Raw genomic sequence first — 461,373 nt, 5'->3', positions numbered from 1 at the left:
AATGCTTTCTTCATCAATATTTCAGGACGTAACGACTGGTCTTCCACGCTTCCTAAAGCCAACAGATCTTACTTCTACCCTTCGGCTTCCATCAGTGCTGTGATTTCAAACCTGGTAAAATTGCCGGAATCTATCAACATGTTGAAACTTTCCGCTTCATGGGCAAAAGTAGCCTATGACTTCCAGCCTTATTCCATCAGAAATTATTATCTGAATAATCAGGGAATCACTTTCAACGGAAATCCTACGTATTATTATCCAACGACTCTGAATATAGAAAACTCTTTGAAACCGGAACAGACAAAGTCCTATGAATTAGGTTTAAGTGCAGGTTTCCTGAATAACAGAATTACCTTAGACGCCACTTATTTCAGAACATTAGACTATAATAATATTCTTCAGTTCCCGGCGGCAGAGTCATCAGGTTTCACCTCCCAATATGTAAACGGAAACGAATACACCACAAAAGGATTTGAAGTTTCCCTGGGTATGGTTCCTGTAAAAACTGCCGATTTTACCTGGAAAACCCTGATCAACTGGAGTACTTACGAACAAAAACTGACTTCCATTTATGACAATATGCCGAACTATAATAATATTAAGTTAGGGGAAAGAATGGATAGTTATTATGATTATACCTGGCAAAAGTCTCCGGACGGAAAAGTTATCCTTGATGCCAATTCAGGAATGCCTACAAGAGCCAATACACCAAGCAACCTGGGACACTTTAATCCGGACTGGACTTTCGGCTTCAACAACACATTCAAATACAAGAAATTTACTTTAAATATAGGAATTGACGGAAGCATAGGAGGTGTGATGAGGTCACAGGTCGTAGAAAAAATGTGGTGGGGCGGAAAGCATCCAAATTCTGTAGCCTACAGAGATCTTGAGTATGCTAATCCGGGAACCTATTATTTTGTACCGGATGGAGTTAATTACAATCCGGCTACCGGCCTTTATACTCCACACACAAAAGCGATAAGTTTCCAGGACTGGGCACAGAATTATCCATACCAGGCAAGAGTAACGCAGGACGAAAGTGAGGAGTTTGCCAACGTTTTCGACAGAACCTTTATCAAGCTTAGATCTGTAGTTCTGGAATATGATTTCTCTTCATTACTGAATCCAAAAGGAATGGTAAAAGGTTTCACCGCTAATATTTCAGCGTATAACCTGGCGATGTGGAAAAAATCAAAGAACCTTTACTCCGATCCTGATTTCCAGATCAGAAGCGGAAGAAAAGAAGATATCACCAATGATATTCAGGATCCGTCCAGCCGATGGTTCGGAATCGGATTTAATCTTAAGTTTTAACTAAAAAGTACGTCAAGACAATGAAAAATAATAGTAATATAGTAAAAGGGGTAATGAAGAGCATCTTTGCTGCAGGACTTCTGACATTGGCATCATGTGAATCCAACCTTGATAAAATCAATGAAAACCCTAATGACCAGGCCAGCATTGATCCTAAATATCTACTGACCTTCGTTGAAAAATATACATTCCAGGTAAATGGTGATAATATGTATGCCTCAAGAATGATGATTGGTACTGATGGCGAAAATTCTTACCAGTATATGAAATGGAATGATGCTTCTTTTGAAGTCTATACCAAAGGACTTCTGAATACAGGAAAAATGATGCAGGAAGCAGAGAAAAGAGGAAATAAAAATTATCTTGCCATTGGTAAATTTTTGAGAGCCTATCACTTCTTCAATATCAGTTTAAAAGTGGGAAGTGCTCCCTATTCTGAAGCGGCAAAGGGCGAATCAGGCATTACACAACCTAAGTATGACACGCAGGAAGCAATTATGTCCGGAATTTTATCAGAATTAAAAGAAGCCAATGATCTTATTAATACCAACGACAAAATTGAAGGTGACATTGTATATAACGGTGATGCTTTAAAGTGGAAAAAACTGATCAACTCATTCCGTCTAAAAGTTTTAATCACACTTTCGAAAAAAACGACAGTAGGAAATTATAATATTGCTACAGAATTTACTTCTATTGCAGGGAGCCAGTCTTTGATGACTTCTATTGCAGATAATGGTGAGCTTAAATTTGCCGATGCAGCAGACAGCCGATATACTATGTTTAACAACAGCGGATATGGTTCCAGTTTATATATGGCAGATTACTTTATCAATATGTTCAAAGACAGGCATGATCCCCGTTTATTTACTTTTGCAGCACAGACTACAGGAGCAAAAGAAGCCGGGAAAGCCATCACAGATTATACAGGATATAACGGCGGAAATCCTACTTCCCCATATTCTGACAATGCAGCACTGATCACGGCAAAAAATATCTCTAAAGTAAATGACCGTTTTTATAAAGATCCCACCAACGAACCTGCGTCTGTATTAAGCTATTCAGAACTTGAGTTTATCCTGGCCGAAGCTACGGCAAGAGGCTGGATTTCCGGATCTGCAAAAACCCATTATGATAATGCAATCAAGGCAAGTTTCAGTTTTTATCAAACGTATGTAAAAAATCCGGGACAATATTTCTCAGGATTTGATATCAACCAATATCTGGCGACTCCTTTGGTAGTTTACAATAATGCTGATCCTCTGCAGACACAGCTTGAAAAAATCATGACTCAAAAATACATGACCATGTTCCATCAGGCACAATGGACTTCTTATTATGACTATCTGAGAACGGGTTATCCAAACTATCCTTTAAAAGCAGGAGTGGCGGCTCCTTTCAGGTTCAGATATCCACAATCTGAATACAGCTATAACAGTACTAATCTAAAAACTGCTTTGGCAGCCCAGTACGGAGGAAATGACAATATCAATTCCAAACCTTGGTGGTTACAATAAAAAACTGATTATTTTTATAGAAAACAAAGAAACTGCAGGAAAATCCTATTAACTTGCGGTTTCTTTCTTATTACGATTGAACATGAACAGAAGAGAATTTTTAGAAAAATCAAGTCTTTTATTAGCAGGATTAGGAACTTCAAGTGTTCTCCATCCTTCCATTTTAAAAGCTTTAGCTATTGATCCGGCTGCACAGTCTACATTTTACGATGCAGAACATGTCGTAATCCTGATGCAGGAAAACCGTTCATTTGATCATGCTTTTGGGGCACTCAAAGGAGTTAGAGGATTTTTGGATAAAAGAGCATTTGTAAAGCAGGATGGACATTCCGTATTTTTTCAAAAGAATGATGATGGAAAATATGCATCTCCTGCCCGACTGGATTTAAGAAATACAAAATCTACATGGATGAGCTCACTGCCTCACTCATGGGCCGATCAGCAGAAAGCACTGAACAAAGGAAAATACGATCAGTGGCTTCAGGCTAAAGCATCAGGAAATAAAGATTATAAAAATATTCCGCTTACATTAGGGTATTATAACCGTGAAGACCTTCCTTTTTACTATCAGCTGGCGGATGCATTTACCATATTCGATCAGTATTTCTGCTCTTCACTTACCGGAACAACTCCCAACAGATTATTTCTTTGGTCCGGAACGTTGAGAGAACAACAAAACGGAAAGGTAAAAGCCAATGTTGTGAATGAAAACATTGATTATGATAAAGCAAGACAGGCAAAATGGAAGAGTTTCCCTGAAATTTTGGAAGAGCAGAATGTTTCGTGGAGAATTTATCAGAATGAAATCAGTCTTCCAAAAGGAATGTCCGGCGAGCAGGAAGCCTGGTTAAGTAATTTTACAGATAACCCGATTGAGTGGTTTTCAAAATTCAATGTTAAGTTTTCAAAAGGATATTATCAGAATATCCCCAATATCATAGCCTATCTGAAACAGGAAATTGAAAAAAATCCTAATCAGAAAGAAAGACTGGAAGCCATGATGGCTGAGGTTCAGGAAGATCAGGTAAAATATCATCCGGATAATTATTCCAAACTTTCAAAAGAGGAAAAAAACCTTCACGAAAAAGCATTTACCACCAACTCTAATGATCCTGATTACTGGAAACTGGAAATCGGAAAGGATGAAAATGGAGAAAGACTGGTTGTTCCTGAGGGTGATGTTCTGTTCCGGTTCCGTAAAGATGTGGAAGAGAAAAAACTTCCATTGGTTTCATGGCTGGTAGCTCCTGAACATTTTTCAGACCATCCGGGATCACCTTGGTACGGAGCATGGTATATTTCTGAAGTTCTGAATATTCTGACCAAAGATCCTGAAACCTGGAAAAAAACCATATTCATCATCAATTATGATGAAAATGACGGATATTTTGATCATGTTCTGCCTTTCGCTCCACCCATGAACCCAAGTCAGCCTGTGGATATGAACGGAAAAGAAGGCGTGGAATATGTGGATCAATCTCAGGAATACATGAGCAATCCTTCTTTAAAAAATTATGAAAAAATTGAAGGAACCGTTGGATTGGGTTACAGGGTTCCAATGATCATCGCTTCCCCATGGACGAAAGGAGGGTTTGTAAATTCCGAAGTATCGGATCACACTTCTGTACTGCAGTTTCTGGAGAAATTTATCATGAAAAAATTCAAAAAGGATGTGCATGTTGACAATATCAGTGACTGGAGAAGAGCGGTATGTGGTGATCTCACCTCTGCCTTCAATTCTACCAGCGTAAAAGCGCCACAGATGGATTATCTGAATCAGAAAGAGTATGCTAAAACCATCAATGCCGCCAAAAATAAACCGGTTCCTCATCTGAAATGGTATGCTGAAAATGAACTTAAAAACACTTTGCTTGAAATTCAGGAAAGAGGATTGAAACCATCTCATCCACTGCCGTATCATTTCCATGTCAATTTAGAAGGCGAACAGATAAAAATGTCCAATTTAAAAGAGAACGGTGTTCCGCTTTTGGTGTATGACAGGACTCAATTCGACAGTAAGGATTATCATTTTTCATATGCCCTATATTCCATGCAAAAGTTATCCCATGCTGTACATTCCGGAGCTTATGATTATGAAATCTTCGGTCCCAATGGCTTTTTCAGGAAATTTCAGGGAAGTATTTCACCGGAAATGGAGATAATTTTAGAGAATATGACCGCTAAAAACCAAGTGGAACTGACGATAAGAAATACCAAAAAGAAAAATTTCTCCATTCATCTGGAAGATTTGTACACAAAAAATAAAAAAACAATTTCTGTACAAAAATCAGAAGAAAAAATAATTATTGATCTTGATAAATTTAAAGGGTGGTATGATTTGAAAATAACATCAAACGAGCATCTGTGGCACTTTGCCGGACGTATAGAGACCGGAAAAGTCTCTGTTTCTGATCCGCATTGGGCATAAAAATTTCTTTTAATATTGATAAAAAACCTGTACAAATTTGTACAGGTTTTTTTTGACTTATTGTGTTAAAATATATTTTAAGTATAATGCATTACATACGATAAATAATTGTTAATATAAAAATTATAATATATTTTTCTCAAATTATTCTGAATTTTGTTATATTCACTTAACTAATTACTTGCATCATGAAAAAACTAAATTTAACTATTGCAGCGTCTTTATTTGCATTAGCTCTATCCGGGAATCTGAGCGCGCAAGACCTCGCTACAGATAACCATACGGTTACCATTTCTATTCCCGAAGTTGCATTGGTAGATATTGAACCATCTGCCACAAAAAACATTACTCTTGGATTTACAGCTCCTACGGAAGCAGGAAATCCCATTCTTCCCTCTGCGGCCAACACTACTTTGTGGCTTAATTATTCTTCTATTAAATCTGTGGCAGATCCTACCCGTAACGTAAGCGTAAAAATGAACGCTATCATTCCTGGAGTTGATCTTCACGTAACTGCTGCTGCTGCCACCGGAGCTGGAGCAGGTACATTAGGAACTTCTGCAGGTCTGCTTACATTAACTAGTACTGACCAGACTATTATTTCTGGTATTGGAAGTGCTTATACAGGAAATGGAGCTAATAACGGTCACAATCTTACCTATGCACTTGCTGCAGGAAGTGGTCCTGGAGGGGTAGCCGCTTACGCAGATTTACAGGCTACAGCTACTGTTGCTGCTACCGTTACTTATACAATATCAGATAATTAGAATTTAATTAAAATTCTATTCTGCGTTTCAAAAACAAGAAGAAACTGTTATTCAGTTTCTTCCTGGCTTTGTATTATTAATGATTTAACTCCAAACTTTATATCATGATAAAGCGTATCCTTCTTTTGATCACCCTGATTTTGCAGTTCAGCTTTTTACATGCCGGTATTGTGATTCTCAACGGGCTTACGCATTCTTATAAAATAGAAAACGGAAAGATTTATAAAGGAAAAGTTGCCATTGAAAACACAGGCAGTACTCCTCAAAGTGTAAAAATATTTTTACAGGATTATACCTACCATGCGGACGGAACGACCAATTATACAGCATTACATACCAATACACGCAGTAACGGCGAGTGGCTAAAGCTCAATACCAATCTTGTTACGCTTAAAGGTAAAGAAAAGACTGAAATATTCTATGAAATAACAGTTCCCAATCAGGCCATGGATCCCGGAAGCTATTGGAGCGTAATTATTATAGAACCCGTAGAAGAGATAAAGCCCAGCGACAGCAAACCAGGAGTGAGTATCACTTCTATTATACGATATGCCATTCAGGTTATTACAGATTTTGAAACAGAAAAGGCTAAACCGGATCTTAAGTTTGAAAGTGTAAAGGTGGAAAAAATAGAGGGAAAACAAACCGCAAAGGTAGCAATAGCCAATAACGGTAATCTTTACTGTAAGCCCACAGCCACCATTGAAGTTTACAACCACAAAACAGGCGAAAAGGTGGGTACTTATTCAAGTTTAACAATGGGGCTGCTCCCAGGCACCTCCAAAACATTTTACATTGATATCAGCAAATTACCCCCTGCTCAATACAAAGCAGCGATCATAGCGACCGATGAAGAGGAGAATGCTTTTGCACTCAATGTGGAACTAGAAGTAAAAAATGATTAGAACTTGGACTTTATTTATTATCATAACATTATTCCCGGTATTTATTTTTTCTCAAGAGCAATCCAACCGATTGATCAGTAAAAAAGATAGTTTAATGCCGGGAATGTCTACTTCTATTCCCTTCACTTTAGAAAATAATTCAGCTGAAACCAAAACATATGATATTTCAGTTAGTACATCAAGTCCGTCTATCAATCCTATTTTAGTAAAAGGAGAATTTCAGATTCCTCCTCATGAAACCTCGGTATACCTGGTACCCTTACGTGTGGGAACAGAAACCGGACAGGGTACTTATTCTGTCATATTGAATATTACCGATCGTAATAATGGAATATCGTTTACGAAAAACTCAAAAATCATCGTTTCCGGAAACAGAAATCTTTTGGTTACCCCATTGAATACTCCTGAATTCATAAGAGCTGGGGAAACCATCCGGGCTTCTTTCCTTATCAAAAATAATGGTAATATAACCGAAAACATTGTATTGGAAAGCAAAAATGCAATCGTTGATCATGAGTCATCATTAGTGCTTTCCTCCAATGAATCAAAGATTGTCACTATTCATAAAGTAACAAGTCCTGAACTCGCTCAGAATGAATTTCAGAATCTAAACCTTTTTGTATATTCGAAGGGTAACCCTAAAGAAAATCAGGATGTCTATGTAAGTACTCAGGTGATATCAGCGAAACCCTCTGAAAAAGATATTTATCACAGACTTCCTGTTGCCCTCTCCTTATCTTTCATCGGAATGCAGAATATGGGAGTGTATAACGATGGTTTTCAGGGGGAAATCTACGGTAAAGGAACACTTGATAAAGACAACAAAAATCAGATTGAGTTCAGAGCCGTTACCCACAATCCTGTAGAGCTCAACACATTCACCCAATATGAAGAATATTTTGTGAACTATAAACGGGATCAATTGTATATTCATCTTGGTGATAAATCGTATTCTTCATCTTATCTTACGGAGTTTGCAAGGTATGGTCGTGGAGCGGAGATCCGTTATGATTTTAATAAAGTGAGCTTTGGGGGCTTCTATAATCATCCAAGGTTTTTCAGAGATATCAAAGATGAATTTAATTTCTATTCCGCCTTTAAAATCAGAAAAGAGTCTGAAATTACTGTAGGATATCTTTACAAAACTCCGCGGCAGGGAGAAATCCGTTTTACAGATGTCAGGCTAGACTCTGATGCTCATCTTCCTTATGCTAAAGGAAAATTCAAGGTTTCAAAAAATATAAACATTTCCGGAGAGCTGGCCTACAGCACTACACAAAAAACAGATGGAACAGCTTATTTATTACAGGCAGATGCTGTTTTTAAAAATTTGAACGCAGGCTTAATGTACATGAGAGCCAGTCCTGATTTTGCCGGATATTTTACCAATACCAATACCATCAACGGTAATATTTACTATAATGTCACCAAAAAGATCAGTGTATTTGCCAATTATATGCAGGATGCCAAAAATTTCCAAAGAGATACCCTTTTACTGGCAGCACCTTACAGAAAATATTTGCAATATGGAGTACAGTACAAATATCTGCCTACCGGTTTCGTCATTCTTACGAATGGGTATCAAACCTATAAAGACCGTTTAGAACCTAAACAGTTTGATTATTATGAACGTTACTTCAAGGTGAGTGTTAATCAGCAGGTAGGAATGTTTCAGGTAAATCTGGATGGGCAATTCGGTAAAACAGATAATTATCTGACAGGATTTAATGGTAATTCAAGTTTTTATTCTGCGAATCTTTCATTTCAAAAATTCAGAACAACCTTTAACATCTTCGGAAGTTATGCCATAAGCTCAAGGTATCAGCTTCAAAATCAGAAAAATTTTTATTATGGAGCAAGAATCTTCAGTCAGTTTTCTGATAAGACCAGCTTAAGCATCTTTTATCAGAACAATTATATGCCTGAAGAATATTTTAAAGACAGAAATCTGTTTGAACTTCTTTTTCATCAGCAGTTATTTCCCGGAAATGAACTTGACCTTTCGGGAAGATATTCATTGCAAAGAGGAGAAATTGGGAATAAAGATTTCATTTTCTCCATGCGTTATACATGGCGTCCTCATATTCCGGTACAGAAAACTGCGGAATATATTTCGCTGTCAGGAAATATCAGCAATTTAGGGATCAAAAAGACGGAAGGCATTAGATTAATGCTGGGAAGTTATCTGTCCGTTACAGATAAAGAGGGAAATTATATATTTAAAAATGTTATTCCGGGGAATTACTTCCTTGAAATAGACCGTTCAACTACGGAAATTAATGATATTCCAACCCAAACTTTTCCTGCAGCCCTTTCCCTGGTGAATAAGGATAATACTTTCAATTTCGGATTAACCACAGCTGCCAATGTTCAGGGACATATTCAGTTTCTGGATACGGGAGAGAAAGATCAGATAGATTTAGCGCAGATACAAACACTAAAAGGAAAGAAGAAAAGAGAAAGCATTATTGTGGAAGCCACCAATAATGATCAGACTTTTCGGAAGATATGTTATATCGGGGAAGATTTTGATTTTACTTATCTCCGCCCGGGAGACTGGACCGTTAAAGTGTACCGCAATGGATTGGATAAGCGCTATAAAATTTCGACAGATAAATTTCTTTTTACTTTAAAACCTTTAGAAACAAAGAAATTAAGCATCAATGTTGTCAAACAGCAGATAGAAATCAAATACCAACAGGAATCCTTGAAAGTAGGATATAATGAAATAAAAAAGAAGAGATGATTCTGATCCGTTCCATAGTATTAATAGCATCGGTTATGATATCCGGTTCAATCTATTCCCAAACCTCGGCGAGTACTACTGTCAGCTTAACATTGCCCGTGGTAACGTTAATGGATATTGAGCCAACAGGAAGTATTACGTTAAATTTCACACCTCCTACTGAAGCTGGAAATGCCCTGGGAGCTCCCACTCCCAATACATCAAAATGGGTCAATTATACTTCCGCCATTACTTCCGGAGGGCTTACCCGAAGAATTACAGCTTCAGTAAATAAAGTTATTGCAGGTGTGAATATAAGGATTCAGGCAGCGGCAGCTTCCGGAGCTGGAGGTGGAACACTGGGAACATCTTCAGGACAGGTTATTCTCACCACAACTCCCACAACTATAATTAGCGGTATCGGAGGAGCATATACAGGAAATGGAGCGAATAACGGCCATGCCCTTACTATTTCATTGGCCACAAATACGTATGCCAATTTACAGGCACAGGCCAATACAGCAATTGTCATCACTTATACCATCACAGAATAAAATTAGAAAATGAAAGTCAAAAGTCCCTTTCTCAAAGAACAGTTCTTAAAAAGATATCTATACATTATTCCTTTAATAATGGGAAGTTTTCTTGAAGGGCAAACCATAAATATTGCCGGAACCAGCTGGACAGCCAGCGTACCTACCATTACAGAAGCTGGAAATAACTATACCGGAACTTATGACAATCCCAGTCTGTTAACATTATCAGGTTTTTTACCAGGGTCTTTTCTAAATTTACTGGGCAGCTCCGGAGCTAAAATCAGTATGCAGCATGTTCCAACTTCCTGGAACAGTTCTCTGAAACTTTATGCAAAAAGGAGTGGAGGAACGGCAACAATCAATGGTCTTTGTGTACTGTGTACAGCAACTATTAACGGTGGCCTTAGTTATATTGAAATACCACAAGCCACGGCCGTAACACTTTCAACAATTACCTTTAGTGGTGTTTTAGGTGTTAGCAACAGTGTAAATTATTCTGCTATTAGTGTACAATTGGAAATAGGTGGAGTTTCTGTGACGATTCCTGCTGCAGCTTATAGTACACAAGTCGTTTTTACCATAGGAGCAAATTAAAAAATACGCCAAAGCCATCCTGATCCTTACATCATAATTACTTCAACAATTTCTGTAAAGAAACATTCAATCCATATGTATCTATAAAAACAATCCTTTTCAAAGTAAGAAAAGGATTGTTTTTTTATGGTATTTAAAATTAATTAATGTTTGGCCCACCAAAGAGGAGTCAGTACAGCATCAGCACCTCCAAGTAATTGTACAGCCTTATCGTATCCAGCCTGATCCGTGTTTCTGAAAGTACTTGGATATCTTAATCTCTGAGGGAAATTCTGAATGGAATTCGTCATATAATTCCCTGAAGTCAGATTAGGAAGATTTACCAAAGGGGTTTCTACTGCAGGGTTTTCAAAAAATGGTAACCCGAGTCTTCTCTGGTCGCTCCAGGATTCTAACGGTAGCCAAGGCATATTGGCAATATATTTCTGGGTAATAATCTTTGTGAGTTTATCATTCTTTACAGATCCATTCTTATAAATGGTATTCACCGGATATTTGATGTCTACAGAAACCAAGTTCCCGGTTACAGGATCTTTATATTTCATAGTATGGCTCACTCCCGGTTCTGTAATATGACCGTAAGAAACAGAAGTTCCATCACGGTTATACTCTGTTGAAGTAATATATTGACCATAGAATTGCGAAACTTCATTATAAACAAAACTTTCCTGAATCCCCTTATTATATGCAGCTTCATCGCTCATTGGAACCGACCAGCCTTTCAATGCAGCTTCCGCCAAAAGGAAATACGTCTCCCAGCTTGCAAAAAATATTCTTGAATTCTTACTTTCGCGATACTGCTTACCCAAAGCCGGCATACATCCAACTACATTTCTCAATCCGTTTCTCTGTCCTTTTACTCCCCAATTTCCAATGGTGTAGGCATTCCAGGTATTGACTGTGTTTACTGTTATTGTCGAATTATCTGCAAACGTAAGATCTCCATGATTGGTAGTTGCCTGATTGGTATAAGTAGGATATAATGAATAAACCGGACTTGTAAGATCTCCTGGAATATAGAACGTTTTATACGCTCTAGGATCGATTTTATTGGGTAGACCATCCAACCAATATCCTGCACTTGGATCGTTGGTCATTGTTGTAAACTGTTGATCATATTTTATTCCAATATAGTCAGATGCTTTAACCGCCGTATGCTGAGCTGCAGGTAATTGGTCTGTGGAACTTACTCCTCCTAAACCAACATATAAATTGTTAAGTGTTCCTGACAAGATTTGGGAGTTCCATTCTCTTGACATTACCCCTGTTAAGGCGTCCCATCCTGGTTTTTCAGCCACTTTAAAATTATCTGCACTTGTAGCGATAAACTTATTTGAATTAGCTGCTGCTTCAAATTCTGTTTTTGCTTTTGAAGGATCTACTTCAGCAATTCTCATGGCAATTCTCATCCTCATAGAGTTGGCATACTTTACCCATTGAGCCCAATTAAACCCATAAACCATATCATAGGCATTAGCATTTGACGGCACTCCTTGGTTGGTGTCCATTTTTGCGGCTGCATCTTTTAGTTCTTCTAAAATAAAATAATACACTTCTTTTTCAGAATTAAAAGTAGGATTCGTTCCCTGAAAAGCCTGAATAGGTTGTGGTCCGAAATTATCCGAAAATTCGCTCATTAAATAAGCTCTCCAAATTCTGGAAACCTGAATGATATTGTCATAATAAGGTTTTCCTTGCCCGATTGATTTTTTTTCATTCGCTAATTGAATAGCCGCATTTGCATTATTGAGCCAATCTGAAGCGTATTTCCAATATTCGGAAGTCCAGGAATCATCGTAGGTTCCCCCCGCAATTCCTGTTGTTAAATGCTGTCTGGAGGCTGTTTTCCAATATAAAACAAAAACACGTTCTGCAATATTAGGATCTTGCTGGGCACCGAGAATTGAGTTGTTTAATAAATATTCAGGTTCTGCTTTATTAGAGTCTACAGCAAACGGATTATTATTGATGTCTTCAAAATCATTACATGAAGCACATACTAAACCGATGGTAAAAAATGATAAGATATATTTTTTCATTGAGTCAGTTTTTAATTAAAAGCCTAAAGTGATTGTAAATAAATAAGATCTTGAAGTAGGAAAAGCAAGGTTTTCAAATCCTGTAGCATTAGAATTAATGGCAAATACAGATTCCGGATCAATCCCTTTTGCTTTACTGTAGATCATCCATACATTATTGGCTGTAAAAGCAACTTTAGCACTTTGCAGGGCCAATTTTTGGAAAATACTTTTAGGGAAATTATACGTCAGCTGAATATTTCTTAAACGAATATTGGTAGCATCATAAATATTTTGTTCCGTAATTCCTAAATTTCCAGCCGTTACAGCTCCCCAATAATCCTGTTGAGTGATCTCTTTGGTATTTGCTGTATAACCGCCGCTTCCCTGCACTACTGCATCCAAAATCATATTATCACGTTTTCCTCCAGGTGCAGTGTCCGCAGCAAGTCCATTCGCTTGCAATGCCGCTTGTGTTGCAGAGAAAAACTTTCCTCCGATTCTCCCGTCAATTAAAAATGAAAGCCCGATATTTTTATATACAAAGCTGTTGGTAAAACCAAACAAAGTCCTCGGAGTCTGATCTCCAAGATAATATTGATCAGGAGTAGCCTGTGGCAATCCATTTTGATCCACAATCAATTTTCCGTAATGAGCGCTGCCGGTATCTTCTACTCTCAGAAATTTCGTTCCATAAATTGCCCCATAAGGTTTTCCCACTTCAGCGAAGAAGGCAACATTATCAAAACCTGCTAAAGGATATTTTGAGATATTCCCGTCAATTTTATCGATGTTACTTTTTAAAGTTGACAAATTAGCATTTACATTCCACGCAAAATTTTCCTTCTTAAAAATATCTGTATTCAATACGAATTCAAATCCTTTATTGTGCAGTCCACCTGAATTAATCATCATTCTTTCATATCCTGAAAGTGGATTTATCGGAATAGCTATAAGCTGATCAGTTGCATTATTATTGAAATAACTTACATCCAGAGACACTCTGTCAAAAAACTTCATATCTGCACCGACTTCAAAAGTTTTAAGTTTTTCCGCATGTAAATTTGAATTAAAAAGTATTTTATTTCTTGCAAGTACAATATGTCCGTTTGGATCAGTGGAAGCAATATAGGTGTTGTATAAGCTTTGAGGAGGTAAAGAGTTCCCTACAACGGCATAGGCTGCACGAAGCTTAGCAAATGTTAAAACATTCGAACTCGTACCATTTAATTTCTTCAGCATATCTGTTAAAACTAATGAGGTACTCACAGAGGAATAAAAATAAGATCTGTTATTAATATTCAACGTAGATGACCAGTCATTTCTTGCGGTAGCATTCAGAAACCAATATCCGTCATAATTAATCTCAGCAGCAGCAAATACTGAATTAATTTTTTTCCACATATCAACTTCAGTTGTTGTAACAGAAGCAAGATCACTTGTATTAGAAGTGCTGAAAACGTTAGCAAGAATAAGATTTTGTGTAGTAAAATATAAAGCTTTATCCCTGCTTTCCATCATCTGTCCATACACAGAAAGCGATCCGCCCCATTTGCCAATAATATTGTCTTTTTTAGCATTAAGGCTTATGATATAATTATTCTCATAAAACTTTTCCTGACCGGTCGAGTAAGAATTATTACGGGAAGATCCTGTCCAAACCCTTGCATCCGTATTTAAAGAATAGAAATCTGTTCCTAACCTTACGTCTGCACTCAGCCAATTATTAAATTGATATTTGAGATAACCATTCAATAAAAACCTATCTTTTTTATCAGCATTCAATGCATTATAGGCTGTCCAATAAGGATTAATTCCATTTGAAGTGATCCAGCGCGAAGTAACTTCATTTTGCATCTGCCCATCACGATAGTCTCTTACATCAATATTTTGAGGCATTAAAAGTATTTTCGGATAGTAATTTCCATCACCTTGTCCACCAGAAGGTCTATTTGTTCCTTTAATACTCATATATTGGGCTTTCACCTCACTCGTCCATCTTTTATTAGCTCCAAAATTAGAATTCATTTTAGCCATAAAATTGAACCTTTCGTATTTTGAATTAGGAATCTGGCTATTGCTATTTAAATAATTAGCAGAAGTGTACAAGCTTGACCCTTCGCCTAAGTTCTCCTGAAAGCTCAGTGTATGCTGTGAATTTGTTCCTGTCTTAAAAAAGTTTTTTAAGTTATCATAAACCGTCATATTGGATCTCTCAAAAGATGGTCCCCAAGAAGTAGTATTGTCAACTCCAGCAGGATTGGATAAACCATTACTACCTTGTGCAAAACTATGTTGCAAATCAGGTTTCATAAAAATATTTTCGAAACCTAAGCTTGTAGAATAGGTAATTCCTAATCCACCTTTTCTTTTACCAGTTTTTGTTGTAATCAAAATAACACCATTTCCACCTCTGGAACCGTAAAGGGCAGAAGCTGCACCACCTTTTAAAACAGAAAGACTTTCAATATCATCCGGGTTAATATCACTTAAACCATTTCCCATATCAAGATCCGGATTCCAGAAATCATTATTAAAGTCTTTTCCATTCTGTCTAACCTTTGATCCCAGGCTATTACTTAGCGGAACTCCATCCACCACAATAAGAGGCTGATTATCCCCAGTAAAAGAATTAAAACCTCGCAGATTAATTTTAGAAGAAGAACCGGGGCCAAAACTTCCTTTAATTACTTGTAATCCGGCAACCTTTCCTACCAATGCATTGGTCATGTTATTTTCTTTGGCATCAACAAGGGTTTGGCCTTTTACATCCTGGAAAGAATATCCAAGCGCTTTTTTTTCTTTTTTTACACCATAAGCTGTCACAACTACTTCGTCAATCTTTGACGTTTTAGTTGAATCACTTTGTGCATACAATCCATAGAAACAGAATAAGGATTGGAGCAGCCCAACCTTAAAAATGGTTTTTTTCATAAAAATTAGATTTGGTATATACTTAATAATATCTCTGGATATTTTAACAAATAAACGTAATTATTATTAAATTAATATACAATCATTAATTATTTATGTTAAATACATTAATAAAAGCAATCTAATCTTTCTAAAGCTTATGATACTTAAACGGTTAAGTAAAATTCAAAATTTGGTTAGCCATAATTAGTATCTGGTAACTGAAAAAAAGGGATAAAATAGAATATGTATTGTATAGACTCCTACGGAGTGACAATAGTGTTGGGTAGAGATGAGTAATAGGTAATAAGTAATGATAGCATACGTTGGATATTACTCATTGCTGATTGCTGATTATTTATGTTGGGTTGGGATTTGTACGGTAAGCAGGTAGCTATGGGGATAGTATACAACAAAAAAAATCCTTTATCATCAGATAAAGGATTTTTAAAAATAAAATAAAAACTGGCGGCGGCCTACTCTCCCGCGTTAGCAGTACCATCGGCGCTGGTGGGCTTAACTTCTGTGTTCGGAATGGGAACAGGTGAGCCCCACCGCTAAAACCACCCTAAAGGTTGTATATAAGAGGTTAGAGATTAGTACTTAGAGATTAGTAAAAACTAACTTCTAATATCTAGATTCTAACTTGTATTTTATCGATAAAAACTTTCACAAAGAGGTAACCTTGCTGCACTTCCGTGCGCCATATCAGGCTATAAATCTACGGGTAATTAGTACTACTTGGCTATGACATTACTGTCTTTACACCTATAGCCTATCAACGTCGTCATCTCCAACGACCCTTAAAAGATGTCTCATCTTGAGGCGAGTTTCGCACTTATATGCTTTCAGTGCTTATCTCTTCCAAACGTAGCTACTCAGCAGTGCACCTGGCGGTACAACTGATACACCAGAGGTTTGTTCAATTCGGTCCTCTCGTACTAGAATCAAGCCCTCTCAAACATCTAACGCCCGCAATAGATAGAGACCGAACTGTCTCACGACGTTCTGAACCCAGCTCGCGTGCCACTTTAATGGGCGAACAGCCCAACCCTTGGGACCTTCTCCAGCCCCAGGATGTGACGAGCCGACATCGAGGTGCCGAACCTCCCCGTCGATGTGAGCTCTTGGGGGAGACTAGCCTGTTATCCCCGGAGTACCTTTTATCCTATGAGCGATGGCCCTTCCATACGGAACCACCGGATCACTATGTCCTGCTTTCGCACCTGATCGACTTGTAGGTCTCACAGTCAAGCACCCTTATGCCATTACACTCTACGCACGGTTACCAAGCGTGCTGAGGGTACCTTTGAAAGCCTCCGTTACTCTTTTGGAGGCGACCACCCCAGTCAAACTACCCACCACGCAATGTCCTTCTAAAAGAAGTTAGGCTCCAAGTAAGTAAAGGGTGGTATTTCAACGTTGGCTCCACAAACACTAGCGTGCCTGCTTCAAAGCCTCCCACCTATCCTACACATTACTTACTCAAAGTCAATACGAAGTTATAGTAAAGGTTCACAGGGTCTTTTCGTCCCATTGCGGGTAATCGGCATCTTCACCGATACTACAATTTCACAGAGCTCATGGTTGAGACAGTGCCCAGATCGTTACACCATTCGTGCAGGTCGGAACTTACCCGACAAGGAATTTCGCTACCTTAGGACCGTTATAGTTACGGCCGCCGTTTACTGGGGCTTCAGTCAATGCCTTCGGTTTAACCCTAAGCACCTTCCTTAACCTTCCAGCACCGGGCAGGTGTCAGACCCTATACTGCATCTTTCGATTTTGCAGAGTCCTGTGTTTTTGATAAACAGTCGCCTGGGCCTCTTTACTGCGGCCACCATTGCTGATGGCGTCTCTTCTCCCGAAGTTACGAGACTATTTTGCCTAGTTCCTTAACCATGATTCACTCTAGCACCTTAGGATTCTCTCCTCGACTACCTGTGTCGGTTTTGGTACGGGTTGCTTCACTTCGGCTTTTCTTGGAAGCACTTTCCCTACAGCAGCTTCGCCCGAAGGCTAGGCCTTGACTATTCCGTCAGTCTCCAGTAAGTACGGCACTCCGTCCCCTTTTTAGTGTGAGCAAGTATGGGAATATTAACCCATTGTCCATCCACTACCCCTTTCGGGTTCGCGTTAGGTCCCGACTAACCCTCAGCTGATTAGCATGGCTGAGGAAACCTTAGTCTTTCGGTGAGCGGGTTTCTCGCCCGCTTTATCGTTACTTATGCCTACATTTTCTTTTCTATCCGCTCCACAATACCTCACAGTACTGCTTCGGCGCAAATAGAATGCTCTCCTACCAGATGTATCTAAAATACAAATCCATAGCTTCGGTAATATGTTTATGCCCGATTATTATCCATGCCGGACCGCTCGACTAGTGAGCTGTTACGCACTCTTTAAATGAATGGCTGCTTCCAAGCCAACATCCTAGCTGTCAATGCAGTCCAACCGCGTTGCTTCAACTTAACATATATTTTGGGACCTTAGCTGTTGGTCTGGGTTCTTTCCCTCTCGGACATGGACCTTAGCACCCATGCCCTCACTGCCGTAGAACATTTATTAGCATTCGGAGTTTGTCAGGAATTGGTAGGCGATGAAACCCCCGCATCCAATCAGTAGCTCTACCTCTAATAAACTTATATACGACGCTGCACCTAAATGCATTTCGGAGAGTACGAGCTATCTCCCAGTTTGATTGGCCTTTCACCCCTACCCACAGGTCATCCGAAGACTTTTCAACGTCAACCGGTTCGGTCCTCCACTCTGTGTTACCAGAGCTTCAACCTGCCCATGGGTAGATCACAAGGTTTCGCGTCTAATCCTACTAACTATACGCCCTATTCAGACTCGCTTTCGCTCCGGCTCCGGTACTTAATACCTTAACCTCGCTAGTAAAATTAACTCGTAGGCTCATTATGCAAAAGGCACGCCGTCACACCATATAGGTGCTCCGACCGCTTGTAGGCGTACGGTTTCAGGTTCTATTTCACCCTTCTATTCGAAGTGCTTTTCACCTTTCCTTCACAGTACTTGTTCACTATCGGTCTTTCAGGAGTATTTAGCCTTGGAGGATGGTCCCCCCATATTCAGACAGGATTTCACGTGTCCCGCCCTACTCATTTATCATCCAAATATGCCTTTCGAGTACAGGATTATCACCTTCTATGATTGTTCTTTCCAGAACATTCCTCTAAACATATAAAGACTTTTGGGCTAATCCGCTTTCGCTCGCCACTACTTACGGAATCTCTTCGATTTCTTTTCCTCCGGGTACTTAGATGTTTCAGTTCTCCGGGTTTGCTCCTCCTAAGAGGTGACTGGTCTTCAACCAGCCGGGTTGCCCCATTCGGACATCTGCGGATCAATTCGTGTGTGCCAATCCCCGCAGCTTTTCGCAGCTTACCACGTCCTTCGTCGCCTCTGAAAGCCTAGGCATCCGCCATACGCCCTTAACGATTTCTTTCCTAATATTTAAATTAGTTCAGTATTTTTTGATAAACTCTCGTCTATCGATATTTTTATAAACTCGGCACTCGAAAGTGCTCGGTTATCTCTTTGTGATGTCTTTACCGTTAATGTCAATGATCTTAATGTCTTCTTGTCCGCTTAATGAACAGATATTGTTTTTGGCTCTATCCGTAACTTTTAAATTAAGCTTTCAAAACTGTGGAGAATAAGGGAGTCGAACCCTTGACCTCCTGCGTGCAAGGCAGGCGCTCTAGCCAGCTGAGCTAATTCCCCTCTAGTAGAAATTGTAAATTCTAGATTATAAATTTTAAATGAAACATGCGTTATAATCTAAAATCTATAATTTATAATCTATAATCCCTTCAATTAGTAGTCTCGGGCAGGCTCGAACTGCCGACCTCTACATTATCAGTGTAGCGCTCTAACCAGCTGAGCTACGAGACTTCATTATTAATTTTAAATTTTAAATTGAAAATTTTAAATGATTATTTAAATCTAAAATCTATAATTTATAATCTAAAATCTCTCTATCCCTTTACTAATTTCTAGTGGGTTTTGTATTTTTATATAGCAACCAAACAAAAAACTAAAGCTTGAACTTTAAGTAAGTACTGTATCTTACGATACTAATTTTGTTTATCGTCTAAAGACGCTCTAAAATGAGATGTTCCAGCCGCACCTTCCGGTACGGCTACCTTGTTACGACTTAGCCCTAGTTACCTGTTTTACCCTAGGCAGCTCCTGTTACGGTCACCGACTTCAGGTACCCCAGACTTCCATGGCTTGACGGGCGGTGTGTACAAGGCCCGGGAACGTATTCACCGCGCCATGGCTGATGCGCGATTACTAGCGATTCCAGCTTCATAGAGTCGAGTTGCAGACTCCAATCCGAACTGAGACCAGCTTTCGAGATTTGCATCACATCGCTGTGTAGCTGCCCTCTGTACTGGCCATTGTATTACGTGTGTGGCCCAAGGCGTAAGGGCCGTGATGATTTGACGTCATCCCCACCTTCCTCTCTACTTGCGTAGGCAGTCTCACTAGAGTCCCCAACTTAATGATGGCAACTAGTGACAGGGGTTGCGCTCGTTGCAGGACTTAACCTAACACCTCACGGCACGAGCTGACGACAACCATGCAGCACCTTGAAAAATGTCCGAAGAAAAGTCTATTTCTAAACCTGTCATTTCCCATTTAAGCCTTGGTAAGGTTCCTCGCGTATCATCGAATTAAACCACATAATCCACCGCTTGTGCGGGCCCCCGTCAATTCCTTTGAGTTTCATTCTTGCGAACGTACTCCCCAGGTGGCTAACTTATCACTTTCGCTTAGTCTCTGAGCCCAAAAGCCCAAAAACGAGTTAGCATCGTTTACGGCGTGGACTACCAGGGTATCTAATCCTGTTCGCTCCCCACGCTTTCGTCCATCAGCGTCAGTTGTTGCTTAGTAACCTGCCTTCGCAATTGGTGTTCTAAGTAATATCTATGCATTTCACCGCTACACTACTTATTCCAGCTACTTCAATAACACTCAAGACCTGCAGTATCAATGGCAGTTTCACAGTTAAGCTGTGAGATTTCACCACTGACTTACAGATCCGCCTACGGACCCTTTAAACCCAATAAATCCGGATAACGCTTGCACCCTCCGTATTACCGCGGCTGCTGGCACGGAGTTAGCCGGTGCTTATTCGTATAGTACCTTCAGCTTCCCACACGTGGAAAGGTTTATCCCTATACAAAAGAAGTTTACAACCCATAGGGCCGTCGTCCTTCACGCGGGATGGCTGGATCAGGCTCTCACCCATTGTCCAATATTCCTCACTGCTGCCTCCCGTAGGAGTCTGGTCCGTGTCTCAGTACCAGTGTGGGGGATCACCCTCTCAGGCCCCCTAAAGATCGCAGACTTGGTGAGCCGTTACCTCACCAACTATCTAATCTTGCGCGTGCCCATCTCTATCCACCGGAGTTTTCAATTTCAAATGATGCCATTCAAAATATTATGGGGTATTAATCTTCCTTTCGAAAGGCTATCCCCCAGATAAAGGCAGGTTGCACACGTGTTCCGCACCCGTACGCCGCTCTCAAGATCCCGAAAGATCTCTACCGCTCGGCTTGCATGTGTTAGGCCTCCCGCTAGCGTTCATCCTGAGCCAGGATCAAACTCTCCATTGTATGTTTGTCTGACTCACTCAAAGTTTTTTAACGCTTTAGTTTTTCCTTACTTGGTTGTTATATTGTATGTCAATGATCTTTATATCTTTCGCTTTGTAACGAAGCAATCTCTCTGTCAGTGTCGCTCCGTATTTGCGAGTGCAAAAGTAAAACTTTATTTCTTAATGACCAAATGTTTTTGAAGAAAATTTTAAAGTTTTTTAAGTAACCTTAATCTCTCCCAAACCCTCAATCATCCTACTCCTGCGCTCCCTGTAATTGGGACTGCAAAGATACAAACTCTTTTTAAACCCGCAACTCTTTTTAATAAAAAAATTAAAGTTTTTTGTTTGTCTCTTTTTGAAGTATCATATTGTTTCTGCTTAGCTAAAAGCTCTTCTGCGCTACTGAGCTACTCTCGTTTTTCAGTGGGGCAAAGATAACAACTTATTGCAACGCAAAACAACTTTATTTAACATAAATGTTATATCCACGTAATATTTGAACATAAGCCACTGATACAAAGTGAGAAAAATTTTAAACAAAATCCACTCAATTTAAATTCATATAAAGTAAAACCAGCGATATTGTTATTATAAGTGATATTTAAGGTTTACCTTCTTTATAGATCACGCTCAAAAATTCTGCATAAGACTTCTCCAGACCAATGATATCTCCGGATTTAAGGTTTAAACCTCCTACTCCTGAGTTATCCGGCTTCACTTTTAAAGAGGAAACCTGAAAATAAATATCATCATCATTGACTTTTGGCTGAACTTTTACTGTAGATCCTAAAAGCTTCTTGGTGGAGATGGTATAGATTTCTCCCGGCATAAATTTTAATTTTAAAAATGATCTGGGAGAAATGGTGTAATCTTTACGATTGATACTTATTTTCTGATCTTTTTCAGAGGAAGCAAATATATACATCTCTCCATGCTTAGTTATCAGTTTTTCTTTAGGTGTATAATATAACGCAATTTTATAATTGGCAGCATTGAATGCCTGAGGGGTACCATCTACATTTTCGAAGGGTTTTAATTCAAATGTATTGGCACCAATCTCTTTTGCTTTTTTATATACTAAGGAAAATACTAGTGCATCATCTTTTGAAAAGCCCTGTACTTCTACTTCTCCTAAATAAACAGCATCTCCGGCGGATTCTTTTCTGTAGAAGAATTTATCTGAGTTGTCATTTGTTTTTTCGACTTTCGTCATATAGACATTTTGTGCACTCCACAGCTGGATACATAATAAGGAAAAGAGTATTGCAATATTTTTCATATATATATTATGGGTTTGAAAGTATATCAACACATTCTTCAAGGCTATTTTCCCAATGTTTAGGTTCTATTTTGTAGACTTCTTCTATTTTATCCAAAGACATGGTACTTCTCACAGGTCTTTTGGCAGGTGTTGGATACTGCTCGGTTGTCAACGGATTTAATTTTACTGATGATTTTGAAAATTCAGCAATTTTTTTGGCAAATTCAAACCAGGTTGTCTCCGGATAGTTTGAGAAGTGGAAAATTCCATAGGTCTTTTGTGGAGCTTCGATGATCTCCATAATTGCTTCTGCCAAATCGTTTGCATTGGTTGGCTGTCCAAACTGATCAGCAACGATTCCCAACTCTTCTTTCTGAGAGAAAAGGTTCAACATTGTTTTCACAAAGTTTTTATTAAACTCAGAGTACAGCCATGAAGTTCTCAGGATGATTGTTTTTGGATTGATTTCCAGAGCGCGCTCCTCTCCTTCTCTTTTTGATGCTCCATATACTCCTATCGGATTAGTAAAATCATCTTCAGAGTACGCAAGATTTGTAGTACCATCAAAAACATAGTCTGTAGAAACGTGGATAAGAACAGATTTATAATCTGTACATGCCTGAGCAAGGTGAGCTACTCCATCAGCATTTACCGCAAAAGCTTTTTCCTTTTCCTTTTCTGCCAGGTCAACGGCTGTGTATGCAGAAGCGTTGATGCAATAATCAGGTTTGTTATCATAAAAGAAATCATTCACCTGCTCTTCATTGGTAACATCTAAAGTGGATGAATCTGTAAATAAGAATTCATATTGGTGTTCAAAGTCAGGAGCTATTTTTTTTATGCAGTTTCCTAATTGTCCGTTACTACCTATTACTGCTATTTTTTTCATTTGTTTATTATTAATTTTTAAGTTGGAACCTTCAATAAGAAATGGGGTTAAGAGTTTTTGGCATTCTGAGATCTTAAGAACTTCACTCTAGACTGGAAGTCTTTTTGGATAAGATCTACATAAAACTTATCAAAAATCTCTTTGATATCCTGAGGATGAACTTCAGATTTTCTTGTTTTAACATTAAAATAGATAACGGTCACCCAAAGTACAGCATGAATTGTCTTTTCATCCAGACTTTTCATCAGAATTTCAACTTTTGCTGTTCTATCCTGTACATCGATGGTTTTGCTGCTGATGACTACCTGTGTGTTATACCTTACTTCTTTTAAATAGGCTATTTCATTTTGAATGGCAATCCAGGTACAGCCGGTTTTCTTGGTATATTCTTCATAGGTAAACCCATAAAATGTTTCTACATGATCTTCTCTTGCATTGAACATATAATCAAGATATTTTACATTATTCAGATGTCCGATCGGATCACAGTCACTAAACCTAACTTTGACCGTAGTTGATACTTCTTTTTCCATTCCGCAAAAATAAAAAAACCACCTCTAAAAGAGGTGGTTAGTTTTATAAATCTTTGTTAATTTGCTGAAATTATTGAATTCCTAATTCTTTCTTCACAGCTGCAGTTGCGTCTGGTCCTGCTTTATAAAGGAATGCTGTTGAGTTTGCATCCATAATATAGTCATATCCATTAGCTTTAGCTACTTTTTCTACTGCATCATTTAGCTTTTTCTCAATAGGACCGAAAGCTACATCTTGCTTAGCTTGTAGATCTTTTTGAGCTTTGTCCTGCATTTGCTGGATTTCTTCAGCTAATTTTTTCATTTCTGCTTCTCTTGCTGTGTTTTCGTCAGCTGTTTTCTTAGGAGCTTCAGTTTGATATTGCTGATATTTAGTTTGAGCTGCGTCAGCTTTTTTCTTAATCTCAGCTTGTTTAGTATCTAAGAATGTTTTAAGATCAGCATCTGCTTTCTTTTTCTCCGGCATAGCGTTAAGAACTCCCATTACATCTAAAGTAGCAATTTTTTGAGCTTTTGCCATACCTACAGATACAACCATCATTACTGCTGCAAATAATACACTTAATTTTTTCATAACTGGTAAATAAATAATTTAATTTGTTTTTAGATTTTAAAATATAGCAAAAGTTAATTTTCTTATTATTTTTTTCCTTTGCTATTTGTTTTTTCCTTCTTATCTGTTCCTTTTAACAGGATAGACAATACTTTTTCTGTGTAATCATATTTTGACTGAAGGAAAATAACACTAATGTTATTGCTTTTATCAAGAACTATGCCCAAGCCATTTTTTTCGGACATTGTTTTGATAGCTCCCCAGATCTGATCCTGAAAAGGCTGAACCAGATTTGTTCTCAGTTTTGTGATCTCACCGTTAGCTCCAAAACGTAAGCTTGTTGTCGTTTTAATATTTTTATCAAGGTCTGTAACTTCCTTTTCTCTAAGTTTAAGTTGGTCACCTATCAATAAAACTTTTTCACTTTCAAAAGCAGCCTTTTTTCTTTCATATTCAGTCTGAAGATTTTGAAGTTCGGATTCCCAGGTATCGATCTGAGAGTTTAATCTTGCTTCAGCTTCTTTATACTGAGGTAATTTATTCAAAATTTCATCCGTATCCACTACTCCGATTTTCTGGGCATTGTTTAACCCAAAAAGCAAAAGGAATGCGAATGTGAAAATTATTTTAAAGTGCTTCATATTTGTAATTATAATGTTTGGTTCATCAAGAAGTGGTTTCTCCATCCAGACTTATCACCTGAAATTGTCTTATCAAGACCAAGTGCAAAGTCGAATCCGATCAATCCAAATGCTCCCATATACACTCTTACCCCGACTCCGACTGATCTTTTCAGCTGGAATGGGCTGTAAGAACTCCATGAATTCCATACATTACCACCTTCTGCGAATGTCAAAGCGTAGATTTTTGCAGTCTGGCTCATAGAGATTGGGTATCTTAATTCTAAAGTAAATCTGTTATAGATTGTACCCCCACCTTTCTGTGTAATATCATCTGCCTGTCCTCCTTCTGTACTTGCATTTTCATAACCTCTTAAAGGGATTAATTCTCTACCGTCATATCTCCCTCCGAAAAGACCTGTACCTCCCATGTAGAATCTTTCAAATGGCGGAGCACCTAATTGGCTGTTATATCCATCCATGAACCCCATTTCTGCGGAAGATCTCAAGACAAGTTTTCCAATGATTTCATTGTAAACATCTGCTTTAAACTTAATTTTATAGAATTCCATCCACTTATATTTGTCAATAGCTGACATAGTGGAGTAATCTTTCTTCTTAAACAATGAGTATGGAGGAGTCAGTTTTGCTGAAAGCTCAATATTGGATCCCATTGTTGGGAAAATCGGGTCAATACCTGCAGAGTTTCTGCTCAATCCCAGGTTAACACTGAAGTTATTGGCAGTACCATTTGTTTCTGTAGTATCTCCAAACTGGAATGGATAGTTATTGAAGTCATACTTCTGGAACTGTAATCCTGTGTAAAGCGAGAAATAATCATCCGGCCAGTTCAATAGTCTGTTTAATCCTACTGAAGCGGAGAAGATGTTCAATTTCTGAGCAGCTCCGTACTGATCTGTATATCTTACTCTGGAGTTGTTCAAACTTACAGAAAGAGCTGTTGGTCTTGTACCAAATAACCAAGGTTCTGTAAATGATACTCCATAGTTCTGGAAGTACTGTCCTGCCTGAACCTGAATAGAGAACGTTTGTCCGTCTCCCTGAGGCACAGGTTTGAAGTCTTTAAACTTAAGGAAGTTCTTTAATGAGAAGTTATTAAATGTCAATCCTAAAGTACCGATAAAGCTGTTACCACCGTAACCTGCCTGTAACTGCACCTGAGAAGATCCTTTTTCTACAAGTTTCCAGTTGATATCTACGGTATTATCCACCTGATTTGGCTGAATATCCTGACCGATCTGCTGAGGGTCAAAGAATGACATTCCTGCTAAATCGAAATAGGTTCTTTTAATTTCCGTTTTCTTGAATAGCTCTCCCGGCTTCGTTCTTAAAGCCCTAAGAATCACGTGGTCATGGGTTGTAGTGTTCCCCTGCCATGTTACTTTATTCCAGGTAGCCTGTTCTCCTTCGTTAATTCTAACTTCAAGGTTTACGGCATCTCCTGATACTGATTTTTCAACAGGAGTTACATTGGAGAAAAGATAACCATTGTTCATGTAAACAGATTTGATATCTGAATCATCTTCTTTTCCTCCGTCTTCACCAACTTTTTTGTTGAATCCTACAGCATCGTAAATATCACCTTTTTTATATCCTAATAATCTTTGTAAATATTCTGTAGCGTATACCGTATTTCCCGTGAACGTAACGTCCCCGATATAATATTTTTTACCCTCGTTAAGTTTTACGTTGATTTCGTAGTTATTTCTCTTATTTCTCCATACAGAATCTGAAACGATTTTAGCATCTCTATATCCAAGGGAGTTGTAATAACTGATAAGGCTTTGTTTATCTTCCTGATATTTATCTTCAATGAATTTTGAGGATTTTAAAATACCACCGATCCCGAAACGTTTTTGTTTCGTTTCTTTGAAAGCATTATTTCTAAGCTTTCTGTCGGTTACATTTTCATTTCCTTCAAATTCAATATGGTCGATTTTAATTCTTTTACCCTTATCTACATTGATTGTCCAGTCTACTAAAGCAGGATCTCCTGCATTTACTTTATCCTGAATCGTGATTTTAGCATCAGCAAAACCTTTCTTAATGTAGTCTTTAGGGACATTGGTTTTAAGGCTTGAAACCAAGTTCTGAGTGATCTTAGTTCCTGGTTTAAGGTTGTTATCCTTTGCCAGTTTCTCACTTTTAGATTTACCGATTCCTTTTCCAGCAAATTTCACTTCTCCAAGTTCTTTCAGATCCTGCAGGTAAAATTTCAGAACAATCGTCTGTCCTTCAATGCTTTGAACATAAACTTCCACTTCAGAAAAAGATTGGGTATCCCAAAGTTTTTTTACAGCGTTGCTGATTTTCTGTCCCGGAATGTCTACACTCTCTCCTTTTGTAAGGCCCGTAAATCTTAAGATCTGAGCTGGTGTATATTTTTTTACCCCATCTACAACGATGTCTTTAAGTGTATAAGTTCCTGCCTCATTTTCTGCATGTACAGCATTATTTACTTTTGTGCTGTCTTGTGGAGTTACTTGTCCATAAAAATGTGCAGAAGCAGCAAACATAATGATGGGTAATAGTCTAAACTTCATTTTATCGAGTCTTTCTTTTCTTAAAATTTTATTGGCCATTTACCTGCTCACCGGTTAAACCATATCTTCTTTCTTTGTTTTGATAATCAACAATACATTGGAAGAAAATGTCTTTGGTGAAATCCGGCCACAGAACATTTAAAAACTGCAATTCTGCATAAGCAATCTGCCAAAGCAGGAAGTTGCTTATCCTTATTTCGCCGCTGGTTCTGATCAGTAAATCTACAGGAGGAAAATCTTTTGTATAAAGATAGTTTTCAAATAGACTTTCGTTAATATTTTCTATCTCTACTTTTCCTTCTTTTACATCAGAACTTATATTTTTTACGGCTTCCAGTATTTCATTTTGTGAGCCATAGCTTATAGCCAATACAAGGTTTCCTTTTGTGTTTTCTTTTGTAAGTTCTACCACACGTTCCAACTGCTCTTTCACTAATGTAGGCAGTTTTTCAAGATTCCCTATAACATGCATTCTTAATCCTTTGCTGAAGATCTCTTCTGCTTCCAGAAGCAGGGTCTCTACCAACAGATTCATAAGGGTATTCACTTCTTCACTTGGACGATTCCAATTTTCTGAAGAGAATGTATACAGTGTTAAATAAGGGATATCAATCTCATTACATGCATTAATGGCATTTCTTACTGCATTAATGGCATTTTTGTGACCGAAGGTTCTTTCTTCGCCACGAGATTTTGCCCATCTTCCATTACCATCCATAATGATGGCTACGTGTTTTGGTAAATTCTCAGAATTTATTTTTTCTTTTATCAACGACATATTATTCACAATAACATGGAGGTCTTCCGAACGAATATGTCAGTCCTAAACTGAAAGTATTTATCCAGTCGTTGGATCTGTCATCTCCAATATTTCTCTTTTTAATAAACTCTGCTTCTCTTTCTTTAGAAACTGCATAGTAATTTCCTGACTGTAATAATGAACCACCTGTAGCAGGGTCCAAAATATCAGCATTAAAAGAAGTTTTTACATCTTTGGAAAGGATCTTACTATAATCCAACTGATCCGTCAATGTATATCTGAATGTAGCTTCTGCAAATATAGCCCATGAATGGTTGAATTTATACTTCAAACCAACCCCAAAAGGAATATGCATTGTTACTTTTTTCCCTAATGAATAGTCTGTTGTAGTTGTGAAATCCAATTCATTGATTGGAGCCTGTGCTACACCATCCGCATCTCTTCTGAAATCATTCACAAGGGTTGCTTTAGGAGCGTCAAACATCAAAGCACCGACACCTCCGAAGATGTAAGGGCTCAGCATGCTGATCTGCTCATTATTTACTGGGAAAAAGTTATATTCAAACATTAAACTCGCCTCATACACATTATTTTTTCCGTATGAGTTTCTATTTCTTCTATAATCTTCTTTCGCCGCTTTATCACTAAACTGAATCTGGTTATATCCTAAATCCAATCTAACAGTCTGATGCGGGTTAAAATTAAATCTGTATAATAAACCACCATAAAATGGGATGCCCCAATCTGACGCTCTGCTTAAATCCAACGGCTTCTGTAAAATATAATTTGTCCTTCCTACATCTCCCACTAGGTTACTCATACCTAGACGAACTCCCAATTCGTTTCTTTGTGCTTTAACACTTACCACTCCAAGGAAGGCAAGGAAGCTAAACAATAATTTTTTATTCATAAAAGAATATGGATTTATGGTTATTTTAAAATTTAATTTTTGCAAATATAAAACATTTTTATATTAATGATAATCTTAATGTTTAGTTAAAAATAAACAAAAAAACATAATTTGTTATAAAGTAAACGGCAAAGTGGCAAAAATATTCTTTTTTTCATAGAATGAAAATACTCTAAATATGAAAAAACCCCCATTAAATGAGGGTTTAATGCTTTATTTTTTGTTGAATAATACCTGTACTTTATTTCTGATCCTTATCAGTAACGGCTCTTTATAATTTTTATCTTCATCAAAATAACCATAACCATATCCGTAGCCATAACCGTAGCCATATCCGTAACCTTGTTTTGTATTATAGTCATTATAAACAAGCCCTAAATTATTAACTTCATCATTATGATACTTTTCAGTAATCATTTTCAGCATATACTTTTCTGTGTATTCATGACGTACTACATAGAGATTAGCATCAGAATGCTTCATGAGCTCGTATGAATCAGCCACAAGACCTACAGGAGGTGAATCTATAATAATGAAATCGTATTTTTCTTTAAGTTCTTCTATAAACCTGATATTTCTCTGGCTCATTAAAAGTTCAGAAGGGTTTGGCGGGATAGGACCTGAAGTAGCAACATCAAGATTAGGAATCTTGGTTTTGTTAATAATCTGGTCAATACTTACTTCTCCTGTAAGGTAGTTTGAAATACCGTATTTGTTATCAATTTTAAAGTCTCCAAAGATTTTTGGCTTTCTAAGGTCCATGCCTAATAAGATTGTTTTTTTGTCACTTAATCCTATTACAGATGCCAGATTGATAGAAATATAAGTTTTTCCTTCTCCTCCAATGGATGATGTAATCAAAATAACTTTACCTTTTTCACTTTCATTTTCCATCAAGAATCTCATATTGGCTCTTATTCCCCTGAAAGCCTCTGATACAGATGATTTCGGCTGCTCCAGAACGGTAAGCATATTTTCATTGCTGTTATTTCCTATTACCCCAAGCAGTGGAATTTTCGTAGCGCCTAAGAGTTCTTTGATATTTCTGATTTTACTATCCAATACTTCACCTACAAAGATAAACAGTAATGGAAGCAGCATTAATCCAGAGATAATGGCAGTCTTTGCTAACTTTACATTAGGTCCTATAGCTCTTTGCCCCAGATTTTTAGCAGGGTCAATCACTGTAATATCAGATTGATTGGTTGCCATTCTCATCTTAGTATCACTCTGTCTTCCCAAAAGACTATTGTAAGTGGCCTCAATCATATTATATCCTCTCTCTGCGTCCAGATACTTTCTTTCTTTTTCAGGATAAGAAGCTAAATCTGAGTTGGCTCCTGAAATATCACGATCAATTTTATTGATTTCATCATAATATCTGTTATAATATCCTCTTAAGCTGTTGGATGATCCCATTCTTGCCTCATCAATAAGCCTGTTGATTTCTCTCATCGGCTCTGATGACGGTTTATAAATAGAAGCCATTTCTGCTTTTTTGGTATACAGAGCTTTAAGTTCAGAAACCGTTGCTGAAAACAATCCATCTTCAAAACCTGCTGCATTGGTCCCAATCATTTTATCAAAATTTTGAGACTGCAGGGTGTTTTTGATATTGTTTAGAGAGTTGATTTTACTTATGATATCTGCTTTTTTAGCTTCTAAATCTTTTATTTTCTCCAGAGATTTTTCATCACGGTCTTTAATGTTATAAAGCTTTTCCGAAGTTTTTAAATAATTCAGTACGTTTGCACTTGAATCAAGTTTTTTACGGATATTATCCAGATTGTCTTTTAAAAAGATATCTGTATTCTTATTAATAATATTTTTGTCTGCTAATCTCTTTTTTTGTAGTTCTGCAACAGATTTATTTAGGAAATTAACCGTCCCGTTAAGATTATATCCTTTTTTGGTAATAATCATAATGGATCTGATTTCTTTATCAAAATCAACGCCTGTAGTGGAAACAATTTCATTAACACTCTCATTGACCGAGTTCAGGTTTACAATGATATTATCCAACTGGATTTTAGCAGGAACAGGATTTTTAAGAAGTCTGAATCTCAGGTTAGGAGAATTGTACCACTCATTGATTTTAATGATTTTATCAGCGGGTCTGCTGTATGGATTGATACTCTGAAAGCCTTCTACCTCATAGCTATACAGGTTTGTAGATTCTCCTTCTTCCGGTAAAACCACTTGATATGCTCCATCTCCTTTGGGTATCAGGGTAATAGGATAATTAATCTGCTGAAGATGTTTTTTATCAATCTGAAGAAAGACCGGTGAATCATCTTTATCAAGGTAAGTGGATTTTATCAGTCCCTTAGTAGAATAATTAACAAAAAGATCCAGTTCTTTCACCAAAAATTCGTTGTGTGATCTGGATAAAAGCATTTTCTTCAAATAAAGTCCATCCTGATTTCCAGTATCTCCCCAGATGAAGTTGATAGACTGATTAGACTGTGTTGGTAAAAACTCAGATCCCTTACTGGAAGTACTTAATGATAAATCTGATGCATAAATATTTTGTGCATAGTATTTACTGTATCCCCATGCAAGAGCATATCCGATAAGAAACATAAATACAAACCAGTACCAGTTTTTAAGGATTCTTCTTAAAAAGTGCTCTAAATCAAATAACGCAAACGATCCATACTTTTCTTTCTGAGAATTATTCTTCTCTGTAGCGGTTACTCTTTCTGGAATCATGACTAAAGATTTTTAAGAAGTAAATAAATAGACAATGCCGTTGTAATTACCGAAACTCCTGTCGTTAAAGTCTGAATAGGATCTTTTCCGAATCCATTCAAGCTTTTTGCTCTTGTGTTCAGGTAAATTTCATCTCCGTTCTGCACATAATAGAAAGGAGAATTCATAAGATCTTCGCGGGTAAGATCTATTTTAGCAATTTTGATTCCTTCGGGAAGTTTTCTGTGGATCACGATCTCTTTCTTGTCGATCGTTCTGTTCAGTCCGCCATTAATGGCTAAAGCCTCAGTAATGGTAAGGGTATTTTTATGGGCAACTTTCTCTCCTGAAAGACCCGTAGTTTCTACGTCACCAAGAATATAATAAGTAATGCCGTCCGTATTCAGTCGTACCTCAGATTTACCTTCCTGGAAATTTTCATTTACTTTATCCTGAATTTCTTTTCTGATATCTTCTAATGTTCTTCCTTCCGCTTTTACATATCCGATTCCAAAGACATTGACATCCCCATTGGAGTCAACTTTCAGTCCATTAAAATAAAAATTCATATTTCCTCCTCTGCTGGCACCAGAATTAGAACCAATTGTTCCTCCTCCAGAACCACCACCTGACATGGCGGGACTTATTGCAGTTCCAGCTCCAGTTCCAATTCCCCCGGAGGAATTGTAAGATGAATAAAACTGTGCGGCATCTCCTTTTGGAGTGGTCACAATATTAAGGTTAAGGATATCATTTTTGGTAATCCTGTACACAGGGATGTTGTAGGGAACAAGACCTTCTTCATTAATTACGAGACTCTCACTGGGCTGCAGATATCTGACATCCTTTGTTGTAATACATGAGGTAACTAAAAGAGGGAATATTAAAAATAAATATTTAAAGTTTTTCATCATATATATAATATTGTTTACAAAAGTAATATTTAATTGTTAATTTTTGTTATTTCTTAATCGATATAGCAAATCTGGTAAATAAGCACCAAAAAAACCCAGTGAAACAATTACCAGTAATAAAAGATTGATATCAATGTGTCTTAAATAATAAGCTACTCCTACAATCATTAAATAGAAAAGAATAATATAAAAAGTAGATCTTCTATGGGTAAGATTCAATTTTAGCAGTTTATGATGGATATGGTTTTTATCAGCATCAAAGGGTGATTTTTTGTTATAAAGCCTTACCACAATCACATTTAATGTATCTACAATGGGAAGAATCAGAATAGCTACAGCGACTACAGGAGCAGACTGAAGGTGATATCTTGGAACATCTATCAGTTTTTTATCTATAAAAATATCTATAAAACAAATGGAGGTAAAAGCTAATAAAAAGCCCAGCAGCATAGAACCTGTATCGCCCATAAATATTTTACGGTTCCGGTAATTTGATAAATTGTAATATAAAAATGCCAGCACTGTTCCAATAATAATAATGGATAGCACAACCAGCGGATAATTATATTCTCCTAAACGGTAATAGCTGATTCCGAATAAAGCGCTGCAGATAACAGAATATCCTCCTGCCAATCCATCTATTCCATCAATCAGGTTGAATGCATTAATCAGAATAATAAATGTTACAATACTGAAGATCACGCTTACAAAATACTCCAGTTCATATACACCAAATATTCCAAATAAGCTTCTGATTCTAATATCTGAGCCAATAACCACCAATGAAGACACCACAATTTGTGCAACCAGTTTTTTATAGGCTCTCATGACCACAATATCATCCATTACTCCTACATAAAGCAGGATAATCAGTGAGGCAAATAAGAATTTATAGAGATCAAATAATTCATAGGCAAAAATTGAGGCACAGATTCCTATTGAATAAAAGATGGCAATTCCTCCCAGGTTGGGAATTTCTCTAAGGTGAGAGCTTCTTATTCCAGGCTCATCCATCAGATTCTTTCTTCTAGAAATCTTGACAATGGTAGGAATAGAAAAAAAAGTAATTAAAAAGGAGAACACGAAACCCAGTCCTATTTTTATATAGAAAATAGGTATTCCCGATCCGCTTAAGAACAATTCAAAATTTTTCATTTTCTTCTTATTCAGCACTTGTATCTCCTAAATAAAAAACCATAACAGAACGTATAAGAACTTCATTATCATTTTCTATTGACCGAAACAATAGTACTTACATTTGTGTTTACTAAATCAATTTTCTTATCAATCTTTTCTGTCCGGCAAAAAACAACAGATAAAAAATCTTTTTCTTCAAAGGCAAAGATAAAAGATAATTCTTACCAAAACGACTATACTTCAATATATCTTGAATTTTTATTTGTCTTTCCTTCATAAAAAGGACTAACTGATCAGACATACTATAGAATAATTCTTCTTTTTTGACATATGCCAGATAGGCCAAAAACGAGTAAATTCCTTCAAAAATCTGAAAATTTTTCAATTCTTTATTTTTATGGGAATAAGGGGATTCTCTGAATACTTTCTCTACATCAGACACTGCTTTTAGGATATCAAGTCCTTTTTCTGTGTGGGTTTTTGTAATAGAATCGGTACGTTCGAGGTACTGATAATGGAAGTTCTGAGTCTGCGCAATGGTTTCACATTCCAGCAAAAGCTGTGGAATAAGCTGAATATCTTCAAAATGAACCCCTTTTTTAAATCTTCTCTGATTAAAAAGTTCTTTTTTGAATAATTTATTGCAGGCAAAGTAGCTGATATCCGAAAATACTGAAAAGTTATCTTCAAGGGCTATTTTCTCAGGCATATTGGGAAGCTGGGTCAGTTTTTGAATAACCTTTCCGTTTTCATCCACTTTCTGGATATTACAGATGACCATTTTAGCCTGATGCTTTTCGGCTAAAAGAAACATTTCCTCGAACATGGTTTCGGTGACATAGTCATCACTGTCTACAAAACCGATGTAATCACCGGCTGCTCTGTCAATCCCAAAATTACGGGCATCGCTTAAACCTCCGTTTTCTTTGGTAAAAGCTTTTATTTTTTCAGGATATTGGTGTGCGAATTCTTTAATTATTTTTTCAGAGTTATCCTTACTTCCATCGTTCACTACAATAATCTCAATATCAGAGAGACTCTGCTTCACCAGAGAATCAAGGCATTGTGTCAGATAATTTTCAACATTATAAACGGGAACAATAATGGATACTCTTGAGGGAACATTTGTCATACATTAAATTTTCGTCAGTCTTGCATTCAGCCAGCCTTTTTTAGCTTCGTCAAAATCTTTTCTGGAACATGGAATGCAGTTTTCTATATTTTCATCTTCACCAAAATACCATAAATTACTGAAAGTATCGCGTCTGAATGCATATTGTCTGTCATCTATCAAAACATAGAACAGCTCATAATGTCTTTCTTTCGGATGGGTATGCTGGATATTAATTCCTTCGATCAAATACCACAACATCTGTGCTAAAAGCTGATGATTCAGTTGGTTTTCCGAGTAAATATTATAATTAAAAATTCCTACAGATGTAAGGTTTTCACTCAAACCGATTTCTTTCATATAGGCACAGATTTCTCTTCTGTTCAAACCATTTACCTGTGGATTCATTGAAAAAGGTTCACTAAAACTTTCAATAGCATCACAATTTACGGTAACAAGATCTGCTTTTCTGAAGAAAGGTTCTGTTTTTTCTGTGGAATTCATCATTTCAGCCAGTCGGATAATATCAAACTCTACTTCTTTGATGAGTCTTACAGAATCCATTTCATTTAAATGTTTCTGATACCCCAGATGATGATAATTTTTAATGGCAAAATTTTTCGCTCCAAAAATCTTACTTAAAAAAGTATGTTCATTGATTGTTTCTCCCTGCTGAAGAGAAATAATATTACTGATCTGGGTATAATTAATGCTTTTCTTGTGAAAATTCAATGCTGAAAATAATGAAAAAGCAAAGTCATTGGAACCTCCAATAATCACTGGAATAGCTCTTTTATAATGACATGCGGACAGCACTTCCTGCAAGATATAGTGAGTATCCTGCACGGATTTCCCGGAAACCAAATCCCCAAGATCTACAACAGGAATTTCGAAGTCCATCTGGGAAAGCTTATAAAATTCTTTTCTTACTGCTGTAAAATCCTGTACTTCTGCATCGCCGCCGGCACCTCTGTAGTCTGATACAAATAAAAGAACAATACTGTCTTCTTTAATATCCTTAGTAATCCGACTTCCTATCTGCCAGCTTTCTGTTTTGAAATTTCTTGGTGAAATGATAAAGTCTTCGAAATCCATATTTTAATTTGAAATGTAATAATTGATTAATTGCTTGATATAACAAACATACAAAAAAAGCCTTCCTTGAAGAAGACTTTTAGTAAGATAAGAATTATTTCTTAATTAATTTTTTATAAATTTTGACACCACTCTTTCTTTTACCATTTGAATATCAATAAAATAAATACCTGATAACAGATTGCTTACATTAATTCTATCCTGTAATTGATTAGGTTCCACATGCAATACAATTCGTCCATTTGTATCATAGATGTCATAGCTCATTATTTTTTCACCGGAAGTAATATGTAGAAAATCCTTAACCGGATTTGGGTAGAGCTTCACGCTATTCAATGGTACTTCTGAAGTTTTCAGACTGCTTGTATTAAAAAAATATTTACGGGCTGTCCCTACATATTTGGTTTGCGATCCATACCAGATAGAGTAGATTCCAAATAGTACAATGGAGTTCCCATACAATTCGAATCCTTTATTGTATACATTCTTGTTCAGCATTTGCGGCGTAATAATTTTACCGTTTAGCCCGAAGGAATTATCCAGATCGCCATTTTCATCTATCTTCAAAGCATAGGTATTGTACCAGCCTGTTCCTGAAACCATAAATGTATTGTCTGCAAGGCGCGCCACCTTCATCGGAGTTGAATCAGACTGAACAGGAGTAACACTTATTCCTGTATTTTTAAATGTAGTATCTAAAGTTCCATCTGCATTCAAACGATACGTAACAAGCCCAAAACAATTATTCCCATTACAAATACTCCCGGAAGTAAATCCTAAGATTTTCCCATTATCAAGAAACATAAGGTGAGCACTCCCATCTATATTCTGACCATAGGAATACTGGAAAGTTCCTGCATTTCCAAAAGAAGGATCAAGGTTTCCGTCAGGCTGAAGTTTTGTAATAACGATTCTCTGATCGCTCACCGCAACGATTTTCTGACCTGCTATAAATATTTCATTGTTATTTTTTACAATAACTCTCCTGTATTTATAAGCAAGACCTAAAGCAAGCGTTCCTCCGTTTCCAAAAGAAGTATCCGGAGTTCCGTTTGGTAAAAAACGTACAAGGCTAAAATCTGAGCCGGCATTGGAAGTGGTATATTTCAGAAGATAAATTTTGCCATTCTGATCAATATCTATATCAGCATAGGATGCGGACTGATTAAAAGGAGTAAAACCATTTACAAAATTTCCATTTTCATCTATTTTCTGAACAGCGCCATATCCACCATCCATGATAATATAATTACCGTCTCCGGCAGGTTTTATTTTACCATAGTTCCCCTGAGAGAAAAGTTTATACCCAGACCCATTGGAAAAAGAAGTATCTAATACTCCATTGGCGGTAAAACGGGCAATAAAGTTACTGCCTACCGCTAAAACTTTTCCATCCGGAAGTTGGGTTGTGGATTGTATCTGCAGTCCTCCGGACATTTGACTGCCATTATAAAATGCAAAATCCGTAGATCCACTGCTTAAACCATACGATGTATCCAGCAGGTTTTCCTGGGCAAAGGCATTCAAAGTGATGAAAAGCCCTAAAATAGATAGAATTTTATACATAAGACTCAATTTTAAAATGATGTTTCAGGTTGTTATATTAGTTTTCAAGTCGCTAAAGTTAAAAATTTAATGAGAAATAATAAGAAGAGAAATATCTTCTTTAGAATAGGATTTAATAAAAAAAGCCGTTAACATGGTCTGTCAACGGCTTTATCAATCTTCTCTGATTATTATTTCTTTTTGGCAGCAGGTTTCTTTGCTGCTGTTGTTTTCTTTGTAGTAGTCGCTTTTTTAGCTGCAGGTTTTTTCTTTTCTGCAAAAGCTTTAGGATCCTGATCTGTAATCCATTTTTTAACCTCATCTAAAGAAAGTTCTTTTAATTCCTCAGCATCATATTTTGTGTCGTCAGCTTTCTTAGGAATTTTGAACATGGCCTTTCCGAATTTGATGAAAGGTCCCCATCTTCCGTTTTCAATGGAAATTTTTTCTTTTTCCCACTGCTGGATGTATCGGTTGGCTTCTTTTTCCAGTTTAGCATCAATCAGTTCATTGATATCGCTTTGAGAAAGATTTTCAAAATCATATCTCTTTGGAACGTTCACGAAAATATCTTTATACTTGATAAATGGTCCGAATCTTCCTGTTCCTTTTGTTACAGGTTCTCCTTTATACGTTGCAATAGGAGCATCCGCAATTTTCTTTTCATTGATGATTTCCTCGGCACGTTTCTGATCTACAGAAAGCGGATCTTCACCTTTCGGAATACTGATATACGTTTCTCCCCATTTCACATAAGGTCCAAATCTTCCTACTCCTACAGAAACCGGCTGTCCGTCAACTTCACTTAAATCAAAAGGCAACTTGAACAGTTCCAATGCTTCTTCAAAAGTGATGGTTGCGATATTCTGGCCTGTCATTAATGAAGCAAAGATTGGTTTCTCCTCATCATCCGTTTCTCCAATCTGGATCATTGCTCCAAATCTTCCGATTCTTGCATGAACATTTTTACCGGTCTTTGGATCTACTCCTAATAATCTGTCTCCTGTGGCACGGTCTGCATTTTCTTCTACATCTTCAATTCTCGGGTGGAATTTCGAGTAGAAATTCGTCATCATTTCCTTCCATTTCTGGTCGCCACTCGCAATTTCGTCAAAACTTTCTTCTACTCTTGCTGTGAAACCGTAGTCAAGGATTTCTCTGAAATTATCTGTTAAGAAATCATTTACAACTTCACCAATATCTGTAGGAATGAATTTATTTTTATCACCTCCGAATTTTTCTTCAAGAACTACTTTTTTGATCTTATCTTTTGTCAAAGACATTTTGATCACTTCACGGGTATGCGGTTCGATTTCTCTTTTATCTACATACTCTCTGTTCTGAATGGTCTGAATTGTAGGAGCATAAGTAGAAGGTCTCCCAATCCCTAATTCTTCAAGTTTTCTCACCAATCCGGCTTCAGTATATCTTGCACTTGGTCTTGTGAATTTTTCAGTAGCAGTAATTGTTTTATAGTTCAATATTTCTCCTACAGTTACTTTCGGCAACAACTTATCGTTGTTTTCTTCATCATCCTCTTCTGTCTTTACAATGCCGTAAGCCTTCAGGAAACCATCGAATATAATCACCTCACCCTGTGCTTCAAAATGATGTGGCAATGACGCATTTCCTATTTCAATTACTGTCTTTTCAATTTTGGCATTAGCCATCTGAGAAGCCAGTGTTCTTTTATAAATTAATTGATACAGTCTGTTTAATTGTGCATCAGCTACAGTTTTTACTCCAAAATCCGTAGGACGGATCGCTTCGTGCGCTTCCTGTGCTGAAGCAGATTTTGTGGTATAGTTTCTTGGAGAAGAATATTCTGCTCCGTATTCTGATACGATTTGTTTTTTAGCACCTTCAATGGCTTCCTGGGAAAGGTTTACGGAGTCTGTTCTCATATAGGTAATAAACCCTTCTTCGTACAGCCTCTGTGCCAGACGCATGGTATTGGTTACATTATATCCAAGTCTTGAGGAAGCTTCCTGCTGTAATGTAGAAGTTGTAAACGGAGCGGAAGCCGAACGTGTACCTGGCTTGGTTTCTACATTCAGAACTTTAAATTCTGTAGTTTTTGCCTGTTCCAGGAATTTTTCTGCCTCTTCTTCCTTTTCAAAGTCTTTTTTCAGCTTGGCAGCAATTTCCTGCTCTGTTTTATTTAGGAAAATCCCGTCAAGTTTAAAGCTTGCTTTTGGTTTAAACTCACGGATTTCTTTTTCTCTTTCAACGATTAATCTTACTGCTACAGACTGTACTCTACCTGCAGACAGTCCCGGTTTTACTTTTTTCCATAAAACGGGTGACATTTCAAAACCTACGATTCTGTCCAGCACTCTTCTTGCCTGCTGGGCATTCACTAAGTTCTGATCAATATCTCTTGGATTGTCGATTGCTTTTAGAATGGCGTTTTTGGTAATCTCGTGGAAAACAATTCTTTTCCTGTTTTCAGGCTTCAGCTTCAATTCATCCGCAAGATGCCATGCAATAGCTTCTCCTTCGCGGTCCTCATCGGAAGCAAGCCATACCATATCAGCTTTCTTTACGGCCGCCTTTAATTCGGTTACCAATTTCTTTTTGTCTGCTGAAACTTCGTAATCAGGACTGAATGTAGTAAGGTCTATCCCCATTCCTTTTTTAGGAAGATCCCGGATATGTCCGAAACTGGATTTTACTTCAAAATCCTTTCCTAGATATTTTTGAATAGTTTTTGCTTTTGCCGGGGACTCTACGATTACTAAATTTTTCGACATTCTAACTAAAAATTTTTGCAAAAGTAAAGCTTTTTTATTATATACTTTTTGTTAAACGGGTTTAATTTAACAATCGAAGTGGTTTACACTCTCTTTCAGCATCCATTTTTTGAAGAAACAAATCCTTTGTAGTATAGGTTTTAGACTGTTATGTAATTATCAACACTGAATGATATAGAATTTTTCACCAGCCATAATAGATGCAAGAAATATGCTCTATATGAAAAAGCAGAACAAGAAACCTCATTCTGCTATTCAACCCTCTTGTTATGGTTTATTGTTTTATAATTTTTACAGTTGCTTCTGAATTATTTATTCTTATTACATACACTCCTGCACTTAAAGAAGAGAGATCTGCCTGGTTATTGACAAACTGTCCTGATTTCACAAGCTGACCGAGGGCATTAAAAACCTGAAAACTGTACTCTTTATCCACCGTAGCCCTGATGTAAAGGATACTAGAAAAAGGGCTTGGGTATAAAGAGATCTTGTTATTCTTAATTTTTAGTTCAGAATTTACTTTGCTCAGTCTAGGTTCTTTAGATATCGTATTCATTTTTGAGAGCGGACCTTCTTCATTACCATTGGCATCATATTCTATTTTCACACATCGGCATCCCGTTCCGAAGTACGGATCATTATTATCATGAAAGACCATTATCCTGTTGGTTGTAGAAGCTGCATCAAACAAAACATTAATAGACCTTCCAATGTAATTTGAATTTAAAGCATCCGTCCATACAGCCGGATACTGAAAGTTGAGAACATTGAACGTTCCCTGTGAAGTCTGATTGGCAATAACACTTCTGAAACCTCTTGATCCGGAATCAGGGTAGTTTCCTATGGGATAAGCCGGATTGTTAAACAAATACCCTACCGTAGCATTGGCCGAATTTCTCACTCTTGCTCCCAAATAATCAGTCGCAATACTATATGATGTGGCCACATTCTTATCTTTTTTATACCAGGGAGTTTGTCCGAAATCAGCACCTGAAACCAAAGCTACACTGGTCAGATCAGGAATCCTCCATCCTTCAGGACAAGGATCAAAAGGTGATTTACTACCTCCTCTTCCCCACCGGTCAGGCGCTAAATTGGGTTCCTGTGCCAGCCAGTCTGTACCGTTCGTATAATTGGGTGTTGTACTGTTATAAGGAGCCCATGTACTTGGGATCATATATACCAGAGGATTTTTCACAGAATAGGATAATATTTTTGAAATTTTATCAGCTGGCTTATCCGTTAACTGTACATTTGATAACGTCGCATACGTGTTATACGGTACAATATAATTTCCTGAAAGATTGTTATATTCAGACTGATTAAGCGTAGTGTACGAAACAGTTCCTTTAGGAGCAGGAGTTCCCAGAAACACATTATAAAAGCTTCTATTATCAGCATACTGGAATGGAGGAATGGGATCTTTTCTACCCCATTGATAATGCAGTCCGGTAGAGGCACGTATTTTTAACAGCTCATCAGCAGTTGGCGCCTGAGGATTGACAATGTTGGGAAAAGCATCTGTTGCTCCGAGATTACGATCCATAAAGACCGTCTGTAATGCAACATCAGCTTTGTTGACATAGTTCACATAATTTGTAACTGCTTCCGGGACTTCTGTAACATAAGAATAAGATCCTACAGGAGAATCTGTAACCCAGATATGCCAGCTCCAATATACAGGTGAAGATACGTCGCCATTATGCAATGTTACCACAGCATTTCCACTTTCATTAGGAGCAATTTCTACAGATATTTTAGAATTAATAATATCCTGCAGTGATGAAGGTGAAGGATTCACCATTAGAATTCTGCTGATAAGAGAGGTATTGGTAGTCCATAGCACATTGGTTTTTAAATTAGTAAAATTGGAAGGATTTAATATCTCAAGATTACCCAATAACTGGCTTTGTACAGAAAACGCTTTACTGACCGGAATTTCAATAATAGTGGCTGTTTCGCTTTTAACAACCTGATACGTATTCGGGCTATTGAAACCTTCTTTGAATTCTGTGGCTACTGGCAGGTATTCTGTTGGGAAATCATAATCATTAATGGTGTATAGGGGATCTTTTATACATCTGCAGCCGTTAGCATCTGAGGTATACATTCCGGACATTGGAAAGTAATAATAACGTCCTTTAATATTAGGATAATTCGCATCCGGAATATCAGGCTGTGTTTTATCCGGAATCATGGAAAGCCCTCTTACCGTAACAGCCGGAGAAGCATCAAACAATCGAGTCAAAGTAGCCGTCCACAATGCAATATGATGCTGATCACTGTATTGTCCTAAATGGGCTCCTCTGATAAGCTGTCCGTTTCCGGGAAAAACCCCCATATTATATCCTCCTACCGCAGATAGATCAAAGCCAAGATTGGGATAAATCCTAAACCCTGTCATAAAGGCTGGAATTCCTGCATCAGTAGGTTTTATGATATGATATTTATTGGCTTCAAAAACATTTCTTGCCATATTGGTTTTCACCCCGAAAGGCGAAAAATCTATTCTTATATCATCTACATAGGATCCAGAGGCCAGATTCGCTACCAGCATTGAGGGTATACGCCATCCATTAGGACATGGATCATAAGGAGATTTATCTCTATAAGGTTTAGCTTTTTCATCTGTATTGTAAATGCTTTCGATTTTTCCTTGTGCATTGTCTGACCAAAGATTGAGTTCTGAAAGCCTGTTACTCGGCAAGGCAGTAGATTTACCAAACCAATTGACAGGAAGATTAAGATTATTATTATAGTAAGCCTGACCTGAATTATCATCTTTATTAACATAGATAAGACTCAAAGGATTTTTTACAGAAAGCCTTATATTATTGGTAACCTCCGCAGAAGAAAGCAGAACAAACTTCCTGAGATCATCAATACTTACAGCATTGGTCATATTTTTAGCCCCTCTATGTCTCACTCTGCCAATAGATCCTGAAGCTTCGTAGAAATCGTTTCCTCTTGTAACCAATGGCGGAATAGGATCTTTTCGTCCCCATTGATAAAGAAGTCCGATACTTCGGTTCCAGTCTGATGCCGTGATAGAACTTGTGATAGCACCCAGATTTCTATCCATCCATTTCCAATCGGAGTCTGGAATAACCTCAGTAGTTCCGTCTGATTTCATTCTTTTGACGTTGTTGAAACTTCTATAGGTAACTCCATTCGTAGGATCATCCGTTACCCAGATATGCCAGCTCCAATAAATTTCGCCGTTTACTTTAAGAGCAATCACAGCATTTCCCTTTTTCGCTTTGTTGACAGGAACCTTTATCTTAGCATCCTGCCCTGTTCCCATTATTTCAAGGGCATAGTTTACTCCGGACTTTATAAGCCCATGAACGTCTTCCCATAAAACATCTGCAGTTACTGTACCCGCCGGAATACCGGTTCCGTTAAGATATCCGCCTCCTTCCCACATTGCATAGGCTTTCTTTACGGGAACCAACAATCCTTCGCTATTCTGATTGGGATCAAAAATATAACTGTTAGGAGCTTTTTTCCAGTCCGGAAGAAATAATGTTGTCAATTCATGGACTGGTCTTTTCAATGAGTCAATGCTCTTGGCATGCCATACCGTTCTTATATATGCTGCTGAGGGAAGGCTTCCTCTGATATTAGCTTTAGAACAGACTCCAAATAATATCAGGCAGATAACTGCCGCTAATTTTTCAGTTAATCTTTTCATACCTTATGGTTTAGTGTTATTAGCGGAATGCAATTTTTACGCCCATTTCAATGAAAAGAGATTTATTATATAAATAAAAACATCATATTTTAATTATGTTATTAATAATATAAAACAAAACCTGATAAACAGTACAAATACCCAAAACCTTTTACATAAAAAAAGACAGCCTTAAGCTGCCTTTATATTTTAATGTTCAAAATACTATGGAAGAATATGGTTTCTATAAAGATCTATCGAAAATCTTCCAGCCTTAATATTATTAAAGATGGAGAAGACGACAAAATTGAAGACAACCAGTGAAATAATAAATGCATAAATCATATTTTTAACCCTTCCGGAAACAACATACATTGTATTCGGAATAATAATGTACGAGAACCCAATAAATGCTCCTGCAAGTCTGGATGAGAAGATAGGGTTATTTCTAAAAATAAAGTAAAGACAGATCCCAATTACAGCATAGTTTCTATGATATTCGTAATAAGGATACAGCTCTTTCATCTTATTATCAAAAACAAAAAGGAAGAAAGTAAGGATAGCCATCATGACCTCCGGGATTCCGATCCCACCATTAAGCCGTTGTACCGTCTCATCCATATATCCATTAAATCCTTCTACAAGTGTACTGTTAGAAGCCATACCATCTAAGAAACCTCCAAAACTCCTATAGATTTCAAACGGCGATAAAAAGACAGACCCTACAATCATAATCAGCATCACCGTTCTGTTTAACGGAACACGGGCCAGCCAATACATCGGCAGGAATAAATAACAAACACTGTGTATACCAGATCCTATGAATATAAAAAACAGGTAATGCCAGAGCTTCCGTTCTTTAATATACCGTATCGCAAAATAAACAATAAAAGTTCCCAGGTTTTGTCTGATCTGCCCACTCTCCCCGATAAAGAAGTTAGGAATAAACATAAACAGCGTAAAAGTAAAGGGATAAAAAGTATTGTCTTCTGTATATTCCACTTTAAAGATCATCGCAAAAATGGCAATAACCAGCGTCAGCATATAAAAGGGAGCATCAAAAAAATTGAGAAGTATCTTATTAATCAAAGTATACAGCCATTCCACATCCAGGGTTTCCGTACCTTCCATATGGAGCATCTTCATAAAGATACTGTAATAGCTTTTGGTATCAGAGTAAATATAAATTCCCTTGTAACTTCCGTAATCCGGACCTACGCTGTCTCTAAGACCAACAATAATAATAAAATAAACAGCAAGGAACCAGAACCACTTTTTATCAACCTTCTTTCCATACACCTCCTGAACACTGAAAAACAGCATATAGACAATTGCAATTAAATAATATGGATGTAGTAAACTCATGCTAAATCTCTGGTGTTTTTTTAAACTGATGATATGCTGTGATTATTCCGGTCAGAATTAAAGGCAGGAAAAGCCTCACTTCCCAGAAAAGTCCCACTAAAGTAATCATAAGAAGATAAGGAATGGAAAAGAAAAAATACTTTCCAAAAACACTCCTGTTTTCGTCTTCTGTACACAGCTTGTATATAAAATAAATCACAATTAATGCAAAGACCAATCCTGCAAGATTGAAAGGACTGGAAAAGTTTCTGTTAATATAAAACCCTTCCACAAAAGTAGTTTCGTCCTGAACAAGTAATGCTCTCAATCCCAGATAAGGAATCAGAAAAGCAACAACCAATGGTATAATTTTCCAGATTACCTGATAATTTCCTTTTTTCAACTCATCAATATTGAAAAATACCGCGGCAAAAAAAGCAATGTTCAAACAGGCTGTTTCTCTTACCAGAGTAGAAACTCCGATGAGACCAATGAGAATATAAAAGAAAACATTTTTTCTGGTATCTAAATATTTCAGGGTTAAAAAAACACCCGCCAGATAGCAGAATAGTGCAATAGTATCACAATTTGTAGGTGCATATTGTGTGATCACAATGAAAAACACAGATAAGAGATGAATAATCCTTCTCGCATTAAGATTCAGCAGAAGTCCTATTGACTTCAATTGAAAAACAGCATTCAAAATCAAAGAACATAAAACAAAGAACACACTGTTCATCAGGAAAAGCCCATGATAAAAAGGGGTTCCGTTTTTTGATAGAAAATCTTTGAAGAAAGAAAGGGGTCCGTTAATCAGACTGTACATCAGATCTGTCATCTGTACACTCAGATAATTAGGAATCACTCTGTAAGCATATACGGAGGAAAATAAAAAGTCAGGAGTAGTCTCTGATGTTTTCAGTCTTGTATAGGAAGATTCAAACCCATAATAAGACATGGCAAACAACAGCAGCGGAAGTACTATTACAAATAGAAATCCGTTTATTTTTTCATCATTTCTTTTCAACATATCTAAAAACAGATTCTTATTTTTTTAATAATAATGGTGGTTGAAAATACATTTTTTCAAAAGGGAACTTTTGCAAAAGTAGAATATTTTTTCATTCTTCCTAGAATATTTTATTGATTTTCAGTCAAAACTTATCGCTAACTATTTTGAACTAATGCTTAAAAAATTAAATTTGCAGACTTGATTTAAATGCAATGCATCGCTTTTTTATATTTTTATATTATCTGATTTCCAGAAATAAAATCCTATCTGTACTGACAGCTTTGGGAATTGCCGTTTTATGCCTATTCTTTGCGTCAAAGATCAATTTTGAGGAAGACATCAATCAGATTATTCCTAAAAATGAAAAATCAGATCTTACGGCAAAGGTTCTTAAACAGCTCAATTTTTCGGATAAAATTATTGTTATTATAGAGAATAAATCCGGAGAAGACAGCTTCCAGCTTTCCGAAACCGCAGATACTTTCCTCAAAAAAATTGATCCTCTACAAAAGTATATCGGCTCTGTTCAGGGTAAAGTGAATGATAATGAGATTTCTGAAACCTTTGATTTTGTCAGCCAGAACCTCCCTTTATTCCTTAATGAGAATGATTATAAAGAAATTGACCGGAAACTTCAGAAAGACAGCATTGCGAAACAGGTAGAAAACAATTACATCTCACTGGTTTCTCCCACAAGTCTTGTCACCAAAGAGTTTATTAAAAAAGATCCTTTGGGACTTACTTTTTTAGGAATCAAAAAATTAAATGCTTTAAATATCAGCAAAGACTTCAAACTCGAAGACAGCTATATTGTAACCAAAGATGGTAAAAACCTCTTACTTTTCATTGACCCCAGGAACAAAAGCAATGATACAAAAGCAAATGAAGCTTTTATAGATCAGCTTAATTCTATAAAAGACCATATCAACAAACAGTTCAAAGGAAAAACAGAGATCAGCTATTTCGGCTCTCCGGTGATTGCTGTGGCCAATGCAAAACAAATCAAAAAAGACATACAGAACACGGTAGTCATTTCCATGACGGTGCTTTTGATCCTTCTGATCTATTACTTCAGAAATATCTTTACACCTATCATTGTGTTTTTGCCCACGGTGTTTTCGGTACTGCTTGCCCTTTTAATCCTTTATTTTATCAAAGATAAGATTTCTGCAATTTCATTAAGTGTAGGCGCTATTCTGATAGGGATTACGATAGATTATGCCCTGCATATTCTGACGCATTACAAACACAACAACAATATTGAAGAGCTTTACAAAGAAATCACCCAACCTATTGTATTAAGCAGCGCAACGACAGCCGTTTCATTCCTGTGCCTGGTTTTTGTACGCTCTGAAGCACTAAAAGATTTAGGCCTTTTTGCAGCCATTACAGTTATTCTTTCTTCAGTCTCAGCATTAATTATTGTTCCTCAGCTTTATAAACCAAAAGAAAAAGAACATCTCAACACCAATTTTATCGATAGAATCGGCTCTTATCCTTATGAGAAAAACAAACCTTTAATCATAGGATGTTCCATTATCATTCTTGCCTGCCTGTTCGGATTCAGACATGTGGGCTTTAATGAAGATATTGGTGATCTGAATTATATTCCAAAAGAATTAAAAATCAGTGAAGCAAAACTGCAGAAACTTTCCGATATCACTTCAAAATCAATCTACACTATTTCTTATGGAAATTCTGAAGAAGAGGCATTATCCAGAAATTCTGAACTCAGCAGCTTCCTTGAAAAAGAAAAGAAAGAGGGTAAAATTTTAAGTTATAATTCTATCGGAAGTATCGTGCTTTCAGAAAAAGACCAGCAAAAAAAGATTGACCACTGGAACCAATTCTGGAATGACCAGAAAAAGAATCAGGCCATTACTGGGCTGGTCGGTAACGGAAATAAATTCGGGTTCAACAGTTCTGCTTTTGACAGTTTTAATGAAGCTTTGCATAAAAACTATACCGCATTAAGTCTAAAAGACTATCAAAAGGTGAAAGCACTTCAGATTTCAGAATTCATGAGCAGCGAAAATGGTTTTTACACCGTTTCCAATGTTGTGAAAGTGAACGAAAATAAACGGGATACTTTCATCAAAGATATTGAGAAGAAACATGATGCCATTGCCATTGACCGCCAGCAGATGAACGAGAATTTCCTTGGACTCCTGAAAAGGGATTTCAATACCTTGATTAATTATTCTCTTCTTGCGATCATTTTAACAATCATTGTTTTCTTCAGAAATTTTGAATTAACAATCCTGACCATGTTCCCAATTGTCCTGACGGGTATTGTGACAGCCGGAATTCTTTATTTCCTGGGACTTGAATTAAATATCTTCAGTACCGTTGTATGTACTCTTGTATTTGGAGTTGGGGATGACTTTAGTATTTTTCTGACACAGGCTATGCAAAAAGAACATACCACAGGAAAAAATGAATTGCCCACTTACAGAACATCCATTATTCTTGCCGTTTTCACGACTATTCTGTCTATCGGATCTCTGATCTTTGCCAAGCATCCGGCTCTGCATTCTTTAGCACTCGTGGCGCTGATAGGAATGTTTTCTGTGATTATTATTACCTCTACATTATATCCTTTCTGGTTCAGATTATTCATTACCAACCGGGCCAAAAAAGGACTTTCACCAATCACCTTCAGACTCTCGGTTATTTCAATCTTCTCATTTTTATACTATGGAATCGGAGGTCTTATATTTTCAGCGTTTGGAAGCTTCTTCGTTAAAAATTCCAAAGGAAAAACCCTGGATATTATCAAACTTATTTTAGCCAGATTTTTAACTTCTGTCCTTTATTCCAATCCATTTGTAAAGAAGAAGGTCATTAAAAATACATTGGAAGACTTCAGTAAACCTGCTGTCATTATTGCCAATCATACGTCTTTCCTTGATACCCTGGCAATAGCAATGGCTACCCATAAAATCATTTACCTTGTGAATGACTGGGTATATCAGTCTCCTGTTTTTGGGAAATTGGTACGGGCATTGGGCTTTTATCCTGTTTCACAGGGAATCGAGAACGGAATGGAAAAACTGAAGGAAAAAATTGAACAAGGATATTCCCTGGTTGTTTTCCCTGAAGCAGAGCGTTCTTACACCAATGATGTGAAAAGATTCCATAAAGGCGCATTTTATCTTGCCGAGCAGTTCGGTCTGGATATTCTTCCACTCTATATCCACGGAAACTCTGAGGTATTACCGAAAGGAGATTTTATAATCTATGACGGAAGTATTACCGTAAAAGTGGGGAACAGAATCAGCAAAGATGACATTAGTTTTGGTAAAAACTATTCTGAAAGAACCAAGAAGATCAATGCCTATTTCAGAGAAGAATTTGCAAAACTGAGAGAAGAGATTGAGGATGAAAATTATTTTAAAAAGAAATTATTCCTGAGCTACCTGTATAAGGACAGTGAAGTGGTAAAAGAAGTAAAAGAAGATTTCAATAACAATAAATCAGTATATTTCGAAATGAATAAGCATATTTCCCATGAAGCCAACATTCTTCATATGGCGGATGATTTCGGACAGAAAGATGCTTTATTAACGCTTTACCAGGCAAGCCGAAGAGTTTTTTCTCTGATAAAAAATGATGAAAAAAGAGCAACAGCTGCCCATAGCTATCTGGTAAAAAGAAGAAAGATACAGTATATAAAAGATCTTTCGGAAGTGAACAAAAAGATTGATGTACTTATTGTCTCACATGATCATTTTACATTCAATGATATTCAGGATCTCCCTGAAACAATCATTTTTGTAAATACAAAAAACACTTCATTTGAAAGTGATAATTATGCATTAAAATTTAGTTCTGAATCATTAAAAGTATTTAAAACTAAATAATAAATATGAAAAACATATTTTTGTAAACGCTAAAGAAAACTAATGAAGAAAAATATACTTGTCATATATTATTCACAAACCGGACAACTCGAAGATATCGTGAGAAACATAGCCCAGCCTTTTGAAGCAAAAAAGGATGCTTATGACATTATGTATTACAACATTCAGCTAAAAGAAGACTTTCCTTTTCCCTGGCCAGGCGATGTATTTTTCAACACCTTTCCTGAATCTTATTTACAGATTCCTAAAGAAATCCTTCCTCCTTCAGAAGAAATTCTGAACAAAAAGTACGACCTTATTCTTTTTGGGTATCAGGTATGGTATCTCACACCATCTATTCCTATTATTTCATTTTTAAAGAGTGGTTACGCAGAACGTATTCTTAAAGATACTCCTGTAGTCACTATCTCCGGAACCAGAAATATGTGGATGCTCTCCCAGGAGAAATTAAAGGTATACTTAAGAGATTTACAGGCTAAACTTGTGGGGAATATTGCACTGGTAGACAGACATGACAACTACACGAGTGTATTGACCATCCTTCGATGGCTCACAACAGGTCAGAAAGAAAAATCAGGAATGCTTCCAGCGGCAGGAGTTTCCGATGAAGAAATTGCAGGTTCCGTAAAGTATGGCGAGATTATTGAAAGACATTTTAATAATAATGACCTTAATAGTTTACAGCCGGATCTTGTTAAGAATGGAGCCATTGAAATTCGTGCGTTTCTGGTACGTGTAGAGAAGGTAGGAAACAAAATTTTTACAGTATGGTCTAATCTGATCATCAAGAAAAAAGAGAAACGTCCATTGCTGATAAAATTCTTTAAGGTATATTTGATGGCAGCGATATGGATTATCTCACCTGTCGTTTTGGTTTTACACCTGCTTACAACCCCTATATTTTGGTTTAAAAGACAAAAACAAAAAAGATATTTACAAGGAATTAATTTAAAATAGAATGTACGACGTATTTATAACAAAAGCATCAAAATACTTACCCAATGAGCCGGTAGCGAATGATGAAATGGAGACTTATCTTGGGCTTATCAATGATGCGCCATCCAAAGCAAAATCACTTATCCTAAGAAATAATAAAATTACGACACGATACTACGCTTTAGACACAGAAGGAAATCCTACCCACTCTAATGCGCAGCTTACTGCAAAAGCAATCGAAGGCCTTTTTGATGAAAACTTCAAAAAGGAAGATATGAAATTATTATCCGTAGGAACTACTTCACCAGACCAGATCCAGCCTTCTCACGCTTCTATGGTACATGGTGAACTGAACATCGGAAAATCTATTGAAATTAATACTTCAACAGGTCTTTGCAACTCAGGAATGAATGCTCTGAACTACGGATTCCTTTCTGTAAAAGCCGGAGTACAGGACAATGCTGTATGTGCAGGTTCCGAAAGAATGTCTGCGTGGATGACCGCTGATAAATTCAACCACGAAGCTGAAAACTTAAAGTTACTGGAAGAAAGACCTATCGTTGCTTTCAAAAGAGAGTTTCTGAGATGGATGCTTTCTGACGGAGCAGGAGCTTTCCTTTTGGAAAACAAACCCAGAGAAAACGGTATTTCTTTAAAGGTAGAATTTATTGACTTTTATTCTTATGCTCACGAAATTGAAGCATGTATGTATGCCGGATGTGACAAACTGGAAGACGGAAGCCTGAAATCATGGGCAGACTACCCTTCTGATGAATGGTTGAAGCAATCTATTTTTGCCATCAAACAGGATACTAAAATCCTTGATAAATATATCCTTGTAAAAGGAGCCGAAAGTTTAAGATCTTCTTTTGACAAACATAATTTAGATCCGGAAAAAATTGACCACGTATTGGCTCACATTTCTTCAGGATATTTTAAAGACGGACTGAAAGAAGAGTTTGCGAAAAAAGGAATGGATTTCCCTGCAGAAAAATGGTTCTATAACCTTTCTGAAGTAGGAAACATCGGAGCAGGATCTATATTTATTGCCCTTGAAGAATTAATGAACTCAGGAACATTGAAAAAAGGAGAAAAAGTACTTCTTTGCGTTCCCGAAAGTGGAAGATTTGCTTATTCGTGTGCGTTATTAACCGTTTGCTAATGGAAAATAAACTGCCTACATCCGATAAAGATTTTGTAGAAAGTCTTATTCCGCAAAGGTTTCCTTTTGTGATGGTGCATGAGCTGTCAGAGTATTCTGAAAGCCATCTTTTGTCAGGTTTTGAAATACAAGAAGATAACCTCTTCATCCAGGACGGATTATTTCAGGCTTCCGGACTGATTGAGCACCAGGCACAAAGTGTTGCACTGCATACAGGATACAAGTATTACCTGCTGGGGAAAGACGCGCCTACAGGATATATCGGCGCGATCAAATCTTTTGAAGCTGAAGTATTGCCTAAAATAGGAGATCAACTGAAGTCTGAGGTAACCATCCTCAATGAAGTTATGGGAGTAACCCTGGTGGATATCGTTACCAAACTGAACGGTGAAGTGATTGCAAAATCTCAAATGAAAACCGCTGTAAAATAAACTGGAAATGGAAATAAAGGAAGAGAATATCATCAATATACACAACTTTTTACCGCATCGCGAACCGATGCTGATGGCAGATTTCATCCTGGAGCTGACCAAAGAAAAAGTAGTGACTTCCTTTGAAATAAAAGAAGACAATGTTTTTGTTCACAACAATGAATTTGCAGAAGCCGGCTTAATTGAAAATCTGGCACAAACCTGTTCTTCTATCCTGGGACAAAGCTTCTTTGAAAATCCTGAAGCAGATACAAAAGTAATCGGGTTTATTACCAATATCAAGAAGATTGAAATTTTTGCCCTGCCAAAAGTGAATGACAAAATCATTTCCAAAGCTTCACTCATTTCACAGTTTGAGAACATCTGCCATATCTTCTGTGAAACATTTAATAATGATGAACTATTGATCAGAGCAGAAATCAACCTGTTTATTCAGGAGGTAAAATCATAAAATCAATTCGACATAGATATAAAAAAGCTGTACGTTTTTGTACAGCTTTTTATTTTAAATTGCATAATTAATTCTTTGCTTATGAACATTTGTGCAATTCATTAGTGCCATTTGTGTTTAAGATATAAGTTTTGGCTAAAGACAGTTGATTTTTTCCATTTTTTGCAAGTGGGCTAAAGCCCACTCCTATTGAATTGACTACAGCAGTCTTGCCATAAAAAACATTCATTTTTCATCTGTTTTAACTACAATAGAGCCTCACAAAAAACAACTGATAATCAATACAATACAAACAACAAAACATCATCATAAGATGAATTATTTCACGTGAAACATTTTATAAATCCATGAAACACTTCTTATTAGGCAAAATCATATCCAAACAAAATAAAATGAAATCTTGCCCATTCAACCCTATAAAAAAGTCACGCTGTTTAGAATCTAAACAGCGTGACTTTTTATGAAAGTTTTGTGAATTTTTATTAGATAACTACTTCATAGTCATTCCCTCCGCAGATCTGCTCAGCAGGACCAGCAATATCAGTATTGATATCTACGTTGCGGATTTGACCATTCGTTCCGTTAGCACATGAAATATAAACAGTTATACCTCCTTGTACTTTTTTTAATTGGCTTTTTGTAAGTAACTTTAAGTTTCTCATGGTTTAAATTTGTTTTAAATTATTAGTTTTTGTTGTTTAAGACAAACAAATATAGATAAAACAATCAAACCACCCATATATTTTCAATAATTAACAAAATTTTATACATATTCGTAATTAAACATAATGGGTTTCTGTTTTTTAGAATCTGCAAAATATTTTCATAAAGCCTCTGTTTCAAAGCAATAACTCCCTCAGAGGTAATATGATTTACATATAATGTATTTTCACTATTTTAGCCACCGATTATAAGAATCAAAAAACAGGTGAAAATTTTTCATCTGCAATCTAAAAAAATTATAGTATTTAGATGAAAAAACAAGACCTGCCTCAAGACGAAAGTAACCTGAAATCCGCTAACATGACGGAAGTGTTGTATGTGACGGATGAGAACGACAATTACACGACAGCAAACAGTACAGGCTGGGATGCCAAGAAAGCTGCTCTGGATGAATCGATGGAACTCATTTATGAAAGAATTGAGGAAGCAAAGCAAAATGTTGCCCATAATAAGGTAAGTCCCATCGTTTATTTTATGGAACTGAACAAAATGGATCTTGGAGTCCTTGCATCTTATGTAGGAATGTGGCAATGGAGGGTAAAAAGACATTTTAAACCCAGGATATTTAAAACACTAAGCGAAACTGCACTGAAAAAATATGCCGATGCTTTCGGAATTTCGGTGGATGAATTAAAAAACTTCAACGGTAAATAATTGAAATAAGGCTATAGATAATGCCTGCTTCATTTTCCAATGAAAAGATACAATCAGCAAATGAAATTAAACTTTGAACACCATCAGACTGCGCATTGCGAAAACGGTGTTGCTTCTAATCTACTGCTTAATAAAGGACTTAAACTAAGCGAACCCATGATCTTCGGGATCGGTTCCGGACTGTTTTTTGTCTACCTTCCTTTTTTAAAGGTGAATTTTGCTCCGGGCTTCAGCTATCGTCCGATGCCGGGTGCTATTTTCAGTAAAGCAGCCAAAAGATTAGGAATTAAAATCAAAAGAGAAAAATTCTCAAATCCTAAAGATGCTCAAAAAGCTCTTGAAAGAAATCTGGAACAAAATATCCCTACCGGACTTCAGGTAGGAGTTTTCAACCTTACTTATTTCCCTGAAGAATATAAATTCCACTTCAATGCCCACAACCTTGTGGTGTATGGAAAAGAAGATGGAAAATTCCTGATCAGTGATCCGGTAATGGACTATACAACATCCCTTTCCGAAGCAGAACTGGAAAAGGTAAGATATGCCAAAGGAGCACTTCCTCCGAAAGGACATATGTACTACCCTGTTTATGTTCCGGAAAATGTAAACCTTGAGGAAGCTATCAAAAAAGGGATCAAAGATACCTGTAAAAATATGCTGGCTCCTGTACCGCTTATCGGCGTAAAAGCCATGAGATGGGTCGCCAAAAGCATCCCGAAATGGGCAGAAAAGAAAGGAACAAAAGTCACCAATCACTATTTGGGACAATTGATCAGAATGCAGGAAGAAATTGGAACCGGAGGCGGAGGCTTCAGATTTATCTATGGCGCATTTCTTCAGGAAGCAGCTATCATTCTCAAAAATGATGAACTGAAGGAATTATCAAAAGAAATCACTTCTATTGGTGATCTTTGGAGAGATTTTGCCGTGGATATTGCCAGAGTATATAAAAACAGAAACTCAAAAAGCAATATCTATAACGAACTTTCAAAAACGATGCTGCACATTGCAGATCTGGAAGAAGCTTTCTATAAAAAACTGAGAAAAGCGATCTGATATGGCAGAAAATATGATTGAGATCAAAAACTTATATAAGAAATACAAAAATTCTGATGAGTTTTCTGTAAATGATATTTCCCTGAATATCAATAAAGATGAAATTTATGGAATTCTCGGACCTAATGGTGCTGGAAAAACAACATTGATTTCCATGCTTTCAGGGTTGATAAAACCTACCTCAGGAACTTTTACCATCAATGGTTTATCTCCACAGAAAGAAGGTTTTAAAATCAGACAGATCATCGGAATTGTACCTCAGGAATATGCTTTATATCCCACACTTACCGCAAAAGAAAATCTAATGTTTTTTGGAAGTCTGTACGGATTGAAGCACAGCCAGCTAAAAAAAGTAATTGATGAATCTTTGGAAATCATGGGTCTTTCAAAATTTGCCAACAAACAGGTAGGTCAGTTTTCTGGAGGAATGAAGCGCCGCTGTAACCTCATCGCAGGAACACTCCACAATCCTAAAGTTTTATTTCTGGATGAACCCACCGTTGGCGTAGATGTTCAATCTAAAAAAGCCATTATTGATTATCTCCTGGATTTAAATAAACAAGGTACCTGTATTATTTATACTTCCCATCACCTGTCAGAAGCTGAAGAATTCTGTACTAAAATTGCCATTATCGACCACGGAAAAATCCATGCAGTAGGAACACCTGAAGAATTGGTGAACAGAGTAGCAAGTGCCGAAAACCTTGAAGATGTTTTCATTTCATTAACCGGAAAAGAACTAAGAGATGTTGTTGTATAAACTGTGGAGAAGCTTTATTAAGGAAATTCTTCTGCTGAAAAGAGATATCGGAGGGATTGTCATCATCTTTGTGATGCCATTGCTTTTGATTGTCACCATTACCCTTATTCAGGATTCTACCTTTAAAAACCTTGAAGGATCAAAGATTCCTATCATTTTTATTGATCAGGATAAATCTGAAGTCTCAAAAAATATAAAAGCAGAGCTTGAAAACAGCAAAACATTCCAGTTGCTGACCAATTTCAATGAAAAATCTGCTCAGGATGCTGTTTTTTCCGGAGATTACCAGATGGCGATTGTCATTCCTGAAAACTTAACGAAAGATTTAAATTCTAATATTGATTCAAAAGTTCAGACCATTGTAAGTTCATTCGGACTGGAAGGAGACTCTGCAAAAGTAAAAACAGCAGCTCCAAAGGCGAAAGAAATTCATTTATACTTTGACCCTGCTACCAATGCCGGATTCAAGAACTCTGTGATGAATTCTGTGAATAAAATGGTTTTTGAAATTGAAAATAAAAAGATCTACAAAGCATTTCAGGATCAGCTGGGAACTACAGAAAATCTTGACGAAAATAAAAACCTGATCAGCTTTAAAGAGATCACTCCCAAGAAAGGAGAAATGGATGTTATGCCAAATTCTGTTCAGCACAACGTTCCTGCGTGGACTCTTTTTGCAATATTCTTTATTGTAGTTCCTTTATCTATCAACCTGGTGAAGGAAAAAAGTCAGGGAACAAGTGTAAGAGCGAGAATAAGCCCTACCCCCTATTTTGTTCATATTTTAGGAAAAACATTTACTTATCTTATTATCTGCATCATACAGTTTTTACTGATGGTGGCCGTAGGAATTTATCTTTTCCCTTATATGGATCTTCCGGCATTTGATGTATCCGGAAAAATGTTCCAGCTTGTTATTGTAACATTGTTTGCAGGATTAGCTGCTATCGGGTTCGGTGTTTTATTGGGAACAATTGCCGATACTCAGGAACAGTCGGCTCCGTTTGGGGCAACATCTGTAGTGGTTCTGGCAGCTATCGGAGGAATTTGGGTTCCTGTATTTTTAATGCCGGAATTCATGCAGACTGTCGCAAAATTCTCTCCTATGAACTGGGGACTGAATGCCTATTACGATATTATTTTAAGAAACAGTGGAATTGGAGGAATTGCTAAAGAACTGGTTTTTCTTTTCTTATTCTATATTGCTACCGTAGCTATTTCTATTTTTTACGAAAAAAAACAAAATGCAGTCTAAAGAAAATATATTAACCTGTACTGAAGTAGTCAGAGTACGATTCAATGAGACAGATCCATTGGGAATTGTCTGGCATGGACATTATATCGTGTATTTTGAAGACGGAAGAGAAGCTTTCGGTCGTCTGCACGGCCTTACCTATCTTGATATTCAAAATGCAGGATTTGTAACCCCCATCGTAAAAAGTACCTGTGAACATTTTCTTCCTTTAAAATATGGTGAAACATTCAGGATTGTAACTACTTTTATCAATTCTGTTTCTGCTAAACTAATCTACCGATATGAGCTCTTCAATCAGGAGGACCAATTGGTATGCAGTGGGGAAACCATCCAGGTATTTCTGGACAGTAACGGTAGCTTATGTCTGTACAATCCGGAGTTTTTTCAAAACTGGAAAGATAAAATGGGATTATCATGAGAAAGGAAATTTATATCACAGACTACAGTTGTGTAACTCCTTTAGGTTTCAATGTGGACACCAACTGGAAGGCACTTTTGGAAGGCCGATCAGGAGTTGATTTACATAAAATCATAGACAATCAGGATGCTTTGTATGCTTCCATGATTGATTCTGAAAAACTGAATGAAGAATTCAACAGATTCTTTACCCAGAAAGACATTCCTAATTTCACAAGACTGGAGAAAATGCTTCTTTTAAGTATAAAACCTCTTGTTGAACAACATACAATATCAGAAGATACGGCTTTTATCCTTTCAACAACAAAAGGAAATATCAGTCTGCTAAAAAATCAGTCTGAATTACCGGAAGGTGTTTATCTGTCGAAATTAGCAGGAAAAATTGCAGACTTTTTCGGATTCAAAACAAAACCCATCGTAGTTTCCAATGCCTGCGTTTCAGGAGTCATGGCAATTGCGGTGGCTAAGAATATGATCCAGGCAGGAAAATATAAAGACGCCTTTGTCATTGCCGGTGATGAGCTTTCTGAATTTGTTATTTCAGGATTCAATTCATTTCAGGCCATAGGATCGGGACCTTGCAAACCTTATGACAAAAACAGAGATGGAATCAATATTGGTGAAGCTGCAGCTACAGTTTATATAACGAGCAATCCCTCACAAAACGAAAAATTCAGGTTTAACGTTCTGGGAGATTCTGCCATAAATGATGCCAATCATATTTCCGGACCTTCAAGAACAGGTGACGGTTTATATGCCAGTATCAGAAATGCCATGGCTGAAGCCAATGTTTCCTCAGAACAGATTGATTTTATTTCTGCCCACGGAACAGCAACTTTATATAACGACGAAATGGAAGCCATTGCTTTCAACAGAATGGAACTTCAAAATATTCCTCTCAACAGTATGAAAGGATATTACGGACATTGTCTGGGTGCATCAGGTCTTCTTGAAAGCATTATTTCTATGGAAAGTGCTCTTCATAGTACTTTACTTCCATCAAAGAACTTTGAAGAAACAGGAGTAACCCAACCTTTGAATATCATCAGAGAAAACCAATCTGCAGAAATTAAATATATTCTGAAGACGGCTTCAGGTTTTGGCGGCTGTAATGCAGCTGTTGTGCTGGAAAAATGTTAAATTGAATTTGATGAAGAAAATAAATACCTGTACCATAGAATATTCAAAAATAACCGTTGACGGAAATCTTGTTTTTGAAAGTCAAAGCGAAACTTTTCAGGAATTTGCCAAGGAAGCTTATAAAAGTTTAGATCTCAGTTATCCTAAGTTTCATAAAATGGATCATCTGAGTAAACTGGCTTTTCTTTCCGCAGAAACGATTTTGAAAGACGAAGATCACAGCAGAACAGCAATCGTTTTTGCCAACAGATCATCCAGCCTTGATACGGATTTCAAATATCAGGAAAGCATCAATAATCAGGATAACTTCTATCCGAGTCCGGCAGTTTTTGTGTACACATTACCCAATATTTGTGTAGGCGAAATCAGCATTAAACATAAAATGCAGACAGAAAATGCTTTTTTTGTTTTGGATGAATTTGATGAAAATTTTTTAAACAATTATGCTGAACAGATTCTGCAGTCTGGTAAGGCCGACAAGGTATTATGCGGCTGGGTAGAATTGTATCAGGAAAATTATAAAGCTTTTGTATATTTGCTCACATTATAATTTAACAATGTACCAATCTGATAATGTACCAATGCTAAAGGTAATAACAACTATTGGTAAACTGGTACATTGATATATTGTTACATTAAAATAATATTTATGGAAAACTTAAAAACAGAATTGAAACACAAAATTATTGAAGTCCTTAACCTTGAAGATGTATCTGTAGAAGAAATCAAAGATACTGATCCATTATTCGGAGGAGGATTAGGATTAGATTCTATTGATGCTTTGGAACTTATTGTTCTTCTTGATAAAGACTATGGAATCAAATTAGCCGATCCTAAAAAAGGAAAAGAGATTTTCCAATCTATCGATACGATGGCTAAATTCATCGAGGATAACAGAACAAAATAAATTACTACAACAATCTAACAGTGTAACAATGTAGCAATTATTGGTAAATTGTTAGATTGATACATTGTTACAGTATTGAATACCATGAGTCAAAAAATTGCCATAACGGGAATGGGCATCATTTCCTCCATCGGAAACAATGTGGAGGAAAATTTTATTTCATTAGAAACCGGAAAACACGGAATTTCAGATATCGAAATGTTTGAAACACGCCATGCCGGAATTATTAAAACAGGTGAGATAAAATTATCCAATAAAGAACTTGTACAGAAACTTCAGCTTGATGAAGACAATAATGTAACCAGAACTTCTTTATTGGGAATGATTGCTGCAAAAGAAGCTGTAGAAAGTGCAGGTATTTCAGATATCAATGGTTACAAAACCGGGCTGATCTCTTCTACCAGTGTAGGAGGAATGGATATTACTGAAAAATATTTCTACTCTTACGAAGACTTCCCTGAAAAGCAAAAATATATTGACGCTCACGATGCCGGAAATTCTTCATTGGCAATTGCTGATTATTTAGGATTAAAAGGCATGGTTTCTACCATCAGTACAGCCTGCTCATCGGCAGCCAATGCGATTATGATGGGCGCTAAACTGATCAAAAACGGAGTTTTGGACCGTGTCATTGTCGGGGGAACAGATTCCCTTTCAAAGTTTACCTTAAATGGATTCAATACCCTGATGATTCTTACGGATTCCTATAATACTCCTTTTGACAACAACAGAAAAGGATTGAACCTTGGAGAAGCAGCCGCTTTCTTAGTTCTTGAATCTGAAGAGATTGTCAAAAAAGAAAACAAAAAAGTCCTGGCTTATCTTTCAGGATATGGAAATGCTAATGATGCGCACCATCAGACTGCCTCTTCAGAAAACGGACAAGGAGCATTTTTAGCCATGCAGCAAGCCCTGAAAATCTCCGGATTAGATAAAGAAAATATAGATTACATCAATGTTCACGGAACAGCAACTCCTAATAATGATTTATCAGAAGGAATTGCCATGATCAGAATCTTCGGTGAAAACCAGGTGCCTGAATTCAGTTCTACAAAAGCATTCACAGGACATACTTTGGCCGCAGCAGCAGGAATTGAAGCTGTATTTTCAATCTTAGCAATGCAAAACAGCCTTATTTTCCCCAACCTGAATTTCAAAACAAAAATGGAAGAGTTTGATCTCACTCCTGTTACTGAATTGAAGGAGAAAAGCATCAATCATGTGCTTTCCAATTCATTTGGATTTGGAGGAAACTGTTCAACTTTAATTTTCTCAAAATCATGAGTGCAGTATACATCAACAGTGCATCCTGTATCTCAGTTCAGGACACTTTAAACGAAAATATTCTACAGAACCTTACTCCCAGGAATTCTTCAAACATCATAAAAGCGATAGAACCCAATTATAAAGAGTTCATTCCGCCTGCGATGATCAGAAGAATGTCCAAAACAGTAAAAATGAGTTCCGTAGCATCAAATTATGCATTGAAGGAAGCCGGTATTGAACAACCGGATGCCATCATCGTAGGAACCGGAATGGGCTGCTCACAGGATTCTGAAAAGTTCCTGAAAAATGTGATTGATAATCATGAAGAGTTTCTTACGCCTACTTTTTTTATTCAGTCTACTCACAATACGGTAGCAGGACAGATTGCTCTGGGATTGCAATGTCATGCTTATAACTTTACCTATGTAAATACTTCTTCCTCACTGGAGTTTTCATTATTGGATGCTCAACTTCAGATCAATGACGGAGAAGCGGAAAATGTTCTGGTAGGTTCTACAGATGAACAGACCGACAGGACAATGGAATTGTACTGTTTGAATAATACCATCAAAAAAGAAACAGATCTTCCCGTTGACTACTTAAATTCCACTACCAGCGGAGTAATCTGGGGTGAAGGTGCCAGCTTCTTTGTTGTAGGAAAAAATAAGACTGAAAACTCTTACGCCAGGCTTAAGAATATCCAAATCAGCAATAAGGTGGAGTTGAATGAAGTAAAAGATTTCATCCAAAATTTCTTAGCTCAAAACAATCTTTCCCACAATGATATTGATGCGGTTATTTTAGGGTTCAGTGGAGATGCAAAGTCAGATATGTATTATACTAAAGCAATGGATCTTTTTCCGGATTCAGCACAGCTGTATTATAAACATCTGAGTGGTGAATTCAATACAGCCAGTGGTTTTTCAACGTTCATAGCCTGTCATATCCTTAAGGAACAGCAGATCCCGGAAATTATGATGATCAACACTGAGAAAAAAGAAAGTGTGAAGAATATACTTATTTACAATCATCTGGGAGGTGATGATCACAGTTTGGTATTACTGGAAAAGGCATAATTGTTGAAATTGAAAATTATGCGGTCTATTTGTCATTCAGAGCACAGACCAAAGGTCTGCGAACAAGGTTCTGAAGTGGAGCGTGGAATCTAGATTAGTTTAGACTCCTACGAAGTGACAAAGTACAACAGAGGTTTCCAATTAATCAACAATAAAAAACAGTCAGCAATGAAACACTATCCATTCATCCTCTTCTATCTTTTCTGTAACGTTTTTATTTACGCGTTTCACGGAAGCTTTTGGGTGTATCTGTTTTGTTTTTTTGCTTTTTCTGCAATTGTAGTTTGGGGTTCTTTTGATATTGAACTGGGATATTTTGTCAACAGCCTTACCCATAAACGCACAAGAATTAAAGAAGTAGCCCTTACTTTTGATGATGGGCCTACCGAGTTTACCCCGAAATTTTTAGACTTACTTAAGGAACATCAGGTAAAAGCCACCTTTTTCTGTATCGGGAAACAGATCGAAAAATATCCGGAAACGTTTCAGAGAATTATTGCTGAAGGCCATACTATCGGAAATCATACCTTAACACATTCCAATTCTACAGGATTTTTATCGACTTCAAAAATGATTGAGGAAATTGAAAAATGTGATGCAATCATCAAGAATGTTGGAAATATCAGCACCCATCTCTACAGACCACCTTTCGGAGTGACGAATCCCAATATTGCGAAAGCGATTAAAAGAACACATAAAAAAAGTATCGGATGGAATGTCCGCTCCTTAGATACCATCATTGATGATGAAAAGAAAATCTATACCAGAGTTACCAAAGACTTGAAAAAAGGGAGCATTATCCTGCTTCATGATACTTCGGAAAACACTTATCGTGTTCTGATAGATTTATTAGTATTTTTGAAGGACAAAAAATATTCAACCTTTACAGTTGATACAGTTATAAATTCAAATAGAAATGATTAAAAATATTGCTTTCGGAGCATTCTTACTGGTTTCAGGTTTCTTTTTTGCACAAAACACGGCAATGTCAGGAGCTGAAGCCAAAGCATTTGTATCGAAGGTTTCTTCAGAGACCAAAGAGATCAAAACATTACAAAGTGATTTTACCCAGACCAAAAAAATGGATTTTCTGGATAAAAGCATTGTTACCTATGGAAAAATGTCATTACAGACTCCCAATATGCTGAGCTGGAAGTATACTAAACCTTATCAGTACAGTATTGTTTTTAAAAGCAATAAGATCTACATCAATGATCAGGGGAAAAAATCTTCTGTAGATGCCAAGAGTAAAACATTTGAAAAAATCAATAAACTGATTGTAGGAAGTTCAAACGGAACCATGTTCAATGATCCTGAATTTACGGTAACGTACTTCAAGAACGGAAATTATAATGTGGCCAAGTTTATTCCCAAAACATCCCAACTGTTGAAATACATCAAACAGATTGAGCTGTATTTCCCTAAGAACCAGTCGACGGTTTCTCAGGTAAATATGACTGAAGCTTCCGGAGATACTACGAATATTGTTTTCAAAAATACCAAGGTCAATGCTTCAATTCCTGCGTCAGAGTTTACTCTATAGCCTAATTCTCATTCTGGCAGTTTCCTGTAAAACCTACAAGTTAACAGAAGCAAAACCTGTTTCCTCTTCTGAAAAGATGGTTGAGAATTTATACTTTTCTTCAGGCGAAGATTATGTATACAAATGCCAGATGGATATTTATAAAAACCATGTAAGCGGGATTCTGATCATCAAAAAACTGAATGAAACGACCCATCGTGTTGCTTTAACATCAGATTTCGGAAACAAACTGATTGATTTTGAGGTTTCTGAGAATAATTTCAAGTTGAATTATGTACTTTCTGACCTGGATAAAAAAATTGTCATTAATTTCCTGAAAAACGACTTTCAGCAGCTTCTTAAAAAACAATATCCGGTAAGCGAAAGTTTTGAGAATGAAAATGCGAAAATCTATCTTTCAAAAATTGAGAATAAAAGCTATTACTTATTCTTCAGTAAAAACAATTTATTGAAACAGATCATTTACACGAAAAATAACAAGGAAAAAATCGATTTTACTTTTGATGCAAAAAAGCATATCTTCGCGGATAGCTTAAATCTACAGCACAAAGACTTTAAGATCAATATAAAACTAGTTCAAATAACCGAAACAGAATAAGTTCCAACAGGAAAAATTGTACAATATTTGAGCTCTTTTTCAGACCGGACTGTATTGTACATTTAATCTTAAAAAATAAGATCATGCAAACCATTCTTACAGACTTTTACACATTAACATCATACGATAAAACAGAAGACGGAAAGTTTACTGCTCATATCAACCTTAATAAAGACCACGAGATTTTTAAAGGACATTTTCCTGGGAATCCGGTAACACCCGGTGTTTGTATGATGCAGATCATTAAAGAGCTGACAGAAGAATTTACAGGTTCAAAATTATTCCTTAAAACAGCTTCGAATGTAAAATTTATGGCAATTATCAATCCATTTGAAACACCTGATTTGGTTCTTCAACTTGATATTGCTGAAAATGGAGAAGACGTTAAAGTAAAAAACGCAACTTCTTTTGGCGAGACTATTGCATTGAAATTGTCTGTAAGCTATAAAAAAATACCATCATGAAACTAATCTTATCATTCTTAGTGGCATTTGTTCTTTTCTTTCAGTCGGATCTTGAAACATTGAGAAACAGCTATGCTAAAGCCAATGAATCTAATGGCAATACCCAAAACTTCATTGAAACTGCGGATAAACAATCCGGTTCAGATGCAGTCACTGTAGGCTATAAGGCAGCAGCGAAGATTATGGAGGCAAAAATTGCTAAAAGTAACAGAAAATCACTGGTAAAAACAGGAGCAACAAGTCTTGAAAGCGTTATCAAAAGTAATCCTAATAATGCAGAATTACGTCTGATCAGATTAAGCGTTCAGGAAAATATTCCGAAAATTGTAGGCTACCGTGGAAGCCTAAAGGATGATAAAGCTTTCCTGCTGAATAATTACAGCAAACAGAATACAGCATTAAAAGGCTATATAAAAAGGTTTGCAATGCAATCTAAAACCATTACAGAGGCGGAAAGAGCCACTTTAAAATAAAAAAATGTCCCTTGCTGAAGTTCAAAATGCAATTTCTGAAAAGAAGATATGCATTTTAATACCTACCTACAATAATGAAAAGACTCTGAACAGGGTTATTGACGGTGTTCTCAACTACACCGGAAGTATTATTGTGGTCAATGACGGTTCTACAGATTCTACCCCTCATATCCTTGCCCAATATCCTCAGATTACGGTAATCTCTTTACCGCAAAATAAAGGAAAAGGAAATGCCCTTAAAACAGGTTTTAGAGCGGCAAAAAAATCAGGGTATGATTATGCCATCACCATTGATTCGGACGGACAGCATTATCCGGATGATATTCCAGTATTCGTAGAGGCGCTTCTTCAGGAAAAGGAAGAAGTTCTTCTGATTGGAAACAGAAATATGTCTCAGGATGGTATTCCCAAGAAAAGCAGTTTCGGAAACCGTTTTTCCAACTTCTGGTTCTGGTTTGAAACCGGTATAAAGCTGGAAGATACCCAATCCGGATACAGACTTTATCCTTTGCATAGAATTCCAAAGAAATATTTTACACCCAAGTTTGAATTTGAAATCGAAATCATTGTAAGAACTGCCTGGAGACATGTTCCGGTAAAAAATGTACCGATCAGGGTTTTATATGATCCGGCAGAACGGGTTTCCCATTTCAGGCCTTTCAAGGATTTTACGAGAATCAGTATTCTGAATACGATTTTGGTGACGATTACCCTGCTTTATATTATTCCGAGAAATTTCGTGAATAATTTCAAAAAAAAAAGCTTTAAAAGATTCATACAGGAAGATGTCTTAGAAAGTGACGGGAGCAACCGTACAAAAGCATTTTCTATAGCGCTGGGAGTTTTTATAGGACTTTCTCCTTTTTGGGGATTTCAGACGCTTCTGGTCATCAGTCTATCTGTACTCTTTAAACTCAATAAAGTACTTGCATTTGTAGCTTCCAATGTAAGTCTTCCCCCTTTTATTCCTTTTATCATTGCCGCTTCTCTGTTTTTAGGAGCACCATTTGTAAGTGGTGACAGTGATATTTTAAGCCAGGATTTAAACTTTGAACTGATCAAAAACAATCTTCTGCAATACGTTATCGGCAGTTTCATCTTAAGTACTACCCTTTCTGCCCTTACAGGGATAGCCTCTTTTCTGTTCCTGAATAAAGTAAGCCCGGAAAACAACTAAAAAAGCCCGGAACAATGTTCCAGGCTCATCACAATTAGTTATTATTATTTCCTATTTTGAAACGATAATCTTTTGAGAATAGTCAATAGAGTCATTGCTAACTTTCACAATATAAGCACCATTGATCAGTTTTTCTGCACTGATGGTATTTTGCTTATTAAGGTTGATGCTTTCTTTAGAAATCAGTTTTCCTGTAAAATCAAAGATAGAAACGGTTGTAATTCCTGACAGATTAACATCTGACGGTGTTTTTATCGTGAATTCATTTCTTACAGGATTTGGATAGATGGATATTCCTTTAGAATTATTAATTTCTTTTACCGCCAATGCAGCACATTCTGCAGGAACAGTAAAGTCTTCCACCTGATCGCTCATTTCCGGTAAAGGCTGATTAGCACCCATTGCTAAACCATTAAGAGCTCCTGCAGATGCATTAACCCCTAACCCTCTTTTAGCGAATACATTCCAAATCATACATTTATCTACCCCATTTGTTTTTGCCATTTCTGCAGCAAGGATCGCATTTCTTCCCTGAATGAAAGTTGGGTTACATTGCTGTAATTTAAGAGCATCTACTACCAACTGAAGTACTCGTGCACTTCCACTGTTCGCATCTGCAAGAACGTTGCTGTTGTATCCGTATTTTTCTACATATTTCCAGTTAAGATCCCAAAGCATAGAAGCCCAGATAAATCCGATACTGTGAACATCCGGCACTGTAACCGCTATTCCTGAAATAGTGGTACTTATTTTCATCCCGTTGGTACGGCCATAAGTATAATCATTGATGGCAAAGTCAGGTGAATATTTTGCAGGTCTTATTCCTCCACCGGTAGTAGTCTGTCCTGAAACAAAAGTTCCTACACCTCTGGCCATAGAAGAAGTATCTCCTGGTCTGGTTGTCATCATCAAAGCGAAGAAGTCTGACCATCCTTCACCCATCTGCTCATTAGACGAAATAAAAGACAAACAAGAACTTCCTGTTCCGGTAAGACGATTGGAAATACCATGACCATACTCGTGGCTGATTACTCCGTTATCTAAACTTGCATCTTTGTAAACGGCATCTGTTTTCAATGTAGCATTACCAACAGTTCCGTTAGTTAAGTCATTCACCAGGAACTGACCTTCTGACATACCCACCATAATGGTAGGAATTGTAATGGAAGCATCCGTTCCTCCCATTCCTACAGGAGTATTACTTGACGGGTGGTATTGTATAACTCCTACTGCCCCTGCATTCTGTAAATTCTTAGTTTTAACAGCAAAACCACATCCTGCAGCATTTACTACTGCTATTTTTCCTACAAGGCTTCCGGCAGTCACTGCAGTACACGCGTCTGCAGGTGTAGAAAGAGCAAGATCTCCTGTTACAGGTGGATTCCCCATAATTTGAGGTCCAAAATTCGCGGTAGTAGCAATAGGTGCTCTGGCCGTATAAGTGGATGGTGAATTATAATAAAGATATCTTACATTTCCACTCGGTGAAAAAAGGAACATTTGCATTCTTCCGCTTGTTCCATCAGTACCAGGGCTAAAGTTGGCATTATTAAGACCACTACCATCTCTGGATTCCGCAAGAACAGGATCATTACCTACTCCTCCGTTTCCAAAATTGTTTACCTGATAATTCCTTGCAGATTCTGTAAATCCGAATTTATAAAATACATCGTGCGTTTTATTTGCATTGTAGAATAAATTCGTTACTGCTGCCGAAGTATATGTTGTGTGACTGGCTGCTATGTCTAAAGGAAAATCAAATACTCTGTTTACGCCTCCATCTGGAGAAAATTGTGGCGTATTGAGATTACTCTCATCCGTATAGGCAAATGTGTTGTTCCCCCTTGTTATGGTATAATGATTAGTTCCGTCAGAATGCCATCCTTCAGGTGATGCTGTCAGATCCCATGGGTTGGTAAGCAATGTCCTTGCTCCAAACGTAGGCGCTTCTGTAGGGAATGCAAACACGTTGTAAGAAGCGTTATCAGGCACTAATACAAAATTTGCAGGGTTCTGCAGATTTGCAGCTGCTATATTTTCAGGTAAATAGGTTTGAATATTATGTTCTGATGAACTGTGGTGATCATAGGCTTCATCGTGAAAATTACATGATAAAGTTGTATTTTCCTGGTATAAAATGCTGCTGTCATCAGTACTGACAATGGTATTCCATACATTACCGGTTCCTTTTTCTTCAATATAGAACTGGTAGCTCAGAATCAGCTCTCCATTTTTGGCAAAATAAACTGTATTGACACGGATAGGTTCTTCTTTTCCGTCAACGTTTTTAACAGTAGGCATACCGTTCAGCTTTTTAACGGTTTCTGCTACTAATGATTCTTTTTTCCCTTTTTCTTTTCCTTTAATCGCAGAAGGAGAATTCTTGATGAAAGTATCTGCAAAGCTTAAAACCTTTCCCTCTCTGATCAAAACATTGGCAGAGCTTCCAAAAACAGGAATACCATTAACCGTTTGCTGTATCCCTACAACATCTCCATTTAAGCTTTTTGAAGGATCTACATTAATGATTTTAAATGCTTTAAGCTCCGGATTAACTCTCTGGAACGATCCCTGAGCAGAATTAACATAGTCCTTGATGGTTTGTTCATATTGCTGGGCAGATACTACACCCGCACCAAAAATTGAACAAAACAACAATAGCTTAACACTTAGTCGAATTTTTTTCATTTAGATTACTTTTAACAAATATTAATACGTTAGATTTAACAGTTAGTAGAAAAACAATCTAAATTGTTACAAAATCACATATTATTTATTTAAAAAAATAATTCAAGTCAGAAAATTGTATTATTTACTATTAATCACTCAAAAAAGGCTATAGATCTTTAAACCCATTCATCTATCTTTTCTTATGCTTCATAATGTTTTGAAGGGAATAAGTTTTTTCATGTTAGTTATCTGTAAACCACATCAGAGAATGATAATGGAGTCATCATAATGGTAGCAAATATGGCAATAATGACCAGAGCCAGCTGGGTAATATGGTATATTTTTTCTCTTTCGTCATCATTGATTTCAAACGTAAATTTTATCTTATCCGGTCTTCTGATAATCAACCAGATAAAGAGAAGAATAACCAAATTCATGAGGATTGGCATGATAAGAAATATTTTGCTTCCATCGATGTCTTTCATATTTCCGTAGCCGTGAATAGGGATGGTGTCCGGGATTGAACTGTATACCGTAAACAAATACACGGAATGGCAGACGATGATAATAAAAGGAATGCAGAACAGCAGTTTTATATATTTGGGGATCATTTCAGTTTCTTTAAAGTTTTCTTAAGGTACTTTTCAACATTTTTTCTGTCAGGAACTGTGGTAATTTCTTTCGTTAAAGCTTTTTCAAATTCAGTTTTTGCCTTTGAATATTCTTTTTTGTTAAAATAATATTTCCCTGACTGATAATACACCTGCCAAAAATCGGGGTTCATAGACTGATAATAAGGAATAAGATCATCTGTCAACAATATATCTTTATTTTCTGCGGCCTCATTGATTTCTTTAGCCAGCATTTTAGATTGTTCATAGTGCGCAAACTCTTCAGAATCGGCAAACGGATCCCTTGCAATATTCAATTTTGTTTTTGCCTGCAGACTTTGGGATAATGGTTTGTAAGAAAAAATTTCATTCAGATCATAACATACAAATTCTCCTAACTGGTAAGGATTTGAAGAAACCCAGACCAACTTTTTCTGAGGCGAAAATATAACCGCATGGTGAGCTAAAAGTTGGTTGAGTGCTTTTTCATTACCATAGCCTATGTTTTCATCTTTTAAGCCGGATCTGTTTCTTAAAATGGAAGCCATCTTTTCCGGGGTCATCTTTTTTTCTTCCTGTAAAAGCTCCTGAAGTCTTTCATAACGGTATTCGGAATGGCTTTCTTCAATATGTTTCTGATTTCTTTTGTCCTCTTTATAGGCTTCAGACTGGAAATGATTGGTACAAAGAACCCTGCTGGTATTCTGTACTCTGTATACACCGAGGTTTTTAGGCGAAACTTCAATGATTACCGCATTTTTGTCTGCTGCACTTCCCACAAGAATAGATTCAGAAACGAAAACTTTTCTTTTTTTAGCAATAGCAATCGCTTCATCAATATTTTTAGCATACTGCAGAATTTCTCTTGTAACAAGGGAAATAGGAGTCTTTGCCGTCAAAGGAATTTTTGATTTCCCGGCATTAATCGTGACTGTAATTCCTTCTTTATTCATTCCGGAAACCACACCAATCATTCCCGGCCAGCTTACAGACATGTAAGGAATTCCTTCCTCTGGCTGAACAAATTCTACCAGTTTATTTTTTGCAAAGTCGTCCCCCACATAAAAGTCGAAATTTCTTCCGATCAGCAGGTCTCCATCTTCGGTATTTTCGTTCCATACGGCAAGAGATGTACAGCCTACCATTGCAAGATCCTGCATGGCATGCCCGATATCATGAGCACCGTGCAGGTAAAGGTTCCTTAAATATTTAGGGGCAATAAAATCATACTGATCAGATGAATATTGTGCTAAACCATATAATTCTGCCTGATAATCTTCTCTTACATTGAGATACATTTTTCTGTTGTACCATTTTAAAAAACCTCTTAACAGCCTTTGTCTGAATTTTGAGGGCACAAACCCTTCAACTTTTGCAAAGAAGATACTTTCCTGCTTCTGCATTAAGCTTTGAGTTAATGCTCCGTTATTATATCCCAGCTGTATAGGATTTCCTTTAATATAAAGTTCCCAGAGCTGCTGTTTATTTTTGGTAAGATAATTTTGATTATAGCTGAAAGTACTGTCGTTGATTCTGGTAACCTTCGGAACTTCCAGCGCATATTGTTTTACATCTGGAATATGCCGGATAGATTTTGATATTCCACAGGCCGTGAGGAAAAAACAAAAAGTAAGGTAAAGAAAAGCTCTTTTATGGGATCTATAAATGGTTTTAGTTTTTTTCACTTTAGTTTTTATTAATTATTTGCGTCAACCTCATGTCAATCGTTTCTTTTCCAAGAATTTCTGCACAGGTATTAAAAGCTCCGATGGTAACTCCTAAAATCCCATGCATATTAACGGATTGTCCGGTAAGAAACAGGTTGTCGATTTTGGTACGGGGAGAAACCATTGTTTTAAGAGGATTCTCCGAGCTTTTCATGTATCCGTACATATTTCCTTCAAAATTCCCGATATAGTCCCGGTAAGACAAGGGAGAAGATGTATATATTGTTTTAATGGCATGCCTTAGGCCGGGAATTTTCTTTTCCAGAGCATCAAGCATTTTCTCTGTCTTTTCGAGTTTAAACCTTTCATAAGCTGCTCCTCTTTCATGCTCATCTGCTACCGTGTTGAAGGTATTTTCCCATTCTTTAACCTCATCAAAATCCATATAAGAAATAGCGGTAAGGCTTTCTGCAAATTCAGGATGATGTTTTGAAGGGGTGGATGAAAGCATATACGTTTCCGGCCATGCTTCTTTCCTGTAGCGGAATGCATTCCAGACCTGCTCTTCGGATGAATAGTGATATCTGTTGTAATTAAAGTTGGGAAGGTTGTGAGGTTTTAAAACCAGATAAATACTAAAGCATGATGAAACCGGTTTCCAGCTTAAAACTCTGTTCAGAAAAGACTTCTTCAATCTCTCTTCTCCAATCAGTTTAATGGTGGAACGGATTTCTATATTGGAAATAAATTGTTTCGCAGTGTATTCTTTTCCTGTTTTTGTTTTTACAGAGGTCAGTCTGTTATTCTCATTAAAAACAAATTCAGAAACTTCTGAATACTTATGTACTTCTGCTCCGTATTCTCTAAGCTTTCTGATCAAAAGTTTAGAGATCTGGCTTCCTCCTTTTACACATTTGTAAGCACTTTGAATATAAGAATTTACCGTTAAAGCATGCACATAAAAAGGTACGGTTTCAGAATCTCCGGCATATAAAAAGTTGGAACCCAGCAAAACCGACTGAAGTTTTTTGTTCTGGGTAACGGATTCAATGAATCTTTTGGTATTGAGATGCAGGATTTCCTCATTATAACTGTCTTTTCCTACCACATGATATCTGGGAAACTGGCTGCATACATACTGGATTTCTTCACAGTAGGTTTCAAGATTTTCTTTTTCTTCAGGAAAATATCTGGAAAGCTGTTCTACAAAATTCTGATATCCTTGAGCATGGGGATATTCTATTTCATCTTCTCCAAAGCTGATCCTGTCGTAGCCATCTTCATCCATCAGCTGAAGCTCAAGATCATCCATGATTTCAAGATAGGAAAAGAACTGGTTCAGATTCTGTCCTTTGCCCAATCCTCCAAGATAATGAACTCCCGTATCAAAAATAAGTTTGTCCCTTGCAAAGGTCTGAAGGTTTCCTCCATATTGGTTATTCTTTTCCAGAACACATACTTTCAGGCCTTCTTTCGCCAAAATAAGAGCTGAAACAAGACCTCCCAATCCGCTTCCGATTACAAGTATGTCGTATGCTTTCTTCAAAAGAAAATGTGCTTTTAATAATTAAGAAACAGGGAATTTAAGATATTTAAAGATTGCTTTGGTAAAGTAAGCAAAAAAATTTATATCAGGTAATATGATCTGATCATCTTAAACCTCGGTAAATCTTAATGGTTTTTTAGTTTTTATTCGTTTTTATTTGATAAAAATAGAAAAATTAATCAATATCATCCCAAAAATCAAAATAATTAAACCATTGAAGCGGATATTTTTTCACCATGGTTTCAAGATTTTGAACATAAGAATTTAAAAGGCCTTGTGAATCCCGGTTTTTGATATTCTGGGCTACTCTTGCATACAGATGGTAATGAAGATTGTTTTCTTTCATTACATAAACATATACTACGGGAACACCCAGCCTTGAGGCAATCAAAAAAGGGCCGGCCGGAAATTTTGCACTTTTCCCGAGCAGTTCTGCTTCCAGATATTTGGAGCCTTCAAAATAGCGGTCTCCGGTAAAACAGATCAGCTCATTATCTGACAAAGCTTTGTTAATTTCAAAGATATGCGACATATCTTCTTTTACGTAGATAAACTTGATATTACTTTTTTTTACGGCAACGCTTTCCAGATATTCCTTAATTACGGTAACTTCCTGATCTGTAGTCACCAGATTGATCTGGCAATCGAAGTCGATATCTGCAAAAAAGTGCTCTGCAATTTCAAAATTACCGATATGAGCGCTAATCAGTACGCCTCCTTTTTTAGCGGCTAAAAGATTTCTGAGGTTTTCAATACCGTCAAATTCATAGGTGTATTTTTCTCTAAGTCCGGCAGAAATAGCGGTTTTATCGATCAGAACTTTTCCGAAGGTAAAGTAGCTTTTAAATATGGAGGCTTTGGATTTCCAGTATCCATAGTTCAGTCTTTTCTGAAAATAATACAGAATATATTGGTTGCTTTTCTTCTGAAACAGCGAGTAATACGCTGCTACAAAATACAATACCCCATATGAACTTTTGATTCCGATATTTCTAATACACCAGACGAATATTCTGTATCCGAGTACTGTTCCTTTAGATTTACCTTTCCACTTGTTCATATCTACAGTTTAATATAACAGAGAACCAATGTAATAGTACCATTTTAGAAGTGTCCGCTAGCGAATCACTGTGGTAGTATTACATTGGCTCATTTTATAGAATAAAGATTTACTCAATAACTAAGCGTTTTTTTCAGCAATCTTGTTTTCAATCGTTGTATAGAAATCATCAAATGTTACCATTTTTTTGAAATCTGCTTCTCCTAATTTCACGCCGAAATTAGATTCGATCACGACTACCATGTCGATATAATCCAGGCTGTCTAAGCCCAGTGTATTTTTAAGGTTGGCATCATTACTGATTTCGTCTCCGTCTACCTCGAATTCGTTGACAAGAAAATCATTAACGATAGCAACAATTTTTTCCCTTTCCATGTTTTTAATCAAATTTTTTAACTATTAGTGCAGAATTGGTTCCCCCAAACCCAAAAGAATTCGACAAAAATACATCAATTTTTTGATTTTTTGTTTTTGCCACTAAATTTATCTTTTGTGCTTCATTATCAGGGTTTTCCAGGTTGATATTGGGAGCTACAAAATCGTTCTGCATCATCAGAATTGAGTAGATAACTTCACTTGCGCCTGCCATCCAGCACTCATGTCCGGTCATAGATTTGGTAGAACTTACCGGAACTTCACTACCGAAGATCTCATAGATGGCTTTTGCCTCATTGGCATCACCAATAGGGGTAGAAGTTGCATGAGCATTGATATAATCGATATCTGAAGCTTTTAATCCTGATTGTTTTAATGCCCTGTCCATTGCCAAAGCTGGTCCATCCACGTTGGGTGTTGAAATATGACCTCCGTTCGAAGAGAAACCATAGCCGATAATTTCTGCAATAATCGGAGCACCTCTTCTTTGAGCAGATTCAAGACTTTCCACAATAAGGCTGGCAGCACCGCCACTAGGAATTAATCCGTCTCTTTCCGCATCGAAAGGTCTGGAAGCTTTTGTGGGTTCATCTTCTCTGGCGGAGAATACTCCCAATCCGTCAAAGCTTGCCATAGAATATTTATTGGTTTCCTGAGCTCCTCCACAGATAATCATGTCCTGAAAACCATTCTTGATCATCATATAAGCCAGTCCCAAAGAATGGGAACCGCTTGCACATGCTGCACTGATGGTAAGATTGATTCCTTTCAGTTTAAAGATGGTGGAAAGGTTCATTGTTACTGTAGAGTTCATTGATTTGAAGATCGCTCCTGAACCCATCAATGTTGTATCTTTTTTTTCTCTGGCAATATCAATAGATTCTACAACAGCCTGAGAAACGCTGTCATTTCCGTATAAGATTCCTACTTCATGAGAATCCAGAAATTCTTCATCCAGATTTGCCTGCTTCAATGCATCCATGGTCGCCAGATAAGCATATTCGCTTTCTTCTCCCATACTGACACGCTGGCGTCTGTTTAAAAGGTTTTTCAGATCAGGTTTTGGAACAACTCCCGTAAGACCAGACCTGAAACCAAATTCTTTTCTATCCGGATCTAAAACAATACCGGATTTTCCTTGATATAGGGATTCCCTGACCTCTTCTAAAGATGTCCCGATGCAGGAATAAATTCCCATTCCGGTAATTACAACCCTATTTTCCATGTTATGAATAAATTCCTCCGTTAATATTAATCACTTCTCCTGTAATGTAAGAAGATTTTTTAGATGCTAAGAATGCGACAAGATCTGCCACTTCTTCTGCTTCACCGAATCTGTTGGCTGGAATCATTGCTTTCAGTTCATCTTCATTAAATTCCTGAGTCATATCGGTTCTGATAAAACCAGGAGCTACTGCATTTACGGTAACATTTCTTTTGGCAACTTCCTGAGCAAGAGCTTTTGTAGCGCCTACCAATGCCCCTTTTGCTGCAGAATAATTCGTTTGACCAGCAGTTCCTTTTACTCCGGATACAGAAACCATATTGATGATTCTTCCGTATTTGTTACGAAGCAGTTTTTGGATAAAGAAATTGGTCACATTGAAAAATCCGTCAAGACTTGTATTGATCACATTATTCCAGTCTTCTTTCTGCATCCACATAAAAAGACCATCTCTTGTGATTCCGGCATTATTGACGATCACTTCTACCACGGCGTCAGGATTTTTCTCCTGCCATTCCGTTAAAACAGCCTGTGTTTCTTCAGTATTTCCTACATCAAATTTAAGAATTTCTCCTGTAGACCCAAGTTCTTGTACTTTAGCCAGAGTTTCTTTTGCTGCCGTTTCGTTTGAAGCGTAGTTGATTAAGATATGATAGTTTTTCTCTTCAGCCAGTTTTATACAGATTGCTCTCCCGATTCCTCTGGAGCCTCCTGTTACAATTGCACATTTCATGCGTTAGTGTTTATATCGTTTTTAGTTTTTTTAAGTTGATGCATCTTTCTTTAAAAGACAATTCACCACCGTTAATAGTTACATTCCTTTCAGATACTTCTTTACTTCCTCCAGATACGGATACATAACCATATCATCTGAGAAAGCAGGAATTATTTTTCTGATTTCATCATATAGCTCTTTTGTAGAGGATGAAACTTTATCCTGGAATCCAAGATATTCAACAGCCTGAATAATCGTAATGGCTTCAATGGCCAATACTTCGAAAGCATTTTCAATCACTTTTCTGCAGATCACCGCAGCATTGGTTCCCATACTAACGATATCCTGATTATCATTATTATTTGGAATACTGTGAACATACATTGAATTCGACAACATCTGGCTTTCTGCCGTAGTAGAAGTTGCCGTAAACTGTACGCCCTGCATCCCGAAATTGAAACCTAATTTACCTAAATTTACAAAAGGAGGCAAAATTTCATTGATTTTGGCATTCAGAAGGTAGTTCAGCTGTCTTTCGGCAAGCATCGTCAGTTTGGTAACTACAATTTTAAGTTTGTCCATTTCCAGAGAGATATAATCTCCGTGGAAGTTTCCTCCATGATAAACATGCTGGTCTTCAACATTGATAATGGGATTATCATTGGCTGAATTGATCTCATTTTCAAGAACTTTCTCTGTATATTCCAACGTATCCAATACCGGACCTAAAATCTGAGGCACACATCTTAAGGAATAATATTCCTGAACTTTTTCCTTGAATACTTTTTCCTGTTCTTCGAAGTGAGTGTAAAGATGATCTTCTCTTTTTCTGATCAGCTTACTATCCGCCAGGTGAGCACGCATTCTTTCTGCCACTTTCTGCTGGCCGTAGTGTTTTTTCGTCCCGTTCAGCGCTTCGGATAAATGATCGTCATAAGCCTGTACAATTTCGTTAATCGCACAAGAAAGTCTAAGGGAAATATCTGTAAGCTGATTCGCTTTATAAGCATTTACAATACCTATTCCTGACATTACAGAAGTTCCATTCATCAAAGCAAGACCTTCACGAATTTCTACCTGTATTGGTTGTAATCCTTCAATTTTGAAAATCTCTTTTGTGGATTTTCTTTCCCCTTTATAAAATACTTCTCCTTCTCCAATCAGTACCAAGGCTAAGTGAGCCAGCTGAACAAGGTCTCCGCTTGCTCCTACTCCTCCATGTTCAAATATCAATGGGGTAATATCTCTGTTGATCAGCTCCTGAAGAAGATAAATAACAGATTGGTGTACTCCTGAATTTCCTAATGATAAGGTATTCAACCTTGCCAGCATACAGGCTTTTACTTCTTCGGCAGGTAAAGGATTTCCAATTCCTGAAGAATGGCTTCTGATAAGGTTATATTGAAGCTGGTGTGTATCTTCATCGCTGATTTTAAACTGAGCCATAGGCCCAAAACCGGTGTTCACACCATATATTACTTTATTTTTTGAAAATTCTTTTAAAAACTGAAAACTTTTATCCACTCTCGATAAAAGTGATTCATCCAGTTCTATTTTTTCATTCTCAATGATAATTTTTTGAAAGTCTTTCAGTTCTAAAAAGTTATTTATTTTCATCAATTAAAAGTAATAGTTGATAATTTTGTAAAATATTAATTATTTGTCACTAATTTTGCGGCAAAGATAAAAGTTATTATTAAAATAAAAAATCAAAGATGAGCAAAGAATTTGTTGACGTTCTTGTAATCGGAGCTGGACCTTCCGGATGCGTGTCTTCTTCGTACTTAAAGAAGAATAACGTCAACGTAAAAGTAGTCGAAAAGACAAAATTCCCCAGATTGGTAGTGGGTGAAAGCTTAATTCCAAGGGTAATGGACCACTTTGATGAGGCCGGACTTTTCCCTGCATTAGACAAAATGGGCTTTGAAAAAAAGTTGGGAGCCCGTTTTCTTCGTGGTGAAGAAGTCTGCATTTTTGATTTTAGCAACAAATTCGGGGAAGGCTGGGACTGGACCTGGCAGGTTCCGAGAGCTGATTTTGATAATACTCTTGCTCAGGAAGTTATTAACAAAGGAATTGATCTTGAATTTGAAACCGAAGTTATTGACATAAAATTTGACGGAACAGATTCTGTAACTACGGTAAAAAATAAGGAGGGAGAAACGAAAGAAATCCATGCTAAGTTTGTCATTGATTCCAGCGGCTACGGAAGAGTACTGCCTCGTCTGCTAGACCTTGAAAAACCTTCAAAATTATCTCCTCACTCTGCCATTTTCTCTCATGTAGATGATATTAACAGAGAACCGGGAGAGGAAGGTACTTTAATTTCTTTTGACATTATTGAAACCGAAGTATGGCTTTGGGTCATTCCTTTTTCTAACGGAAATACCAGTGTAGGAATTGTAGGACCTACTGAATATATTGATCAATTATCTGAAAACGGAGATCCTGCTGAAGCTTTGAAAAAGGCAATTTCTCTTTCTGATTATTATGTAAAACGTTTTGGAGAGGTAGATTTCCTTTTTGAACCCAAACATCTTAAAGATTATTCCTGCTCGGTTAAAAGTTTATTCGGAGACGGATTTGCGTTAACGGGAAATGCTTCAGAATTCCTTGATCCTGTTTTCTCTTCAGGAATGGCTTTTGCCACAGAATCCGGAATGCTGGCAGCAAAACTGGCTCTAAGACAATTAAACGGAGAAAAAATTGACTGGCAGACGGAATATTCGGATTATATTTTATACGGAGTGGAGGTTTTCACCACCTATGTAAAAGAATGGTATACCGGAAATCTTCAGGAACTCTTCTTCCATCAACCGGAAAATGCGGATGTCAAGAAAAAGATTTGTGCTGTTTTAGCAGGGTATGTGTGGAATAAAGACAATCCTTTTGTGAGAAAGCACGATACAGTTATTAAAAATCTTGCGAACCTGATCAAATTAGAAAAACAGGAGCAGCAAAGTCAACAATAAAGAAACGGTCTGAAATTTCAGACCGTTTTTTGTTTTATTTTAAAGACTTTTTAATTTCTCTTCCTAAATACCTTCCGGCAGAATCATAGGCTGAGGCTATTCTTCCGTACTCCATTACAAATTCTTTATTTTGCACAAATTTATCAAACTTATTAAGTTCTACTTCAGCTAAAACAACAGAAGGATTATCTGTTTCCACCAGTTTTATTTTACCTGATATTTCAGCAGTCATTGCAGTAATTCCGGCATGCCAGCCCGGAAATATCCAATTTGTTTCCAAGCGCAGGGTATATTTTGCAACAGCATCTTTTTTAAATGAAATATTTTTATAGGTCTTATTCAAACCCTTTGCAAAATAGTCCACATAATATTCCTTTTTGTATTTTCCCCATTCTTCAATCCATTGTTTCCATGCCTCTTCTCCTCTTTTAGGATTGTCCAGAACTTGTTTTTTCCTGTTTTCAAGATATTGAGTTTCTGTAATATTTTCTTTCATAAATAGTACATTCTCAAACTTAACCTCAACGTTTACTTCAGTCTGATCTTTCAAAACACCCAAACTTCCGGCAACTAATTTCATTTTTTCCTGTCCGAAAGCAGTGGTCATTATAGCTACAAAGACCAGCAATAATAGTTTTTTCATAGTGTATTAGCTTTTTACTTTAAGAGCCCAAAGATATTATAAAAGACAATCTCTATCGACTCTTTATTTTTTAATTTTATCTTAAATCAATAAAAGTAATGGGTTTTCTGCTGTTTGGATTAAAAACTGTTTTAGAGAGGATATCAAATTCTATTATTTCAATTTTCGGACTTACTCTTAATTTTGCACGGAAATGGTCTCTTACTTCATTCACAAACCCTTCGTGTTCCGCTTCAGTACTTAATTTGATGATAATTTCGTCAAGCCCGATTTCGTTGGCCTGAATAACGATCTGGTAGCATAAGATATTGTTGAAATCATTCAAAATATCATTCATGGCTGGGGGATACAGTGTTGTTCCCTTATATTTGATCATCTGTTGTTTCCTTCCTACTACAGGTCCTAACCTCATCGTATTTCTTCCACATTGACAGGGTTCATCATGTGCTTTTACAAGATCTCCGGTTTTAAACCTTAGCAAAGGGATTGCTTCCACTCCCAAAGTAGTAATGGTGAGTTCTCCGCTTTCTCCTTCTTTCACAGGATTTCCGTCGTCATCCAGAATTTCTGTAATGATAAGCTCAGGATGGTGATGGCCTCCGATCTGATATTCACATTCTGTAAAGGCAGTACTCATTTCGGTAGAAGCATAGGTGGAAAAGAGTTTGATATTCCACTTTTCTTTGATTTTCTGTGAAAGAATATTATCTGTAAAATCCTGATTTTTGATACTTTCTCCGATACATACCGCACCATAAACCCTGGAATTTTTATAATCCAATCCGTGTTTTTCGGCATAGTCAATCATTTTCAACAGAAAAGAAGGAACGGTAATCAAATATTTGGGTTTGTATCTGAAAATAGAATCCCATTGCAGTTCAGGAATTCCGGGTCCCATTCTCACCACACTCGCACCCATTTTTCTTAAGCCCAGAAAATAAGCAAGTCCCGCCATAAATCGCTTGTCTATAGTGGTAATCATCTGAACAACATCTCCTTTCTGAATCCCGGCACAGGCAAAAGATATTGCTTCATTGTACGCCAGTCTTTCAAGATCACTGTCAGACAATCCGAAAGTCACCGGATCTCCCAATGTTCCGGAAGTAGTACTGTAATCCACAATTTTATCCGGTGTTATGCAGAAAAAATCATGGTTATACTGCTGAAGATCATTCTTTGTAGTGGTAGGAATCTTCTGAAGATCTTCCAAAGTACGAATGTCTGCAATATGGATATTATTTTCTTTGAACAGTTTCTGGTAAAAAGGAGAATGCGCTTCAAGATAAGCCAAAAGCTCATGAAGTTTTTCTTCCTGAAATAGTTTGATTTCCTGAATATCTGCTTTCTCAATTGACGGATGAAATTCCAATGATTTTAATTTTTAAAAGGCAAATTTATTTAATTAAAATTAAAAGATTTAAGTATTAAAAGATTATTTATCTCTGAAAGGTAAAGGTTTGTATGTTTGTATTTCCGGCGGTATTCGATGTGGTTACCTTTAAAGTATGAGAACCTGATCCTTTGGGGCACTTTTCGTCAAATGTGTAAACAAAATTATCTTTTACACGGGCAAAACGAAGCCATTTACCATCCAGTTCTGCACGGAATGAAACAATATCTCCTGTTTTCGTTGTTCCTTTGAGCAATAAAGAACCGCTATTCACCAATCCTCCTTCTGCCCAGCCGGATGAAACGGATGGAGAACTATTGTCTATCAATAATTTCGCTGTACCCAATCTGTTGAATTTCCCTTCTGCCCAATCACCATTCCATTTTACTTTGACGACATCTTTGTCACTTCCATAATCAAGGACAATAACGGCTTTATCTTTTTCTGAATTGGTTAATTTCCTATTAGGCTTTATTTTTAAAGTATATTCATCGTGAACCGGAATATAGGAACTGTGTAAAACAATATTGTTCGAAGCTGCATTGGGATCTGCCTCCGCCTTTTCATAGGCATTGAAATTGACCGCATCATAGACCGCATTTTTGCTGAAACTAATCTCTGTATTTTCAGTGGCAATAGTTTTTCCTTCGTTAGGTGTTACCGTTTTCCCTGTGGAAGGCACTTTGTCTGAGGTTTTGTTTAACTGAACTTTTGTTGTTAACCGGCTTGTATTTCCTTTTGTATCTTTCAGTACCATTTCAATATTGTGAACTTCCTCATCCTGAAGATTGATAACTCCTGTCAAATTCGGAATGCTGTAATTCTGAAGTTTCATTCCGGGTAAATCAGCAAGATGCTGAATTCCCATTTTATCTCTGATGAATTTAGTATAATCTATACAGCCATTGATATAACGGGTATCATCATAGTGGATTTTATCAATTTTAAAACTGTAAATCAGCTTACCATCCATTAGCAATTCAGCCTGATAAATTCCAAGATTAAATCCTTTGTTGGCTTTATCTACGGCTTTCACTCCAAAACTTATTAAGGGTGAGTTTACACGGATTACATCCGCACTATAGCCACTTCCAGTTTTTTTCACTGCAATTGCGTTAGCTCCGGGTTCATAAGTACTGAAACGTCGGTCATACCAATACAATCCACTGATAATTGGGGCTATATTATCAGGGATAGCAAATCCAAAAAGTAACGGATTAAGACACTCTTCTGTTTTGGTATCTCTTATTTCAAAATGCAGATGCGGACCTGCGGATCCTCCGGTATTACCACTCAAGGCAATTTGCTGCCCTTTCTCCACAGGAAACTGCCCAGGTTGAAACGTTATGTCCTGCTCCCACTTTTCATCTTTATATTGCTTTTCTTTTACATATTCATCGAGCGTGTTGAAGTATTTGTTCAGGTGGGCATACACCGTAGTATATCCATTGGGATGGGTAATGTATATGGCGTTTCCAAACCCATACCGCTCCACTTTGATTCTGCTCACATAACCTTCTGCTGCGGCAAGAACCGGTAAATTCTCCTGGCTGTTGGTTCTCAGATCCAGTCCCATATGAAAGTGATTCGTACGGATTGCTCCGAAGTTAGCTGCCAGCTGCATGGAAATATTGAGTGGATTCCGGAAATAATTCTGTGGATAATTATTTTGAGCCTGTACAATGCCTGTGTTGATAAAACAAACAAAAAGCATCAAGTGATAAAAGATTTTCATACAGCATTTGGATTTATAGGTCTACTTAAATGTACAAAATTCCGGCCAATAAGCGCTTGTTACTCCAGCCAATTTTGCGAATCAATTTTGTTTTTTACCCCTATTTCCCCTGCTGAGTGAAACGCCTTTGCGAACAATTTTAACCCATTCATAAGATCTTTGTGAACTTTGTGCAATCATTAGGTTTTGGCTAAAGCCGTTGGATTTGTTTTTATTATTTAAGCGGGCTAAAGCCCGCTCCTATTGAGTAAATTGCATTAAATTTTATATAAAAAACACCCAGAAAAATTCACTTATTCACTATTCACCATTCACTTTTCTCCAATTTCTTTATTATATTTCTGAAATTGAACTTTTTAATAGAAGATATCAAAATAAAACATATATTATAAACCGACAAATTTTAGTAAATTTGCAGACTTAATTAATCAACGATATTGAGATATTTACAATGAGCCAATTTAAAGAATACAAAAACCTCAACCTTATTGACGTAGCAGAGAATGTAGCGGAATTTTGGAAACAAAATAAAACTTTCAATAAGAGTGTTGAGATTCGTCAGGGAAATCCTGAGTTTGTTTTTTATGAAGGTCCGCCTTCAGCAAACGGTATGCCTGGAATTCACCACGTAATGGCAAGAGCATTGAAAGATATTTTCTGCCGTTACCAGACTCAAAACGGAAAGCAGGTTTTCCGTAAGGCAGGATGGGATACGCATGGTCTTCCTGTGGAACTGGGTGTAGAAAAAGAGTTAGGAATCACTAAAGAAGATATTGGCAAAAAAATCTCTATTGAAGACTATAACAAAGCTTGCCGTGAAGCAGTAATGCGTTATACAGACGTTTGGAACAACCTTACCGAAAAAATCGGATATTGGGTAGATCTTGATGATCCGTACATCACGTACAAGTCAAAATATATGGAAACCGTTTGGTGGTTATTGAAACAATTGTATAGCAAAGACTTGTTGTACAAAGGGTACACCATCCAGCCTTACTCTCCAAAAGCAGGAACAGGACTTTCTTCTCACGAGCTGAATCAGCCCGGAACCTATCGTGATGTTTCAGATACAACGGTTGTGGCTCAGTTTAAAGTAAAGAAAGACTCTTCAGCATTGTTCAATGATGTTGACGGAGATGTTCATATCCTTGCATGGACGACGACTCCATGGACGCTGCCATCCAATACCGCTCTTACTGTAGGTAGAGATATTGAATATGTTGTAGTTAAAACTTTCAACCAATATACATTTGAACCTGTAACTGTTGTTTTATCAAGAGTTCTTTTACCTAAAGTTTTCGGTAAAAAATATACAGAAGGTACAGATGAGGATTTTGCTAACTATACTCCGGAAACTAAGGTAATTCCTTTCAGAGTTTTAAAAGAATTCACAGGGGAAAAACTTGTTGACACAAGATATGAGCAATTAGTTCCTTGGTTTACACCAAACGATAATCCTGAGAATGCGTTCAGAGTAATTTTAGGAGATTTCGTAACAACAGAAGACGGTACAGGTGTAGTTCATACAGCGCCTACTTTCGGTGCGGATGATGCTAGAGTTGCTAAAATGGCTCAGCCTGAGATTCCGCCAATGTTGGTAAAAGATGAAAATGACAACCTTGTACCATTGGTAGATTTACAGGGTAGATTCATCAACGGAGAAAATGTTCCTGAGGTATTCTCCGGAACCTATATCAAAAATGAATATTACGATGAAGGAACTGCTCCTGAGAAATCATGGGATGTAGAACTTGCGATCCTGTTGAAAACAGAGAACAAGGCCTTCAAAGTAGAAAAATATGTCCACTCATATCCACACTGCTGGAGAACAGATAAACCGGTATTGTATTATCCTTTGGATTCCTGGTTTGTGAAAATGACAGCTGTAAAAGACAGACTGGTTAATTTAAACAAAGAAATCAACTGGAAGCCGAAAGCTACCGGAGAAGGACGTTTTGCCAACTGGCTGGAGAATGTAAACGACTGGAACCTTTCCCGTTCTAGATATTGGGGAATTCCGTTGCCAATCTGGAGAACAGACGATCTGAAAGAAGAAAAGATCATCGGTTCTGTAGAAGAGCTATACAACGAAATCGAGAAATCCATTGCTGCAGGACTGATGACTGAAAACCCATTCAAAGGTTTCATCATCGGAAATATGTCTGAGTCTAACTATGAGCTTGTAGATCTTCACAAAAACGTAGTAGACAAAGTAGTATTGGTTTCTGATTCAGGAAAAGCAATGAGACGTGAAAGTGACCTGATTGATGTTTGGTTCGATTCAGGTTCTATGCCTTATGCACAGTTGCATTATCCTTTTGAAAACAAAGAATTAATAGATAACAATAAAGCATTCCCTGCTGATTTCATTGCAGAAGGTGTTGACCAGACCCGTGGATGGTTCTATACGCTTCACGCCATCGGAACTGCGGTGTTTGATTCTGTTGCTTATAAAAATGTAATGAGTAATGGTCTTGTTCTGGATAAGAACGGACAGAAGATGTCAAAACGTTTAGGAAATGCTGTAGATCCGTTCGAAACACTTTCTGTATACGGACCGGATGCTACCCGTTGGTATATGATCTCCAATGCAAACCCATGGGAAAACCTGAAGTTTGACATTGAAGGAATTGACGAAGTAAGAAGAAAGTTCTTCGGAACACTTTACAATACTTATTCATTCTTTACACTGTATGCAAACGTTGATGGATTCAACTATTCGGAAAAAGAAGTGGAAAACCGTCCTGAAATTGACAGATGGATCCTTTCTGAGCTGAACCTTTTAATCAAAGAAGTAAAAGCATTCTATGAAGACTATGAGCCAACAAGAGTGGCAAGAGCGATCAGTAACTTTGTGAATGACAACCTGAGTAACTGGTATGTAAGATTGTGCAGAAGACGTTTCTGGAAAGGAGATTATTCTGATGACAAGATCTCTGCTTACCAGACTTTATATACCTGTCTTGAAGTAGTTGCTAAACTATCTGCTCCTATTGCTCCGTTCTTTATGGATCAGTTATACCAGGATTTAAATAAAGTAACCGGAAAAGAAAACTGTGAATCTGTACACCTTACAGACTTCCCGGTAGCTGATGAAAGCTTAATCGATCAGGATCTGGTGGAGAAAACACACTTAGCTCAGAACATTACAAGTATGGTATTCTCTCTGAGAAAGAAAGAAAATGTAAAAGTTCGTCAGCCGTTACAAAAAGTATTGGTTCCTGTACTGGATTCTAAAACAGAAGAACAGATTCTTGCTGTGGCAGATCTTATCAAACAGGAAGTAAACGTGAAAGAATTACAGTTAATCAATGCTGAAGAAGCCTCTCACTTAATTGTAAAACAGATAAAGCCCAACTTCAAAGCGCTTGGTCCTAAATTAGGAAAAGATATGAAGGTGGTAGGTGCCGAAATTGCCAATCTTACTACAGAACAGATTGCCAGTCTTGAAAAAGAAGGAAAAATAGATGTTCAGGGATATGAAATTACTCTTAACGATGTGGAAATTTCTACAAAAGATATCCCGGGATGGACTGTTACTTCCGATGGTAAAACAACTGTGGCATTAGATTTGACGTTAACCGATGAATTAAAATCTGAAGGGATCGCAAGAGAGTTTATTAACAGAATTCAAAACCTGCGAAAAGATAAAGACTTTGAACTGACAGACAGAATTTCAATCACACTAGAAGAAAGTACTCCTTTCCTAAGTGATATTAAGAAAAATGAGGAATATATTTCTTCTGAAGTCTTGTCAAATAAAATAGAAATTGTATCTTCACTTTCAAATTTTAACGAAATCGAAATAGATGAGGTTAATTTTAAGATAAATGTTGAAAAAAATTAACATGTAGTTATTATATTTCAAATTCCATTTCATAATTTTATTAAAAAAGAGAAAGAATATGTCAGACGAAAGAGTTAGATACAGCGATGCTGATTTACAGGAATTTAAAGCGATTATTAAAGAAAAAATAGAAAAAGCAGAAAAAGATCTTCAGCTTATCAGAGAAAGTTTCATCAATGACCAGAATAACGGAACTGATGATACCTCTCCTACCTTCAAAGCTTTTGAAGAAGGAGCAGAAACGCTGAGCAAAGAGCAAAACTCTATTTTAGCAGGAAGACAGGAAAAATTCGTGCGTGACCTTAAAAATGCTTTGATCAGAATCGAAAATAAAACGTATGGTGTGTGTAGAGTAACAGGAAAACTGATTCCTAAGGAAAGACTTTTAGCCGTTCCTCATGCTACACTGAGTATCGAAGCGAAAAACATGCAAAAATAACCGTAAGGTTTGTAAAAAAATAATATTGGGTTTATATCGTATTCACGGATACTTTATAAACCTAATTTTTAATGTATACCCATGAGCGAATTATTAATTTTGGGATTTGTTATCGCCTTAGTATTACTGTTTTTCAATAGAGAATGGATCAAAAACAGATTCTTTCCTGAACAGCAGAAAAACTATACGATTGATGATCAATTCAATTCTAATAAACGTGAAAGGGAGAAAGAGATCGACAGACTTTTGAGTAAGATGGGCAAAAACGGAGTCAATGATCTGTCTGAAAAAGATAGAAAAAGACTTGATGAATTGTCCAAAATGTAAAAATTAAATAATAAGAAATGGAATCTATTATAGTACATCCAAAAAATGCAATGGAACTTAGTGCACTGAAAGGTGTTCTTAAAGAAATGAACATTAGATTTGAAAAAGCTCATGTTAAAAGTTCATATAACGGACAGAAAGTAGTCAAGAAAGCAAGCGACAATAAAAATGTAAAGCCGGCTGCAAAGCCTTCAAAACCTAAAGGGCAATAATGAAAAAGATCTTAGCGATAACATTTTTGGTGTTATTAATTGACCAGGCTTCGAAAATTTATATTAAAACCCATTTTAATCTGGATGACAGCATTACTGTTCTGCCAGGTTTTAAGCTAACCTTTGTGGAAAACCCGGGAATGGCTTATGGATTTCACTTCGGAGGTATCATCGGAAAGTATTTTCTGGTGATCCTAAGAATCTTCCTGATCGGGGGAATGGTCTATATGTTTAAAAAATGGTTAAAGGAAGGAGCTTCCAATTATCTCTTGATTCCAATGGCTATCATCTTTGCAGGTGCCATCGGAAATCTTATTGATGGAATGTTCTATGGAATGATCTTCGACAGCGGAACCGTATACGACCCTAGCATAGACCGATGGATCGGCTATGGCGGTATTTCTAAATTTGCTCCTTTCGGACACGGATATTCTACTTTTATGAAAGGATGTGTGGTAGATATGCTTCACTTCCCATTGGTAGACTGGAATGTTCCTGAAAGCTGGCCCTTAATAGGAGGAAAACACCTTGAGTTTTTCAAATATATTTTCAATGTTGCAGATTCTGCCATTACTGTAGGAGCAGCATTCTTACTCATATTCAGAAAGAAAGCTTTCCCGAACGGTCTGGAGTTTTAAACGATATATTTCGGATGAAAAAAATAATCAAAAATATTTTTAAAATTTTCCTGCTTCTTTTCGTTGCAGGAATTATTTTTATTGCCTGGGCGAATTACAGCATCAAAAAAGACAGCGAACCATTTGTTTCTTATAACATCACTGATGTACCGGAAGCAAAAGCCGCACTCTTATTAGGAACAGGAAAGCTTTTGAGCAACGGAACTCCAAATGCTTATTTCTATAACAGAATTAAGGCTGCAAGCGATTTATATAAAAGCGGAAAAATACAGTACATTATCGTTAGTGGAGACAACAGCACCAAAGATTATAATGAACCTGAAGATATGCAGCTGGCATTAATGCAGAGTGGAGTTCCAAAGGATAAAATCATTCTGGATCACGCCGGATTCAGAACACTGGATTCTGTGGTAAGAGCAAAAGATATTTTCAGCCAGACGAAACTGGTTATTATCTCTCAGAAATTCCACAATGAAAGAGCCGTTTTCCTCGCCAGAAAAAATGGAATGGAAGCCTTTGGATATAATGCTGCTGATGTGAATAAATATGCAGGCTTAAAAACCAATTTGAGAGAGTATTTTGCGAAAGCTAAGGCCTATTGGGATCTTCTTTTTGGAGTGGAACCGAAGTTTGGAGGAGAGAAGATTGTGATTCCTTAATATTTCCCACAGATTTCACGGATTTTCACGGATGATGCGTAAAGACATATAGATTATTGAAGGTTGATAGGTTTTGGCTAAAGCCAATGGATGGATGTTGAATTTTAAGCTGGCTGGGCTAAAGCCCACCCCTATTGAATTTTAATAACAACATCTTTTATCTTTTATCTTTTATCTTTTATCTTTTATCTTTTATCTTTTATCTTTTATCTTTTATCTTTCTTTATTCCGTCAAACCTCGTAAATTTGCTATTCATTAATTTTTAAATATAAATTTTAAACAAATGTCAAGAATTCTTACCGGCATTCAAGCCACCGGAACACCCCATCTTGGAAATTTATTAGGGGCCATTATTCCTGCTATTGAACTATCCAAGCAGGAAGGAAATGAATCATTTTTATTTATTGCGAATCTTCATACGCTTACACAGATTAAAGATGCGCAGACTTTAAGACAAAACACCTACGAGATTGCTGCGGCTTGGCTTGCTTGTGGATTAGATACTGAAAAAACATATTTCTACAGACAAAGTGATATCGCTGAAACCTGTGAACTTTCTTGGCATTTATCATGTTTTTTTCCTTATCAAAGATTAACATTAGCTCATTCATTTAAGGATAAGGCAGATAGATTGCAGGATGTAAATGCAGGTTTGTTTACTTACCCAATTTTGATGGCTGCAGATATTTTACTGTATGATGCAGAGATTGTTCCTGTAGGAAAAGATCAGCTTCAGCATTTGGAAATTGCAAGAGATGTAGCGTCCAGATTTAACAACCAAATGGGTGAAGTTCTTGTTTTACCACAGGCGGAACTTCAGCAGGACACTAAATATGTTCCGGGAACTGATGGGCGTAAAATGTCTAAATCCATGGGAAATATTATCAATATTTTCTTACCTGAAAAAGAGCTGAAAAAACAGGTGATGAGTATTGAGTCGGATTCTAAATCACTGGAGGAGCCTAAAGATCCTGCAACGGATAAAACCTTCCAGATCTATGAATTGATTGCAACGCCTGAGCAAACTGAGGAATTAAGAACAAAGTATCTTGCCGGAAACTTCGGATACGGACATGCTAAAAAAGAGTTGCTGGATCTTATCCTGGTACGCTTTGCCAAAGAAAGAGAAACGTTTGCTTATTATATGAGCAATCTTGATGAATTGGAAGCAAAATTACAGCAAGGTGCGGAGAAAACCAGACCTATTGCTCTGGAAACTCTTAAAAGAGTAAGAACAAGCTTAGGATTTTAATTCTGAGTTACCAACATAAGAAAGCCTTTCAAACGAAAGGCTTTTTCTATTTATTGAAGCTATTATTATTCTTTGTAAGGATAAAGTAATGCATCTGATCCCCGAATTCATAAGTAATATCCCAACCCGGATATTGTTTGATAATGGTTTTGATGATGGACAGCCCCAGTCCGGTAGAGGTATGATCTGATCCCTGCTTATAGAACCGGTTAAAAATTCTGGATTTATCCAAAGGGATGGATGCTCCGCTGTTTTGGAATGTTATCCTGTTATTTTCAATGATAATATTTAAAGTTCCTTCTTCATTATTATATTTAATGGCATTCTTAAGAAGGTTTGACAACAGAATATCCGCAAGATCCTGATTAAAGTCTGCAATAAATTTTCCTTTCTCAATAATATTGACTTCTACTTTTTTAAATGCAATAAAGTCTTCATAATTCTGAACGAGCTGGGTAACCATTCCGTTAAAATCAACATCTGAAGTTCTATTAAACTGGCTGTTTTCAATTTTGGAAAGCATTAATAAAGATTTATTCAACCCTACCATTCTTCTCAGATCATTTTTAACTTCGGTAAGAAAGGTCATACTCTTTTTATCAAGATCATCATTCTGAATCAAAAGGTCAATTTTATTAATCACAATAGCCAAAGGTGTCTGAAGTTCATGGGAAGCGTTTTCAATAAACTGTTTCTGCTGATAAAAAACAAGTTCATTACGCTCAATCATTTCATTGATTTCCACATTTAATTCTTCAAACTCTGTGATCTTGTAATTCTGTTTTTCCTGGGAAAAAGGAATTCCGAACTGATATTTCTTAAGCTTCTCCAGAATCTGGTAAAAAGGTCTCATAGCTTTATTAAGCAGATAACCATTAACAGCCACAATGCTGATAACCAAAAGGATGTAAAGCACAATCAATGCTGTTGTAAGATCATATATCAACTCATCTTCTTCTACCGTTGAAGTTCTTATGACAAGCCGTCTATGATCTTTGAACTGATCGATAAAGTCTGCTTCCAACACTCTGTAAGGCTGGTCTTTATCATCATATTCCATGTAGTACATCTTGTTGTACAGCCTGCTTTTGTTTTGATACTCTTCGGCTTTAATCGGATTGATTTTAAACTCATTAAAACCAAACTCCTTATTCTTCAACAACTCAGGGTTAAGATACACCGCTTTAATAATCTGAATCTTTCTATCCCTCAACCCGTCATCCACATTATCATGCACTTCATCCAGAATATAGGCATAAAATAACCCTGCCCATACTGCGATAATCAACAGCAGGATCATGATCAGATATTTTATGGTGTAATATTTTAATGAGGTTTTCATCAGATAAATTTATATCCTATTCCATACACAGCCTGGAAATCAGCTTCTGCATGGAGGGTTTTTAATTTTTTACGAAGATTTTTAATCTGGGAATAAATAAAATCCAGACTGTCTGCCTGATCGATATAATCTCCCCAGATTGCTTCAGCCAACGTTGTTTTCTGTAAGGTTTTTTCCGGATGGATGACAAAATAATACAAAAGGTCATATTCTTTACGGTTAAGGACAAGCTCCTCATCACCCACTTTCACCGTTCTGTGCTCCGGATTAATAGTTATATTTTTATAGCGGATAATATTCTCACCATCCTGATTTTTTCTTCTGATCACAGATTTGATTCTCGCCATCAGCTCTGCAAGGTGGAAAGGCTTGGCCAGATAATCATCAGCCCCTATTTCTAGTCCGGTCACTTTATCATCTACAGAATCTTTGGCTGAAAGAATGATTACCGGATCTTTCTTGTGCATTTTTTTGATCTCTTTAAGAAGATCTATACCGTTTCCGTCAGGCAGCATAATATCCAGCAAAATACAGTCGTATTCATACGAAATAATTTTCTCCAGTCCACTGCTGTAATTTTCCGCATATTCTACAATGAAATGTTCTGCTTCCAGAAACTTCTGTATTGTATCTTTCAGTGCGGGCTCATCTTCTACAATTAAAATCTTCATATTTCCGGATCTATATGCTTTGCTGTATGATTAACTTCTATCAAATATAAGAAATTAAAAGCGGGAAGAATGAAAGCAGGAAGCGGGAAGTTTTTTACACTGCCATCACTTCCCTCTTCCTTCCTCCAGCTTCCTTACTTAACAAATCGCCCGTCTGCATCAAACACAAGACACAAGCCATTCATCAGATGAATTTTATAAGCGTTATATTTTCTTTCAATAGATTCAATGATGCTGCAAGGATAATTTCTTGTCATAAATGAAACTATATTTTTTCTAATCTGGGCAGAAGAAATCGTTCTTCCGTTGCTGTTTATTAAATTCCAGTTGACCATACTCTTAAAATTTAGGGTTTAGTTGTACTTATGAATTAGTCATCAATTCTTTTAAAATTCCCGTTTCTGTCGAATTCAAGCTCCAATCCGTTGGAAAGTTCTGCCTTGTAAGACCATCTTTTCTTTTCCATCTTAATGATGTAAGTATTAGGGAAATTCTTACTGCTGTAATTTCTGATTGATGCAGGGATGAAACCATACGGAACCTTCTGGTGTTTGCCATCTACTTCTTTCCAGTTTCCACTGCTGTCGAACTCTATTTTCATTCCATTGGTCAGATATACTTTGTATTCGTCTACTCCATAGATCTCTCTGTCTTCTAATGCTGAGTTTACAGGAATTCCTTTAAAATGGGAAGCTAGAAAGTTTTTAGCCGTTTTCGGTAACTGATTCGCAGTGATTGCTCTATCCTGAGCAGAAACCCAACCTCCAATTAATAAAAATATGATCATTAATACTCCGGTCATTTTCTTTACATTTTTCATACTATTAAATTTTTCTGTTGTTATTATGCTGCAAAGTTCATCATCAAATTGGGAAAGAATTGGGAAAACAGATTTCAATAAAAAAATAACTCCCTTAAAGTTTAATGCATTCACAGATCATCTCTCCAGAATTCACTGAAAACAGAAAAGCCATTAAGATCAACTTAATGGCTTTTTTATAGATGGTAAAATCTTACACTTTATAAATATTCTTTAATCTGCTGAAGATGGGTAATGGCTTTTAATCCTTCTTTCTGCTTATCTTCTTTATAGACATCGAAAAAGATGGCATCCATTCCAAAATCAGTTGCTCCAAGGGCATCAGCAATCCAGTCGTCCCCGATCAGAATACTTTCTTCTTTTCTGGCTTCAGAAAGTCCCAGAGAGTATTCAAAAATCCTTGGATTAGGTTTTCTTACTCCCACAGCATCGGCACTGGTAATTGTTTTAAAATAGGGAGCGATTCCTGATAGGGTACATTTTCTTTCTGTCACCTCCTGAAATCCGTTGGAAATAATGTGTAATGTATAATTCTTAGCTTTCAGATATTCCAAAACATCTTCTGCTCCTTCTACCAGTTCATTATGACTCACAATATTATCAAGGAAGTTTTCTTCAAAATAAAGGGCAAGCTCTTTATTATCTATTCCAAAATGTTTAAATGAATCATAAAAACGGTGTTCTCTCAAGTACTCTTTGCCAATAATCCCGTCTCTGATCTTTTCCCACAATTCTTCGTTGATATCGTGATAAACAGAATGAAACTCCTCAAAGTCAATATGATACTTCGAAGTTATTTCCTGTTTTTCAAAAAGGTCTTTGATGGTAAGGTAGGCATTTCTGCGGTGATCCCAGAGTGTATTATCCAGGTCAAAAAAAACATGCTGCATTTTCATACAGCACAAAGTTAATAATTTTAATTTTTTGTAATAGGATAATTTTTGCTCTTGCTTTTCACAATTTCAAGGCTTTTAGAAAAATTCAGCAAAAAATCAATTGTTTGTTTCTTAGGTTTCAAAGTTTTCACTTTTAAGGAGTCATTTTTTTTCATAAGCGAAGTATGTTTTCCTTAAAACGTGAAATTTCACTAAATATTATCTATCTGGTTAATATTATATTGTTTTCATCCATGATTTTTCTCAGGTTGATGAGTGCATATCTTACTCTGCCCAAAGTTGTATTAATACTCATCTCAGTATGGTCTGCAATTTCTTTGAAACTCAAGCCGTCAAAAAATCTCAGTTTGATCACCTCCTGCTGGTTTTGTGGTAAAAACTGTAACATCCTTAGAAGATCTTCCTGAATCTGATTGGTTACCAGCTGATCTTCAATGTTTTCCGAAGGCTCTCTGATCAAATCAAAAATAGAATATTCATCCGTTTCAAAAGTAGTTTCTGAAACTTTGATATTCTTGGCTTTAGACCTGAAATGATCGATGATTAAATTGTGGGAAATTCTTTTTGCCCAAAGAATAAATTTACCTTCTTCGTTATAGCGTCCTTCTTTCAGCATCACAATAATCTTCATGAAAGTATCCTGAAAGATATCGTTAGCCAAATCTTCATCATTAATTTTGTAAAAAATGAATGTAAAAAGTTCTCTCTGATGTCGGTGAATAAGGGTTGATAATGCGCCCTCGTCTCCTTTCTGGTAAAGGGAAATTAGTAAACTATCCGATTTTGATTTCATAACTCTTCTCAATATAAATATTTGCAGACAGGTATTCCTCCAGATATTCATCTGGCCTTTGCTGTATAAACAAAACAGTTCTAGAGTAGAGTCTCTTCTATAGGCAGGTACAATTATTATGATGTAAATATAATAATTTTTTAATAACTGTTAACCTATTATTAAATTTTATAGAGAAAAATCTAAAAAAAATCATTTAAACATGTCATGAATCAATACTGTAGGGATATTTAATGAAAAATTAACATTTAACCCTTTCATCTCTTTCCCATTCAATCGGGTATCTCCGATGGGAAAAGCATAGCCTCCTGTAAGGTCCAGCATGCCAAACAGGGTAACTCCTATTTTAGGGGCAATATATTTATTCGTTCCTTCCACTCCGGCTAAAAAGTAATAAGAGTGGTAGAAATCTACATTTTTCTGAAAATTAAGAAGTACATCAGCCTGCAGTTTCGGCATAATAGCAAATTTTGAATCTACAGATCCCATCATTGCAGATCCTCCCAATCTGTAAATCACATCATCATTTTTAAGGAAGAGCAATTTACCCCCTACTTCACCAAAACTCTGGTTCTGGTAAGTATATCCCACACTGATCATTTTGTGCATAGTATATTGAGCTTTTACCAATGTACTCAGCAAAAACAGGGACAGGGCAGCAACTACAGTTCGAAAATTCATCATCTTTCTATATTATTAAGGTGTAAAATTAAAAAAAACTGCCTTATCCAAAGATAAAGCAGTTCATTTATTATTCTTTAAAGAGAAATTAAATTCCAAAAGCGGTTTTAATTTCCTCTACTTTGTCAAGTTTTTCCCAAGTGAAGAACTCAAGATCTTTTAAGGTAATCTCGTTTTTCTGTCCTTTGTTGAACGTTTTATCAGCCACATAATGCTCTTTACCCATATGTCCGTAAGAAGCTGTTTCCTGATAAATAGGGTTTCTTAATTTTAAGTTCTGCTCGATTGCATAAGGTCTTAAATCGAAAATAGCAGAAACTTTTTTAGCAATGTCTCCATCATGAAGATCTACTTTTGCCGTTCCGTAAGTGTTGATATATAAACCACAAGGTTCAGCTACCCCGATTGCATAAGAAACCTGTACCAAAACTTCATCAGCCACTCCTGCAGCCACTAAGTTTTTAGCAATATGTCTTGTTGCATAAGCAGCACTTCTATCTACTTTAGAAGGGTCTTTTCCTGAGAAAGCACCACCTCCGTGAGCGCCTTTACCACCGTAGGTATCAACGATGATTTTTCTCCCTGTAAGACCAGTATCTCCGTGAGGTCCTCCGATTACGAATTTACCTGTAGGATTGATGTGATATTTGATCTGATCATTGAACAAAGCTTTGATTTCTTCTGTTTGCTGTGCAACCACTCTTGGAACCAGAATATTTTTGATATCCTCACGGATCTTGTTCAACATTTCTTCTTCCGCTCCAAAGTCATCGTGCTGAGTAGAAACTACGATAGAATCAATCCTGATGGGTTTGTGGTCATCAGAATACTCAATAGTCACCTGGCTTTTCGCATCAGGACGAAGGTAAGTGATTTCCTTATTTTCTCTTCTGATGGCAGAAAGCTCTTTAAGGATTGTGTGGGCAAGATCTAATGCAAGAGGCATATAGTTTGCCGTTTCATTGGTAGCATACCCGAACATCATTCCCTGGTCTCCAGCTCCCTGTGCATTTGCTTTAGCCTCAAAAGACTCATCATTTACGGCTCTGTCAACTCCCTGATTGATATCAGGTGACTGTTCATGGATTGCAGAGATCACTCCACAAGAATCTCCATTAAACATATATTCTCCTTTTGTATATCCGATTCCATTGATTACTTCTCTGGCAATGGTCTGTACATCAAGGTAAGCATCTGATTTTACTTCTCCTGCCAATACCACCTGTCCGGTAGTTACAAGAGTTTCACATGCTACTTTTGAATCTTTATCATAGGCTAAGAAATGGTCGATTAATGCATCGGAAATCTGATCGGCGATTTTATCCGGATGTCCTTCTGAAACTGATTCAGATGTAAATAAATAAGACATATAATTCTTTTGTTTTTAAAGATTTAAAAAATAGTGTTGAAGAAAAATATGAAATAAAATTGCCCAGAAAAAAGAATACTGTTTTAGCATATTTTTATAGAGGTTGCAATCAGGTCAAATTTTTCCTCGTAATAAACGTCAGCAAATTTAAGCACTATTTTCGTAATACTCAAAACTTTTGTTTATTAATTATAATTTTATTTAAATTGATGATTTCTATCACTTTAAAGCATTTCCATTACTGAGGCTTAATGCTTACAAATTCTTTCGGACTTTCGTGATAATTCAGCTTAAGTTCTAAAGAAGTTTTGATAGAATGTGACAATTCATCAATTATTTTTTGCTTAAATGTTGGCTTATAATAAATAATACTGATTTCTCGGTAAGGGAAAGGTTTTTTGAATCTGAAAACATTTTTCTTCTGCTCTTCTGAAAGCTGACTCAATGCCAGTTCCGGCAGAATACTGATTCCTCCTACCTTATCTACCATGTGTACCAAGGTTTGGATATTGGAAGCCAGAAAGTCTAAATTTTTAGGCTTCAAGGTATTTTCTTTCAGGTGACAGATATTTTCAAACTGGTTTCTTAAACAGTTTCCTTCTTCAAGCAACCATACTTTCTCTACATTCAGATCTTCCGGAATGATGTAAGAATTCTTTTTGTTGGCTTCCGTATTGGAACTGTAAATCATCAATTCTTCATTGAATAAGAAATCCTGATAAAACTCGTCAGCAGTGTCATAAGGTGTTGAGATAATTCCCGCATCCAGTTCACCAGCTTTCAAAGCTTTAATAATATTATCCGTGGTCATTTCTTTTACATTCATCTGGATCTTCGGATTATCTTCAAGGAATTTAAAGATTTCCGTTGGCAGAATGAAAGAAGACACCGTAGGAATAATCCCCAGATTAATGGTTCCTCCTAAAATATTATTCAAAAGATTGGCTTTGTTTTTCAGCTCATTGACAGACTCTATAATCACTTTTGCCTGATCAATAATCTGAAGACCTACATCTGTGGTACGAATCGGGTGAGTAGTTCTGTCAAAAACCTTTACATCCAGTTCATCCTCAAATTTCTGTATCATGGCACTTAACGTAGGTTGGGTAATAAAACACGCCTGAGCGGCTTTACCAAAATGTTTATACTTATCAACAGCGATAAGATACTCCAGTTGCTGAATGTTCATTTGATTAATATTATCTATTACAAAGATATAACGTTTTTGCTATTAGCAATTAAAAATTCAAGTAAATTTGATATTCATTACCTTTACACTTGGATTTAGAAAAAGAAAAACATTTATACAAATCATTAATGATATGGATTCTAAAAAATTAACGTTAAGTAACGGTGCACCTTATTTTGAACATCAGGATTCACAGACGGTAGGACCAAGAGGCCCGGTATTGCTGCAAGACTTTATTCTTCAGGAAAATCTTGCGCATTTCGTTAGGGAAAGAATTCCTGAAAGAATTGTGCATGCCAAAGGAAGCGGAGCTTACGGAACTTTTACCGTAACGCATGACATCAGCCAGTACACGAAAGCAAAACTGTTTTCAAAAGTAGGAAATTCGTGCAGAATGTTTGCAAGATTCTCCACAGTAGGAGGCGAAAAAGGAAGCGCAGATACAGCAAGAGATCCAAGAGGCTTTGCTTTAAAATTTTATACTGAAGACGGAAACTGGGATCTTGTAGGAAATAATACACCGGTATTCTTTATTAAGGATGCAAAAAAATTCCCGGACTTTATCCATACTCAGAAAAGAGTACCCAAAACAAATTTAAAAAGTGCCACCATGATGTGGGATTTCTGGAGTTTAAACCCTGAGTCTCTTCATCAGGTTCTTATATTAATGTCAGACAGAGGAACTCCGCATGGTTACAGACATATGCATGGTTTCGGATCTCATACTTTCTCCATGATTAATGATAAAAATGAAAGAGTATGGGTGAAATTCCACTTCAAAACAAAACAAGGTGTAAAAAATTTCACAGATGAAGAAGCTGTAAAAATGGCTGGTGAAAACCCTGACTTTGCCCAGGAAGATCTTTGCAACGCTATTGAAAATGGAGACTTCCCGAAATGGACTTTATACATACAGGTAATGACCGAAGAACAGGCAAAAGATTTCAGATGGAATCCTTTTGATGTAACCAAAGTATGGTTCCACGATGACTTCCCTTTGATCGAAGTAGGCGAAATGGAACTGAACGAAGTTCCTGTTAATTATTTTGCACATGTGGAACAGTCTACTTTTTCACCCAGCAACCTGATTAACGGAATCAGCTTCTCACCAGACAAAATGCTTCAGGGAAGATTATTCTCTTATCCAGATGCACACCGCTACAGAGTGGGGGTAAACTCGCATCAGCTGGAAGTGAACAGATGTCCTTTTGCTGTCAATAACTACCAAAGGGACGGCTATATGGCAGATTCAAGCCATTATCAGGATCAACCGAATTATCATCCCAACAGTTTTGATGACATCAAAGCGGATCCATCTTATAAAAACTATGAATATGAGCTAGACAGTGCTCATGTTGCCAGCTATAACAGAAATGAGAACGACAGTGATCACTATACTCAACCGGGGCTTTTATATTCAAAAGCAATGAATGCAGAAGAAAGAGATCATTTGATCAAAAATATTGTAGGCAGCATGAATGGTATAACCGGACCGAAAAAAGATGAAATTATCAATCGACAGCTGTGTCACTTTTTCCGTGCTAATATTGAACTTGGCATGAAAGTGGCTTCTCAACTAAATGTCAATATTGATGCAAATATGATGAATCATTCCAAATAATTATTTGGAAGGATAAATTAAAAAAAAGGAAAAAAAAATAATATTTTTTCCTTTTTTTTGTAAAAAATTCATAATTTGCAAAGGATGATATTTTAAAGTGGAAAAATGAGTTACGAGAACATATTATTAAAAAAAGAAGATAAATTATCTATCATTACCATAAACAGACCTGAAAGTTTAAATGCTTTAAACGCTAAAACAATTCAGGAAATCAGCACTGCACTGGACGAGCTTAACGCTGATACTTCTTGTAGGGTAATTATCCTTACAGGCAGTGGAGAAAAATCTTTTGTAGCGGGAGCTGACATCAAGGAATTCAGTGATTTCGGACAGGAAAAAGCTGAAGAACTTGCAAGAAACGGACAAAACACATTGTTCAACAAAATTGAAAACATGTCTAAACCTGTCATTGCAGCCGTAAACGGTTTTGCATTGGGAGGAGGTTTAGAGCTTGCCATGGCATGCCACATCAGATATGCATCGGAAAACGCCAGATTAGGGCTTCCTGAAGTAACTCTTGGACTGATTCCAGGATATGGAGGAACTCAAAGGCTTCCAAAGCTTGTAGGAAAAGGTATTGCCAATGAAATGATCTTCTCTGCCAAAATGATCTTTGCTCAAAAAGCAAAAGAGATCGGACTGGTCAATGAAGTATATCCTATTGAAGAATTATTAACCAAAACGAAAGAATTAGCAAACACGATTGCCTATAATTCACCAATGGCAATATCCAAGGCTATAAATGCCGTGAATTTATCTGACACGGAGAAAGGTTTTGAAGCTGAAATCAAGTATTTCGGTGAACTTTTTGACATGGAAGATAAGAAAGAAGGAGTTACTGCGTTTCTAGAGAAGAGAAAACCTAACTTCTAAATCTTTCTAAAAGATTTTAATCCAAATTATTTCGAAAAAAAACAATGCTGCGGTATGAATAAGTTTGATAAAGCTTATCTAAAAATGGCTCAGGAATGGGCAAAACTCTCCTACTGTAAGAGAAAACAGGTGGGAGCTCTTATCGTAAAAGATAGGATGATTATTTCAGATGGTTACAACGGGACTCCTTCGGGATTCGAAAACTGCTGTGAAGATGGAGAAGGGAAAACACACTGGTACGTATTGCATGCAGAAGCCAACGCTATATTAAAACTAGCAGCTTCCACTCAATCTGCAAAAGGGGCAACGTTATATCTGACGCTGTCTCCCTGTAAAGAATGCAGCAAGCTGATTTTACAGGCAGGAATTACGAGACTGGTGTACATTAATGAGTATTCGGATGACGATGGGATATCGTTCCTGAGAAACCATAATATTGAAATAGAACAAATATCGGACTGTGAACTAAAAAAATAAGCACAAATGACTTGGGATGAAAAGATCAAAGATTTTGAAATATTTCTTCGTTTCGAAAGAAATTTTTCAGAAAACACACTCGACGCCTACGTTCGGGACATTAAGAAATTAAAAGATTACGCAGAAGAGGATCTGGAAAACGTCGGTCCAGACTCCATCGGTTACGAAAACCTGCAGGAATACATTTTCAATCTTTCCAAACAGAAATTCAGTGAGAGATCACAGGCAAGATGGATATCTTCCATTAAAGCTTTCTTTAAATTTCTGCTGGAGGATGAATATCGTGAAGACAATCCTGCGGCGTTACTTGAAGGCCCTAAATTGGGATTATATCTACCAGATACTTTAAGCTTGCCTGATATCAACAAAATTATTGCTGCTATTGAGGTCAATACAGATCTCGGAAAAAGAAACCACTGCATCATAGAGGTACTATATGGCTGCGGACTTCGGGTTTCCGAACTGATTGATCTGAAGATCTCCAATATCAACTTCAAAGAGCAGTACATCAAAGTACACGGAAAAGGAAACAAAACCCGTTTTGTTCCTTTAGCTGACTATACTGCAGATATGCTGGAAAGTTATATCAAAGAGGTACGTTCTAAAGGTAAAATTAATAAGAAATATGAAGACACCCTGTTTTTAAACAGCCGTGGGACTTCTATGTCCAGAGTGATTGTATTTCTTATTATTAAAGAACTTACAGATAAAGCCGGGGTCAACAAAAAAATATCTCCACACACCTTCAGACATTCGTTTGCAACCCATTTATTACAGAATGGGGCAGATTTACGTTATATCCAGGAAATGCTGGGACATTCCAGTATTACAACAACGGAGATCTATACGCATCTGAAAACTGAAGAATTAAGGGATGTTATTTTGAGTTATCACCCGAGAAATATTAATATTGCTCAATGAAACTATTGAAATATTGTCCAAGCTGTGGCAAAGAGTCCTTACACTGGGATGGCGAAAAGAAATGGAGCTGTCCGGAATGTGGTTTTACTTTGTATAATAATGTGGCAGGTGCAGTAGCAGTTGTCATCAGATGGGGAGACGAAATTTATCTTACCCGAAGAAACAGAGATCCCAAAAAAGGAAAACTTGATCTTGCCGGAGGATTTGTCGACCCAAAAGAAAGTGCAGAGGAAACCTGTAAAAGAGAACTTTTTGAAGAACTTCAGCTTGATATTGATATTTCTAACCTGAAATACCTTACCAGCCTTCCTAACATCTATCAATACAAAGAGATTGATTATAATACGATTGATCTATTTTATGAGTATAATGTTTCGGAAAAGTTTGAGGTAAATCTTGAGCTCTCTGAGATTTCAGAGGCAGTCTGGATTCCTTTACAGGAGTTAAACTTAGAGGACATTGCTTTTGATTCCCAGAAGAGATTTTTCGAGAGTTATTTAAAGAAATAATTTTTGTAATATATTCTCTCGCAGATTTTGCAAATTGAGCAGATTGTAAATACAATCATCTGCTGGATCTGTAAAATCTGCGAGAGTTTTTTTATGATTGAATTAATACGTTTTAGCCTTAAGCATTTCTTCAAAGTACTGAATCAATAATGCTCTTTCTGCTTCTGAAAGATTGGCTTCCTGATGATAGACAATATAACCAGGCATTGGCATTGTCCTGTTCTGGATTGTTTGAATAGATTTCGTAAGCATATTCTCCTTCAAATCCTTATTATAATTTCCCCAGGTAGAAAAATTCAGATGTTCCCGGCCTTCATTCACATGGCTTTTTACAGACCATGAAACGGGAGCAATAAAGGCATATTTCGGGTAGACTGTTTCATTGGAATGACAGTCATAACAGGCATTTTTAAGCAGTGTTCTAATCTTTTCCGGTGATTTCCTTGCCTCCACAAAGTTTACAGCAGAATCAATAGGTTTATTGGTTCTGTCAATAGGAAAAAACTGAATCAGAGCAAATGCTACCAATGTCCAGAATACTATTTTCTTAACTATTTTCATCAGCTTACTTTACCGGAGTTAAAACTGCATTGGAGGATTTCAATTCTTTCTTAACTTCCTGTTTCACTTCAGCAGCAGCTGGTGGTGTTTCCACGGCTGGCGTTGGTGCAGGAGCTGTTGTTCCTTTAGGGTTATCAAGTGTTCTGGAATCTTTCAGATCCCATTCTTCCCTTGTTTCCCATAGACCTCTCACAATTACTTTTTTGTAGAAAATATAAGCATCTTCAGCAAAAACATCATTAGCAAAGTCTGCTTCATCCCAATATTTATTGCCGTTATTATCCACCAGAATTCTTACAATATATTCTCCAGGTTTCAGGATATCAAATTTTATATGATCTCCTTTGATATATTTCTGATAGGCTATCTTGTCTGAAGAATCTATCAGCTGAATCCAATAATTGGTAGTTGGCGCATTCGAAATAGAGAATTCAACACTTCCAAACTGGTCTACTTTAGCCACATCAAAGTCGAAACGCTTAGATTGTGTATTTTTTGTATAGAATGAGGATATCGTTTCCTTAGGAACAGTAAGCTCATAGCTTTTTCCCATCACAAAATCTGACTGAACCTGGATCTGGTAAGGATTTGTTTCTGAAATTTTTGCGGTAAATGGCAAAGTTGTCAGGCTGTCTCCTTTAATTTTCAGTGTCCATTTTGAAGGATCAATTTTATCAACGATATAGTTGGAAGCAATTTTTAAATCGGCCTTTGGAGCAATGGAAGTTCCATCATTGTCACTGAAGACATCCATAGCATTCTTCTTATTATATCTGTAAAATAAGGAAACGCTGTAAGCACTGTCTTTTTTCGGACCTTTATTATGCGTGAATATAAGCTTTTCATTGGCGGTTTGCCCCACGTCATCTTTCACTGCATCAAACCAGATTCTAACGGAATCAGATTTTGGATTATGTGTTATTTTTACATCCTTCAATTTCTCATTCAATGACTGAACTTTAACTTCATCTGGATTCCCCTCGAATGTCATCAGAACGCCTCCTGCAGTTTCTTTCATTTCTACATATTTCACAGGCTTTTTGGAAGGATAAACTTTTAGATTTAATCCTGAAATAGATTTTTCAACATTAATCGGATCTTTCTGGAACCCTACTTTTTCTTTACCCGGATCATACATAGAATTTCCATTCTCATCTTCAAAAGCAATAATTTTATATTTCCCTGGGGTCAGATAGTTTAATTCGTAATATCCGTCTTCATCCACCTTGGTGATATAGTAAGGCTTTTTCTTGTAATCCATGGTATCTTTTACCTGATACAATCCAACCACCAGTTTATTCTCCGTTGTTGTTCCGGTCTTCTTTTTAATATCCAATGCATCCTTTACTTCACCGCTCACATAAAGATCATCCAGTTTATCTCCTGTGGAAAAAGCAAAATTAAAATACCTCAGTATATTGGATTCATTATTATCAACAATTGAATTTCCAAAATTGAAATTATAAGTTGTATTGGCCTGAAGAGTATCCGTCCACTGGATCAGTACAAATTTATTGGCTATATTCGAAGGAAGAATCCTTGTTATCCCTTTTATAGGAGGTGAAATAATCAGATTTTTGTTGATGTCCTTTAAAGTCACATATTCATCAAAATCCAGACGGAGTTCGCGAATATCTCTTTTCACATTAATTCTTGTGGTATCAATGTTTGAGCTTAAAAACTTCGGCGCAAGGGTATCTTTAGGCCCTCCAACAGGAGATCCTACTCTTGCACAAGAATGAACAAGAAAACAGATAACGAATAATAAAAGAAACCTTTTCATGAAAATGTTTAGGCAAAAGTAAACATTATTCTCCAAAAACTTCCTGTCCGGAATTCAAAGTATCTTTATTGTCATGCATCACGGTATGAAGCTTATCCTTCTGCAAAGGGAAATCTTCGAATAAGCCTGATAATGCAAGGGCTGTATATACTTTGTTTGAATATTTGTTTCCAATAGCTACAATGGTCACTTTAGATTTTAAAAGGTGGGCAAATACGGAATTCGTACCATGCCACCATCCGTTATGATAAGTAAGCTTTTCACCGTTATCAAATATTTTCATTCTGAATCCTAAACCATAGTTATTCATTCCTGCTTTTTCATTGCTATAAGGAGCAAATACCATTTCCATCAGCTCCGGTTTAAGGAAATTTTTTGAAAACATGGCTTTTGAGAAATTGTATAAATCTCTTGGGGTCGTGTATACATTTTTATCTCCGTAAATAAGATCCAGTCTGTCTAAAGGATACAGTTTGTTTCCTCCATAATAGAATGACTGTGAAGCGGTAGGAATATCTTTTTCCTGGAAAATGTACGTATTATTCATTTTCAGCGGAGTGAAAACCATTTCTTTCATCGCTTGAGGAAAAGGAGTTTTGGTAACTTTTTCAACCAGCAAGGCCAATAAAGCAAAGTTGGTATTACAGTACATAAACCCTGTATCCGTATCTCTTGCCAGATCAGGTTTGTATTTGATAATCATATTCAATACATCCTGATTCGTAATGAATGGCTTGGAAAGTTCTGCCGGTGCAGGCTGTATTTTAGTAATAAAGTACTCGTATTTCGGAAGACCACTTCTTTGATCTAATAACGTTTGAACCGTAACATTAGGATAAGGAAATCCTGGAAAAAACTGAGTAAGATGATCTGTAAGTTTTATTTTACCGGCCTCAATTAGCTTCATCATCGCCATTGCAGTTAAGGTCTTTGAAACTGACGCTACATGCAAAGGTGTATTTTTATCGATTGGCATCTGATTTCCTTCTCTTCCGAAACCTCTGTAATTTTCATACAGAATTTCATCACCTTTGGCAACAAGAATTCCGCCACTAAGATCTCCTGCTTCCCATATCTTCTTGTAATACTGATCTATATAACTTACCGTAGTCTGTCTGTTTAGAAGCTGCCCATCACCTTTCGTGAAGACATCTCCCAAATCTACGTTTCCATAGTTAGGAAGATTGGTTGTATTTTCAGCCGAAGCATCTTTAGCTTCAGACTTTTTTTTACAAGAAAATATTGATAAGAAAACAGTTAAGATAAGTACAAAATTACGCGTCGTCATGAGATTCAAAATGAGCGGCAATTTAATAAAACTCAAAATAAATAATAAACATGAGGTGGATATTATGAATTATTTAACATTCATGAGAGAAAAAGTGAAATTTGGACAAGAATTGTTTTAAGATTCTTTAATCCTGTTCTGACCTAATCCAACTCAATCATAGTAACTTATCCTCTAATTTATAAAACAGTACAGAATTTCTAAAATGTTATAACAGGAATGTCCTTATCTGGATAGTTATTGAATTGATTAAATATTTTATTTAAATATTCATTTGTAGCATTATAGTTATTGTCTTTAATCCCTTTAAATTCATAACTAAAACTATCTCCCAAATCATTTTTAAAGTTAATATTATGAGCCGCAGGATCTTTTATAAAGTCATTAATATTCTTCTTTAGTTTCTCTTTTCTTATGTTTTCTTTGATAGCATTCATTTCAGGCTGATTCTCTAATTTTTTAATTCCAATTAATTCAAAAGTATAATTTCCATCTACTGACTCTGCTTTAATAACTAAACCGGGTAATCCTGAAAAAACATAAGGACCATCATTGATTGGAATATCATTGGTATATAAAACGTGCCATACTCTTTTCCCAAAATCGGCGAATGCTTCATTGGCCATATAGCCCTTATATTTACCATACTTCTTTAAATCATAAAAATTAATCTTATCTTCTTTATACCAATAATTGAATTGGTTAAAATTACCACCTACAGTAAAATAATCTTTTGAAAAGTCTTTGAATACTTTTATTCTTAAAAAAGAATTTTTAATTGCTGATACTCCTTTATAATCCGACTTACTGACTAGAGAATCAATTTTTTCTTTATTTAGGTTATAAAAAATACTTTGATTAGCAATTATTTTTAGAGCCATATATTCTTTTACTAATGAATCTTTATCCTTTACTGGCTTAAATTGCACTTCATATGTGACCTGATAATTTTGTGCAGCTATATAAGTACATGATGATAAAAAAATATATAAATAAAATATAAACTTTCGCATTGTATATTAATTAATCGGTAAATTTTTCATTTAGAACTTTTTCATAATAATCTTTCTGAGGGTCATTAATATGTTCAAAGTAACGGTATTTATTGAAAAAAAAATATTTTTGACAAGTTTTTGGAAGATACTGATTTATATTATCAGAATCAGAATGTTCAACAATAGTATACATCGGAAAATGAGCAGATACTATATCTTTATTTTTTATTAATATTTCCATAACGTTATATTGGAATGCTCCATTGCAGCTGAATTCTGTAATATCCGATTCAATATATTTCTGATAATAATAGTTAATAACTTCTTTGCTGAAATTTTTATCCTTTAAGCTAATAACAGAAGAAAAAATGGTATAAAGCCAGTTATACTTTATATGAGTTTTTATTTTTTTCGTAGAATTAGTATCTTCTGAAGAAATAATTATAGATTTTAAATTTACTTTCTTTAAAATGTTTGTAAGAAATAATTCGGAATTTATTTTTAAAGGACTCAAACTCTTTTTTTCACTTGCCTGTAAATAGTCCTTCATTTTCCCATATGTATCTACATTTAATTTTTCATTGAGATATTCATTAATAGCGGCTTGATCTCCCTGATAAACAATTGTATTATTCTTTATAGTTAATATTAATTTTTCGGTAGGTTCAAGATATATCGTCAAAGATCTATCCAGATCTTGAGTCCCTTTAATTGAAATTTTATTTACTATACCTGAGAATTCCTTTTTATTCCCTTCTTTTAATATCACTTCTGTCTTATTATTTTTAATAGCAACCGACCCGGTATTGTTATTAATAATAGTAATTTTTTGAGATGATAATACTGAATAACTGAATAAGAGGATACAGAATATCCTCTTACCTAAAAATGACTGTTTCATTTGTGAAGTGCAAATTGAAAAATTTTAATTATTTCTATACTCCTCACATTTATTAAAGCAATCAACCGCATTATCAGCAATAATATCTATCGCAGGTTTTCCTGATCCCGATGGACTACAATGACAGTTAGCCTGAGGACCTGTTCCTCCAAAAACTTTTTTTAATTGCTCTTTTGAAACTTGTCTTAAATTTTTCATTATAATAAATATTTTAGAATTGGACTATAAATATATACAATTATTCAATCATTAGGGAATTTTATTATAAAAAATAAAGTGGTAGATTTCTTCTTAGTTTATACAGAGAGACTAATCCTCAGTCTTTCCCATTTTAAATGATTCATATTCTAGTGAACATTTAAATTTTCTCTTACTGCTAATTCCCACTGTAAATACAACAAAAAGTCATACAGCGACAACAATTAAAAAAGTGTTCATAGTAAATAAAAAAGCGAATTCACTTTTCGTAAATTCGCTTTTTATCTTATTATTTTTCTTTGCCTAACTATGTGAAGCAACAATTTTATCTACAATAAACTGAGCCAGCTTTTCTTTGCTCTGATGCGTCCAGCCAGCAATATGTGGCGTTACAATGGCTTTTTCAGATTCGAGAAGATATTTTAAATCTTCATTTTCGGCCTCAATATTCTCGAAAGAAGACTTTTCATACTCCAATACATCCAGACAGGTACCTTTTACTTTCCCAGACTTCAATGCTTCCACTAAACTTTTAGTTTTCAAATTCTTTCCTCTTGCTGTATTGACAAAATAGAAGTCGTTTTTCATTTCTGCAATGAAAGTTTCATCAATAAGATAATGCGTTTCCGAAGTTAAAGGGATATGTAAGCTTACAACTTCTGCAGACTGCTTCAGTTCTTCCAGTGAAACCTGTGAGGCATATTCATCAGAAAGGCCTGGAAGTATATCATGGAAAATCACTTTACATCCAAAACCGGAAAGTCTTTTAGCCGTAGCTTTCCCCATATTTCCATACCCAATTAATCCGACTGTTTTTCCTAACAGCTCATCACCTCTGTTTTCTTCACGTTTCCAGATCCCGTTTTTCACTTCCTGAGAAGCTATAAAAAGTCGGTTCATGATAACAAGCAGCATTCCTACTACATGTTCTGCTACAGAATCTCTGTTTCCTTCCGGAGAATTGATCAATTGAATCCCCAGTTTTTCGGCAACAGGAATATCAATATTTTCCATTCCGGCTCCTACTCTTGCAATAAACTTCAGATTCTTACCTTTTTCCAGAAAGTTTTTGTCTAAAGGAATACGGCTTCTGATAATAATACCGTCGTAATTCTCAATTTTATCACAAACCTCATCATAAGACGACGTAAAATCCTCTTCCAATATAAAATTCTGAGCCAGAAGCTGTTCAGTAATAAGAGGATGGTTTTTATCTAAAAGAAGTATTTTCATTTTTTTAAACACAAATGGCACAAATTGGTTGCACAAATAGCACAAATTATAATATCCCGTTGATAACTCTTTTTACACCGTTTTTAAACTGGAGTGTATTGAAGTTAATTAGCATTCCAAGTTTACAATTACTTAGGCGGAGGTAGGTAAGTATTTGTGCTAAATGAATATCCTGTAATGATCCTATAGATTTTATCTCCAGCACAAATTTTTTCTCAATTAAAAAGTCAAGTCTATAGCCAACATCCATTTTAATTTCATCATAAATTAATGGCATCGGTTTTTGTCTTTCTACAAGAATATCATGTTTATTTAATTCATAAAACAGACATTCTTCATAAGCACTTTCCAAAAGTCCAGGTCCCAACGCTTTATGAACTATATACCCGGCCTCATAAACAATTTTTGATATATCATTTTCTGAAATATCCATTTTCATTATTTTTTTTCATTTGATCAGGCACAAACCATTTGTGAAAATTCGTGCTAGACATTTGTGTTTTTTGTGTTTTTACTTTTTGTCTTTTTTAGACTCCTGTGGTTCCTGGAATAACTTTTTAAGTTCTACAGATTCCAGAGGCTTCATTCTTCCTGAAAGAATCAATGAAAGTTCTTTTCTACGGAAAGCCGCAGCAAATCTTTCTTTCTCTTCTTCTGTTTCCGGAACCATTTCCGGGATAGGAATCGGGCGGTTGAATTCATCTACAGCAACAAAGGTATAAATACCGGCATTGGTGTGAATTTTCTTCTGATTGATCGGATCATCCAACCATACATCCACATACACTTCCATGGAAGTAGAGAATGCTCTGGAAACTTTAGATTCCAATACCACTACTCCACCTTCCGGAATCGGATGATTGAAAGATACGTGGTTTACAGAAGCTGTTACAACTCTTCTTTCACAGTGTCTTGCTGCAGAAATAGACGCACAACGGTCCATTTTTGCTAATAGTTCACCACCGAAAAGGTTTCTTAAAGAGTTGGTTTCGTTCGGAAGAACGATATTGGTCATAATGGTCAGAGATTCTGACGCTTTTTTTATTTTTGCCATCTATTCTTAGTGTTGTTTGGAGCGGCCGGGGCAGATTGTTTTGCTTTTCCGGCAGGTTTTGCTAATGAATCTTTTTTCAAAGAATCTGAAACGGGTGTTTGCGGAGTATGTACCATCACCTTTACTGTATCTTTTACAATTCGATGGGTAGAAGTCTGTACGGAAACATTCTTGAAAGATTTTTTTCCAAAAATAAGTTCCTGCTGGGTAAATGCCAGATATAAAATTCCTAGAACCGGAATAATCAGAAGGAAAACCCAGAGAATTGTTTTTCTGAATTTAAAATCTTTTTCGCGGTTCACTAAAGTTTTTACCTTTTCCCCGTTATTGATATCTGAAAAACGAATCTCTTCCAGTCCGTAAAAGTCAGGACGTCCGGATTCTATTCTTTTTCCTTTGAAATGGGTATGCCCTTCTTCAATGAAAACTGTTCCAAGGTTTTGAATTTCAAGAACCTGTTCGGCCTGAAGTTTTTTCTTCCAAAAATCAGTCTGGATCTTAAGATCACTTCTTGAAGCTTCCAGGGACATCTGTTTCTGTCCTGCAATAAAAGCAGTAAGATCTTCAGCCTGTATTTCGTAGTCTATTGTAAATTCAATCTGACTGGCCGGAGGCAGGATGCTTCCGTTTTCGGAATTGATAATTGCCTTGGAATTTTTCAGTGAAAACACCCCGAAGCCTGGAACCGTGGCAGTTCCAAATTGTTTTAAATATTCTAAAATGTATGCTGAAATATTCATTTGGCAGCAAATTTATAACTTTTTCGTGACTTTTTGTAAAATTTAATGGATATAAAAAAGACTGCCGAAACAGTCCTTTGATTATTCCGTATTAAAATAGGAATACGGTTATTTAAACTTCTTTTTTTAAGCTTAACAATTGTTATGAAAATGGTAAAACAGTCAAAAATAAAAGGTCAAATTTATGATCCTACAGATCTGTTTTCAAAACCTTTTTTGCCTTTTCACGATTATTGAATCTTCCAACTCACCCCAAACATAAAGTTTGTTCCTGCCTGAGAAAAATAGTAGGGCTGTCCTTCATATACAGATCCATTGTTCACATATTTTTTGTTGAACAGGTTATTCACCAACAGTTTTAAAGCGATTTCATTATTGGCAATTTTAAACTGATATTGCGCATTAAAGTCTGTCAGAAAATAATCTTTAAGCTGTAAGTTTGCATCTTCGGTATTATCGAGATATTGTTTTCCCACATACTGGTTCATTACAACAAACTGGAAATTTTTTGTAGGATTAAATTTCAAGCTCAAATTAGCAATTACATTCGGAGAAAATGAAATCTGTGTATTTCCAAGGCTTTTAGGAGTATCCCCATTTTGAATATTAAAATCCTGATTCCTGTTCTGGCTTAAGGTTACATTCCCGGAAACTTCCCATTGTTTGGATAGTTTAGCCAAAGCTCCAACCTCAACTCCTCTTCTGTAGCTCTTTCCTGAGTTTGTTCTGATGAATGCTCCTACGTTATTCAATTCTCCGTTTAAAACCAACTGATTCACATAATACATATAGTAAACATTCGCAGTAAGTGATACGATTCCGAACTGTTTTTCAAAACCAGCTTCAATATCATGAAGTTTTTCAGCTTTCACATCATTATTGGCCATCAGGTCATCTCTGTTCGGTTCACGGTGGGCATGAGCATAAGAAAGGAATACCTTCCCTCCTTCAATTCGGTAGTTCACCCCGGCTTTTGGATTAAAGAACAGCCAGTTTTTGCTTAAATCCGCACCTTCACCATCACCTGCCATCAGGATTTTGGTATTGTAATTAATTTTTCTTAGTTGTAAATCACCAAAGAATTCAAAGTTATCTACTCTGAATAATGCTTTTGCAAAACCAGACACTTCATTCTTTACCGAGCGGTTTCTGTAGTATTCACTTTCATCAATCTGAGGAAAAAATACACCGGTAACATTTCCGTAATGCCTTCCGTAATACTGATTCACAACAGCCCCAAAGTTCAGATCCAGATTTTCAAACTTTCCGTACAAGGTAGAAACCATACCATAGAAATCATTATTCAGCCATTTTTTTCTGATAAAATCAGAGTATTTTATGGTCTGTCCACCTTCAATGATATCAGGCAGATTATATCTTGAAAAAAGATTTCCCTGCTTATAGTTTTCGTAATATCCTTTTCCTTTGGTATAATGAAAAGTTGTTTCCAGATTCCATCGGTCACTGAATTTTTGCTCCCAAAGTAACTGATAATGATTCTGTCTGTAATTATCGGTTTCATTGTCATAGAAACTTACAATATTCTCCCAATTGGCATCATAAATTGCTCCCGAAACATTGAATTTCGGGTCTGTTTCCCATGTTTTACGATCAATCCCATTCCAAGCCTGATACGTTTTCTCTTTACCTCCGAAAGCCATTAAACGTAGCTTCGTATTTCCCTCTTCAAATAAAGCGGTAAAATTATAAGAATGTAAATTGGATGAAGCTCTGTCGATATATCCGTCAGAGTGGATATGGGTATATCTTCCCATTACAGAAAGACGGTTGTTCCAGAATTTCCCGGAGCCTATTTCAGCTGAATATTTATAGGTATTAAATGATCCGTAGCTGTCGTCGGTTTTAAAATAAAACTTCTCTTCCGGATCTTTGGAAAGTACATTGATACTTGCTCCGAAAGCAGAAACACCATTATTGGAAGTTCCCACTCCTCTCTGAATGACAATCTGTGAGGCAGAACTTGTTAAATCCGGAACGTTTACAAAAAATGTTCCCTGGCTTTCAGAATCGTTGTACGGAACACCATTCATCATTACATTAATGGCACTTCCTGAAACTCCACGAATTCTAAAACCAGTATATCCCACTCCGTTTCCCGCATCTGAGGTGGAGATTACAGAAGTTTGATTTTTTAAAAGGATAGGAAGATCCTGTCCCAGATTTTTCCCGTCTAAATCTTTCTGTACATTGATGATTTCCTTTGCAACCGGAAGTCTTTTAGTAAAGTTGACCGCTTCAATTTCCCTGACCTTCAGAGAATCTTTATTCTGAGCCTGGATAAAAGCTACAGAGCTTACGCTAAGCCCTAAAAAAAATAATCCTTTCATTCTATAAATCTTTGACATTTAATGAATAAAAGGGGATCGATAAGATATTATACAATTCAGCGTCTTAGAAAGACACATCCCTAAACAGCATTACCTGTTCCAGGTTCGTTGGGTATAATCTCAGCCTGTTAAAGCACCCCTTTATTTCAACGGCAAAAATACAAAAAATATATGAATTGGGATTCGGGTTTCGAGATTCGGGATAACGGGTTACGAGGTGCGAGATACAGGGTCTTAGGCTGCGGGTTACGCAATGGAAAAATACGATGAAAAATAGGAGTTATCAAATAAATCATTCATCATTTATAATTATCTAGTAAGTTTTGTTGTTGGAGTCGATGTAGTAATAATTTGAGCCATCTTTTGTTACTTCAAACATTTTTCCCAGTTTCCAGCTGAAATTTCTTTTAATATTCGAGTATTCAAACGGAATAACAATCTTATTGTTGACATCAATAACTCCGAATTTATCATTATTGGAAGCCACAATCATAGGATTAGCTACATCATCTCCCTCCAGAATAAACAGATACTGATATTGAGGATAGATTTGATATTGTCTGTAATCAGCGGCATTCACAAACTTTGATTTTTCAATAATCCCATAAAAGCCATTGAGAATATAGGCCTGAAACAACTGTTGTTTATATTTTTCGAATTTGCATTTTCCAAAATCTGCTTCTTTGAACTGATATACTCTCTTTCCCGATTGGTCTACACGGTACGAAATCATATTTTTCTCTACCGTCGCATACTCTTTTGTTCCAAATTTTCTGACCTTTTCATTAGGTGAATTCAGAAGATTGCAGTCTTCATAAAAAAATACGGCAATATGATATTCCGGCTGAATAATAAATTTCCCATTCTGGTTAACATACCCGAACTGATCCCCTTTCTTCTTAGGAATCAAAAGAGGAAGATCTTTATTGATGACCACCAGATCAGCATTAGCTTTATTGGCTGCAACTGCTTTTTTAACCGTGCTTTTTGTTCCTTTCTTCGCAGGAATTTTCTTCACAGATTGAGCCTGAGAGAAAACGAAAATCGAAATAAAAACACATAAAACATTCAGGATATTTTTCATATTCTCCATTTGCTTACAAAAATACGACCAAAAATAGATATTATAAAATTCATATTTATAAAGAATCTAAATAATTTCATTCTTATAAAATAGTAAAATTTCGTAATTTTGGGAACATTTTGAATTGTTTGATAATTTTAAAAAACTTTTGGAAAAGTGTAGATTATGCTGACTTTATTCGGTTAATGTTGCATCAAAATGCGAGAACTCAAAATGTCATTAACTGTATTTATACACACCGATAAAGAAGAAGCAGGCCTACCTTTAATTTTGAAAGACCTTCTATTATGAGTATTTATAAGGATTACATCAAAGAGATTGAAGAAAGAAAAACCCAGGGGCTTCATCCAAAGCCAATTGATGGTGCTGAATTACTAAGCGAAATTATTACGCAAATTAAAGATTCAGGTAATGCTGACCGATCAGATTCTCTTCAATTTTTCATTTATAACACACTACCCGGAACGACAAGTGCAGCGGGAGTAAAAGCAAAATTTTTAAAAGAAATTATTCTAGGTGAATCTCTAGTAGAAGAAATTTCTCCGGCATTTGCCTTTGAATTATTATCTCATATGAAAGGTGGACCTTCTATCGAAGTGTTGTTAGACCTTGCTTTAGGAAATGATGCAGCAATTGCTAAAGAAGCGGCTAATGTTCTTAAAACACAGGTCTTCCTTTACGAAGCAGACACTACCCGTCTGAAGGAAGCATTCAATAGCGGTAACGAAATTGCAAAAGAAATTCTTGAAAGCTACGCGAAAGCAGAGTTTTTCACAAAACTTCCCGAAGTTGCTGAAGAAATTAAAGTAGTAACATTTATTGCAGGTGAAGGAGATATCTCTACAGATTTACTTTCTCCGGGTAATCAGGCTCACTCAAGATCAGACCGTGAACTTCATGGTAAATGTATGATTACTCCTCAGGCTCAGGAAGAGATTAAAGCTTTACAGGCTCAACATCCTGATGCAAGCGTTATGCTTATCGCTGAAAAAGGAACAATGGGTGTAGGTTCATCAAGAATGTCCGGAGTAAATAACGTTGCTCTTTGGACAGGAAAACAGGCGAGCCCATATGTACCATTCGTAAATATTGCTCCAATTGTAGGAGGAACAAATGGTATTTCCCCAATTTTCCTTACCACAGTAGACGTTACCGGAGGTATTGGTGTTGACCTTAAAAACTGGGTAAAGAAAGTTGACGAAAACGGAAACCCAATTCGTAACGAAAATGGTGACATTGTTCTTGAAGAAGCATATTCAGTAGCTACAGGAACCGTTTTAACGATTAATACAAAAGAAAAGAAATTATATAACGGCGATAAAGAATTGATCGACCTTACCAAATCTTTCACTCCGCAAAAAATGGAATTCATCAAAGCGGGTGGATCTTACGCTATTGTATTTGGTAAAAAACTACAGACATTTGCAGCTCAGCTTTTAGGAGTTGAAGCTCCTGCTGTTTTTGCTCCGTCAAAAGAAATTTCTCATGAAGGACAAGGACTTACCGCTGTAGAAAAAATATTCAATAGAAATGCTGTTGGAACTACTCCAGGGAAAGTTTTACACGCTGGTTCAGACGTTCGTGTACAGGTAAACATCGTTGGATCTCAGGATACGACAGGTCTTATGACTTCTCAAGAGCTTGAATCCATGGCAGCAACTGTGATTTCGCCAATCGTTGACGGTGCTTACCAGTCAGGATGTCACACCGCTTCTGTTTGGGATAAGAAAGCTCAGGCTAATATTCCGAAGCTAATGAGATTCATGAACGAGTTCGGTTTGATTACAGCCCGTGACCCGAAAGGTGAATACCACGCAATGACTGACGTAATCCACAAAGTACTGAATGATATCACTGTAGATGAGTGGGCTATCATCATTGGTGGTGACTCTCACACAAGAATGTCTAAAGGGGTGGCTTTCGGTGCTGACTCAGGAACTGTTGCTCTTGCATTAGCTACTGGTGAAGCTTCAATGCCAATTCCGGAATCTGTGAAAGTAACCTTCAAAGGAAACATGAAAGAACACATGGATTTCCGTGATGTGGTTCATGCAACGCAGGCTCAGATGTTGAAGCAGTTTGGAGGAGAAAACGTATTCCAGGGTAGAATCATTGAGGTTCACATCGGAACACTTCCTGCTGACCAGGCATTTACCTTTACAGACTGGACTGCTGAGATGAAGGCAAAAGCTTCTATCAACATTTCTGAAGATAATACTCTGATCGAATCACTGGAAATTGCAAAAGGAAGAATCCAGATCATGATTGACAAGGGTATGGACAACCACAACAAAGTTCTTCAGGGATTAATTGATAAAGCAAATAAGAGAATTGAAGAAATCAGATCAGGAGAAAAACCTGCTTTGACTCCGGATTCCAACGCTAAATATTATGCAGAAGTAGTGGTAGATCTTGATGTAATTGTTGAACCAATGATTGCTGACCCGGATGTAAACAATGATGATGTATCTAAGAGATATACTCACGATACCATCAGAGATCTTTCTTATTATGGAGGCGAGAAAAAAGTAGACCTTGGATTCGTAGGATCTTGTATGGTTCACAAAGGAGACCTTAAGATCGTTTCTCAGATGCTTAGAAACATTGAAAAACAACAAGGAAAGGTAGAATTTAGCGCTCCTCTTGTAGTCGCTGCTCCTACTTATAACATCATTGACGAATTAAAGGCAGAAGGAGACTGGGAATTATTAGAAAAATATTCTGCATTTGAATTTGATGATAATGCTCCAAAAGGAGAAGCTCGTGTTGAATACAAAAACGTAATGTACCTTGAGCGTCCTGGATGTAACCTTTGTATGGGTAACCAGGAAAAAGCAGCAAAAGGAGACACTGTTTTAGCGACTTCTACCCGTCTTTTCCAGGGAAGAGTAGTGGAAGATTCTGAACGTAAAAAAGGAGAATCTCTGCTTGCTTCAACTCCGGTTGTGGTTCTTTCTGCGATTATCGGAAGAATTCCTAGCATTGATGAGTACAAAGCTGCTGTTGAGGGTATTGACCTTACTACTTTTGTTCCTTCTATTAAGGAATTGACAAGTACAAGCGCTCACTAAGAGATTAATAAATACGTCGAAAGACCTATTTTAAACTATATCATTGGAAGATTTTGGTCCTTTAGGATTTAAAATCTTCCAATTTTTTGTTTAGAACGTTTCTATTTTAAGATAGTTACGTTTTTTTTTCGATAAAATTCGGAAAATAAATTCTATTTTTTCTTAAATTGAAAGTTATAAAATCTATTGATTTTAAAGCCAAAAACACCCTATTTATGGATTATAGGAACGTTTTTTGATGCATTAAAAGTGATTTTTCTTTTTCAAATACCAGAGAAAAAGAAGCATTAACGGAAAAAGAACAAAATTAAAATACGATATGACTTTTGATATTGATATGATCAAAAAAGTGTATGAGCGTTACCCGGAAAGAATTGCAGCAGCAAGACAAATCGTGGGAAAACCTCTTACCCTTTCAGAAAAAATTCTTTACACCCATCTTTGGGAAGGAAATGCTACACAAGAATATGAAAGAGGAAACTCTTATGTAGACTTTGCGCCAGACAGAGTAGCCATGCAGGATGCAACCGCTCAGATGGCACTTTTACAGTTTATGCAGGCAGGAAAAGCTAAAGTAGCGGTTCCTTCAACAGCTCATGCGGATCACCTGATCCAGGCAAAAGTAGGTGCTGACAAAGATTTACAGGAAGGTATCAACAAAAACTCCGAAGTATTCAACTTCTTAAGTTCTGTATGTGATAAATACGGAATCGGGTTCTGGAAACCGGGAGCAGGGATCATTCACCAGGTAGTACTGGAAAATTATGCTTTCCCTGGCGGAATGATGATCGGTACAGACTCTCACACTGTAAATGCCGGAGGACTTGGAATGGTAGCGATTGGTGTAGGAGGTGCTGATGCCGTAGACGTAATGGCAGGAATGGCCTGGGAGCTTAAGATGCCTAAACTTATCGGGGTAAAATTAACCGGTAAAATGAACGGATGGACTTCAGCAAAAGATGTGATCTTAAAAGTAGCCGGAATTCTTACCGTAAAAGGAGGTACAGGATGTATCGTAGAATATTTCGGTGAAGGGGCAGAATCACTTTCTGCAACAGGTAAAGGTACCATCTGTAACATGGGTGCAGAAATCGGAGCTACAACGTCTACTTTCGGATACGATGATTCTATGAGAAGATATCTTGCCGCTACCGGAAGACAGGATGTGGTAGATGCTGCCGATAAAATTGCTGAACATTTAACGGGTGATGCTGAAGTATATGCCAACCCGAAACAATATTTCGACCAATTAATAGAAATTAACCTTTCTGAACTGACTCCACACTTAAACGGACCTTTCACTCCGGACCTGGCGACTCCAGTTGCTGAATTCAGAGCTAAAGCTGAGGCTAACGGGTGGCCTTTAGAAGTTGAGTGGGCACTTATCGGTTCTTGTACCAACTCTTCTTATGAAGATTTATCAAGAGCGGCTTCCATTGTAGAAGATGCGGTATCAAAAGGAGTAAAACCTAAAGCTATTTTAGGGATCAACCCTGGTTCTGAACAGGTGAAATTCACAGCGGAAAGAGACGGTTTCTTAGATTCTTTCAGAAAATTTGAAAATGCAAGAATCTTTACCAATGCTTGTGGACCATGTATCGGGCAATGGGACAGAGAAGGGGCGGAAAAAGGAGAGAAAAACTCCATTATTCACTCTTTTAACAGAAACTTCGCCAAAAGAGCAGATGGTAACCCAAATACCCACGCATTTGTAGCTTCTCCTGAAATGGTAGCTGCTGTTGCCATCTCAGGTAGATTAGATTTCAACCCAATTACAGATACTTTAACTAACGAAGCAGGTGAACAGGTAAAGCTTGATGAGCCTAAAGGTTTTGAGCTTCCTGAAAAAGGTTTTGCTGTAGATGACAACGGATACCAGGCTCCTTCGCAAGATGGTTCCAGCGTTGTTGTTAACGTAAGCCCTACTTCAGACAGACTGCAGTTATTAGAAGAATTCCCGGCTTGGGATGGTAAAAACATTGAGGGCGCTAAGGTATTGATCAAAGCTTTCGGAAAATGTACTACCGACCACATTTCTATGGCTGGACCATGGTTGAAATACAGAGGTCACTTAGATAATATTTCAAACAACATGTTGATTGGAGCTGTAAATGCTTACAACATGGAAACCAATAAGGTTAAAAACGAATTAACCGGTGAATACGGTGAAGTTCCGGCTGTACAAAGAGCTTACAAAGCAGCAGGCGTTCCAACAATTGTTGTGGGAGACCAGAACTATGGTGAAGGTTCTTCAAGAGAGCACGCTGCAATGGAGCCTAGACACCTTGGTGTGAAAGCTGTATTGGTAAAATCATTTGCGAGAATCCACGAAACCAACCTTAAAAAACAAGGAATGCTTGGAATTACTTTCGCTAATGAAGCTGACTATGACAAGATCCTGGAAGATGACACGGTAAACTTCTTAGATCTTGACCAGTTTGCTCCAGGAAAACAATTGACTTTAGAATTCGTTCATGCTGACGGAACTAAAGATATCGTCATGGCCAACCATACTTACAACGATCAACAAATTGAGTGGTTTAAGGCAGGTTCTGCTCTGAACCTGATCAAACAACAGGAAAAATAAGATTAATTGTTAGATTAATTAATATAAAGGCGGCTTCACTAGAAGTCGTCTTTTTTTATTATCATACCAAAAATTCCTGCTAATAAATTCAATAGGAGCGGACTTTAGCCCACATTTAAAATTATAAAATACATCTGGCTTTAGCCAAAACTTACAATTTTACTTTAATCTATCCAGAAGACCTGCTCTATAACTTTCTCCAATGGGAATTTCATACTCGGGAAAGTTCACTTTTTTAGCACCAATGCTTTTTATTTTATCCAAATTGACAATAAAGGATTTATGAACACGTACAAACCTCTCGGAAAGCTGGATTTCCATTGATTTAAGCGTATCCAGCACAATAAACTCATCGGTTTCCGTCCGGATATTGACATAGTCTTTGATACTCTCAACGTACAAAATCTCATGAAAACCAATACGATGTCTTTGTCCTGAGGATTTCACAAAGAAATATGAATTTTCCTCCTGAGGAAAAGAAAACCGTTCCTGCACCTTTAATGCACTCTTTTGAAATCTTTCAAATGAAATAGGTTTCAGCAGGTAATCCACAACATTATGTTCATATCCTTCCAGGGCATATTCTGAATAAGCCGTTGTTAAAATATATTTTTGATCAGGTCCTACAATCTTCATAAAATTGATTCCCGTAAGCTCCGGCATCTGAATATCTAAAAAGATAAGGTCTGAATCGTTTTTCTGAAGGTATTCTAAAGCCAAAATCGGGTTCTCTGTAGAAAATACCAGCTCAAGAAAAGGGAGTTTTTCTACATAATGCTCAAGAAGAGAGATTGCCAGTGGCTCGTCATCAACAATAATGCATTTTATCTTATTCATCGCGTAAATCAATTTTTAAGTCTACAATAAACTCTGTTTCCGAATCTCTGATCTCCAGCTGATGGTTGGGATACAATATTTCCAGTCTTTTTTTCACATTCTGAATTCCTATTCCGGAAACGGTATCTTTCATTTTCTGTGTTTTAAAATTGAAAAGATAAAAATGCAGCACTTTATCATGATCTGAGATTTTCATTTCAAAACCTTTATCACGGAAATCTCCATGTTTAAAGGCATTTTCAACAAAAGGAACCAACAGCATTGGCGAGATCTTAAGGTGAGGATACTGAATATTTTTTTCTATGAGCAACAGCTCAGGTTTTCTAATTCTAAGTTTCTCCAGGGCAATCAGACTATCAATATATCCAATTTCCTTATCCAAAGGAATTGAATCTTTTTCAAGATCCTTTGTGCTGTATCTTAACAATTGTCCCAGTTCTTCAATTGCTGGCAAGGCTTTGTCTGATTTCTGATAGACAAGAGAGTAGATATTATTTAATGAATTAAAAATAAAATGAGGATTGATCTGGGTTTTTAATGCCTGAAGCTCTGCCTGTTTCTTTTCAATCAGCAGCTGCTTTTTGTCATTTTCAGCAACACCATATTTCTCCAGTATCCATAAAATCCCAGCTATAAAAGTAGTCAGAGAGCTATTGTAAATATTATCGAAAAAATAATAGAGAAGGCCTGTTCTTTCATCATAATTCCGGAATCCAAGAGTAGAAGGGAGGATCATTTCCTCCAAAGCATATCTCATGCTGGCAAAACACAAAAGGGTCAGAATAAAAACGAAAACCGCTGAATACAGTTTCTCAAGTTTAAAAACCTTTGGAAATATAAACAGATAGGAAATATAGAAGGTAGCAATTTTTACAATAAAGAAGGTAATTCTCAAAATATGTACTTCACCACGATTGCTCTCCGGTATAAAAAAATTAGGAGTAATAACGGTTCCAAAAAAATTGAATCCCCAATAAATAATTTGCAGCCAGATAATTTGCTTTTTATTCATACTCAAAGATAAATCTCTATCAGGATAATTCGTTAACCCTTTTCGATAAAAGCCTGTTTTTTCCCGATGAAACTTTTTTGATAAGCATAATCATGCCCTTCATCTAAATGCTATTTCATTTCAAAGGCACCTCCAATACTTTTGCCAGAGAAATGTAACACAATCGTCATTTAATCCATCATTTATCATATGAAAAAACACATTTTATTTATGGTTACCCTTGCTTGTTCTTTTGCTACAGCACAAACAAAAGACACTACCAACATTAACAAAATTGAGGCAGTAACAGTAAATGGTAAGAAAGTTCTGGTAGAGCGTAAAGTAGACCGTCTTGTTTATAATGTTCAGAATTCTATGCTTTCACAAGGAAGTTCCGGAACTGAGGTGTTGGCTGGCACTCCTTTATTACAGGTAGATGAGAGCAAAGGACTTCTTTCCATTGCAGGAAAAAATGGAGTTTCTGTCATGGTAAATGACCGGATGCTTAATCTTTCCGGATCTGAACTGATCAACTATCTCCGAAACCTTCGCTCTGAAAACATCCTGAAAGTTGAAGTGATCACGACTCCGCCTGCCAAGTATGAAGTACAGGGAAATAGCGGAATCATTAATATTGTCCTTAAAAAGAATCAGAATCTTGGATGGAACGTCTACCTGACTACTAATTACACTCAAAAAACATATGCTGCATTCAGTACGGTAGCAGGAATAAATTATCAGAATGAAAAGATTAAAGCTTCCGTAAAGCTGATGGGATATGATGGTGACAAAAAATCGGTAGAAAATTATAGAATTATAGGGCAAAGTTCTTCTATCAGCAGAAATGAGAGAAGGGATATGAATGACGGACTCGGCCTGAATGCCAATTTTGATTATTCACTTTCTAAAAACTCCAATATCGGATTGGTATACGATATTACAAAGGGCCATACCAATATGGATATCAATTCAACACAAAGTTACTTTACAGATGGTACGCCTACTTTACAAACAGAGACGGATTCAAAGCATCGTTCTCCATATACAACCCAAATGCTTAATCTGTATTTTGACCAGAAAATGGGAGAACATAAGCTAAGTTTTGGTACCAATTATTATGGAAACCTTCCTGATACGGAGGTCAATTTTACCACAAGAAATGTTGCTGATAATTCAATACAGACGGTAAGAAATCTTTCTGGTGTAGACTATAAAATCTATTTAGGGCAGGCTGATCTGACTTTAAATTTAAAAAAAATTCAGTTGGAAACCGGCGCTAAATACAGTCAGTTTTCTAATAATTCTGACATTAGATATTTCAATTTCATCCATGGAAATTATATCATAGATCCTGCAAAGAGCAATCTTTTTGATTATAATGAAAAAAATTATGCCACTTATGTCAGTGCCAGTAAAGATCTTGGTGAAAAATGGTCGGTGAAAGCAGGATTACGTTATGAATATTCACAAACCAATGGATTCTCTCCTACTACCCAGTCTAAATCCGAGAATAATTACGGAAAATTTTTCCCTACAGCCTATGTTTCTTATAAAGCCAGTCAGGATAACCAATTCAGTATTAACTATTCCCGCAGAATCAACCGTCCTTATTTCCGGGCTTTAGATCCGTTCCGATGGTATTCTAATCCTAATACGTATTATGCCGGAAACCCAAGTCTGCAACCTTCTTTTAATCATAATATTGAATTCAATTATATTTTTAAAAATAAATTCTCAGCCAATCTTTATTATCAGAGAACAAAGAATAATTTTGACCAGATTTCCTTCCTGAACGGCATTGATCTTATCAGTACCTATGAAAACTATTACAACCAGAATATTTACGGGATCAATTTCAATTATACAGATACTTTTTTCAAAATCTGGGAAAGTAATATTTCAACCTCGTTCAGTTATAATGAAACACAGATTACAAGATTTAATCTGGTTCCTAAAAACGGTCAGTCATTTTATTATTCTCTCAACAATACATTCCAGCTGAACAAGGCTAAGACCTTCATGCTATTTGTCAATTACTGGCATAATCTTCCCTCGAGAGACGGCTCCGCTTCCATCAAAGGCGTAGCAAGTTTTGATGCGGGAGCAAAAATGAGCTTTGTGGAAAAAGCCCTGCAGGTCAATCTTTCAGTGAGTGATATTTTTAAACAATCCGGATTTAAGGCTGATCTGTATTTTACAGATAATACACAATCATTCAACAACTATTGGGATGCGAGAAGACTGACATTAAGTATCACCTACAATTTTGGGAATCAGAAAGTAAAATCGAACAAAAGAGCGATCAATTTTGAAGAAAAAGATCGAGCACAATAATAATTTATAGCAAGAATTCCTGTTATTGCAGGGAATAGCTATTCGGCAGTATTAAGAAGGCTTTTTACTTCTTCTGCAGAATATGATTTTATTGAATTTTCTTCATTGAAATAAATAAAATTACTGTGCTGATTGTAACAAAATTTGTTTTTCATCGTCTAACCGAATAGTAGTAAAAACATTATGAAAAAAACTATATTCGCTTTATCTCTGGTAAGTTCTATGCTGGTTTTCTCTCAGGAAAAGAGCAATACAACTTCTAAAGAGAAACAAATTGAAGGTATTGTCATCACTAAAACTAAAAAAGCCGTTGAACAAAAGGCGGACCGTACTATTTTTGACTTTTCTGAGCAACCTCAACTGAATAATGGAAACGTTCTGGAAGGAATTAAAAAACTTCCCGGGCTTGTATCTACGGACATTGCAGGAATGATGTATCAGGGAAAAATGCTGGAAGTGTATCTTAACGGAAGACCTCTGAACATCACATCCAATGAGCTGAACTCCTTCCTGGAAGGAATGCCGGCTAATTCTGTAGAAAGAATTGAGGTAATTACCCAGCCTGGAGCTGAGTTCCCGGCTACTTCCGGAGGTGCTATCATGAATATTATCACCAACAAAAATGCCAATAAATATTTAACAGCTACTTACTCGGGGAATTATTCTTTCACGAATTATGACAAATACAGAAGCAGAACAACCAATTCTGTTAATTTAAATGCAAGAAATAAATATTTCGGATGGCAGCTGAACGTAGGACAGAATTACCGTGAAAGTATGCTGAATGGCCAGCAGGATGAGCTTTTAACAAGCCATACCGATAGATACGCACGGGGATATTTTGCAAAATCCGGATTGACTTTTGATTTAGGACAGGACAGATTATTATTAAACTACGATATTTATCACAACAATAATGACAACTACACTTTAAGTGACGGGCATGGAGATTTACCGTTCAAGAGAAATCTGAAAGATTTAAGAGAAGCTTTTTATACATCTTCGGATGTTGCTCATACCGATAATTTGAGACAGGAAGCTGTGGTAACGTATCAGAAACGTTTTGCCGACAAATCTCAAAAACTCGACTTTCAGTTTGGGTATACAAGATCAGACAGCAAATTTGCTCAGGATAACTACTTTCAGGATGGGACATTTGTAGAGTATCCCACTGAACCTCTCGATAGTCCTACTAATGGATTAAAAGATATTCTGAATAATAAATCTGTCATGAATATTGCCAACTTTAAAGTAGATTATGCCCAGCCTATCAAACTTCTTGATGGTGGAAAAGTAAGCTTTGGCGGATTGTATGAAAAACAGGATTATGATACAAAAAGTTTTGGCCTAACCAATCTTGAATATCAGAGACAGACTGCTTCAACCTATTTAGAGTTTCAGGCTAAATTGAAAAAGTTTGATTTCACCTTGGGTTCGCGTGCTGAAAACTATGATATTTCCGGAGTAACAAGATATTTTGATAAGGATGCAAAACTGGTGGAAGCGAATTTGATTCCCTTCAATAAGTTTAAGTTTTTCCCGAATGCAAGTGTACAGTATAACATGATGAATCAGGTTTATATTGCCGCGAATTACAACAGAAAAATCAGCTTACCAAGTATTTCTGCCTTAAACCCGAATAACGTGACGTTCTCCGGACCAAGTACGGAAGTAAATGGTAACCCGAATCTACAACCTACTATTTTTGATAATTATGAAATAAAAATATCCGCTTTTGATTATGCATTTATCGGATATAGTGTAAGTTCGGCAAGCAATCAGGTGGCACAGATCATCAGAAAAGACGGAAGAAAACTCTTTAATGAGCAGGTGAACATTTCAAATATGAAAATTCACAATTTCAATGTGGGATTACCCGTTCCTTTTATGATTTTCAGCAAGCCTTTGAGCGAGATTATGAAGTTTAATTTTAATCCTGATAAAATTAATTTCATGTACTTATATGCAGGTTATCAGAAACATGAAATCGACAATCTGAACAATAAAGGATTCTGGATTTTCAATATCATGACGCAGATTATTTTGCCTAAAGATATCAAACTGACAGCCAATTACAGCTATCTGACGCCAAAAGCAGGATATTTCTACTTTACAGCAGAGAAGCCTTTCAACAACTCGCTTGATATTACACTGACGAAGAAGTTTATGAACAACCGTTTGACACTTTCTGTTTTTGCGAATGATATTTTCAATGGACAGATGATGCAGGTACGTTCTAACCCACCATCAGGAACTCCGGTAATGATCTATAGTAAATATGATACAAGAAACTTCGGGCTTTCTATCAATTATAAAATTCCAACAAGAAATAAACTGGCGAAAGAGGATCCAAATATTCTTAACCAGACCAAAAAAGAAGATAACGGCGGCGTAATGCAGCAGGGACAATAATTTTTTGATGACTAGTCCTAAATAAGCGTTACATATTAATAGGATAAAAATACTAATATTTATTATATAGTTGTTGGGTTTTCCCGACAACTATATTTGTTTTTATACGTTCTTATTTTTACACTATTTTGTTTGTGCATCTGCTCCGGTGTTTTCATATAACACGACCAATGTGGTCTTTTGGTATTATAAATGTGAACTGCATCTTCTACCAATAGCTTCATTGTCTGTATATTTACCTGATAATCTTCTAATAAGAACTCTTGCTTGAGTATTCCGTTTACTCTTTCTGCAATAGCATTTGCATAAGGATCATAGCTTTCAGTCATTGAGGGTCTGATATTTTTCTTTTTCAATATTTTTTGATAAACATGACTGCAATATTGTAACCCTCTGTCGGAATGATGAATTAAGCTTTTTTTATAATTTCTTCTCTTTATAGCCATATTCAGGGCCCGCAGAGATCCCTCAGTTGCCAAACTATTAGAAAGGTCATATCCCATTATTTTCTTAGAATAAGCATCTGTAACCAAAGCCAGATAGCAATTCCTGTCTCGCCCTCCAATATAAGTGATATCTGAAACCCATACTTGTTCCGGCTGTTCCAATGGCATATTTTCTATTAGATTCTTATGCTTTCTGAATCGATGATGGGAATTGGTGGTTATTCGATAGTTTCTTTTGGGTTTTATGAGCATATGATTGGCTCTGAGTATGCTGAAAAGTTTATCTCGTCCCACATGTAATGTATGCAGAGAGTCCGCCAGCATATGATAGATCTTTCTTGTACCCACACGAGGCATCATCAAACGCAGGTTATTGACCAGTGTAATCACTTGGTCAGCCCGGGCTTGTTTTTGATCTCTAAGCCAAAAGCTTCGATAATAGTGCTGTCGGTTGATCCCGACCAATCTACAAAGATAACTTATCGTTTTTTTTGTTTCTTTGCTGAGATGCTGGATTGATCGGGAAAGGAGTTTTTTCTTACCGGAATCAAATATTCTTCCTCCGCCAGGTCTATCAATTTATCCAAAATAGCGGCTTTGTCTTCCGATTCCGTTAAACGGGTTTCAAGATATTCGTTATGACGTTCCAGACGTTTTAACTTCTCTTCCAGCTCTTTAATCTTTTGTTCAGGTGTTTGCATAGCTTTATGTTGGGAGCGGTTGTCTATATCAAAGGTACCATATTTTCTTCGCCATTCCGTTATAGTGCCGTGACCTTGAATACCATACTTACGCATTGCTGCACGATTGCCAATACTGCCACTCTCTACTTCTTTTACTACCGCCAATTTAAAGGAGACGCTGTAATCCTTTTGGCTACGTTTTACATACTGATTGTGAAATGATTCCATAAAATTACTTTTTTTGTGTAACGCTATGTTAGGACGAGACATGAGATAAAATAAAAGAGGCGGCACCTAAGGTGACCGCCTCTTTTTTGTATGGAATATAGGTTTTGGCTAAAGCCTATGGATGGTATTCTAAAAAGGAAAACGGGCTAAAGCCCGTTTCTATTGATATTAAAATGGTGTTATTTGTGAAAACATTAGTGATATTAGTGTTTATATTTAGATCAAAAATCTATTGTTTGAAATCTCCAATCCATTGCCTCTATCAATGTAAGCTGATTTATATGTACGGGAAGGCCGGTGATAATTTTTAAAGTCTGAAGAGCCATCATACTGCCTATTATTCCTGGCAAAGCGCCTAAAACACCAAGGCTGTCGCAATCCGGCATCTCTTCATCAAAAGGCGGTTCAGGGAAAATATCTCTAAGATTTTTACTTCCGTGATGATTGAAAACTGCAACCTGTCCGGAAAATCCTAAAATACTGCCATAAACAAGCGTTTTTCTCAATGTTACACAAGTATCATTCACCAGATATCTTGTTGAAAAATTGTCTGAACCGTCAATAATAACATCGTACTGAGAAAGTATTTTTTCAGCATTATTTTCATTTATTTTCTCTTCGATTCCTGTAAAGGCAACCTGATGGTTAAGTTTTTCTACAAATGTTTCGGCACTCTTCACTTTGGATAATCCTACGCTGTTTTCAGTGTGAATAATCTGTCTGTTCAGGTTATGAAGTTCCACCTCATCAAAATCTGCAACGCCTAAAGTGCCCACTCCTGCAGCAGCCAGATATTGTATAACAGGACTTCCCAATCCTCCTGCGCCAATAACGAGAACTTTGGAATCTATTATTTTCTTTTGCCCTTCCAGCCCTATTTCTTCGATAAATATCTGCCGGCTGTACCGTGAAAAGTTATCTTCTTTTTTCATACTTTATGATAATTGAACCATTAAGATTCTTTAAGTTTGTAAGGAAACTTAAGTTGAGCTTCGCTTCAAAAAAGATAGTGGCTTAAAAATCTTCGATTTTTCTTAAATAACCTTCACTTCTTCAAATTTCTTAATGGTTTAAAAATTTTAAAATCCACTATACACAGAATCCCAGTCTTTCATAACAGGGTCGTAACCCGATTTTTTGATCATGATTTTAATCTCTTCCATACTTCTCTCGTCACTGGTTTCAAACTGTTCCAGAGATTCTTTATCTACAGCATAGCCTCCCGGATTTGTTTTTGAACCGGCACTCATGGCTGTTGCTCCCAGAGATACTATATTATTTCTAAAGACCTCATTTTCTCTGGTGGAAATAGAAATTTCAAGGTCTTCATTCCAGATTCTGTAGGCACAAATAAGTTGGAGGAGGTCTTTGTCTTCCATAATAAAATTCGGTTCAATAATTCCTTCAGCCGGTCTGAGCCTGGGAAAGGAAACCGAGAATTTACTTTTCCAATATTGTTTCTGGAGATAATCTATGTGTAACGCGTTGAAAAAACTATCCACTCTCCAGTCTTCAAGTCCAAGAAGAACGCCCAGTCCAATTTTATGGATTCCTGCTCTTCCTATCCTGTCCGGTGTCTCCAACCGAAAATGGAAATTTGATTTTTTTCCTTTCGGGTGATATTCTCTGTAAACATCCTGATGATATGTCTCCTGATACACCAAAACGGAATGCACGCCTTCTTCATGAAGCAGTTTGTATTCTTCTTCCATTAAGGGTTGTACTTCAATGGAAATATTGGAAAAATGAGGTCTTAACTTGCGGACAGCATTCTGAAAGTAAGGAACTCCTACTATTTTATTGGCTTCTCCACTTACCAGCAATACGTGGTTCACACCCATTGATTTCAGAACCGATGCTTCAATCATAAGTTCCGTATCGGAAAGAGTTTTCCTTTTCAGATGATTATCCAGACTGAATCCGCAATAGGTACAGATATTCTGACATTCATTGCTGAGGTACAGCGGTGCATACAGCTGAATGGTTTTTCCAAATCTTTTTTGGGTAAGCATCTGTGTCATTCCTGCCATCAGTTCCAGTTCCTGAGAAGCGGCCGGCGACAGGAGATTCAGGAAATCCTCAAGCGTTTTATTCTTTTTTTGAAGACTGTATCTTACATCAGACAAGCTTACTTTTTCAAGCTTATTCTTTACCTCATCCCATTGGTAGTTTTCAAAAACATCTTTAAAGCTTTTCATGAGTCAGATTTATTCAAATAAAAATGAAGTGAGCGGGCTTGAAGCTTCAGCATGGTTGGCGATTGCTCCCAATCCTGATTCAAACGCTCTTCTTCCGGCAATCACACCTTCTTTAAAAGCAACAGCCATATTCAATGGATTTCCTGCAACGGCAATGGCTGTATTCACCAAAACAGCATCTGCTCCCATTTCCATTGCTTTTGCAGCATCGGATGGTGCCCCGATTCCCGCATCTACTACTACAGGAACATTACTTTGGCTGATAATAATTTCCAAAAAGTCTTGTGTTCTTAATCCTTTATTCGTTCCAATTGGTGCTCCCAAAGGCATTACCACGGCCGTTCCTGCATCTTCAAGGCGTTTGCACAAAACAGGATCAGCGTGAATGTAAGGCATTACTACAAATCCCAGTTTAGCCAGTTCTTCAGTGGCATATAGGGTTTCAATAGGATCTGGTAGCAAGTATTTTGGATCCGGATGAATTTCCAGTTTCACCCAGTTGGTTTCCAGTGCTTCCCGGGCTAACTGTGCGGCTAATACTGCTTCTTTTGCCGTTCTTGCTCCTGAAGTATTAGGCAGAAGATGAACATTGGTTTCTCTTAAAGAATCAAGCAGGTTATCTTCATGGGACCGGGCATCAATTCTTTTCAAAGCCATAGTCACCATATCGGTTTCTGATGCAATGACAGACTGCACCATATCTGTGAGACTTCCGAACTTTCCTGTTCCTAAAAACAGTCTTGATTCAAAAATTCTTCCTGCTATTTCTAATTTCTGATTGTTCATATCATTACTTTGTTTAGTTCTTTAATAATGGTAGGCTGCTTGGTAATAAGCCCTGAAACGGAAACACCATAAATTCCGATCTTCTGTAACGGTAAAATATCTTCAAGGGTAACACTTCCGATGGCAAATATTTTGGGAATATCTATTGATTTTTCTCTTAATCCATCAATGATATTCTGATACCCTTTAAACCCAAGAACAGGGCTCAGCTTTTCTTTAGTGGTGGTAAATTTCAATGGTCCCAAACCAATATAATCACAGGATTCTTTAATTCTTTGAATGACATCTGAAAGCGTATTCGCTGTTCCTCCAATGATTTTATTTTCACCTAAAATCAGTCTTGCTTTTTCGATAGAGCTGTCATTTAATCCCAAATGCACACCATCAGCATCTATTTCTTTTACCAGCTGTACATGGTCATTGATGATACAAACTGCATGATATTCTGAACAAAGCTGTTTTGATATTTCACAGAGACTGATCAATTCATTTTCCGGAGCATTTTTCCATCGAACCTGAACCCATTGGATTCCATTGTCCAAGGCTTTTCGGATATGAAGCTCCTGTTCCTGTTTTGTATTTCCCTGTGATATGTATTGTAATTTTTCCATATTTTCTATGAATGCGTTCCCAGTAAAGTGGGATTGCTTTTTAAAAATTTTTCAATGTATGATTTCCCATTCCGGCAGGCCGTTTCCCTATTTTCACCTTTGGCGAGCTCTGCTGCGATGGCAGAAGATAAAACACAGCCGGAACCATGTTTAGGAAAATATGCTGTACTTTTTTCCCGCGGAAGTAAAAGAGTTTCTTTTTCATTTTCAACTAACACATCCGTTCCTAAATGATCTTCTCTATGGCCACCTTTAATCAGTAATGCACATTGATGAGTATCCGGTAAAAGATTATTTTCCTTTAAAACACTGTATTCGTTATAATTGGGAGTTATTAAACTAAGTTTATTAACCGTATTCTTTAATTGAGGAAGTGTTTCAAGATCAAAAAAAGTAAATTGGGAAGTACTTTTCAGAACAGGATCCCAAACGATTTTTACTTCAGAATTGCTTTCTTTAACTGTTTCTACAATCTTACTTAGAAATTCTGCATCTTTTACAATTCCGATTTTCACTGCTGAAACCGGATAATTTTCCATCAACACCTGAATCGCTTCTGTGATTTCTTTTACAGGACGCCATTCCAGACTCAGGCATTGGGAAGCGGTTTGTAATGTCAATGCTGTACACACTCCCAGTCCCATCACCCTTAATTGTTCAAAGGTTTTACTGTCTGATAGCAAACCTGCTCCTCCGCTAGGGTCGAAACCCGCAATACTTATGACATAAGGACGTTCCTGCATTCTTTGAATACTTTTAAAGGTTCTTCACTTTCCCAGATGGCCCCTAACAAAGCTGCTCCATCGGCATCTGTTTCGAAAACTTCGTGGATATTATTCTGGTCAATTCCACCAAGAGCGATCAATTTTACATCCGGATTGTTCCGCTGTGCTATTTCATGCTTAATAGTAGAATCAAGTCCATAGCCCTTTTTGGATATACTTGGAAAGAAAGGGCTTATGAAAGCATAATCCCATTCTTTGTCCAAAGTATTGTATGTTGTAATATCGTGCACTGAAGTTGAAATGATATTTTCTTCTGCAAAAGGCTTGTATACTTCTTCCTTCCGATCAATCTCCCTGAAATGAAACCTTGAAATGTTATATTCTTTCCCCAGATCGAAATGAGTATGCAATACCAGCTGTGAATGAAAAATGTCATCAATTTGGCTGATAAACTCAATCATTTCATCTCGAGTAATCCATGGTTTACGGATATGAAGAAGGTCTAGTCCTTCCTGAAACATCTGATTAATAAAACCTGTTTCGTTCGGGACAATCAATTCAGGAGTAATAACGAGAATCATATATAAATTTCTTTCCCTTTTTCAATGAATTCCTGAGACTTATCCAGCATTCCTTTTTCTGCAGACTCACGGATTTCCTGAGTAATTTTCATCGAGCAGAATTTCGGTCCGCACATAGAACAGAAATGGGCAATTTTTGCTCCTTCTGCCGGAAGTGTTTCATCATGATAAGCTCTTGCCGTCTCTGGATCTAATGAAAGATTAAACTGATCTTCCCATCTGAATTCAAATCTGGCTTTACTTAATGCATTGTCTCTGTACTGTGCTCCCGGATGACCTTTTGCTAAGTCTGCCGCATGGGCTGCCAGTTTATAAGTAATTACCCCAACTTTTACATCATCTTTATTCGGAAGGCCTAAATGTTCTTTTGGTGTTACATAACAAAGCATCGCACAGCCAAACCAACCGATCATCGCCGCCCCGATTCCTGAGGTAATATGATCATAACCTGGTGCAATATCCGTCGTTAAAGGACCTAAAGTATAAAATGGAGCTTCATGGCATTCTTCCAGCTGTTTTTCCATGTTTTCTTTGATCATATGCATCGGAACGTGGCCCGGGCCTTCGATCATTACCTGTACATTATGTTTCCATGCAATTTTTGTCAGTTCACCTAAAGTTTCCAGTTCTGCAAACTGAGCGGCATCATTGGCATCTGCAATGGATCCGGGACGAAGACCGTCTCCCAGAGAGAAAGCTACATCATATTTCTTCATGATCTCGCAGATCTCCTCAAAATGAGTATACAAAAAGCTTTCTTTATGATGGAACAAACACCATTTCGCCATGATTGATCCTCCTCTGGAAACAATTCCGGTTACTCTTTTAGCGGTTAAATGGATGTATCTTAACAGAACACCAGCATGAATAGTGAAATAAGAAACGCCCTGCTCTGCCTGTTCAATCAGAGTATCTCTGAAAATTTCCCATGTCAGATCTTCCGGAACACCTTTTACTTTCTCCAATGCCTGATAAATAGGAACGGTACCAATTGGAACCGGACTGTTTCTGATGATCCACTCTCTTGTTTCGTGAATATTTTTTCCGGTTGAAAGATCCATAATAGTATCTCCTCCCCATCTGCAGGCCCAAACCGCTTTTTCTACTTCTTCTTCAATGCTGGATGAAACAGCACTGTTTCCGATATTGGCATTGATTTTCACCAGAAAATTTCTTCCAATGATCATCGGTTCACTTTCAGGGTGATTGATATTATTAGGAATAATTGCTCTTCCGGCAGCAATTTCGTCTCTTACAAACTCCGGAGTAATTTTACTTTTCGGAGTATTTGCTCCAAAGCTGTGTCCCGGATGCTGAAAAGCCATTTCTTTTGATACGGAATCAAGCTGTTCAATTCTTTGATTTTCTCTGATCGCTACGTATTCCATTTCCGGAGTAATGATTCCCTGTTTTGCATAATAAAGCTGGGTAACTTCTTTTCCTTCCTGCGCCACTTTAGGTTTATGGTCATAGGAAAACCTCAGTTCATCAAGACGTGGGTCTGCTAAACGGGCTTTTCCGTATTCTGAGGTAATTCCTTCCAGAATATTCACGTCATTTCTATCCAGAATCCATTGTTCTCTGATTCTCGGAAGTCCTTTTTGAATGTCAATAACTGCATTTTCGTCAGTATAAGGTCCTGAAGTGTCGTAAATGGTTACTGGAGCATTATGTTCAAAGCCGCCATTGCTAAGTTTGGTTGGGCTAAGCTGTATTTCACGCATTGCTACATTGATAGGATGTAATGTTCCTTCAACATAGATTTTCTTTGAGTTCGGAAATGGCGAACATGTAATGGAGTGAGCCATAAGTATTGGTATTAAATATGAGAATTAACCGCCTTGAGTGGCAGTAATGATTAAAACTGAATCGTTATTGTTAAGGATGGTTTCCGCCCAGACTGACAGGGGAATAATGCGATTGTTGAGGGCTACAGCAATACCCTTTTTCTTTCCGGGTAGCTCAATAGCCAGTAATGCTTCCAGGTTTTCAGGAAGTACATCAAATGTTTTTCGGGTGTGGTTGATTATAAGTTCCATTCCTAATAATTTTAAATATACTTTAGGAATGGCCATTATTGTACAATAGAATGTACAGCAAAAGTCATCTACTTTTCCCTACGCTGGTATGATCCAGATCAGGTTCAAAGGGTAAAGTCTCAGTCTGTTGATACAGACACCCCTAAAGTTGGGAACGAAGTTAGACATTATTTTGAAATAAGCAAAATTGATTTTTGCTTATAATGAAAAAAGACCATCTCGGTTTTGAGACAGTCTTCATTTTTATTTTAAATAGTTCTTTAGTAAAAAAGCTTCAAGCTTCCATCAGAATTATATTGATTAGTCCAATTTGATTGGCTCAGAAAAAATTCGGAACTATAAGGTTTATATTCTTTTGAGATCATTCTTTGAGGATTATTTTTTGATAATGACAAATAGAAATAATCTTCAAAAATACCTAAATTCTTAAATGGATTTTGTGCAGCATCGAAGTTATCAAATGTAATTTCATTCGTAATATAAGCATCAATATTATTATGCTTTTCAGTTTTAGTTGCCTTTTCTAAATTTCCTGAATTATTATAAATAAACTTTTCTACGTAGGTCAAAATATAATCTTGAGGGTCAGTCGGATCGTAGGGAACATTAGGATATTCAGTTAAAATCTCAATTAATTTTCCTGAAGTATCATAAGTATAGGTCAAATACTTATCCATATATGAATTATTAACCTGTGGAATAACTACTTTAACAACTCTACCTTGATTATCAAATTCAAATTTCCTTTCATTCAACTGAGCATTAAATGATGGATCTGAGCTATAACTTCCTACAACAGCTGTATTTCCCGTATAAGATATTTTAGTATAAATCAGATTTGTAAATCGGTCCGGAGCCCCCGAAGCTCCTGTAGACTTCAAAATTCCTCCTGTTTTTTTACTAATTCTTCCCTGAGCATCATATTCAAACATATAATTTTGTTCCAATCCATTAAAGACAGGTGACAAAACAGGATAATTCCACGATATTTTACTAGTATTTTTATTAATCGTCTGTTGCGAATGATCAACCGGCAATTCATCATTGTCTGAACAAGATGCCATAACCAGCAATGTGGCTAATAAAAGTGATTTGAATTTCATGGTATAGTTGTTATGATATGCTTATTCTTCACAAGCTCTCCAGATCGCATCATTTTGCGGCACCGGAGCTGTAATTTCAATATTTTCTTTGGTAACGGGATGAATAAATTCCAGCTTTCTTGCATGAAGATTAATTCCTCCATCCGGGTTGGAACGTGAAGCTCCATATTTCAGATCGCCTTTGATCGGAATTCCTGTTTTAGATAATTGTGCTCTGATCTGATGATGTCTTCCTGTTTCAAGGTCAATTTCAAGCAACAAATAATTGTCTAATGTTTTGATCACATGATAAGTCAGAATGGCTTCTTTTGCACCTTCAGTAGCTTTCGGAAAAACAATGGCTTTATTGTTTTTTTCGTTTTTCTTCAGGTAATGGACCAATCTTTGGCTTTGTGGGATCATTTCTTTTCCTACAACCGCCCAATAGGTCTTTTTCACTTCACGGTTTTTCACCATTTGCGTAAGACGGGAAAGCGCTTTGGAGGTTTTTGCATAGATTACCAGCCCGGATGTAGGACGGTCTATACGATGAACCAAGCCGAGAAAAACATTTCCCGGCTTAGCATCTCTTATTTTTATAAAGTTCTTGATGGATTCTAATAGTGATTCATCTCCGGTTTTGTCACCCTGTACAAGCTGACCTACCTTTTTATTAATCACCAGAAGATGGTTATCTTCATATATAATCTGCTCCTTCATATTTCTTCCGTCTATCTTCTTCTATTGGATAATGAAAGGATAATTCCTGCCAGAAGTCCTACTGTTTTTAGTGCAGAAAGTTTTGAATCTTCCGGAATGAATGCTCCCAATACACAGATGGCAGCGGCAGCATACATAGCATAGACAAAGTTTTTGTTAGTAAGCAATGGCGCCTGAATAAAGAAGCTGGCTCCTATCAGAACATAAAAAACTTTTCTTGAAAGTAAATGATTGATTTCCGGAGAAAATAAATTAAACCATCCTACAGCAAGGCAAATCAAAGCTGCGATAGATAATATTCCCTGGATAGATTGTTGTTGATTCTGCATGGATTAATAACTTTCGTTTTCGTTGGGAAACTCTACATTCTTCACATCTTTTACATATTGAGAAACGGCTCCTGTAATTTCTGTGTAAAGGTCAAGATATCTTCTTAAGAATTTCGGGCTGAATCCCTTGTTCATTCCTACCATATCATGATATACCAAAACCTGTCCGTCACAATCTGCTCCGGCACCGATTCCGATGGTAGGGATAGAAATGCTTTCTGTAACTTTTTTCGCCAATTCTGCAGGTATTTTTTCCAATACGACAGAAAAACAGCCTAATTCTTCCAAAAGCTGTGCATCCGCAATCAGTTTTTCAGCTTCCGCCTCTTCTTTAGCTCTTACTTTATACGTTCCGAATTTATAAATGGACTGTGGTGTTAGCCCCAAATGTCCCATTACCGGAATTCCGGCATTGATAATTTTTTTAATAGACTTGGAAATTTCCTTTCCGCCTTCAATTTTCACAGCATGTGCTCCACCTTCCTTCATCATTCTTACCGCAGATTCCAATGCTTTTTCAGGATTACTCTGATAAGTTCCGAAAGGTAAATCTGCTACCACCAAAGCTCTGTCGGTTCCTCTTACCACACTTTGGGCATGATAGATCATTTGATCCAGCGTAATAGGCAATGTAGTTTCAAAACCAGCCATTACATTCGCTGCAGAGTCTCCAATTAAAATAGCATCTACTCCACCTGCATCTACCATCTTTGCCGTGGTAAAATCATAGGCTGTAAGCATTGTTATTTTTTCCTTGTCGAATTTCATCTTACGCAAGGTTTCAGTCGTAACTTTTTTAATTTCAGAGTGAACAGACATAATTTATCTATTTTTAAAAGTTAAAAAGTCGGCCTTCAGCCGACTTAAGTTTTTGTATGATTTATAAAACTACGTGACCGAGTTTCATGAGTTTGTCGTGGTTTAAGATCTTGATATTTCTTCCGTCCACTTCAATCAGACTATCCTGTTTGAATTCTGAGATGAGACGGATGGCACTTTCTGTAGCGGTACCGATAATATTGGCAATTTCTTCCCTTGTTAATGAGATTTTGATAAAACCTTCAGGATCTACCCCCAGTTTCTGCTCCAGAAGCAGCAGAATTTCTGCCAGTCTTTCTCTTACCGTTTTCTGGGCAAGGAAAGTAATGGTATTGGACGATTCTCCTAATTCGTAAGAAATTTTTTGAAGCATTACGAAAGACAGCTGTGGGTCTACTTCCAAAAGATACATAAAGATATCCGCTGGTAAGAAAACACATTCAATATCTGTCATTGCTTCTGCTTTGGCCTGGAAATTTTCCCCGCAAAGCAAAGAACGATAGCCGATGATATCCCCTTCTTTGATAAATCTTAAAATTTGATCCTTCCCGAATGCTCCTGATTTTGAAAGTTTGGCAGCCCCTTTTTCCAGAACATATACTCCTTTTGGAGTTTCACCATCCTCGAAAATGGTATCATGTTTCTGAAAACTCAGTTTCTTTTTGCCATTAATGTATTTTTCAAAATCTGCGCTAGAAAGTCTTTCTTTAAATGATTTATCATTAAAAACTCTGGCGAACCTCTCTTCAATTGCTATCTGTTGTTCCTGCGGCATTTTATATGATATTTATCACAAAAATAGAACTTTTTAACACGATAAACAAAAAAATTTGTTATAATTTTGTAGTTCAATATTTTATGGGGTGAGCGAGAACTGTTTTCATTGTGGTCAAGGGATAGAAAAAGAGAGAATTTTATTTAATGAAAAGACTTTCTGTTGTAATGGATGTAAGTCTGTTTACGAAATTCTAAATTTAAATAATTTAAGCAATTTCTATGAGCTTAATAAAGGAGCGGGAATTCGTCCGAATGATGAAAATTCTACTCAATTTGACTATCTGGATACGCCGGAAATCTTTGAAAAAGTTACTGATTTTTCTGAAGGAAGCACCAGTCTTGTTACATTCAAAATCCCTGTAATTCATTGCTCTTCCTGTATCTGGCTATTGGAAAGTCTTCATACTTTAAATACCCACATCAAATATTCGCAGGTCAACTTTACAAGGAAGACCTTACAGATCTCATTCAATCATAACGATCTGAAATTAAGCGAACTCGCTAAATTTTTAACCAATCTGGGATATAAACCAGTGATCAGCCTTGAAACTGCTGATAAAAATGAAGATCATCTCGACAAATCTTTATTAGTAAAATTTGCCATTGCAGCCTTTGCTTTCGGTAACGGAATGTTCCTTGCCTTTCCTGAATATATCGGAGGGGAAGATTATTGGATGGAACACTATAAAGGTTTATTCAGAACTTTAATATTCCTTCTGGCAACCCCTGTGGTCTTCTACTCAGCTTCAGATTATTACAAATCTGCATGGTATGGTTTAAAAAACAAGATCGTCAACATTGATGTTCCGATTGTTTTAGGAATTTTTGTTCTTTACGGAAGAAGTATTTATGAAGTGGTAACAGATTATGGCCCAGGATATTTCGATACCCTTTGCGGACTTTTATTCTTCATGCTTCTCGGGAAAATTTTCCAGAAAAGAACGTACAATGCTCTTTCCTATGACAGAGATTACAAATCTTTCTATCCGATTGCCGTAACGAAAGTTGATTTCGAAGGAAAACAGGATAATATCTTACTGTCTGAAATAAAAGTGGGTGATAGAATTCTGGTTAGAAATCAGGAAATCATCCCTGTTGACGGAATTTTGATCAACGGAGAAGGAAATATTGATAACAGTTTCATCACCGGAGAAAGCGAAAGCATCAGTAAACAACCCGGAGATAAAATTTTCGCGGGAGGGAAACAGATCGGATCTTCTTTAGAGCTTGAAGTGATTAAAAACGTAGACCAAAGTTATTTAACCCAGCTTTGGAATAAAGAAGCATTTAAAAAACACGAAACAGGACTTGACACGTTAACAAATAACGTCAGTAAATATTTCACATTCATCATTTTAGGTATCGCTTTAGTTGCCGGAACGTATTGGTATTTTATTGATTTAAACAAAATGTTCCAGGTTATTTCAGCCATCCTGATCATTGCATGTCCTTGTGCTCTTGCGTTGTCTGCACCATTCACTTTCGGACACATTATGAGGATTTTAGGTCGAAATAAGTTTTATGTAAAAGATACTTTAACGATTGAAAAAATCGCGAAGCTCGATACCATTGTTTTTGACAAAACTGGAACGATTACCCACAGAAAGAAATCCAATATCAAATACGAGGGAGATGAAATTAATGAGTTTGATTCTCTGAATATTAAAACATTATTAAAGAACTCCAATCACCCGCTTTCAAAATCATTGTATGAATTCATTGAAGTAAATGATGATTATTTCCCGGTAGAGAATTATGTTGAAATTTCCGGAAAAGGATATGAAGCCAGCGTAAGAGGAAATCTTTATAAAATTGGTTCTGCCCGTTATAACAACCAAGAGCCTAAAAACCTTGAAACAGCAGTTTATATCAGCAAAAACGGTGCATATTTAGGTAAGTTTATCTTTAAAAACGAGTACCGCCCGAAACTGAGAGAACTTTTCACAAAACTCACCCACTACAAAATATTTATCCTGAGCGGAGACAATTCCTCAGAAGAAAACCAGCTGAAAGAGCTTATCCCGAATTACAAAGGAATGGCCTTTAATCAGAGCCCGGAAGACAAACTGAATTATATCAAAAACCTTCAGGATCAGCATATGAAAGTAGCTATGCTTGGAGATGGTCTTAATGATGCAGGAGCTTTAAAACAAAGTAATGTAGGAATTGCTATTGCAGACGACACCAATAGTTTCACCCCATCTTCTGATGTCATTATGAACGGTGATAAAGTGGTAACTCTTGACCATTACCTGAACGTTTGCAAAGGCTCTATCACCATTGTGAAAATGACATTTATAATCAGTTTCCTATACAATATCGTTGGTTTAAGTTACGCTGTTACAGGACATATGCATCCGCTTTTTGCTGCAATCATCATGCCAATCAGCTCGATCACGGTGGTTACCTTTACTACACTTTCAACCTGGATATTAGGTCGTAAACATTTCAAAAAACAGGCGTAAAAGCCCTTATTTAGACTGATTTTAAATTAGCTGAAATCGGCATTTCGTGATGAATGTCATTATTTTTCACTAAATTTGAACCCCGAAAATAGGTTAATTTTGTTGTCCAATGGATATTCTATATTTAATGATCCTCTGCAGTGTTTCTTTAGCTGCGATTTTCTTGGTCGTATTTATAGTGTATGCCCGAAAAGGACAGTTTGAAGATGATGAATCTCCTGCTGTCAGAATCCTTTTTGATGATGAAAAAATCAAAGAAAATGATGAAACTGGCGACAAAAATAAAGACGAGAAAGAAATAGGAGAAAATAATAAAAATTGAGAAAAATAGTGAATAGTTGATATGGAAACACAGAAGTTTAGTTATGACAATAGTATTGTCCGTGCGTTCCTTTATGCGACCTTAGTTTTCGGTCTCATTGGATTTACGTTCGGGCTTACGGCGGCATTAATGCTTTTCTACCCTGAATTACCTGAATTCTTTTTCGGGACAGATGACACAACCATTAAAAGTTTGGCATCCGGTAATATTGAAGGGTTAATAAACACTCATGGTGCATTTGGTTTTGGTAGAATCAGAATGTTGCACACCAATACCGTAATCTTTGCATTCGTTTGTAACATCGTTTACACGGGTATTTATTACTCATTACAAAGATTATTAAAAACAAGAATGTACAGTGACACCTTGTCTTGGTTACATTTCTGGACTTGGCAGTTTATGATCGTTGCTACGTTCGTTACGTTCTTTATGGGGATCAATACCTCTAAAGAATATGCTGAACACGAGTGGCCGATCGACATATTGATCGCATTCTCATGGATCATTTTTGGTATCAATATGTTCCTGACTATTTCGAAGAGAAGAGTAAGACACCTTTATGTAGCCATCTGGTTCTACATCGGTACATGGATTGCAGTAGCAATGCTTCACATCTTCAACAACCTTGAAGTACCTTTATCTTTCACAGGCTGGAAATCTTATTCAGCATATGCAGGGGTAAAAGATGCTATTGTACAGTGGTGGTATGGTCACAATGCGGTTGCATTCGTATTGACGACACCGGTTCTAGGTTTAATGTATTACTTCCTTCCGAAGGCTGCAGACAGACCGGTATTCTCTTATAAACTGTCTATTATTCACTTCTGGTCATTAATTTTCGTATATATCTGGGCTGGTCCTCACCACCTTCAGTATACAGCTCTTCCAGCTTGGGCTCAGGCGGTAGGAACAGGGTTCTCTATCATGCTTATTGCACCATCTTGGGGAGGAATGTTAAATGGTCTTCTTACGTTAAGAGGAGCTTGGGATAAAGTAAGAGAAAATCCTATCCTTAAGTTCTTCGTAGTAGCTGTTACTTGTTATGGTATGGCAACGTTTGAAGGGCCGCTTTTGGCAACTAAAAACATCAACAAAATTGGTCACTTTACGGACTGGGTTATCGGTCACGTACACTTAGGAGCTCTTGGATGGAATGGTTTCATGGCATTTGGGGTTATCTATTATCTGGTACCAATTATGTGGAGAACAAAACTTTGGTCTGTAAAATTAGCTAACTGGCATTTCTGGTTAGGTACTTTAGGAATTATCTTCTATGCAGTACCAATGTATATTTCAGGATTTACACAAGGATTAATGTGGAAGCAATTCAACCCGGATGGAACATTATTATGGAAAAACTGGTTGGATACTGTAACGGCAATTATTCCTTACTTTAAAATGAGATTCGTAGGAGGTTTATTCTATATTTCAGGATCTATCTTAATGATCGTAAACGTAATTGCTACGGTAAGAAAAGGATCATTCCAGAAAGAAGTTCCTGCTGAAGCTCCTGCATTGGCAAACATCAGCAAGAACAGAAAAGAAGGAGAAGGAACTCACCTTTGGTTAGAGAGAACTCCTGTATTACTAGGTATTTTATCTTTCATTACAATATCTATCGGTAGTTCAATTGAAATTATCCCTACACTATCTCTTAAGAAAAGTGTACCTACCATTTCTGCAGTGAAGCCTTATTCACCGCTTGAACTTGAAGGTAGAGATATTTATATCCGTGAAGGATGTAATGCTTGTCACTCTCAGATGATCAGACCGTTCAGAGATGAGATCACAAGATTCAACGGTAAGAACGGACAATACTCCAAGGCTGGAGAATTCGTATACGACAGACCATTCCTATGGGGTTCTAAGAGAACAGGACCGGATTTACATAGAGAAGGTGGTAAAAACCCAAGTTCTTGGCACTACAAGCACATGTATAACCCAAGATCTACTTCTGCTGGTTCAATCATGCCTCGTTACCCTTGGTTAATTGCTACTGACTTAGACAGAACTAAGATGGTAGACAAAATGAAGCTGATGAAAAATGTATTCGATGTACCTTATACTAAGGCTCAAATCGATTCTGCAGACAAATGGGCTAATAACCAATCAGCAAAAATTGTAAAAGATATCTTCTCTGAAGCAAATGACCTTAAGCAGGCTTATGCAAAGAGACCTCAGGGAGAACTAGAGAAAAAAGAAATTGTAGCTCTTATTTCTTATCTTCAGAGATTAGGAACTGATATCAAAACAACTGAAATCAAAACAGCAAGTAATAACTAAAACATTAAAAGGTTCATATGATTCCTCAGAACTTTAAAGATATATTATCCAATACAGAAAACGCTGGCTTTTACCAGACGTTGGCTCTGATTTTCTTTATGCTTTTCTTCGTTGCTCTGGTAATCTATGTTTTTAGCAGGCCTAAAAAATATTACAAAGAAGAGGAAGAGGCACCACTTGGGGATGATGAGGATGACAATTTTAATTTAAAAAATTAAACTATTTTTATGAAACAAAGAACACCTGTTGTCGTAAACATCTTAATAATAATAGGACTTTTAATAGTTTTTTATTATTTGTTTGTACAAAGCTACGCGTTCCTAGCTTCGCCTTACTTCTGGGGAACAGTTGTGATCGCTGGTATCCTTGCCTATATTCATAGTGCTATTGGAGACCTGATTGAGAACAACAAATTCAAAAAATTATCTCCGGAAGAGAAAGCAGCTTACTTAGCTGAAAAGAAAGTACCTTTCTTGAGAAGAATGTATGATGCAGCTTTCAAAAAGCAATCTGAAACTGAAGAAAAAGATATCCTTATTGACCACGGTTTCGATGGAATCATGGAGCTGGATAACCAGTTACCAAAATGGTGGGTAGGTTTATTCTATTTTGGGACCGCTTTTTGTATTGTATATATTGCAGCATACTCTTTCACAGACTTCGCTCACCCGTTAAGCGAATATGAAAAAGAATATAAAGAACAAATGGCAAGCATCAAAGAATTTGAAGCAAACCAGCCTCCTGTAACGATTGAAACAGCTAAATACTCAGCTGATAACATTGCAGAAGGTAAAGAATTATTCAAAACAAACTGTGCATCTTGTCACAAAGAAGACGGTAGTGGAGGTATCGGACCAAACCTTACTGATAACTACTGGATCAACCAGCCTGAGAAAACGTTATTTAAAAACGTATTCCACATGGACTGGAATGGTTCTCCTACTAACCCTGCGATGAGAGCATTCGGTAAAAACGGAGAAGTTTCAGGTGCAGAGATTGAAAAGATTGCAGCATATGTATATCACATCAATCAGGAACAACCACCAGTGACTCAGGCTCAAGGAGGAGCAGCTCCTCAAGGAACTGAAGCGCATTGGGAAAAAGAATAATTTAAAAAATTAGAAAACATATGAAAAAAACATAATTTGTTATTAGATTAAAATAGTAACGAATTATGTTTTTTCTTTTTTAAAACCTATTATATATGTCAGACATAGAAGAAATAGAAGTACGCGGCGGACAGGGACAGGTTCTGGACCCTGAGACTTACAGAGATTCTATAGGGACAATGGAGCAATCCGGAAAGAGAAGATGGGTATTTCCAAGAAAACCTAAAGGAAAATACACCAACTATAGAAACATTGTAAGCTATCTCTTATTAATCATTTATTTTGCATTACCATTTATCAAGATCAATGGTAACCCATTATTACTATTCAACGTCATAGACAGAGAATTTTTCATCTTTGGACAGCCTTTCTATCCACAGGACTTTTTTATCCTTACTTTGGGTGCTATCGCATCTTTAATCTTCATTATTGTTTTTACGATTGCGTTCGGAAGAATTTTCTGCGGGTGGATTTGCCCTCAGACAATTTTTATGGAATCGATTTTCCGTAAGATCGAATATCTGATTGAAGGTGACCGAAACAAGCAGATGAAGCTGGACAGACAGGAGTGGAACAGTGAGAAAATCTGGAAAAGAAGCTTGAAATGGACAGTTTATGTTATCATTTCATTAATTATTACTCACTTTATGTTCATGTACATCGTAGGATATGAACAGGTATTTAAAATTATTGGTGAAGGGCCATTTGCCCATCCAACTAATTTTATTGTCATGATTCTTCTTACCGCTGCATTTTATTTTGTATTTGCATGGTTCAGAGAACAGGTTTGTACACTGGTATGCCCGTACGGAAGACTTCAGGGAGTATTGATTGATAAAGATACCATCAATGTTTTCTACGATTTCAAAAGAGGAGAAAACAGATCAAAATGGAGAAAAGGGGAAGACAGAAAAGCGGCCGACAAAGGAGACTGTATAGACTGCCATCAATGTGTAGTGGTATGTCCTACCGGAATTGATATCAGAGACGGACAGCAGTTGGAATGTATCAACTGTACTGCCTGTATTGATGCCTGTGATGAAGTTATGGAAAAAGTAGGTCTTCCAAAAGGACTGATCCGATATGCTTCTGAGAACGAAATTGAAAAAGAAACTCAGTTCAAATTTACAGGAAGAATGAAAGGTTTCAGTATATTTCTTTTCCTTCTTGTAGGTTTCTTGGGATATCTACTGTATAGCCGTGGTGAGATGGAGGCTAAATTCATCAAACCTGCAGGAAGTACATTCTTTGTAAGAGACGGTAAAATTACCAATACCTATAATTATACCTTCCTTAATAAAACGAACGAGAAAAAAATCGTCACCATCAAAGTAATAGATCCTGCCCATGGTGAGATCACTTACAGTGCATCAAGTAAAATTCAGGTAGACAGAGACAAAATTTCTAAGGGAACCATCAATATCAGCTTCCCGGAAAATGATATGAAGCTCTCTAAACAAAATATTACCATTGGTGTTTATGATATGAAAGGTAAATTGATAGACTCATACCAGACATATTTTGAGGGACCATTCAAACTGCAATTTTAATTAGAAAAAAATGAAGAACTTTAGTTGGGGACACGGTGTTGTAATTGCATTACTTGCATTCATAGTTTTTATATTATCCATGATGTTTCTTTTCCCGAACGGGCAGAAGAATTCTGAAATGGTAACAGATAACTATTACGAAGAAGAATTGAAGTACCAGGATGTGATTGATGCCAAGAAAAAAGCTGATGAGCTGCAGGAAAAACCTGTTTACAGCCAGGACACCAAGGGAATAAAAATTACTTTTCCAAAAGAATATAATAACTCAAATACTACGGTAAAATTTGTTTTGAACAGAACCGACGACCAGAATTTAGACATCAAAAAATCTGTACAGCTTGATGCCAGCCAGTCTTTCACAATCCCTGCACAGGTATTGAAGGTAGGAAACTACACGTTAAGATTAAGTTGGAGCAAAGAAAAAACAGACTATAGAATGGATTATGATGTGATATGGAAATAGGACTTATTGTATCGGCTATTGCTTTAGGCTTTGCTTCCGGCTTTCACTGTATCGGAATGTGTGGTCCTATTGCCTTGTCGATGGGATTAACTAAAAAACAGGCCGCTAACTTCTATCTTCAGAACCTTACTTATCAATTCGGAAGAATTTTCACCTATTCATTATTGGGTGCGCTTCTGGGAATTATCGGACAGGGATTTGAAATAGCAGGTTTTCAGAAATATCTGACTATTACAGCCGGAGTTCTCCTCATTATTATGGCTATATTTTCATTTGGCGGAAAAGATTTTGCTTCAAAAATTCCTTTCCTATCCAAATTCCTGTACAGTGTAAAAATGAACCTGGGAAAACTTCTTCAGAAAGCAGATTATCGCTCAAGATTCTCTACAGGACTTCTGAATGGTTTCTTACCATGTGGAATGGTGTACATGGCACTTACCGCCAGTCTAGCAGGCGGAGGAATATGGCAGGGAGCTTTATATATGGCTTTATTTGGTCTGGGAACCCTTCCGTTCATGTTTGCCATTGTTTTGGCCGGGAATCTTATGAATCAGGCCTTCAGGGTAAAAGTTCTAAAAGCTGTTCCGGTGATCATGATTATTTTAGGAGGATTATTCATCCTGAGAGGTCTTGAACTCGGTATTCCTTATGTTTCTCCGAAAGCTGAAGCAATGACGATTATTAAAGACCCCAACGGAGCGGTGAACTGCCATTAATTAGAATGTATAATATACCATGAAGAAAACAATCGTCTTATTTTTAATAAGTCTGTTTACCCTACAATCCTGCAGCATTAATACCGAAGTAATCTATCATAAGGATACAGCCACCTCTATGATTACTGATGTAGATACCAGAGAATTTATGGCAGAGATGCAGGCTATGACTCCTGATTCCCTGAAACAGGAGAAATTTAATGAGCTGGATCGATTCCCAACAGTATGGACCAGCATGCATGATATTCTAAAGAAAGAAGGAAAACTTAAAACGGAAAATCAGGATACGCTCAGAATGCTGAAAAAAGTTTTTCTGAAATCCACAAAAGATGGCAACAATCCTATTCCCGCTGGATTTTCCTTTAAAATGGATCATTTTACTCCCCATGATTATGAGATCATTAAAAATTTCAATAAAGACGAAAAATTACCCTTTGATCAAAATTTACTCAATACCTGGGATGGTAAAACACTAACCATTAACACCGATTTTTTCAATCTTAATAATATTGAAGAAGTACTTCGCTCTCAAGGTTCTAAAGAGGAAACGGAAAAAATGGAGGGAATGATGATGATGTTTGTCAAAAATATCGGGACGACTTTAAAATTTGAAAATAAAATAAAATCAATCACCGGTAAACATGACTGGCTGAAACAGGTTGACGATTATTCTGTAAGGATAGAATATGATCTGAAAGCCCTGAATAACAAAGATTCAAAATTCAAAAACGCAGATAGAAAGATCATTATCATTACTGAATAAAAATAATAAAAAAACAAAAGCCCGGATTAGTGATCAGGGCCTTTATTTTTTCATTAAATAATGTGTTTAATTAGTAATTAACGTTGCTATAATAGAAGATTGTGAAGAATACACATTCCAGGTAAATGTACCTGCATAAGCACCGGTTGTACCATTATATTTATAAACATCTTTTGCAACCACATCGAAAGCATAAGCAGTTCCTTTGGTAACATTTATTTTACCAATAATACCTGTCGTTTCAGGGTTCATTCCCGCCACTGGAGGATTACCGCTACCTATTGGTGTTGACATTCCATAAAATGTTTCAATACCATTAACCTTTATGGCGATCTGCGTATTGGTGAAAACAAGGCTTCCAGATCCGGAGCTTTCCCCCAATGCTGTATAAATATTAGCCTGGATAAGTAGAACACCATTAGCCGGAGCTGTATAGGTATAGTTGAGTCCCGGGACTGAATTAAATACTGTAGAGCCATTCACCGTCTTTCCAGTACTAAAAATATTGAAGGCTAAAGAACTTTGACCACTTAGTGCCTGCAAAGAATTCCAGGTGGGTGCTATTCCAGCGCCCTGAGACGTCAAAACCTGTCCCGGTGATTCTGCAGAACCTGCCGTTCTGGCATCTCCTCCTACATTGAATTCGTTCGTAATCTGTAATGAACCATTAACATGCAAAGATTTTTGAGGCGTATCCGTTTTGATCCCAACCTGTCCATACATTGTTAATGACAGCAGAAATCCTCCGAAAATAAAATTTTTCTTCATTTGAATGTGTTTATTTTTAATATTAATAAAGTATTGGTAACTAATTCCTTACATGAAAATTTCGTCGACCTATCAATGACTCAGCAAAACTAAATAAATGAATAAAAAAAACATAATTTAACTCTCACAAAGTTGAATAATTTATAAAACTCAAATTATAATCGATTAACGAAATAATAAAATAAACATTATATCTAAAAATGTAGAATAAAAAACTAGAAAGGAAAAACCTGTACACGAATTAATGGCTAACTTATACTACACCAGTATCTCCGAAGATTTTAAATAAAAAAACCACCGAAATGGTGGTCTTTTTTATCTTAAAACATTATTGATTAATTAATTACATCAAATCTTGCATATTCTGCAACCTTCTTAGGAAGTTTGATGCCCTCTGCTGTCTGATTGTTTTCAAGCAACGCAGCCATAATTCTTGGTAATGCCATGGCTGATCCGTTCAAAGTATGAACCAGCTGAGATTTACCATCTCCTTTATAACGGCATTTCAATCTGTTCGCCTGGAATGTTTCAAAGTTAGATACAGAACTTACTTCTAACCACATTTCCTGGGCAGCACTCCATACTTCAAAGTCATAGGTCATTGCAGATGCAAAACCTGTATCACCACCGCAAAGCCTCAACACTCTGAACGGAAGTTCAAGATCTGTAAGGATTTCTTTGATATGCTCTACCATTTCTTCCAAAACAGCATAAGAATTTTCAGGTTTTTCAATTCTAACAATCTCTACTTTTTCAAACTGGTGAAGACGGTTTAGCCCTCTTACGTGAGCTCCGTAGCTTCCTGCTTCTCTTCTGTAACACTGAGAGAATGCTGTATTTTTGATCGGAAGATCTTTTTCATCAAGCAAAACGTCACGGTAAAGGTTTGTTACAGGAACTTCTGCTGTAGGAATAAGGTATAATTTATCTTCGTTGATATAATACATCTGCCCTTCTTTATCCGGCAACTGACCGGTACCAAACCCAGATGCTTCATTCACAACATGAGGAGGATTTACTTCTGTATATCCTTTTTCAACGTTTTTATCTAAGAAATACTGCACCAAAGCTCTCTGTAGTCTTGCTCCTTTTCCTAAATAAACAGGAAAACCAGCTCCGGCAATTTTTACTCCTAATTCAAAATCGATAAGGTTATATTTTTTTGCCAGTTCCCAGTGAGGAATTGCTCCTTCCCCAAGACCTTCTACAGGATGAGACTGGAAAATAATTTCGTTATCATCAGCAGAAGCACCACTCTTCACCAATTCATTGGGAATGTTGGGAAGCTGGTACAGAATATTCAGTAAGTCATTTTCTTTACCTTCTAACTGGGATTTCAATTCTGAGCTCGACTCTTTGTATTGTGCTGTTTTAGACTTTGCCGATTCCGCTTCTTCTTTTTTCCCTTCTTTCATCAAAAGTCCGATTTCTTTCGAGATTTTGTTGATTTCGGAAAGCTGGGAATCTAGTTCAAACTGGATTCTTTTTCTTTCTTCGTCGGCAGCGATAGCCTCGTCTACCAACTCAAGATTTTTGAATTGTCTTTTCTTAAGACCTTCTAAAACGCGTTCTTTATTGTCGCGCAAAAAATTGACTTGTAACATTTTATTTAGATGTTAAATATTAGATGTTTAGCTTATAATCAGCTAACAGTTGTACAAATTTAAAAATTATTTTGTGATCGTAACGGTATTTATCGAAGTTGGTGCATCAGCATTTTTTGAAAACACTTCATTTCCGTCATATAATACCTTTGAAACCTGAAATGCGGTGGGCGTATTACGATACTGAACCTCCAGTAATCCTATAACATTATCAGCTACATTAGTACTTTTAGTAAACGTAATCTGCATTCTGGAGAAATAAGAAGTTCCTGTTCCCGGATTGTCTGGGCTGATAGAATCCATACGTCTTCTTTTTGCGCCTGCAAGATATTCCATATAAAACAGAGAATCGGTTGTCATTCTCAATGAAATGCTCACCGGAGAATTATCTTTAGCTCCGAAAACATCATTCACAGAATATCCTGTAAAAGATCCTGTTTTCTTACTGTTCAGAAGATCCTGACCAGCGCTGTTTTTCATGTAGATATTAAGTACCTGATCTATTCTCTGTAAAGAATCATCATCACTTTTGCAACTGATCAGTGCAAAAACCGCAACAAGTATACTCCAAAAATATTTCATCATAAATACAAAGGTAAAATATTAATCTTTAGGCAGCTTCTTTATTTTTCAAAATATTTCTGATACCATAGTTCAAAAGTAACCAGCTGCCATATTTTCACCCAGTCGTATTCATGTTCCTGATGATTCCACCACTCATCAATCACTGCAGCATTGAAGAAGTTTCTCTTCTTTAAACTTTCAAGATTTTCAACAATAAAATCTCTTACTCTTTTTTCGTTTTTAATGAAATAATTAACAGGAAATGAAAACCCTTTTTTAGGCATATTCAAAACTGATTCGGGAAGATATTTCTCCGCGGTTTTACGTAATAAGGGTTTATTCTGAATGCCATTAAACCTGATATTCTGGGGCAGGGCTGATACATAATCAATAAGATTGTTGCTCAGATAGGGATAACGAAATTCCACACTGTATTTCATGGCACTCAGGTCATCCCTAAAAACGTGGTGAGAAGACAGTGAATATTTCATATCATATTCAAAATATCCGGAATAGTTTTTTGTTTCCGAAAGATGATACTCTGAAAGTTCTGAATTAATTTTATTATAAATATCTGGCTGTATAAGGCTTTTAGCTTCCAAAGGCATCATACTGATCTGGCTTTGTCTGAAAAAGTCAAACATATCATCCTGAGAGAAATAGTTTTTCACCCGTTGCGAAAATTTGTCTTTTGTGAGGATCAATGGACTCAGAAAATTAAAATTCCTCATCAGAAGCCATCTGTTGAGCTTCAGTGTATGGGAATAGCCTGCAAAAAGCTCATCGGCTCCGTTTCCGCTTAACACCACTTTAAAATCTTTATCATGTGCATATTTTGCTGCATTGAGTAACACTTCAAAACTGCTGTAAGGTTCTTCAAAATGTTGAATATTTTCTTTAAGCTGTTCCAGCGCTTCTTCATCACTTACTTCCTTCACTTCATGGGAAACCCCAAAATGCTGAGCTGCCAGAGACGCATTTTTCACTTCTTCCTCAGAAAACGGATAAGAGATGGTGTATGTATTAATATTGGCATTAAAAGATTTTGATTTTGAAGCAATTAAGGTAGAATCTATTCCACCGCTCATCATAACTGCTACAGGAACATCGGCATATAATTGTTCTGAAATACTTTCGGAAAGAAGTTCGTCTATTTTTTTTACCGCTTCTTCCTGAGAAATATTCTCCGCAGACGGTGAAGGCAATTTCCAGAATTTTTCTTTGATAATTTTTTGATTCTTTAAATCAACGGTCATAAAGGAAGCTGGTTCCAGGGATAAAATACGCTGAAAGCAGGTTTGTGGAGCCAGTGTGGTCTGAAAAAGAAAATTGGTATACACTCCATCCCAGTTGATTTCTGGTTTTACCCATTCATTTTTCAGTAATGCTTTTATTTCTGAAGCCCAAACCAGCCCTTGTTCATTCTGATGATAAAATAAAGGCTTCATTCCTACTCTATCCCTTGCCAGTATAAGCTTTTGGGAGATAAGATCCATGATACAAATCGCAAACATCCCATCCAGCTTTGCAAAGGTTGAATTTCCCCACTCTTTATAAGCCTTGAGAATAACTTCTGTATCAGAAGTGCTGTGGAAAGTATGTCCTGAAATTTCAAGTTCTTTTCTTAATTTTTTAAAATTATAAATCTCTCCATTAAATGTAATAACAATCTGCCCATCTTCTGAAAGCATGGGCTGATGGCCTTTTTCAGAAAGATCAATAATGGATAGCCTACGAAAACCTAAGGCAATATTGGAATTTATTTCCTGTAAAACAGGAAACTGTTCTTGAATTTTTTGAGTAGAATCATTTCCTGAAAAACAAAGTCCATGGCTATGATCATATAACCAGAAACCTTCATCATCCGGTCCGCGATGTCTGATTGCCTGATTCATTTCCAGAATATTTTTTGAGGAAATACTTTTATGGAATGAATAATAACCGCTGATTCCGCACATAGTAAAGACTTAATAGTTTTGTAAAAATAGGGAAATGACTTTATTTTCCGTTCGTGTAATGAGTAATTATTTCTTCAATAATTTTTGTTTTAAAAGCTGTATTTCTTCTTTGGAAACCATATAATCTTTCCAACTCAATGAGGTGGAACTATAAAATTTTCGGAACAACAGAAAAGCTGAAACCAAATAAGATGAAGTAGTAGCAATACATGCTCCTAAAATTCCCCATCTGGGTATTGCAATGAAAGAAAAGACCACTGTAACGACCAATCCGAGAATTGATTTAACATTGAGAATTCTAAGTTCTCTCATTCCTGAAAAGTAGTGCCCAACCATATCACTTACGGCTATGGCAAAAATTCCCGGTGATAAGAGGAGCATAATTTCTTTGGTTTCTCTGAATTCTTTCCCAAAAATCATCTCATAAACCTGGGAAGGGATAATAATAATTCCCAGTACAAAACCTATCATTAAAATAAATGTCAGCTTTAAAGACTCTTTGGTTTTCCCTACGGATTCTTCCTTACTTTTACTATTCACGACATCAGAGTATAAAACGACAGCGATACTACGGGTAATTGTCCATATGGCTTCTGAAAAAGTGACCCCAATGGAAAAAATCCCTACGCTGGCGATGCCTTCAAAGTATTCCAGGAAATAAAATGAAAGCCTGTAATTAAGAAACTGAACGAAAGCACTCAGCTGGGTTTTCCAGCCATATTCAAACATATTTCTGGCAACCTCTTTACAGAATGATATTTCGGAAATATTACATTTTCTCATGATCTGAAAAAAGCTGGTCAGGAAAAGAAGAGCAAGACACCCAATCTGTGCAAGAAAATAGACTGAAACGTCTTTTTTCCCAATCACGTAAACTAGTATTCCGATAAAGATAATATGTACAAGCTGCTGTAAAACGGTATACACATTAAACTTTCTAATATCCTGTTTTCCAATAAACAAACTGACATTAGTAGACAAAAGGGAAGAAAAAACAGAGATTCCGATAAGATAAAAAAGATATTCACTCTGAATAGAAGCCAGACTGAATAAAAACGGGATCAGAAGTCCTGTGAGAAGAGACCACAGATAAGCATACAATAAGACTTTTTCTATTTTAAATCTTGAAGCAAAATAAGAAGCACTGCTCCCCGAAAAAATACTGCTGAAAAAGCTCACAGCAGCAGCATTGGCAACCACAATAGAAATGGTTCCCTTTCCTTCACTACCCCACATATTCGTAGAATAGATCACCAATCCGAAACTCAGGATCAGAATAAGAAAACGGGAGACAAATGTTTTAATGATAGTAAGCTGCATGGTGATTATTTATCAATAGATCTTTTCACAAAATCAACGAAGGAACCTTTTATTCTATCCCAATTATATTGTTCTTTAAATTCTTTCCTGGCATTGAGAGCATGTGCATGATATGACTCAGGATTCCTGATATAATTGATGATAATCTCCGAAATAGCTTCGGCATGATGAGGATCTACAAGACGGCCAAACGAAAGTGTGCCCAGATGCTTCCGGATTCCTTTTAAATCTGAATAAACCACCGGTTTTCCTGCTCCCATAAAATAAAATAGTTTTATGGGTAGAGAATGATTGTTTTCAAAATTAATTTCCCGAAGATCAAAGCATATATCTGCTTCTGCCAAAGATTCTGTAAACCTTTCAAAAGCTGTTGGTTTTCGGATCTCTATATGATCAAAAGAATATTGCTTCAGTAATGCTGAAAAATAAAGTTCATCATCTCCATCTACCGTTGATCCGATAATCAGAATCCTGATATGAAGCGTGGGCATTTTCTGACGAAGCTTATCTATTGTACTGAAAAAATTTTCAATACCCTTATCTTTAGAAATCTGACCGGTATAGCAGAGCGTAATCGTATCTGTATCCAGCTGTTTTATGCTTTCCCGGATATAAATAGAATCCGGATAATAGGGAAGAATCATTTGTTTTTTGAATCCAAAAAAATAAGCCAGCGGAAACTTTTTGGTTGTTTCTCCAAAAATGAAATGAGTACTTAAAAAACCAGCATACAACTGGATAAGAGAAAATTTTACGGTTTGAAAAATTTTAGCCGGAAACCGGTACTTTTGAAGCATAGACAGGGAAGGATACCATTCTGTAACATCATAGATACAGCTTATCTTGTTTTCTTTTACAAAGTTCCTTACTGCTGCAATAGCCAGAGGTTCAGAGCAGATGATACATTGGGGTTGAAAATCATTACAGACTTTTCGGAAAGTCTCCATTTTATGGTCTATACTTTCCTCCAGGACTGCATAAGATTCTATTTCTATTTCATCTATAAAACCTTTATACTCTGCCTGTAAACTGCATATTTTTACTTCATACCCATTATCTCTAAGAGCTTTGGCCTGATGATAAAAAATCCGGTCATCATTATAGCTATGGGAAGTCGTTAAAAAAAGTACTTTAGGCATTAGTCTCTACTCGAATCTATACAAATATACATTAAAACAAAAAAGTGGAAATATATTTTCCACTTTATGATTATTCTACTGTATCAGGATAACAACGATTATTTTATAGAAGCCGCCCAGCTCTTATCCAAAGGAAGCAGGAAGTGACTCAAAAAGTCCAGATAGGTATTTTTTGAGAAGTCAAAAACCTGTATATCTTCTGAAAATTCTCCAGCTCTCAGCTTCGTTTTGAAATCTATTAATTTTAAAGTTTTCACTTCCCCATTTTCAACAAAACTTGCTTTCATTCTGTCAAAAAGACCCAATTGATACTCTTCATCAATTTCTCTCATGATCTTCCCTAAAGCATCAATACTGCATCCTGAAGCCATTTCTTTTTCTTCATCTACGCATACTATGATAAACTGATTCTTTTCAATTTTAAATGAAGAAGAAAGCGGTTTTCCATGAGCAGCCCATGTGGCAAGGAAATCAAAAAGTTTTTCAGTGATAGCTTTTGCTTCTTTGGTTTCAAAAGGTCTTGAAGCCGGGTATATAATAACTCTGTAGTCGTTGGTTTCTACAATATTAGATTCTTCGATTTTCATAATGTAAATATTTATTTTTCAGGAACCTGAACACGTATCATCAATTCCGGTTATTGAACAGAATATGAATTGAACAGTGATGGTAAATCCCTATCTTCTAAAAGACAAAATTACGCAATTTTCTCCAGTTTAAGATCATTGTATTTTTTGCTCAGCACATAAAGCATCATCATGAAAAGCGGAAAAATAAACGGAAAGAAAAATCTTAACGCTGCTGACTGCGGAAAGAAAAAGAATTTGATATACACATTGATCAGAAAAAGAACTGAGATCATTCTTACCCAAACATCTTTGGAGCGCCAAAATATAACTCCAATCATAATGGCTACGGATAGCGTTACTTTTTTAAAGTAGATAATTTTAATGTAAATAATACTCAGATAGTCTTTTAAACTAACATCAATAGGATGTGTTGAGATAATAGGTCTTCTATCAATAAAGGTATCATAGAAGAGATCTTTCCATCCAGGATAATGATAAAACTTAATAATGATCAGGTACATGATCAGAAGAACTGTTCCCTGTGCGATAAAGGAAACATCAATTTTCTTTTCCTGAAAATACTGGAAAAAGAAAACAGCGATAATATAGGTGAGAGTGAATGTGATATAATCCGGCCGTATAAAAGTAATCCCAAAAAGAAGCACAAACATGGCCCATTTGCTCCATTTTTTGAGCAAACCAATAATAAAGATCAGCATAAACTGAAAAATAAACATATCAGGTGTAGAAACTCTGGACATGTAGGTCATGGGTGGTAATAGCATGGAAGCAACCGTTAATACTACCGCAAGCCAATATTTCTTCGGAAACAGCAGTTTTAGAATATAAAATAATAATACCCCTGAAAAAAAATACGAAATAAGGCTGGTAAACAGGACTGCCATTGGAGATGAAAGCCCAAGCTTATAAAACAGAGTGATAACAAGAATATACCCTACTTTAATCTGAAAATAGGGTAATTGTTCTGTAAAAGATTGTGTATTTTTTACGAAATACTGCCTTGGAATATCCCATTGCTTTATTCCGATGATGTCTGTATAATGTTCTGCAGGAGCCTCTTTTTTTATTTCCTGATAGGTAATGATTCGAACTTTATCTGGTGAATCCGGGAACTCAGATGTATACATACTTCCCATGTAGCCCGGCATATCCCAATCATATACTCTGTTTTGATAATTCCAGAATGTAAGAAGAGCAAGTATTGAAATGATCAATAAAAAGGAGAGTCTCCATTTCACCTTCATAACCTTTTATAAGATTATAAGTCTTCTGCTTCAGCAAGAAGTTCAACAATATCTTTTACGGCTACTTCAGTATTTTTGTTAAAGTGTTTTACCCCATCTGTCATCATGGTATTACAGAAAGGACATCCTGTAGCAATTACCTTAGGTTCAAAAGATAAAGCTTCTTCTGTTCTTTCAATATTGATGTCTTTATTTCCTTTTTCAGGCTCTTTAAACATCTGTGCACCTCCTGCTCCACAACAAAGTCCGTTGGTTTTACAACGTTTCATTTCTACAAGTTCTGCATCCAGTTTCTCAAGAAGCATTCTTGGCGCTTCATATTCGTCATTGGCACGTCCCAAGTAACATGGATCATGGAAAGTAATTTTTTTCCCTTTGAATGCACCTCCTTCAATTTTCAGCCTTCCTTCTTCCATTAATGTTTTAAGGAACTGAGTATGGTGTACCACGTCAAAGTGTCCACCTAAGCTTGGATATTCATTTTTCAAAGTATTGAAACAGTGTGGACAAGCCGTTACAATTTTCTTTACTTCGTAAGCATTCAATACTTCGATATTGGTAAGAGCCATCATCTGGAAAACAAATTCATTTCCGGCTCTTTTTGCAGGATCTCCGGTACAGCTTTCTTCCTGTCCCAGAACTGCAAATTCAACACCTATTTTATTTAATATCTTGCAAAATGCTTTTGTAATTTTTTTAGCACGGTCATCAAAACTTCCCGCACATCCCACCCAAAATAAAACTTCCGGGGCTTTTCCTTCGGCAGCATATTCTGCCATTGTTTTTATATTGAAATCCATTTCTTTTTCAGTTTGAAAATGTGAGAATTTGGAGATTTGAAAATGATCTAGACTGGTATCAATTTCAAATATTCAAATTGATTAATTATCTAGTTTTCTGTTGCCCAGTTCAGACGGTCAGCCTGGTTATACTGCCAAGGAGCAGCGTTATTTTCCACATTGGTCATCATCAGATTCAGTTCCTGTGGAGCAGCAGATTGTTCCATCACCAGGAATCTTCTCATTTCAAAAATAATGGAAAGCGGGTCAAGCAATACCGGACAGGCTTCTGTACATGCGTTACATGTGGTACACGCCCAAAGTTCTTCTTTTGTGATATAGTCGTTCAACAGTTTTTTACCGTCGTCAACAAATTTTCCGTTTTGATCGATATTTCTTCCTACTTCTTCCAAACGATCTCTTGTTTTCATAAGGATCAATCTTGGAGAAAGTTTTTTCCCGGTAATATTAGCAGGACAAACAGAAGTACAACGTCCGCATTCTGTACAAGAATAGGCGTTCAGCAACTGTACCTGGTTCAGGTCAAAGATATCTTCAGCACCGAATTTAGAAGGTACATCTGATTCTGCTGCTTCAGCCGGAGCAGCATAAGGATCTGCGTTAGGATCCATCATTAATTTGATCTCTTTTGTAACAGATTCAAGATTGTTGAATTTTCCTTTTTTATCAAGATTTGCATACCATGTGCTTGGAAACGCAAGGATAATATGCAGGTGTTTTGAATAGTAAAGGTAGTTCATGAAGAAAAGAATTCCTACAAAGTGAAACCACCATGCCGCTTTCTCCGTGAACATCAAAAACCCGTTATCAAAACTGAAGATTTCTAAAAACGGAACCAATGTCATCTCACTGATCGGGAAGCTTCCATGCTCTGGCAAAACACTTCTCGACTGTAAAATAAAATCTGATGAATTCATCATAAAGAAAGCCATCATCAGAGCAAATTCAATAATCAAAATCCAGTTTGCATCATTTTTAGGCCATCCAAAAAGTTCTTTCATCGTCAATCTCTTCACTCCGTAAAAATTTCTACGAATAAAGAAAATGACAACCCCAATAACCACCAAAAGTGCTAAAACTTCTAAGGTTGCAGTAAAGAAATTATAAAATGTATGTCCGAAAATGCTTGATAAAAAACGATGTGTACCAAATATTCCATCAACAACAATTTCTATTAATTCGATATTAATAATCACAAAACCTACATACACAAAAAGGTGTAAAACTCCAGCTACAGGACGTGCCGTCATTTTACTTTGTCCCATAGCTACACGAGCCATAGTTTCCCAACGTTCTCCTTTTCTGTCGTTTCTATTGATTTCGTGACCCAATCTGATATTTCTATAGATCTTCTGCAGGCTTTTGGCAAAAAGTCCGAATCCTGCCACTAATAAAATCAGGAAAATAATGTTATCGATGTACTGCATAAGGCGTATTAGTCTTTGTTATTTTTACCGAAAACCGAGAAGTTGATGTATCTCTTCGGATTCGCTTTCATATCTTCGATCAATGAATTTAAATTGGAAGAAGCAGAATTCAGGTTGTTATAAAGCTGCTCATCCTTCATCAGTTTGCCTAAGCTTCCTTCTCCTTTATCTATACCGCCAATCACCTGATTCAATTTACCTACAGTAGCATCTAAATTGGCAATAGTAGCATTCAACTGTTTAGTATCAATACTCTGAGCCAGATTTCCATATTTATCCAAAGTCACCTTTCCGCTTTGCATGGTAAGACTTGCATCATCCAATACTTTCTGCAATTTAGGATCATTATGTCCTACAAGGTTGTTTACACTTCCTGCGGTAGACTGTAATGCTCCTACTGTTTTATTAAGGTTGGCTAATAAAGCTTTTATTTCAGCTCTGTTCTGAGCGTCAAAAACCTGGTTTGCATTAGCCATTAAAGAGTCAACCCTGTGTAGTACTACCTGTAATTGATCTTTTACCGGACCTACCTGAGAAGAAAGACTTCCCAATGTTCCAAGTTTGAAAGCTCCTTTCAGGGTATCACCGTCCTTTGCAGTAGGGCCTCCATACATAAGGTTTACTCTCATTTCTTTACCAGACATTAATCCTGGTTCAAAAATCTCCAATGATGAATTTTTTGAAAACTCGAATTTGTTATCAACTGTAATTTTTACGACAAAATTAATTTTTCCATCTTTTGCAGTTATAGGAATAATCTTATCTACCTGTCCTACTTTCAGACCATTAATAGAGACTGCCGAAGACTGTGCCAGACCTTCTACATTATCATATTTTGCGTAAAATATATTGTCGGTAGTAAAAAGGCTTTTCCCTTTCATAAACTGAAACAACACCACAAAGCCTACAATAGCTAGAAGTGCAATCACACCAGCTTTTAATTCTTTACTGAACTTCACTTGCTAATTTTTTTCTAATAAGCAAATATAATACATTTTAAATAAATCTTTTCCTTTATTGTTCTGCGTTAAATACAAAAAAGCGACAAAAAAATTTGTCGCTTTTAATATTTATAGAAATGAATTTCTTATTGTTGCTGATTTCCCAGCTTATTCCAGATCTCAATTCTGTAATCCTCGATATCTGCATTGTCCTGAAGACTCTTCATCCAAGCCTGTCCGAACATTCCTGCATTTCTCTGAGTAAGAGATTCTGTAAACTGCTTAAGATCTCCAGGCTGTTTGTTTACTGTTTCTGATTTCTTAATCAAAACATAAACTCCTGTTCCTCCTTCAACCGGGTTAGAAAGTTTACCTTTTGCAACACCGAATGCTGCACCAGCTACTTTAGGTTCCATAGCACCAGCTACTGAAGGGTTCAGTAAATTCACCTGAGCAGATTGTTTTGGAGCGGCAAACAACTTAGCAATCTGATCTAAACTAGAAGCTTTTGCTGCTGCAATTTTATCAGAGATTTGTTTTGCTGCCAATTTATTTTTAACAAGAACTTCAATCTGGTCTCTTACCGATTCCGGATCAGCAAGACCTGCATCCTGTTTTCCGTTCAGATATACTACAATTTTATCTCCTGTTCCGTCTACTGTAAATAATTCAGTATCTCCTTTTGTTCTTTTCTTATCGAAAGCCCAAGTAAGGATATCAGCATCTTTTTCAGTACCTAAGCCCTGAAGCTGACCTTCAAATCTTTTTGCTGCTTTTGGATTGGAGAACTGATAGTTTCCTTTCTTAGCAATGTTCACGAAATCGTTGAAAGATTTCCCTTGAACCTGCTGAATGAATTTTCTTGAGTTTTTGTCTGTTTCAGCTTCAGTAGCATCTGAAGGTTTGATTGCTTTCACAAGGTTAGCAACTTTATACCCCATTGATCCTGATTTCTTATCTTCAATATTGATGATATGATAACCGAACTGTGTTTCTACTACACCTGTAGCTCCTTTAGGATTGCTTGCAAGATAAGCAAGGAATTCAGGAACAAAAGGTGTTTCCGGAGTTGTCCATCCTAAGCTTCCGCCTTGTGCTGCAGAATTCGGATCGCTTGAAAGCTTAAGGAATTCTGTAAATTTAGCAGGAGTCGCTTTTACAATAGCCCCAATAGAGTCTGCCAATTTCTTAGCCTGCTCTTTGGTTCTTGTTACTCCTTCACCTGCAGGACTTCCTTTGAATGCAATAAGGATATGTCTTGATAAAGTAGAATCTGAAGGTCTTTTACCAACCAATTTAGAGACTACATATACATCTTGTTCTTTATAAGGACCAAAAGTCTGACCAACTGCTGCTGTCGTGATCTGATCTTTGATTGTTGGAGGCAATTGAGCAGGATTCAAATACTGAGGATTGAATGGTGCATCAGAGTTTGCCGCCACAAACATAGAATCGTTTTTAGTATTCTGGAAGTTTTCAGTTCCTCCACTTGCATCTGTACCTCCTGAATATAATTTGGTAATTTCTTTCAGAACTGCGGCATCATCTGCTGCACTAGGTTTAGATGGGAAAAATACAATACCGATATTTCTGCTTGGCTCTGCTTTGAACATTACAGGGTGCTGCTTGATGTAATCAGCAAGATCTTGTGTGGAAACATTGATCTTTGTTTTTTGAAGATACGCTGCATAATCTACTTTTACAAAGTCGATATCTGCAAGCTGATCTCTCTGCTTCATCAATTCTTCAGCTTCTTTCTTACCTGTAGTAATACCTGCTGAAAGATTAGTAAACACTTGTCTTGCCATAAGTCTGTACTCAATTGTCTTTCTTGTTTTCAACCATTGAGTATATCCTTGAGGATTGGTGTTTTGTAATGTTTCAATTTCTTTTTTAAGCTCTTGAGTTTTAAAATTACCTTTCTCATCAAAAAACTGTTGATTCTGGGCAAACATCTGATCGTACTGGATTTGATTCCAGAAATAATCATCAGTCATTTCAAAGCCCAATTTTTCAAACTGTTGTTTGATAAGTTTAGATTGTACAAGTAACTGCCAAGCCTGCTCTTCAAGACCGTTTTTCGGACGACCTTGCTGCTCAGCCTGCTGCTGCAACACGAAAAGCTGATCATTGAACTCTTCGCGGGTGATTTTCTCACCGTTTACTTTTCCTAAAACGTCAGGATTCTTACCAAAAACCTTGTCGATACTATCCGGGTTCACCAAGAACGCCAAAAGCGCTAAGGCTATTACTCCCATTAAAAGCCAAGGCTTACTCCTAATCTGTCCTAAAATTGCCATTTTATAAATTATAGTTTTTTATCAGTTTGCGAAAATACACATTTTTAAGAAATTACAGAAACAGAACTGCTTTATTTTGATTTTTAATGCAAAGATTAACTAAAAAAGGAAATTTTGACCGTATTTTTAAGTAAAAAACAAATGGCATAAGTATTGTGCATCTTTAGAATATTATAATATGCCACACGTTTTCAGAGTATATTATAAAAAATCCTTATAACGATAAAAAACGAAAATGACAATTTGTCATTCGATTGACTATGACAGAATTTGAAGATATTAGTTTAGAAGAAATGATCAGTGACGGATTTGATATCGTAGCTGAAGAAATCAATCTTTCCGACTTCGCAGAGACTGATAAAAATTCCGAGCAGAAAATATTCCCTATACTTCCGGTAAGAAATATGGTTATGTTCCCTAACGTGGTAATCCCTATTACTGCAGGAAGAAAAACCTCGATACAGCTTCTTGAGGAAGCACAGAAGAACGGGGATTTTATTGGAATTGTAAGCCAGAAAAATTCGGATCTGGAACAACCTTCCGAAAAAGATATTTATTCTACAGGTACGCTGGCTAAGATCATTAAGATCATTAAGCTGCCGGAAGGCAATATTACGGCTATTACCAAAGGATTCCACAGGTTTAAGATTAAAAAGATCATTGATAACCAACCTTATTTCAAAGCAGAAATATCAAAATTAAAAGATACCCGACCTAAAGATCAGGAAGAGTACGAAGCATTGCTGGAGAACATCAAGGATCTTGCATTAAAGATTATTGAATTGGATCCCAATATTCCCAATGCCGCGAACTTTGCCATCAAAAATATTAATAATAATGATGATCTTCTGAATTTCATCTGTACCAATGCTAATTTTTCTTCCATAGCAAAGCAAAAGCTTCTTGAAGAGAAAAGTTTGATGACCAGAGCCAATCAGTGTTATGAAATGATGCATGAGGATTTCAGAAAGCTGGAATTGAGAAATCAGATTCATCAGAAAACCTCAAAGGATCTTGATAAGCAACAGAGAGAATATTTTCTGAATCAGCAGATCAGAACCATCCAGGAAGAATTGGGCGGCGGACCTGAAAGCGATGTTGAGGACCTGATAGCCAAGGCAAAAACCAAAAAATGGAGTAAGGAAGTAGAGGAACACTTCCAGAAAGAAATCGGCAGACTGCAACGTCAGAATCCTAATTCTCCGGACTATAATGTACAGAGAAATTACCTGGACTTCTTTACGGATCTTCCTTGGGAAACATATACAAAAGATGTTTTTGATATTGCTAAGGCTGAAAAAGTGCTTGATAAAGCTCACTTCGGATTGGAAGATATTAAAAAGAGAATTCTGGAGCACATGGCTGTTTTAAAATTAAAAAACAACATGAAGTCTCCTATTCTATTACTGGTAGGGCCTCCCGGAGTAGGTAAAACGTCTTTAGGAAAATCCATTGCAGATGCTTTAGGAAGAAAGTATGTAAGATTATCTTTAGGAGGGCTTCATGACGAGAGTGAAATCCGTGGACATAGAAAAACCTATATCGGTGCTATGGCGGGAAGAATTTTGCAGTCTATCAAGAAATCCGGTACTTCAAACCCGGTGATTGTTCTTGATGAAATTGATAAAATCGGACAGGGTCTTCATGGGGATCCAAGCTCAGCACTCTTGGAAGTTCTTGATCCTGAGCAGAATAAATCTTTCTACGATAACTTCCTGGAAATGGGTTATGATTTGTCTAAAGTAATGTTCATTGCTACGGCTAACTCACTTTCAACGATACAGACTCCTCTTCTAGACAGAACGGAAATTATTCAGATTGCCGGTTATACTTTGGAAGAAAAGATTGAGATCGCTAAAAGACATTTAATTAAAAAGCAACAGGAGGAAAATGGTCTGGATGCAAAATCATTTAAACTCGGAAATGCAGAGCTTAAACATATTATTGAAGCACATACTTCAGAAAGTGGAGTAAGAACGCTGGAAAAAAGAATTGCGGCCGTTGGAAGATGGGTAGCACTTCAGACAGCACTGGTAAAAGAATATGATCCAAAAATTTCATTGGAAAAAGTAGATGAAATCCTTGGTGTTCCAAGACCGAAAAGCTTATCTGAAATCACAGGAGTTCCTGGTGTAGTGACTGGGCTTGCATGGACAAGTGTAGGCGGAGATATTCTTTATATTGAAAGTATTTTAAGCAATGGTAAAGGAGCCTTAACGATGACAGGAAACCTGGGAACGGTGATGAAAGAATCTGCCACTATTGCTTTGGAATATATTAAAGCTAAGCATGATGAGCTGGGAATTCCTCAGGAAGACATTGAAAAGAAAAATATCCACGTGCACGTTCCTGAAGGAGCGACACCTAAAGATGGACCATCTGCGGGTATTGCCATGCTGACTTCTATGGTTTCTTCATTCAAAAACAAAAAGGTAAAACCCCACCTTGCCATGACGGGAGAAATTACATTAAGAGGGAAAGTACTTCCGGTAGGAGGAATCAAAGAAAAGCTGCTGGCTGCAACAAGAGCCGGTATCAAAGATGTTATTCTTTGTGAAGCCAACAGAAAAGATGTAGAAGAGATCAAAAAAGATTATCTGAAAAACCTGAGGGTACACTACGTCAACAGAATGGAAGAAGTCATTGACATCGCCATTGAAGAATAAAACAACTTATAACATATTAACTTCTCAATAAGGAAACACGTTCTGATATTCAGGGCGTGTTTCTGTTTTAGGTAAAAAATCACAATCAATCTGGCTGGGTGGAATAAAATTTGATACAATACAAGAAAATCCTGAAGGATTGAATAAAAAATTTTTCAATTCACACGGGTTTTCTTATTTTTATTCCACACTGCATATTTTTACATTATGAATTTTCTTAGACTTCCTTTCCTTGTCAAGCTTACACTCGTGGTGGTTTCCATCATTGGACTTGGCTATCTTCTGGCGTTAGGACAGAGTATTTTAGCTCCGTTTTTTCTGGCATTCCTTATGGCTATGCTGTTTTTGCCAGCGGCAACTTTTATGGAAAGAAAGTTAAGATTTCCAAGATCAATGTCTACCATGACCTCAGTGTTTATTATGCTGATGATTCTAAGTGGTATCATTTATTTCTTTACCAATCAGCTTTCTGATTTCAGTAAGGATCTTCCACACCTCAAGGAACAGTTTACTACTGTTTTTAACAGCCTTCAACATTGGGTTTCGAAAACATTTAATGTGAAAGTGGATGAACAGGTGGATTACATTAACCAGGGATTAACTAAACTACTGTCTTCTTCGGGAGTCATTTTAGGTTTTACATTTGGGATTTTTTCAACAGGATTCGGCTTCATTATATTTTTCACCTTGTTTTTTATCTTTATTTTAAATTACAGAAGACTTTTAAATAATTTCATCGTTACCGTTTTTAACGAAAGACATAAAGCGAGTGTACAGGAAGCTGTAAATGAGATTCGAATCATGACCAAGAAATATATCTTCGGACTCTTTCTTCAGGTAATTATCGTATCTGTTCTTACTTCCACCCTCCTTACAATTCTGGGAGTGAAATATGCAATTCTTTTAGGAGTTCTGACAGGATTACTAAACGTTATTCCATATCTGGGAATCTTTATCTCACTTTTAATTTCCTGTTTTATAGCATTTGCCACTTCTACTCCTTCAACATGCATTTATGTTGCTTTAGGATATATTGCAATTCATGCTGTAGATGGTAATATTGTTCTTCCATTTGTTGTGGGTTCTAAAGTAAAAATCAATGCTTTATTTTCTTTTATTGGAATCCTTTTAGGGGAACATCTTTGGGGAATTGCAGGAATGTTCTTGTGTATTCCGGCCATTGCTATTATTAAGATTATCTGTGAAAGAGTGGATGATCTCAAACCTTGGGGGAGATTGCTCGGAGAAGAACCAAAACCTCATAAAAAGAAGAAAAGTTATAAGATTTCCAAGAATATTACGCTGAAGGAAATGGATTGACCGTGGATAATGGAGGAGAAATTACACAAAAACAACCACCAACACACATTAATGATTGATTTCATATTTCATGTTAAATAAAATACAAGATATCCTATTTTTATTTTACATTTGATATAAAATCATCAATCATGAAAGTAATAAAATTCATTTTATGTTTGCTTTTCGGGCTTATGTTTATTAATGCCGGGCTTAACAAGTTTTTTAATTATATGCCCATGGAGAAACCCACTCCTGAGCAAATGAAACTCTTCGCTGCTTTTGGAGAAATCAGCTGGCTGATGCCTTTGGTAGGTATCGTGGAAATCATTGGCGGATTATTATTTATTTTCCCAAAAACAAGAGCATTAGGTGCCATTGTTATTCTGCCTGTCATGGTGGGAATTGTCACCCATGTTTTCACGATGGATAAATCTCCCATGGGAATGAGCATTGCTGGAATTATGTTTCTGATTAACCTTTGGATGATTATTGATAATAAGGAAAAATACGACCATTTAGTTTCGTAAGTGCAGACAATAGATTGTAGGTAATAGGTTGCAGGTTGCAGTATCAGTAAACTTCAGATGAAGCCTATTGTTGCTTTTCACTACCTGTAACCTATTATCTGTCACCTGCTCCCTATACAAAAGCACTGAAACCTGTAATCGATCGTCCTACGATCAGCGAATTAATTTCTTTTGTCCCTTCATAAGAATAAATAGCCTCTGCGTCGGCAACAAATCTTGCAACATCATATTCCAGCAGAATTCCGTTTCCTCCCATCACTTCCCTTGCTCTGGAAACAATATCTCTTGTTCTGAGTGTGCAGAAAACTTTTGCTAACGAAGCATGTTCATCTTTTAAAATTCCTTCATCCTGCATTTCGGACAGTCTGAAAACCATAGTCTGCATGGCAGTAAGGTTAGACAGCATTTCTACCAAATGTCCCTGTATCATTTGAAATGAGGCAATAGGTCTTCCAAACTGTTCTCTTTTTCGGGTATAGTCCAAAGCACTTTCATAGGCACCACGCGCACAACCTGTAGCCATCCATGCTACTCCTGCTCTGGTCATTCTCAGGACTTTTCCGGTATCTTTAAAGGAATTGGCATTCTGCAGACGGTTTTCCTCGGTTACCAGACAGTCTTTTAAAGTAATTAATCCGTTTTGGACAATCCTTAAAGCCATTTTCCCTTTGATTTTTTCTACAGCGTATCCCGGATTATCTTTTTCTACAATAAATCCTTTCACTTCTCCGCTGTCCAGATCTCTTGCCCAGATTATGATCAGATCCGCGAATGTGGCATTTCCAATCCATTTTTTCTGGCCGTTAAGAACCCAGCCTTCCGGTGTTTTTTTACAGGTCACTGTAAGTCCTCCTGCTGCGCCTGAACCTACTTCCGGTTCCGTAAGCCCGAAAGCGCCTATTTTTTCAAACTTCTGCATCTGCGGAAGCCATTTTTGTTTCTGTTCTTCAGATCCACAGATATAAATAGAACCCATGGCCAATCCAGACTGTACTCCGAAAAATGTAGCAATGGAAGCATCTACTCTTGCCATTTCCATCGCAATGACTCCTTCCATCAGGAAAGGCATTCCCGGACAGCCGTACCCTTCATAGGTAACGCCGCAAATATCAAGTTTTTGGAATTTAGGAATCAGTTCAAAAGGGAATTCATCTCTGAGCCAGTAATGGTTTACCAAAGGTTTTACTTCTTTTTCCATGAATGCTCTCACTTTAAGCTGAATTTCACGCTGTTCCGGAGTAAGCGTATGGTAGATATCATAAAAATCTCCGTCAATGGGTGGAAGTTCTTTCTTTTTCTTTTCGGGATCAAGCATTTTCATAAGCCCGGAAAGCTGTTTATCATCCAGTTTTGAGAAATTCTGCATCAGTTTGGGCAGATCTACCTTTTTAGAAATGGCACTCAACTGATCGAAATCTATGGAAGTAAATAATTCTATTGCGTTTCTGATTTTGGAAAAAGTATTCGACATAAGTATAGATTGTAGTTTTGGTTTGTAAAAGATAAGCAAAAATTGCTCCGAAAACAAAGGGCAAAGCTTACCATAGTTTTACAAAACACTTAATTTCAACGAATTAAAACAACCTATTTTGTTTACAAGCTTTTTACTTTTGATTTTCAAGCGTTACAAAAGATCCTGACTGAACTTTGATCTCAGGAAAACAATAAAAATTAACGTTATGAAAACTACTTACATTAAACTATCTCTGGCTGCTGCTCTTTTATTAGGAATTTATTCATGTAAAAAGGGTGAAGTTGCCTCAACGGATCTTGAAGCTTATGCTACTACAGACTCAGCTGCTGTTGTTGTTTCGGATAGCATCTCCTCGGTAGCCAGTATGAAAGTAAAAGACAAACAGTTTATCAAGACTGCAGATGTCAATATGGAGGTAAAAGATGTGTATAATACCACTATTGCCATTGAAAAATCTGTACAGGAGCTTGGAGGTTTTGTCACCAATAGCAATCTTCAAAGTAACGTAGTTTCTGAAAACACCTACAACACATCTAGTGAAGAAGCTATGCTGGTCAAAAAATATCAGACAGAGAATAGAATGCAGGTACGTATTCCTACGGAAAAGCTTGGTGAACTGCTGACGGCAATCAATACAAACAAATTATTTTTGAATTCAAGATCTATCAATGCGGAGGACGTGACTGCGAATATCAAATATTCTGAACTGGAAGGAAAAAGAAATCAAAAAACTTCTGAGAACATTAACAAACTGAAAACAAATAAGGACAAGGTAAAGCTTGATGACGAGAATATGTCTGAAGGAAACCTTCAAAAACTGTCAAGTATGAATATGACAGATGATTTGAAATACAGTACTATTGATATCTACATCAAAGAACCTCAATTACGTATCGCTGAAATTGCTGTTACCAATACCACAAACATCGATAATCAATATAAATACAATTTCATTTACGATGCTAAAGATGGATTTGTTTACGGATTCTATCTGATTCAGAGAATTATAATTGGACTTATCAATGTCTGGCCTATTCTGTTAATTGCAGCAGCCATCATTTATTTTTTAAGAAAAAGAAAAACTTTAAAATCTGAACAGTCCAAAATTCAGGGATAAAAAAAACACTCCTAACCAATTGGTTATCATCATAATTTTAGATTTTACAACCTCTCCTTTTTGAGAGGTTTTTATTTTTTTTAATAAAAAAGTGTAACGATTGTAATGCCTGCTTTACCTACTCTTTAAAAGAACAGAAAATCAAAAAAATTAATACAATGAAAAATTTAATAAAACTTGGATTCGCAGCATTATTATCAATAAGCACAATAACTGCAAAAGCGCAAAGCAACAATACGAACAAAGAAAACAGTCTTCTTTGGGAGGTTTCCGGAAACGGTCTTTCTAAACCATCTTACATTAGCGGAACTTTTCATATCTTATGCAGTAAAGATTTTGGGATCAAACCTAAGGTACTAAAAGCGCTTGAGAAATCTGACAACTTTGTTATGGAAATCAATTATACAGATCCCGCTGAAATGATGTCATTACAGAAAATGTTTAAAGCAGATAAAAAAATATCGGATCAGCTTTCTCCCGAAGAAGCTAAAGAACTGAATACTGTTCTCGCTAATTATGGAACAGATCTGAAAAGTATAGATTCTTCAAGTCCTCAGGCTCTGTATGCACTGCTTTCTACCAAAGCAATTCCATGCCCCCAGACCGAAGTAAAACTTTACGAAATGGAACTTCTTCAAAAAGCAATGAAAGATAAAAAAAGCATCAAAGGACTTGAAAAAGTGGAAGATCAAATGAAATCAATCAATGAAGCGTATGATCTGAAAAGCACGATCTCTCAGCTTAAAATGGACAAAGAATATCAAATATTGTTCAGACAGATGATTGAAGCTTTTAAAAATGAAAATGTACAATCTCTATACAGTCTTTTTAAGGATGAAAGATTCATGAATGCTCAGCAGGAAAAGGCTATGCTTACCAACAGAAATCAAAACTGGGTAAAAGTAATGCCGGACATGATGAAAAAAGAAAGTTCTTTCTTTGCCGTTGGAGGCTCTCATCTTATGGGTGAAAACGGAATTATTCCTCTTCTACAGGCAAAAGGCTACACGGTAAAACCTGTATCGAGCTTATAACCATAACCAAACCATGAAACTATTGTGAGCAATCCAACTGAAACCGCCTTTTTAAAGCTCGTTAACCAGCACAAGGGTATTTTATACAAAGCTTCACGGATCTATGCAGATTCTGTAGAAGACCGCGAAGACCTTCAGCAGGAGATTCTTATCCAGCTTTGGAAATCCTATCAGAATTTTAAGGGTAACAGTGAGTTTTCTACCTGGATGTATCGGGTTGCCATCAATACTGCAATCACCTATTTAAAAAAAGAAAAGAAAAGATCCAATAATCATACAGATGCTCCTGCTCATTTTGAAGTACAGCAGGAGGATTACAATCCTACAAAGGACAGACAGCTGGAAATTTTCTACAATGCTGTTCAGGAGCTGAACTCCTTAGAAAAAGCAGTCATATTTTATTTCATGGAAGGGATGTCACACAAGGAAATAGGAAATAATTTAGGACTTAGTGAAGGCAATGCCCGCGTAAAACTCAACAGAACAAAAGAAAAAATACAACACATCATAAAAAAATCAGGTTATGAATTTTGATCAATTAAAAGAACAATGGAATAAAGAAGACAGTGATGTCCATATTCCTGATACCATAGAACAATTAAAGGAAAGTAAACATCCTATAGAAAAGATTCAAAAGAGTATGAAAAAGGAATTTCCTGCGCAGGTTATTTCCATCATCCTGATTGGTTTCTTTCCGATGCTATTCCAATTTCCGCCTTCACAGTATACCATTTATTATATATCTTATGCTTTATTGGTAGTAGTATCCTGTTATTATTTATTCGGATTTTACCAATTTTACAAACAAGCGGAACTTTATACCGGAAACACAAGAAATAGTCTTTGGAAGATCTACCACGAACTCAAATTAAATATGGAAAGATACCAGTCATTTGGATTCTTGTTACTTCCCCATTTTATAATAACATTAGGTTTAGTGGCATATAATCTTCTGGAGAAAAAAGGTGAATCGTTGGCGGATATTAGCCATCAACATCAAATATCCCTTATTTTATTAGTATTGATAGGCGTTCTTTCTGTTGTAGCAAGTATTATTTTATGGACAAAATATTTTTACGGACCTAGCGCCAAACAATTGGAAAATATCCTGAACGAAATGGATGAATAACATTTAAAACATCTATCACAAAACACTTTTTATATAACCTCAGAGCCTTTCTGAGGTTTTGTTTTTTAAAAAATCGTTATTTATCATCTTCAAATTTATCTGAGGTTTTATTTTTCCGTAAATTTGCAGATCAGAAATAAATCATTATGGATTATGAGCTATTTCCATCCAATACATGATTTTCTGAACGATAAAAATTCTGTAATATGCTATCAAAAATAAATCCAACACAAACTAACAGCTGGAAAGCACTTGATGAACACTTCGGTGGAAATGACTTTGATCTTAGAACTCTTTTCCAATATAACCCGAACCGTTTTAATGAGTTTTCCCTGCAAAAGGACAACTATCTTTTTGATTATTCTAAAAACTTAATTGATTCAAGAACAAAGGAGCTTTTATTGCAATTGGCGGAAGAAAGCCAGCTAAAAGATGCTATTTCTAAAATGTTCTCCGGAGATAAAATCAATGAAACAGAAGGAAGAGCCGTGCTGCACACGGCATTAAGAGATTTCTCAGACCGTGAAATTATTGTGGACGGGGAAAATATCAAACCACAAATCAAAAGAGTTCTTGAGCACATGAAGTCTTTTTCTGAAAAAATTATTTCAGGAGAGCATAAAGGATTCAGTGGTAAAGAGATCACAGATGTCGTAAACATCGGAATTGGAGGATCAGACTTGGGACCTGTTATGGTTTGTTCGGCTTTAAAGCATTTTAAAACAAGATTAAACGCTCACTTTGTTTCCAATGTAGACGGAAATCATATCGCAGAAGTGGTAAAAAGCTTAAATCCTGAAACCACTTTATTCATCATTGCTTCCAAAACTTTTACGACTCAGGAAACAATGACGAATGCCAATTCAGCAAAAGACTGGTTCCTGAAAGCTGGAAAACAGGAAGATGTAGCAAAACATTTCGTTGCTTTATCCACTAATATTGAAGAAGTTAAGAAGTTCGGAATCGCAGAAGAAAATATTTTTGAATTCTGGGACTGGGTAGGTGGAAGATATTCTCTTTGGAGTGCTATCGGACTAAGTATTGTACTTTCTGTAGGATATGAAAACTTTGAGCAGCTTTTAAGAGGTGCTTTTGACACAGACCAACACTTCCAGACTGCAGACCTTTCTGAAAACGTTCCGGTATTAATGGGACTTTTGGGAATCTGGTACCGTAACTTCTATGCAGCAACTACTTATGCAATCTTACCTTATTCTCAATATCTGGACAGATTTGCAGCTTATCTTCAACAGGGAGATATGGAAAGTAACGGAAAATGTGTAGACAGAAACGGTGAATTTGTAGAATATGAAACCGGACCAATCATCTGGGGAGAGCCAGGTACAAATGGCCAGCACGCATTTTATCAGTTAATCCACCAGGGAACAGAATTAATTCCGGCAGACTTTATTGCCTATGCAAAAAGCCCAAACAAAGTTTCGGATCATCAGGATAAATTATTAGCGAACTTTTTCGCTCAGACTGAAGCACTTGCCTTCGGAAAACTGGAAGAAGAAGTAGAAGAAGAATTGAGAAATGCAGGCAAATCTGATGAAGAAATAGACAGACTAATCAATTTCAAAGTCTTCCATGGAAACACTCCAACTAACTCGATACTATTCAACGAATTAACTCCTTTTTCACTAGGTCAGTTGATTGCTCTGTATGAACACAAAATTTTTGTTCAGGGTGTGATCTGGAATATTTTCAGCTTTGACCAGTTTGGAGTGGAATTAGGAAAAGTATTAGCCAATAAAATCCTTCCTGAGCTTGAAAACAATGAAGCAATAAGCTCTCATGACAGTTCTACCAACGGATTGATCAATTACTATAAGGAAAACAAGTAGTAAGTAAAAAGAAAGTAAAAGTAAATCTATAAAGTAAAAAAGTAAAAATGGCAGAAATTCTTGACGGACTTAAAGTATCCAAGGAAATTAAAGCAGAGATCAAGGTTGAAGTAGAAAAGATTCTCGCTAGCAAAAGAAGAGCTCCGCATTTGGTGGCTATTCTTGTAGGAAATAACGGAGCAAGCAAGGCCTATGTAAACTCTAAAGTGAAAGACTGTGAGGAAGTAGGGTTTCAATCCAGCTTAATCAAATTTCCAAGCACAGTTTCTGAATCTGAATTATTGGAAAAAATTGATGAGCTTAATAAATCTAAAGCAGTAGACGGATTTATCGTTCAGCTGCCTTTACCGGATCAGATTGATCAGGAGAAGATTATCAATGCGATTGATCCTAGAAAAGACGTGGATGGTTTCCACCCTGAAAACTTTGGAAAAATGGCTCTTGAAATGGATACTTTCTTACCGGCAACTCCTTTTGGTATTTTAACATTATTGGAAAGATACAATATTGAAACTAAAGGGAAAGACTGTGTAATTATCGGAAGAAGTAAAATTGTAGGAAGACCAATGAGTATCCTTATGGGAAGAAAAGATTTCCCAGGAAACTCTACCGTTACCCTTACACACTCATACACAAAAGACATCGAAGAATATACAAGAAAGGCAGACATCGTTATTACTGCTTTGGGAGATCCCCATTTCCTGAAAGGAGATATGATCAAAGAAGGAGCTGTAATTGTTGACGTGGGTATTACAAGAGTAGATAATGATTCTCCAAAAGGATATTACCTTGCAGGTGACGTAGATTTTGACAGCTGTGCTGCAAAAGCGAGCTGGATTACACCGGTACCTGGAGGAGTAGGCCCTATGACAAGAGCAATGTTGATGAAAAATACCATCATTGCCTACAAAACTTCGGTCTATAACGACTAATTTTAAAATGAATAAAGAAGAAGATATTTTATTAAAAGAAGGTAAAATGCTCCCTGTAATGGAGCATTTTTACACTTTACAGGGAGAAGGAGCACACACCGGAAAAGCAGCCTATTTTATCAGACTGGGAGGTTGTGATGTAGGATGTCACTGGTGTGATGTAAAAGAAAGCTGGGATCCGGAACTCCATCCTCTGATGAATACAGTAGAAATTGCAGAAACAGCTGCAAAACATTGTAAAACAATTGTTCTTACGGGTGGTGAACCTCTAATGTGGAACTTGGATATATTGACTTCCAGATTGAAAGAGCTGGGATGTACAGTACATATCGAAACTTCGGGAGCTTATCCTATGAGCGGACAGCTGGACTGGATCACCCTTTCGCCAAAGAAAACAGGATTGCCTAAAGAAGAGATTTATCAAAAGGCCCATGAGCTTAAAGTAATCATTTTCAATCAGCATGACTTTACGTTTGCTCAGGAACAGGCTTCAAAAGTTTCTGAAAACTGTAAGCTTTATCTTCAGAGTGAATGGAGCAAGAGAGATGATATGTATCCTAAGATAACAGATTTTATCCTGGAAAATCCGGAATGGCAGGCTTCTGTTCAGACGCACAAATATCTGAATATACCGTAAAAAAGTGTAAATTAGCCGGGCTTATCCGCTATAATACTGATAGATGCAGAGAATTCGATACTCTAGATACCTGAAATCAATCATTATGTTGCTTGACCTCATGGTTATTGCATCTATCTTCATATTCTTTTTTATAAGCAGAAACGAAAGTTTAAAATACAATAAAGAAACCTGGTATCAGAATAGTTTTTCTCTGATTCTGTTGTTTTTGTTCTGGGTGCTCCTGAGTGGTAGGACAAAAATATACAATATTCCGAGGAACCTTACTTATACGTTGTTTCTTGAACGCCTTTTAATCCATTTCCTCTTTTTTATACTTGGCGTACTGCTTATAGGAAAGGTAAGTTATAATGTATTTTTTAATTCGGATATTTACTGGCTTTCCCTTTATCTTTTTATTTCTATTTTCCTGGCAAAATCGCTGGTCTATTTCGCCATCAAATACTTACGATCCCTTGGAGCCAACTACAGAAATGTAATGTTTTTGGGAGATAATCATTCTACAGAGATTCTTAAGAATATCTTCACAGAACGTAAAGATTACGGATACAGGATATTTGAATACGAAAATTCTGATATCAATATTAATGAACTGGTTGCTTTCTGGAAAAAGAACGGGATTCATACTTTGTTTTTATCTCTGGAAAATTCCTATGATGAATGGATTCAGAATGAACTTTTCAAACTGGCAGAAGATAATAAGATTCATATTTCACTTATTCCAAGTATCACACAAAGTGATTTTTTCTTGTATGATCTTGGATATATACAGACTCAGCCAGTACTGAATCAGGCTAGATATCCCTTAGATTATTATTCTAATTTCCTGATGAAAAGAACGTTCGACATTTTCTTTTCTGTCATTATATTGGTTTTAATTTGCTCATGGGTATTTCCAATCATTGCCATTTTAATCAAAACCACTTCCAAAGGTCCGGTTTTTTTCCTTCAGAAAAGATATGGTTTTCATGAAGAAGTCTTTCATTGTTTTAAATTCCGAACCATGGTTGTTAATGATGAATCTACAACTAAAACCACCTCAGTAAACGACTCCAGGATTACCAAAGTGGGTAGATTTTTAAGAAAAACCAGTCTTGATGAGCTTCCCCAATTCATTAATGTATTGAAGGGTGAAATGTCTGTAGTAGGTCCGCGTCCGCATATGCTGGCTGTCGACAATTATTATAAACCCAAAATCGGAAGATACAGCTTAAGAAGCATGGTCAATCCTGGTATTACGGGATTAGCTCAGGTGAATGGATTGCGTGGTGACTTCGGAGACGTGGAAGTAGAGATGAAAAAAAGGGTTCTGGCCGATGCTTTCTATGTAAGAAACTGGAGTTTTGTACTCGATCTGGTTATTATTTTGAAAACCGTTTTATTGGTGATAGGAGGAGATAAAAATGCAAAATAATAAACCGAATAAGGTTTATATTGAAATAATTTTAACACAAAAACAGGCTTTAGTCTTATTCTTGACTGTAGCCCAATTAAATAAAAAAGTCTAATTTAGCAGTATGTTAAAAAAGTTTTTCACAGCAGTAGGGGAATACATTATCCTCTTGGGAAAATCCCTGCAGAAACCTCAGAAAATGAGGGTTTTCTGGAAGCTGTTCATGAGAGAAATTAATGATTTGGGAGTAAATTCTTTCGGACTTGTCATCTTCACATCCATATTTGTTGGAGCTGTAGTGGCTATTCAGATGTTCAACAACTTTGATGCTTCTTCTTTTCCTATTCCGCCTTCATTTGTAGGATATGCTACGAAAGCGGTTTTGGTTCTGGAATTTGCACCCACCATTATCAGTCTTATTCTGGCGGGTAAAGTAGGTTCTTATATTGCTTCAAGTATTGGAACTATGAGAGTTTCCGAACAGATTGATGCATTGGATATCATGGGAGTAAACTCACCCAATTTTCTGATATTTCCTAAAATTATCGCCTGTATGCTGTTTAATCCCCTTCTTATTGCTATCAGTATCGTATTTGGTATTGGTGGTGGATATATTGCCGGGATTTTAACAGGAAACTGGACAGAAAACGATTATATCGTTGGTATTCAAATGTATATGCCGAATTTATTTATTTACTATGCATTTACCAAAACAATCGTTTTCGCCTTTATCATTGCAACAGTTCCTTCTTATTTCGGATACAATGTAAAAGGAGGATCGCTGGAAGTTGGTAGAGCAAGTACGCAGGCCGTGGTATGGACAATGGTATTCATTATCATTTCTGAACTAATTTTAACCCAATTAATATTAAGCTGATGATTGAGGTAAAAGATCTTAAGAAAAGTTTTGATGATGTTGAAGTATTGAAGGGAATCTCAACTTCATTTGATAAAGGAAAAGTAAACTTAATCATTGGGCAGAGTGGTTCCGGAAAAACTGTTTTTTTAAAGAGTTTATTGAATGTTTATATGCCTTCCTCAGGAGAAATCCTTTTTGATGGTAAGGATATCAATACCATGACGAGAGATGAAAAACAGCATCTTCGTTCAGAAATCGGAACCGTATTCCAGGGAAGTGCCTTATTTGATTCCTTAACTGTGGAAGAAAATATTATGTTTCCTCTGGATATGTTTACCAACCTTACCTACAGAGAAAAAAAGAAAAGAGTTTTTGAAGTAATAGGACGAGTACATCTTGACAAAGCGGAAAGAAAATATCCGTCCGAGATTTCAGGAGGAATGCAAAAAAGGGTGGCTATTGCCAGAGCTATTGTAAATAATCCCAAATACCTGTTCTGTGATGAGCCCAATTCCGGACTCGATCCGTATACCTCAAAGATCATTGACGATCTTCTTTATGAAATCACAAAAGAATACAATACTACAACCATCATCAATACCCACGATATGAACTCTGTAATGACGATTGGCGAGAAAATTGTATACCTAAGACTGGGAATCAAAGAATGGGAAGGCAACAAAGACATTCTGATTACTGCAGGCAATAAAAATCTGATTGATTTCGTTTATTCTTCAGAACTATTTAAAGAGCTGAGAGAATATTTACTTGAGAATAATAAAACGATTGAAACTACAAATACAAAAATAGACGATAATGAAAAAGGTACTTAGTATAGCGTTATTAGGGTTTTCAATGTGGGCTTCTGCGCAGATTTCACTGGCAGGTAAGGCTAACTTAATTTTTCCAACAGGCTCACCTTCATGGTCCAATATCAAAGGAACAGTGAATGATGCCATTGATGGAACAGGTAAAAATAATGTAGGTTTTAACGTGGGACTTTCATTAAAAGTAGGACTTCCTACTTCATTGTTCGTGATGCCTGAAATCTATTATACTCACTTCAAAAATGAGTTTACTACAGAGAACACTACTTTTGATGTAAAAAGCAACCGTATTGATGTTCCCGTTCTTTTAGGATATAATCTTTTGGGGAATATGCTGGGAGTTTTTGTAGGACCCGTTGGAAGTTTTAACTTAAACAAAGACAATACTTACAATGATTTCAAAGAAAATGCTAAAAATGACTTTACAGTAGGATACCAGTTTGGTGCGCAGCTTGAAATTAAAAAGCTTATTGTAAATGCAAGATATGAAGGAGCTTTCAGTAAAGACGAAAGAAATTTCATCAATAAAGTTTCCGGTTCTGAAATCAGGTATGACAACAGACCTAACCTGTTTATGGTAGGTTTAGGATATAAATTCTAATGAATTATCGAAAATAACAACTTTAAACCCTCAAATTTAAATTTGAGGGTTTTTATTTTGATTTTCAAGTTCAGCCTGACGTTTTGCAATTTCTGCAGCCTGCTTTTCAAGCTCTTCTTTATCTTTCTGTAGCTGCTTGAATTCTTTTTTCTTCTGTTCTTCTTTGATAGCGCTTCCCTTACTTAAATACCCTACCATTCCTCCAATGATAAGCCCTATCCCAACTCCTGCCATGATTCCCATAATATGAGAGATTTTTATTTGTTCTACGGCAAAATCAGTCGTTAAATAGAAAAGTAATGCTGAAACAGCTAAAAGTATAAGTCCGGTAATTGATAAACTCTTCATAATATTGTGTTTAGGTGGTTACATAAAAAAGCCTTACCAAATTTACTAAAAATTTAATAAGGCCTTACTCAAGATTAAAATTCTAATTATATTTTTCCTCCCGCAGCCTTATAGTATTCTAAAGCTTTCGGAAGATCTTTATTGATATCTGAAATTCTGGTTTCCGGACTTGGGTGGGTAGATAAGAATTCCGGCTGTCTTGCTCCTGAAGATGCAGCTTCCATTCTATTCCAGAAAGGGATAGCCGCTCTTGGATCATATCCAGCCATAGACATCAGGTAAAGACCCATTTCATCTGCCTCAGATTCCTGACCTCTTCCATATTTCAATAAAGCCACTTGTGAACCAATAGGATATACCTTCTGGAAAACACTTGCCCATTGTGAGTTTGAGATGGTTCCTCCCAGGATTGCACCTCCATACTGAGCTACCATTGCCTGAGAAATTCTTTCGTTTCCATGGCCTGCCAGCGCGTGGGAAACTTCATGTCCCATTACCACTGCAAGACCGTTATCGTCTTTTGTGATCGGTAATATTCCGGTATAAACGGCTACTTTACCACCAGGCATACACCAGGCATTCAGCTCACTGCTTTGCAGAAGATTGAATTCCCAGCTGTAGCTGGCAAGATCTGCTGATCTACCGATACTTTGATAATATCTTTCTGCAGCGCTTTTAATTCTGTTCCCTACATTTACCACTCTCTTTGCATCTGCCGTACCGGTAATTACTTTACCTTTAGACAATGTCGTTCTATATTCCTGTGAAGACATTGTTAAAATTTCCGAGTTATTGGCCAGCTGTAAAGACGATCTTCCAGTAATTGGGTTCGTAGTACAGGCAACAGCCGACAGAGCAATAGCTCCTATTCCAAATAGATGTGTAACTTTCATAGTTTGAGTGTTAATAATTCAACCTTAACAATTTTTATTCCAAAATATTCCAGAAAGAATATATTTGCATACATTTTGCTGTCTAAATTTAATAATTATCTCATTATGAAAAAGTATATTTCTTTACTGACGATTTTTGGATTCCTGTTCTTCTTTCAGAGTTGTGCTTCACAAGGATCATTAGATCCGAAAACAGTAGATAATTTGATAGATTCTCAGGAGTTTACTTTTTATGCACAAAGAGCCAACCCGACGAATTATGATGTTATTAATGTGTTGAACTCAATGCCTAATTCTACTGCAACGAGAGTACTTAATCTCAATGGAGAGTATACCATTGATGTAAGCAAAAATACGCTGGATGTAGTGCTTCCTTATTTTGGAAGGATGTTCAATCCAACTTATGGAGGAGCAAGTGATAACAGTTACCGATTTACTTCCAAAGATTTTACAGTAACTAAAACTCAAAATAAAAAAGGAACCTGGACTTTAAAGTTCAAGCCTAAAGATGCAAGAAATGTTGATGAACTTAATATTGAAGTCTTTAAAAACGGTAAAGCTTTCGTTTCTGTAAGAAGTAGCGACAGACAGCCCATTACTTATGACGGATATATTTCTAAAACAGAGGTAAAACAGGAAAAAGAGAAACTTTAATCTCTTTTTTCGTTAGATAAAAATTTTTCAACAAATAATTTTGCTTCAGTACTTGGATTCGAAACCATAGCTGAAGCATTTTTTTTATGCATATGGTAAGCTTCCTCTATTGCATCGCTCTTTTTCATCAGTGATAAAATATATTCCTGAACCCAGTATTCGAAGCGTTTTTCAGCCTGCTGAACACGAATTTCTTCAAAACGTCCGCTTTTCTTTTTCAGATCAATAAATTCGAAAATTGTATCATAAACTTCCTGTAATCCCTCATTGTAAAGGGCAGAGCCTAATAAAACTGGGATTTTCCATCCTTTTTCTTTAGGTGGAATAAAATCCAGCGCTCTTTTTAATTCAAGTCTTGTATTTTTGGCTTTCTGAAGATTGTCCTGATCTACTTTGTTGATGAAAATAAGATCTACCATTTCCATGATTCCCCTTTTTATACCCTGAAGTTCGTCTCCACCACCAATGATTTTAAGGAATAGGAAAACATCGGTAATATCGGCAACCAATACTTCTGACTGCCCTACGCCTACCGTTTCTATCAAAATATAATCATATCCTGCTGCCTCACAGATCATCATAGTTTCAAAGGTAGTATTGGCTACTCCACCCAAAAAACCTGAGCTTGGAGAAGGACGTATGAATGCATTCTCTTCTTTCGCAAGTTCTTCCATTCTGGTTTTATCCCCTAAAATACTTCCTTTGTTGATTGCCGAACTGGGATCAATTGCTAAAACAGCTACTTTTTTACCCTGAGCAATAACCAAGCGGCCAAAGTTTTCTATAAAAGTGGATTTTCCGGCTCCGGGAACTCCTGTTACTCCTACTCTCACAGAATTTCCGGTAAGAGGCATCATTTTCTTCAATAGTTCTTCTGCCTGTACTCTGTGTTCTGCTTTTTTACTTTCAACCAATGTAATAGCTTTTGCAATCAGGCGCTTATTTCCTGACTGTATTCCTTCTATTAACTCTTCTGTAGTAAATTTCATTAATTCAAAATTAACAATTAAAATGCGAATGGTCAATAGCCCGCTCATAATGATAAGACAAAATATCTAAATTGTTTTCATTGGAAATTAACGATTTTTCATGAATTCAATTTTTATTTCTTCTAAATTAAAACTAGAACGCCCTGTATCAACAGCTTAAGGAATTTATTACATTTGTTATATATCAAAAAGAAGAAACATGAAAAAACTCATCGCTGCGGCTTCGTTTACTGCTATTTTGCTGGTTTCCTGTACGCCGAAAGCTTCTACATCCGCCACTACTGCAGGAACATCTACATCTACTGCAGAACAGATTGCTCAGGGGAAAACTATTTTTGAAAACTCTTGTGGAAGATGTCATAAATTACCGGATCCTGCTTCACACAATCCTGTACAATGGGTAGGAATCATGAATTCTATGGCTCCAAAAGCAAAACTGACGGACGAACAGCACCAATGGGTGTATGATTATATTGTTTCTGTGAAAAAGTAATCATCAAACAAAAATATGGTATGAAAAAACTCATCTTAACCGGTATCGCAGCATCAGCATTTCTGGTGTCCTGCGGGCCAAAAAGTGTGGCTGTTACAGGGCCAAAGTATACCTCATCTGAGCAGTTGGCACAAGGAAAAACCATTTTTGAAAATTCCTGTGCAAAATGTCATAAGCTGCCAGAACCTACCAAGCATGACAACCAGGGATGGATCAACACGTTAAGCAGAATGGCTCCAAAGGCTAAGTTAACTGATGACCAGCATCAAATGGTGTATGATTATCTGATCTCTGTAAATAAGAAATAAAAGAAGGCCTCATTTTTGAGGCCTTCTTTTGTAATATATCAAGGGTATTTTTTGTTGAAAATAGTACTTAACAACTTATCTTACCATTAGTTTTTCAACCTGAACTTTCTCTCCCTGCTGGATATGAACCATATAAACTCCTTTCTGGAATCCCTGAGTAGAAATGGCTTTTTTAGAACCTGATTCTCTGGTATCAGAGAATATCAGTTTTCCTGACATATCAAACATTCTGATCTTAACTTCTTTAGAAGATTTGTCTATATTTCCTACAAAGAATTCATCATAAGTAGGATTAGGAAAAATAATAAATTTCTGATCTGAAAGTTTAACATCCTGAGTGGCCAGTGCCGTAATACATTCTTGCGGTACCGTAAAGTCTTCCACCTGATCATTAGCCGCAGAACTACTTCCTGCTGAAGCATTTACCCCTAGACCTCTTTTAGCAAAGGTGTTCCATATCATACATTTATCCAAACCTGCATTACCTACAGCATCAGCCTGAAGAATTGCATTTCTTCCATCAATAAATGAAGGGTTACAAGCCTGTAATTTCAGTCCGTCCATTACTATTTGCAGCACTTTAGCATTTCCGGAAATACTGCTTGCCATGACATCACTGTTATATCCATATTTTTCAATGTACTTCCAGGTAAGATCCCACAACATTGTTGCCCAGATAAACCCAATGGCATGTGGTCCTGAAACAGTATTGGTTTTGCCATACGTATAATTGTTTACACTAAAGTCTGGTGAATATTTGGCAGGTCTGATACCACCTCCTGTAATAGGCTGGCTACTTGTATAGGTTCCAATTCCTCTCGCCAGCGCTGATGTATCTCCAGGTCTTGTTGTAAGCATTAAAGCAAAATAATCTGACCATCCTTCACCCATCTGCTCAGCACTTTGAAGACAGCTATATCCCTGCCCTGTTAATCTGTTTGAAATGCCATGTCCATATTCATGGGCAACGATTCCATTATCCAGACTGGAATGTTTAAAGCCATTATAGTCGAAATTTAATGTTGTATTGACAGTTTCTCCTGTATTGATTTGATTTACAATATACTCGCCTTCTGTTTTCCCCATCATAATGGAAGGAATGGTAATTCCTGTCACGGCATTATCTCCCCCCATTGAAATAGGATCCACATTATTAGGATCATAGATAATTCCTCCCAAAGCTCCTGCAAGCTGCATATTTTTAACCTTGGTGGCAAAACTGCAGGTTCCTCTTTTGGCAATTCCTATTTTTCCTGTCATACTTCCTGCTGCAAGAGCTGTACAGGCATCATCCGGTGTAGCAATTTTCAGATCTCCTGTTACCGTTTGGCCACCTAACAGAAGAGGGCCAAAACTCGCCCCTCCGGTTGCCACTTTAGGTCGGTTTACAATAGCAGCCGGAGCATTATACTGATATCGTAAGATAGGATCATTGGCTGGCTGTGTTCTGTCCCAAAGATACATTTGCATTCTTGGTACAGAAAGATAAGTAGTTCCACTAATGACCGCTTCATAGCCTGCAGCGAAATTGGCATTATTAAGACCGCTTCCGTCAAAAGCCTCAGCTCTTACAGCATCTCCCTGTATACCTCCTTTTCCAAAATTATTCGTTTGAAAGTTTCTGGCGGCTTCTGTAAATCCGAATTTATAAAAGATATCATGCATCTTATTATTCATGTAAAACAGATTGGTAATCGCGGCATCTTTATAGGTTATAGGATTATCATATCTCCCATCGGCAAAAGGAAAATTGAAAGAGAGGGAACTTCCTCCGTCCGGGGAATATCCCGGATTATTCGTATTATCCTGATCTGAATATGCATATACATTATTTCCTCTTGTATTGGTATAGCTGTTCGTTCCATCAGAATGCCAGCCTTCCGGTGATGCAACTAAGTCCCACGGATTATTTACCAATGCGCGAGCCCCAAACGTAGGAGCTTCCACTGGCAATGGAAAAACATTATAAGACGCATTTGTAGGTGCCCACAGAGCATTTAACAGCTTACTTTGATTCTCCCCTGCTGATGTTTTCTCCCATTCATTGGATACAGCTTCATGAGAATGGCCGTGATCTTCAAAGCTGCAGTTTAGCGTCATATTATCTTTAGTGAGTATTTCTCCACTTTCAGCATCAGCAAGTACATGCCACACATCTGAAGAATTTTGATCTGAAACAAACAGTTCTTTAGCCAGAATATACTTACCATTCTTCTCAAAATAGACATCAGGCAAATAGTCTGTATCTGAAATAGCACTTAATCCCAGTTTTTGCTTAAGAAGGGCATCTGAAAATCTATCATGCACTTTTGCTGTACTGGCAGCAACAATATTTCTGCTGAAGTCATTATTTTCAGAGAGTATCTGATCCCCTTTAATGATGACTTTTCCCAATGCATTGTATACTCTCAGTCCGTTATAAGTCTGCTGTACATTCACAATATTTGCCCCTAAACTATTGGACATATCTTCGTTCAGAATGATAACGCCCACTTTATTTTGGTTTAGCTTTCCACTTTTTTGATAATAATCCTGAATAAGCCTGTTGGAGTTCTGACCATTTATTTTCCCAAAACAGAAAAGAAACACTACAGATACAGGTAATAAAAATAATTTTTTGTTCATAAGATTGGTTTTTACATAACAAAACTATAAATTATTTGCGATATCGAAATGTTAATTTGATTTTTTTTATCAAAAAGTAAAATTAATTAATGGTTTTTCTTTTTTTCAATTATTTTTTTCTTATTTTTCTGTGACATTTTACTTTTTATAAATTTTTCTCTGCTTTTTAAGAAATCAAGCATGCATTGATCATAGGCAAATGTTCGGGCAAGCTTTAAAGGTTTCAAAGCTTGTTTATATTCTAATCTGATTTCAAACAGTAAAGACTGATGGATAAGGATTCTGCTTTTATCTATGCCTTTTATCTTTAAAGAATAGTCAATCAGTTTTTCTGCATCATCCAGGTCTTCATTGTCTAAAAGACACTTGATATGATATTGCGGTGTATTCAGATTAGAAATATTGCATTGCATCGCTTCTTCGAAATACAGTTTAGCTTTTTCATAATCAAACAGTATTTCACTATAAATTCTTCCCATCAGACAGAGGCTGTCTGCATCTTCCGGATCATATGACAAAGCATAGTTTAATGCCTCTAAGCATGACGGAAGGCTGTATGGATAATTATCTAAGGCCTCAAAATAATATTTATTTTTAGTTAAGGTCATTGTTGTAGTTTTTTAATTCATTTTTCAAGGCATTCCTTTGTTTTTTGAACGTCTTGTCTTCATAATTCTTTTTAAAATCTGTTCCTGAAAATGTCCGAACCGGATTTCCGCGTTCTACCTGCATCTGAAGAGACCAAGTATCTTTCAGCTTTCTTTCCAGCTGCCGGATATAAACCGCCATTACTTTTTCTTTTAATCTGATAATGGATAGCTTTTTATTTTCCAGCTGTGAACGAGAGTCCTGTACAAAAACAGTCTCATTGGTAGGAATATGGGTAGCCCGTACCGCGGTATTCACCTTGTTTACGTTTTGCCCTCCGCTTCCCTGGCTTCTGGCGGTCTGAAACCGGATATCTTTTTCATTGAAATCAATCATTTTTATATTTTCAAGTTCAAAAATTCCGATAAACCAATTGCTTCTTTTATGCAGTTTCCTGAATGTGCTTTTCCCTGTCCAGCAAACACTTCCCAGCCAGTTTTTTAAAAACGGGCTTAGATCTTTCCCTTTTAAAAGCAAGGTCACTGATTTTACTGTCAGGTTCTCATCACCGTTCTCACGATGAATGATTTCGTATTCTATTGTATTTTGTTTTGCCTCTTCAAGAAAGGTCTTCAGCACCTTGGCTGCTACCCATTGGCATTCTAAAGGCCCTCTTCCTGAAGTGATCTGTATTAATTTTTCCATTTTATGTTGGCATTTTGCTTAATAAAGGATGTCCTACCGGATCTATTCCTTTTTCTAATAAATTTTTTGCAGCCATTACTGCCCAGCATTTGTCGCTGGAGTGGATATTTCTGTAAAAAGAAAGTAAAACACTGGGTTTCACAACAGTAAAACCATTGGCTTCAATAGTCTCAAGATCATCTTTTTCAAAGAAGTCAATGGTAATTCTGCAGACCTTTTCATTTTCCAACTCAACCGTTTTTTCGTACCTGCGAAAATTTTCCTCACTCGGCAGATGGTCATATCGGGTCCAGACTTTCTGAAATCCTTCCTGCTGAAGAATGATAACCACGTCTGCAACATTCTCTTTCTTTACAAAAACATCAATATCCTTATGATCGTGGGCATGTTTGTATTCTGTATGTCCTTTTTCCGACATAAAATGCCATGCCCAGCCTCCTGATATAATGATTTTATCTTTTAATGTATTTAAAATTTCGAGTCCTAACCGGATTCTGAATTCCGGCCAGACTTCACCATATCTTTTTATGTTATGTGGTGCTCCCATTTTTTTGTTTTTTTAAATTAAAAGTTGAGAGTTTATAGTTGACAGCCGGTGTTTCAACTGATAACTATAAACCATCAACCCAATTATCTGTCCATTCTCACAATTCTCGGCTGGAAAGTTCCCAGAATATCTACCAGTTCGCTCTGTGCATTCATCACTTCATTAATGTCTTTGTAGGCCATAGGGGCTTCTTCTGCATTTCCGCCCATCAGGGTTACATTTTTCAATTTCAGTTCTTTTTTGATATCATGCTGAGTGAAAAGGCTTCTGCATTCTCCTCTTGAATGCGCTCTTCCTGCGCCATGTGATGCTGAATTCAGGGATTCAGGATTTCCTTTTCCACGGACTATAAATCCTTTTGCCGTCATGGATCCGGGAATCATCCCCAGTTCATTTTCATTGGCAGGAGTTGCCCCTTTTCGGTGAACAATCACTTCTTTACCGTTATGGATTTCTTTCCAGGCAAAGTTGTGATGGTTTTCAATTTTGGCTTTTACCCTTCCGCCAACAGCTTTTACCAGCCTTCTGTGAATATCATCATGACAGGCAGAGGCATAATCTCCGGCAAGATTCATTGCTGTCCAATATTCCAATCCCAAGTGGGTACTAAGATCCAGCCAGGCAAAGTTTTGAGCTTCTTTTGGTAATGGACATTGTTCTGTTGCCACTCTTGAGTAATACTGGGCAATCTCCGCTCCCAGACCTCTTGAGCCGCTATGAGAAAGGATTCCCAGATATTTTCCTTTTGGCAGACCAATTTGCTCATCTTCTTCAGTGATTTCCACTTCTCCGAATTCCACAAAGTGATTTCCTCCGCCTGAAGAACCCATCTGTTTGATTGCTTTTCCCTTTAATCTTCTTAAGATCGGGATCATATCAAATGTATCTCTTTCGAAAATCTCATGATCAATGTGAGACTTATGCGTTTCATACATTCCGAATTTTGTATGTTCAGCAAGCGCTTTTTCATATTTATCTCTTGCTCCTTCAAGATATGAAACCGGTGTATCCAAAATACTGAGGCTCATTCTGCAGCCAATATCCATTCCTACGCCGTAAGGGATTACAGCATTTTCCACTGCCAGAACTCCTCCTATCGGAAGTCCGTAACCGCTGTGGGCATCGGGCATTAATGCTCCCTGAGTAGAAACAGGCAGCTTCAAAGCAGTATACAACTGATTTTTCGCCTCTTCAGAGATATTGTTACCAAAAATCTGAAATGAAGCACGCTGTGAATTCAGCATTCTTTTTTCTGTCTTTTTGGATGAAAGCAGGGTTTCTGCAATTTGTCCGAAGGTGAGATCTTTTTCAAATTCCTCCGGATTCAGCAGGATTTCCTTTAAAAGAGATTTTACGTGGTGAATATTCTTTGTTGCAAAATTTCTTTTCATGACTTCCAATGCTACGTTTACGCTTTGATTATTTGGATAGCCCAGTTTTAATATATCTTTTCCTTTTAGTTTTAAATTTCCCATTGTTTTTGTTTTAAATAACAGTTTGGACTCATACGTCCAGTAAGCTTTCTGCAATCTCTGTTGCAGACATTTTGTAGTGAAAATATTTTGTACTTTCATTTTGATCAGATTTGTATTTCATCTTCCATGAACTTGGCCTTCCATATATTGTTTTATGGATAATCCCAGCAACCTTATGTTGTCTCAAATAGGACTCCAGCTCTGCATATTCTTTTTCAAGTTCGAAATCTACAGGCTTATAATGGGTAATCATATTGGGTCTTATTCTAAGGATAAACCTCCATGGTTCAATGAATTCGTAGTAAATATCATACCTCTTCCTTAAAGGGCAATATTCCTCTTTTTGCAAAAAATACTGCCTTTCCATTGGTGTAAGTCCGAATTTCGGATCATTCCAGGCATATGTTGAAACTCTATTGAGCTTCTGTTCTCTTTCCACATAGATTCTTCTTCCGGATTTTCTTTTCTTTTTAAGAAATTTTCTGCTTTCAGAATACATGTAAGTATTGATTTTCTTCAGAATTCCTTCAAAGAACTCTCCGTATTTAGATCTCATTACATCTTCTCTTACTACAAAGAATCTTACAAATCCTCTTTGATAAGGCTTATCCAAAGGAATCCATGGGGTATTTCGTCTGATATCCCTAAGTTTATCACTACGTCGATATTTTTTTCTGATCTGTTTTTCTACATCTTTTCTAATTGTTCTTTTTCTGCTTCTTGCACTTCTCAGGCGGGAAAACAGAAGGTTATCATTTTCCATTGTTAACAGAAGTATGATGTGAGATCGTAAAAGTTTATTTATTTTATCTCACGCAACTTTTAATCAACTAAAATACTAGTTGAATGGATTAATAATAGACCATAACAGTTCTGAGGAATATACCTCTTCCTGTCATGTCTGTAATGACACTAAAAAAGATTTCGGGTAAACTTGGGAGTTTGAAATATTGCGCAATAAAAAACCCGAAATCTCTACGACTTCGGGTTTTGATATTTCATTGTACTGTTATTCTAAGAATGTACCAAACCGCGAAGCCTTACCACCATAAGGGGTAATCCAACTGTAGAATTCTGTTTAGTTCTGAACATTGCTTCGTTGTTTTTATTTGGTTAAACTTGATTTTCAGGTGCAAATATATAAATTTTTCTGAGAATCAAAATATTTTTTTCACTTAAGGTGAATAATGCTGAGAAAAATGGCGTCAATAACTTTTGTCATTCTCTTTGTATCGAGCGTTTCCAGCGTATCCGTGGGTTCGTGATAATTTTTATTTCTGAAGAAGGAAGTATCCGTGATCATGAGCGCGGGAAAGTCAAAATTCCAATAGTTCAGATGGTCGGAATAGTCTATTCCTGCTACAAATTTTGGGGCTGAGAAGGTTTCTGTTTTTATCTGTCCTGAATCTTTAAAATTACCTATGAAATTTCTTACAAAAGGACCTGCTCCACTGATTTTTTTCACCAATGTAATGAAATCTCCTTGATCACCATATATCCAGGAAAGAAGACCTACAGGAAAACTCTGGGAATCTTTTTCATCTTTGAAATAACCGATCATTTCTACACTGGCCATTCCATAGACATCGATCTTATTGTCTTTTAAATATTTTGCATGGACATAGCTTCCCATATTTTCAGTCCTGAAATAAGGAGGTTCTTCCAAGGTATAGGCAACAAGATCTACTCTGTAATTCAGTTTTTGACCTTTAAGCATTCTTGCGAGTTCCAGAAGAGCAGTAACTCCTGTGGCATTGTCGTCTGCTCCCTGCTGATCTCCACAAACATCGTAATGAGCACCTATAATGATCCGCTTCTTATTTTCTGTTCCAAAGGATGAAATAACGTTTTTATATATTTTTCCATCAACTTTGTATTCCTGGTAAGCAGTGCTGTCACCATAAGTACTAAAAGTCTGATGGATATAGTCTGCAATGGCATTCAGCTGGTCTATATTTTTATGGTTTCTAAATTGTGGAGTTTGGGTCATTGCGGTCAAATGCTTTTTAACCAAAGCAGTATCTGCAACAACCTTCGAGCTTTGCATTGATCTATTGTTCTTCCCTGAACCCAGCAAGAAGACACCTGTAATAACAAATAAGCCTACGAGAAGAAACATTTTTTTCCTCGTAGGCTTTATTATATTTTTTAGATTCATGGAGTATCTTTTAATCTCTGTGATGAAATTAAAACTTTTCTTTTTATTTTTCTAAAAATCTTTCCAGAATTTCTACTGCACATTTCGGAAGGTTGGTTCCAGGCCCGAAAATAAAGTCTGCACCATTGGCATAAAGGAATTCATAATCCTGCTGAGGAATTACTCCCCCCACAACGATGGTAATATCATCGGCTCCCAGTTTGGATAATTCTTCTACTACCTGAGGAACTAATGTTTTGTGTCCTGCAGCCAATGATGATACTCCTAAAATATGAATATCGTTTTCTACAGCTTGTTTAGCCACTTCTTCCGGTGTCTGGAATAAAGGAGCTACATCCACATCAAATCCCATATCAGCAAATGCTGTTGCCACCACTTTTGCTCCTCTGTCATGACCGTCCTGTCCCATTTTGGCGACCATAAGTCTTGGGCGGCGTCCTTCTTCTTCTTCAAATTTCTGAGTCAGATTAAGGGCTTTTTCAAAGTATTCGTTTTTACCGGCATTCATAGCGTATACACCAGAGATTGTTTTAATATTTGCTTTATATCTTCCAAAGGTTTCTTCCATGGCATCACTCATCTCTCCAAGGGTAACTCTTCTTCTTGCTGCTTCGATGCATAATGCCAGAAGATTTCCTTTCCCTGTCTGAGCACTTTTACGGATTTCATTGAGAATCTGCTCAACAGCTTCGGTATTTCGATCTGTTTTGATTGTATTTAATCTTTCAATCTGTTTTCTACGAACTTCTGTATTATCGATGTCCAGGATTTCTATTGCATCCTGTTTCAATGAGGATTTGAATGAATTGACCCCAATAATGAATTCTTCTCCGCTGTCAATTTTCGCTTGTTTTTTTGCGGCAGCTTCTTCAATTCTCATTTTTGGAATTCCGGCTTCAATAGCTTTGGTCATTCCACCTTCCTGCTCTACCTCATCAATATACCTCATCGCTTCTTCAATCATTTGCTGAGTAAGGCTTTCTACAAGATTACTTCCTCCCATCGGATCTACAACATCGCATATTCCGCTTTCCTGCTGAAGAATGATCTGTGTATTTCTTGCAATTTTTGCTGAATAGTCTGTAGGCAGGGCAATGGCTTCATCCAGCGCATTGGTGTGAAGAGACTGCGTTCCTCCTAATGCTGAAGACAAAGCTTCTATAGCTGTTCTTGTGATATTATTGAAAGGTTCCTGCTCTGTCAGAGACCATCCGGAAGTCTGTGAATGGGTTCTTAATGCCAGAGATTTTGGATTCTGAGGATTAAACTGTTTTAAAAGGGTTGCCCAGATATATCTTGCGGCACGCATTTTAGCAATTTCCATGAAATGATTCATCCCGATTGCCCAGAAGAAAGAGAGTCTTGGAGCGAAATCGTCTACGTTCATTCCTGCTTTTATTCCTGTTCTTACATATTCAAGACCGTCTGCCAGGGTGTAAGCCATTTCCAGTACTGGTGTAGCCCCTGCTTCCTGCATGTGGTATCCGGAAATAGAAATGGAGTTAAATTTTGGAATGTTTTGCGAAGTGTATTCAAAAATATCTGCGATGATCTTCATGGAAGGTGCCGGCGGATAAATGTAGGTATTTCTTACCATGAATTCTTTCAAGATATCATTCTGAATCGTTCCTGAAAGCTGATCCTGATTTACTCCCTGCTCTTCTGCCGCTACGATGTAAAAAGACAAAATAGGAAGTACAGCTCCATTCATAGTCATAGATACTGAAATCTGATCCAGGGGAATTTCATTGAAAAGGATTTTCATATCTTCCACAGAGTCGATAGCCACTCCTGCTTTTCCTACATCTCCTACTACTCTTGAGTGGTCAGAGTCATATCCTCTGTGTGTTGCTAAGTCAAATGCTACTGAAAGTCCTTTCTGGCCTGCAGCAAGGTTTCTTCTGTAAAATGCATTGGATTCTTCAGCTGTAGAAAATCCGGCATACTGACGGATTGTCCATGGTTTTTGAACATACATGGTGGAATACGGACCTCTAAGATAGGGTGCAATTCCTGGAGAAGTCTGCGTTAATGATTCATCTTTTACATCTTTTTTTTCATAGGATGATTTGAGTTCAAGTCCGTCTTTTTCAAAATTGTAAATCTCTCTTTCCTGAGCTGATACATTAAAATCCGGTTTTTTCACAGAAATTGTCTTTCGCATTCCAATTATTTTTGTCCCCGTAAAGTTAATTTTTTTGAGCGAAACATGAAACTTCTGTTAACGTTCTGTTTTCCTTAAATTTATGAAAAGAAAAAGGCCGGGCAAATGCCCGGCCTTTCCTATTAGTAAATAGTATGCTTATTTTTTGATAAGCTTCGTATTGTAAGTATTTTTGTCATCTTTTATCGTGATTACATACATACCTTTGATTAATGAAGCTACATTAATTCTTTGTCCGTCAATATGTCCTTCCTGAGCTAATCTTCCATCAGCAGTATAGATTTTATAGTCTGCTTTTCCTTTCAGATTTTTCACTTCTACGAAAGTATCTGCAGGGTTCGGATAAATTGAAATTTCAGATGATTTTACATCTTTTGTTTCGTTTACAGCAAGAGTACTTGTAATTTTTACAGGCAGATCCATTACTGAACCTCCTCCTGTTGTGATGTCTCCACATGCACTTGCTAAAGCAGCCGTATTATACTTCGTAACAATTCTCATTCTTAGAAGCTTATCTCCAGCATATGTAGTTGAAGGTACTGTAAAGTTTTGTGCTCCAAAACTTACACTTCCTGCAGGAACACCTCCGGAAAGGCTAATTATTCTTTCAGATATCTCAAATACTCCATTTCTATTATAATCAATCCAAACAGAAAGATTTAAAGGAACGTTGGAACTGCTAAATGCTTGTCTTACTACAGGTGTAATAGCGTACGTAGTTCCCTGAACCAAATTGACAATCTTACTAGGATCTTCAGATAAATCTTTATATGATCTTAATGAAGGATCATCATAAACAAGATTTGAAACTGTTACTTTTCTAATAGCTCCAACATAAGATGTTCCTGAATTCATTATACAGTAATCAATTCCGGTCTTTAAGCCGTTTGTTTTAAATACATAATTATTGGAGAATGCACCAGGAACACTGTTTACAACAGCTGCAACCTGCACTTCATAATTTGTTTCATCTTCAAGACCTGTTAATACCACTGAATTTGTTGTACTTGTTGTATTTGACCAGTTTGATGTCCCTTGTTTTCTATAGTTAACAGAATATGTTGCTCCGGTTACGCTATTCCATGATGCTCTGGCTGTTGTCTTGAACACTTCTGTGCTTATTGTTGTAAGTCCGGTTGGAGCCGCAGTTGTAGATGTAGGTGCATCTGCAACAGTAACTTGAGGAGAAACAGCATAGAAAACGTTACCAATTGCTGATACTCTCAACTTAATTGGTGTCGTAATTGTATTTGGCATTTGTACTGTGTAGCTCCCTGTATTAGGTGTAGAAGCAACTAAATCTGTCCAGGTTGCTCCATTATCTGAAGTATAATCAATCTTTACATTAGGTGAGTTATAAGGAGCTGTATTAGTATTGGCTACTTCCCACTGAATAATGTTATTGGCATTTTTATACAGAACTGATGATGTAGTAAGACCATTAAATTTAAAAGGTCCGTCGTTTCCAATGACTGTATTAACTTCTGAAGAAGACAACATTGGTCTTTGTGCATTTTGGTCTCTGACCGTTACAGCATAACTTAGAGTTCTAGGAATATAAGATACAGTCTCCCAATTTGGATTTGGATTATTTGCTGCATCAGTTTTGTTCGTAAGAATTCCATTCATAACTAGTGGAAAGCTTGGGAAATATCTTCTTCCACTACTTGTTCCAAAGCGGGATCTTGTTAATGCACCCTGTGTATTGTATCCCCATCCCGTGTCTCCTGAAATTGAAGCCAGTCCGGTAACACTATCTGTTTGCTCCCAAGTGTAATTAATAGCATCTCCTTCTGCATCTGTTGCTGAAGCATCAAGATAATAAGCAGTCCCTTTAGGCACTGTATAAGAGGTAAGTGCTGCTATTACTGGCGGCGTGTTGTTCGTGATTGTCTCAGATGTACCGCATGTGGAAGGCTTGCCGTCCAAATTCGTTAAAATCTGATCTACAGATTTATAATGGAAATAGGCATCTGAAGACATTTGAACATTATCACTTGTAATCCCTGCATATCCCATAATAGTAGTTCCTCCTCCTGGTTCTACGTTAACATTACTTCCTTCAGATTTATTTGAAAATGTATGATTTCCTCCTAACTGATGCCCCATTTCATGAGCCACATAGTCAATATCAAAAGCATCTCCACTTGGGATACTATTAGCTGGTGAAGTAAATCCGGATCCTTTACCTGCAGGTACACTCGTGGTTGGATCAACACATATACAGCCGATGCATCCAGCGTTTCCTCCTCCTCCTGAAGCACCGAATAAATGGCCTATGTCATAGTTGGCATTGGTTACCTGAGCTGTAATCGCATTCTGAAGTTCAAGATTCCAAGCTCCTTCGGATCCTACATCACCTGGTGAATAAGGGTCTGAAGCCGGATCTGTATAGATAACATTCGGGAAATTCTGAACAAGTAATTTTATTCCAAAATCCTTTTGGAATACTCCGTTCACACGGCTCATAGTATTGTTAATTGCAACAAGTGCCGGAGCTCTTTTTTGATCATCAGTAGCCGTAGCCGGTACACCTGCCAAATTCATAAAGTATTGAGTATACTCTCCAGTAACAGAAATTGCTAATCTGTAAGTTCTGAATTTTGTACTTGAGGGTCTACTGGTGATTCCTACATTAGAAAGGGTCTTTTTTCCATTAGCTTCTAATGACTTTATATCTTTAAAGTTCTTCTCTTCTGTAGAACATTCAAATCCGTGCTCGCTTTCTGTTCTGTTTGTTTTGTAGAAAACACCATACACCTGCTTATCTGTAGTAATAGGTTCTATAAACTGGAATTTTCCGTCTTTGATTATCATCGACTGCAACTCAGTAGGTGCAGTACTGAATCTTACATATTTTCCAGGATCATCTACTCCTACACCAACGTAAGAACCCAATTGATATTTGTCTGCAATAGATTTTTCCATAACAGGATCACTGTATACAGCAAATTTTTCAATTTTTCCTTCCGCTGTAGGTAGAGAAACAATCACAGCCTGAGCTCCTTTTCCTGTTTCTACAGCATCTTTCAACATATTCCTAAGAGACTGCAAATCAAACCTGTAAGAATATTGAACTTCTACTTCTTTTCTGATTTGAGAGGTTTTTTGTGAGGCCGGTTCCCACCTCTGTGCATGGAGACTGGAAAGTCCAGCAGCCAAGGCACACACTAGTAAAATTCTTTTTTTCATAATTACCTAATTAGTTTAGAATTGATAAACTTTAAATATCCGCCCTAAAAATAAGAATTATTAACACAACAACATAAAAAAAACGACCAATTTTAAATAAAATTAGCCGTTTCCTTAAATATACTATTTTTTAGAGTTATTTCTTTATTCCCATCTCAAATAAAGCAAATGATATAAGATCTGCATTTTCACTAATCACCTGATCTGTAGCTCTTCCGGCACCATGCCCTGCATTCTTTTCAATTCTCAGGAGAATAGGATTTTTACAAGCCTGTTTTTCCTGAAGCTCTGCACCAAATTTAAATGAGTGTGCCGGAACTACTCTGTCATCATGATCACTGGTAATGATCATTGTTGACGGATAGCAGGTTCCTGCTTTTACGTTGTGTACAGGAGAATAGGATTTAAGATATTCGAACATTTCTTTACTGTCTTCTGCTGTACCGTAGTCGTAAGACCATCCTGCTCCAGCCGTAAATTTATTATATCTCAACATATCCAAAACTCCAACTCCAGGGAAAGCTACTCTCGCAAGGTCCGGACGCATTGTCATTGTTGCTCCTACTAATAATCCCCCGTTTGATCTTCCTGAAAGTGCCATGTATTCTTTTGAAGTATACCCTTTACTTTGAAGATATTCTCCTGCAGCGATAAAGTCTTCGAATACATTTTTCTTCTGTTGTTTTGTTCCTGCATCATGCCATTTTTTACCATATTCACCTCCACCACGGATGTTTGGAACAGCGTAAATACCACCATTTTCCATCCAGATTGCATTTACTACAGAGAACGAAGGCTGTAAGCTGATGTTAAAACCTCCGTAAGAATACAGAATAGTAGGATTTTTACCGTCAAGTTTAGTTCCTTTCTTATAATTAATCATCATAGGAACTTTTGTACCGTCTTTTGAAGTATAGAATACCTGTTCTGAAACGTAATCATCCGGATTAAACTTCACTTTAGGTTTTTGATACACTTCAGATTTTCCTGAGTCTACATTAAATTTGTAGGTGGTTCCCGGTGTAATATAGTTACTGAAAGAGAAATACACATCTTTCTCTTTTTCTTTTCCTCCAAATCCTGAAATATTTCCTTTTCCGGGAAGTGTAATTTCTCTGATCAGTTTTCCTGTTTTATCAAACTGTTTTACCTGATCTATAGCATCAATCATATAGGTTGCAAAGAAATATCCTCCACCTGTAGAAATTCCTAACACGTTTTCTGTTTGTGGAATCACATCTTTCCATGTTGCAGGAGCCGGGTTAGCGATAGTTGTTTTCACAAGACGCATATTCGGGGCATCTTTATCAGTAAAAATGAAAAGATCATCACCTTGTGTATCTACGATGCTGGCATTGATGTCAAATCCGCTCATAATTTGTACAAAGTCACCTCCTTTTTTAAGGTCTTTTATGTACAATTCATTACCATTTGTAGCATTAGCCGCAGAGACAATAAGGTATCTCTGGTCCTGAGAAACGCCTGCACTTAAGTATCTTCTTGGGGTTTTATCACCTCCGAAAATCAATTTATCTTCAGATTGTTTTGTTCCCAGTTTATGAAAGTATACTTTATGTTTATCTGTCATTCCCGAAAGTACAGTCCCTTCTTTAGGTTTGTCGTAGCTGGAATAATAGAACCCTTCATCTCCCTGCCATGAAATTCCGCTGAATTTTACATCCAGTAACGTTTCATCAATCTGCTTTTTGGTAATTGCATCAATGATAATGATCTTATTCCAGTCGCTTCCTCCTTCAGAGATAGAATAAGCAGCAAGGTTTCCTTTTTTGTTGAATGACAGGTTGGAAAGTGAAGTAGTTCCTTTTTCTGAAAATTTATTAGGATCTAAAAATACTTCTGTAGCATTAGTCTTATTGTTTGTTCTATACAAAACAGACTGAGCCTGCAATCCATCGTTTTTAGAATAATAGGTGTAGTCTCCTTCTTTGAAAGGGGCTGAAATTTTTTCATAGTTCCAGATATCCTTCAGCTGGCTTTTGATTTTATCCCTGAACGGAATTTTAGATAGATAATTCTGACTGTAAGCAACTTCTTCATCTACCCATTTTTTTGTAGGTTCAGAATCATTTTCCAGATCTCTGAATGGATCGGAAACAGCGCTTCCGAAATAGGAATCTGTCTGGCTTCCTTTTAGTGCTTTAGGATAAATCATTTTCTGAGAATAAAAAGATGCTGAAAATAATACTCCAGCTGTTAACAATATAGGTTTAAAATTCATACTGATCGGTTTTTCTCAAAAATACGCAAAGTATGTGAAATAAAAAAAGTCCCGTTATATTGGGACTTTTTTATGTATTATAGGATATTTCAACTATTCATTGGCACCGAAGCTTTCAAAATAGAAATCGGTAAGGTTGCTAACAATCTCATCCGGACTTCCATTCCAATAGTATATTTTATCTCCTTCTTTCAATTCATATAAAGTAAAGTTTTGATCTGTTGTTACCGTTTTATCGGCATTTTTAAAATCCTGAACTGCCTGAATTAAATATTTTTTCAGATCCTCAGTTTTTATTTTATTCAGATCACCTTTTGGTCCGGAAGTCAGTTTGGAAGGAACCAGGAAGCTTACAGCATACCTTATTTCTGCAATTTTTTGCCCTTCAACATATTCATTAGGAACCACTTTTACTTCTTTAACGTTAAGTTTTCCGGTTTTAAAATTCCCAAACATTGCGGTGAAGTAATCTTCTGCTTCTTTTTTACATGCTGCAGCTGTTGCTTTAGGAAAAGCTGAAAGAAAATTATCTACGCTTCCATTGATCATTTCCTTTGAAGTTTCTTTAAAATCCACCTGATAAGCGGTTTGTCCATCTACTGTAGGCTTTAAATAATCATTGAGTTTATTCAATGCTGCTTCATCATTGTTCACGAAAGTACCAAAGAAGAGTTCAAAGGCTTCTTTAGGTTTCTTTACTTCCGTCTGAGCCATCAGTTGCTGTCCCATCATGGTAAGCAACAGCAGGAAAATAATTTTGTAGTTTTTCATAGTGTATATTTTGTTTTATTATTTGGAAAAACAAAGCCCCTGAAAAGTCAGAGGCTATATTTTTATGTATTGATAATTTTAGTAATTTTCTTCTTCCCCCTTCATTTTCTCTGCATTTTCCGCCATGATTACGGCATCAATCATCTCAGAAATATCTCCATTCATGTAAGCATCAAGGTTGTACATAGACTTATTGATTCTGTGGTCTGTAACTCTTCCCTGAGGGTAATTGTACGTTTTAATTTTTGCAGAACGGTCTCCTGTAGATACCATAGATTTACGTTGTGCAGCGATATCTCCCTGTACTTTCTGTAATTCGATATCGTATAATTTTGTTCTTAGCATTTCCATTGCCAGCTCACGGTTAGCCAGCTGAGAACGGGCTTGCTGACAAACCACTACCATCCCGGAAGGTTTGTGGGTAAGCTGAACTTTAGTTTCAACCTTGTTTACGTTCTGACCTCCGGCACCTCCTGAACGGGAAGTCTGCATTTCAATATCTGCAGGATTCAGTTCAAAATCTACTTCTTCAGCTTCCGGTAAAACAGCAATTGTAATAGCAGAAGTGTGTACTCTTCCCTGAGATTCTGTTTCAGGTACACGCTGCACACGGTGAACTCCGGATTCAAATTTCATGATTCCGTAAACTCCTTCTCCTTCCACTTTCATGATCAATTCCTTGTATCCTTTTGCAGCTTCGTTGGAATCTGTTACTTCATGTCTCCATCCTTTTGTTTTAAAATACATGGTATACATTCTGTACACATCCTCTACGAAAATAGCGGCTTCATCACCTCCTGTTCCGGCACGTAATTCTACGATAACGTTTTTGTCATCAGCAGGATCTTTAGGGATCAGTAATACTTTCAGTTCTTCTTCTAATCCTGGAATTTTAGCCTGAGCTTCCAGCTTTTCTTCTTTAGCAAGATCTACCAAATCTCTGTCTGAACCGTCTGCAATAATTTCTTCAGATTCTGCAATACTGTCCAGCGCTCCTTTGTACTGATCGTAAACTCTTACAATTTTTCCCAAATCACTATATTCTTTGTTCAAAGAAGAATATCTTTTTTGGTCTGAAATGACATCAGGCTGTATAATAAGGTCTGCAACCTCATTATATCTTTGTTTTATAGCTTCTAATTTTGGAATTAATGATTTAGACATTGTAGAAATTTTGTGGGTGCAAAGATAAGGATTATTAATTCAAAATTAAAATTCCGAATCATCATAAATTTTTGAGCATTAGGGATAAAGGGAGCAAAATGAAGAAAATTCCCAATTTACCAATTGTTTATCCGTCTTTCTGTATCGCTAAAATTTACTTTAATATCTTTTAGAAAGCCTTCTGTCAATCAGATATAAAACAATTCCCACTGCAATAATTCCCAATCCTATCAAGCTTTCTTTAGGATTATGGATAAAAGTAAAATAAAGAATATAGATGCTGAACAATAGAAAAACGGCTGGAAAAATATGAAAAGCATTAGATTTAAAGATTTTTCTGTCTTTTTTCTTAAGAAAGAACACGGTAGAAATAGCCAGGCTGGCAAAAAGCTGTAAAATAAAAGCTGTATAGACAAAGATTTCTTTAAAACTTCCTGTCAGAATAATAACAGAGGCAATCACTGCATGAGCAAAAATGGCTCTTACCGGAATTCCTTTTTTATTCCCTTCGGATAAGGGTTTCCAAATGTAGGTATGTTTTGCAAAAGCCTGTGTTAACCTCGAACCTACCCACAGATACCCGCTAATTGTTGCTATTAATTGCAGGGCAATAAAAATATTGACAATCTTTCCAAAAGCAGGTCCCAACATATTGACAGCAGCTTCTCCCATCACATCTTCTTTTCCTGCCAACTGGCTCACGGGAGCATGTTTCAGCATAATATAATTCACCAGAATATAGCTTACCGTCACGAAAACAGTTCCTATAATAAGAGATTTAGGAAGGTTTTTCTGAACATCTTTTATTTCTCCTGCGATATAAGATGCCGAATTCCAGCCTGTGTAAGAATAAGTTACAAATACCAGGGAGGTAGCAAATGCAGGAAGCATGATTTCATTCTGCCAGCTGTCACTGAAATTGAGACTGTTCCCAATCTGCGGTGAACCTGAAATTCCTACTCCAAGAATAACCAGGACAATAATGAATGCAATCTTAATGAACGTAAAAAAGTTATGAAACCTACTGGATGTTTTCAGGCTAAATGATAATGCAATGGCAACCAGAAATATTGCGGCAATGGCAAACCCATTTCCAAAAGAAAAATCGAATACGGAAAGGTATTTTGACATTGCCAATGCAGCCAGTGCAACCGGAGAGGAAAACCCGATGATAAGTGAAATCCAGCTTATCAGATATCCGAATATCGGATGATAGGTTTCTTTGAGGTAAATAAAATCGCCCCCGTTTCCTTTAAAATGCGAACCTAATTCGGCATAGCAAAAAGCCCCGAACAAAGCGAGAATTCCTCCAATACTCCAAAGCAGGAAAATGCTGTAGGTATTGGTAATATCGGACAACTGAAATCCCAGGGTTGTAAAAATCCCGGTTCCGATCATATTGGAAACAACGATAGCGGCGGCTGTTTTCCAGCCAATCTGATGTGAAGCAGTACTCATTTAATGATTAAAAGTTAAAATTAAGTCTTCCAAAGAAATAATTTCCCAGTGTTCCCATCTGAACCGGCGCATATTTGAATACTCCATAATATGAATTTTCATAGATCTGGCGATCCGGGAAAACATCAAATACATTATTGGCTCCTACTGTAAAATTGATGTTTTTTGTGATGTCATACCCGACACTGATGTCCGTAACAACCTTCGGAGAGAATTCCTGAACGCCTCCAAATGGATAACCATCTCTTATTACTTTACCAAAATAGGTATTTCTTACGAGAAAATTGAACTTTCCTATTCCATAATTCAAGCCTAATGAAGCTTTTGTTTTTGGAGACAGGGTTTCAATGATGTTGATCTGATCCGGGCCAAAGAATTCATTCTGAGGAGTTCCTAAGTTTTCCGGAAAATGAAAGTCTGTGATTTTTGTTTCTGTATAGTTTCCGGCAAGATTAATATTTAAATTACCGCTTCCAAGAATCAAGTCATAAGAAACGACCACATCTACTCCTTTTGTTTCAGTATCAATGGCATTTGTAAAGAATCTTCCGCTTTCTACGTTAAACTGATCCAGTCTGGGATCGGTAATATTGCTGGTAATTACAATCCTGTCCTTTACTTTTATCCAATATCCGTCTACTGAAATAGACAGTTTGTTTAAAGGTCTCAGCGTAAATCCAGCGCTTGCATTAACAGACGTTTCCTGTTTAAGCTTATCAAACCCAAGAATTCTGGCTGCTTCGCTATCATTTCGGAAAATCCCTTTGGTTACAATTCCTGAACCGGAAGTAGAAATGTCGGCATAAGAGTTATTAAAATACTGCTGTTGAAGGGAAGGAGCTCTAAACCCTGTTCCTACAGCTGCTCTAATTGCATAATTTTTTACAAATTCATATCGTATTGCTAATTTCCCATTCAGGGTATTTCCAAAATCTGAATAATTTTCAAATCTGGCAGCAGCGTCAATATTCAGTTTTTTATCCAGATCATAGGAAACATCTGCATATACTGCCGTGGAATGCCTGTTTTTTTTCACTGCATTGTCTGGAGAGAATCCGATAAAAGATTGAGATCCGCCCGCTCCAAGCACCGTTGATCCTTCGGTGGCAACATTTCCGTTGATGTCATATTGGGTATAAGAAGCTTCATCACCGGGTTTGATCTGGTATTGTTCCAATCTGAACTCTCCACCGAATCCGATATTGAAACGATTTATCTTTTTGGAAACATCAAGATTAATCGTATTTTGAAGGAAGCTGTGTGCTCCAGCATAAAAACGCGTTGGTGAATTTGCTCCCAGGGAAGCATTATTGGTATTGCTAACATTGTAATTGAAGGTATTGCTTCCGAATGTATTGCTAAGGTCAAAAAACCAGTCATTGACATTATATTTTGCTCCTACAGCATAGGAGACATCATATACTTGTGATCCGAGATTTGCCTGAAATCCGTTCGGATAAATGGATGAAACCACATTAGAAGCTTCGCTTGGAAGTCTTCTGAAACCAAAACCTTTTCCTTCTTTGATACTGAAACCTCCAAAAGAATAGATTTTAAATTGATCGTTAAAAGGATATTCTGCATTGAAAAACAACTGTCCCTGTCTGATCTGGGCATCTCCAATCTGAAAATTAAAATCGTCACGGGTTAGTCCTCGTTCTTTAATCTTTGCATCATCTGCTGCTCTTGCCGCTTCGGGATCATCAGCAAATGCATAGGCAAAATTATTTCCAAAAATATCCAGATCATGATTTTGAGTTCGTGTTGTTTTTCCTCTGTGGCTTAATTGTAGGGAAAGGTTGATATAACCCTCTTTTTTTCCTAATGAAGTCCCATAATTGGCTCCTGCCTGATAAGTATCCCCATCATTTCTCCCAGTCAATCCATACGTAAGACTTGCTGAGGCTCCCGTATTTTTTTTAAGAATAATATTGATAACTCCTGCAATGGCATCAGATCCGTATTGTGCTGCAGCTCCGTCCCTTAACACTTCTATTCTATCAATCGCAATGACCGGAATTGTACTTAAATCTGTTCCTACAGATCCATTTCCAACCGTATTCTGATAATTAACTAAAGAGGTGGAATGTCTTCTTTTTCCGTTAAGTAAAACCAGAATCTGATCTGGTCCCATTCCTCTTAAGGTTACAGGATCAATATGCTCTGTTCCATCAGAAGCAGACTGTCTCACTGCATTAAACGATGGAATCACATAGTTCAGGAGATCCTGAGCCGTCATTTGTGGAGAACTTCTTTGTATTTTGTCAATATTAATAACATCTACAGGAACTGGTGTTTCCAGTTTTGTTCTTTTGACATTTCGGTTTCCGACAATGATGATATCTTCTATTTCTTTGCCTTTCTCCTCATTCTCCTGAGCAGCGACTAACATTGCCCCAAACAATAATACAGCTGTGCTTAATTTTTTCATTTTTGTTCTTGCCAATTAATAATACGAATCTGACGGATCTTTCCGCAGATACACAAGACTTCAAGAAATGGAATTCATATAGAATATTGACTTCACTTATCTCCCCCTCCGGGTTGGAATTAGCACCTTTACACTTCTGGAACCGTGCAGGTTGCTAAGGTTTCACCGGGCCAAATCCCTCCACCTTTCTTGATAAATCTACTGCAAAAGTAGACTATTTTTTTAAATATACAAAAAAGCAGATCTGCTGTACTGCAAATCTGCCTTTCATTATTTTATAGAACTTGTGGTAAGTTTTATTTTTGAAACATTAAGATGATATTAAGGTGATAAGAGTATTAAGATAAGCTTCGTTTTAAGCTTAAAATTCAGAATGATTCATCTTAACTACCTTTATTTCTTAAATCCTTCTTAATGGTTTTACTATATTCAACATTTTTTATAAGTCTAAACAGCTTGATAATTTGTTTTATTTGATCATCATCTTTTGAATCGCAATTCCTGTATCCGATTTCAACTGTACCAGATAGGTTCCCGGTGGATAACTGATTTTCGTTTCATGAATACCGTTTTCTTTATTCAGCTTGAAAGAGTCCAGCTTTTTACCCGTCATATCAAAAATTAAAATTTCTCCGTTTTTGGCTTTATTGAAAATGAATCGTGCGATTCCGTTTTGTATCGGATTGTCTGCAATCTGAAGGGACAATTTGTTCCCTTCATTGATATCTATTGTTGACAAAGCACCTGCATAGTTTCCAAATATTCTGAATTCTCCAGGCTGTAAAGTGATCGGAGTGGTTGTAGAAGCCACATTCAAAATACTATCATCCATTAGATTCTGCCATTGACCTGTGTAAGGAAAGAAAGGAATAACATTTTTTGCAGATGTATCATAATTGGCCAATACTACTATATTTTTTATTCCCGTTGTAATTGCTGCATCATACACGTAAATTCTTGTGATCAGCCCATTAGGATCATTCGTAAGGTTATTGGATTCTATACTGTAAGTTTTAGATTTAAAAACCTGATGGGTATTCCTGATATTGATTATTTTAGCCCATGTATCATAAACTGCTTTTCTGTTTGCATTGGTATCATATCCTAATGTAAATGCAACAGGTTTCTCATCTGTTCTGCATCCGCTGTCGATAGTTCCGTTAGCACATCTGTTGATACTAAATTCGTATCCCAATTCTCCAAACTGCCAGATCATTTTCGGACCGGGAATGATAAAGAACGTAGCACCGAAAGTTTTCATTCTTTCAAGAGCAGTATTCAGGTCTTTCACATTATAGCTGCCGTTTACTGCACCATAGGCAAGGTTTTTAAACATCAGCCTTTCTTCATCATGGCTTTCTCCATATCCTACAGCACTCATATTGGTAAAGCCATGAAGACTGTGATTCATACGGTCATAATTGCTGTTTTCCTGATACCCCATTGTATTCTGATTGTAAGGCTCTGTCTGCTTATTCCAAAGCATAACGCCTTTTCCTTCTGCGATCCTGTAGTTTGCCCATTGCTGTTCCTCTGCATCAGTTCCCAGATGTTCAAAAATCATGTAAGAATTCGGGTCTATAGTCCACTGTCTGTCAGCATAATGTTTCATGATATCTACTCTGTCCTGTTGATAAGCATTCGTGCAGGCTTCATCATTTTCAGAGCAGCTTTGGGTAAATCCTTTTGTTAAATCCCAACGGAATCCGTCTATGTGATATTCAGTCAGCCATTGCTGAAGACATCTTTCAACGTAATATTGCGTTGAAGGACTTGTATGGTTAAAATCATTAAATACATTGTATGAATGTTTCGGAACCTGATTAAAATAAGGATTGTTGGCTGCAACATCTCCGTAACCATCTCCATCAGGATCTACGTTCCAAAGTCTTACCAAAGGTGAGCGTCCTGTTGCATGGTTAAAAGCAACATCCAGAATAACCGCAATTCCGTTCTGATGGCACAGGTCTACAAATTCTTTGAATTTTTCAGGAGTTCCATAAGCTTTGTCCAATGCATAATGGAAAGATGTATTGTATCCCCAGGAAAGATTTCCGTCAAATTCCATGATCGGGAGCAATTCTATAGCATTGATTTTTAGATTTTTTAAATAAGAAATTTTATTAATCAATGACTGCCAGTTCTTTTCCTGTGTAAAGTCTCTCAATAATAATTCATACACTACCAGATCTTCTTTTGCAGGTCTTTGGAAATTGGTTGTCTGCCAGTTATAAGCCGTCTGCCCTGTTTTAAATGTTGACACTTCAAAACCCTGCCCGGCAGGAAATGCAGGTAAGTTTGGATAGGTAGAAGCCGAAATCCACGGATCATCATAAGAAGATAATATTTGTGGTGAATAAGGATCTGCTACTTTTCTCAAATCATTGGTTCTGTATTGGAAAGTATAAAGCTGTTGAGGGGTAATCCCGTTGAGTTCAATCCAATAAAGATCCGGGTTTGTAGTATCTCTTTTCATTAAATAAGAATCATTCACTGCCCAGTTATTGAAACTTCCGATGACATGCACAAAGTTTTTACCCGGCGCATATAAAGCAAGTCCCACTTTGGTCTGATCTGCCGGGTGATAATTGATTCCCTGTTTAATCCAGTTAGGTATTGCTTCAGAAACTACATTTCTCGGAACCTGTAGGATAAACGTTGCGGCTTTAAAATTAGATCCCTGTGTAGCTATAAGTTCCATACTGGCATCCTGAGAAACAGTATAACTATAAGAATAAGATTGTGAAGGTGTTGTTGTTGAATTTACAACCGTTCCGTTGGCTTTTAACTGAAATGTAGCATTACCATTAGAGGCAGCCGTAATATTGATAGAATTCCCCACGGGAACAGAAGTTAAACTATTGGCCAGCGGATGGGTAAGACTTAAGCTTAAAGTACCTACGTTTACAAAAATATCAGGTGAGGTCTGATGTGATCCTGTTTTATCTTTTAATAGAAATCCAAACCTCCCTATTCCTGTTCTTCCGAAAAAGGCTGTTGGAGTAAAAGTAAGCGAGTAACTGTCTGTACCTGCATTATAATTCAGTTTATTTACATCACTGGAATTGTTCCAGCTGCCATTGGTAGGACAATCCTGACTGTTCTGATAATTCGTGTCAAAAGACCAGGACCAGATATAAATGGCATTATTGGAAACACCCCACGCAGATTCGTCAATCTGATCTCCCGGAACTGTAAGTGTTACAGCATCTGTCTCATCAAATGGGTTAGGGGTAATGGTATAATTGATCTGCCCAAAAACGAACAATGTAATCAGCAGAAAACCAACGGAATAAAACTTTTTCATTTATTATTTTTTATCGAATATAGTATAATTTTTCCTTCATAACGACTATTCTTGCTTAATCATCATCAAATATTTCAATTTTCCGGGAAAAAATAAATCAAAAAAAGGCTCATGAAATTTTCATGAGCCTCCCAATAAAAGTAATTGTAATGAACTAATCTTTTGACGAAAATCGATGTCCTGAAATTCGCTTAATCTTTTATAATCTTTTTCGAAATGGATTGTCCGTTCTTAAGTTTTAATTCTACGATGTATAATCCTGAAGGAAGTTCAGTCATGTTAATCTGATTATCTGAGAACTGTACATTCATTCTTTGTCCTACAGCATTTACTACATTTACTTTTTCAATTCCGGAATCAGATTTAACTGTAAGAATTCCTTTGGTAGGATTAGGATACATTCCTATTACTGCATTTTTCAGTGTAGTTTCAGAAGTACCCAAAGAAGCTGTAGGCTTGATACATCTTACCGATGATCCCTGTCCTCTCATAGATCCTGCTGACGGATTGGCAATTGTTGATCCGATATACAGATATTTTGCTCCCAGACTTGATGTATCAGAGCTCCAGAAATACCCTCTTTGTCCTACAAAAGTAAAGTTACCATCACTGGAGCTTCTGTATCCTCCAGCCGGTAATTTAAGATTGCTGCTGTAGGCCGTTGCCGGATTGGCAATACCTTCTGCCCCTACTAAAGCAGTCCAGTCCGCCTGAGAAGGCATTTTCCAGTCTGCACCTATTGCTTTACAAGGATCTACTCCAGCCGATGCATTAACATCTGCCGCTGATATTCCTGTCCATGTATCTCCACTTGAAAAACCAGCCCACCATGCTGGAGATCCGGCAATATAACCTCCTCCCGTAGTACTTGTTCCTTCTGGTGTATTAGGCGATGGAGCCTGTACAATCTGAGAATTTCTAAGCTGGTGACCATCATCCCATCTTCCCCATTGGAAAAGATCTCCATAGGCGTTCGCATCAGCTACTGAAGAAGCTACCTGCGTACTTCCCAGATTCTGTTGAAGCCATATTTTTCCGTCAGCGCCTCTTACCGTAGAATACGCTACCTGTTGACCGCGATACATAAAACTTACACAGCCTACGTCACCTACATTTACTCCTGGATCTGTATTGCTGCACGTTTGAGGATTTAATGTCAATGAAATTCTTTTAACTTTTGTGGTGTTGTCAGAATAAGCCAGAACAAGATAGTTGTGTGCTTTATCTATTGCAAGATCATTATATTTTGCTTCACCATCGGAAACGAAGTCACCACCAAATGGGATCCAGTTTTGTGAATCATCTAATTTATAAACGGTATTTCTCAGGAAATTGTCATTTTCAAAACGGCTGGCAACCACGTAAGGTTTCCCAGATTCTGTTACCGCTAAGGCAACATGCTGTACCCTTCCTTCTGAAAAGTTAGCATTTCCAACCTGTACCCATGAATTCCCATCAAATTTTTTGACATTTACCTTTTTTCCTCCTCCTGAGTTTGAAACATAGGCTACATAAATAGTATTGGATCCATCTAAAGCAATATCAGCATTATACTGTTCTCCTGAAGAAGAAGCGTCTGCCGCAGCTCCGCCTACTAAACTCCAGTTTTGTGTTGAGTTGGCACCAGTACTGTTTTGATATACTTTCAAACCTCCGGAAACATTACAGGTATACACCATATTATTGGTTCCGATGACCATTTCAGCAAATTCAGCTCCTCCTGAAAAGCCTGCATTTCCTACTTGTCCCCAAGCCCCTCCAAAGTATCTTTTAACAGTTCCTGAACCATAAGATCCATAAGTAAATATGATATTGTCAGCTGATACTGCGGAAGCCTGATAATTAACAGAGCTATCGGTAGCGTTGGGAAGCTGAGACCATAAAGATCCTGTAAACAAGCGTACTTCCATTCCGGAACCTGGATAACCAAGTTGGTTGGTATAATAAATGCTGTTCCCGTTTGGACTTATTGACAGTGAGTTGTAAGTTGCTGTTCCTGTAGTAATTCCAGGACTTCCCCCCAAGTAAGCCCATGAGGTTCCGTTAAATTTCTGAACAGAGCCTTTGGCTACTGAAACATCATAATAGGACAGATAATAATTTCCCTGATTATCAATAACCAAATTATTAAAACTGCTTCCTCCTGCAGATACATCCTGAACTCCTCCTACATTTTCCCATTGTTGGGCATACATATAGCTTCCAGCAAGGGTTAGCAGCGCTAATCCCGTTCTGATTTTCTTTATTGCAAAATGTAAATCTTTAAACATATGAAATATTATTTTTAATTATTCTAAATTTAATTTAATTTTGCGCAAAAGTACCTCACATAATTAACCCCGAGTTATCATTTTCGAACTTTTGGTTATCCTGCGAAGGACTTTTCCCTTAAGAAGTTGTACCATGGCCGTAAAAATGTGTTGTATGAGGAGTCAATCTAAAAATGGACTTTTGTTCAGATCCGAAGACATCAAAATCATTATGCAGGAAGATCTGTGTCCTGACCAAACCTTCAAGTCTCATATGCTGGAAGGGAAGTCAAGCTTTAACCTTCTGTTCTTTCTGAGTAATGCCATTAATCTGGAGGCTCATTACTGTGGAACTCAATTTTTGTTCAAGAAAAATCAATATATCCTTCATTATTCCCCTAAAGAAAATGTTGCAGAAGTATGGACTGAAAATCAGGAAATCCTGAAATATCTGCAGATTCAGATCAATTATCAATATATTTTCAACCTCATCAATCCTGAGCATAATCGTGAGAATGCAGAGATTCTTGAAAATATGATTCATAATAATTTTATATTCCTGCATAAAGAAACACCTCCGGACATGACCGTTGAAATGCATATGATTGTAAAGGAAATTTTAGGTTATACCAAGAAAGGAATCATGCAGAAATTATTCATAGAAGCAAAAATCATCAAACTTCTTATTCTGATTTTTGAACAGTTTAATGAGAAAAACACATTGGAATCTACCCCAAAGACTCCGGAAATAATCAGAAAATTCATTGATGAAAATTATCACCGGAATATAAAAGCAGAAGAGATTGGAAAATATATTGGTATGAATCAAAATATTATAAGAAAGGAATTCAAAGCTCAGTATCATACAACGATTGCTCATTATATATCGGAACTCAGAATGTTAAAAGCAAAGAAACTGATCACCAATAAAGAAATTATGATCAAAGAGATCGCCATTGAATGCGGCTATGAATATCTCCAGAACTTTACGCGGGCTTTTAAAAAAAAGTTTGGAGTCTCTCCGGAAAGCCTCAGGAATAATAAATAGAAAAACCGCCTAACGAATTAAGCGGTTTTGTATATGTTGTTTTGCTTTGATATTACTTTTTCAGAATTCAGGTGAAAAAGCAATGACAATCAATTAATGATGATGTCCGTGATCGTGAAGGAAAGGTCCGTTTCCTTTAGGCTCGCTGTAGATAACCTCTACACCTTCCTGCTCAGAAACAAGCTTTCTTCTGATATCTTCAGGGTCGAAAGGCTTTACTTTTCCGAAATACTCTTTCAAACCTTCAGTTAGCCACATTGGGATTACTAATCCGAAGAACATAAAAATACACCAGAATCCTACTAAGAACATAGTAATGAAGAATATAGTCCAAAGGAACTGGTAGAACGGCCAAAATGCTGATAATATCGTTATCATTCTCTTAAAGATTTTAGGCAAAAATAGAACTTTTTTCCTTTTTACACAAAAGATCGGCGTTCTATTTTGTTATTTATTTTAATTTTAAACTAATTAGTGAGCAAGATTTGCGAAGAAGTCGTTTCCTTTATCATCGGAAATGATGAATGCAGGGAAGTCTTTTACTTCGATTTTTCTTACTGCTTCCATTCCTAATTCCGGGAAGTCTACTATATCTACAGATACAATATTGTCTTTCGCAAGAATGGCAGCCGGCCCTCCGATAGATCCAAGATAGAAACCTCCATATTTATGACATGCATTGGTAACATCTTTACTTCTGTTTCCTTTTGCCAACATGATCATACTTCCGCCGTGGCTTTGGAATTCGTCTACATAAACGTCCATTCTTCCTGCTGTAGTAGGTCCGAAACTACCTGAAGCCATTCCTTCCGGAGTTTTTGCCGGTCCTGCATAATAGATCGGGTGGTTTTTAAAGTATTCCGGCATTGGTTTCCCACTGTCGATAATTTCTTTGATTTTTGCGTGCGCAATATCTCTTGCTACGATTAATGTTCCGTTCAGTTTTAATCTTGTTTTGATCGGATATTTAGAAAGCTCAGCAAGAATTTCCGGCATTGGCTTGTTCAGATTAACCTCAACAGCTTCTTCCAGGTGCGGAGGAGTATCAGGCAAGAATCTTTTCGGATCCTGTTCCAATTGTTCAAGGAAGATACCTTCTTTCGTAATTTTTCCTTTGATATTTCTGTCTGCAGAACAAGAAACTCCCATTCCTACCGGACAAGATGCAGCGTGTCTTGGAAGTCTGATTACCCTTACGTCGTGAGTAAGGTATTTACCCCCAAACTGTGCTCCAATTGCACTTTCCTGGCAGATTTTCTGAACTTTAGCTTCCCATTCAAGGTCTCTGAATGCCTGCCCGGCCTCATTTCCTTCTGTCGGAAGGTTGTCATAATATTTGGCTGACGCTTTTTTCACTGCAGCAAGGTTGGCTTCTGCTGAAGTTCCTCCGATTACCAATGCTAAGTGGTACGGTGGGCAAGCCGCTGTTCCAAGATCTGAAATTCTTTCTTTAACAAATTCTTCAAGAGATTTTTCGTTCAATAAAGATTTCGTTTTTTGATATAAGAATGTTTTATTAGCTGAACCTCCTCCTTTTGTTAAGAATAAAAATTCATAGTAATCTCCTTTTTTAGCATAGATATCAATCTGTGCAGGAAGGTTAGACCCGGAATTCTTCTCCTCAAACATAGTCAAAGGAACAACCTGAGAATATCTTAGATTTCTTTTTTGGTAGGTATTGAAAATTCCTTTGCTCAGGTACTCTCCATCTTCTACTCCTGTGTACACATTTTCTCCTTTTTTCCCCATTACAATGGCTGTACCGGTATCCTGACATGAAGGAAGGGCTCCTTCAACAGCCACTGCAGCATTTTGTAAAAGGTTATAAGCAACGAATCTGTCGTTATCTGTAGCTTCAGGATCATCAATAATTCTTCTAAGGCTTTCCAGGTGGGAAGAACGAAGCATGAAAGAAACATCTGCCATTGCTTCTTCGGCTAACAATTCCAATCCCTTCGGATCTACTGTTAAAATTTCTCTGTCCCCTAGTTTTTCAACCTTTACATAGTCTGATGTAAGCTTTTTGTACACCGTATCATCCTTCTGAATAGGATACGGATCCTGATATCTAAAATCCATTCAATTTTTGTTTGTACAAAAATACGCCTCCTTTAAAAAAATATGAGTAAAATCAGTCATTTATATTGATATTTATAATGATTATAAATTGTAGGATTCTGAGTTTATAAGTACCTTTATAGAAGCTAAATAAACGAAGCCAAAACATTATTTTTTCCACTAAAAATCAATAATGTTAAAAATTTTTATGGCTTTTAAACCAACAGATCATACAAATTTCAACCACTATGAATTACAGAATAGAAAAAGACACCATGGGAGAAGTGCAGGTACCTGCAGATAAATTTTGGGGTGCACAGACTGAACGTTCCAGAAATAATTTCAAAATCGGACCTGAGGGTTCAATGCCGCATGAAATCATTGAAGCTTTTGCGTATCTGAAAAAAGCAGCAGCCTATACCAATACTGATCTGGGAGTGCTTCCTGCTGAAAAAAGAGATATGATTGCTAAAGTATGTGATGAAATTCTGGAGGGAAAATTGAATGACCAGTTTCCGTTGGTGATCTGGCAGACAGGTTCCGGAACGCAATCGAACATGAATGTGAATGAAGTCGTTTCCAACAGAGCCCATGTTAATAATGGAGGAACATTGGGTGAAAAATCTGAAATTCACCCGAATGATGATGTGAATAAGTCCCAGTCTTCCAATGACACGTATCCTACTGCCATGCACATCGCTGCCTATACAAAAGTAGTGGAGGTAACCATTCCGGCAGTAGAAAAATTAAAAAATACACTGGCTGACAAATCAAAAGCCTTCAAAGATGTTGTAAAAATCGGGAGAACCCACCTGATGGATGCTACTCCGCTTACCCTCGGACAGGAATTTTCCGGCTATGTAGCTCAGCTGGAATTCGGATTGAGAGCTTTAAGAAATACATTACCTCACCTTTCTGAGCTTGCATTAGGCGGAACAGCTGTAGGAACAGGATTGAATACTCCTAACGGGTATGATGTAAAGGTGGCAGAATATATTGCTCAATTTACCAACCATCCTTTTATTACTGCAGAAAATAAATTTGAAGCCCTTGCTGCACACGATGCGATTGTTGAATCTCACGGAGCATTAAAGCAACTGGCTGTGTCTTTATATAAAATTGCTCAGGATATCAGATTACTGGCATCAGGTCCCCGTTCAGGAATCGGGGAAATTCATATTCCTGAGAATGAACCGGGATCGTCTATCATGCCTGGAAAAGTAAATCCTACTCAAAATGAGGCAATGACGATGGTTTGTGCACAGGTTTTAGGAAATGATACCACCATTTCTTTTGCCGGAACTCAAGGAAATTATGAGCTGAATGTTTTCAAACCGGTTATGGCTTACAATTTCTTACAGTCTGCCCAGTTGATTGCTGATGCATGTATTTCCTTCAATGATCATTGTGCTGTAGGTATTGAACCGAACCATGAGAGAATTAAAGAGCTTGTAGACAAATCTTTAATGCTCGTGACAGCATTAAATACTCATATCGGATATGAAAATGCAGCTAAGATTGCAAAAACCGCTCATAAGAACGGAACAACGTTAAAAGAAGAGGCTGTTAATCTTGGTTTATTAACTGCTGAACAGTTTGACGAGTGGGTGAAACCGGAAGATATGGTAGGAAGTTTAAAATAATGATTCTATAACTGATACAATGCAAAAACTCCGGGAGCTTTTCCCGGAGTTTTTCGTTTGCTATTAAAATATATTTAATCTAATCCAATGGCCAAGCCGAATATCAGTGCTTTATCATTTTTGAAGTAGCTGTCTTTAAAGAAGTTGCTGAAATCTTTTTTAACAAAGAGACTAAAGCTGTTATAGGAAACCGTAATCTGTGCTCCGTATACAAAAGGATTCACCTGATAATTTCCACGGTCTCTGGTTTCACCATCACCATCTTTTACAATATTGTTGGTTGACATTTTTACCCCTCCGTATACATTGGCTCCAATTTTAAATCCGGTGTAATAGCTGCGGTACTGGATATCCATTCCTGCATTCTTAAGCTTGGAGAAATTATATTGTACCCCCAAAGGAACCATAATATACCCAGTTCTCAGTTTACTTTTATCAAGATTTTCGTTAGCTTGAACTAAAGCAACTCCCTGATCTGCACTTATTGTAAACAGCATATTATTATCTGCTCTAAGCGTTCTCCAGGAGAATCCTAATCCGGAAATAATAGCCCAGGGGCTTGTTCTGCTAAGCTGATAGTTCAGTTTCAGACCAAACTCAAGGTTATTGGCATATCCGATATTTTTATCCAGTACGTTATCCGGAGAGCTATTCGTTAATGTCATAATTCCATAGGAGAAATATCCTGTAAAGCTTCTGCTGGGACGGAATTTTTTCAAAAGCTTTTCTTTAAGTTCTTCTTTGGACGTAACATCTGTATTCAAAAGAGAATATCTTACCTGCTTCTGAATCACATCATCCAGATCAAATCCAAGTTCCTCAATTCTTTTATCCATTTTCTCAGAATACCGATCTGCAATCAGAGCTTTTTCTCTGTCGAAATCAGATTTATTGAGATTTTTTGCCTGCAAAACGACCAATTCCTCCTCCATCAGTTTTTTTTCTTCCTGAATAATAGCGTTGATTTTAGCTGCATATTCTTCTACTTTCTCTTTTACAATCGGGCTTACCTCCGTATCTTTTTTAGAAGACAGATTAATATTGAATTTCTTTTGTGCATGGATTGACGCTGAAAAAAAGCACAGCAATCCCATTACGATTAATTTCTTGATCATAGTATTATTTTTTATTTTTTTACGGATAAATTATCTGGCATTCAAATCAATAGTAGTTGCCACGTTGCTTCCATCTTTTGTTTTTTCGATGACATCTTTATGCTCTACTGAGAAAAGAAGCGTGGAAGGATCTACATATTTTTTCTTTTTAACCGGAGTTTTTAAAGAATCGGCTTTCGCCATCAGTCTAGGATTGGAAATCTGAGGAATCTCCAGTTTCTTAATAGGAACCATTTCTTTAGGAAGAAGTTTATTTTGTCCTATTGCCACTGGAGAAATAACTTCTTTGTTATCTTCTGAAAGTGTTTTCTTCACTTCCTTTTTATCATTATTCTCAACTGCCAGCGGAATATTATTCTGAACCGGAACTTTTATAATTTCTTCTTCATTATTTTTTGCTGTTTTCTTTACAATTTCCGGTTGTGTTTCTGAAGGCCGATTAAGAAAAAAGAAAACACTCCCTAAACCAAATGTCAACAGGAAACATGCCGCTATTAATATCCAGTTCACCTGTAATCTGGTACGATTACTGCTGTTCTGAAGCTCAATTTCAGACCACAGATCGCGCGATGGGGTAATTTCTCTTTCCTCCATCTGTTTTTTGATCTGCCATTCCATATTATCTTTAGACGTTTTCATTTTTCACTTTTTTTTGTTGTTGAAAGTAGATCTTTCTTAATTTTTCTTTTGCTCTAAACAACTGGGTCTTGCTGACAGCCATTGAAATCTGCAAAGTATCAGCAATTTCCTGATGAGAATAGCCTTCCAGTACATACAGGTTAAAAACCATTCTGTAGGCATCGGGAAGCTGATCCAAAAGTTCCTGTGCATTAAAATCACAATCTATCTCCGGCTCATGGATGTCTTCGTGAAAAGACTGGTTGATTTCGTCCAGATAGAATACTGTTTTATGGCTTTTGATAAAATTCAGACATTCATTAACGACAATTCTCCTCGCCCAGCTTTCCAGGTTCGACTCTCCTCTGAAGCTTTCTATGTGCTTAAAAATTTTACAGAATGCTTTTATGAGACAATCTTCTGCCTGATACAAATCGCTCACATAGCTTTTGCTTACACTCAGGAATCTCTTCACATTCTGTTCATAGAAAATCTTCTGTGCAGCCGGATCCTGTTTTTTCAGGAGGCTCAACAAATCATTCTTTTTATTTCCGAACAAAAGTTTCATGCTTATGCTGTTTCTATCTTAAAGACACTCAAAACAAAAAAAGGTTACAATTTTTTTAAAATATTTTTATTGATATTACTTAATAAAGGAAAAAGGCTGCCTTAGAATGAGACAGCCTTTGTATTTTATCCTGAAAATTCATCAAGCATATTTCTGGTGGGAACGAAGAAAAGTGTTCCGGTAACTGCGGTACTGAAATCTAAGATTCTGTCATAATTTCCCGGAGGATCACCTATAAACATATTGGTCAACATCTTTTTTGTTGTGGTAAATGTACTTGAATAGGCAATGAAATAGGTCCCGAACTCATTCGTAGATGGGTTACCAAAAGGCATATTATCTCTGACTATTTTCAATTCTTCTCCATTCTCGCCTTCGATATTGGCTAAGGCAATGTGTGAATTCGAAGGTTTTACATCGTCAGACATTTCAATATCATTTTCCTTTGATCTTCCGATCACTTTCTCCTGATCTTCTGTGGACAGACTTTTCCAGGCATCCATATTGTGAAGGTACTTCTGAACGAAAAGATAACTTCCTCCTTTATATTGAGGATCTTCATCTCCTATTTTTCCAAAATAATCACGGTCGTCACCATGCGGATTTTCCGTTCCGTCTACAAAACCAAGAATGGAACGTGCATCCCAATATTTAAATCCGTGAATTTCCAGAATACTTTCAGCTACGGAGCTCAATAATTTGGATATTTCAATCGCCATATCGAAAATCAGGCTTTTGTTATCTGCTCTCAGATGAAAATGAAGATCTCCGGGAGTGGAAACAGCCGTATGTTTTACTCCTTTTATTTCTTCAAAATCGCTCAATTCCTTTGGCCGTGGTGTTGGAAGTTCCAGTTTCCTCCATGCTTCAGCACCAATTCCCATGACACAGCTTGCCCTGCTGTCCGGAAAACGGTTAAAAACCGAATTATTAAGATTTAAAACCAAAGCACACAGCTCCTGAAAAATATCTTTCAGCTGAGGGCTTTCATGAAGTTTCCAGACCATGAAAATAGTATTGCTATTTGGATAGTCTGTCACATTCTGTGATTCTGTCGTATTCATACCTCTATTTTTGTGGTATTAAATATCCGAAACTGACACCTGATCTGCAAAATATTGTTCCAAATCTTTCAAAGTTTCCGGATTGGTCTGAATATCTTTTACCAGAAGACCTTTGTTTACAACCACGATTCTGTTACATACTTCTGTTGTATGCGAAAGATCATGACTGGAAATAAGGAAAGTAACACCATCTTGTTTTGATAATTCTTTGATCAGATTTTTAAGTTTGATCTGGGTAGAAGGATCCAGGTTGGCAAAGGGCTCATCGAGAATAATAATCTCAGGATTTCCAATGATAGCTCCTACAATTCCTACTTTTTTCTGATTTCCTTTTGAAAGATCACGGATATATTTCCCGGATTTCAGGATCTCACCATTGAAAAAATCATGAAAAGGTTTCAGGAATTCATCTACAGATGCTTTGTTCTGACCTCTCAGCTCCCCGATGAAATAAAAATATTCCTCCGGAGTAAGATAGCCAATGAGAAAGGTATCATCTACAAATGCTGAAACTTTATTTTTCCAGGCTTCGGATTCATTGACCTTAATTCCGTCAATACTCACAAATCCTGTGCTTGCCTGAATCAAATCCAGCATCAGGCTGAAAAGGGTTGTTTTTCCTGCTCCGTTATTTCCTACAAGGCCAAATGTTTCCCCGTTTGGAATTTCAAGATTTTCAATATTAAGAACAGTTGCTGTTCCGTATGTTTTGGATAAATTTTGTATGTTGATCATGTTTTAACCTTTATTTTTAAATGCATCAAGTGCGCTGTATTTTTCTCTTTTATATTGTTTTACAATGATATCGAAGATCTTTTCTCTCATAAAAAATCCGATAACTCCAATAATAGCAATACTTACCACTCCACCTGTAATTCCTGTAAAATATTTTGCCAAAGCAAATACACCCATAGGAAGAAGCATTTTAGGAATCAATAAAAGTATAGCCACCATATTAAAACTTCCTTTCTGCCCCAGTCTTTTTTCCTTTGAGTTCAGGTCAATCTGAGTTTTGTTGAAGGCTCCCGACCATAAAGTAAATTGAGAATTCACCCCCATATTGTACAATCCTGCTGCAAAAAACGTGACATACACTTCCCAGCCAAAATAAGCATAGCAAAGTGCTACAATTATAGAAGCTCCAGTTACAATATTCATCAGCCACCATTTTGCTTTTAAATATTCTTTGTACGGAACATTCAGAGTCATCATCAGAGGATAATATGAACTGTCAAAAGCCGGCACCCTCTGCCCAAAAAGAAACTGGAAGCCACCTGTAACAAATAATCCCATGAACATCATCATTGCAGGGGTTTTGTATAGTGAAGAAGTAAACATCAGCAATCCATAAAAAAGAAACATAACACTGCCAAGTAAAATACCTTTTGTGACCTTATTACGTCTCAGCATTTTAACATCGTTATTGATAAATGTACCAATAACCCCATATTTATTCAGGAAAGCTATATTTTCTGTTTTTCCTACTGTTTTCTTGGCTTCAAGCCCCTGATCAAGATAAAACTCTTTACGCAGATAACGGAAACAAATCCACCACAGCAGGACAAACAGAATAACAGGGATCAGGGCAAAGTAAGGCTTTTCATAGAAGCTTAAAAAAACTGATTCTGAGTAAGACAAAACCGGAATGATATTGTAGTATCCCAGACTTCCGATGATCACAAAACAGATTCCTATGGCAATAGCTAAAGGCTCTTTCCCATTGAAAAAAATATTGATAAAGTTATTCAGATAGAGCAATGCTATGACTCCAATAAGCCACACCAGTATTCCTATAATACTATATCCGTTGAATAACGCAATCAGGGAAAATGTGATAAAGAATAATGAGGTCAGCCAGCTGAATGCAGAAAGAAAGGTTTTAGCCAGCATATAATTGACCAGTGTATTCTTCCTGATATTCATGGTAAGAAATGGTTTAATATTTTGTGTAGGAATTTCCTGCCATAAATATTTAATAGCCAAATCTATAATCCACGCAACGATCATGAATTTTGAAACCATCTTTAAAGGGTTCTGATGCATTTCTTCCTGAATGTAGAAAAAAGCAAGAAAGGCACCCCCAATAAGACATCCTATGAAGTAAAGAATTCCTATGAAACGGAGGATTTTCATGGTCAGGTTGATCCCTAAAGATGTACCACGAAAGAAGCTTTTGATTTCAAGCCTAAGGAACTTTAGAAACATATGTTAGTTTTTTACATTAGTAAATATAATGTAAAATATGTTACAAATTTTTAACGAAAATTAGATTTCTATAGTTATCCTATAAGCTCTTTTGCCTGTGCCAGAGCGGCTTCTGTAATTTTACTTCCGGAAAGCAATTGGGCAATTTCGTTCAGTTTTTCTTCACTGCTTAAAGGAATAATGGTGGATTGTGTTTTGCCTGAAATATCCTGCTTCACCACTTTATAATTATCATTTCCTTTGGCGGCAACCTGTGCAAGGTGAGAAATAACAATCAACTGCATGTCTTCAGACATTTCTCTCATAAGGTTTCCGATCTCTTCAGCTACTTTTCCTGAAACTCCGGTATCAATTTCATCCAGAATAAGGGTTGGAAGCTCATCACTTTCTGCAATAATCTTCTTTACAGCAAGCATTACTCTTGATCTTTCTCCTCCGGAAATAGCAGTCTGGATAGGTTTTAAAGGGAAACCGGAATTGGCCTGAAACAACAGCTGGATATTTTCTTTTCCAAACGGGTTGAATTCTTCAGCATCCTGTAATTCTATATCGACTTTTGCTTTTTCCAGCCCTAGTTTTTTCAGAAGGACTTCTGCTTTTTTGATGAAAACAGGAACATTCTTATGTCTGTTCTTTGAAAGCTTTGCAGCAAGGGTCTGAAGTGTTTTTTCTTTTTGAGAAATATTGTTTTCTGTTTCTTCAATCTGTGATTCCAGATCAGAAGCTCCTTTCTGATCTCCTGCCAGCTGATTTCTGATTTCAATCAGTTCATGAAGATCTGAAACATTGTGCTTCAGGAATAAAGCATTGATTTTGTTATTAAGATCCGTAAGGTATACCAGATTTTCCGGATTGATTTCAACTCTCTCTGCCTCATGTTCCAGTTCGGAAATGATGTCTTTAAGTTCTACAAAAGAGGTTTCAAGTCTTTCATCAAGTTCAGCAAAACTGGTGGAAACTTCGGAAATTTTCGAAAGCTTGTTTGTGGCTTCATGGAAGAAGGATAAAATACCTATTTCTTCCTGATGGAATCTTGATAAGATCTGGCCTACATTTTCTGAAATCATCCCTGCATTTTCCTGAATGGAAAGCTGATTCTGAACATCTTCATAGTCTACATCATCAAGTTTAAGCTCTTCCAGTTCGTTAAGCAGAAATTCTTTGTAATCACTTTCTTTATTAGCTTCTGAAAGCTGGGTTTTCAGCTTTTTCAACAATAGTTTAAGAGTCTGAAAATCAGAAAACTCCTGTTGATAATCTTCTATAATTTTTTTATTCTCAGAAAGCCCGTCAATAATTTTAAACTGATATTCTGAGGTAAAAAGGTTAGAGGTTTCAAATTGAGAATGGATATCAATGAGTTGTGAGGAAAGTTCTTTAAGAATATCCAGCGTTACCGGTACATCATTAATGAAAGCCCGGGATTTTCCTGAAGGAAGGATTTCTCTTCGGATAATGGTCTGAAGCTCGTAATCCAGATCATTTTCAATAAAGAATTTCTTAAACTGATTGTTGAGGGAAAACTCGGTTTCCACAACGCTTTTTTCTTCAGCTTTGGCAATAGATTTTACATCTGCTCTTTCTCCTAAAATAAGTCGCAAAGCCCCTAAAATAATAGATTTACCAGCCCCGGTTTCTCCGGTAATAACCTGTAAACCATTTTTTAATGATACTTCAAGGGTATCAATCAGGGCAAAGTTTTTAATGTAAATTCTCGAAAGCATTGATAATCCGGGTTATAATCCAATTTGAGTTTGAACGGTAAAATTAAGTTTTTTTAATGAGTTAAGAAATCGTTTTTTGATTGTGCACTCATCAATCATGCTATCTGTTATTAAACGTACTCAGAAATTTTAGACTTTCCATTTATTCCACTTATCCTCTATATTCTTTGGTGAAAGGATAATCATATTCTGCTTAAGGTCATTAAGAATGAGACCTCCATTATTTCCAGAATTGAAAATATTGAAAATTTCATCACTTTTGGTATCCATGAACAGGTTGAAGAAAAATGCCTGCTGGAAATTGTTTTCGTACATTTTAAGCTGCATCAGAGCATCAAAAATCACTTTTTTCCCGGCCGTCTGATCCTGGTTGAAAAGGTTATCCAATCCTGCTCTGTGGTAAGTATAAATGGTAGAACGCAACTGACTCCAGTTTGGGTTCATGATTTCGTTGATCAAAATAGAACGGCTTCTTGGCTCGTTGATGGTATTCCAGCCCTCATAGTTTCTGTTTTGGGAATTCTGTGCAATCTGCTGTGCTTTTGCATACCATTGAGATCCTCCCATAGACTGGAAACTGTCTGCATCCAACCCTAAAATCACATAAATATAGAAACTGACCACATCCGTAAGATTCTTCCCTGAAAATTGTCTTTCATTAAAAATAAGACTCTCATTTTCAATGTACTCAAAGGCAAATCTTTGATCCTGAAGGTTCAGCAAAGGAGATTCATAGGTCGTATTATAAACAGGTCTTACTGCCTGAATAACAATAGTTCCTTTGAATTTGTTAACATCTCTTTCGCCAATGACAATGGAGAAATTACATTTTATTTTTTCAAAATTCTGAAGCTTTTTACCTGTCCAACTGGTATTATTGATAAAATCCCTGAGACTTTTCTCCAATGCTTTATAGGCCTGCTGGTTACTTCCTCCCAACTGTTTGGAGTTTACCTGCACTGTTGCCAACAGCTCCTGAGAAAAACTTTGGGTATAGAGAAAAAACAGAAAAAATAAACTTATAATTTTTTTCATTGTCTATTAAAAATTGAGAACGGAAATTTATTAAAATTATTTTAAAAATTGAGCCTCTACAAAATTGAGAATATCTTTTGCTACATCATCCTTTGATTTCAGATTGAATTCTTTTTTCTCTGTTTTCGTAAATATTTTGATTTTGTTGGTGTCATTTTTAAAACCAGCGCCTTCGTCACGAAGAGAATTCAGAACAATCATATCCAGATTTTTCTTTTCCAGTTTTCCTTTTGCATTTTCCTCTTCATTTTGGGTTTCCAGGGCAAATCCTACCAGAAACTGGTGAGTCTTCTTTTCTCCCATTGTTTTAAGGATATCAGGATTCTTAACCAATTCAATCGTTAGGTTTTCATCATTTTTTTTGATCTTTTCCTTAGCCACTTCTTTTGGAGCATAATCTGCTACTGCCGCACTGGCAATCCCGATGTCTATTCTGTCGTAAAATTCAAATACTTTGGCCAGCATTTCTTTTGCCGAAATTACTTTATGAAGTTCAACATTTGGATCATTAAGGGTCTGAAAACTTGGTCCTGAAATCAAAATCACTTTTGCGCCTCTTTTCGAAGCCTCTTCTGCCAGAGAGAAGCCCATTTTCCCTGATGAATGATTTCCGATGAATCTTACCGGATCTATGGCCTCATAAGTAGGTCCTGCAGTAATTAAAACTGTTTTCCCATCAAGACTTCCGGAATGGCTATCTGAATGAAAATAATGTTCTACTGTAGTAAAGATCGTTGCCGGTTCTGCCATTCTTCCCTGCCCGATCAGTCCGCTTGCCAATTCTCCGTTTTCCGCAGGTATGATTACATGTCCGAAGCTTTCTGCCAGCTCCAGATTCTTTTTTGTAGAAGGATGTGCATACATATCAAGATCCATTGCAGGAGCAATGAATACCGGGCATTTTGCAGACATATACGTTGCAATAACCAGATTATCACACATTCCGTGGACCATTTTAGACAGTGTATTGGCCGTACATGGAGCGACAATCATAACATCTGCCCACAAAGCCATTTCCACATGACTGTTCCATGTTCCGTTACTGCTGTAAAAATCTGAATACACAGGTTTTTTGGATAATGTAGACAGACTTAGTTTCGTCACAAAGTTTTCAGCATCAGGAGTCATAATAACCTGTACTTCGGCTCCTTTCTTCACAAAATCTCTGATGAGAAAATGAATTTTGTAAGCCGCAATTCCTCCAGAGACAGCGATAAGTATCTTTTTACCGGAAACACTCATTTAGTTCTAATTTTTGAAATACTAAAGTACTTATTTTTTCCCACACAATGAGGCTTTAAAACAACAAAAGGTCATAAAAGAAATGAATTCCTTTATGACCTTGATTTATTAAAACACAGATGATTGATTATTTTCTTTCTTCTGTTTTTCTGAAATAAACATCTCCGTTTAACCATTCTTCAATAGCAATTGAAGTTGGCTTTGGAAGCTTTTCGTAATGTTTAGAGATCTCAATTTGTTCTCTGTTTTCGAAAACCTCTTCTAATGTAGAATTATGAACAGCAAATTCATCCAATTTATTGTGAAGTTCCGTACGGATCTCCGCATTGATCTGCTCTGCTCTCTTTCCCATGATAACAATAGCTTCATAGATTGAACCTACTTTATCTTCAATCTTATCTTTATCGTAAGTAATAGTATTTACTTCTGCTTTTGTATCTTTTACACTCATTTTGAGAAAATTATTTTATTTTAAGATGGCAAATTTACGAATTATCTTTGAATTTTGAAAGTCGCTGCCGGAGGAGGCGTCTTAAGTGCCGCACTGTCCCTCTGCAACTGGATTGCTTTCTTTTCGTTGCTGATCTGATCCTTTATTTGCTGATCAGCTTTATCTTTATCTGCCAGTTTTTCGGCTTCTTTTTTCTGTCTTGCCGTTAAAGCTGCAATTCTTGCTTCAGTTTGTTTTTTAACAACAACGAAGTTTTGTTTTTCCTTTTCCAGCTTTTCCCTAAGATCTAATGCCGTTTTAGAATATTCTGTATTAGGAAGCTCTTTCTCTACCACTTTTGTATAAGTCAGAGCACTTTCAATACGCTCATCTTTAAGATTATATACGGATTTCATCGCCAGTTCATAACGTGACTTCATGATATAATCATAAATTTTTGAACGAAGTTTTGTACTTGGGAAATCTTCTAAAACATTTTCAAATGCTACATTCGCTGCTTTATACTCTCCCATTTTATAGTATTGTCTTCCGTTTTCGTAAGCTTTAAATTCAAGCTTATAAGACAATTCATCAATAAGTTGGCTGATATTTTTAGATCTTTCAGAGTTGGGATAATTGTTCAGGAACTCCTGAAGCTCATTAATAGCCAATTCTGTACTGGACTGATCTAAGTTATAGTCCATAGATCCTTCATAATAGCACAATGCAGACATATACGCTGCTTCTTCAGCTCTTGGATCTTTTGGGAAACTCACTGCAAAGTTTTTAAACTGGTGACCTGCCAGCTTATAACTCTTGTCATAGTAGTTAGCATAAGCAGTGTTGAAACCTACATTAGGAAAATCATCCGTTCCTGCCACAAGATTTGCCAGTCTGTCGTAAAGAGCCAATGCATTTTTCCACTTTTTCTTAGCGAAATTTTCATTAGCTGCCTTTAAGATAAATTCTTTATCAGCACTCCTCATTGCTCTTTCCTGTTGGCTTACACAAGATGAAATCACCGCTACAACAAAAAGACCTAAAATATATTTTTTCATATAAAAAGTTCAACAGTTTTCGGATTATACAGCCGATTTACTAATTTGCAAAAATATAACTTTTTTGTCAATAGATTTTTTTTTATGAATATTTAACGTAATTTTAGTCTGCAGCGTATCCCAGAATCGCAAAAACACTTAATAAAAGATTCATTCTCACCTTTTTCTCAGCTTCTTTTGCATAGGTTTCCTCATTTTTGCTCGGAACATAGAGCTCATAGAAGTTTTTATTCCTGATTACAAATAAAGTGGATCCGATAATCATGGTAAGAATATCTTCTGGTTTTGGGGTAAAAGTAAAAACGCCTGATGCAACGCCTTTTTTAATGACTTCATCCAGTTTTTTGACAAATAACTGATAGAAATCAAGCAGTTCATCTTTCAGATTTTCTGTATGACGAAGCTCCTGAGTCACAAAACCATGGAAATAATTATACTTAAAAAGCTGAGAAACAATATATTTAATCATTTCCCGCAGCTGCATTTCCGGTTTCCCTTCTTTGATGGTATCCGCAAATTCCGAAAAGTTCTCTCTGGTTTTCAGCACCCTGTACTGATAGAGGTAAGACATCATTTTCTCTTTGGAACCAAAGTAATAAGAGATCATGGCCACATTGATATTTGCTTTAGAACAAATATCTCTTACAGAAGTTCCCTCGTATCCTTTTTTTGCAATCAGCTCTTCTGCAATATCCAGTATGTGAATCTGTTTTTCTGTAAATTTTTTTTTCATGAAGTGTACTTTGAGTAAAGTTAAGAAATTTTTAACACATTTATAAACGTACGTTTAATAATTTTAAATTAATTCTGAAAAATCCTTACTTTTGAATATGGAATTTTTTGATTTTCACCATCATAAAAAAAACATCAGAAACGGAATTTACAATCTGAACATTGAGCAAATTCCGCCTGATTCCCCTTATTCTATCGGAATTCATCCTCAGGATATTGATGTAAATAATATAGAACAGCAGTTTTTGTGGATGAAAAATATGATATTTCAGAACTGTTTTGCCATTGGTGAATGTGGCTTAGATTCTTTAGTTTCTATTGATCATAAAATTCAGGAAGAAGTGTTTTTAATGCAGATTAAGATTGCTAATGAAGTAAAAAAACCACTGATTATTCATTGTGTAAGAAAATTTTATGAGGTTATTTCATTTAAAAAGAAGGCGGAACAGCCTATGATCATTCATGGTTTTAATAAGAAACATCAAATTGCTGAAGATCTTCTTGCCAATAATTTTTACCTGAGTTTTGGAAAAGCTGTTTTGTATAATTTATCTTTGCAGGATATTTTGAAAAACACTCCATTAGACAAAATCTTTTTAGAGACTGACAATGAAGATTTTAACATCGAAGAATTGTACGTTAAAGTTTCGGAAATAAAAGAAGTTTCTTTGGAACAACTCAATGAACAAATTTTAGAAAATTTACACAGAATAAAAAATGGATAAATACTGGCTGGAAAGAACTGAACTTTTGATAAAAGAAGATGGATTAGAAAAGCTCATAAAAGCCAATGTGCTTGTAGTAGGCCTGGGTGGAGTAGGTTCTTTTGCCGCGGAATTTCTTGCAAGAGCCGGAGTGGGAAATATGACCATTGTGGATGGCGATACGGTAGATATTACCAATATCAACAGACAGCTTCCTGCTTTGCATTCTACGGTCGGAAAACATAAGGTAGAGGTGGTTGCTGAAAGGCTTCTTGACATCAATCCACAGCTTAATTTAACGAAGATCAATGAATTTCTGAATCCGGAAAGAATGGATGAAGTTTTGGATTCTGCAAAATTTGATTATGTTTTGGACTGCATCGACAGTGTTACGCCAAAGCTTTGTCTGATTATTGCAGCCAAAAGAAGAAGGATAAAAATTGTAAGTTCAATGGGAGCCGGCGGAAAAACCGATCCAAGCAAAGTATTGGTAAGAGATATTAGCAAAACTGAACATTGTCACCTTGCAAGACAGGTAAGAAAAAGACTTAAAAAAGCAAAAATTGACAAAGGAGTTCGTTGTGTTTTTGCCAATGATATCCAGGATGAAGAAAGTTTGAAAATGACTGATGGAACCAATTATAAAAGATCTTTTTACGGAACAATAAGCTATATGCCTGCTATTTTTGGGTTGTACACCGCTTCAGAAGTGATTAATCATTTATTAAACCAGGATTAAAATATTCCCCAGCCTATTTCACAGATTTAGAAAAATAAAAACCCCTATTTACACTCCGTAAATGACAAATTTCCAATATCCCAGAGCGGAAAAGCTCAAAAAAAACACAGAGATCAGTTTGCTTTTTGAAAAAGGCAAATGGAGAACGAGCGGAAATCTGAGAATCATTATTCTGAAAGACAAACCCAATCTTGCTGTAGAAGATGCAAAATTTGGCGTTTCTGTTTCTAAAAGATATTTTAAAAGAGCAGTGCACAGAAACCGTATCAAAAGATTACTGAGAGAATGTTATCGTCTGAACAAAGATTTGTTTAAACAAGCGTTTGGAGAAAAAACTGTGGCAATGCTGTTTTGGGTTTCTGCTGAGATGCCTCCGAAATTTCAGGATGTAGAGGCTCAGTTTATAAAGCTTTGTGAAGCACAGAAAAAATAATTTTCCTTTAGAATAAGAGATCTGTGATGTATTTTATCCCACGGATTATGCTAACCATGCAGATTTTTTATTTTTCCACGGATCACACAGATTTATGCTGATTATTACGTAGGTATTTTTTTATTCTACAGTAAATCACAGATAGCAAAGATCGAAACTCGTATCCTTGAGCTCAAAAATCAACCATACTCTTAATTTCAGATAGTTTTTGTATTTTAGAGAAGACAATAAATCTGAAAATTAATATGTTAGATAATATTCCCTATTTTTCCTATATCATCAGTGCGTTTATCGGCATTGGATTGGCGGCAGCTACAGGCTTCCGGGTATTTCTTCCGATGTTTATCGTAAGCCTTGCCTCTTATTTCAATTGGATTCCCATGAATGAGCATTTTGAATGGCTTGCAGGTCTCCCTACGCTTATTACAACAGGAATAGCCACTATTATTGAGATTCTGGCTTATTATATCCCTTTTGTTGATCATTTACTGGACACGGTCTCTATTCCTATGGCCACAGTTGCAGGTTCCATTTTATTTGCCAGCCAGTTTGCTGAGCTTGGAACTTTTCCGCAATGGGCACTGGCATTAATTGCAGGTGGAGGCACCGCAGCAACGATCAGTTCCGGATTTGCAGGAATAAGGGCCGCTTCTACCGCAACAACAGGAGGTCTGGGAAATTCTATGGTAGGAACAACAGAGACGGCAGGAGCAGGCATAATGTCTATTCTCGCGATGGCAGCTCCAGTACTGGCCGCTATTTTTGCAATAATTACCTTAATTGTTGTTATTGTGTTCGGACGAAAAGCCTGGAAAAAATTAAGAAGCAGTAAAAACAATCCTTAGAAATGATAAAATAAAAAAGGTACTGTTCTAATCAGTACCTTTTTCTTTTTTAATTTTTACTTCTGAAGTCCTTAATATCCTTAATCTTGGATTCAAAATATTCCTTTTTCTCAGGACTCTTTTTAATTAATATTTCAAACGCTTTTATGGCCTTTGTATAGAGTTTCTGTTCAAAATAAAGATTGGCCAATGTCTCTGTCATCAAATGCGAGATATCGTCATTCTTTTCTTTTACAACATAGGTACTTTCTTCTTTTAACTGACTGATTCTAGGATTGTTTTCAATAAAGGTTTCAATAGCCTTATCTTTAATTTCCAACTTTTCCTTTTCATTTTCTTCTGTTCTGCCAATCTTAAGCCAGCTCTGCCACGTATTGATAAAACCAGGGACATTACTGTCTATTGATGACTGAGCCATATTCTTCATAGTAACCTCTTCTGTTTTTTCTACAGGTTCTTCTTTCTTTTCCTTCTGCTTTTCTTCCACTTTAAGGGTAGAAATATCAGTTCCAAAGAATGAAACATTCATCACAGGAACATCTTCTTTTCCATTTTCTGTATCCGTTTTTTCTTCTTCAGTTGATTCAATTGATACAGAGTGGCTCTCTTCATTTTCAGATACTTCCGACACTGGCAGAACTTCTTCCTGAACGGTTGCCGTAACAGTTTCGGTAGGTTGCTGTTCTTCAATGATTGCTTCAGATTCTGCAACAGGAGTTGCTTCCGCTACCGGAGTTTTGATTTCAGGCGCTGATTCTTTTTCTGATTTGCTGATTAAAGAATCTGGCATATTGGATTCCAAACTCATGGGCTTCCATACAGACTGTACTTCAGGAGTTTCTTCTTCTTTTTCTTCTGTAATTTCAACCTTAGCTTCTTCTACAGGCAATTGACTTTCAACAACTTCTTTAGGTAAGGATTCTTCTTTGCTTTCCTGAGGTTTATCCTCACTTGTTGACCAGAAATGAAAATTCTGAGTGTCAGCAAAGCTAATTTCATGATCTTCAATCACTTCAGGCGCTACTTCCTCCTCTTGCAGAACAGGTTTCGTTTCCTTCATTTTTTTCTCAACCTCTTCAATCAGGCGTCTCATTTCCTCCTCATGTTTATTTACATTCGGTTGGGAAATCTCAGCGGTTACTACAGTTTCTTCATTATTTGCCTGAATTTTAACGTCCGGCATAAATGATTCTGTTCCATGGAAGCTTACTTCAGCATCAGATATTTCTATTGATGACTCTTCTTCATTATTATTTGCCTCTTCTTTTTCAGCAGAAATCTGATCTTCGTCGATAATGGTTTCTGGCGTAAAGTTTTCTCCAGCATTATCTTCTACTTCAGCTTGCATTTCTTGTTGAGCGATTTCTTCTTCAGAAACAGATATAGCTTCAATATCAGTTGATCCTGTATTTAAAGGCTCTTCCGTAACTTCTTCAATACTTTCCTCTGATGATAAAGGAGATACTTCATGGAAACTGATATTTTCTTCTTCGTCAACCTTTTCTTCTTCTTTTTCTGAAGAAATATGATCTTCATGAATGATCGTTTCTGGTGTAAAGTCTTCTCCTGCTTTTTCCTCTATTTCAGTTTGCTTTTCTTCCTGCTGAATAGGCTCCTCCACTAAAGCTTCAGCCTTTTGGGTTACCAAAGTTCCTGATTCCAGAGTAGACTCAATATCTATTGTTTCAGAATTTTGCTCGTTCAGAAAGTTTTCTTCTCCTTCAAATAAAATTCTGTTTCGTTCCCCATTTACATAGATATGTTTAACTTCATGTGCGGTTGGCAAAACACATGCTGACTCCTGCTCTTCTGCTGGTTTTTCTACAGAACCCTCCTCTTCTCTTTTAATAGGGAAAGACTTGGCTTTCTGGACTAATTGAGCAGGTTTTTCAATTGTTTTAGAGGCTTTCTTTTCTTCAACAATCTCTGGTTTGAGCTCTTGTTTGACCTTTCCGTTAATCAGTTGATACAAAATCTTCTTATCAGTAGTATATGCCGCTGTTGTGGAAAGCTCTTTCTGATAGTTTTCTTTCTCGTACAGATGGACTCCATACAGGTGAAGCGCCCTGATATTTTGAATATAAGGAAAAGTGTGAATCTCTTCTTTCAAAAGACCAAGGTCTTCGGACTGAATATTTTTCGGATTTTTTATTAATTCTAAAACTCGTGGATTCATCTTACCAATTCGCTACAATGTCGTTAAATATCTTATTAATAATTCTATCTGTTACCAGCTTTACCTGCTGGTCTTCGATCTGACTTAGTGATACATCACTGTTGAAAGCAGCTTCATCAGAATACGTTCTGTCGAAACTTGCATCCGGATGAATTTTATTTTCATAATGTACTTTTACTGTAATCGTAAGTTTATTCTGTGCTTGCTGAATCACCCCACCAGAAGGGTTTGTCTGGGTATTGGAACTGATTGTGGTAGGCGTGATGGAATAGTCTGTAATCTCTCCTTCAATAAGAATATCAGGATTTTCTTTTGTTCCTTTCAAAGTAGTTCTCTGAAGGAATCTGTTTTGTATTGCTGTAGAAAACTGTTGCGATAATGCAGGATTTACAAGAGGTGCATTATTGGGAAATTCATTGATCTGAACAGTCTTTTCGTCTGTAAGAGACGACCCTGTAAAGCTGTAACATGAATTTAAAACTCCCAGCAATGCAAAAAGCATTCCCGTTAACAGTGATTGTTTCAGGCTGATATTTTTAATGTTAAAATTCATTTTTAGATCCGATTTCAATAATTTCATCATACTCAATTTGTTGAATAGCGTCTTCATAAGCAAAATAGTTTGCTGTGTATAAAAATGGTAAGGTAAGAAAAATTCCTATCCCACAGGCAACAATACCAATCTGAGCTAAAATACTTACTACCAATGAGAAAAGGAAAATCGACAGGAGATTTCCTTTGGTCATTACTTTTGAAATATTCCACGCTTCTTTTATTTCTTTAACCCCTTTAAGACTGATTAACGGGATGATATAAAAGCCCTTCAATACGAAGTAATATATTGCTGCAATTAATAAGAATATATAAGGAAACACGAAAAGAGCAACCATTGGGTTAGGTTCATTACGCTCTGATATTGCTCCTGATATCCCTAACACTGCAAATAAAGGAATGTAAAGCAATAACACACCACCAAAAATAATTAACTGCAACATAAAATAAGGCATGAAATCTTTAAAATCAAAGATATCTCCCGGGCTTGCCGGCTGATTTCTATTTAATCTCTGAAGATATTTGTATAAATTACCCATTGCCAACAGTCCGCAGAAAGGAATAATCGACATGATAAAGCATAGTAAAAATGCTACAAAAATATTTCCGAAATCTTTCTTTAAAAGTTCGAAACCTTTGTTAATATATTCTCCGAGTTTAAAATTGACCGGCTTGGGTGTTAAATTTACTTTCATTATCTATGTTGTGTTAATCTTCCAGGTTATATTGTTTTATTTTTCTGTATAAAGTTCTTTGTGAGATTCCCAGCTCATCTGCCGCTCTGTTCCTTCGTCCTTTATGCTTCTCCAAAGCTTTGATAATCAAATCTTTTTCATTATTCTGAAGCGAAAGTGATTCCGGTCTGTTTTCTTCAATTTCGATGTCTTCAATATCTTCATAGCTGTCATCAGGAGTCGAAATAATTGTAGGAGTCTGAACGGTCGGTGTATCGTTATTATTTTCAAAATACAACAATGATCCGGAATTCACCTGCGGCTGACTTTCGGGGGTATAAATCCTGTTGATCAGGTTTTTCTCATGATTACTAAGATCTGCTGTTCCTCTGTTTTTGATCAATTCCGAAGTTAAGGATTTTAAATCATTAATATCATTCCTCATATCGAATAGAATTTTATACATGATTTCCCTTTCACTTCCGAAATCGCTCTGCTTTGGAGTACTTTGAGTATTTACTACCATGGGAAGATGGGTTTCCATAGGAATATACTCGGCCAGTTTCTCAGCGGTAATATTTCTGTTCCTTTCCACAACAGTCATCTGTTCTACCAAGTTTCTTAGCTGACGGATGTTACCCGGAAAAGAATAACTTTCAATGTAATGAACAGCGCTTGGTTCCAATTCAAGCTCCGGCATTCTGTATTTTTCTGCAAAATCTATTGCAAACTTTCTGAATAATAAATGGATATCACCTTTCCTTTCTCTCAAAGGCGGCATATCAATCTGAACGGTATTCAAACGGTAATATAAATCCTCACGGAACCTTCCGTCATGGATGGCTTTCATCATATTAACGTTGGTAGCGGCCACAATTCTTACGTTCGTTTTCTGAACCTGTGAAGAACCTACTTTCATAAATTCACCACTCTCAAGCACTCTTAAAAGACGAACCTGAGTCTGCAGCGGAAGTTCTCCTACCTCATCTAAAAATATCGTTCCGCCATCTGCTACTTCAAAATATCCTTTTCTTGTAGCTGTTGCTCCTGTAAAAGCTCCTTTTTCGTGTCCGAACAATTCAGAATCTATGGTTCCTTCCGGAATTGCACCACAGTTTACCACAATATAAGGCTGATGTTTTCTTTTTGATTCTGAATGAATGATTTTCGGAATAAATTCTTTACCTACACCACTTTCTCCAATGACCAGTACAGAAATATCTGTAGGTGCCACCTGTATAGATTTTTCCAGGGCCCGGTTGAGTGCAGGAAAGTTTCCGATAATTCCGAAACGGTTTTTTATGTTTTGTAGCTCGTTGCTCATAAGTAAATTTTTGATTATTGATTTAATGTTAATCTTCTACAGTTCTTCAATCTGTTTTCTGTAGACTTTGTTAAAAATGATGAGTGTAGATATCTTTCATGGTCTTTCCTTCATCATACGTTTGCTGGGCTAACATTTTTAAATCCAAATAATCTTTGTTTCTGATCTTAGAAACTTTACTTTTAAAGTATATGTTCTCGGCAAAGTTGTATTCTTTGCTTTGTTTTTCAAAATTTTCCAGGGCTTTGTCATACCTTCCCAGCTCGAAATAGGTCACTCCCAGCTGGTAATGATCAAACATTCCCTTCACATAACCTCTGGTAGCCAGAAGCCTTTCCATAATCCCCGCTGCTTTTTCTTTTTGTCCTAAAGCACTGTAGGACACAGCTCTTACTACATCCAGATTATAGTCTCCGTTTTGAGATCTCCCTAAGTCTCCGGGCTCATATTTTTTTAATGCATCTAAATCCTGAATAGCTCCTTTATAGTCTCTTAAAAACTGAAACTTGGTCCAGCCTCTATAGCCAAGGTGCATTTGAGGGTCTAAAGCAACGGCTTTGTCAATTAAAATTTTCCAGGTAACAAAATCTCCGTTTTTAAGATATGGAACGGATTTTTCCATATAGGAACGGGAGAAATCGGGGCACAGTTCAATCGCTTTATCAAAGCCTTCCTGCGATGCTGCATATCCTTGTAAATCTGAAGCCCAGTTGTATAACCCACACGCTTTTTTGCAGTTCTCACCCTCTACTGCATTACAGTTAACCTGTGCAATAGTATTGGTGTAAACGATAAGTAACAAAAAGCTAAGGTAATACCTCTGAAACTTTTCCATTTTCAATTTTATAGGTTAAATACTGATAGTAATCTACTTTTAAACCTTTTATCTCTTTCGGCATCGAGCCATCGAGTGATTTTGTAAACTGCAGTACTTTATTTTCCAATTCTTCATCCAGTACAGAATCTTTCAGATCCGGGCTCATATGCTGTAATCTGAACAGTCCTGTCTTTCCTTCACAATTTACTAAAAATATTACGGTAATATAACCGCTGATCTTCTTTTCAGAATATATATTTCTTATACTATTCCGCTGTTCTCCCTAAAAGTGTGCCTTGTGTGTTGTCATATACAAAAACATCCACAATGTCACCTATTTTCTGTCCTTCAAGCTGATCGAATACACATACTGCATTCTGAGAGTTTCTTCCTTTCCATTGATTTTTGTTCTTTTTGGAAATTCCCTCAATCAGAATTTGATGGATTCTTCCAACATAAGATTTCATTCTTTGTTTTGAAAGTTCACCCTGAAGCGCAATAACCTCAGCAAGACGTCTCTGTTTCACATCAGCAGGAATATTGTCTTCCATTTTCTTGTGAGCCGGAGTTCCCGGTCTTTCTGAGTATGCAAACATATAACCGTAATCATATTCTACTTCTCTCATCAGGCTTAAAGTATCCTGATGATCTTCTTCTGTTTCATTACAGAATCCAATGATCATATCCTGAGAAAAGGATACATCAGGAACAATTTCTTTCGCTTTTTTAATCAGATCCAGATATTCTTCACGGGTATGCTGTCTGTTCATTGCTTCAAGCATGTTATTGCTTCCGCTTTGTACAGGAAGGTGTACATATTTACAGATATTGTCGTGTTTTGCCATCATTCTGAATACATCCAGACTCATATCCTGCGGATTTGAAGTAGAGAATCTGATTCTCATTTCCGGAACAGCTTTAGCAACCAAATCAAGAAGCTGAGCAAAGTTTACGGCTGTTGCTTTCTGCATTTCAGATGCTTTGACAAAATCTTTTTTAGGACCTCCTCCATACCAAAGGTAAGAGTCAACATTTTGTCCTAAAAGGGTAATTTCTTTGTATCCGTTGTTGGCAAGATCTTTACATTCTTCTATAATGGAGTGAGGATCACGGCTTCTTTCTCTTCCTCTGGTAAAAGGAACTACACAGAATGTACACATGTTATCACAACCTCTGGTAATGGTAACAAAAGCAGTAACACCGTTTCCGCCTAAACGAACGGGATTGATATCGGCATAGGTTTCTTCTTTGGAAAGGATTACATTAATTGCATCTCTTCCATCATCAGTCTCTTTTAAAAGATTTGGCAAATCTCTATAGGCATCTGGCCCTACAACAAGATCCACCAATTGTTCTTCTTCTAAGAATTTGGTTTTTAGTCTTTCCGCCATACATCCCAAAACACCTACCGTCATATTCGGTCTTTCTTTTTTGAGGTTTTTGAACTGGGAAAGACGCATTCTTACGGTCTGTTCTGCTTTTTCACGGATGGAACAGGTATTTAAAAGAATCAGGTCGGCTTCTTCTACCTTCATTGTTGTATTATATCCCTGTTCATTAAGGATGGATGCAACAATTTCAGAGTCAGAGAAGTTCATCTGACAACCATAGCTTTCTAAAAATAGTTTTTTAGAATTCTCCGGTCTTTCTGCAATAGCAAAAGCTTCGCCCTGTTTTGTTTCGTCTATATATTTTTCCTGCACGATAATCAATTTAAGGTTCGCAATCATCAATTACGAACAAATAAGTTTGCAAAGATACAAAATATTGTGACAGAATGTCAGGATTATCTTTCAGTAAATGTTATTGAAAACTGTACCGGAAATGAAATCCTCTCAACGATAGGAATATCTTTATAGAAAGCTGGTATCCAGATCTTTTTTATCCTTGCAAGAGTTCGCATAAAATCAATATTGAAATTTTTATTATCAACTTCAGGATAAATTCTGGGGTTAGTAATACGGCCGTCTTTATTGATATAAAACTCCAAATTTACTTTTCCGTTAAGCTGATAATCGGAAAAAATCGTCATAAAATTATCATGAAATAAGGTATGAAAAGCTTTCGATCCTTCAGGATATTTGGTATGCGCTACAAATTTATTGGCATCATAACCAGGCTGATAATTGCTCATCAGATCCTTTGGATATAAAATAAATTCGGTAATAGCTCCTATTTTCCATCCTTTTGCTTCGGCAGGCTTCCATTTTTTAAGATTTTTAAGAACTTCTCTGGAAAGATCATATGCACATTTGTTCCTTGCAATATTAGCAGTATCCTGATCTTTAATAAATTTAACTTCAGCTTTTTCTGTTACAATAATTCGGGGTTGATAAATTTCCTTATCACTACATTCTTTAAAGTTATTCTTGACAAGATATTCATGAACATCTTTATAAAAATTAACGATTCCTCCTTCATAAAAGCTTTGTTTTTCTGGGTATTCATCAAGTATCTGTGCCTTACAAATAGATACAAAAACCAGAAAAAACATAATAAATTTTGTTTTCATCATTGTATTTAAATTATTTAATCTATATCAACTGAAACTGAAGAAAAGTTCATTTTAACTTTGATCTGTGAAGCTACAGGCTGTCCGTTACACGACGCGGGAGTCCAGTTTTTCTTTATTCTTCTTACGACATACTGCATATCATCAAAAAAAACTTCACTGTTCTGAACTTTAGGCATTCCCTTTACATCAACAACTTTTCCTTTGTCATCAAGAACCAGAGTAAATGTAAAGTCACCAGTAAGCGCATAGAAATCCGAATTGAGATAAGCATACATATATTTGTTCAGAATGTCTTTATAGGCTGCAACGCCTCCTTCATAAGCTGCAGGTTTAAAATCATTGCATTTTACAGCAACCTGCATAAAAGGTTCTTTGATATCTATTTTTAAAAGGTTTTTATTACTTTCCCTGATAAATGAATCATCTCGTTCTTCCTGATCCTGTGCCAATGAAAAATTCGCTGCACATAAGGCCAAAAATAAAAGTATCGTTCTCATAATTTTGTTTCCTAATAATAAACAAAGGTAAATATTTAGTCTATTGGTAAAAAAGAAAAACTTCACACAAAGTATGAAGTTTTAAGTATGAATCCTGAATTCAAGGTAGATTTGAAATCTTTATATTCTGACCTTATAGCAGACCTTTGATGTGTTTATAATTCGTTTTCACCGTTTCAAAAACCTCATCCATTTTACCGCCAAGCATCAGTTGCGCCATTGATTTGGTCATTCCCATAATCTGATCAAACTCAATTTTAGGAGGAAGAGCCAATGCATTAGGATTGGTAAAAATATTCAAAAGATAAGGACCGTTGTGATCCAGACATTCTTTGATGGCACTTTCCACATCTTCCGGCAGGTGTACATTTTTTCCGGGATAGCCCATCGCATGGGCTACCATCGCAAAATCCGGATTAATCATATCTGTTTCATTATCGGGCATTCCTCCCACTTCCATTTCCAGCTTTACCATTCCCAGGGTTCTGTTATTGAATACAATCAGTTTTACCGGCAATTTATATTGAAAGATAGTCGCCATATCACCTAATAACATGGATAATCCTCCATCTCCACACATAGCAATAACCTGCTTTTCAGGATGAGCCAGGGCAGCACCAATTGCCATAGGCATTGCATTCGCCATTGATCCGTGATTAAATGATCCCAGCATTTTCCTTTCCCCTGTTCCTGTAATAAATCTGGCTCCCCAAACACAACACATTCCAGTATCTACCGTAAAAATAGCATCATGTTTAGCAAGTTTGTCTAGAGTATGTGCCACATATTCCGGCTGAATAGCATTCTCTTTCCCAAAATCTTTCACATACTCCAATTGGTTTTCTTTTACTTTATCGTAAAATGCCAGCTGCTCATTCAGAAAATGAACATCTGTCTTTTCTTGCAGTAATGGCAGTAATGCTTTAATTGTTTCTTTAACATCTCCTGCAAGCCCCAGCTCCAGCTTTGCCCTTCTTCCTAATCTTTCAGGGCTTTCATCAATCTGCACTATTTTATTTTTTACAGGCATGAATTTTTGATACGGAAAATCCGTTCCCAAAAGAATCACGAGGTCGGCTTCATGCATAGCGTGATAAGCTGAAGGAAATCCTAATAATCCCGTAAGTCCCACTTCATTAGGGTTATTCGGCTGGATGGCCATTTTCCCACGAAATGAATATCCTACAGGGGCTTTCAACAGGTTAGACAATGCTATCACCTCATCACGGGCTTCAGCAGCACCTATTCCACAATATACTGTTACTTTTTTACTATTGTTTATGAGTGTGGATAAGCTTTTTAACTCAGTATCCGAAGGCCTTATTACAGGATTGGTTTTAAAGATTTGAGTGGAAGTAGATCCTTCTTCAGCATCCAGTTCGGAGACATCTCCCGGAAGACCTATCACGGCAACTCCTTTTTTGGAAATCGCATGTTGAATAGCCGTTTGAACGGTTCTCTGCACCTGCTCCGGACGGGTAATCATCTGATTGTAGTAGCTGCAGTCATCAAAAAGTTTTATGGTATTGGTTTCCTGAAAGTAATCCATTCCCATTTCATCACTGGGAATGGTGGAAGCAATCACCAACATTGGAACATGAGAGCGATGGGCTTCGTAAACTCCATTAATCAGGTGAACGTGCCCAGGACCACAACTTCCGGCACATACGGCCAACCCATCAAGCTCTGCTTCTGCCGCCGCTGCATACGCTCCTACTTCTTCGTGTCTTACATGAATCCATTGGATACTGCTTTTTTTAACAGCAATATTCAGATGATTAAGACTATCACCGGTTACTGCATAAATTCTTTTCACATTGGCATTTTCGAGCATTTCAACAATCTGCTCTGCTATGTTTTTTGCCATAATTACTCTATTTTGGTGGTTGTTTTTTTGGTGAAAAATAGTAATTGAGAAGGACAATCGTCATCCTATCCCTATCAAATTTAGCTAATTAAATTGAAATTCCCCCGTTATTACCATGTTAAAACTTTGTGAATTTATAATGAAACTTTACAGATTGGATGTTTACTTTAAAACAAAACAGCCACCCAAAAAAGGCGGCTGTTTATATAATATGTTTCAGATTTACATCACTACTTCGATCTGATTTCTCAACAGATCTTCAAATTCATCTCTCTTACGGATAAGGTGTGCTTTTCCATCCAAGAACAACACTTCAGCAGGCTTTAATCTTGAATTGAAGTTTGAACTCATTTCAAAACCATAAGCTCCTGCATTATGGAAAGCAAGGACATCTCCTTCTCTCACTTCATTAAGTTTTCTGTCCCATGCAAAAGTATCTGTTTCGCAGATATTTCCTACTACAGTATAAATTCTTTCCGCTCCTTTTGGATTGGATAAATTTTCAATCATATGGTAAGAATCGTAGAACATCGGACGGATCAGATGGTTGAATCCTGAATTCACCCCAACGAAAACAGTAGCTGTTGTTTGCTTAATCACATTAGCTTTAACCAATAAATATCCGCTTTTTCCTACTAAGAATTTTCCGGGTTCAAACCATAGCTCGAATTTTTTTCCTGTAGATTTTGAAAACTCAGAAATTACTTTTTCTACTTTCTTCCCTAATGTTCTCACATCAGTTTCTTCTTCACTGTCCTGATAAGGGATTTTGAAGCCGCTTCCCATATCCAGATATTTCAGGTTCGGGAAATGTTCAGAAAGTTCTAACATGATTTCCAGAGCCTGTAGAAATACATCCGGATCTTTGATCTCGCTTCCTGTATGCATGTGAAGTCCTTCAACATTCAGGTTTGTGCTTTTCATCACTCTTTCAATGTGACGAACCTGGTGAATGGAAATACCGAACTTACTGTCGATATGTCCTGTTGAAATTTTATAGTTACCTCCGGCAAAAATATGCGGGTTGATTCTTACTAAAATAGGATAGGTATTTCCGTACTTATTCCCGAATTGCTCAAGAATAGAAATGTTATCAATGTTTATATGAACTCCAAAAGTCATTGCTTCCTCAATTTCAGCCAAGTCAACACAATTGGGAGTAAACAAAATCTTCTCTTTCGAAAATCCTGCCTTTAATCCAAGTTTAACTTCGTTAATCGATACACAATCCAAAGAAGCGCCCAGGTTCTTGACATACTTAAGAATATTGATGTTCGTCAAAGCCTTCGCTGCGTAGAAGAACTTCGTATGTTTTAAGAAAGAAGATGTAAGTTTTTCGTATTGAACTTTGATGGACTCAGCATCATAAACATACACCGGGGTGCCAAACTCAGTGGCAATCTTTAATAATTCTTTTGAATTCATAATTTCATTTTAACATAAAAAAAGGCAGATTCTTTCAAAAAAGAGTCTGCCGCATTGATTATTTTTTATGCAAGACAACTCTTTTAAATATTCCAAACCTTAGAGAACCTTACAGCTCCCTTTTTTCCAGTTTTAATTTGTTTAAAATTTTGCATTGCTACTATTTATTTTTTGCAAAAATACTATTTATTTTTTATTTTACGAAAATTGATTTGAAAAGCATCTTCTTTCATATCAACTTATAAAGTGTTAATTCCTATATCATTTCGGTAAAGGCAGAGTTTCAAAATCGCTTCGAAGCAGTGCCAGCTGCAATTCATTATTCAAATCCGTGGAGGATAATGGAAGGTCAATTTTTAACTTAGCAAGCTTACTTAAGGTTTGAATTTGTGTAAACAATTCATAAAAACCAAAGGAAACTACTTTTCCATTTTCTATGATTAAAAATAATTTTTCACCCAATTTCCTTCCCTGTCCCAGCCAAAGTTCATTTCTTTTTCTGAATTCAATTTTCTGTTTCAAAGCAGAAAAATCTTTAAATTCTTCCTGAGAACCGATAAATTGAACCGCTTTGCTTCCTTGGGTAAATGATCTGAATTTTAAGACTGGTTTTTCAGTTTTATTGAGTGTATTTTTTTCAACTATATATTTATTATTCCTGAAATAGAGTCCGAAAGGCAGAACTTCTTTCTTTTTAATATTCTTAGAATTCAGAATCAGCTTGGCAATAGTGTCTGTTCCGGTAAGCTCAAAATTAATCTGCTCCACCTCTTTCTGGATCTGTTCCCATTTTTTTGATTTGGAATTGAAGACTTTTTTGGAAAACTTATTGATATCCTGAACATAATCCGAGAACATAATCCGTCCGGATTCATCCTGAAAATAGACAAAACCTTTATCATTAGGAAGATCCTGGGTAAGCTCTTTGATCTTATTGATATAGGTTTTTGCGTTGGACTCATCATGCTGTTTCTGAATGATCTCATTTTCGGTATCCTTCGAAATCAGAAGTTTAAAAAGCTCTAACGTAGCTCTGGCATCACCTTCTGCCCTGTGGTGGTTTGTCAAAGGAATCCCCAAAGACTTCACCAATTTTCCCAACGAGTAACTTACCTCATCAGGGATCAGTTTCTTCGCCAATGGAATTGTATCTAATGTATTGATTTTGAAATCATAGCCAAGCCTTTTGAATGACTGACGAAGCATTCTGTAATCAAAATCAATATTATGCCCTACCAACGTTGTATTTTGAGTTATTTCGATAACTCTTTTGGCAATTTCATGAAATTTCGGGGCAGTTTTGACCATTTTCGGGGTAATACTGGTCAGCTTCTGCACAAAAGGAGTAATATCACCTTCAGGATTTACCAGAGATATAAACTGATCAATAATTTTCTGACCATCATATCTGTATATGGCGATATCTATAATGCATTCATTTCTATAACCTGCACCATTACTTTCTATATCTATAATTGAATACATTTAATATTAACTGCTGTTTTTTTGTCATTTATATGTAAAACCGGCGTCTTTTTCCCGATAAAATCCGGCTCTATTTTTTCTTGCTAAGTAAAGATAACCTGCTAAAATAACAAAAAATATGTTAAAATATAACAGATTATTCTTCAAAATTATCTTCTTCTGCCTCCCAGACCAAACATTCCGAGAATAGCTTTTGCTCCTTCTCTCATTAATGTACTGGTAAAAGTACGGCCTGCTTTACTCTGCAATACCTGTTCAAACATTCCCGGTTCTTCTTTTACTGGTCTGGTCTTCTGTGTAGGAGCTGGATTTTGTGCAGCCTGTTCCATTCTGTTAGTAAGCATTTCATAAGCAGATTCTCTATCAACTGACTGCTCATACTTTGCAACAAGAGCTGATTTTGAAGTCAGATCAGAGACTTCTGCTCCACTCAAAACATCCATTCTTGATTCCGGAGAGATCAGGTAAGTATGCACTAATGGGGTAGGAATTCCTTTTTCATCCAGAGCCGTAACAAATGCTTCTCCAATTCCCAAGTTCTGAATCAGGCTGGAAGCATTGTAATATTCTGTAGTAGGATAATTTTCAACAGCTTTGGTAATTTCTTTTTTATCTTTTGCGGTAAAACCTCTTAAAGCATGCTGTATCTTCAATCCTAATTGGGAAAGTACATTTTCAGGAACATCACCCGGAATCTGAGTAATAAAATAAATTCCTACTCCTTTGGAACGGATGAGTTTTACCATTGTTTCAATCTGTGAAAGAAGGGCTTTGGAAGCTTCATCAAAAATCAGGTGGGCTTCGTCTATGAATAATACCAGCTTTGGTTTACCACTATCTCCTTCTTCCGGAAACGTCATATAAATTTCCGCAAAAAGCGAAAGCATGAATGTTGAGAAAAGCTGTGGCTTGTTCTGAATATCTGCTACTCTTAAAATATTAACCACTCCTTTTCCGTCTCTTGTTTCCAGTAAGTCATGAACATCAAAACTCAGTTCACCGAAGAATCCTGCTGCTCCCTGTTGTTCCAGCGCAACAATAGATCTTAAAATCGCTCCGAGAGATGATGGCGCAATAGATCCGTAATTGGCTGCAAGCTCAGCTTTTCCTTGTGCATTATCCGTCACATACTGAAGTACTTTCTTCAGATCATTAAGATCAATCAATGGAAGGCCCTTATCATCACAATATTTGAAGACAATAGACATGATGCTTTGCTGCGTATCATTAAGCTCAAGGATTTTGCTGAGTAAAACAGGACCAAATTCTGTAACCGTAGCTCTCAGTTTCACTCCTTCTCCTCCGGAAATACTCATCAGTTCCACCGGAAAGCCTTGTGGGTTATAAGGAAGCTGCGTTTTGCCATATCTTTCCTCAATGATAGCATTCATATGGCCGGCTTCTGCAATCCCGGAGAAATCTCCTTTAATATCAAGAACCAAAGAGGGAATTCCTGCATGGGAAAGCTGTTCTGCAAACACCTGTAATGTTTTTGTTTTTCCTGTTCCCGTAGCGCCGGCAATAAGACCATGGCGGTTAATCGTTTTCAGGGGAATGGTTACGTTTACCTCTGTGACTACTTCTCCATCCAGCATTCCTTTTCCTAATATTATATGCTCTCCTTTCGGAGTATATCTAGCGTTGAGTTCTTCAATAAATTGTGTTTTGTCTGCCATTTGATCGCTTTTTTAACTTATAAATATAAAATTTTTTGTAAAAGTCTGAGTAATTAAAGTAATATTATATGATTAAATTTTGTTCTAAGTTCATTAAATTTACTACTCACTTAGCCATGACAACAACATATATACCACATATGATTTCATTTAAGAAAATTACATTCGTTATTCTTTCTATTTTTTCCACATTATTTTTTTCTCAAAAAAGAAATGAACCTGTCAATTTACAGATAAAAGGAGATTACACCCATACACCTACTTCGGTAGTCTTTCCAACTTTATGGTGTGGTTTTCAAAGAGAAACGATCACCTCTTATGATATACAGAATAAACACGTCGTAGTAAGCTATGTACAGCAAAACAGTAAAAAAAGCAAAACGGTTCTTACTTTATATCTCTATCCTAAAAAATCAGTTGACAATCAGCTATTGAGGGATGAATTTGCTGTATATGAAACGGTTCTTAATCAGAATTCTAATAAAAGTGTAGATCTAAAACCTATGTTTGGAAGCTCATCCAATGATAAAGTAAAAGTACATTATCTCTATTCAATATTTGATCATGCCATGGGTGAACGTGATTTTTTTAAAGGAGTAAAATATACGGATAAGAAATCTCTCCTCGCCATTTATGAATGTGGAGGATGGGGCTTTAAAATAAGGGTTTCAAGTGATGATATGACTTCTGATCAACTGGCAGAACTCAAAAATAAAACTGAAGTCTATTTTGGGTTATTGGACATTGCATCCAAAAGATCTCTTCCCATCAGCAATACTCCTGATATTATTTTATCTCCCGTTATCAAAAGAGATTCTATGATGATTAATTCTGTAATTGCTGCAGCTGATGCAAAAATAGAATGGCTGGGTAAAAATTCAGAAAAAAAAGAACTTTTGACTGGGTTTAATGATATGAATATTGAATCTGAAGTATATTCCATACAGAAAATGATAGAATTCTATAAAACCCATGAAAAAGATTGGCCCATGCATGCAGACACTAAGAAATATTTTGATGAAATGATCAGGATCGCAGACCATGGGAAGATTAAAGATTATCTCTATGACAAATACAACAGGCTGATTCAATATGATGAAGGAGAAGCTAAAAAAGAAGAATATCTTCAATTCAAAACTGATAAAAACATCACGGAAAATACCAATGAAATTCTTTACAAAATATACTATATCATTGAGTAAAGGAATTATGCTTCAAAAGCTAAACATGATATAAAACAGCATTTCCCAATTGTCTTTATGTAAGGCATTCTTTTTGCTGAAAAACATCTTACGTTAAACATCCGTTTAACAAAGTATTGAAAGAAACTATCAATGGGATTTAACATTTCATTTAGAATTTATCTAATACTTTGTATCTTTAACTCATTAAAAAAAGACCCAATGAAAATTGAACAAATATATACGGGCTGTCTGGCTCAGGGTGCCTATTATATTGTATCAGAGAATGAAGCTGCCATTATTGATCCTTTAAGAGAAGTAAAACCTTACCTAGATCGTCTGGAAAAAGACAATGTCACTTTAAAATATATTTTTGAAACTCACTTCCATGCTGATTTCGTATCAGGCCATCTGGATTTAAGTAAAAAAACAGGTGCTCCGATTGTATATGGACCTACGGCCGCTCCGGAATTTGAAGCCATTATTGCAGAGGATAATCAAATTTTTGAAATTGGAAAAATAAAAATAAAGGTAATGCACACTCCTGGACACACTATGGAAAGCAGCACTTACCTTTTAATCGACGAAAATGGTGTTGAAACTGCGATCTTTACAGGTGACACTTTATTTTTAGGAGATGTTGGAAGGCCAGATCTTGCGCAGAAGGCAACGAATCTTACTCAGGAAGACCTTGCAGGAATTCTCTACGACAGTCTTCAGAACAAAATCATGCCATTGGATGACAGCATTACGGTTTATCCTGCTCACGGTGCCGGATCTGCCTGTGGAAAAAATATGCAGAAGGAAACGGTAGATATTTTAGGAAATCAAAAGAAGACAAACTACGCTCTTAATCAACCAGATAAAGAATCTTTTATCAGAGAAGTACTTGACGGTTTGACCGCTCCACCGAAATATTTCGGAATGAATGTCGCTTTAAATAAAGGCGGTTATGAAAGTCTGGATGTTGTGATGAACAAAGGGATGCAACCTGTTGCTCCGCAAGATTTCGAAGCATTGGCCGAAGAAACCGGAGCATTAATTTTAGATACCAGAGGAGCTGCAGATTTCCATAAAGGATTTGTTCCTAACTCTATCAATATAGGTCTGAAAGGTGATTTCGCACCATGGGTAGGAACACTTATTGTGGATGTAAAACACCCTTTATTATTGGTAACTGATGAAGGTACCGAAGAGGAAGTAATCACCAGACTGAGCAGAGTAGGCTTTGATAATGTAATAGGATATCTGAAAGGCAGTTTTGAAGCCTGGAAAAATGCAGGTAATGAAATTGACGAGATCAAAAGAATCACTCCAGCCGAATTCGCAGAACAGTTTACAGAAGACTCTACAGTAGTGGATGTAAGAAAACTGACTGAATATTCTGCCGAGCATATTGACAATGCTTACAACAAGCCATTGGATGCCATCAGTGACTGGGCTCGTACGATTGATGATTCTGAACATTTCTTTCTGCACTGTGCCGGGGGATACAGAAGCATGATCGCAGCAAGTATCCTTAACTCACACGGAATCAGAAACTTTACTGAAATAGAAGGAGGTTTTAACGGCATCAAAAAGACGGAAAAATTCCCGACTACAGATTTTGTCTGTCAATCCAAAACATCGTAAGATCATGAAGATACGGTTTTTTGGACTTGTTTTAGCAATGGCTTTTACGCTAAGTGCCTGTAAAACATCTCATACGACTATCATACCCAAAGCGAACATCAAAGAAGTGGTCAACAGTTCTGATGTTACATTGGTGGATGTCAGAATTCCGGAACAGTATTCGGCAGGAACGGCAAAAAATGCCATCAATATTCCATTAGCGGAGATTCAAAGCAATATAGAAACCCTGAAGGGCAAAAAAGTTGTTGTGTTCTGCAATAAAGGAGTTCAGGCAGATCAGGCTATGGAAATACTGAAGAAAAATGGAGTTGAAGCCTATGATGGAACAAGCTGGAAAAATGTAAAAGCGATCCAGGACGAAACAAACAAAAAAGCAAACTAATAAAACCCAAACTATGTCACAAAAATTTCAGGAAATTATTGATTCTGAAAGACCGGTACTTATTGACTTTTTCGCAACATGGTGCCAACCTTGTAAAGTACAGTCTTCAGTATTAAATACGGTAAAGGAAAATATTGGTGAAGGAGCCAGAATCATAAAGGTAGATGTAGACCAATATCCTGCACTGGCAGCTCAATACGGAGTGCGTGGAGTCCCCACACTGGCCATTTTCAAAAAAGGAGAAATGCTATGGAAGGAAAGTGGTGTTCATGATGTGAATACCCTCACACAACTTTTACAAGAATATGCTTAAAACTGTAATTTTTCACAGTTTTTGCTTTTTATAATTCCCGCAGATCGCACAGATTTCCACAGATAATTATGTTTATTTTTCTTTATATAGAAATTAAAAATCTGTGAAGATCTGCGAAATCTGTGGGAAAATCCTAAAATTCAATAGAAAAGGAATCTCTATCATTCAAAAACTGGAAATGCTTTCTAAAATCGTTCAATTCTTCCATATATAGTTCTGCAGATACAAGATTTCCCTGTTTCTGAGAAATTTCTTTTCCATCCCCAAAGAAGCAGTGAGAGCTCTCCTGATAAAAGAGGTTATTTCCATCCGTTCCTATTCTATTTAAACCAAATACGAAAGATAAATTTTCAATGGCTCTGGCCTTTAACAAATGTTCCCACGCTCCTACTCTTTTCTCCGGCCAGTTTGCAACATATAAAACAGCATCATAATCATCATTATTTCTTGCAAAAACAGGAAAACGCAGATCATAGCAGACCTGAAGCAGGAAACGTATCCTTTTATATTCAACGATTACCCTTTCTTTCCCTGGTGTATAAACTTTATCTTCACCCGAAAAGGAAAATAAATGCCTTTTGTCATAGAAAGCCGTTTCACCATCCGGTTGTATAAAATACATTCTGTTGTAAAAATTTCCGTTTTGCTCTACGGGAGCACTTCCACAGAAAGCTGCATTTTTTTCTTTTGACATTCTTTTCAAAAACTCCAGTGATTCATTATTCCGATCCGAAACTTCAGAAGCATCCATACAGAAACCCGTTGAAAACATTTCAGGAAGGAGAAACAGATCTGCTTCCACATTTTGCAGTTCGTTTTCTATGAGTTTAAAATTGTCAGTTTTATTTTTCCAGATGATATCTAAATTAAGCCCTACAACTTTCATCTTTTATTCTTTTTTTAAATTATTCCAAATCTGATGTATAAAAATACAGCTTTTATGATTACAAAAGAGGAATTAAAACTGCTGAAAAGACGATTTTATCCACAAAAACAGAATCCTTTTTCATAATAATTTATTAAAGTCACCCATTTTCATAGGACTGACATTCTTTCGGTTTCATTTTTGATAGAAGTATTTTTTATTAATATCCTTAAAAATTAAAAATTTATGAAGAAATTGTTTTTTATGGTGACGATCTTATTTTTTGGTGCAATGGCCAATGCTCAGGCTTGGACAGGAAAAGGAGATCAGAAAATACAACTGGGGCTGAGTGCCTGGGGATATGGAACCGGAATAACGGGAACTTATGACTACGGACTCAATCAACTTATTTCAGTAGGAGCTGGTATCAACGGCTATTTTGACAATTATAAAAACAACGATAAGGATAATCGTGTTTTTGTTTTCGGGAGACTGAACTTTCATTTACAGGAAGCACTGAACCTGCCTTCAAAATGGGATATCTACCCAGGAGTGGACCTTGGCGTTCTGGGAAAAGACTTTGGAGTGGGTGCTCACATCGGAGCCCGCTATTTCTTCACAGAGAAAATAGGAGTCTTTGCAGAGGTTGGTAATAATGGAAGCCTTGGGGTTTCTTTCAATTTATAAACAAATCGTCTTTAAATATGACAAAGCTTCTCGTTTCGGGGAGCTTTTTTATTTGGCATAGTTTTGATAATTGTTACCTTTGCAAATTAAAATCTAAAATTTATTAATGGAAATAGCAATCAAACTTTTTCAGTTCATTCTGAGCATCTCTATACTAGTGCTTCTTCATGAGCTTGGGCATTTTTTACCCGCAATATGGTTCAAGACAAGAGCAGAGAAGTTTTTCCTGTTTTTTGACCCTTACTTCTCCATATTCTCCATGAAGAAAATCAATGGAAAATGGCAGTACAAATTTTTATCAAAGAACCTGCCGGATTCTGAAGTAATAGAGGTAAACGGAAAGAAGGAAGAAGTTCCTATCGATATATCAAAACTTCCGGACAACGACTGGAGAAAACATCCTGAACAAACCAAATACGGAATCGGATGGCTGCCTTTCGGAGGGTATGTGAAGATTGCAGGAATGGTAGATGAAAGTATGGATACTGCCCAAATGAAAAAACCGGCAGAACCATGGGAATTCAGATCAAAACCGGCCTGGCAGAGACTTATTATTATGCTGGGAGGGGTTACTGTTAACTTTTTCCTTGCATGGTTAATCTACAGTTCTCTATCTTTCTTCAATGGAGAAACGTATACAGATATCACGAAATTCAACAACGGTATTGAAGCTACTTCAGCTGGAAAGAAAATGGGATTCCAGAATGGTGACAAAATCATCAGCGTAGATGGAAAACCGGCAGAAAGACTTGAAAACACTTCAATCAATATTCTTTTAGGAGACAATGTTACTGTAAACAGAAACGGACAGGAAGTCACTTTCCCGGTAAATGCTGACGGTGTTGCGGATGTTCTTAAACAGAGAGAAGCGAAACTATACATTACACCAAGAGTTTCTATGGTTATTGATTCATTAGCCACTCCTTCTTCTCAGGCATCCGGTCTTGCGAAAGGTGATAAAATTGTGGGAATCAACGGTAAGAAAGCAGCATTCTTTGATGAAGTAAGTGCTCTTTTAGCTGAAAATAAAGGAAAAACAATTACTGTAGACGTTGAAAGAAACGGAGCTGTACAAACCTTACCTTCAGTTTCTGTTGATAAAAACGGAAAATTAGGAATAGCTATTGATACAAAAAGCATTGCAAAAGAAATTGTAACCAATAAACAATATTCTTTCGGAGAAGCTATTCCAAGAGGATTTACAAGAACTATCGAGGCGTTGACCACTCAGGTTAAGCAGTTCAAAATTATGTTCAACTCTAAAGTTCAGGGGTATAAAAATGTAGGAGGTCCTATTGCGATTGTAAAGAATATGCCTGTAGATAAAGATGCTGACGGAAGCTTTAAAATCAACTGGGTTGCTTTCTGGAGTTTTACAGCGATGTTCTCCGTATGGTTGGCATTCCTGAACCTTATTCCTATTCCGGGACTTGATGGTGGCCACGTTTTATTTACTTTATATGAAATTATTGTAGGAAAACCGGTTCCACAGAAAGTTTTAGAGAATGCTCAGATGATTGGAGTTATCTTCCTGCTAGGCTTAATGTTACTCATCTTCGGAAGCGACATCTTCAAGGTATTCACAGGGAAATTATAATTTTTTTAAAATTTTTCTTAAAAATATTTGTAGGGTATAAATATTCGTCCTATATTTGCACCACTTAAAACAAAGGACATTCCTCCTTAGCTCAGTTGGTTAGAGCATCTGACTGTTAATCAGAGGGTCGCTGGTTCGAGCCCAGCAGGAGGAGCAAGAAGACTTACAGAAATGTAAGTCTTTTTTTGTGTCTTACTATGAACTATTTCATAGCAAGGACTCCAAATCTGAGAAATTACACACTTGTAATTTAAATATAACGCAAAGGATTAGTAGCTGGTACTTCATTTTTAAGGAAGCAAAGGCGGAATCAACTTTGTTGATTCTTTCTAAGCGCAAACATAACCATTCAGATTCATCAGCGACTCTGTCGCCTTCTTAGCTATCTTAAAATAAGATGAATGAAAATAATCTTTGCGTTTTGTAGAACCAATGAGTCCAACACAAAAAATAAATATTTGTAATTTTTCTTCAGTTTTCCAAAAACACACCTCTTTTTTATTGGATTTTATCAGCCTTTAAAGCATTTTACCTGTAACTATTTCGTTAATCATCCGACTATTCTTTTTTAGAGTAATCCGGATTGAGAAAATTTTCACAAATAAACATTTTTCTAAAAAGGCAAAAAAATAACAATACCCAATTGTACCATGAAGAAAACTATTATTTCGTTACTAACAGCATTTTCTATTATAGGAATTTCAGCGCAGGAAAAGTCATATTTTTTATCAAGTCCCTCATTAAGCCCTGATGGAAAAACAGCTTATTTCGCTTACGATGGTGATATCTGGAAATCAGATTCCAATGGTGGAAATGCTTCAAGAATTACTGCACTGGACGGAGAGGAGATCAATCCCCGTCTTTCTCCTGATGGAAAATGGCTTGCCTTCAGTTCCAACCAATATGGAAATTATGATGTGTATATAATGCCTGCAGGAGGAGGGACAATAAAGCAGCTAACCTTTCATACCGGAAGAGATGAAATGGAAAGCTGGGCATGGGACAGTAAAACCATTTATTTTACGTCCAGCAGAAATAATAACTTCGGCAGTTTTAAAACAACCATTGAAGGGAAAACACCACAAAAACTGTTCAACAATTATTTTAACAATACCAACGGTCTTGTAGAAACACCTGCAGGAGAATATCTTTTCACGAGTTCTTCGGAAAGCGCTCATCAGGTACAGAGAAAGCGTTATAAAGGAGAAAACAATCCTGATATTCTTGGATACAACCCAAAAAGCAATTCTTTCAAACAGTACACCCATTACGAAGGAAAGGACTTCAACCCAAGTGTAGATAAAAATGGTATTATTTACTTTATTTCTGATGAGAACAACGGGGAATACAATCTTTACAAACTTGAAAATGGTAAAAAGACTGCTTTAACCCAATTTGATACTTCTATTAAAAAACCGTATGTTTCAGCGGATGGATCTAAAGTTATTTTTGAAAAGGATTATCAGCTTTTCACTTATGATGTAGCCTCAAAAAATACCACACCTCTTACCATCAGTCTGAATGCCAACAAAACACTGGAAAAAGCACAGAATTTCAATGTTGAAAATAATATTTCCTATTACGATGTATCGCCCGATGGTAAAAAGATGGCATTCATAAGCCGTGGAATCATATTCGTTTCAGATATTGAGGGAAAATTTTCCCAGCAGGTTTCTGATGGGAAAGAACGGGCAATGGAAGTAAAATGGCTGAAAGACAACAGAACGCTCCTTTATAATCAAACATATAACGGCTATCAAAACTGGTTTACGATTCCTGCAGACGGGAAAGGTCAACCAAAGCAATTAACGGAAGATTTACGCAACAACCGCAATATCACCCTGAATAACGACCTTTCAAAAGCAGTTTATTTAAGCGGTCGTGATGAAGTAAGATTGCTGGATTTAAAAAGCTTCAAATCTACAACCATTGTAAAGGATGAAATATGGGCTTTCCAAAACTCCAGACCTTCTTTTTCTCCTAACGATGAATATGTATTGTTTTCAGCGAAGAGAAACTTTGAACTTGATATTTTCATCTACAATATTAAAAAAGCACAGACCCTGAACCTTACCAACACAGGTGTTTCAGAGGAAGATCCTGTATGGTCACCGAATGGGAAGTATATTTATTTCGCCAGCGACAGAACCAATCCGTCCTATCCTTTAGGCATGCAGAAGTCTAACATTTACCGCATGGCGCTGGACTGGTTTGATGAACCTTTTAAATCTGAAAAATTCGATAATCTTTTTACTGAAGAAAAGAAGGAAACAAAATCTTCAGATAAAGCAAAAGATAAAGACAAGAAGGATAAAAAAGACGACGAAAAGGAAAAAGAGAAAAAAGAAGAAAAAGAACCGGCTATCAAAGAACTGAAAGTAAATCCTGAAGATACGCTGGACAGAATCGAGCTGGTTACGGACCGATATGGGTATCAGGACGATCCTGCCGTTTTTGCTGATGACAAGAAAGAAATCCTCCTTTTCAATTCTAATCAGGATAACGGAAAAAGACAACTGTTCAAAAAAGTTTTCACAGATTTTGAACCTGCCAAATCAGAAAAAGTTTTCGATAAAGCAGCTTATTACCTTACTAAAAACGAGAAAAACCTCTTCGCTCTAATAGAAGGTAATATTTATAAAACAACGGTTGCCGCATTAAAACCTGAGAAAATAAACATTCAATATAGTTTTGACAAGGATCTGGCGTCAGAATTTACCCAGATGTATGCTGAAGCCTGGACGGGTGTAGAAGAAAACTTCTATGATGAAAAGTTCCATGGCATTGACTGGAAAGCAAAAAAAGAACAGTACGCCAAATATCTGCCGTATGTGCATAACAGAAATGATCTGCGAATTTTACTAAATGATCTTTTAGGTGAGCTTAATTCTTCTCACACAGGATTTTCTTCTACAGGGAAAGAAGAAACCATGTTCCTGAGCTATTTCACCAACGAAACAGGAATTACCTTCAAAAAAGACCAGCCTTACACCGTAGAAAGCATTTTGAGAAAATCTCCGGCTTACCGCTCAGGAGTTGATATTAAACCTGGCGACCAGCTGATTTCTGTAAACGGAAAAAAAATTGATCCAAACGAAAATATCGAAACGTATTTTACAAGCCCTAAAAAACAGGATGAGCTTGTACTCACGTTCAACCGTGATGGTAAAAATGTAACCGCCAAAGTGCATCCGATTTCTAATGGAGAATTAAAAGGATTACTTTACGACGAGTGGATCTACAATAATCACCAGCGTGTTGATAAGCTTAGCAACAACAAAATAGCTTATTCATGCATGAAAAACATGTCTACTGATGAGCTGGACCGTTTTCTTTTGGATATGGTAGAGCAGGAAAACAGAAAAGATGCTGTTATTCTTGACCTTCGTTATAATACCGGAGGAAATGTTCATGACAAAGTATTGAATTTCCTTTCTCAAAAACCTTATCTGCAATGGAAATACCGTGAAGGAAAAATAACGACACAACCTAATTTTGCCCCTTCCGGAAAACCAATTGTCCTTTTGATTAATGAAGCTTCCTTAAGTGATGCAGAAATGACTGCAGCCGGATTTAAAGCATTGAAACTGGGTAAAATCATTGGCCAGGATACCTATCGATGGATTATTTTCACTTCAGCAAAAGGTCTTGTAGACGGTTCTTCTTATAGATTGCCTTCATGGGGTACTTATACGCTGGACGGACAAAATCTTGAAAAAACAGGAGTAAAACCTGACATTTACGTTAAAAACACCTTTATGGACCGTCTTCAGGATAATGATCCTCAGCTGGAAAGAGCTGTTCAGGAAATACTTAAGGATTTGAAGAAATAAGGATTACCTCTTATTTTTTGCACATATTTTGCTTGATAAGAGGTAATCATTTTTATCAAGCAAAATGCCTTATTTATCCAGGATTTATTTAAAAGATAATTGTCCACAAGACTTCCCCTTCACCCTGCCTTTTTTGCGCAAGGGTCTAGATATAAGACTAAAAAGCAATGTTACCTTTTTTGTTGGCGAAAATGGAATTGGAAAATCCACTCTGCTTGAAGCTATTGCAGACAAGTGTAATTTCAATGTTGCCGGAGGAAATCGCAATCATAATTACAACTTTCATAAAACAGAATCGACGCTGTCGGAATATCTTACTCTTTCCTGGCATCATAAAACTTCTCAAGGTTTTTTCATGAGGGCTGAAAGCTTTTTCAACTTTGCGACCTATATTGACGAAGTTGCTGAAGAGGATCAAAGAGTTCTGGAAGCCTATGGAGGGAAATCTTTACACCAGCAGTCCCATGGTGAAGCATTTTTATCATTATTCCATAACCATTTTCAACACGGAATTTATCTTCTTGATGAACCGGAAGCTGCTTTATCACCACAAAGGCAACTTTCCTTACTCTCTATTATTCACAAATTAGAAAAAACAGGGAAGGCTCAGTTTATAATTTCAAGCCATTCTCCGATCTTAATGAGTTATCCGACTGCAGAAATTTATCTGCTTGATGATAAAATTCAAAAAATACACTATAAAGAAACAGAGCATTATCAGCTCACAAAGAATTTTTTGGAATCACCAGAACGCTATTTTCAACATTTATTTGAAGACATCTAACTTTACCTGAAATTTTCTGAAAATATTTCTTATTGAATTTCAATACATTTAGTTAAAAACTATTAAGAATAAAGGATAAAACTTGCTTGGTACGGATATTCATATTATATTTGCAGCACCTAAAACAAGGGAAATTCCTCCTTAGCTCAGTTGGTTAGAGCATCTGACTGTTAATCAGAGGGTCGCTGGTTCGAGCCCAGCAGGAGGAGCAAAAAGACTTACAGAAATGTAGGTCTTTTTTCATTTATAATCATAATGAAAAAGAATGAGAATCACTCCAAAAGGGAAAGACTTTTTACCGACTATTAATCCTCTGATTCTTATCCTTTAAGCATCAAAATTTCCTTTTTAATTTTCACAAACGCATATATAATTTTCGCTACATTTGTCGTTTTATATTATAGAATAAAAATATTTTACTTTTTCACCTATTTTTTTAATAAACTGCATGCTTTTTGTTTATGATAATTGCCTGAAGAAACGAATGATGTTAAACAATAACTCCCAAAAACACTATCTTTTATTTTTTTTTCTGATTCTCTCCAGTTCCGTATGCGCTCAAAACAGGGCCAGCGGTAAGGTGGTTGACGAAAAGAACAATAAAGAACTGAATAAAGTTGATATTTTTATCAACAATGATAAGAATCCTTCCCTGACGACAACTTCAGGTAGTTTCATCGTTCAGTCAGACAGCATCATTCATCAGTTAAGATTTTCCAGAAAAAATTATACTACAGAAACCCTTGATATTACTCCCGAAAATGCTGAAAATATTTTCGTACAGCTTTCACAGGCTAAAGTAAGTGATATTCAGGAGATTGTTCTTCAAAGTGGTAAAACAAAATACAAGAACAAGAAAGAAAACCCGGCTTATGCGATTATGCAGAAAGTCTGGGCTCAAAAAAGAAATAACGGACTGGAGAAGTTCGATACCTATTCGTATAAGGAGTACGAAAAAACACAGTTTGATCTGAACAATCTAGACAGTGCGTTCATGAAGAAAAAGATTTTCAACAAACTGGATTTTATTTTTGACTATGCAGATTCCACAGCAAGCGGAAGATTAGGCCTCCCTATTTTCATCAATGAAGCCGTTTATGAGAACTTTGGTAAAAACAGACCTGATAAGGACAGCAAAAGAACATTAGTTGCCCAAAAGACTTCAGGTTTTCAGGACAATCAGGTGATTACGGTTTCTGCTAAAAACTTATATCGTGATATTAATATCTACGACAATACTTTAAATTATTTTGATATTGGCTTCCAAAGTCCCGTGGGAACAGATGGCTTCAGCACCTATGATTATAGTCTTATGGACACCATTACTATTCGTGGGGAAAAAGCCTTCCAGATAAGGTATCAGCCTAAGAGAAAAGACATCCTTGCATTCCAGGGAAATCTTTATATTGATACAGATACCTATGCTGTTTTAGGAGCAACATTGAAGTCAACACAGAAAATCAATGTCAACTTTGTCAACAGTGTGTATACTCAGGTGGAATATGACAACCCTGATGACGCTACATTTCTTCCTAAAAAACTGATCACGGAATTTGAAATGAGCCCTTTTTCAAAAAAGAAAGGCGCCAAGAGTATCATAGCCAAAAGGTCAGTAGATTATTCCGATTATCAATTCAACAAACCTCTTGATCCTAAAGTATTCAAACGCACCGAAGAAGAATACGAAGACAAGTTTACCAATAAAGATGAAGCCTACTGGACTAAAGCCAGACCTGATACTTTATCTAAAGCTGAGCAGGGTGTTTATAATATGCTTGATCAGCTTCAGCAGACTCCTAAATTCAACCGAATGGTAAAACTGTTTGAAACGCTTGGTTCAAGATATTATAATGCATTTAAAGGAATAGATATTGGTCCTATCTTTTCAATTTACGGAAGAAATGAGGTAGAAGGAGACAGAATAAGATTAGGAGCAAGAACCTATTTTGGATTGAACGATACCTGGAGAGCTCAGTTTTATACCGCCTACGGATTCAAAGATCAACAGTTCAAATATGGAGTTGAGGCAAGATATATGTTCAATAAGCTTAACCGCTTTATGATTGGGGCAGGAACCAGCAGAGATATTGTTCAGCTTGGAGGACAGCTTACTTCCGGTGATGGGGTTACCCCACAATCTTCATCTTCCAGTACATTTTTTGCAAGAGGAGAAAACATTTCTTTAAGTTCTGTAAACAAAACAAGTGTCTTTGCTGCTATTGAACCCTGGAAAAACTTCCAGATCCGAATAGACGGAGTAATGCAGAGTATTAAGTCTGCTATTCCGGAGAAATTCAACCTGATGTATTATAAAGACGGTCGCCTAAGACAAACAGTGAATGACTCACATGTTACCATCAGTTTAATTGCAAAACCCGGTGCAAAATTCTCACAAACCGGAATTGACCGTTACCAGGCCAGAAACTTAGCTCCAACTATTGTTTTAAGATATACAAGAGGTATTGAAGGGCTATTTAATGCAGATTTCAACTATGACAAATTGCAGTTTATGCTTTATAAACCTTTCCTGATTGGAAGTGTGGGAAAACTAGTGGTTAATTTTGAGGCCGGAAAGAACTTTAATACAGTTCCTTTGGCACTACAGAATATCATTCCTGCCAACCTTTCCTATGGTTTGGTACCCAATACATTCTCTCAGCTTAACTATTATGAATTTGTAGCTGATGCCTATACCACCCTTCAGCTGGAGCACCATTTTAACGGTAAGATACTTTCTTATATTCCGTTGATTAAAAAACTGAAACTTAGAGAGGTTGCCTTCATCAGAGGAGCGTATGGAACATTAAGTGATGCAGCCAAGGCAATCAATGTGGAAGGCTTCAGATATTCAGCGCCCAGCGAACATATTTATTATGAATACGGATTCGGGATTGAAAATATAGGAATCGGAAACCTTAGAATCTTCAGAGTTGATTTCAACTGGAGAGGCAATTACCTTGACAGACCAGATATCTCAAAATTCGGCGTTAAAGCTGGTTTCCAGGTAGGATTCTAAATTGAAAATAAGATAAAACAACTCCAGCGGCTTCTTTGAAGCCGCCGGAGTTTATTTTTTAAACTTTATATAAAGTCAGTGATGCTTAAAAGCACTCACAAGGTTCTTCCACGTCAAGCAGACAACGCATTTTCTGCTCCTTTGTCAGTCCGCACCACGTACTACATGAAGTAATTGGTTTTGGTGGACACCATACTGTACCCGCTCCTCCGTTGATTTCTTTAAGGTTCTTCTTCGTTAATTTCTTTAAATTTTTCATGATTATAATTAGTTTTATTTGTTGCCTACTCTCTCTGCTTTTCGGCTTCCGCAATGATTTTTTTATTTGATTTCGGACAAATATATCAATATTTCACAACCATGAGATATTATTTAACTTTTTTTAATATTTAAAAAAAGCCGAACACATTAAAGGTTCAGCTCTCTTGTTATTTTCAAGAATAATACAATCTGTGCTTATATGTCTTATTCAAAACATTCTGTACATGGCTGAGAAAGCATGCAGTGTGATTTCTGCCACGGAGACCATCTGCACCATTCGTCACAGGACTGAAACATGGAAGGACATACTGCTGCCACACCTCCGGTTACTCCTTTTAAATTCGTTCTGGTTAATTTTCTTACATTTTTCATAGATATTTTGTTTTTAATATTGCCTACTCTTTATGCTTTTCGGCTTTCGCAACTGACTCAAAACTGGGCAGTTAACAAATATAAAATATTTCACGAATAAATGAATGCTTTGAAAACCAGTAAATAAAAAACCTCAGTAAAAACTGAGGTTTTAATTTTTATAAAACGCTTAAAAATTATGCGTTTGGTTCTACAGATACGAAAGATCTGTTGTTTGCTTTCTTTCTGAAAACTACTTTACCATCTACTAATGCAAACAAAGTGTGATCTTTACCGATTCCCACGTTATCACCTGGGTGGTGTTGAGTACCTCTTTGTCTAACAATAATATTTCCGGCAATAGCTTCTTGTCCTCCGAAAATCTTCACACCTAATCTTTTAGAGTGAGACTCTCTACCGTTCTTGGAACTACCGACTCCTTTCTTGTGTGCCATTTTATTACTGGATTATTTATTAAGTGCTTTAAATTGATCGATATTCTTAATGATAGCAGCATCTACTTCTTCATGAGTAAGAATATTCTTTTCTAATTCAACTTTAACTGCTTTACCTAAAGTAATTAAAGTTTCTCTGTTCTCTTTAGACTGAGACAAGTTGTTTTTCTTTAAGTGATAGTTCAACTCGTGATCTTCACCAAAGTTAACAGTTGCGTTGTCAGAAAGAACTTCACCTTTCACAGTTTCTTTTTTAGCAGCAGCTTTTTTAGCTCCACCTTCAAATCCTGTAATACCAGTGATTACGATTTGAGTTAAAGATTGTCTGTGACCGTTTTTCACTTTGTAACCTTTTCTTCTTTTCTTTTTGAAAACGATTACTTTATCAGCTTTTACGTGGTCAAGGATCTCTGCTTCTACAGTGATTCCGTTTACAGCTGGGGCGCCTACAGTGATTGCACCGTTTACAGTAAGAAGAACTTTATCGAAAGAAACTTTTCCTCCTTTATCTCCTTTTAAACGGTTTACAAACAACTTCTGGTCTTGCTCAACTTTGTATTGAAGCCCTGCTATTTCTACAATTGCAAACATTGTTTATAAATTTTTAGTTATTTCGAGGTGCAAATATACATATAATTTTCTAATTAGCTTACAATCAAAGCAATGTTTTTTTAATTAAAATCCTATTCACTATGTTTTGAATAATTTTTTTAAATAATGTACTCACACTTAAGAGATAATTTCATACCTTCGTTTTACCAAATTGAATTTATATATGAAAAGAAACTTTAATCTCTGCTTACTAGCAGGCGCCATTGCTGTTACTTCATTAACAGCATGTAGTGATGACCAAATGGACAACAATGTTCAACCTCAACAAGAAGCACAGAGTGCAAAAATTGATCAGCCAGGAACTACCGAAAAAGGGTGTTCTTATGTTGACAACAACTGGAGTTCCAATTCAGTTTTACTGACCGGGCTTCAAAACACCACAGACACCAATTTTATGAACGGTCAGATGACTAAAATTGCAAGCATGTGGGGAAGAAGCAATCCTACGCTGCGTTTTGTAAACGATCCATCCAATTTCAATTCAACCTATAATGCGATTTCCTACTCTACAGGAAAGATCTATTATGGATATGCAATCTATTATGATGCAAAATCAAAAGGGGGTGATATTGTAAACGCAATGATTCTTGCTCATGAATATGGACATCAGCTGCAGTACATCTTCAATCTTCCTTCTGTATCAGAGTCAACATACAGACCGAACGAACTTGAAGCGGATGGCTTTGCAGGATATTATCTGAGAAGACCTAACGGGTACAATAAAACCAGTTTCCCGGAAATTGCAGCAGCCTATGAATTTGCTCAAAGTATTGGGGACTATCAGACAACGAGTGTTAACCATCACGGAACACCTGCACAAAGAAGATCAGCAGTTCGTTTAGGATTCCTTTTAGGACAGTATGATCTTAATGCTTCCAATTTCGATTATAACTTCTTCTATTATTATCAGGGAGTATTAAACGGAACTTATAAGATGGCTAAGAACACTGTAAATCCTGAAATTGACGCGTATATGAGTCAATATATTGATGAACTTAGAAAAATTCAGTCAGGAGAAATTTCTGCGGAAGAATTTAAACATCTTCAATAAACGAGAACATTCATTTTTAGCATATTTAAGAAAGGAGGCGGACAGTATGTTCCGCCCCTTTTTATTTTAACATTTTTTTTCTCTTTTATAAAATCAATTTGTTTGTATTTTTGAAAAATAAAAAAGAATATCCAAGCAACTACAATGAACAGAGATCTCTACATTGATTTCGCCAAAGGACTGGCCACACTTTCCATCATATTTATCCATACCGCTTTCTGGTCTGGGCAGTTTTATATTCCCACAGAAGTAAGGGTGTTCTCTCTGGTCTTTGATGTCGCACTTTTTTATGCGTTGAGTGGTATTACTTCGGGAGCAAATATTGAAAAAACATTATACCGTCTTCTGAAACTGCAGATCACTTATATGATTTTTGTAACCTTCCTGTTCTTTTTAGATTACTTCTTTAAAGTATTTGGATTGAGTTTCTTTTCTATGGAATGGCTCCAGAGTTTTTACTCCACCTTTGGCTCCAAATATTCAACAACCAGTATTTCAGTCTATCCCCAATGGGAAAATCTTGGAAACTGGTATCTTCATCAGTACACCAACGCCGATACCTTTCCTGTGGTAATGGGAAGCTTCTGGTATCTAAAAGTATATTATATACTCACCGTTTTCGGGGTATTAATTTTAAGGTTTTTCCCAAAACATATCCATTGGTTCATCGGGCTTTGTATAGGTTTAACACTGCTATTCAACATCTTTCCGGAATATTATCCAACGGGACAGGTGGGATATGTCGCTTTCTACCTTGCTGTCTTTTTAATTGGCCACACCATGCGTGGAAAAAAGATTCCTTCCAAAGCAATTCCTGTATTATATGCACTTGTGACCGCAGCACTTATAGGGATGTTCTGGTACTATGGAGGTGATATCTTCTATAAAATCAATAAGAATAAGTTTCCTCCAAAAATCCCTTATATCATCTGGGCATTATTCTCTCTGGTAACTTTATTTGTCCTTTATAACCGACTGAAGATTACAAAAGAAAACTTCATCACCTATATCGGGAAGAATGCCATTTTCTTCTATTTTGCACAGGGAATCAGTTCTTCACTGGTTTATTTCCTTGTAGTTCCATTAAAAGAAAACATGCCGTGGTGGCTTTTGATGATCATTATTTATGGTATTAATATCGTTTTGGCCTTCATTATTTCGGCAGGATTGAAAAAAGTAGATACATCAGGTTGGAATATTCTGGAATTCTTAAGAAGAAAGACCGCATCTTAAGACTTTAATGATCAAATTGAAATAAAGTCACATTCCTTACCTCAATTTGTTTAAATTTACAAAAATTTTACAACATGTTTAAGTTGAAACTACCTACCGATCCAAGGTGGGCAAATATTGCAGAAGGAAACATTGGAGAAATTTTAACGGATCATGCCTGGTGTGAGCAAAAAGCAGCTACCAATGCCATAGGCCTGATTACAATGCTTCCGGAATATCCTGAGATTGTGACCGAACTTCTTGCCATTGCACAGGAAGAATTGGATCATTTTAATCAGGTGCATGAAATCATTAAGAAAAGAGGTTTTACTTTTGGAAGAGCCAGAAAAGATGATTATGTCAATGAACTGGCAAAATTTATTGTGCAGGGAAGCAGAGAAGACCTCATCGTGGACAAAATGCTTTTTGCGGCTATGATTGAAGCCAGAAGCTGCGAAAGATTTAAGGTTCTTACCGAAAACATCAAAGACGAAGAGCTTAAGGTTTTCTACAAAGAACTGATGATTTCTGAAGCCAATCATTACACAACTTTCATAGGATTTGCAAGACAGCTTGGAGATCCTGAAAAAGTAAACAAACGTTGGGAAGAATGGCTGGAATATGAAGCCAATATCATTAAATCCTACGGAAACAAAGAAACCATCCACGGTTAAAATAAAAATAGTAAAGAGTATCCATTGAAGAAGCCAAGCTTTGAAAATATCGCCAATCTATTCCTGAAAAATTTTTTCCAGGGGCTCGTGATCATTGGTCCTATCGGGCTTACCATTTTTGTCATCTGGTATATCGTAAGTGCGATTGACAATCTTGTTCCTTCTCTTGCCAAGCAGATTCCGGGGCTCGTATTTGTATCCATCATTCTGTTTACGGCTATTTTAGGATATTTAGGAAATAAATTCGTTGTCGGAAGATTCTTTTTCGATACGATGGACAGCTTACTGGAGAAAACTCCGGGAGTAAAACATATCTATACTCCCACGAAAGACGTGATGTCTTCATTCGTGGGCGACAAGAAAAAATTCAACGATCCTGTATGGGTAAAAACCAATGAGAATCCGGAAATCTGGAGAATCGGCTTTTTAACTCAAAAAGAAATGTCGGACGTTGACAAGCATAATTACGTTGCGGTATATCTTCCCCACTCGTACGCCATCTCGGGCTGGGTAATTGTTACTGAAGAAAAAAACATCAAACCTGTAGTGGGAATGACAGCAGCTTCTGCCATGAAGTTTGCAGTGAGTGGCGGTGTAGCCGGATTCCATTCTGATGAAAATATATTTAAGGCTCCGGAATAATTTCTTTTTCCGCCTTATTTATACATTGATGAAATTTGAAAAATTATTTTCAAGCACATTTTCTTTACAAACAATTTAAAACATATTTAACTCATGAATTTACCGTACGCGGAACCTTTCCGCATTAAAATGGTGGAGGAAATCTACCAATCTACAAGAGAAGAAAGAGAGCAATGGCTTAAAGAAGCTAATTACAATCTTTTCAATTTAAGATCTTCACATGTTTACATTGACCTGCTTACGGATTCCGGAACCGGAGCAATGTCTGACAGACAATGGTCAGCTTTGATGACAGGAGATGAAAGCTATGCAGGATCCCGTTCTTTCGAACAATTACAGAAAACTGTCGAAAAAATTACAGGATTCAAATATTTATTACCAACGCACCAGGGAAGAGCAGCAGAAAACGTTCTTTTTTCAGTATTGGTAAAAGAAGGTGATGTAGTTCCCGGAAACTCTCATTTTGATACCACAAAAGGACATATCGAAATCAGAAAAGCTCATGCCATCGACTGTACAATTGATGAAGCTTTTGATATTAATGATCTTCACCCTTTCAAAGGAAACATCAACCTTGAAAAACTGGAAGAAGTTTATAAAAGCCATCCTAAAGAAAACATTCCTTTCTGTTTAATTACCATTACCTGTAACTCTTCCGGAGGACAGCCTGTTTCTTTGGAGAACATGAAGGCGGTAAAAGCTCTTTCTGACCAATATGGAATCCCTGTATTCTTTGATTCAGCAAGATTTGCAGAGAATGCTTATTTCATCAAAAAGAGAGAAGCAGGACAGGAAAACAGAAGCATTAAGGATATCTGTAAAGAGATTTTCTCTTATGGAGACGGGATGACAATGAGTTCCAAAAAAGACGGTTTAGTAAATATAGGAGGTTTCATTGCATTGAATAATGAAGAAGTTTTCAGAAAAGCTTCCAATTTTACCATCATCTACGAAGGGTTTATTACCTATGGAGGAATGGCCGGAAGAGATATGGCAGCATTGGCAGTTGGTCTTGATGAAGCTACTGAATTTGCTTACCTTGAAAGCAGAATTTCTCAGGTTGAATATCTGGGGAATAAATTAATAGAATATGGAATCCCTGTTCAGAAACCTATTGGAGGACATGCTGTATTCATTGATTCTTTAAATTTCCTTCCGAATGTTTCCCGTGAAGAATATCCGGCACAGACCTTAGGACTTGAAATTTATAAGGAAGCAGGGATAAGAACTGTAGAAATCGGAACTTTGTTAGCCGACAGAGATCCTGCAACAAGAGAAAACCGCTATCCGAAGTTAGAATTGGTACGTCTGGCAATTCCTAGAAGAACTTATACCAACAACCATATGGATTATATTGCTGCTGCTATCAAAAACGTATATGAAAGACGTGAAGAAATAGCAAAAGGATACAAGATCACCTGGGAACCGGAAATCTTAAGACACTTTACTGTTCAGCTTGAAAAAGCGTAATGATAGAACCGGAAATTTTTTCCGGTTTTTTTATGCATTCATATTTGAGAATTCATCAAACAGGAAGAAGTTTACCTGTTTTTGTTTTCGCTGTCATCACTAACCCAACAACCTTATAATCACTTAGATATTATAAATAAAATCAATCATATTTTTTTATTGCTAATAATATGTCATGCTTTTCATTTTATTTTTTATAAAACAAAAATCAAATTGACCATTTTTTGAGATAGTGAAGGTTTTTAATTTTAATTTTGTATTTATCTAAAGGAGATAAAAAAAATACTTAAAAAACCAACCTGAAAAATACATTATTCCGCAAATGAAGAAAATTGCTGTCGTGGGCGCCGGTATTTCCGGCTTAAGCATGGCGAATTACTTAGAAAAATACAAGATTGATTATCACATTTATGAAAGAAGAAAAAGGAAAGATCTGGCAGGTCACGGCTTTCTCATTCCGAAGGAAGGGATGGACTATCTTTATCAAATCATTACCCCTGATCTTCTTCTCAAAAATGGAAATTTCCTGAAAAAATATGTACAGTATTCTCACACCGGAAAATTTCTGGCAGAAAAAGATCTGGATAATGTTTTTGCAATTTCGAGACACGCATTGATTAATCTGTTAGCCCAAAACATTTCTGCTGAAAAGATATCATACGAAGAAACCATATTCTACGATGATCAGCAAAGTGACAACCTTAAGTTTTCTGACGGAACCAATGTTGGTGCAGATATTATTGTTATTTCTGACGGATCCAGAAGCCGCATCAGGAAGAATCTTTTTAAAGATGAAATAATGAGAATGGTAAGAGAAAGTGAGGTCGTTAATATCATTCAGAATAAAGAAATTGCAGATTCTATTGAAAATGACTTTATGAAATTTCATCATGAAGAAGGCGGTCTGACATTCGGGATTCTTAAGCTGTCTGATGATACGATTCTTTGGTATTCACAGTTTGATAACCAAAAATACACAATCAATGAGTGTTCTGCAGAGAACCTAAGAAAATATATGCTTGAAGTTTTTGAAAACTGGCATCCTATAGTTCCGGAAATCATACGAAAATCAGACTATAAAAATGTACATTTATGGAATGTTTATGAGCTGGAAGAACTCAATCCATTTTATAAACAAAACACCGTATTTATCGGTGACGCAGCACATCCACTGATTCCATTTACAAGCCAGGGAGTTACTTCTGCTTTGAAAGATTCTTTTTTACTAACGAAATATTTAGTTGAAGAAAATTCCGTAGAGTATGCTTTCAGTAAATATGAGTCTGAGAGAAAACCTGAAATCGAGTTTCACATCAGCAATGGGAGGATATTACTCAATCAGTTTTTACTCCCTCTCAACCAACAAACAGAAAATATTTTACCCATATCTTATAAATAAATATGTTCACCAATAACGATATCAACTTTGAAGCGCTAAAAAGAAAGGCCTACAACGGAAGATGGGCAACCCTGGAAGACGGAATTATCCCTCTTACAGCTGCAGATCCCGACTTCAGAACAGCTCCCGAAATAGAACAGGGAATTATTGAATACCTGAAAGATGGCTACTTAAGTTACGGCCCGTTTTCAGGACTTCCGGAATTCAAAAAAAGTATTGCAGATCATTTTAACGCTGAAAAACACGGAAATTTATCTCCTGAAAATGTACTGGCAGTCAATAGTGCTGCACAGGGAATGTTTCTGGTCGCGTCCTATGTTCTTACCCCCGGAGATGAAGCCATAATTCTGGATCCGGTAGATTTTCTTTTCAAAAAATCGGTAGAAACGGCAGGAGGAAAAGTAATATTATGTCCCGTGGATACAGTGACGGGAGAAATTGATTTTGAAAGGCTGGTTTCTTTAATCAGTCCTAAAACCAAGCTTATCAGCATATGCAATCCTCATAATCCACTTGGAAAGGTTTATTCTAAAGAAATATTGATTAAAGTAGCAGAGATTGCTTCAGCCCATGATCTTTGGGTCATGAGTGATGAAATCTGGAGTGATATTATTTATGACAATAAAAACTTTCATACCTATTCTTCAGTATCTGAGAAGGCCAAGAAAAAGAGCTTTACAGTATATGGATTTTCAAAATCATTCGGAATAGCAGGATTGAGAATCGGAGCTGTACTGTGCAATGATCAGGAGATCCTTGAAGATTTCACAGAGAAATCCAATTTCAATTCAACGATAGAAGGCGTTTCTACTTTGTCACAGATCGCCGGAAGTGTAGCTTTGGAAAAAGCAAAACCATGGTATAAGGAATTTTTAGCGCATTTACAGAGTAACAGGAATCTTGCGTTTACATTATTAAGCCGTTCAGAAATTCTAACTCCTAATCTGCCTGAGGCAACTTTTGTACTGTTTCCAAAGATAGAAAACGGAATGTCCAGTGATGAATTTGCCCAGCACGTTTTAAAGCACGGAAAAGTAGCGATTGTTCCCGGATCAGAAAGATGGTTCGGAAAAGGCGCAGAAGGACATATCAGAATTTGCTTTTCTACCTCACAGGAAATTTTAGAAGAAGGAATTAACAGAATCATTACCAGCTTTTAACATTAAAATTTTTAATTAAATTCGGATAATACATTATTATTTTTCCGAATTTAACCCAAATCCACATTAAATTAAGATATTCATACTAAATATTTTATTTTAATGTTGATTTAAAAATAAATATTGATAATTTTGATTGAATCACCACTTAAAATTATTAATATGAAAATAAAATACATCAGCATTATTTTCCTTGGAGTTTCTACTCTCTCCTATGCCCAGCAAATAAAAGATACACTGAAAGAATCAAAGATTGACGAAGTAGCCATTACCGGAAGCCGAAACAAAAAAAGAACGGTAGTCAATACACCTGTACCCATCGATATTATAGACATTAAACAGGTAAGCCAGTCCACAGGACAGGTAGAAATTAACCAGCTTTTGCAATTTTCTGCTCCATCTTTCAACTCCAATAAACAATCAGGATCTGACGGTGCTGATGCTGTAGATCCGGCTACTTTAAGAGGTCTTGGCCCTGATCAGACTTTACTTCTTTTAAATGGAAAACGATACCATCAGTCTTCACTGATTAATCTTTTCGGAACCAAAGGAAGAGGAAATACCGGATATGATATGAATACCATTCCGATTGGCGCTATAAAAAGAGTGGAAGTTCTTCGTGACGGAGCATCAGCTCAGTACGGTTCGGATGCTATTGCAGGAGTAATTAATGTTATTCTGAATGACAGAGACAAAGGTTTTGAAGGAAATCTATTCACAGGAATGAATCTTTTTAAAAGCCCCGGAAACAATGATGTGGTCTCTGATCATAAAATAGACGGAACTACTTTTGATTTCAGCGGAAATTTAGGAACTAAAATAGGTTCAAAAGGAGGTTTTGGAAACTTTACCGTAGAGTTTATCAATAAAGATTATGCGATACGAAATGCGAATCCGGATGTGTACACATCGCCAAGACAGCGTTTCGGGGATGCAAAAGCGCAAAACATTTACTTTTTTGGAAATATTGAGGTACCCTTAACTGATGGTCTGAAATTCTATTCCCGTCAGGGCTTTTCACATAGAAACACTAAGGCTTATGCCTGGACCAGAACACCTGATGCAGACGGAAATATTCCTGAAGTTTATCCTAACGGATTCAACCCGATTGAAAACACCAGCATTACAGATTTTACTTTTGATAATGGTTTAAAATTCAAAGTTGCAAACTGGGATGTAGATTTCTATAATGCTTTTGGTAACAACAGATTTACTTACCAGATTGATAATACGATCAATGCTACTTTAGGAGTTAAATCTCCTACAAGCTTTAATGCAGGAGGACACTCACTGCTGCAGAATACCACTGGGTTTAATGCTGTGAAACAATTTAAAGTACTGGAAGGGCTTAATATCGCTTTCGGATCAGAATTCAGATATGAAAAATTTGACATCATCAAAGGAGAAGAAGCCTCATATGCCATGTATGATATTAATGGAAATGTAGTTACAAAAGATACTCCTCAAAATTTATTGGTCACCAATCCTTCGAGTGGCAATGTAAGGCCTGGCGGCTCTCAGGGATTCCCGGGATATTCTACTGATACCGGTAAAAGCAGAAATAACTTTGCGGCGTATGTAGACACTGAACTGGATGTAACCAAAAACTGGATGATAAGTATTGCCGGAAGGTTTGAAAATTATAATGATTTCGGAAGTACCCTGAATGGTAAGTTTGCTACAAGATACGCTATCACTCCACAGTTTGCATTCCGTGGGTCTGTTTCTACAGGATTCAGAGCGCCTTCTCTGGCTCAGAAATACTACAGCCAACAGTTTACCAACTTCCAGGGAGGGCAGTTGGTTACAATTCAGCTGGCATCTAACGACAGCAAGCTGGCAAGCAGCCTTGGAATCCCTCAACTGAAACAGGAAACCTCTGTGAACGGAAGTGCCGGATTTACTTTCAATACAGGAAAATTCACGGCAACAATAGATGGCTACTATATTCGTGTAAAGGACAGAATCGTTTTGACGGGATATTTTGCACAAGCAGACTTGCCGGCAGATGTTCAGGCAGAGAATCCATTCATCGATCAGGTACAATTCTTTTCCAATGCTATTGATACCAAAACAAAAGGGGTTGACCTTATCTTAAGTTATACTGAAAACATTGGTTCCGGAAAACTGACTGCTACTTTAGCCGGAAACTATAATGATATGGAAATCACCAAAGTAAATACTTCAGAACAGCTGGCGGGAAAAGAAGACATTTACCTGAGTGCAAGAGAAAAGGCTTTTATCCTTGCTTCAGCTCCGAAGACCAAGGTTAATTTAAATCTTAATTATAGACTCAACAAATTTAATGTAAACTTACAGATGGTAAGGTTCGATAAAGTAACCCTGATTGGCTATGACGACTCAGAACAGGTCTATAACCCAAAAGTTACCACCGATCTTTCTTTCGGATATGAATTCTGCAAGAATCTGAATCTGACTTTAGGAAGTAAAAATCTGTTCAACAGATATCCTACTTTACAGACCTCTCATGTATCCAGCGGAAATACAGAAGCCGGAGGTATCTTTGATCCTGTACAGATGGGATTTGCCGGAAGACAGGTTTTTGCCAGACTCAACTTTAAGTTTTAACTGAAAATAAAAACTCCTGAGAATCTTCAGGAGTTTTTTATGTTATTTTTTTGAAATTTTATAAAGCTTACCACTGTCTGTTACAGCATAGAGATTTCCGTCCATCCCATTCAATACATCACGGAAACGTTCTTTCTGATCTGCAAGAAGGCGTTCTTCTCCCACTACTTTATTATCTTTCATTACGATTCTGTTGATATGCTCGCCACTCAGACATCCGATAATGAGGTTTCCTTTCCATTCATCAATATTCCCTGTGTAAAAGGTAATTCCACTGGGTGAAATCACAGGATCCCAATAATAAACCGGTTGTTCTGTTCCTTCTCTTTGGGTTATTCCCTTTCCTACCTTGTCTCCGGAATATTCAATCCCATACGTTACGTCTCCCCATCCATAATTTTTTCCCGGTTGAATCAGATTAATCTCATCTCCTCCTCTCGGCCCCATTTCCACATCCCATAAATTTCCATTGGAATCGATTGCCATACCTTGAGGATTACGGATACCATAGGCATAGATCTCAGGCTTAAAGCCTTGCTTCCCAATAAAAGGATTTCCCGGAGCAGGCTTACCTTCTTTTGTAATCTTTAGAATTTTTCCAAGATAATTATCTGTTTTCTGAGCGTATACGCGGGTTACTTTATCTGATCTTTCTCCGGTACTGACAAATAAGTTTCCATCTTTATCAAAAGCCAGACGGCTTCCATAATGCTTATCTCCGTCATAAGAAGGTTCGGCACGGAAAATAACTTTCACCTCTGAAATATTTTTGAGATCTGCAGACAACTTCCCTTTCGCAACAGACGTTAAGTTTCCTTTTCCAAATGGTTCAGAAAAACTGAAGTAAATAATACCATTGGTTTTAAAATCAGGATCAAGGGCTACATCAAGCATTCCTCCCTGCCCTTTAGAATCCACTTTTGGAAAGCCTTCAATTTTTGACACCTGTTTTCCATCTGTTGAAACAACATTCATATGACCTTTTTTATCCGTAATGAGAAACCTCCCGTCAGGCAAATTGATAATTCCCCAGGGCCTTCCCAAATCTTTATTCAATATTTCTACATTATAGGCGGTTGTTGTCTTCACAGCCTTGATTCTTGTCTGTCCTTTAAATGCCGGCTTATAATCAGAATTAGGATTTTCCGTTTCCACACTTCCGTCATTTCCTGTCTTCTGAGCATTGGCATGATTCTCTTTACATGAAGATAAAAAAAGAAAAAGGCTTACTACAGGGATGTAAAATTGATTGATTTTCATAGCATTACGATTAGGTGATTGTAGGCTATGAATGGAAAAATAATGCCATAAAACATTATCCTGCCTAATAATTTCTTTTGTATTTTTGTTGTATACATTCTTTTCTATGGATTTTAAGCTTCAATCAGAATATAAACCTACAGGAGATCAGCCTCAAGCTATTGAAAAACTTACCGAAGGAATAGAGATCGGTGAAAAATATCAGACGCTTCTTGGGGTAACAGGTTCCGGAAAAACCTTTACGGTTGCAAATGTTGTACAAAATGTTCAGCGTCCGACATTAGTCCTGGCACACAATAAAACACTGGCAGCACAGCTTTTTATGGAATTTAAAGAATTCTTCCCGGAAAATGCGGTGGAATACTTTGTCAGTTACTATGATTACTACCAGCCAGAGGCCTATATTGCCACAACAGGAACTTACATTGAAAAAGATTTGAGTATCAATGAAGAGGTAGAAAAATTACGTCTTTCCGCTACGGCCAGTCTTCTTTCAGGGAGAAGAGACGTTTTGATTGTAGCCTCCGTTTCATGTATTTATGGTATCGGAAACCCCACAGAATTTCATAAATCTTTAATTTCCATAGCGATTGGTGAGAAGGTCACAAGAACCGCACTTCTTCACTCATTAGTAAACGCACTCTATGCCAGAACATTAAACGAGTTCCAAAGAGGGACATTCCGAGTGAAGGGAGATGTAATTGATGTTTTTCCTGCCTATACTGATAATGCCATCAGAATTCAGTTTTTTGGAGATGAAATTGAAAAAATCCAAAGCTTTGATCCTGTAACGGGGAATGTAGAAGACAATTTTGATCAGATACAAATTTACCCTGCCAATCTTTTTGTAACCTCAAAGGAGACCTTAAACGGCGCCATTAAAGACATTCAGGATGATATGGTAAAACAGGTTGATTTCTTTAGCTCTGTTGGAAAACCATTAGAAGCCAAGCGACTTCAGGAAAGAACCGAATTGGATCTTGAAATGATTAAGGAGCTGGGCTATTGTTCAGGAATTGAGAACTATTCGAGATACCTGGATGGCCGTCTTCCGGGAACAAGACCTTTCTGCCTGATTGACTATTTTCCTAAAGACTTTTTGATGGTTATTGATGAGAGCCACGTCACAGTTCCACAGGTTCATGCCATGTATGGTGGTGACCGAAGCAGAAAAGAAGCATTAGTGGAATATGGTTTCAGACTTCCGGCTGCTATGGACAACAGACCTTTAAAATTTGAAGAATTTGAGGCCATTCAGAATCAGGTAATATATGTATCTGCAACTCCTGCAGATTATGAGCTTGAGAGAACCGGAGGCGCTTATATAGAGCAGATTATCCGTCCAACAGGACTTCTTGACCCTATTATTGAAGTAAGACCTACCATCAACCAGATTGATGATCTGATGGAGGAAATCCATAAAAGATCTGATGCTGATGAAAGAGTACTGGTAACCACTTTAACGAAGAAAATGGCTGAAGAACTTACGAAATATTTTACCAAATTCGGGATCAGAACACGATATATTCACTCTGATGTTGAAACACTGGAACGTATTCAGATCATGCAGGATCTTCGTTTAGGGCTTTTTGATGTATTAATTGGAGTCAATCTATTAAGAGAAGGACTGGATCTACCAGAAGTTTCATTAGTAGCCATTCTTGACGCGGATAAAGAGGGAATGCTCAGAAGCAGAAGATCAATGATACAAACCGTAGGGCGTGCCGCAAGGAATGTAAACGGAAAAGCGATCATGTATGCAGACAAAATCACCAAATCAATGCAGGCTACATTGGATGAAACCGAATACCGTCGTGCCAAACAAATGAAGTATAATGACGATCACGGCCTTAAACCAAAAGCTTTAAATAAAAAGATTTCTGAGAACCTGGTAGGGAGAAGCAAAGATTTCCCCGATGAAAAATATACCCAAAAAGAAATTCTTCAGAAAGTTGCTGAAACAAAAGCCAGTTACGCAAGTGAAGATATTGAGAAAATGATTGCCCAGAAACAGAAAGAAATGGAAGCTGCCGCAAAAAATCTTGATTTTATAAAAGCAGCCAAACTGAGAGATGAAATTGCAGCTTTAAAAGCTTAAACAACTGATAATAAAAAATTTTCGGCGGCATCTTCGATGCCGCCGAAACTATTTTATAAGGGTCTATTTAATTTTTACAACCCATTTCTTACAGCTGCTCTGATAGGAGTCAAAAGATCCATCAGTCGTTTAATTTTATTTAATACGAGATTGACAACTAAAATAATATAGCACATTTTGTCGCTCCACATATATAAATTTGGGGGAAAATATTTCAAAACATGGGGAAAACCATATGTTACCAAATGAAAAATATTATATATTTGCCGACTTAAAAATTATAACAAATCGATGAACAAAAAATTTATTTTGCGGTTACTGTTACTAGTAACAGTGTCTCTGTTTTTTTTCAATTCTTGTAGAACCGATGAAGCTATACAGGAAGAAAAAAGAACTGAAAGAGAAAAAATCGAAGCATTTAGTAGGTTTGAGAGCAATCTGAACTCTCAAAAACACACACAAAAGAACTCTGAATACATTAGTTATCACGAACCTTTTAAGGAAATTATTCAGACATTCATGAATAATAATCCTGTTTTTACACAGAAATTCCAGAATGAAGTAGGAGAAATCTATTTTGATCTTAGAAGTATTACTTACGGAGAAACAACAAAAGGAATTGCCTACCCAATCATAAAAGACGGCTCAGTTAATGCAGTATTGGTAGGATTGGTGACTCCCAAAAGAGATTGGGTTAATTTTATAGTATTGAAAAATAATTCACCCGAAGTACAGAGTATGATTTCAAATTTTCAAAAGGTTTATCATTCACCTTCAATAGTATCAAGAGGTGGACAGCCTGAGCAAACAGAAGATATACTACCCGTCATAATTACTGTTTATGGAGACATTACTGGACCTGTTAATCATTATTACCAGCCTTATGTAGATTACGGAAGCAATGGTGGCGGAATGAGCGGCGGATCTGAGACCTATGGAGGTTCAGGTGGTGGAAGCCAAACACAAAACCCTCAGGACCCTAAGAATCCTTGTGAAAAGACTACTGGTATAATAACCAATACTACTGTCAAAGCAAAAATTGATGAACTTAAAGCACAATCTACTTTAGGTGGTGAAAAAGGAGTAAAATTTAAAGTAGACGGAACACCTTCTGAGATAATACCTGGCCTGGCACACAGTGTAAATTTCAAGGATAAAACAGGTTATGCAGGAGGTTATCATAATCATACTCCAACAGGAATACCTATGTTATCGCCAAATGATATTGACCAGCTTTTAGGCTTTGCAAGAGCACAACCAACTTCCAATCCTGCAAATGTAAATAATGCATATGTTGGAATGGTTGCTCCAAATGGTATGCATTATGTTATTTGGTTTAATGGAACTTATGAGAATGCTGTAACAAATTTTTCCCAGGAAGATTTGAATAAATATAAAAAAAAATATATAGAATTGGAGTCTAATTTAACAGATGAAGCAAAAAATGGAATGACTTATATGAATGGTGATGGGACAATTAATAATTTAGGAGTAGAAAAACTTTTTTTTGAAACATTAAAGGATATGGGATTGGAAGGAAAAGTTAATTTACAAAGAATAGAAAATGATGGTACTGTAAAAAATATTAATCTGAATGCCAATAATCAGCCAATCTCAAGTACTTGCTAATAGTAAATCAAATATAGAATATGAAAACAAATATCAAAGCCACAATACTTTTTAGTTTTTTTATAAGCCTTTTATCTTGTAAAGCACAAATACTACCGTTGAATACAAGTATTACAGATATCCCTCTCAATTCCCATGTAAAAGATACTAATAATGAACTTACTCCATATATAGGAATTTATAGAACTAATTTTCAGGGAAATGAAATTACTCTTTATATAACAAAGGAAGAAAGCAAGTTGATGGATTACGGTAACCAAAAATTTTATAGAGATGCTTTAGTAATAAAATATATTGTTAAAAACTCAACAGGTACAATTTTACAGGATACAAAAAATAATAATATTCCCAATATCGAATTGTATAGTATTGGCACAAAATCCTATCAAAATTCCGTTATAATGAGCTATAGCGGTACTAATTGTGGTGTCGGATGGGGGAAAATAATTCTAAAAAAGATAAATTCTACACAGCTTTCATGGGAATATCGACCTAATGATATTATCCTTGATGATAGTAAGTGTCCTCCTGGAACAGATATTAATATTTATCTTCCTGAAACAAAAGGTTTAATTTTTACGAAACAGTAATCACGCTAATACCTTTAAATAAAAAATGATTGGCTTTACCGCAGATAGGTAAAGCCAATCATTTACATTTTATAGCTAATTCAACAGTTTGCTATGCGAGCTAATTCCGATAAGTTATGTCTAATTCAATTAAATATATGCCGTTTCATCTTCAATACGCCAAAAACTAAGATTGATATATTTTAATTTTTACAATCCATTCCTTACTGCTGCTCTGATAGGAACCAACAAATCCATAAGTCCATTTAGTTTGATCTCATAAACCGTTGAAAGCTGCATTCCCAGTTTTCCCTTTGGCATTCCGTTTTTATGGAACCATTCCAGGTAGCTGATCGGAAGATCAATAAGAACCGTTCCTTCATACTTACCAAAAGGCATTTTCATTACACAGATTTCTTTTAATATTTCGGGATTCAGTCCTTCCACTTTTATATAATTAAATTAATTTTTCTTTAATATCATCCTCACCGGGTAATTCAAGATCCGGAGGGGTTTCTTCATCCGAAAATTCATTTCTGTATACCTGAACCAGGAGAAGTGTCAATGAGATCAGAATAGGTCCGAAAATAAGCCCCATGAAGCCAAACAGATTCATTCCCATGATGATTCCGAATACGGTATTCAGTGGGTGAATATTCTCAAGTTTCTTTAAAAGGGTAAAACGAAGCAGATTATCAGTAAGCCCTACCACCACAAGACAATAGATTGCCAAACCAATTCCTTGCCCGGTATTGCCTTCTGCAATCATAAAGATACACACCGGAACATAGATAATAGCCGTTCCTACTACAGGAATCACAGAAGCAGCAGCAGTTAATGCAAAAAGCAATATTGCTCCCGGTGCTCCAAAAATAAGATATCCTATAAGGGCAACTATTCCCTGGCCTACTGCCACTACCGGAATTCCGATAGCATTTGCCATGATCAACTTTCTCATTTTATCGCCAATTAAAGAAATGTTGGATCTCTTCAACGGTGCGGAAGAAGTCAGGATCTTTTCAAAGAGTCTCGGCCTTTCCAGCATAAAATAAAGAATGAAATACATGGACATCACTACGGTAAGGGTATTAAATGTACCACTGACTGCTGATGTAGAAAATTTTCCTACATTATCTTTAAGCTTTGCCATATTCTCCTTACTCAGAATATCAAATCCTGTTTTAGAGAAAATATAAGAATGGATTTTATCCAGGAAAATATTGAACTTGGCCATATAAGCCTGAGCATTTCCCAGTTTATCAATAATCAGATCAGCAATAAAATAGATAGGAAGAATAAGAACAATAAGACTCGCCAACATAAGCACAAAAGCGGCCAGTGACGGTTTCCATTTTTTTTCTTCCTGCAGATAAAAATTATACTTTCTGCAGACTACATAAATGGTAATTGCTCCCAGAACTGAGGGAATAAACAATGCCAGATTGAAACAGATCAACCCTGCCAATACCAGAATAATGGCCAGCAATGACATCTGCTTTATTGCAACACTGCTTATTTGTTTGTCCTTATTCATCATGTATTTTTATATTTTTATTTGCTGAACATAATTTGTCTTGGTTTTCCTAAGAAAGCACAATAGGTGGAGTACATTACAATCATAATAAACGGAGCCGTCAGAATCACTCCTATTCCACAAAGGATCACTCCGGCGATAGAAATCAGAAATCCTAAAAATCCTGTTAATAAGAAAATTCCATAGTTTTCTTTAGCAATATTGAAAGACTTCGATAAAGCGTCTGTAGCTGAAGCATTCTCGAATAACAGAATCGGATATCCTATCAAAAGGAAAGGATACACAAAAATGATAGGTAAAACACACAATGCCAGTGCAATTGAGGAAATAATACCGGAAAGAAGACTGTAGATCAGTATATTTACAAAATTCTGACGGTATCCGATGAAAAGGTCGGAAAACTCAATTGGATTTTTGGTATTGTATTTATTCACCATGTAGATCAGTCCTACATATAAAGGAGATAACAAAAGTCCGAAAAGGCTGGAAGCTCCCATATACAAAGGAAGTCCCGGAGCACTCCAATAATTAAAATCGCCATCTGAGGATTTCATTTCTTCAACCATTGAAGCAGAATCAAATCCGGTAAGCATTTGAATAAGAGATCCTCCAATCAGGTAAATGATCATTGCTACGATTCCGTAACCGAAAACACCTTTATACATTTCAAAGGCATGAGAAATAATTGATCCCGTATCTCTGTTAGGTACAGAGCCTTGCTGATCAAATTCGTTAAATTCAGACATAGTTTAAATATTTAATGATTTTACCAAATTTACTTTTTTTTAGTAAAAAATCATATTAAACACGAATGAATTTTAACTTTTCTCAGAAAAGACAGTTTTATACAATGAATAAATCATGGCATTCCAAAAAGGAAAAGTAAATAATCCTCCAACAAAAAACAGGGCAAAGCCTAAATACTTAAATATAAAAGCAACGATTACACATACCGTTATTTCCAGAAAATACATTCTGAGTGCTTTAAAATTAAGAGAAATCGATTCAAAGATTCTTTTATTGGTAAAAAACATCAATGGAGCAACAAACACAGTTACCATCACCCAAACGATTCCAAGAATAATAGTCTGGGCAGCATTGATATAAATGAAAAACCAGAAAATATAATATCCTATGTACTTAAAAAAGTTAAGTCCATTGTATCCTACCAGTAAATCTCTCAGTTCCAGCTTTTCCTTAAGATCAATTTTTCTGTAAATCTGATAAAACCCGATATTGAGAGGATAAAGAAAAATCATAGTTCCCACAATCATCAGAGAAAAATTCTGAAATTCCGGAGTAGAAACCATTTTACTATATTGTGTGGCATAAGCCTGCATCCCATCTTTAAGATACTTGCTGGTTTCCATATACTGGCTCAAAATATTATATTTCAGATCTGCAGCGAAAAACACCGTCAGGAAAATTCCAAAATAAAAAATGGAAAACATCAACTGAAAAACGAGTGTTTTATTCCAATAAAAAAATGCCTGCTTCAATATAAAATCTAGTCCCGGTTTCTGAGGATATTTGTTCTGCATCATAAAAAAATTTATGCAAAAGTAAACATCAATAAGTATTTTTGCAGAATGTTTTCAGTGAATCATCAAAAATTTATGGAAATGGACGAGCTTTCCCTTCAGAAGGCTCCCTATTTTTTCGTCATCGACTTTCTCGCAGAGAATGTTGAAATATACCAGGAACATGAAATTGAAAAAGAGGGTTTAATTATTGATTTTAAAGAACTTACAGAACCAAAAGAGATCCATACACTAGACAAAAAGGTAATATGGAAGTCATTTCCTGAGACACTGGAAAGCTTTAAAATAGGCTTTAACAAGGTTCAGAAAAATATTCGTTTAGGGAACTCTTATTTAGTAAATTATACTAGAAAAACAAAGATAGAGACCAATTTAACCTTAGAAGAAATTTTTTACCATTCAAATGCGAAGTACAAAGTTTTTTATAAAGATTTTTTTGTATTTTTTTCTCCTGAAACTTTTGTAAAGATTATTGATAGTAAAATTCTGACTTATCCCATGAAAGGTACAATTGATGCTTCTATTGAAAATGCAGCAGAAATTCTAAAAAATGATAAGAAAGAAAAGGCAGAACATTACACGGTAGTAGATTTGCTCCGAAATGATCTGAGCATGGTAGCTGATGATGTAAAGGTAGATCAGTTTCAGCATATTGATTTTATCAAAACCCAGCAGAAGGATCTGTATGCCATGAGCTCTGAGATTTCAGGAACAATAAAACCTGAATTTGACGGAAAAGTAGGAAGTATTATGCAGAAGCTTCTTCCTGCGGGCTCTATTTTAGGAGCTCCAAAACCTAAAACACTGGAAATAATTCTGGATGCGGAAGGATATGACAGAGGGTACTACACAGGAGTTTGTGGCTGGTTTGACGGTCAAAATGTTGACAGCTGTGTAATGATACGCTTTATTGAAAAAGAAGGAGATCAACTTTATTTCAAAAGCGGAGGCGGTATAACGCACATGAGTAAGTTAGAAGACGAGTATCAGGAAATGAAAAATAAAATCTATGTCCCAATTCATTGAAAGCATTAAAGTAGAAGATCAGGAGGTTTTTCTATTGGATCTACATCAGAAACGTGTCAATCAAACATTTTCCCATTTCGGGAAGGAAGACTCTATCGATCTGGCCAAGATCTATAAAAACCTGCAGCATGATGAGGATGGTCTTTTCAAACTAAGAATTGCCTATGACCTTGATAAAAGAATCAGGACACAGATGATTCCTTATGCTATTCCTGAAATACAGGATTTCAAGCTGGTAGAAAACAACAGCTTTGATTATTCATTTAAATTTGAAGACCGAAAAGAGTTGGATAAGATGAAAATGAAAGCAAAAGCTGAAGAAATCATCATTGTCAAAAACAATCATATCACAGATACCTCTTTTTCCAACCTTTTGTTTTTAAAAGGAAAAGATTGGTTTACCCCTTCTACCTATCTGTTGAACGGAGTACAGAGACAGCATCTTTTAAAGCATAAAAAGATCAAAGAAACGGAGATTACTTTACAGAATATAAAGCAATTCACCCATTTCCAGATCATTAATGCGTTGAATGATTTTGATGATATGTTTATCTATCCTATCGACAGGATTATCAACCTGCCGGGGAATGAGGAATATCTTGATCTTTAACCCTATTTCATAAATTCAAAATACGACTTCAGTACATCTGCGCTATTCTTCCCGTGAGTATTTACTTCCAGGATTTTTGGCTGTGCATCAGGTTTGAAGAAGTTCTCAAGCACCCTGTCCAGCGTAAGCTCGTCCTCTACCCGAATATAGGAGAATCCGAAATGTTTTGCCAGATATTCTGCATTCTTACGGTGTTTTGTAGCAATAAATTCATCCAGCGTATTCGGATTGGCATTACCAGGCCCCGGAATGATTTTAAAGATGTTTCCTTCACCGTTATTGAAGATCATAATTCTTACAAATGGTGGAATATATTGATTCCAAAGACCATTGATGTCATAAAAGAAACTTAAATCGCCTGTGATCAGTAACGTAGGATTTTCATTTTTGATAGCAAATCCCATTGCCGTAGAAGTAGAACCGTCAATACCGCTTGTTCCTCTGTTACAATATATTTTTCTCTTTCCAAAATCAAACAGCTGTGCATATCTGATTCCGGAGGAGTTGCTAATATGAATATTATAGTTTTCAGGAATCGTTTGTGATGCCTTATTGAAGAAATAAAAATCTGAAAAATCAATTGTATTCAAAAACTGTTCATGCTTGGCATCTTTTTTATCCCTTAAAACATCCCAAAGATTAAAATAAGGTCTCGGCTCCAGATTGATAAATTTCAGCAGTTTTGAGAAGAATACTTCAGGCTTAACTTCTATCTTTTCTGTGAGGGAGAAATAAGTATCAGGCTGCCACACTTCATCCAGATGCCAATGTTGCTTCGGGTGGGCTTTTCTCAGGAATTGTTTTACCTTTTTGGAAACCACATTCTGTCCTATCGTAATCAACAGATCAGGGGCATAGGTTTTATAATCTTCTTCCGTAAAATTGAAAATATAACGGTCTATATGTTTGAAGAACTTCTCGTGATGTAAATTTGAGTTGGCTTCACTTAATACAACAACAGAATGATTTTTTACCAATTGAGTCAACTGATTTTCCAATTCCGGACTGTAATCTCTCGTTCCCACCAACAGTAAAATTCTTTGTGAGGTATGCCATTCTGCAATCAGATTGGATGGAATTTCATACTCTCTATGTTTGATTGTTTTTTCAACAGTAGGAAAAGTAGGAAGCTCAGATACCAGCTCATATAAAGGTTCTTCTAAAGGAATATTAATATGTACCGGGCCTTGTTTCTCAAAACAAAGCTCAATTGCTTTTTTAATGATATCGAAATTAATATCTTCTGCATTTTCTTTGCTGTCTTCCAAAAGTTGAAAGTCACCATAGGAATGCTGATGAAAAACATCCTTCTGTCTAATCGTCTGCCCATCAAAAATATCAACAAAATCAGTAGGTCGGTCTGCCGTCAATACCAAAAGGGGAACATTCTGGTAAAAAGCTTCAGTCACTGCAGGATAGTAATTAACTACTGCTGATCCGCTGGTACAGGTAATCGCTACAGGTTTTTTCTCGCTTTTTGCCATTCCCATTGCCACGAAAGCAGCACTTCTTTCGTCTACAATACTGTAACAGTTGAAACTATCTACCTCTGAAAAATGAATGGCCAAAGGAGCATTTCTTGACCCCGGAGAAATTACGATATCTGCAATTCCGTACTGCTGAAGAAGATGTGCAAGTATTTGGATACTTCTCTTAGAAGAATATTTTTTCATACAGCAAATTTAACTTATAAATAATGATTTTAAAATCATTTAATTTAAAAAAAATGTAATTTTGCTGTTCGTAAATTTCTAAAAATGGATAAAATACCTAGTGTAGACCTGCGTGATTTCCTTTCGGACAACCCGGAACGCAAACAGAAATTTGTAAATGAAATCGGAAAAGCTTATGAAGAAATTGGTTTTGTAGCCTTAAAAGGCCACTTTCTTGATGACAACCTAGTGGAGGATTTGTATGGAGAGGTAAAAAACTTTTTTGAACAACCAGTGGAAACGAAACAGAAGTATGAGATTCCAGGAATTGGTGGACAGAGAGGTTATGTAGGATTCGGTAAAGAAACTGCAAAAGGTTTCAAAAAAGGAGACTTAAAAGAATTTTGGCATTTCGGACAGTATTTGTCTGATGATTCAAAATACAAAACTGAGTATCCGGACAATGTCATCGTTGATGAACTTCCAAAATTCAACGAAGTAGGTAAAGAGGCATTCCAGATGCTTGAGAAAACAGGGCAGTATGTGTTAAGAGCTTTAGCATTACACCTTGGGTTAAATGAGTTTTATTTTGATGATAAAATCGCAGAAGGAAATTCTATTTTAAGACCTATTCACTATCCGCCAATCACCGAAGAACCAGATGATGCGGTAAGAGCTGCTGCTCATGGAGACATTAACCTTATTACCCTTTTAATGGGAGCACAAGGTAAAGGTCTTCAGGTTCAGAACCACAACGGAGAATGGATTGATGCCATTGCAGAGCCAGATGAACTGATGATCAATGTTGGTGATATGCTTTCAAGACACACGAACAACAAATTGAAATCTACCATCCACAGAGTGGTAAACCCGCCAAGAGAAATGTGGAGTACTTCAAGATATTCAATTCCTTTCTTTATGCATCCTATCAGTGCAATGTCTTTAAATGCACTTGAGAACTGTGTAGATGAAAACAATCCAAAATTATACGAAGATACAACTGCCGGAGAATTCCTGCATGAAAGATTGATCGAACTGGGATTGATTAAAAAATAAGAAAAGAATGGGCTGTTTCAAAATTGAGACAGCCCATTTTATTTAAATCTGAACTGGCCTTTTTGCCCTATTTTATTACACTATAAAATTCAGTAGTTTCTTAGGCTGCCTGAAACTATTCAAAAACAGATATAAGCATCACAACAATCTCCTTTCAGTCTATTTCTTCAACAATACGTATTTTCTATTCAAACTTTTATTAGATGTTTCATCACCCAGATCTTTAGTTTTTTCTCGCGCTGTAAGCTTTTCGGGTTGTATTATTTTAAACTACATTAAATTTTTATTTTCATAAACACTATTTAATTAAAAATATTTTAGCTAATTTTACTTTAACTACAAATTTTTAATTAAAACGATATGAAAAATTTAAAAAAACTACAAAAAGGCCAATTAAAAAACATTTCTGGAGGTGCTAATCTTCCTGAAACAGATTTCTGTATGTACTACTGCAATGGAACCATTGTATGTGCTACCTGCAGTGATGATTTTAAATGCCCGGACACAAACAGTGATATGTAAGATTGAAAGTCCCAATATCATAAATAAGAACCGTTTCTTTACGAAGCGGTTTTTTTATTTGTTCTGGATTAAGATAAGGCAGGTTCTGAGGATTTATATATATTTTCCATACCAGATAAGCTTCCAAGGATAATAAGCCTTATATGAGCGTAAATAATCAGCGTATAAATAATGAACACTTCCTCTTGATTAAATAAAGAAGTTTAATAAATTTAAGTCGTGATATTTCAGGAGCTGTATCCCGCTATTCATTCATACTCCTCGCGCCTGCACACTCCCACGCTCAGACCGACCCACTCGCCAATCCAAGCTGCGGGGTAACCATTGCTATCGGGGCTAGGAGGACATTAATGATGAATGATAAGTTAAATTATGAGTTGTGGGATCCGATTTAAGAATGATCAGTTTTATATCGTGAGATTTAATAGTTCCAATTATGTCATTCCGTAGGAATCTAGCCAGATTTATTAGAGTCTAAAGAATTCAAAGGACAAACTACAGAATTTTAAATGGATTGTTTAGGCTCCTACGGAGTGACAATAGTGTTGGGTAGAGATGAGTAATAGGTAATAATAGCATACGTTGGATATTACTTATTACTCATTGCTGATTACTCATTATTGATTATTTATGTTGGGTTGGGATTTGTCAGGGTAAGCAGGTAGCTATGGGTATAGTATATAACAAAAAAAAATCCTTTATCTGATGATAAAGGATTTTTAAAAATAAAATAAAAACTGGCGGCGGCCTACTCTCCCGCGTTAGCAGTACCATCGGCGCTGGTGGGCTTAACTTCTGTGTTCGGAATGGGAACAGGTGAGCCCCACCGCTAAAACCACCCTAAAGGTTGTATATAAGAGGTTAGAGATTAGTACTTAGAGATTAGTAAAAACTAACTTCTAATATCTAGATTCTAACTTCTATTTTATCGATAAAAACTTTCACAAAGAGGTAACCTTGCTGCACTTCCGTGCGCCATATCAGGCTATAAATCTACGGGTAATTAGTACTACTTGGCTATGACATTACTGTCTTTACACCTATAGCCTATCAACGTCGTCATCTCCAACGACCCTTAAAAGATGTCTCATCTTGAGGCGAGTTTCGCACTTATATGCTTTCAGTGCTTATCTCTTCCAAACGTAGCTACTCAGCAGTGCACCTGGCGGTACAACTGATACACCAGAGGTTTGTTCAATTCGGTCCTCTCGTACTAGAATCAAGCCCTCTCAAACATCTAACGCCCGCAATAGATAGAGACCGAACTGTCTCACGACGTTCTGAACCCAGCTCGCGTGCCACTTTAATGGGCGAACAGCCCAACCCTTGGGACCTTCTCCAGCCCCAGGATGTGACGAGCCGACATCGAGGTGCCGAACCTCCCCGTCGATGTGAGCTCTTGGGGGAGACTAGCCTGTTATCCCCGGAGTACCTTTTATCCTATGAGCGATGGCCCTTCCATACGGAACCACCGGATCACTATGTCCTGCTTTCGCACCTGATCGACTTGTAGGTCTCACAGTCAAGCACCCTTATGCCATTACACTCTACGCACGGTTACCAAGCGTGCTGAGGGTACCTTTGAAAGCCTCCGTTACTCTTTTGGAGGCGACCACCCCAGTCAAACTACCCACCACGCAATGTCCTTCTAAAAGAAGTTAGGCTCCAAGTAAGTAAAGGGTGGTATTTCAACGTTGGCTCCACAAACACTAGCGTGCCTGCTTCAAAGCCTCCCACCTATCCTACACATTACTTACTCAAAGTCAATACGAAGTTATAGTAAAGGTTCACAGGGTCTTTTCGTCCCATTGCGGGTAATCGGCATCTTCACCGATACTACAATTTCACAGAGCTCATGGTTGAGACAGTGCCCAGATCGTTACACCATTCGTGCAGGTCGGAACTTACCCGACAAGGAATTTCGCTACCTTAGGACCGTTATAGTTACGGCCGCCGTTTACTGGGGCTTCAGTCAATGCCTTCGGTTTAACCCTAAGCACCTTCCTTAACCTTCCAGCACCGGGCAGGTGTCAGACCCTATACTGCATCTTTCGATTTTGCAGAGTCCTGTGTTTTTGATAAACAGTCGCCTGGGCCTCTTTACTGCGGCCACCATTGCTGATGGCGTCTCTTCTCCCGAAGTTACGAGACTATTTTGCCTAGTTCCTTAACCATGATTCACTCTAGCACCTTAGGATTCTCTCCTCGACTACCTGTGTCGGTTTTGGTACGGGTTGCTTCACTTCGGCTTTTCTTGGAAGCACTTTCCCTACAGCAGCTTCGCCCGAAGGCTAGGCCTTGACTATTCCGTCAGTCTCCAGTAAGTACGGCACTCCGTCCCCTTTTTAGTGTGAGCAAGTATGGGAATATTAACCCATTGTCCATCCACTACCCCTTTCGGGTTCGCGTTAGGTCCCGACTAACCCTCAGCTGATTAGCATGGCTGAGGAAACCTTAGTCTTTCGGTGAGCGGGTTTCTCGCCCGCTTTATCGTTACTTATGCCTACATTTTCTTTTCTATCCGCTCCACAATACCTCACAGTACTGCTTCGGCGCAAATAGAATGCTCTCCTACCAGATGTATCTAAAATACAAATCCATAGCTTCGGTAATATGTTTATGCCCGATTATTATCCATGCCGGACCGCTCGACTAGTGAGCTGTTACGCACTCTTTAAATGAATGGCTGCTTCCAAGCCAACATCCTAGCTGTCAATGCAGTCCAACCGCGTTGCTTCAACTTAACATATATTTTGGGACCTTAGCTGTTGGTCTGGGTTCTTTCCCTCTCGGACATGGACCTTAGCACCCATGCCCTCACTGCCGTAGAACATTTATTAGCATTCGGAGTTTGTCAGGAATTGGTAGGCGATGAAACCCCCGCATCCAATCAGTAGCTCTACCTCTAATAAACTTATATACGACGCTGCACCTAAATGCATTTCGGAGAGTACGAGCTATCTCCCAGTTTGATTGGCCTTTCACCCCTACCCACAGGTCATCCGAAGACTTTTCAACGTCAACCGGTTCGGTCCTCCACTCTGTGTTACCAGAGCTTCAACCTGCCCATGGGTAGATCACAAGGTTTCGCGTCTAATCCTACTAACTATACGCCCTATTCAGACTCGCTTTCGCTCCGGCTCCGGTACTTAATACCTTAACCTCGCTAGTAAAATTAACTCGTAGGCTCATTATGCAAAAGGCACGCCGTCACACCATATAGGTGCTCCGACCGCTTGTAGGCGTACGGTTTCAGGTTCTATTTCACCCTTCTATTCGAAGTGCTTTTCACCTTTCCTTCACAGTACTTGTTCACTATCGGTCTTTCAGGAGTATTTAGCCTTGGAGGATGGTCCCCCCATATTCAGACAGGATTTCACGTGTCCCGCCCTACTCATTTATCATCCAAATATGCCTTTCGAGTACAGGATTATCACCTTCTATGATTGTTCTTTCCAGAACATTCCTCTAAACATATAAAGACTTTTGGGCTAATCCGCTTTCGCTCGCCACTACTTACGGAATCTCTTCGATTTCTTTTCCTCCGGGTACTTAGATGTTTCAGTTCTCCGGGTTTGCTCCTCCTAAGAGGTGACTGGTCTTCAACCAGCCGGGTTGCCCCATTCGGACATCTGCGGATCAATTCGTGTGTGCCAATCCCCGCAGCTTTTCGCAGCTTACCACGTCCTTCGTCGCCTCTGAAAGCCTAGGCATCCGCCATACGCCCTTAACGATTTCTTTCCTAATATTTAAATTAGTTCAGTATTTTTTGATAAACTCTCGTCTATCGATATTTTTATAAACTCGGCACTCGAAAGTGCTCGGTTATCTCTTTGTGATGTCTTTACCGTTAATGTCAATGATCTTAATGTCTTCTTGTCCGCTTAATGAACAGATATTGTTTTTGGCTCTATCCGTAACTTTTAAATTAAGCTTTCAAAACTGTGGAGAATAAGGGAGTCGAACCCTTGACCTCCTGCGTGCAAGGCAGGCGCTCTAGCCAGCTGAGCTAATTCCCCTCTAGTAGAAATTGTAAATTCTAGATTATAAATTTTAAATGAAACATGCGTTATAATCTAAAATCTATAATTTATAATCTATAATCCCTTCAATTAGTAGTCTCGGGCAGGCTCGAACTGCCGACCTCTACATTATCAGTGTAGCGCTCTAACCAGCTGAGCTACGAGACTTCATTATTAATTTTAAATTTTAAATTGAAAATTTTAAATGATTATTTAAATCTAAAATCTATAATTTATAATCTAAAATCTCTCTATCCCTTTACTAATTTCTAGTGGGTTTTGTATTTTTATATAGCAACCAAACAAAAAACTAAAGCTTGAACTTTAAGTAAGTACTGTATCTTACGATACTAATTTTGTTTATCGTCTAAAGACGCTCTAAAATGAGATGTTCCAGCCGCACCTTCCGGTACGGCTACCTTGTTACGACTTAGCCCTAGTTACCTGTTTTACCCTAGGCAGCTCCTGTTACGGTCACCGACTTCAGGTACCCCAGACTTCCATGGCTTGACGGGCGGTGTGTACAAGGCCCGGGAACGTATTCACCGCGCCATGGCTGATGCGCGATTACTAGCGATTCCAGCTTCATAGAGTCGAGTTGCAGACTCCAATCCGAACTGAGACCAGCTTTCGAGATTTGCATCACATCGCTGTGTAGCTGCCCTCTGTACTGGCCATTGTATTACGTGTGTGGCCCAAGGCGTAAGGGCCGTGATGATTTGACGTCATCCCCACCTTCCTCTCTACTTGCGTAGGCAGTCTCACTAGAGTCCCCAACTTAATGATGGCAACTAGTGACAGGGGTTGCGCTCGTTGCAGGACTTAACCTAACACCTCACGGCACGAGCTGACGACAACCATGCAGCACCTTGAAAAATGTCCGAAGAAAAGTCTATTTCTAAACCTGTCATTTCCCATTTAAGCCTTGGTAAGGTTCCTCGCGTATCATCGAATTAAACCACATAATCCACCGCTTGTGCGGGCCCCCGTCAATTCCTTTGAGTTTCATTCTTGCGAACGTACTCCCCAGGTGGCTAACTTATCACTTTCGCTTAGTCTCTGAGCCCAAAAGCCCAAAAACGAGTTAGCATCGTTTACGGCGTGGACTACCAGGGTATCTAATCCTGTTCGCTCCCCACGCTTTCGTCCATCAGCGTCAGTTGTTGCTTAGTAACCTGCCTTCGCAATTGGTGTTCTAAGTAATATCTATGCATTTCACCGCTACACTACTTATTCCAGCTACTTCAATAACACTCAAGACCTGCAGTATCAATGGCAGTTTCACAGTTAAGCTGTGAGATTTCACCACTGACTTACAGATCCGCCTACGGACCCTTTAAACCCAATAAATCCGGATAACGCTTGCACCCTCCGTATTACCGCGGCTGCTGGCACGGAGTTAGCCGGTGCTTATTCGTATAGTACCTTCAGCTTCCCACACGTGGAAAGGTTTATCCCTATACAAAAGAAGTTTACAACCCATAGGGCCGTCGTCCTTCACGCGGGATGGCTGGATCAGGCTCTCACCCATTGTCCAATATTCCTCACTGCTGCCTCCCGTAGGAGTCTGGTCCGTGTCTCAGTACCAGTGTGGGGGATCACCCTCTCAGGCCCCCTAAAGATCGCAGACTTGGTGAGCCGTTACCTCACCAACTATCTAATCTTGCGCGTGCCCATCTCTATCCACCGGAGTTTTCAATTTTAAATGATGCCATTCAAAATATTATGGGGTATTAATCTTCCTTTCGAAAGGCTATCCCCCAGATAAAGGCAGGTTGCACACGTGTTCCGCACCCGTACGCCGCTCTCTAGATCCCGAAAGATCTATACCGCTCGGCTTGCATGTGTTAGGCCTCCCGCTAGCGTTCATCCTGAGCCAGGATCAAACTCTCCATTGTATGTTTGTCTGACTCACTCAAAGTTTTTTAACGCTTTAGTTTTTCCTTACTTGGTTGTTATATTGTATGTCAATGATCTTTATATCTTTCGCTTTGTAACGAAGCAATCTCTCTGTCAGTGTCGCTCCGTATTTGCGAGTGCAAAAGTAAAACTTTATTTCTTAATGACCAAATGTTTTTGAAGAAAATTTTAAAGTTTTTTAAGTAACCTTAATCTCTCCTAAACCCTCAATCATCCTACTCCTGCGCTCCCTGTAATTGGGACTGCAAAGATACAAACTCTTTTTAAACTCACAACTCTTTTTTGTAAAAAAATTAAAGTTTTTTGTTTGTCTCTTTTTGAAGTATCATATTGTTTCTGCTTAGCTAAAAGCTCTTCTGCGCTACTGAACTACTCTCGTTTTTCAGTGGGGCAAAGATAACAACTTATTGCAACGCAAAACAACTTTATTTAACATAAATGTTATATCCTCGTAATATTTGAACATAAGCCACTGATACAAAGTGAGAAAAATTTTAAACAAATGTTTGGGATTACGAGTGGGAGGGTTTAAGGGTGGGAGAGTTTGAGGGTTTGAGCGTGAAAGGGGGAATCATGAGTAATGAGTAATGAGTAATGGGTAATGGGTAATGGGTAATGGAAGGTATGATGTCTTTTATATACTATATATAGGTAAAGAGTAAGTTTTGGCTAAAGCCATAGGAAAGGAATATTTTTGATAAAACGGGCTAAAGCCCGTTTCTATTGAATATGATTGTAGTGGGAATGGGTACTGGTTGGGATGCATTGTGATTTTTTCCCACAGGTGGCACAGATTTGCACAGAGGATACTGGATAATATAGTATACAAAAAAAGTGTGTAATGAAAACGGGATCAAGCAACGCTAATATTGAATATTATCGTTGCGGGAATGAATAAAGCGTGGGGTACATTGTGATTTTTCACAGAGGGCACAGATTTGCACAGAGGATGATGGATATAATATAGATATACAAAAAAAGTGTGTAATGAAAACGGGATAAAGCTTGTTCTTATGGAATATAAATACTGATGATGATATATAATAGGGATAGTAATAAACAAAAACTCAAATATTAAAAAACAGAAGGCGAAACTCGAAACACGTAACTCAAGACCCAAACACTGAATTCATCATTTATCATTCATCATTTATAATTTATAATTAACACTCTTCTCCCCTAGCCCTGATAGAAATGGTTACCCCGCAGCATGGGGTTGGAGAGTGGATGGGTCTGAGCGTGGGAGCGCGCAGGCGCGAGGAGTATGAATGGATAGCAGGAAATAGCTCCTGAAAAACGAATGCTATACTATATATATTATATATGATGATATATTGATAGCAAACTGATTTCGAAAGAATATTTATTGGAATAATACCGGAAAGAAACTTTATTTATCCTATAAATAACAGGAGGATGTTTCAAAAGTGATGATCAATCAAACAATCTCAGTTGCTGATCCCTGGTTCCGGTAAAGTTAGTGGTGGACAGTTTGGGAAATTCTTTCCCGTCAAAAAACTTCTTTCTGCCAATCTTAAAGGTAGTGTGAATCATTTCTGCGATATTCCCCTCACCTCTTTGTCTTTCAAAATATCTTTTATCTCCCAGTTTCCCACCTCGCATGGAGCGGATGAGATTGAGGACTTTTTGTGCTCTGTCGGGAAAATGGGCTTCAATCCAGTTCACAAAAACCGGTTCTACGGTATCATTTAATCTGACCAGCGTATATCCGAACCCGGAAGCTCCGGCATCAGAAATTGCTTTTAATATATTCAGAGGCTCATCACTATTGAGTCCGGGAATGATAGGCGCCACCATTACATGTACAGGAATGTTGTTTTCGGAAAGAATTTCGATGGCTTTTAATTTATTTTTCGCAGAGCTTGTTCTTGGCTCCATTTTACGTCTCAGTTCTTCGTTGATTGTGGGAATGCTTAAGGAAACGGAAACCAGATTCTGTTCTGCCATGGGTTTTAAAATATCAAGATCTCTCAGCACCAGTGCATTTTTTGTCAGAATATTGACAGGGTGTCTGTAATCGAGACAAACCTGCAGTAATTTTCTGGTAATTTCAAACTGTCTTTCGGCTGGCTGGTAACAGTCGGTATTTCCGGACAGCAAAATCGGGGCAACTTTATACCCTCTTTTCTGAAAAAACTTTTCCAGTAATTCGGGTGCATTTTTTTTCACCATGATTTTTCTTTCAAAGTCAATTCCGGCGCTGTATCCCCAATATTCATGGGTAGGTCTTGCAAAGCAGTAAGAGCAGCCATGTTCACACCCCTGATAAGGATTCATAGAATATTCCATCGGAAGATCTTCGCTTTTCACCTGATTTACAATGGTTTTGGGAAACACTTCCGTGAAAGAGGTTTTTACAGTTTCGAAATCTTCATCTTCCGGCTCATAGGTATACCTGTCGAAACGATTGACCACATTCCGCTGAGCACCCTGACCTTTTATGAAATTTTCGTTTTGCATTATGGTGTAAAATTAGAATGGAATTTTTATAAAATAATGAGTTTTAACATTAAAGTTTTCCACAAAAAAATCCAACACTTTCAAAAGCGTTGGATTTAAACATAATTAAATATATTTTTTTACTACTTCAGTGCGTAAAATTCCACTCCGTGAGTTTCATCGTCGTGGTTCTTTTCATCAAAGTGTCTGTGATAATCCGAATAGGAATCACTATATTTTTTATCTTTTTTTGTCAATAATTTTTTTATGCTGATTAAACTTAATACTGCCAAAAGACCAACTCCTCCTGCCAGTAAAACTCCAACTTCTTTTTTCATATTTTCTCTGATTTATTATTGATACCATTGCAAAAAGTATACCTATTTTATTTTTTTAAATTATAAATTTTGTTAACATTAAACTTTATTTTTAAGGAAATTACAATCTGCTATTTTTCTTATATTTAGGGATTGCAATGGTTTAATTATTGTACTTAACAACAAAAATAGTATTATGGGAAATTCAGAGAACTTTGATAGAATGACAACTTTAAGTGAAGTTATGAAAACGCTTTCTGAGAGAGGAATTCAGAGAGAATTCAGAATGAATGACAAGTGCGAAATGAAGTTTGAAAATTCTGAGAAAGTTTATCAGCCTGCTGAGTTGGTGATTTTAAAAACATATCGTTTTGAAGGCGACAGCAATCCTGATGATAATGCGGTACTGTATGTGGTAAAAGATAATGCCGGAAACCGTGGAATGATTATAGATTCGTATGGTGCAGACAGCAATTATCCTGGTCAAGAGTTTGATAAATTTCTAAGAGACATTCCTATTCAGGAAAGTGACGAATTCAATTTTTAACCACTCTATCATATTAATTTTTCAAACCATTAAGGTTGTTTTTAATTAAAAGATTGTGAGTTTCTCTAGCAGTCAACAATTCTATCTTAATGGTTTAAAGAATTACCCTTCGGTTTTCTCTTTTTTTCTAAACATATTGTTCAGAAAACCTTTCTTTTCCTTTTTTTCTTCAGGTTGGGGTGTTTCTTTTTTATTTTTAATTTCCTGCTTTATTTCTTTTACGGATTGTTTCATTTCTTTTACAGATGAAACGGCATTTTTCACGGTCTTTTCTGTTTTTTCTACACTTTTACCAATCAGTGTTTTCTTGAGCCCTTGTTCAATTCCTCTCCAGAAGAGATTAAAGAAAGATTTTGTAGGATCACGTTCTACATTTTCTACAGTAACCGCTTCCGGAAAACTTCCTGAATTTGATTTCAGAAAAACATTGGCAACAGCAGTCAGGAAACCTTTTTTCTCATGATTATTCTTATTCAGGACTGCAATTTTCAAATCTTTATGTTTCATATTAAAAGTTCCGTGTAATCCGGCAGGGTTTCCTTTAAAATTAAAGAGCATCTCCTGAATGGTTCCCGCAGTTGCTGTCACATGAAGATAAGGTCTGATAAATGGATTGATTCCGCTGGCAGGAAGATTGGTTGTTTTTCCTGAGATAGCAAAGGCATCTTTCTGATCTGCCACATCAAAGCTCCAGTTTACGGAAAGTGGTGAGAGGTTCATGAAAGAGCAATTGATCTTAATATCCACTTTAGTAGGTTTTCCTTTTATTTTAGCTGAATTCAGGTTTTTGACATTCATATTAAAGTTACTGAATGTCAGTTTTCCCGGCCCCATACTTTCCGGAGTATCTTCTTCATATACCAATACTGAGTTTTTCAGGTCAAGAGTATTAATCGTCATAGGGATTTTAATGGAACGCAGCATTTTTGAATACAATGCTTTTACTTTCGGATCATCTTTCGGGATTTTACTCCTGAAAATATTGGCATTTGCAGACTCAATCCCTACATGGGAAGCGCTTACCATTTTATTGTGAGAAAACAGATCCCACTCTCCTTCTGCGGTAATTTGTCCGGCTTTTAAATCATACAGATCTCTCTCAACGGGTATCATTTTGATAAACTGCGCTCTTGAAACGAGAGGTTTCATGGCAAAATTGGTAATCTGTATTTTATTCTTATTCAGTTTAAGAAGTCCAAGGCTCATGTTGTAAAACTGTGTTTTATAAGCCAGGTTTCTGGTGGTAATGTAATAGTCTTTCACTTTGACGGACAGCCCGGTTTGATTAGGCTTAGGTAATAGTTCAATATTATTTACCGTTGCATTAAGATCATGGAAAGTCAAAGGCTGTTTTCCTTTATCATAAGTAATGTTTGAGTTTTTTAAGGATGTTTTTCTTATGATAACAGAATTAATAATACCGGGTCCAGCAGATTTATTATTTGTTTTTTCACCTGCTCTAAAAGTGCCATTTACATTTTCTACGAGAAGATCTTTAAGATCCACATTCAGTTTTTTATCAACAAATTCCAGTTTATTGATATTAAAAGCAATATGATTTGTTTTTAAATCTTCCGCGGCTTTTCCTGTTTCAGAATGACCTGACCTCAATACAACGTCCCAGATCTCACCATTGGCAGGTTTCAACGCAAAGCTTCTTACTGTGATATTCTCAGCATTGGAGTATTCAATATTTTTCCCTGCAATAGTAAAATCTTTGTATCCTATAGGAATGACCTGTTCAGAAGTTTCTTTATTAAACATCATCTGATTGATATTTACTGTAAGACTCCCTACAGACAGAAGGTTGTTTCCATCAGGTTTAGTAACCTTTACTATGGCATTATTCAGCTTAATATTTTTTAAATCTACCTCAAAATTTGACTTTTTTTCAGCTTTTTTACTTTTTACTCCTGTATTATAAACTTTCAGAACAGGATTCTGGAAGCCTGCATTCGTAAGTGAAATTTTATTTTTGTTTAAAATGACATCTGTAAAATCCATTTTAGGAACTACAAAGTCAAATAATTGGGCTTTTTTAGGATAAAACTTTTTAAACTGAGCTAAAGAAAGCAGCGGAGTCAGCCTGAAATTCTCAACAGACATCTGGCCATTGCTTGTATTTATAGTACTGATGGTAGCAGCATATGTTTCATCTGGACGGAGAAAGAATTTTTCTCCTTTAATGCTGTATTTATCAAAAACGATGGGTAGTTTATTTTCTACAGATTCTTCCGTCATCTGTAAATTTTCTACAAACAGATCCAATTGCTGTACTGATAGAAATTTTTGTTTGGTATGTCGGAAAACAGCAATTTTACCTTCGTTGATTCTGATATTTTCAAATAAAACCGGATTTCTTTTCTTTCCGGTTTTGCGATCAATAGGTTTTGCAAGAATGATATTTAAAACAGGTTTTGCCAGCAACAAATCGGACGAGCTGATTCTTTTATTAAAAATAGCATCATAAATTCCAAAACGGCTTATCTTCAAAGTATCAATTGTTCCCTGCAAGCCGATAACGTCTGTGTTTTGAGGATCTTTACTGTTAACTGAAATTCCCGTCGCTAAAATATTTCCTGTTCCCAGATCAACATCCAGGGTTTTATAGGAAACTTTATAGTCTGTATTCTTTTTAATGTATTCCGGAAGCTGGGTTTTAAGCCATACATTCAGCCCGAAATTCGCAGCAAGAAGAATTCCTGCCAGGATTCCGAAACTTATTAATAGTCTTTTAACCCATTTTTTCATATTTTGTGATTTGATTTTTTCCTGTTATACAAATCAGTTCTTTATTTCCAGTTCAATAACATAGCCTTCATGCCCTCTTACATTGATAAAGTTTCCTCCTTCAAATCCAAGGTATTGTCCTTTAATTCCTGTTAATCTTCCTGTAAACTCAGGTTTTTTATCTAAAGTAAACGAAGAAACTTTTTCCGGCTTTTCAAAAGGGTAATCAAAACTCCATAATTCTTCACCTTCACTATAAAATCTCTGGAAGTCATCAGGAAAATATTCTTTTATTTTCTGACGGAAATCCGCAAGATCTACTTCTCCTTCAAAATCATCCTGCAGCATTTTCCTCCAATTGGTTTTATCTGCAAGATGCTCTTTCAAGGCAACTTCTATCATTCCCGCCTCATAACGGTTCTCCGTTCTCGCAATAGGTAATGCAAAAGTTGCACCCTGATCAATCCATCTTGTAGGAATCTGAGTATTTCTGGTAACCCCTACTTTTACATCTCCGGTATATGCCAGATAAACAGTGTGCGGCTGAAGCTGAATTTGTTTTTCAACCTCAAGATCACGTTCTGCAACTCCTAAATGTGCGGTAGAAAGCTCCGGTCGGATAATGGTATCACTGGCATAAGGACTTTCAAAAAAACAACTTTTGCAGAATCCCATTCTGTAAATCGGTTTATTTTCCCCACAATTTACACATTGGAATCCTGTATGTTTTATGCTTAACTCCTTCCCAAACAGCTCATTCATGTGGATTAGATCTCCTGAAAGATTGAGGTAGTATTGGATTGGCTTAGCATCATAGCTTGTCATTTTTAAAATTTGCCCTTGAAACTGCATATTATATTTATATTACTTTTTTAAGTAAATTTAATGATTATATTTTTCAAAAAGTAAAATTTATATTTTTGTGCTAATAAAAAATACAAATGGTTTATCTTGTAACAGGCGGTAGTGGGTTCATCGGTTCCCATTTAGTTGAACGATTATTAGGAAATGGACATTCTGTCATAAACATTGACAATTTTGATGATTTCTATGACTATCAGGTAAAAATTAAAAATACTTTAGAGTCAATTGGTAAAAATTCGGATTTTGAATTCTCAGATAAAGAGACCGATATCCAGCGTTTAGTTTCCCTCACCCATTCTGAGCAATATTCCCTCTATTGGCAGGATATCAGGGATAAAAAAGGCCTTGAAAACATCTTTAAAAATCATCATATTGATATGGTCGTTCACCTGGCAGCTCTTGCCGGAGTACGGCCCTCTATTGAACGACCTCTTGAATATGAAGAAGTGAACGTACGAGGTACTATGAATCTTTGGGAACTGTGTAAGGATTTCAATATTAAAAAATTTATTTGTGCCTCCTCTTCAAGCGTGTATGGAAATAATGAAAAAATTCCTTTTTCAGAAACAGATAATGTAGACAATCCGATTTCACCCTATGCAGCGACAAAGAAAAGTGGGGAAATTATAGGTCATGTTTACCATAATCTATACCATATAGATATGATCCAGCTTAGGTTCTTTACAGTATATGGACCGAGACAAAGGCCAGATCTTGCCATACACAAGTTTGTAAAACTTATTTCAGAAGATCAGGAAATCCCTTTTTACGGTGATGGAAATACTGCCAGAGATTACACCTATATTGATGACATCATTGATGGGATTACCAAATCAATCCTTTATCTGGAACACCATGCCGGAGTTTATGAAATTCTGAATCTGGGAGAAAACCAGGTAATCACTTTATCTGAGATGGTGGAAACTATAGAAACGGCACTTGGAAAAACTGCCATCAAAAAAATTCTGCCAATGCAGCCGGGAGATGTCACAAAAACGAATGCCGATATTACCAAAGCGAAGGATTTAATAGGCTATAAACCGGCCACAAACTTCCAAAATGGCATAAAAAAATTTGTGGAATGGTTTTTGAGAAAACGACAATAAGTAAATTGCTGACACAGCTGCCAGTTAGTTTGTGACAGCCATTTATAAGAAAAAATTATAAAAAGAATTGAAAATCAAGTATAAAAAAGTTTATTATACAACCTATTTTTATACTTTTGCAAAAAATTAGAAAATTATGTACTGGACATTAGAATTAGCTTCATATTTAAGTGACGCACCTTGGCCAATGACAAAAGCAGAGCTTATTGACTACGCAATCAGAACTGGTGCACCTATGGAAGTAGTAGAAAACCTTCAGGCAATCGAAGACGAAGGAGAAATTTATGAATCTATCGAAGAAGTATGGAGTGACTATCCTACTGACGAGGATTTCCTTTGGAACGAGGACGAATATTAATAAAGCGATGAGCTTTAGGCTGCGTGCTTAGAGCTTTTTTGCCCTTTTTATATATTAATTTACACGATAAGTGTTATTTAAAACGCTTAAAGCATTTTGCATTAAGCATAAAGCAAAAAATTTATGAGTTTTTTAAACAAAGTTCTTAAAGGGTTTTTGGGAGACAAAAAAGCGCAGGACCTAAAAGAAGTAAAAAAAGTTGTAACAAAAATCAGAGCTGTAGAACCTAACATTCAACAATTGTCAGATGATGGGTTGAGACAAAAAACGGCTGAGTTTAAAGAGAATATAAAATCTGCAACCAGCAAGATTACAGCTCAAATAGAACAGATAAAAGAGCAGATAAAAAATTCAACAAACGTTGACGAAAAAGAAGCTCTTTTCTCAAAAATTGAGTCTTTAAAGAAAGAATCATACGAAATTGAAGAAAAAGTTCTGATTCAGGTTCTTCCCGAAGCTTTTGCATTGATCAAAGAAACGGCAAGAAGATGGGCTCAGAATGGAGAGATCCGTGTAACGGCTAGTGACTGGGATAGAGAACTGGCTGATGCAGGAAAAGATTTCGTGAGCATTCAGGGAGACACAGCTGTTTGGAAAAACTCATGGGACGCTGCCGGAACTCCTGTAGTTTGGGATATGGTCCACTATGATGTTCAGTTTATCGGAGGAGTTATTCTTCACAGCGGTAAAATTGCCGAGATGGCAACCGGTGAAGGTAAAACTTTGGTAGGAACATTACCTATTTATTTAAATTCACTTCCTGAAAGAGGGGTACACGTTGTAACCGTGAACGACTACCTTGCAAAAAGAGACTCCGCATGGATGGGTCCTCTTTATCAGTTCCATGGTATGTCTATCGACTGTATCGATAACCACCAACCGAACTCTGACGGAAGAAGAAAAGCATATAACTCAGATATTACCTACGGAACGAATAACGAATTCGGTTTCGATTACCTGAGAGATAACATGGTGACATCACCTTCAGAACTGGTACAAAGAGAATTAAACTTTGCGATCGTGGATGAAGTTGACTCTGTATTGGTAGATGATGCAAGAACACCATTAATCATTTCTGGTCCGGTTCCTCAGGGAGACAGACAAGAATTTGATGTTCTTAAGCCTTCTATAGACAGAATCGTTGAAGTACAAAAGAAAACGGTTTCTGCTATTTTCAATGAAGCGAAAAAATTAATCGCTGCTGGAAATACAAAAGAAGGAGGATTCAAATTACTTCAGGCATACAGAGGTCTTCCAAAAAACAGACAATTAATCAAATTCTTATCGGAAAGCGGAAACAGAGCATTGCTTCAGAAAGTTGAAGCGCAATATATGCAGGACAACAACCGTGATATGCCGATCGTAGATAAAGATCTTTACTTCGTCATCGAGGAGAAAAACAATCAGGTAGACCTTACAGATAAAGGTGTTGAATACATGTCTCAAGGAAACTCTGATGCTAACTTCTTCGTACTTCCGGATATAGGAACTGAGATTGCTGAAGTAGAAGCTAAAAATTTATCTAAAGAAGAAGAGTTTGAAGCTAAAGAAAAACTTTTCTCTGATTTTGCTGAAAAATCTGAGCGAGTTCACACGATGAGCCAGCTATTGAAAGCTTACACATTATTTGAAAAAGATGATGAATATGTAGTGATTGATGGTGAAGTAAAAATCGTTGACGAGCAGACAGGTCGTATCATGGAAGGAAGACGTTATTCAGACGGTCTTCACCAGGCGATTGAAGCGAAAGAGAATGTAAAAATTGAGGCAGCGACTCAAACTTTTGCAACGGTTACACTTCAGAACTATTTCCGTATGTACAACAAACTTGCGGGGATGACCGGTACTGCTGAAACTGAAGCTGGAGAACTTTGGGAGATCTATAAATTAGACGTTGTGGTAATTCCTACCAACCGTCCTATTTTGAGACATGACAAACAAGATTTAGTTTTCAAAACTAACAGAGAAAAATATAACGCCGTAATTGAAGAAATTGAAAAACTAACAGCAGCAAGAAGACCTGTCTTGGTAGGTACAACTTCTGTTGAGATTTCTCAATTATTATCAAAGGCACTTCAATTAAGAAAAATTCCACACCAGGTATTGAATGCGAAGCTTCACAAGAAAGAAGCGGAAATTGTAGCAGGTGCAGGACAGCCGGGAGTTGTAACAATCGCAACCAACATGGCAGGTCGTGGTACGGACATTAAGCTTTCTAAAGAAGTAAAAGAAGCCGGAGGTTTAGCCATTATTGGTACTGAAAGACACGATTCAAGACGTGTTGACAGACAGTTGAGAGGTAGAGCAGGACGTCAGGGAGATCCGGGAAGTTCACAGTTCTATGTATCACTTGAAGATAACTTGATGCGTTTGTTCGGTTCTGAGAGAATCGCTAAAATGATGGACAGAATGGGTCATAAAGAAGGTGAAGTTATTCAGCACTCTATGATCAGCAAGTCTATTGAAAGAGCTCAAAAGAAAGTAGAAGAAAATAACTTCGGAACAAGAAAGAGACTTCTTGAGTATGATGACGTAATGAATAAGCAACGTGACGTAATCTATAAGAGAAGAAAGAACGCTCTATTCGGAGACCACTTGAAATATGACATTACGAATATGATTTTCGATGTTGCTAATTCTATCGTTGCGAAAGGAAAAGCTTCTGGAAGTTATAAGGATTTTGAATATGAAATTATTAAAACATTCACCATGGAATCTCCGGTTTCCCAAAATGATTTTAATAATAAAACCATTCCGGATCTGACCAATATCTTATTCAAGGCCGCTCAGGAAGATTACGCAATGAAGCTGAACTTATTGAAAGAAAAATCATTCCCAATCATTGAGAATGTGTACCAAAATCAAGGTTCAATGTTCAAAATGATCCAGGTTCCTTTCACAGACGGGCACAAAACAATGACTATTGTAGCTGACCTTAAAGAAGCTTACGATACGCATTGTGAAAGTTTAGTGAACGATTTCGAAAAGAACATCACGTTATCAATTATTGATGAAAACTGGAAGCTTCACCTTCGTGAGATGGACGACTTGAGAAGATCTTCACAAGGAGCTGTTTATGAGCAGAAAGATCCATTGGTAATCTATAAGCAGGAATCTTTCCACTTATTCAGTGAAATGATTGACAAACTAAACAAAGAAATTATTTCTTTCTTATACAAAGGAGAAATTCCAGCGTAAGAAAAATTTAATAATATCATACAAAAACCGCTCTGGCATTGGCTAGGGCGGTTTTTTATTATTCACTATATAATAATTTTATGATAAATATCAACTTCATTATTTATTTAGAACAGTTAAAAATAATATATTTGCAGAAAATTTGACTTTCATGAAAAATGTACTGATCTGTGCTTCCGCACTGGGAACAATGCTGGTTTCTGCCCAAAAAAAAGACACCATCAAATCCAACGATATTGAAGAAGTAGTTGTTAACGGAAGATATTATCAGAAATACAAACTGAATGAAGTTTCAGGTTCATTGAGAATTCAGACTCCGATTCTTGAACTTCCTCAAAATGTGCAATCTGTAAGTTCTCAGGTTCTTGCTGATCAGATTACCTTGAACATGTCGGAAGGAATTGTCCGTAACGTAAGTGGAGCAAGAAAGGTGGAACACTGGGATAATGTATACTCCAATGTTTTCATGAGAGGAGCCAGTATTGCTACTTTTATGAACGGGATGAATGTATCTTCAACCTGGGGGCCAATCAATCCTGATGCCTCTATTATTGACAGAATAGAGTTTGTAAAAGGACCAGCCGGATTTATGGGTTCTATGGGAGATCCAGCCGGGTTTTATAATGTGGTAACTAAAAAGCCTACCGGAAAGTTTGCCAACAGTGTACGTTTCACTACGGGAAGTTATAACCTTTTCAGAGGAGAAGCAGATCTGGATGGAGTACTTGTAAAAGACGGTGTTTTAGACTACCGTATTAATTTAATGGGTAGTTCTAATAATTCATGGGTTGAAAATGATAAAACAAGCAAAATTATTGTTGCTCCTTCCATTACTTTCAGACCTACAAAGACCACTACATTTACCGCTCAATATAACTATCAGTATTTAAAATTCAATCAGCCGGGAGCTTATCTGATGTCTAATGACGGATATGCTTCATTGAATGTCCATACCAACTTTAATGATCCTAATTTCAAAAAAACAGAGGTAAAAGATCAGAGTTTATTCTTAAGTCTAGACCAGAAATTATTCAAAGACTGGGTTTGGAGCACGCAGTATGCTTACATGGATCTGAACTATGACGGAGGTTCATGGTGGGGAACTTTTGATTCAGCCAATAAAAATATTTTAAACAGAACATTAAGCAACTGGCAGGCCAAAGGAAAAAATCATATTTTCCAGACCTATGTTAGAGGAACATTAAATACAGGAAACATTGTTCATAAAATAATTGCAGGATTTGATTACGGAGATAGAAAATACACTGCTGACTTTTCTTCTTACTCAAAAATCGTAGATGGCAAAGAAACCTTACTATTCCCAATTGACATTTATAATGTGAATTATGGAGTGGATCCATCAAAACTTCCTTCTTCTGATTTTTATAGCTTAAACACTTCTGCTCCATTTTATAATGACCAGGGAGTAAAATATACTTCTTATTACGCTCAAGATCAGATTGAAATGTTTAACAATAAGTTAAGAATAACATTAGCAGGAAGATATACAAGCGGAAAAACATACTCTGCATATCCTAATCTAAGCCCTGGTACTCCTATCGTACCTGATACAGCTGGTGAGTTTACACCAAGAGTTGGAGTGAGCTATTCTATTAATGAAAACTTCTCTGCTTACGGGATCTATGATAAAACCTTCGTACCACAATCCGGAACAGGAATTAACAAAACCAAAATTACGGATCCTTTCAGAGGACAGAATATCGAATTCGGTTTAAAGAAAGACTGGTTTGGAGGAAAATGGAACTCTACTTTCTCAGTATACGAAATCAGAAGACAAAATATTCTTGTAGCAGGACTTAAAGAACAAAATGGAGGGGTTCCATTTCAGATTGCTTCAGGTGAGCAAAGAGCAAGAGGTTTTGAAACCGATATCAAAGGAGAAATCATCAAAGGGTTGAACATTATTATCAACTATGCTTATACAGATGCAAAAACCATCAAAGACACAGATCCTACAAGAATTGGAATTCAGTCTCCGGGGAATGCAAAAAATGTACAAAATACCTGGGTAAACTACAGATTTGAAAATGGTCTTATGAAAGGGTTCGGAATTTCAGCAGGCTACCAGTATCAGGGAGGAAGACAATCCTGGTTTGGAGTAAATGCCACGAAAGATCAAAGCCTTCCGGATTATTTTGATACCAACTTCGGGGTTTCCTATGTTGCTAAAAAATTCGATGTCAATCTAATGTTGAATAATGTCCTTAACAAAAAGCTTTACAGCGGTTACAGAGGAGATGCCGGCGAATATGCCTGGATCTACAATGCTCCACGTAACTGGAGATTATCAATAGGATATAAATTTTAAAAAAATCAAAGGTTAGCCCCTCACGGGGTTAACTTTTTGCTATGAGAAAAAAGCATCACCATAAAAAGAAAGCTCCTTCAAAAAAATGGTCCGCAAAACTCCATTTGTGGTTTGGCCTGTCTGTTGGCATCATTGTATTTATAGTCTCTCTTTCTGGGACTTTATATGTTTTTAAGGATGAAATACAAAACAGCCTGCGTAAAGAAGCTATTTACCTGAAGAAAGAGGATATTGGGAAAAAACCATTGTCTATCAATCTGCTTCGTGAAAAAGTATCCTTAGAACTTAATGAAAAATATCCTGTAAGCGCTGTAGAAATTCCTTTGGACAAAACAAAGTCCTATCAGTTTGAATATTATGACAAAAGCAAAAAAGGATGGAACTATTTTCAGCAGGTGCGCATCAATAAACTGGTTTATGTAAATCAGTATACCGGAGAAATCCTTGCGGTATATAATGAGAAATATGATGTATTCAGTATTCTGAAATATCTCCATTGGGGACTTCTGCTCAACTCAGAGTGGGGACCGTATACGGTAGGAATTCCAACCGTTCTTTTTATCATTATGCTGATTACAGGAATCATTTTATGGTGGCCTAAAAATAAAAACGCCAGAAAAGGACGTTTCTGGTTCAATTGGGAAAATGTAAAAAACTGGAAACGTAAAAACTACGATCTTCATAATATTCTGGGATTCTATGCATCATTTATTGCTCTTCTTCTAAGTGTAACGGGGCTTTATTTTGCCTATCCCTATGTAAAAAATACGTTTACTTTCGCCTTATCCGGATCATGGGAACTTCCAAAAGAAAAGGAAAGAAAATCCCCGGACTCATTGATGGCAAAGAATGAAGCTGTTTTTGATCTCGCTGCTACACAGACTGAAAAACTGTATGCAAAATCATCCAGCTTCAGAATTACTCTAAATGGAAAGAATAAAAAGGGAAAGGAACTGAAAAACCTTCCGGTAACAGTTTACGGACTGGATGGGAGATACAGTGAAAGAAACATCCTGAATTTCGACAAATACTCCGGAAAATTACTGGCCAACAAACCTCATCACAAACTCAGTACCGCCGAGAAATATTCCAACGCCAATTATGATATCCATACCGGATCCTACTTCGGAATCATTGGAAAGATCATTTGGTTTATTGCCGGCCTTATGTGTACATCACTCCCTGTAACCGGATTCCTGGTTTGGTGGGGAAAAAGAAAGAAAAAAGGAAAGAAAATATAATGAAAAAAGCGCTTTTATCAGCTGCCTGCTTAGGAACTACTACCGTTTTTGCCCAGGTAAAAGATTCTTTACAAACCAAAAATGTGGACGAGGTTGTTATGACTGCCTCCCGAAAAAAGGAAAACATCAAAGAAGTTCCAAGCTCTATCACAGTGGTAGGAGAAAAGCAGATTCAGTCTCAGCTTACTGTTAACTCAGATATTACAAGCATCCTGCAGTATACGGTTCCCAGTTTAGGAACCAATTCAGGACAGACTTCCAACACGGGACAGACGTTAAGAGGTCGTCAGGTTCTGGTTTTGATTGATGGTATTCCACAGTCTACTCCACTTCGTAACGGAGCCAGAGACTTAAGGACTATTGATCCTTCGGCCATCGAAAGAATTGAAGTCATCAAAGGAGCATCTTCCATCTATGGAAACGGAGCAGATGGTGGGATTATCAATTATATTACAAAAAGAAACAAAACAGATAAAAAGATCTCAGGAATTTCTCAGATTGGTTTTACGGGACAGCCTTACGGTGGTACGTTAGGAGTAAGAGCCAGCCAGCTTTTAACCGGGAAAATCAAGAAATTTGATTATACCCTTTCACTAGCCTATGAAAGAACAGGATATACAAAAGACGGAGACGGCGTTTTAATAAGCCCTACTTATAGCATTGCCAAAATGGACAACTATAATGGATTATTGAAAGTAGGGTATGATATCAACGAGAATCAAAGAATTGAGGCATCTTACATTGGTTATTCTTCAAGATCAGACCTGAATGTAGGACTTAAAACAGGAAAATACGGCATCACCCCTACCATTGGTGAAGGAATTGGAAAAGGGCTGGAAACAACACCTCAGGGAACTCCGAAAAACCATAACATCAGAGTGAGCTATGACAATAAAAACCTGTTTGCAGGAACCTCGTTAAATATCAATCTTTATTATCAGGATTTCAAAACTGTTTACGGATATAGCGATACCTTTTTCAATGGCGGACAGTCTAATGTGATTTCAAAAAAAGCAGGAGCCAGAATCAATTTGGATACCCAGCTTTGGAACTCAGCCAACTCTCAGGGAGAAATTATCTACGGAGCTGATATTCTGAATGATGAAACCGTACAAAAACTGGAAGACGGACGTTTCTGGACTCCCAATATGAATATGACCAATATTGCCCCTTTCGTCTTGGCAAAAATTGATCTGTTCAAAAAATTAACCATCAAAGGAGGGCTTCGTTATGAAAACATCAAAGTAAATGTAGATGATTTCAATACCCTTTCTACTCTTAAAAGTGACGGAACTTTCACCAAAAGTATTCCTGTAGCCGGCGGAAAACTGAGCTATAATGCTTTGGTAGGAAATATTGGTGTCCGTTATAATATTGAGCCTTATATCAACCTTTTCGGAAGCTTCTCTCAGGCCTACTCTATCAATGAATTAGGAAGAATTCTTAGAACCTCAACTTCCGAGACCATCAAAAATCTGGAAACAAAACCCATTATTGTAAACAATTACGAATTAGGTGCCACAGGACAGCTTTCCAGCTGGCTTAACTATGAATTAACTTCTTACGTGAGTACCTCTAAACTGGGCGCATCATTCGTACAAAGTCCGGACAGAGCATTGATGATTCAGAGATCACCGGAAATTGTATACGGTGCTGAAGGATTTTTACATTTCACCCCTACAAAATGGATTCAGTTTGGGGGAAGCTACAGCTGGATGGAAGGGATCACTTCCATAAAAGATGACGGTGATTACTCTGCAAAAATCAATAACAGCAGAATTTCTGCCCCTAAAGTATTAGCATATGTTCAGGCGAAACCTATCCCTACTCTATCAATTGGTCTTGATATGCTTCACTCTTTCCAGCAAAACAGATTCGAGCCTAATACTAAAACAGGATTGTTTGCGTATGGTGAAGGATATGTTCCTGAATATACTGTTTTCAACTTCAAATCAAGTTATGAAGTTAGCAACAACTGGAGGCTGTCATTAGGTATTGAAAACCTATTCAACAAGGTGTACCAGCCTGCCATTTCATGGTGGACAGCAAGAGACAGTGACTTCACGAATGCTCTTGGATTGAGAGGAACATTCATGATTGAGTATAAATTTTAATTAAACTAAATAAAAGTAAAGCATATCTTTGCTTTACTTTTTACTGCTATATGAAGAAAAACCATCATCATAAAAAGAAACCGGGCTTTATCAAAAAATGGTCTGCCAAACTGCATCTTTGGTTTGGATTGGGAATAGGATTTCTGATCTTTATTATCTCTATTACCGGAGCATTGTACGTTTTTAAGGATGAAGTGGAAAACATCACCCGAAAAGATGTCATCTACCATCAGGAGCAAAATATTGAACACAAACAGGTACTTCCCATCAGAGTGATGGAAAAAGCTGTCGCAGAACAGGTGAAGGAAAAATATCCGATTCACTGGGTAAATGTTCCTATTGACAAAAAGATGTCCTATATGTTCTTCTGGTACGAGCATAATACAGATGCCTGGAATTATTTTGATGAGTTCCCTATCTATAAACAAGCTTATGTAAACCCATACACAGGGAAAGTACTGAGAGTTTATGATGAGAAAAACGGATTCTTCAATATTGTAAAAATGATCCACTGGAGCTACCTTTTGAAACAGGACTGGGGAACTTATGTAGTAGGAATTCCTGTTATCATTTTTATCATTATGCTGATCTCCGGGATTATTCTATGGTGGCCAAAGAACAAAGCAGCAAGAAAACAACGTTTTGCCTTCAAATGGAAAAATATCAAAAGCTGGAAACGAAAAAATTATGACCTTCATAATGTCTTAGGATTTTATGCATCCATATTCGCTTTAATCTTCTCTATTACCGGATTATTCTATGCATTCTTTGTAGTGCAGGCCATGATCTACGTGATATTTTCCGGTGGAGAAACAAAGTATCCGGATTTTTCCCACATTAAAACAAAAGCTCCTATCGAGCTCAGAACAGAAGGAACACTGGATAAAATCATCAATACCGTAACGGAAAAATATCCTGACTCCTATGGTTTTGCCATAGATTTAGGCCACCCACACATGGATGACCACGAACATCCTAACTTTGAGGTGTACGTGAAACATCTTTCTTATTCTTATCACAAAAGCAGCAGCTTAATCTTTGATGAAAACTCCGGAGAATTGCTGCACACTCATGATCCAAAAGATAAAAACTTTGGGGAAAAAGTAGTAAGTGCCAATTATGATATCCACGTAGGAGCTATTTTAGGACTTCCTACCAAGATTATTGCTTTTATTGTAAGTATTATCTGTGCCTCTCTTCCGGTTACCGGATTTATGATCTGGTGGGGAAGAAAAAAGAAAAAACCAATAAAAACAGCTTAAAGTATTAAATAAAACCCAGTTAATAATCCATTAATACAATCTTTTTTATAATTTTAGCCCTTAGAATTTAATAATAGAAATGTCATTAATAGATTTATCAAAACAAGTTGCCCTTGGAGTTGACATCGGCGGAACCAATACTAAATTCGGAATCGTAAACCACCGTGGGGAAGTTCTGGATAAAGGAAATCTGAGAACTGATGCCTATGAAAAAGTAGAAGATTTCATCGATGCTTTATATGAACATGTTCGTCCAATGATGGAAAAGTATGGTACTGAAGCACACTTTGACGGAATCGGAGTAGGCGCTCCCAATGCAAACTATTACAAGGGAACCATAGAGCTTGCCCCTAACCTTCCATGGAAAGGCGTAATTCCTTTCGCTGAGCTGATGACGGCAAAATTCAATCTGCCTTGTACAGTGACCAATGATGCCAATGCTGCAGCGCTGGGAGAAATGCTTTTCGGAGCAGCAAGAGGAATGAAAGATTTTATCATGATTACCCTGGGAACAGGAGTAGGCAGTGGAATTATCGCTAATGGAAGCTTAATCTATGGACATGACGGGTTTGCCGGAGAATTAGGACATACGATTGTAAAACCAGGCGGAAGAAAGCACTGGAGCACAGGTTCTGAAGGAAGTCTGGAAGCTTATGCATCTGCCACAGGAATTACCATTACAGCAAAGAAAATGAGAGCCGAATTTCCGGAATCTATGCTGAACCAATATCCTGAAGACGAGATTAATTCTAAAACAGTATATGAATGTGCGATCAAAGAAGACCCGATTGCGATTGAGGTTTTCAGATATACAGGTCAGAAGCTGGGTGAGGCAATAGCCAATTTTGTAATGTTCTCTTCCCCTGAAGCTATTCTTCTATTTGGAGGAGTGATCAAAGCGGGAGACTTTATCTTAAAGCCAGCTAAGCTTCATATGGAAAGAAACCTTCTTCCGATTTTCAGAAATAAAGTAAAACTGGTATTCAGTGAACTTGACGAAGCAGACGCAGCTATTCTTGGTGCAAGTGCTTTGGTTTGGGAAAAATAACTGAAATCTTTTTTAATAATATAGAGCATCCTTTTTTAGGGTGCTTTTGTTTTTCCCACAGATTACGCAGATTTCACAGAGGATTTCGCTTTATTTTCCTTGTGCTTATTTGTGAAAGCATTTGTGCTATTCGTGTTTAAAATTAAAGTGCTTCGACTCCGCTCAGCATGACATTGCTAATACTAACCGCTTTAAAATATTTTGTGGAGATTAAATGAGAGAAATTGCATTCTATTTTCCTTGTGCTATTTGTGAAAGCATTTGTGCTATTCGTGTTTAAAATTAAAATGCTTCGACTCCACCCAGTATGACATTGCTAATACTAACCGCTTTAAAATATTTTGTGGAGATTAAATGAGAGAAATTGCATTCTATTTTCCTTGTGCTATTTGTGAAAACATTGGTGCTATTCGTGTTTAAAAATTAAAATGCTTTGACTCAGCTAAGCATGACATTGCTAATACTGACCTCTTTAAAATATTTTACGGAGATTATCTCTTTGGTTTTATCCTATATGTATTCATAAAATGGTTAATAATCGTGTTTAAAATCATTTGTCACATCTATCATTGTAATTTGAGTTTAAGCGGTAAAATCATGTTCAAATGAAAAAGTTTTTCATACTTTTGATCAGCTTTTTCCGGATCTGGAAAAAATAATAAAACAATATAATTACCAAAAATGGACAACAATAATTTAGACCAGATTACTTTCGGTGGCGGATGTTTCTGGTGTGTAGAAAGCTGTTTCAATATGCTGAAAGGGGTACAGTCTGCTATTTCAGGATATTCAGGAGGGTATAAAGACAATCCTACTTATCAGGAAGTTTGTACAGGAGAAACAGGACATGCAGAAGTGGTACAAATCACGTATGATCCGGCAATTATTTCTTATGAACAATTGATGGATGTATTTTTCTTTTTACATGATCCTACCCAATTAAACAGACAGGGAAATGATATCGGAACCCAATACCGTTCTGTCATTTATTATAAAGATGATGATGAGAAAGCAAAGGCTGAGGAAGCTATTAAAGTATCTCAGGAATCAGGAAGATGGGCTGGAACATATGTAACAGAATTAACCCAATTCGACAAATTCTGGCCGGCAGAACAATATCATCAGGGATATTACAATGAAAACCCAACACAACCTTATTGCAGTGCCGTGGTAGGACCTAAAATCCAGAAATTCAAAAAGCATTTCGGGGAACTGGCAATGCTGAATGCAGAGTAAAACGTAATATTTAAGTTTTGGCTAAAGCCAGATGAATGTTAGACATTTTAATATCATTATCAGAATTTTAGCCGCTATTTAAAAACCGATATAAAATAACAGAAGCGAAGAGATTTTCTCTTCGCTTTTTTTGTTTACCATAAATTGGTAAGGACTTGCTTTTAATTGGGTCTAAAATATTGTGAAGGAAATTTATTTTTCAATCAAGAAAGGGTCTGAATTTTTCCCAGCGTATTTTGTGATCATATGACTCGTTGCATTTTTCAAACTTTTGCCATTATCTGGATTTATTCCATCCATTGTAAAAAACTCTACTACATTATCATATTTTGTATACCAGGAATTACCCAACCCATTTTCTACAGTTAAAGTATCTGGCCTGGTAATTTTCTTAAAATATTTTAACCTAACAGTGTCAACAGGCAATAACTGATGTTTAGGATTTTTATCATTACAAGAAGTTAATTTATATTCATCTCCATCCCAATACATACATTGATTTTCTTCATCAAATATTTTTAACCCTCCTTTTCCAGAAGAAAAACTTGCAAATAAAATTAATATCATAGCTCCTATTCCCATCCCGTTTTTTGCCATCTGTGGAATATTGAAAACAGGTTGGTTCTTTATCACTATCATGATATTGGACATTTTATCAGAAAATGAATTCCCTTTATTCACTGTAACATTTACTTCAGTATCCTCAGTATTATTCACATTATGTACTTTTCTTTCTTCTCGGTAATGTTTGAAATCATTAAAACCTAAGTATCTACTAAACACATCTAACGTGACAGGTTTTATAGTTACATCCTCATTGTTGCCCACTATAGACTGATAATAGCCTTGCATAGTTTTATAATTCAAAGGAAATCTAAATTCGTTTAATAATATTATTGACAAGTATTTAAAAATGCCACTTATTGAGCTTTCTGAACTATCCTTTTTTGCTTTAAAATGTACCTCTTGAAGTAATTTTTTTTTCTCTTGTAAATTTTTTGCCATGATCTTAGTAATTATTTGGAAAAATAAAAAGATTTCATAAGAAAAATATGCGGAAAACCGTAAATATCAACATTTTAAAGTTTCCAAAATCTTACCAAAAAGCTACTACCCCCTACTTTCCATTTTGATGCAATTTTGTAATCGAGATCAGGGACAATTACAAACATTAAAAATAAAATCTAAAAAATCTGATTTCAAAACCACCAGATAAAACGGAGGAAAACTCCGGGTTGGGAAGCAGATGTTTCTCCTCCGTTTTTGAAGGTTCACTTCCCTAAAAAATTAAGAAGCGCTTCGAAATTTTAATTGTGTACAGCCTGAGATAAATACATCTCAGGAGGAAGAAAAACAGTCAAAAACTTCTAAAATTTTAAGGAAATGATCGAGATTATATTGATGCTATTCGGTTTAGCATTCTCAAACAATAATGCCAATACAACAACTACAAATGATAATAACCCAACAAATGTAACCACACAATCTCAGGGAGAATCTTCAGAGACAGGAGGTATGGGAGAAAGTGATACAGGAGGAGAAACTGGACAAATAATACCTCCAAGAAAATAACAAAGAAAGCGGAAGAATTATCTTTCGCTTTTTTTATTAAATTTGAAAAAAAACCATTGAAAGCTCATATAACTCTTCTATTAATCTTATCTATTCTACTTTCTTGCTCAAGGAAGAAGCCATCAATAGCCGATCGAATAAATTACGATAAAGGTTATGATTATTTAGAGGCATCAAAAAAAGACAGTGCATTTAAATATTTAAATAAGGCAAAAGATGATTTTATTCAAAAAGGACATCCTTCTTATGCAGGAAATTGTTTAGTACTAATGGGAATCATCCAGTGTGAGGCTGGAGATTTTTATGGAGCCCAAGAAACAGCTCTATCGGCCATTAGATTCTTAGATAAAAAAAAGGATTCAGTAGAAATTGTTTCCAATTATAATAATCTTGGTATTTCCTGCCAAAAATTAAAAGATTATAAAAGAGCTGCAGAATTTTACAAGCAGGCCTCAATATACGCTCAAGATTCCATTAAGCGATTCACTCTTCTTAACAATATGGCCGTTTCATATGCATATTTGAGGAAATACAATAAAGCAATTGATATTTACAATAGTATTTTATCCTCCAATATTGAGAGAAAGTCTGTTATTTTCTCTAAAGTTTATGACAATTTAGCTTTTGCAAAGTTTAAACAAAACGCTCAATATGACGCAGAATATGAGCTGAATGAGGCTTTTCAAATTCGAGAAAAACTAAAAGATCATGACGGATTAAATGCAAGCTTTTCTCACCTGACAGAATATTTTGAGAATCGTGACTCAACAAAAGCGCTCTTCTATGCAAAAAAAATGTTCCAGACAGCTATAATTAACAAAAGCCCTGATGATAAATTAGAAGCTCTCCAAAAAATAATACAATTAGAAAAACCTGAAAATATAAAAACAACCTTTAAGCAATATCAAAATTTGAAGGATAGCTTAGAAACAGCCAGAAATAAATCTAAAAATCAGTTTGCCTTAGAAAGATATGATTCTGAAAAACTGAAAAGAGAAAATGTAGAAAAGGATAATAATATTCTAAAACTTTTGATTGGAGTAGCTACATTAATCGTTTTAATAATATTTATTATAATTGGTTACAGAAGGAGGCAGTTAAAATTGAAGCAAGAAAAAGAAATTGAAATAAAAAACACCCAGCTCAAGATGTCTAAAAAAGTTCATGATGTAGTTGCCAATGGGATTTACCAGGTGATGACGAAGATTGAAAACCAGCAAGATTTTGACCGGGATAAAGCACTTGATGAACTGGAATTTGTGTATGAAAAATCAAGGGATATTTCTTATGATAAAATTGGCGAAGAAAAAGAGTTCAGCAAAGTAATTTCAGAACTTATCGCTTCCTTCAATAATGAAACAGTAAAAACCTTTACTGCAGGAAACAGCACTATGATTTGGGAACCTATTTCTGCTACAGTTAAAGAGGAAGTTTACCAAATGATTCGCGAACTGATGGTGAATATGAAAAAACACAGCCATGCCAGTCATGTGGCCGTGAAGTTTGAAAAAATAAACAATAGGGTTGAAATTCAATACAAAGACAATGGAATAGGAATTTCCGGAGATCTTGTGTATAAAAATGGGTTACGCAATACGGCATCCCGCATTGAAGCGATTAATGGAACCATTACTTTTGATACAAAAATTGAAAAAGGGCTGAAGGTTAATCTTTCATTCCCGGCTTCTTAACCATATAATCATGTTCAAAAAAGTTTTAATCGTTGAAGATCAGGAAATAATGAACCTGGGTATCCTGAATACAATAAAAGAATTAAATATCCCCGATTTTGATTACGTAATGTATTGTGATGAGGCTTTAGGCAGGATAAAAACAGCTCTAGAAAAGAAAAGTCCCTACGATCTTCTTATTGCAGATTTGTCGTTTGAAAAAGATCATATTCCTCAGCAACTTCATTCCGGGCAAGAGCTTATTTCTGAAGCAAAAAAAGTTCAGCCTGAGTTAAAAACAATTGTGTTTTCTGTAGAAAAGAAAGCCAAAACAATTGACGATCTGTACAAGATATACCACGTTGACGGATTTGTAAGCAAGGCTAGGCGTGACGGACAAGACCTGAAAAGCGCAATACGCAAAATATTTAATGGAGAGACGGTAATTCCCCAGGAAGTTTTGAATAGAATGCGCCATATTTCTTCTGAATTTAATGTTTATGATATGAAATTAATTGAATTGCTTGCCAAAGGGCTCAAACAAAATGAAATAAGCACCTATCTGAAAGAGCATCGAATGACGCCTTACGGTATCAGATCCATTGAAAAAAGATTGAATGAGCTTCGGGACAATCTTGGCGCAAAAAACAATATTGAAATGATCGTAATCTGTAAAGATATTGGCATCATCTGATCCTATCTGATGAAAAGATTTTTTTCGCTCTTTTTACGGGATCACGTAATGATGAAAAAATAAATGAATATACTTTTGAGGCCTAACCTATTTTTTTAATTAAATTGTATAACCATGTTCAAAAAAGTTTTAATTGCCGAAGACCATGAAAGCATCAATATTTCCGTTCAGAAAACCCTTGAGGATCTGAATATTCCCAACGTCGATTATGTATACTATTGTGATGATGCCGTAGGAAAAATACAGAAAGCTTTAAGGGAAGAACACCCATATGACCTGTTGATTACAGATCTTTATTATGAAGATGATCATCATGAGCAGAAACTTAAAGACGGAAAAGACCTCATCAGAAAAGCAAAGGAGATACAGCCTGATATAAAGGTCATTGTATTCTCGGCCGAACATAAAACGGGAGTCATAGAGAATCTTTTTTCAGATTATCATATTAATGGCTTCGTTCGTAAAGCCAGAAACGATTCAAAAGATTTAAAGAAATCTATTGCAGCAGTATATATAGGCGAAAACTATTTATCATTTGATCTAAAGCAAGATATGAAAAAGTTCAACAGCTATGAATTTTCTACATTTGACATCACTCTCGTCTCCCTTCTTTCTAAAGGAATTTTACAAAAAAACATCCCTATACATCTAGAAGAAAGAAACATTAAGCCAGCCAGTCTTAGCAGTGTGGAAAAAAGATTAAATAGCCTGAAAGAAGACCTTCAAATAAACAGCAATGAGCAGCTGGTAGCCTTCTGCAAAGACATTGGGATTATATAAAAATCTAATTCATTTTATTTATAGCCTTTCAACTTTTTGAAAGGTTTTTTATTTTTTGCCCATTTTACGGAAACCCGTAACGGACCAAAATTTAATGCTCATATTTTTGGAGTGTTAAACCAATAAAATTTTTGCAATGGAAAGAAAACCATTAGGAACAAAAGCAAAGACAGGAGAAAATTGTCCTGAATCTGGAGTTTGGAAAGTCGTTGGAAACCCATCTACTACAGCCCCAATTTCAAAAGGAAATAGAATGCCTCCTTATGATGGAAAAGCAGTTACTTGGGAATTAATTCAGTACGCTTAACTAAGTCTTTATTTCCAGCGATCATTAATAAAAAATGTCGCTGGATTTTAATTAAAAAAAAATAATCATGGGAAAATTCGTAATCACTCAGAGAATCAACAAAGAGTATCAGTTTAATCTGAAGGCTGGAAACGGCGAAATTATTTTAACCAGCGAAGGATATGTTCAGAAAGCATCCTGCTATAAAGGAATTCAATCCGTTAAAATTAACTCTCAGGATCTTTCAAGATATGACAGAAGACTTGCAAAAAATGGAAAAGACTATTTCGTGTTAAAAGCCAGAAATGGTGAAATTATCGGAAACAGTCAAATGTACAGTTCAAAATCTGGAATGGAAAACAGTATTGCTTCTGTAAAAGTAAATGCTCCAACGTCAGAAATCGTTGACGAAACTTTAAAAAACTAAAACTATGGATCTTAAAATTAAACTGGATCAATTACATCAAAAAGTAATTGGACTGAAAGAACAGATAGGAACGGAAGAAGCTACAAAAAATGCTTTTGTAATGCCTTTTATACAAATTCTGGGCTATGATATCTTCAATCCAACGGAAGTTGTCCCTGAACATGTTTGTGATATTGGAACAAAAAAAGGTGAAAAAGTAGATTATGTTATTAAAAACAATGATGAACCCATATTCATTATCGAATGTAAACATTGGAAAGAAAGTGCAGATGCTCATAATTCACAGCTTCACAGATATTATCATGTTTCGAAAACGAGATTTGGTGTTTTGACTAATGGAATTGTGTACAACTTTTATACAGATCTGGAAAAGCCTAATATTATGGATGAAAAACCATTCTTCACCATTAATATTGAGGATTTAAAAGACAGCTCCATTAAAATTCTGGAAAGCTTCACCAAGAAAGATTATAATTTAGAAAATATTCTTGATTCGGCGGAAGCATTAAAATACATCAAAGCTATTAGAAAAGAATTTGAAAAAGAAATTGAAAATCCATCTGATGAATTGGTAAAACTTTTAGTAAATCGCTTTTTTGAAAAACCTCTAACGGCTAACAGAATGGTTTCTTTTAAAGAATATGCTAAAAAGGCCTTAACTACTTCTATTAATGAATCCATCAGCTTCCGGCTGAAATCTGCATTAAGCATCAATGAACAGATAGAAAAGAGAGAAGATGATGTAAAAACGTCACAACCAATAGATGAGAATAATGATTCTAAAATTGTAACAACGGAAGAAGAATTGGAAGGATTTCAAATTGTAAAAGCAATTCTGAGAGAGAAAATTCCATCTTCTAGAATTGCTTACAGGGATACGCTCTCATATTTCGGGATTTTGTTGGATGACAACAATAGAAAACCACTTTGTAGATTACATTTTAATACAACGAATAAATATTTAGAAACTTTTCACAATGGAAAAGATGCAGGAGAAAAGGTTTTGTTAAACACTCTTGATGAAATTTACAATTATAGGAATCAGCTTCACCAGACATTAGAAAATTATTCATAAAAAATAATAACCATGAAAACACTAATTTCTTTCATCATAATCGTCTTTAGCTTATTTCTTTTAAATTCTTGTTTGAAAGCCAATGACAATGTGGGGCACGGCGGAAGATGTACAGGCTCTTCTTATTGCACAGCCTGTTCCAACTGCTCAAGATGTGGACATTGTAGTGGTGGTGGAACTTGTGGGATTTGTGGAGGAGGTTCTTCCGGAAGAAGTTCATCATCAGGCAGATCCAGTAAAAAAAGTAAGTCTGAAAAATACAAGCCTTCTAATTCATATAAATCCTCAAAAGCAAAATCCAGTAAACCACCAAAGGTGTTTATTGATGAGGTTAATCTCAACATTAATTCCAACAACAGATATATTGCAGGAATAGAAGCAACAAATATTTACGAGAAGCCATCCTTAAAATCTAAAATAATAACAACAGTGCCTAAAAAAGCCAAACTGATTCACCTTTCCAAAGAAGGCTCGTGGTACAAAGTACAAATTGAATCAAGTGGAAAAACAGGATATGTTTATTATAAAGATGTAAAATAATCAAAAACAAAATAATATGAACTTAAAGAATTTTTTAAATGAGGAACAGGATCCTCAAGCCGTTGAAAAGATTTTAGGAAAAATCAACAGCCTTCTTACTTCACAAGAAGTTGTAGAATATATAGCTGTTCAGAAGAAACCTGTAATTAATTTATCCCCTGATTGTATTGCTCTCACCAACAGAAGAATTATTTTCTGCAGGCCAAAAAATTTCGGCTTATCAATGGATTTTCAGGATTACAGCTGGGTAGATATAGCCGATTGTCATATCAAAGAAGGAATTGTGGGCGCTACATTTATCATGAGAACAACAAACAGCTTCACCAATATGATGGATTATCTTCCTAAAAACCAAGCCAGAAAACTATACCAGTTTGCACAGGAAGTAGAAGAAAGAATGCGTGGTCTAAGAAGAGAAAAAAATCTTGAAACTTTGAGAGCATCAGCAGGAGGGGTTACTGTGAATAATGCTACCCCTATTATCACACAACCACAACAATTTCAGGAGGAAAAAAAACCATTATTAATAGAAAATGAAGACCCTTTTGCCTTATTGCAGAAGTTAAAAGACTTAAAAGAGAACGGAATCATTTCTCCTGAAGAGTTTGAAATAAAAAAGAACGAAGTATTATCAAGAGTTTAAAATTATGAAATCAAAGTCTACCGCCGTATTACTTGCTTTTTTCCTTGGAGGATTAGGCATTCACAGATTTTATTTAGGTCAAAATATTATGGGAATACTTTATCTCTTATTTTGCTGGACATTCATTCCCGTATTAGTTGCATTTTTTGATTTCTTCGTACTTATTTTTATGTCTGAAAGCCGTTTCAATTATAAATATAATTTCAAAACAGGATTTTAAACAGCATTATGAAACCATTTCTCACCTTCTGTGCGTTATGTTGTTTCATCGGTATTTTCAGACTTCCCATAGAATATTATACTTTCCTCAGAATTCTTATTTCCATCGGAGCCTTATTGGTTTTATACCATACTTTAAGCTTTAAACAACATTATTTCAGTATAATCTTTCTGATCATTCTTATTCTTTTCAACCCTGTTTTCCCCATTTATCTGTATCGAAAAAGTATTTGGATCCCTATTGATACTATAACGGGGGTTCTGTTCTTATTGATCAATTTCATAGAAAGAAAAGAAAAAAAAAAGGATGAAGAAGTTACCGAAGAAACCACAGAACCTTCAATACCCATTCACCAAAGAACTGTTTCTAGAGACAGAATTATTAATCCTAAAAATCCAAAAGAAGAATAACCATCATGGAAAACAATCAAATAACTGAAAATCTCAAAGCTCATTTCTTAAGATTGTACCAAATGGCAATCTGTGATGACGATTTTAGTGCATTAGAACTCAAAATGCTCTATAGGTGCGCTGAAGAAAGAGGGATACCCTCAAAAAACTTAGATGAAATTCTTTTAAACCCAATCAATTTTAAATCATCAGTTCCACAAACTATCGAAGAAAAAGTAGATTATTTATATGATCTCACAGTCATGATCTGGGCAGACGGAGTTGTCTCTCCCAATGAATATTCTACGATGCAAAAATATGTTGTGATGTTTGGCTTTTTAGAAGAAAATGTAACGGCAATTGTAGATTATCTCATTGAAGCCGTAAGAATCGGAAAGAACAAAAGTGAAATTTTATATGAATTAAAAAACTAACTCATCATGGAAACTACAAGTATAAAAAATTTATTTAAACTCAAATCTGTTCCGATAGAACCTAAACCGGAGCCGCTTCCTCAAAATAGTGACAATCTGAAGGATGAGTCTCTGGAAGAAACCCGGAAAAGAACCTATCATGAATCGGGATACAGAGACAGCTCACGAACCAACGGAAATCATTCGACCCTATCTATCTGCTTGGATGCCGTTTATTCAAAATTTCAGAATGAAGAAAAAGAAATGGTTGAAAAACAGAAAAATCTAAAAGAATCCTATGTAAATGAACAGAAGAACCGGGAAACTGAAATTAAAGCTTTATTCGTTTCACAGGAGACCAAAGAGGAACAATTACAAAACAAGAGTACAGAAATTGAGAATCATCAGCATACCATTGAAACATTAAAAGCCGAAATCTTAGATCTTCCCAGAAACCCGGAAAAATACAATGTAAAAGCTACAAGAGGTGCATCTGCAAAATTCTGGATCGGCTTTATTATACTGATTCCCATTACATTATATTTAGGAACATTTTATATTTCAACATCTTACTCGGCCTTTTTCAAAAGCTTTGATGCAAAAAGTACGGTTATCCAAAGTGTTTTAGATGCACAAGCTTTCAGCAAAGCTTGGAACGAAGGTGTTATTGAAGGAGCTTTCGTAACTTTGATTCCCTTTGTATTCCTGGGGCTGGGTTACTTGATTCACATGTTCTGGGAGAATAAAACGAGGGCAAACTATATCAAGTTGGGATTATTATTTATCGTTACATTTATTTTTGATTGCATTTTAGCCTACGAAATTGAATCAAAATTATATGAATTAAACAAAACTTTTGAATCTCCTCCGTTCAATATTAATATTGCTTTTACCAAAATTCAGTTTTGGGGGATTATTTTTGCCGGATTCATTGTTTACATTATTTGGGGGCTGGTTTTTGATTTTGTTATGAAAGAGCATCGTGAAAAAGACAAGATCAGGAACGAACAGGAAATCAGACAAAAAAGGATCGAATTCTTCCAGGATAAAATCAATGTTTTAAAAAAAGAAATTGAAGAAACCCTTTCCAACATCGGAATCATAAAAGAAACCGTAATCAAAACTCGAGGAAGAATCGAAGAACTTCAAAATATTATTGACGGGGTCATTATTCCGACCAAAGATTACAAATTGTATGCGTCGGAATATGTTCAGGGCTGGATCACTTATATCGGTGAAAAAATAGCAGTATCAAGAACAGAAAAACAAACGATGATTGATGACTGCATCGCCACTTACAATACCAATCTGGAAACTGTGGGAGCTAATTCTGATAATCAAAATTTAGTTTATTTATCATCTTTATAACATCACAGATTATGAAAAAATTACTTTATTTATTAATGATCATTTCTTTGGTTTCTTGTCGCAAAAGCAAAAACGACGGAACAATTACAGAAAATAAGGATTCTATTGTTGTTGACTCAAACAATATCAATGTCAGTATTTTGATTGATTTATCCGACAGAATTGATCCTAATACAAATCCAAATCCTACAATGGAATATTACCAAAGGGACACAGAATATATCAAGGCCATTGAGAAAGGACTTTTAAACCATATTAAATCAAAAAGAATTATCACCTATGATGATCAGATGCAGGTTTTCTTCAACCCAGAGCCTTCAGACCCGAAAATGAATGAACTTACAAAAGAGCTGAAAGTTTCTTTCAATAAAGATACTCCAAGAAATTATTTTGATTCCGTAGATAAAAAATATTCGGAATTACCTTTAAAGATCTATAATTCAGCAATTAAAGATGGAAAATATGTTGGATCCGATATCTGGGAGTTTTTCAAAAATAAAGTGAAAGATTATTGCATAAAAGGTGATCGCAGAAACATCCTTTTCATTTTGACCGACGGTTATATGTATCATCAAAACACTAAGTTTGAAGAAAAAAATGAAAAATCATATAGAACTTCTTATTTAACAAGCAAACTTATAAAAGCTAATAACTTAACAACATCTAGTTTTAAAGATACTATTGAAAAAAATGGCTATGGCTTTGTAAAAGCAAATGAAAATCTGAGTAATCTCGAAGTCATTGTTTTAGGAATCAATCCGGAAAAAGGTAATCCTTTTGAAGAAGCTGTCATTAAGCAATATTGGGAAAATTGGTTTAAAGAAATGAAAATTAAAAAGTATCAGATCAAATCTGCTGATCTCCCATCCAATCTGGAGCCAATTATATTAAAAGCTATTTCAGGGAAATAAAAAACACGTTCCAATATATTTAACTATAAAAAAGCGAGGAAATTTAATTCCTCGCTTTTTTTATTTTCTTATCATTTCCGTATGGGGAATATCATCTTCCAGATATTTTTTCCCTGTATCCACAAATCCGAATCCACTATAGAATCTTAACAGATAATCCTGTGCAGATATTTTGATTTCAGAAGTATGAAACCGGTTTTCTATGGTTTCTACAGCATATTGTATTAACTGTTTTCCCAGGCTTTTTCCTCTTGCCTGCTCTGTAGTCAGCACCCTGCCGAAGGAAGTTTCATCATACTTTATTCCTTTGTCAAAGACACGGCAGTATGCCAGTACCTGTCCGTCTTCTTCTGCCCAGATGTGAACGGCTTTCTGATCATAATTATCCAAATCAGGATAAGGACAGTTCTGCTCAATAACGAAAACATCAATACGCGCCTTCAGTACCGAATACAATTCCGGAACAGTGAACTCATCAAACGTTTTGATTTTCCAGACCATATTACTCATCGAAACTTATATTATTATTCGTTAGAAATTCATTGGTCTTTTGTATAAAATTAAGAATGTTGTCTCCTCCTTCTTTCTTTTCTGCTGAGGTAATATACAGTTCAGGAAGATCTTCCCAGCTCTTATGAAGTTCAGTTTTATAATCTTCAACATTTTTAACGGCAACATTCGGCTTTAGCTTATCAGCCTTTGTAAATACAATGGAAAACGGGATTCCACTTTCCCCACACCATTGGATAAATTCCAGGTCTATTTTCTGTGGAGTGTGTCTTATATCTACCAATACAAAAAGATTGACAAGGTTTCTTCTGTTCAGAATATAGTTCGTGATCAGTTTTTCAAAATCCTTTCGCTGAACTTTTGAAACCTTTGCATACCCATATCCTGGTAAATCCGTAAGATACCAGTTCTCATTCACCAAAAAATGATTGATCAGCTGAGTTTTTCCCGGAGTTCCCGAAGTTTTAGCCAAATCTTTATGGTTCATCATCGCATTGATGAGTGATGATTTTCCCACGTTTGACCTTCCGATAAAAGCATATTCAGGAATATTGGGTTCAGGGCATTCCTGCCATTTTCCACTACTCTTTACAAAAGCTGCTGTTTTAATAATCATTTTTGAATGTATTTTAGAAAAATAAACCATTAAGAAAAGCTCTTAATGGTTATTTATATGTTTTAAACTTTATCTTTTACCCAGTTGTATAGGATTTCATTGAACTCTTCTGGTTTTTCCATCATCGCGGCATGCCCGCATTTATCAATCCAGAATAAATCAGAATTAGGAATAAACTTGTGCATATCTTCTGCCACTTCCGGAGGTGTTACATTATCCTGTTTACCCCAGATCAGGCAGGTAGGTGTCACAATCTTCGGAAGATCGTTCAGCATATTGTGTTTGATGGCACTTCTTGCCAGCATTACGGTCTTGATTCCTTTCATTCTGTCATTCACTACTGCAAAAACTTCATCTACAAGATCTTCTGTGGCCACCGTAGGATCATAGAAAACTTCTTCCGTCTTCTTTCTGATGTAAGAACGGTCGTTCTTTCTCGGAAAACTGTCCCCGAAAGTTCTTTCATATAGTCCGGAGCTTCCTGTAAGAACCAGATTTTTTACCAGATCAGGTCTTGCCAAAGTCAGAATAAGCCCTACATGTCCTCCCATTGAGTTTCCTACAATAGTAACAGGACCGGAAATATGGCTCTCTATAAACTTGATAATATATTTTGCGATAGTGGTAAGATTCGTATTGAGTACCGGCAGATCATAGATCGGCAACTGAGGAACATATACTTTGAAGCCTCTATCCGAAAAAAAATCTACCATTTTATCGAAATTACTCAAACCACCCATTAACCCGTGCAACAGCACTAATGGATGTCCTTCTCCCGCTTCTACATAGGAATATTTCTTTTCTTTTTTTGTACTAAATATCATAAAACGCCTTAATAAAGCCCTGCAAAAATACAAATTAAACCTCAAAAAAATTTTGATTATCCTAATTTAAGATAAAAATAATATAATATTCTCCTTTTTAACTTTTTTTTTCAAAACGGCTTTATTATGGCATAAATAGCACTTTCAACAAGTCCCTTCATATCAGTATTTTACATTATTGAAATTCAATCTTTAATAAAACTTATTAACATTGAGTCAAAAAGTGGGAAAAAGTGGGAAATTTTGGAAATTATTATATAAATTTGTCCCAAATGAAAAATTTCATTGGGACATATGAGTGTAAAATTGACGACAAAGGCCGCTTAAAAGTTCCTTCATCTTTAATCAAACAGATGGAAGACTTCGATGATAAGGCGTTTGTAGTCAAAAGATCTGTGTTCCAACCTTGTCTGGAAGTTTATCCTATGAATGCATGGGACAAACTGATGGGCAAAATTAATAAACTGAACAGATTCATAAAAAAGAATGCTGATTTCATACGAATGTTTACGGCAGGAGTAAAAACAGTAGAATTAGACAATGCAGGAAGACTACAGATCTCTAAAGACCTGACGGTTTTCGCAAATCTCCAAAAAGAGATTGTGATCACCAGTGCAGGAGAACTCTTCGAGATTTGGGACAAAGAAGCTTATGAAAAGGTAATTGCTACTAATGAGGCTGATTTTGCAAGCCTTGCCGAAGATGTGATGGGCTCTTTCGATGAAGAATAACTGTAGGTTATTAATTGATTATATAGTAAATAAAAAACACAATTAAGCATGTATCATAACCCCGTTTTGTTGAAGCAGAGTGTTGATGATTTGGTAACGAATCCTGACGGAATATATGTGGACTGCACCTTTGGAGGCGGAGGCCATTCAAGAGAAATCTTGAGCAGACTTTCCGATAAAGGGAGATTGTTCAGTTTTGATCAGGACCTGGATGCACTTAAAAATACAATTGATGATTCACGTTTTACATTGGTTAATCAGAATTTCAGATTTCTGGAAAACTCATTGCTGATGTATGGAATTTCACAGGTGGATGGTGTCTTGGCAGACTTAGGTGTGTCATCTCATCAGTTTGACGAAGCAGACAGAGGATTCTCCACAAGAAGCAATGCTCCTTTGGATATGAGGATGAATGTAATGCAGAATCTGGACGCTAAGAGAGTGATCAATGAATATGGAGAGGAAGAACTTGCAGACCTTTTCTACCATTACGGAGAATTAAGAGAAGCGAGAAAGCTGGCGAGAGAAATTGTTCACCACAGAAAAACAAAAAGTATAGAAACTACGGAAGATCTGAAAAAAATGTTCAGCTATATCCCGCCTCACAAGGTTAATAAGTTCTATGCTCAACTTTTTCAGGCGATAAGAATTGAGGTCAACCAGGAACTTGAGGTATTAAAAGAAATGCTGGTTCAGGCATTCAATGTCTTAAAACCAGAAGGAAGATTGGTCGTTATTTCTTACCACTCTCTGGAAGACCGTTTGGTAAAGAGATTCCTGAAAAACGGAATGTTCGAAGGAGAACCGGCAAGAGATATCTACGGAAATTATAAAAAGGCATTCGAATTGATAAAGAGTAAAGCAATCATTCCTGATGACAAGGAAATTGAAGAAAACTCGAGAGCAAGAAGTGCCAAGATGAGAACAGGAATAAAGGTATAAATGATAAATCATAAGTGATAAACGATATCAATTATCTTTTATCATTAATCAATTATAAAAAAGCTGTGGCAAAAAGAACAACAAATCGCCCCCAGAAAAGACTCACTTTTATAGACATTATAAAAGGAAACTTTCTGAATCGTGATGAGATCAAAATACATTACAGGTATTTTCTCCTATTGTTTGTTCTGATGATGGCCATGATTTATACCAACCATCTCGTCAATAAAAAAATAAAAATTGTAAACGCCTTAAAGGAAGAAACAGAGGAATACAAATCGAGAAATGCTTACGCCCAGAGTAAGCTGATCAAAGTGAAAATGGAATCAGAGCTGGGGAAAGAGGTTGCCCGGGATTCATTAATGACCCTGGAAAACCACCCTCACAAATTGCTAATAAAACTGGATAGTACAGATGCAAAAGCAAAATGAATACGACAATAAACGTAAGAAAACGTTACGATGGGGCTACCTCTTTGCAGTGGTAGCTTTGTGCGTGTTTGTAATGTTCTTGGCAAGGATTGTTATCCTTCAGAATACCAATGTCCAGGAAATTAAAGATGATTACATTAATAAAAACTATCGTGAAGCCACTTTAAAGGCTGCCCGAGGTAATCTTTTTGCATCTGACGGTTCTATTCTCGCAACCACAGTAATGCGGTATGACATCTATCTTGATTTCAAAACCATGAAAGATACGGTGTACTCCAACAACATTGGTGCACTGACAGATTCTCTAAGCAAGATGTTTGGAAAATCCAGAGGAGAATTCAGACAGAAGTTTGACGAGCAGAAGAAAAAGAAAAACCAGTACTACACTTTGGTAAAAGGACTGGATTTCGATCAATATGACAGAATCAGAAAATTCCCAATCTTCAAAAAAGGGAAAAATAAAGGAGGATTTATTGTTGACCGAAACTATAAAAGAGAATTGGCCACCTCAGAAATTGGGGCAGGAACCATCGGTATGGATAACGGTGAGCTTAAATCCGGACTGGAAGGTGCTTTCTCAAAATATTTAACCGGAACAGATGGTAAAAGATTAGAACAGAGAATCAATTCATCTCAATGGAAACCTATTGACTTCTGGAAAGTCCAGGAACCCGTAGACGGAGAAGATGTATACACCACCTTAGACCTTAGAATTCAAGACATTGCACACTCTGCTCTCGAGAAGCAACTGATTAATTTCGAAGCTAAACACGGAACCGTAATTGTCATGGAAGTGGAAACCGGAAAAGTACGTGCTCTTGTTAATTTAAGAAGAACAGAAGAAGGAGAATACGAAGACTCTTACAACTATGCTCTGAAAGATAATATCGAGCCTGGATCTACTTTTAAAACCATTTCCCTTCTGGCGGCAATGGACGATGGATTCATCGATGAAAATACGACAGTAAACGTCGGAAACGGAGTTTGGGTCTATGCAAAACAGAGAATCTCTGATGGCCATGGAGGTGGAACTTACGATATCAGTGATGTATTGGCAAAATCCAGTAACGTAGGAACATCAAAACTGATCACAAAGTATTATGCAGAAAAACCACAGATCTTCCTTGACCACCTGAAACGTTGGAAATTATTCGACAAGATGGATATAGAACTTCCGGGAATCACAAAACCGAAAATTGTAACTCCACAAAATAAAAGATGGAATGCCGCTACACTGGCTTCTATTTCTTACGGATATTCTTCTAACATCAACCTGCTGCAGCTGACCACCTTCTACAACGGAGTGGCTAACGGAGGAAAAATGCTTAAGCCTTTATTCATTGATAAAATCATGAAAGACGGAAAGGTAATGTACAATGCCAAGCCTGAAATCATGGTAAACAAAATGGCATCTGAAAAAGCAATTAAAATGATGACCAGTGCTTTAACCAAAGCCGTGGAAAAAGGAACCGGACGAAGCATTTTTACCCCTAACCTGAAAATGGCAGGAAAAACAGGTACCGCAAGATTTGAATACTGGCTGCCTGGCCCGATGAAGTACCGTGCCTCATTTGCAGGATTCTATCCAGCAGACGCTCCAAAATATACATGCTATGTAATGATTAGTGAGCCCAACACCGCAAAAGGTTTTTATGGAGGTTCCGTTTCAGCACCGGTGTTTAAGGAAATTGCAGGAAAAACATTCCTGAAAACACCTCAAAATATTGAAAAAGAAATGCTTGTAGACAAAAAGGTAAACCTAAACAAAATGGTTGAACCTAATGTCAAAGTAGCAGTAAATGATAAGCAAATGCCCAATGTAGTAGGATTAATTGGTAAAAACGTTATCCCACAATTGGAAAATTTAGGCTACCGTGTCGATTATAAAGGAGTAGGAAGAATTAAAGAACAATTCCCTCTGGAAGGCACAACGATCAGTAAGAACCAGAGAATTTATTTGTCTCTGCAAAATTAAATAAGGATTTAAAACAAAAATAAGGCAACGCCTTATTGATAAAGATGATTATAACAGAATTAGTAAACAGAATCCCGGTATTGGAAATCCATGGTGACAACAACCGTGAGGTTACTGAGTTGGTGATCGACAGCAGAAAAGTTACAGAAAACTCTCTTTACATTGCGATGAGGGGAACAGTAGTGGATGGTCATTCATTCATTGCATCTGCTATTGAAAAAGGGGCTTCCGCAATCGTTTGCGAAGAATTCCCTGAAACATTGGCGGAGAATGTAACGTATGTTAAGGTAAAAGATTCATCTAAAGCCTTAGGTCACCTTGCTTCTAATTTCTACGGAAACCCTTCTCATAAACTGAAACTGATAGGGGTTACAGGAACTAATGGAAAAACATCTGTTTCAACCCTTCTTTTTGACGTTTTCAAAAACCTGGGCTATCCGGCAGTTTTACTTTCCACTGTTGAAATCAGAATTGGTGAAGAAATTATCCCTGCTACTCACACAACACCTGATGTGATTACGATCAACAGGATTTTAGCTGAAGCAGTGGAAAAAGGATGTGAATTTGCTTTCATGGAAGTAAGCTCACACGGAATTGCCCAAAACAGAATTGAAGGATTACACTTCAAAATTGCAGGGTTCACCAATCTTACTCATGATCATTTAGACTATCATAAAACGTTCGAAGAATATTTAAAAACCAAGAAAAGATTCTTTGACGAATTGGAAGATACAGCTATTGCCATCACCAATGTGGATGACAAGAACGGGAATGTCATGCTTCAGAATACTAAGGCTAAAAAGAAGTCTTATGCTTTGAAAACTATGGCAGACTACCACGGAAAACTTTTAGAAGTAGATTTCAACGGAATGCTGTTGAACTTCAACGGAAAAGAATTCTGGACGACACTGACAGGGAAATTCAACGTATACAACCTGTTGCTTGTATTCGGAATTGCTGAAGAACTAGGTTTTCAACAAAATGAAATTCTTCAGGCCATCAGCAAATTAAAAAGAGTTTCCGGAAGATTTGAAACATTCAAATCCGATGGGGGAATTTTCTTTATCGTAGATTATGCGCACACTCCGGATGCATTGGAAAACATTCTGGACAGCATCAACGATATCAGAACCAAAAACGAAAGATTAATCACCGTATTCGGCTGCGGAGGAGACAGAGATCATTCCAAAAGACCTGAAATGGGGAATATTGCCACAAAAAAATCAACATTGGCAATCATCACTTCGGATAATCCGAGAACAGAAGATCCTGCACAGATCATCAAAGAAATTGAAGCAGGCGTTGAACCTCAAAACTTCAGCAAATACACTTCAATTCCGGACAGAAGAGAAGCCATAAAGATGGCAATAAAATTTGCAGAACCTAAAGATATCATCTTAGTTGCCGGAAAAGGCCACGAGACCTATCAGGAAATTAATGGTGTGAAACATCATTTTGACGACAAAGAAGTAATTAATGAGCTTTGGAAATTAATGTCCAAATAAATTGAAAGATTAAACTCATTTAATGATTTAAAAATTTGATGATGACGAAGAATTTTGAAAATTTCCCAGTATATATCAAAAGTTTAGATCTTATTGAAAAAGTTTATTCATTTCTTCAGAGTCAAAGTTTTGAAAAAGAATTTGAATTTAATAACCAGATAAAAAGAGCGAGCTTTTCAATTAGCAACAATATTGCAGAAGGCTCAGAATATAACAATAACAGACAATTTATTAGATATTTAAAAATTGCAAAAGGCAGCTGTGCTGAAGTAAGAAGTATGCTGATTGTAAGTAGAAGATTAAAATTAGGTAACGAAAATAAAGCGGAAGAAATCATTACCCTTTCAAGAGAGATTTCTTCAAACATATCAAACTTTATTAAGTATTTAAGTGAAAATATTGAGAAACCCAATCTTTAAATCTTTAAATAAATTAAATTTTTAAATAATAAAAAAATAGAAACATGCTATACTATCTATACGAATATCTAACCAACCATGGAATTCACGTTCCGGGATTAGGATTGTTGAAATACATTTCCTTCCGTGCCGGAATGGCTGTATTATTCTCCCTTATTATTGCTCTTGTCTACGGAAAAAGAGTAATCAATTACCTGAGAACAAAACAAATGGGAGAATTGGTACGTGATCTTGGATTGGATGGACAGAAACAAAAAGAAGGAACTCCTACCATGGGAGGTCTTATCATTATTTTGGCAACCATCATCCCGGTATTGCTGTTTACAAGAATTACCAATGTGTATATTGTTCTGCTGCTGGTTTCAATGTTTTGGATGGGTGCAATTGGTTTCCTTGATGATTATTTAAAGAAAATCAAAAAAAATAAAGACGGTTTAAGTGGTAAATTCAAAATTGTAGGACAGGTTGGTTTAGGGCTAATTGTCGGAATTACAATGTATTTCCACCCGGATATTACTGTTAAAAGAAAATATGCAGATGCTAAGGTGGTGAACAGAAACAATGTAGAGCAAAACTTTATGCCTACAGAAAAAATCACCGTTTCCACTGTACCTTTTGCAAAGAATAACGAATTCGATTATAGTGGAATTTTATTCTGGATGAATGATAAAGATGCCCATGAGTGGGCATGGATTGTCTTTATTCCCATTGTGATCTTCATTGTAACCGCTGTTTCAAACGGAGCCAATATCACAGATGGAATTGACGGCCTCGCCGCAGGAACAAGTGCCATTATACTGCTCACACTGGCTCTTTTCGCCTACCTATCAGGGAATATCATCTTTGCAGATTATCTCAATATCATGTTCCTTCCCAATATGGGAGAAACCACCATTTTTGCCGTGGCAATGGTAGGTGCCGTGATCGGGTTCTTCTGGTACAATACCTATCCTGCACAGGTTTTCATGGGAGATACCGGAAGTCTGATGCTGGGAGGAGTCATTGCTGTTTTAGCTATTATTTTAAGAAAAGAATTGCTGATTCCTGTATTATGCGGAATCTTCTTAATTGAAAACCTGTCTGTAATGCTTCAGGTAGTTGTTTTCAAATACAGAAAAAGAAAATACGGGCTGGAATATGCCCAAAACAATAGACTATTCAAAATGTCACCATTACATCATCATTATCAGAAAGACGGATTCCACGAAAGTAAAATCGTGAACAGAATGATCATCATCGGAGTAATATTGGCTATTGTATGTCTGATCACACTAAAAATGAGATAAATTTTGTAAAAAGTAAAAAGTATTAATGTAAAAAGACACCAGATACATTGTACGTTTTACATTTTACATTTTACAAAAGAATAAATATGAAAATAGTTGTTTTAGGAGGTGGAGAAAGCGGATGTGGTGCTGCTTATTTGGCTAAAAAGAAAGGTCTGGAAGTATTTCTTTCAGATAAAGGAGCTATTAAGGATAACTATAAGCAGTTTCTTATCGATAATGAAATTGAATTTGAAGAAGGAAATCACGACGAAGAAAGGATTTTAAATGCTGACTGGATCGTAAAAAGCCCGGGAATTCCGAAAAAGGCAGACATCATCAACAAAATTCATGACAAAGGAATCAGACTTTCCTCTGAAATTGAATTTGCCTCTGAATTTACAGATGCAAAGATCATTGCCATTACCGGAAGCAACGGAAAAACAACCACTACTTCCCTGATCTATTACATCCTGAAAAATGACGGATTGAATGTCGGTTTGGGAGGAAACATAGGATACAGCTTTGCCAAACAGGTTGCAGATGAAAACCATGAATATTATGTACTGGAAGTAAGTTCTTTCCAGTTAGATGATATTCAGAACTTCAGACCCTATATTTCTTTATTGTTGAATCTGTCTCAGGATCACCTGGATCAGTACAACTACAACTATGAAGAATATGCGTTGGCAAAATTCAGAATCACGGAAAATCAGGAAAATGATAATTTCTTCATCTACAATAAGGATGATGAAATGAGCAAAAGCCTTCTTGAAAAGCTTGAAATAAAAGCTAAAATGATTCCTTTCTCTACCAAAGAGAAACTACCTGAAGGAGGTTTCATTAATGAAGATGAAATTGTGGTGAAAATGAAAGACGAATTCGCAATGAAAGTTGATGAATTGTCTCTATTGGGAAATCACAACGTTGCCAACAGCTTAGCCGCCTCTATTGCCGGTAAAATATTACAAATCAACAATGAAAGCATCAGACATTCATTGATGACATTCCAGGCTGTAGAACACAGATTGGAGTTTGTGACTGAAATTGATAGCGTAAAATACATCAATGACAGTAAGGCAACCAATGTGAACGCTACATATTATGCCTTAGAAAGTATGAAAACACCAACCGTATGGATTGTTGGTGGACTGGATAAAGGAAATGACTATACTGAAATTGAAGATTTAGTCAAAAGAAAAGTAAAGGCAATTGTTTGCCTTGGGGTAGATAATAAGAAGATCATAGATTTCTTTAAAGACAAAAAAGAAGTTATTTATGATACTTCAAGCATGGAAGAAGCGGTGAGAATTTCAAAATCATTGGCTAAAAAAGGCGATACCGTCCTATTATCTCCGTGCTGTGCAAGCTTTGACTTGTTCAAAAGCTATGAAGACAGAGGACGCCAGTTTAAAGAGCAGGTATTAAAGTAAAAATGTAAAATGTCAGATGTAAAAAGTACATTTTACTTTGTACATCATACATCAATACAAAATTATGGACGAACAGAACACAGAAAGCAGATTTGAATTTCTAAAGGGCGATAAAGTACTTTGGATGGTCATCCTTGTGATCTCCATTTTCTCTATTTTCCCCGTATACTCTGCAAGTTCAAATCTTGAATATATTGTCAATAACGGAACTACAACAGGTCACGTTATCAAGCATATGTTCTTTGTAGTCTTAGGTTTAGCCATTATGAGACTGGTAGGAACAATAAAATATGAATACATCGGAAAGCTCAGCAGTATTCTGCTCGGCCTTATGATTGTTTTATTGATCGTTACCATGTTTACCGGACAAACCATTGACGGAGCCAGTGCTTCCAGATGGTTAAAAATCCCGGGAACACCTATCTCTTTCCAGCCTTCATCATTTGCTTTCTTAATGTTAATCATCTATCTCTGTAGATATTTAACCAAAAAAATTACCAGAGAAAGGCTTCCGATAGAGAATATCATGTATATTTTCGGGCCTATCCTTCTTGTTTTTGTACTGGTAGCCAAAGATAACGGTTCTACGGCATTAATGATTTTAATGGTTTCCGTAGTGGTACTTATCATAGGACAGCTTCACTGGAAATACATTGCAGGGTTTATCTCAGCATCATTTGTAGCCATTGTTCTATTTTTATTAATAGCGCTGAATACCAATATGATTGGTGGTAACCGTGTTCACACATGGATGAGCCGTGTAGAAACATTTACTTCCAGCAAAGCAAAATCAGCTGATGTGGATGATGAAAGTGTAAAAGCGAAAAACTATCAGGTAATGCAGGCCAAAGCAGCCATTGTACATGGTGGGATTACAGGTATGGGGCCAGGAAAAAGTGCATTGAAACAAATGCTTCCACAATCTGCCTCCGACTTTATTTTCGCGGTCATTGTAGAGGAATACGGAGTGATTGGAGCCGCTTTTCTGATCAGTTTATACCTGATCATGATGATAAGGATTGTAATGATTGCCAGCAAGATGCCGGCATTTTTCGGATCGTTGCTCGTGCTCAGCCTCGGGGTAATGATCTTTATTCAGCTCTCGGTAAACATAGCCGTTGCGGTGAATCTGATCCCGGTAACTGGACAGCCGCTGCCTTTGATCAGCTATGGAGGAACCTCAATGCTGGTAACCTATTTGCAGTTAGGTATTATTTTAAATATAAGCTCAAGGATTCAGATTTATGATGAAGAAGGAATGGGTAAAAAACAAAGTATAGCAGAAATAAACGATATCGCTTAACATGGACAAAAAATTGAAAATACTATTATCAGGCGGAGGAACAGGAGGACACATCTTCCCAGCCATCGCTATTGCTGATGAAATCAGAAAGAGATTTCCTGATGCAGAATTTTTGTTCATTGGGGCCAATGGGAAAATGGAAATGGAAAAAGTTCCTCAGGCAGGCTATAAAATTGAAGGAATTGATATTGCCGGAATCGATAGAGGAAATCTTTTATCCAATCTGGGACTGCCTTTTAAGATTCTGAAAAGCTTATCAAAATCCAAAAGGATTATTAAAAACTTCGCTCCCGATTTCGCAGTAGGAACAGGAGGATTTGCCAGCGGGCCCGCTCTTTATGAAGCAAGCAAAATGGGAATTCCTATTTTCATACAGGAACAAAATGCTCATGCAGGAGTAACAAATAAAATTTTAAGCAAAAAAGCGAAAGCTGTCTTCACCGCTTACCCAAAAGTAGAAGGTTTTCCGGCAGAAAAAATAAAATTTCTGGGAAACCCGATTCGTGAAAATATTATTTCAGGAATGCAGGATACCGCTCAGGCAAAAGAAAAAATGGGATTAAATAAAGACAAACTTACAATTCTTTCTGTAGGAGGTTCTTTAGGCTCCAGAACATTGAATAATGCATGGAAATCACATTTAAAAGAAATTGTAGATAAAGATTATCAGCTGATCTGGCAGACAGGAAAGCTTGATTATAAAGATATTATAAACGAAACAAAAGATATAGACACCGGAAATGTTCAGATCCTTGAATTTATCAAAGATATGGAACTGGCTTATTCTGCTGCTGATGTCATTGTTTCAAGAGCTGGAGCAATTGCCATTTCAGAGTTGGCTGTAGCCCAAAAGCCGGTTCTTTTGGTTCCTTTCCCTTTTGCAGCGGAAGATCATCAAACCAAAAATGCCATGAACCTGGTGGAAAAAAATGCAGCAAGAATGGTAAAAGACTCTGAAATGCAGGAAAAATTCTGGAATACATTATCAGAAATCTGCGAAAATGAAAATGTAAGAAAAGAGATGTCTGACAATCTTAACTATTTTGCCAAGCCGAATGCCGCAAAAGAGATCGTAGACGAAATTTTTAATAAACTGTAAAAAGTAAAAGGTACAATGTAAAGAGTAAGAAAATACATTATACTTTGTACATAATACATTAAGACAAAAAAATGAATAATTTACAAACATATCAGACTTTTTACTTCGTTGGAATCGGAGGTATCGGAATGAGTGCATTAGCACGCTATTTCAATGCATCCGGGAAAAAAGTATTGGGCTACGATAAAACCAATACAAAATTAACTCAGAATCTGATGAACGAAGGTATTGATATTGTTTTTGAAGACCTTATTGATGAAAGGATAACTTCCCTTCAGAAAGAAAGTACACTGGTAATCTATACCCCAGCCATCAAAACGCTTGGAATTTTAGATTATTTCAATCAAAATCAGTTTGAAGTTTTAAAGAGAGCTAAAGTCTTAGGATTAATTACAGAAAATACAGACTGCATCGCTATTGCAGGAACCCATGGGAAGACAACAACGTCTACTCTCGTGGCTCACTTATGCAAAGAAGCAGATCTTCCTTTCTCATGCTTTTTAGGAGGAATTTCTGAAAACTTTAAATCCAACTTCCTGTATAATGGTTCCAAGTATTCTGTAGTAGAAGCTGATGAATATGACAGAAGCTTCCTGAACCTGTCGCCAGACTGGGCAGTAGTAACTTCTACCGATGCTGACCACCTGGATATTTATGGAGATAAAAGCCATATTGAAGAAGGATTCAGACAGTTTGCAGCTTTAGTACCTCAGGACAAACAGCTTTTTGTAAGAAAAGGACTGGAAATCGGCAGAGGACATCAAACTTATGCTGTAAATGAGCCCGCAGACTACTATTCGGATAATCTCCGTATGGATCATGATAAAATCTATTTTGATTTTCATACCCCTACTGAAACGATAAAAGATTTTGTCTGGGAAATTCCAGGAATTCACAATGTGGAAAATGCCACTGTAGCACTGGCTATTCTGCATAATTTAGGCGCAGATTTTGATACGCTGAAAAAGGCAATTGCTAATTTTAAAGGAATTAAAAGAAGATACACAAAACATATTTATCAGAATGGTAAAATTTATATTGATGACTATGCCCACCACCCTACAGAAATTAATGCTGTAATGGGCTCAATCAAAACATTTTACCCTGATAAAAAACTATTGGTAGCTTTCCAGCCCCATCTTTTCAGCAGAACAAGAGATTTCGCAGATGGTTTTGCAGAAAGTTTAAGCAAGGCTGATGAACTGATCCTTCTTGATATTTACCCTGCAAGAGAACTTCAGGAAAACTTTGAAGGGGTTACCTCAAGCTGGCTGTTGGAAAAAGTAACATTAGATAAAAAAGAAGTATCAACATTATCTGATGCTTTTGAAAAAATAAAAGAAAAAAATTTTGACATCCTTCTTACCGTGGGAGCAGGAAATATAGATACCCTGTATGATCCTATTTGTGAGTGGATTAGCACAATACAAAGTACAATGTAAGATGTACAATGTAAAGTTGAAAAGAAATTAATATAAAAATACATAAGTACATTGTACTTTTTACATTGTACAGAAAATATGAAAAATAAATACAGAATATTAAAAATTGTTGTCACGGTAATCATCCTTGGATTGTTACTGAGTTTCTCATTGAAGAGATTCAGCCACCAACAGATTACAGACAATAAGATTTCTGTAAAAATGAGTGAGAAAACTCCGGTTTATTTTGTTGATGAAAAAGATATTAGGGAGATCGTAAAAAAAGAAAATCCTTCAGGAAAAGTGGGAGATCTTAATATTCCTTCTTTAGAAAAAAGAATAAATTCTCTTCCGGCGGTAGACAGTGCCAACGTCTATTTGAACCTGAATGGAAAGCTGAATCTGGATATCAAGCAAAGAGTTCCTGTTTTCAGATTAAATAAAGACGGCAGAGATTTCTATGTGGATGAAAAAGGAATTGAATTCCCAATTTCAAGAACCTACTCACATCCATGTATGCTGGTAACCGGAAACGTACAGCCCGATGAATACGAAAAGCTGGCAGAACTGGTAGAAAAGATCGATAAGGATGATTTCAGTAAAAAATATTTTATAGGAATCTCCAAAAGCAAAGAAAGCTATAGTCTTCTTACGAGCGAAGGAAACTACAGAGTAGAGATCGGAGACCTTGATAATATTGATTTTAAAGTAAAAGGATTTAAAACTTTCGTTGAAAAATATCTGGTGTATCAGGACCCTCAAAAATACAGTATGGTTTCCGTGAAATATCAGAATCAGATTGTCACGACTTTAAACCCTTATTTTAAAGAAAATGACAGTATTTTAAAAGCAGGGAAAATGGAGCTGGCAAAAGTACCTTCTCCTGCAGCTAAAAAGGCGGAATCTAAGCCCAAGACGACAGAAGTAAAAAAAGCAAATTCCACTCCGGCCAAACCGAAAGAGGATACAAAGACGAAAACACATACAAAAGAAACAAAAAAAGCAGAGAAAAAGCCCCCCGTCAAGGCGCAGTCCAAGCCTAAGGCAAAAGTAAAAATAGAATAAGTCCTTCAGGGCATTTAATACACAAATAGGATATTATCCTTTCAAAGAAAAAAGTAGAAAAAATCAAATCGATATAAAAATGGAAAATCAAGAGTATTCAGTAGGTCTGGACATCGGGACAACGAAGATAGTCGCGATTGTCGGAAGAAGGAATGCACACGGGAAAATAGAAGTTCTCGGTGTAGGAAAAGCTAAAAGTCTTGGTGTTCATAAAGGTATTGTGAATAATATTTCACAAACTATTAATTCAATCAAGGCTGCAGTATCCGAAGCACAATCCAGTGCCGGTGTTCCTATCCGCAAAGTTACGGTAGGTATTGCAGGAAAACACATTCGTTCTCTGCAGCACTCCGATTATATTATGCGTGAACATCCTGATAAATTTATTACAGACGACGACATCGAAGCATTAAAAGATCAGGTTAAAAAACTGGTTATGCTTCCCGGAGAAGAAATTATCCACGTACTTCCTCAAGAATATAAAGTGGATTCCGAGGGTGAAATTCAGGAACCTGTCGGAATGCATGGAAAGCGTTTAGAAGCAAACTTCCACGTTGTAGTAGGCCAAATGGGCAGCATCAGAAATATTGCAAGATGTGTTCGTGAAGCCGGACTAGAAATGGAAGCCCTTACTTTAGAGCCATTGGCATCTTCAGAAGCTGTTCTTACAAAAGAAGAAAAAGAAGCTGGTGTCGCTATTGTTGACATTGGTGGTGGTACTACCGATATTGCCATCTTTAAAGATAATATCATCCGTCATACCTGTGTGATTCCATACGGAGGCGGAATTATTACCGAAGATATCAAAGAAGGCTGTTCCATCATAGAGAAACATGCAGAACAACTTAAAGTAAAATTTGGTTCGGCTGTTCCCGAATTAGAAAAAGATAGTACTTTTGTAACCATACCGGGGCTTCACGGCAGACCGGACAAAGAAATTTCTTTAAAAACGTTAGCACAGATCATCAATGCAAGAGTAGAAGAAGTTTTAGAAATGGTCAATACAGAACTGAAAGCTTATGGTGCTTTTGAACAAAAGAAAAAACTTATTGCAGGAATCGTTCTTACGGGTGGAGGTTCAAACCTGAAACACCTCCGTCAGCTGGCCAATTATACCACTGGTTTTGACAGCAGAATCGGTTTTGCGAATGAATATATTGCCAACGATAAAAATCAGTACCTGAAAGGCCCTGAATTTGCTACTTCTATCGGGCTACTGATGGAGAGTTTGAAAATCAGAGACAAAAAACACAATGCTGATGAAATGATAGAAATTGTTGCTGAACAACCAAAGCAGGAAACTGCAGCAGTACAACCTGAAACCGTGCAACCTGTACAGCAGGCAGCGCCAGTTCAGGATCAGCAGTTTTTCGAAAATGAAAGGCAAGAGAACAGAAAAGCGAAATTAACCTTCGGGCAGTCGCTTATGGAAAAAGTAAAAAAATTCTTTGAAGAAGTAGAATAAATATAAATGATAAAAGATTAATGATCAATGATACCTGAAATAGATTAATATTTATTAATTTAATAACGAATATCATTTATCAATTATCATCTATCGCTTATCAATTATTAAAAGTATAGTTATGGAAAATATAGGTACACAAGGATTTTCATTTGATTTGCCAAAAGGAAATTCATCCATCATAAAAGTAATCGGTGTAGGGGGCGGCGGAAACAACGCTCTAAAGCACATGTACGAGAAAGGAATTCACGGAGTTGATTTCGTGATTTGTAATACAGATGCTCAGACTCTTGATAATAACCCGGTTGCTAATAAAGTTCAGTTAGGAACCACAATCACAGAAGGTCTTGGAGCAGGTGCAGACCCTGAGGTTGGTGAAAAATCTGCAATCGAAAGTATTGAAGATATTAAAGCAGCTATGGGACAAAACACCAAAATGGTGTTTATCACTGCGGGAATGGGTGGTGGTACCGGTACCGGAGCAGCTCCTGTCATTGCTAAAGTAGCAAAAGACATGGGAATTCTTACTGTAGGTATTGTTACCGTTCCTTTCAGTTTTGAAGGTAAAAGAAGACTTGATCAGGCTGAAAATGGTCTTGATAAACTAAAAAATAATGTTGATTCATTAATTGTGATCAATAACGATAAACTAAGACAGCAGTTCGGAAACCTTGGATTCAAGCAGGGATTCTCAAAAGCCGATGAAGTTTTAGCTAATGCTGCGAAAGGGATGGCAGAAGTTATTACAGGTTACTTTGATGTAAACATTGACTTTAGAGATGCTAAATCTGTGCTTCAGAATTCAGGTACAGCGTTGATGTCCACAGGAACTGCTTCAGGTGAAAATAAAGCAGAAGAAGCCGTAAGAAAGGCACTTGATTCCCCATTATTGAATGATAATAAGATTACAGGTGCTAAGAACGTTCTGTTATTGATCAGAAGTGGTGCTGAAGAAGTTACTATGGACGAGATCGGTATCATCATGGACCACATTCAGAAAGAAGCTGGAAACACTGCGGATATTATTTTCGGGGTGGGTGCTGATGAAGAATTAGGAGATGCAGTAAGCGTTCTTGTTATCGCAACGGGATTCTCTAACGATAATAAGAAGTTTGCAGGGCCTACAGAGAAAATCAGAATCAGCCTTAACGACAGTTTTGAAGCTCCCAAAAATTCTCCTTTCAAAACAAGAGAGGAAAGAGAGGTAGCTCCTGAAACAACACATGATTTTGGAGGTAAAAACCTTTTCAGACTTGATGATGACCATGATACTTCTTTCAATGTGACATCTACCGAAAAAAAAATGATTATTGAAGAAGAGCAGCCAAGAACTGAAATAAAATTCTTTGATAAAGAGGAAGATGCTATAAATACACCTGAACAAAGCTGGAGAAATGAAGAAGAAGGAGAAGAGGAATACAGCTTACTCTCTATTGATGAGGAGAATGAAGATCCTAACGATCTTGAGATCCAGTCTTTCTCATTTGATTTTGAAAATAAAAAAGATGAGCCACAAGCCGGAACTCAATTCAACAACTCGTTTTCTAATGAAAAACCTGTTGAATTCAGCTTCTTTGTAAACGAGCCTACCAGAAATGAACCGAATACAGATTTTGGACAGCCAAAAGCAGAATTTAATACACCTACGAATGCTGCCGTAGCTGAACCCGCTCAAAAGATTGAAACATTCTACCAGAAACAGGAAGAACCAAAAGCGGAAACAAGATCAGCTTTTCAAAACAAAACAGAAATTGAAACTCCAAAAACTGAAGAATCAGAATTCACTTTCGTGAATAAAACGATTGATCAGGACAGAGTCATTGAAAGAAGAAATAAATTAAAAGAATTCAACTCACGCTACCAAAATTTTGACAGTACCAGTGAATTCGAATCTATTCCTGCTTTTAAAAGAAAAAATATTTCTATCGACGGAAACAATGCATCAGACCAGAATATCAACACTTATTTGTCTGATAACAATGGGTCTATGCAGATCAGAGAGAACAGATTTTTAAATAAAGACGTTGATTAAATGCTATAAGCAGTATGCAGTAAGCCATAGGCCATTCCAGCCCAATCAAAAAGCTTACTGCTTATTGCCTAAAGCCCCAAATATATAAACATGAGCTTAGAAAATATAATAACCGAAGCTATAAAAACAGCAATGAGAGCTAAAGACAAAGTGGCTTTGGATTCTCTACGCGCTGTAAAATCTCAGATATTACTGATTAAAACTGAAGCCGTTGGAGCCGAAGTAAGCGCAGAACAGGAAATTGCTATTCTTCAGAGAATGGTAAAACAACGTAAGGATTCTTACGAACAGTTTACTGCACAGGGAAGAAATGATCTTGCAGAAGTAGAAGACGCTCAGATGAAAATTATTGAGCAGTTTTTACCCAAACAGCTTTCTGCTGAAGAATTAGAAACAGAAATTAAAAATATTATTTCTGAAGCCGGTGCTGAATCTATTAAAGATTTAGGGAAGGTAATGGGAGTTGCATCAAAAACATTAGCCGGAAAATCTGACGGAAAAAGTATTTCCGAGATGGCTAAAAAGCTCCTTTCTTAATGTGATCCGTGTTTAAGTTTAGAGTAATTTCAAAGCCTGAAAACACGTCTCACCCATAACTATAGGATATACAACCTTTGCATATCGATTTGATTAAAGAAGCCCGGAACTCTTCAGTTCCGGGCTTCATTTCTTTGGATATTAAAGTTTGTTAATCAGTTTGATTCTAAACTGAAAAAAGAATTAAGCTACTACCATATTTCAGAGAGTATTTAAGTGATTGATTGCTTGAGGGAAAGCCTTAAATGTTTTTTTCATGGTCGTTTGTTTTTCAGAATCATTTCAAATTTAATAATAATATTTTATTATTCCTAATTTTAATTCACATTTTTTAGAATATTATTACAATATTAATACTTGGTTAATTTTATATGACTAATCAATTGATAGTTTTTATATATTGAACAAACGCAAAGAATTGCTTAACTTTGTAGAGATAAAAAACAAAATATATGTATCCAACAGATTTAGTAATGCCTATGAAGGCAGAGCTTACAGATAAAGGTTTTCAGGATTTAACAACTCCCACTCAGGTAGAAGATGCTTTAAAGCAATCCGGAACTACCCTATTGGTAATCAACTCCGTATGTGGTTGTGCTGCAGGTGCTGCAAGACCAGGAGTAGTATACTCTTTAACAGGAGACAAAAAACCAGATCATTTAACAACTGTATTTGCAGGATTTGATACTGAGGCTGTGGTAGAAGCAAGAAAACACCTTGCTCCATTCCCTCCAAGTTCTCCATGTGTAGCACTTTTCAAAGATGGTGAATTGGTTCACATGCTGGAAAGACACCACATCGAAGGGAACCCGGCAGGTGCTATTGCCGCAAACCTTCAGGCTGCATACGATGAGTATTGTTAATAAACAACAAACTAGATATCAAACCGTTACAAATTTTGTAACGGTTTTTTTATTTAATCACGTAAAAAATTTTCTGAAAATTCAAATATCATTATATTTGTTGAAATGGCAACCAAAGCACTTTTCAATACCGTAGTCAACTGGTTCATCCGTCAAAGGATTGATCAGATACAGAATTTCATGGATCATCCCATTGAAACCCAGAAAGGTATACTCTTTTCTCAATTGTTTCATGCGGAGGATACAGAATATGGCAAACTATACGGATTCAATTCTATATCAAGTTATCAGGATTTTAAAAACAAAGTTCCTATTGTCACCTATGAAGAAATGGAACCTTTTATTGAAAAAGCAAGACAGGGATATAAAGATGTAAGCTGGCCCGGTCTCATTAAACATTTTGCCAAATCATCGGGAACCACCAATGCGAAAAGCAAATTTATTCCCATCTCTGCAGAAAGCCTTGAATACTGCCACATGAAAGCAGGAAAGGATATGGTTTCCATCTACGCCAACAACCATCCTGAAAACCAGCTTTTTAATTATAAAAACTTACGTTTAGGAGGAAGCTCCGAATTGTATGCTGATTTTAATACAAAATTTGGCGATTTATCAGCTATTTTGATTGACAATCTTCCGTTTTGGGTAGAAATTACCACCACACCAAGCAAGAAAGTTTCTTTGATGGGTGAATGGGAAAGCAAGCTGAAAGCAATCACTTCCGAAGTAAAGAATGAAGATGTAGGAAGTATCCTTGGAGTACCCAGCTGGATGATGGTTCTTTTGCAGAGAGTATTAAAAGAAACCAATGTAGAAAGTATTTCTGAACTGTGGCCTAATTTAGAGGTGTTTTTTCACGGCGGAATAAGCTTTAAACCCTATCGGGAACAATTCAGGCAGATCATCGGAAAAAACATCAATTACTACGAAATTTATAATGCTTCCGAAGGTTTCTTCGGGATACAGGACAGACCGGACAGTGATGAGATGCTTCTGATGCTGGATTATGGGATATTTTATGAGTTTATCCCAATGGATCAGTTCCATTTTTCAAATCCTAAGGTCGTAAGCCTGGAAGATGTGGAAGTAGGAAAAAATTATGCAATGGTCATCACAACCAACGGAGGACTTTGGAGATACCTGATTGGAGACACTGTTGTTTTTACTTCAGTTAATCCTTTCAGAATAAAAATAACGGGAAGAACCAAACATTACATCAATGCTTTTGGGGAGGAACTGATGATTACCAACGTAGAATCAGCCCTTTCAAAGGCTTGTGAAGCAACGGGTGCCCAAATCACGGATTTTACAGGAGCTCCTGTATTTATGAACGGAAATGAAGGAGGTGCTCATGAATGGATTTTTGAATTCAGCCAGCATCCGGATGATCTGGACAGCTTTATTGATGCTTTTGACAAGCATTTAAAGACCATCAATTCAGACTATGAAGCAAAGAGATACAACAATATAACGCTTAAAAGACCTATTGTACATATCGCTAAAAGCAATCTGTTTTATCATTGGCTGGAAGCTAAAGGAAAACTTGGCGGACAAAATAAAGTGCCCAGATTAAGCAATGACAGAGAATACATTGATCCTTTGCTGGAAATGAATAAATAAGAGAGAAAGATTCCCCACTCTCAATTGTATACTAAAAAGCCGTAGTTCAATAGAATTACGGCTTTTTCATTTATTTGCTTAAATCTTCTTTTACTTTCTTCGCGGCTTCCTCTACTTTCGAAGCTCCTTTTTTCGCAGCTTCTTTTGCATCCTGCCCTACTTTATTCGCTTCAGTTTTAATATCCTGTCCCGCTTTGTGAAGATCCTGTTTTGTTTTATCAGCTGTCGCATCAATTTTATCTTTTGCTTTCTGAGCAGCATCGTCAATTTTGTTACCCGCTTCATCTACTTTTGCTTTCACATCTTCTTTTGCATCGTTGATCTTTGCTGTATCAACGGTGTTTGGCGTCTCTGAAACAGTAGTCGTGGTAGTGGTAACAGATCCGTCAGGGTTTTCTACCTGTTCTGTTTTTGTTGTTGATTTTGTGCATGCTACAGTGAATACTGAGATTGTTACTGCAGCCAAGATTTGTTTTTTCATATTGTATATTGTTTAATGATGTTTGTAGTGTTTATTGTGCCTTCGTGTCCTGAGCAGGAGGTGTTTCTGAAGCTTTTTGTTTCTTTTCTGCTTCAACCTTCTTTTTTTCCTCTTCCTGTTTTGCTTTGTTTTCTTTTTCCAGCTCTGCTTTTAGCTTATTTTCTTCTTCCTGAAGCTTTTTAGCCTGTTTTACAGAATCAATATACTGAGGAGAAGACATTCTTATTTTTCGGGCGATATCCACTGAAACAGCTCCTGTAGAAAAGGAATCAATAGCCGTGGTATCATACCGAACTTTCACTTCCTGTTCAGCTCCGAAACCTGGAGATTCTTTCTTGGAACAGGCAGTAAAAAGGATAATAAAAATAAAAATCGCAGACAGTAAATTTTTCATGGAACTAATTTAATCGAAATTCTGCAATTACAGGATAGTGATCCGATAATTTCACAGATTGATCTACTTTATAGCTTAGCGGAATGATTGATTTCGATGTAAAGATATAGTCAATTCTCAAAGGAACTTTATAATCATGAAAACTACTGGCACTTCCCTTTCCGGCCACTAAAAATGCATCCTGAAGATCCTTTCCAAGATTATAATATTCATATGAATTGGGAACGGAATTAAAATCTCCGGCCAAAATCACAGGGTAAGGTGATAAATCAACCATTTTTCTGATTCTTTTTACCTGATCTTCATGAGCCTGGAATGTTGGAGTCATATGGGAAAGCAATGTAGAAATATTTCCAAAACCTAATCCATCAAGTTTCGTAAACATAGATTTATTAAGCCTGAAAGGTTCAAGATAAATATTAATAATTCTGATTACTTTTCCATTGATGTCTATATCAGCATAAAATGAATTTCCACGTGCTTTTTCATCAATAAGTTCTGCCTGTCTTACAATTTTATGTTTAGTTTTAAGAATAACTGACGGATATTTTATAAGATCACGTTTTATAACACGATTTGTATCTTTTTCCTGTACAAGAATAATATCCGCATCCTGTGCCATGATATAATCTTTTACTTTATCCCAGCCATATTCTCCGTATTTCACATTAAAAGTCAGTACTTTAATATCCCGTATTGTTTTTAAATTTTCAGTTTTAGGAGAAAAATTGACCCATCGTCTGATTGGGTTGTAGAAAATAAGTGTACCTAAGGCAAAAGCAATCGCAATCTTTTCTTTTTTGAAGATCCATACCAGCGTAAGAATCACATGTGCCAGAATCAGATAAGGAAAACCAAGAGACAGAAGATTCAGGTTGCCTAAAATATTGGGTGGAATCCATGCATTCCCCAATGTGCATAACAGCAAAACAGCAACAACGATATGTATAAATAGTAATATCTGGTTCGACTTCATGAAAAAACGGTCTTGGTACGGTTTTCTTTCAACAAAAATCCTACCAAGCAGACAATTTTAACTCTTTTTATGATTATTTGTCCTCCGTAGAAAACTTAACTGTGACAGGATAATGATCTGAAATACTTACAGAACGGTCAACTTGATAAGATATTGCCTTTAATGATTTTGAAGAAAACACATAGTCTATCCTGATCGGAAATTTATAGTCGTGAAAACTGGTTGCACTTCCTTTCCCCGCAGTTAAAAATGCATCTTCAAGACCTTCTGATAAATGGTAATACTCATAAGAATTGGGCACAGAATTGAAGTCTCCTGCTAAAATTACCGGATAGGGAGAATTATCAATGACTTCCCGAATGAGAGCCACTTGTTCCTGATGTTTTTTAAAAGTTGGAATGAGTCTTTTTATAATATCTTTTAACTTTTGTTCATTAGTATCTGTATTTCCGTTAAGCTTCACCATATCTTTTTCGAAGCGGAAAGGATGAAGATAAACATCAATAAACCGATATACCCTGCCATTAATTTCTATATCAACCAGTAAACCAGGAACCCTTACATTATCATCCTGTGGATCTATGATCTGTTGTTTAATGATTTTATGCTTAGTCAAAAGCATTAACCCTTTGCCAGGGTTTGTTTTCTGATACCCTTCAAATTGATATTTTCTACCCGAGTCCTCTTGTAAAAGCAGAACATCTGCATTCTGAGTTCTAAGATAGGGCCCAATATCTTTATTTCCTCCACCTCTGGTATTGAAAGAAACTACTTTTATTTCAGAATTCCCTTTTTGATCAGAATAATTCACCCACCGTTTTACAGGATTTATAAATGCCAACCCAGCAAACATAAATACAAAAGCCCGCTTTTTCCAGCTGAATACCCAGAAGATAGTTAGCACAATATATAAAATGACTAAAATCGGGAATCCCAGCGACAGTAAATTAAACCACGGAAAAATCTTTGGGGGAACATAGGCATTTAATAATGTACCTAGCAGCAAAAATAGAATTCCAAGATGTAGAATGAATAATATGAGACGGAAAATTTTCACAAGATTATTTTAATTGAATCGGTACAAATGTTTTTTCCAAATTCTTGCCAGCAGCCAACCCACCAAAGCTCCTCCTACGTGAGCCAAGTGGGCAATACCGCCTCCGTTTCCTGATAATCCAAGATATATTGAAATTACCACAATAATGGGTAACAAATACTTTACTTTAATCGGAACCGGAATAAACATAATACCAATTTTAGAATCCGGATATAATGTTGCAAATGCCGCTACTACTCCGAAAATAGCTCCAGAGGCACCCACCATTGGTGTGGCCACAATACCTTTTAAACTTTCAAGTAACTCTTTTTGTTTAAGAACGGAAGTTGTATTTCCTGCAAATTCAACACTTGCACCAGATAAATAGGCATTGACATTAAATCCTAGCTGCTCCAATTCGCGGGAAAGTTGCTGAACTTCTACAAAGTTCCATAAATTAAAAAGGAAAAATGCTCCCAAGCCACTTGCAAAGTATAAAATCAAATACTTTTTGTCACCTAAAGTCTGTTCCAGAATAGGACCAAAACTAAAGAGTGTCATCATATTAAATAAAATATGCATAATACTTCCATGCATAAACATATGGGTAATAACCTGCCATGAATGGAAAAAGGGAGAGAACGGATAAAAGCCGGCGAGATAACCAATAATCTGGTTTCCCATAAAGTAAGTAACAATAAATACTATAACATTGATTATAATAATATTCCTTGTAATTGGCGGTATATTGTCAAACATAATTTTTTAAAATTTGTTTTTAAAGTCGTTAAACGGAACTTCATAAAAACATCTTTTGCCGTCCGGTAAAAATTCCGGGAAGCCTAATGCTGTAAAGTCTTTGATAAGCTGTTCCGCATCTTTTTTATAAATAAAGTCAAATCTTGACTTCGACTGCATTTTGTTCCATTGGTTATGGTAATACTGCATGAATTCTTCTTCTGTCTTGTATTCCAGGATTTCAAAAAGATTTTCCAGGAACTTCATAGCCTGGGTTTCTTTCAGGCCTTCGGGAAGTGAATCTATTCGAAGTACACTTTCATGAGCAATTTTCATGTCAAACCCTAATTCCGGAAGATATTTTTTGATCGAATTGTATTTGGTCTTCTCGATTTCATTCATGTGGTACTCCAGAGAGAAAAGAAGAGCATGGCTGTTTGTATTTGATTTTCTGGTAGATTTATTTCCCTCAGAAACCAAAAGCCTGTGCATTCTTCCCAAATCCAGCATTAAAGTAACGTCTCCTTTATTGAAAAGCCAGTAACCATTGGGAAGTCTCATAAGGTCTTCGTCAAAATCTTCATCTTCAAACAAGTTGATCTTCGAAGGCTCTGCCGTTATATTCTGATGATACATTTCTGTAAGGTTCTGAATTTCTTCAGGATGCACTACATTTTTTTCTTCAAGGAAAGGATTATAGTCTTTATCTACAATAATTTCAGGCATTTTGATAATGCCTCCACTTATTCCGCCACCATTACCTTTACTTGGAATGGGCTTATTCATCATTTCATCCAGTTCCGGATCTCTGTCAAAATCAAGGCTTGGAGACACATTATAAATTCCTAAAGATCTTTTAATCGTTGAACGCAGTAAAGCAAAAATAAGGTGCTCATCTTCAAATTTTACTTCTGTTTTCTGTGGATGGATATTGACGTCTATTTTCTCCGGATCAAGCTCCAGGAAAAGGAAAAACGAAGGTACATATCCGGGTTGAAGCAATCCTTCAAAAGCTTCCTGTACGGCTTTATTGAAGTACGGACTTCTGAAATATCTGCCGTTTACAAAAAGAAACTGCTCTCCTCTTGCTTTCTTAGCGCCTTCGGGTTTAGCAACAAAACCGTGAAGCTTACACCAGATAATATCTTCTTTAATGGGTATCAACAGCGGCTGAAGCTTTCTTCCGAAAACATCTACAATACGCTGCATCTGGCTTCCTTTTCTCAGTCTGAAAACAGCTTCATCATCATGAAACAGAGAAAATTCCAGATTCTCATGAGCTAATGCAACCCGCTGAAACTCATCAATAACATGTCTGAATTCAACATTATTATTTTTCAAAAACTTCCTTCTTGCAGGAACGTTATAAAAAAGATTTTTTACTAAAAAGTTTGATCCGTCTGCTGTCTGAATTGGGTCCTGAAATTGGAAAACCCCACCTTCAATGTAAATATTGGTTCCGATGGAAGTATCTTTCTGTTTTGTTCTGAGCTCCACCTGAGAAACCGCAGCAATGGAAGCCAAAGCTTCTCCTCGGAATCCTTTTGTGGCAATCCTAAAGATATCTTCTGTTCCTTTGATTTTGGAGGTAGCGTGTCTTTCAAAGGCCATCCGTGCATCTGTTTCAGACATTCCTTTTCCGTCGTCTACCACCTGAATAAGGTTTTTCCCGGCATCTCTGATGATCAATTCAATCTTCGTTGCATCTGCATCTATAGCATTTTCCAAAAGTTCTTTCACGATGGATGCAGGCCTCTGCACCACCTCTCCTGCTGCAATTTGGTTGGCTACATGATCCGGTAAAAGCTGAATAATATCTGACATAAAAACGTAAATCAACTTACAAAAATAGTCAATGGAAACGGGAATTAAAATACTAAAATCGTGATTTAATATTTAATTATCAACATTTTTGCCTATTTATCCCCAACTGATTTTTTTAATGTTTGTAATGAAGGGCGTTAGCAAGTTGATCCGTCTCATCCGGAAACTTTCATTTCACCGACCATGGAAAGAGGACAAAAAACAATAAAAATACCAATAATGAAGTTAGTTTTTCAGAAAAACGCCCCTATTCCATCATAAAATAAGGGCGTTTACAGCTAGTTTATACAAAAAAATAATAGTGTGTTTTACATTTTAATCCTCAAAGACAAGTTTTCTTTTCTTCTCTCTTTTAGGAATTCCATGGATTTTCTCATACAGATAAGCAAAAATATTGGGCTTTCTGTAGATCCTGTTGTATCTGTACTTCGTATTGAAGTGACGAATATGAATTTTATAAGCATCATACCCGATGACAATCAACAGACATATACTGATTATATAGAAGACTCTGAATTCAAGATAGTAGTAAGTTAACCCTGAGAATACTGCTCCCATCACATAGGCAAGCATGATACTCATCAGAAGTTTTGCTCTGCCAATCAGTTCTCCGTTTCTTCTGTACTTTTTCTGTGTAAACATGGATACCAGGATTCCCAGGTCGGTGGTTGTTCCGGTAAGGTGGGTTGTTTTCACAGAGAAGTTGGAGATACTTGCCGTTAATCCGTTTTGCAATCCGGTAGCAAAAAGCATCAATGCTACTAAATATTCTGTTTCTTCTAATGTTTTCTGATAATAAAACTGCCCGTATATTCCTACAAAAAGAAGACATAAAATTTCCAGCGCAATAGGCATAGAATGGGCAAAATATTTACTTTTTTTATTAAAATTGATAACAATAAAGTTGGACAGAAAGCTTCCGAAGAAGAACAAAAAGATCCATCCTCCTACTACTCCTACCTGCGTCCAGTTTCCTTTACTGATTTCTGCCGCCAAAATAGCGTAGTGTCCCGTTACGTTTGATGTAAAAGAGAGAAATATCAATAGGGAAGCAATATTTATAGTACCTGCCGTAAAGGCAGTCAGCGTCCCCAACCTGATATTGTCTCCCAGTGTCCTGCTGTTACTATAATTTCTTAACATTTTTTATCTTTTTAAATAGTGTTTAATTCTTTTTAGACCTCTACAAAGATCTCCGCCAGTCTTCCTCTTTCCGGAAGCCTTTCTCTTACCTCAACTGTAATTTCGTGAGATTGAAGTTCTTTGCATTTTTTGATATAAGGAATCAGATCGAATTTGCCTTTTCCTTTGCTTTTAATAGATGGAGAATAATAAGCTTCCTCAATATTTTCTGCCTTTACATACTGGTTAAATGTTCTTTGGAAACTTCCTGTAAAGACATCACAGATGATTTTGTTAACCAGATGAGGATATTTATTACTGATAATTCCGAAGGCATCACAGAATTCCGAAGGTCTGATTTTATTGAAAATAGATGTTTTGGTACTGAACAAAAGATCTCTGATAGAATCTCCGGAATCATACCCGGAAGTCAGAAGGATATTATATTGGTTCTGATCTTCTGATGCCTCTTTCTCTTTAAGTACTTTTTTCAATATGTTCAATGACTCAAGAGAGTAATCTGTTGCAATTAAAATTGTTTTAGCCATGTTCTTTATTATTTTGTATCGTGTTTATCTTTTTTGATGATACAAAACTAGAACGACCATATTAGAAGGTCTTTGGAATAGAATTAAAATGTGATTAAAGAGATTAAAATGAGATTAGAAAATTGTTAAGGGGAGTTAATATAACGAAAAATCAAAATCGAAAAAGAGTGAACATACCCACACAACACCCTGACTATCAAAACAAACAAGGTAAAAACAGTTTAATAAAGTTCAGGATAAAGATATTTATTTGTTGATCTCTTCTCCTTTCTGCATCATACTATAGAAATTAGGAAAACGCATCTGTACAGTGGTTCCCTGATTCTCATGGGAGCTTACAATCAGTTCACCGTGGTGCATTCTTACGATATTTCTGGCCAATGGAAGCCCGATTCCGTAGCCTTCGTAATTATTGGTATTGGAAGCTCTGAAGAACGGATCGTAGATTTTATTCATTTCTACCTCCGGAATTCCGATTCCATTATCTTTTACAATAATATAAACGTCTGTATTGGTAGCTCCTAATGAAACTTTAACCTGCTGGAAATTAGAGTATTTACATCCATTACTGATGATGTTGGCCACTGCAAGATGCAATAGCTGTTCATTCCCCTGTACTTTTAATTTTTTAGGATTATCGGGAAGCATGCTGATATCCAGATAAATATTATTTCTGGAATCAATCCTTCTGAGGGTTTCTATGACATCCCAAAGCAGCTGGTCAATTCTCACCTTATCCATCTTCTGGATCTTTCCGTCAAATCCGGTTTGGGCAATCATTAAGAGTGCTTTGATCTTTTTATCCAGCTTTTCAGCTTCATCCAGAATAATCCCCAGAGTTTCTTTATATTCGTCTGCGGTTCTGCTGATGGAAAGCGCTACATCCGCTTCTCCCATAATGGAAGTCAAAGGAGTTCTCAATTCGTGGGAAACATTTCCGATCAGGTGATTCTGGGTTTCGAAAGACGTTTCAATACGGTTGAGCATATCGTTGAAAGTATCTACCAACTCATTCAACTCCTTATTATCAGGCTGTGCTTCCAATCTTAAGTGAAGGTTTTCTGAACTGATCTCCTTTACTTTTCCGGTAATTTTTAATATTGGCCTGAATAACGTTTTTGAAAGATAAAACGAAAAGATCATACTAAAGAACAGCGATAATACGATACAGGTAAGCAGTGTTCTTTTTAAAAAACCCAGATAGTAAACAACATAGTGGTTTTTGGCAGAAGCTATCGCAATATAATCTTTATCATCGTATCTGAAACTCTGCCCAATGTAATAGAATTCCTGATCATTATAATTGGATTCCCCTTCTTTGATGATATTTTTAAAGAAGTAAGCTGGAATATGGACTTCCTGGGATATTTTTTTGAAATTGGAGTCGGTAGGAACCGCAAAAACATAGTCTTTTTCCATCGGAAGTTCTTCATCATTCAGGCTGCTGAGAACATAGTTTTCCGGAAGGTCAAGATGGTCTTTGCTCTTTTCAATCTGAACAATAGTAGCTGTTCTGATCTTCAGCAGTTCATAAAACCTCTGATGTGAAAAATTAACGATTGAAAAGTACACCAAACCACTGAACAGCAAAATGATGGCGGTAAAAACCAGCATTAAAAGTACCATCGTTTTGGTTTGATTTGTAATCACTTTATTAAACATTCATTATGTTTTTTTCAACACATACCCCATTCCTATCACGGTATGAATCAATTTATTATCATCCTGGCTATCCAGTTTTTTTCTTAAATAGTTTACATATACATCTACTACATTGGTTCCCAACTCATAGTTTACTCCCCACACTGCGTCCAGAATTTCCGCTCTGGAAATTACTTTTTCCGGATTATTCAGGAAATACAACAGGAGTTTATATTCTGTGGAAGTAAGGGAAATGTCTTCTCCCGAACGGGTTACCTTCTTTGTATAATCATTCACCATCAGATCAGAAAACTGAAATACATGTTCATTATCCGGTTCCGGTTCAGTAACTTCCTGCGGACCGTTGTTGTTGCTTCTTCTTAGCAGAGATTTCACACGGGCAACCAGTTCAATAAATTTAAAAGGTTTTACCAGATAATCATCTCCACCACTTTCCAGTCCCAGAACAATATTTTCAGAAGTTCCCAAAGCCGTCAGAAATAAAATCGGAACACTCTGATTGGTTTTTCTTATCTCTTTACACACATCCAAACCATTCATTTCCGGAAGCATGATATCTAAAATAACAAGATCGAAATCGTTAGCCTGTACCAGCTGTACTCCTGTGCGTCCGTCAAAAGCCACAGAAATTTCATATCCGTTTTCCTGAAGTCCTTTTTTAATAAAGGATACCACGCTTGTTTCGTCTTCGATAAGAATAATTTTTTTCATAAATGAAATAAGGAGTTTTACAAAAATAGGGAATTTTTCCTGGGATGGGCAAACCTGAAACAGAGAAAGGAAAGGAGGCTAGAAGATGGGAGTCTATTACGACCTTTTTATGATTCGGTTCAGATGAATTAGATTTAACGCAAAATCCGCAAGGCATTTTCAACATAAAATTATAAAATGATCGCAAGGGCGTTTCACTATGCAATGATCGCATTCTTAGCTGAACGAAGGCCCTCGCGATCGAAAATAAAACAGTATAATAAACTTACTAGCTTTGCGTTTTTCATTTTTCCACTTTTGTATCACTTTACCTTTTTATGAATTCCTCTTTTTACCATACAACCTATATAGAATAATATTACCTTTGTTTTTAATAGAATGATGAATAAATAATTCAGGTTAAATTGCATAGCGTATGAACGACTTTTTAATAGGTATCGGCAAGAGATTAAAGGATATTAGAAAAAAGAATAATTTAACCATTAATGATCTGGCTTTCAAAGCAAATGTGAGTAACGGTCTTGTTTCCAGAATTGAAAACGGAAGAACAATTCCTTCCCTTCCGGTTTTACTGGATCTGATACAGTCTCTTGAGATTGATGCCAGTTATTTTTTTGAGGGTGTTGAGAAAAAATCCAATGCCAAATTCATCTATGTTCCGAAAGAGAGCCAGCAGGTTATAGAAAAAGAGGTAGAAGCTGAAGGATTCAAGTATATGCATATTTTTAGCAAGAGTCTTCATTCTTTGGGTTTTGAAGCGGTATTGTTAACGCTCGAACCCAATTCTAAAAGAGAAAAGGTAATTACGGATGCCTGGGAATTCAAATATATTCTGAAAGGAGAAGTGAAATATGTGATTGATAATGAAGAAATCATCTTAAAAGAGGGAGATTCTTTATATTTCAATGGAAAATTTCCTCACGTTCCGGTAAGCATCAGTAATGAAAGCTGTGTGATGCTTGTGCTTTACTTTTATACTGCTTAATAGCAATTTTTAACGCAAAGTTTTTATTACTAAACCTTATACTTTTAAGGGAGCAAAGACTGGAATCAATTTCATTGATTCTTTCTAAGCGTATGCAAATGAAAATGTTTCTTCAGCGACAAAGTCGCAGCCTTTGCTCTCTTAAAATATATCACTTAACTTATTAAACTTTGCGTTAAATAATAATCGCTTATTTATTTTATATATCATCCTTCAATTTTTAAATTCCAAATCATTACAAAAGTTTACAAATATGCAACTTTTATTTTTCCATTTTCTTTCTAAATGAACGAAATATGAACAAAAATACGGCTATTTTCGGCAGGTTTCTATTCTTTTTATTCCCTTGAAATATTTACAAAAAACGTTGAAGCAGGTACTTCAAAACCCATTTTATTAAATTTTCAAAGGATAGGTTTTATACTTTTTAAAGTAAAAATAGCGTAACAAATCAGACGTATTTGTTAATCAATACTTAATACAAAATATTTATATATATTAAAATTATTGGCGTGATTTGCATAAAAAATTTAATATATGTAAAAATGAAAACAAATTTAGAGAAATTACTTACCCTTGTTTTTGTCTGTTTCATGATCTTTGTTTCAGCGCAAAAGCAGTTAATTATAGGAACTGTTCTCGACGACAGCCAAGCTCTCCCTGGAGCAACAGTCAAAATAAAAGGCTTATCTAAGAATATAACCACTGATATTGAAGGAAAATTTACCATCAATGATATCAAAGAAGGCCAATATACATTACAAATCAGCTATATAGGATATGAATCTTCCGAGGTTACTATTGACCTGAAATCAGAACAAACTGTTGATCTAGGAATCATCAAACTTTCCCAGCCGAGAAAAAACATTGATGAAGTAGTGGTTACCGGAACGTTGAAAAATACAGAAGCAAGAGCCCTAAACCTTCAGAAAAATGCAATCAATATTACCAATGTCATTGCCTCTGACGGAATTGGAAAACTACCGGACAGAAATGCTGCAGAGACCGTACAGCGTGTACAGGGAGTTTCTATTGAAAGAGACCAGGGAGAAGGAAGATTTGTTTCTCTGAGAGGACTTCCGCCATTCTGGGCTTCCACCACCATCAACGGAAACAGGCTTCCCACTGCTGAAGAGGAAACAACTTCCAGAGCAACAGCTTTCGATTTCTTTCCTACGGAACTGATCTCCTATGTACATGTAAATAAATCATTTACCCCAGATATTGAAGCTGACGGAATTGGTGGTGGTGTCAACTTTATTACCAAAACACCACCAATGAAAACAGAGTTCAAAGCTACTGTAGGAAGTGGTTATAATGCAAAATCTGACAAAGGCGTTTACAACCTTGGATTTTTATATGGAGGAAGAACAAAGGATAAGAAATTCGGGTATTTATTCAATTTTGCCCATTTCATCAGAAACTGGTCTACAGATAATTTTGAAGCCAGAAGAAGTGGTGACGAAGGTGTTTTCAGACTGGAGCTTCGTGATTATAACGGAGTTAGAAAGACAACGGGAATCAACACTGCTTTTGAATATGTGCTGTCACCAAAAACAACCTTCTATTTAAAAGGAATGTATGGTACATTATCAGATGATGAAACCCACTACAAGCATAGAATCCGATTTGATAAGTTCAGCAGTGCCAATAATACAGCAAGAGTGGAGCTTCAGAATATCCACAACTTACTGATCACAGAGCTTACTTCTGTTTCGTTGGGAGCCGTTCATCAATTAAATAAAGGAAAAATCGACTGGGATTTATCTTACTACGACAATAAATTCAAGTATGGAAATATTCCTGACAAGCAAAACAATTCTTACTATGTCATCAAATACACACAATCCGGTGTAGGCATCAATCCAGATTATATTTCCAATCATGGAAATGGCCCAAGAGCTTACTGGAAAGCTGATGGCGGTAAATTAGATTATAAAAACCCTGACGCTTTGTTTGGTTTCTACAGCGATCCCAACTTTAAAATGGATGCTTCCCAGATGAGATTTACAGATCTTGAATTCTATAAAGTTTTTGTGGAGGAAAAAGATAAGATTGTAGCCGCATTCAATCATGAGATCAATGCTTCTGATAAGTTGATTTTAAAATATGGTTTTAAATACCGGGATAAGGAGCGTAATGCAAAGTTCTCTGATATTTTCTACAACTGGAACAATGGTACTGCCCCTCTACTGTCTGAGTATTCACAATATATCACAACACAGCCCAATGGACCGAAATATTTAAGGGAAATGAATGCTCATATCGGCAATACTTTTGGCCCCGTACTTTCTACAACAGGAATGAATCAGTTTTGGTATCAGAATCAGGGAAATCTAAAGATCAATACCGCGGATTCCGAAGCATTGGAATACAACAAAGCATTAGGAAGAAACTTTGATGTGTTTGAAAAACATGCAGATGCTTACGGAATGGCAACGTATAAGCTGAATGACAAGATCACCATTTTAGGAGGAATCAGATTATCCAATACCAATACTAAGGTAAGAGGGTACAGTGTGAATGATAATATACTTACTCCGGTAGAAAACACCAAAAACTATCTGGCTGTTCTTCCAATGGTTCATTTGAAATATACGCTGAATGATAAAACCAATCTTCGTTTTGCTGCTACAAGAACGTTCTCAAGACCCAATTTTGGGGATCTTACCCCTGGAGGAACTTACATTGAAGCAGACAACGAATTCAAAGGCGGAAACCCAAATCTTAATCCTACCTATTCTCTGAATTTTGATTTGATGGGAGAATATTATTTCTCCAACGTAGGGATTCTGAGTGGTGGCGTTTTCTATAAATCAATTACAGATCCTATTTTCCAGGATTCTTTTATCGGAAGCTACAACGGAATGAATGGCGTACAGTTTACAGCTCCTAACAACGGAAAAGCAGCATGGTTAGGAGGAATTGAACTGGGAATCAACAAACGCTTTGACTTCCTTCCAGGATTCTTACAATACTTTGGAGTACAATTGAACGCCACCTTCATGACTTCTGAAATGGAAAAGCCAAGCGGAAGAAAAGTAGCACTTCCTTACCAGGCAAAGGAATTGTACAATGCACAGCTTTTCTTTGAGAAAAAAGGATTCAATGCAAGACTGGCTTACAACTACAAAGGAAAGTACGCAGTAGAATATGCTGAAGAAGACATCAATGATTCTTATTATGGCAAATACAGCAATCTTGATTTCGGAGGTTCTTATCAATTTACCAAATACCTGACTTTATATGCGGATGTGAACAATATTCTGAATAAACCTCTGATCTATCACTTTGGTAAAAATGAAGACCGCCCAGAGCAGGTAGAATATTATGGAGTACGATTCAACCTTGGAGTAAAACTGAACTTCTAAACCAATACCATGGCCAGAACCATCAATAAAAAAACACTCGTAACACTGAAAGCCGCTTTTGCTGCTTTTGGTGTTTACTTCTGCATGTACGGTTTTCGAAAACCTTTTACTGTAGCTTCTTTCGAAGGACTTTCCTATTGGGGAGTTGATTATAAGATCCTGATTATCATTGCTCAGGCAGTAGGGTATTTTATCTCAAAATTTATCGGGATTAAATTTATCTCTGAACTGAAACCTCAGAAAAGACTCACCTATCTGTTTGTTTTTATTGTTATTGCAGAGCTTGCTTTGCTGGGGTTTGCTGCCGTTCCTGCTCCATACAATATTATATTTATGTTCATCAACGGGATTCCGTTAGGAATGATCTGGGGAATTGTTTTCTCTTACATTGAGGGACGGAAGACCACGGAAATTATCGGTCTGTTTTTATGCTCAAGCTTTGTGGTTTCTTCAGGATTTACCAAATCTGTAGGGAAATTTCTGATGGATACTTTCTCCATTTCAGAATTCTGGATGCCATTTTCTGCCGGACTTATTTTCGTTATTCCTCTGATTCTTTTCGGATTGCTTCTTGAAAAGATTCCGCAACCTACAGAAGAAGATATTTTGCTTAAAAACAAAAGAGAACCGTTGAATGGTAAGGAAAGAAAAGCGCTCATCCAGCAATTCTTTGTTCCCATTGTATGTATTATATTTTTGTACATCTGTTTAACCGTTTTAAGGGATTTCAGAGATAATTTCAATCGTGAAATCTGGGACGGACTGAATTTTAGTTTTGACAGTTCTATTTTCACCTTAACAGAAATTCCTATTGCCATAATGGTACTTTTGATCTTAAGCTTTATGGTAAAAGTAAAGAACAATAAAAAGGCATTTGCTTATTATCACTATATTCTTTTTGCCGGGATTATTACTGTAGGACTTTCTACTTATCTGTTTCAGCAGGGTTCTTTATCTCCCTTTTTATGGATGACGATTTCAGGTTTCGGAATGTATATCTGTTATATTCCTTTCAACGGAATTTATTTTGACCGGATGATTGCCGCTTTTGAAATTAAAGGAAATGTAGGGTTTCTCATCTATATTGTAGATTCATTCGGCTACTTGGGAAGTGTTCTGATTCTTTTGTATAAAAACTTCGGTTCGGCTCAGACTTCATGGTTACACTTTTATATCAACTTAAATTATATCATCACCATTGCGGTTTTCATCCTTTCAGTGATTGCTTTTATGGCTTTCAGAAATAAGTCAAAACCCAAATCTAATTCTAATCAATTCATCAATTTCGATACGTCGAAAATTTTATAAATACTCGTAAAATGACAACAAAATTTGATTTACTCGTTGTAGGAGGTGGAATTTTAGGAACATTCCACGCTTATCATGCGTTGAAAAAAAATCTTAAGGTAGCTTTACTGGAAAGAAACTCCATTCCTCAGGGTGCCACCGTAAGGAATTTCGGACAGGTAGTGCCTTCCGGAATGGATCTTAAATGGCAGAATTTCGGAAGAGAAAGTCTTGCAATATATAACGAACTTCATACTCAGGCAGATCTTACCATCAGACAAAACGGATCTGTTTATATCGCTTCAAATGATGAAGAACTTCAGCTGATTGAGGAGCTTTATGAAATCAACAGAAACAATAATTATGAATCTGTTTTATTATCAAAAGGCGACTGTATCAAAAAGTTTGACGGCCTTCGTTCTGATTATTGTAAAGGAGGATTATTTTTCCCTCAGGAACTGTCTGTAGACTCTGCTGATATGATTGTAAAGCTTCACAAACTGCTGCAGGAAAAAATGGGATTGCAGATTTTCTATAATACAACCGTTTTAGAAACCAGAGAAGATAATGAGAAATGTACGGCTGTAACCGCAGAGGGAACAGAATTCAATGCTTCTAGAATCATTATATGCGGTGGTCATGAGTTCAAAACGCTGTACCCTAATGTATTCAATGACAGCGATCTTGAAGTAAGTAAACTTCAGATGCTTCAGACCAAACCGCAAGGAATCTATTCACTTCAGGGAAATATCCTTACAGGGCTTTCTGTGAGAAGGTATGAATCTTTCAGTGAATGTCCTTCTTTTCAGAAAATCAAGGCTTTAGAAGATCCTACCTCGTTTGAAAAGAAATACGGAGTTCATATTTTATTCAAGCAGGCGCTGGACGGTTCTGTCATCATAGGAGATTCTCATGAGTATGCTGATGCTAAAAATGCTGATGACCTTGGCTATGATCTTAATATGGAGATTGATGAATTTATGATCCATGAGGCAAAGAAAATTATTGATCTTCCCACGTATGAAATCCAGAGAAGATGGTTCGGAATCTATTCCCAGTGCAAAACAAAAGATATTTTTGAACACAGTCCATCTGCCAATATTCATATTATAACAGGTATCGGAGGGAAAGGAATGACGGGAAGCGGTGGCTTCTCCAAGTTTACTATTGAAAAAATTTACACATAAAATTGAAATGAAAAATATAGAATTATTAGTTCTGGATATGGCCGGAACAACAATTGACGAGGACAATGTAGTCTACAAAACACTTACCAATGCAGTGAATGATTACGGCTATGTGGTAAGCCTTGAAAAAGTATTATCCAGCTGTGCCGGAATGGAAAAACTGGAAGCTATCACAAGTCTTTTAAGGGAAATCAATGGCAATGAGGAAGATGCTCCTGCTATTTTTGAGAATTTCTCTGATCAGCTTAAAGAGTCTTACCAAAACCTTGAAGTAAAACCCATTAACGGAACGGAAAACTTCCTGCTCCGTATGAAGTCTCAAAACAAAAAGATCGTGTTGAATACAGGATATACTTCTGAAATTGCTCATCAGCTTCTGAATAAACTCAACTGGAAAGAAAGTATTCATTTTGATGCCTTAATTACGGCAGATGATGTTTCAGAAAGCCGCCCAAGCCCGGAAATGATCCATCTTGCGATGAAGAAATTCAATATCACGGAAGCCAATAAGGTTTTAAAGGCAGGTGACTCTGTTATTGATATCGAAGAGGGCAAAAATGCAGGTTGCGGACTTACAGTAGCCGTTCTCTCAGGAGCACAAGGCAAAGCAGAGCTTGAAAAAGCAGCGCCCGATTATATTCTGAACACCATTTCTGAAGCAGAAGGTATTCTTTAACAACTTCTTTTCAAAAACTTTTTTTACTACTTCTTGACACAAATGTTTTCATGCTAACCCATTGAAAATGTTTGTGTTTTTTGAACCACCCCTTCAAATTTTCAATTTGACACCCCTCCGGAGGAGGGGAATATCGTACGTTCGATTGAATATTGATCAAAACCGGAAATTTTCGGAATCTTTTGGGAACTTTATATTCTTAAAGCTTATAACTTAAAATAAGCAGTGTTAATCACTTTTCTGACTTTTGTGGTTAACCATTTCATTCTTTTTTCTGGAACTTTTTAATTATCAATTAATTAATTTACAGTTCACACATGTTTACAAATAGTAAATTAATTTTACAATAGTTAAAAATAAATTACTATTTGTAAACTTTTACGATTCAAAAACTTATTTTCCCTATGAAAACAAAACTATTCTCAATGGCTGTTGTAATGAGCTGTTTCCTTGGAGCTCAGACCAAAAAAGTTCTTTTTATCGGTATTGACGGATGTCGTGCAGATGTCATGATGTCTACTCCCACTCCTAACATTCAAAATCTTATCAGTCAGTCGATTTATTCTATTGATGGGCTTTGCGCCGCCACTACCTGGAGCGGAAACGGATGGAGCACTATGCTTACCGGCGTATGGCATACAAAGCATAATGTTCAGGACAATAATTTTACCAGTCCAAACTACATCAATTATCCTGATTTTTTAACCAGAGCAGAAACTTACAATCCCAGCCTGAGAACAGTTTCTCTGGCACATTGGTCACCTATTAACGATAAGATTGTACAGAATGCGGATGTAAAAACCAATCTGGCAACAGATCTTGCCGTGAAAAATGCAGCTATAACCGCTTTGCAGAATGACAACCCTGATATTCTCTTTGTAGACTTTGATGATGTAGATCATGCAGGACATTCTTATGGATTTTCATCAAGCATTCCTCAGTATGTATCTTCAATTAAAACAACAGATACTTATATCGGAGAAATTGTCACTGCTATGAAGAACAGACCTTCTTACAGCAATGAAGACTGGCTGGTAGTACTCACTACAGACCACGGAGCAATAGAAAGCTCTCATGGTGGAGGAAATCTTTCTGAAAGAAACATTTTTACGGTATATTCCAATCCGGGATTTATTCCTCAGCAAATCAGCAAAACAATCCTTGAATCCAATAAGACATTCAATCAGTTGAATTTCCCTGCAGGAACCTATGCAAAACCATCTAACCAGACTCCTTTCAATTTTGGTGCGAATCAGGATTTTACGATTGAGTTTTGGGTAAAACCAAATGCAGCTTATTCAAGTGATCCTGTTATGATCAGTAATAAAAACTGGGCTAACGGAAAAAATAAAGGATTTGTTTTTTCAGGGTATTCCGGACAGACTTTTAAAATGAATATTGGCGATGGAACCAACAGAATTGATCTCGTTGGAGGAAAAGTGGAAACGAATAAATGGAAACATATTGCTGCCAGCTTTGACAGAGATGGCCTTGTCACATTGTATGAAGACGGTGTTCCGGTAACTTTTGCGAAAATGAATACCATCGGAAATATTGATTCCGGGCTTCCTTTAACCTTAAATCAGGATGGAACCAATGCTTATGGAATCAATCTGGCAGCTTCATATAAAGATGTAAGAATCTGGAAATCTGCTCTTCCCAATGATGTTATCGTGAATTGGGCTAATCAGGATATTACACCTTCACATCCTTATTATGCTCAGTTAGTGGCCAATTGGAAATGCAATGGAACTTCCGGAAATATGTTGGCAGATTCAAGTCCAAACACCAATAACATGGCTATTACAGGTTCTCCGACTTATAATGCCAATACGGTCAACAATTTTAAAGTGTATGATTATACAGCTACAACAAGAGAAACAGATCACTTTCCTACCGTACTGAACTGGCTTTGTATTCCGGTACAGGCTTCATGGGGAATTGATGGAATCAACAGAATTCCGGCATGTTCTAAAGAAATATTAGCGGCAAAAGATTCCAAGGTAATCGCTGATGATTTTAAAATTTATCCCAATCCTGTTTCAACATTCATTGGAGTTCAGTATCAATCTGAAGATAAGGATATTAAAGCAGAAATCATCGACAGTAAAGGAGCAATTGTTTCAGCATCACATTTACAGTCTTCAAGAGGATATTACGATGAAAAAATCAATATTGGAAATCTTCCGGCAGGTGTATATTATATTAAAATCAACGGAAGTAAAAAATCACTGACCAAGACATTCATCAAGAAATAAAACAGTAAAGCAATTAGATTTAAATTTTGATATTAGAACAAGGATATTCCTATCCGAGTTCTAATATTTTTTTTGCTTATTTATTGAAAATCAATTCCATTCTAACATCTGCACGGTCGTACTCAGCATGACCGATAGGTGTATGGATAAAGCCCAGTTTTTCATAAAGTTTAATAGCAGGAACCAAAATAGAATTGGTAACTAAAAAGACTTTTTCTGCGTTCAATTCTTTCGCTTTTTCCACTAAGGCATTTCCCAACAGATAACCTAATTTTTTCCCCTGAGCTTTAGGACTTACGGCCATCTTTGACAGTTCAAAAGTAAGAGGATTGTTCTCCGTTTTTACTAATGCACAGGTTCCTACCACTTCTCCATTCAGCAACGCAAAAGCAATGTGTCCGCCTTTATTTAAAATCTCTTCTTCCGGATGATCCAGAAGTTTATAATCTCCCGATTCCATTACAAAAAAAGTCTTGATCCACTCTTCATTCAAAGCTTTGAAAGCTTCTTTATAATGAGGTTCATACGCTGTAATTTTTACTTCATTCTTAATATCATTCATCGCTATAAGGTTTATTAAATTCTGTTTTTTATCATTTTTCCCAACTTCTCCAGGTCGCTTTCCACCCTATCAGTCCATTCCAGGGCATAGTTCAGCCGCATACAGTTCTGATACTGATTATATTGAGAAAACATTCTTCCCGGTGCAAAGTTCACTTTTTGGCTGACAGCGATATCATAAAGATCTTCTGTACAAATTCTCTTATCAAGCTCCAGCCAGAGCATAAAGCCTCCTTTCGGTTCTGAAATCTTTGTATTATCAGGAAAATACTCAATCACCGACTTCTGGATCTGAAGGTAGTTGGCATATAGTTTTTTTCTGAACATTCTCAAATGATGATCATACCGTCCGTGCGCAAGGAAATCCGCAATCACATCTGAAAACAAAGAAGGTCCGCTCACCGTCTGAACCAATTTCTGACGGATAATTTTTTCCTTAAATTTTCCTGGAGCCACCCATCCTACCCTAAAACCCGGAGCCAGTGTTTTGGAAACCGAACCTACCCACATTACAATTCCTGCTTCATCATAAAACTTACACGGCTTTGGTCTTCCCGCTCCGAAGTAAATGTTACCATACACATCATCTTCCACCAAAGGAACATTGTACTCGGTAAGCATTTTCACCAGTTCTTTTTTGTTCTCATCAGGCATTTGAAACCCTAACGGATTGTTATAATTCACTACAAAACAACATGCAGAAAGCTTCGGAAGTACCTTTTTTAAAGCATCAAGATCCACTCCTGTAATGGGATGCGTAGGAATTTCTACAGCTTTAAGCCCCAATAACTGAATGGCCTGAAGAATTCCGAAATATACAGGACTTTCCACCGCCACAGAATCTCCCGGCTTGGTCACTGCCATTAAGCAGTTATAAACGGCATTCATCGCTCCGGAAGTAATGACCAGATCATCTTCTGTAATTTTCCCTTCCATTACCATAGACCATTTGGCGATTTCTCTACGCAGAATTTCGCTTCCCTGCACAGGTTCATAATTGGTTCCGCTGTCACTCTTCCTTTTCATCACATCAATCATACATTTCTTCATTTTGGCAACCGGAAGGAGACTTTTCCCCGGAATTCCAAGAGCGAACTGCGTAACATCTGTACCTCCGATGCTCCCAAATACTTTATCAATAAGATCCTGAGGGGTATTTTTACCTTCCGAAACCTTCATCTGTGCTACAGAAGGCAATGCCAGTTTTCTTTGGGAAGTCTGGCTTACATAATATCCGTATTTCGGACGCGATTCTACAAGAGAACGGCTTTCCAGCTCCATATACGCTTGCTTTATTGTATTCAGGCTCACGTTGTATAATTTCTGGGCACTTCTCAGTGAAGGCAGCCTGTCTCCAAACTGCAGGGTTTCACTTTTAATCTGCTCTGTGACAGAATTGGCTATTTTAAGGTACAGAACATCTTTAGGCATTGAATCAGGGTTTTAAGTAAATGTACAATTTTATCCTGCTTTATTCAGGATTCAGCCAGCTAATCACACTGCTGATACTGCTTTTTAACTGTTCCGGATCTTTGAAATTCGGCGTATTATTATTTTTTAAATATCTTTCAGCACGGGAAAAAAAGTTTCTTTTCTCTACTTCTGGCATTTTGTTTTTATCATAAACTTTGAAAGAGATTTCATTTTTTTCATTAATGATAAGGCTGGCAAAAGCAACTACTATATTTCCGTTTTTAGCCAAAAGAAAAGGAAGTCCGAAATTCTGATCTGCTTTTTTCACATTCTGGATCTCCAGAAAAATAGTTTTAAGCATCCCCATATCTGAGATATACGCTTCAGCATATTGAAACGGCTTCTGCTGTTGAATGGTTGTTTCCATATTTTCTTCTTTAGCTAAACAAAATTATGGAGTATTTAATTTTGGATACAGATACAGAACTAAACAATATTACGGGTACAGATTTTTACGTTCCGGATCCAATATGCAAATATATTTAGCTAAAATTGTATTCTCTGTTTTATCTTTGCAAAAAGTATTAGACAAAATGAGCTTCTTTGGAACGAATATTAAGAAAATAAGACAGGTAAAAGGAATAAGCCAAAAAGCATTTGCTGACCTTCTTGATCTGAACAGAGGTGTGATAAGCTCTTATGAAGAAGGCCGTGCCGAACCTAAGATTGAAACAATATTAAAAGTTGCCCATCATTTTAACCTTACTCTTGATCAATTACTGACTGAATCTTTACAGGCAGGGCAATTAGTAAGTGTTTCTGACACGGATCAGCTTATGCTTTTTCCAGAATTAGAGATCCTGAATAACAAAGAAGAACAGACAAAAACAGAGAAAAATAATCCCAACTCCTCAATATTGCAAAAAATATTAGCATCCGTTGATCTTGTATATGAATTTACTCCTGAAAAACACCTGCTTGCCCACTATCAATACGGTGATGTTTTATTTTTAAATAAGGCTGATATACATACAGAGCCCTTCAACAATTTATTAGTTCACACCAATGGAAACCTTCAGTATGCAATTGATAATCAAACACTAAACAGAAATACTCAGGAATATTATAAGATTGTTGGATACATTTCAATGGGTGAAAAAAATATATTTACAGGCATCTTTGAAAGGCTGGAGAAGTTGGAAAGTAAAGGATAGTTTATTTAAACAGGAAAAAAAAATCCCCATACAGTAAGCTGTAGAGGGATTTTTATTAGCTATCAGATTTTATTTAAAATCTTTTTCTTCAATATTTTTATTATAGTACAAATCCACAAGATTGGCTTCCTGATTTCCATCTTCAGAAACAAAAGTCAATTTATTAGCATACCAAAGATCTCCGAATTTCTTGTAATCACTTTGTAAAACCGTTGAAAACGCATTCTTTTCTCCATTTTCAACAGTCTCTTCTTTACTTAGGAAGAATGATTTCACATCGTAATACAGATAAGTCACTTTTCCTGTTATATAGGTTGCCTTTATTTTATAATACATCTTATCCGGATTCTCATCAATAAGTTCAATCTTGTACAGTTTAGGATCTATATAAGCCAACTCATTGATGATATATTTTCTGTCAGTTTTATCCTTGAATACAGCAGGATCAGCCAGTTTTCTTTCACCGTTGACCAACTCGTATCCCGTTTTCCCGTCAAACCAGGATCTGTATACGATCCTTCCCTGATACTCAATTTCAAAACTTCCTTTGTTCGGCACCATTTCTTTTGTGATCCAGTTTACCTTACGGCCATCCATTACTGTTTCTGATTTGGAATAAAGTGTTTTTATACTGCTTAAAAACTTTTTCCCTCCTTCTGCCTGAATGGCTTTTTCAATAATTTCCTGAGCTTTTTTCTCGTTGGATGTCTGTGAGAATAATGGATGAGAAGCAGCTATCATCGTAACTGCTAAAATGGTATTCAATAATTTCATGGTTTTATTTTTCTGAAGCAAATTTACCAAAAGGCATTTTAATTTTTAAAGATATTTTAGTTTTTGCCTAATAAAAACAAAAATCCCTCCGTAATCAAATTACAGAGGGACTTGTACCCCAGACGGGACTTGAACCCGTACGTCCTTGCGGACACAGGATTTTAAGTCCTGCGTGTCTACCAGTTCCACCACCAGGGCATGGTGTGGGCAAAAAAAAAGATCCGAACCAAGGGTTCCAACCTTTTCTGTGACTCTGTGAAGAGCCTTTTCGCATAGTGCGGATGAAGGGACTCGAACCCCCACGCCTCACGGCACCAGATCCTAAGTCTGGCGTGGCTACCAATTACACCACATCCGCTGATTTTTGCTGATCTGAATTTCAGATTCAACCTTATTTCTTACAAATATAAAATATTTTATTTAAAGAACACTCTCTAATTAAAACAAAAAACCCTCCGTAAGATATTACAGAGGGTCTTGTACCCCAGACGGGACTTGAACCCGTACGTCCTTGCGGACACAGGATTTTAAGTCCTGCGTGTCTACCAGTTCCACCACCAGGGCATGGTGTGGAGCGAAAAACGGGATTCGAACCCGCGACCCCAACCTTGGCAAGGTTGTGCTCTACCAGCTGAGCTATTTTCGCATAGTGCGGATGAAGGGACTCGAACCCCCACGCCTCACGGCACCAGATCCTAAGTCTGGCGTGGCTACCAATTACACCACATCCGCTGGTTTTTTTATACTGTAAGTTTTAAAGAGCTTGCTTCGTTTTTGTGAGTGCAAATATAGGACAATTTCCTTTACTACCAAACTTTTCAGGAAAAAAAATTAAATTTTCCATATTTTTTTTTCACGTCACCTTTTATTACATTTCATTTTCTTATTTTTACATCGTTAATATTTACAATATGGAATTACAAGGAACGGTAAAGAAACTTTTTGATGCTCAAACATTTGCGAGCGGGTTTCAAAAAAGAGAAATGGTTATTTTGACCCAGGAACAGTATCCACAGCCAATAAACATAGAATTTTTATCTGATAAAATCAGTTTATTAGATAACCTTAAAGAAGGAGAAAACGTAAAAGTAGGAATCAACATCAGAGGGAGAGAATGGGTTTCTCCTCAAGGTGAAACTAAATACTTCAACTCTATTACAGGCTGGAGAGTAGAGAAAGTTTTTGAAAACGCTTCAGAACCAACTCAGGCAATGCCTCAACAATCAGCATCTCCCGTTTCTAACGAGAATCCTTTTGCCGGAGACGATGATGATGATTTACCTTTTTAATTAAAGAATAAAGATCAAATATAAATCCTGCTTTTTGAAGTGGGATTTTTTTTCTAAAAATGGTCCGATTAGACGAAAACGAGATTTCATTTCCTGATCCTGAGCTGTATGAGGGTCATGAAGGGGTGGTTGCTTTTGGAGGCGACCTATCTGTAGAACGCATTTGGTTTGCTTATCAACTGGGTATTTTTCCCTGGTACAATCCCGGAGAAGAAATCCTCTGGTGGTGCCCTGATCCGAGATTTGTTCTGGTTCCGGAAGAATTAAAGGTTTCAAAATCAATGAGAAAGGTCCTGAACAGAAATGTTTTTACTTTCTCAGAGAATCAGAGTTTCAGAGAAGTGATCAGAAACTGTCAGCAGGCGACCCGCAAAGGACAGTCAGGAACATGGCTTTCCGAAGAATTGATGAATTCTTTTATCAAGCTTCACGAATATGGCCTGGCCAAAAGTATTGAAGTATGGCAGGAAGGAGAACTTGTAGGCGGCTTTTACGGATTACAGATTGGGAACGTCTTTTGTGGCGAAAGCATGTTTGCAAAAGTAAGCAATGCATCCAAAGCTGGATTTATCCACTTCGTAGAAAACAACAAAGACAAGATAGAATTAATTGACTGTCAATCCCATACAGAACATCTTGAAAGTTTAGGAGCAAAAATGATTCCTAAAAAAGAATTTCTAAAAATCTTACACGAAAATAATGAACGCAGATAAAGAAAAATGGGTTCTTCTGGTTATCCTGAGTATTATCTGGGGATCATCCTTTATTTTAATCAAAAAATCGCTGGAACATTTTAATCCGTATCAGGTAGGATCTTTAAGGGTTCTTATTGCAGGGATTATTTTACTTCCGGTTGCTATTTCCAATTATAAGCTCTTTCCTAAAAAACATCTGAAATGGCTAATTTTGGCAGCTTTTACAGGGAATTTTATTCCTATGTTTTTGTTTCCGATTGCAGAAACAGAAGTAAGCAGCAGTATTGCAGGGATTATCAATTCAATGATGCCTATTTTCGTGATTATTGTAGGTGCACTGGTATGGAAATTCGAAACGACAAAAAAGCAGATTATAGGAACGTTAATAAGCTTCACCGGAGTCTGTATCCTTGCATTTGGAGGTGGTGACAGCGGAGATTTGAAAATGATTCCCATCCTTTTGTTGTTATTGGCCACTTTATGTTATGCATTGAGTACAACAACGGTAAAATCGAAACTTATGGAAGTTTCGTCTACTGTTTTATCGGCTTTTGTGTTCTCATTTGTGTTATTATTCCCCTCCATTATAGCCCTGACCTCCACTGGATTCTTTTCGGAATTTAGCTTTTCGAAGGATAATCTGCTGGGACTTATGTTTGTCAGCCTCTTATCGATCTTCGGAACGGGTCTGGCAATGACCATGAATTATCGTTTGCTGAAAGTTTCTTCTCCTCTTTTTGCCTCCACAGTTACTTTAGTAATGCCTATTGTTGCTATTATCTGGGGAATTTTAGATGGCGAAAAGCTAACGTATTTACAATTTATAGGAGCAGGAATTATCATTGGAGGACTGATCTTTTTGAGAACAAATCAAAAAAAATAAAATTATATTATAAATTAAATTATATTTGACTAATTTAATTTATAACTATGAAAAAAAATCTACTTTTTGGCTTATTGGCCCTATCTGCCATTTCATGCTATAATTCTGATGATACTCCTTTTGACAACAGCGATCCTTCTGCTCAAAGCGTAATTCTTCCTACTAGAATGACGATGGATGGCATTGTAATGAAAATCAATTACAACGGAACTAAAATCATCAGTATGATTAACAATATTAATCATGGGCAAAGAATTGAATTCACCTATACGGACGACTATGTCACCGGAATTAAACATTACGAAAATAATATTCTTGAAAGTACGGTTGAATACGGCTATAATAACGGACGTATGGCGTCTGCTGTTACTAAGGAATATTCTACTACAGGTACAGTACAGAATACAGTCGCATTTGCTTATACCTACACAAGTAATACAGAAATCAGCGTAAAAAAACAGACAACTTCGGGAGCTGCCGGTTCATCCACGATCAACAGTATATTTACTTACAGCAATGGAAATATGGTAAGTAATATAGGTTCAGGAACCGGAACCGTAAATGGCAATACGGTTAATTACACAGAGAATGAGACCTACACTTATACGGATAAAAACTATCCTTTTAAAAATGTAAAGGGTTTCGACAAAATCATATTTAACGGAAATGAGAGCGATGGCGTAAGCATGCTGTTTTCGAATATAAAGAACAGTTTAAGCACCTATAAAGGGCAATTCACCAATACCGGAGGAGGAACAACAACCGGAACTACTGCTCATAAGTATACAACCACTTTTAATGCTGCAGGCTATCCGTCTGAAGAAAGCAGGCAGTCTCTTGATATGAATGGAAATGCAACCAGCAATGCTCCGGATAAATTTTTCTATGAATATAACTTTCAATAAAAAAAACCTGCAAAAATGCAGGTTTTTTTGTTTTTAAATTAATTTAATTCTTTTTTCTCACTCTACTTGCTTTAGCTTTTTTCACCTCATCTTTAATGAAAGGATATTTTTTCTGCATATCCTTAACTAAAGACGGATCCAAATCTAATGCTTTCTGAAGAGCTTCCATTCCCTTATCCTGGTCTTTCAGGTTAAAAAAGCAATTGCTTAACTGATAAAACAGTTCTGCTCTGTGGTGATTTTTTAACGCTTTATTCAGAACGGTTACCGCATCTTCATACTCTCCTACCAACATCAAAACTTCTGAATAGGCATACCAGTTGTAGAATCTTGATGGTTCTGCATCCACAAGCTTTTTAAGACAGGTAAGACTTTCTTCAAACTTCCCTGAATCAATGAACAGGAAAGCCAGTCTTTTTTGATAATCAAGATTGTTTTCATTCAGCTGGGTAGCTTCTTTGGCATAATACAATGCTTCAGACATCCCGCCCATTTCTTCGTAAAGATAAGACTGTTCCATCATTGCAAGATAAAACTGAGGGTCTTCTCTTAATGATTTCTGAAATGCATTTAACGCTATAATGGGCTGTTTTAATGCTTTATTACACAATCCGATTTTATAAAAAGTAAATGCTTTTGTGTATTCCAGTTCCAGCATTTCTTCATAGGTCTCAATTGCTTTTTGGTATTGTCCCAAAGCTTCATAACAGGCTGCTTTATTGGCATATACTCCTACAGAGTTTGAGTTGATTGCCAACAAATAATCGTAGCCTCTTATCGCTTCATCATAATTTTTTCTGTTGAAATAGAATTGTCCGTATTCAAACCATGCGGTTTCGGAATAAGAGAATTCATCTAAATATTCATTAAGAAAGGCAATAGCCTCCTCGCTCTTATTCAAATCACTGAAACACACCATACAGTTTTCCAGTGAATATTCATCCAACGGATCTTCTTTCAGTGCTTTTCTGTAATGTTTAAGAGCGTTAAAAGGATCTCCGAGATTCACATATTCATCCGCAATAAAGTTGTGGAGAAAGTTTTCTTCTTCCTCTAATGTCAAAGCTTTTTTACAGATTTCAATGGATTTTCTGGGATTTCCTAGGTTCGAATAATACTTGGCATAACAAACCAAAAAGTCAGTGCTTTCCATAGAGGCACCTTTCAATTCATCGATAAGTTCTTTCGCCGTATTATACTCTTCCCACTCCAGAAGGATCTCAAGTCTTTTGATCTTAATATCCAACGAATTAGGGTGAAGCTTTAGTCCATAATTAACAGCCATGTCAGCGTAATTAAAATCACCAAGCTCCAAATAATAAACAATAATGTCTTCTAACTCTTCTGTATCGAAGTAGAATTCGTCATTGTTTTCCATCATTTCCTCGAACTTTTTTACAAGTTCATTTCCAAAATACTCTTCCAATAGTGTCCTCTTTGTCGGCCTGATGTCTGAATTTGCTTACAAACCTCGGCAAACGATTAGTTAATAATACATCTGAAACTGATATTCAAATATTTATGCAAAGTTGCAACTTTTTTTTGAATTTTCCATTTCATAAATTTCTATTATAAAAATAGTAAAAAAAGAAAACCAATAAAAGGATTGTGGATAAAAAAACGGAAATTGGGGTTAAATTCTTATTACAAGACGTTTTCCACTTTGTATCTCAGCATTCCATATAGTTTCGATATTTTTAATATCAACGTCCTGTGTTTCCATTTTAATCTTTCCGTCTACAGCTGCCTGAAACATTTCAGGAATAATTTCTGAAAAAAGAAGGGCTGATTCTTCTTTTGTCCAACTTCCCAATCCGGATCCTGAGATCTGAATATCTGTTCCTCTGAGGATCTGTGAAGACAGCTGGATGGTATCTCCGCTCATTCCTCCTATGGTTACCAGTTTTGTTTTATGGGAAAAGGTTCCGTCTCCTTTAAAAGCGGACAATATCATTTCTATAGAATGTCCCCAGATATAATCCAAAACAATATCAATAGGAGTTTCTTCATGAATTTCTTTTATTTTTTGTTTAAAATCATGATCTGCTAATTTGAGTGAAACAACTTCATCAGCTCCCAGCTCACGTAAAGACTGCAGAGATTCTTCATTTCTTCCTGTAACAATGATTTTACCGGCATTATATAATTGGGCGATCTGAACAGCAATTCTGCCTGTAATTCCGGTTGCTCCGTTAATCAGAACGGTATTTCCTTTTTGTATTCCGGCTTTAAACTTTAAGGCCATTGCAGATCCCATAATGGCATTTGGCAGTGCGGCGGCTACAGAAAAATCCAGTTGTTCAGGAATTGGAATGATCATTTTTTTATCTGCTACAGCTTTTTCAGCTACCGTTCCTTTTTTACTGAAGAAATAAACTTTATTTCCATTTTCCAGATATCCTACTCCATCTGTCCCGATAATAGTGGGTTGATGTTCCTGATTTTCTGTGGAATAATGATTTCCTCCAGCTCTGGCTCTGTCAAGATTTTTAATAGACGCGGCTTTTACTGAAACCAGAATTTCATTTTCATTCATAATTTCAGGTGCCGGAAAATCTGAGTATTGAGGAATGCTTCCTTTTTCAAATACTACTGCTGCTTTCATTCTTTTTAATTTTTAAGCAAAATTATAGAGGATGAATGCTGTTGGGCGATAACATTTGTTATGAGTTTGGGAATTTGTTTGGGAAAGGAAGGAGGGAAGACGGGCGTTTATAAAACCCGAAATATATTTGAAACGCAGAGAGTGCTAGGTGACACAATATTATGCATTATTTGGGCGCAAAGGCACTTCGTTTAGCAAAGAACGGTTATAATCACTGAGTGAAACGCCTTTGCGGACATTTTCAACAATACATATTATTCTTTGCGAACGTTGCGTTTAAGATGATCTCGAATTTATACAGTATCTTTTTAAACTTCTGCCTTCCATCTTCCAGCCTATCCCAGTCTCTCTTTCAATATTTTGCTTTTGATTCTACTGAGATGCACCGTTGTAATCCCAAGATAGGAGGCAATATAATGCTGCGGAACTCTTTTGATAATTTCAGGTTTTTGTTTCACCAAATTCAGATACCGCTGTTGTGGGGTATCTTTAATGAATGAAAAGAAATGCTTCATATAATCAAATACTCTTTCAAAAAGGGCATCCATAAATAGATTTCTGAGCTCACGATTTTCATACACTTCTTCCAGAAAAGCCTCTACATCGGGCTTGTTGATTTTATATAAAATACAGGGTTCTATCGTCTCAAATGAAACCATACTTGGCAAGCCTTTTTTAAAACTTTCAAGGGATGAAAACATTGTATTTTCAAGGAAAAACTGAAATGTTACGTCTTTTCCGTCATTATTATACCAGGCTCTTACCATACCTTTTTCAATGTAATAGGCATTGTAGGAAACCTCTCCTTCTTTTAAAAGCAAAGTTTTAGCCGGGACTTCCATTCGTTCAAAGCTGCCCAGAAATTTTCTCCACTTTTCTTTAGGAAAGGGAAATCTGTTTTTGATATGTTCAAACATTCCTGATAAAAAAAGAACGGACTCATTGTCCGTTCTTCAAATATTTTTAGATTAAACTCTTAATTTTAGCAATGATATCATCACCTAACTGATCAGCTTCTTCCTGAGAATGAGCTTCTGTATAAATTCTGATGATGGGTTCTGTATTGGATTTTCTAAGGTGAACCCAATTGTTTTCAAAGTCTATTTTAACGCCATCTACAGTGGAAACTTCTTCATTCTGATATTCCTGTTCCATTTTGCTTAAGATAGCGTCTACATCAATCTCCGGAGTCAGTTCTATTTTCTTTTTACCCATAAAATAGCTTGGATATCCTGCTCTTAGTTCAGAAACCGTTTTGTTTTCTTTCGCCAAATGCGTTAAAAATAGGGCTACACCAACTAAAGAATCTCTTCCGTAATGCAATTCAGGATAGATAATTCCTCCGTTTCCTTCTCCTCCGATGACAGCATTTTTCTCTTTCATCAAAGTAACAACGTTTACTTCTCCCACGGCACTGGCAAAATATTCTGAGTCATGCGAATGCGCAACATCTCTCAAAGCACGGCTGGAAGAAAGATTGGAAATAGCCGCTCCTTTTTTGTGTTTCAATAAGTAATCAGCAACTGCAACCAATGTATACTCTTCACCAAACATTTCACCTTTTTCATCAATCAGGGCTAATCTGTCTACATCCGGATCTACGACAACTCCCAAATCAGCGTTTTCTTTTTTCACCAATTCGCAGATGTCTCCCAAATGTTCTTTCAAGGGTTCAGGATTGTGTGGGAAATGTCCTGTAGGCTCACAGTATAATTTGACTGTTTCACAGCCTAATTTATCCAAAAGCATAGGAATTGCAATTCCTCCTGTAGAGTTTACCGCATCCAGAACCACCTTAAAGTTTTTTGCTCTGATGGCTTCCACATCTACCATTGGTAAATCCAGGATCTGCTGAATATGGATATCAAAAGTATCATTTCTTGTTTCGTATTTTCCAAGATCGTCAACTTCTGCATAGTTGAAATCTTCACTTTCTGCCAAAGCCAGTACTTCCGCACCGTTTTCACCAGTGATGAATTCTCCTTTTTCGTTTAATAATTTAAGGGCATTCCATTGTTTTGGATTATGGGAAGCGGTAAGGATTATTCCTCCGTCTGCATTCAGCTCAGGAACCATTATTTCCACTGTTGGCGTTGTAGAAAGTCCAAGATCTACTACATTAATCCCCAATCCCTGCAATGTGGCCGTTACCAGAGAAGAAACCATCTGACCAGAAATTCTGGCATCTCTTCCGATGACAAGGGTAAGATCTTTTTTATTTTTATTATTCTGAAGCCAGGTTCCGAATGCGGAAGCGAATTTTACTACATCCAGCGGTGTTAAGTTATCATTTACTTTACCGCCAATGGTTCCGCGAATTCCGGAAATAGATTTTATTAATGACATGATGTTTTTACTTTTATTTTGTTCTTTCTAAATTTTCCAACACAAAGATACTTAAAAGACCTTTCAACTTATAGAACGGGAATCTTTTTTTGGACTTTATCATAGGTATTTTTTACAACTTTCGGCGGTGCAAAACGATACCCTATATATAACAATCCATAGAGATTATTATTTTCTACTGTCTGATTATTTTTCTGATCATAAGCATAGGTCTTAAAATTCATTTTTCCTCCAAATAAGAACCGGTCAGTATTGTATCCTATATGAAGCCCACCCTGCATTCTTATGGTTGCATACTGGGCATTCTCTTTTACTCCTCCATTATCAAAATCTCTGTAACTGGAAAATTTCCCTCCGATTCCAATAGCAAGGTAAGGTGAGATGTTGACATTCTTTCCAATGACCCAATTATAGAAATACCCTATGTTTCCACCAATATTATATTGAGTTTCCTTGCTTTTCACTCCATCAATTGTGTTTCTGAAAACAGTAAGGTCATAATCCAGAAATGGCACCCAGCTTCCGCTACTTTTATACTGCCATTCTCCCTGTGTATAAATACTTCTTGCTGAAAAATTTTTATTGAGAATATAGGAAGTGGATCCACCAAAGGTTTGTACTCTTAAATCCGGGAACTGAATGTATGGATCTCTTCCTTCCTGCCATTCAGGCCACAGGTCTTTCATGTTTTCTACATAGAAGCCTTTCACATTTTTATAATAAACATTCTGTATGAATCTTCCCGGAAAAAACCTGAAGCTTAAATCAGTATAGGAGCTTTTCCCTTTCATTTCGTCATCATTGTTTCCATCTAAAAATCTGGGGGCAAATGATACTGTTGCACTTATTATTCTATAATCGACTGAAAAGGATGTTTTGGTTTTATTGTTGATTGACAAGTCCATCTCGAATGCGTCCTTACCTTCTCCTGCAGAAAAAACATAGTTCTCGATATTGGTATCAAGATTCACACGAATCATTACCTGGTCTGCATAAGACTTGGTATTTGCGGTATCTGCCTGTGCTTTTACCTGAAAGGCTGATAAAGAAAATAATAGGAATAATCCTGTCTTAAAAAAATTCAAACCGAATAATTTACATTAGAAAAATGAAATTACTACATTTTTTTCAATTATCCGATCAACCCAGTATTAAGAACAGCCGCAATCTTTATCGCAGTTGGTTCTTTTGGAGCTGAATTTTTTAGGTGCAAAATTCTTTTTAAGTACTTTAAATAAAGAGTAACAAGCGAATGCTACAATTAATACAATAAGTACGTACTGAATAATTAATGATGAATCCATTACTTTAAAATCTGATATGCTATCATCGACACAAAATATGCCAAACCTGTCATCATGACTACCTGAAAGCAGGTCCATTTCCAACTTTTGGTTTCTCTGTAGACTACTGCAAGTGTAGAAACACACTGCATTGCAAATGCATAGAAAAGAAGAACTGAGATTCCGGTAGCAAAACTGAAGATTTTTTCTCCGTTGGGCTTCACATCTCTTCTCATTTTATCAATTACTTTTACTTCGGGAGCATCATCTTCCAAACTGTAAAGTGTAGACATTGTTCCTACGAAAACTTCTCTTGCGACGAAGCTGGTAAGAATTCCCACTCCCATTTTCCAGTCGTAGCCAAGCGGAGCAATCACGGGTTCTATTCCTTTACCCATTTTCGCAAGGTAAGAATGGTCAAGGTGAACATCTGTAGCTACAAATTCATTGGTTTTCTGGCTGGGTCCAAAGTAACTCAGAAACCAGATGATGATACTTACGATGAAAATTATTTTTCCTGCTCCGGTAATGAAATCCCATACTTTTCCCAGAACCATTTTAAAGTCATAGCCGAAAAGTGGTTTTTTGTAAGCGGGAAGGTCCATTACAAGGTACGTTTTTCCTTTACTTTTAATAAATCTTTTAAGGATTGCTGCTGAGAATAAAGCGACTAAGAAGCCAAGAAGGTACATTCCCATCAAGACCAGCGCCTTATATTTTATTCCTAAAAATGTTCCTTCTGAGATAATCAGTCCGATGATAATACTGTATACCGGAAGTCTTGCAGAACATGTCATAAATGGGGTTACCAGTATGGTAAGCAGTCTTTCCTTTACGTTTTCAATATTTCTTGTAGAAATCACAGCAGGAATAGCGCAGGCTGTACCTGATACAAGCGGCACTATACTTTTCCCGTTAAGCCCGAACGGACGAAGTAATCTGTCCATCAGGAATACGACTCTTGCCATATATCCTGAATCTTCCAGCAGGTAAAGGAAATACAACAGGATTCCGATCTGTGGAGCAAAAACTACAATTCCTCCAATTCCCGGAACAATTCCGTTAGAAATCAGTGAATTAATTGGTCCTTCCGGAAGATGTTCGCTTGTAAATGCAGCAAGCCAGGAAAATGTTTCTTCGATCCAGTTCATAGGATATTCCGCAAGGAAGAAAACGCTTTGGAAAATAACCAGCAGGATGAGTAAAAAAACTACATAACCCCAGAATTTATGGACTAAAACTTTATCCAGTTTTTCGGTCAGTAATTCTTTGAACTGAGCTTTTTTAGAAATAACATCAGCCAGTATTTTGTCTACATTCTGATATCTTCTTACGGTTTCCTGAACCTGTAATCTTTTCGGAACCAGACTTTTAGAATCAGATTCATTGAACTGTTCCATTACTGAGCTTATTCTTCCAAGATCTGTTCCCAATGAAAGGCTCATCCAGGCTTTATATTCATTATCGAAACCTTTATGTGCTGCCAGTTTCTGAATAAAATCTCTGTGTTCGTTGGGGGTTTCAAAAGAAACTGTATTTGTTTTTACAAATTCATTGTTGTAAACAGCTTCTCTCACGGTATCAATTCCAATCTGCTCTTTGGCGTTGGTCTGAATAATCCGGATCCCTAATGCTTCGGAAAACTTTTGAATATCTATGGTGATTCCTCTTCTTTCGGCCTGGTCAATCTGATTGACAATCAGAATCATTGGAATGCCAAGATCCTGAATCTGCTGAAATAGAAGCAATCCTCTTTTTAAACTTAATGCTTCAAGAATATAAACAACTCCTGCGTAGTTTTTCTGCTCGTCGATAAGGTATTTGGAAAAAATAGCTTCATCTTCTGAGCTTGGGTAAACGCTGTAAGAACCAGGAAGATCAATGACTTCCACTTCTTCGTTTTTATACGTATAGTTCCCCGAGTGACTGGCTACGGTAACGCCGGCATAGTTTCCGGTTTTCTGCTTTTTGTTGCAAAGTGTATTGAAAACCGTTGACTTTCCTACATTAGGATTTCCGACTAAAAGTATCTGTTTTTTCTTGTTTTCCTGCATTAATTCAATTCTTCAACAATGATGTAATCTCCTTCTTCCTCACGAAGAGCAATCCGGCTTTTTTCTGCTCCAAACTCCACATACATAGGCCCATTGAATGGTGCCTGATACAAAATTCTGAAAGAGGTTTCCGGAAGAAGCCCCATTTCAATAATTTTATTGGGCATTTTAAGATGGTCGTTATCATACCCCAATATCTTCCCCATTTTGTTTTTAGGGAATCCACTTAATTTATGTAATCCTTTCTCTTTCAAAGCCTAATTTTTAGTCCTGCAAATATACGCTATTTAAATTTAATCTAAATAACAAGGTTCAGAAAGAAAACTTCCTGAACCTTATAATTTTTTTTACTATTTAGTTATAGACCTCCAAAACTAGCTATACAACTGGCTGTTGCTGCTGCCTCAACAAAGCCTTCTTCAGTAGGTATTCCCATGGATATGTACATTAAAGAAAGAGATATTGAATTGTTGAAAACACATTGTTGGAAAGGATTCAATCTTTTTGCTGTTGCCATTTTTATTACCCCTTTTTCATCCTTAAAATTCTTTTTAGCTATAAGAACAGTTTCCGTTTTTGGGGTTTCGATTGTATTTGCTTTTGGTTCTTCTGTTTTTGCAAATACAACGGCTGATGTCATCAATAATGATGCAATAATAATTTTTTTCATGGTATGGTATTTTAAATTAGTTTTTAACAAAAAAGAAATCAGCCCAGACACACAATGTATTTGGGTTGATGGTAAATCTTATTATGAAACTCCTTCTGACTCAAGCTGGAAGCAATGAACAGCAGGTCCTACGAAAATAGGCCCTAAAGCAAGTTCAATAATACATTTTTCTTCATTAGTCAATTCCCTCTCTTTTGCCGTTGTAGATAATGCAATAGGCTTTTGTAGTTGATTTGTATTTTCGATAGTCTTCTTAGCAACTAAAACAGTTTCTGTGGTATTTTTAGGCTCCTCAATTTTATTTGGAGATTCTGTTTTTGCAAATGCAACTGCTGATGTCATCAATAATGATGCAATAATAATTTTTTTCATGGTATAATATTTTAAATTAGTTTTTAACAAAAAAAAGAAATCAGCCCAGACACGCAATGTAGTTGGATTGATGGTAAATCTTATTAAGAAATTCCTTCTGCGCCAAGCTGGAAGCAATGAACAGGAGGTCCGGCAATTATAGGACCTACAGCAAGTTCAATAGCACATTTTTCTGCTGTAGTCAATTCCTTCTTTCTTGCGGTGGTGGATAATGTAATAGGTTTTTGTAGTTGATCTGTATTTTCGATAGTCTTCTTAGCGACTAAAACAGTTTCTGTTGCATTTTTTGGATTCTCTGTTTTTGGAGATTCTGTTTTTGCAAACAATAGGGCAGATGTTGTCACTAAAACTGCGACAAAAGTTTTTTTCATGGTATAATTTTTAAATTAGTTTTAACAAACATATGAGAATAAAAAAACAAAATCAAATATTTTTTGAAAAAATTTAAAAATTTCTATGAATCAAGTATAGAATTTATCTAATAAAAAGAAATCAACCCAAATACATTGCTGTATCTGGGTTGATTCAAAATATAATTTAGTTGATATGAAGCTTATTTTTTCTTCTTGTCAGAAGCCTGTTCTTTTTCTATTGGGTTGTCATTGGATCCGAAGAAATCTTTCACCTGTTTTTCCATCCTTTTCATAAAATCACCAATGGTTCCATCTGTTCCGGGCATTGGTTTGCTCATCGTCTCAGCAGTCATATAGGGACGAGATTCAGCAAATGGATCTGCTTTAAAGGCATCAAATGACTTCTTGAATTTTTCTTTTGTAGTTGGAGTTACCGTATTACTAGACATTCCCATCTTTGCATTAATCTTATCTGCATAAGACACTTCGTCGTAATTTTCTATTTTTTTATTCCCACTTAACAGCCATGAATAATTTTTATCCGCGTCTTCAATTTTTACAATCAAACCTGGCAGTCCATAAAATTTATAAGGTCCATCCTGAAAAGGAATATCCGAGCTGAACCATGCCGTCCATGTTCTTCCTCCAAATTCAGTGGTAGCTTTTTGTGTATTATAAGTTCCTATTTTTTGTTTTTCTGGTAAAATATTCCACTGCAATTTCACATCATCATCATAAGAGAAAAAGTTTCTACTAATCTTATCTACATATTGCACTTTCATTTCCGGATAGTTTTTAAGAATCTTGTATGAAAACTTAGGCCATCTTATCATTTTACTCATATCCTTAAAGGATTTGGTTTTTTCCATCTCTTCTACCTGAACTTTAATAATTGAATCCTGGGCAGGCATTGTATAATCCTGGTAGATAGATTTTTTAGGAGTAATATCCAAAATGGTAATCACTTTATCCAGCTTCGCTGAATCTTTCTTCGGTTTAAAAGTCAGTTCATAAAAGAAACGATTCGCGGTTTCCTTTGACTCCTGAGCTCCTGCAAAAGCAAATAGAGCGATAAGAAATACGGAGAATAACTTTTTCATTGTAGCAAGTTTATATAATTAGTAATGATATCTATTCTTTTGTTACAGTTTTTTTCAAATTTTATTTTCAGGAAAAGTATTCTTTGCTTTCAAGTCTTTCCAGATTAAAAAATTATGATTCTCTTAAAACAGTTTCATTTTTAAAACGCTTACCTTTAAGTTTCTAAAAAACAAAATATTATGGATACCTTATCTCAATTAAAATCCGAACTGGAGGGAGAATTCCAAACCACAAAAAAATTTATTGAACGATTCCCTGAAGGTAAAAACGACTTTGCTCCGCATGAAAAAAGCATGAAGATGATGCCGCTTGCCACTCATCTTGTAGAAGTTTTTGAATGGCCGAACACCATTTTAAACACTTCTGAACTTGATTTTGGAAAAGGAGACTACAAACCTACCGTTCTTTCTACAAAAGAAGACCTTCTTAAAAAGCTGGAAGAAGATTATCAGGCTGGCAAAAAAGCATTAGAAAACAGTAAAGAAGAGGATCTGAATCCCAGCTGGACGATTAAAAATGACGGCCATGAACTGGCAAGCTGGAGTAAGTACGGAGCAATCCGTCATGCATTAAACCAGATCACGCATCACAGAGCGCAACTGGGAGTATATTACAGACTGAACAATATTCCTTTGCCGGGAAGCTATGGGCCTTCAGCAGACCAGCAAAGTTTTTAATTTTAATATATAGTATATCTCAACAAAAAACCAATCCGGATGGATTGGTTTTTATTTTATTTAAAGTTGAATTTCACACTTAACATGACCTGGCTTGGACGGAGCTGCATGGTCGTCTGAGTAATCGTTGTATTATCAATATCTATTCTTTCAAATACTTTCTTGTTTGCGATATTCATCCACTTCAGTTCAAAATCAACTTTCTTTTTAGCCCATGAGAACTGATAAGAAAGGTCAAAGAAACCGTTGTTATATTTTACATCTGCAGATTTTGAATTGATCTGATCCCAATAAAATCCTATGGTATGGTTTTCTAACGGATAGAAAAATACGTTAAGGTTGTGACTGTATCCTTCAGATTTTCCTTTGTTACCTGTAAGATAAATATTAGAGGTCTTATTCCAGGTTTTAGAGGCGTTAAAGTCTACGCTCATCCATGAGAAATAGGTGTTGTTAAATTTAACTCCAAAAGTATTCCCGTTCGTTTTATTATCAATATCATCGGTATTTCTAATAGATTGAGATTTAGAGATTGTATTGTTATAGCTTAATGATGCGTTGGTTTTAAACTTAGGAAAATATTTTCCTATTTCCGCATAATAGGTATTGCTGGTTCTTTTATTCTCTCTTTCCAGGTATTCTGTTACTCTGAATCCGGATTCATTAACGATACTTGAGGCAATAAGGTTATTTTTAGCATCACTTATTCTATAGCCTACATTGAAGAAAAGGTTATTTAACGGATTTCTGTATTCCAATCTTGTCCCTACATTTTTAGTATTGGTTTCAGGAATCGGGTTGTTAGGATTCATCACATTAAATCCTGCCGGACTTGTCAGAATATATCCCGCATAGGCAGTCTGAATATCTCCGAAATTATTGCTGATTCCCCCATTCAAACTTGCTTTGAAAAACGAAGCGAATGAATACTGAGCAAAAATATTGGGTGTAAATGTTACTTTACTCAAAGATTTGGAAACATTTCTAAAAGCATCTTCAGCTTTGATATTATTAAAATTAACAGGGAAGCTTGAGAATAAACTCCATGCTTCTGATTTATAATTAATTCCCACTGAGGCAGATGGATTGATTCTCGTAAATTTCAAATCATTTTCATAGGCTAAGCTTGCAAAATCCGGTTTATTCCCGACTGTACTTCCATCAAAATTTGTTGTCAGCTTATCCGTTGAAAGGTCAAATCCTACTTGTGGGGTAAACGTCCATCCTTTCGTAGAAAAACTGATATTTGCAGAATGTGAGGTATCTAAAGATTTGATTCTGAAATACTGCAAAGCCGTACTTCCTGGGGTAAAGTTTATCGTTGTAAAATCTTTGCTTCCCGGTTCTTTGTATGGGAACTGTAAATAGTTTGCAGGAGAAATTTCTAAGATCTGCTTGTCATTCTGATAACTAATATAGGATTTGAAATTCACCATCTTTTCTTTCCAAGGAATAATCGTGCTTAAAGAGTTCTGGAAAGATGTTGTAGGTGATTCTAAAGCTTCGTTTCCTATTCTGTATCCTTGTTTATCATTTCTTTCTGCCAATGCCCTGTCAGCATTCCAGAATTGAGAGAATGTTGTTGTGTTTTTGAAGAATCCCTTTTTAGCATTTTTAGTAAAAATTAATTCCCCTTTTAATTTATCTGTATAGAAGTTATTCAGGAACCTTGTATTATATTGTGTTCCCTGCTGAATGTCTCTGGTAATACTGTTAGACTCTCTTTCCACTGCATTATTAGTATAATTGGCATTGGCTTTAAGCTCCCATTCTTTCTTTTTATCAATATTGGTAAGGTAATTGGCTGAAAGATAGTGAACACTGTTCATCAAATATCTCTTTACCGGAAGATCCGGTACAGTAGCATTTTCAACATTTAACCAATTGTTTTGTGAAATATTACTTCTTCTACCTTCCCACGCGCTTCCGAAAGCAAGGATATTCCCTTCATTTTCTACCTGCTCACCCATATTATTGGTTTTATAATTGACTACCCATTGGCTTTTCTGTCCAAAAAACATGGGAGTCAGTTTTACATTCCAAAGCCATGGATCTCCGAAACCGGTTCCTACTTCTCCTCTACCTGTCATCGTTACAGAGTTTTTAAGCTTGATATTAATCGCTGCCTGATCTGAAGGCACTTTGTCCTGGAGAATTTTTACCGGCTGGTGGTTTTCAAGAACTTCTACTTTTTGTACAGCATCTTTTGGAAGAGAGTTGTTGATGGTTCCATAACCTCCTTCCATAAGGTCTTTTCCGTTCACATAGAATTTATTGATCGCATTACCCTGATATAGAATCGTACCATCATTATTCACCTCAATTCCCGGAATCTTCTTCATCACATCCGCCAGCGTTCTGTCGTTTTTGCTGTTAAAAGCTTTAAGGTCATAAGAAATGGTATCCCCTCTTGCGGTAATCATTTTTGTTTTCAGCTGTACTTCTTTAATTTCTGTGGCTTCGGACTGCATTTTAAAATTCAGCGTCTGATCGCTGTTATTAATCTGCTTTGTAAGTGGTTTTTGGTTGAATGCTTTCACTTTTAGATCCACGTTAGATTCGGCGGAAGTGAAAATTACTTTATATTCTCCTTTGGAATTGGTAATGGCATAAGCCAGAATAGCATCTTTACCGGGCTCTTCTATGGTCACACTGGCGCTTGGTATGGCTACCCCATCATCATCCGTAATCTTTCCCGAAACCGTTTTCTGTGCAAACGTAAGCACAGTAAAGAAAAGCATCAGAAATAAAGAAATATTTTTTTTCATACTTATTATTTGCTCAATTAGTTAACCATTGTAGTTTTTTGTTACACTTTTTATAAAGATGAATTTTACAGGAAAAAGTTAAATTTTTATCACTACAAACATAGTGATATTTTTTTTAACCTTTGAATTATTTTTAAAGCAGGTTCATTTTGAATCAATTTTAATGTGGCTTACAATTCATACTATCTCTCTCAAAATATTTTTGAAAACTAATATTAAGTATACAAATTCATAAAAAAACAGATTATTGACTATTGAAAAATTAGTAACAAAATCCTGATACAGATTGACTTATTTAATAGAAAAAGGGCAAATATTACGAGAAGTGAAAATTTTATTGGGGGATTACTATTTTACATAGGAAAATCTGATTTGAATCATAGATTAAAAAAAAATTAAAGACTAGTACATCAACATATATTTAATAATTTTGTAACATAAAATTTACAAAATGGGAATAATTTTAAAGCCTATAGATGTTGTAGATGACATTTCGAAAGAAGAATTCTACGAAAAATATCTGAAGCCAAGAAGGCCCGTTGTCATCAAGAATATGGCAAAAAAATGGCCTGCTTATCAAAAATGGACGATGGAATATATGAAGGAAGTTGTAGGAGATGTAGAGGTTCCGCTATATGACAGCTCAAAGGCAGATCCTTCTGCTCCCATTAATTCTTCAGCCGCAAAAATGAAATTTGGAGATTATATAGATCTCATCCAGCGAGAGCCTACTGATCTCAGAATATTCCTTTTTGATCCTATAAAATTTGCTCCTAAACTTTTGGAAGATTATATTTCTCCTAAAGAACTCATGGGAGGTTTCCTTGATAAGTATCCTAATATGTTCTTTGGTGGTAAAGGATCTGTAACGTTCCTTCACTTTGATATTGATATGGCTCATATTTTCCATACCCACTTCAATGGAAGAAAACATATTCTTCTTTTTGACTATAAATGGAGGGAAAGACTTTATCAGATTCCTTATGCAACCTATGCGCTGGAAGATTACGATATTGAAAACCCGGATTTCACAAAATTCCCGGCACTGGATGGTGTAGAAGGAATTGAATGTTACCTTGAACATGGAGATACATTGTTCATGCCTACAGGATGGTGGCACTGGATGAAATATCTGGATGGAAGTTTCTCAATTTCTTTAAGGGCCTGGGACAAATCATGGGCGGTAAAGGCTCATTCTTTATGGAATCTTACAGTACAGCGTAAATTTGACGACATTATGAAGTCCAATTTCAAAAAGAATTACATGGACTGGAAAGAGAAAATGGCAATTAAAAGAGCAGAAATGGCCTTGAAAAGAGGCTTACCAAGATAACTAAAAAGACGTTTCGTTTGAAACGTCTTTTTTTTAGTTTAAATATTCATAATCAATATTTTACAAGACTCTATAAACAGGATACTGTCTAAATGTTTTTTCTTCAAAATAAGGGGAATGTCTGTAAATCCAATCCAGTTGTGCAGTTCCATCTTCAGACAATTTTTTATCCAATGCTTTGGCTGATTCAAAGGCTTCTTTCAGTTTTTTATCTTTTTTAAGCAATTCAGCAGCGGTATCTTCGAAAATGTAAGCAGAATAATATTCTTTCTGTGCTAAAATCCCATCGAAGAAATTCCAGTTGAAGAATGAATCCAGTGCTTCAGGCTCGAGGGTTTCTATAATATATTTTACCCCAGACTGATTGGTAGAAACCAGATAATCTCCGGCGGAAAACATCATACTTTTATTGGACTTGTCGACGGTGGTTTCAAAATGCAGATAATGCCCTTCATAAGGGTTTTTAACGGTTTTAAAATCTTTAATTTTATAGGACTCAACCGCCAGAGTACTGTCTTTCTGAATCGGTTTCATCTGAATGTTATTTCTTTTAAATTCTTCAAGAACCCGATACTGTGACTGCGGAATCACGTAATATTTTGGAATGGTAATATATCCCGTTGGAACAGCTGTAGTAAAGAGTTTTATGTTCTTTGTAAACGGCTTGTTTCTGTCATAATACAGCCTTGGTTTCCCGGAAACCTCACTGGGTTTGTATTTTCCTTCGTAGCCTTTAAAATCCATGGTAGAAAACCTGGTGGAATCTATTTTCCAACGGATGCCATACTGTTTCCCAGCCTGATATTGTTTCAGGTTTTCAATACGGAGCTGTTTTATTTTGTGATAATCTTTATCTAAATTCTGCAGGTTGACCCACATATATTTGTAAGTAGCATCCACTCTTTTGTCATAAGGTTTTAACATATGAGTTTCAGGGACTGTTCCTAAAGAATTGAAAAGGGAAGTATATCCTGTGGAATATCTCGGAGAGTCTTCAAATGAAGCAAATCCCACTTCAGGAACATCTCCGTGAATATTGACATAAGGTGTACTTTCATAGCCCAATTTTTTCATGTCCTCAAGATTTTTAGCCTGATAATCGTTATAGAAATAAGCTCCAAGGGTATTTCCCAGACGTTCTTTAAAGGTTGAAATATAAGTGAATGTATATTGATAATCTGCTCCGTTGCTGACATGGTTATCTATAAAAACATCTGGTTTTAACCATTGATAGATTTCCTGAAAGCTTCTGGCATTTTTAGAATCTGCTTTAATAAAATCTCTGTTCAGGTCATAATTCCTAGCATTTCCTCTGAAACCATACTGCTCCGGGCCATTTTGGTTGGCTCTGGAATAAGATCCTCTGTTGAACATTCCACTCACATTATAAGCAGAAATAGCGGCAATGATAAAGTTCTGTGGTGTTTTGATCTTTTGGGTTGCAAGATCTCTCATGAGCATCATGGTAGCATCTATTCCGTCCGGTTCTCCCGGGTGAATGCCGTTGTTGACGAAGAGAATGGCTTTATCTTTTCTTAATTTTTCAAGATCTTTTTCAGGAAAAGGATTGTAAACTACCACATAAATAGGTTTTCCGTTGTCATCTTCTCCTTTTTTAAGGTACTGAATGGTATTGAAGTTTTTAGCCAGATCCTGATAGTAGTTATTCATTTCGTCATAGGTAACAGTCTGGTTGCCATTTCCTTTTTCAAAAGGGGTCTGAAATGATTTTTGAGCAAAAAACAAAGTAGAACTCAGGGTGAATAAAAGATATTTCAGTTTCATTGAAGTCGTATTTTCAGACTTTAAAATTAATCATCTTTTATGAATGGACGAATAAGCGAAATTGTTTTTAAATTAAAACCCTCAAAGGTTTTGAAATCTATGAGGGCTATTTCTCTAATAATCTTAATTTCTTCCTTTTTCATTGGGGTACAAGGCAGGAAGCGGATCACTTTGCCAGAATTGTTTGGAATCAATATCCATGATGGATAAAGATCCGGTATAGGCTGCTCCGGTGTCCATATTCCAGATATTGGCTTTGTTGGCGGGTGTTGTCATACCAATGTCAATAGTGGGCGTATGTCCGATAAATATTTCTTTGTACAAAAGCAGTCTCTTAGGATAAAATTCTGAATTTCTCTGCAGTCTTTTATCCATTGCTACAGCGGTTTCCCAGAGGGTTCTGTCCCAACGGTAATTGCTGGAATAGACTTCTCTTTCAGGGCCATGCATGGAAGCATATCCTGCATGAATAAACAAGCGGTTCTGATCATCAATGTGATAATTATTCATCCTTTGAAAAAATTCCAGATGGATATCCATATCTTCCGGGAGATAATCTTTGTAGCTTTCTACGGTACTTTTTCCGCCATTGAAAAGCCATACATCGGGGGTTTGTCCCAAAGCTAACCAATCTTCACACCAGGCATCATGATTTCCTTTGATGAAAATACATTCCTGTTTTTCGGAAAGTTCTATTAAAAATTTAATAATTTCGGAAGACTCGCTCCATCCATCCACATAATCTCCGAGGAAGATTAGTGTATCATTTTGGGTCACTCCTGCTCTTTCAAGAACCTGCTGTAAGGCTTTAAATCCTCCGTGAATGTCTCCTATTACTAATGTTCTTTTCATTTTACTTCGAAATGTATTTTGCATCTACAAAATCCGTAAGCCAGACTCCGTTTGCAGACTGGTAGAAAGATAATCCATCCTGATACATTGTTCCGGTTCTGATGGTAAGAATCACAGGTTTACCGTGTCTCATTCCGACCTTTGTAGCGGTCTCTTTATCAGCACTTAAGTGTACATGCTGACGGGTTCTTTTTTCAATTCCTTTTTCCAAAATGGAAGAGATATTGGCTTCAGCAGTTCCATGATAAAGAAATTCAGGGGGTTGCTTTGTTTCCAACGCCAGATCTATATCAATAGAATGGCCCTGACTTGCTCTGATCATGGTTTTATTTTCGTTAAAAGCAAAACGCTTTTTGTTATTGGTTTCTACCACCTCATCCAGTTCTTCGGGAGTGAAATACACTCGTCTTTTGGCTGATTTTCCTCTCAACTCTTCTATGTCTGCCCAACCATTTTCATCGAGCTTTAGTCCTATGCTTTCCGGCTGATGACGTAGGATCAGGCTTAAAAATTTACTTATTTTTTTCTTTTCTATTTCGTTCATCGTTTGTGTTTTAGTTCATTAATTTTTGGTGTAATTTCTCACACAATTTCTCAATATCATCCTTTCTCACCAGCTCTGAAATCCATTCTTCCGGAATATTTTCAAATCCATAATAAATACCTGCAATACCTCCTGTGATTGCTCCGGTGGTATCGGTATCTTCCCCGAGGTTTACCGCTTTCAAAACTGCTTCAGAATAGCTTTCTGAGTTGAGAAAACACCATAGAGAAGCTTCCAGGCTGTGAAGAACATAGCCGGAAGAGCTTATTTCCTCTTCCTGTAAAGTATGCAGGGGAGCCAAATCATATTCACCTACTTTTAATTCTAAAATCCGGTGGAATTTATCCATTTCACTTTGTGAACAAATAAGATTATAATCCAAAAATTCTCTAACTGTTTTTTGCATTGTTCTATATGCTTCCCACTTTTCTTTCCCTTTTAGAATCTCCAACGCAAATTCCAAATAAATAAAACAGGCCAAAACTGAACGGATGTGTCTGTGTGTAATAGAGGAAACGTCTTTTATAATATCAAAACGTTTCTCGATAGGAAAATCCTTGATGTAAAATACGAGTGGCATAATCCTCATTAAAGAGCCGTTTCCATTGTCGAACTCAGAATTCCCACCACATAAAGTAGGAGAAACCCCTTTTCCAATTCTAAAAATAGCTTGTGAAGTTGCGATACCTATGTCAAAAACACGCCCATGAGGAGTCCATATTTCTGCATTATACCATTGCAAAAATTTCATTGCAATGTCTTCGAGATTATATCCTTTACACAAACTATCTGCAAGACACAGTGTCAAAGAACCATCATCACTCCATGTTCCTGCAGGTTGGTGATGGGTTCCTAAAGCACGCATTTTAGTAACTGGTGAGCGCTTAAGTTGTTCTCTACTCCTGAATTCTACCGGAACACCAAGCGCGTCTCCTATGCAAACGCCCATGATTCCGGCTTTTATTTTATTTTCCATCAGGCAAGATTGATCAGTTTATCAAACAACAGTTTCATTCCCTGGGTTGCTGTTTCTTTCATTACTACGGCTCTTTGTCCATATCCAAATCCTGTTTCATTGGGATTGATGACGATTAAAAGACATTCATCTTTGATATCATGAATCAGTCCGGCTGCAGGATATACCTGTAAAGATGTCCCGATAACCAGTAAAATATCTGATTCTTTCACGATTTCTCTTGCGTTCTGATACAAAGGAACATCTTCTCCAAACCAAACGATAAATGGTCTTAATTGTGCTCCATCTTCGGCTTTGTCCCCAAGTTTGATGTCTTCTTTTTGTTCATAAATCAGACTTTTATTGTTGCATGAGCATGATTTGAACAATTCTCCGTGAATATGAAGGATATTGGTAGATCCTGCTCTTTCGTGAAGATCATCAATATTCTGGGTAATAATCTGAACATCAAAATGTTTTTCCAGTTCTGCCAGTAAGTGATGGGCTTCGTTGGGCTGTACTTCGTGCAGCTGGCGTCTTCTCTGGTTGTAAAATTCCAGCACCAAAGCTCTGTCTTTTCGCCATCCTTCCGGGCTTGCCACATCTGTTACATTATGATTTTCCCAGAGACCGTCTCCGTCTCTGAAGGTTTTTATTCCGCTTTCGGCACTGATTCCTGCGCCGCTTAATATGGTTAGTTTTTTCATGGGCTTAATCTAATAGTTTTTTGTAAATCAATTCATTTTCATCATCAAAGCAAACAAAAATAACTTTCTTAATGACATCTGACTTAAAGTTTCTGACCTCATCTACAGCAATTTTTCCTGCCAGTTCTTTTGGAAATCGGTAAACACCTGTACTGATATTAGGAAAAGCAATGGTTTTCACACCAAGACTTTCTGCCAATTTTAAGGAATTATGATAACAGTTTGCCAGAAGTTTTGATTCTTTTTCCACATAACCATTCCAAACCGGACCTACAGTATGAATAACATATTTCGCTGGAAGATTTCCTGCTGTTGTTATGACAGCTTCTCCGGTATTGCATTTACCTTGTCTGTTTCTGATCTCTCTACATTCTTCTAATATCACTGGACCTCCTGCTCTGTGGATAGCTCCATCTACTCCGCCTCCACCAAGTAAGGAGGAATTGGCTGCGTTGACAATTGCATCGGCTTGGATTTTTGTGATGTCTCCTTTTATTAATTCAATTTTCATTGTATCTCTTCAAACGGTTTCAGCATTTCTTCTTTCCTGCTAAGCACTGCAAAAACCACTCTTTTAAATTTATTTTTATATTTTCCCTGAAGATGCTTCCTGAATAATCCTGCAATTTCTTTTGGATCATTTTTGAAAACGCCACATCCCCAGGCTCCTAAAATCAAGACCTCATTTCCTTGCTGTAAAGCCAGCGAAAGCATTTTATCCATTCTTAGATCCATCGCCTCAAGGATTTCATGTTCTCTTTCCGGTTCCTGGCGTTTTACCACGCCTGCATTAACTGCCGGAGAGGTAATGAAGTTACACAGCACAGGCTTAGGAAGCAATTCTCCTTTATCTTTCCTGAAAACCGGAACTTTGGGACTGTAAATCATTGTATCAGTATAAAAACAGGATTCCATCGCGCGGTGAGTCGTATAATAATCCCAGGCCTGAAGCAGACTTTCATACAATCCGGAAGTTCTTGCCAGACTTTCTTCCTGTGCTTCCGCTCCGTTGATAAATCCACCTCCGGGATTTTTTGCTGATGCAAAATTCAGACACATGAGTTTTTCCTGATTTTCTTCTTCGGCTAATTGTAGAATTGCTTTTAAAGAACTGCATTTCCAGGTTTCAAATTGAGTTTCAAAACCTGCCTCTGGCATTGGGGATTCTTTCATTTCAGAAAGTTGTTCCGGAGTGAAAAGAACGGTTTCTTTTTTACTGATTTCCAGTTCGTTTTCTATATTTATTTTTTCGTTGTGTTCGTTGATATAATATTTTTTGGCCAGGATATCTAAGGTATCTTTTGCCATTCCTTTATTTGTCATGGTTAGTTTTTAATGTTAATCATCAGCTCTTCCAGTTCAGCATTTTCTGTCTTTTCAAAATCATCTCCAATAAATACTTTGTTTATTTTAATGTTGCCTACAATAGCTTTATTAAAGTTCTCCAGTTCTTCTGAAGGAACCCAAAGTTCATTATGGTTTCTTGCCCCTACATTCTGTGCAGGATATTGATCTGCTACTTCTTCCAATACATCAAACTGGGTTACAAAACCAAGATAGTTTCCGGCTTCATCTCTGGTGTTCCATTTTTCAGCAATCTCGGAAGCATATTCTTCATTAAGTACAGGATAGAAAATGGGCTGCCAATCCAATCTTGGAGGAAATTTTTTAAATCCACTTTCTATAATCAATATCATTTCTTTTTCTCCTACTGGTCTGTATAATGTTCTTGTTTTCATGGCATTTCTTTTAATTATTATTACGCTGTGGCTCCAATTTTGTGGGCCAGTTCATCTGATAAGGGATAATTCTTTTCTACAGGCAGCAGTTTCTTTGCCTTATCGAATTCCCCTGATTTGGTAAGGGTCAAAATCTTCTTAACCAAAGGGCCGTAATCCTCTATTTTCACAATCCATTCTTCATTAAATTCCTCAATCAGTGATCTGCTGATCCCAACCTGGATGGAACGGTAATTAAGTTTCGTTCCCTTAATATTTCTTTCAGGATCCCATTGCACATAAATTTCAGCATTTTCAAAGTCTTTTTCCCAATTTCGGGGATCAGGATAGACTCTTTTTTCTGGTGAAGTAAGTATTGCTTTGCTTAAAGCCTTCTCCCAGGCCTCTCTTTTAATGTGAATTGCCAGCGTACATTCCTGATTGGATTTCTGTCCATAGTTGCTGCGCTCCATCATCCAAAGAAAAGAAGGCTTTATCCAGGTCATTCTGTTCAATGAAAACGGTGCCATAAACTTCTGATTCTCTATAGCTGCTTTTGCAATTGTTTTATTATAAGCCTGGTATACTACCAGAGTATCATTTTTATAATCTGCTCTTACTTCAAATTCTTTCATCACTGTTAATTTATTAAAAATCATACACATACACCTCTACATTTTTTGCAAGCAGTGTTCTTTCAATAATAGGTTCTATTTCTTCCCATTTTCCTCCTGCCAGTCCGCACCCGATTCTCGGCATGTGAACACTTGCATTGAGCTCCAAAGCTTCATTGGCAAGTTTTTCCAAACCTTTTTCAATGGCATCATAACGAACAGGAACCCCTTTACTTCCGGTTTTTATTCCTTTTTGCCCAACCATATTGGCTACATAAATATATCTTTCAACCTGAACCAACTGAATTTCTCCTAAAGCAAAATTATTTTTACTTCTGAAGTGGTGCCAGTTTCTGTATTCTTTTTCCGGTTCTTCCCATCTTCTGGAAACTGCCAGTACAAAACCTTTTCCCCAACCTCCTACATCATTACAGATGTGGGCAATAATTTTTATCCCTTTTGCCTCTGGTATTGTAGCATCGCCTTTTAAATATTGTATTGTTTTCATGGTTATTTACTTTTATTCATTATCAATATCCTGGTTCTGACCCGTATAAAATTAATACTTGTATCGTCAAAATTTAAAAAATCTGCTTAAAATCTTTTGAATAAGGAGAATAAGATCCGTAGACAGCATCAAATTCTATATCCAGGTTTTCCAGCTTAAATTTCTCATCCATCTGATCCAAACAGGTAATCACAAGGTTTTTTTTAGCCGGAAATACATAAGCTCCATCTAACTTCAAAGCATAATTCAAGAGGCTGTAATCTATTTCTCCTGTTCTTAATTCTTTCTGGTATTCATTAAATGTACAGGTTTCTTCTTCATTATTTCTCAGGTTCATTTGTTTTTCATTGCTCATCCAGCCGTTTCCGTGACGGGTTGCATAGCTTCTGGTGACATAATACATTTCAATGTCTTCAATTTTTAAAAGCTTACAGATTTCGTATGCATTTTTTGAAGTGGTATGAGCATAGGTCACATTGGGAAAAACACCATGATCCATATCGAGTAAAATACCCTGGCTTCCTTCAAAAATAACGTGGTTGAATGAAGCCAGCCAGGTATAATCATTTATTTTCCAATCCATCCCATCAATAGCTTCTAAGAAAGGGTTCAAAAGTTCTCTGATCTCATTCTCTTCGACAAAGCCATAATAATAAGCGATTCCTTTTAGTTTTTCCATCAGCATTTCTCTGGGTCCAATCAGGTCTATGGCAAACAGTTTATAAGGGCTTTCGTTTCTTTTCATCGTTGCTCCTATTCCTTTTCCGCAAGTTCCGTGTTCCAGATTTCTGGTATTGGTTCTGTTCTGCCATACATCAAAAGGAGTAGTCACTTTCGCCAATGGATGAATATGCAGTTCAATATTTCCATTCTTTGCTTTTAATTCTTCTCTTTCATTGAGTAGAAAAACAGGATGTATCGTACAGTGCTCGGTGAAGTAAGAAGGCAGCCCTCTGAGTGCTCCACTTGCAAAACTGGAATGTACATGTTTTCTTTCATCCATCATTACGGTATGTGCTGCCTGCTGACCTCCTGAGAATCTGATCACAACAGCCTCAGGATTCTGAGAAGCCAGAAAATCTGTGGTAATTCCTTTCCCTTCATCACCAAAACCTAGTCCTATTACGATTTGCGCCTTTTTCATGTCCTTTTATTTTAAACGTCAATTGCCTTGTTCTAAAGCATCTGAAACTGATCTAAACCTGTTGTTCCCAAGGTTTTATTTTTAAACTTATCGCAGATAATTCCTTTGATAACATTAGGGATTTCTCTGTGATCTTCAATGGATATACAGTTTTGTCCTAACAATTCTCTCCATCCCCGGTCTGCTCTGAGTGCCTGATCAGAATGCAAAACACTGATATGGTATACTTCATATTTTTTCATTGCTTCTTCCAACAATTCAATATGGGTATACGTTTGCTGTCCTTTCCCCATAATTTCTCTGATGGCTGAAGCAGGAAGCGTTTTCAAGCAAGGTTCATCGCCAATGGTAAACAGTAATCCTTTTTGTCCTCTTTTTTCAAAAGCATCTGTTCTGGTGTGGAATGCTGCAAAATACCATGCTAAAAGATAACTTTCACCGGCATTTCCGCCGCCTCCGGATTCTATATAGGTTCTCGTAAGCCACATATCCAGTTCTTCATCGCCTGACTCAAACTGCCCAGCCTGAAGCGGGTAACCATCACATTCATGATCTCCAATTCCCAGGAATAATAAGGCTGGATCCGGAACACCACCCTGGATAATTCCGCCCATTAGTTTGGGCAATCCATCTCTAATCAATTCATGGGGAATATGTCCCATACTTCCGGTAACATCTAATCCTAAAATAATCGGAACTGAGTGAGGATGAACTTCCGAATCTCTGGATTCTCTAAAAGAAATTCCGTGAGGGTTCATTGATTCGTGGGCCATTCTTTTGGCATTCTGAGTGAAAATTTCACCTGCGGATTTTGTTCCGTACCCTGCTTTTCTTGCTCTGTCATAACGAGCGTCTAAATCGTATCTTGTACTTCCCATGATTATAATTTTTTTCCAAATAAATATTCAAATCTCTTCTGGGTTACTTCAAGCTGAATATTCAGATTTCTGATTGTTAATGATAATTCCATGTCTTTCTGAACGAATGCTTCGGGATTGAAATCCGCAAAAGTCAGACTGTTTCTGTCTAAAGGACTGATATCAATAAGTCCTTCCTGTTCGCGCTCAAGTCTTTTGATTTTTAATTCGATATCTTCAACTCTGCGTCTGTAGATCAACTCGGAATCTGCTCCGATAATCTTTGCACGGTCTTCTCTGATCTGATCATTATTTCTTTGTAATGATTCGATAAATCTTGGTTTTAATTCATCTTCCATGATCAAACATTTTTATTTGTGTTAATAATACGCTAATTAAACAAGACATAGCAATGTCTTTCTTTTTTACGGATAATTTATACTTTTGAGTACATGATATCTGTTCTCAATACATATTTTAATCCGCTGATTAAAGTCTTTCCTTCATGCCTTAAAGGATGATGAAAAATAAGGGCTGTTCCTTTTTTGGGAGCTACTGTAAATAGGTTTTCAAACTCTGTTTCTCCGCCTTCAAAATCATCATTCAGATAGATCATAAAGGTATAAAAGCTTTGCTCTTTCTCATTTCGGATATAGCTTCCATCTCTGTGCATCTTAAATTGCTGTCCCGGAGCGTACTTATAGACTCTGAGCATTTCATTAAAGTTAAACAGTTGATATCCATCACATTCCTGAGGTAAGAATTGGTTTGCTTTGTCAAAAAGATCCTGAGCAATGGCAGTATCAAAAATCATCAATCGGTCATTATTTCTGATTCCTTTGTTCATTTGCTGACGCCCAAATACATTAATCTTTGCTTCTTCAAAAACCTTTTCCTGTGAAAGGCTGATGTACTGATCACATTCGGTTTCAGTAAGAAAATCTTCTATCAGAAATATCTGTGGGTGTAATTCTATTTTTTCCATAATTCCTATTTTGTGTTGGTGTTGTGTGTGTTTTTACCTTCTTAATTGATCTCTTACTTCCATCAAAGCAAATCCTAAGAGGTTTTCTCCGTTCCATAATAAAGGATTCTCAGCTCTGCTATCTGTTTCCAGCATTCCGATACCCCAGATTCTGTCATAGGGACTTGCTTCTACCAGAATTTTATCTCCGGTTGACAAAAGAAAATCTTTAAATTTCTGATTCTGAGAGAATTTCAAAAGATTTCCTTGGGTTACCAGTTCATATTTATGTTCATCCCAAAGTTTCGCATTAAAGTTTTTTACTTTTCTACCCAGAGCTTTTGCCTGGTTAGGAGTATCCGACTTTAAAATTTCCGCTTCCGTTTCAGGATCATTAAACAATCTGGCTTTTCCAGCCATCATATAATGTTCTGCTGTCTTATAAATAATCCCGTTTTCTTCAAATCTTCCCGGGAACCATTGACTGAAACATGATTTGGTAATACTATCTTTTGCCGAATGCCCCCAGAAAAAAAGAAATTTTATCCTTTCCTTCTTCTGAAATCGTTCTGTAATATTTTGTAGGGTGTATTTCATGATTGCGTTATTTCTACACAAATTTAAAATATTATCAGTCTTTGCACCAAATTTATTTGTGTTAATTTTACGCTAATAAATTTAATCAATTGATTTTCAGGGACAAAAATTTAATTTCAACAAACACGAATAGCACAAATTTTAATCACAAATGACACCAATTTGATGCGTTTCGGCTAAAGCCAATTGAATTGAATGATAAAAAAACGGGCTAAGCCCGTTCCTATTGAATATATTATAATACTTTTTGTTCTAATATATTTGTGAACATTAGTGACACATTATTAATGAAATTTGTGTTTAGCTATAACTATTTTATTTCAAAATAAAAGCCCTGCTCTTCCAGCTCTTTATACTTTTCTTTATTGAAAGTAAAAAGCTTTCCGGGTCTTCCGCTGCCTTCTTTTTTGACGTTATTCGTTTCGTTAAGCAGTCCGTAGCTCATGATTTTCTTACGGAAGTTTCTTCTGTCAATTTCCTGTCCTACAATGGTTTTATAAAGATTTTCAAGGTCTGAAAAAGGAAATTCTTCATTGAGAAGATTGAAACCGATGGGTTGATATTGAATTTTTGTACGAAGCCTTTTTAAAGCAGTCTCAATGATTGTTTTATGGTCAAAAGCCACAGAAGGAAGTTTATTAATACTGAACCATTGTGCATCTTCAGCATCTGAATCAGCAAAGAGTTCATGGTAAGATGGGTTTACAAGCCCCAGATACGCCACAGAAACCACTCTGTTCCTCGGATCACGACCCAGATTACCAAATGTGTAGAGTTGTTCTAAAAAATCAGGCTTTATGCCAGCTTCTTCATAGAGTTCTCTTTTTACTGCATCATCTACACTTTCATCATCGAGAACAAGTCCTCCCGGAAGAGCCCAGCCTCCTTTAAAGGGTTCTATATTTCTTTTAATCAGAAGGATCTGAAGATCTTTTTTATCAAAATATCCGAAAATAACGGCGTCTACAGCCACTTTTATATCCTGTAATTTTTTTGGGGACTCCATAAAATTGATTTGCGTTACGAATACACAAAGCTACGATTTATGCTGATAGTAAAAAATAATTTCGGCTATAATAAAAGTTCCTATCTTTAAGTTATTATTCTAACCATCTTAAAACTAAATTATTATGAAAAATGTATTAACAATTCTTTCTGTTGCTTTTTTATTAACAGCATGTGAGAAAGGAAAAACAACAGCTGCGAATGCTACTGATAAAACAGACTCTACCGCAACCAATTCTGAATGGAAACCCGTAGACTCCGCAACGGCTATGAAAAACTGGACGGAATATGCCACTCCTGGGGAAATGCAAAAAATGCTTGCAAAATCTGATGGGAACTGGGCCGGAGAAACTACTATGTGGATGGAAAATGGAGGAAAACCTATGGTAAGTAAATCCGAGGCTACTAATAAAATGATGTATGGCGGACGTTATCAGATGACTAATCACAAAGGCAACTTTATGGGAATGCCATTTGAGGGAATGAGCATTGTGGGATATGACAATTCCAAAAAGAAGTTTGTCAGTACCTGGATAGACAATATGGGAACCGGAATTATGCATAGCGAAGGAGATTGGAATCCTTCTACAAAATCAGTTGAGTTTAAAGGAAAAATGACCGATCCTTCAAGACCCGGAAAGGATTGTGATTTCAGAGAAGTTTTCACATTTGTGGATGATAATACTCAAAAACTAGAAATGTACGGCCCTGATTCCAAAACAGGAAAAGAGTACAAAACCATGGAAATAAAATATACCCGTAAGAAATAAATCCATAAAAAAACCGCTTCGTGTGAAGCGGTTTTTTATTTTTATAGTGAATTAATCATTCAGTTTTAATACAGCCATGAATGCCGATTGTGGTACTTCTACTCTACCAATCTGCTTCATTTTCTTCTTCCCTTCTTTTTGTTTCTCCAATAGTTTACGTTTTCTGGAGATATCTCCTCCGTAACATTTTGCAGTAACGTCTTTTCTTAAAGCTTTAATCGTTTCTCTGGCAATTACTTTCGTACCTAATGCAGCCTGAACAGCAATATCAAACTGCTGTCTAGGAATCAGCTCACGAAGTTTTTCACACATTCTTTTACCAATATAATAAGCGTTAGAATCGTGAATCAAAGATGATAGCGCATCCACCATATCCCCATTGATCAGGATATCCATTTTTACAAGCTTGGAAGCTCTGAACCCAATCGGGTGATAATCGAATGACGCATATCCTTTAGAGATTGATTTTAATCTGTCATAGAAATCGAATACCACCTCAGCAAGAGGCATATTGAAAATTAACTCCACTCTTTCTGATGTCAGATAACTTTGGTTAACAATTTCCCCTCTCTTTTCGATACATAAAGTCATAACAGCTCCCACGAAATCGGATTTTGTAATGATAGAAGCCTTGATGAAAGGTTCTTCTACTCTATCCATTGTAGAAGGATCCATCATTTCAGATGGGTTGTTAATCAGAATCGGAACTTCAGGTTCTTTTTTAGTATATCCAAAATAAGAAACGTTCGGTACCGTTGTGATCACGTTCATATTAAACTCTCTGTCAAGACGTTCCTGAACAATTTCCATGTGAAGCATTCCTAAGAATCCGCAACGGAAACCAAAACCAAGAGCGGCAGAACTTTCCGGTTCGAAAACCAGAGAAGCATCATTCAGTCTTAGTTTTTCAAGAGAGAATCTCAACTCTTCAAAATCCTCAGAATCAATTGGATAAATACCAGCAAATACCATTGGTTTTACTTCCTCAAATCCATCGATAGGACCATCAGCAGGGTTTTCAAAAGAAGTGATCGTATCTCCTACTTTTACCTCACGGGCATCTTTAATCCCGGAAACCAGATATCCTACATCTCCACACTGAATGGTTTTCTTTGGAACCTGCTTCAATTTCAATGTTCCTACTTCATCAGCTCCATATTCTTTTCCGGTGGCGAAGAACTTGATCTTTTCATTTTTAGTAATACTTCCGTTTACAACTTTGAAATAGGCTTCAATACCTCTGAAAGGGTTGTAAACAGAGTCAAAGATCAAAGCCTGAAGCGGACCGTCAGGATTTCCAACCGGTGCCGGAATTCTTTCTACGATCTGCTCTAAAAGATGGTGAACACCTTCTCCTGTTTTACCTGAAACTCTTAATACATCTTCATATTCGCATCCGATCAGATTCATGATTTCATCGGTTACTTCTTCAGGATTGGCAGACGGAAGGTCAATTTTATTCAAAATAGGAATGATCGTCAAATCATTTTCCAGTGCCAGATACAGATTACTGATGGTTTGTGCCTGAATACTTTGTGCAGCATCTACGATAAGAAGAGCTCCTTCACAGGCAGCAATAGAACGGGATACTTCATAAGAGAAGTCTACGTGTCCCGGTGTATCAATAAGGTTTAAAATATATTTTTCTCCTTTATACTCATAATCCATCTGGATGGCGTGTGATTTAATTGTAATCCCACGTTCTTTCTCCAAATCCATATCATCAAGCGTCTGAGACTGTAATTCTCTTTGGGTAACCGTATTCGTGTACTCCAATAGACGGTCTGCCAGGGTACTTTTACCATGGTCGATATGAGCGATTATGCAAAAATTTCGTATGTTTTTCATTTAAGAATCTTGTAATTTGCAAAGATAAGAAAATGCAAGAGAATTTTTCATTCTTAATTCTTTCTTTTCACTGAAACACAGATAACAATAAGAAGAGAAGCTCAATTTTTCCCTTTTTTTCAAATATTATTTCGTTTTACCAAAGTCTTCCGGTAACAAATAATTTCCTGTAAAAGGATCTAGATAAACTTTAGGGCCTAAAGTATTCTTCTTCTTATTTGAGAAACTGACATCTATAACTGCTCCAATAACACCACCAACGAGACCTCCTGCTCCAATACCAATGGTGACAGCACTTGTAGTGGTTTCAGGAAATAATTCTGCTTTAGTTACTTCAATAAAAACACCATTCTCATCTTTAAAAATCTCAGTATACCCAACAGGGATATTTTTGTATGCTATCCCATTATGCACAAAAGCATAAAAATGTCTTATTCCTGTTTTATCCTCTCCTTTTACTGCCTTTGTCACCAATCCTTTATCATTAGCCTGCAAAGTAAATCCCGGTTCAGGAGTATGAGTAAAAAAGCTGTAATAATCTTTATATACTCCTTCTTTCAGTTCGTTTGCCTTCAGAATACTAAGTTGTTCTTTTAATACAGAAGCATAGTTAGGAAGATCACTTTCTTGAATACTAAACTCCCATGGCATTCCTTTATAAGATTCTTTAAAGAGATCAGTAAGAATTAAAGTCGCTTTTCTTGCCAGATTTTGAGCTAAATAAGGTGTTATACGTGATGAAACAGTTACTATCGTATCTTTTCTGTCAATAAAATGATAGCCATCTTCTTTCTTACTAAATGTGCTTGCTCTTAATTCAAGCTTTCCGATAGAATACTTTTCTTTTCTGTCTTCTGAAATTTTCAAATTTTCAAGCACGAAAACCATGTCATTATTCCCTCTCACCGGATTGTATTTATAAAACCAGTCTTGTATGTCTTTGCTGGCATTATTTTCGAAAATAATTTTCACCTCGTCCTTATGGTACATGATCATTCCAACTTCCTGATCTGCTCTCTGATCTATTACCGTAAGACTTTTAATAGAGTTTTTGCTGTCTTTAATGGATTTTGAAAGATCAATCGTTTCTGTTTTCTGTCCAAATAATACTATCGAAAATAATAAAAAGAAAAGTGTTTTTTTCATAAATAAACTTTACGGTAAAAATAGGAATTTAGAGTAAAATCAAACGGCTCTCACAAAAAGATCTGTGAGAGCCGTCCAACATTAAAAAAATAAACTATTATGGGTTTTGTTTAGATCCCGAAGCATTGTTATTATTACCGTGAGGTTTTCTTTCATCCATTTTATCCTTCATCATTTTTTCAGATTGAAAAAGCTTCAGAACTTTCTGGCAAGGAATTACCTGCTGCATTTTATCTGCGTATTTCTTTCTGTTATCCAATAACTTCTGACCTACTTCAAAACTTTGCTGCAATTTAGCCTTTGCTTCCTCATCCGTTAACGTTTCAGGATCAAAGTTTGAATTAAACTGGCTTTTTATCTGCTTCTGACTATCCAGATATTCGTTATATAATTGGGTAAATTCGGCTTTATCATCTGGATCAACATTCAGATTATCCATGATCATATTGTTCCTGAATTTCTTAAGGAGATCTTTTCTCTCTTCTGGAGAAAGATTATTGATGACTTCTTTCCTTTGCTTAGGATCCATCTTTTTCCAATCATAATCCGTTCTTTGGGCATTTAATCCAAAGCCGTAGATAATCAAAAACGTCAATAATATCTTTTTCATTTTCTTTTAATTATAAATATCCAAATAAACGTCCTGAGTCGAATTACTTGCTAACTCTGCAATTTCAGAATTAGAAAACGAGTCCAGATATTCATTCATTCGTGTTTCTTCTTTTTTCTTTACAGCTTTCACCGGTTTTGGTGTTTCTGTTATTTTTTTTGTTTCATTTACTCTTTCCGAAGCGTAAATAGCATTATCCTTTTGATTTCCAACTGTTTGATTATTATTTTCAACAGAAGTTAAATCCGATTTTAAAGTTTCATAAGCCAGCTCACTTTCTGTTTTTGGCTCTCCGTTATTGGCAGCATACGCTGTTTTAGTGTTCAGTATTTGTTCTGTGGAATTATTATCTGAATTAAAAACATAAGTTGCTCCAAAAATCAAAGCCAGTGATGCCGCTGCTGCATACATCCAGTTCAGCTTAAAGACAGGTGCTTTTTTACTTGTCTTTATATCATTCATAACGCTCTCCTGAATATTTTCAAACATATTATCAGGAACTGTGTAAATGTTTTTACGCTCTAATTTTTCTATGTCGAACTCTTTCATCTTTGTTGGGTCAAAAATTATTTTTCGTAATTTTCTTTAATATACTCTTCTATTTTCTGTTTGGCATAATGATAATTTGTTTTCAAAGTCCCTACCGACATATCTACAATTTTTGATATTTCTTCATAGGGCAAATCATCATAATACCGCATCATAAATACCAGTTTCTGCTTTTCGGGCAGACTCTGTATAGCGTTCTGCAGTAAAATCTGTATTTCTTCAGCATCTCCTTCCGTATTATCTGCAACGAGATTCTGCATGTGATACTCCGGATCCTCGTCAGTTTTCTGCATTTTCTTCATTTTGTTGACCTGCTGTAGTGCTTCGTTGGTAGCGATTCTGTACAACCAGGTATACAACTGGCTATCATTTTTGAACTGATGAAAATTCTGATAAGCTTTAATAAAAGTTTCCTGCAAAGTATCCTGTGCAAGATCTCCGTCCACAATAATTCTTCTTATGTGCCAGTACAATCTGCTTTGATAGGCATCCATCAAGGCACGGACACCTTTATCCTGGGTCCGTGGATTCTGCATCAACGAAATAATTTCCGCGTCCTTAATCTTCATAAGATGCCTTACATTGTTTTGGATTACAAAAATAACTGAAAGTTAAATTACTTCTTCAATTTTCAATTTAAATATTAAAAATATTATGAGACACTTACGCAATAAACGTGCCTATATTGAAGTACAGAATTTCTGAAGTTGTCTTCCTTTTCTGACTCGGCTTAAAATCTTATATTTGTTATATGCAAATTGTAATCATCGGTTCCGGAAATGTGGCCTACCATATGGCAAAGGCTTTCACTTTGAAAAGCATTCCCATTGCCCAGATTTTTGGCAGGAACGAAAAAGAATTAAATAAAATTTCTGAAGAATTAGCTATTCCTTATTCCACAAACCGGCTGGAAGAAGCGGATCTTTATATTCTCTGTGTAAGTGATCATTCTGTAGAAGAAATTTCGAAGATCATTACCAAAAAAAACTGTTTGGTTGCCCATACATCCGGATCGCTTCCTAAAGAAGTTCTGGCTGGTGAGTATCGTAAAGCAAGCTTCTATCCTTTGCAGACCTTTTCAAAATCCAAAGAGCTGGAGTATGAAAAAATTCCTTTTTTCATAGAAGCAGAAAATGAAGAAGATCAAAAAATATTGTTTGACCTTGCCTCAAAGATTTCAGAAAAGGTGATGGAAAGCAATCACGAAAAAAGAAAATATATTCATCTGACTGCTGTTTTTGCCTGCAATTTTGTGAATCATCTTTTTTCTAGAGCTAAAGAAATTTCAGATTCCCAGGATATTCCGTTTGATTATTTCCTGCCGCTGATTGATGAAACAGTTCAGAAAATTCATGAAATTGAACCTAAGCAGGCACAAACCGGACCTGCAGTGAGAAATGATGTAAGAATTTTACAGCTGCATGAACAGTTATTAAAAGACGAAAGTCTTGAAATTTATAAAACAATGAATCATTCTATTCAGAAAATGTATGAGTTATAAAGAGAAATTAAAAGATATTAAAGCATTTGTATTTGATGTTGACGGAGTTTTCACCGACGGAAGTGTTTACTTGCTTCCCGGAGGAAATATGTGCAGAGTAATGAATGTACTGGACGGATATGCAGTGGTGAAAGCATTAAAAAATAATTATCTGATCGGTGTTATCACAGGAGGAAATGATGAAATGGTAAAACACAGGATCAATTATCTGGGTATTCAGGATTACTATCCGAAATCTCACAATAAAATGGAGGATTTTGAAGATTTTAAGAAGAAATACAATCTAAAAAATGAAGAGATTCTGACGATGGGTGATGATCTTCCGGACATTCATATCATGGAAAATTCAGCGATTGCGGCATGCCCTGAAAATGCAGTTCCTGAAGTAAAAGGAATTTCCGATTATATTTCCCCGAAAAAAGGAGGAACCGGTGCAGTACGCGATGTGATTGAACAAGTGATGAAAGTTCAGGGGAACTGGCATGATGATAATACCCAATCTGTATAACTACCGGCATGAAATTACTTTTAGCATCCCAATCGCCAAGAAGAAAAGAACTTCTTTCCAGCCTTGGTTTTGAATTTGAAGTCGTAAAAATAGACTGTGAGGAAATTATCCCTGAAAACATCAAAATAGAGGAAGCTGCAGCTTACCTTTCTGACTTAAAAGCAGAAGCTTTCAGAAGTCTGGAAGCAGATGAAGTACTTTTGACTGCTGATACGGTAGTTGCTATTGACCATCAAATTCTGGGAAAACCTAAAGATGAAGATGACGCCTTTGCAATGCTTCAAAGTCTTTCGGGAAGAACTCATCAGGTATATACGGGAATTACCATCAAAACAGCCAATACATCTTTTACAGAAACTGATGTAGCAGATGTTACGCTGGCTGAGCTTTCGGATGAAGAAATAAACTATTATATTCAGAAGTATAAGCCTTTTGATAAAGCCGGCAGTTATGGTGTCCAGGAATGGCTGGGAATGGCAAAGATCACAAGCCTTACAGGAAGTTATTATACAATTATGGGGCTTCCTACTCATCTTGTTTATAAAATATTGAAAGAAACCGCTCTGATTTAAGAGATTTTTGAAAATCCAAATGTCAGTTAAAGAAGAAATAAAATATTTTCGCAAGAAATATAAATATTATTCATTATAAAATTTTATTATTTTTACAAAATCATCAAATGCTGATAATAAAAAGTAGATTAGCGAGTTATATTGAATAATGAAAAAGAATATATTATTCCTTTTAGTGATATGCCTTGTTGCTTCCTGTGCTACCAAAACAAAAAAGCCAGAGCAGCGTTCAAGAGTATTAAAAGGGTTTTCCACATATTACAACACTCTGTTTAATGCGAAAGATGCGTTAAACAGTGAATTTACGACCAGAGACAAAGGACATAAAGACAACTTCTATGCTCCTTACATTCCCATTCTGACTTATGAAGAACAGCCTTTGGGAAGTGATCTTGGGCAAACGGAAGCTTTTGCAGAAAATTCTATGAAGATGGCTGAAGTAGCCAACAGACCTTCGGGAAGAGGGGATTCCGGAGCTCCCAACAGACCTGGGGCTTCAGGAAATGGACCTGCAAGACCAGATGGTGAACAAGGTAAAGGAGCGACTACACTTGAAATTGCAGAAGCTAAAGCTTTAAAAGCAATCAATAAATATTCTGTAACCAGGAATGGTGAAGAAAAAAATAAGCAGATTTTCGATGCCTATATGATCCTCGCCCAGGCAAGAATTTATCGAGGTAAATCTCTGGAAGCACTGGATGCTCTCAATTATGTTTTCACTCATATGAAAGATGATAAAAGGATTGCATTGGCAAGAATTTATCAGGGTCTGGCTTATGATAAAATCAAAGATTATCACAGGGCACATGAAACTTTTGCCAAACTGAAAGGAGAAGATATCAGTAAGAGCTATGCAAAACTGCTGAGCATTTATTATTCTGAATCCCTTCTTGAGGCCGGTAAAAAAGAAGAAGCTGCCAAAGAACTTGATGATGCTTTTGAGCTGAATGGCAACAGAAAACTGAAAAGCAGAATTGCTTATCTGAGAGGTCAGGTTCTGGAAAATCTTAACCAAAATGATAAAGCAAGAGAAAGCTATACTGCGGCTTATAAATACGCTAGTGATTTTGAATTTGAAGTAAAATCCCAGATTGCTATTGCCAAAACTTTTAACGGTAAAGGCGATTATGCCGGTGCCAAAAATTATCTGGAAGGAATCAGTAAAAAAGGGATGTACGGCTCCAGAAAGAATGAATTTTACTATGCTTTGGGTTTAATGGCCAATAAAGCAGGAAAAAAAGACGAAGCTCAGCAATTCTTCAGAAAATCTCTTTTTGAAAAGGTTTCTGATCCTCAGATCCGTGGCTTGGCTTATTATGAAATAGGAAAAAGCTACCTTGACAAAAATGATTATATCGGAGCCGGAAGCTATTATGATTCTGCATTGGCTGTAATGACTTATGAACCTTCTAAAATCCTGTTAAAAGATCAGTCCGCATATATTAAAAAGATTTCCAGAAACTACTATCTGATCAAAAAGAATGACAGTATTCTTTCTCTGGCAAAGATGAGCGATGCCCAGAAAACAGATTATTTCACAAAATACATTGCAAAATTAAAGGTTAAAGAAGAAAAAGAAGAACAGGAAAGAAGGCGTGCGGAAAGAAGCAAAGGATTTGATACCGGAGATTATAGTGCCAATTCTATTTTTGCCAATAGTTCCAATTCTTTTGAGGATTTTGGAATAACTACAAAAGGTTTTTACTTCAGTAATTCAGGTACTGTAAGCAAAGGAACATCTTCATTTAAGCAAATCTGGGGAGACCGTGCTCTTGCTGACAACTGGCGTTCTTCCAAGAAAATGGCCTCTATTGAAGATATGAAGAATGAAGCATTGGGAGTTAATTCAGCACCTAATCCAAGACGTTTTGAGCCTGCGTATTATATTGAACAGATTCCTTCGGATCAGGGTAAATTATCTCAGTTAAAAAAGGACAGAGATACGGCTTCATTAGGTCTGGGAATTATGTATCAGAACTATTTTACCAATACTCCCCTAGCTACGAAAACGCTTTATGATCTTGTAGATGTAAAACCGGAAGAAAAGGTAATGTTACAGGCCTTGTATGAGATTTTTGCCATGAATTATGAAAAAAATCCACAGGCTTCCGAAAGAGCAAAACAAATTCTACTAGCAGATTACCCCTATACTTCTTATGCTGAGTTTGCGAGAAACCCTAAGAATAAATCATTTGTAAAATCAACTGAAGAAGTTGAAAACGAATATAAAAAGGCATATGCACTGTTTGAATCAGAAAAATTTGCAGAAAGTAAAGATATAATTGATCAAACGATCCAGAAGTTTCCGAAAGATGCCCTGGTACCTAAGCTTTACCTTTTAAATGCATTCAACGCAGGAAAATCCAGTGGAAAGGAAGTAATGATTCTGCAGCTTGAGCAGATTGCCCTGAATTATTCTAAAACATCTGAAGGAATAAGAGCCAAAGAAATGCTGAATTATCTGAAAAGTGATTTGAGCTTCCAGGCAACGGATAATAAAGGAAATTCAATTCCTGAGCGACCTTCAGGAGCTCCTGTACAGCCAAGTACCCAAAATACCGGTATTCCACAAATGAACAACGGAAAAGTACAGAAACTGGAAAATGTCAATCTCCAGCCACAAAATGGAGCTACTACTCCACCGCAAAATGACAAAACGAAATCAGGGTCAAAGTCACCACCAAGACCTCAATAAAATAAAAAAGCGAAGATTACTCTTCGCTTTTCTTTTTCTTTACTCCATGGAAATCTTTGAGATAAAAAGGTTCGAAATAAGCCATATCTTCAAATTCCTTGTTTTCTATTTTTGCCAGTGTTTTCCTGATGAGATATTGTGCGGAAGGATAAACATCCTCTTTAAAAACAGCATTCGGAAGATTCAGTATTTCTTTTGCTTTTTTAGCACCATCCCCTACAAACAATACTTTTTTATCTTTTAATTCTTCAAAAGAAGCTTCATCTAAAATCTTAGCTTCGGTCTCAGATAATTCCTTCCCTGTATTACCATCATAAACGGCCGTATAAGCCTCCATTCTCCTTGCATCAACCAAAGGCACAACCAAATCGTAGTTATCGCCTAAAAACGACTCTATCATGCTTTCAAGAGAATTTACAGCTACCAGAGGAACCTTGAGCCCATAGCAAAATCCTTTTGCAGAAGCAGCACCAATTCTTAAACCGGTATAGGATCCCGGACCTTTACCTAAAGAAACAGCTTCAATATCTTTAAGTGAAATCCCCGCTCCTTCCAATGCCCACTCAACATAGGTATGAAGACTTTCAGACTGTTTATAGTTTTCAGAAACCTCTTCACAAAGACATAGGAGCTTCTCATTGTCTGATACAGCTACTGAACAGTTTTTGGACGATGTTTCCAGATATAGAATTTTCATTTTTTTATTTTAAGCTAAGCTGCAATATTGCAAGAGCAAAATCGCTTTTAATATTCCGCAAATTTACTCCATTATTTTGGACTATTTTCTATAAATCGTTCTCGGCTCTGCCTGAGCACTTGGATAGATGGTCATATCTGAAACCGTAACATGCTTTGGTGCGTTCACACAATAGGCAATTGCATCGGCAATGTCTTCAGCTTTCAGAGCATCATAGCCCGCATATACGGTTGAAGCTTTCTCACTATCTCCTTTGAATCTTATCAGAGAGAAATCAGTTTCTACAGCACCCGGCTGGATGTTCGTTACTTTGATTCCAAATTCAGTAAGTTCTAATCTCATTCCCTCAGAAATCACGTCTACTGCTTTCTTCGTTGCACAGTACACTACTCCATTTGCATAAGTTTGTCTCGCTGCTACAGAACTGATATTTACAATATGACCTAAATTTTTAGTTTTCATAATTGGGATAATCATTTTAGAAACATAGAGCAATCCCTTTACATTGCCATCAATCATAGAATCCCAGTCATCTGTTTTACCAGCGGACAGAGGATCTAATCCATGAGCATTCCCTGCATTATTAATCAGAACATCAATATCTTTCCAGTTTTCAGGAAGGGAATTAACCGCTGTTTCAACTTCTTCAAGATTTCTTACATCAAACATTAAACTAAATATTTCGGTAAATTGTGAAAGCTCTGTTTTCACAGATTCCAGCACTTCACTTCTTCTTCCACAGATAATAATTCGGTTCCCTTGTTTTGCAAGAAGTTCTGCAGTGGCTTTTCCTATACCGGAAGTAGCTCCGGTGATGAATATTGTCTTCATAAAATTGTTTATTAAATGTATGAATGGAATACTTTACCAATAGCAAGACTGTATGACCTTCATACATTGTTATTTTGATTTACTAATTTGCATCAAATGCCTGAAAAGCATCTGTGATATGATCAATAATTAAATTTTTGTTTTCATCGGGGAGAACAGAGATAATATCAAATCTTACCTCATTATTTTTATTAAATTCTTCCAGATAATGATTGGCAGCCGAGACAATAGATTTTATCTTCGTTTTGGTTACGGCTTCATGGGGCAGCATAAAGACATCAGTAGATCTTGCCTTCACTTCGATAATAATAATCTCATTATCTTTTTCAGCAATAATATCAATCTCCGCTTTCTGAAAACGGAAGTTTCTGACCAGGATTTTGTACCCCTTTTTCTGAAGATAATCAGCAGCAAGATTCTCTGCTATTTTTCCAAAATCGTTATGATGAGCCATATTGTATGTTTAAGAGTTTGGAGATAGGAGAGTGGTGATATTTAAAACTCTACTTTGACCTTAGTGCCAACCTTCACTTTAACATTTCCACCTATTAATAGCGGCCTATTGTCCTTAATATGTCCATTGGGGAAACCGAATATCACAGGAAATTTATACTTTGAAATTCTCTCAGAAATTAGCTTATAAGCAAACTCATCAAAGCTTTCCTCATAGCTTTTATTCTCCTTTTCATCTCCCATATTGGTCATGCCTCCAACGATGAGTCCTTTGATTTTATTGAATACTCCGGCCAGCTCCAGCGTCATAATCATACGATCAAGCGCATAAAAGTTTTCTCCGATATCTTCAATAAACAAGATTTTATCTTTAAAGTCGAATGAATATTTAGTTCCTAAAAGGGCATAAATAAGGGCTAAATTCCCTCCAACCAATTCTCCTTCAATATTCCCTTCTTTATTGAATTGATGAGATTCAAGGCTATATTTTGGTTTTTTCCCTTTTAAGATATCAAAAATCAGGTCATAGCTTTCTTCCGTAACCCCAAAACTCGAAGTTTTAATCGTTTGTCCGTGAATGGAGGCAAAACCTTTTTTCAACAGATAACTTTGAATTACCGTATTATCAGAGTAGCCAATGTACCATTTCGGGTTTTCAGTAAAGTTTTTCGGTTTCAGATGCTGAATCAGATGCTGGCAGCCATAGCCTCCTCTGGAAGCCCATACAGCTTTAACTTCTGTATCATTTAAAGCCCAGTTGATATCTTTTATTCTTTCCTTTTCTGTTCCGGCATAATTGTATCCGTTTGAAAATTTGGTGTAAAGATGTTCCCCGAGAATGGGTTCAAAACCTCTACTTTTAATCATTTCTATTCCCTTTTCCAGTTGAGAGGCATCTACCGATCCTGCAGGGGAAATAACAGCTATTTTGTCTCCTTTTTTAAGAGACTTAGGAAAGATCATTTTTTTCATTTTGTTTTTTGATATTTTACTTCTTTCTTCTCTGCTTCTTCCAGCTGTCTTTCAAACTGGTTGAACTTCTTGAAACTTTGCAGGAAGATAAAGAAACTGAATACAATAAGAATACAGCCAACAACTCTTCTGATTTGGTTGGCTAGTTTTTGTGTTAATTTATCGTGAAATTGCTTGGCAAGAAATATCTTGGCAAGATCTATTGAAAGGTATGTGCCCAATACTATGCCTATGTATAAAATAAAACTGCTGGTGTCCGGATATTGATTCCTTACGGAAATTACTGTTACCAGCCAGAAAAGGATAACACCAACATTTAAGAGATTAAAGAAAAAACCATTAAAAAATGTTTTAAAGTAATTCTGTCCAATGATCCTTTCCTCACCAGGCATATGCATTTTCGTCTTGGTAACCAGCATTACGATCCCGTAGATAAAAATAAGAATAGAAGTGATCCTATAAAATCCCGGATGTTTATCAATTAAAGTGACGATATCTGTACTGGCATAGTACGCTGCTACAATACATAATAAATCTGCCGTAATAACACCTAGATCCAGTGATAAGGCATGTCTGGGACCTCTGGAAAAGCTGGTTTCAATTAACAGGAAAAATATAGGTCCTATGAAAACCAGGCTCAGCATAAATCCTAATATGATGGCAGATAGTACAAGTTCTAGCATTAAGTGGTATTTTAAAATGAAAAAAAATTCATTTCGTTTTATACAAAGTTATACTTTATGATTTAATTATTCAATAAAGTTGCAATATATCCACTTGATTTTAATCAGAGTTTAATGTAAATTTTTGAAGCAAATAAGTAGGAATAGGGAAGTATTCGCAGCAGGAACAGCTCACTAAACTTGTTTTTCATTGATTATAAAAAAGAAAGAGATCATTCCTGATAGGAACAACCTCTTTCTTGTTATATTTTTACTGGTTATATTGATTAGTCTTATTTTTATTTATCCTGACAATTTTCATTAAAAACGAATTCGAAATCTTTTCTGATTTTAAGACCAAAAATACCTCGTTCAAAGGTATAAATAACCTGATTTTTAAACAGCATTCTTTTATAATCAATCCAAAAACTTCTTGTCATATAAGAATATTCATAGGCGTTTCCACTCAAATAAACGTAAGTTGTCTTTCCTTTCTGATGGCTGCGTATACTTCCAACCTCTGAAATCATGTTTTTAAAACAGTATGTTTCTTTGGTAGGATTCATTCCTGTAAGATAGTTTATCAAAAAAAATCCATTAATTATCTGAGGAAAAGTGACTCCAAAAAAATATTTTCTCCCTTGTTTATTGATATCGATAATATTTCTTTTAATTAAAATATTACATAATATAACAAGAACGACAATAACCAGTACAAAAAGATAAAAATTGATAACAGTATTAAAAATGACTGTTATCAATAATATTGCATTTAAGATACTAAAGACAATAGATTTATCTATCTTGGTCATTGTCTACAATCTTGAAATCAAGCTGCTTCTGAATCAGGTTAGCTTTTACCACCTTGATCTGAACTTCATCACCCAACTGGTATTTTTTTCCGTGTCTTATTCCGTATACAGCATGTGTTTTTGCATCATACATATATGAATCATCTACAAGATCCCTTAGTTTGATCAAACCTTCAGCACCGTTTTCAGGAATTTCCACCCAGAAACCGAATTCTGCCACTCCAGAAATAACTCCTTTGAAAGTTTCTCCCAAATGTTTTTCCATGAATTTCACCTGCATGAATTTGATAGAATCTCTTTCTGCATCTGCAGCCAGTCTTTCCATTGCACTGCAGTGTTTTGCCTTTTCTTCAAGATCACCTCTGTTTGGAGATTTTCCTCCGTCCAGATAATGCTGAAGAAGACGGTGTGCAAGCAAATCCGGATAACGACGGATAGGAGAGGTGAAGTGGGAATAATACTCAAAACCTAAACCGTAGTGACCAATAGGTTCTGTAGAGTATACCGCTTTGCTCATACTTCTCATCGCAAGCGTTTCGATCATATTTTCTTCGCCTTTTCCTTTTACGTCATGTAGAAGTTTGTTCAAAGATGCCGCCACCTTTTTGGTATTGGCAAGATCCATTTTGTATCCGAAAGTAGCAACGAAATCCCTCAAAGATTCCAGTTTTGCAGGATCCGGATCATCGTGAACTCTGTAAATAAATGTATTGTTAGTGATTTCACCTTTTCTGCTCAGAGATACATATTCAGATACTTTTTTATTGGCTAAAAGCATGAATTCTTCGATCAGGTGATTGGAATCTTTACTGATTTTAAAGTAAACTCCAATTGGCTCATTATTTTCATCAAGATTGAATCTTACTTCACTTCTGTCAAATGTAATGGCTCCTTTTCTGATACGTTCATGACGCAAAATTTTGGCCAGTTTGTCAAGCGTATTAATCTCTTCGGCCAGATCTCCCTGTCCGGTTTCAATTCTTTCCTGAGCTTCTTCATAGGTAAATCTTCTGTCTGAGTGGATAACCGTTCTTCCAAACCACTGTTTCTGAATTTCCGCATTGTCATTCAGTTCAAAAACGGCTGAAAAAGTATATTTATCTTCGTGTGGACGAAGGGAACAAACATCATTACTCAACACTTCCGGAAGCATCGGTACAACCCTGTCAACAAGATATACTGAGGTTGCTCTCTGATACGCTTCATCATCCAGAATCGTTCCCGGAACTACATAATGAGAGACATCTGCAATATGAACTCCGATTTCCCAGTTTCCAGTTTCCAGTTTTCTTATGGATAAAGCATCATCAAAGTCCTTAGCATCTTTAGGGTCAATCGTAAATGTACAGATGTTACGCATATCCCAGCGTTTTGCAGCCTCTTCATCAGTAATACTTCTGTCGATTTTATCTGCATCAGCTTCTACTTCCGATGGAAATTCATAAGGCAGACCATATTCTGCAAGAATAGAGTGGATCTCCGTTTCATGTTCTCCCGGAGCTCCCAATACCTGAATGATTTCCCCTTCCGGATTTTTATCCCCTGGTCTCCATTCTGTCATTTTTACAATGACCTTATCACCATCTTCAGCAGTGCTGAATTTTCCTTTTGGAATAAAGATATCCGTGTTGATTGATTTTTTATCACAAACCACAAACCCAAAATCTTTATGTAATACCTTCTGAAATGTTCCTACAAATTCCGTTCTGTTACGTTCTAAAACTTCAAGAACGGAGCCTTCAAGTTTCTTTCCTTTATAATGATAAGTTATAATAAGAACCTTATCTCCCTGCAAGGCATCCTTCACATTTTTGGCATGAACAAAGACATCATCTTCCAATCCTTCTACACTTACATAAGCATTTCCACTTTGGTTGAAGTCAATAATTCCGGTAAGCGTTCCTGCGATTTTCAGGTTCACAATATATTTTCCTTTTTCCACTTCTTTGATCTTTTCTGATCCCTGAAGTTTATGCAGTGCCTGGATGACAAGTTCTCTTTGTCTTGGATTTTTATAATCTATTCCGTCAGCGATCTGCTTGTAATTATAAATTTTGGATGAATTCGCATTCATAAATCGGAGGATCAGTCTTCCGATCTCCATCAATTTTAAATCATTTTTATGACTTATATATTTTCTTTTTTTTGGCATGTTAATTTTCTTTTTACATTGTTTTGGTTTTATCTTACATAAAACCTTTTTCTAAATCTTCCTTATTCATTCCTTCGTATAAGGTCATTCAATTTCATCATTAGATTCTTTCCGCAAATTATCAGAAATCATTTTTAATTTCGCTTACAACGGGAGCTTTAGTTTTGTATAAATTTAATACAATTCTGGAGAAGAAAAGAGAAAAACCTTCTATTAAATATATTTCAAATATAAGAAAGGCTTTGGAGAATAATAGAGTGTAATTTCTATTGGACACTGCAAATGTACGAATAAAAAATAAATAAGGCTTGTAATGTGATTTACAAGCCTTATTATATTTAGCAAACTGCAATTTTGTCAACTCTGTTCTGGTGTCTTCCACCTTCGAAGTCTGTTGAGAGAAATTTATCTACAATTTCAATCGCCAGTTCTTTTGATATAAATCTTGCCGGCATAGAAATCATGTTGGCATCATTATGGAGTCTTGCCAGTGTTGCAATCTCCGGCATCCAGCATAATGCACATCTTATTTTCTGATGTTTGTTCGCAGTGATCTGAACCCCGTTTCCGCTTCCACAGATCAAAATTCCCAGCTCATTTTCTCCGTTTTCCACAGAGGTTGCAGCAGGGTGTACAAAGTCCGGATAATCCACACTGTTTGTGGAAAACGTTCCAAAATCCTGAACTTCAAAACGTTCTGAAAGGTAGTTCTTAACAATCTCCTTATATTCATAGCCTGCATGGTCCGCTGCGATAGCAATTTTTCTTTTCATAATACTCTTATTAAGCTTTATTAGATTCTATTTCCTTACAAAGGTAAGAATAATAACAATTCGTGTTAGTAAACCCTGAATTAATTGTGAAAAGGTATGTGAATAACTGTGGAAAACTTTTTTCAACTTTCTATTTTTAAAGACCAATTTATTTCGTAATAGAAATTCTTTCCGCAAATTTTTACCACAACTTTCCAGATGTTTTCTCCAGCTATCCCCAGATTTTTCCATAATAAAATAACTAATAATCGTTTCATCTCAAAGTTATCAACATTTGTTAATAAGTATGTGAAATAGCGGGTTTACAAGGATTTATATTGTGAGTTAAATATGAATTCAATACAAGTTGAATGTTATCAATTATTACGCTAAAACTTATCCCCGAAACTAACAACACTCAACAACAACTACATTATTCTTTTTTTTAAAAGAGATAAAATTGTTGATTAATGGGTGATTGGGTTCGGGGAAAGTTTTTGAAAACTTTTATTTTAATCAAAGTGTTGAAAAAGTTTAAAACCTTACATTTGTGAAACGAAAATTCAATGAGATTTAGGAAATTGTCTTTGCGGGATTTACGGAGAAGTAAACCGGAATCTGGCCAAGGGGTTTCATAGAACTTTGAAAAAAATAAATCTACTTATGAAAACAATCAATGATTTCAATTTTAAAGATAAGAAAGCTCTGGTAAGAGTGGACTTCAATGTTCCGCAGGATGATCAGCTGAAGGTGACAGACAATACAAGAATTGTTGCTGTGAAACCAACAGTGGAGAAGATCCTTAATGATGGTGGTTCTGTCATCTTAATTACTCACCTGGGAAGACCTAAGGGAGAAGTGAAAGATGAATTTTCTCTTAAACATATTGTGGGCGAAGTTTCTTCTGTTTTAGGACAAGAAGTGAAATTTGTAGATGAGTGTATAGGAGAGAAGGCAGAGCAGGCTGCTGCAGAACTGAAGCCAGGGGAGATCTTGTTATTGGAAAATGTACGTTTTCATAATGAGGAAGAAAAAGGAGATGCTGCCTTTGCAGAGAAACTTTCTAAGCTGGGAGATGCTTATGTAAATGATGCGTTTGGTACAGCACACAGAGCTCATGCTTCTACCGCGGTAATTGCTCAATATTTTCCGTCAACTAAATATTTCGGTTTACTGATGGCTAAAGAGCTTCAGGCAATCGATAAAGTATTAAAGAGTGGAGAAAGACCTATTACGGCAATTCTGGGAGGTTCTAAAGTTTCAACTAAAATTACCATTATAGAAAATATTCTTCCTGCAATCGATAATCTGATCATTGGAGGAGGTATGGCATTTACATTTATTAAGGCTCTTGGAGGAAAAATTGGTAATTCTCTTGTAGAAGAAGACAAGCTTCCTTTAGCACTTGAGATTTTAGGTAAAGCAAAAGAACATAAAGTAAAAGTATATCTTCCTTCTGATGCCATCATCGCTGAAAGCTTTAGTAATGATGTGGAGAGAAAAGAAGCTGATATTTATGCAATCCCTGAAGGATGGATGGGACTTGACGCGGGTCATAAATCAAGAGATCAGTTCAATGATGTTTTATTAAATTCAAGAACTATCCTTTGGAATGGACCAATCGGAGTTTTTGAAATGTCTCATTTTGCTGGTGGAACAGTGGCTTTAGGTGAAAGCATTGCTGAAGCAACAAGACTTGGAGCTTTCTCTCTAGTAGGAGGAGGAGACAGTGTTGCTTTTGTGAAGCAATTCGGATATGCAGATCAGGTAAGTTATGTTTCTACCGGAGGTGGAGCAATGCTTGAAAGTCTTGAAGGACTTGAGTTGCCAGGGGTAGCTGCAATCAACAATTAATAGAAATTAAAATACAATATTTCAAAGCCTGCTAATTATATTAGCAGGCTTTTTTTCTTTATGAAACTTTATAAAAATCCTTTATTGATCGTAGTTTTCATAAATATTTAGATATAACTTATAGTTATATAGGGTAGAGTTGAATTCTTTTCCAGATACTTAGCTTTTTCAAAAATTCTATACTCAGAATATTACTTTTGAATTGATCAGTTTTACAGTTTTATTTCTCCTTTTTATACCGTTATTTTTGCGGTAAATGACTATAATTTTACCATGAAATTTTAATTTTTCCTGGAGCTGATTGCATGTTTTTTCATTATTCACTCATATGTTTTGGAAGAGATTGGTTGAATAAATGAAATGATAATTAGGAATATTTATGAGATGTAAGAGAGCACTTTATGGGTAGTCTTAAAACCGAATGGAATAACCTATAATATTTTAAAATTTTATCTGAATGATTTAACTTAGGAATTTTCGAATTTTTTTTGAAATTTAATTTTTTTGTATGAATATTGGCTTTTTGATTTTCATATTTTGTGAACCATTTTAGGTTTTAGAGTAATTTTATGAGTAAATTCATGAATTTTTTATTTCACATATTAGTGATAGTATTGTATTTGGTTGATTTATAGTAATTAAACTATTTTTATTTTAATTTTAAACTTGTTTTTATCTGATATTATTGCTGAAGAGTAGAAATTATTTATTTAATGATGAAAAATGAGAGCTGAAATCAATGTGAAAATCAGATTTTAAAATTTTATATGAGTTGAATTTTTAGTAGTATAGTTTCTTTTGAACTATGCACTGATTAAAGAAATTAATAATTTATATTTTTTACAGTATAAATCGAATGGAGTAGGGGATTTGTAAATTCCTGGTTTTAATTTTTTCTTTTGATTTTATTTTTTGAGCTAAACTTATTTTGCGTTTGAACACGTTCAAAAAATATTATAGAATTTAGAATTTCCTTTTTTTTTTTAAAATCCGTAAAAATCGACCTCTATAATTATTTTTAAAATCCAGAAACTATATTTTCCCGAGTATTTATATCTATTTTTATTTTAAAGAGGAATTTATAGCTCTTTTGTGTGAATTTACTTTTCAAAAGTTCATTTTTTGCTTAATCTTCAGTTTGGAAAGCACATTTGAAAAATTGGCCAATAATTTCAAAGAAAGCTTTAATTAAAAAAGAGAATAAGAATTGATTATTTTTTTTCTTTCTTTATGAAATGGAGTAGGGGAGTATTTCAAATAATTAAGAACGAGGATTGTAAATTTAATTTTTTGGATAAAGGTTAAAAGAATATAAACTGCAAAATTTTTAATAAAAAGAAAACTCAGGAGAAATAAATCCTGAGTTTTTTATTTTTAAGAGAGAAAATGCTAAAAATCGACCGTCATAAATGGCTCTAAAATCGATTTTCTATCTTTTTTCGATAATGTATATCAAACTTGAAAATTCGTTCGAAAATAATGCTTTTACGTTCGAAATCGTTCCGTAGACCACAGCTTTTGCCCAAAATAGGGGTGATTTTTTGTATTTTTCGCTCAACATGGAGATGTAGTAGGAATCTAGTACCAAAGGTTTGATCTTTCTCATTTTCCAGTCTGGATTTTTGGAAATCAGATTTTCCATACCGTTTTTTGAAAAATGATAAATATGTCTTGGGACATCATAGGCTGCCCAATATTCTTTATAGTGTATGGCATCATAAGAAGTAAGGTTGGGAACAGCGATAACAAGAATTCCTTTTTCTTTTAATTTGCTGTGAAAAATAGAAAGCATTTCATCCTGGTTTTCGATATGTTCAAATACATGCCAGAGTGTAATAGCATCTAAGCTTTTATCTTCAATTTTATGAATGTCGTCTAAAATTGTAGCTTTTGTTATTTTACTGAGTGCTGCTTTTCTTGCATCGGAGTCTGGTTCAAAACCAAAAACTTCAAAATCATTTTCTATGTATTTTACAAACTCTCCGGCACCGCATCCATAGTCAAGAACTTTTGATCCTTTTTTTATTCTGTCAATCAGTATATTTTTTTTGTACTGAAGATTGAAAGACTGAAGGAATTTATATAATTTTTCTTTCAGACTTCCGGAATCCTGATGATGAGAAATGTAATCTTCACTTTCATAATATCTGGAAATATTGGATGGGATAGGAGTGGTTTTGAAGACTCCTTTTGTATCTGTCTCTTTAATTTCAAATATTTCCTGTGAAAGAAAATGATCTTTTATTTTCATTGAAGTAAATATCTTTTATATGATAAAAAAATTAAGATATCCAGAGGCTGGTAGAACCTCATAAATACCTTAATTTTTGTTTTATATTTTTTAATGTTTCACGTGAAACATTTCTTTTTTAACGTCCTAAATAGACTAGTAAAACGTTTATATCGGCTGGTGAGACACCGCTTATTCTTCCTGCTTGTGCAATGGTCTTCGGACGTACGTTAGACATCTTCTGTTTTGCTTCTGCAGAAAGGCTGCTTAGCTTCGTATAATCAAAGTCTTCCGGAATTTTAATGTTTTCCAGACGGTTCAGCTTCGCTACATTTTCTTTTTCTTTCTCAATATATCCTTTATACTTTATATTAATCTCTGCCTGTTCTCTTACTTCGTCACTGTATTGAGAAGAAACTTCTTTAATAGAATCAATTTCATCCAACTTTTCTAAAGTTATATTAGGTCTGGTAAGAAACTGTGCTGCTCGGTATGCCTGATCTACAGGGTTACTCTCAATAGATTCAAGAATAGGGTTGATAACGCCAGGTTTTAAAGAAGTTTCGCGAAGAAACTCTTCAAGTGACTGACTTTCAGTTATTTTAGCTTCTACGCGTCTTAATCTGTCTTCTTTTGCAAGTCCTAACTGGTATGCTTTTTCAGTCAATCTGATATCTGCATTATCCTGTCTTAAAAGAAGTCTGTATTCTGCACGGGAAGTAAACATTCTATAAGGTTCTTCCGTTCCTTTGGTAATTAGATCGTCAATCAATACTCCAATATAAGCTTCATCTCTGTTTAAGATAAAATCTCCTTTTTCGTGAACTTTATTGTGTGCATTTATACCGGCAATTAATCCTTGTCCTGCTGCTTCTTCATATCCGGTTGTTCCATTGATCTGTCCTGCAAAATATAAATTATCAATTAATTTTGTTTCCAGAGTATGCTTCAGCTGGGTAGGAGGGAAGTAGTCATATTCAATAGCGTAACCTGGACGGAAAACTTTTACATTTTCAAATCCTGGAATATGTTTCATGGCTTTGATCTGTACATCTTCCGGAAGAGAAGAGCTGAATCCGTTTACATAGATTTCTACAGTTTTCCATCCTTCCGGTTCTACGAAAAGCTGATGTCTGTTTCTTTCTGCAAAACGATTGATTTTATCTTCAATACTTGGACAGTATCTTGGACCTAAACTTTGAATCGTTCCATTGAACATTGGGCTTCTGTCAAAACCTTCTCTTAAAATATCGTGTACGGTTTCGTTAGTATATACGATATGACAGCTTAATTGTTTTGTTAATTTCGGAGTATCAAGGTAGCTGAATTTTTGAGGATTTTGATCTCCTTTCTGTTCTTCCATTTTTGAGTAATCCAAACTTCTTCCGTCTACTCTTGGTGGAGTACCGGTTTTCATTCTTCCTGCTTCAAAACCTAAAGTGACCAATTGTTCTGTAATTCCAAATGCTCTTGGTTCACCCATTCTTCCTCCTCCTAATTGTTTGTCTCCAACGTGAATTAATCCGTTAAGAAAAGTTCCGTTAGTAAGAACTACAGATTTTGCTCTGATCTCAATTCCTAAAGAAGTAACAACTCCTGCTACTTTATTATTTTCAACAATCAGTTGTTTCACCATATCCTGAAAGAAATCAAGATTGGGAGTATTCTCTAATGCTAAGCGCCATTCTTCGGCAAAAAGCATTCTGTCATTTTGGGTTCTCGGAGACCACATCGCAGGACCTTTTGAAAGATTCAGCATCTTGAATTGAATAGCAGATTTGTCTGCTACAATTCCGGAATATCCTCCCATTGCATCAATCTCTCTTACGATCTGTCCTTTTGCGATTCCGCCCATTGCCGGGTTGCAACTCATCTGTCCGATGGTCTGCATATTCATTGTAACAAGTAGTGTTTTTGAACCGAGGTTGGCTGCTGCTGCTGCTGCTTCACAACCTGCGTGTCCGGCACCTACTACTATCACATCATATATTTCTGAAATCATTTTTATCTCGCTTGTTTTAAGCTTTAAACCTTATCTTTATAATCAATGTTTCACGTGAAACATTTTTGGAGAATGCACTCTAGGTAAATGTATATTGTTGCTAGAATAGAGTACTTTAGATATGGGACTTTAAGTGATTGTTCAAATTTAAAACTTTAAATCCCTGTATTTATCAAGGTACAGATCTTCCATTCTCCGCATCTCTTTTTCTTCCTCTTCCGTCTTGTCTTTATAGCCTGCCAGATGTAAAATTCCGTGGGCTAAAACCCTTCTTAATTCTTCTTCATAATCTCGGGAAAGGGTAGAGGCGTTATCAGAAATGCGCTGCAAAGATACGAAAATCTCAGCGCTTATTGTCTTGCCTTTTACATAATCAAAAGTGATGATATCTGTATAATAATCATGCTGCAAATAATCCTGATTGATCTTAAGAAGATATTCATCATCACAGAAAATGTAATTGATTTCTCCCAGTTTTTTTCCTTCTGAAAGAATAAGATCTTCCAGCCATTTTTTGTAATCTGTACTTACCGACTCTGGTAAGTTTTCATAAAAGAATTGTATCATTTTTTTAAAACCAGTGTCCTAAAATAACACTGAATATCCCTTTTTGGTTATTTTTAAGTGAGTGGCTGAAGTTTACTTTGATCTGCCCGAAAGGTGATTTGTAACCAGCCGTTATTCCCAGTGAGCTATAATTTACTTTAACAGCATCTTCAAACTTGATATCGTTTGATAAGTTTGCAAAGGTAAAGTTTCCACTGATAAAATAGTTTTTATTAAATTTAAACTGGATATCGTTAGATGCCAGTATTACATTATTTGTATAAAGCTGGGCGAAATAAAATCCTCCAAAGCTTTTAAAATTCATGAGATTCTGTTCAAATATTCCGCCTAATCTGAATTGGTAATAAGCAGGAAGATTTTCACCGATAGTAACCCCTCCAAATAGATTCAAACGATAACTGAATTGCTTGCTAAGTGGAATGTTGAGTCTAAGGTCTGCTTTAATCTGAATAATTCTTTTGTCAACTTCAGATTTTAAAAGATCAACTACCTTTCCTTCAGCTGCAAAATAAACCCCTTTTGAAGGGAATTCCTTATCATCCTGGGTATCGGTTTTTATGAAGATATAAGGGTTTAAAAAACGGCTGTAACGTCTGTTGTCTCCATTGCTGTTTTCTGCTTTAAAATAGTCATGACTGATACCACCACCAATGGCAAACTTATCCTTCCATACAGATTGTATATAAGCTTCATTTCTGATCCATTCCCAGCGGTCTACTACATAGTTATCTACATTCTTTATATCAAAGCTCATTCCTGATGAATAGAGACCAAATCCTGGAATATATCCGTTATCAATAAAATAGTTCAGGTAATATCTCATACGATCTCCTACAACAACATCCAGTGAGAGGTTTGAATTTTTAAATAAAAGCCTCTTTGCTGAATAGTTCAAAAGAAGTCCGGTCTTGAAGACTTCATCATAATGGAGTCCAAATTTTAAAAAATGACGGGTATCATCTTCTGTCACATAGAGCTTCAGGTAATTGGCGTCATTTTCCTGGACGATATCATAATTGATAAATTTGTAGTTGTTGGTAGCAACCAATTTATCAATCATTTTATTAATACTTCCATAAGTTTGTAAAGAGGGAAGACGAAGTCCCATTTTCCCCAGCGTGTAGTTTTTGCCATAGATTTTACTTCCTTCAATAGAAATGCTGTCTATTTTGTATACATTGGAATAAATAGGGTTTATACGCTGTCTGAGACGGTCAAACGGACGCTTGGGCAGCTGGTCTAATACCTGAGAATATTTTAATCCTTCTACATATCCACTATCAAGAATTTTCTTTTTATCATCATAGCTGGTGGCAGACATTCCTTTCAGATTGGGCTTGATATTGATGTCTGTATATTTATATTGTCTTCGGGTATCTTTTTTTATTCCGAAATCAATGACCTGGTTCAGAATGGCTATAATATTGTTTAAATCTTCTCTTTTTGAGAGATCCTGATTAAGGTCCACCCCAATTACGATATCGATTCCTTTATCCTTTAAAGGCTTTGAAGGATAGTTTACCGTCATTGCTCCGTCAATATAAATACTGTCACCAATTTTTACCGGATCCATTAAAGAAGGAAATGCAGAACTTGCCATGATAGACTGTACCAGATCTCCTTTTTCAAATATCTGCATATTGCCGCTTTCAAGATTGGTTGCAACACACATGAATGGAATAGGCATTTTGGAAAAGTCCTCGATATTGGAAACGTTCTTAAAGAGTTCTTTCAGAAGATAAACATTTCTTTGTCCGGTACTGATAGAAGAGGGAAGTGTAATTTTTCCGTTTTTGAGCGGAATGGATAAAAGGTATTTGTCTACAGACTTATTAAAAAAGCTGGCTTCCTGTCGTGATTTGGGATCCATGATTAAAGAATAGAAATCTGTATCCATGACAATTTTTTCTATTTCTTTCCCGGAATAGCCGGCGGCATATAATCCTCCCACTATAGCTCCCATACTTGTTCCGGAGATATAGTCCACCTTCACTCCCAATGAATCTAATACTTTAAGAACTCCGACATGTGAAAAACCCTTGGCACCACCACCGGCGAGTGACAGCCCTATCTTTGGATTTTTCGGAATCACCAAATCTTTTTTTACCTGAGAATGGATCAATAACAGTGGGAATATGAAAAGCAGAATCAGGAGTTTTTTCATAATTAATCTTTTATATAAATCCGTTTCACCCGGGGCGAAATGGAGGTTAATACTTCATAGGTTATCGTTTTGCAGTAGCCTGCGAATTCTTTTAAACTTGGTTTGGCATTGAAAACAGTTACTGTATCACCTTCTTTTACATTGGGAATATGGTCTACATTAATCATCATCATATCCATACAGATATTTCCGACAATTGGTGCCAGCGTTTTATTAACACCTACATTTCCTACCTGATTTCCAATCAGCCTTGGTATTCCATCAGCATATCCTACCGGAATTGTTGCTATTCTTGTAGGATGATCCGCTTTATATCTTCTGCTGTAACCTACAGATTCACCGTTTTCAACAGTTGATATCTGTGAAATTACGGTTTTAAAACTTACAACAGACTGTAGTTGCTTCTGAATTTCAGGATCTGCAGATTCTCCCAGCATTCCGATACCAATTCTTACCATATCATGCTGATGATCTTTATAGCTTGTAATACCTGCTGAGTTCAGAATATGACGGATAGGAGCATAACCTAACTTTTCAGTAAGATAGCTGGAATTTTTATCGAAAACCTCCAGCTGTTTCAAGGTAAATTCTTTTTCTTCAGGCATATCAGAAGATGATAAATGGCTGAACATACTTTGTACCTTTACGTTTTTCTTGCTTAAAGTTTCGCTTAACTGATCCAACTCAAAATCTTTAAAACCAAGACGGTGCATTCCGGTTTCGAGTTTGATATGGATAGGATATTTCTTGTCGTATCCGGATTTCTGAACTGCTTCGTAAAATAATTCCAGTACTCTGAAACTGTAAATTTCAGGTTCCAGATTATATTCTATGATTGTCTGATAGCTGTGCTGTTCCGGATTCATCACAATAATAGGAGTGGTGATCCCTTTTTTACGAAGTTCAACTCCTTCATCGGCATACGCTACACCAAGATAATCGATATGGTGATGCTGCAGAAACTCTGATACTTCATAACTTCCCAGACCGTAGGCATTGGCTTTTACCATTGCCATCATTTTAGTTCCCGGTTTCAGCAGTGATTTATGATAATTAATATTATGAAGTATAGCATTAAGGTTTACTTCCAATACAGTATCATGCTTTCTGAGTTCGAGAATATCTTTAAGTTTTTCGATCTCAAATTTTCTGGCTCCTTTCAGCAGAATAATCTGATTTTCTAATTCAGTAAGATGTTTACTTTCAATGAGCTCTTTAGTATCAATGAAAGTATATGTTTTAGTTTTAAATAATTCACTGAACTTTGAAATTTCATCACCAATTAAGAAGACCGAATCAAAATGCTGTTCATTCACCAGTTCAGAAACTTCTTCATATAATTCTTTTGCGTTGGAATTCACTCCTACAATATCAGTTAAGACCAGTGATTTTTTAGATTTATTATATTCATTCAAAAACTGAAGGGCGGTCTTTAAAGAATCGAGGTCAAGATTAAAAGAATCGTTGATGACAATATTGCCTTTAATTCCTTCTATTGCTTCAAGCCTCATTTCAACGGCTTTTAAAAGGTTGATTTTTTCGACGATCTTTTTATTTTCGATATTCAGTTTCTTAAGGACTGTGATAAGCGCCAGAGCATTGGTTAATGTCGCTTCGTCTCTCTGATGAGCAGGAAAACTGATTTCTTCTCCAAAATAGTCAACAATAATGTTTTCATCTTTGGAAATATTGTTTTTGATGAAAACCTGATTCTCTTTTTTAAAACCGTAAGAAATTAATTTTTTATCAGAATAGGATTTTTTAATTTTTTGATCAACCAAAGAATTATCACCATTATAAATAACAACTTCAGAATTTTTAAAAAGTCTGATTTTTTCATCAATCAATTCTTCTTCGGAAGAAAAGTTAGCAGCATGGGCCGTTCCGATGTGGGTAAGCAATCCGATTTGAGGATGGAAAATATTTTCAAGCTTTTCCATTTCATGGGGTTTTGAAATTCCCACTTCAAAAATTCCCAGCTGATGTGAGCTGTTGATCTGAAGAAGAGACAACGGAAGACCAATCTGAGAATTAAAGCTTTTTGGACTTTTTACAGTTGGAAATTCATTCCATAAACATTGATACAACCATTCTTTTAAAATAGTTTTGCCATTACTTCCCGTAATTCCGATGGATTGTAGGTGAGAATTTTCGAAATGATATCGGGCTAATTTTTGAAGAAACTCTATGGAATTTTCAACAATGATCCAGGTTATATTTTCAAACTCCAGATGCTGATGTTCAGAAATAATGATATTGATACCTCTGTCTATAGCAGATTCAATAAATTTTTCCCCGGAATTTTTAGGGGTATTGATCGCGATAAACGCTGTATTTTTGGTAGAATAAATAATCCTGCTGTCGTAGGCTATATTTTTGATCAATAAATTTTTGTCCCCAATGATCTGTGCATTGGTGATCTCTGCAATGTGTTGTACTGTATAATTCATTGGTACCCTTTCTGCTTTATTTTGAGCGAAACTGCAAAAAGGAATAAAGACCATTATATCATCACATTCCCTTTTTAATATTTTACAATAGAGCTTTTTCGCTTCTCATTTTATATTAAGTGAACATATTTATGGTTTGATGCAAACAGCTATTGTATAAGGTAGCTATTTTGCCTTTTACCCATTTATTTTCTTTTTGAAAGCACTTCGTCTATAAAAACACGGCGGCTTACAGCCTCATAACTTTCAGTTTCTCCCAATTCTACCAGGTCATTTCCCTGGGAAGTTCTCATGGAATAATTGGCAAGATTACCTGTTCTTTTGCAAATAGCATGCACTTTTGTAACGTACTCTGCAGTTGCCATCAAATTAGGCATTGGTCCGAACGGACGACCTAAAAAGTCCATATCAAGACCAGCAATTACCACTCTTATACCGCTATTGGCAAGCTGATTGGCAACATCAACAATGCTTTCATCAAAAAACTGAGCTTCATCAATGGCTACTACATCACAATTGGAAGCCAACAGAAGAATTTCATTAGGATTTTCTACTGCGGTACTGCGGATTTTATTCTGATTATGGGATACTACATCCTCCTCAGAATATCGTATATCCATTTTTGGTTTAAAAATTTCCACATTCTGTCCTGCCATTTCCGCTCTTCGCAATCTGCGGATAAGTTCCTCGGTTTTACCGGAAAACATAGAGCCACAAATCACTTCCATCCAACCACTTTGTTTGGAATGATTAATTGTATTTTCTAAAAACATTTGTTAAATTAGCCGTATATTTTTAACATCAAAAGTAAGCAATTTTAATAAGAATCTTATTATGCAGAATATCCAAGATTTAAAGGAAAAGATTTTTTTTGAATCCATGAATATCATTGATAATCTGGACAAAATAGGTAATATAGACGAATTACTTTCTAAGCAAGATCTTGTAGATGAGCTTGCTAACAGGATTTCTTTTTTGAAATTGCTGGAAAAAAATATTGAATACTTTATAGCCGAAAATCCGGGGCAGAATCCGGATAATCAGTATATCTCTTTTGCTTCAGGAGAGACAGAACATCATGATACCGGTAATGAAGTGACGGAAGAGGAAGCTATTTTCAATAATGAACTGAATGAAATTGATGAAAATGAAGTTTTTTCTGACGGATTAGAAGAAGAAGCTACTTTCAATAATCAGCTGAACGAAATTGTTGAAAACGAATTCCATGAAAATATTGTACATTTTGTGGAAGAGAACAACCCTGAAAGAGAGCCTGAAAATAATCAGGAACAAACTTCTGATCATGAAGCGCTGGAAGAAGAAGCGGTTTTCAATAACCAGCTGAACGAAATTGATGAAAATGAAATTTCAGAAGAACAGAGAGCTGTTCTTAGCTTTGTAGACGAAGACAAAATTCTTGCAGATTCCACGCCTGATTCAGATGAAGATCTTAATGAAGATTTGTTTCATAACGAGGTAACGGAAGAAGAAGCGGTTTTCAATAATCAGCTTAATGAAATAGAAGATGAAGAGGAAGAAATCTCAGAACAGGAATCAAAAAAAGAAACTGATTTCGCTGTAGTAAATGAGGCTAAACCTTCAGTCACAGAAACTATTCCAAGTATTTTTGATAGTGAAACACTGGAAGATGAAATACTGATCGAAGAAAGCGGAGAGCAGTTTGTGGCTTCCAACGTTTCGATAGAACAGGGAGAAATGGCAACAGAAACTTCCAATGTGGAAAATATTCTGAGTGAGATAAAAAATGACCATTCAGTGGAAGAAATCAAAGAAGAAAGCATCCTTGCTGAAGTCTATGACCGAAGAAAGATTGTGGAAATTGATAAACCTGTTCCCGAAGAAACAGACCAACATCCTTCTGATGAGAGCTTCGAAAATTTAGAAGAATACCATCGGGAGAAAAAAATAAAACTCGCCAATATCAAAGGAATGAAAGCAGTTCAGTCACTTTTTGATGATGATCACCTGGAACTTCCTAAGGAAGAAAAAACGATTCCGGTTGTAAAAGAAGATACGGGAAGCATTCTGAAATCCAATATTCCAACGCATTTCATGGAAGCAGACAAGCTGAAGCCTGAATTTAAGCTGGATCTGAATGACAGACTTGCCTTTACGAAGATGCTTTTTGAAGGAAGCCAGACGGATCTGAATGACACAGTATATCAGCTGAATCAATTCAAAACACTGGAAGAAGCCAAAGAATATCTTAGTGATCTGTATTACGAAAGAAAATGGAATAAGGTGGATGAATATGCACAGAGACTTTGGATATTGGTAGAAAATAAATTCTTATAATTTTGAGCGGAATCCTATATTTTGTTCCCACACCTGTTGGGAATCTTGAAGATATGACATTCAGGGCAGTCAATGTTCTGAAAGAAGTAGATTATATTTTATGTGAAGATACCAGAACTTCCGGTATACTTTTAAAACATTTTGAAATCTCCAAGCCTTTAAAATCTTATCATTTACATAATGAGCATCAGGCAACGGAGAAAGTGATTGCAGATCTTAAAAACGGCCAGAATATCGCTATTATTACCGATGCAGGAACGCCAGGTATTTCAGATCCTGGATATTTACTGGCAAAAGCAGGTGCAGACAACCATATTGATATGATCTGCCTTCCGGGGGCAACAGCTCTGATTCCGGCATTAGTGGTTTCAGGACTTCCTAATAACGAATTTTTGTTTGCAGGTTTTTTACCTCAGAAAAAAGGAAGACAAACAAAACTGAAGCAGCTTGCTGAAGAAAAAAAGACCATCGTACTTTACGAAAGTCCCCATAAAATCAATACGACTCTTGAACAGATCAAGGAATTCTTCGGGGAAGAAACCAAAGCAAGTTTAAGCCGTGAGATTTCTAAGAAATTTGAAGAAACTAAACGGGGGACAATCAATGAATTAATTGAATTTTCCAAGAGTAAAACTTTAAAAGGGGAGATCGTTCTTATTGTCAATAATTCTATTTAATTTTCCTTGAAAAAACTAGTTTTTGTATTATGTTCTGTAGTCTGTACAGCACAGACTAATCAGTATATGAAAGTGATCCTGTCTAAAAAGACGGAAAAAGAGGTCAGTTCCTATTCGGAAGGATATGGAACATTCTATGATACCGGTTATAAGAAACAGGGAATTGTAGACTCTTTGGGAACGATTACATTTGAGTCTCCTTACAAAGGAGGTATTTTACATGTTTTTAAAAACCGGTTTATTCTGTATTCTGATGAAGGGAACAGCAGAAAATCGGCTATTATTGATGAAAAAGGGAATGAACTTATCCCTTTGAATGATCAGGAGTTTAATACACCTTGGTGGAGTGAAGATTGTATCATTTCATCAAAAAAAAATGGAGAAGCCGTCTATGATTTTAATGGAAAGGAAATCATTCCTTATTCTGAAAAGATCCGTTTTTCAGGGAAGAACAGACTTTTGGTTTCAAAAGATAAAAAATGGCTGCTGTATGACTTTAAAGGAAAACAGCTCAGCACCCGTGAATTTAAAGAAGATTATAGTTTTGAAGAGGGCAGAGCACTGATCATTAATGAAGACAATGAAAACGAAATCATTGGAACTAATGGACAGACTCTGCATAAATTTTCTAAACAGATCGTCAATATCAATGCTTATCCTTATCTGATTAGTCAAAATAAAGCTACAGGAAAATATGGTTTGATTGATACTGATGGAAATACAATTGCCGAAGAAATATATAATGATATCACCCCGGAATATTTTGGGAAAAAGGAATATATCTATCTTACAAAAAATGGTAAAACCACTGTTTTCAATAAGAAAGACCAAAAACTGTATGCACAGACTTTTAAGTATTTAAATCCTTTATTGAGCAATTATTTCAGTGTTTATAATGATAAGATCAGGAAATCCGGCATTATAGATCTGGAAGGAAATATTATTCTTCCTCAGGAATATGATTTTATCAGAAGTTTTACCATTTCCGGAAAAGAATTTATCTACCTTAAAAAAGGAAATGAAGAGAAATTTCTCGATAAAGATCTTAAGAATATTGTAGGAGATGGCGTTCAGATTTTTGGTTTTTATCCTGATAATCTTATCATTGGAAAGGAAGAAAAGTATTACAAATTTTCTGTGACAGGGCAATCTTTGACGGAATTGAAAAATATCAGCCAGATAAAAAATGAGGATTTTGAATATTTTAATCCTCTTAATCAGTATTCAAAACCTTTGGTTTGCAGAAATACAGGGAATTTTTATGGTATTCTAGATGGAAAAGGAACAGAAATTGTCCCTTTTGTTTACGAAGATATTATAACATTTGGAAACGCTGAAAATGAAATTGTGGTTAAAAAAGAAGGAAAATTCGGGGTTTCAAACTTTCAGAATGAGCCTCTGAAAGAAATTATTTACGATAAATATTTCTGGCAGAAAGAGGTATTGAGATTGGATAAAAGTAAAAAAACTGACTTTATTTATTTCACCAGATTTAAAAATAATTCCGTTCAGCTTTAAAGAAAATCCAAATAATCATCAAAAAAATCCAGTATTTTAACAATTTAAATGGGTTGAATAACATTTTATAATATCTTTGCAAACCGTTTAATTCCAGAAAGGAATTGTAGAAACATGAAGAGGCAGCTGTCACAAGCTGAACGAGTTATAAAAGAAAATAATTGTCAATAGATATGAAAATATTAGAAGGAAAAGTAGCACTAATTACCGGAGCTACAAGAGGAATCGGTAAAGGTATCGCTGAAATGTTTGCTCAGCAAGGGGCAAAAGTAGCATTTACCTACGCAGGCTCTGTAGACAAAGCAAAAGAATTAGAAGCAGCTTTAAGTTCTGTAACCCAAATTAAGGGATATCAGTCTGACGCATCAGATTATGATGCTGCTCAGCAACTGGTGGAAGAAGTAATGGCAGAGTTTGGGCAGATTGATATTTTGGTAAACAATGCAGGGATTACAAAAGATAACCTGTTATTGAGAATGTCCAAAGATGATTGGGATAAAGTAATCAAAGTAAACTTAGATTCAGTTTTCAACCTTACAAAAGCGGTAATTAAGCCGATGATGAAGGCCAGATCAGGATCTATCATCAATATGACTTCTGTAGTAGGGGTAAAAGGAAATGCCGGACAAGCCAACTATGCAGCTTCTAAAGCTGGGGTAATCGGGTTTACAAAATCTGTGGCACTGGAATTAGGATCAAGAAATATCAGATGTAATGCTATTGCTCCCGGATTTATTGAAACGGAAATGACTGCTGTTCTGGATGAAAAAACAGTTCAGGGATGGAGAGAGGAAATTCCGATGAAGAGAGGAGGACAGCCTGCAGATATCGCAAATGCATGTGTATTCTTAGGCAGCGAAATGTCAGCATACATTACCGGACAGACATTAAATGTTGACGGTGGAATGTTAACTTAGAAAATGAAAAAAGCACAGAATATAGTAGTATTCTTGTCGGTTTTAATAGGCGTCGGTCTGGCATACATTAGTTTTTTTAATGTATATCAGACCGATGATTATTTCTGGTCCTATACTACCAGAAAAGTAGGGCTGCTAAAAAGCTTTATAAATACCTATACACAATGGGGCGGAAGATATTTCGGGTATTCTATCAATATGTTTAATCCTGTCTTTTTCGACCCTAATAATATTCTTCCGAAAATATATCCTGTTTTTTTAATGCTGTCCTTTATTGGAGTTTCAGCATTAAACTTTAAAGAATATTTCGGCTATTCTTTGAAAGAGTCTGTTAAGAAAGGATTCCTTTTGTTTTTCTTTTATACAATACTTCTGGTAAGTCTTCCGGAGCACTATTTCTGGATTACGGGATCCAATGTATATTTCGTTCCTGTTATCTTATCAGGGATTTTACTCTATTTTCTTAAAAAAAGAGAAGATACGGGAAGGAAAATATGGCTTTACCCTTCAGCTTTTCTTATCATCATTCTGATGGGTTCCAATGAAATTCTGGCATTAATTCTTGAAGGACTTTTGCTAGTCTCCTATTATCAGAAACGCAATAGAGAAAATTTGTTTTTGGTGCTGCTAGGAACTTTATTTTTACTTGTATGTTTTCTTGCCCCGGGAAATTTCAACAGAATGGGAGAGGAGGAAAAAGGAATGGTAATATGGCTGAAAAGAATTGCTCTTTTTGGTGCTGATACCCTGTATGTAGGATTGAAAGTGATTATGGTACTTCCATTATTTATTAAGGTTTTTGAAGAAGAACTTAAAAAAATCTCTACTCAGATAACATTTCAAAAAGCATTTCTATTCTGGTCGGTTTCATTGCTTCCTTTATTATTTACAAGCTATATTCTTACTTCTATTGCAAGACAGTTTGAAAGTATTCTCTTCTATTTTTTAATTACTTTTTCACTGATTATCTTCTTTAGATTTGAAAAAATTAAAAAGGTCTGGTGGATTTCTCTCTGTATTGTGTTTCTTCCTGAGCTTAAAATTTTTCCAGAGAAATATGCTTATTTTAACATTGATTTTAATGGTGAAAATATAGTAATGGAGCTTTTTACCATAGATCTTAAGGAGTACGAAAGAGAGATGAATGAAAGAGTTGATATGATTAAAAATTCTTCACAGGATTCTGTGGTGGTAGATAAGATCAAAGAAGTTCCGAGAATTTTATATATCGATGAAATGGCTTCTGTAAAAGAGCAGGAAACCTATGTAAATGACCAGCTTCAAAAATATTTCAATAAAAAATATATCCGAACAAAAGAATAAATAAAGGCCTTAGAATATTATCTAAAGCCTTTTATCTTATTTCTAGTCCTTAAAAACCTGGTTTTCCTGTTCCTGAACTCTGATAAAAGTAGTTCTCTTGGAAAGCTCTTTAAGCTTTGAAGCACCTACATAGGTACACGTGGATCTTACTCCTCCTAAAATATCCTTTACAGTTTCTGAAACCGGACCTTTATAAGCCACTTTTACAGTTTTCCCTTCAGAAGCACGGTATTCTGCTACACCTCCGGAATGCTTGTCCATTGCCGTTTTAGAACTCATCCCATAGAAAAGACGGTATTTTTTACCGTTTTCTTCAATCATCTCTCCGCCGCTTTCGTCGTGTCCGGCAAACATTCCGCCCAGCATTACGAAATCTGCCCCGCCACCGAAAGCCTTTGCTACATCACCAGGAACTTTACATCCTCCATCTGCAATGATATGACCTCCCAAACCATGAGCAGCATCAGAACATTCAATAATAGCAGAAAGCTGAGGATATCCCACTCCTGTTTTTACTCTGGTTGTACACACTGATCCGGGACCAATACCTACTTTTATGATGTCTGCACCCACTAAAAGAAGTTCTTCCACCATTTCTCCGGTCACCACATTTCCTGCAATAATAATTTTATCCGGGAAATTAGCCCTTGCCTTCTTCACAAATCCAACGAAATGCTCAGAATAGCCATTGGCTACATCTATGCAGAGAAACTCAATTTTTGGATGCTTTTCGAGGATATGTCTTATTTTTTCTTCATCTGCTTTTCCTGTTCCTGTACTTAAAGCAATATACTGATGAATACTTTCAGGCTGGCTTTCCAGAAACAGACTCCATTCATCAGGAGTATAATGCTTGTGAACCGCTGTAATAATTTTTTCCTTTGCCAGCTCAACGGCCATTTCAAAAGTTCCTACCGTATCCATATTGGCTGCAATTACAGGAACTCCTGTCCATTTTTTCTTCGTATGTTTAAAGGTAAATTCTCTTTGTAAATCAACTTCTGAACGGGATTTTAAAGTAGAACGTTTAGGGCGGAACATTACATCCTTGAAACCCAGTTTTATGTCATATTCTATACGCATTTTGTAATTATTTGTCAGAATAAAGGTAGTAAATAATCTTGAACAGAGAGTTTCTATGATGATGGATTTTCCGGTTTATGAAACAAAAAATACGGTTTGAAAAACTTGTTTTCAAACCGTATTTTAATTATTTAAAAGCTTTGCTTTAGCGTAGATTAAATAGAAGACTCTGATATTTCAGAATTATTTTGCCTCTTTTATCCCTTCAAAAGTCATCACTTCTTCTAATGTTTTCATGTATTCATAGGCTGTAAGATCGAACTTTACCGGAACAATAGAAATATATCCGTTGGCCAATGCCGTTTCATCAGCATCTTCAGAATCATCCATATTGTTGAAATATCCTGTTAGCCAGTAATATTTTTTCCCGTGTGGATTGATTCTCTCATCAAAACTTTCTTCCCATTTGGCATTTGCCTGTTTACATACTTTTATCCCTTTTATTTCTTCTTTCGGAAGTTTAGGAATATTCACATTCAGTACAATTCCTTTAGGCATTGGATTTTCCAGGGTTCTTCTTACGATATTCTGAATAAATTCTTTAGCTTGGCTAAAATCAGCTTCCCAGCTGAAATCCAGTAATGAAAATCCAATCGCAGGAATTCCTTCTACACCTGCTTCTACAGCAGCAGACATCGTCCCCGAATAAATTACATTGATAGAAGAATTTGCTCCGTGATTGATTCCGGAAACTACAATGTCAGGTCTTCTCGTTAGAATTTTATCAAGTGCCATTTTTACACAGTCTACCGGAGTTCCGCTGCAGGAAAAATCTGTCTGCGGGCCTTCCAGCGTAACTTCTTCGTAGCTAAGGGTAGAATTAATGGTAATAGCGTGGCCTTTTCCACTTTGAGGAGAGTTGGGGGCTACAACAACTACTTCTCCGATTTCATTCATAAAATTTACAAGATTTCTGATACCAGGAGCTGTAATTCCATCATCATTAGTAACCAGAATAAGTGGTCTTTCCATAAATTATCTTTAATTTTTTTTTATTCAAATAGAGTGAATCTGTTCATTTTCAGAATTGAACAGACCGATTTTCAACACATCAAATGTAGGTAAAAATCAGACGCAATAAAATACCAGATTGGGATTGGCTGTTGTGAAAAGAGAAATAAGATTCTCATACTATGGCTTATAGAATAGAGAATTAAGCATAAATAAGGAAAAGTACAAAGTGCAGAAAATAAAACTGAAATGAAGTAAATTTAATATGAATTTCATTTCAGTTTTAATTTAAATGGTTTTACAAAATAATAAACTAGTCGAGAGGTTTTCTGCCGGAAATAATATTATAAAGAATAACAATAATGGCAATGACCAGTAAAACGTGAATTAAATATCCTGTGCTCATTCCGGGAACTATTCCTAACATTCCCAATAGCCAAACAACGATGCAGATGACTGCTACTAACCATAATAAACTTTTCATGACTTAATATTTTGAATTTGTATGGTTAATTCTCTACATATTTTATGCCTTTATGGCTGAAATTTAATTTTTGTGGTATGTATTTTCTGTTTTTTGATTAAAAAATGAAAATTCAGATATGTCTGAAAAAGAATGAACAGTATGATTGTATAGTGAAACTGTCTGATAATAGGAAACAACTCATACTGTCTTGATTATTTGCAAATCTCTTTAAATAAAAATGATCAAAACTGTCGATATTTGTAAATAAGGTATTAAATTTGATCATTTGTAACAGTACCAAACTTACTGCTACTAATTATTATACTTATTTTAAAAAAATTAATAAATAAAGACAGTTTATGTGGAAAAATTTCAAACTGAATAAATTTTTACTCCTTATTCCATTAACCAGTCTAATGTTTTGTTTCAACTCGCCAAAGAATGACGATGAAAAGATGCAGACGATAATGGTGAGCGTAAAAAACACACTTTCTTATCTGCATTATAGTCCAAAGTCTATCAATGATGCCTATTCGAAGGACGTTTATAAGCATTATTTCGAATTGGTAGATCCAGCAAAAAGATATTTTCTGCAATCTGATATGGATGAATTCAGCAAGCATGAAACAAAGCTTGATGACTATATCGGGCAAGGTGATCTGACATTCTACAAACTTACGATTGACAGACTCTACCAAAGAGTGGATGAGATTGATAAAATTACACAGGATATCTTCAGTAAGCCTATTAATCTTCAGGAAGATGAAACGCTTACCCTTGAGCCAAAACTAAAAAAAGTACCTGCTAATAAGCAAGAACAGTATAATGAGTGGAAAAAATTCATCAAATACAACATCCTTCAGGAAGTTGAGTCGATGAACAGTAAAGAAGAAGCTCAGAAAGAAAAGAAAGACTCTGTTCAAAAGTACAAGCTGAAAGATACCATCAAGTTTAAAGTTCTTACTCAGGATGAAAAAATCAAAAAAGCGACTGATGAAGTAAAAGACCTTGTAAAAGACACCTTTACAAGATTCAAAAAGAGAAAGAAAATGGATTGGTTTACGGTGTATATGAATGCTTATACAGAGGTATTCGATCCGCACACCAACTATTATTCTCCAAAGGATAAAGAAGATTTTGATACTCAGTTTACCGGAAAAGTAATTGGTATCGGAGCCCTGATTCAGGAGAAAAAAGGGAACCTTTATTTAGGAGCTCTTACCATTGGAGCACCGGCATGGAAATCTAAACAGCTTTCTGAGGGTGATAAAATCCTGAAAGTAAAATCTAAACCGAAAGAAGATGCTGTAAATGTTGTAGGAATGCTTTCTGATGAAGCCGTAAGACTGATCAGGGGAGAGAAAGGAACACCCGTAACATTAACGGTTCAGAAAAAAGACGGAACGATTAAAGATGTAACCATGATCCGTGAGGAAGTAGCCATTGAAGATACTTTCGCAAGAAGTATCGTAGTGAATACTCCGAATGGGAAAAAATATGGTTTTATTAACCTTCCAAGTTTTAATGCTGATTTTGAAAATGCCAAAGGAAGAAACGCTTCTGATGACATCAAAAATGAAATCATTAAGCTTAAAGAGCAGAACATTCAGGGAATCATTCTTGACCTTAGAAATAATGGTGGAGGTTCTTTAACTGAAGTAGGGGATATTATGGGGCTTTTCATGGAAGCTGGTCCTTACGTACAGGTGAAGGATGGAAACGGGAAAATACAGACTCTTAAGAATAAAAACGAAACTCCGATCTGGACAGGTCCGCTTGTAATCATGCAAAATGAACTTTCTGCTTCAGCTTCAGAAATCCTTGCAGGAGTAATGCAGGATTACGGAAGAGCAATGATCATAGGATCTCCGCAGTCTTTTGGAAAAGGTACCGTTCAGACTTTTGTTGATCTGAACAGATTCCTGAATACCGAAGATGATTTTGGATCTTTAAAACTGACGATTCAGAAATTCTACAGAATTACGGGAGAATCCACACAGAGAAAAGGGATCGTTTCTGATATTCAGATGAAAGACTTCTTTACCTATGCAGAAGTAGGAGAGCGATATGATGATTATGCGCTGGCATGGGATAAAATTCCACCTACGAAATTCGAGAAACTGAACTATTTCAATATCCAGGCGCTGGAAAAAGCAAGTGCAGACAGAATGGCTAAAAACAGCAATTATCAGTTGTTATTAGAATCTGCTCAATGGAGAGAAAAACTGGATAAAGAAGAAAATATCACTTTGAATATCACCAAGTTCAACGAGCTGATGAAGAACAGAAAGTCTCAGATTGAAAAGTTCAAGGCTCTGACAAAATTTGAAAACGGACTTCAGTTCATGATGTATCCAAGTGAAATTGAAAGAGAGAAAAAAGATGAAGCTTTCAAGAAAAAATCTGAAATGTGGATCAAGAATCTGAAAAAAGATCTTTACCTGCAGGAAGCAATGAATATTGTATCAGATATGGGAGCTAAATCCTAAACATAAAAAAACCGCTAATGAAAAATTAGCGGTTTTTTTATTGAATACAGTAGATTACTTAATTTCTACACATCCCACTCTTCCTCCGGCATTTCCGGTAGGCTGAGTATGGAAATCATCCGCTGCTGCGTGTACAATAAGACCTTTTCCGATGATGTTTTTAGATTCATCTGTACAGCCCAGACACCATTTGTCTGTCTTGAAAGTCAATGTTGCAGTTCCGTTCTGATCAGCAACCAGGTTTCCTATATCTCCCATATGGAAATGTTCAGCTCCCCATTTACCATGATCATTCTTGGAAGGATTCCAGTGACCGCCTGTAGAAGTTCCGTCTGCTGCAGAACAGTCTCCTTTTTCATGAATGTGTACTGCATGGATTCCAGGAGTAAGGTTGGTAATATCCAGCTTCATTGTTACTTCATTTCCATTTTGAGTAAACTTCGCTGTTCCTCCTGTCTGTGTTCCGCTTTTGGCATTTACCGAGTATGTTTTTGTTGTTCCGCACGAAACGGCAAAAACTGCAAATCCCGCCAATAATGCTAATGTTTGTACTTTCATTTGTTAAATGATTTATAGTGATTTTACGATAAATTTAAAAAAGATTTTCCAAAAGGCTTTATGATCTCACTCTTTTTTGAAAAACTTAGTTTGAACGGTACTGCAATCCGGCTTGTTTTAACCTTAAATTCTGAAAGGTTGTCTGAAGGATAACTTCTTTAAAAAGAGGCGAAAAAAAGCTTATTTTTAGTCTTTAGAAAGTAACTTATTAATCCAGGATCTGCAGTAACAAAAATTAGAGCATGATTATTCTGTATACATTCATTAATGAAACAAATCACCAGTCTCTTCTTGACAGGTATCTGCCTGTTTTTTCTCAGGAAAATAAACAGAATATCCTGAGATACAGGAGGTGGCAGGATGCTCAGCTTTCCTTACTGGGAAAAGTCCTTTTACAATATGGATTAAAGACTTATTATAACATTTCTGATACTGAAACAGATGTTCTCACTAATAAAAAACCTTATTTAAAAGGAAATGATCTTCATTTTAATATATCCCATTCCAAAGATCTTGTTGCCTGTGCTATTGCAGAATATACCGTGGGAATAGATATTGAATGTAATGATCAGAAAATTAACTATCAGGATTTTATATTTCAAATGACCGACAAAGAGCTTCTGGAAATCCAAGATTCTGAGGATAAGATGAAACAATTTTTCACGTATTGGACGCGAAAAGAAGCCGTAATAAAGGCCCATGGAGCCGGAATGATGCTTCCGCTGGATTCTTTTGAAATAGTCAATAATGAATGCCATATTGTGGGTGAAAAGTTCTTTACCAAAGAGATTTTCATTCATAAAGAGTATCATAGCTGTATTGCCTCTTCAGATCAGAAAATTAAAGAGGTGATGCCGATTATTAAATACATTGAAGAAGATATTTTACTATAAAAATGAAACAGGGCTCTGATAATAGCAATAAAAGACAACTTAATTCCGCTATGGAAAAATATCTTTGTGAACTAACAACTTTGAAATGGAAGAATATAAAATACGGATTGTAAAAACAATTCAATATATTGACAGCCATATTGATGCAGATCTGTCTCTGGAAAAAGTTTCAGAGGTAAGTGCCTATTCACCTTTTCATTTTCACAGAATATTTAAGCTGGTTACAGGGGAAACCCTTCAGAACTATATTACCAGAAAGAAAATAGAAAAAAGTGCCCTTCATCTGGCGGTTCATAAAAATAGGGAAATCAAAGATATCTATTGGGATCTGGGTTTCTCTAACCATTCAGTTTTTTGTAAGACATTTAAAAAATATTACGGTCTGGCTCCCACAGAATTTCGCAGATCAGCTCCGGAGAAGTTTCACAAGATTTTACAAATACAAAGCAAGAACGGACAAGTGGATACAGTTTTCAGCCAATACATTTGCAACATTGAAAACCTGTTAAACTGGACTAAAATGAATTTAAAAATCGAAGTAAAAGAAATGCCGGAAATGAATCTGGCATCCGTGATGAGCCTTGGAATTGCCAATGTAGAACCTTCTTTCAACCTTTTAATAGACTGGGCAAAAAAGAAAAGCCTTTTTCCTCGGGAGAATGTGAAAATGATTTCTGTGTATCATGACAGCTGCAAAATAACACCTCTCGATAAAGTAAGAATCCATGCCTGTATGCTTTTGGATGAAAGACTTTTAAAACAGGAGGGAGAAGTATTTCCCGAAACGATACATGGCGGAAAATACATTGTGGGAAGTGGTGAAGTTACTTTGGATGACTTTGAACAATGCTGGGTTTCTATGTTTTTGTGGATGAATGAGAACAATTATTCTACACGAAGAACCTTTCCCTATGAGATCTATCACACCAATTTTAAAGAACATCCGGAAGGAAAGATGATCGTGGATTTTTGTATTCCTGTTCATTAATTACCATTCGGAAGCAAAAGAATGCCTTTCAGTAATAATTTTTTTACAGAAGGGCATTTCTTATCCTATTTTTGATCCAGAAAACAATAAAAATGAAAACACAAGGACAAAACATCCTGTTTCTGATTCTCCTTCTCACCTCCATTATGGGATATTCCCAGGTGAAAATATCAGGAAAAGTATCCTTCAAAAATAAAGGAGTAAGTGAAGTAAACGTGACTTTAAAAGATACTTATGACGGTGCTACCACAGATGCTCAGGGTAATTTTACCTTTGAAACTTCGGAAAAAGGACCTCACAAAATAACGTTTGCCCATCCGAAATATGAAAATGTAGAGAGAGATATTTCTATTGAAAACCAAGATGTTTCGTTGAATATTGATCTTAAAGAACAGATCAGTGAGATTGATGCAGTAGTTGTTTCTGCCGGATCTATTGAAGCCAGCGATAAGAAAAGAGCAACAGCGCTGCTTACCCCAATTGATATTTATACAACGGCAGGAGCAGACGGACAGATTTCTTCAGCATTGACCTATCTTCCTGGAGTGCAGAAAGTAGGGGGAACGGAAGGTCTGTTTATCCGCGGAGGCACAGGAACGGAATCTAAAATTTTTATGGATGGTAGTCTTATCAACAATTATTTTTCGAACTCTGTTCCGGGGATTGCGGGTAGAGATCAGTTCAATACTTCACTTTTTAAAGGAAATATATTTTCAAGTGGTGGATATTCTGCGCTATATGGGCAGGCTCTTTCAGGAGCATTGATGCTGGAAAGTGTTGATCTTCCGGATGAGAGTTCTTACAGTTTAGGTGTTTCACCTATTTTCTTGAGTGCCGGATTTCAAAAGCTGGGAGATAATAAAAACTATTCCTATGGCGCTACAGCAGGGTATTCTCTTTTAAGCCTGATGCAAAAGGTATTCAATTTTAATACCGATTTTTTTGAAGCACCACAAGGACTTAACGGAGATGTGAATTTCAGATTTAAAACAAAGTCAGGAGGTTTCTTTAAATACTATGGAATGTTTAATTCCAATAAAATGGGTGTAAGATCAGAAAGTCTTGAACCCGGATCCGCTTTCAGTCTGGTAAAACTGAACGGGAAAAATACTTTTCATAATCTGTCATTTAAACAGAAATTTGGAAAGTATCTTCTGAATGTGGGTGGTTCTTATTCATACAATAAATCTGACCTTCATTTTTCTACAGAAACGAATGATGTTGAAGCGAACAGGAGCCAGCTTCTGACTGATGGAAATTATCTGAATTTCAAAGCTGTTCTGGAAAGAAAAATCAACAAAATAAGTGCCGTGAGAGGAGGATTTGAATTGAATAATACCGATGAAAATCTGAATTTTGAGACCATACAGAAACATTATACAGATTTAATTTCTGCGGCCTTCGTGGAAACGGATCTTGGTTTCAGTAATGCATTGTCAGCGAAGATAGGAGTAAGAGCAGAGCATTCCTCATTTTTAGGAAAGAACAATATTGCTCCTCGTTTTGCGATCGCATACCGCCTTGCAAAAGATTGGACAACCTCATTAGCGTACGGACTTTTCTACCAAAACCCGGAAAGCAAGTACATCAATGGTCCTGCAAATCTTGGCTTTCAGCAATCTCAACATTATATTTTTCAGGTTCAGAGAGCGTCAGAGGGCAGAACTCTACGTTTTGAAGCGTTTTACAAAAAATACGATCAGTTGATCAAAACATTTAATGTTAACCCGGATAAGGAGCAAAATCAGCAAACCCAGTCTGCTTTAAACAACAGTGGATACGGATATGCAAAAGGACTGGAGTTCTTCTGGAGAGATAATAAAAAAACATTTGAAAATATTGATTACTGGATCAGTTACTCATACCTGGATTCAAAAAGAGATTTTCTTAATTATCCGGTAAGCCTGCAGCCAAGTTTTGCTGCCGAACATACCCTTTCGGCAGTGGCTAAAAGATTTATTCCGGAATGGAAACTGGGAGTGAATTTATCTTATACGTATGCAAAAGGACGTCCTTACTACGATATCGCTTCCAAATTTGAAAACGGACAGACCGTTAACTATACCCGAACAGAAGGAAGATTAAAAGATTACAACGCTTTGAATTTCAGTATTAATTATCTTCCCAATATCGGTAAAAAAGATGCAAGAGCGTTTCCGGTATTTGTATTGAGTATCAGTAATATTTTAGGATCCAAAAATGTATATGGTTACAATTTCTCTGCTAATGGATCCAGAAGCTCAGCCATCGTTCCGCCAGTCAACACTTTTGTATTCATTGGAGCATTTATAAGTTTTGGAGTAGACAAAACAGATGATGCCATCAATAATAATTTATAAAAACATATCTTAGAACACACAAACATAACTCACTTTTAAAATTTGATATCATGAAAAAATACCTTTTAAGTCTTGCTTTAGCTTTTGTGAGCTTAACTGCTTTTGCACAGGCAGATTATGACAAAATAATGTCTGAAAAAATTGCAAGAATAGAGACCTGTAAAACCTCGGAAGATTTCCAGACCCTGGCCAATGATTTCCAGAGAATAGGAAGCAAAGAGAGCACAAAATGGCTTCCGGCATACTATGCCGCATTTTCTTATATCCAAAAAGGAAGAACACAGATGAGAGACGGCAAAATGCAGGAATTGGATGGTATCGCAGATCAGGCCGAAAAACACCTTTCCATGGCTCAGAATCTTGCCGGAACCGATAATGCGGAAATACACCTGCTGAGGAAAATGTCTTATTCCCTGAGAATGATGGTGAATCCTGCACAACGTTATATGACAGATGGAGCGAGAGCTGCTGAGGAAATGAGCATTGCAGAGAAATTAGATCCTTCAAATCCGAGAATTGCTCTTATCAAGGCAGAAGATGTGTATTTTACGCCGGAACAGTACGGAGGAAGCAAAGCCAAAGGATTGGAAATGTTTAAAGATGCTCAGGCAAAATTTAAAGCATATAAACCCAAGACGGCTTTAGATCCCAGCTGGGGAAAAGGAGAAGCAGATTATTTCTTAAGCTTACCTGTTGAAAAAGCAAAATAATTTTCACTGTATTTATATCCATTAACCTTCATTCGTGAAGGTTTTTTTATACCATTCAGAAATGAAAATCAGCCCTTCGGTAACAATTAATTTTTGATACCTTTAATAAAAACTAATTTTGAGTCAAGAAAACAGATCATGAAACGGAAAAACTTTATCGTACTATTCTGGGTATCACTTGCAGTCTCCATGTTTTTCTTTTTTGTCTTTACAGAAGAAAAGAATCTTGAAAACTTTTTATATACCCTGCTTATCTCTTTTATTTATTCTTTTGTATTGGGAGGAGGAAACGGAATGCTGAACAGTTTTCTGAATAAAAAAATCCCATGGTCGGAGGCTACAACCAAAAGAGCGGTTATCAGTATTATTTCAATTATTGTTGCCAATTTTGTGCTGGTCTATTTTTGCAATTATGTCAATTTTGTACTTATTCAAAAAGCGGCTACTACAGAAGAGTTTTTTCTGGGAAAATATAATTTCCTTAATTGGTTTACCATCAATATTGCGTTGTTGATATCAGCCTTCCTTCATGCCAGAAGTTTTATGGAAGAGCTGAAAAAGACTTCCAGAAAAGAAGTGGTGGAACAGAAGCTTATCGCCAAATCCGCCAATGCGCAGTTTGAAAGTTTAAAGAACCAGCTGGATCCCCATTTTCTTTTTAATTCCTTGAATGTTTTAAGCTCCCTGATTGACGAAAACCCAAGACAGGCTCAGAAGTTTACCGCTTCAATGTCAAAGATTTACCGGTATGTACTTGAACAGAAAGATAAAGAGCTGGTAACAGTAGAAGATGAAATAGAATTTGCCAAAACCTATTGTGAACTTTTAAAAACAAGGTTTGAAGACAGTGTAGATTTCACTTTTGATGTTCCCAAAGAAGACTATCAGAAATATGTAGTTCCATTGGCGCTGCAGTTACTGTTGGAAAACTGTATCAAGCACAACTTTGCCACATCATCAAAACCTTTGACCATCAGAATTTTTTCAGACGGAAAGACCCTTTGTATTGAAAATAATCTGCAGATAAGAGAACAGATCAAAGAGAGCTCAGGAATTGGTCTTGCCAATATTGTACAGCGTTATTCCTTACTTACAGAGAGAAATGTTTTCATAGAAAAATCTGAAGATCATTTTAAAGTAAAACTTCCAATGCTGATTGCTAAGCCACAAGTTTCCACATCAAAACCCGAAGATGATTCTGCCGCTTACAAACGGGCGCAAAAAAGAGTGAAAGAGATTAAAAGTTTTTATATGAATTTGATTTCTTACTGTACCGTATGCTCGTTTTTAATCTTTATTAATCTTTTTACAAGCAGCAAAAATCATTGGTTCTGGTTTCCTGTACTGGGATGGGGTATAGGGGTAGCTTCTCATGCATTCCAGGTATTTGGAGTAGGAGAATCATGGCAGGAAAAGAAGATTCGTGAAATTATGAACAAACAAAAAAAATAGAAAGATGGGAACATTTGATGAAAACGATATTGAATACCAGCGTGCCAGAAGAGAGGTAGAAAGGTTAAGAGGATTTTATGGGCATTTATTCGCTTATATCGCAGTGAATGCAATGATTGTAGTGTACAATTATATGAATCTGAAACCCGGTGAAAGCTATTTTCAGTTTAAAAACTTTTTTACCGCTACTTTCTGGGGAATAGGACTTGCAGCACATGCTGTTACCGTTTTTCTTCCTCGTGTTAATTTTATCAGGAAATGGGAAGACAAAAAGATTAAGGAACTGATGGATAAACAGAAAGATCACTAAAGAAATTGTCTTTTTTTTAAATACTTTTAACTTTAAATTTATTGAAAATGAATGCTTTGTCAACGCTGTTTTATATTTCAATGGCCGCTTGGTTTCTCACCGAATTCCTTTACAAGAATATGCTGAAATCCGGTAAAGAAGATCAAAAGAACAAGGATAAATCCACCCTGAATATCTTATGGCTGGCCATTCCATTTTCTATTGCAAGTTCAATATTCATGTCTTATAACACTCATTTTCCGATGGCTGACGGTAATTGGATTCTATATCTTGGTGAATTTTTTATTCTTATCGGGATTATTGTCAGATATATCATTATCAGATCATTGGGGGAATATTTTACGGTAGATGTTACCATCAGACAGGATCATAAAATTAAAAAAGAAGGGTTTTATAAATACCTGAGACATCCTTCCTATGCTTTTTCTCTGCTGACCTCGCTTGGACTTGGCCTGTATTTAAATAACTGGCTTTCATTGATCTTTGCTTTTGTTCCTCCTTTTTTAGCCTTTGCTTACAGGATAAAAATTGAAGAACAAACTCTCGTGGAGCAGTTCGGGGGTGAATACATTGAATACCGAAAAAGTACTAAGAAACTCATTCCGTTTATCTATTAATTACAGGATTTTACCATTCGGAGAACATATTCTACCATTCGGTAATATAAAATTGATTGGAGACCTTTTCCTGACCTACCTTTGAATCAAGAAAAAACAAAATCAACCTTTTAAAACCAAACATTATGGAAATTTTACCTGACAAAGAAACAATTGCTTACAGAAAAGCATCAAGAAGAGTAAAAGACTTAAAAGAATTTTATGGAAACCTTACTTCTTATGGTATCGTTATTCCTTTTTTAGCAATCCTGAATCTTGTAACGGCGCCCGGATATTTATGGTTTCTATGGCCTGCACTGGGATGGGGAGTAGGAATTGCATTTCATGCCATCAGTGTATTTGGAATTGGGAAAAGCTGGGAAGAACGAAAAATAAAAGAACTGATGGAGAAGGATCAAAAGCAGAAAATAAAAACACTATAAACAATAATAACTAAAAAACTTATATCATCATGGATTACGAAGCTGCCCAAACCAGAACCCACAATATCAGAAAATTCTATAAAAGCATTTTTATATTTGCCCTATTTGCCGTTCTTATCATTCCTGATGATATTTTTGGCGAAAAGATGATTAGATTTCATTTGTTTGACAGATATACCATTCTTGCAATCTGGGGGTTTATTATCCTTGTAAAAGCGGTAAAACTGTTTCTTTTTGATTCCGAATGGGAAAAAGATATGATTGAAAAAGAGCTTAAAAAAGAGAAAAAGCCAATAAACTATTAAAATCTGTCCGCTTTTATCTAACTTTATTTTCCAAAACCTGAAAACCAAAATTAAAACTCAATGATCAAAACTGTCATTATAGAAGATGAAAAACCTGCTTCAAGGAAATTAGAGAGAATGCTGAGTATTTTTCCTGAAATTGAAGTAGTTGCTAAAATAGAATCAGTGGAAGAGGGAGTGGCCTGGTTTTCTGAAAACGAGCATCCGCAGCTGATTTTTTCAGATATTGTTTTAGGGGACGGATTGTCCTTTGATATCTTCGAAAAAGCACCCACCAAAGGTTTCATTATTTATACGACAGCCTTTGACCAGTACACACTGAAAGCCTTCAAGCTGAACAGTATTGATTATCTTTTAAAACCTATTCTTGATGAAGATCTGGAAGGTGCAGTGGAAAAGTTTAAGTCGTTCATTCCTGCTAACGATACCAATGGCTCTCAGGATATCAAGCAGCTGATCAGAAAAGAAAAATCTACACTATCGAGAGTTCTTGTTAAAATTGGATATAATCTAAAAATTATACAAACTCATGAAATAAGCTGTTTTTTCAGTGAAAATAAAATCGTTTACCTTCAGACCGAGGATCGTACTTATCCCTCAGATTTTACGCTTGATGAGCTGGAAGATGTTCTGGATGAGAAGAAGTTTTTCCGTGTGAACCGACAGTTTATTATCAGTTCAGATTATATCAAAAACATTCATACTTCGCCTTACTATAAAGTGGATCTGGAGTTTCAGCCTGAAGAGGAAATTACAGTAAGCAGAGACCGTGTGAAAGATTTTAAAGACTGGTTGGTCAGTTAAAGATTAACTTAAAAACAAGCACCATGGAGCTTATATTATTATTCTTTAAACTATTCCTTTCTATCTTTTATCCCTGAAAATTAAGGGAATAACTAATTGCTATAAAAATCGCTGGCAGATTTTACAAACTGATGAAAGGCTTCTGTAACCTCTTTTTTATGCTTATGGGTAAGTGGAAAAGGAACCATATGGGAATATTCAAACGGAAAATCATGGATTTCAATATCAACATTAATATTCCTGTAACCTCCCTGCAGCGTATTTAAAGCTTCTATGGGCGGGGCAACACTGTCTTTCTCCAATACATATGCTTTGATCTGAGATTGAATTTCCTGAATTCTTTCCTCTCTTTCCTTTTGAAAATAATTGTAACGGAGCATTTTTTTGAACCAGCTTTCCTGTGGATGTAAAGCTTCAGTCTGATAATGTTTCAGACGGGAATCTGACTTAAAATCCGAACTCAGGAGTTCTGTAAAAACCGACTGCATTTTAACCGTTGCCTGAGTGTCCATAATGTACTTGGATATCGGAAACATTCTGTCGATGGTCATTCCTCCACAGAAACAGAAAACTTTAGATTGGGTAAAATAGCGATGTGGATCTGCCATCTTGATCATCATCGAAAGAAAAGATCCTATAGAATACCCGAATAAATCCAGATCTGCTTCTCGGGAAATGCTATTGATTTTACCGCTTTTAATGTCTTTTACCACCTCCGTAATATCAGAATATGTCTGAAGTCCCGACCAGAAAATTCTTTGAGGATGAGCTTCCAACCGGGAACTTATGGCTGCATTTACATAAGAGTAATTCATGTTTTCCGGATACTTTTTCTTCCTGAAATTAGCGACTTCCATCATGTGGTGGCGGTCACTCCAGATCGCTTCTGCGCGGTCCATATGAAAAGCAATCGGGAACAGAATAATGGCTTTCTGTGTTCTTTGGGCAAGCTCATAAGCCCATGGCAGATATTTATCCCATTTCTTTTCGTTCAGGCCATGGAAGAAAAAAATGCATCCGGCGGCTGTTTCAGTGTCGGCCCTCTTCAGAATATGGTACTTAAACTTTTTATTACATTCAATCTCAAAATCTCTGATGTCTACAGCAGGATGGCCGTACAAGAGATAGTTCTTTTCATTAATACTGAGTTTTTGTTGATGTTTGCTGCAATGCTGGTTTTCTGAGCCATAAAGAAGATCAGAAACTTTAGATTCAAAAGGAATTGATTCCATCGTTATATTCAGTTCCTTGAGTTCAATCAGATCTTTTCCGGAATCAAAATGACTCTTCAAAACTTCATACAATTCATAATATTCCATAGCCAGACGATTGAGGGGTTCATAATTAGAACTATCAAGTTAGAGAATTATTGCGGTAATCAGTTGATTTTTAGTGGTTAAATATATTCTGGGCATAAGAGAAATAAAACCCGAAGCAAGCCAGCTCCGTGATTATAATATATAGATTGATAAGGATGTTTACTCTTATTCTTTTTCCATGGGTCTATTTTCATATTGCTGTACGGTAACAGCGGTGAGGGCTATCATAAGGATACATAATACAAGATCTGCTTTTTCCGGATGAAAAATTTCCTGATAGAGATTATATCCTGCAAGCATTGATACGAAGAAGATAAGAACATTATTGGCAGAAGCAGATGGGTTTTTAATTGTTGTTTTCATAGGGATATTTTTTATTGTTATTTATCCAGTAAGTATGACAACTTTTAAAACGTTACAACGCTTTTTCAAAAAAATAATCTTTTTCTTTCGAACTATTAACCCAAGTAGTTTTTGATGGGTAACTATCTGTAATCAATCCTGTTAGATTCTGTGTCTTCAAGTTGTTTAATAATAGATTCAGGAATCTCATCACTATCAATAGGGAAACTGACGGAGTCCGAAATAAAGTTTTTTCTGTCGGCTTTTCTGAAGATTTCAAACAAAGCAATCGGCTCCTGATTGAAACTGATACAGGTGCTTATGAAGTGGATTTCGTGGAGTTTATAGTCCGGATTCTTAAGCTTTTCTTTAATATCCTTTATTCTTGAAATGAAATGCCTTTGACGGATAAAGGTATTGCTGTTCATGATGATAAATACATAATCTGAATAAGCAGTTACCTTACCGAAATATTTATGATGATCCCCGCCGCTTCTTTCAATAAAATATTCTCCGGCGGTTTCAGACTTATAAATTTCCATCGCAGAACGCCATATACGGTCTTCTTTTGCCATTAAAGGATTGTCAGGAAGATTTCTGTTATAAGAATACCAACAGCCTACCAAACGGTCTAAAAGAGCGGTATTCAGATTCACATTATTCATATCAATCTTCAGATCATTAAAATTGAAGGATTCTGTATTGGAATTAATAAAATCTATATAGTTCGAATACCCAAGAACCCTGACAATAAGACTGAGCTTAGCAAGATTAGGTCTGCTCAGAACCGCATTTCCATTCTGTCTGAATTTCTTCAGTTTATTGATAATCAGATGCTCATAGAGATAATTAGCGCCCAGAAGGTCAGGCTTTTTTTGAATGCTCTTCTCCGAATAATCATTAATAATCAGTTCGTTAAGCTCTGCGCTTATATAAGACCATTCCGTTTTGGTAACATCTTCCCAATGGTTTTTCTTTAAAAACTGCCGGCTTAAGAAATTCATAAGTTTCTCAAGATGATGGATATCTTCCTTTTTCATGGTATCTATTTATAAGACTAATTTAAGATTTTTATCAAACTAAAAAAGACTTTTAAGAAACTTTTATATTTTAAAATCCATTGATATTTGAATAGAAAACAAAAAACAAAACAATGGAAACAAAAATGGTATTAAAAGACGAAATCCTTTGGAAACGGATACAGGATTTTTCTCTGGATGCTCCCGGTGTTGATTTTCCCTTCTCAAAAAAACTGGCAAAAGAAGAACACTGGAGCCTTAATTTTGCCCATAAGGCGATTGAAGAATATAAAAAGTTTATTTATCTCTGTTGTATTCTTCCCCATGGGGCTTCTCCCAGCAAAATAGTAGATAAAGTATGGCATATGCATCTGATTTATACCCAGAATTATTGGGAGGAGTTTTGTCCCCATATTCTAAAAAGACCACTTCATCATCATCCTTCCAAAGGAGGAAACAGGGAGAAAGAAAAACATCAGAACTGGTTTCAGGATACATTGGTAAACTACCGGGAAGTATTTAAACAGGAAGCTCCTGAAGAAATCTGGAAAGAACTGAAAGAAAAATCAAGACTGCAGTCCTGGATAAAAAAGATGGCTTTTTTTGCTCCGATCTTTATTGTACTGCTTTTATTCTCATGTACGGAAGGAGAAGGGTTTACCGGATTCCTTGTTACAGGAGTCGTATTTGGGATTATTTTCATTCTGGGAACAATCGTATCTGTCATAGGAAATAATGAAGTTTCTGATCCTAACAGAAAAGATAAACCAAACAATGAGGGAGGAAGTTGTGGCAGCTCTGGCTGCAGCGGAGGTGGCGGTTGTGGAGGCGGCTGCGGGGGTTGTGGAGGATGTGGTGGCTGCGGAGGATAAAAACTAATCATTATGAAAAAGATCATTATTCATACAGTTCCGGTTGTAATAAGTGTTGTATGGCTTGTAGGAGTACATCACACATTTAATCCGGTTATTCTTAAAGGACCAGACTTTCTGAATTTCTATTTAACTCTGATTATTGGGTTCTATGCTTCGGTTTTCTGTTTAAGTTCTTTGAATGAAATGATTTCAAGAACGACTCTTTATTTTGCGGGACTGATTTTCCTATTGGGAATCATCAAACTGATAAGAGGCGTGATGTTGGAAAAGCCCATTGGATTTTTAGTTATGATTTTAATAGCAGAAATTATTGTTACATTGATTTTTATGTTGAATCATGTCAATAAAAAGATGAAGTGATACATCTGTATAAAAAAGAAACCCGAAACAAAAATGTTCCGGGCTTTATAATGTGTGGTTGATATTAAATATCTTTCTTTTTTTCTTTTACGGGCTGATAGCCATATTTTCGAACCATAACGGAAGTCAGGACTACTAAAATAAGACTGATCGCAATATTCGAGTTTTCCGGATGTACAATTGCCTGATAGAAATTATAGCCAAAAACGGCAGATACAATAGCGATCAGGATATTGTTTACGTAAGCATACTGGTTTCTTGTCGTTGTTTTCATAGTAATTTTATTGTTATTTACTCAGTAAGTAAGACAACTTAGAAAACGTTACAGAAAAATTTTAAAAAAATTCCAGAACCCTCAAATCGATAATTCTATAATCCCGAAACACGAACCTCGGATTCCTTACGCAATCACACCACTTCCGATAAGTTCCTCATCAATATACCATGAAGCAAACTGTCCTTCCGCAATTGCAGACTGAAGTTCATCAAACTCAATATACAATGCATTTTCAAACTGATACAGCGTTGCTTTCTGCAAAGCCTGTCTGTATCGGAATCTGGCCATTACTTCCATAGATTCTCCATTCTGAAGCTTCATATCTTCACGAACCCAGTGCAGCTCAGAATTATCTATTTTCAGTGCTTTTTTGTGGAGACCAGGGAAGTGACTTCCTTCTCCCACGAAAATGATATTGTTTTCCATCTCTCTGGAGATAATAAAACAGCTTTCTTTGTGTCCGCCTATTCCAAGGCCACGGCTTTGTCCGATGGTGAAAAACTGGGCTCCCTGATGTTTCCCGATTACTTTTCCGTCAGATTTTTTATAATTGATTTTTCTTGATAAAAACTCAAGTTCTTCTTCTTTAGATGAGAATTCAGGTTTTTCTTCAGAAAAAAGAGGTGAATCTTTGAAAATTTCTACAATTTCACCTTCGTTGGGTTTTAATTGCTGTTGTAAAAATTGCGGAAGACTTACTTTTCCGATAAAACATAATCCCTGAGAATCTTTTTTATCTGCTGTTACCAGCCCGATTTCTTTTGCAATTTCTCTTACCTGAGGCTTTGTAAGTTCTCCGATAGGAAATAACGCTTTTGAAAGCTGGTCCTGGCTTAGCTGACACAGGAAATAAGACTGGTCTTTATTATTATCTTTTCCAGCCAGAAGATGGAAAATTTCTTTACCATTCTCATCAAAAGTGGAATTTACCCTGGCATAATGTCCTGTTGCAACCTTATCTGCGCCCAAAGACATTGCCGTTTTCATAAACACATCGAATTTTACTTCTCTGTTACACAATACATCAGGGTTGGGAGTTCTGCCTTTTTCGTATTCGGCAAACATATAGTCAACAATGCGCTCCTTGTAAAGTTCACTCATGTCTATCACCTGGAAAGGAATTCCAAGCTTTTGGGCTACCATAAGGGCATCATTACTGTCCTCAATCCAGGGACATTCATCTTCTAATGTTACGGAAGCATCGTTCCAGTTTCTCATGAATAAAGCCACTACTTCATGGCCTTGCTGCTGCAGCAAATAAGCTGTAACACTAGAATCTACACCTCCGGAGAGGCCTACTACTATTTTCATTGTATTTCAATTTTACGAAACTCTTAACGGGAGTTCTTAGTTTGATGCGGCAAAAATACGATTAATAAAGTCGTAAAAAAACCATAATTTTAAACATTGATAAAAACGATATTAATCGTGATCACCATCTTACTGCACTGATAACAAGTGATGGAAAGATAAAAAATCATCAAAATATAAAATATCTAGATATGAAAAAGTTTATTATTTCTATGATGCTGATAGGTTCAGAATCAGTATTTTCCCAGGTTTCAGTAGGTGCACCGGTACAGGAAAACAGCAAATGGACTTTCGGAGGAGGAATTGGAGTAGGTTTCGGAAGCAATAGTGCTTTTAATTTGTCGGCCTCACCCAGAGTAGGCTACAGGCTTACCAATGATCTTGAAGGTGGAGTTGTTGGAAGTGTTTCGTGGCAGACTTCTGATTATTATAAATCAACGATGTTCGGAGTTGGTCCTTTTGTCAATTATTATTTTGCCAGATCATTTTATGTGGGAGCCAACTATCAACATTATTTTGTTGACTATAAAGATAAGTACTATGATTATAAATACAATACAGAAGAAAATGCATTGTATGTGGGAGGAGGATATATGCAGAGAATCGGGAATAACTCCTTTATGCAGCTGGGTTTGATGTATAATGTGCTTTGGAAGCAGAATTCCAGTGTGTTTTCCAGTGGCCTGATCCCGAATATCGGTTTTGTGGTGGGACTTTAATATTTGATTGATCAATATAAACGGGCTTTAGCCAAAACGTATAAAAACAAAAATCCCCGGGAAACTTTCCCGGGGATTTTCTATTTGAAATTAAATTATTTATGATTGAGAAGACTTCTCTGCGGATTTCTTAGCTTTTTGCGTTTTTCCGATCAATCCGTCTTTTGCTTCATTAAGGTCAAGAACTACGGTTTCTCCTTCATTCAATTGCTTGTTTACCAGCATTTCTGCCAATAAGTCTTCAATATACTTCTGGATGGCACGTTTCAATGGTCTTGCCCCGAAATCTTTATCCCATCCTTTTTCAGAAATAAAGTCTTTCGCTTCTTCAGTAAGATCAACTTTATATCCTAATTTTTCAAGTCTGCCATAAAGCTTGTTCAGTTCAATATCGATAATTTTCTTGATATCATCCTGTACAAGAGAGTTGAAGATTACAATATCATCAATTCTGTTTAAGAATTCTGGAGCAAATGCTTTTTTAAGAGCACTTTCAATGGTACTTCTTGCTCTGGAATCTGAAGTTGTTTTCTTCGCAGAAGTTCCGAACCCTACACCGTCTCCAAAGTCTTTAAGATCTCTGGTTCCGATGTTTGAGGTAAGAATAATGATGGTATTTCTAAAGTCAATTTTTCTTCCTAAACTGTCAGTAACGTGTCCTTCATCCAAAATCTGTAACAGAATATTGAATACATCAGGGTGAGCTTTTTCAATCTCATCCAAAAGAACCACAGCATAAGGCTTTCTTCTTACTGCTTCTGTCAGCTGACCACCTTCTTCGTATCCTACGTATCCCGGAGGCGCACCTACCAATCTTGAAACAGCAAATTTCTCCATGTATTCACTCATGTCTATTCTGATCAGAGATTCATCAGATTCGAAAAGTTCTCTTGCCATTACTTTCGCCAGCTCTGTTTTACCAACTCCGGTTGTTCCAAGGAAAATAAAGGTACCGATTGGGCGGTTAGGATCTTTAAGACCAGCTCTGTTTCTTTGAATAGCTTTCACTACTTTTTTCACAGCATCTTCCTGACCAATCACTTTTCCGTTCAGTTTCTCATCCATTTGGGCAAGTTTGTCAAGCTCGTTCTTACCAACTTTCGTTACCGGAACACCACTCATCATAGAAACTACTTCCGCTACATTTTCTTCCGTTACGGTTTCTTTTTTCTCTTTTACATCTTTATCCCATTTTTCCTGAGCAGCATTCAGTTCCATTTGAAGACGTTCCTCTTCATCTTTCAGCTTTCTTGCTTCAAGGTAATCCTGTGCTTTTACCGCTTTCTGTTTCAGTTCTTTGATGTCTTCGATTTTCTTTTCAAAATCAATGATTTCAGTAGGAACTTTCATATTCTTGATATAAACACGAGATCCTGCTTCATCCATGGCATCAATAGCTTTGTCTGGTAAGAAACGGTCTGTAATATATCTTGAAGTCAAATTGACACAGGCCAAAATAGCTTCAGGAGTATAGATTACATTGTGATGTTCTTCATATTTATCTTTGATCTGATTCAAAATCTGAACAGTCTCATCAATAGAAGTAGGCTCCACCATTACTTTCTGGAATCTTCTTTCTAAAGCCCCGTCTTTTTCAATATACTGACGGTACTCATCCAGAGTTGTTGCCCCGATGCATTGAATTTCACCTCTTGCTAAAGCCGGCTTGAACATATTGGAAGCATCTAAACTTCCTGTAGAACTTCCTGCTCCTACAATGGTATGAAGCTCATCAATAAATAAGATGACATCTCTGTTTTTCTCCAGTTCCGTCATGATGGCCTTCATTCTTTCTTCAAACTGACCACGGTATTTAGTTCCGGCAACTAAACTTGCCAGGTCTAAAGTGATCACACGTTTTCCGTAAAGAACTCTCGACACTTTTTTCTGTTGAATTCTTAGGGCTAAACCTTCAGCAATGGCCGATTTACCAACTCCCGGCTCCCCGATAAGAAGAGGGTTGTTTTTCTTTCTACGTGATAAGATCTGAGAAACTCTCTCAATTTCTTTTTCACGCCCGATTACTGGGTCCAGTTTTCCATCTCTGGCCAAAGAAGTAAGGTCTCTACCAAAGTTATCCAATGTAGGCGTTTTACTTTTTGCAGACCCTAGATTTCCTGTAGGCTTTCTCATTTGCTCAAATTCTTCTCTCTCATCATCATCATCGTAAGCACTCATTTGTGGTGCCTGCCCTGAATTTTTAAGCATAGTCTGGTATTCTCTTGAAACTCCTTCGTAGTCGATGTCATAAGCTCCCAGAATATTTGAAGTAGGATCCTCATATTTATAAAGAATACCTAAAAGCAGGTGAACGGTATTAATTTCATTGCTTTTATATTGTCGGCATTCTAACTCTGCACGTTTAATAGCATGATCTGCCATCTTAGTGAAAGAAATATTGGTAACCTCCTCAGAAATAGGATTAAGACTTGCTGTATTTAGAGTTTCAATTTTTCTTCTGATTTGTGTTAAATCCGCATTAAGGTTTTGAAGGATTTCTTTTGCAGAGTTTTCCGTTTTTATAATACCTAAAAGTAGATGTTCTGTATTAAGAAATTCACTTTTCAGCCGTTTAGCTTCGCTTTTGCTTTGTTTGAACACCTGGCTCAAACCTTGTGAAAACTTATAATCCATAATATATCTCATTAGAACAAAGGCAACATTACCTTTTATTCATTATCTAAATTACAAATATTTTACCAAAAATCAATTAATGACTTTATGGCAGTAAAAAATTTTATTATCTTATTGAAAATGATTAAGTTTGTTATCCTTAAAAATCTCTCATGACCCCTGAAATTACTACTTACATCGGATATTCCGCTTCAGTTTTTATCGTGCTGAGTTTCATACTGAAAGATGTAAGAAAAATTAGAATTGTCAACATGATTGGCTGTTTTTGTTTTGTCATTTATGGCTTTTTTAGTGGGCCGTTATGGCCGGTTATCATTCCAAACGGGTTGATTTGTTTCATTCAGATCTATCATTTAATACTAGGAAAGAAAGGTTGATGAGGAAAAAAATAATTACGTCGGCTTTTAGTAATCTGTATACCGACCAGCGGATAGAAAAAGTGTGTAAAACCCTTTTTGATAATGGTTATTCCATAGATCTGATCGGTAATGACTGGGGTGGGAATGAAAAAATGGAGCGCCCTTATCCTTTTTCCAGAATTGAGTTGAAATCTAAAAGCCTGAAGACTGCTTATTTTGAGTTCAACTGGAAATTATATAAAGAACTGAAAAAAAAAGCGGACAAAGATACCATCCTTCATGCCAATGATATAGATGCACTTCTGCCAAATTATCTCATTGCCAAAAAACTGAACATCCCGCTCGTCTTTGACAGTCATGAAATTTTCACGGAAATGCCGTCAGTTCAAAACCGATTTTCTCAGAAATTCTGGAGAGTGCTTGAAAGAAAACTGGTTCCTCACATGGAATTGATGATGACAGAAAGTGAAAGCTATGCCGAATGGTTTCATGAACAATATAATGTCAATCCGGTAGTAGTCCGAAATATTCCCAGAAAAATCCTTTCTGTTCCCGAAATTCCGGACAACCATCCTAAAATTATTTTATATCAGGGAGCCATCAATCAGTCCAGAGGAATTGAAAAAATGATTGTAGCCATGCATCATATTAAAGATGCTGTTCTGAGAATTGCAGGTGACGGGCCGAAGAAAAAGGAATATGAAGAGCTTGTTATTCAGGAGAAACTGCAGGATAAAGTATTTTTTCTGGGTAAACTGAAACCTGAAAACCTCAGGGAAATAACCAAGACTGCTGATGCAGGATTTAGCCTTGAAGAAAACAATGGGGTAAGCTACTATTATTCACTTCCTAATAAAGTTTGTGACTATATCCAGTCTAGAGTGCCGCTTGTCATGATTAATTTCCCGGAGATGCAAAGGATAAAAAATCAATTTGATGTGGGAGAGGTTATTCCGGATCACAAACCTGAAACCATTGAAAAAGCAATTAATCTTATTCTTCAAAGAGGAAGACGGTATTATCAGGATGAATTGAATAAGGCTGCAGATGTTTTTTGCTGGGAGAATGAAGAAACAAAAATCCTACAACTTTTTGAAAAAGCATCCAGTAAATAATTTTTACAAAATTGGTTATCTTTGCAAAAGAAATTTGATTTAAAAATGACCATTAAAGAAAAACAGCAGGAAATAATAGACGAATTCGCTTTTCTTGACGATTGGGAGCAAAAGTATGAGTATATCATTGATCTTGGAAAAGAACTGAAAGGCTTACCGGAAGATAGGAAAACAGAAGAAAATCTGATTAAAGGCTGCCAGAGCAAAGTTTGGATCGATGCTGAATTTAAAGAAGGGAAACTTTTCTTTAATGCAGATTCTGATGGTATTTTACCCAAAGGTATCGTTTCTCTTTTGGTAAGTATTTACAGTGGGCATTCCACTCAGGAAATTTTAGATTCTGATTTCGATTTTATTGCAGAAATAGGACTGCAGGAGTTTCTTTCGCCGTCCAGAGCCAACGGACTGATGGCGATGACAAAGCAGATCAAGTTTTATGCAGTTGCTTATCAACTGAAATCATAGCCGTGACAAAAATTTTAGCATATCGTTTTTCCGCATTTGGAGATGTTGCGATGACTGTGCCTGTTTTCAGAGAATTTCTGGAGCAGAATCCCGATGTGGAAATTATTATGGTTTCCAGAAAAAATTTTGAGGCGCTGTTTGCGGGAGTTCCTAATGTAACTTTTAAGGGAATTGATCTGGATGATTACAAAGGTCTTTTTGGATTGAGGAAACTTAGCAATGAACTGATCCGTGAATTTAATCCGGATTGTATTGCTAACCTTCATGATGTAATCCGCACGAAGATTTTAGACAGAATATACAGAAGAAAAGGACTTAAGGTTTTTAAAATAAACAAAGGTAAAGAGGAGAAAGAGCACCTTACGGATGTCTGGAACCTGGAAAAAGTGCAACTGAAAAAAACAGTGGAACGCTACGCTGATGTTTTTCGTGAAATGGGTTTCAAAGTTGAACTTTCCCATACATTAAGACCTTTTTCTGTACACAAGTCAGGAATCGGCTTTGCTCCTTTTGCACAGCATAAAGGAAAAATGCTGCCTCTGGAGAAATCCTATGAACTGGTCAGAATTCTTGCCCGGAAACATACCATATATTTCTTTGGGGGTGGGAAAAAGGAGACAGAAACTCTGGAAAAATGGGAGCGTGAGATTCCTAATACCAAAAACCTCTCCGGAAAATTAAATCTTACGGAAGAACTCAATCAAATTTCTCAGCTGGAATTAATGATTTCCATGGATTCTGCAAATATGCATCTTGCAAGTCTTGTAGGAACAAGATGTGTGTCTATTTGGGGAGCTACTCATCCTTATGCCGGATTTTTAGGGTTCGGACAAAGTGAAGAAGATGTTGTTCAGGTAAAAGACCTTAGCTGCAGGCCATGTTCCGTTTTTGGAGATAAAGAATGTTACAGAGGCGACTGGGCTTGTCTTGAAGAGTTTGATATCCAGAAAGTGGTAGACAGGGTTAATTTTTAAAAATAATCTTAATAATCTCTTCAGCTTTAGCTTTATCAGAGTGGGTTTCTTCCA

At 36.5% G+C, this 461,373-nt stretch carries 405 protein-coding genes, 11 tRNA genes, 6 rRNA genes, 1 pseudogene and 3 riboswitches (2 of these 426 cut by a window edge); of the genes and pseudogenes, 187 read left to right on the top strand and 236 right to left on the bottom strand.

From position 1 onward, the window contains the following. From JOE44_RS19135 to JOE44_RS19100, 8 genes are all read left to right on the top strand, one after another. Positions 1-1,317, top strand: the 3' portion of a protein-coding gene (locus tag JOE44_RS19135) for a SusC/RagA family TonB-linked outer membrane protein (RefSeq protein WP_209786811.1). 1,842 nt of this gene lie to the left of the window's left edge; only the last 1,317 of its 3,159 coding nucleotides appear in the window; its start codon lies off the left edge, out of view; its stop codon occupies positions 1,315-1,317. A 20-nt stretch (positions 1,318-1,337) separates the two neighbouring features. Continuing rightward, entirely contained in the window at positions 1,338-2,834 is a 1,497-nt protein-coding gene (locus tag JOE44_RS19130; RefSeq protein ID WP_245169815.1) for a SusD/RagB family nutrient-binding outer membrane lipoprotein, read from the top strand. A gap of 82 nt (positions 2,835-2,916) precedes the next feature. Then, the gene (locus tag JOE44_RS19125; protein ID WP_209786810.1) at positions 2,917-5,262 is read left to right on the top strand and encodes a phospholipase C, phosphocholine-specific; all 2,346 of its coding nucleotides are present in this window, start codon (positions 2,917-2,919) and stop codon (positions 5,260-5,262) included. Positions 5,263-5,450: 188 nt separating this feature from the next. After that, entirely contained in the window at positions 5,451-6,029 is a 579-nt protein-coding gene (locus tag JOE44_RS19120; protein WP_209786809.1) for a hypothetical protein, read from the top strand. A 104-nt stretch (positions 6,030-6,133) separates the two neighbouring features. Then, positions 6,134-6,934 carry a DUF3324 domain-containing protein gene (locus tag JOE44_RS19115; protein ID WP_209786808.1) on the top strand — a complete coding sequence of 267 codons (801 nt, stop codon included), beginning with the start codon at positions 6,134-6,136 and terminating at the stop codon, positions 6,932-6,934. Then, positions 6,927-9,680 carry a hypothetical protein gene (locus JOE44_RS19110; RefSeq protein WP_209786807.1) on the top strand — a complete coding sequence of 918 codons (2,754 nt, stop codon included), beginning with the start codon at positions 6,927-6,929 and terminating at the stop codon, positions 9,678-9,680. Before JOE44_RS19115 ends, JOE44_RS19110 begins: the two co-directional genes overlap by 8 nt. Before the next feature lie 35 nt (positions 9,681-9,715). Next, complete coding sequence (locus JOE44_RS19105; protein ID WP_245169814.1) at positions 9,716-10,213, top strand: hypothetical protein; 498 nt, start codon at positions 9,716-9,718, stop codon at positions 10,211-10,213. Between the two features lie 9 nt (positions 10,214-10,222). Beyond that, complete coding sequence (locus JOE44_RS19100; RefSeq protein ID WP_209786805.1) at positions 10,223-10,789, top strand: hypothetical protein; 567 nt, start codon at positions 10,223-10,225, stop codon at positions 10,787-10,789. 143 nt (positions 10,790-10,932) lie between these two features. On the opposite strand, the gene JOE44_RS19095 is transcribed toward JOE44_RS19100, so the two are convergent. From JOE44_RS19095 to JOE44_RS18975, 25 genes are all read right to left on the bottom strand, one after another. Continuing rightward, complete coding sequence (locus JOE44_RS19095) at positions 10,933-12,828, bottom strand: SusD/RagB family nutrient-binding outer membrane lipoprotein (protein WP_209786804.1); 1,896 nt, start codon at positions 12,826-12,828, stop codon at positions 10,933-10,935. Positions 12,829-12,843: 15 nt separating this feature from the next. Further along, the gene (locus JOE44_RS19090; protein WP_209786803.1) at positions 12,844-15,741 is read right to left on the bottom strand and encodes a SusC/RagA family TonB-linked outer membrane protein; all 2,898 of its coding nucleotides are present in this window, start codon (positions 15,739-15,741) and stop codon (positions 12,844-12,846) included. A gap of 442 nt (positions 15,742-16,183) precedes the next feature. Then, positions 16,184-16,291 (bottom strand): 5S ribosomal RNA (rrf, locus tag JOE44_RS19085). Positions 16,292-16,431: 140 nt separating this feature from the next. Then, positions 16,432-19,189: ribosomal RNA gene (locus JOE44_RS19080) — 23S ribosomal RNA — on the bottom strand. Between the two features lie 204 nt (positions 19,190-19,393). Further along, positions 19,394-19,467, bottom strand: a tRNA-Ala gene (locus JOE44_RS19075). Between the two features lie 97 nt (positions 19,468-19,564). Then, positions 19,565-19,638, bottom strand: a tRNA-Ile gene (locus JOE44_RS19070). A 213-nt stretch (positions 19,639-19,851) separates the two neighbouring features. Continuing rightward, positions 19,852-21,368 (bottom strand): 16S ribosomal RNA (locus JOE44_RS19065). Together the 16S, 23S and 5S rRNA genes with 2 tRNA genes alongside form the textbook arrangement of a ribosomal RNA operon. Before the next feature lie 585 nt (positions 21,369-21,953). Next, complete coding sequence (locus tag JOE44_RS19060) at positions 21,954-22,565, bottom strand: hypothetical protein (protein ID WP_245169813.1); 612 nt, start codon at positions 22,563-22,565, stop codon at positions 21,954-21,956. Positions 22,566-22,638: 73 nt separating this feature from the next. Next, positions 22,639-23,517, bottom strand: a complete 879-nt coding sequence (gene rfbD, locus JOE44_RS19055; protein ID WP_309513050.1) for a dTDP-4-dehydrorhamnose reductase — start codon at positions 23,515-23,517, stop codon at positions 22,639-22,641. A gap of 32 nt (positions 23,518-23,549) precedes the next feature. Beyond that, positions 23,550-24,035, bottom strand: a complete 486-nt coding sequence (locus JOE44_RS19050) for an acyl-CoA thioesterase (RefSeq protein ID WP_105684213.1) — start codon at positions 24,033-24,035, stop codon at positions 23,550-23,552. A 70-nt stretch (positions 24,036-24,105) separates the two neighbouring features. After that, complete coding sequence (locus JOE44_RS19045) at positions 24,106-24,609, bottom strand: OmpH family outer membrane protein (RefSeq protein ID WP_105684212.1); 504 nt, start codon at positions 24,607-24,609, stop codon at positions 24,106-24,108. A 65-nt stretch (positions 24,610-24,674) separates the two neighbouring features. After that, positions 24,675-25,229 (bottom strand): OmpH family outer membrane protein, encoded by a 555-nt coding sequence (locus JOE44_RS19040; protein WP_105684226.1) that lies wholly within the window; start codon positions 25,227-25,229, stop codon positions 24,675-24,677. An 8-nt stretch (positions 25,230-25,237) separates the two neighbouring features. Then, positions 25,238-27,772 carry a POTRA domain-containing protein gene (locus JOE44_RS19035; RefSeq protein ID WP_105684225.1) on the bottom strand — a complete coding sequence of 845 codons (2,535 nt, stop codon included), beginning with the start codon at positions 27,770-27,772 and terminating at the stop codon, positions 25,238-25,240. A 28-nt stretch (positions 27,773-27,800) separates the two neighbouring features. Next, a complete protein-coding gene (locus tag JOE44_RS19030) occupies positions 27,801-28,550 on the bottom strand; it encodes an isoprenyl transferase (protein WP_105684211.1) in 750 nt (249 codons plus the stop codon). 1 nt (position 28,551) lies between these two features. Further along, positions 28,552-29,442: a DUF6089 family protein gene (locus tag JOE44_RS19025; protein WP_209786800.1), complete on the bottom strand. Its 891-nt coding sequence runs from the start codon at positions 29,440-29,442 to the stop codon at positions 28,552-28,554. Positions 29,443-29,655: 213 nt separating this feature from the next. Beyond that, a complete protein-coding gene (locus JOE44_RS19020; RefSeq protein WP_209786799.1) occupies positions 29,656-32,154 on the bottom strand; it encodes a polysaccharide biosynthesis tyrosine autokinase in 2,499 nt (832 codons plus the stop codon). Between the two features lie 2 nt (positions 32,155-32,156). Next, positions 32,157-33,047 carry a polysaccharide biosynthesis/export family protein gene (locus JOE44_RS19015; protein WP_209786798.1) on the bottom strand — a complete coding sequence of 297 codons (891 nt, stop codon included), beginning with the start codon at positions 33,045-33,047 and terminating at the stop codon, positions 32,157-32,159. A 36-nt stretch (positions 33,048-33,083) separates the two neighbouring features. Continuing rightward, positions 33,084-34,202 carry an MraY family glycosyltransferase gene (locus JOE44_RS19010; protein WP_209786797.1) on the bottom strand — a complete coding sequence of 373 codons (1,119 nt, stop codon included), beginning with the start codon at positions 34,200-34,202 and terminating at the stop codon, positions 33,084-33,086. Positions 34,203-34,314: 112 nt separating this feature from the next. Next, positions 34,315-35,316, bottom strand: coding sequence for a glycosyltransferase family 2 protein (locus JOE44_RS19005; RefSeq protein ID WP_209786796.1), 1,002 nt, complete (start codon positions 35,314-35,316; stop codon positions 34,315-34,317). Positions 35,317-35,319: 3 nt separating this feature from the next. After that, positions 35,320-36,390 (bottom strand): formimidoylglutamase, encoded by a 1,071-nt coding sequence (locus JOE44_RS19000; RefSeq protein WP_209786795.1) that lies wholly within the window; start codon positions 36,388-36,390, stop codon positions 35,320-35,322. 105 nt (positions 36,391-36,495) lie between these two features. Further along, positions 36,496-37,956 (bottom strand): T9SS type A sorting domain-containing protein, encoded by a 1,461-nt coding sequence (locus tag JOE44_RS18995; protein WP_209786794.1) that lies wholly within the window; start codon positions 37,954-37,956, stop codon positions 36,496-36,498. Between the two features lie 170 nt (positions 37,957-38,126). Beyond that, positions 38,127-40,688 (bottom strand): type I DNA topoisomerase, encoded by a 2,562-nt coding sequence (topA, locus tag JOE44_RS18990; RefSeq protein WP_209786793.1) that lies wholly within the window; start codon positions 40,686-40,688, stop codon positions 38,127-38,129. A gap of 274 nt (positions 40,689-40,962) precedes the next feature. After that, positions 40,963-44,382, bottom strand: coding sequence for a T9SS type A sorting domain-containing protein (locus JOE44_RS18985; RefSeq protein ID WP_209786792.1), 3,420 nt, complete (start codon positions 44,380-44,382; stop codon positions 40,963-40,965). Positions 44,383-44,586: 204 nt separating this feature from the next. Beyond that, entirely contained in the window at positions 44,587-45,726 is a 1,140-nt protein-coding gene (locus tag JOE44_RS18980; protein ID WP_245169812.1) for an EpsG family protein, read from the bottom strand. Between the two features lies 1 nt (position 45,727). After that, the gene (locus tag JOE44_RS18975; protein ID WP_209786791.1) at positions 45,728-46,735 is read right to left on the bottom strand and encodes a hypothetical protein; all 1,008 of its coding nucleotides are present in this window, start codon (positions 46,733-46,735) and stop codon (positions 45,728-45,730) included. A gap of 194 nt (positions 46,736-46,929) precedes the next feature. Between JOE44_RS18975 and JOE44_RS18970 the strand changes: the two genes are divergently transcribed. Genes JOE44_RS18970 through JOE44_RS18950 form a run of 5 tightly spaced genes read left to right on the top strand, consistent with a single transcriptional unit; the run spans position 46,930 to position 53,560 of the window. Continuing rightward, a complete protein-coding gene (locus tag JOE44_RS18970; protein ID WP_209786790.1) occupies positions 46,930-50,580 on the top strand; it encodes an MMPL family transporter in 3,651 nt (1,216 codons plus the stop codon). A gap of 42 nt (positions 50,581-50,622) precedes the next feature. After that, complete coding sequence (locus tag JOE44_RS18965; RefSeq protein WP_209786789.1) at positions 50,623-51,537, top strand: dialkylrecorsinol condensing enzyme DarA; 915 nt, start codon at positions 50,623-50,625, stop codon at positions 51,535-51,537. Between the two features lies 1 nt (position 51,538). Next, positions 51,539-52,678 (top strand): beta-ketoacyl-ACP synthase III, encoded by a 1,140-nt coding sequence (locus JOE44_RS18960; protein WP_209786788.1) that lies wholly within the window; start codon positions 51,539-51,541, stop codon positions 52,676-52,678. Further along, entirely contained in the window at positions 52,678-53,109 is a 432-nt protein-coding gene (locus JOE44_RS18955) for a hypothetical protein (protein ID WP_105684196.1), read from the top strand. Before JOE44_RS18960 ends, JOE44_RS18955 begins: the two co-directional genes overlap by 1 nt. A 7-nt stretch (positions 53,110-53,116) precedes the next feature. Continuing rightward, positions 53,117-53,560 carry an ABC transporter permease gene (locus tag JOE44_RS18950; protein ID WP_209786787.1) on the top strand — a complete coding sequence of 148 codons (444 nt, stop codon included), beginning with the start codon at positions 53,117-53,119 and terminating at the stop codon, positions 53,558-53,560. Positions 53,561-54,042: 482 nt separating this feature from the next. Here the strand turns inward: JOE44_RS18950 and JOE44_RS18945 are convergent, their stop codons facing one another. Continuing rightward, the gene (locus JOE44_RS18945) at positions 54,043-54,222 is read right to left on the bottom strand and encodes a hypothetical protein (protein WP_105684194.1); all 180 of its coding nucleotides are present in this window, start codon (positions 54,220-54,222) and stop codon (positions 54,043-54,045) included. Between the two features lie 310 nt (positions 54,223-54,532). Between JOE44_RS18945 and JOE44_RS18940 the strand changes: the two genes are divergently transcribed. The 16 genes from JOE44_RS18940 (at position 54,533) to JOE44_RS18865 (ending at position 67,069) form a co-directional block, all read left to right on the top strand. Further along, on the top strand, positions 54,533-54,937 hold the full coding sequence (locus JOE44_RS18940) for a hypothetical protein (RefSeq protein ID WP_209786786.1): 405 nt from the start codon (positions 54,533-54,535) through the stop codon (positions 54,935-54,937). Positions 54,938-54,997: 60 nt separating this feature from the next. Beyond that, a complete protein-coding gene (locus JOE44_RS18935; protein ID WP_209786785.1) occupies positions 54,998-55,993 on the top strand; it encodes a BtrH N-terminal domain-containing protein in 996 nt (331 codons plus the stop codon). A gap of 1 nt (position 55,994) precedes the next feature. Next, the gene (locus tag JOE44_RS18930; RefSeq protein ID WP_105684192.1) at positions 55,995-56,753 is read left to right on the top strand and encodes an ABC transporter ATP-binding protein; all 759 of its coding nucleotides are present in this window, start codon (positions 55,995-55,997) and stop codon (positions 56,751-56,753) included. After that, the gene (locus JOE44_RS18925; protein WP_209786784.1) at positions 56,740-58,008 is read left to right on the top strand and encodes an ABC transporter permease; all 1,269 of its coding nucleotides are present in this window, start codon (positions 56,740-56,742) and stop codon (positions 58,006-58,008) included. Before JOE44_RS18930 ends, JOE44_RS18925 begins: the two co-directional genes overlap by 14 nt. Beyond that, on the top strand, positions 57,998-58,426 hold the full coding sequence (locus JOE44_RS18920; RefSeq protein ID WP_209786783.1) for an acyl-CoA thioesterase: 429 nt from the start codon (positions 57,998-58,000) through the stop codon (positions 58,424-58,426). Before JOE44_RS18925 ends, JOE44_RS18920 begins: the two co-directional genes overlap by 11 nt. After that, the gene (locus tag JOE44_RS18915) at positions 58,423-59,565 is read left to right on the top strand and encodes a beta-ketoacyl synthase N-terminal-like domain-containing protein (protein ID WP_209786782.1); all 1,143 of its coding nucleotides are present in this window, start codon (positions 58,423-58,425) and stop codon (positions 59,563-59,565) included. Before JOE44_RS18920 ends, JOE44_RS18915 begins: the two co-directional genes overlap by 4 nt. 10 nt (positions 59,566-59,575) lie before the next feature. Beyond that, positions 59,576-60,115 carry a 3-oxoacyl-ACP synthase gene (locus JOE44_RS18910; RefSeq protein ID WP_209786781.1) on the top strand — a complete coding sequence of 180 codons (540 nt, stop codon included), beginning with the start codon at positions 59,576-59,578 and terminating at the stop codon, positions 60,113-60,115. Between the two features lie 99 nt (positions 60,116-60,214). Next, positions 60,215-60,472 (top strand): phosphopantetheine-binding protein, encoded by a 258-nt coding sequence (locus JOE44_RS18905; protein WP_034692439.1) that lies wholly within the window; start codon positions 60,215-60,217, stop codon positions 60,470-60,472. 84 nt (positions 60,473-60,556) lie between these two features. Beyond that, on the top strand, positions 60,557-61,756 hold the full coding sequence (locus tag JOE44_RS18900) for a beta-ketoacyl-[acyl-carrier-protein] synthase family protein (RefSeq protein ID WP_209786780.1): 1,200 nt from the start codon (positions 60,557-60,559) through the stop codon (positions 61,754-61,756). Then, entirely contained in the window at positions 61,753-62,814 is a 1,062-nt protein-coding gene (locus tag JOE44_RS18895) for a beta-ketoacyl synthase N-terminal-like domain-containing protein (protein ID WP_209786779.1), read from the top strand. The genes JOE44_RS18900 and JOE44_RS18895 overlap by 4 nt, the downstream gene beginning before the upstream one ends. Positions 62,815-62,982: 168 nt before the next feature. Next, entirely contained in the window at positions 62,983-63,738 is a 756-nt protein-coding gene (locus JOE44_RS18890; protein ID WP_209786778.1) for a polysaccharide deacetylase family protein, read from the top strand. Then, complete coding sequence (locus tag JOE44_RS18885) at positions 63,731-64,357, top strand: outer membrane lipoprotein carrier protein LolA (RefSeq protein ID WP_105684185.1); 627 nt, start codon at positions 63,731-63,733, stop codon at positions 64,355-64,357. Before JOE44_RS18890 ends, JOE44_RS18885 begins: the two co-directional genes overlap by 8 nt. Next, the gene (locus JOE44_RS18880; protein ID WP_209786777.1) at positions 64,323-64,955 is read left to right on the top strand and encodes a hypothetical protein; all 633 of its coding nucleotides are present in this window, start codon (positions 64,323-64,325) and stop codon (positions 64,953-64,955) included. Before JOE44_RS18885 ends, JOE44_RS18880 begins: the two co-directional genes overlap by 35 nt. Positions 64,956-65,038: 83 nt before the next feature. Further along, on the top strand, positions 65,039-65,419 hold the full coding sequence (locus JOE44_RS18875) for a 3-hydroxyacyl-ACP dehydratase (RefSeq protein WP_209786776.1): 381 nt from the start codon (positions 65,039-65,041) through the stop codon (positions 65,417-65,419). Continuing rightward, positions 65,416-65,892 (top strand): hypothetical protein, encoded by a 477-nt coding sequence (locus tag JOE44_RS18870; RefSeq protein WP_209786775.1) that lies wholly within the window; start codon positions 65,416-65,418, stop codon positions 65,890-65,892. The genes JOE44_RS18875 and JOE44_RS18870 overlap by 4 nt, the downstream gene beginning before the upstream one ends. Positions 65,893-65,896: 4 nt before the next feature. Further along, complete coding sequence (locus JOE44_RS18865; protein WP_209786774.1) at positions 65,897-67,069, top strand: DUF2062 domain-containing protein; 1,173 nt, start codon at positions 65,897-65,899, stop codon at positions 67,067-67,069. A 51-nt stretch (positions 67,070-67,120) separates the two neighbouring features. On the opposite strand, the gene JOE44_RS18860 is transcribed toward JOE44_RS18865, so the two are convergent. The 9 genes from JOE44_RS18860 to JOE44_RS18820 all read right to left on the bottom strand — a co-directional run bounded on the left by JOE44_RS18860 (position 67,121) and on the right by JOE44_RS18820 (position 78,555). Further along, positions 67,121-69,757, bottom strand: coding sequence for a T9SS-dependent M36 family metallopeptidase (locus JOE44_RS18860; protein WP_209786773.1), 2,637 nt, complete (start codon positions 69,755-69,757; stop codon positions 67,121-67,123). Between the two features lie 227 nt (positions 69,758-69,984). Beyond that, positions 69,985-70,350: a hypothetical protein gene (locus tag JOE44_RS18855; protein WP_209786772.1), complete on the bottom strand. Its 366-nt coding sequence runs from the start codon at positions 70,348-70,350 to the stop codon at positions 69,985-69,987. After that, complete coding sequence (locus JOE44_RS18850; RefSeq protein WP_348635075.1) at positions 70,347-72,017, bottom strand: C45 family peptidase; 1,671 nt, start codon at positions 72,015-72,017, stop codon at positions 70,347-70,349. Before JOE44_RS18850 ends, JOE44_RS18855 begins: the two co-directional genes overlap by 4 nt. A gap of 19 nt (positions 72,018-72,036) precedes the next feature. Further along, positions 72,037-73,563: an NAD(P)/FAD-dependent oxidoreductase gene (locus tag JOE44_RS18845; protein WP_209786770.1), complete on the bottom strand. Its 1,527-nt coding sequence runs from the start codon at positions 73,561-73,563 to the stop codon at positions 72,037-72,039. Between the two features lie 175 nt (positions 73,564-73,738). Further along, on the bottom strand, positions 73,739-74,623 hold the full coding sequence (locus tag JOE44_RS18840; protein ID WP_209786769.1) for a lipid A biosynthesis acyltransferase: 885 nt from the start codon (positions 74,621-74,623) through the stop codon (positions 73,739-73,741). A 120-nt stretch (positions 74,624-74,743) separates the two neighbouring features. Beyond that, positions 74,744-74,998 carry a phosphopantetheine-binding protein gene (locus JOE44_RS18835; protein ID WP_047377388.1) on the bottom strand — a complete coding sequence of 85 codons (255 nt, stop codon included), beginning with the start codon at positions 74,996-74,998 and terminating at the stop codon, positions 74,744-74,746. A gap of 4 nt (positions 74,999-75,002) precedes the next feature. After that, positions 75,003-76,223 (bottom strand): beta-ketoacyl-[acyl-carrier-protein] synthase family protein, encoded by a 1,221-nt coding sequence (locus JOE44_RS18830; protein WP_105684175.1) that lies wholly within the window; start codon positions 76,221-76,223, stop codon positions 75,003-75,005. 1 nt (position 76,224) lies between these two features. After that, positions 76,225-76,956 carry a 3-oxoacyl-ACP reductase FabG gene (gene fabG / locus JOE44_RS18825; RefSeq protein WP_105684174.1) on the bottom strand — a complete coding sequence of 244 codons (732 nt, stop codon included), beginning with the start codon at positions 76,954-76,956 and terminating at the stop codon, positions 76,225-76,227. A gap of 78 nt (positions 76,957-77,034) precedes the next feature. Next, positions 77,035-78,555 carry an aromatic amino acid ammonia-lyase gene (locus tag JOE44_RS18820; RefSeq protein ID WP_209786768.1) on the bottom strand — a complete coding sequence of 507 codons (1,521 nt, stop codon included), beginning with the start codon at positions 78,553-78,555 and terminating at the stop codon, positions 77,035-77,037. 98 nt (positions 78,556-78,653) lie between these two features. Here JOE44_RS18820 and JOE44_RS18815 point away from each other — a divergent pair, with 98 nt between their 5' ends. Continuing rightward, entirely contained in the window at positions 78,654-79,910 is a 1,257-nt protein-coding gene (locus JOE44_RS18815; RefSeq protein ID WP_209786767.1) for an NAD(P)/FAD-dependent oxidoreductase, read from the top strand. 34 nt (positions 79,911-79,944) lie between these two features. Here JOE44_RS18815 and JOE44_RS18810 read toward each other — a convergent pair whose 3' ends face one another. The 3 genes from JOE44_RS18810 to JOE44_RS18800 form a co-directional block, all read right to left on the bottom strand. Beyond that, positions 79,945-80,553 (bottom strand): hypothetical protein, encoded by a 609-nt coding sequence (locus JOE44_RS18810; RefSeq protein WP_209786766.1) that lies wholly within the window; start codon positions 80,551-80,553, stop codon positions 79,945-79,947. A gap of 76 nt (positions 80,554-80,629) precedes the next feature. Continuing rightward, on the bottom strand, positions 80,630-81,922 hold the full coding sequence (locus JOE44_RS18805) for an AMP-binding protein (protein ID WP_209786765.1): 1,293 nt from the start codon (positions 81,920-81,922) through the stop codon (positions 80,630-80,632). Positions 81,923-81,989: 67 nt separating this feature from the next. Beyond that, positions 81,990-83,678, bottom strand: a complete 1,689-nt coding sequence (locus JOE44_RS18800; protein ID WP_209786764.1) for a M23 family metallopeptidase — start codon at positions 83,676-83,678, stop codon at positions 81,990-81,992. 451 nt (positions 83,679-84,129) lie between these two features. On the opposite strand from JOE44_RS18800, the gene ileS reads away from it, so the two are divergent. The 7 genes from ileS to trpS all read left to right on the top strand — a co-directional run bounded on the left by ileS (position 84,130) and on the right by trpS (position 91,053). Further along, positions 84,130-87,525, top strand: a complete 3,396-nt coding sequence (gene ileS / locus JOE44_RS18795) for an isoleucine--tRNA ligase (protein ID WP_209786763.1) — start codon at positions 84,130-84,132, stop codon at positions 87,523-87,525. 58 nt (positions 87,526-87,583) lie between these two features. Continuing rightward, positions 87,584-87,964, top strand: a complete 381-nt coding sequence (locus JOE44_RS18790; RefSeq protein WP_002983772.1) for a TraR/DksA C4-type zinc finger protein — start codon at positions 87,584-87,586, stop codon at positions 87,962-87,964. Between the two features lie 81 nt (positions 87,965-88,045). Beyond that, positions 88,046-88,291 carry a DUF6576 domain-containing protein gene (locus JOE44_RS18785; RefSeq protein WP_209786762.1) on the top strand — a complete coding sequence of 82 codons (246 nt, stop codon included), beginning with the start codon at positions 88,046-88,048 and terminating at the stop codon, positions 88,289-88,291. Positions 88,292-88,308: 17 nt separating this feature from the next. Further along, entirely contained in the window at positions 88,309-88,503 is a 195-nt protein-coding gene (locus JOE44_RS18780; RefSeq protein ID WP_209786761.1) for a DUF2683 family protein, read from the top strand. Continuing rightward, a complete protein-coding gene (locus tag JOE44_RS18775; RefSeq protein WP_209786760.1) occupies positions 88,503-89,141 on the top strand; it encodes a lipoprotein signal peptidase in 639 nt (212 codons plus the stop codon). Before JOE44_RS18780 ends, JOE44_RS18775 begins: the two co-directional genes overlap by 1 nt. A gap of 14 nt (positions 89,142-89,155) precedes the next feature. Continuing rightward, a complete protein-coding gene (locus tag JOE44_RS18770; protein ID WP_209786759.1) occupies positions 89,156-89,800 on the top strand; it encodes an ElyC/SanA/YdcF family protein in 645 nt (214 codons plus the stop codon). 284 nt (positions 89,801-90,084) lie between these two features. Next, positions 90,085-91,053 (top strand): tryptophan--tRNA ligase, encoded by a 969-nt coding sequence (trpS, locus tag JOE44_RS18765; RefSeq protein ID WP_209786758.1) that lies wholly within the window; start codon positions 90,085-90,087, stop codon positions 91,051-91,053. A 46-nt stretch (positions 91,054-91,099) separates the two neighbouring features. On the opposite strand, the gene JOE44_RS18760 is transcribed toward trpS, so the two are convergent. From JOE44_RS18760 to JOE44_RS18720, 9 genes and pseudogenes are all read right to left on the bottom strand, one after another. Continuing rightward, entirely contained in the window at positions 91,100-92,395 is a 1,296-nt protein-coding gene (locus tag JOE44_RS18760) for a HAMP domain-containing sensor histidine kinase (protein WP_209786757.1), read from the bottom strand. Beyond that, entirely contained in the window at positions 92,395-93,066 is a 672-nt protein-coding gene (locus tag JOE44_RS18755) for a response regulator transcription factor (RefSeq protein WP_209786756.1), read from the bottom strand. Before JOE44_RS18755 ends, JOE44_RS18760 begins: the two co-directional genes overlap by 1 nt. A 134-nt stretch (positions 93,067-93,200) precedes the next feature. Next, positions 93,201-93,404: pseudogene (locus tag JOE44_RS18750) on the bottom strand (PepSY-like domain-containing protein); the annotation flags it as partial. Positions 93,405-93,436: 32 nt separating this feature from the next. Next, entirely contained in the window at positions 93,437-93,886 is a 450-nt protein-coding gene (locus JOE44_RS18745) for a PepSY-like domain-containing protein (RefSeq protein WP_209786754.1), read from the bottom strand. Positions 93,887-94,086: 200 nt separating this feature from the next. After that, positions 94,087-94,782 (bottom strand): YjjG family noncanonical pyrimidine nucleotidase, encoded by a 696-nt coding sequence (locus JOE44_RS18740; protein WP_105684158.1) that lies wholly within the window; start codon positions 94,780-94,782, stop codon positions 94,087-94,089. Between the two features lie 202 nt (positions 94,783-94,984). Beyond that, on the bottom strand, positions 94,985-95,575 hold the full coding sequence (locus tag JOE44_RS18735) for a sigma-70 family RNA polymerase sigma factor (RefSeq protein WP_105684157.1): 591 nt from the start codon (positions 95,573-95,575) through the stop codon (positions 94,985-94,987). 192 nt (positions 95,576-95,767) lie between these two features. Beyond that, positions 95,768-96,259, bottom strand: a complete 492-nt coding sequence (locus tag JOE44_RS18730) for a hypothetical protein (protein WP_209786753.1) — start codon at positions 96,257-96,259, stop codon at positions 95,768-95,770. 85 nt (positions 96,260-96,344) lie between these two features. Then, positions 96,345-97,625: a methionine adenosyltransferase gene (gene metK, locus JOE44_RS18725; protein ID WP_105684155.1), complete on the bottom strand. Its 1,281-nt coding sequence runs from the start codon at positions 97,623-97,625 to the stop codon at positions 96,345-96,347. 238 nt (positions 97,626-97,863) lie between these two features. Continuing rightward, positions 97,864-98,814 (bottom strand): LysR substrate-binding domain-containing protein, encoded by a 951-nt coding sequence (locus JOE44_RS18720; RefSeq protein ID WP_047428937.1) that lies wholly within the window; start codon positions 98,812-98,814, stop codon positions 97,864-97,866. Positions 98,815-98,947: 133 nt separating this feature from the next. On the opposite strand from JOE44_RS18720, the gene JOE44_RS18715 reads away from it, so the two are divergent. The 5 genes from JOE44_RS18715 (at position 98,948) to JOE44_RS18695 (ending at position 103,215) form a co-directional block, all read left to right on the top strand. Beyond that, a complete protein-coding gene (locus JOE44_RS18715) occupies positions 98,948-100,435 on the top strand; it encodes a catalase (protein ID WP_209786752.1) in 1,488 nt (495 codons plus the stop codon). Between the two features lie 105 nt (positions 100,436-100,540). Further along, positions 100,541-101,308 carry an enoyl-CoA hydratase-related protein gene (locus JOE44_RS18710; RefSeq protein ID WP_209786751.1) on the top strand — a complete coding sequence of 256 codons (768 nt, stop codon included), beginning with the start codon at positions 100,541-100,543 and terminating at the stop codon, positions 101,306-101,308. 54 nt (positions 101,309-101,362) lie between these two features. Then, positions 101,363-101,785, top strand: a complete 423-nt coding sequence (locus JOE44_RS18705) for a dCMP deaminase family protein (protein ID WP_034692520.1) — start codon at positions 101,363-101,365, stop codon at positions 101,783-101,785. A gap of 6 nt (positions 101,786-101,791) precedes the next feature. Next, positions 101,792-102,706: a site-specific tyrosine recombinase XerD gene (gene xerD, locus JOE44_RS18700; protein WP_209786750.1), complete on the top strand. Its 915-nt coding sequence runs from the start codon at positions 101,792-101,794 to the stop codon at positions 102,704-102,706. Further along, positions 102,703-103,215, top strand: a complete 513-nt coding sequence (locus JOE44_RS18695) for an NUDIX domain-containing protein (RefSeq protein ID WP_209786749.1) — start codon at positions 102,703-102,705, stop codon at positions 103,213-103,215. The genes xerD and JOE44_RS18695 overlap by 4 nt, the downstream gene beginning before the upstream one ends. A gap of 102 nt (positions 103,216-103,317) precedes the next feature. On the opposite strand, the gene JOE44_RS18690 is transcribed toward JOE44_RS18695, so the two are convergent. The 12 genes from JOE44_RS18690 to JOE44_RS18635 form a co-directional block, all read right to left on the bottom strand. Then, positions 103,318-103,776: a heme-binding domain-containing protein gene (locus JOE44_RS18690; protein ID WP_209786748.1), complete on the bottom strand. Its 459-nt coding sequence runs from the start codon at positions 103,774-103,776 to the stop codon at positions 103,318-103,320. Between the two features lie 4 nt (positions 103,777-103,780). Then, positions 103,781-105,559 (bottom strand): Ig-like domain-containing protein, encoded by a 1,779-nt coding sequence (locus tag JOE44_RS18685; protein ID WP_209786747.1) that lies wholly within the window; start codon positions 105,557-105,559, stop codon positions 103,781-103,783. Positions 105,560-105,584: 25 nt separating this feature from the next. After that, complete coding sequence (locus JOE44_RS18680) at positions 105,585-106,847, bottom strand: serine hydrolase domain-containing protein (protein WP_209786746.1); 1,263 nt, start codon at positions 106,845-106,847, stop codon at positions 105,585-105,587. A gap of 200 nt (positions 106,848-107,047) precedes the next feature. Next, on the bottom strand, positions 107,048-107,860 hold the full coding sequence (locus tag JOE44_RS18675; RefSeq protein ID WP_209786745.1) for a GLPGLI family protein: 813 nt from the start codon (positions 107,858-107,860) through the stop codon (positions 107,048-107,050). Positions 107,861-107,870: 10 nt separating this feature from the next. Further along, entirely contained in the window at positions 107,871-108,743 is an 873-nt protein-coding gene (locus JOE44_RS18670; RefSeq protein WP_209786744.1) for a hypothetical protein, read from the bottom strand. A gap of 24 nt (positions 108,744-108,767) precedes the next feature. After that, positions 108,768-108,941, bottom strand: coding sequence for a hypothetical protein (locus JOE44_RS18665; RefSeq protein ID WP_209786743.1), 174 nt, complete (start codon positions 108,939-108,941; stop codon positions 108,768-108,770). A 303-nt stretch (positions 108,942-109,244) separates the two neighbouring features. Then, positions 109,245-110,174, bottom strand: a complete 930-nt coding sequence (locus JOE44_RS18660) for a 2-hydroxyacid dehydrogenase (RefSeq protein ID WP_209786742.1) — start codon at positions 110,172-110,174, stop codon at positions 109,245-109,247. 46 nt (positions 110,175-110,220) lie between these two features. Further along, on the bottom strand, positions 110,221-110,607 hold the full coding sequence (locus JOE44_RS18655; RefSeq protein ID WP_245169811.1) for a GxxExxY protein: 387 nt from the start codon (positions 110,605-110,607) through the stop codon (positions 110,221-110,223). A 78-nt stretch (positions 110,608-110,685) separates the two neighbouring features. Then, the gene (locus JOE44_RS18650) at positions 110,686-111,228 is read right to left on the bottom strand and encodes an acyl-CoA thioesterase (protein ID WP_047381641.1); all 543 of its coding nucleotides are present in this window, start codon (positions 111,226-111,228) and stop codon (positions 110,686-110,688) included. Then, on the bottom strand, positions 111,216-111,968 hold the full coding sequence (locus JOE44_RS18645; protein ID WP_209786741.1) for a hypothetical protein: 753 nt from the start codon (positions 111,966-111,968) through the stop codon (positions 111,216-111,218). Before JOE44_RS18645 ends, JOE44_RS18650 begins: the two co-directional genes overlap by 13 nt. Before the next feature lie 230 nt (positions 111,969-112,198). Next, complete coding sequence (locus JOE44_RS18640) at positions 112,199-114,316, bottom strand: outer membrane beta-barrel protein (RefSeq protein ID WP_209786740.1); 2,118 nt, start codon at positions 114,314-114,316, stop codon at positions 112,199-112,201. Positions 114,317-114,376: 60 nt separating this feature from the next. Beyond that, positions 114,377-114,466: riboswitch (TPP riboswitch) on the bottom strand. 163 nt (positions 114,467-114,629) lie between these two features. After that, the gene (locus JOE44_RS18635; RefSeq protein ID WP_245169810.1) at positions 114,630-115,400 is read right to left on the bottom strand and encodes a WG repeat-containing protein; all 771 of its coding nucleotides are present in this window, start codon (positions 115,398-115,400) and stop codon (positions 114,630-114,632) included. A 287-nt stretch (positions 115,401-115,687) separates the two neighbouring features. On the opposite strand from JOE44_RS18635, the gene JOE44_RS18630 reads away from it, so the two are divergent. Then, positions 115,688-118,471, top strand: coding sequence for a bifunctional aconitate hydratase 2/2-methylisocitrate dehydratase (locus tag JOE44_RS18630; RefSeq protein WP_209786738.1), 2,784 nt, complete (start codon positions 115,688-115,690; stop codon positions 118,469-118,471). Between the two features lie 319 nt (positions 118,472-118,790). Next, positions 118,791-121,058, top strand: coding sequence for an aconitate hydratase (locus tag JOE44_RS18625; protein ID WP_209786737.1), 2,268 nt, complete (start codon positions 118,791-118,793; stop codon positions 121,056-121,058). A gap of 159 nt (positions 121,059-121,217) precedes the next feature. Here the strand turns inward: JOE44_RS18625 and JOE44_RS18620 are convergent, their stop codons facing one another. Both JOE44_RS18620 and JOE44_RS18615 read right to left on the bottom strand, forming a co-directional pair. Beyond that, positions 121,218-121,895 carry a LytTR family DNA-binding domain-containing protein gene (locus JOE44_RS18620; RefSeq protein WP_209786736.1) on the bottom strand — a complete coding sequence of 226 codons (678 nt, stop codon included), beginning with the start codon at positions 121,893-121,895 and terminating at the stop codon, positions 121,218-121,220. Next, positions 121,888-122,907 carry a histidine kinase gene (locus JOE44_RS18615; RefSeq protein ID WP_209786735.1) on the bottom strand — a complete coding sequence of 340 codons (1,020 nt, stop codon included), beginning with the start codon at positions 122,905-122,907 and terminating at the stop codon, positions 121,888-121,890. The genes JOE44_RS18620 and JOE44_RS18615 overlap by 8 nt, the downstream gene beginning before the upstream one ends. Positions 122,908-123,096: 189 nt before the next feature. On the opposite strand from JOE44_RS18615, the gene JOE44_RS18610 reads away from it, so the two are divergent. Beyond that, positions 123,097-125,220, top strand: coding sequence for an outer membrane beta-barrel family protein (locus JOE44_RS18610; protein ID WP_209786734.1), 2,124 nt, complete (start codon positions 123,097-123,099; stop codon positions 125,218-125,220). A 183-nt stretch (positions 125,221-125,403) separates the two neighbouring features. Beyond that, the gene (locus JOE44_RS18605; RefSeq protein WP_209786733.1) at positions 125,404-127,632 is read left to right on the top strand and encodes an outer membrane beta-barrel protein; all 2,229 of its coding nucleotides are present in this window, start codon (positions 125,404-125,406) and stop codon (positions 127,630-127,632) included. Between the two features lie 62 nt (positions 127,633-127,694). Here JOE44_RS18605 and JOE44_RS18600 read toward each other — a convergent pair whose 3' ends face one another. The 15 genes from JOE44_RS18600 to JOE44_RS18530 form a co-directional block, all read right to left on the bottom strand. Beyond that, positions 127,695-128,543, bottom strand: a complete 849-nt coding sequence (locus JOE44_RS18600; RefSeq protein ID WP_209785203.1) for an IS3 family transposase — start codon at positions 128,541-128,543, stop codon at positions 127,695-127,697. A gap of 14 nt (positions 128,544-128,557) precedes the next feature. Beyond that, on the bottom strand, positions 128,558-128,989 hold the full coding sequence (locus JOE44_RS18595; RefSeq protein WP_209784502.1) for a transposase: 432 nt from the start codon (positions 128,987-128,989) through the stop codon (positions 128,558-128,560). Positions 128,990-129,210: 221 nt separating this feature from the next. Beyond that, positions 129,211-129,921 carry a HesA/MoeB/ThiF family protein gene (locus JOE44_RS18590; protein ID WP_209786732.1) on the bottom strand — a complete coding sequence of 237 codons (711 nt, stop codon included), beginning with the start codon at positions 129,919-129,921 and terminating at the stop codon, positions 129,211-129,213. Between the two features lie 147 nt (positions 129,922-130,068). Further along, positions 130,069-131,187 carry a 2-iminoacetate synthase ThiH gene (thiH, locus tag JOE44_RS18585; protein WP_209786731.1) on the bottom strand — a complete coding sequence of 373 codons (1,119 nt, stop codon included), beginning with the start codon at positions 131,185-131,187 and terminating at the stop codon, positions 130,069-130,071. Between the two features lie 9 nt (positions 131,188-131,196). Beyond that, positions 131,197-131,973 (bottom strand): thiazole synthase, encoded by a 777-nt coding sequence (locus JOE44_RS18580; RefSeq protein ID WP_209786730.1) that lies wholly within the window; start codon positions 131,971-131,973, stop codon positions 131,197-131,199. Continuing rightward, positions 131,970-132,584, bottom strand: coding sequence for a thiamine phosphate synthase (locus tag JOE44_RS18575; protein ID WP_209786729.1), 615 nt, complete (start codon positions 132,582-132,584; stop codon positions 131,970-131,972). Before JOE44_RS18575 ends, JOE44_RS18580 begins: the two co-directional genes overlap by 4 nt. Before the next feature lie 5 nt (positions 132,585-132,589). Continuing rightward, entirely contained in the window at positions 132,590-133,327 is a 738-nt protein-coding gene (locus tag JOE44_RS18570) for a hydroxymethylpyrimidine/phosphomethylpyrimidine kinase (RefSeq protein WP_209786728.1), read from the bottom strand. Beyond that, complete coding sequence (locus JOE44_RS18565) at positions 133,303-133,890, bottom strand: thiamine phosphate synthase (RefSeq protein ID WP_209786727.1); 588 nt, start codon at positions 133,888-133,890, stop codon at positions 133,303-133,305. Before JOE44_RS18565 ends, JOE44_RS18570 begins: the two co-directional genes overlap by 25 nt. Beyond that, positions 133,887-135,698, bottom strand: coding sequence for a phosphomethylpyrimidine synthase ThiC (gene thiC, locus JOE44_RS18560; protein WP_209786726.1), 1,812 nt, complete (start codon positions 135,696-135,698; stop codon positions 133,887-133,889). Before thiC ends, JOE44_RS18565 begins: the two co-directional genes overlap by 4 nt. A 24-nt stretch (positions 135,699-135,722) precedes the next feature. Next, entirely contained in the window at positions 135,723-135,929 is a 207-nt protein-coding gene (thiS, locus tag JOE44_RS18555) for a sulfur carrier protein ThiS (protein ID WP_105684220.1), read from the bottom strand. Positions 135,930-135,987: 58 nt separating this feature from the next. After that, positions 135,988-136,083: riboswitch (TPP riboswitch) on the bottom strand. Positions 136,084-136,189: 106 nt separating this feature from the next. Next, positions 136,190-137,032, bottom strand: coding sequence for a hypothetical protein (locus JOE44_RS18550; RefSeq protein WP_209786725.1), 843 nt, complete (start codon positions 137,030-137,032; stop codon positions 136,190-136,192). Positions 137,033-137,053: 21 nt separating this feature from the next. After that, positions 137,054-137,731, bottom strand: a complete 678-nt coding sequence (locus JOE44_RS18545) for an RluA family pseudouridine synthase (RefSeq protein WP_209786724.1) — start codon at positions 137,729-137,731, stop codon at positions 137,054-137,056. 11 nt (positions 137,732-137,742) lie between these two features. Further along, positions 137,743-138,060, bottom strand: a complete 318-nt coding sequence (locus tag JOE44_RS18540) for a hypothetical protein (protein WP_209786723.1) — start codon at positions 138,058-138,060, stop codon at positions 137,743-137,745. Between the two features lie 3 nt (positions 138,061-138,063). Then, positions 138,064-138,879, bottom strand: a complete 816-nt coding sequence (gene panB, locus JOE44_RS18535) for a 3-methyl-2-oxobutanoate hydroxymethyltransferase (protein ID WP_047381678.1) — start codon at positions 138,877-138,879, stop codon at positions 138,064-138,066. Positions 138,880-138,940: 61 nt separating this feature from the next. Then, positions 138,941-139,654 (bottom strand): Crp/Fnr family transcriptional regulator, encoded by a 714-nt coding sequence (locus tag JOE44_RS18530; RefSeq protein WP_209786722.1) that lies wholly within the window; start codon positions 139,652-139,654, stop codon positions 138,941-138,943. A gap of 88 nt (positions 139,655-139,742) precedes the next feature. Here JOE44_RS18530 and JOE44_RS18525 point away from each other — a divergent pair, with 88 nt between their 5' ends. The 9 genes from JOE44_RS18525 to JOE44_RS18485 all read left to right on the top strand — a co-directional run bounded on the left by JOE44_RS18525 (position 139,743) and on the right by JOE44_RS18485 (position 149,327). Then, complete coding sequence (locus tag JOE44_RS18525; protein ID WP_209786721.1) at positions 139,743-142,121, top strand: heavy metal translocating P-type ATPase metal-binding domain-containing protein; 2,379 nt, start codon at positions 139,743-139,745, stop codon at positions 142,119-142,121. A gap of 109 nt (positions 142,122-142,230) precedes the next feature. Beyond that, entirely contained in the window at positions 142,231-142,443 is a 213-nt protein-coding gene (ccoS, locus tag JOE44_RS18520) for a cbb3-type cytochrome oxidase assembly protein CcoS (protein WP_209786720.1), read from the top strand. Positions 142,444-142,464: 21 nt separating this feature from the next. Next, complete coding sequence (ccoN, locus tag JOE44_RS18515; RefSeq protein WP_209786719.1) at positions 142,465-144,726, top strand: cytochrome-c oxidase, cbb3-type subunit I; 2,262 nt, start codon at positions 142,465-142,467, stop codon at positions 144,724-144,726. A gap of 17 nt (positions 144,727-144,743) precedes the next feature. Then, positions 144,744-144,944 (top strand): cbb3-type cytochrome c oxidase subunit 3, encoded by a 201-nt coding sequence (locus JOE44_RS18510; protein WP_103232097.1) that lies wholly within the window; start codon positions 144,744-144,746, stop codon positions 144,942-144,944. Positions 144,945-144,953: 9 nt separating this feature from the next. Further along, the gene (locus tag JOE44_RS18505; RefSeq protein WP_209786718.1) at positions 144,954-145,835 is read left to right on the top strand and encodes a cbb3-type cytochrome c oxidase N-terminal domain-containing protein; all 882 of its coding nucleotides are present in this window, start codon (positions 144,954-144,956) and stop codon (positions 145,833-145,835) included. A gap of 95 nt (positions 145,836-145,930) precedes the next feature. Beyond that, the gene (gene ccoG, locus JOE44_RS18500; protein ID WP_209786717.1) at positions 145,931-147,385 is read left to right on the top strand and encodes a cytochrome c oxidase accessory protein CcoG; all 1,455 of its coding nucleotides are present in this window, start codon (positions 145,931-145,933) and stop codon (positions 147,383-147,385) included. Positions 147,386-147,395: 10 nt separating this feature from the next. Next, entirely contained in the window at positions 147,396-147,848 is a 453-nt protein-coding gene (locus JOE44_RS18495; protein ID WP_209786716.1) for a FixH family protein, read from the top strand. Beyond that, a complete protein-coding gene (locus tag JOE44_RS18490; RefSeq protein ID WP_209786715.1) occupies positions 147,839-148,564 on the top strand; it encodes a sulfite exporter TauE/SafE family protein in 726 nt (241 codons plus the stop codon). The genes JOE44_RS18495 and JOE44_RS18490 overlap by 10 nt, the downstream gene beginning before the upstream one ends. Before the next feature lie 19 nt (positions 148,565-148,583). Next, positions 148,584-149,327, top strand: coding sequence for a hypothetical protein (locus JOE44_RS18485; protein ID WP_209786714.1), 744 nt, complete (start codon positions 148,584-148,586; stop codon positions 149,325-149,327). A gap of 66 nt (positions 149,328-149,393) precedes the next feature. Here JOE44_RS18485 and JOE44_RS18480 read toward each other — a convergent pair whose 3' ends face one another. From JOE44_RS18480 to JOE44_RS18425, 12 genes are all read right to left on the bottom strand, one after another. Next, entirely contained in the window at positions 149,394-150,095 is a 702-nt protein-coding gene (locus JOE44_RS18480) for a hypothetical protein (protein ID WP_209786713.1), read from the bottom strand. A 335-nt stretch (positions 150,096-150,430) separates the two neighbouring features. Continuing rightward, a complete protein-coding gene (gene serS / locus JOE44_RS18475) occupies positions 150,431-151,699 on the bottom strand; it encodes a serine--tRNA ligase (protein ID WP_209786712.1) in 1,269 nt (422 codons plus the stop codon). Between the two features lie 66 nt (positions 151,700-151,765). Further along, positions 151,766-152,284, bottom strand: a complete 519-nt coding sequence (locus tag JOE44_RS18470) for a hypothetical protein (protein ID WP_209786711.1) — start codon at positions 152,282-152,284, stop codon at positions 151,766-151,768. A 38-nt stretch (positions 152,285-152,322) separates the two neighbouring features. Beyond that, positions 152,323-154,221, bottom strand: a complete 1,899-nt coding sequence (asnB, locus tag JOE44_RS18465) for an asparagine synthase (glutamine-hydrolyzing) (protein ID WP_209786710.1) — start codon at positions 154,219-154,221, stop codon at positions 152,323-152,325. 66 nt (positions 154,222-154,287) lie between these two features. Beyond that, positions 154,288-155,541: a polysaccharide biosynthesis C-terminal domain-containing protein gene (locus JOE44_RS18460; RefSeq protein ID WP_209786709.1), complete on the bottom strand. Its 1,254-nt coding sequence runs from the start codon at positions 155,539-155,541 to the stop codon at positions 154,288-154,290. A gap of 5 nt (positions 155,542-155,546) precedes the next feature. Further along, positions 155,547-156,680: a glycosyltransferase gene (locus tag JOE44_RS18455; RefSeq protein ID WP_209786708.1), complete on the bottom strand. Its 1,134-nt coding sequence runs from the start codon at positions 156,678-156,680 to the stop codon at positions 155,547-155,549. A 98-nt stretch (positions 156,681-156,778) separates the two neighbouring features. Then, positions 156,779-157,267, bottom strand: a complete 489-nt coding sequence (locus tag JOE44_RS18450; RefSeq protein ID WP_209786707.1) for a hypothetical protein — start codon at positions 157,265-157,267, stop codon at positions 156,779-156,781. A 110-nt stretch (positions 157,268-157,377) separates the two neighbouring features. Further along, positions 157,378-158,514 carry a hypothetical protein gene (locus tag JOE44_RS18445; RefSeq protein WP_209786706.1) on the bottom strand — a complete coding sequence of 379 codons (1,137 nt, stop codon included), beginning with the start codon at positions 158,512-158,514 and terminating at the stop codon, positions 157,378-157,380. 14 nt (positions 158,515-158,528) lie between these two features. Further along, entirely contained in the window at positions 158,529-159,314 is a 786-nt protein-coding gene (locus tag JOE44_RS18440) for a (Fe-S)-binding protein (RefSeq protein ID WP_047377320.1), read from the bottom strand. An 89-nt stretch (positions 159,315-159,403) separates the two neighbouring features. Then, positions 159,404-160,741 carry a (Fe-S)-binding protein gene (locus JOE44_RS18435; RefSeq protein WP_209786705.1) on the bottom strand — a complete coding sequence of 446 codons (1,338 nt, stop codon included), beginning with the start codon at positions 160,739-160,741 and terminating at the stop codon, positions 159,404-159,406. A gap of 8 nt (positions 160,742-160,749) precedes the next feature. Then, positions 160,750-161,700: an MlaD family protein gene (locus JOE44_RS18430; protein ID WP_105684107.1), complete on the bottom strand. Its 951-nt coding sequence runs from the start codon at positions 161,698-161,700 to the stop codon at positions 160,750-160,752. Positions 161,701-161,828: 128 nt separating this feature from the next. After that, positions 161,829-163,982 (bottom strand): SurA N-terminal domain-containing protein, encoded by a 2,154-nt coding sequence (locus JOE44_RS18425; RefSeq protein WP_209786704.1) that lies wholly within the window; start codon positions 163,980-163,982, stop codon positions 161,829-161,831. A gap of 260 nt (positions 163,983-164,242) precedes the next feature. Here JOE44_RS18425 and lon point away from each other — a divergent pair, with 260 nt between their 5' ends. The 3 genes from lon to JOE44_RS18410 all read left to right on the top strand — a co-directional run bounded on the left by lon (position 164,243) and on the right by JOE44_RS18410 (position 168,477). After that, positions 164,243-166,648, top strand: coding sequence for an endopeptidase La (gene lon / locus JOE44_RS18420; RefSeq protein ID WP_209786703.1), 2,406 nt, complete (start codon positions 164,243-164,245; stop codon positions 166,646-166,648). A gap of 207 nt (positions 166,649-166,855) precedes the next feature. Further along, positions 166,856-167,968, top strand: a complete 1,113-nt coding sequence (locus JOE44_RS18415) for an AI-2E family transporter (protein ID WP_034692644.1) — start codon at positions 166,856-166,858, stop codon at positions 167,966-167,968. A gap of 131 nt (positions 167,969-168,099) precedes the next feature. Beyond that, positions 168,100-168,477 carry a DoxX family protein gene (locus JOE44_RS18410; RefSeq protein ID WP_209786702.1) on the top strand — a complete coding sequence of 126 codons (378 nt, stop codon included), beginning with the start codon at positions 168,100-168,102 and terminating at the stop codon, positions 168,475-168,477. A 112-nt stretch (positions 168,478-168,589) separates the two neighbouring features. Here JOE44_RS18410 and JOE44_RS18405 read toward each other — a convergent pair whose 3' ends face one another. After that, entirely contained in the window at positions 168,590-169,948 is a 1,359-nt protein-coding gene (locus JOE44_RS18405) for an acyl-CoA dehydrogenase family protein (RefSeq protein ID WP_209786701.1), read from the bottom strand. Between the two features lie 208 nt (positions 169,949-170,156). Here JOE44_RS18405 and JOE44_RS18400 point away from each other — a divergent pair, with 208 nt between their 5' ends. The 11 genes from JOE44_RS18400 (at position 170,157) to JOE44_RS18350 (ending at position 180,327) form a co-directional block, all read left to right on the top strand. Then, the gene (locus JOE44_RS18400; protein ID WP_209786700.1) at positions 170,157-171,068 is read left to right on the top strand and encodes a DUF4349 domain-containing protein; all 912 of its coding nucleotides are present in this window, start codon (positions 170,157-170,159) and stop codon (positions 171,066-171,068) included. A gap of 158 nt (positions 171,069-171,226) precedes the next feature. Next, positions 171,227-172,102 carry a TraB/GumN family protein gene (locus JOE44_RS18395; protein WP_209786699.1) on the top strand — a complete coding sequence of 292 codons (876 nt, stop codon included), beginning with the start codon at positions 171,227-171,229 and terminating at the stop codon, positions 172,100-172,102. A gap of 24 nt (positions 172,103-172,126) precedes the next feature. Further along, on the top strand, positions 172,127-172,636 hold the full coding sequence (locus JOE44_RS18390) for an RNA polymerase sigma factor (RefSeq protein WP_209786698.1): 510 nt from the start codon (positions 172,127-172,129) through the stop codon (positions 172,634-172,636). Then, positions 172,626-173,231 (top strand): hypothetical protein, encoded by a 606-nt coding sequence (locus JOE44_RS18385; protein ID WP_209786697.1) that lies wholly within the window; start codon positions 172,626-172,628, stop codon positions 173,229-173,231. Before JOE44_RS18390 ends, JOE44_RS18385 begins: the two co-directional genes overlap by 11 nt. Positions 173,232-173,437: 206 nt before the next feature. Beyond that, positions 173,438-175,078, top strand: a complete 1,641-nt coding sequence (gene pgi / locus JOE44_RS18380) for a glucose-6-phosphate isomerase (protein WP_209786696.1) — start codon at positions 173,438-173,440, stop codon at positions 175,076-175,078. A gap of 47 nt (positions 175,079-175,125) precedes the next feature. Further along, positions 175,126-176,010, top strand: a complete 885-nt coding sequence (locus tag JOE44_RS18375) for a bifunctional 5,10-methylenetetrahydrofolate dehydrogenase/5,10-methenyltetrahydrofolate cyclohydrolase (RefSeq protein WP_034692667.1) — start codon at positions 175,126-175,128, stop codon at positions 176,008-176,010. A 7-nt stretch (positions 176,011-176,017) separates the two neighbouring features. After that, complete coding sequence (locus JOE44_RS18370) at positions 176,018-176,647, top strand: 7-carboxy-7-deazaguanine synthase QueE (RefSeq protein WP_209786695.1); 630 nt, start codon at positions 176,018-176,020, stop codon at positions 176,645-176,647. Between the two features lie 43 nt (positions 176,648-176,690). Next, positions 176,691-178,061: an exopolysaccharide biosynthesis polyprenyl glycosylphosphotransferase gene (locus JOE44_RS18365; RefSeq protein WP_209786694.1), complete on the top strand. Its 1,371-nt coding sequence runs from the start codon at positions 176,691-176,693 to the stop codon at positions 178,059-178,061. Between the two features lie 103 nt (positions 178,062-178,164). Further along, positions 178,165-178,917 (top strand): ABC transporter permease, encoded by a 753-nt coding sequence (locus JOE44_RS18360; RefSeq protein ID WP_209786693.1) that lies wholly within the window; start codon positions 178,165-178,167, stop codon positions 178,915-178,917. After that, a complete protein-coding gene (locus JOE44_RS18355; protein ID WP_047428831.1) occupies positions 178,917-179,732 on the top strand; it encodes an ATP-binding cassette domain-containing protein in 816 nt (271 codons plus the stop codon). The genes JOE44_RS18360 and JOE44_RS18355 overlap by 1 nt, the downstream gene beginning before the upstream one ends. After that, positions 179,716-180,327 carry an outer membrane beta-barrel protein gene (locus JOE44_RS18350; RefSeq protein ID WP_105684092.1) on the top strand — a complete coding sequence of 204 codons (612 nt, stop codon included), beginning with the start codon at positions 179,716-179,718 and terminating at the stop codon, positions 180,325-180,327. The genes JOE44_RS18355 and JOE44_RS18350 overlap by 17 nt, the downstream gene beginning before the upstream one ends. Positions 180,328-180,363: 36 nt before the next feature. On the opposite strand, the gene JOE44_RS18345 is transcribed toward JOE44_RS18350, so the two are convergent. Continuing rightward, complete coding sequence (locus tag JOE44_RS18345; protein ID WP_105684091.1) at positions 180,364-180,675, bottom strand: hypothetical protein; 312 nt, start codon at positions 180,673-180,675, stop codon at positions 180,364-180,366. An 86-nt stretch (positions 180,676-180,761) separates the two neighbouring features. Further along, positions 180,762-181,568: a M48 family metallopeptidase gene (locus JOE44_RS18340; protein WP_209786692.1), complete on the bottom strand. Its 807-nt coding sequence runs from the start codon at positions 181,566-181,568 to the stop codon at positions 180,762-180,764. Positions 181,569-181,673: 105 nt separating this feature from the next. On the opposite strand from JOE44_RS18340, the gene JOE44_RS18335 reads away from it, so the two are divergent. Then, positions 181,674-182,222 carry a DUF4251 domain-containing protein gene (locus tag JOE44_RS18335; RefSeq protein ID WP_209786691.1) on the top strand — a complete coding sequence of 183 codons (549 nt, stop codon included), beginning with the start codon at positions 181,674-181,676 and terminating at the stop codon, positions 182,220-182,222. On the opposite strand, the gene meaB is transcribed toward JOE44_RS18335, so the two are convergent. Then, the gene (gene meaB, locus JOE44_RS18330; protein WP_209786690.1) at positions 182,219-183,211 is read right to left on the bottom strand and encodes a methylmalonyl Co-A mutase-associated GTPase MeaB; all 993 of its coding nucleotides are present in this window, start codon (positions 183,209-183,211) and stop codon (positions 182,219-182,221) included. The genes JOE44_RS18335 and meaB overlap by 4 nt on opposite strands. A gap of 199 nt (positions 183,212-183,410) precedes the next feature. Here meaB and JOE44_RS18325 point away from each other — a divergent pair, with 199 nt between their 5' ends. Together JOE44_RS18325 and JOE44_RS18320 are read left to right on the top strand one after the other, a co-directional pair. Further along, entirely contained in the window at positions 183,411-183,704 is a 294-nt protein-coding gene (locus tag JOE44_RS18325; protein ID WP_062676044.1) for a cytochrome c, read from the top strand. 20 nt (positions 183,705-183,724) lie between these two features. Next, on the top strand, positions 183,725-184,012 hold the full coding sequence (locus tag JOE44_RS18320; RefSeq protein WP_209786689.1) for a c-type cytochrome: 288 nt from the start codon (positions 183,725-183,727) through the stop codon (positions 184,010-184,012). A gap of 75 nt (positions 184,013-184,087) precedes the next feature. On the opposite strand, the gene JOE44_RS18315 is transcribed toward JOE44_RS18320, so the two are convergent. From JOE44_RS18315 to JOE44_RS18240, 16 genes are all read right to left on the bottom strand, one after another. Continuing rightward, positions 184,088-186,637 carry a T9SS-dependent M36 family metallopeptidase gene (locus JOE44_RS18315; protein WP_209786688.1) on the bottom strand — a complete coding sequence of 850 codons (2,550 nt, stop codon included), beginning with the start codon at positions 186,635-186,637 and terminating at the stop codon, positions 184,088-184,090. Positions 186,638-186,723: 86 nt separating this feature from the next. Then, positions 186,724-187,245, bottom strand: coding sequence for a hypothetical protein (locus tag JOE44_RS18310; protein WP_209786687.1), 522 nt, complete (start codon positions 187,243-187,245; stop codon positions 186,724-186,726). Next, on the bottom strand, positions 187,232-187,930 hold the full coding sequence (prfH, locus tag JOE44_RS18305; protein ID WP_209786686.1) for a peptide chain release factor H: 699 nt from the start codon (positions 187,928-187,930) through the stop codon (positions 187,232-187,234). Before prfH ends, JOE44_RS18310 begins: the two co-directional genes overlap by 14 nt. Position 187,931: 1 nt before the next feature. Further along, complete coding sequence (locus JOE44_RS18300) at positions 187,932-188,477, bottom strand: hypothetical protein (RefSeq protein ID WP_209786685.1); 546 nt, start codon at positions 188,475-188,477, stop codon at positions 187,932-187,934. Between the two features lie 83 nt (positions 188,478-188,560). Then, positions 188,561-189,952, bottom strand: coding sequence for an RtcB family protein (locus JOE44_RS18295; protein WP_209789250.1), 1,392 nt, complete (start codon positions 189,950-189,952; stop codon positions 188,561-188,563). Between the two features lie 28 nt (positions 189,953-189,980). Further along, positions 189,981-190,715, bottom strand: a complete 735-nt coding sequence (locus tag JOE44_RS18290) for a hypothetical protein (RefSeq protein WP_209786684.1) — start codon at positions 190,713-190,715, stop codon at positions 189,981-189,983. A gap of 408 nt (positions 190,716-191,123) precedes the next feature. Then, positions 191,124-191,999, bottom strand: coding sequence for a M28 family peptidase (locus JOE44_RS18285; protein WP_245169808.1), 876 nt, complete (start codon positions 191,997-191,999; stop codon positions 191,124-191,126). A gap of 154 nt (positions 192,000-192,153) precedes the next feature. Further along, positions 192,154-194,274 (bottom strand): methylmalonyl-CoA mutase, encoded by a 2,121-nt coding sequence (scpA, locus tag JOE44_RS18280; protein ID WP_209786682.1) that lies wholly within the window; start codon positions 194,272-194,274, stop codon positions 192,154-192,156. A gap of 138 nt (positions 194,275-194,412) precedes the next feature. Beyond that, the gene (locus JOE44_RS18275) at positions 194,413-197,466 is read right to left on the bottom strand and encodes a reprolysin-like metallopeptidase (protein ID WP_209786681.1); all 3,054 of its coding nucleotides are present in this window, start codon (positions 197,464-197,466) and stop codon (positions 194,413-194,415) included. 136 nt (positions 197,467-197,602) lie between these two features. Next, the gene (locus JOE44_RS18270; RefSeq protein ID WP_209786680.1) at positions 197,603-199,705 is read right to left on the bottom strand and encodes a prolyl oligopeptidase family serine peptidase; all 2,103 of its coding nucleotides are present in this window, start codon (positions 199,703-199,705) and stop codon (positions 197,603-197,605) included. 93 nt (positions 199,706-199,798) lie between these two features. Beyond that, entirely contained in the window at positions 199,799-200,476 is a 678-nt protein-coding gene (locus tag JOE44_RS18265) for a hypothetical protein (protein WP_209786679.1), read from the bottom strand. A 78-nt stretch (positions 200,477-200,554) separates the two neighbouring features. Beyond that, positions 200,555-201,640: a peptide chain release factor 1 gene (gene prfA, locus JOE44_RS18260; protein ID WP_209786678.1), complete on the bottom strand. Its 1,086-nt coding sequence runs from the start codon at positions 201,638-201,640 to the stop codon at positions 200,555-200,557. Positions 201,641-201,799: 159 nt separating this feature from the next. Then, a complete protein-coding gene (locus JOE44_RS18255) occupies positions 201,800-203,098 on the bottom strand; it encodes an amino acid permease (RefSeq protein WP_209786677.1) in 1,299 nt (432 codons plus the stop codon). A gap of 7 nt (positions 203,099-203,105) precedes the next feature. After that, entirely contained in the window at positions 203,106-205,529 is a 2,424-nt protein-coding gene (locus JOE44_RS18250) for a TonB-dependent receptor (protein WP_209786676.1), read from the bottom strand. A 93-nt stretch (positions 205,530-205,622) separates the two neighbouring features. Next, positions 205,623-205,728, bottom strand: a riboswitch (SAM riboswitch). 270 nt (positions 205,729-205,998) lie between these two features. Continuing rightward, a complete protein-coding gene (locus JOE44_RS18245; protein ID WP_209786675.1) occupies positions 205,999-208,836 on the bottom strand; it encodes an alpha-amylase family glycosyl hydrolase in 2,838 nt (945 codons plus the stop codon). A 191-nt stretch (positions 208,837-209,027) separates the two neighbouring features. Continuing rightward, positions 209,028-211,106, bottom strand: a complete 2,079-nt coding sequence (locus JOE44_RS18240) for a T9SS type A sorting domain-containing protein (RefSeq protein WP_209786674.1) — start codon at positions 211,104-211,106, stop codon at positions 209,028-209,030. Positions 211,107-211,260: 154 nt separating this feature from the next. Between JOE44_RS18240 and JOE44_RS18235 the strand changes: the two genes are divergently transcribed. Next, on the top strand, positions 211,261-212,133 hold the full coding sequence (locus JOE44_RS18235) for an AraC family transcriptional regulator (protein ID WP_209786673.1): 873 nt from the start codon (positions 211,261-211,263) through the stop codon (positions 212,131-212,133). A 93-nt stretch (positions 212,134-212,226) separates the two neighbouring features. On the opposite strand, the gene JOE44_RS18230 is transcribed toward JOE44_RS18235, so the two are convergent. Continuing rightward, positions 212,227-212,511, bottom strand: a complete 285-nt coding sequence (locus tag JOE44_RS18230; RefSeq protein ID WP_172625768.1) for a hypothetical protein — start codon at positions 212,509-212,511, stop codon at positions 212,227-212,229. Between the two features lie 93 nt (positions 212,512-212,604). Further along, positions 212,605-214,212, bottom strand: a complete 1,608-nt coding sequence (locus tag JOE44_RS18225; RefSeq protein WP_209786672.1) for a fumarate hydratase — start codon at positions 214,210-214,212, stop codon at positions 212,605-212,607. A 227-nt stretch (positions 214,213-214,439) separates the two neighbouring features. Between JOE44_RS18225 and fumC the strand changes: the two genes are divergently transcribed. Then, positions 214,440-215,834 carry a class II fumarate hydratase gene (fumC, locus tag JOE44_RS18220; RefSeq protein WP_209786671.1) on the top strand — a complete coding sequence of 465 codons (1,395 nt, stop codon included), beginning with the start codon at positions 214,440-214,442 and terminating at the stop codon, positions 215,832-215,834. Positions 215,835-215,908: 74 nt separating this feature from the next. Here the strand turns inward: fumC and JOE44_RS18215 are convergent, their stop codons facing one another. The 12 genes from JOE44_RS18215 to JOE44_RS18160 all read right to left on the bottom strand — a co-directional run bounded on the left by JOE44_RS18215 (position 215,909) and on the right by JOE44_RS18160 (position 227,626). Beyond that, entirely contained in the window at positions 215,909-216,949 is a 1,041-nt protein-coding gene (locus JOE44_RS18215) for a porin family protein (RefSeq protein WP_209786670.1), read from the bottom strand. A gap of 30 nt (positions 216,950-216,979) precedes the next feature. Then, complete coding sequence (locus JOE44_RS18210; protein ID WP_209786669.1) at positions 216,980-217,588, bottom strand: hypothetical protein; 609 nt, start codon at positions 217,586-217,588, stop codon at positions 216,980-216,982. Next, a complete protein-coding gene (locus tag JOE44_RS18205) occupies positions 217,575-218,135 on the bottom strand; it encodes an RNA polymerase sigma factor (protein ID WP_149835407.1) in 561 nt (186 codons plus the stop codon). The genes JOE44_RS18210 and JOE44_RS18205 overlap by 14 nt, the downstream gene beginning before the upstream one ends. 125 nt (positions 218,136-218,260) lie before the next feature. Then, positions 218,261-219,199 (bottom strand): Dyp-type peroxidase, encoded by a 939-nt coding sequence (locus tag JOE44_RS18200; protein WP_209786668.1) that lies wholly within the window; start codon positions 219,197-219,199, stop codon positions 218,261-218,263. Positions 219,200-219,217: 18 nt separating this feature from the next. Then, positions 219,218-219,934 carry an ABC transporter ATP-binding protein gene (locus tag JOE44_RS18195; protein WP_209786667.1) on the bottom strand — a complete coding sequence of 239 codons (717 nt, stop codon included), beginning with the start codon at positions 219,932-219,934 and terminating at the stop codon, positions 219,218-219,220. A gap of 3 nt (positions 219,935-219,937) precedes the next feature. After that, positions 219,938-221,404 carry a DUF5687 family protein gene (locus JOE44_RS18190; protein WP_209786666.1) on the bottom strand — a complete coding sequence of 489 codons (1,467 nt, stop codon included), beginning with the start codon at positions 221,402-221,404 and terminating at the stop codon, positions 219,938-219,940. Between the two features lie 74 nt (positions 221,405-221,478). Next, on the bottom strand, positions 221,479-223,128 hold the full coding sequence (locus tag JOE44_RS18185) for an AAA family ATPase (protein WP_209786665.1): 1,650 nt from the start codon (positions 223,126-223,128) through the stop codon (positions 221,479-221,481). Between the two features lie 129 nt (positions 223,129-223,257). Then, positions 223,258-224,163: a DUF4835 family protein gene (locus JOE44_RS18180; protein ID WP_209786664.1), complete on the bottom strand. Its 906-nt coding sequence runs from the start codon at positions 224,161-224,163 to the stop codon at positions 223,258-223,260. A gap of 36 nt (positions 224,164-224,199) precedes the next feature. Continuing rightward, a complete protein-coding gene (gene coaBC, locus JOE44_RS18175) occupies positions 224,200-225,405 on the bottom strand; it encodes a bifunctional phosphopantothenoylcysteine decarboxylase/phosphopantothenate--cysteine ligase CoaBC (RefSeq protein ID WP_209786663.1) in 1,206 nt (401 codons plus the stop codon). A 127-nt stretch (positions 225,406-225,532) separates the two neighbouring features. Continuing rightward, positions 225,533-225,856, bottom strand: a complete 324-nt coding sequence (locus tag JOE44_RS18170) for a DNA-directed RNA polymerase subunit omega (RefSeq protein WP_029298198.1) — start codon at positions 225,854-225,856, stop codon at positions 225,533-225,535. A gap of 41 nt (positions 225,857-225,897) precedes the next feature. Next, positions 225,898-226,893: an outer membrane protein assembly factor BamD gene (bamD, locus tag JOE44_RS18165; protein WP_105684058.1), complete on the bottom strand. Its 996-nt coding sequence runs from the start codon at positions 226,891-226,893 to the stop codon at positions 225,898-225,900. 103 nt (positions 226,894-226,996) lie between these two features. Next, positions 226,997-227,626 carry a TetR family transcriptional regulator gene (locus tag JOE44_RS18160; protein WP_034692722.1) on the bottom strand — a complete coding sequence of 210 codons (630 nt, stop codon included), beginning with the start codon at positions 227,624-227,626 and terminating at the stop codon, positions 226,997-226,999. A 97-nt stretch (positions 227,627-227,723) separates the two neighbouring features. Between JOE44_RS18160 and JOE44_RS18155 the strand changes: the two genes are divergently transcribed. From JOE44_RS18155 to JOE44_RS18140, 4 genes are all read left to right on the top strand, one after another. Beyond that, positions 227,724-228,350, top strand: a complete 627-nt coding sequence (locus JOE44_RS18155; protein ID WP_209786662.1) for a TatD family hydrolase — start codon at positions 227,724-227,726, stop codon at positions 228,348-228,350. Continuing rightward, a complete protein-coding gene (locus tag JOE44_RS18150) occupies positions 228,343-229,068 on the top strand; it encodes a tRNA threonylcarbamoyladenosine dehydratase (protein WP_209786661.1) in 726 nt (241 codons plus the stop codon). Before JOE44_RS18155 ends, JOE44_RS18150 begins: the two co-directional genes overlap by 8 nt. A 61-nt stretch (positions 229,069-229,129) precedes the next feature. Then, positions 229,130-229,501, top strand: a complete 372-nt coding sequence (gene rnpA, locus JOE44_RS18145; protein WP_209786660.1) for a ribonuclease P protein component — start codon at positions 229,130-229,132, stop codon at positions 229,499-229,501. A gap of 245 nt (positions 229,502-229,746) precedes the next feature. Next, on the top strand, positions 229,747-230,346 hold the full coding sequence (locus JOE44_RS18140; protein WP_209786659.1) for a DUF4126 domain-containing protein: 600 nt from the start codon (positions 229,747-229,749) through the stop codon (positions 230,344-230,346). 49 nt (positions 230,347-230,395) lie between these two features. Here JOE44_RS18140 and JOE44_RS18135 read toward each other — a convergent pair whose 3' ends face one another. The 13 genes from JOE44_RS18135 to JOE44_RS18075 form a co-directional block, all read right to left on the bottom strand. Further along, positions 230,396-232,522, bottom strand: coding sequence for a hypothetical protein (locus tag JOE44_RS18135; RefSeq protein WP_209786658.1), 2,127 nt, complete (start codon positions 232,520-232,522; stop codon positions 230,396-230,398). Position 232,523: 1 nt separating this feature from the next. After that, entirely contained in the window at positions 232,524-233,075 is a 552-nt protein-coding gene (locus tag JOE44_RS18130; protein WP_105684217.1) for an LptE family protein, read from the bottom strand. Further along, complete coding sequence (locus tag JOE44_RS18125) at positions 233,065-233,769, bottom strand: hypothetical protein (protein ID WP_209786657.1); 705 nt, start codon at positions 233,767-233,769, stop codon at positions 233,065-233,067. The genes JOE44_RS18130 and JOE44_RS18125 overlap by 11 nt, the downstream gene beginning before the upstream one ends. A 13-nt stretch (positions 233,770-233,782) precedes the next feature. Next, positions 233,783-235,072: a sigma-54 dependent transcriptional regulator gene (locus tag JOE44_RS18120; RefSeq protein WP_105684051.1), complete on the bottom strand. Its 1,290-nt coding sequence runs from the start codon at positions 235,070-235,072 to the stop codon at positions 233,783-233,785. Positions 235,073-235,142: 70 nt separating this feature from the next. Then, complete coding sequence (locus tag JOE44_RS18115) at positions 235,143-235,907, bottom strand: tetratricopeptide repeat protein (protein WP_209786656.1); 765 nt, start codon at positions 235,905-235,907, stop codon at positions 235,143-235,145. Further along, positions 235,879-236,055 carry a hypothetical protein gene (locus JOE44_RS18110; protein WP_209786655.1) on the bottom strand — a complete coding sequence of 59 codons (177 nt, stop codon included), beginning with the start codon at positions 236,053-236,055 and terminating at the stop codon, positions 235,879-235,881. Before JOE44_RS18110 ends, JOE44_RS18115 begins: the two co-directional genes overlap by 29 nt. A gap of 100 nt (positions 236,056-236,155) precedes the next feature. Continuing rightward, the gene (gene miaB / locus JOE44_RS18105; RefSeq protein WP_209786654.1) at positions 236,156-237,592 is read right to left on the bottom strand and encodes a tRNA (N6-isopentenyl adenosine(37)-C2)-methylthiotransferase MiaB; all 1,437 of its coding nucleotides are present in this window, start codon (positions 237,590-237,592) and stop codon (positions 236,156-236,158) included. An 83-nt stretch (positions 237,593-237,675) separates the two neighbouring features. Beyond that, on the bottom strand, positions 237,676-238,404 hold the full coding sequence (locus JOE44_RS18100) for a hypothetical protein (protein ID WP_209786653.1): 729 nt from the start codon (positions 238,402-238,404) through the stop codon (positions 237,676-237,678). A 14-nt stretch (positions 238,405-238,418) separates the two neighbouring features. Then, positions 238,419-238,901 carry a hypothetical protein gene (locus JOE44_RS18095; RefSeq protein ID WP_209786652.1) on the bottom strand — a complete coding sequence of 161 codons (483 nt, stop codon included), beginning with the start codon at positions 238,899-238,901 and terminating at the stop codon, positions 238,419-238,421. A 133-nt stretch (positions 238,902-239,034) separates the two neighbouring features. Beyond that, on the bottom strand, positions 239,035-240,768 hold the full coding sequence (locus tag JOE44_RS18090) for a thiamine pyrophosphate-dependent enzyme (protein WP_209786651.1): 1,734 nt from the start codon (positions 240,766-240,768) through the stop codon (positions 239,035-239,037). Positions 240,769-240,990: 222 nt separating this feature from the next. Next, positions 240,991-242,193: a diaminopimelate decarboxylase gene (gene lysA, locus JOE44_RS18085; protein WP_209786650.1), complete on the bottom strand. Its 1,203-nt coding sequence runs from the start codon at positions 242,191-242,193 to the stop codon at positions 240,991-240,993. Between the two features lie 261 nt (positions 242,194-242,454). Continuing rightward, complete coding sequence (locus tag JOE44_RS18080) at positions 242,455-243,678, bottom strand: 3'-5' exonuclease (protein ID WP_209786649.1); 1,224 nt, start codon at positions 243,676-243,678, stop codon at positions 242,455-242,457. Between the two features lie 149 nt (positions 243,679-243,827). Continuing rightward, complete coding sequence (locus JOE44_RS18075) at positions 243,828-245,354, bottom strand: helicase HerA-like domain-containing protein (protein WP_209786648.1); 1,527 nt, start codon at positions 245,352-245,354, stop codon at positions 243,828-243,830. 140 nt (positions 245,355-245,494) lie between these two features. On the opposite strand from JOE44_RS18075, the gene JOE44_RS18070 reads away from it, so the two are divergent. The 4 genes from JOE44_RS18070 (at position 245,495) to JOE44_RS18055 (ending at position 248,862) form a co-directional block, all read left to right on the top strand. Then, the gene (locus JOE44_RS18070; RefSeq protein WP_209786647.1) at positions 245,495-246,556 is read left to right on the top strand and encodes a hypothetical protein; all 1,062 of its coding nucleotides are present in this window, start codon (positions 245,495-245,497) and stop codon (positions 246,554-246,556) included. Between the two features lie 201 nt (positions 246,557-246,757). Next, positions 246,758-248,167 carry an MBL fold metallo-hydrolase gene (locus JOE44_RS18065; protein ID WP_209786646.1) on the top strand — a complete coding sequence of 470 codons (1,410 nt, stop codon included), beginning with the start codon at positions 246,758-246,760 and terminating at the stop codon, positions 248,165-248,167. A gap of 4 nt (positions 248,168-248,171) precedes the next feature. Further along, the gene (locus JOE44_RS18060; RefSeq protein ID WP_209786645.1) at positions 248,172-248,549 is read left to right on the top strand and encodes a rhodanese-like domain-containing protein; all 378 of its coding nucleotides are present in this window, start codon (positions 248,172-248,174) and stop codon (positions 248,547-248,549) included. Positions 248,550-248,562: 13 nt separating this feature from the next. Further along, positions 248,563-248,862, top strand: a complete 300-nt coding sequence (locus JOE44_RS18055; RefSeq protein WP_034692844.1) for a thioredoxin family protein — start codon at positions 248,563-248,565, stop codon at positions 248,860-248,862. Positions 248,863-248,995: 133 nt separating this feature from the next. On the opposite strand, the gene JOE44_RS18050 is transcribed toward JOE44_RS18055, so the two are convergent. Then, on the bottom strand, positions 248,996-249,748 hold the full coding sequence (locus JOE44_RS18050; protein WP_209786644.1) for a nitrilase-related carbon-nitrogen hydrolase: 753 nt from the start codon (positions 249,746-249,748) through the stop codon (positions 248,996-248,998). A 225-nt stretch (positions 249,749-249,973) separates the two neighbouring features. Here JOE44_RS18050 and JOE44_RS18045 point away from each other — a divergent pair, with 225 nt between their 5' ends. The 7 genes from JOE44_RS18045 to JOE44_RS18015 all read left to right on the top strand — a co-directional run bounded on the left by JOE44_RS18045 (position 249,974) and on the right by JOE44_RS18015 (position 259,644). Further along, positions 249,974-250,414, top strand: a complete 441-nt coding sequence (locus JOE44_RS18045; protein ID WP_105684037.1) for a DUF6646 family protein — start codon at positions 249,974-249,976, stop codon at positions 250,412-250,414. Between the two features lie 106 nt (positions 250,415-250,520). Beyond that, positions 250,521-252,011: an RIP metalloprotease RseP gene (gene rseP, locus JOE44_RS18040; RefSeq protein WP_209786643.1), complete on the top strand. Its 1,491-nt coding sequence runs from the start codon at positions 250,521-250,523 to the stop codon at positions 252,009-252,011. A gap of 80 nt (positions 252,012-252,091) precedes the next feature. Then, positions 252,092-252,165: transfer RNA gene (locus tag JOE44_RS18035), tRNA-Asn, on the top strand. A gap of 496 nt (positions 252,166-252,661) precedes the next feature. After that, a complete protein-coding gene (locus tag JOE44_RS18030; RefSeq protein WP_209786642.1) occupies positions 252,662-255,844 on the top strand; it encodes a S41 family peptidase in 3,183 nt (1,060 codons plus the stop codon). Between the two features lie 64 nt (positions 255,845-255,908). Then, a complete protein-coding gene (locus tag JOE44_RS18025) occupies positions 255,909-256,628 on the top strand; it encodes an AAA family ATPase (RefSeq protein WP_209786641.1) in 720 nt (239 codons plus the stop codon). 135 nt (positions 256,629-256,763) lie between these two features. Further along, positions 256,764-256,837: transfer RNA gene (locus JOE44_RS18020), tRNA-Asn, on the top strand. Between the two features lie 275 nt (positions 256,838-257,112). Next, positions 257,113-259,644 carry a DUF5686 family protein gene (locus JOE44_RS18015; protein WP_245169806.1) on the top strand — a complete coding sequence of 844 codons (2,532 nt, stop codon included), beginning with the start codon at positions 257,113-257,115 and terminating at the stop codon, positions 259,642-259,644. An 85-nt stretch (positions 259,645-259,729) separates the two neighbouring features. Here the strand turns inward: JOE44_RS18015 and JOE44_RS18010 are convergent, their stop codons facing one another. The 4 genes from JOE44_RS18010 to rplU form a co-directional block, all read right to left on the bottom strand. Next, entirely contained in the window at positions 259,730-259,903 is a 174-nt protein-coding gene (locus JOE44_RS18010) for a hypothetical protein (protein ID WP_209786639.1), read from the bottom strand. 206 nt (positions 259,904-260,109) lie between these two features. Further along, positions 260,110-260,277, bottom strand: coding sequence for a hypothetical protein (locus tag JOE44_RS18005; protein WP_165791699.1), 168 nt, complete (start codon positions 260,275-260,277; stop codon positions 260,110-260,112). Positions 260,278-260,453: 176 nt separating this feature from the next. Beyond that, on the bottom strand, positions 260,454-260,711 hold the full coding sequence (gene rpmA / locus JOE44_RS18000) for a 50S ribosomal protein L27 (protein ID WP_002984034.1): 258 nt from the start codon (positions 260,709-260,711) through the stop codon (positions 260,454-260,456). A 12-nt stretch (positions 260,712-260,723) separates the two neighbouring features. After that, on the bottom strand, positions 260,724-261,302 hold the full coding sequence (rplU, locus tag JOE44_RS17995; RefSeq protein ID WP_076597840.1) for a 50S ribosomal protein L21: 579 nt from the start codon (positions 261,300-261,302) through the stop codon (positions 260,724-260,726). 184 nt (positions 261,303-261,486) lie between these two features. Here rplU and JOE44_RS17990 point away from each other — a divergent pair, with 184 nt between their 5' ends. From JOE44_RS17990 to JOE44_RS17955, 8 genes are all read left to right on the top strand, one after another. Further along, the gene (locus JOE44_RS17990) at positions 261,487-262,374 is read left to right on the top strand and encodes a metalloprotease (protein ID WP_105684033.1); all 888 of its coding nucleotides are present in this window, start codon (positions 261,487-261,489) and stop codon (positions 262,372-262,374) included. Between the two features lie 144 nt (positions 262,375-262,518). Then, entirely contained in the window at positions 262,519-263,607 is a 1,089-nt protein-coding gene (locus JOE44_RS17985) for an acyltransferase family protein (protein ID WP_209786638.1), read from the top strand. Between the two features lie 74 nt (positions 263,608-263,681). Next, positions 263,682-264,260 carry a tRNA-(ms[2]io[6]A)-hydroxylase gene (locus tag JOE44_RS17980; protein ID WP_062676098.1) on the top strand — a complete coding sequence of 193 codons (579 nt, stop codon included), beginning with the start codon at positions 263,682-263,684 and terminating at the stop codon, positions 264,258-264,260. Positions 264,261-264,284: 24 nt separating this feature from the next. Further along, the gene (locus JOE44_RS17975; protein ID WP_047377240.1) at positions 264,285-264,902 is read left to right on the top strand and encodes a DUF502 domain-containing protein; all 618 of its coding nucleotides are present in this window, start codon (positions 264,285-264,287) and stop codon (positions 264,900-264,902) included. A gap of 93 nt (positions 264,903-264,995) precedes the next feature. Then, a complete protein-coding gene (locus JOE44_RS17970) occupies positions 264,996-266,372 on the top strand; it encodes a tryptophanase (RefSeq protein ID WP_209786637.1) in 1,377 nt (458 codons plus the stop codon). A 322-nt stretch (positions 266,373-266,694) separates the two neighbouring features. Further along, positions 266,695-267,771, top strand: coding sequence for an FAD-dependent monooxygenase (locus JOE44_RS17965; protein WP_209786636.1), 1,077 nt, complete (start codon positions 266,695-266,697; stop codon positions 267,769-267,771). Between the two features lie 2 nt (positions 267,772-267,773). After that, positions 267,774-268,931 carry a pyridoxal phosphate-dependent aminotransferase gene (locus JOE44_RS17960; RefSeq protein ID WP_209786635.1) on the top strand — a complete coding sequence of 386 codons (1,158 nt, stop codon included), beginning with the start codon at positions 267,774-267,776 and terminating at the stop codon, positions 268,929-268,931. Positions 268,932-269,093: 162 nt separating this feature from the next. Then, positions 269,094-271,520, top strand: coding sequence for a TonB-dependent receptor (locus JOE44_RS17955; protein ID WP_209786634.1), 2,427 nt, complete (start codon positions 269,094-269,096; stop codon positions 271,518-271,520). A 42-nt stretch (positions 271,521-271,562) separates the two neighbouring features. Here the strand turns inward: JOE44_RS17955 and JOE44_RS17950 are convergent, their stop codons facing one another. Beyond that, entirely contained in the window at positions 271,563-272,780 is a 1,218-nt protein-coding gene (locus JOE44_RS17950; protein ID WP_209786633.1) for a PQQ-dependent sugar dehydrogenase, read from the bottom strand. 106 nt (positions 272,781-272,886) lie between these two features. Here JOE44_RS17950 and uvrB point away from each other — a divergent pair, with 106 nt between their 5' ends. From uvrB to JOE44_RS17935, 3 genes are all read left to right on the top strand, one after another. After that, positions 272,887-274,878: an excinuclease ABC subunit UvrB gene (gene uvrB, locus JOE44_RS17945; RefSeq protein WP_209786632.1), complete on the top strand. Its 1,992-nt coding sequence runs from the start codon at positions 272,887-272,889 to the stop codon at positions 274,876-274,878. A 333-nt stretch (positions 274,879-275,211) separates the two neighbouring features. Continuing rightward, positions 275,212-276,507, top strand: coding sequence for a hypothetical protein (locus JOE44_RS17940; protein WP_209786631.1), 1,296 nt, complete (start codon positions 275,212-275,214; stop codon positions 276,505-276,507). Between the two features lie 20 nt (positions 276,508-276,527). Then, positions 276,528-277,097: a hypothetical protein gene (locus JOE44_RS17935; protein ID WP_209786630.1), complete on the top strand. Its 570-nt coding sequence runs from the start codon at positions 276,528-276,530 to the stop codon at positions 277,095-277,097. A gap of 189 nt (positions 277,098-277,286) precedes the next feature. Here JOE44_RS17935 and JOE44_RS17930 read toward each other — a convergent pair whose 3' ends face one another. The 4 genes from JOE44_RS17930 to JOE44_RS17915 form a co-directional block, all read right to left on the bottom strand. Beyond that, a complete protein-coding gene (locus JOE44_RS17930) occupies positions 277,287-277,514 on the bottom strand; it encodes a DUF3820 family protein (protein ID WP_209789248.1) in 228 nt (75 codons plus the stop codon). A 19-nt stretch (positions 277,515-277,533) separates the two neighbouring features. Next, entirely contained in the window at positions 277,534-278,613 is a 1,080-nt protein-coding gene (locus tag JOE44_RS17925) for an AI-2E family transporter (protein WP_209786629.1), read from the bottom strand. A 14-nt stretch (positions 278,614-278,627) separates the two neighbouring features. Further along, positions 278,628-279,356: a beta-carotene 15,15'-monooxygenase gene (locus JOE44_RS17920; protein WP_209786628.1), complete on the bottom strand. Its 729-nt coding sequence runs from the start codon at positions 279,354-279,356 to the stop codon at positions 278,628-278,630. A gap of 72 nt (positions 279,357-279,428) precedes the next feature. Then, positions 279,429-280,154, bottom strand: coding sequence for a hypothetical protein (locus JOE44_RS17915; RefSeq protein ID WP_245169805.1), 726 nt, complete (start codon positions 280,152-280,154; stop codon positions 279,429-279,431). A gap of 45 nt (positions 280,155-280,199) precedes the next feature. Between JOE44_RS17915 and JOE44_RS17910 the strand changes: the two genes are divergently transcribed. Continuing rightward, positions 280,200-281,177: an aminodeoxychorismate synthase component I gene (locus tag JOE44_RS17910; protein ID WP_209786627.1), complete on the top strand. Its 978-nt coding sequence runs from the start codon at positions 280,200-280,202 to the stop codon at positions 281,175-281,177. After that, positions 281,161-281,787 (top strand): aminotransferase class IV, encoded by a 627-nt coding sequence (locus tag JOE44_RS17905; protein WP_105684018.1) that lies wholly within the window; start codon positions 281,161-281,163, stop codon positions 281,785-281,787. The genes JOE44_RS17910 and JOE44_RS17905 overlap by 17 nt, the downstream gene beginning before the upstream one ends. 2 nt (positions 281,788-281,789) lie before the next feature. On the opposite strand, the gene menD is transcribed toward JOE44_RS17905, so the two are convergent. Beyond that, positions 281,790-283,460, bottom strand: a complete 1,671-nt coding sequence (menD, locus tag JOE44_RS17900) for a 2-succinyl-5-enolpyruvyl-6-hydroxy-3-cyclohexene-1-carboxylic-acid synthase (protein WP_209786626.1) — start codon at positions 283,458-283,460, stop codon at positions 281,790-281,792. A gap of 84 nt (positions 283,461-283,544) precedes the next feature. Between menD and JOE44_RS17895 the strand changes: the two genes are divergently transcribed. Both JOE44_RS17895 and JOE44_RS17890 read left to right on the top strand, forming a co-directional pair. Then, complete coding sequence (locus tag JOE44_RS17895; protein WP_209786625.1) at positions 283,545-284,495, top strand: isopenicillin N synthase family oxygenase; 951 nt, start codon at positions 283,545-283,547, stop codon at positions 284,493-284,495. Between the two features lie 360 nt (positions 284,496-284,855). Beyond that, positions 284,856-285,017, top strand: a complete 162-nt coding sequence (locus JOE44_RS17890) for a hypothetical protein (RefSeq protein ID WP_165791697.1) — start codon at positions 284,856-284,858, stop codon at positions 285,015-285,017. Between the two features lie 735 nt (positions 285,018-285,752). Here the strand turns inward: JOE44_RS17890 and rrf (JOE44_RS17885) are convergent. The 7 genes from rrf (JOE44_RS17885) to JOE44_RS17855 all read right to left on the bottom strand — a co-directional run bounded on the left by rrf (JOE44_RS17885) (position 285,753) and on the right by JOE44_RS17855 (position 293,757). Beyond that, a 5S ribosomal RNA gene (gene rrf, locus JOE44_RS17885) occupies positions 285,753-285,860 on the bottom strand. Between the two features lie 140 nt (positions 285,861-286,000). Next, a 23S ribosomal RNA gene (locus JOE44_RS17880) occupies positions 286,001-288,758 on the bottom strand. A gap of 204 nt (positions 288,759-288,962) precedes the next feature. Further along, positions 288,963-289,036: transfer RNA gene (locus JOE44_RS17875), tRNA-Ala, on the bottom strand. Positions 289,037-289,133: 97 nt separating this feature from the next. Then, a tRNA-Ile gene (locus tag JOE44_RS17870) sits at positions 289,134-289,207 on the bottom strand. Between the two features lie 213 nt (positions 289,208-289,420). Further along, a 16S ribosomal RNA gene (locus tag JOE44_RS17865) occupies positions 289,421-290,937 on the bottom strand. Positions 290,938-292,393: 1,456 nt separating this feature from the next. Then, on the bottom strand, positions 292,394-293,440 hold the full coding sequence (locus tag JOE44_RS17860) for a PA0069 family radical SAM protein (protein WP_209786624.1): 1,047 nt from the start codon (positions 293,438-293,440) through the stop codon (positions 292,394-292,396). A 122-nt stretch (positions 293,441-293,562) separates the two neighbouring features. Next, on the bottom strand, positions 293,563-293,757 hold the full coding sequence (locus JOE44_RS17855) for a hypothetical protein (RefSeq protein ID WP_209786623.1): 195 nt from the start codon (positions 293,755-293,757) through the stop codon (positions 293,563-293,565). A 175-nt stretch (positions 293,758-293,932) separates the two neighbouring features. Between JOE44_RS17855 and JOE44_RS17850 the strand changes: the two genes are divergently transcribed. After that, positions 293,933-294,283 carry a hypothetical protein gene (locus tag JOE44_RS17850; RefSeq protein ID WP_209786622.1) on the top strand — a complete coding sequence of 117 codons (351 nt, stop codon included), beginning with the start codon at positions 293,933-293,935 and terminating at the stop codon, positions 294,281-294,283. A 102-nt stretch (positions 294,284-294,385) separates the two neighbouring features. Here the strand turns inward: JOE44_RS17850 and JOE44_RS17845 are convergent, their stop codons facing one another. Both JOE44_RS17845 and JOE44_RS17840 read right to left on the bottom strand, forming a co-directional pair. After that, the gene (locus JOE44_RS17845; protein WP_209786621.1) at positions 294,386-297,034 is read right to left on the bottom strand and encodes a hypothetical protein; all 2,649 of its coding nucleotides are present in this window, start codon (positions 297,032-297,034) and stop codon (positions 294,386-294,388) included. A 33-nt stretch (positions 297,035-297,067) separates the two neighbouring features. After that, positions 297,068-297,865: a DUF2797 domain-containing protein gene (locus JOE44_RS17840; protein WP_209786620.1), complete on the bottom strand. Its 798-nt coding sequence runs from the start codon at positions 297,863-297,865 to the stop codon at positions 297,068-297,070. Between the two features lie 89 nt (positions 297,866-297,954). Here JOE44_RS17840 and JOE44_RS17835 point away from each other — a divergent pair, with 89 nt between their 5' ends. The 9 genes from JOE44_RS17835 (at position 297,955) to msrA (ending at position 311,769) form a co-directional block, all read left to right on the top strand. After that, on the top strand, positions 297,955-298,983 hold the full coding sequence (locus tag JOE44_RS17835; protein WP_209786619.1) for a GDP-mannose 4,6-dehydratase: 1,029 nt from the start codon (positions 297,955-297,957) through the stop codon (positions 298,981-298,983). A 136-nt stretch (positions 298,984-299,119) separates the two neighbouring features. Then, complete coding sequence (locus tag JOE44_RS17830; RefSeq protein WP_002662059.1) at positions 299,120-299,341, top strand: DUF2795 domain-containing protein; 222 nt, start codon at positions 299,120-299,122, stop codon at positions 299,339-299,341. Positions 299,342-299,464: 123 nt separating this feature from the next. Then, the gene (gene secA / locus JOE44_RS17825; protein WP_209786618.1) at positions 299,465-302,539 is read left to right on the top strand and encodes a preprotein translocase subunit SecA; all 3,075 of its coding nucleotides are present in this window, start codon (positions 299,465-299,467) and stop codon (positions 302,537-302,539) included. Between the two features lie 151 nt (positions 302,540-302,690). After that, a complete protein-coding gene (locus tag JOE44_RS17820) occupies positions 302,691-304,868 on the top strand; it encodes a TonB-dependent siderophore receptor (protein WP_209786617.1) in 2,178 nt (725 codons plus the stop codon). A 41-nt stretch (positions 304,869-304,909) separates the two neighbouring features. Continuing rightward, a complete protein-coding gene (locus JOE44_RS17815; protein ID WP_209786616.1) occupies positions 304,910-306,109 on the top strand; it encodes a PepSY-associated TM helix domain-containing protein in 1,200 nt (399 codons plus the stop codon). After that, positions 306,109-308,223, top strand: coding sequence for a TonB-dependent receptor (locus JOE44_RS17810; RefSeq protein ID WP_209786615.1), 2,115 nt, complete (start codon positions 306,109-306,111; stop codon positions 308,221-308,223). The genes JOE44_RS17815 and JOE44_RS17810 overlap by 1 nt, the downstream gene beginning before the upstream one ends. A gap of 50 nt (positions 308,224-308,273) precedes the next feature. Beyond that, positions 308,274-309,485: a PepSY-associated TM helix domain-containing protein gene (locus JOE44_RS17805; protein ID WP_209786614.1), complete on the top strand. Its 1,212-nt coding sequence runs from the start codon at positions 308,274-308,276 to the stop codon at positions 309,483-309,485. A gap of 79 nt (positions 309,486-309,564) precedes the next feature. Then, positions 309,565-310,533: an ROK family protein gene (locus JOE44_RS17800; protein ID WP_105682818.1), complete on the top strand. Its 969-nt coding sequence runs from the start codon at positions 309,565-309,567 to the stop codon at positions 310,531-310,533. 681 nt (positions 310,534-311,214) lie between these two features. Then, positions 311,215-311,769 (top strand): peptide-methionine (S)-S-oxide reductase MsrA, encoded by a 555-nt coding sequence (gene msrA, locus JOE44_RS17795; protein WP_209786613.1) that lies wholly within the window; start codon positions 311,215-311,217, stop codon positions 311,767-311,769. Positions 311,770-311,961: 192 nt separating this feature from the next. On the opposite strand, the gene JOE44_RS17790 is transcribed toward msrA, so the two are convergent. Then, positions 311,962-312,774 (bottom strand): hypothetical protein, encoded by an 813-nt coding sequence (locus JOE44_RS17790; protein ID WP_209786612.1) that lies wholly within the window; start codon positions 312,772-312,774, stop codon positions 311,962-311,964. Positions 312,775-313,152: 378 nt separating this feature from the next. Here JOE44_RS17790 and JOE44_RS17785 point away from each other — a divergent pair, with 378 nt between their 5' ends. The 14 genes from JOE44_RS17785 to JOE44_RS17720 all read left to right on the top strand — a co-directional run bounded on the left by JOE44_RS17785 (position 313,153) and on the right by JOE44_RS17720 (position 322,757). Beyond that, a complete protein-coding gene (locus JOE44_RS17785; protein ID WP_209786611.1) occupies positions 313,153-313,341 on the top strand; it encodes a hypothetical protein in 189 nt (62 codons plus the stop codon). Positions 313,342-313,397: 56 nt separating this feature from the next. After that, a complete protein-coding gene (locus tag JOE44_RS17780) occupies positions 313,398-315,032 on the top strand; it encodes a tetratricopeptide repeat-containing sensor histidine kinase (RefSeq protein ID WP_209786610.1) in 1,635 nt (544 codons plus the stop codon). Positions 315,033-315,042: 10 nt separating this feature from the next. Then, on the top strand, positions 315,043-315,705 hold the full coding sequence (locus tag JOE44_RS17775) for a DUF5932 domain-containing protein (RefSeq protein ID WP_209786609.1): 663 nt from the start codon (positions 315,043-315,045) through the stop codon (positions 315,703-315,705). 114 nt (positions 315,706-315,819) lie between these two features. Then, the gene (locus JOE44_RS17770; RefSeq protein ID WP_209786608.1) at positions 315,820-316,485 is read left to right on the top strand and encodes a response regulator; all 666 of its coding nucleotides are present in this window, start codon (positions 315,820-315,822) and stop codon (positions 316,483-316,485) included. 136 nt (positions 316,486-316,621) lie between these two features. Further along, a complete protein-coding gene (locus JOE44_RS17765; RefSeq protein WP_168802030.1) occupies positions 316,622-316,792 on the top strand; it encodes a hypothetical protein in 171 nt (56 codons plus the stop codon). Positions 316,793-316,859: 67 nt separating this feature from the next. Next, complete coding sequence (locus tag JOE44_RS17760) at positions 316,860-317,198, top strand: YegP family protein (protein ID WP_209786607.1); 339 nt, start codon at positions 316,860-316,862, stop codon at positions 317,196-317,198. Positions 317,199-317,202: 4 nt separating this feature from the next. Next, positions 317,203-318,273: a type I restriction endonuclease gene (locus tag JOE44_RS17755; RefSeq protein WP_209786606.1), complete on the top strand. Its 1,071-nt coding sequence runs from the start codon at positions 317,203-317,205 to the stop codon at positions 318,271-318,273. 12 nt (positions 318,274-318,285) lie between these two features. Continuing rightward, positions 318,286-318,813: an SH3 domain-containing protein gene (locus JOE44_RS17750; RefSeq protein ID WP_209786605.1), complete on the top strand. Its 528-nt coding sequence runs from the start codon at positions 318,286-318,288 to the stop codon at positions 318,811-318,813. A gap of 16 nt (positions 318,814-318,829) precedes the next feature. Further along, entirely contained in the window at positions 318,830-319,456 is a 627-nt protein-coding gene (locus tag JOE44_RS17745) for a PH domain-containing protein (protein ID WP_209786604.1), read from the top strand. Between the two features lie 4 nt (positions 319,457-319,460). Then, positions 319,461-319,676, top strand: coding sequence for a TM2 domain-containing protein (locus JOE44_RS17740; RefSeq protein WP_209786603.1), 216 nt, complete (start codon positions 319,461-319,463; stop codon positions 319,674-319,676). Between the two features lie 8 nt (positions 319,677-319,684). Beyond that, a complete protein-coding gene (locus JOE44_RS17735; RefSeq protein ID WP_209786602.1) occupies positions 319,685-320,086 on the top strand; it encodes a DUF6804 family protein in 402 nt (133 codons plus the stop codon). 5 nt (positions 320,087-320,091) lie between these two features. Next, positions 320,092-320,499 carry a hypothetical protein gene (locus JOE44_RS17730; protein ID WP_209786601.1) on the top strand — a complete coding sequence of 136 codons (408 nt, stop codon included), beginning with the start codon at positions 320,092-320,094 and terminating at the stop codon, positions 320,497-320,499. 6 nt (positions 320,500-320,505) lie between these two features. After that, a complete protein-coding gene (locus JOE44_RS17725; protein WP_209786600.1) occupies positions 320,506-321,846 on the top strand; it encodes a beta-carotene 15,15'-monooxygenase in 1,341 nt (446 codons plus the stop codon). Positions 321,847-321,857: 11 nt separating this feature from the next. Then, positions 321,858-322,757 (top strand): hypothetical protein, encoded by a 900-nt coding sequence (locus JOE44_RS17720; protein ID WP_209786599.1) that lies wholly within the window; start codon positions 321,858-321,860, stop codon positions 322,755-322,757. Between the two features lie 60 nt (positions 322,758-322,817). Here the strand turns inward: JOE44_RS17720 and JOE44_RS17715 are convergent, their stop codons facing one another. From JOE44_RS17715 to JOE44_RS17705, 3 genes are all read right to left on the bottom strand, one after another. Next, complete coding sequence (locus JOE44_RS17715; RefSeq protein ID WP_105682839.1) at positions 322,818-323,267, bottom strand: GNAT family N-acetyltransferase; 450 nt, start codon at positions 323,265-323,267, stop codon at positions 322,818-322,820. Further along, positions 323,260-323,883 (bottom strand): ribosome biogenesis GTP-binding protein YihA/YsxC, encoded by a 624-nt coding sequence (gene yihA / locus JOE44_RS17710; RefSeq protein ID WP_105683392.1) that lies wholly within the window; start codon positions 323,881-323,883, stop codon positions 323,260-323,262. Before yihA ends, JOE44_RS17715 begins: the two co-directional genes overlap by 8 nt. Before the next feature lie 62 nt (positions 323,884-323,945). Next, positions 323,946-324,707 carry an alpha/beta hydrolase gene (locus JOE44_RS17705; protein WP_209786598.1) on the bottom strand — a complete coding sequence of 254 codons (762 nt, stop codon included), beginning with the start codon at positions 324,705-324,707 and terminating at the stop codon, positions 323,946-323,948. Between the two features lie 272 nt (positions 324,708-324,979). Between JOE44_RS17705 and mraZ the strand changes: the two genes are divergently transcribed. The 17 genes from mraZ (at position 324,980) to JOE44_RS17620 (ending at position 344,813) form a co-directional block, all read left to right on the top strand. After that, positions 324,980-325,438 (top strand): division/cell wall cluster transcriptional repressor MraZ, encoded by a 459-nt coding sequence (mraZ, locus tag JOE44_RS17700; RefSeq protein WP_209786597.1) that lies wholly within the window; start codon positions 324,980-324,982, stop codon positions 325,436-325,438. Between the two features lie 48 nt (positions 325,439-325,486). Further along, positions 325,487-326,380, top strand: a complete 894-nt coding sequence (gene rsmH, locus JOE44_RS17695; RefSeq protein WP_209786596.1) for a 16S rRNA (cytosine(1402)-N(4))-methyltransferase RsmH — start codon at positions 325,487-325,489, stop codon at positions 326,378-326,380. Positions 326,381-326,445: 65 nt separating this feature from the next. Continuing rightward, entirely contained in the window at positions 326,446-326,811 is a 366-nt protein-coding gene (locus JOE44_RS17690) for an FtsL-like putative cell division protein (RefSeq protein ID WP_034693891.1), read from the top strand. Continuing rightward, on the top strand, positions 326,795-328,786 hold the full coding sequence (locus JOE44_RS17685) for a penicillin-binding transpeptidase domain-containing protein (RefSeq protein WP_209786595.1): 1,992 nt from the start codon (positions 326,795-326,797) through the stop codon (positions 328,784-328,786). Before JOE44_RS17690 ends, JOE44_RS17685 begins: the two co-directional genes overlap by 17 nt. Positions 328,787-328,830: 44 nt before the next feature. Continuing rightward, on the top strand, positions 328,831-330,291 hold the full coding sequence (locus JOE44_RS17680) for a UDP-N-acetylmuramoyl-L-alanyl-D-glutamate--2,6-diaminopimelate ligase (RefSeq protein WP_209786594.1): 1,461 nt from the start codon (positions 328,831-328,833) through the stop codon (positions 330,289-330,291). A 41-nt stretch (positions 330,292-330,332) separates the two neighbouring features. Then, entirely contained in the window at positions 330,333-330,710 is a 378-nt protein-coding gene (locus tag JOE44_RS17675; protein ID WP_209786593.1) for a four helix bundle protein, read from the top strand. A 44-nt stretch (positions 330,711-330,754) separates the two neighbouring features. After that, on the top strand, positions 330,755-331,996 hold the full coding sequence (gene mraY, locus JOE44_RS17670; protein WP_209786592.1) for a phospho-N-acetylmuramoyl-pentapeptide-transferase: 1,242 nt from the start codon (positions 330,755-330,757) through the stop codon (positions 331,994-331,996). Positions 331,997-332,082: 86 nt separating this feature from the next. Next, positions 332,083-333,408 carry a UDP-N-acetylmuramoyl-L-alanine--D-glutamate ligase gene (gene murD, locus JOE44_RS17665; protein WP_209786591.1) on the top strand — a complete coding sequence of 442 codons (1,326 nt, stop codon included), beginning with the start codon at positions 332,083-332,085 and terminating at the stop codon, positions 333,406-333,408. Between the two features lie 64 nt (positions 333,409-333,472). After that, a complete protein-coding gene (locus JOE44_RS17660; RefSeq protein WP_034694212.1) occupies positions 333,473-334,711 on the top strand; it encodes an FtsW/RodA/SpoVE family cell cycle protein in 1,239 nt (412 codons plus the stop codon). Position 334,712: 1 nt separating this feature from the next. Next, positions 334,713-335,810 carry an undecaprenyldiphospho-muramoylpentapeptide beta-N-acetylglucosaminyltransferase gene (gene murG, locus JOE44_RS17655; RefSeq protein WP_209786590.1) on the top strand — a complete coding sequence of 366 codons (1,098 nt, stop codon included), beginning with the start codon at positions 334,713-334,715 and terminating at the stop codon, positions 335,808-335,810. Between the two features lie 71 nt (positions 335,811-335,881). Further along, on the top strand, positions 335,882-337,252 hold the full coding sequence (murC, locus tag JOE44_RS17650; protein ID WP_209786589.1) for a UDP-N-acetylmuramate--L-alanine ligase: 1,371 nt from the start codon (positions 335,882-335,884) through the stop codon (positions 337,250-337,252). A 78-nt stretch (positions 337,253-337,330) separates the two neighbouring features. After that, positions 337,331-338,296 carry a cell division protein FtsQ gene (locus JOE44_RS17645; protein WP_209786588.1) on the top strand — a complete coding sequence of 322 codons (966 nt, stop codon included), beginning with the start codon at positions 337,331-337,333 and terminating at the stop codon, positions 338,294-338,296. A 79-nt stretch (positions 338,297-338,375) separates the two neighbouring features. After that, entirely contained in the window at positions 338,376-339,761 is a 1,386-nt protein-coding gene (gene ftsA / locus JOE44_RS17640; RefSeq protein ID WP_209786587.1) for a cell division protein FtsA, read from the top strand. Between the two features lie 121 nt (positions 339,762-339,882). Continuing rightward, on the top strand, positions 339,883-341,793 hold the full coding sequence (gene ftsZ / locus JOE44_RS17635) for a cell division protein FtsZ (protein WP_209786586.1): 1,911 nt from the start codon (positions 339,883-339,885) through the stop codon (positions 341,791-341,793). A gap of 90 nt (positions 341,794-341,883) precedes the next feature. Next, complete coding sequence (locus JOE44_RS17630; RefSeq protein WP_209786585.1) at positions 341,884-342,330, top strand: GatB/YqeY domain-containing protein; 447 nt, start codon at positions 341,884-341,886, stop codon at positions 342,328-342,330. A gap of 452 nt (positions 342,331-342,782) precedes the next feature. Then, the gene (locus tag JOE44_RS17625) at positions 342,783-343,193 is read left to right on the top strand and encodes a BrxA/BrxB family bacilliredoxin (protein WP_079243608.1); all 411 of its coding nucleotides are present in this window, start codon (positions 342,783-342,785) and stop codon (positions 343,191-343,193) included. Positions 343,194-343,298: 105 nt separating this feature from the next. Beyond that, positions 343,299-344,813 carry a GH3 auxin-responsive promoter family protein gene (locus JOE44_RS17620; protein WP_209786584.1) on the top strand — a complete coding sequence of 505 codons (1,515 nt, stop codon included), beginning with the start codon at positions 343,299-343,301 and terminating at the stop codon, positions 344,811-344,813. 70 nt (positions 344,814-344,883) lie between these two features. Here the strand turns inward: JOE44_RS17620 and JOE44_RS17615 are convergent, their stop codons facing one another. The 10 genes from JOE44_RS17615 to JOE44_RS17570 form a co-directional block, all read right to left on the bottom strand. Then, positions 344,884-345,294 (bottom strand): hypothetical protein, encoded by a 411-nt coding sequence (locus JOE44_RS17615; protein ID WP_209786583.1) that lies wholly within the window; start codon positions 345,292-345,294, stop codon positions 344,884-344,886. Positions 345,295-345,325: 31 nt separating this feature from the next. Next, positions 345,326-345,688, bottom strand: coding sequence for a hypothetical protein (locus JOE44_RS17610; protein ID WP_209786582.1), 363 nt, complete (start codon positions 345,686-345,688; stop codon positions 345,326-345,328). A 4-nt stretch (positions 345,689-345,692) separates the two neighbouring features. Continuing rightward, complete coding sequence (locus JOE44_RS17605) at positions 345,693-346,664, bottom strand: endonuclease/exonuclease/phosphatase family protein (RefSeq protein ID WP_209786581.1); 972 nt, start codon at positions 346,662-346,664, stop codon at positions 345,693-345,695. A gap of 73 nt (positions 346,665-346,737) precedes the next feature. Continuing rightward, positions 346,738-347,475 carry an endonuclease/exonuclease/phosphatase family protein gene (locus JOE44_RS17600; protein WP_348635060.1) on the bottom strand — a complete coding sequence of 246 codons (738 nt, stop codon included), beginning with the start codon at positions 347,473-347,475 and terminating at the stop codon, positions 346,738-346,740. A 255-nt stretch (positions 347,476-347,730) separates the two neighbouring features. After that, the gene (locus JOE44_RS17595) at positions 347,731-348,459 is read right to left on the bottom strand and encodes a rhomboid family intramembrane serine protease (RefSeq protein ID WP_209786580.1); all 729 of its coding nucleotides are present in this window, start codon (positions 348,457-348,459) and stop codon (positions 347,731-347,733) included. A 6-nt stretch (positions 348,460-348,465) separates the two neighbouring features. After that, entirely contained in the window at positions 348,466-350,262 is a 1,797-nt protein-coding gene (mutL, locus tag JOE44_RS17590; RefSeq protein ID WP_209786579.1) for a DNA mismatch repair endonuclease MutL, read from the bottom strand. A 315-nt stretch (positions 350,263-350,577) separates the two neighbouring features. Beyond that, positions 350,578-351,405 (bottom strand): YoaK family protein, encoded by an 828-nt coding sequence (locus tag JOE44_RS17585; protein ID WP_209786578.1) that lies wholly within the window; start codon positions 351,403-351,405, stop codon positions 350,578-350,580. 32 nt (positions 351,406-351,437) lie between these two features. Continuing rightward, on the bottom strand, positions 351,438-351,932 hold the full coding sequence (locus tag JOE44_RS17580) for a hypothetical protein (RefSeq protein ID WP_209786577.1): 495 nt from the start codon (positions 351,930-351,932) through the stop codon (positions 351,438-351,440). Between the two features lie 246 nt (positions 351,933-352,178). Further along, on the bottom strand, positions 352,179-353,594 hold the full coding sequence (locus JOE44_RS17575) for a HAMP domain-containing sensor histidine kinase (RefSeq protein ID WP_105682862.1): 1,416 nt from the start codon (positions 353,592-353,594) through the stop codon (positions 352,179-352,181). Positions 353,595-353,597: 3 nt separating this feature from the next. Next, a complete protein-coding gene (locus JOE44_RS17570) occupies positions 353,598-354,305 on the bottom strand; it encodes a response regulator transcription factor (RefSeq protein WP_105682863.1) in 708 nt (235 codons plus the stop codon). A 415-nt stretch (positions 354,306-354,720) separates the two neighbouring features. Here JOE44_RS17570 and JOE44_RS17565 point away from each other — a divergent pair, with 415 nt between their 5' ends. The 6 genes from JOE44_RS17565 (at position 354,721) to JOE44_RS17540 (ending at position 364,069) form a co-directional block, all read left to right on the top strand. Continuing rightward, positions 354,721-355,290 (top strand): XRE family transcriptional regulator, encoded by a 570-nt coding sequence (locus JOE44_RS17565; RefSeq protein ID WP_209786576.1) that lies wholly within the window; start codon positions 354,721-354,723, stop codon positions 355,288-355,290. A 545-nt stretch (positions 355,291-355,835) separates the two neighbouring features. Then, the gene (locus tag JOE44_RS17560) at positions 355,836-358,661 is read left to right on the top strand and encodes a TonB-dependent receptor (RefSeq protein WP_209786575.1); all 2,826 of its coding nucleotides are present in this window, start codon (positions 355,836-355,838) and stop codon (positions 358,659-358,661) included. Between the two features lie 9 nt (positions 358,662-358,670). After that, complete coding sequence (locus JOE44_RS17555; protein WP_209786574.1) at positions 358,671-359,969, top strand: DUF5690 family protein; 1,299 nt, start codon at positions 358,671-358,673, stop codon at positions 359,967-359,969. Positions 359,970-359,980: 11 nt separating this feature from the next. Next, positions 359,981-361,135 carry a TIGR03364 family FAD-dependent oxidoreductase gene (locus JOE44_RS17550; protein ID WP_209786573.1) on the top strand — a complete coding sequence of 385 codons (1,155 nt, stop codon included), beginning with the start codon at positions 359,981-359,983 and terminating at the stop codon, positions 361,133-361,135. Between the two features lie 7 nt (positions 361,136-361,142). Further along, complete coding sequence (locus JOE44_RS17545) at positions 361,143-361,811, top strand: HAD-IA family hydrolase (RefSeq protein WP_209786572.1); 669 nt, start codon at positions 361,143-361,145, stop codon at positions 361,809-361,811. Between the two features lie 404 nt (positions 361,812-362,215). Beyond that, positions 362,216-364,069 carry an alkaline phosphatase family protein gene (locus JOE44_RS17540; protein ID WP_209786571.1) on the top strand — a complete coding sequence of 618 codons (1,854 nt, stop codon included), beginning with the start codon at positions 362,216-362,218 and terminating at the stop codon, positions 364,067-364,069. Positions 364,070-364,145: 76 nt separating this feature from the next. Here JOE44_RS17540 and JOE44_RS17535 read toward each other — a convergent pair whose 3' ends face one another. From JOE44_RS17535 to JOE44_RS17525, 3 genes are read right to left on the bottom strand one after another with little or no spacing between them, the layout of a single operon-like run. Continuing rightward, a complete protein-coding gene (locus JOE44_RS17535) occupies positions 364,146-364,631 on the bottom strand; it encodes a GNAT family N-acetyltransferase (protein ID WP_209786570.1) in 486 nt (161 codons plus the stop codon). A 14-nt stretch (positions 364,632-364,645) separates the two neighbouring features. Beyond that, positions 364,646-366,061, bottom strand: a complete 1,416-nt coding sequence (locus tag JOE44_RS17530; protein WP_209786569.1) for a PLP-dependent aminotransferase family protein — start codon at positions 366,059-366,061, stop codon at positions 364,646-364,648. Positions 366,062-366,101: 40 nt separating this feature from the next. Next, the gene (locus tag JOE44_RS17525) at positions 366,102-366,470 is read right to left on the bottom strand and encodes a hypothetical protein (protein WP_209786568.1); all 369 of its coding nucleotides are present in this window, start codon (positions 366,468-366,470) and stop codon (positions 366,102-366,104) included. A gap of 103 nt (positions 366,471-366,573) precedes the next feature. Here JOE44_RS17525 and JOE44_RS17520 point away from each other — a divergent pair, with 103 nt between their 5' ends. Further along, positions 366,574-367,257, top strand: a complete 684-nt coding sequence (locus JOE44_RS17520) for a helix-turn-helix transcriptional regulator (protein ID WP_245169804.1) — start codon at positions 366,574-366,576, stop codon at positions 367,255-367,257. 69 nt (positions 367,258-367,326) lie between these two features. Here the strand turns inward: JOE44_RS17520 and JOE44_RS17515 are convergent, their stop codons facing one another. The 6 genes from JOE44_RS17515 to JOE44_RS17490 form a co-directional block, all read right to left on the bottom strand. After that, complete coding sequence (locus tag JOE44_RS17515) at positions 367,327-368,031, bottom strand: hypothetical protein (protein WP_209786567.1); 705 nt, start codon at positions 368,029-368,031, stop codon at positions 367,327-367,329. Between the two features lie 114 nt (positions 368,032-368,145). After that, positions 368,146-368,229: transfer RNA gene (locus JOE44_RS17510), tRNA-Leu, on the bottom strand. Positions 368,230-368,307: 78 nt separating this feature from the next. Next, a tRNA-Leu gene (locus JOE44_RS17505) sits at positions 368,308-368,389 on the bottom strand. Positions 368,390-368,511: 122 nt separating this feature from the next. Next, positions 368,512-368,595 (bottom strand) — tRNA-Leu (locus JOE44_RS17500). A gap of 6 nt (positions 368,596-368,601) precedes the next feature. Then, a tRNA-Gly gene (locus JOE44_RS17495) sits at positions 368,602-368,677 on the bottom strand. A 4-nt stretch (positions 368,678-368,681) separates the two neighbouring features. Beyond that, positions 368,682-368,763: transfer RNA gene (locus JOE44_RS17490), tRNA-Leu, on the bottom strand. A gap of 179 nt (positions 368,764-368,942) precedes the next feature. Here JOE44_RS17490 and JOE44_RS17485 point away from each other — a divergent pair. Genes JOE44_RS17485 through JOE44_RS17470 form a run of 4 tightly spaced genes read left to right on the top strand, consistent with a single transcriptional unit; the run spans position 368,943 to position 371,803 of the window. After that, positions 368,943-369,320, top strand: a complete 378-nt coding sequence (locus JOE44_RS17485; protein WP_105682873.1) for a DUF3127 domain-containing protein — start codon at positions 368,943-368,945, stop codon at positions 369,318-369,320. Between the two features lie 59 nt (positions 369,321-369,379). Next, positions 369,380-370,033 (top strand): leucyl/phenylalanyl-tRNA--protein transferase, encoded by a 654-nt coding sequence (gene aat, locus JOE44_RS17480; protein ID WP_209786566.1) that lies wholly within the window; start codon positions 369,380-369,382, stop codon positions 370,031-370,033. Beyond that, positions 370,020-370,898 carry an EamA family transporter gene (locus JOE44_RS17475; protein ID WP_209786565.1) on the top strand — a complete coding sequence of 293 codons (879 nt, stop codon included), beginning with the start codon at positions 370,020-370,022 and terminating at the stop codon, positions 370,896-370,898. Before aat ends, JOE44_RS17475 begins: the two co-directional genes overlap by 14 nt. Positions 370,899-370,945: 47 nt before the next feature. Continuing rightward, positions 370,946-371,803, top strand: a complete 858-nt coding sequence (locus JOE44_RS17470; protein WP_209786564.1) for a hypothetical protein — start codon at positions 370,946-370,948, stop codon at positions 371,801-371,803. A 43-nt stretch (positions 371,804-371,846) separates the two neighbouring features. On the opposite strand, the gene JOE44_RS17465 is transcribed toward JOE44_RS17470, so the two are convergent. From JOE44_RS17465 to JOE44_RS17415, 11 genes are all read right to left on the bottom strand, one after another. After that, positions 371,847-373,229: a tetratricopeptide repeat protein gene (locus JOE44_RS17465; protein WP_209786563.1), complete on the bottom strand. Its 1,383-nt coding sequence runs from the start codon at positions 373,227-373,229 to the stop codon at positions 371,847-371,849. 207 nt (positions 373,230-373,436) lie between these two features. Further along, complete coding sequence (locus tag JOE44_RS17460) at positions 373,437-374,408, bottom strand: zinc-binding alcohol dehydrogenase family protein (RefSeq protein WP_209786562.1); 972 nt, start codon at positions 374,406-374,408, stop codon at positions 373,437-373,439. Positions 374,409-374,743: 335 nt separating this feature from the next. After that, complete coding sequence (locus tag JOE44_RS17455) at positions 374,744-375,325, bottom strand: Crp/Fnr family transcriptional regulator (RefSeq protein ID WP_209786561.1); 582 nt, start codon at positions 375,323-375,325, stop codon at positions 374,744-374,746. A gap of 46 nt (positions 375,326-375,371) precedes the next feature. Further along, positions 375,372-376,754 (bottom strand): phosphoglucosamine mutase, encoded by a 1,383-nt coding sequence (glmM, locus tag JOE44_RS17450; RefSeq protein ID WP_209786560.1) that lies wholly within the window; start codon positions 376,752-376,754, stop codon positions 375,372-375,374. Positions 376,755-376,822: 68 nt separating this feature from the next. Continuing rightward, positions 376,823-377,839, bottom strand: a complete 1,017-nt coding sequence (locus JOE44_RS17445; protein WP_209786559.1) for a DUF4421 family protein — start codon at positions 377,837-377,839, stop codon at positions 376,823-376,825. Between the two features lie 218 nt (positions 377,840-378,057). Then, entirely contained in the window at positions 378,058-380,091 is a 2,034-nt protein-coding gene (gene feoB / locus JOE44_RS17440; RefSeq protein WP_209786558.1) for a ferrous iron transport protein B, read from the bottom strand. Then, entirely contained in the window at positions 380,091-380,345 is a 255-nt protein-coding gene (locus JOE44_RS17435; RefSeq protein WP_105682883.1) for a FeoA family protein, read from the bottom strand. The genes feoB and JOE44_RS17435 overlap by 1 nt, the downstream gene beginning before the upstream one ends. A 104-nt stretch (positions 380,346-380,449) precedes the next feature. Continuing rightward, positions 380,450-380,761, bottom strand: a complete 312-nt coding sequence (locus JOE44_RS17430) for a hypothetical protein (protein WP_209786557.1) — start codon at positions 380,759-380,761, stop codon at positions 380,450-380,452. An 81-nt stretch (positions 380,762-380,842) separates the two neighbouring features. After that, the gene (locus JOE44_RS17425; RefSeq protein WP_209786556.1) at positions 380,843-381,133 is read right to left on the bottom strand and encodes a hypothetical protein; all 291 of its coding nucleotides are present in this window, start codon (positions 381,131-381,133) and stop codon (positions 380,843-380,845) included. Positions 381,134-381,216: 83 nt separating this feature from the next. After that, positions 381,217-381,504 (bottom strand): hypothetical protein, encoded by a 288-nt coding sequence (locus JOE44_RS17420; protein ID WP_209786555.1) that lies wholly within the window; start codon positions 381,502-381,504, stop codon positions 381,217-381,219. Positions 381,505-381,686: 182 nt separating this feature from the next. Further along, positions 381,687-382,586, bottom strand: a complete 900-nt coding sequence (locus JOE44_RS17415; RefSeq protein WP_105682887.1) for a GLPGLI family protein — start codon at positions 382,584-382,586, stop codon at positions 381,687-381,689. Positions 382,587-382,766: 180 nt separating this feature from the next. Between JOE44_RS17415 and JOE44_RS17410 the strand changes: the two genes are divergently transcribed. After that, positions 382,767-383,264 carry a DinB family protein gene (locus JOE44_RS17410; RefSeq protein WP_209786554.1) on the top strand — a complete coding sequence of 166 codons (498 nt, stop codon included), beginning with the start codon at positions 382,767-382,769 and terminating at the stop codon, positions 383,262-383,264. A gap of 56 nt (positions 383,265-383,320) precedes the next feature. On the opposite strand, the gene JOE44_RS17405 is transcribed toward JOE44_RS17410, so the two are convergent. Further along, positions 383,321-386,032: a hypothetical protein gene (locus JOE44_RS17405; protein WP_209786553.1), complete on the bottom strand. Its 2,712-nt coding sequence runs from the start codon at positions 386,030-386,032 to the stop codon at positions 383,321-383,323. A gap of 451 nt (positions 386,033-386,483) precedes the next feature. Between JOE44_RS17405 and JOE44_RS17400 the strand changes: the two genes are divergently transcribed. Continuing rightward, a complete protein-coding gene (locus tag JOE44_RS17400; RefSeq protein ID WP_209786552.1) occupies positions 386,484-387,365 on the top strand; it encodes a cupin-like domain-containing protein in 882 nt (293 codons plus the stop codon). A 60-nt stretch (positions 387,366-387,425) separates the two neighbouring features. On the opposite strand, the gene JOE44_RS17395 is transcribed toward JOE44_RS17400, so the two are convergent. The 16 genes from JOE44_RS17395 to JOE44_RS17320 form a co-directional block, all read right to left on the bottom strand. Next, positions 387,426-389,150, bottom strand: coding sequence for a hypothetical protein (locus JOE44_RS17395; RefSeq protein ID WP_209786551.1), 1,725 nt, complete (start codon positions 389,148-389,150; stop codon positions 387,426-387,428). A 123-nt stretch (positions 389,151-389,273) separates the two neighbouring features. Continuing rightward, positions 389,274-390,002 carry a metallophosphoesterase family protein gene (locus JOE44_RS17390; protein WP_209786550.1) on the bottom strand — a complete coding sequence of 243 codons (729 nt, stop codon included), beginning with the start codon at positions 390,000-390,002 and terminating at the stop codon, positions 389,274-389,276. A gap of 1 nt (position 390,003) precedes the next feature. Beyond that, a complete protein-coding gene (locus JOE44_RS17385; RefSeq protein WP_209786549.1) occupies positions 390,004-390,546 on the bottom strand; it encodes an RNA 2'-phosphotransferase in 543 nt (180 codons plus the stop codon). Positions 390,547-390,556: 10 nt separating this feature from the next. Continuing rightward, a complete protein-coding gene (locus tag JOE44_RS17380) occupies positions 390,557-391,522 on the bottom strand; it encodes an ADP-ribosylglycohydrolase family protein (protein ID WP_209786548.1) in 966 nt (321 codons plus the stop codon). Further along, a complete protein-coding gene (locus JOE44_RS17375) occupies positions 391,522-392,208 on the bottom strand; it encodes an NAD-dependent deacylase (protein WP_209786547.1) in 687 nt (228 codons plus the stop codon). Before JOE44_RS17375 ends, JOE44_RS17380 begins: the two co-directional genes overlap by 1 nt. 4 nt (positions 392,209-392,212) lie before the next feature. Next, positions 392,213-392,719: an O-acetyl-ADP-ribose deacetylase gene (locus tag JOE44_RS17370; RefSeq protein WP_209786546.1), complete on the bottom strand. Its 507-nt coding sequence runs from the start codon at positions 392,717-392,719 to the stop codon at positions 392,213-392,215. Beyond that, positions 392,716-393,531 carry a TIGR02452 family protein gene (locus tag JOE44_RS17365; RefSeq protein WP_209786545.1) on the bottom strand — a complete coding sequence of 272 codons (816 nt, stop codon included), beginning with the start codon at positions 393,529-393,531 and terminating at the stop codon, positions 392,716-392,718. Before JOE44_RS17365 ends, JOE44_RS17370 begins: the two co-directional genes overlap by 4 nt. 2 nt (positions 393,532-393,533) lie before the next feature. Further along, positions 393,534-393,947: an ADP-ribosylation/crystallin J1 gene (locus JOE44_RS17360; RefSeq protein ID WP_209786544.1), complete on the bottom strand. Its 414-nt coding sequence runs from the start codon at positions 393,945-393,947 to the stop codon at positions 393,534-393,536. Positions 393,948-393,967: 20 nt separating this feature from the next. Next, positions 393,968-394,561 carry a DUF4291 domain-containing protein gene (locus JOE44_RS17355; RefSeq protein ID WP_209786543.1) on the bottom strand — a complete coding sequence of 198 codons (594 nt, stop codon included), beginning with the start codon at positions 394,559-394,561 and terminating at the stop codon, positions 393,968-393,970. A 13-nt stretch (positions 394,562-394,574) separates the two neighbouring features. Beyond that, positions 394,575-395,048: a macro domain-containing protein gene (locus tag JOE44_RS17350; RefSeq protein ID WP_209786542.1), complete on the bottom strand. Its 474-nt coding sequence runs from the start codon at positions 395,046-395,048 to the stop codon at positions 394,575-394,577. 73 nt (positions 395,049-395,121) lie between these two features. After that, positions 395,122-396,192, bottom strand: coding sequence for an adenylosuccinate synthetase (locus tag JOE44_RS17345; RefSeq protein ID WP_209786541.1), 1,071 nt, complete (start codon positions 396,190-396,192; stop codon positions 395,122-395,124). 32 nt (positions 396,193-396,224) lie between these two features. After that, a complete protein-coding gene (locus JOE44_RS17340; RefSeq protein WP_209786540.1) occupies positions 396,225-397,070 on the bottom strand; it encodes a hypothetical protein in 846 nt (281 codons plus the stop codon). Positions 397,071-397,072: 2 nt separating this feature from the next. Then, positions 397,073-397,408, bottom strand: coding sequence for a hypothetical protein (locus tag JOE44_RS17335; RefSeq protein ID WP_120232302.1), 336 nt, complete (start codon positions 397,406-397,408; stop codon positions 397,073-397,075). 77 nt (positions 397,409-397,485) lie between these two features. Further along, a complete protein-coding gene (locus tag JOE44_RS17330; RefSeq protein ID WP_209786539.1) occupies positions 397,486-398,034 on the bottom strand; it encodes a 2OG-Fe(II) oxygenase in 549 nt (182 codons plus the stop codon). Positions 398,035-398,067: 33 nt separating this feature from the next. Continuing rightward, positions 398,068-398,610 (bottom strand): NADAR family protein, encoded by a 543-nt coding sequence (locus JOE44_RS17325; RefSeq protein ID WP_209786538.1) that lies wholly within the window; start codon positions 398,608-398,610, stop codon positions 398,068-398,070. A gap of 310 nt (positions 398,611-398,920) precedes the next feature. Beyond that, entirely contained in the window at positions 398,921-399,616 is a 696-nt protein-coding gene (locus tag JOE44_RS17320; RefSeq protein WP_034694004.1) for an NUDIX domain-containing protein, read from the bottom strand. Positions 399,617-399,740: 124 nt separating this feature from the next. Between JOE44_RS17320 and JOE44_RS17315 the strand changes: the two genes are divergently transcribed. Next, the gene (locus tag JOE44_RS17315; protein WP_209786537.1) at positions 399,741-400,385 is read left to right on the top strand and encodes a DUF1579 domain-containing protein; all 645 of its coding nucleotides are present in this window, start codon (positions 399,741-399,743) and stop codon (positions 400,383-400,385) included. A gap of 51 nt (positions 400,386-400,436) precedes the next feature. On the opposite strand, the gene lepA is transcribed toward JOE44_RS17315, so the two are convergent. From lepA to JOE44_RS17290, 5 genes are all read right to left on the bottom strand, one after another. Continuing rightward, positions 400,437-402,233: a translation elongation factor 4 gene (gene lepA / locus JOE44_RS17310; protein WP_105702314.1), complete on the bottom strand. Its 1,797-nt coding sequence runs from the start codon at positions 402,231-402,233 to the stop codon at positions 400,437-400,439. A gap of 126 nt (positions 402,234-402,359) precedes the next feature. Further along, the gene (locus JOE44_RS17305) at positions 402,360-403,379 is read right to left on the bottom strand and encodes a hypothetical protein (protein ID WP_209786536.1); all 1,020 of its coding nucleotides are present in this window, start codon (positions 403,377-403,379) and stop codon (positions 402,360-402,362) included. Positions 403,380-403,476: 97 nt separating this feature from the next. Beyond that, a complete protein-coding gene (locus JOE44_RS17300; RefSeq protein ID WP_209786535.1) occupies positions 403,477-403,989 on the bottom strand; it encodes a hypothetical protein in 513 nt (170 codons plus the stop codon). A gap of 6 nt (positions 403,990-403,995) precedes the next feature. Then, on the bottom strand, positions 403,996-404,538 hold the full coding sequence (locus tag JOE44_RS17295; protein ID WP_209786534.1) for a hypothetical protein: 543 nt from the start codon (positions 404,536-404,538) through the stop codon (positions 403,996-403,998). 17 nt (positions 404,539-404,555) lie between these two features. Continuing rightward, a complete protein-coding gene (locus JOE44_RS17290) occupies positions 404,556-405,107 on the bottom strand; it encodes a sigma-70 family RNA polymerase sigma factor (RefSeq protein ID WP_110008945.1) in 552 nt (183 codons plus the stop codon). Positions 405,108-405,289: 182 nt separating this feature from the next. Here JOE44_RS17290 and JOE44_RS17285 point away from each other — a divergent pair, with 182 nt between their 5' ends. The 4 genes from JOE44_RS17285 (at position 405,290) to JOE44_RS17270 (ending at position 409,814) form a co-directional block, all read left to right on the top strand. Continuing rightward, positions 405,290-406,039: a Rossmann-like and DUF2520 domain-containing protein gene (locus JOE44_RS17285; RefSeq protein WP_209786533.1), complete on the top strand. Its 750-nt coding sequence runs from the start codon at positions 405,290-405,292 to the stop codon at positions 406,037-406,039. Then, positions 406,029-406,547, top strand: coding sequence for an HAD family hydrolase (locus JOE44_RS17280; protein ID WP_105682910.1), 519 nt, complete (start codon positions 406,029-406,031; stop codon positions 406,545-406,547). The genes JOE44_RS17285 and JOE44_RS17280 overlap by 11 nt, the downstream gene beginning before the upstream one ends. Before the next feature lie 8 nt (positions 406,548-406,555). After that, positions 406,556-407,119: a Maf family nucleotide pyrophosphatase gene (locus JOE44_RS17275; protein ID WP_209786532.1), complete on the top strand. Its 564-nt coding sequence runs from the start codon at positions 406,556-406,558 to the stop codon at positions 407,117-407,119. Positions 407,120-407,267: 148 nt separating this feature from the next. Next, positions 407,268-409,814, top strand: coding sequence for a tetratricopeptide repeat protein (locus JOE44_RS17270; protein WP_209786531.1), 2,547 nt, complete (start codon positions 407,268-407,270; stop codon positions 409,812-409,814). A gap of 16 nt (positions 409,815-409,830) precedes the next feature. Here JOE44_RS17270 and tsaB read toward each other — a convergent pair whose 3' ends face one another. The 8 genes from tsaB to rpiB all read right to left on the bottom strand — a co-directional run bounded on the left by tsaB (position 409,831) and on the right by rpiB (position 417,166). Further along, positions 409,831-410,511, bottom strand: a complete 681-nt coding sequence (gene tsaB / locus JOE44_RS17265; RefSeq protein WP_209786530.1) for a tRNA (adenosine(37)-N6)-threonylcarbamoyltransferase complex dimerization subunit type 1 TsaB — start codon at positions 410,509-410,511, stop codon at positions 409,831-409,833. An 81-nt stretch (positions 410,512-410,592) separates the two neighbouring features. After that, a complete protein-coding gene (locus tag JOE44_RS17260) occupies positions 410,593-411,342 on the bottom strand; it encodes an SDR family NAD(P)-dependent oxidoreductase (protein WP_209786529.1) in 750 nt (249 codons plus the stop codon). Between the two features lie 82 nt (positions 411,343-411,424). Then, entirely contained in the window at positions 411,425-411,796 is a 372-nt protein-coding gene (locus JOE44_RS17255; RefSeq protein ID WP_209786528.1) for a YraN family protein, read from the bottom strand. A gap of 41 nt (positions 411,797-411,837) precedes the next feature. Then, positions 411,838-412,767, bottom strand: a complete 930-nt coding sequence (locus tag JOE44_RS17250; RefSeq protein WP_209786527.1) for an LD-carboxypeptidase — start codon at positions 412,765-412,767, stop codon at positions 411,838-411,840. Continuing rightward, the gene (locus tag JOE44_RS17245) at positions 412,764-413,450 is read right to left on the bottom strand and encodes a LysE family transporter (RefSeq protein WP_209786526.1); all 687 of its coding nucleotides are present in this window, start codon (positions 413,448-413,450) and stop codon (positions 412,764-412,766) included. Before JOE44_RS17245 ends, JOE44_RS17250 begins: the two co-directional genes overlap by 4 nt. Before the next feature lie 278 nt (positions 413,451-413,728). Beyond that, positions 413,729-413,995, bottom strand: a complete 267-nt coding sequence (locus JOE44_RS17240; protein WP_209786525.1) for a hypothetical protein — start codon at positions 413,993-413,995, stop codon at positions 413,729-413,731. A 229-nt stretch (positions 413,996-414,224) separates the two neighbouring features. Then, entirely contained in the window at positions 414,225-416,393 is a 2,169-nt protein-coding gene (rnr, locus tag JOE44_RS17235; protein WP_209786524.1) for a ribonuclease R, read from the bottom strand. Between the two features lie 338 nt (positions 416,394-416,731). Then, positions 416,732-417,166 carry a ribose 5-phosphate isomerase B gene (gene rpiB / locus JOE44_RS17230; RefSeq protein ID WP_105682920.1) on the bottom strand — a complete coding sequence of 145 codons (435 nt, stop codon included), beginning with the start codon at positions 417,164-417,166 and terminating at the stop codon, positions 416,732-416,734. Between the two features lie 642 nt (positions 417,167-417,808). On the opposite strand from rpiB, the gene JOE44_RS17225 reads away from it, so the two are divergent. After that, the gene (locus JOE44_RS17225; RefSeq protein WP_209786523.1) at positions 417,809-418,999 is read left to right on the top strand and encodes a phosphoglycerate kinase; all 1,191 of its coding nucleotides are present in this window, start codon (positions 417,809-417,811) and stop codon (positions 418,997-418,999) included. 1,429 nt (positions 419,000-420,428) lie between these two features. Here the strand turns inward: JOE44_RS17225 and JOE44_RS17220 are convergent. The 6 genes from JOE44_RS17220 to JOE44_RS17195 all read right to left on the bottom strand — a co-directional run bounded on the left by JOE44_RS17220 (position 420,429) and on the right by JOE44_RS17195 (position 429,185). Continuing rightward, positions 420,429-421,250: a class I SAM-dependent methyltransferase gene (locus JOE44_RS17220; RefSeq protein WP_209786522.1), complete on the bottom strand. Its 822-nt coding sequence runs from the start codon at positions 421,248-421,250 to the stop codon at positions 420,429-420,431. A gap of 118 nt (positions 421,251-421,368) precedes the next feature. Then, positions 421,369-423,231 carry a tRNA uridine-5-carboxymethylaminomethyl(34) synthesis enzyme MnmG gene (gene mnmG / locus JOE44_RS17215; RefSeq protein WP_209786521.1) on the bottom strand — a complete coding sequence of 621 codons (1,863 nt, stop codon included), beginning with the start codon at positions 423,229-423,231 and terminating at the stop codon, positions 421,369-421,371. A gap of 147 nt (positions 423,232-423,378) precedes the next feature. Then, the gene (ybeY, locus tag JOE44_RS17210) at positions 423,379-423,798 is read right to left on the bottom strand and encodes an rRNA maturation RNase YbeY (protein WP_034694045.1); all 420 of its coding nucleotides are present in this window, start codon (positions 423,796-423,798) and stop codon (positions 423,379-423,381) included. Positions 423,799-423,802: 4 nt separating this feature from the next. Further along, the gene (locus tag JOE44_RS17205) at positions 423,803-425,962 is read right to left on the bottom strand and encodes a patatin-like phospholipase family protein (protein WP_105682924.1); all 2,160 of its coding nucleotides are present in this window, start codon (positions 425,960-425,962) and stop codon (positions 423,803-423,805) included. 2 nt (positions 425,963-425,964) lie between these two features. Further along, the gene (locus JOE44_RS17200; protein ID WP_209786520.1) at positions 425,965-428,412 is read right to left on the bottom strand and encodes a bifunctional UDP-N-acetylmuramoyl-tripeptide:D-alanyl-D-alanine ligase/alanine racemase; all 2,448 of its coding nucleotides are present in this window, start codon (positions 428,410-428,412) and stop codon (positions 425,965-425,967) included. A 185-nt stretch (positions 428,413-428,597) separates the two neighbouring features. Beyond that, positions 428,598-429,185 carry a thymidine kinase gene (locus JOE44_RS17195; protein ID WP_209786519.1) on the bottom strand — a complete coding sequence of 196 codons (588 nt, stop codon included), beginning with the start codon at positions 429,183-429,185 and terminating at the stop codon, positions 428,598-428,600. 61 nt (positions 429,186-429,246) lie between these two features. Between JOE44_RS17195 and JOE44_RS17190 the strand changes: the two genes are divergently transcribed. The 5 genes from JOE44_RS17190 to JOE44_RS17170 all read left to right on the top strand — a co-directional run bounded on the left by JOE44_RS17190 (position 429,247) and on the right by JOE44_RS17170 (position 435,163). Beyond that, positions 429,247-430,728, top strand: a complete 1,482-nt coding sequence (locus tag JOE44_RS17190) for a hypothetical protein (protein ID WP_209786518.1) — start codon at positions 429,247-429,249, stop codon at positions 430,726-430,728. Positions 430,729-430,730: 2 nt separating this feature from the next. Further along, the gene (gene rsmI / locus JOE44_RS17185) at positions 430,731-431,405 is read left to right on the top strand and encodes a 16S rRNA (cytidine(1402)-2'-O)-methyltransferase (RefSeq protein ID WP_209786517.1); all 675 of its coding nucleotides are present in this window, start codon (positions 430,731-430,733) and stop codon (positions 431,403-431,405) included. A gap of 6 nt (positions 431,406-431,411) precedes the next feature. Then, positions 431,412-432,923, top strand: a complete 1,512-nt coding sequence (locus tag JOE44_RS17180; RefSeq protein ID WP_209786516.1) for a WG repeat-containing protein — start codon at positions 431,412-431,414, stop codon at positions 432,921-432,923. A 173-nt stretch (positions 432,924-433,096) separates the two neighbouring features. Then, on the top strand, positions 433,097-433,840 hold the full coding sequence (gene fabG, locus JOE44_RS17175; protein ID WP_209786515.1) for a 3-oxoacyl-[acyl-carrier-protein] reductase: 744 nt from the start codon (positions 433,097-433,099) through the stop codon (positions 433,838-433,840). A gap of 3 nt (positions 433,841-433,843) precedes the next feature. Beyond that, positions 433,844-435,163 (top strand): DUF6056 family protein, encoded by a 1,320-nt coding sequence (locus JOE44_RS17170; protein ID WP_209786514.1) that lies wholly within the window; start codon positions 433,844-433,846, stop codon positions 435,161-435,163. A gap of 42 nt (positions 435,164-435,205) precedes the next feature. On the opposite strand, the gene JOE44_RS17165 is transcribed toward JOE44_RS17170, so the two are convergent. The 3 genes from JOE44_RS17165 to JOE44_RS17155 all read right to left on the bottom strand — a co-directional run bounded on the left by JOE44_RS17165 (position 435,206) and on the right by JOE44_RS17155 (position 437,681). Then, positions 435,206-436,246 (bottom strand): GMP reductase, encoded by a 1,041-nt coding sequence (locus tag JOE44_RS17165; RefSeq protein WP_209786513.1) that lies wholly within the window; start codon positions 436,244-436,246, stop codon positions 435,206-435,208. A 183-nt stretch (positions 436,247-436,429) separates the two neighbouring features. Continuing rightward, on the bottom strand, positions 436,430-437,218 hold the full coding sequence (gene surE / locus JOE44_RS17160) for a 5'/3'-nucleotidase SurE (RefSeq protein ID WP_209786512.1): 789 nt from the start codon (positions 437,216-437,218) through the stop codon (positions 436,430-436,432). A 292-nt stretch (positions 437,219-437,510) separates the two neighbouring features. Beyond that, entirely contained in the window at positions 437,511-437,681 is a 171-nt protein-coding gene (locus JOE44_RS17155; RefSeq protein ID WP_047426491.1) for a lmo0937 family membrane protein, read from the bottom strand. 341 nt (positions 437,682-438,022) lie between these two features. Between JOE44_RS17155 and JOE44_RS17150 the strand changes: the two genes are divergently transcribed. Next, entirely contained in the window at positions 438,023-440,152 is a 2,130-nt protein-coding gene (locus JOE44_RS17150) for a carboxy terminal-processing peptidase (protein ID WP_209786511.1), read from the top strand. A 54-nt stretch (positions 440,153-440,206) separates the two neighbouring features. Here JOE44_RS17150 and JOE44_RS17145 read toward each other — a convergent pair whose 3' ends face one another. Then, entirely contained in the window at positions 440,207-440,710 is a 504-nt protein-coding gene (locus tag JOE44_RS17145) for a superoxide dismutase family protein (RefSeq protein WP_062672846.1), read from the bottom strand. 242 nt (positions 440,711-440,952) lie between these two features. On the opposite strand from JOE44_RS17145, the gene JOE44_RS17140 reads away from it, so the two are divergent. From JOE44_RS17140 to JOE44_RS17095, 10 genes are all read left to right on the top strand, one after another. After that, positions 440,953-441,603 (top strand): 4'-phosphopantetheinyl transferase superfamily protein, encoded by a 651-nt coding sequence (locus tag JOE44_RS17140; protein WP_209786510.1) that lies wholly within the window; start codon positions 440,953-440,955, stop codon positions 441,601-441,603. Between the two features lie 85 nt (positions 441,604-441,688). Continuing rightward, positions 441,689-442,591, top strand: coding sequence for an AraC family transcriptional regulator (locus tag JOE44_RS17135; RefSeq protein ID WP_209786509.1), 903 nt, complete (start codon positions 441,689-441,691; stop codon positions 442,589-442,591). A 92-nt stretch (positions 442,592-442,683) separates the two neighbouring features. Beyond that, entirely contained in the window at positions 442,684-444,930 is a 2,247-nt protein-coding gene (locus JOE44_RS17130) for a TonB-dependent receptor (RefSeq protein ID WP_209786508.1), read from the top strand. Between the two features lie 50 nt (positions 444,931-444,980). Beyond that, a complete protein-coding gene (locus JOE44_RS17125; protein ID WP_209786507.1) occupies positions 444,981-445,640 on the top strand; it encodes a hypothetical protein in 660 nt (219 codons plus the stop codon). A gap of 138 nt (positions 445,641-445,778) precedes the next feature. Continuing rightward, positions 445,779-447,092, top strand: a complete 1,314-nt coding sequence (locus tag JOE44_RS17120) for a 2TM domain-containing protein (protein WP_209786506.1) — start codon at positions 445,779-445,781, stop codon at positions 447,090-447,092. A gap of 4 nt (positions 447,093-447,096) precedes the next feature. After that, a complete protein-coding gene (locus tag JOE44_RS17115) occupies positions 447,097-447,402 on the top strand; it encodes a 2TM domain-containing protein (protein ID WP_209786505.1) in 306 nt (101 codons plus the stop codon). Positions 447,403-447,449: 47 nt separating this feature from the next. Next, complete coding sequence (locus JOE44_RS17110) at positions 447,450-448,019, top strand: isoprenylcysteine carboxylmethyltransferase family protein (RefSeq protein ID WP_209786504.1); 570 nt, start codon at positions 447,450-447,452, stop codon at positions 448,017-448,019. Between the two features lie 125 nt (positions 448,020-448,144). Next, on the top strand, positions 448,145-448,441 hold the full coding sequence (locus tag JOE44_RS17105; RefSeq protein ID WP_105682941.1) for a 2TM domain-containing protein: 297 nt from the start codon (positions 448,145-448,147) through the stop codon (positions 448,439-448,441). A 29-nt stretch (positions 448,442-448,470) separates the two neighbouring features. After that, the gene (locus tag JOE44_RS17100) at positions 448,471-448,746 is read left to right on the top strand and encodes a 2TM domain-containing protein (protein WP_209786503.1); all 276 of its coding nucleotides are present in this window, start codon (positions 448,471-448,473) and stop codon (positions 448,744-448,746) included. 60 nt (positions 448,747-448,806) lie between these two features. Continuing rightward, entirely contained in the window at positions 448,807-449,550 is a 744-nt protein-coding gene (locus tag JOE44_RS17095) for a LytTR family DNA-binding domain-containing protein (protein WP_105682943.1), read from the top strand. A gap of 92 nt (positions 449,551-449,642) precedes the next feature. Here JOE44_RS17095 and JOE44_RS17090 read toward each other — a convergent pair whose 3' ends face one another. The 3 genes from JOE44_RS17090 to JOE44_RS17080 form a co-directional block, all read right to left on the bottom strand. Further along, positions 449,643-450,869, bottom strand: coding sequence for a DUF6051 family protein (locus JOE44_RS17090; RefSeq protein ID WP_209786502.1), 1,227 nt, complete (start codon positions 450,867-450,869; stop codon positions 449,643-449,645). 165 nt (positions 450,870-451,034) lie between these two features. After that, positions 451,035-451,232, bottom strand: coding sequence for a hypothetical protein (locus JOE44_RS17085; protein ID WP_209786501.1), 198 nt, complete (start codon positions 451,230-451,232; stop codon positions 451,035-451,037). 122 nt (positions 451,233-451,354) lie between these two features. Beyond that, positions 451,355-452,251 carry a hypothetical protein gene (locus JOE44_RS17080; RefSeq protein ID WP_209786500.1) on the bottom strand — a complete coding sequence of 299 codons (897 nt, stop codon included), beginning with the start codon at positions 452,249-452,251 and terminating at the stop codon, positions 451,355-451,357. Between the two features lie 113 nt (positions 452,252-452,364). Between JOE44_RS17080 and JOE44_RS17075 the strand changes: the two genes are divergently transcribed. Both JOE44_RS17075 and JOE44_RS17070 read left to right on the top strand, forming a co-directional pair. Beyond that, positions 452,365-453,102 (top strand): hypothetical protein, encoded by a 738-nt coding sequence (locus JOE44_RS17075; RefSeq protein ID WP_209786499.1) that lies wholly within the window; start codon positions 452,365-452,367, stop codon positions 453,100-453,102. A 12-nt stretch (positions 453,103-453,114) separates the two neighbouring features. Continuing rightward, entirely contained in the window at positions 453,115-453,465 is a 351-nt protein-coding gene (locus tag JOE44_RS17070) for a hypothetical protein (protein WP_209786498.1), read from the top strand. A 64-nt stretch (positions 453,466-453,529) separates the two neighbouring features. On the opposite strand, the gene JOE44_RS17065 is transcribed toward JOE44_RS17070, so the two are convergent. Both JOE44_RS17065 and mnmA read right to left on the bottom strand, forming a co-directional pair. Then, a complete protein-coding gene (locus JOE44_RS17065; RefSeq protein WP_209786497.1) occupies positions 453,530-453,739 on the bottom strand; it encodes a hypothetical protein in 210 nt (69 codons plus the stop codon). Between the two features lie 126 nt (positions 453,740-453,865). Continuing rightward, positions 453,866-455,053: a tRNA 2-thiouridine(34) synthase MnmA gene (mnmA, locus tag JOE44_RS17060; protein WP_209786496.1), complete on the bottom strand. Its 1,188-nt coding sequence runs from the start codon at positions 455,051-455,053 to the stop codon at positions 453,866-453,868. 191 nt (positions 455,054-455,244) lie between these two features. Here mnmA and JOE44_RS17055 point away from each other — a divergent pair, with 191 nt between their 5' ends. After that, the gene (locus JOE44_RS17055) at positions 455,245-455,772 is read left to right on the top strand and encodes a hypothetical protein (RefSeq protein ID WP_209786495.1); all 528 of its coding nucleotides are present in this window, start codon (positions 455,245-455,247) and stop codon (positions 455,770-455,772) included. A 99-nt stretch (positions 455,773-455,871) separates the two neighbouring features. Here JOE44_RS17055 and JOE44_RS17050 read toward each other — a convergent pair whose 3' ends face one another. Continuing rightward, the gene (locus JOE44_RS17050) at positions 455,872-458,406 is read right to left on the bottom strand and encodes an ATP-dependent Clp protease ATP-binding subunit (protein ID WP_209786494.1); all 2,535 of its coding nucleotides are present in this window, start codon (positions 458,404-458,406) and stop codon (positions 455,872-455,874) included. A gap of 152 nt (positions 458,407-458,558) precedes the next feature. Between JOE44_RS17050 and JOE44_RS25180 the strand changes: the two genes are divergently transcribed. The 4 genes from JOE44_RS25180 to JOE44_RS17035 are packed head-to-tail and all read left to right on the top strand — an operon-like array spanning position 458,559 to position 461,319. Continuing rightward, complete coding sequence (locus JOE44_RS25180) at positions 458,559-458,783, top strand: uroporphyrinogen decarboxylase (protein WP_105682952.1); 225 nt, start codon at positions 458,559-458,561, stop codon at positions 458,781-458,783. Further along, positions 458,783-459,880 (top strand): glycosyltransferase, encoded by a 1,098-nt coding sequence (locus JOE44_RS17045; protein ID WP_209786493.1) that lies wholly within the window; start codon positions 458,783-458,785, stop codon positions 459,878-459,880. The genes JOE44_RS25180 and JOE44_RS17045 overlap by 1 nt, the downstream gene beginning before the upstream one ends. A 45-nt stretch (positions 459,881-459,925) precedes the next feature. Beyond that, on the top strand, positions 459,926-460,345 hold the full coding sequence (locus JOE44_RS17040; RefSeq protein ID WP_105682954.1) for a SufE family protein: 420 nt from the start codon (positions 459,926-459,928) through the stop codon (positions 460,343-460,345). Positions 460,346-460,347: 2 nt separating this feature from the next. Next, complete coding sequence (locus JOE44_RS17035) at positions 460,348-461,319, top strand: glycosyltransferase family 9 protein (RefSeq protein WP_209786492.1); 972 nt, start codon at positions 460,348-460,350, stop codon at positions 461,317-461,319. Here JOE44_RS17035 and JOE44_RS17030 read toward each other — a convergent pair. Continuing rightward, positions 461,309-461,373, bottom strand: partial view of a glycosyltransferase gene (locus JOE44_RS17030; RefSeq protein ID WP_209786491.1) — the final stretch only. Its footprint extends 1,057 nt past the window's final position; only the last 65 of its 1,122 coding nucleotides appear in the window; the start codon falls outside the window, past its right edge; the stop codon is at positions 461,309-461,311. The genes JOE44_RS17035 and JOE44_RS17030 overlap by 11 nt on opposite strands.

Origin of the sequence: Chryseobacterium sp. PvR013, from assembly GCF_017833095.1 — a bacterium.
In the GTDB taxonomy this organism is placed as follows: Bacteria; Bacteroidota; Bacteroidia; order Flavobacteriales; family Weeksellaceae; genus Chryseobacterium; species Chryseobacterium culicis_A.
This window is presented reverse-complemented; position numbering and strand designations above follow the sequence as displayed.

What these genes read in the sequence shown, in the direction of transcription:
- JOE44_RS19130 (WP_245169815.1), top strand. Translation starts at nt 1,338, where the DNA reads ATGAAAAATAATAGTAATATAGTAAAAGGGGTAATGAAGAGCATCTTT.
- JOE44_RS19125 (WP_209786810.1), top strand. Translation starts at nt 2,917, where the DNA reads ATGAACAGAAGAGAATTTTTAGAAAAATCAAGTCTTTTATTAGCAGGA.
- JOE44_RS19120 (WP_209786809.1), top strand. Translation starts at nt 5,451, where the DNA reads ATGAAAAAACTAAATTTAACTATTGCAGCGTCTTTATTTGCATTAGCT.
- JOE44_RS19115 (WP_209786808.1), top strand. Translation starts at nt 6,134, where the DNA reads ATGATAAAGCGTATCCTTCTTTTGATCACCCTGATTTTGCAGTTCAGC.
- JOE44_RS19110 (WP_209786807.1), top strand. Translation starts at nt 6,927, where the DNA reads ATGATTAGAACTTGGACTTTATTTATTATCATAACATTATTCCCGGTA.
- JOE44_RS19105 (WP_245169814.1), top strand. Translation starts at nt 9,716, where the DNA reads ATGATATCCGGTTCAATCTATTCCCAAACCTCGGCGAGTACTACTGTC.
- JOE44_RS19100 (WP_209786805.1), top strand. Translation starts at nt 10,223, where the DNA reads ATGAAAGTCAAAAGTCCCTTTCTCAAAGAACAGTTCTTAAAAAGATAT.
- JOE44_RS19095 (WP_209786804.1), bottom strand. Translation starts at nt 12,828, where the DNA reads ATGAAAAAATATATCTTATCATTTTTTACCATCGGTTTAGTATGTGCT.
- JOE44_RS19090 (WP_209786803.1), bottom strand. Translation starts at nt 15,741, where the DNA reads ATGAAAAAAACCATTTTTAAGGTTGGGCTGCTCCAATCCTTATTCTGT.
- JOE44_RS19060 (WP_245169813.1), bottom strand. Translation starts at nt 22,565, where the DNA reads ATGACGAAAGTCGAAAAAACAAATGACAACTCAGATAAATTCTTCTAC.
- JOE44_RS19050 (WP_105684213.1), bottom strand. Translation starts at nt 24,035, where the DNA reads ATGGAAAAAGAAGTATCAACTACGGTCAAAGTTAGGTTTAGTGACTGT.
- JOE44_RS19045 (WP_105684212.1), bottom strand. Translation starts at nt 24,609, where the DNA reads ATGAAAAAATTAAGTGTATTATTTGCAGCAGTAATGATGGTTGTATCT.
- JOE44_RS19040 (WP_105684226.1), bottom strand. Translation starts at nt 25,229, where the DNA reads ATGAAGCACTTTAAAATAATTTTCACATTCGCATTCCTTTTGCTTTTT.
- JOE44_RS19035 (WP_105684225.1), bottom strand. Translation starts at nt 27,772, where the DNA reads ATGAAGTTTAGACTATTACCCATCATTATGTTTGCTGCTTCTGCACAT.
- JOE44_RS19030 (WP_105684211.1), bottom strand. Translation starts at nt 28,550, where the DNA reads ATGTCGTTGATAAAAGAAAAAATAAATTCTGAGAATTTACCAAAACAC.
- JOE44_RS19025 (WP_209786800.1), bottom strand. Translation starts at nt 29,442, where the DNA reads ATGAATAAAAAATTATTGTTTAGCTTCCTTGCCTTCCTTGGAGTGGTA.
- JOE44_RS19020 (WP_209786799.1), bottom strand. Translation starts at nt 32,154, where the DNA reads ATGATTCCAGAAAGAGTAACCGCTACAGAGAAGAATAATTCTCAGAAA.
- JOE44_RS19015 (WP_209786798.1), bottom strand. Translation starts at nt 33,047, where the DNA reads ATGATGAAAAACTTTAAATATTTATTTTTAATATTCCCTCTTTTAGTT.
- JOE44_RS19010 (WP_209786797.1), bottom strand. Translation starts at nt 34,202, where the DNA reads ATGAAAAATTTTGAATTGTTCTTAAGCGGATCGGGAATACCTATTTTC.
- JOE44_RS19005 (WP_209786796.1), bottom strand. Translation starts at nt 35,316, where the DNA reads ATGACAAATGTTCCCTCAAGAGTATCCATTATTGTTCCCGTTTATAAT.
- JOE44_RS19000 (WP_209786795.1), bottom strand. Translation starts at nt 36,390, where the DNA reads ATGGATTTCGAAGACTTTATCATTTCACCAAGAAATTTCAAAACAGAA.
- JOE44_RS18995 (WP_209786794.1), bottom strand. Translation starts at nt 37,956, where the DNA reads ATGTATAAAATTCTATCTATTTTAGGGCTTTTCATCACTTTGAATGCC.
- topA (WP_209786793.1), bottom strand. Translation starts at nt 40,688, where the DNA reads ATGTCGAAAAATTTAGTAATCGTAGAGTCCCCGGCAAAAGCAAAAACT.
- JOE44_RS18985 (WP_209786792.1), bottom strand. Translation starts at nt 44,382, where the DNA reads ATGAAAAGATTAACTGAAAAATTAGCGGCAGTTATCTGCCTGATATTA.
- JOE44_RS18980 (WP_245169812.1), bottom strand. Translation starts at nt 45,726, where the DNA reads ATGAGTTTACTACATCCATATTATTTAATTGCAATTGTCTATATGCTG.
- JOE44_RS18975 (WP_209786791.1), bottom strand. Translation starts at nt 46,735, where the DNA reads ATGTTGAAAAGAAATGATGAAAAAATAAACGGATTTCTATTTGTAATA.
- JOE44_RS18970 (WP_209786790.1), top strand. Translation starts at nt 46,930, where the DNA reads ATGCATCGCTTTTTTATATTTTTATATTATCTGATTTCCAGAAATAAA.
- JOE44_RS18965 (WP_209786789.1), top strand. Translation starts at nt 50,623, where the DNA reads ATGAAGAAAAATATACTTGTCATATATTATTCACAAACCGGACAACTC.
- JOE44_RS18960 (WP_209786788.1), top strand. Translation starts at nt 51,539, where the DNA reads ATGTACGACGTATTTATAACAAAAGCATCAAAATACTTACCCAATGAG.
- JOE44_RS18955 (WP_105684196.1), top strand. Translation starts at nt 52,678, where the DNA reads ATGGAAAATAAACTGCCTACATCCGATAAAGATTTTGTAGAAAGTCTT.
- JOE44_RS18950 (WP_209786787.1), top strand. Translation starts at nt 53,117, where the DNA reads ATGGAAATAAAGGAAGAGAATATCATCAATATACACAACTTTTTACCG.
- JOE44_RS18945 (WP_105684194.1), bottom strand. Translation starts at nt 54,222, where the DNA reads ATGAGAAACTTAAAGTTACTTACAAAAAGCCAATTAAAAAAAGTACAA.
- JOE44_RS18940 (WP_209786786.1), top strand. Translation starts at nt 54,533, where the DNA reads ATGAAAAAACAAGACCTGCCTCAAGACGAAAGTAACCTGAAATCCGCT.
- JOE44_RS18935 (WP_209786785.1), top strand. Translation starts at nt 54,998, where the DNA reads ATGAAATTAAACTTTGAACACCATCAGACTGCGCATTGCGAAAACGGT.
- JOE44_RS18930 (WP_105684192.1), top strand. Translation starts at nt 55,995, where the DNA reads ATGGCAGAAAATATGATTGAGATCAAAAACTTATATAAGAAATACAAA.
- JOE44_RS18925 (WP_209786784.1), top strand. Translation starts at nt 56,740, where the DNA reads ATGTTGTTGTATAAACTGTGGAGAAGCTTTATTAAGGAAATTCTTCTG.
- JOE44_RS18920 (WP_209786783.1), top strand. Translation starts at nt 57,998, where the DNA reads ATGCAGTCTAAAGAAAATATATTAACCTGTACTGAAGTAGTCAGAGTA.
- JOE44_RS18915 (WP_209786782.1), top strand. Translation starts at nt 58,423, where the DNA reads ATGAGAAAGGAAATTTATATCACAGACTACAGTTGTGTAACTCCTTTA.
- JOE44_RS18910 (WP_209786781.1), top strand. Translation starts at nt 59,576, where the DNA reads ATGAAGAAAATAAATACCTGTACCATAGAATATTCAAAAATAACCGTT.
- JOE44_RS18905 (WP_034692439.1), top strand. Translation starts at nt 60,215, where the DNA reads ATGGAAAACTTAAAAACAGAATTGAAACACAAAATTATTGAAGTCCTT.
- JOE44_RS18900 (WP_209786780.1), top strand. Translation starts at nt 60,557, where the DNA reads ATGAGTCAAAAAATTGCCATAACGGGAATGGGCATCATTTCCTCCATC.
- JOE44_RS18895 (WP_209786779.1), top strand. Translation starts at nt 61,753, where the DNA reads ATGAGTGCAGTATACATCAACAGTGCATCCTGTATCTCAGTTCAGGAC.
- JOE44_RS18890 (WP_209786778.1), top strand. Translation starts at nt 62,983, where the DNA reads ATGAAACACTATCCATTCATCCTCTTCTATCTTTTCTGTAACGTTTTT.
- JOE44_RS18885 (WP_105684185.1), top strand. Translation starts at nt 63,731, where the DNA reads ATGATTAAAAATATTGCTTTCGGAGCATTCTTACTGGTTTCAGGTTTC.
- JOE44_RS18880 (WP_209786777.1), top strand. Translation starts at nt 64,323, where the DNA reads ATGCTTCAATTCCTGCGTCAGAGTTTACTCTATAGCCTAATTCTCATT.
- JOE44_RS18875 (WP_209786776.1), top strand. Translation starts at nt 65,039, where the DNA reads ATGCAAACCATTCTTACAGACTTTTACACATTAACATCATACGATAAA.
- JOE44_RS18870 (WP_209786775.1), top strand. Translation starts at nt 65,416, where the DNA reads ATGAAACTAATCTTATCATTCTTAGTGGCATTTGTTCTTTTCTTTCAG.
- JOE44_RS18865 (WP_209786774.1), top strand. Translation starts at nt 65,897, where the DNA reads ATGTCCCTTGCTGAAGTTCAAAATGCAATTTCTGAAAAGAAGATATGC.
- JOE44_RS18860 (WP_209786773.1), bottom strand. Translation starts at nt 69,757, where the DNA reads ATGAAAAAAATTCGACTAAGTGTTAAGCTATTGTTGTTTTGTTCAATT.
- JOE44_RS18855 (WP_209786772.1), bottom strand. Translation starts at nt 70,350, where the DNA reads ATGATCCCCAAATATATAAAACTGCTGTTCTGCATTCCTTTTATTATC.
- JOE44_RS18840 (WP_209786769.1), bottom strand. Translation starts at nt 74,623, where the DNA reads ATGAACAAGTGGAAAGGTAAATCTAAAGGAACAGTACTCGGATACAGA.
- JOE44_RS18835 (WP_047377388.1), bottom strand. Translation starts at nt 74,998, where the DNA reads ATGGAAAGGGAAAAAATTGTTGCTATCGTTAATGATTTTCTTGTCAAC.
- JOE44_RS18830 (WP_105684175.1), bottom strand. Translation starts at nt 76,223, where the DNA reads ATGGAAAATAGGGTTGTAATTACCGGAATGGGAATTTATTCCTGCATC.
- fabG (WP_105684174.1), bottom strand. Translation starts at nt 76,956, where the DNA reads ATGAAATGTGCAATTGTAACAGGAGGCTCCAGAGGAATCGGGAGAGCA.
- JOE44_RS18820 (WP_209786768.1), bottom strand. Translation starts at nt 78,555, where the DNA reads ATGAAAATAAATAACTTTTTAGAACTGAAAGACTTTCAAAAAATTATC.
- JOE44_RS18815 (WP_209786767.1), top strand. Translation starts at nt 78,654, where the DNA reads ATGAGCAAAGAATTTGTTGACGTTCTTGTAATCGGAGCTGGACCTTCC.
- JOE44_RS18810 (WP_209786766.1), bottom strand. Translation starts at nt 80,553, where the DNA reads ATGAAAAAACTATTATTGCTGGTCTTTGTAGCTATAATGACCACTGCT.
- JOE44_RS18800 (WP_209786764.1), bottom strand. Translation starts at nt 83,678, where the DNA reads ATGAAAATCTTTTATCACTTGATGCTTTTTGTTTGTTTTATCAACACA.
- ileS (WP_209786763.1), top strand. Translation starts at nt 84,130, where the DNA reads ATGAGCCAATTTAAAGAATACAAAAACCTCAACCTTATTGACGTAGCA.
- JOE44_RS18790 (WP_002983772.1), top strand. Translation starts at nt 87,584, where the DNA reads ATGTCAGACGAAAGAGTTAGATACAGCGATGCTGATTTACAGGAATTT.
- JOE44_RS18785 (WP_209786762.1), top strand. Translation starts at nt 88,046, where the DNA reads ATGAGCGAATTATTAATTTTGGGATTTGTTATCGCCTTAGTATTACTG.
- JOE44_RS18780 (WP_209786761.1), top strand. Translation starts at nt 88,309, where the DNA reads ATGGAATCTATTATAGTACATCCAAAAAATGCAATGGAACTTAGTGCA.
- JOE44_RS18775 (WP_209786760.1), top strand. Translation starts at nt 88,503, where the DNA reads ATGAAAAAGATCTTAGCGATAACATTTTTGGTGTTATTAATTGACCAG.
- JOE44_RS18770 (WP_209786759.1), top strand. Translation starts at nt 89,156, where the DNA reads ATGAAAAAAATAATCAAAAATATTTTTAAAATTTTCCTGCTTCTTTTC.
- trpS (WP_209786758.1), top strand. Translation starts at nt 90,085, where the DNA reads ATGTCAAGAATTCTTACCGGCATTCAAGCCACCGGAACACCCCATCTT.
- JOE44_RS18760 (WP_209786757.1), bottom strand. Translation starts at nt 92,395, where the DNA reads ATGAAAACCTCATTAAAATATTACACCATAAAATATCTGATCATGATC.
- JOE44_RS18755 (WP_209786756.1), bottom strand. Translation starts at nt 93,066, where the DNA reads ATGAAGATTTTAATTGTAGAAGATGAGCCCGCACTGAAAGATACAATA.
- JOE44_RS18745 (WP_209786754.1), bottom strand. Translation starts at nt 93,886, where the DNA reads ATGAAAAATGTAAAGAAAATGACCGGAGTATTAATGATCATATTTTTA.
- JOE44_RS18740 (WP_105684158.1), bottom strand. Translation starts at nt 94,782, where the DNA reads ATGAAAATGCAGCATGTTTTTTTTGACCTGGATAATACACTCTGGGAT.
- JOE44_RS18735 (WP_105684157.1), bottom strand. Translation starts at nt 95,575, where the DNA reads ATGAAATCAAAATCGGATAGTTTACTAATTTCCCTTTACCAGAAAGGA.
- JOE44_RS18730 (WP_209786753.1), bottom strand. Translation starts at nt 96,259, where the DNA reads ATGATGAATTTTCGAACTGTAGTTGCTGCCCTGTCCCTGTTTTTGCTG.
- metK (WP_105684155.1), bottom strand. Translation starts at nt 97,625, where the DNA reads ATGTCTTATTTATTTACATCTGAATCAGTTTCAGAAGGACATCCGGAT.
- JOE44_RS18720 (WP_047428937.1), bottom strand. Translation starts at nt 98,814, where the DNA reads ATGAACATTCAGCAACTGGAGTATCTTATCGCTGTTGATAAGTATAAA.
- JOE44_RS18715 (WP_209786752.1), top strand. Translation starts at nt 98,948, where the DNA reads ATGGATTCTAAAAAATTAACGTTAAGTAACGGTGCACCTTATTTTGAA.
- JOE44_RS18710 (WP_209786751.1), top strand. Translation starts at nt 100,541, where the DNA reads ATGAGTTACGAGAACATATTATTAAAAAAAGAAGATAAATTATCTATC.
- JOE44_RS18705 (WP_034692520.1), top strand. Translation starts at nt 101,363, where the DNA reads ATGAATAAGTTTGATAAAGCTTATCTAAAAATGGCTCAGGAATGGGCA.
- xerD (WP_209786750.1), top strand. Translation starts at nt 101,792, where the DNA reads ATGACTTGGGATGAAAAGATCAAAGATTTTGAAATATTTCTTCGTTTC.
- JOE44_RS18695 (WP_209786749.1), top strand. Translation starts at nt 102,703, where the DNA reads ATGAAACTATTGAAATATTGTCCAAGCTGTGGCAAAGAGTCCTTACAC.
- JOE44_RS18690 (WP_209786748.1), bottom strand. Translation starts at nt 103,776, where the DNA reads ATGAAAATAGTTAAGAAAATAGTATTCTGGACATTGGTAGCATTTGCT.
- JOE44_RS18685 (WP_209786747.1), bottom strand. Translation starts at nt 105,559, where the DNA reads ATGAAAAGGTTTCTTTTATTATTCGTTATCTGTTTTCTTGTTCATTCT.
- JOE44_RS18680 (WP_209786746.1), bottom strand. Translation starts at nt 106,847, where the DNA reads ATGACGACGCGTAATTTTGTACTTATCTTAACTGTTTTCTTATCAATA.
- JOE44_RS18675 (WP_209786745.1), bottom strand. Translation starts at nt 107,860, where the DNA reads ATGCGAAAGTTTATATTTTATTTATATATTTTTTTATCATCATGTACT.
- JOE44_RS18670 (WP_209786744.1), bottom strand. Translation starts at nt 108,743, where the DNA reads ATGAAACAGTCATTTTTAGGTAAGAGGATATTCTGTATCCTCTTATTC.
- JOE44_RS18665 (WP_209786743.1), bottom strand. Translation starts at nt 108,941, where the DNA reads ATGAAAAATTTAAGACAAGTTTCAAAAGAGCAATTAAAAAAAGTTTTT.
- JOE44_RS18660 (WP_209786742.1), bottom strand. Translation starts at nt 110,174, where the DNA reads ATGAAAATACTTCTTTTAGATAAAAACCATCCTCTTATTACTGAACAG.
- JOE44_RS18655 (WP_245169811.1), bottom strand. Translation starts at nt 110,607, where the DNA reads ATGGATATTTCAGAAAATGATATATCAAAAATTGTTTATGAGGCCGGG.
- JOE44_RS18650 (WP_047381641.1), bottom strand. Translation starts at nt 111,228, where the DNA reads ATGGCAAAAATAAAAAAAGCGTCAGAATCTCTGACCATTATGACCAAT.
- JOE44_RS18645 (WP_209786741.1), bottom strand. Translation starts at nt 111,968, where the DNA reads ATGAATATTTCAGCATACATTTTAGAATATTTAAAACAATTTGGAACT.
- JOE44_RS18640 (WP_209786740.1), bottom strand. Translation starts at nt 114,316, where the DNA reads ATGAAAGGATTATTTTTTTTAGGGCTTAGCGTAAGCTCTGTAGCTTTT.
- JOE44_RS18635 (WP_245169810.1), bottom strand. Translation starts at nt 115,400, where the DNA reads ATGAAAAATATCCTGAATGTTTTATGTGTTTTTATTTCGATTTTCGTT.
- JOE44_RS18630 (WP_209786738.1), top strand. Translation starts at nt 115,688, where the DNA reads ATGAGTATTTATAAGGATTACATCAAAGAGATTGAAGAAAGAAAAACC.
- JOE44_RS18625 (WP_209786737.1), top strand. Translation starts at nt 118,791, where the DNA reads ATGACTTTTGATATTGATATGATCAAAAAAGTGTATGAGCGTTACCCG.
- JOE44_RS18620 (WP_209786736.1), bottom strand. Translation starts at nt 121,895, where the DNA reads ATGAATAAGATAAAATGCATTATTGTTGATGACGAGCCACTGGCAATC.
- JOE44_RS18615 (WP_209786735.1), bottom strand. Translation starts at nt 122,907, where the DNA reads ATGAATAAAAAGCAAATTATCTGGCTGCAAATTATTTATTGGGGATTC.
- JOE44_RS18610 (WP_209786734.1), top strand. Translation starts at nt 123,097, where the DNA reads ATGAAAAAACACATTTTATTTATGGTTACCCTTGCTTGTTCTTTTGCT.
- JOE44_RS18605 (WP_209786733.1), top strand. Translation starts at nt 125,404, where the DNA reads ATGAAAAAAACTATATTCGCTTTATCTCTGGTAAGTTCTATGCTGGTT.
- JOE44_RS18595 (WP_209784502.1), bottom strand. Translation starts at nt 128,989, where the DNA reads ATGGAATCATTTCACAATCAGTATGTAAAACGTAGCCAAAAGGATTAC.
- JOE44_RS18590 (WP_209786732.1), bottom strand. Translation starts at nt 129,921, where the DNA reads ATGAAAAAAGAAGATAACTTTTCACGGTACAGCCGGCAGATATTTATC.
- thiH (WP_209786731.1), bottom strand. Translation starts at nt 131,187, where the DNA reads ATGAAAAGCTTTAAAGATGTTTTTGAAAACTACCAATGGGATGAGGTA.
- JOE44_RS18580 (WP_209786730.1), bottom strand. Translation starts at nt 131,973, where the DNA reads ATGAACAATCAGAAATTAGAAATAGCAGGAAGAATTTTTGAATCAAGA.
- JOE44_RS18575 (WP_209786729.1), bottom strand. Translation starts at nt 132,584, where the DNA reads ATGGAAAAATTACAATACATATCACAGGGAAATACAAAACAGGAACAG.
- JOE44_RS18570 (WP_209786728.1), bottom strand. Translation starts at nt 133,327, where the DNA reads ATGCAGGAACGTCCTTATGTCATAAGTATTGCGGGTTTCGACCCTAGC.
- JOE44_RS18565 (WP_209786727.1), bottom strand. Translation starts at nt 133,890, where the DNA reads ATGATTCTCGTTATTACTCCTGAATTGATTGTCCCGAACGAAACAGGT.
- thiC (WP_209786726.1), bottom strand. Translation starts at nt 135,698, where the DNA reads ATGGCTCACTCCATTACATGTTCGCCATTTCCGAACTCAAAGAAAATC.
- thiS (WP_105684220.1), bottom strand. Translation starts at nt 135,929, where the DNA reads ATGGAACTTATAATCAACCACACCCGAAAAACATTTGATGTACTTCCT.
- JOE44_RS18550 (WP_209786725.1), bottom strand. Translation starts at nt 137,032, where the DNA reads ATGAAATTCAAATCACTTTTATTAGCCACATTGCTGGTTATGGCATCT.
- JOE44_RS18545 (WP_209786724.1), bottom strand. Translation starts at nt 137,731, where the DNA reads ATGAAGGAGCAGATTATATATGAAGATAACCATCTTCTGGTGATTAAT.
- JOE44_RS18540 (WP_209786723.1), bottom strand. Translation starts at nt 138,060, where the DNA reads ATGCAGAATCAACAACAATCTATCCAGGGAATATTATCTATCGCAGCT.
- panB (WP_047381678.1), bottom strand. Translation starts at nt 138,879, where the DNA reads ATGTCTGTTCACTCTGAAATTAAAAAAGTTACGACTGAAACCTTGCGT.
- JOE44_RS18530 (WP_209786722.1), bottom strand. Translation starts at nt 139,654, where the DNA reads ATGCCGCAGGAACAACAGATAGCAATTGAAGAGAGGTTCGCCAGAGTT.
- ccoS (WP_209786720.1), top strand. Translation starts at nt 142,231, where the DNA reads ATGGATATTCTATATTTAATGATCCTCTGCAGTGTTTCTTTAGCTGCG.
- ccoN (WP_209786719.1), top strand. Translation starts at nt 142,465, where the DNA reads ATGGAAACACAGAAGTTTAGTTATGACAATAGTATTGTCCGTGCGTTC.
- JOE44_RS18510 (WP_103232097.1), top strand. Translation starts at nt 144,744, where the DNA reads ATGATTCCTCAGAACTTTAAAGATATATTATCCAATACAGAAAACGCT.
- JOE44_RS18505 (WP_209786718.1), top strand. Translation starts at nt 144,954, where the DNA reads ATGAAACAAAGAACACCTGTTGTCGTAAACATCTTAATAATAATAGGA.
- ccoG (WP_209786717.1), top strand. Translation starts at nt 145,931, where the DNA reads ATGTCAGACATAGAAGAAATAGAAGTACGCGGCGGACAGGGACAGGTT.
- JOE44_RS18495 (WP_209786716.1), top strand. Translation starts at nt 147,396, where the DNA reads ATGAAGAACTTTAGTTGGGGACACGGTGTTGTAATTGCATTACTTGCA.
- JOE44_RS18490 (WP_209786715.1), top strand. Translation starts at nt 147,839, where the DNA reads ATGGAAATAGGACTTATTGTATCGGCTATTGCTTTAGGCTTTGCTTCC.
- JOE44_RS18485 (WP_209786714.1), top strand. Translation starts at nt 148,584, where the DNA reads ATGAAGAAAACAATCGTCTTATTTTTAATAAGTCTGTTTACCCTACAA.
- JOE44_RS18480 (WP_209786713.1), bottom strand. Translation starts at nt 150,095, where the DNA reads ATGAAGAAAAATTTTATTTTCGGAGGATTTCTGCTGTCATTAACAATG.
- serS (WP_209786712.1), bottom strand. Translation starts at nt 151,699, where the DNA reads ATGTTACAAGTCAATTTTTTGCGCGACAATAAAGAACGCGTTTTAGAA.
- JOE44_RS18470 (WP_209786711.1), bottom strand. Translation starts at nt 152,284, where the DNA reads ATGATGAAATATTTTTGGAGTATACTTGTTGCGGTTTTTGCACTGATC.
- asnB (WP_209786710.1), bottom strand. Translation starts at nt 154,221, where the DNA reads ATGTGCGGAATCAGCGGTTATTATTCATTCCATAAAAGTATTTCCTCA.
- JOE44_RS18460 (WP_209786709.1), bottom strand. Translation starts at nt 155,541, where the DNA reads ATGCAGCTTACTATCATTAAAACATTTGTCTCCCGTTTTCTTATTCTG.
- JOE44_RS18455 (WP_209786708.1), bottom strand. Translation starts at nt 156,680, where the DNA reads ATGCCTAAAGTACTTTTTTTAACGACTTCCCATAGCTATAATGATGAC.
- JOE44_RS18450 (WP_209786707.1), bottom strand. Translation starts at nt 157,267, where the DNA reads ATGAAAATCGAAGAATCTAATATTGTAGAAACCAACGACTACAGAGTT.
- JOE44_RS18445 (WP_209786706.1), bottom strand. Translation starts at nt 158,514, where the DNA reads ATGAAGGTGAAATGGAGACTCTCCTTTTTATTGATCATTTCAATACTT.
- JOE44_RS18440 (WP_047377320.1), bottom strand. Translation starts at nt 159,314, where the DNA reads ATGGATTTCAATATAAAAACAATGGCAGAATATGCTGCCGAAGGAAAA.
- JOE44_RS18435 (WP_209786705.1), bottom strand. Translation starts at nt 160,741, where the DNA reads ATGCAGTACATCGATAACATTATTTTCCTGATTTTATTAGTGGCAGGA.
- JOE44_RS18425 (WP_209786704.1), bottom strand. Translation starts at nt 163,982, where the DNA reads ATGGCAATTTTAGGACAGATTAGGAGTAAGCCTTGGCTTTTAATGGGA.
- lon (WP_209786703.1), top strand. Translation starts at nt 164,243, where the DNA reads ATGACAGAATTTGAAGATATTAGTTTAGAAGAAATGATCAGTGACGGA.
- JOE44_RS18415 (WP_034692644.1), top strand. Translation starts at nt 166,856, where the DNA reads ATGAATTTTCTTAGACTTCCTTTCCTTGTCAAGCTTACACTCGTGGTG.
- JOE44_RS18410 (WP_209786702.1), top strand. Translation starts at nt 168,100, where the DNA reads ATGAAAGTAATAAAATTCATTTTATGTTTGCTTTTCGGGCTTATGTTT.
- JOE44_RS18405 (WP_209786701.1), bottom strand. Translation starts at nt 169,948, where the DNA reads ATGTCGAATACTTTTTCCAAAATCAGAAACGCAATAGAATTATTTACT.
- JOE44_RS18400 (WP_209786700.1), top strand. Translation starts at nt 170,157, where the DNA reads ATGAAAACTACTTACATTAAACTATCTCTGGCTGCTGCTCTTTTATTA.
- JOE44_RS18395 (WP_209786699.1), top strand. Translation starts at nt 171,227, where the DNA reads ATGAAAAATTTAATAAAACTTGGATTCGCAGCATTATTATCAATAAGC.
- JOE44_RS18385 (WP_209786697.1), top strand. Translation starts at nt 172,626, where the DNA reads ATGAATTTTGATCAATTAAAAGAACAATGGAATAAAGAAGACAGTGAT.
- pgi (WP_209786696.1), top strand. Translation starts at nt 173,438, where the DNA reads ATGCTATCAAAAATAAATCCAACACAAACTAACAGCTGGAAAGCACTT.
- JOE44_RS18375 (WP_034692667.1), top strand. Translation starts at nt 175,126, where the DNA reads ATGGCAGAAATTCTTGACGGACTTAAAGTATCCAAGGAAATTAAAGCA.
- JOE44_RS18370 (WP_209786695.1), top strand. Translation starts at nt 176,018, where the DNA reads ATGAATAAAGAAGAAGATATTTTATTAAAAGAAGGTAAAATGCTCCCT.
- JOE44_RS18365 (WP_209786694.1), top strand. Translation starts at nt 176,691, where the DNA reads ATGCAGAGAATTCGATACTCTAGATACCTGAAATCAATCATTATGTTG.
- JOE44_RS18360 (WP_209786693.1), top strand. Translation starts at nt 178,165, where the DNA reads ATGTTAAAAAAGTTTTTCACAGCAGTAGGGGAATACATTATCCTCTTG.
- JOE44_RS18355 (WP_047428831.1), top strand. Translation starts at nt 178,917, where the DNA reads ATGATTGAGGTAAAAGATCTTAAGAAAAGTTTTGATGATGTTGAAGTA.
- JOE44_RS18350 (WP_105684092.1), top strand. Translation starts at nt 179,716, where the DNA reads ATGAAAAAGGTACTTAGTATAGCGTTATTAGGGTTTTCAATGTGGGCT.
- JOE44_RS18345 (WP_105684091.1), bottom strand. Translation starts at nt 180,675, where the DNA reads ATGAAGAGTTTATCAATTACCGGACTTATACTTTTAGCTGTTTCAGCA.
- JOE44_RS18340 (WP_209786692.1), bottom strand. Translation starts at nt 181,568, where the DNA reads ATGAAAGTTACACATCTATTTGGAATAGGAGCTATTGCTCTGTCGGCT.
- JOE44_RS18335 (WP_209786691.1), top strand. Translation starts at nt 181,674, where the DNA reads ATGAAAAAGTATATTTCTTTACTGACGATTTTTGGATTCCTGTTCTTC.
- meaB (WP_209786690.1), bottom strand. Translation starts at nt 183,211, where the DNA reads ATGAAATTTACTACAGAAGAGTTAATAGAAGGAATACAGTCAGGAAAT.
- JOE44_RS18325 (WP_062676044.1), top strand. Translation starts at nt 183,411, where the DNA reads ATGAAAAAACTCATCGCTGCGGCTTCGTTTACTGCTATTTTGCTGGTT.
- JOE44_RS18320 (WP_209786689.1), top strand. Translation starts at nt 183,725, where the DNA reads ATGAAAAAACTCATCTTAACCGGTATCGCAGCATCAGCATTTCTGGTG.
- JOE44_RS18315 (WP_209786688.1), bottom strand. Translation starts at nt 186,637, where the DNA reads ATGAACAAAAAATTATTTTTATTACCTGTATCTGTAGTGTTTCTTTTC.
- JOE44_RS18310 (WP_209786687.1), bottom strand. Translation starts at nt 187,245, where the DNA reads ATGACCTTAACTAAAAATAAATATTATTTTGAGGCCTTAGATAATTAT.
- prfH (WP_209786686.1), bottom strand. Translation starts at nt 187,930, where the DNA reads ATGGAAAAATTAATACAGATCACTTCAGGAAGAGGGCCTTTAGAATGC.
- JOE44_RS18300 (WP_209786685.1), bottom strand. Translation starts at nt 188,477, where the DNA reads ATGGGAGCACCACATAACATAAAAAGATATGGTGAAGTCTGGCCGGAA.
- JOE44_RS18295 (WP_209789250.1), bottom strand. Translation starts at nt 189,952, where the DNA reads ATGGGAAATTTAAAACTAAAAGGAAAAGATATATTAAAACTGGGCTAT.
- JOE44_RS18290 (WP_209786684.1), bottom strand. Translation starts at nt 190,715, where the DNA reads ATGGAAAATGATAACCTTCTGTTTTCCCGCCTGAGAAGTGCAAGAAGC.
- JOE44_RS18285 (WP_245169808.1), bottom strand. Translation starts at nt 191,999, where the DNA reads ATGCAAAGCTCGAAGGTTGTTGCAGATACTGCTTTGGTTAAAAAGCAT.
- scpA (WP_209786682.1), bottom strand. Translation starts at nt 194,274, where the DNA reads ATGCGAAAGACAATTTCTGTGAAAAAACCGGATTTTAATGTATCAGCT.
- JOE44_RS18275 (WP_209786681.1), bottom strand. Translation starts at nt 197,466, where the DNA reads ATGAAAAAAAGAATTTTACTAGTGTGTGCCTTGGCTGCTGGACTTTCC.
- JOE44_RS18270 (WP_209786680.1), bottom strand. Translation starts at nt 199,705, where the DNA reads ATGAATTTTAAACCTATATTGTTAACAGCTGGAGTATTATTTTCAGCA.
- JOE44_RS18265 (WP_209786679.1), bottom strand. Translation starts at nt 200,476, where the DNA reads ATGAAAAACTACAAAATTATTTTCCTGCTGTTGCTTACCATGATGGGA.
- prfA (WP_209786678.1), bottom strand. Translation starts at nt 201,640, where the DNA reads ATGTCTAAATCATTAATTCCAAAATTAGAAGCTATAAAACAAAGATAT.
- JOE44_RS18255 (WP_209786677.1), bottom strand. Translation starts at nt 203,098, where the DNA reads ATGAGTACTGCTTCACATCAGATTGGCTGGAAAACAGCCGCCGCTATC.
- JOE44_RS18250 (WP_209786676.1), bottom strand. Translation starts at nt 205,529, where the DNA reads ATGAAAAAATTAAGCACAGCTGTATTATTGTTTGGGGCAATGTTAGTC.
- JOE44_RS18245 (WP_209786675.1), bottom strand. Translation starts at nt 208,836, where the DNA reads ATGAAAAAGTTTTATTCCGTTGGTTTTCTGCTGATTACATTGTTCGTT.
- JOE44_RS18240 (WP_209786674.1), bottom strand. Translation starts at nt 211,106, where the DNA reads ATGTTTAAAGATTTACATTTTGCAATAAAGAAAATCAGAACGGGATTA.
- JOE44_RS18235 (WP_209786673.1), top strand. Translation starts at nt 211,261, where the DNA reads ATGAGGAGTCAATCTAAAAATGGACTTTTGTTCAGATCCGAAGACATC.
- JOE44_RS18230 (WP_172625768.1), bottom strand. Translation starts at nt 212,511, where the DNA reads ATGATAACGATATTATCAGCATTTTGGCCGTTCTACCAGTTCCTTTGG.
- JOE44_RS18225 (WP_209786672.1), bottom strand. Translation starts at nt 214,212, where the DNA reads ATGGATTTTAGATATCAGGATCCGTATCCTATTCAGAAGGATGATACG.
- fumC (WP_209786671.1), top strand. Translation starts at nt 214,440, where the DNA reads ATGAATTACAGAATAGAAAAAGACACCATGGGAGAAGTGCAGGTACCT.
- JOE44_RS18215 (WP_209786670.1), bottom strand. Translation starts at nt 216,949, where the DNA reads ATGATCAAGAAATTAATCGTAATGGGATTGCTGTGCTTTTTTTCAGCG.
- JOE44_RS18210 (WP_209786669.1), bottom strand. Translation starts at nt 217,588, where the DNA reads ATGAAAACGTCTAAAGATAATATGGAATGGCAGATCAAAAAACAGATG.
- JOE44_RS18205 (WP_149835407.1), bottom strand. Translation starts at nt 218,135, where the DNA reads ATGAAACTTTTGTTCGGAAATAAAAAGAATGATTTGTTGAGCCTCCTG.
- JOE44_RS18200 (WP_209786668.1), bottom strand. Translation starts at nt 219,199, where the DNA reads ATGAATACGACAGAATCACAGAATGTGACAGACTATCCAAATAGCAAT.
- JOE44_RS18195 (WP_209786667.1), bottom strand. Translation starts at nt 219,934, where the DNA reads ATGATCAACATACAAAATTTATCCAAAACATACGGAACAGCAACTGTT.
- JOE44_RS18190 (WP_209786666.1), bottom strand. Translation starts at nt 221,404, where the DNA reads ATGTTTCTAAAGTTCCTTAGGCTTGAAATCAAAAGCTTCTTTCGTGGT.
- JOE44_RS18185 (WP_209786665.1), bottom strand. Translation starts at nt 223,128, where the DNA reads ATGCTTTCGAGAATTTACATTAAAAACTTTGCCCTGATTGATACCCTT.
- JOE44_RS18180 (WP_209786664.1), bottom strand. Translation starts at nt 224,163, where the DNA reads ATGAAAAAAATTATAAGTTTATTTTTTCTGTTTTTTCTCTATACCCAA.
- coaBC (WP_209786663.1), bottom strand. Translation starts at nt 225,405, where the DNA reads ATGAGTGTTTCCGGTAAAAAGATACTTATCGCTGTCTCTGGAGGAATT.
- JOE44_RS18170 (WP_029298198.1), bottom strand. Translation starts at nt 225,856, where the DNA reads ATGAGTGTAAAAGATACAAAAGCAGAAGTAAATACTATTACTTACGAT.
- bamD (WP_105684058.1), bottom strand. Translation starts at nt 226,893, where the DNA reads ATGAAAAAATATATTTTAGGTCTTTTTGTTGTAGCGGTGATTTCATCT.
- JOE44_RS18160 (WP_034692722.1), bottom strand. Translation starts at nt 227,626, where the DNA reads ATGAAAAAAAAATTTACAGAAAAACAGATTCACATACTGGATATTGCA.
- JOE44_RS18155 (WP_209786662.1), top strand. Translation starts at nt 227,724, where the DNA reads ATGGAATTTTTTGATTTTCACCATCATAAAAAAAACATCAGAAACGGA.
- JOE44_RS18150 (WP_209786661.1), top strand. Translation starts at nt 228,343, where the DNA reads ATGGATAAATACTGGCTGGAAAGAACTGAACTTTTGATAAAAGAAGAT.
- rnpA (WP_209786660.1), top strand. Translation starts at nt 229,130, where the DNA reads ATGACAAATTTCCAATATCCCAGAGCGGAAAAGCTCAAAAAAAACACA.
- JOE44_RS18140 (WP_209786659.1), top strand. Translation starts at nt 229,747, where the DNA reads ATGTTAGATAATATTCCCTATTTTTCCTATATCATCAGTGCGTTTATC.
- JOE44_RS18135 (WP_209786658.1), bottom strand. Translation starts at nt 232,522, where the DNA reads ATGAATCCACGAGTTTTAGAATTAATAAAAAATCCGAAAAATATTCAG.
- JOE44_RS18130 (WP_105684217.1), bottom strand. Translation starts at nt 233,075, where the DNA reads ATGAATTTTAACATTAAAAATATCAGCCTGAAACAATCACTGTTAACG.
- JOE44_RS18125 (WP_209786657.1), bottom strand. Translation starts at nt 233,769, where the DNA reads ATGAAAGTAAATTTAACACCCAAGCCGGTCAATTTTAAACTCGGAGAA.
- JOE44_RS18120 (WP_105684051.1), bottom strand. Translation starts at nt 235,072, where the DNA reads ATGAGCAACGAGCTACAAAACATAAAAAACCGTTTCGGAATTATCGGA.
- JOE44_RS18115 (WP_209786656.1), bottom strand. Translation starts at nt 235,907, where the DNA reads ATGGAAAAGTTTCAGAGGTATTACCTTAGCTTTTTGTTACTTATCGTT.
- JOE44_RS18110 (WP_209786655.1), bottom strand. Translation starts at nt 236,055, where the DNA reads ATGAGCCCGGATCTGAAAGATTCTGTACTGGATGAAGAATTGGAAAAT.
- JOE44_RS18100 (WP_209786653.1), bottom strand. Translation starts at nt 238,404, where the DNA reads ATGATGAAAACAAAATTTATTATGTTTTTTCTGGTTTTTGTATCTATT.
- JOE44_RS18095 (WP_209786652.1), bottom strand. Translation starts at nt 238,901, where the DNA reads ATGAGAACGATACTTTTATTTTTGGCCTTATGTGCAGCGAATTTTTCA.
- JOE44_RS18090 (WP_209786651.1), bottom strand. Translation starts at nt 240,768, where the DNA reads ATGGCAAAAAACATAGCAGAGCAGATTGTTGAAATGCTCGAAAATGCC.
- lysA (WP_209786650.1), bottom strand. Translation starts at nt 242,193, where the DNA reads ATGAATTCAAAAGAATTATTAAAGATTGCCACTGAGTTTGGCACCCCG.
- JOE44_RS18080 (WP_209786649.1), bottom strand. Translation starts at nt 243,678, where the DNA reads ATGTATTCAATTATAGATATAGAAAGTAATGGTGCAGGTTATAGAAAT.
- JOE44_RS18075 (WP_209786648.1), bottom strand. Translation starts at nt 245,354, where the DNA reads ATGGCAGACAAAACACAATTTATTGAAGAACTCAACGCTAGATATACT.
- JOE44_RS18070 (WP_209786647.1), top strand. Translation starts at nt 245,495, where the DNA reads ATGATTTCATTTAAGAAAATTACATTCGTTATTCTTTCTATTTTTTCC.
- JOE44_RS18065 (WP_209786646.1), top strand. Translation starts at nt 246,758, where the DNA reads ATGAAAATTGAACAAATATATACGGGCTGTCTGGCTCAGGGTGCCTAT.
- JOE44_RS18060 (WP_209786645.1), top strand. Translation starts at nt 248,172, where the DNA reads ATGAAGATACGGTTTTTTGGACTTGTTTTAGCAATGGCTTTTACGCTA.
- JOE44_RS18055 (WP_034692844.1), top strand. Translation starts at nt 248,563, where the DNA reads ATGTCACAAAAATTTCAGGAAATTATTGATTCTGAAAGACCGGTACTT.
- JOE44_RS18050 (WP_209786644.1), bottom strand. Translation starts at nt 249,748, where the DNA reads ATGAAAGTTGTAGGGCTTAATTTAGATATCATCTGGAAAAATAAAACT.
- JOE44_RS18045 (WP_105684037.1), top strand. Translation starts at nt 249,974, where the DNA reads ATGAAGAAATTGTTTTTTATGGTGACGATCTTATTTTTTGGTGCAATG.
- rseP (WP_209786643.1), top strand. Translation starts at nt 250,521, where the DNA reads ATGGAAATAGCAATCAAACTTTTTCAGTTCATTCTGAGCATCTCTATA.
- JOE44_RS18030 (WP_209786642.1), top strand. Translation starts at nt 252,662, where the DNA reads ATGAAGAAAACTATTATTTCGTTACTAACAGCATTTTCTATTATAGGA.
- JOE44_RS18025 (WP_209786641.1), top strand. Translation starts at nt 255,909, where the DNA reads ATGCCTTATTTATCCAGGATTTATTTAAAAGATAATTGTCCACAAGAC.
- JOE44_RS18015 (WP_245169806.1), top strand. Translation starts at nt 257,113, where the DNA reads ATGATGTTAAACAATAACTCCCAAAAACACTATCTTTTATTTTTTTTT.
- JOE44_RS18010 (WP_209786639.1), bottom strand. Translation starts at nt 259,903, where the DNA reads ATGAAAAATTTAAAGAAATTAACGAAGAAGAACCTTAAAGAAATCAAC.
- JOE44_RS18005 (WP_165791699.1), bottom strand. Translation starts at nt 260,277, where the DNA reads ATGAAAAATGTAAGAAAATTAACCAGAACGAATTTAAAAGGAGTAACC.
- rpmA (WP_002984034.1), bottom strand. Translation starts at nt 260,711, where the DNA reads ATGGCACACAAGAAAGGAGTCGGTAGTTCCAAGAACGGTAGAGAGTCT.
- rplU (WP_076597840.1), bottom strand. Translation starts at nt 261,302, where the DNA reads ATGTTTGCAATTGTAGAAATAGCAGGGCTTCAATACAAAGTTGAGCAA.
- JOE44_RS17990 (WP_105684033.1), top strand. Translation starts at nt 261,487, where the DNA reads ATGAAAAGAAACTTTAATCTCTGCTTACTAGCAGGCGCCATTGCTGTT.
- JOE44_RS17985 (WP_209786638.1), top strand. Translation starts at nt 262,519, where the DNA reads ATGAACAGAGATCTCTACATTGATTTCGCCAAAGGACTGGCCACACTT.
- JOE44_RS17980 (WP_062676098.1), top strand. Translation starts at nt 263,682, where the DNA reads ATGTTTAAGTTGAAACTACCTACCGATCCAAGGTGGGCAAATATTGCA.
- JOE44_RS17970 (WP_209786637.1), top strand. Translation starts at nt 264,996, where the DNA reads ATGAATTTACCGTACGCGGAACCTTTCCGCATTAAAATGGTGGAGGAA.
- JOE44_RS17965 (WP_209786636.1), top strand. Translation starts at nt 266,695, where the DNA reads ATGAAGAAAATTGCTGTCGTGGGCGCCGGTATTTCCGGCTTAAGCATG.
- JOE44_RS17960 (WP_209786635.1), top strand. Translation starts at nt 267,774, where the DNA reads ATGTTCACCAATAACGATATCAACTTTGAAGCGCTAAAAAGAAAGGCC.
- JOE44_RS17955 (WP_209786634.1), top strand. Translation starts at nt 269,094, where the DNA reads ATGAAAATAAAATACATCAGCATTATTTTCCTTGGAGTTTCTACTCTC.
- JOE44_RS17950 (WP_209786633.1), bottom strand. Translation starts at nt 272,780, where the DNA reads ATGAAAATCAATCAATTTTACATCCCTGTAGTAAGCCTTTTTCTTTTT.
- uvrB (WP_209786632.1), top strand. Translation starts at nt 272,887, where the DNA reads ATGGATTTTAAGCTTCAATCAGAATATAAACCTACAGGAGATCAGCCT.
- JOE44_RS17935 (WP_209786630.1), top strand. Translation starts at nt 276,528, where the DNA reads ATGAAAACAAATATCAAAGCCACAATACTTTTTAGTTTTTTTATAAGC.
- JOE44_RS17925 (WP_209786629.1), bottom strand. Translation starts at nt 278,613, where the DNA reads ATGATGAATAAGGACAAACAAATAAGCAGTGTTGCAATAAAGCAGATG.
- JOE44_RS17920 (WP_209786628.1), bottom strand. Translation starts at nt 279,356, where the DNA reads ATGTCTGAATTTAACGAATTTGATCAGCAAGGCTCTGTACCTAACAGA.
- JOE44_RS17915 (WP_245169805.1), bottom strand. Translation starts at nt 280,154, where the DNA reads ATGATGCAGAACAAATATCCTCAGAAACCGGGACTAGATTTTATATTG.
- JOE44_RS17910 (WP_209786627.1), top strand. Translation starts at nt 280,200, where the DNA reads ATGTTTTCAGTGAATCATCAAAAATTTATGGAAATGGACGAGCTTTCC.
- JOE44_RS17905 (WP_105684018.1), top strand. Translation starts at nt 281,161, where the DNA reads ATGTCCCAATTCATTGAAAGCATTAAAGTAGAAGATCAGGAGGTTTTT.
- menD (WP_209786626.1), bottom strand. Translation starts at nt 283,460, where the DNA reads ATGAAAAAATATTCTTCTAAGAGAAGTATCCAAATACTTGCACATCTT.
- JOE44_RS17895 (WP_209786625.1), top strand. Translation starts at nt 283,545, where the DNA reads ATGGATAAAATACCTAGTGTAGACCTGCGTGATTTCCTTTCGGACAAC.
- JOE44_RS17890 (WP_165791697.1), top strand. Translation starts at nt 284,856, where the DNA reads ATGAAAAATTTAAAAAAACTACAAAAAGGCCAATTAAAAAACATTTCT.
- JOE44_RS17860 (WP_209786624.1), bottom strand. Translation starts at nt 293,440, where the DNA reads ATGCAAAACGAAAATTTCATAAAAGGTCAGGGTGCTCAGCGGAATGTG.
- JOE44_RS17855 (WP_209786623.1), bottom strand. Translation starts at nt 293,757, where the DNA reads ATGAAAAAAGAAGTTGGAGTTTTACTGGCAGGAGGAGTTGGTCTTTTG.
- JOE44_RS17850 (WP_209786622.1), top strand. Translation starts at nt 293,933, where the DNA reads ATGGGAAATTCAGAGAACTTTGATAGAATGACAACTTTAAGTGAAGTT.
- JOE44_RS17845 (WP_209786621.1), bottom strand. Translation starts at nt 297,034, where the DNA reads ATGAAAAAATGGGTTAAAAGACTATTAATAAGTTTCGGAATCCTGGCA.
- JOE44_RS17840 (WP_209786620.1), bottom strand. Translation starts at nt 297,865, where the DNA reads ATGCAGTTTCAAGGGCAAATTTTAAAAATGACAAGCTATGATGCTAAG.
- JOE44_RS17835 (WP_209786619.1), top strand. Translation starts at nt 297,955, where the DNA reads ATGGTTTATCTTGTAACAGGCGGTAGTGGGTTCATCGGTTCCCATTTA.
- JOE44_RS17830 (WP_002662059.1), top strand. Translation starts at nt 299,120, where the DNA reads ATGTACTGGACATTAGAATTAGCTTCATATTTAAGTGACGCACCTTGG.
- secA (WP_209786618.1), top strand. Translation starts at nt 299,465, where the DNA reads ATGAGTTTTTTAAACAAAGTTCTTAAAGGGTTTTTGGGAGACAAAAAA.
- JOE44_RS17820 (WP_209786617.1), top strand. Translation starts at nt 302,691, where the DNA reads ATGAAAAATGTACTGATCTGTGCTTCCGCACTGGGAACAATGCTGGTT.
- JOE44_RS17815 (WP_209786616.1), top strand. Translation starts at nt 304,910, where the DNA reads ATGAGAAAAAAGCATCACCATAAAAAGAAAGCTCCTTCAAAAAAATGG.
- JOE44_RS17810 (WP_209786615.1), top strand. Translation starts at nt 306,109, where the DNA reads ATGAAAAAAGCGCTTTTATCAGCTGCCTGCTTAGGAACTACTACCGTT.
- JOE44_RS17805 (WP_209786614.1), top strand. Translation starts at nt 308,274, where the DNA reads ATGAAGAAAAACCATCATCATAAAAAGAAACCGGGCTTTATCAAAAAA.
- JOE44_RS17800 (WP_105682818.1), top strand. Translation starts at nt 309,565, where the DNA reads ATGTCATTAATAGATTTATCAAAACAAGTTGCCCTTGGAGTTGACATC.
- msrA (WP_209786613.1), top strand. Translation starts at nt 311,215, where the DNA reads ATGGACAACAATAATTTAGACCAGATTACTTTCGGTGGCGGATGTTTC.
- JOE44_RS17790 (WP_209786612.1), bottom strand. Translation starts at nt 312,774, where the DNA reads ATGGCAAAAAATTTACAAGAGAAAAAAAAATTACTTCAAGAGGTACAT.
- JOE44_RS17785 (WP_209786611.1), top strand. Translation starts at nt 313,153, where the DNA reads ATGATCGAGATTATATTGATGCTATTCGGTTTAGCATTCTCAAACAAT.
- JOE44_RS17775 (WP_209786609.1), top strand. Translation starts at nt 315,043, where the DNA reads ATGTTCAAAAAAGTTTTAATCGTTGAAGATCAGGAAATAATGAACCTG.
- JOE44_RS17770 (WP_209786608.1), top strand. Translation starts at nt 315,820, where the DNA reads ATGTTCAAAAAAGTTTTAATTGCCGAAGACCATGAAAGCATCAATATT.
- JOE44_RS17765 (WP_168802030.1), top strand. Translation starts at nt 316,622, where the DNA reads ATGGAAAGAAAACCATTAGGAACAAAAGCAAAGACAGGAGAAAATTGT.
- JOE44_RS17760 (WP_209786607.1), top strand. Translation starts at nt 316,860, where the DNA reads ATGGGAAAATTCGTAATCACTCAGAGAATCAACAAAGAGTATCAGTTT.
- JOE44_RS17755 (WP_209786606.1), top strand. Translation starts at nt 317,203, where the DNA reads ATGGATCTTAAAATTAAACTGGATCAATTACATCAAAAAGTAATTGGA.
- JOE44_RS17750 (WP_209786605.1), top strand. Translation starts at nt 318,286, where the DNA reads ATGAAAACACTAATTTCTTTCATCATAATCGTCTTTAGCTTATTTCTT.
- JOE44_RS17745 (WP_209786604.1), top strand. Translation starts at nt 318,830, where the DNA reads ATGAACTTAAAGAATTTTTTAAATGAGGAACAGGATCCTCAAGCCGTT.
- JOE44_RS17740 (WP_209786603.1), top strand. Translation starts at nt 319,461, where the DNA reads ATGAAATCAAAGTCTACCGCCGTATTACTTGCTTTTTTCCTTGGAGGA.
- JOE44_RS17735 (WP_209786602.1), top strand. Translation starts at nt 319,685, where the DNA reads ATGAAACCATTTCTCACCTTCTGTGCGTTATGTTGTTTCATCGGTATT.
- JOE44_RS17730 (WP_209786601.1), top strand. Translation starts at nt 320,092, where the DNA reads ATGGAAAACAATCAAATAACTGAAAATCTCAAAGCTCATTTCTTAAGA.
- JOE44_RS17725 (WP_209786600.1), top strand. Translation starts at nt 320,506, where the DNA reads ATGGAAACTACAAGTATAAAAAATTTATTTAAACTCAAATCTGTTCCG.
- JOE44_RS17720 (WP_209786599.1), top strand. Translation starts at nt 321,858, where the DNA reads ATGAAAAAATTACTTTATTTATTAATGATCATTTCTTTGGTTTCTTGT.
- JOE44_RS17715 (WP_105682839.1), bottom strand. Translation starts at nt 323,267, where the DNA reads ATGAGTAATATGGTCTGGAAAATCAAAACGTTTGATGAGTTCACTGTT.
- yihA (WP_105683392.1), bottom strand. Translation starts at nt 323,883, where the DNA reads ATGATTATTAAAACAGCAGCTTTTGTAAAGAGTAGTGGAAAATGGCAG.
- JOE44_RS17705 (WP_209786598.1), bottom strand. Translation starts at nt 324,707, where the DNA reads ATGATATTTAGTACAAAAAAAGAAAAGAAATATTCCTATGTAGAAGCG.
- mraZ (WP_209786597.1), top strand. Translation starts at nt 324,980, where the DNA reads ATGAAAAATTTCATTGGGACATATGAGTGTAAAATTGACGACAAAGGC.
- rsmH (WP_209786596.1), top strand. Translation starts at nt 325,487, where the DNA reads ATGTATCATAACCCCGTTTTGTTGAAGCAGAGTGTTGATGATTTGGTA.
- JOE44_RS17685 (WP_209786595.1), top strand. Translation starts at nt 326,795, where the DNA reads ATGCAAAAGCAAAATGAATACGACAATAAACGTAAGAAAACGTTACGA.
- JOE44_RS17680 (WP_209786594.1), top strand. Translation starts at nt 328,831, where the DNA reads ATGATTATAACAGAATTAGTAAACAGAATCCCGGTATTGGAAATCCAT.
- JOE44_RS17675 (WP_209786593.1), top strand. Translation starts at nt 330,333, where the DNA reads ATGACGAAGAATTTTGAAAATTTCCCAGTATATATCAAAAGTTTAGAT.
- mraY (WP_209786592.1), top strand. Translation starts at nt 330,755, where the DNA reads ATGCTATACTATCTATACGAATATCTAACCAACCATGGAATTCACGTT.
- murD (WP_209786591.1), top strand. Translation starts at nt 332,083, where the DNA reads ATGAAAATAGTTGTTTTAGGAGGTGGAGAAAGCGGATGTGGTGCTGCT.
- JOE44_RS17660 (WP_034694212.1), top strand. Translation starts at nt 333,473, where the DNA reads ATGGACGAACAGAACACAGAAAGCAGATTTGAATTTCTAAAGGGCGAT.
- murG (WP_209786590.1), top strand. Translation starts at nt 334,713, where the DNA reads ATGGACAAAAAATTGAAAATACTATTATCAGGCGGAGGAACAGGAGGA.
- murC (WP_209786589.1), top strand. Translation starts at nt 335,882, where the DNA reads ATGAATAATTTACAAACATATCAGACTTTTTACTTCGTTGGAATCGGA.
- JOE44_RS17645 (WP_209786588.1), top strand. Translation starts at nt 337,331, where the DNA reads ATGAAAAATAAATACAGAATATTAAAAATTGTTGTCACGGTAATCATC.
- ftsA (WP_209786587.1), top strand. Translation starts at nt 338,376, where the DNA reads ATGGAAAATCAAGAGTATTCAGTAGGTCTGGACATCGGGACAACGAAG.
- ftsZ (WP_209786586.1), top strand. Translation starts at nt 339,883, where the DNA reads ATGGAAAATATAGGTACACAAGGATTTTCATTTGATTTGCCAAAAGGA.
- JOE44_RS17630 (WP_209786585.1), top strand. Translation starts at nt 341,884, where the DNA reads ATGAGCTTAGAAAATATAATAACCGAAGCTATAAAAACAGCAATGAGA.
- JOE44_RS17625 (WP_079243608.1), top strand. Translation starts at nt 342,783, where the DNA reads ATGTATCCAACAGATTTAGTAATGCCTATGAAGGCAGAGCTTACAGAT.
- JOE44_RS17620 (WP_209786584.1), top strand. Translation starts at nt 343,299, where the DNA reads ATGGCAACCAAAGCACTTTTCAATACCGTAGTCAACTGGTTCATCCGT.
- JOE44_RS17615 (WP_209786583.1), bottom strand. Translation starts at nt 345,294, where the DNA reads ATGAAAAAACAAATCTTGGCTGCAGTAACAATCTCAGTATTCACTGTA.
- JOE44_RS17610 (WP_209786582.1), bottom strand. Translation starts at nt 345,688, where the DNA reads ATGAAAAATTTACTGTCTGCGATTTTTATTTTTATTATCCTTTTTACT.
- JOE44_RS17605 (WP_209786581.1), bottom strand. Translation starts at nt 346,664, where the DNA reads ATGAAGTCGAACCAGATATTACTATTTATACATATCGTTGTTGCTGTT.
- JOE44_RS17595 (WP_209786580.1), bottom strand. Translation starts at nt 348,459, where the DNA reads ATGTTTGACAATATACCGCCAATTACAAGGAATATTATTATAATCAAT.
- mutL (WP_209786579.1), bottom strand. Translation starts at nt 350,262, where the DNA reads ATGTCAGATATTATTCAGCTTTTACCGGATCATGTAGCCAACCAAATT.
- JOE44_RS17585 (WP_209786578.1), bottom strand. Translation starts at nt 351,405, where the DNA reads ATGTTAAGAAATTATAGTAACAGCAGGACACTGGGAGACAATATCAGG.
- JOE44_RS17580 (WP_209786577.1), bottom strand. Translation starts at nt 351,932, where the DNA reads ATGGCTAAAACAATTTTAATTGCAACAGATTACTCTCTTGAGTCATTG.
- JOE44_RS17575 (WP_105682862.1), bottom strand. Translation starts at nt 353,594, where the DNA reads ATGTTTAATAAAGTGATTACAAATCAAACCAAAACGATGGTACTTTTA.
- JOE44_RS17570 (WP_105682863.1), bottom strand. Translation starts at nt 354,305, where the DNA reads ATGAAAAAAATTATTCTTATCGAAGACGAAACAAGCGTGGTATCCTTT.
- JOE44_RS17565 (WP_209786576.1), top strand. Translation starts at nt 354,721, where the DNA reads ATGAACGACTTTTTAATAGGTATCGGCAAGAGATTAAAGGATATTAGA.
- JOE44_RS17560 (WP_209786575.1), top strand. Translation starts at nt 355,836, where the DNA reads ATGAAAACAAATTTAGAGAAATTACTTACCCTTGTTTTTGTCTGTTTC.
- JOE44_RS17555 (WP_209786574.1), top strand. Translation starts at nt 358,671, where the DNA reads ATGGCCAGAACCATCAATAAAAAAACACTCGTAACACTGAAAGCCGCT.
- JOE44_RS17550 (WP_209786573.1), top strand. Translation starts at nt 359,981, where the DNA reads ATGACAACAAAATTTGATTTACTCGTTGTAGGAGGTGGAATTTTAGGA.
- JOE44_RS17545 (WP_209786572.1), top strand. Translation starts at nt 361,143, where the DNA reads ATGAAAAATATAGAATTATTAGTTCTGGATATGGCCGGAACAACAATT.
- JOE44_RS17540 (WP_209786571.1), top strand. Translation starts at nt 362,216, where the DNA reads ATGAAAACAAAACTATTCTCAATGGCTGTTGTAATGAGCTGTTTCCTT.
- JOE44_RS17535 (WP_209786570.1), bottom strand. Translation starts at nt 364,631, where the DNA reads ATGAATGATATTAAGAATGAAGTAAAAATTACAGCGTATGAACCTCAT.
- JOE44_RS17530 (WP_209786569.1), bottom strand. Translation starts at nt 366,061, where the DNA reads ATGCCTAAAGATGTTCTGTACCTTAAAATAGCCAATTCTGTCACAGAG.
- JOE44_RS17525 (WP_209786568.1), bottom strand. Translation starts at nt 366,470, where the DNA reads ATGGAAACAACCATTCAACAGCAGAAGCCGTTTCAATATGCTGAAGCG.
- JOE44_RS17520 (WP_245169804.1), top strand. Translation starts at nt 366,574, where the DNA reads ATGCAAATATATTTAGCTAAAATTGTATTCTCTGTTTTATCTTTGCAA.
- JOE44_RS17515 (WP_209786567.1), bottom strand. Translation starts at nt 368,031, where the DNA reads ATGAAATTATTGAATACCATTTTAGCAGTTACGATGATAGCTGCTTCT.
- JOE44_RS17485 (WP_105682873.1), top strand. Translation starts at nt 368,943, where the DNA reads ATGGAATTACAAGGAACGGTAAAGAAACTTTTTGATGCTCAAACATTT.
- aat (WP_209786566.1), top strand. Translation starts at nt 369,380, where the DNA reads ATGGTCCGATTAGACGAAAACGAGATTTCATTTCCTGATCCTGAGCTG.
- JOE44_RS17475 (WP_209786565.1), top strand. Translation starts at nt 370,020, where the DNA reads ATGAACGCAGATAAAGAAAAATGGGTTCTTCTGGTTATCCTGAGTATT.
- JOE44_RS17470 (WP_209786564.1), top strand. Translation starts at nt 370,946, where the DNA reads ATGAAAAAAAATCTACTTTTTGGCTTATTGGCCCTATCTGCCATTTCA.
- JOE44_RS17460 (WP_209786562.1), bottom strand. Translation starts at nt 374,408, where the DNA reads ATGAAAGCAGCAGTAGTATTTGAAAAAGGAAGCATTCCTCAATACTCA.
- JOE44_RS17455 (WP_209786561.1), bottom strand. Translation starts at nt 375,325, where the DNA reads ATGTTTGAACATATCAAAAACAGATTTCCCTTTCCTAAAGAAAAGTGG.
- glmM (WP_209786560.1), bottom strand. Translation starts at nt 376,754, where the DNA reads ATGTCATTAATAAAATCTATTTCCGGAATTCGCGGAACCATTGGCGGT.
- feoB (WP_209786558.1), bottom strand. Translation starts at nt 380,091, where the DNA reads ATGCAGGAAAACAAGAAAAAACAGATACTTTTAGTCGGAAATCCTAAT.
- JOE44_RS17430 (WP_209786557.1), bottom strand. Translation starts at nt 380,761, where the DNA reads ATGAAAAAAATTATTATTGCATCATTATTGATGACATCAGCCGTTGTA.
- JOE44_RS17425 (WP_209786556.1), bottom strand. Translation starts at nt 381,133, where the DNA reads ATGAAAAAAATTATTATTGCATCATTATTGATGACATCAGCAGTTGCA.
- JOE44_RS17420 (WP_209786555.1), bottom strand. Translation starts at nt 381,504, where the DNA reads ATGAAAAAAACTTTTGTCGCAGTTTTAGTGACAACATCTGCCCTATTG.
- JOE44_RS17415 (WP_105682887.1), bottom strand. Translation starts at nt 382,586, where the DNA reads ATGAAAAAGTTATTCTCCGTATTTCTTATCGCTCTATTTGCTTTTGCA.
- JOE44_RS17410 (WP_209786554.1), top strand. Translation starts at nt 382,767, where the DNA reads ATGGATACCTTATCTCAATTAAAATCCGAACTGGAGGGAGAATTCCAA.
- JOE44_RS17405 (WP_209786553.1), bottom strand. Translation starts at nt 386,032, where the DNA reads ATGAAAAAAAATATTTCTTTATTTCTGATGCTTTTCTTTACTGTGCTT.
- JOE44_RS17400 (WP_209786552.1), top strand. Translation starts at nt 386,484, where the DNA reads ATGGGAATAATTTTAAAGCCTATAGATGTTGTAGATGACATTTCGAAA.
- JOE44_RS17395 (WP_209786551.1), bottom strand. Translation starts at nt 389,150, where the DNA reads ATGAAACTGAAATATCTTTTATTCACCCTGAGTTCTACTTTGTTTTTT.
- JOE44_RS17390 (WP_209786550.1), bottom strand. Translation starts at nt 390,002, where the DNA reads ATGAAAAGAACATTAGTAATAGGAGACATTCACGGAGGATTTAAAGCC.
- JOE44_RS17385 (WP_209786549.1), bottom strand. Translation starts at nt 390,546, where the DNA reads ATGAACGAAATAGAAAAGAAAAAAATAAGTAAATTTTTAAGCCTGATC.
- JOE44_RS17380 (WP_209786548.1), bottom strand. Translation starts at nt 391,522, where the DNA reads ATGGAAAATAAAATAAAAGCCGGAATCATGGGCGTTTGCATAGGAGAC.
- JOE44_RS17375 (WP_209786547.1), bottom strand. Translation starts at nt 392,208, where the DNA reads ATGAAAAAACTAACCATATTAAGCGGCGCAGGAATCAGTGCCGAAAGC.
- JOE44_RS17370 (WP_209786546.1), bottom strand. Translation starts at nt 392,719, where the DNA reads ATGAAAATTGAATTAATAAAAGGAGACATCACAAAAATCCAAGCCGAT.
- JOE44_RS17365 (WP_209786545.1), bottom strand. Translation starts at nt 393,531, where the DNA reads ATGACAAATAAAGGAATGGCAAAAGATACCTTAGATATCCTGGCCAAA.
- JOE44_RS17360 (WP_209786544.1), bottom strand. Translation starts at nt 393,947, where the DNA reads ATGAAAACAAGAACATTATACAGACCAGTAGGAGAAAAAGAAATGATA.
- JOE44_RS17355 (WP_209786543.1), bottom strand. Translation starts at nt 394,561, where the DNA reads ATGAAAGAATTTGAAGTAAGAGCAGATTATAAAAATGATACTCTGGTA.
- JOE44_RS17350 (WP_209786542.1), bottom strand. Translation starts at nt 395,048, where the DNA reads ATGAAAACAATACAATATTTAAAAGGCGATGCTACAATACCAGAGGCA.
- JOE44_RS17345 (WP_209786541.1), bottom strand. Translation starts at nt 396,192, where the DNA reads ATGAAAAAGGCGCAAATCGTAATAGGACTAGGTTTTGGTGATGAAGGG.
- JOE44_RS17340 (WP_209786540.1), bottom strand. Translation starts at nt 397,070, where the DNA reads ATGGGAAGTACAAGATACGATTTAGACGCTCGTTATGACAGAGCAAGA.
- JOE44_RS17335 (WP_120232302.1), bottom strand. Translation starts at nt 397,408, where the DNA reads ATGGAAGATGAATTAAAACCAAGATTTATCGAATCATTACAAAGAAAT.
- JOE44_RS17330 (WP_209786539.1), bottom strand. Translation starts at nt 398,034, where the DNA reads ATGGAAAAAATAGAATTACACCCACAGATATTTCTGATAGAAGATTTT.
- JOE44_RS17325 (WP_209786538.1), bottom strand. Translation starts at nt 398,610, where the DNA reads ATGAAATACACCCTACAAAATATTACAGAACGATTTCAGAAGAAGGAA.
- JOE44_RS17320 (WP_034694004.1), bottom strand. Translation starts at nt 399,616, where the DNA reads ATGGAGTCCCCAAAAAAATTACAGGATATAAAAGTGGCTGTAGACGCC.
- JOE44_RS17315 (WP_209786537.1), top strand. Translation starts at nt 399,741, where the DNA reads ATGAAAAATGTATTAACAATTCTTTCTGTTGCTTTTTTATTAACAGCA.
- lepA (WP_105702314.1), bottom strand. Translation starts at nt 402,233, where the DNA reads ATGAAAAACATACGAAATTTTTGCATAATCGCTCATATCGACCATGGT.
- JOE44_RS17305 (WP_209786536.1), bottom strand. Translation starts at nt 403,379, where the DNA reads ATGAAAAAAACACTTTTCTTTTTATTATTTTCGATAGTATTATTTGGA.
- JOE44_RS17300 (WP_209786535.1), bottom strand. Translation starts at nt 403,989, where the DNA reads ATGAAAAAGATATTATTGACGTTTTTGATTATCTACGGCTTTGGATTA.
- JOE44_RS17295 (WP_209786534.1), bottom strand. Translation starts at nt 404,538, where the DNA reads ATGAAAGAGTTCGACATAGAAAAATTAGAGCGTAAAAACATTTACACA.
- JOE44_RS17290 (WP_110008945.1), bottom strand. Translation starts at nt 405,107, where the DNA reads ATGAAGATTAAGGACGCGGAAATTATTTCGTTGATGCAGAATCCACGG.
- JOE44_RS17285 (WP_209786533.1), top strand. Translation starts at nt 405,290, where the DNA reads ATGCAAATTGTAATCATCGGTTCCGGAAATGTGGCCTACCATATGGCA.
- JOE44_RS17280 (WP_105682910.1), top strand. Translation starts at nt 406,029, where the DNA reads ATGAGTTATAAAGAGAAATTAAAAGATATTAAAGCATTTGTATTTGAT.
- JOE44_RS17275 (WP_209786532.1), top strand. Translation starts at nt 406,556, where the DNA reads ATGAAATTACTTTTAGCATCCCAATCGCCAAGAAGAAAAGAACTTCTT.
- JOE44_RS17270 (WP_209786531.1), top strand. Translation starts at nt 407,268, where the DNA reads ATGAAAAAGAATATATTATTCCTTTTAGTGATATGCCTTGTTGCTTCC.
- tsaB (WP_209786530.1), bottom strand. Translation starts at nt 410,511, where the DNA reads ATGAAAATTCTATATCTGGAAACATCGTCCAAAAACTGTTCAGTAGCT.
- JOE44_RS17260 (WP_209786529.1), bottom strand. Translation starts at nt 411,342, where the DNA reads ATGAAGACAATATTCATCACCGGAGCTACTTCCGGTATAGGAAAAGCC.
- JOE44_RS17255 (WP_209786528.1), bottom strand. Translation starts at nt 411,796, where the DNA reads ATGGCTCATCATAACGATTTTGGAAAAATAGCAGAGAATCTTGCTGCT.
- JOE44_RS17250 (WP_209786527.1), bottom strand. Translation starts at nt 412,767, where the DNA reads ATGAAAAAAATGATCTTTCCTAAGTCTCTTAAAAAAGGAGACAAAATA.
- JOE44_RS17245 (WP_209786526.1), bottom strand. Translation starts at nt 413,450, where the DNA reads ATGCTAGAACTTGTACTATCTGCCATCATATTAGGATTTATGCTGAGC.
- JOE44_RS17240 (WP_209786525.1), bottom strand. Translation starts at nt 413,995, where the DNA reads ATGAATCCTACCAAAGAAACATACTGTTTTAAAAACATGATTTCAGAG.
- rnr (WP_209786524.1), bottom strand. Translation starts at nt 416,393, where the DNA reads ATGCCAAAAAAAAGAAAATATATAAGTCATAAAAATGATTTAAAATTG.
- rpiB (WP_105682920.1), bottom strand. Translation starts at nt 417,166, where the DNA reads ATGAAAAGAAAAATTGCTATCGCAGCGGACCATGCAGGCTATGAATAT.
- JOE44_RS17225 (WP_209786523.1), top strand. Translation starts at nt 417,809, where the DNA reads ATGAAAACAATCAATGATTTCAATTTTAAAGATAAGAAAGCTCTGGTA.
- JOE44_RS17220 (WP_209786522.1), bottom strand. Translation starts at nt 421,250, where the DNA reads ATGAAAATAAAAGATCATTTTCTTTCACAGGAAATATTTGAAATTAAA.
- mnmG (WP_209786521.1), bottom strand. Translation starts at nt 423,231, where the DNA reads ATGATTTCAGAAATATATGATGTGATAGTAGTAGGTGCCGGACACGCA.
- ybeY (WP_034694045.1), bottom strand. Translation starts at nt 423,798, where the DNA reads ATGATACAATTCTTTTATGAAAACTTACCAGAGTCGGTAAGTACAGAT.
- JOE44_RS17205 (WP_105682924.1), bottom strand. Translation starts at nt 425,962, where the DNA reads ATGAAAAAACTCCTGATTCTGCTTTTCATATTCCCACTGTTATTGATC.
- JOE44_RS17200 (WP_209786520.1), bottom strand. Translation starts at nt 428,412, where the DNA reads ATGAATTATACAGTACAACACATTGCAGAGATCACCAATGCACAGATC.
- JOE44_RS17195 (WP_209786519.1), bottom strand. Translation starts at nt 429,185, where the DNA reads ATGTTTTTAGAAAATACAATTAATCATTCCAAACAAAGTGGTTGGATG.
- JOE44_RS17190 (WP_209786518.1), top strand. Translation starts at nt 429,247, where the DNA reads ATGCAGAATATCCAAGATTTAAAGGAAAAGATTTTTTTTGAATCCATG.
- fabG (WP_209786515.1), top strand. Translation starts at nt 433,097, where the DNA reads ATGAAAATATTAGAAGGAAAAGTAGCACTAATTACCGGAGCTACAAGA.
- JOE44_RS17170 (WP_209786514.1), top strand. Translation starts at nt 433,844, where the DNA reads ATGAAAAAAGCACAGAATATAGTAGTATTCTTGTCGGTTTTAATAGGC.
- JOE44_RS17165 (WP_209786513.1), bottom strand. Translation starts at nt 436,246, where the DNA reads ATGCGTATAGAATATGACATAAAACTGGGTTTCAAGGATGTAATGTTC.
- surE (WP_209786512.1), bottom strand. Translation starts at nt 437,218, where the DNA reads ATGGAAAGACCACTTATTCTGGTTACTAATGATGATGGAATTACAGCT.
- JOE44_RS17155 (WP_047426491.1), bottom strand. Translation starts at nt 437,681, where the DNA reads ATGAAAAGTTTATTATGGTTAGTAGCAGTCATCTGCATCGTTGTTTGG.
- JOE44_RS17150 (WP_209786511.1), top strand. Translation starts at nt 438,023, where the DNA reads ATGTGGAAAAATTTCAAACTGAATAAATTTTTACTCCTTATTCCATTA.
- JOE44_RS17145 (WP_062672846.1), bottom strand. Translation starts at nt 440,710, where the DNA reads ATGAAAGTACAAACATTAGCATTATTGGCGGGATTTGCAGTTTTTGCC.
- JOE44_RS17140 (WP_209786510.1), top strand. Translation starts at nt 440,953, where the DNA reads ATGATTATTCTGTATACATTCATTAATGAAACAAATCACCAGTCTCTT.
- JOE44_RS17135 (WP_209786509.1), top strand. Translation starts at nt 441,689, where the DNA reads ATGGAAGAATATAAAATACGGATTGTAAAAACAATTCAATATATTGAC.
- JOE44_RS17130 (WP_209786508.1), top strand. Translation starts at nt 442,684, where the DNA reads ATGAAAACACAAGGACAAAACATCCTGTTTCTGATTCTCCTTCTCACC.
- JOE44_RS17125 (WP_209786507.1), top strand. Translation starts at nt 444,981, where the DNA reads ATGAAAAAATACCTTTTAAGTCTTGCTTTAGCTTTTGTGAGCTTAACT.
- JOE44_RS17120 (WP_209786506.1), top strand. Translation starts at nt 445,779, where the DNA reads ATGAAACGGAAAAACTTTATCGTACTATTCTGGGTATCACTTGCAGTC.
- JOE44_RS17115 (WP_209786505.1), top strand. Translation starts at nt 447,097, where the DNA reads ATGGGAACATTTGATGAAAACGATATTGAATACCAGCGTGCCAGAAGA.
- JOE44_RS17110 (WP_209786504.1), top strand. Translation starts at nt 447,450, where the DNA reads ATGAATGCTTTGTCAACGCTGTTTTATATTTCAATGGCCGCTTGGTTT.
- JOE44_RS17105 (WP_105682941.1), top strand. Translation starts at nt 448,145, where the DNA reads ATGGAAATTTTACCTGACAAAGAAACAATTGCTTACAGAAAAGCATCA.
- JOE44_RS17100 (WP_209786503.1), top strand. Translation starts at nt 448,471, where the DNA reads ATGGATTACGAAGCTGCCCAAACCAGAACCCACAATATCAGAAAATTC.
- JOE44_RS17095 (WP_105682943.1), top strand. Translation starts at nt 448,807, where the DNA reads ATGATCAAAACTGTCATTATAGAAGATGAAAAACCTGCTTCAAGGAAA.
- JOE44_RS17090 (WP_209786502.1), bottom strand. Translation starts at nt 450,869, where the DNA reads ATGGAATATTATGAATTGTATGAAGTTTTGAAGAGTCATTTTGATTCC.
- JOE44_RS17085 (WP_209786501.1), bottom strand. Translation starts at nt 451,232, where the DNA reads ATGAAAACAACAATTAAAAACCCATCTGCTTCTGCCAATAATGTTCTT.
- JOE44_RS17080 (WP_209786500.1), bottom strand. Translation starts at nt 452,251, where the DNA reads ATGAAAAAGGAAGATATCCATCATCTTGAGAAACTTATGAATTTCTTA.
- JOE44_RS17075 (WP_209786499.1), top strand. Translation starts at nt 452,365, where the DNA reads ATGGAAACAAAAATGGTATTAAAAGACGAAATCCTTTGGAAACGGATA.
- JOE44_RS17070 (WP_209786498.1), top strand. Translation starts at nt 453,115, where the DNA reads ATGAAAAAGATCATTATTCATACAGTTCCGGTTGTAATAAGTGTTGTA.
- JOE44_RS17065 (WP_209786497.1), bottom strand. Translation starts at nt 453,739, where the DNA reads ATGAAAACAACGACAAGAAACCAGTATGCTTACGTAAACAATATCCTG.
- mnmA (WP_209786496.1), bottom strand. Translation starts at nt 455,053, where the DNA reads ATGAAAATAGTAGTAGGCCTCTCCGGAGGTGTAGATTCTAGTGTTACA.
- JOE44_RS17055 (WP_209786495.1), top strand. Translation starts at nt 455,245, where the DNA reads ATGAAAAAGTTTATTATTTCTATGATGCTGATAGGTTCAGAATCAGTA.
- JOE44_RS17050 (WP_209786494.1), bottom strand. Translation starts at nt 458,406, where the DNA reads ATGGATTATAAGTTTTCACAAGGTTTGAGCCAGGTGTTCAAACAAAGC.
- JOE44_RS25180 (WP_105682952.1), top strand. Translation starts at nt 458,559, where the DNA reads ATGACCCCTGAAATTACTACTTACATCGGATATTCCGCTTCAGTTTTT.
- JOE44_RS17045 (WP_209786493.1), top strand. Translation starts at nt 458,783, where the DNA reads ATGAGGAAAAAAATAATTACGTCGGCTTTTAGTAATCTGTATACCGAC.
- JOE44_RS17040 (WP_105682954.1), top strand. Translation starts at nt 459,926, where the DNA reads ATGACCATTAAAGAAAAACAGCAGGAAATAATAGACGAATTCGCTTTT.